The organism is Streptomyces sp. NPDC002838, assembly GCF_040295365.1.
In the GTDB taxonomy this organism is placed as follows: domain Bacteria; phylum Actinomycetota; class Actinomycetes; order Streptomycetales; family Streptomycetaceae; genus Streptomyces.
In genome coordinates this window covers 1-458,196 of sequence record NZ_JBEOVF010000003.1, presented here as the reverse complement: position 1 = coordinate 458,196, position 458,196 = coordinate 1, and the positions used below count along the sequence as shown (strand labels likewise).

The window sequence follows — 458,196 nt, the reverse complement described above, 5'->3', positions numbered from 1 at the left end:
CCACCATCGACGACGAGGTGACGCCATGACGATCGAAGAACCACGTCCCGAGGACTTCGCCCCCGGACGCCCTGTCCTGTTCCGCGACGCGACCGTCCTGTCCATGGACCCCTCCATCGGCCTGCTCGACCGCGGCGACGTACTCGTCCGGGGCGAACGGATCGAGCAGGTGGGGCGGGACCTCCAGGCACCGGACGACGCGGTGGTGGTGGACTGCTCCGGCGGCATCCTCATGCCCGGCATGGTCGACACGCACCGGCACATGTGGCAGACCGCGCTGCGCGGCCTCGGAGCCGACTGGACCCTGTCGCAGTACTTCGTCTTCTACTACCTCACCTGGGGCAAGATCTTCCGCCCCGAGGACATCCACGCCGGCAACCTGCTCTCCGGCATCGAGGCACTCGACGCGGGCGTGACCACCACGGTGGACTGGTCGCACGGCCTGCAGACCCCCGAGCACGGGGACGCGGCCGTCGAAGCCCTGCGCACGGTGCCCGGCCGCTTCGTCCTGGCCTACGGCAACCTGCTCGGCGCCCCCTGGGAGTGGACCCACGCCAAGGAGTTCCGGTCCTTCGTCGACCGCCACTTCGCCTCGCCCGACGACATGCTCGGCCTCCAGCTCGCCTTCGACGTCACCGGTGACGACGCCTTCCCCGAGAAGGCGGCGTTCGAGGCGGCCCGCGAGCTCGGCCTGCCGGTCACCACCCACGCCGGAGTCTGGGGCGCGACCAACGACAACGGCATCCGGCTCATGTGGGACCACGGCTTCATGACGCCCGACGTCACCTACGTACACTCGGCAACGCTCAGCGAGGACTCGTACCACCGGATCGCCGCCTCCGGCGGCACGGTCTCGGTCTCTGCGGAAAGCGAGCACAACGCGGGCCAGGGCTACCCGCCCACCTGGCGGCTCAGGCGCCACGGCATCCCCGTGTCGCTGTCGATGGACACCAGCGTCTGGTTCAGCGCCGACCTGTTCTCCGCGATGCGCGCCACCCTGTCGGCCGACCGCACGCGCGAGCACATGGCGGCCCACGCGGCCGGGGAGACCGTGGCGCACCACCGCCTGCGAGCCCGGGACGTCGTGGAATGGGCCACGATCGGCGGCGCCGGGGTGCTCGGCCTCTCCGACAGCATCGGCTCGCTCACCCCGGGCAAGAAGGCCGACCTCGTCCTGCTCAAGAACGACCGGTCCCCGGCGATGTACCCGGTCCTGCACCCCTACGGCCACGTGGTCTACCAGGCCACCCGTGCCGACGTACACACGGTGCTCGTCAACGGCACCGTCGTGAAGTACGCCCACGAGCTGCTCGGCGTGGACCTGGAGCGGGCACGCACCGCCGTCGCCGCGACCGTCGAGTACGCCCGCACCACCATGGGCGAGGACGCCTGGCGGGAGGCCGTGGAGCCCGAGATCCCGGGGTCCGAGCTGATTCCGAACCCGTACCTGTACAGCCAGTACCGCGGCGAGGGCGTCGCCGTGCGGCAGGAGGAGGCGTAGCCCATGAGTGCTGCTTCCCGCGGACCACTCGACGGACTGCTCGTGGCCGACTTCTCCCGCATCCTGGCGGGTCCCTACGCGACCATGCTGCTGGCCGACCTCGGCGCCGACGTGGTGAAGGTCGAGGGCCCGGGAGGCGACGACACCCGCGGCTGGATGCCGCCGGTGCGCGACGGTGTGTCGACCTACTACCTCGGGATCAACCGCGGGAAGCGGTCGATCGCGCTCGACTTCCGCGACGAGGAGGACGCGCGGCTGGCCAGGGAACTGGCGCGGCGCGCGGACGTGGTGATCGAGAACTTCAAGCCGGGCGGGCTGGCCAAGTACGGCCTGGACCATGCCTCGGTGAGCGCCGGGAACCCGGGCGTGGTCTACGCGTCGATCAGCGGCTTCGGCGCCGGGCCCGGCCGCGACGTGCCCGGCTACGACCTGATGGTGCAGGCGATCTCCGGGCTGATGAGCCTCACCGGTGACCCGGACGGGCCGCCGTACCGGGCGGGCATCTCGGTCTTCGACGTGATGGCGGGCAACCACGCCGCCATCGGCATCCTCGCCGCGCTGCGGCATCGCGACGCCACCGGCCACGGCCAGCTCGTCGAGGTGAACCTGCTGTCCTCGGCGCTGACCGGGCTGGTCAACCACAGTTCCTCATACGTCGCCGGCGGCACCGTCCCCTACCGGATGGGCAACGCGCACCCCAGCGTCTTCCCCTACGAACCGCTCCCGACGGCCGACCAGGACCTGATCGTCACCGCCGCCAACGACGGCCAGTTCCGCAAGCTGTGCGAGGTGCTCGGCATCCCGGAGATCGCCGACGACCCCCGCTTCCGGCACAACGCCGACCGCACCGAGCACCGCGAGGAACTCCGGCCGCTCCTGGTCGAACGACTGCGGACGAAGACGGCCCTGGAGTGGTTCGACCTGCTCGTCGACGCCGGCGTCCCCTGCGGGCCGATCAACACCATCGACGGCGGGTTCGCCATGGCCGAACGCTTCGGACTCGACCCGGTGGTGGAAGTCGGAGAAGGAGACCGGGCCGTGCCCACCCCACGGCACCCGATCCGCTTCTCCGAGACCCCGGCCGCCTACCGGCTGCCCCCGCCCGAGCTGGACGAACACGGGGCCGAACTGCGCAAGTGGCTGCAGGACTGTCTGGAGGACGACGATGCCTGAGTACCCGACCGCGCTCGGTGCGTCCTCCCTGGACAGGATCACCCTGCTCGGCCAGGACCTCGCGGCCGATGTGATGGGCGAGGTGGGCTTCGGCGAGCTGGCGTTCTGGCTCGCCACGCAGCGCCGGCCCACCCCCGGGGAGACCCGGGTGTTCGAGGCCGTGCTCGCCGCCCTCGCCGACCACGGCTTCACCCCGACCGCGATCACGACCCGGCTGACGTACCTGTCGGCGCCCGACTCGATCCAGGGTGCCCTCGCCGCCGGGCTCCTGGGCGGCGGCTCGCGTTTCCTCGGCGTGACCGAGGACTGCGGCCGGTTCCTGCACGACGCCCTGCCGACACGGGAGGCCGACCACCCGGCCGACGAGGCCGGCTGGGACGACCTCGCCCTCGCCACCGTACGATCCGCGCGCGAGGCCCGCAGGATGATCCCCGGCCTCGGACACCACGTCCACAAGCAGGGCGACCCCCGCACCCCACGGCTGTTCCAACTGGCCGCCGAGGAAGGGCAGTTCGGCCCCCATCTGGCGCTGTTCGCGGCCATCGGCCGGGTCCACCCCCAGGTGCTGGGCAGGACACTGCCGCTCAACGGCGCCGGCGTCTGCGGAGCCGCGCTCGCCGACCTCGGCCTCCCGCTGGAACTGCTGCGTGCCTTCGCCCTCCTCGCCCGGACGGCCGGCCTCATCGGCCAGCTCGCCGAGGAGATCCGCACCCCCGTCGCGAACGACATCTTCCTGTCGGTGGACCTCAACAACCGGCCCGTCCCGCCACGGCCCTACGACGATCCCCGCCCCGCGGGACACGGAGAGTGACCTCTCGGAGGTGGTGGCCGGCCGGCGCCTGACCGGCCGTCTGCCCCTTTCGGTCAGGCGGCCTGTCCGCCCTGCGCCCGGACGGCCAGGTCCGACCAGTCGGCCCAGGTCTTGAGCCGGTCGGCGTAGACCTGCGGGAGCATCTGGTTGCCCTGGGTGCCGAAGAACACCCGCAGCGGCGGGTTGTCGGAGTCGACGACTTCCAGCAGTGCCTCGCCGGCGGCGACGGGGTCGCCGAAGTCCAGGCTCTGCACGAACGCGTCGAGCTGTTCACGGGTGGGGTCGTAGACCGGGTTCGGGTCGGCGTTGACGGCGGACGAGCCGCCCCAGTCGGTGGCGTACCCGCCGGGCTCGACCAGCGTCACCTTGACACCCAGACCGGCGACTTCCTGGGCCAGCGACTCGGTCAGTCCTTCCAGGGCCCACTTCGAGGCGTGGTAGCCGCCGAGCAGGGGCCAGGCCGCCACACCACCGGTGGAGGAGATCTGCACGATGTGGCCGGAGCCCTGCTCGCGCAGGCGGGGCAGCGCCGCCTGGGTGACCCACAGGGCACCGAAGAGGTTGGTCTCCAGCTGGTCCCGCAGTTGACGCTCGGTCAGTTCCTCCACGGCACCGAACAAGCCGTAGCCCGCGTTGTTGACGATCACGTCGAGGCGGCCGAAGTGTTCCCCGGCCCGCTCGACGCTCGCGAAGACCGCGGCCTTGTCGGTCACGTCCAGCTCCAGCGGCAGCACCGCGTCGCCGTGGACCGTGACGAGATCGGTCAGCGTGGCGGCGTCGCGCGCCGTGGCGGCGACCCTGTCCCCGCGGGACAGCGCGGCCTCGACGAAACGGCGGCCGAAGCCGCGGGAGGCGCCGGTGACGAACCAGACCTTGCTCATGGTGTTCTCCATTGTCGTGCTCGGTGTCGTGCTCAGGTGTCGTGCTCAGGTGTCGTGCTCAGGTGTCGTGCTCAGGTGTTCGGTCAGTGGTGGAACGCGGTGGCCAGCGGAGCCACCTCGTCCAGGAAGGCGAGCACGGCGTCGGCGTCGGCCGGGGGTGCGTACAGCACCGCGCGGTTCACGCCGATCTCCCGCAGCTCCGTCAGGTGCGCGGCATCGGGTTCGGCGCCGAAGACGGTCACCGGCACGTCGTCGGCGCGTCCGGCCGCACGGCCCGCCGCGCGCAACTTGGCGATGCGCTCAGCCAGTTCGGCAACAGGCATACCGGCGTGCGGCATCCATTCGTCGCCGAAGTCGAGCACCCGGCTCGCCACCAGGGGACCGGAACCGCCCACCAGCACCGGCGGGCCGGACGGCCGGTGGGGCTTGGGCCAGGACCACAGGGGTCCGAACCGCACGTGCTCGCCGTGGAACTCGGCGACGTCCTTCTCCCAGATCTCACGCATCGCCTTCACCCGCTCGGCCATCACGCTCCAGCGGCGCGCGGGGTCGGTGCCGTGGTTGGCGATCTCCTCGCTGATCCACCCGGCGCCCACCCCGAACAGCACGCGTCCGCCCGACAGGGCGTCCAGGGTGGCCACGGCCTTTGCGGTGACGATCGGATCGCGCTGGGGCAGCAGACAGATGCCGGTGCCCACCAGCAGGGACCGCGTGGCGGCCGCGGCGTAGGTGAGCGCGACGAACAGGTCATGGGTGCGGGAGAAGTGCGCGGGCAGCTCCCCCACCTCCGCGCGGCTGCTGTCGGTGGCGGGCATATGGGTGTGTTCGGGAAGGAACAGCGATTCAAAACCGCGCTCCTCGACCGCACGCGCCAGTTCGTCGGGGCGGACGGCGAAATCCGCGGGGAACATGGCGATGCCTAGTTTCATGACTTCCGTCCTACGTGGCGGCCGACGGCGGCGCGCCGTTCCGGGGCTGTCGTTCGTCAGCGACTCTAGGCAAGGAAGTCGAGAGCATCCATGACGGAGAAGCTCAGAATTTTGCCTCAGACTCTCACCCTCTGATCCTCTGCATCATTTCCGGCGCTGGGGTGTCGCTAAGCTGTGAGGCATGGATGTACTCGCCGACGTACTGGCTGCCACGGGCTTCAAGGGCGTACTGCTGGCACAGCTGCGTTCTTCCGGCTCCGGCTGGGGCTGCGCCGTGGACCAGCTCGACACCGCGGGCTTCCACCTGATCGCCGAGGGCGCCTGCTGGTTGCGGACCGCCGAGGCGCCACCGGTGCAGCTGGTGTCCGGGGACGTGGTGCTACTGCCGCGCGGCACACCGCACCAGCTCGTCGGGGCGCCCGACCAGGACACCCTCCCCTACGCGGAGTTGGAGGCCGCCCACCCGCCGGGCCGCGAGGGTGTGGTCGACCTCGGCGGCGACGGGCCCGTCGTGCGGGTGGTGTGCGGCAAGTTCGACTACGCCGGCAGCACGGGCGGACATCCGGTCCTGTCGGCGCTGCCCGAGGTCATCCACGTCCCCGGCATGAGTGCCGACCCGCACCTGCAGGGCATCATCCGGATCCTCGCCGCCGAGTCGGCGAACGGACAGCCCGGATCGCGCGCCGTGGCCACCCGCCTGACCGAGGTGATGTTCGTGCTCGCGGTCCGCGCCTGGATCGAGCGGACCGGCACCACCGACGAGAAGGGTCCGTCGTGGCTGACGGCCCTGCGCGATCCGCGCATCGGAACCGCCCTGTCGCTGATGCACGAAGAGCCGCACCGCGACTGGACGGTGGAAGGGCTGGCCCACACCGTCGCGATGTCCCGCCCGGCGTTCGCCCGCCAGTTCAAGGCCGTGGTCGGCCTCACTCCGCTGGCCTACCTCTCCCGGGTACGGATCGACCTGGCCGCCCGACTGCTGCGCGACACCGACGACCCGGTCGGCGGCATCGCCCAAGCCGTCGGATACAGCTCCGAGTTCGCCTTCTCCCGGGCCTTCTCCCGAGAACACGGCATCGCGCCCGGCCGCTACCGCCGTACGGCCGCGGCCCACTCGTGACGAGGCAAACAAGGGCGTCCACATCGAACCGGACGCCATGCGCGCGGCCTCGCCGCGACAAACGGAGAGGCGGACAGGCGGACAGGCGGCGGTCACGACCCTGCGCGCAGACCTCTGGATCCATGGCTCGAGGGTCTGCCCCGACCTGGATCGGCGTCTTGGCGGGCGTGAGCCGGTGGTGTCCGGTCGGCCGGTCGTGTCCGGTCGGCCGGTCGTGTCAGATCGGCTTGCGCAGCGGGATGGCGCCCACGCCGAAGCCACGGGCGCAGCCCCAGGGAGGAACGGTTCTCATGCGATCACCGTAGGGGAGGCCGCCGTCCGCACCGGGGATCGGCCGAACGACCGAGGGCCCCGGCCCGCGGGGGCGTGGCCGTTGTGGCGAGGGTGGCCATTCGGACGAGGCGTGCGCCCGGCTCATGGGCCAAAGTAGAGCCAGCCTCCCCTCGGACTTCTGGAGTACGTGATGCAGCGCTGGTTCCTCGTCGGCGTCGTCGGCGGTGCCACCGCCGTGGTCGCTGTGGGCGGTCTCGGTACGCATCTGCTCGCCGGGACCGAGTCGAACACCGGCCTGGGCGAGTACAGCACGGTGACGGTGGACGGCCACAAGGCCCTCGCGCCGAGCATCGTCGCGACCCGCACCCAGAACAAGTACCACCCGCTGCCGTGGATCGGGGAGCAGGTCACCGGCGTGACCTGCCCGACCGGTCTGAAGGCGGTGGCCGGGACCACCCTCACCTGCACCGGCAAGGACAGCGACGGCAAGACGGTCTCGATCCCGGTCCGCGTGATCAAGGCCGGCGCGAAGTCCATCACCTGGAAGTTCGAGCGCTGAGAAGGGGCGGGAACACGATCATGCGCACGGTCCTGGCCGGTTTCGGCCTGGCGAAGAACCGGCTCGACGACGGCCGACCGACCCAGATTGCAGACTGACGACCGTCGGGCCGGCCGCATCTCGCGAGGCGATCGACCCGACGCCGCCTTCGGTCTACCCTCGACCGGCAACCACAGTCGCAAGAAAGACCAGGCCAGAGACGCGTCCTGCGTGTCCCACCGCCCTCCCCGCATACAGAGGGCCACTCGCCGACCCACATCCGCTACGCTGTCTCATGGCCAGTCGTTGGTACGTCCCGCTGTCTGCCCAACCGGCAGCGCAGGGATGGCGGACCATGTCTGACCAGCGGGCCTGTCCGCCTTGGCGAAGATCCACGCGTTGGCTTTTCACCGAGGTTGTCCACAGGCCCCCGCCTTCGTAGCTCAGGGGATAGAGCACCGCTCTCCTAAAGCGGGTGTCGCAGGTTCGAATCCTGCCGGGGGCACAGCAAAACACCAGGTCAGGAGCCTTTCCGTCCAGCGGACGGGAGGGCTCCTGTACTTGCAGCACACATATGGCACACATGCCATGCGCGCGATTGGTGGGGAGCTGTGCAGGATGCCCGTCACGAATGAGCTGGCCCGGCGCCGGTACGAGAAGCTGGTCGAGCGCCTTGGGGCGCTGATGCGGGCCGCGCTCAAGCCCGAGTACCAGGGCTATTACGGGCAGCTGATCCTGAGCGGCGACGATCTTGCAGAGATGGGCGAGCTCAAGGACGTCCGGCGTGCCGCTCGGGAGGCGGGGCGACGCCTGGGCTGGAAGACGACCACCCACCTCGTCGACGGCCGGCTCTTCGTGCTCGACGAGCGGGAGGTGCCTGAGGAGATCGAGCGGCTGGCCGGGGATGCGGCCGCTGCTGCAATGGACCGAGCCTGGCAGGAAGGCCGTAGGCCGCGACTGACTTGATCCGAGGGAGACGCGAAGGGTCGCCCCACCGCACTGTCGCGGTGGGGCGACCCCTTTGGTTTACGGCTCCCCCCGCACGGATTAGGCACACATCACGCGGCATCCTCCTCCAGGGCGGCCACCGCCTCGGTGGCCTCGCGGGCCTTCCGCTCAGCCTTCTCCAGCTTGGCCTTCGCCTTGGCCAGCTGCTTGGCCCTGCGCTTGTGCATCTTCTTCGAGACCTCGTCCAGGCGATCCGGGAAGAGGTGCCCGTACGTGTCCAGGGTCAACGTCGCGGACTTGTGGCCCAGCATCGTCTGTACGACGTTGACGTCCGCGCCGCTGGCGATGGCGAGCGAGGCCGCCGTGTGGCGCAGCTTGTGCGGGGTGACCTTGAGATGCCCCAGCCCGGCCTTTACGACCGCCGGCGCGAAGAACCGCTGACGGAAGTTCCGGGCCCGCAGCGGCCCGCCCTGCGGGGCGGTGAAGAGCAAGTCGTCATCTCCTCTCCCCTTGACGTGGGGCTTCAGCTCGTCGGCCAGGAACCGCGGGATCGGTACGGACCGGCGCTCGTGGTTCTTGGGGGTGTCGAGGTAGAGCTTGCCGTTGTCCTCGGCGTACGCCTCCACGATGTGGGCCCGACAGGCGTCCAGGTCGACGCGGCCCACCTTGAGCGCGGATGCCTCGCCCCAGCGCAGTCCGGTGTAGGCCAGCAGCAGGATGAACACCCGGTAGGCGCCTGACGCGTTAGCCAGCGCGTCGACCTGCATGTCGTCGAGGTACACGTGATCAGCGGGCATCGCCTTCGGCAGAGGCACGCCGACAGCCGGGTTGGCCGCCAGACGACGGGCCTTGACCGCGTAGCCGAGAACGCGGCTGAGGACGACGTACGCCTTGCGGACCGACCGGGGGCTGAGCTTCCTGCCGCCGGTCGCCTCGCCGGACAGCAGATCCGCGAGCCACTCGGCGACGTCCTCGAAGTGGATGCGGTCCAGCGGGGTGGTACCCCACTTGGGAATCACGTGGACGTCGAGAACACCGCGGTAGCGAGCCCGGGTTGAGCGCTTGAGGTGGAGCTGCGCCGCCAGCCAGGACTCCGCCACCTCTGCGAACTTCACCCGCGCGGCTGCGGGATCGCGATAGGAGCCGTCGTTGAGACGCGACTCCATCCTTGTCCGCTCCGCCTCGGCGTCGACCTTGCGGGCGAAGGTCCTCATCTTCGGCTTGCCGTCGGGGTCGTACCAGCGCACGCGGTAGCGCCCCGGTGGCGTACGCCCCGCCCGCTTGGCTTCCGCCACGGCCCGTACATACGCCGCGTGCCCTATGCGGTCCTCAATCCAGACCCGCGCCAACTAGCACCCCCTCCAGTCGTTACCGGACACCGACGGGAGCGGCAGGAGCAGGGTCGTGGGAGAAACGCCGAGCGCGGTGGCGAGGGCGACGAGGTCGTCTACGTCGCATCGGCGGCGGGCGCGTTCGGTGCGGCTGAGAGCGGTGTTGGCCATCGGACGGCCCAGCGCGGTGCAGCGGGCGGCGAGCTGGTGTTGGGTCAGGCCGCGCACGAGACGTAGGTACTCGATGGCGCGGGCGGTGTGGCGGCCGGCGGGGCCTATTTCGACAGGTCGGTTGGGCATGACAGATAGCTGTAACTTGCATCCGGGCGCCATGGCAAGAGTTAGCTCTAAAACTCTCCAAAAGTCGTTCGGGGGCGAAGTGGCGTTCGTCTCGTCGAATTCCGGCACATCGCGAGGCGTTTCGACTGAGGTGCCGTGTTACCTTCCCTACCCGCTTTCGAGATGGGTGATTTGAGCATGCATCAGCCGTAATATCCGGTGGGGCAGTCACGTCACCCTGACCGCCACGTTTCACCTCTGAGCTGCTGAGGTACCGGATTCCGGCACCTCGACGGGCTGCTTCGCCGCAAAAAAATTTCGGGCCCGACGGGAGCGATTTCGGCAACCGGGGATCCGCACTTACTGTTTCCCTCTCCCCGGCCACGCCGAAAGAAGTAGTGAGGAGTTTCAGAACCAACTCTGGACTTTTCTCCGAGTGGTGTGGCTGTGTTGTCCAGCCCGTTGTTCAAAACCGAAATGGAGCCCTGTGCCGAAGACCCCTACCCGTAGCACCAACGCCCCTGCCACCGCTTCGGCCGCCCAGCGTGGCCCACTTGCCGCCCCTGCAGAGGTCGCCGCGTATCTCGGGGTACCGGTGAAGACCCTCTACCAGTGGAAGTACCGGGGCATCGGCCCCAGCGTCCACAAGGTCGGCCGTCACCTGCGCTACCGCTGGCGGGAGGTGGACGCGTGGCTGGATGCCCAGACGTCGTACGACCTCACGGCCTGACCCCGCGTCTGGCGCGGACAACGAAGCGGCCCCCGGCGCGCCAACGCCGAGGGCCGAAGACTTCCCAACTGATCGCCCATCCCTGAACGAATGAGCTGGTGAGGGGCGGGACCTTGCCCGTCCTGCCCCTCACCGGAGAGGAACGTCTTGGACGACCCTACGTCCCCCAGCTCCACGAACACCTCCCCGACCGGCTGGCCCGCTCCCGCGGTCCCCGGCGAAGGCATCCCCTGGCGCCGCCAGAATCAGGAGGACACACGGTCCCCCACGTCGGAGACCGTCGAACACCCGGCGGAGGCGGAAACACACGGGGACCGTCCCCGGCCGTCTGTCGATGCGGTTGTTGGGGACCGTCCCCGCGACGTGCTTGGGGACCGTCCCCACGACGTGCCCGGTACTCGGTCCCCGCACGTCCCGGTCCCCGTATCGGCATCCAGTGCAAACTCGCAGGTCAGCGGCGCCAAAGTGGGGACCGGTCCCCAAGGGGCTGCAGTTGCACCAGGGGACCGCAATGGGGACCGTGATCACGGTCTCCGCCAGTCGCCAGGGTCTGACAGCCCCGTGGCAGGAACCGCCCAGCGGGAGGGGACCGGTCCCGTCGACGCACGGGGACCGGATCACGGGACCGGCTCCCGGCCTCCTCGGGGACCGGCAGACCCTGAGGAACGGGGTTCCGGCGAGGGTGCGGAACTGCTGGATGAGTTGCGGGCGGCGATCGGCAAGTACGTCGTGCTACCCAGTGACGACGCGCTGACGGCGGTCACCCTGTGGGTGGCGGCCACGCACATCCAGACCGCGTTGCAGCACGCGCCGCGTCTGGCGGTCGTAGGCCCGACGAAGGGCTGCGGCAAGTCCCGTGTTCTGGACGTGCTCCACGAGACCGTGCACCAGCCGATCATGACGGTGAACATGTCCACGGCGGTACTCTTCCGCGTCATCGGCAAGAACCCGCGCACGATCCTGGTGGACGAGGCCGACACCATCTTCAGCAAGGCCGGCGACAACGAGGAACTGCGCGGCCTGCTGAACGCCGGACACCAGCGCAACCGGCCGGCCTGGCGCATCTCCGGTCCGGAGCACAAGCCGACCCCGTATCCGACCTTCGCCATGGCCGCGCTGGCCTCGATCGGCGACCTGCCCGACACGATCACGGACCGGGCGGTCGTGCTCCGCATGCAAAAGCGCAAGCCGGGCGAGAAGGTGACCCCGTTCCGCTCGCGCTACGCCACACCGGAGCTGAACGCGCTGCGGGACAAGCTGGCCGCCTGGCTGGGACCACTGCGCGGCACGGCCGGCCGCATGGCGCCGACCATGCCGGTGGAGGACCGGGCGGCGGACACCTGGGAACCGCTGGTCATCATCGCCGACCTGGCCGGCGGCCACTGGCCCGCCAGCGCCCGTGCGGCCTGTGTGGCGATGACCCGGTTCGAGGCCGTCCAGGACGAGCAGACCAACCTGAAGACACGGCTGCTGCGCGACATCCACCGCGTCTTCGAGGCACACGGCAACCCCGAAGCCCTGTCCTCCCTGGATCTGGTCACCGCCCTGCTCCAGGACCCCGACGCACCCTGGGCAGAGCACGGCACCAACGGGCTCAACGCCTACCACCTGGGCAGAATGCTCCGGGACTTCGACATCCGCCCGGCCAACTTCCGGTTCGCCAAGGGCAGGCAGGCCAAGGGGTACGCCCGTAACCGGTTCCTCGACAGCTGGGCCCGCCACTGCCCCGACCTCACCGAGACGACGCGCGCGCACGACGCCACACCCGCGCGCCAAGCTCAGGGCAAGCCGCCCGCCGCCCCGGCGGGTCAGCTGCCCATCGGCCCGCCCGGCGGCCCCGCCGGCCCTCAACGCGCCCGCTGACCCATCTCCCCCTGGGTCCGTATCGCTGCGTCGCATCCGTCCCCGCGCAGCTCAGCGCGGGGACGGATGTCCTCACCGGGACGGACATCTCCGTACCTGCCCGAGCGTCCGTACCTGTGCTGACCAGGCTTGGGACGGATGCGACGCACGTGACACGCCTCCCGCCACCTCACCACCGGAGCACCACCATGCACGAACATCACCACGAACTCCCCACAGCTCAGCAGCAGATGCACACCACCTCAGCCCCAGACAGCGCAGCAAGTTGTCGGATAAGGAGTCCTTACCCGGCCCCCGCCCCAGGGGAGGCGGAGGCATCCGGCGCCGAGGCGGCACCGGAGTCGGCCGGCCCGGGGGAGCCGACCGAGGGAAGGGCCGTCGAGCCGTCGTCGAACGCGCCGCAGACTTCCGCGCCGCGTCGTCGTCTGCGTGACAAGCAGCTGCGTGAGCGCCGCGTTCATCCCCGCTACAACGACGACGAGTTCGAGCTCGTCCAGAAGGCTGCTGCCCTGAGCCGCATGAAGCCCGGCGGCTACGTCGCCGAGTGCGCGCTCGCCGCCGCCCGTGCCGACGACCCCACCGCAGCCGTCGCCGACTACCGCGCCATGGTGCAGACGCTGATGGCCGCCAACCGGCAGCTCGGCGGCATAGGCAACAACCTCAACCAGCTCACCTGGCACCTCAACAAGGAGGGCTCCTGGCCCCACCCCGACACCGTCCAACGGCTCCTGGACCGCGTCGAGGCGTCCATCGCCGCGGTGGACACCGCCGTCGCCCAGATCACAGAGGCGCGGTGAACCATTGATCCCGAAGATCATCCTCGGCAAGGGGCCACACGCCACCCGCCGCACGATCGGCTACCTCTTCGGCAAGGGCCGGGCCAACGAGCACATCGACCCACACCTGGTGGCCTCCTGGAACGACTTCGCCCCCGACCCCGGCCGCAGCCCCCACCGCGACCCGAAGGAGGTGGAGGCCCAGCTCGCCGCACAGCTCGACCAGCCCGTGAAGATGCTGGGCGACAAGGCACCCAAGTACACCGTGTGGCACTGCCCCGTCCGCGCCGCACCCGAAGACCCGATCCTCACCGACGCCCAGTGGGCCGACATCGCCCGCCGGATCGTGGCCGCCGCCGGCATCGCCCCCGAAGGCGACGCCGAAGCGTGTCGCTGGGTGGCCGTCCGCCACGCCGACGACCACATCCACATCGCCGCCACCCTCGTCCGCCAGGACGGCCGGCGCCCCCAGCGCGACTACGACCAGCGTGCCGTTCAGCGCGAAGCCCGCCAGATCGAAGTCGACTACCGGCTGAGGCGGTTGAAGCCGGGCGACGGCACCGCCGCCAAGCGCCCCACTAGCAAGGAGCACTTCAAGGCCAAGCGCCTGGGTCAGGAAGCGGCAACCCGCGATGTACTGCGCCTGCGGGTCCGCCGTGCCGTCGCCGCAGCAACGGACGAGGCCGAGTTCTTCGCCCTGCTGGAGGCCACTGGCGTGACCGTGCGCCTCAAGCGCGGCCCCTCCGGCGACGCGCTCGGCTGCAACTTCGCCCTGCCCGGTGACATCAACGACAAGGGCGAGCCCGTGTTCTACGCCGGTTCCACCCTCGCCGGCGACCTCTCCCTGCCCAAGATCCGCCAACGCCTCACCACCACGACCCCCGAACCGAAGGCCGTCCGGCCGGGCAACCCCTGGCACCAGGCCACCGCCGCCACCGAACGCATCCCCCACCACCTAACCCGCAGCAGCGACGAAGTGGCTCAGGGCCAGCTGGCCGCGCTCGGCGCAGCATTCGATCTGCTCCCGCTCACCGCCCCCGCCACGGTGCGGGCCGAACTCGAACGCGCCGCCGTCGCCTTCGAGCGCGCCACCCGCTCCCGCATCGCTGCCGACGACGCCAGTGCCTGCGCCCTGCGCCGCAGTGTCCAGGCGATCTGGAAGGACCCCGCACGAGATGGAGACGGTGCCGGCCTGGCGATGCTGCTGGACGTCGCGCTCACCGCGGTCGCCTACGCGATGCACTGGCACCGCACCCGTCAGCACCCCCAGCAGCAGGCGGCAGCCGAGCAGACCCTCATCCACCTGCAGGCCGCGTACGTGCAGATCGCCGGACCGGTACTGGCTGGCCTCGCCAGCCGGGCACCCAGCCCGCAGACCAAACGCCGCTACGCCCAGCACGTGCAGCAGGCGGTCCCCGAGCACGCCGAAGGCATCCTGACCGACCCCGCCTGGGACGCCCTTGCCACCGTGCTCGCCGAGGCGGAAGCAGCCGGGCACAACGCGGCCACGGTCCTCGACCGCGCGGTCAGCCAGCGCACCCTGGACGACGCCCACAGACTCGCCCGCGCCCTTACTTGGCGCGTCCGCCACCTCGGCGAACGCCACGCGCCGGGACCGAGAGCGCAGGCAGTAAATACCCGTCATGTGCCAGAGCAGCCAGCCGTACCGCCTGCGCAGGAGCATCAAGCTCGGCGGCGTTGATCACGAGGGGGGAAGCAACCATTGAGGACCGTTCGGGTTCCCGAGCCACACCACCTGCGCATCGCGGGATGCCGTCACCCCGAACGCGGCAGTGCTCGGTGAGCCGTACTCCTCCCAGGTGGCCACCGCCGACTCGACCGCGTCCCAGAGGCGGCGCGGGCCGCCCTGGCGGACCTCCCAACCGTTGTCCGTGGGAGCGAGGACGGCGAACGAATCAGTGCCGCTGTCCAGCACGAACGTGCTCACCGGACCGGCGTCGACCGACATGGAGAAGAAGCGGGCATCTGGCGCCGCGAGCTGTGCCATGAAGCCGGGCCCCGAACTGGTGAGGACTTCCGGCCCGTACGTGACCTTCCGCTTCGTGCCATCGTCGGGCCCCGGCACCATGCCGAGGCTCTCCGGCGCATCCTGCTGGCGGGCGATCATGAAGCTCGGGTCGTCCTCGCTGAACCAGCCGCTCGCGCTGTCGCCGGTGACGATGAGCTTGACCAGGCCGAGGGAGCGCATCCAGCCGCGCAGAGTGGTCAGGATGACGCCACCGGGCGGCACTTGCTCCAGCCAGGCAGGGGGGATGTTGCGGAAGCCGCACGTGGCAATCAGCCGGTCGTAGGGGGCTCCGTCGAGGTGGCCGACGCGGCCGTCGCCCACCACCAGGTCAGGGGTATAACCGGACCTCGCGAGAGCCTCGTGGGCTCGCCGTGCCACACCTTCGTCCGTCTCGAGCGAGGTCACGGCCTCACTGCCAAGCCGGTGGCACATCAGTGCAGTCGAGTAGCCGGTGCCTGTCCCGATTTCCAGTACGTTCATGCCTTCGTGTACGTCCAGGTCTTCGAGCATCCGGACCACGAGGCTCGGCAGAGTGGACGACGAGGTCGGGACCGCGTTGGTGATCGGCTTCGGATCGGCCCAGTCGATGTCCCGGCCGTCGAACTGGGTCATCCAGGTCTCGTCGGAGTAGACGAGTCGGAGCCACTCTTCCTGGCCGGCGTTCGCCTCAGTGACCGGCTCCCAAGTGGTGACACCAAGGCCGTCGCTCTCCCGGTAGAAGCGCGGAATGAACACGTGGCGGGGCACTGCCTCAACGGCAGCCCGCCACTGAGGTGACCGCAGCCAGCCGTCCTTCTCCAGTCCGGCGGCCAGCTGCCGTCGGAGGTCGGCTGCCGTTGTCTCGGCATCAGGCTCACCGGCCACGGAGTCCTCCTTCCAGGAGATCGGCGAGTGCCGCGGTCATGGGCAGCCCGGTCGGCGGCTCCATCCATGCCCACTGCCCCGAAGGATTGCACTCGATGAAGACCCACTCGCCGGAGGCGGTCAAGGCGAAGTCGAATGCCCCGAAGACAAGCCCGAAGTGCTTCAGGTAGGCACGCATGGCATGCCCCACCTCGGGCGGCGGGGTGACGGGCGTGTATGTGTGGGTGCCGTAGTCGGTGCGCCAGTCTAGGAGGCCGGAGTCGATTCGCACCGCGAAGACCTGATCGCCGATGACCGTCACCCGGACGTCCGCGACCTTGTCCACGCACTTCTGGAACAGGTGCATGGTGCCGGCCACCGCGTCGTCGATCTCGTCGATGGTCACTTCGGTTACGGGCACAGTCTGGGCCTTGCCGTCGACCAGGTATAGCGGAACCGAGATGGGTTTGAAGATGGTTGGGCCGTGATCCTCGATGAACGCCCGCGCATCGTCAGGCACATTGGTGATCAGTGTGGGCGGCAGGGTGAAGCCAGCCGCCGCCGCGGTCGCGAGCCCGGCCGGTTTGTACTCGGCGTCACCGATGCGGTTGGGGTGATTTACGTACAGGCAGCCGGGCAGCGAGGTGAGGATGCCACCCAGCCCGTAGCGCGCGTGCGCGATGGCGAACCGCTCTTCCTGCCTGTCGAGGTAGGGGAAGGCGAACCCAGAGGGGCGCCGGTAGTACATGGACCTCACGGCGCCCAGGTCGGCTCGCCGACTCGGAGTCTGCACGCTTCCTCGCCACCTGTCGGTGTCGCCGATGGAGGCAGAGCACGACAGGGTGGCCGGGAAGTCACCGGAGTCGAACCGCACGACCGGGACACCCCGGTCGTGCAGCTCGGTGATCACAATGTCCGCGGTCGGGTCGTCGAGGTTCGTGACGACCAGGACCGGACGATCGTCGTTCGTCACTGGAGTCACTGGTCGGTGTCGTTCCCCGTGTCGCTGTCCGGGGAGTCGCTGTTGCGGTCGCCCTGGCCCGTGGTGCCAGTAGACGGATTGGTACCGGACGATGTGCCGTGCCCCGGAGACATGGTGGGCGCTCCGGACGCGTCCAGGTACCGGGCGGTCTGCGTCGCCGGGTCCAGTTCCACCGTCACGTAGTCCGGCGCCGCTACGAGCGGGTATGGGGCGATGCGGCGCAGGCCCCAAGGAGCGGCGGTCAGGTGTCCCTGTGGCAGCGGGCTGCCGGTGGGGAATCGGTCCATGTAGGTGAACACGGTCTTCCTTTCTCCGGGAAGGTTCTGAGCTTTGGCCTGCCTTGTTCGTCCGCCCAGCGCCTCGGACATCGAGTCGCCAAGCGGAAGTCGTGGAGCGCCGGTCGCCCCTTGGAACCGGGTCAGCCCGGCGCGAGAGCTTCCCGGCGCAGTGCCTCAAGCACGCGCGCAAGGAGCACTACCTCCGGTTCCATGGACTCGACCGCGACTCGGCCGTCCTCATGCCACCGGTTGAGACGCCGCTTGTACTCGATCTCCGCCCCCGTGGCTTCGGCTCGGATTTCCCCAAGTGCATGGGCCGACTCCATGTGCAGCCTGAAGAGATCCACTGGGGTGATGCGCAAGGGCTCGGCGAATATCGCGGTGCCGGGGTCACTTGTCGAGCGGAGGGGGCCGAGGATGATGAGCTCCACGCACGCTTCCGCGCTGGGATCGTCCACCAGCTCGTCAGCAGGCATCAGCCGTAACAGCACGCGAGGTCTCAGCACTTGGCCGGCACTTCCAGCTCGGCCCACACGACCTTGCCCCAGCGCTTCCGGTCGTATCCCCATCTCCAGCTAAGGGCCTCGACCAGGAGCAGGCCCCGCCCCTCCTCGGCATCGTCATCGGGGCTGCCCAGCTCGGGGCCTTCCCTGCAGGTATCGGCGACGCCGATGCGCACGACGCCCTGGCTGGGACGCGTGACCAGGACACGGACGTTCCGGCACCGGGTGTGGTCGATTGCGTTGTTGACCAGCTCAGCCACGATCTGCACCCCGGCCTCAGCCAACTCGCCTATGCCCCAAGTGCTCAGTGCGGCGGAGACGAGCATGCGGGCCCGGCGAGCGGATTCCGGCTCGCACGGCATCGTCTCGGTGTAACCGGGGGTGCCGGTCGCAGTAGGTCGGGCTGCGGTCATGGTCACAGGAACATCCCTCCGGGGGTGGACGCCCGCCCCCGCGACGGGGTGGCGCCGGGGCGGGCTCTCCTCCATGCCGTCGAGGAAAGGGGAATCAGGACCTCGACGGGCTGCTACGAGTCAACGGCCTGTGGCCCGTGAGGAACAGGAAAAGTCGTGCCCGCGCTGGCCGCCCCGACCCGGAAGACTTTGCGTTCCCGTGACCCGGGGTCTGGATCGGTCGGTGACCGCCGGTCTACGGTCAGTGGCATGGGAGCGAACGCCATCCTCAAGAGCCGGATGGATGAACTCGGGCTCACCCAGGATGAATTGGCTGGTCGGATGAACACGGCCCTGGCAGAGATCACCGGCAGGCCCGGCGACGTCTCCGCCCGCACCGTCCGCAACCTGCTGAACGGAACGTCCCGCCGCCCCATCGGCCGTACATGCGCGGCGCTGGAGCGGGTGTTCGGCTGCCCCGTCGAGGACTTAGGGTTCAGCGCACCACGCACCATGCACCACCCGCAGGAGGACCCTGTGCGGCGTCGCACCTTCATCGCCTCGGCCACCGGGACGGCAGCCGCCGCGGTTCCACTGGTCGCCCAGCGCCGCACGGTCGGCATGTCAGATGTGGCTCGGGCCGCCGCCGGGATGAACGCGCTCGTAGAGGCCGACGACCGCCAGGGTGGACACGTGGAGTTGGAGAAGGCGGCGACGAAGGGCCGTGACGGCGTACTGGAGTTGCAGCAGCGCAATGCCGGTGAACGCGTCCGCCGAGCCCTGTACGCGCTGGCCGCCGAGTACTCCACCATCGCGGCCTGGTCCTGCATCGACGCCCGCAACCTCGATCAGGCGCAACGGCACCTGAACGAATCCGCGACGTACGCCGGCCTCTCCCAGGACGGCCCCACCGAAATGCGGGTGTGGGTCAACCTGTCCATGCTCGCCTACCAGCGCCAGAACTGGCCGGAAGCGCTCGCGGCAGCGCAGGCCGCACAAGCCTCTCCGGCCGCACGACGTGACCCGTTCTTCGACTCCCTGGGTCGCGTCCGCGCCGCCCTCGCCTACGCGGCACTCGGTGATGGCCGCATCGCCGGGCGATCCCTCGGATCGGCCCAGGACGCCTTCACCAAGACTCCGGAACGCGAGCGCCCACGCTGGACAGCCTTCTACGGCCAGGCCGAACTCGATCACCTCGCCGCCATCGTCCACTACAACAGCGGACACCACACCCACGCCGAAGCCATGGCACACCGGGCCCTGGCCAAGATCCCGGAGCCCTTCCGGCGCAACAGGGCGCTCGCCACGGCCCAACTCGCCCTCGCGCAACTGCACCAGGGCGACGCCGAACAAGCCACAGTGACAGCCGCCGATGTCTTCACGATCATGGACGGAGATCCCATGCCCGGCCGGATGCGCACGCTCATCGGCGACTTCCACCGGGGCCTGTTCGCCCTGTCCCCCTCAGCCTCCTACGCACGAGACTGGGCAGACCGCATGCGCACCGAATGGAGTCGAGCGTGACCGACCTACGTCACTTCCAGCACGGGAACCTCCCCGAGGGCTTCCGGCAGATGCTCATCGACGTACACGCCGACGCCTATGCCGACCAGATGGACGACCCCTTCCACCAACGCTTCGCCTGGTTCGTTGACCACTGGACCGGCATGGAGGGCTTCTCCTGCGTCGTGGCTTACGACGGAGAGGAGCCCGCTGGCTTCGCCTACGGCGCCCCGCTCGCCCCCGGCCGGGAGTGGTGGCGCTCCACGGGCTACTCGCCGAAAACTGGCTACACCTCCACGTATGCCGTGTCCGAGGTGATGGTGCGCCCTGGCTGGCGCAAGCAGGGCATCTCCGAGCGATTGCACGAGGCGCTCCTAAAGGAACGTACGGAAGACCTCGCCGTGCTCCTGGTCGACGTCACCCACCCAAAGGTGCAGGAACTCTACGAATCGTGGGGGTACGCCAAGGCCGGCGAACAACAGCCCTTCGCCGACTCACCCGTGTACGCAGTGATGGTCCAGGACCTTCGGGACTGAACCGCCATCAGAACAGGTTCTTCGGCAGTTGGTCCAGAGACTGCCCGACGCGCCGGAAACTGGTGCTGCTGACCGGCTACCAGCACCCAGCCGCCCTTCGCCGACGCGGCTTGGCCCCCTGACCTCTTGGCCGGTCAATCGAGGTGCCCGCGACGCGGACAGCCCGGCCGCGGCCGGGGAAGCGACCCAGGCGCAGCAGACCGCGCTGCCCGGCGAGGATGTTGCTACACAGATCGTCGCCGCCGACCTGGCCTTTCAGATCGGCCGCCGGACTGGTCCCCGTCCCACGCGATTCCGGCCGCCGCAGAGTCTTCTACCTCTCCGCGCAGACCAGCATCATCCGCGAAGGCGCCAACCGGGAGTACTACCTCAAGAGACGCGGTGAGGGCTGATAACACGTCCAAGCCCAGAACCCGTACGCCGGAGCCGTAGAACCCGGCGCCCGCTCGACGCGACAGCCGGGCCACCAGCCTGCATACCCGCAGAGATCTCCGCCCCAAACGAGCCGAAAGGGTCCGTCAGCGAGCGCAAGCCGACGGACCCTTATGCAAGATCGAGGCCGGCCCGCGTGTGAATATTCGATGCACATGCCTGCCCCCTATGGGACAATAAGCCAGTTTTCACCCCCGCAGAGGACGGTAAGCCGTGTCGTCAAATTCATCATGCCCGATGCCACATGCGCATAAGCGCCTCATGGACTGCCACGCTCAGTGGCACGCAGTGCAAGAATCGTATTTCGACCCAGATGACTTCAGGCTGGCCTTGAATTCTTTTCTCCAAACTCATCGGAGCGTTACAAGTCTCCTGCTCAAGCATAAGGCGAATTTGCCAGGGTTTCAGGAATGGTTCACGACATACAGTGACACCACGGCGAAACTGCAAGTAATGCGGTGGGCTAAGAATTCACGTAATCGCATCGTTCACGAGTCTGACCTGGATCTCCACAGCTCTTGTCATGTGACGTGGATCGGAGACTGGCGCACCCGGTCAGAACTGCAGGGGACATTCCCTCCCCGCATGAGCGTGCAGGAGATCCTTACTGCTATTAAAGCATCACGCGGCATGCCTCCGTTCGGCACGATCACGATCGGAAGGCGCTGGATTGATAAGGAACTGGAATCCTGGGAGATTCTGGATGCAGCCGCCGCCGTCTACATGCATCTGAACGATCTCCTTCGCATCGGACACCAAGCATCTGACGTCGAAACCTGTAATCTGGAAGGGACATACCGTGAGTGTGTGAACGCCGAACTCCCGCGTACCTCAGGGTATCTCCCATGCATGCATATCGCACAATCCGAACTCACTAGCCACTTCTCGGCTCCAGATGGCAGCGCCCTGTCCGATGTCTCGGAGGAGTTCGAAGTCGACGAAGCGAAAGCACAGAAGGCGGCCAAGGGCTACCAGCTGCCGGATTTTCCTGACGGTGACGCTATTGCCCGAGTTCCGGGCATGATGAAGATAGCGCGTCAGGTAATGGAGAAGGACGGCTACCACGGAACGTTTGCTTTTCTGCTCGCTGGAGAATCCGTCCTGCATATTCAGGCGATGGGGTTCGACAGTCAGCGCACCAAGCGGCTATCGTTTGAAAGACTTGCCCGTCTAGCGGAGTCGTCGCGTGCCGATGGTGTCCTTGTTATCGGAGAAATGTGGACAGGGGTGCAGACGGAACTGGAAAAGAAATTGAACACGGTACTGATCCCTGCCCGTGATCGGGTAGACAAGACGGAGGCGCTCGCGGTTTACGCGGTCACCCGTGACGGGCGTCGGTCGGAGCAAGTGTGCACCGTGACGAGAGGGCCGAACGGTGAGACAAATTGCAGCGACCCCGTAGAATCTGATCCCGGCATGATGAACACCATGATTCCAATTTTCAGAACATGGAAAGAAATGGAACTCCGGGGCCTGTGAGTCACTCGTCGAGGATTTCCGTTGGGTAGCTCTGTGAGCCGCACAATCGAGCAGGCGCATCGCTGATCGGGACGTGCATAAGGAGCCGTCGTGCAAGCCAGCGAGTAGCCATCTGCGCGGCTTCCTGGCCATCCAGCGGCCTGAGCAGATGGGCCTCCGTAAGAAGTTATCGCAAGCTCAGGCATCGGACGGCCTGACTCATCGAGGAGAAGCAGTGCCTAAACGACCTCAGCAGCACCAAACTGCAGCAAAGGCAGAGAATGCCGTGCGGTCCCTCTGGGTGAACGGAGGGCATGCAGTCGACACGATCAGAGAGGATTACGGGGAAGATCTCTTAGTACAGACGTGCCTTCGAGAACGTGTTGATGCGTCGAGGATCTGGGTGCAGGTAAAGGGGACGACAAAGGATTGTTCTGATGAAAAGTCCGCCCTTCCTGTCCTGTATATTAATGCCGAACAGGTCTTGCGCTGGTCTCGGAGTAGTGATTTTGTGATCGTTACGCTTTGGGACGTCAATAACAATGTGGGGTGGTATACGATTCCTGACGGGAGTTTCGACCACGTAACCCTCTTAGAGGCGGGAACCAGTACGGTCCCTGTTACGTTCGAAAGATCCCGTCGATTCAACGAATCGGCTGTAGAGTACCTTTCTTGGTTTGCTCGCATCGATCACGCTGATCGCAGTGTTGGCTACTCGCTATCAGTCCTTGCCGAAGCAGCAGAAGAAGCGGACGAAGAAGGATCTGAGCCTACCTATGTGAAGCATCATCGGGCCTCAATCGTGTCAGTCGCCCATCAACTCGCCATTGATATCGGCGTCTTCTCGCGCGATGGCGAGATGACATCGAATTTCAAATCGGCACTATCTGAGGGCGTAAAGCAAATTGAGGGTGAAACTAGTGAGCAAATTTTAAGCCGGTCAATATTGTGGGCTCTTGTGCAAACGGCATACGCTAACTGTGCCAGGAATGGCCTACCCTCAACTCTACTCGTGGAATTGGCGGAAATTATCAAGCATGTCACTTTTGGCGACATCTTCCGTCACGCAGGCGCCACAGAGTGACCTGTACTGGCCCCGCCCTGGGACCTCCGGCTGACGCCCCTCTGGTCGACGCTCGCGGGAAGCAAGCCAGGGGAAGCAGTGGAGTGACCGCAGTTTTTGACGGCAACTCCAGCGCATGTTGCCGTACCGGCAGGACCGACAGCACACCATGCGCAGGAGACAGACAAGCCTCACCGCCGATCAGCGGAACTTTCGGATGATCTCCTAAAGCGGGTGTCGCAGGTTCGAATCCTGCCGGGTGCACCAAGTGTCAGCCCGTCTCCCTGGAGCTTCTTCCCCAGGGAGGCGGGCTGTTCTGCGCGTCAGGTCGGCCTTCGAGCCGACCTCGTACGCTCCCGAGCAGTACCGACATTCGCCATCGCTCACGACGTGGGCACTCCGAGCTTCAGCAATTAAGCCGGACGTCCGGTTTGCACCATAACCGGTCATCGTTCGCTGTCAACTAAACCCTCCGCTCGTGCGCCCTCAGTACCTCGCATGCGAGTGCGTGCCGGTATATCTCCTGTTGGCCGCTGCAGCGCCCCCACCTGCGTAGAGGCACCTGACGGAAGCACTGCCAAGCGCACCCAACCAGCCCCTTCTGCACGTCCGCGAACATCCCATTCAACGACGTGCGCGGCGCCGAATCTGTGAGACAGATCCGGTCATCCTGCCCCGGGCTCATTGTTGTGCTCTCAACCGACCCTCATCCTGAAACGTTCGGCAGCGGCCGAGAGGAGAACGGTGAACAATCCGCGACGCCATGCGAGTGACCCCGATGTCATCGGGCAAACAGCAGGGCTGGTCAACTTCCTACGCGACATGGTCCACAGCAGCCACCAGCGGCAGCGTGACGACCGCAACCGTGAACGTCTGTGGCTGGCCAGACTGCCGGAGCCCGTCCGCAGGCCGGCACCCCGCCCTGACGGCCTGCTCCTGACGCTCGGCCACGTGCCGCAGAGTGCGCCACCCGACCTGCCCGACTCACTCGACGGCTGGGTCGAGCCGACGAGTTGCCTGGACCCCGACGGAGGCGATCCGCCTCTTGCGGAGGAGGGGCCGGGAGGCGAACTGGTGCGCGTTGCGGACGACAAGGAACCGCCAGCAGAGGAAGGCACCCTGCGCCGTGAAGAGGCCGGGGACGTGCTGCGGGCCTATGGAACGTGGCTGGATCGCTGGCGCCGGTGGGCGGCGCGGGAGCGCGCGGAACGACCGCTCCGCGAGCTCTACGACCGGTTGTATGCGTGGCACCAGAAGCTATCCCGGGAGGACGACCAGACGGAACTCGTCCTGGGCATAGGGCTTTTGACCTGGGTCACCCCGGATGGTGACGTAGTGCACCGCCATTTGTTTACCCATCGGGTAGAGACATCGGTGGATCGCCGCACGGCGCGGCTTACGGTGCAACTGTCGCCGGAGAGCGCCCTGCGTCTCGAAGACCAGGATTTCCTGGACAGTGATGATGGTTGGGTACGCGAGCGCGGGGCCGCTCTCTCGGAGGAGATCACGGCTCGCGGGATGGACCCGCTGGGGCCCGAGGCGCTGGAGCAGCTCGCGCAGTGGCAGGAGCGGGCGACCACTCGGCCCATGGGCTTCAGCGCAGCGTGGGAGCCACCCCGCGCACCTGAACTGGGGGCGCGTCTCACCTACGCGCCAGCCCTGGTCATGCGCCCACGCAACCTCAACTCGCTGCTGCGGTTCTACGACCAGATCGCCGAGACGGTGGCCTCGGAGGGCCAGGCACCGCTCGGCCTGGCCCAGATGGCCATGAACATCGAGCCCGCCGATCGTTCCACCTGGGACGGGATCCAGAGGGCGCCGCTCTTCGGTGACGATCCCCTGTTCCCGGGCAAGACGAACGCTCAGCAGCGCAGCGTGCTGGGACGCCTGGAGCACGACACCGGTGTGGTGGTCCAGGGGCCGCCGGGGACGGGCAAGACCCACACCATCGCCAACCTTGTCTCGGCACTGCTCGCACAGGGCCAGCGGGTACTCGTCACCAGCGCTCGCGACCAGCCGCTCACCGTGTTGCGGGACAAGCTTCCGCAACCCGTAAGGGACTTGTGCGTCCTGCTCCTCAGCTCCACTCGCCACAACGGCGAAAGCGAGGGCGAACTGGAGCGCACCATCAACGCGCTCACCGACCAGGTGGCCGCCAGTGACCCCGCCGAACTACGTGCTGAGATCCGCCGCCTCACCGGCGAGCGGAACGAGGCTCGGGGGCGGATCGAGACGCTCACGGAGCAGGTGATCTCGCTCCGTGAGACCGAGTACCGGCATCGGAGCGTGGCACCGGGATACGCAGGAACGCTCGCCGAGATCGTGGAGCAGGTTCAAACGGGTGCCGAAGAGTTCGGATGGATCGGCCGCCTGCCCGACACCGCCGAAGACGTCCCGCCACTGGCCTCCGAGCAGGCCCACGAACTGCTCGTCCTGCTGCGTGACGGCGCGGGTGAACCACGGGCTGGCGGCGTGCTTCCCGTGCCTGACGATCTTCCTTCGCCCCGGCAGGTCGCGGACGTATTCGCGGCCAGCCGCCTCAGCGATGAGGGTCTGTCGGCAGAGGCCGTCGAGATCCGGAACGTAATCGCCCATCTCGACGTGTCCGTGACCTCCGAACTGGCTTCGCTGCTCGATGCCTCCGAGACAGCCCTTCATCACCTCGGAATGCCTGCCGACGCCACACGCTGGGATCCCGGTTCCTGGATCACTCGAGCGCTGACGGACCGGATCTGCCGATCCGACCTCGGACTGTGGCAGCGGGTGGCAGCCGTCACCGACGACATCCGCGAGGTCGCAGGGGACGTGGATGCGCTGGGTCTGCGCCTGGTGACCATGCCCGAGGACTTGACCGCCCAGAAGGCAGGCCAGCTGACAACCACCGGTGTCGCTCTCCGGGATCACCTGGCCACAGGCAAGACCTTGCGGTCCCGGTTCCCGGGCAAAGTGCAGAAGAACGCACAGGAGTTGCTGGACTGCTGCACTGTCGACGGCCGCACACCGCAGACGACTGAGGATCTGGACGCCGTGCTGGCCCACCTCCGGGCGCACTCCGCGCTCGCCGGCGCGGCCACGCGTTGGCAGCAGGTAAACGCCGCTGTCCCGCCGGGGGACGTGGAGGTACGGCTGGCCGAACTGACCGCACGCGCCGATCGCCTTGAGCACATAGAGGCATTCGGTTTGGCCCGGGACCGCGTCGACGCGCTTCTCGTGCGTCACGGGGTGCGGCTGACGATCGCCTCCTGCCAGGCGTGGCAGGACTTCAACGCCGGTGTCGCCGCGCTCCGTGGCCGACGCGCCGCCGACGAGGCCGTTGCGCAGTTGGCCGCGTGGGACGAACTCCTTCGCACCCCCGTGAGCGGCACGCAGCTGTCCACGGAGTCCGTGGCCCTGGTCCAGGCTCTCCGCGACCAGGACGTGGAGGCTTATGCCGAGGCCCTGGAGGCACTGGTGGCCGCACACCGGCGGGAGCACCGTACGCGTCGGTGCGACGAACTGCTGGGCGCCCTGCGCGCCGGCCACTCCCTGCTCGCGGGCCGCCTCCTCGACAACGCCGACGATCCCGACTGGGAGAAACGGCTGGGATCCCTGGAGCGGGCATGGGCGTGGGCGAAGGCTTCACAGTTCCTGGAGAGGCAGCGCACACCGGGTCTGGAGCGCAAGCTTGAAGGCGACCTGAGCGAGCACGAAGACCGGTTGGAGCAGGTGACCGGCGAACTCGCCGCGGCCTGGGGTCGGTTGCACTGCTTGGAGCGGATGACGCAGGAACAGCGCTCGGCGCTCCAGGCGTACCGGACCCACATGGCGTCCCTCGGCAAGGGCAAGGGGAAGAACACCGGCTTCTTCAGAGCCGCGGCACGCGATGCGATGTCCGTGGCACAGGACGCGGTGCCCGCGTGGGTCATGCCCATCCCCCAGGTCGCCGAGATGGTGCAGGCGAGGCGGGATGCCTTCGACGTCGTCATCGTGGACGAGGCCAGTCAGGCGGGCATGGACGCGCTCTTCCTCCTGTGGCTGGCTCCCCGTGTGATCGTCGTCGGTGACGACAAACAGTGTGCGCCCGCCCTCACCCGCAACGGCCGTCACCAAGCTATCCGGGACAAGCTGGCCGCCCATCTGCCGGACATGCCCAGCCGACTGCGCGAGCTCTACACGCCGCACACAAACCTGTACCAGTTGCTGTCCACCTTCTTCCCAAAGGTGATCCGCCTCGAAGAGCACTTCCGCTGTGTGCCGGAGATCATCAACTGGTCCTCCAACACGTTCTACAACAACAAGCTCCTGCCCCTGCGGCAGTACGGCGCCGAACGGCTGGACCCGCTGCGTACCCACTTCGTCGAAGGCGCCGTTGTCGCGGGCCGCGAAAGCCGTGTCCACAACCCCAAGGAGGCCGAGGCGATCGTCGACTGTCTGGCCCGTCTTGCCGAGGACCCGGCCTACCAGGAAAAAACCATGGGCGTGATCGTGCTCCAGGGCTTCGGACAGATCAAGCTCCTGGAGACCCTCATCGAGCAGCGGCTGCCGGCCACCGTGCGCGAGCAGCACCAGATTCGCGTCGGCAACGCGGCCTCGTTCCAGGGCGACGAGCGTCACGTGATCCTGCTGTCCATGGTCGTGACGAACCCGCCGCGCGCAGCGGGCGGGAACAAGAGCGAGCAGCAGGCATACAACGTCGCCGCCAGCAGGGCTCAGGATCAGATGTGGCTGTTCTACTCGGTCCCGCCGGACCGCCTCAAGCCGCACGACCTACGGCTCAACCTCCTGACATACATGGAGAACCCGCCCGCCGCGATGGAAGCCGCCGACGACATCGGACCGGTGCTGCCGGACGTCCGCAGGGCTCCCTTCGACTCGCTCTTCGAACAGCAGGTGTATCTGGAGATCAAGAAGCGGGGCTACCACGTGATCCCGCAGTTCCCGGCCGGTAGCAAGCGCATTGACTTGGTGGTCGTGGGGGCACGCGGCCGTCTCGCCGTGGAGTGCGATGGCGACGCCTTCCACCACGCCACACGGGAGCAGATCGAGAACGACCAGCGGCGGGACCGCGAACTGAAGCGCGTGGGCTGGGAGTTCTGGCGGGTACGGGAGAGCGAATTCCGCTTCGATCCCGAAGCGGCGCTCGACGGTCTGTGGGGGGAACTCGACCGCCAGGAGATCCGCCCCGCCAGCTATGCGCGTTCCACTCCAGCTGCCCAGGTAGCCGGCTCCCAAGCCGAGTGGAAGCCGCTCGACCTCTCCTCGGACGACGGGCTCACCGACGACGAGGACACCGGGGATGAACAGACCGACGACCGAATCGACGACGACACTGCAGAGGACGACGCAGCATGACGCAAGAAGCCGTTCTGGGCCCGCTCGACGGCAACACTTTGAAGGAGGTGGCCCGCGTCATCTGCGGTGACGACCACCTCTATTACCGCAGAGGCTTCGAGATCGCCCAGTTCCTGGAGAATGCCGGGTGGCTCAATGTTCCCGAGTACGACGGCGAGTACCGGGGCGAGTGGACTCTCCAACTCCTCACTGCTCGTCGTGACAACCCCACCGAGCTGGAGAAGGTACTGGTCAGACTCGCGGACGCACGCGAGTACCTCGACGAACCTGGTGTCCTCCCGACCGTCGTCAACGCGGTCAACACCTTCCTCGTCCACGAGGGCTTCCGTCTGGAGAATCCGGGCGGCCGACCCAGGATCGTTGTCTGCGACCCGGCTATGGCGCACCCGGGCCAGCAGGCGCCGGTCGAGCTCAAGGCCACGATGGCCGAGATCATCCGTGAACCAAGGATGGCCGCACTGCTCCAGCGCCGACTTGACGAAGCCCGCACCTGCTTCGCCAACGGCGCTCATGTCGCGGCCATCATCATGCTGGGCAGCCTCCTCGAAGGCGTCCTGCTTACGGTGATCGAGGAGCGCGACGCCTCACTGCTGAGCAACAAGGACCCTAACTTCATCGGTCTCAAAGCCCTCATCGACATCTGCCACCAGGCGGGCTGGATCGACGTCGACATGGAGCGCTTCAGCCAGGCCGTCTGCAAGTACCGCAATTTCGTCCACCCGCGGCGTGAGTTCCGCGAGGCGCACACTCCCGATCGCGACACGCTCACAGTGTCCTGGTACGTCGTGAACGGTGCCCTCAACGACCTCGCGGACAGCCAGCCCCAAGCCGACACATAGGCCGTCACGCAAGAAATCTGCGGCGTGACTGTCGGGCCACAAGTGCTCAATCCAGGCACATCGGATCACGAGGGGGAGCAGATTGAAGATCACGGCAGAAGTTCTGAGGGACCTTGCGGAGCCGTCCAACGTCGCGGTCCACTCGAACACGGAACTGGCCGGGGACGTGAGCATCGCGGCGGCGGACGACGACAAGCAGAGAGAGGAGAAGGAGCTCGACCGGCTTCGCCGGAAGCCTGGGCTGGACCCCATACCCGCAAAGGATCTTGGCCGACTCGCACAACTCACGCCCTGGGATGTGCTGCACTCTTTTGGACGGGCAATCACCTTGGCACGACGCGGAGCGGGACGCGGCCTCGCCGAGCACTGGGGCTGCCTGAAGTACAGCCAAGCTCTGACCGGGAACGCGGACTCCTTCATGGCGCTCTCCGCCGAGGGCAAGGAGACCGCGGAGTACTACAAGGCGCTTCAGTCGGGAGAACTCGGCACCGGCTTCGCGCTGGCTCTCGCTACACGGCTCCTGAGCAGGCGCTATCCGAACCACTTCGTCTCGATCGTGCCGGCTGACACAGCTCTGCGCGCAGGGTGGGCCTTGACCAGCAGGGACTCCGGTCCAAAGTCGGGTTACCGATACCGACCGCAGTTCTTCGCCGAGGTATGGAGGCCCGGCGAGCCCCCTCGCGTCTTCCCGATCGCTTGTAAGGGCAACCACAGCGGGCTCTCCGCCTCTCACACTCAGCTTGCCTCGGCTTCCGCCCACGTGGAGGCAGTGCACATCGGGGCGTGGGACGAGACACCGTGTCTGGTGTTCAGCACAGAGCTCCCACTCGACGGCCCACTGGCGGTTCACACCCTGGAGGCGGGTGGAGAGGGAGGTTGGCTGGACGCTCCGGAGCGCGTTCTTGATCACGCGTTGAAAGACGAGAACGTGTATCCCGGCATCCAGCCACCCTCGCAAAACGACAAGCCCGCAGAGCCCGAACCCGGCTATCACGTGAGTCCCGAACTGTACGGGTGGTTTCAACACGTGCTTGCCCGCACAGCCGCAGCCGGCCTTGCGGCCTTCGCTGGAGACACAAGTGCGACCGTCCCGTACCTGACAAAACGGCAAGGGCAACGACACTTCGCAGGCTTGACCCATGCGGCCACGGACAGCGTCCAGGACGCACGGCATCGGTTCTTCGGCATCGACTTCGTCGGCACCGACCACGTCTTCCGGCTCAACCGGAAGCGAGTCGAGGCGTTCTCCGGAGTCGCGGAAGATCTCTTCCGCCACCTTGAGGAAGGACGGGTGGAACAGTACCGCCGGGAAATCTACGCCCGCCGGTCCACATGGCCACGCGACGTCTGGGCACCACGCTGGAACGGTCCCGTCTCCATACATCCCGACGGTTCCATACTGGCTATGCGCCTGCTGCGCGATTAGTCCACGTTGGACGTAAGCACAGGCGTCACTCTGCCCTTTCACGGGCGCAGCTCGTGGGTCTGATTCGGTCCGCGGAACAGGCTCACGAGCGCCGGCACGGGGCTCACGCCTCGGCACCCCGCAGGGCTACGCATCCAACCGAAGAGCCGTCTCCGCACCCGAACGCTGGTTTGTTGGCCCGACCTAGCCGACAGAGTGGATCCGTAATGCGACCACCGAACCAAGCCTGGACTCCATGCCGTCAAATCGGTGCCCACGCGGAACGGATTCAGCACACATGAGGCCGGGAAACCCCGCGAACACGTGAGAACTACGGAGGGGTGTTTTCCCAGGCCAGGCGCCGCTCAGTCGACGTTTCCGCAGGTCACAGCCCCGCCCAGGGAAAACTCCTAAAGCGGGTGTCGCAGCTTCGAATCCTGCCGGGGGCACCATGCCTGACCAGGCACGGAGCATCAGAAGGGCCCCTCGGAGTTGATCTCCGAGGGGCTTTTTGACCTTGCATGGGAACGAATGGAACGCGCCGTTGAGCAGCGTCCTCCGTGGGAACGTCGTCGCCGTCTTCCGTGGGAACGCTGGGCTCCCCCCGATTTTCGTCCCCCTCCAGCACGGCCACCGCTGCCGCACCCCCGTCCACATCGGCACCCTTCACGTACGCCTTGAAGTCGTCGACGGTGGACTGCTGGGGCGCGGCGGTCTGGAGGAGCCGGTGGCCTTGGAGGAGCCGGCAGACGCGGCGGAGGACGCGGCGCTGGACGAGGAGTCGCCCGAGCCGGCCCCCACCGCGGCCGCGATACCACCGATGACGAGCGCGGCAGCCAGGATGCCACCGCAACCGAGGCAGCCCAGCTTGGCCTTGGACCGCTTCTTCTGCGGCAGGGGAGGCTGCGGATAGCCCGGCCGCTGCGGGAAGCCGGGCTGCTGCGGGGGCTGGGTGGTCATCTGGGTTCCTCCCCTGTCGCGGGTGCGATGTGCGGTGAGTGGCGACAGCGATGCGGAATGGACGCGGGGTCGGGTGCGGCCCTGACCTGGCGTTGCGATGGAAGGGATCGGCAGGGATCTGGAGAGATCGGATGCGCGGCACGGACTCAGCAGAGCGCCCCGGGCCGCCGCTTCCACTCGAAAGCATGACTAGATAAGCGCAATACTGAAAGCGTCGTCAAACAAGTTGACGGACTTGATGACCGCTGTAATGTGTTACTATCCGACTGGCCCGAGAGGTGCGGAACCCCACGCCATGCCCCAGCAGCCACCAGCCCCACTGGCCCCCTCCGCGCACGTGACAGCCGCCGAGATCTCCCGCATCGCAGGGGTCACGCGCGCCACCGTCAGCAACTGGCGCCGCCGCCACGACGACTTCCCGGCCCCCAGCGCAGGCACGGAAACCAGCCCGCTCTACGACCTGCCGGCCGTCCAGGCATGGCTGCGGGGACGCGGGCACACCTCCACCGCCTCGCCGACCGAGGAGCTGCGTACGGCGCTACGGCTGCTGGGACCCGGCTCGGGAGTGGCCGCGCGGCTGTTCCCGCTGGTGGCTGCCGCGTCCCGCCGCACGCCGGAGGAGCTGGCCGAACTCGCCGCCGTGCCCGACGACCAGCTGATCGCCCGAGCGGAGAAGACGGCGGGCGAGCTCCCAGTTGCCGTGCCCGAGGCCGAGCCGGTCCGCTACGGTCCCGACGACGCGGGCGCGGTCCGCGCGCTGCTGGGTTGCGTCCGTGAGGCGGGGGCACAGGCCGCCATCGACGTCCTCGCCGAACGCGAACTGGACGAGGGCGCCGCCAGCGGTGTTTACCAGACCCCGGAGGGCCTGGCCCTGCTCATGGCACGGCTCCTGCCCGTCGGCGCGTCCCGCGTCCTCGACCCTGCCTGCGGCAGTGGCACGCTCCTCGCCGCCGCCGCGCGGCAGGGCGCACGGGAGCTGTTCGGGCAGGACTCGCTCCCCGTCCAGGGCCGGCGCACCGCGGTCCGGCTGCTGCTCGCCGCGCCCGAGGCCGAGGCGGCGATCCGCGTCGGCGACAGCCTGCGCGCCGACGCCTTCCCCGACGTCACCGTGGACGCCGTCCTGTGCAACCCGCCGTTCGCCGACCGCGATTGGGGTCACGAAGAGCTGGCCTACGACCCGCGGTGGGCGTACGGACTCCCACCGCGCTTCGAATCCGAACTGGCCTGGGTGCAACACGCCCTCGCGCACCTGGAGCCCGGCGGCCACGCGGTCATGCTGCTGCCGCCCGCGCTCGCCTTCCGCTCCTCCGGCCGCCGCGTCCGCGCGGAACTCATCCGCAGCGGGGCCCTGCGCGCCGTCGTCTCACTTCCGGCACGTGCCGCGTATCCGCTCCACATCGGCCTGCAGATCTGGGTGTTCCAACGCCCCGAGCCGGGCGGCACGGACCGTACGACGGTGTTGTTCGTCGACGGGGAGGGCGAGCAGCGGGACGGCGCCACGGGCACGCCGTCCGCCACCGACACGGCCACGGCCGGCGTCGGCACCCGCGGCGGCTCACGCCCCCGCCGATCCGGCTCCTCCTCTTCAGCCGCCTCCTCTGCCCCTGCCTCTTCCGCCTCCGCCGCCTCCTTCGACTGGGCGGGGCTGACCGACCGGGTCCTCGGCCAGTGGGCCGCGTTCACCACCGCCCCCGACACCTACGCCGACGAGCCCGGCGTCGCCCGTGCCGTGCCGCTCGTCGACCTCCTCGACGACGTCGTCGATGTCACCCCGGCCCGCCATGTGCGGGCGACCTCGGCCGACATCGACCCGGCCGCCCTGGCCCGCCGCGTCCACGAACTGCACGAGCAACTGGCAGAGCAGGTCGCCGCCTTGGCAGCCGCCTCCGCGTCCGGCGGGTGGCTGCCGTCCGGGGCCTCGGCCCGCGAGTGGCGTACGGCGACCGTCTCCGACCTGGCACGCGGCGGGGCCCTGACCGTGCTGCGGGCGGCGACGCCCGGCACACGAGGCTCCAAGGGCCCCGCCGCCCCCGCCGTGGACCGGCTGGTCCTGACCGCCCAGGACATCTCCGCCGGAAACCCCCCGTCCAGCGGGGCCGTTGACATCCACGCTGACGCCGCGCAGCCCGTCGCCGCCGGGGACGTCCTCGTACGCGCCGTCGCGGGCGGCGGCGACGCGGCCGCGATGACCCGGGTCGCGGACGACCGGGACGCCGGAGCCCTGCTCGGTCCGCACATCCACCTCCTGCGCCCCGACCCGGCCCGCCTCGACCCGTGGTTCCTGGCCGGGTTCCTCGGCGCCGAGGACAACATCGCCTCCGCGTCCACCGGCAGCACCCTCGTGCACGTCACACCGGGCCGCCTGCGCGTACCGCTGCTGCCCCTGGAGGAGCAGAGGCGCTACGGGGAGGCCTTCCGCCGCGTGTACGAACTGCGCGCGGCCGTCCGCCGAACCGCCGACCTCGCCGCCGACACCGCGGCCGCCCTGACCACCGGCCTCACCGCCGGCGTACTCCTGCCACCGGACACCCCGGACAGCCGTTCCGCCTGAAACGCCCCACGCGTCCCACCGCACACGACCACACTGGATCCCTGCCGTCCCATGCCCGGACGGCGCTCTTCGGAAGGAAGCCGGGACCTCTTGAACAGCAGCAAGCACACGGAGCTGGCGAACCACGCCTGGTCCGTCGCCGATCTCCTGCGCGGCGACTACAAGCAGTCCGACTACGGCAAGGTCATCCTGCCGTTCACCGTGCTGCGCCGCCTGGAATGCGTCCTGGAACCGACGCGCGAGAAGGTCGTCGAGACCGTCACCAGGTTCGCGGGCCAGGAGATCGACACCGACCACTTCCTGCGCAAGGCCTCGGGCCACTCCTTCTACAACAAGAGCGACCTCACCCTGCGGAAGATCGCGGCCGACCCGCAGAACGCGGCGAAGAACCTGCAGATCTATGTCGGCGCCTTCTCCGACAACGCCCGCGAGGTCCTCGACAAGTACGAGTTCAACCAGCAGGTCAGGAAGCTCGACAGCGCGAACCTGCTCTACCAGGTCATCGGCAGGTTCACCGACCTCGACCTGCACCCCGACGTCGTGCCCAACCACAACATGGGCTACATCTTCGAGGAGTTGATCCGCCGCTTCGCCGAGCAGTCGAACGAGACCGCGGGTGAGCACTTCACCCCGCGCGAGGTCATCAAGCTGATGGTCAACCTGCTGGTGGCGCCCGACGCGGACGCCCTCAGCCTGCCGGGTGTCGTCCGCACGGTCATGGACCCGGCCTGCGGCACGGGCGGCATGCTCAGCGCCGCCGACGACCGCATCAAGGCCCTCAACCCGGACGCGACGGTCGAGGTGTACGGGCAGGAGCTCAACCCCGAGTCCTGGGCGATCTGCCGCTCCGACCTCATGATCAAGGGCCAGGACCCGGAGAACATCCGCTTCGGCAACTCCTTCTCCGACGACGGCCACGCCCGCCGCACGTTCGACTACATCCTCGCCAACCCGCCGTTCGGCGTGGAGTGGAAGAAGGTCAAGGAGGAGGTCGAGTACGAGCACAAGTCGCTCGGCGACGCCGGCCGCTTCGGCGCGGGCCTGCCGCGCATCAACGACGGCTCGCTGCTCTTCCTCCAGCACATGATCTCGAAGATGAAGCCGGTGGACGTGAACGGCGGGGGCGGCTCCCGCATCGCCATCGTCTTCAACGGCTCCCCGCTGTTCAGCGGCGCGGCGGGGTCTGGTGAGTCGGAGATCCGACGTTGGATCCTGGAGAACGACTGGCTGGAGGCGATCGTCGCCCTCCCCGACCAGCTCTTCTACAACACCGGCATCTCCACGTACTTCTGGATCCTCACCAACCGCAAGGACGCCGACCACAAGGGCAAGGTCGTCCTGCTGGACGCGCGCGACCAGTGGCAGAAGATGCGCAAGTCGCTCGGCGACAAGCGCAAGGAGCTCGGCGACGGAACGAACGGCCGCCCCGACCACATCGCCGACATCACCCGGCTGTACGCGGAGGCCGTCCAGGTCGCCAAGGACCCCGAGCACCCGCTGCACGGCAAGGTCAAGGTCTTCGCCAACGAGGGCTTCGGCTACCAGCGCATCACCGTCGAACGCCCGCTGAAGCTGCGCTTCGAGGTGACGGAGGAGACGTTGGCGGCACTGGCGGAGGCCAAGCCGGTCACGAAGCTGGAGCGGAGTGAGGAGTTCGTCGCGGCGGTGCGTACCTTGCTCGGCTCGTCCTGGACGACGAAGTCCGAGGCGTTCATCGCGCTCAAGGACGCGGTGGTCGCGGCCGGCCTGACCTGGCCGACGGGAGCGCCGTTCGCGAAGGCGGTACGGGAGACGATCGGCGTCCGGGACCCGGAGGGCGAGGTCCAGAAGGTCAAGGGCGCGCCGGAGCCGGACACGGACCTGCGGGACTACGAGAACGTTCCGCTCGGCGAGGACGTCGAGGACTACCTGAAGCGCGAGGTGCTGCCGCACGTCCCGGACGCGTGGATCGACCACACCAAGACGAAGATCGGGTACGAGATCCCGTTCACACGGCACTTCTACGTGTACAAGCCGCCGAGGCCGCTGGCGGAGATCGACGCGGAGTTGAAGTCGCTGGAGGCGGAGATTCAGGCGCTGTTGGGTGAGGTGACGCAGTGAGCCAGGCCTCGATTCCGCTGTGGACCATCCTCCGGAGCCGTGAACAGTATGGCGGCCCAGATCTCCCTCTGCTGACCGTGAAGTCTGAATCAGGTGTGGAAGTTCGAGACCTCTCCCAAGGCCGCCAGCCAAGTGAGGACATGTCCAGCTACCGTGTTGTGCAGCCTGGCGACTTGGTGGTCAATCGGCTCTGGGCGCGCTTCGGAGCCTACGGCACCTCGCAACATGCTGGGGTGATCTCACCTGCATACTGGGTGCTCGACGTCGAAAACTCTAAGGTTGATTCCCGATACCTGCATCACCTCTTGAGGTCCGAGCCCTACCGTCAAGAAATTGGGCGTCGCTCAAAGAATATGCCTCCCAATGGCTTCGATTTGCCGTGGGACCAGTTCAAGAAGATCGAACTACCTCTCCTGCCGCTGGAGGAACAGCGCCGCATCGCCGACTTCCTCGACGCCGAGACCGCCCGCATCGACCTGTTGGCACAGAAGCGTCAAGCACAGCATTCGCTGATTGACGAGCGAGCCTATGCGCATGTCTCCGAGACTCTAATCCCGGGCATCCTGACCCACCCGCTCGGGCGAGGCCCGTGGCCGTGGTTCCCGGCTGTCTCCTCGGTCGACCCCCTAGTGCGGCTCGGCTACATCTGCCGCATTCAGAATGGCCTCACAGTCGACGGTAAGCGCGACGTGACCGGAGACGTGCTGACGCGCCCGTATCTTCGTGTGGCCAACGTCCAAGCCGGATACGTCAATTTCGACTCGGTCGCCGAGATCACTGTCCCCCGAGCAGTCGCCAGTCGCAGTACCCTCCGTCCCGGTGACGTACTCATGACCGAAGGCGGCGACCTGGACAAACTCGGCCGCGGGACGGTGTGGAACGGGGAGCTTCCGAATTGCCTCCACCAGAACCACATCTTCGCGCTCCGCGTCGACGAGTCCCGCCTGGACGGACACTACCTGGCACTGATGACACAGACTGTGCACGGGCGTTGCTACTTCGAGAGCACGGGCAGCCGCACGACAAACTTGGCATCAACCAACAGCAGCAAGATCTTGAGTTTCCCTGTTCCGCTCCCACCTGTCGCCAAGCAACAAGCCCTGGTCCGAGAGGTGAATACGAAGCTGGACTGCGTCCGGCGCGCGAAGGAGAGACTCACGACACAGCTCGACCTTCTTTCTGAACGCCGCCAAGCCCTCATCACCGCCGCCGTAACCGGCCAGTTCGACGTATCCACCGCCAGCGGGCGCAACGTAACGGACGGAGTAAGCGCGTAGCCATGAGCCCCATCCACACTGAGTCCGCCTTCGGTGACGCCATCGTCGCCGCCATGGTCGAGCGGGGCTGGCGCGAAGCTCGTCCGCAGGACTACCAGGCCGATCTCGGCCTGGACACCAACGAGTTGTTCACCTTCATCAGGGCGACCCAGCCCGACGAGTGGAGCGAGTTGCTCACCGTCTACGGCGGCGATCCGAACGAGGCGCAGCGCGGGTTCGCCGGCCGCCTCGACCAGGCCATCGCCGCCAACGGCCTCCTCGACGTGCTCCGCAACGGCGTCAAGGACCGGGGCGTCCTCCTCCGTGTCGCCTACTTCAAGCCGAACCTCGTCGCCCACGACTCTGTGCTCGACGGCTACCGGGCCAACCGCCTCACGGTCGTCCGCGAACTGGAGTACGCGACGAAGCAGGCCGACTGGGGCAACCGGCTCGACCTCGCCCTCTTCCTCAACGGAATTCCCGTCGCCACGGCCGAGTTGAAGAACCCGCTGACCAAGCAAGGGGTGGAGCAGGCCAAGGAGCAGTACCGCACCGACCGGGACCCCACTGAGCTGATCTTCACGCGCCGGGTCGTCGCGAACTTCGCCGTGGATCCGGACCTGGTCTTCGTCGCCACCCAGCTCAAGGGCAAGAACACCCGCTTCCTGCCCTTCAACACCGGCTCCAACGGACCCGGTCAGCCGGGCGGCGCCGGAAACCCGGCCCCCACCGCCTACGGCACGTACGCGACCTCCTACCTCTGGGAGCACGTCTGGCAGCCGGACAACTGGCTGGACCTGCTCCAGCGGTTCGTGCACCTGCACAAGAGCAAGACGCCCGGCGGCGGCAGCACCAAGACGATGGTCTTCCCCCGGTTCCAGCAGTGGGACGCGGTCAAGAAGCTCACCGCGCACGCCGCCACCCACGGCCCGGGACACGACTACCTGGTCATGGCCTCGGCCGGCTCGGGCAAGTCGAACACCATCGGCTGGCTCGCGCACCGCCTCAGCGACCTGCACACCCCCACCGACCCGCGCGAGCTCGATCCCGAGGCCATCGCCAAGGGCCTCAAGCCGGGCGTGCCGGTCTTCGACAAGGTCATCGTCATCACCGACCGCCGCAATCTGGACGCCCAACTCCGGGAAACGGTGGGTAACTTCGAGCAGACCGCGGGCCTCGTCGTGAAGATCGACGAGAAGCACGGGGCGAAGGGCGAGCAGCTCGCCAAGGCCCTCTCCCGTGACACCGGCAAGATCGTCACCGTCACGCTGCACTCCTTCCCGGCGCTGCTGGACTACCTCCAGCGCAACCCCACCGAGATCCAGGGCAGCCGCTTCGCGATCATCGTGGACGAGGCGCACTCCTCGCAGTCCGGCGACGCCGCCACCGCCGTACGATCCGCTTTGCGCGACCTCGGCCTGGACTCCGACTCGGACGACGCGGGCGCGACCACAGTCAAGGCCCCGGCCGCCGCCACCCTCGACGAGCAGCTCAAGAAGCGGGCCGAGCAGCGTTCCCGCGCCGCGAACCTCTCCTACTTCGCGTTCACCGCCACGCCGAAGGCCAAGACTCTCGAACTCTTCGGCACGCTGCAGGACATCGACGGCAAGGCGACGTACCGGCCCTTCCACACGTACTCCATGCGGCAGGCGATCGAGGAGGGCTTCATCCTCGACCCGCTGCGCAACTACGTCACGTACAACACGTACTGGAAGCTGGTGAACCAGAACCCCGACGAGCGGGAAGTCGACCCGTCGAAGGCGAACGGCCTGCTCGCCCGGTACGCGCTGACCCATGACTCGACGGTCGCCCAGCATGCCCAGGTGATCGTGGAGCACTTCGTGGCGCACAGCCGGGGCCGTCTCGGCGGGCGGGCCAAGTCCATGGTGGTGACCGCCTCGCGGCAGTCCGCCGTGCAGATGGCGCGTGCGATCAAGAGCTACATCAAGGACCGGGACTACGACACCAAGTACCCCGACCTGGGTGTCCTCGTCGCCTTCTCCGGCTCGCTCACCATCGACGGCGAGGAGACCACCGAGCCGAAGGAGAACGGCGGGCTGTCGGAGAGCGCGCTGCCGAAGGCGTTCGCGTACACGCGTGCCGACGACAAGGTTGCCCGAGCCGGCGGTGCGGGCCAGTGCGAGTACAGGATCCTGGTCGTGGCAGAGAAGTACCAGACCGGGTTCGACCAGCCGCTGCTGACGACGATGTACGTCAACAAGCCGCTGACCGGCATCTCCGCCGTCCAGACCCTGTCCCGGCTGAACCGGACCGCCGAGCGCAAGACCCAGGCCGACCTGGCGGTTCTGGACTTCGTCAACGACGCCGAGGACATACAGGACTCCTTCCGCCCGTACTTCGAGGAGGCGATGACCCTCCCCTCCGATCCCAACCTGCTCTACACCGCGCAGAGCCGGGTCATGCAGGCGCCGATCCTGTCCGGACAGGAGATGGACGAGTTCGCCGCCGCATACTTCGCCGCCAAGGAAAAGGCCGCAGGTTCGCAGTCCAAGTGGGAGAAGCTGCACGCCGAGCTGTACCGGCTGCTCTCCCCCGCCGTCGCCCGCTTCACCGCTCTGCTCGAAAGCGAGGACGAGGACGACCAGGAGACGGCGGAGGGCTTCCGCGCCGACCTCAACGACTACGTCAGGAAGTACGGCTTCCTCGCGCAGATCGTCCCCTACCGGGACGCCGAACTGGAGCGGCTGCACCTCTACGGCCGCTACCTCCTCAACCGGCTGCCGCGCCGCGCGGACGGCGGCGTGGACATAGGCGAGGTCGACCTGAGCCACATGCGGGTGGAGAAGACCGGCGAGTACGACGTCTCCCTCACCGCCGAGGGGCCGACGACGATGCAGGGCTTCGGCGACGGCTCGGGCGGCGCGAAGGAGGCGGAGAAGTCGCTGCTCTCGCAGTTGATCGAGAAGTTCAACGAACGCTTCGGCACCGAGTTCACCGAGCAGGACGTCATCCGCCCGTTCGAGGAGGCCAAGGCCGACCCGAAGGTGCGGGCGGCGGCCGTCGTCAACGACGAGGACAACTTCGGCCTCGTCTTCGACAACGTCTTCGCGGACAAGATGGCCGACCACATCGACACCATCGCGGGCATGGGCCGCCAGTACTTCGGCCCCGACAAGGGTTTCAAGTCCAGCTTGGACCGCAGCGCCCGCAAGGCCGCGTGGCGGATGATCCGCCGCGAGGAGGGCCTGGACGACGGCGTCTGATCCGTACGCCCCGGCTGGATGTGCCGGCCGGGGCGCCCTTTGGAGCAAGACCCCGGCCCCTGCCCGGCGATCACCGCGCGCACCCCGACGATCCTCAACTACGAGAAGCCACTTCAGGAGCGGGCAATGGACAACGAGATTCAGCTGATCAGTGACGGTGATGGACTGGCGGTCATCGGGAATCCGACGGATGTCGAATGCTTCCTCGTCTCGGAGGGACTGTCGTCGAAGGACCTCGGATTGCAACGACTCAAGTCTGTCTGCGGTACCGGGGCTGCAGTGGCGCAGGCAGGTTCGGAGATTGCCGCCAGCTCCGGTCGCTGGGTGAAGCTGACCACGGAGTCCGCGCAGCGTGTCAAGAAGTTCGGGCTGATGGAAAGCAAGACGCCAGGCGTCAGCCACGCGATGGTGGGGAGACCTGGCTCAATCAAGTCATGGCTCCAGATCGAGAAGGGGGCCGGCTCATTTCTGACCAACCCGGCGCTTCTGGCTGGTGCCGCAGGGATCATGGCACAGCTCGCGATGCAGCAGACCATGGACGAGATCACCGACTACCTCGCCACGATCGACGAGAAGGTCGACGACGTGCTCCGCGCCCAGAAGGACGCTGTGTTGGCCCGCATGATCGGAGTGGACCTCGTGATCGAGGAGACCATGACCATCCGAGAGCAGGTGGGCCGGGTCTCCGAGGTCACGTGGTCGAAGGTGCAGGCCGCGCCGGCGACGATCGCAGATACCCAGGCGTACGCGTTGCGTCAACTCGACGCACTCGCGGAGAAGGTGGAGCGCAAGCGCAAGACCAAGATCGGCGATCTCGCCACGGCGGCCAATGAAGCCGAGTCCAAGGCTCAGGAGTGGCTCGCTGTTCTGGCTCGTTGCTTCCAACTGCAGGACGCGATCGCCGTGCTCGAACTCGACCGAGTGCTGGACACGGCTCCGGAGGAGCTGGACCGGCATCGCATCGGGCTTCGGGCTGCCCGACAGAACCGGCTGGATCTCATCTCGCGGAGCACCGAGCGCCTGGTGGCCCGGATGAATTCGGCTGCTGACACGGCCAACGCGAAGGTGCTGCTGCACCCGACCAAGTCCCCGGCCGTAGTCCAATCGAGCAACCATGTCGCAACCGGCGTCGATGACTTCCACGGGCGGCTCGGGATTGAGTCCGGTCGCCGGTCATCGGATGCGAGACGATGGGTGGACGCGGCCGCGGAGACGAGGGACAAGGCTCTCGAGACCGGAGCAAAAAGCGTCGATGCCGCCAGAAGCCTCGGCAACGAGACCCTCGACCGAGCCAGCTCGGTCAAGGACAAGCTCTCCAGCACGATCGCCGAGCGAGCGCGCCGTCGGCGCGGGAACGAGGAGGTACGCGCCGAGGAAGGCTGAGTCTGATCCGGCGGTCGGCCCCCGGCTCTTCGGAGCGGGGGCGTTCTTTGCCTCGGCCAACCGTGCAAGACGTGGGTGCCCAGCCGCCTGTGCGACTGGGCACCCACGGAGTTTACGAATGTACGGCTCAGATGGTCTGGTCGGCGGCCAGCCGGGCGAGTCCCCGGTCCGGTTCCCCGGCCCAACGCCCCCGCCCCGAGCCGGTCACGCGGCGCGCCTCGTACACCTGCCGCTCCGTCGCGTACAACCGGAACGCGGCGGTGCGTCACCACTGGTCACGCTACGCCACCACCGGGAGCGTTGAGGGCATGACCAGTGAGACCGCTCCCCCCGACCGCGTCCCCCGGCCCAGCAGCCCCACAGGCCACTTCGCGATGCGGTTCAGCTCCACCCCGCGCGGCGCGCGGCTCGCCCGGCGGCTTGCCGGGCAGCGGCTCGACGCGTGGGGGATCCCCTACGACTGCGACACGCACCACACGCTGACGCTGATCGTCACCGAGCTCGCCGCCAACGCCGTCCGGCCCGGCCGGGGCTCCGGCCGGGACTTCCACCTGGCGTTGGCCTGCGACGCCACGACCGTACGGATCGAGGTCACCGACACCCGCACCGAAGGCGTACCGGTGGTAGCGACGCCCACGGACCTCCGCGACAGCGGCCGCGACCTGCTCCTGGTGGAGCACCTCGCCGACCGCTGGGACTGGCACCCGCGCCGGGAGGGCCCCGGCAAGACGGTCTGGGCGGAGTACGTCCGGCCGGCGGGAGGCTGACCGGCCGCCGTACCCTCCTGCCCGTCGTCCACCGCGGCGCCCAAGCCCCTGTCACACCGCGACCGCTGGACGGCGGATCGACGCAGCGGTCACACTCGACCCCTGACCGTGACTGTTCTTCACGCACACCGGGGGCAAGGTGCCGCAGGAGGCGATCTCCGACCGCTACGAACTCCTGGAGGAGCTCAGCCACGGCGGCATGGGCGACGTGTGGCGCGGCTACGACGCCGTGCTCGACCGGCCCGTCGCCGTGAAGCTCATTCGGCAGGCGTCGGTCACCTCCCCGCAGCTGGCCGAGGAGTTCGCCAAGCGCTTCCGTCGCGAGGCCCGCATCACCGCGCGCATCCAGCACCCCGGCGTGCCGCAGGTGTACGACGCGGTGCTCGACACGTCGTACGAGCGGCTGTTCCTGGTGATGGAGCTCGTCGACGGCGTACCGCTGTCCGCCTACCTTGACCCCGGCCGGCCCCTGCCGGTCAGCTGGGCGGCGGCCGTCGCCGCGCAGGTCGCGACCGTGCTGTCGTACGCGCACGATGTGCCGGTGATCCACCGGGACCTCAAGCCGGGCAACATCCTCGTCGCACGCGACGGCACCGTGAAGGTCCTCGACTTCGGCATCGCGGCGATCCTGCGCACCGACGTCACCAAACTGACCGCCACCGGCAGCCCCATCGGCACCCACCAGTACATGTCGCCCGAGCAGGTCCGCGGCGGACGCATCACCCCCCAGACCGATCTGTACGCGCTGGGCTGTGTGCTGCACGAACTCCTCAGCGGGCGCCTCGCGTTCGAGGCGGAGAGCGAGTACCTGCTGATGTACCAGCACGTCAACGCCGCCCCCACCCCCCTGCGACAGCTGCGGCCCGACGTCCCCGAAGCGCTGGAGGAGCTGGTCCTGCACCTGCTGCGCAAGGCGCCCGAGGCGCGGCCCGCCGACACGCAGGAGGTGTACGCGCGGCTGCTGCCGTTCCTCCCGTCGCCAGGCGGAGAACCCGGCACAGCCGATGCCGGGCCGGCCGGCGCACCCGACCCGACGGGCGTGTTCCGTCACCCTTTCGCGCCCCGCGCCCGCGCCCAGGCGCCCGCACCCGGTGGTTCGACGCCGACAGCCGTCCTCCCGGGGGCCCAGCCGGCGCCCGTCCCCGCCCAGCTGCGCGAGGACATCAAGGAGGCGTACGCCCACTCCGACGCCCTGCTGGAGGAGGAGCGGTTCGCGCAGGCCGCCGAGGTGCTCGGCGAGGTCATCGAACCCTCGGCCCTCGCCCTCGGCTGCGAGAGCAAGCCGGTCCTGGGGCTGCGCCGCCAGCGAGCAGCGATCCGCCTCCTCGGCGGCGACTACCGGGCCGCCCTGCCCGAGTTCGACGCCCTCGCCGACGCGTACGCCCGCATCGCGGGCCCCACCGGCGAGCAGGCCCGCGCCTGCCGCGCCCAGGCGGCCCGGTGCCGCGCCGAACTCGGCCAGGTCACCGATGCGCTCGCCGTGCTCCAGGGCGTGCTGAACGTCGTGCGGGCCGTCGACAGCGACGTGAGCGAGGAAGCCGTGGAGCTGCGGCACAACATCGGGATGCTGCTGCTCGCCCAGGGCCGGGCCGTCGAAGCCCGGCAGGTCCTCGAACCGCTCCACCAGGACATGTGCATGGTGTTCGGCCCCGACGACGAGATGACCGTCGAGATCGCCGAAGCACTCGCCGTGATCCGCCTCGGCCTCGACGGTTCGGATTCCTGACCCGGGTCCTCCAGAAGCAGCATCGGCCGAAACCATGCTGCTCGCGACGAGTTCGGGTACCGCGCAGACACGATCGACATCACCCCCACCCGTCCTGAGCACGTGCTGCTGGTCGCGGAGGTGGTGTCGCCGGGCTCGGAGACCACCGACCGGATCGTGAAGGTCGACCAGTACGCCAAGGCAGGCATCGGCTTCTACTGGCGGATCGAGCAAGCCGCGACAGGCGTTCCTCTCGTGTACACCTACGTTCTCGACCCCGCGACGAAGACCTACCGGGACGGAGACGTGTTCACCGGCGTCCTCAAGGTGGTGGCCCCCTTCCCGGTGGAGATCGACCTCGGCCAGGTCTGACCACGCGCTGCTCAGCAGCCGGCGGCGCGTGAGCGATGCCCGGCAAGGATTCGATCCCACTCCTAAAGCGGGTGTCGCAGGTTCGAATCCTGCCGGGGGCACAGGCTGCGTAGCAGGTCAGAGGGTTGAGAAGCCTCCCGGGCAGGGCGGGTACACGCGCCTTGGAGTTCCATGCGGGACGAGGACGGCGCGACTCCCTCTCGGCGCGCCAGACACGGGCTCGTCGTCACCTGCGGTGCCCGGGCGGGGAGGTCCGGCCCGCGGACGGCGGTCCCCGCCGACAGACTCGGCGGGGGTCGTTCGTACAAACGCTGACCGTATCGTGGCGAGCGTCGTGCGGGCGTATCACGCAGAGGCTGTGCTGCTACTTGAGCTCGTCGGCGGTGAAGTAGCCGTCCGAGACCAGAACATCGTAGTTGGTCTTGTCGACGTTCGTTGGCTGCAGCAGGACGGCGGGCACGACCTTGACGCCGTTGTTGTATTCCCCTGTGTTGTCTATCCGCGGCGTCCTGTCGCTGAGTATGTCGTCGGCCATTTCCGCGGCGGCCTTGGCGAGTCGGCGGACGTCCTTGTAGACGGTCTGCGACTGCTGACCCGCGATGATTGACTTCACCGAGGCCAGTTCGGCGTCCTGACCCGTGATGACCGGGAGGGGCTTGCTGTCGGAGCCGTAGCCGTCCGACGTCAGCGCAGACAGGATGCCCCTGGAGATGCCGTCGTACGGCGACAGGACCGCGTCGACCTTCTCGCTGCCGTACCACTCGGCGAGGATGCCGCTCATGCGCTTTTGCGCGGTGGGGCCGTCCCAGCGCAGGGTGGTGATCTGGTTGAGCTCGGTCTGGCCGGACGGGACGACCAACTGCTTGCTGTCCAGGAACGGCTGCAGGAGTGCCATCGAACCTTCGAAGAAGTATTTGGTGTTGTTGTCGTCGGGGGAGCCGGCGAACAGCTCTATGTTGAACGGGCCTTTGCCCTCCTCCAGGCCGAGCTTGTCGATGATGTGGCGGGCTTCGAGCCGGCCGACCATCTCGTTGTCGAAGGAGACGTAGTAGTCGACGTTCTTGGTGCCGAGGATGAGCCGGTCGTAGGAGATCACCGGAATCTCCGCATCAGCGGCCTGTTGCAGCACGCCGTTCAGCGATTTGGCGTCGATGGCCGCGATGATCAGTGCATCGACGCTCTGCTTGATCAGGTTCCCGATCTGTGAGACCTGGGCTTTCGGGTCGTCGTCGCCGTAGACCAGCTTGGTCTTGTACCCCTCGCCCTTCAGGACCTCGACGAGGCTCTTGCCGTCGGTGAGCCAGCGCTCGGAGGCCCGGGTCGGCATGGCGATGCCGACGGTACCGCCCTCGGAGCTGCCCTCGGAGCTGCCCTCGGAGCTGACCTCGCTGTTCTGACCGCAGGCGGACAAGGTGAAGGCGAGGGCGGCGGCTCCGGCGAGGGCGGCTCTTCGGTTGAACATGGTGATCGTTCCTTGTTCTTCTCGTCGTTGAGGGGGAGACGGCGTATCAGATGTCGAGGGGGAAGCGGTGAAGCGGGCCGGGCAGCCGGCAGGCAGGGCGAGAGCGAGTCGGACGCGCCGGACCCGCTCCGGGGCGGTGTCCAGGGTCGGGTCCCGCAGATGGGTGCCGTACGGGTAGATCCCCGGGCGCCCTGGACAGGCCGAACTCCGGACAGAGCTGTGCGCCGGGGCGGATCAGCTCGGCGCCCTCGTGGATCCGCACGCAGCCGCCGAGGTCGTCGGGGCCTTGGTGCACAGGTTTGAAGGCGATTGAACAACCGGCGGACCTCGCTCAGGATGGAGGTCAGGTCTGCCCGGCACGTTGCTTGAGTCGGTGCTCAGGCGCCTCGGTGTCCCGCAGGTCGCCGATCAGTGCGTTGCTGTGGCCCGGCATCCGAGGCTCGCCGACTCTCGTGATCCCCTTGCCGGTGTGCACCTGTAAGTGCGTCAGGCTGCGCCACGGCGTTCCGGCCACGTGCGTGCTGATTCCGGGGAGCACAGGGCACTTGCCTTCCAAAGGTTCGAAATCTCGTCACATGGTCGGAATGATGAGGTGACAGTAAGGGGGCGTGTGCGGAGTGTCAACGGGTCGAACTGGAACGGTTGCAGAAAGGTGTTGGAGATCGTTTTTGGTCTCCAACAGGGCAGCCGTGATGCGCCAGTTCACCGCGTGGTTGCGGCGTGCGGGAGGACAGCGGGTAGTGGATTTCGGACAGTGTGAGGGAGACGGAGGGCCGTGCAGCGGACCCGACCGCGGCGATCGTGGACTCGCAGTCGGTGCGGACAGCGGGGAACATCCCGCGGCCGGCATCCGGTTGGGACAGCGGGAAGAAGGCGGGCCGGCACAAGCGGCACCTGGTGGTGCACTGCCTCGGCCTGGCCCTGGCCGTGCTGGTGACGGCCGCGGACATCCAGGACCGCGACGCCGCAATGCTCATGCTGGAACGGCTGCGACGGGAACGCTGGGCCGTTCGTCGCCGATTGAGGAGACTGCGCCGGCCCGCGACGCCGACACCGCGGCCGAACTGCTGGCCCAGCACCTCCCCCTGACCGTGGCCGGACTGACCGGCAGTCCTCACCACGAACCCGCGAAGGAAGCCTGAGGCGCCTCGCCGGCCCGTCCGGACGACCGCACCCGATCACCGCCACCGGAGCCGCGGACGTCGCCGGTCACGTGGGACCGGCCGGTGACCACGTCCCTCGCGCACCGTGACACCCGCGGACGGCCAGCCATCGGATGCTGAGATCCGCAGGAACGGGCGCAGGTCCACTCAAGCTGCCGGAGACCGGCCAGGTTTTCTGCCCCTGCCGTTCGGTCAAGGCCATCCCGGCTCCGGTGCGGTCCGCCGCCGAATGACGGGACGCCAGAGAGCTTGAGCAGGGCCATTTCGTCCGTGAACGCGAACTTACCCATGGTTGGCCTGAGGCGAGTTCACTGGCCGGACTTCTGGTATTCGCTCGTGGGTTCAATCGTCGCTCGAGAACTCGTGTTCGCTGCCCCACAGGAGTTGCGTTTGGCACGACATGAACGCGCGTCCCGAACACCATGTCATGTGTGCAAGCCATGTGTGCAAGCCATGTGTGCAAGCCGGCTGTGCACGCGATGCTCGTCCGCGACCTAGGAGTGCCTGTGGCCCTCGCACGCCGTCCGTTCCGAGTTTCCGTGAAGGCGTCGGCGGTTGCCGTCGCCGCGGCGGGACTTGTCGCTCCCGGTGTTGTCGTCGACCAGTACGACAACACCGCAGCCACCGCGGCCGCCTCTTCGACGACCGCCGTTCCTCGACCGATCGCCGACTGGCAGCACGATCGCCTCGCCTCCGGAGTCGATCTGTACCAGGGCAGGATCTCGGGCCGTCCCGGTGCGGACCACTGGACGGTCACGGTGCGCGCCAACGGCGCTCACCTCACCACCGAGCAGGGGGCGGAGGCGCTGGCGGAGCGACTGCGTGGCGCCGGGTTCAGCGCTCGTAGTGAGCGGGTCGAATGGCCGCGGGGTTCGGACCGCAGGGGGCTGGTCGGTGTGCGAGTCCGGGTGGGGGAGTACGCCATCCGGACCGAGGCCGACGCGCAGCGTCAGGCCCTCGCGGCCGCGGGGTTCGACGCGGTCAGCGAGTGGACCGGCGCAGACGGTGTACCCGGCACCGGTCTTGCCCAGGTCAAGGTGGCGATCATCGACCCGAAGCGTTATGGCGGTGCGCTGAAGGCCACGTACGGCATGGGGGTCGCCGGCCGGGAGAAGGTGAGCGACATGGCCGTCGGCGACGACGCCCTGCTCGGCGTCAACGCGGGCTTCTTCGTCATGGAGCGCAAGGACGGCGTACCGGGCGCCTCGGCCGGTATTGCCGCGTACGACGGGAAGCTGCAGAGCGCGGCGACCAACGGCCGGATCGCGGCGGTGCTGCGCGGCGATGGTCTGCGCCCGGAGTTCAAGAAGCTCCGCACGGAGCTCAGGGTCCGAGCGGGCGGGGCGTCCGCGATCGTGGATGGCGTCAACCGCGTGCCTGGCCTGGTCCGCAACTGCGGTGGCGTCGGCGGCGACTCCCCGACCGAGCGGCCGCAGCACGATGTGACCTGCACCGATCCCGACGAGATCGTCGAATTCACCGACGAGTTGGACGCGAGCACCCCGGCCGGTGACGGCGTCGAGGCGGTGCTCGACGCGAACGGCCGGGTGCGGGAGGTGCGTCCGCGCGGCGGTGCCGTGCCGGACGGCGGCAGCGTCCTGGCCGGCGTCGGCGAAGGAGCCTCCTGGCTGCGTACGCACGCGAAGCCGGGCAGCGAACTGAAGGTGCGGCAGCGGATCCTGGACGAGCGCGGCCGCGAGCTCGAACTGGGCCCGCAGGACGACATCGTCAACGGCGGCCCCGAGCTGGTGCGCGACGGAAAGGTCGCGGTGAACTACGGAGCCGACGGCATCGAGCGGATCGGCGACCCCTCCTTCGCGTACACCTGGGGCATCAAGCGCAACCCGCGCATGCTCCTGGGCGTCGACCGGCGAGGCCGTGTGCTCCTGGTCGCCGCGGACGGCCGCCAGCCCGGCCACAGCGACGGATTCGGGCTGGGCGAAGGGGCGGAGCTGATGAAGTCGCTGGGTGCGGTGCGCGCCATGGCCCTCGACGGCGGTGGTTCGGTCAGCACGGTGGTGAACGGCAAGGTGATCAACTCGCCGTCGGACGGCACCGAGCGGGCGGTGGGCGACGCGTTGCTGCTCACCCGCTGACGGCCGGCGTCGTCCAGGCTGGCAGGTCTTGTGACAGGCGGTGCAGGCGCAGGGCTGCGTTCGCCGCAACCCTCGTGATAGGCCAGGAGACCGTCGAGGCCTTCGTGTCCCGCATCCTCGCCAACTACCGACATCCGCCCACACAAGGGGGTTGTCCTCGGACGTCGCGTCCAGCCCCGGCGTCTTGCCGGGCTATTACTTCTCGTCGAAGACGAGATCCTCCGGTGCGTGGGTGACCCGTACGGTGTTGCCGTTGGTGACATCGACAACGGTGTCGAACCCTGTCCACTGCCCGGTGGAGAGGATGAACAGCCGGTCCTCCCGCTGCTCCAGGTAGTCAGGGAAGCCATCCAGTGCGGGGTCGCCGTCGTTGAGCTGGAGGTAGTCCGCCAAGCGGCGGAACAGCTTGGGCAGCAGCACCGCGTGGTCGGTCAGGGTGGACATTCCCTGCACCTTCACCCCGCTCTGGGTCTGGTCCTTGGGCCACAGCCCCTTACCAGCCTCCCTTGCCTGCTGCGCCGCCGAGGTCATCTCCTCGCGCAGGTCGACGAAAAGCTTCCGGTAGAAGGTGGGGTAGGCCATGCCCTCGGCGAGCTGGTGATGATTGGCGGTCTCGCGCAGATGGTCGACGGTGACATTGATGAACCTGCCGCTGCTGCCGGGAGCGTCGGTGCCGCGGCCGGCGAGGGCCACGCAGCGGCCGTGGACGTCGGCGCTGCGGGTGAGGATGTAGCCGGGCCGGGACTCGGGCCTGCTGCTGGTGACGATGCCGTGGGAGTTGCGCTGCACATTCTCGAAGCCCAGCCAGGACAGCAGTTCGGCTGCGGCCTTGCCTGCGAACGGGTCCGGCTGGTGGAGCTCGGGGCCGCGGGGCGGGCGGTAGTGGGTCTCCAGGGTGTCGATGCCGTCGAGCCGGAGCTGTGCGCCGCCGCTGCGGTTGCGCCGTACCCGCCGCCCGCGCAGCAGGTCCCACTGGTCCGGGTCATCTGGGTAGAAGCGGACGGAGTCCCCGTCGGGACTGGCCCCGACGATCTTGTACGCGCCTTTGATCAGCAGCATCGGCATGGCGGCTCTCCTTCTGGTCCGTGCTGACTTCACCGTGACCCGATTCGGAGCGGCCCGCACTGCCACGAACCCGGACGAGTATGAAAGTCACACAGCTGGTGGACTCTTTTGGACGAGGGCTCGGCTTGCCAGATCGTCTCCGAGGTACTGGATGCGAAGACCGGCAGGCGGGCCGCACTCGTACCCGGCCAGCAGCTGCTCGCCTGGGCCGACGACAACCACCTCATCGCCTGGCGGTGCGACCCCAAGCATGCGACCCCGGCAAGGGGGAGTTCCGCAACCAGCTACTCCTGGTTGGCCTGGACGGCAAGAAGACAACCCCGCTCTCCGGCTTCCGGAAGGCGCAGCTGCGCTACGACGGCCGCTGGACCCCGATGCTCACTCAGCGCTGACCCTCTCCGCACACTTAATCCCGTTTATCCACTCACCTCGCGACCCGACCGCATGCGCTGCCCGCAACGCAACAGAACGGCCCACTTCCCAATGGCGTTGTCAAACGGCTGCCACCAATGCCGTTCAGAGATCTCGGGTGAGCTCGGGGGCTGGACGGCAGCAGCTTGACGGTCGGTGGGCCGGGTGACGGATACCGCGGTCCGATCGGCGTCGCTCACGATGGGTGCTTGGGTTGGGGGCGCTTGATGGATCGTGGGTAAGTGCGCTGACGGCGGTGGGGGTTGAGGTTGCGGCGAGCGGCGACGCGTTCGAGCGTGTGCTCCAGGAGGGCCTGGTGGTCCTCAAGCGGAAAAGGTCGCTCGGTCGGTGACCGAGCGGCACACGATGCGGACGGTTCCGAGGAACTTGACACGGTCGGGATCGACCCCGGCGTTCGTGGTGGCCCGGCACATGAGCATGCGGACCGCCCACTGGGTGCCATCTGAAGGGCACCGGCATTCACACCGCGATGCTCGGCATCGACCGACTTCACAACCTCGCCCTCACGGGATAACTCCCGCCCCATACGGACCACCTTTGAGAGAGGCCCAAGGGAGGCGGCTCCCCACCTCGCCGTCTCGGAGGATGCTCAGTCGAGACAGAACTCGTTGCCCTCGATGTCCTGCATCACGAGGCACGACTCGTTGTCCTCATCGGCAGGCAGTAGCCGCACGCGTACCGCGCCGAGCGCGACCAGTCGTGCGCATTCGGCCTCAAGCGTGGCCAGGCGCTCTTCACCCACGAGCCCGGTGCCGACCCGCACGCAAAGATGCACCCGATTCTTGACGACCTTGCCTTCGGGAACGCGCTGGAAGAACAGTCGCGGGCCCACACCTGAGGGATCAACGCATGCGAACCATGAACCCTGGTCCTCAGACGGCAGCGAGCGATCGAAATCGTCCCAAGTAGTAAACCCCTCCGGCGGCGGCGGTACGACGTACCCCAACACCTCGCACCAAAAACGAGCGACGCGCTCAGGTTCTGCGCAGTCGAAGGTGACTTGGAACTGTTTGACCGATGACATCGGCGCACCATAGCAGGGGGCTCGGTTGCTCATCTCCCGGTAGTGATCTGCATGTTGACGGGGGGACAGTCCTTGCCAGCCGCTGCTGTGTCGTGCGGTCGCAGGGGGTGATCCGATGTCGATGCCTCCAAGGGGTTGCCCGTCGGACGTCTGCGTGCCGCAGTCGTTGCAGGAAGGACTCGCCGTCGAGGCCATAGACGCCGATTGTCACCATTCTGAGCACAGGTAATCACCCATCTGCCTGCTACTCGTGCCGGTTCAACCGGCGCCGGTAGCAGAGGCGGCGAGGTCGCGTCACGCGACGGCGGTCCCCTCGAGCTCGACCATCTGGCCGGGGATCGCCAGCCGCGTCACCCCGAGCATCGTGGTGGTCGGTGCCACCGCGGCGGCGCCCAACCGCGCCGCCAGCACGCCGTAGTGCTGGAAAAGCAGATCGACGTCGGTCGTGTAGACGTTGAGCCGGACGAGGTTCGCGAGAGACATGCCGGCCTCGCCGAGCACGGCCTCCAGGTTGTCGATGCTCAGCGCCAACTGCGCCGCCATGTCACCGTCATGCTGGGGCTTGCCGTCGCCGCTCATCGCGGTCTGCCCCGAGATGTACAGGGTCCGGGTGTGCCCGGAGACGACCTCACCCTGGTTGAATCCCATCTCCACCGACCACGTCACCGGGTTGACCGCCGTTCGTTCCACTGCCACGTCAGCTCCATTCGATTCATTTCGATTCATTGGAAGTACGTACGGCCATCGGCTCGGTAGCCGCCGGCTTCGACGTCGTGTTGACGAGCCTCGCAACAAATCACGACATCCTTAGTCATGTATTTCGATAGAGTTCTCGTATGCGCGCCGACCGGTTGGTCTCGCTGGTGCTGCTGCTGCGTCAGCGCGGTCGGCTGACTGCGGACACGCTGGCCCGGGAGCTGGAGGTATCCACCCGCACCGTGCTGCGCGACATCGAGGCGCTGTCCGCGGCCGGCGTCCCGGTCTACGCCGAACGCGGCCGGCACGGCGGTTTCGCGCTCTTGCCCGGTTTCCAGACCGAGCTCACCGGACTGAACCACGACGAGGCCCTGGCCTTGCTGACCGCCGGATCGGGGCGCGGCGAGCAGGTATTCGGCCTCGGCTCGGCGCTCGCTTCGGCCATGCGGAAGGTGGTCGACGCGCTGCCCGAAAGCCACCGGGCCTCCGCGAGCGACGCGGCCCAGCGATTTCTCGTCGACCCGGAGACCGACCTGCTCTCACGCCGGCTGGTCATTGAGGAAGTACCCGACACCACAATGATCGAGGTCAGGCGCGCGGTGCTCGCCGGACACAAGCTGCGCATCCACTACGCGGCCACAGGCCAGGCGCCACAGTGGCGCACGGTGGACCCGATCGGCCTGGTCACCGTACGCGACCGGGGCTACTTGCTGGCCACGAGATCTGGCGCGGACCGCACCTACCGGCTGTCGCGGGTGTTGGCCGCCGAGGAACTCCCCGAAACGGCACAGCGACCAAACCGGGTCGATCTGGACCGGATCTGGCGGGAACGCTCCGCGGAGTTCCTCTCCGGCGGCGACCACATCACCGTGCTGGTACGGGTGAACCCGGCGCGGCGGGAGGACCTGCTGGACACCGCGCTGGCCGTCCGCGCGGAAGAACCCGACGCAGACGGCCGGCTGCGGCTGGAGGTGACCTTCCAAGATTCCCGACACGCCGAATGGGCGCTGTGGCAGCTCAGCACGGACGCGGAAGTTCTGGCCCCGCAGTCGTTGCGCACCTCCCTACGCAACCGCGCCGCCGCGATGGCCGCCCGCTACGGAGACTCATCCTGAGCTGCGGGAACGTGCCGCTCCGCTGCTGCCGCCCCGTCTACCGCGACGCCGACGGCCCTGCGGGACTGGACTGAAGCAGGCGTCTGGCCCCGCCTGCACGCGGTTCTTCTGACGGAGCTGCGGCGGGCCGGCCTTGTGGACCTGGACGACGCGGCGGTCGACGGCTCACACGTGAGGGCCTGGTCTTTCCCAGGCCGGAGCCGTGTGCTGTGGCTTTGCGGGCGATCTTCGGTGTGATGCCCCCTGCACGTACAAGCCGGCGGTACTTGTCGTAGTCGTAACCGTGGTCGGCGAACAGCCGCCCGAGCCGGTGGCATGCCCTGCTCCGGCGGCCGCGAATGCGGGATATGGCGTCCAGCAGCGGCATGAGGGGGTGACATCGTGACGGTTGCCGCTGGTCAGCGAGACGGCGAGAGGCGTTCGTGCCGGTCGGTGATCAGGTGGTGCTTGGAGCCGGGCCGGGCGCGGTCAACCGGCGAAGGTCCGGTCGAGCGGACCTTCCGCCTGGTTCCACCGGTTCAAGCGACTTGCGGATCCGCTACGAGATACGAGCCGACCTCCCGGGGCCGTGCTCGCTCCGCATCCTGGGCCGATTCGGCGTCACGCGATCAAACCGGACCAACGCGACTCTCGCCGGGCCTCAGTCGTTTCGAATGTCCGACAGAGCAGGCCGGATCAGGCTTCGTACGGTTTCGTGAACCTGCCTGGGGATGCGGCTTTCGGGAGGGGTCCCGGGGCGGCTCTGTAGCGTGCGTGGGTGAGCTGTCCACCATCCAGTTCTGCCCTTCTTCGGCGCGAAGGGCGGGCCGACGGCCCGGTTCAGCACGGACACTCACCCTGAATTGCCCATCCCCTGGTGGCTGGAGGTGGCGTCGCGCTCTGAGGAATGGCAACGGCTGAGTGACGGACGGGAAAGGAAGAACCATGAGCACGACCCGGGAAGAGGTCAAGACCGGAATCTGGGTCATCGGCGGTATCGCCGCCCTGGTCACGGTCGGCCTGACCATCACTCTCGTATTCGGTGGCGTCAGCTGGCTGACTGCCCCATTCCGCGGCGAAGTCGACAAGCGCAACCGCACCGAAGGTTCAGGTGCGTTCCAGATCGCCACGTACGAGGAGTTCTTCGGACTCTGCTCCACGGTGCAGTCCAAAGAAGGGACCATCAAGACTCTGGAAGAGGAGAACAAGACGGCCTCCGAGTCCAGGCGGGCTCAGATCAGCACCTCCCTCACCGCCCTGAAGTCGTCCCGGATCGAAGCGGTCAACGAATACAACGCCAAAGCCGCACAGGAGCACCGGAGCGCCTTCAAGGACAAGGACCTGCCGCCGCGGTTGGACGTGAACGACATGAACACCACGTGTGCGCCGTGACGAAGAGGAGAAGGGCCATGAAGCGAATCACCCGCACCGCACTGGCCGTCGCCGCCGTTCTGTTGGTCGGCTTCAGCGCCGTCGCCTGCGAAGACGACTCCTCACAGGCGACGGAGACGAAGGCGAAGGAGAAGGGCTACGACAAACTGGTGGCGAACCAGCCGATAGAGGTCCCCGAGTACTCAACGACGCGAGAGACCATCAACAGGTGGATCAAGACCTGGGGGAAGGCCAGCTCGAAGGGCAAACTCAGCTACGTCTACCTTCAGAACGCCAAGGGTGAGTACGGCTACTTCGTTCTGAAGGGCCTCCCCGTCTCGTATTGTGCGCTGGGTACACCACCGTCGAAGACGAAATCGAGCAGCAACGGCATGGTCAACGTCCCGCTCCCGGAAATGGACGGCACCTACAGTGACGGGGCCGGGACCTGCAACACCTACTACGGCTTCGACGCCACCACGGGTGCCTACTTGGAGTTCACCCTCGGCATGAACCAGAGCTTCTTCCTCTTCGACCAGCCGGCAACGCTGCCGGAGTTCAGCTCCGCGTCCCAGATGGGACCCAGCTCGATCGAGGACGTGGATCCCTGAGCCTCGATCCACCGCGTGCATTCTGATCACGACTCTCCCCCGGGGCCCTGCCCACCGAGCAGGCCGCCGCCAAGGAGATCGCCACCTGGGCACGCGGCCCCTGGATCCTCGAGAACACCGTCCACTGGACCAAGGACGTCACGTTCGCCGAGGACGCCAGCCAGGTCCGCCGCCACCACACCCCCACCGTCATGACCGCCCTGCGCGACCTGGCCCGCGCCACCCTCCACCGCGTTGGCCGGACCAGATCAAAACGGACCAACAGGACTTCCCCGGGGCCCTGAGGCCCAGGCCATGCTTGAGTTCACGGTAGTCGTGCCCGATGCGCCGGCGAACCTTGGCCAGACGGACCAAGTCGGCGATCGGAGTAAGTACGACCCGGTCACATGCTCAAGTACGAGTCGTGGGGATACACCCAGGTCGGCGAGCAGCAGCCGTTCGCCGACTCCCCTGTGTACGCGGTCATGGTCAAGGACGAGGTCGCCCCGGCCGTCTCCGCCCGTGGCCAGCGGTCGCCCGGTCGCCCGGCCCGCCGGTTCCGGTTCCGCCCGCACGCGGGCTTCGTCGTCGGCGTGGACGTGCGGTCCCGGTCGGTGAGTGCCTGCCTCGCCGACCTCGACGGCCGGGCGGTGGCCGTCGAGCGCAAGGCGGTGCGCGCCGATCTGGGCGGCCCGGCCCGCGCCCGCGCCGTCACCGCGGTGGTGCGGCGCGCGATCGACCGCTCCGGAGCGGATGCCCGGAGAGTGTGGGCCGCGACGATCGGCACCCCCGGCCTGGTGAACCGGAACAACACCCGTATCCGGCAGGCCGACAACCTCAAGGACTGGGCCGAGGCGGACGTCGTCACCACCCTCGGCGACGCGCTCGGCTGCCCGGTCGCCGTGGAGAACGACGCCAACCTCGCCGCGCTGGGCGAGCAGTGGCGCGGGGTCGGCGGCTCGGCCGACGAGATGGTCTTCGTCCTGCTCGGTGAACGCCTCGGTGCCGGCGTCATCACCGGGGGACGCCTGCTGCGCGGGCACCGCGGCGCGGCCGGTGAGATCGGCTTCATCCGCTTCCCCGGCAGCAGCTCGTCGCAGCCCGGCCTCGAACCGCTGGCCGCGGACGGCGTCGCCCCGGACCGGGGGAACCGGGCGGACCTGGCGGACCTGGCGGACCGGGCACGGGGCGCAGGTGCCGACATCGTCCGTGACGCCGCCTCGGGGGATCCGGAAGCGGTCGCGGCCATCACGTCGTACGGGCGAAGGCTGGCCGCCGGGATCGCCCCCGTGCTGCTCGCGCTCGACCCGGCCCTGGTCGTGCTCGGCACCAGCCTTTTCGCTGCTCCCGGCCTGCTTCCGGCGGGGGAACTCCTCCTGAGCGCCGCCGAGGAGGAAGCCGGCAGCCTCCTCGTCGACCTGCCGCAGTGGCGGCTGTCCTCCCTGGGTGACGAGGCTGTGATCACCGGCGCGGTACGGTTCGCCCTCTCCTCCGTGGAAGAGGTGCTTCGGACGCGGCCTACCCTTCTTCCGGCCCGGGGGCGGTAACGCGTTGGGCTCGCCCCGTGGCCGGCGGTGGCAGCGCACAGCGGCAATCGGAGCGGGTTGCCCGGACCATGGCGAACAGCAGGTGCCCGGGCCCGCCGACCTCGACGGACCCGGGCACCTTCCTACGGCACCGGCGGCGGCCGCCGCCGGTGGTCAACGGCTCATCGCACCTCCCGCGCATACGGCGCCACAGTGATCCGGTCGATCACCGGCGCGTAGCGGGACCGGAGCAGTACTCCCGGGAAGGTCTCCGACGCGTAGGTCTTGCCGTCGAAGTTCGGCAGTTCCTCGGAGCGGAAGGCGATCGTGTTCTGCCCCTTCTTCAGCTGGACGGGGACGGTCAGCTCCCAGAAGTTGTTCTGGTGAAAGCTGTGCGGGAAGCCGACGCGCCGCATCTCGCCGCCGTTGACGCTGATGTCGGCGTGGCGGGCGAGCGGGTCCGGGTTGTAGTGGGTGGCTTCGGACTGCTCGGGGTTGGAGTAGCGGATGCGCAGCGCGTACAGGCCGCTGCGGTCGGCGGTGACGGTGAACGTCGCGGTGTTGCCGTTGCCGGGATCGCCGCCTATGCCGGTGATCGCCGTGCCGCCCGTGGCCAGGGAGAGCGGTGTGAGTGTGGCCGAGCCCGCCAGCTTGGCGGCATCCGCCTCGTACGTACGCGTCGGGAGCGCGCCCTCGGTCGGCGTGACCCTGAGGCGGTCGACGAGGGTGGTGGACGAACCGCCGGTCAGCGTCACCTTGTTGACGCCGCCCGAGAGAGAGACCGCCGCGCTGCTCGTGCCGCTGCCCAGGCGTCGGACGTCATGCCCGTTGACGGAGAGCCGCGCGCCCGAACCGGCGAGGGTGTCGACCTTGAGGGTGGCCTCGCGGTCTGCGGGCGAGTAGACCCAGAACGTGGCGGTCTGGCCCTTGGCGAGCCGGGCCGCCCCCGATCCGGTGGCCGCCCGCTTCGGCAGGTCGTAGACGGGGCGCGCTGTGCCGCCCAGCCAGGCCAGTTCGCCCTCGTAGACCTGGGTGCCGGCCGACGCCTCGGGGAGGGAGAGGGTGAGGCGGTCGACGATGGCGTCGCCCTTGGTGGCGCGCTTGCCGTCGGCGCTCTGCGCGGCGAGCGTCAGGGTGTGCTTGCCCTTGGTGAGGTGGACCTTGGTGTCGGTGTGGTCCCAGACCACCCACTTGTAGCCCAGCGGCAGGTACAGCTCCTGCTCGCTGTCCGCCTTGCCGTCCACGCGCAGGAAGACGTTGGTCGGGCCCTGTTCCTTCACCTTGTCGAAGGTGTTGAGGGAGTTGGCGAAGACGCTCAGGTCGTAGGTGCCGTCCTGCGGTACGTCCACGGTGAAGTCGAGCGTGAGGTCCGAGCCGGTACGCAGGCCGCCCACGTCGTAGCCGCCGGAGGTGTAGAACTTCGACACGTCGCGGGGCGAGCCCTCGGGGCCGTTCCTGGAGTAGCCGGACCCGGTGTGGGCGGCGTCCTCCGCCTCGTACGAACCCTGCCAGCGCACGGGCGGAGACTGCGTGCCCTTCGCCTTCCCGGCCGGGCTGAGGACGATCTCGTACGCCGACGACTCCTTCAGCGTCGGCAGCGCGCCGTCGCCGAAGTCGACGACCACCGTGCCGTCGTCACCGACCTTCAGGTTCTGCTCGGAGAGCAGCTTCGGGCCGGAGTTGTCGCCCAGCTGCCCGCTCCAGTCGATCTCCTTGACCCAGGCGTGCACGCGGTCGCCGAAGAGCTTCTTGGGGACGTTGTCGAAGGTGATGTGGCCCTTGCCCGTGGAGCCGCCGAAGATCAGCCGGGACTGCTTCTTCTTCTCGTCGAGCGTGGCGACGCCCTGCATGGTGTAGTTCTGGCCGGGGAACGGCGGGGTCACCTTCACCGTGTGCCCGCTCATCGAGGCGTACGAGTGCAGCAGCCACCACTGGCCGTTGCCGCGGTTGGACTGCACCGCCGAGTCGGAGAGGTTGCCGTCGATGTTCCAGTACGCGATGTCGGCGTCGACCTTGGACTCCTCGATCGCGGACACCCACTGGATCATCTGGCCGGGCACCGAGGTGTGGTAGTTGAAGGCGTACTCGTTGACGTTGATCGGGAGCTGGGTACCCTCGCGGTCGGTGTCCTTGAACAGGTCCTTCTCCCACGCCCGGTACTTGGCGACGCTGGTGCGCACCGCCTCCGGGTGGCTCAGCTCGTGCCAGGTGATGACGTCCGGGAGGGTGCCGGCGGCCAGGGTGTGCGTGAGGAAGCCCTTCACCTGGTCGTACAGGACACTGGTGTTGGGGCCGGCTATGCGGGCGTCGGGCATCTTGCCCTTGATGAGCTTGTAGAAGTCGTCCCAGGCGGCGAAGTAGTCGTCCGGGTCGTTGAGCCAGCTGACCTTGTTGTAGCTCCACTCGCCGGTGCCGAACATGTTGCCCTCGGGCTCGTTGAACGGCACGAAGACGATGTTGTCCTGATACTCCTTCGGCAGTCGCAGGACCTGGTCGACCTGCCCCGCGATCTTCTCCCGGTAGAGCTTGAGCTTCTCCTCGGGGGTGTCGCCCGGCCACTGGTACGGGAAGCCGCGGTGGATGTCGGTCATGTAGATGTACACGTCACCGTCGGTGGAGTCGGCCAGCGGCTTGACCACCTCCAGCGCGTCGGCACCGGGGTGCTGCGGGCCGTCCTGCGCCTTGGTGGAGACCGTGCGCAGGCCCATGCCCTCCATGAGGTTGTTGGTGGGGACGTCCGGTCCGTACACGCCGTAGAGGGTGCCGGAGGCGCCGCCGTGGAACGCGCCGGTGTCCGAGCCGAGGTCGACGTTGAGCTGCCCTTCGCGGACCACGGTGACGGTCGCCTTCACCGCGCGTCCGGACGCGGTTCCGGCCACCGTGAACGTCCCGGGCCGCTCGTACTTCTCGGGCGGTACGGCGTCCCAGGCGATCGGCGTGTCACGGTCGTAGCCGTCGGAGAAGGAGGAGCGGACGGCGGCGGGGAGGGACGGGGCGGTCCCGGTCGTCGTTCGGACGTCGAAGGAGGTCTTCGAGAGCTCCTGGAGGGTGGGCACGGTCCCGACCGTGCCGGCCACCTGCTCGGAACTGAGCGCCGAGTGCCACACGGTGAAGTCGTCGATCGCGCCCTTGAGCAGCGGATCCGGCCAGAAGGACTTGCCGATGTAACCGGCGGCCGTGGCCGAACTCTCCAGCAGGTCCTTGGCCTTGACGTCGGTCTCGGCGGAGGAGACCGCCACGCCGTCGAGGTAGGTGGTGACCCGGTGGGCGTTGCTGTCGAGGGTGACGGTGACGGTCCGCCACTGGTCCGCGGGAAGCTCCGCGTACCCGCTGACCTGTGCCTCCGCGCCCCCTCCGCCGGTGGTCACGGCCGTGCGCAGCACTCCGCCGTTGTTGGAGGGGGTGGTGAAGAGGTACTTGGTGTTGTTGGTGCCCAGATCGAAGATCCGCTGCCAGGACGACTTGTCGTCGCCCCACTTCACGCGCGCGGAGACCGTCAAGTCGGCCGCGTCGCCGAGGATTTCGCGGGGGAGACGGACGTACGCACCGTTGGAGTCGGGTGCCCCACCGGGTAGCGCGAGGGCCTTGCCTCCGCCCGTGCCCTCGACGGACTGGGCGGTGGAGCCGTTCACCAGGCTCGCCGTCAGGCCGTTGCCGGAGCTGTCGGTGATCTTCCCGGAGGCGAGGTCGTCCTGGTCGAAGGTGTAACGGGCGGTGGGTTGGGGCGTGTCCGCCGCCTGCGCGGGGACGGCCGGCACGGCCAGCAGACCCGCGCCGACGGCCAGCGCCACGGCGGCCGGGGCTCTGCGCCGGGCCGTTGCGTCAGGGAATGGCATGGTGACGTCCTTTCAGGACGCTGTCGAACCGGTTCGACAGCGCCCACAGCGGCTCTTACCGGTCGGCGGGGCCGACCGGGTGGTCAGGTGTCACGGGGCGGTCAGGTGTCGGGGAGCGCGCCGCAGAGCTGCGCCAGTTCTTCGGCGGCGACGAGCGGCACCGCCCTTCGGCGAGACCGCGCGGGCAGACCGGAGTCGGCCGAGATCAACCGATCGGGACTGGAACGGCCGACGAGCGCGGCAAGGGGCATCCGTCGGCCTCTGCGACGCTGTACGTCGCGCGGCGTGGCGTTGTTCGGGCACGGGCGGCTCGCTTCTTCGGCTCCAGGAGGCGAGGCGTACTCCTCTCAACTCGACCCAGCTGTTCGGCTTTTCGAACATGGTTCGCAGTGTCGGCGAGACGGTAGGGGCAGGTGGGGGTGGTGGTCAAGACTTTGCGCACGGCGCCGAGCCGGGGTTCGTAGCCGTCCTCGCACACGCGGACGGGCACGATCAACAGCGGTCAGTCCGAATGCGGCTTCCGCTGCGGAGCGGAAATCAGGTGTCCTGCCCTTGGCGTGCGAAGAGTGGTTCTTGGTGGGTTCCGCTCGGGTGCAGGTTCCACACTTCGGTGGTGAAGTCGGTGTGGCCGGTGCCTGTGGTGCGGGCTTGCAGTCGCCATGGGGCCTCGCCGGTCGGGTAGAACCTGATGGTGAGTACCTGGCCGGAGGCGAGGTGGATCTCCGCGATGGAGCGATCGACGATGACGCGGAGTCCGACGGGTGTGCCGGGGGCCTCGGCGGCTGAGTAAGGCATGGCGTACGTGCCTGAGCGTGCTCGTGGGTCCAGTGAGGCGTGGCCGCGGTCCACGGTGAGCCGGCCGGCGGTGTGGTCGAGGGTGATGTCGAGGTGTTCTGCCCCGTCGGCCGAGGTGATGAGGCGCAGCCCGCTCGTGCCGGAGGGGTCGGGGGTCAGGACCGCGGTGAGGTCGAAGGTGTCGCTGACCGGCCCCAGTTCGACCGGCCGAGACCGGGTGACGTGTCCGGTGCGGTGCAGGACGCGTTCCCCGCGCAGGGCGAGCAGTTCGCGGGCGGGGCGCTGACGGACCGTGCCGTCGTCCGCCAGGGTCAGTTCGCGCGGGAGAGTGAGGACGCCCGCCCAGCCGGCCTCGTTCGACCACTCCGCCTCACGGGCCTCCCACGACCAGCCCCACAGCAGCCACCGGTCCTCCTCAGGGGCCTTGAGCAGGGCGGGGGCGTAGAAGTCCGGGCCGTGGTCCAGCCGTACGGGCGGTGCGGTCGCCGTGAAACGGCCGTGTTCCTCGCGGCCGGTGTGGGCCGTCACGTGGCTCGGGCCGCCCTGCGGGGTCCAGTCGCTGACGATCAGGACGCCGCGGTCGCCGAAGGTCGCGTACTGGGGGCATTCCCAGCCGGCCGGGTCGGCGGTGTCGGCGCGGGCGCTGGTGTGGAAGGGGCCGAGACAGGCCCAGTTCTCCAGGTCGTCGGATTCGTAGAGCAGTGCCGCTCCGCGGCCGTCGGCGAGTGCCGAGCCGACCAGCATGCGCCAGCGGCCGTCCTGCCGCCAGACGTACGGGTCGCGGTACATGGTGGTGCCGGCGGGCGGCTTCGGGATGAGCAGCTCCGGCCGCTTGGTCCAGGTGCAACCGCCGTCGTGGGACTCGGCGGTGGTGACCGGCTGCCACCAGCGGTCGGTGCGGTGGGCGGAGTAGAAGGCCACCAGCCGGCCGTCGACGGAGATGGCGTTGCCGGAGTAGCAGCCGTCGGCGTCGTCACCGCCGGGGGTGGGGGCGAGGGCGACCGGGAGCTGTTCCCAGGTGATCAGATCGGGGCTGCGGAAGTGGCCCCAGTGGACGGTCGCGTGCTGCGCGCCGTACGGGTTGTACTGGAAGAACACGTGGTAGTGACCGTCGTGGAAGACCAGCCCGTTGGGATCGTTGATCCAGTTGCGCGGCGGGCGCAGGTGTACGGCGGGCAGGTGGGGGTCGGCGGGCGGCGTGGACACACGGGGCCTTTCAAAGGGTGCGCGAGGCACGGGGGGTGGCAGAAAAAACAGGGGCGCTGGTCCGGTGGGATCAGCCCTTCACGCCGCTGGAGGCGATGCTGTTGACGAAGGCCCGCTGGAAGGCCACGAACAGCGCGAGCACCGGCACGGTGATCATCGACGAGTAGGCCATGACCTCGCCCCAGGAGGGATTGAGCTGGAAGAAGTAGTCGATGCCGACCATGACCGGCCGCAGCTCCTCGCTCTGGACGACCATCAGCGGCCACAGGTACTGGTTCCACATCGGCAGGAAGGCCAGGATGGCCACCGTGGCGATCGCCGGGCCGGACAACGGCATGACGATGCGCCGGTAGATGCCGAACCAGCTCGCCCCGTCGAGGACCGCCGCCTCGTCGAGTTCCTTGGGGATGCTCTGGAAGTACTGGTGGAACAGGAAGATGAAGAGGGCGTTGCCGACGAACGGCAGGATCTGCACCTGGTAGGTGTCCAGCCAGCCTTCGGTCACGACGAGCCGGCCGCCGTCCAGCTGCAGCCAGGGCAGCTTGTTGACCCACCAGACCATCGGCAGGGCGTAGGTCTCGAACGGGACGACCAGTGTCGCGATCACGGCGGTGAGCACGATCTTCTTGCCGCGCCAGCGCATCCGGGACAGGGCGAACGCCGCGAGACTGTTGATGAAGATGCTCAGCCCCACGGTGATGACGGAGATCCCGATGGAGTTGAGCAGGAACCGGATGGCGGGCACCCGGTCGAAGACCCCGGTGTAGTTGTCCAGGGACAGAGCGCCGACCGGCAGGAACGCCTTGATGCCGTCCAGGTCGCCGAAGATCTGCTCGTCGGGCTTGAACGACGACACCAGCATGAAGACGATCGGGAACGCGAAGAACAGCGCGAGCGCGATGCGCGCCGCGTGCAGGCCGATCCGGCGCAGTGACGGCCTGCGACGGCGGCCCGGGCGGGCGGAAGCCGGGGCGGGAGCAGGGGATACGGAGGTCATGTCAGTCCTTCTCCCGGGTGAGGAAGCGCTGGACGAGGGAGACGGCCAGCACCAGAACGAAGAAGACGAGGGAGATCGCGGACGCGTATCCGGTCTGCTGCTGGCTGTATCCGGTCCGCACGGCCTGGTAGACGACCGTGCTGGTGGCGTCCAGGGGCCCGCCCTGCGTCATCACGCTGACCTGGGTGAACAGGGCGAACGCGTTGATGGTGATGGTGATGAGCACGAAGGTGCGGGTGGCGCTGAGGCCGGGCCAGGTCACGTGCCGGAAGCGCAACCAGCGGGTGGCCCCGTCCATGTCGGCCGCCTCGTACAGGTCCTGCGGGATGGTCTGGAGTCCGGCCAGCCAGATGATCATGTGGAAGCCGACGCCCTGCCAGACGGACATGACGATGATGGCGGGCATGGCCGTGGACGGATCGTTCAGCCAGTCCGGTCCGTGCACGAGGCCGAGGGTGAGGCGGGAGATGATCTCGTTGACCAGCCCGGTCTTCTGGTACAGCAGCGTCCACAGGATGGAGACCACGACCATCGAGGTGACGACCGGGAGGAAGTACACGGTGCGGAAGAAGTTGACGCCTTTGACCTTGGCGTTGACGAGCAGGGCGAGCACCAGTGCCAGGCCGCCCTGCAGCGGGACGACGACGACGGCGAAGTAGAAGGTGTTGCGCAGCGACTTGTAGAACAGCGGGTCGTCCAGCAGGGTGCGGAAGTTCTGCAGTCCCGTGAACTGCGCCGGGGTCGGGGACACCAGGCGGGCGTTGGTGAACGCCAGCGCGAAGGCCAGCACCACGGGGACGACGATGAACATCACCAGGAGGAAGACGGCGGGGCTGACCATGCCGAGTGCGGCGAGGCTCTCTCCGCGCCGTGCGCGCCCCCGCGTCGCACGTCGGGTCGGTGGGGTGCCGGCGGCGGTGCCGGGTCGGGTGGGCGTTGACGACACTGTGGTGGTCATGGGACATCCAGGCAGGTACGTGTCCCGGCGGAGGCGGAGAGAATGAACCGCCGCCGTCCGCCGGGACGGGCGGACGCGGTCAGCTGCCGGTGGAGTAGTTGTTGGTCGACAGGTTGTTGTCGATCTCGCTGACGGCCTGGTCGAGGGCGCCCTTGACGTCGGCGCCGGCCAGGATGTCCCGAGCCGTCTTGGCGAACACCGTGGATATGTAGGGGTAGGCCGGGGTGACGGGCCGGACCACGGCGAACTTCTGCGCCTCTTGCAGGAAGAAGTTGAACTGGCCGCCGGTTTCGTAGCCCTTGACCTGTTCCGCCGCCGCCTCGGTGGCGGGGATGGTGTTGGTGGCCTTGGCGAAGTCCACGTAGTACTTCGTCTGCCGGGAGAAGTTCAGGTAGGCCTGGGCGCCTTCCTTGTTGGAGCAGGTCGAGCTCATGCCCCACTGCCAGGAGGCTCCGCCGATCTTCGGTCCGTCGCCGAAGTCGACCGGCGGGAGGATCGCCAGGTCGCTGCCGAACTTGTCGACGTTGGCCTGGGCGGACCAGCTGCCGTCCCACTGGATGGCGGTCTTGCCGTTGCGGAAGTCGTCGGCGGGGCTCTTGCCGGACTTCTGCGGCGCGTAGCCCTGCGTGACCATCGAGCGGAACCACTTGCCCCACTCGACGGCCTTCTCGACGTTCAGCGCGCCCTTGGCGGTCTTGTAGTCCGAGCGGTCGATCAGGTCGCCGCCGAAGCTCTGCAGTATCGGGGAGTAGGCGTACGGGAACCACTCACCGGTGTCGGCCGTGCCGAGGTCCAGCGTGTTCTTGAACTCGCCGCCCGCCTTGATCTTGGCGAGCGCGTCCGTGAACTCGTCCTTGGTCCAGGGCTTGTCGAGGGTGGGGACGCGGATGTCGTACTTCTTCAGGACCGACTTGCGCGAGTACATGGTCAGCGCCACGTCGTAGAAGCCGAACGCGTAGGTCTTGTCCTGGTAGGTGGCGACCGTACTGGGCAGCTGGTCCTTCACGGCGACCTCGCCCTTGGACAGGTCCAGCGGCGCGAGATACCCGCCCCAGGCCCAGTTCGGGACGTTGGGCCCGTCGACGTCGAGGATGCACGGCAGTTTCTTGGCGGAGGCCGCGGCCACCACCGAGTCGTTGTAGGAACCCTGCGGGAACGCCTGGATCTTGACCTTGTACTTGCTCTGGCCGGCGTTGAAGTCCTTGACGATCTGCTTCACGACGCCGTACTCGGCGGCGTTGCCGGCGTTGTGCGTCCACAGGGTCAGGGTGTCGCCGTCGGCGCCCGACGAGCCGGTGCTCCCGCTGCCGCCGCACCCGGCCACGAGCGCCGCCGCGGCAACGGCGGCTATGCTCGACACCGCGAGGCGCCTGGTTCTCGATTCCACTGGGTTCACTGGGGGTCCTCCATTTTCACTGGGCACGGTCCTGGCAGACCGTGCCGGCGGCCGGTGTCGACGGCCGCCTGTATCGGTGGTGCTTCGCCGTTCCGGGGTCAGAGTCGGGGCGGCGAAGCGACCGATGCCCGTACCACCAGCGGGCAGGGCAGCATTTCCTGAGCAGCCGGACCGGCTTCCTGGTCCTGGGCGCCCGTGAGCGCGAGCAGTTGTGCGACGGCCCGCACCCCCATCTCGTAGTGCGGCAGGGCGACGGTGGTCAGCCCGGGGAACAAGCCGTCACAGATCAGTTCCTGGTTGTCGAACCCGATCACCGACAGGTCGGCGGGAATCGACAGCCCCAGTTCGGCGGCGGCGCGGTAGACGCCCATCGCCATCCGGTCGGCGAAGCAGAACAGCGCGGTGGGCCGTTCCTCCGCCCGCAGCAGTCGGAGCGCCGCCCGGTACCCGCCGACGGCGTCGGTGGTCTCCGCCACCACCAGCCGGAGGTCCTCGGCGATGTCCGCCTCGGCGAGCGCACGCCGGTAGCCCTCGAGGCGTCCGTGGGTGGCGGGGATGTCGTCGACGTTGGTGATGAAGCCGATCCGGCGGTGGCCGTGGCGGACCAGCTCACGCACCGCCGTCTCCCCGCCCAGGACCTCGTCCGGTACGACCGAGGGCACGCCGGGGTCGTCCGAGCGCGCGTCCAGCAGCACCGTGGGGACCGACCGCAGCCGCTCCGGCACCGATACGACCCGGTGGTACATGGACGCGTACAGCACGCCGTCGACCTGGCGCTGCAGCAGCAGATCGATCTCCTTGCGCTCCAGCTCCGGGTCGCCGCCGGTGTTCAGCATGAGCAGCAGCAGGCCGTGCTTGGCCGCCTCCTCCTGCGCTCCCAGGATGATCCGGCCGGCGTGCGGAGTGGTGGCGATCTGGTCGCTGACGAAGCCGATCGTGTTCGACCGCTTCAGCCGCAGCCCCCGCGCCAGGGTGTTGGGCGCGTACCCCAGCTCCCGGGCCGCTTCGAGAACGCGCTGCCGGGTTTCGGCGTTGATGCGCTTGCCCTCGACCTCGTTGAGGATGTGGGAGACGGTCGTGGCCGAGACGCCGGCGGCTGCCGCCACGTCCTTGATCCCGATCCGCCTGCCCATGTCGTGCCCAATCGTTTTGGCAAGTGAGTGCGGGATGAGAGTGCGCCGCGCGAGGCGCCCCTGTCAACGGCTCGTTACGAACTCGTGGCCGAGCGATGGCGACAAAAAAGGGCCGGGCCCGCAGAGCGGGCCCGGCCGACGTCAGGTCACCGGATCAAGGGACCGTCAGGTCACCGGATCGAGGAAGGTCAGCACCGAGGCGTCCTCCTCGATCAGCGGGGCGAGGGCGGCGTTGAACGGGCCGCCGTACGGGGCCTTCAGGTGTGCCTGGAAGGCGTCCTCGTCCCGGTACACCTCGAAGATCCAGTAGGCGCGTGGATGGGACGCCTTGGTGTAGACGTCGAAGGCGAGGTTGCCGTCTTCCTCGCGCACCTTCCGGGCGTAGTCCAGGATCAGGCGGGCGACCTCGGCCTGCGCTCCGTCTCGGGCGGTGAACTCGGCGAGCAGGGTTTTCTTCACGGTCTCGTGTCCTTGTCAGTCGTGGGCGGAGCCGAGGTGCCAGACGCGGGCCTGGTCCAGCTGCACCGAGCCGTTCTCGGCGAAGACCTCGACTCCCTGGCTGGCGGGGTCGGGGAAGATCTGGTCGGTGATCACCGCTTCGCCGCTGCCGCCGAAGACCTCGACGGACGACCAGTCGACGAGGATCCGCAGCTTCACCTTGCCGTTCTTGGCCTGCAGCGGAGCCCGCTGGACGCCGGGGAAGGTGCTGTTGAAGTCCACGGCGCCGGAGCGGGTGCGGTCGACGTACAGCTCCTGTGTCGTGGTGTCGTAGCCGATGACGGTCTCCTCGCCGTCGGCGCCGGTGCGCACCTTGAGGCCGAAGCGTTCGGCGTCCTTGAGGGAGAAGGCGGCCTCGATGTCGAGTGCCTTGCCCCTGGCCGCGGGGCCGATCAGGGGCTTCGAGGTGCTCTTGACGGTGACGCCGGCCGCCGTCGCCGGGCGGTTCTGCCGGAGGGACGTAAGGCTGTCGACGGGCTTGCTGGTCAGCCGGATCTGGCCGTCGATCGTGCGCAGGGCCATCTGCCGGGGGACGCTTTGCGCGCCGCGCCAGGGGGAGGTGGGGATGGCGCCGCTGTAGTCCCAGTTGTTCATCCAGCCGATCATGTACCGCTTGCCGCCAGGCGCGTTCTCCCAGGACACCGCCGCGTAGTAGTCCTTGCCGTAGTCGGCCCAGTCGGCGCGCTGCACGACGGACTTGGCGGCGGTGTCCGCGGCGGTGAACCGGTCGGCCAGGATGTGACCCCAGCCCGCGGTGTTCATGTCGACGACCTGGATACGTGCCTTCTTGCCGGCGTAGGGACGCAGGTCGAAGGAGGCCCAGTCCAGGGTCTCGCTGTTGGCGCCGGTGGCGCTGCGGACGACCTGGCCGTCGACGATCAGGTTGACGGACGTCTCCTGGGAGACGGGCCGGGCCTCGGTGTCGGACAGCATGATGTGGTCGACGTTGAGGTGGCCCCAGCCGCCGGTGTTGTCGTCGACGATCCTGATCCGCGCCTTCTTGCCGGCGAGGTCGCCGACGTCCCAGGAAGCCCAGTTGAGCGCCTCGGCGTCCTTTCCGGTGGCGCTGCGCACCACTTGGCCGTCGACGAGGAGTTCGAGGGCGGTGGGGTCGGCGGAGCCGGCGGGGTGGTTGCCGCCGCCGATGAGGAAGTTGATGTGGTTCTTGTCGATGGTGAATTCGGGCGAGGTGAGGGTGCCGGTGGTGGAGTCGCCGTTCAGGTAGGTGTTGACCAGGCCGTCGCCCAGGAATCCGGAGACTTCTTGCTGGTTGGGGAGGGTGCCGGTGGCCGGTGCCGAGCCGAAGGCGTCTCCGGTCTTCGTCCAGTCGCCGTAGCTGCCGCCTTCGAAGTCGGCGAGGACCGTCCCTGCGGGCGGCGGCCCCTGCTCCATGACGGTGCCGGACTCGTGCGGGTGCCGTCCGCCGCCGACCTTGAAGTTCAAGTAGGGGCTGTCGACGGTGAATTCGGGTGAGGTGAGGGTGCCGGTGCTGCCGTCACCCGCGTGGAAGCTGTTGGCGAGGCCCTTGCCGTCGAAGCCGTCGACGGTCCCCTGCCCGGCCAGCGCCCCGGCCGACGGCCCGTCGCCGAACGCGGTTCCGGTGGTCGTCCACGTACCGAAGTCGGTGCCCTCGAAGTCCTGCATCACCGTGCCGGTGGGCGGGGTGTAGGTGCCCTTGTCCTCGGCGGTGAACTTCTTGCCGTCGAAGTCGCCGACGAAGTACTGGGCGGCCGAACCACCGGCGATACCACCGGGGTTGATGTTGACGACCAGAACCCACTTGATGTTGTTCTCGTCCCCGTCGACCGCGAGGGGGAACAGGTCGGGACACTCCCACACGCCGCCCGTCGCACCCTGCGGCCCGAACTCACTTTGCAGCTCCCAGTCCTTGAGATTCTTCGACGAGTAGAACCTCACCTTGTGCTCGGTGGACATCGACACCGTCATCAGCCAGCTCTTGGTCGGCGCGTACCACTGGACCTTGGGGTCGCGGAACTCCCGGGAGCCGATGTCGATGACGGGATTGCCCTGGTACTTGGTCCAGGTGCGGCCGCGGTCGGTGCTGTACGCGAGCGACTGGGCCTGTATGCCCGTGTCCTTGGCGTAGCTGGTGTAGATCGCCACCATGGGCGGGTTCTTCTCCGTGCCGAAGCCGGTGGTGTTGTCCCAGTCGACGACCGCGCTGCCGGAGAACACCATCTCCTCGTCGTCGTGCGACAGGGCGAGCGGCAGCTCCTTCCAGTGCACGAGGTCCCGGCTCACCGCGTGCCCCCAGGACATGTCGCCCCAGGAGTTGCCATTGGGGTTGTACTGGTAGAAGAGGTGGTATTCGCCCTTGTAGTACACAAGGCCGTTGGGGTCGTTCATCCAGTTCTTCTCCGGGGTGAAGTGGAACTGGGGCCGGTAGGTCTCGCTGTACGGCGGGGTGTCGGCGGCGACGGCCTGTGGGGCGAGCGGGGCTGCGGACAGGGCGCAGACGGTCGCCACCGCCGCGATCATCCGGGTGCGGGCATGCCGGGATACACGTCCAGGGCTCATGGGATCTCCTGTGCTGCGGCCCTCCGCACAGCGGCCTGCTGCCCGGCGCGGACCGGCCTAAATTGACGCCTTGTCGGCGCCGACGTCCACAGTGCCGACAAGAGGTGGGTGTCATCGTTGACTTGTGTCATCGATGACATCGAATGGGCCCGATGATGGGGTCAATCCGACAGACGCGTCAACAGTTCGGGCCTGATGTTTCCTTGGGCGTCTCGACCGCCCGTCATACGCGGTCGGCTGCGGCGAGCTGCTCCAACTGGCTCTGCCACGGCGGATCGGGACCGGCGACCGAGCAGGTCAGAGCCGCGACCCGGACGGCGAACCGGCACGCTTCCGCGACGTCGTCGAGGCGGAGTTCCGTCAGCCGGCCGCCGAGGAGGCCTCGGGCGCCGAGGTGGTGCAGCAGCCCGGCGGTGAAGGAATCCCCCGCCCCGACCGTGTCGACGACCCGCGTCGGCACGGCGGGCACCTGAATCCGTTCGCCGTCGAGCGACGCCAGGACCCCGTCGGCACCGCTCGTGATCACGACGAGCCGCGCCCCGGCCGCGTGCCGGACCACCTGGAGGCGTCCGGGGTGGACCTGTCGAGGCTCATGGGCTGCTCTCTCTGACGAACGTACGGGCGGACCGGACGCGTCGTGGCGCATATGCCGGACGGCTACGAGCGGGCGACGGCCGCGGGGCGTTGCCGATTTGTGACGGGTACGGGGCATTGACGTTTCCGGGAGCCGGAGTCCATCATCCTCGCCATGCAGTGTCAACGATGACATAAGTCAACGATGACACCTCGGGACGGCATGCTCCGATGCCGACCGCGCCGCTCGCAATCCCGCAGGAGTCGTTCATGTCTCGCACCGCTCGTCTGCCCCTCTCCCTCCTCAGAGCCGCTGCGTGCACGGGCATCGCGGCCCTCACCCTGACGGCCTGCGGATCCGGCTCCGGGTCGACTTCCGCCGCCGCCGGTTCGGGCGAGGTCAAGGTCGGTCTGATCACCAAGACCGACACCAATCCGTTCTTCGTGAAGATGAAGGAGGGCGCGGAGAAGTCCGCGAAGGCCGAGGGCGTCAAGCTCATGACCGCGGCCGGCAAGTTCGACGGCGACAACGCCGGTCAGGTCACGGCCATCGAGAACATGGTCGCCGCCGGGGTGAAGGGCATCCTGATCACCCCGAGCGACTCCAAGGCCATCGTGCCCGCGATCGAGAAGGCCAAGGCCAAGGGCGTCCTGGTCATCGCCCTGGACACCCCGACCGAGCCGGAAAGCGCGGTCGACGCCCTCTTCGCCACCGACAACCTCAAGGCCGGCGAGCTGATCGGCGAGTACGCCAAGGCCACCATGAAGGGCAAGACCGCCAAGATAGCCACCCTCGACCTCGCGCCGGGCGTGTCCGTCGGCGTCCAGCGGCACAACGGCTTCCTCAAGGGCTTCGGCATCGAGGAGAAGGACCCGGCGGTCGTCTGCTCCCAGGACACCGGAGGCGACCAGGCCAAGGGCCAGACGGCGATGGAGAACTGCCTCCAGAAGGAGCCCGGCATCAACGTCGTCTACACCATCAACGAACCGGCCGCGCTGGGCGCGTACACCGCGCTCAAGGCCAAGGGCCGGGAGAAGGACGTCCTGATCGTCTCCGTGGACGGCGGCTGCACCGGAACCCAGGCGGTCAAGGACGGCAAGATCGCCGCCACGTCGCAGCAGTACCCGCTGAAGATGGCAGCCGAGGGCGTCAAGGCGGTCGTGACGTACGCCAAGGACGGCAAGAAGGCGTCCGGTTACACCGACACGGGCGTCACCCTGATCTCGGACAAGCCGCAGGACGCGGTCACGTCCAAGGACACCGCCTACGGCCTGGAGAACTGCTGGGGCTAGGGCGTGTGCCGGCAGTCCCATCGTCCGCGCGGGGCAGGCGGGACTTCCGACACACGCCCCAGGGCCTGCCTTTCGGATCAGGCCGCCCCCGAGGACCGTACGACACCGCTCTCCCCCTCAGCGGGGCGGCCGCCCCTCCTCCCCGACCGGGGGACGGCCGCCCCCTCGTTCCCTTGTCCTCCGACGGGGACGGACAAGGACCTCTGTCTTCCGACAAGGACTTCGCATGACAGCCACGACCACGCCGTACGCCGAGCTCAAAGCCCCGACCACGGCCCGCCGACTGCTCACGGCACCGACCACCGGCCCGCTGGTCGCCCTCCTCCTGGCCTGTGCCTTCTTCTCCTTCTCGACCGACCAGTTCCTCACCGGCGGCAACTTCTCGCTGATCGTGCAGCAGGTCATGGTCGTCGGCACCCTCGCCATCGGACAGACCCTGATCATCCTCACCGCGGGCATCGACCTGTCGTGCGGTGCCGTGATGGCGTTCGGCAGCATCGTGATCGCCAGGATGGCCGCCGAGGGATCCGTACCCCCGCTCGTCGCCATCGCTCTGGGCCTGGCCGTCTGCGGCGGCTTCGGGCTGCTCAACGGGCTGTTGGTGCAGAAGATCCCGCTGCCGCCGTTCATCGTCACCCTCGGCATGCTCAACGTGGCGTTCGCGCTGACCCACATCTACTCCGAGGAGCAGACGGTCACCAACCTGCCCGGCCCGCTGACGGCCCTCGGGCAGACCTTCCCCCTCGGCCGCACCGACATCACCTACGGCTCACTGGTCACCATCGCCCTGTTCCTCCTCCTCGCCTACGCGCTGAGCAGCACCGGCTGGGGCCGGCACGTCTACGCGCTGGGCAACAGCCAGGAAGCGGCGCGGCTGAACGGCATCCGCACCTCCCGGCTGACCATCGGCGTCTACACCGTGGCAGGCATCCTGTACGGCATCGCCGCCCTGCTGCTCATCTCCCGCACCGGAGTCGGCGACCCCCAGGCCGGCCAGACCGACAACCTCGACAGCATCACCGCCGTGGTCCTCGGCGGCACCAGCCTCTTCGGCGGGCGCGGTTCGGTGCTGGGCACCTTCATCGGCGTGCTCATCGTCGGTGTCTTCCGCAACGGCCTGCAGCTGATGGGCGTCGCCTCCATCTACCAGACCCTGATCACCGGTGTCCTGGTGATTCTCGCGGTGACCGTCGACCAGATCTCCCGGAAGAAGGCGCGATGACTGCCACCTCCTCCCCCACCCCCGTGCTGCAGGCCCGCGGTCTGGTCAAGCGCTACGGCCACGTCACCGCCATCGACGGCGCCGACTTCGACCTGCTGCCGGGCGAGGTCCTCGCCGTCATCGGCGACAACGGAGCCGGCAAGACCAGCCTCATCAAGGCCCTCACCGGCGCGGTGGTTCCCGATGCGGGCGAGATACGGCTCAACGGCAAACCCATCACCTTCTCCGGTCCGCAAAGTGCGCGCGCCCACGGCATCGAGACGGTCTATCAGGACCTCGCCGTGGCCGCCTCCATGGACATCGCCTCGAACATGTTCCTCGGGCGCGAGCTGCGTCGCCCCGGCGTCCTCGGCAGTGTCTTCCGCATGCTGGACAAGAAGCGGATGCGCGAGGAGGCCGCCGAGCACATGGCCGATCTGAAGATCGGCCTGCGCTCGCTGACGCAGTCGGTCGAGACCCTCTCCGGCGGACAGCGGCAGGCCGTCGCGGTCGCCCGTTCCGTCGCCTGGGCCCGCAGCGTCGTCGTCATGGACGAACCCACCGCCGCCCTCGGTGTCAAGGAGTCCGGTCAGGTCCTGGACCTCATCCGCCGCGTCCGGGACAAGGGCATGCCGGTTGTCCTGATCAGCCACAACATGCCGCACGTCTTCGAGATCGCCGACCGGATCCACGTCCACCGGCTGGGCCGGCGAGCAGCCGTGATCAAGCCGTCCGACTACTCCATGGCGGAGGTCGTCGCCATCATGACCGGCGCACTCACCGTCGATGAGGCCGGAGGTACTGTCGTAGCGGATTCCGAGGCCGCGAAGGCCGCGGGAGTCCAGGCCAACTGAAGCACTCACAGGTTCCGGCCGAGGCCGCGGCCGGAACCGACGAGCACAGGAGACCGTTCCTCCATGGCAGCGAACCGCCGCCCGACCCTGGCAGACGTCGCCCGAGAAGTGGGTGTCAGCGCCAAGACCGTCTCCCGCGTCCTCAACGAGGACGGACCCGCCTCAGCCCGGACCAGGGAACAAGTACTCGCCGCCGTGGCCAAGCTCGGCTTCCAGCCGAACCTCATGGCACGCAACATCCGCGTCGGCGGACCGGACACCACCATCGGACTGGTCATCCCGGACCTCGCGAACCCCTTCTTCGGAGCCGTGGCCAGCAGCATCGAGGACACTGTCCGCGACCGCGGTCTGACCCTGCTCATGGGCTCCTCCGCGGACGACCCCGACCGCGAACGCGCGCTGACGGACAAGTTCCTCGCCCGCCGCGTCAGCATCCTGATGGTCGTGCCGTCCGTCGGCGCCGACCACTCCCACCTCAAGACCCACCGCGCCACGGGCCTGCCCGTCGTCTTCATCGACCGTCCGGGCGTGGGCCTGGCCACGGACAGCGTCGTCAGCTCCAACCGCGCGGGCGCCCACGAGGGCGTCGCCCACCTGATCGCCCACGGACACCGGCGCATCGGCTTCATCGGCGACCTGCCCGTCAAGCTGTACACCCGCCGCGAACGCCTCGTCGGCTACCGCGCGGCCCTGCAGGAAGCCGACATCCCCTACGATCGCTCGCTGGTCGCCAGCGCACACGACCAACAGGGCGCCGAGGCCGCGACGTCGAAGCTTCTCGACCTGGCCGATCCGCCCACGGCCCTCTTCGCCGGCAACAACATCATGGCGCTGGGATCCGTCGCCGAACTCGCCCGCAGCAAGCGCAAGGACGTGGCCGTCGTCGCCTTCGACGACGTGTCGCTCGCCGAGGCACTCGAACCAGCCCTGACCGTCGTCGCCCAGGACCCCGAGGAAATCGGCAGAACCGCAGCGACCACGGCCCTGTCCCGCCTGGACGGCGACCGCACCCGGGCCCGCACCATCACGGTGCCCACCCGTCTGATCGTCCGGGGGTCCGGGGAGCGGTCCGCTCCGGCACTGCAGAGGGCTTGATCCGGGCCAACTCTCGTCGTGGGAAAAGCGATTGACGCTCCACCACCGGTCATGGACGGTCGCAAACCGTGACGACGAGCAGCGATCAAGACCAGTCCCCCCGGCCGCACCCCTCCCGCCGCCCGCCCACTCGCCCTGGTCACCGGCGTGGGCCGCACTGTCGGCATCGGCGCCGGCCTCGCCCAGCGGCTGGCCGCGTCGGGCTGGGACATCGCCTTCACCTACTGGTCCCCCTACGACAAGCGCATGACCTGGGGCAGGGAGCCCGGCGCGACCGAAGCGATCAGCCAAGCCCTGACCGAACACGGTGCGTCCAACACGGCGGTCGAGGCGGACCTCGCCGATGCGGACACCCCGGCACGCGTCTTCGACGAGGTCGGACAACGGCTGGGCAGCGTCACCGCGTTGGTGATGTGCCACTGCGAGTCGGTCGCCTCCGGTCTGCTCGACACCACCGTCGAGAGTTTCGATCGACGGACCCGTCGGCCGCTCACGGATACCGGGCGGCCACCGCCACGGCCTCGTCCAGGCTGTCGCACTCCAGCACGTCGAACCCGCCGACGAACTCCTTCGTCTCCGCGAACGGCCCGTCGGTACGCAGCACTTCACCGTTGCCTCGGCACCTTCCACGACCACTTGAAGGCCGGTCCGATCGGCTTCACCCGGGCCGCGGGCAACTTCGACGGCCGGGACGGCGACGCCGTACTGGCGCAGACGGACGACGGCGCGGCCATGAAGGACGGGCTGCCCGACGACGACCACCTCAACAACGCCAACATGGGCACACCGCCGGACGGGCAGCCGCCCACGATGCAGATGTACCTGACCGGCTCCGGGCCCGGCTACGACGTTCTGCAGGGCAACTGGGGCGATGACGCCGCCACCGTCTACCACGAGTACACCCACGGTCTGTCCAACCGGCTCGTCGTCGACGCCGACGGCGTCTCGACCCTCAACAGCCAGCAGTCAGCGGCCATGGGCGAAGGATGGAGCGACTGGTACGCCCTCGACTTCCTCAACAACCGGGGCGTACTGAAGGACAGCCCGCGCACCGACGGCGAGGTGACGCTCGACCCGCCGGGCTGGAGCGACGAACTGCCGGCGCGTTCCCAGGCGATGGACCGCTCGGTCGGCTCCACGTCGGCCAGGTGCCCCGGAACGAAGGAGGCCGGACCGGGCGGCTACACCTACGGCGACTACGGGAAGATCGCCGACGGCCGCAGGTGCACGCCGACGGCGAGATCTGGGGGGAGACGCTCTGGGACCTGCGCACCGCACTCGGCAGCAGGCTCACCGAGTCGCTGGTGACCCGGGCGATGGAGCTGTCGCCCGCGAACCCGACCTTCCTCGACCAGCGCAACGCCATCCTGCAGGCCGACACCGTGGTCAACGGCGGGCGTGCCCACGATCGCATCTGGAAGGTCTTCGCCCAGCGGGGCATGGGCTGGTTCGCCGCCGCCCTCTCGGGCGACGACACCCGGCCCGACGAGGACTTCTCCCTGCCGCCCGGCCCGGACACCCCGGTGGTCACCCTCACCGGCAAGGTGACCGACGAGGCGTCCGGCACCCCGGTGAGCGGGGCCACGGTCAGCATCAGCGGCCACGCCTCCGGCTTCCCCGGCGCCGACTTCTCCGCCGTGACTGCCCGCCAGGGCTGACGGGCGCGGTACCTGACATCCGAGGGCGGCGTCCGGGCCACGGGACGCCGCCCTCGGTTGTTCCCGGTGTCGCGATGGCCTCCGTAGGGCGTACCAGATGTTGCCGCGGTGATCAGCGGAGGTGACGCTGAGCGCGATGCACCGGATCCCAGCTGGCGCGGGCGGAACCGCGCAGGTCGCGGTGCGTGAGGAGAGCGTGCGATGCGGATGATGATGAAGGCTCGTATGGACACCCAGATGTCGAATCAGGTGACGAAGGGCGGCGCGATGCCCGACTCGGTGAAGTCGGCCATCGAGCGGCTGAAGCCGGAGGCCGCCTACTTCACGCCTGAGGGCGGGCGCTCCATGATCCTCGTGTTCGACATGAAGGACAGCTCCGAGTTGCCCTCCATCGCCGATCCGTTCTTCCAGGAGATGGGTGCCGAGGTCACGTTCGAGCCGGTCATGAACCTCGACGAACTGCAGAGGGGCCTTGCCGCCCTGCGGTAACGGAGCCGACGGCAGCGGGGCCGAGGGTCACCCGGAGGACACGGTCCGCGCCGTCCGGCTGTCCTCCGGGGGCGTCGGCGTTAGTGGTCGTCAGCCACAGCTGGTCGCGGCCGGGCACCTTCACCACCGTACGGAGTCGGCCGTATGTGCCGACGTAGTACGCCGTCGCCGTGCCCACGTTCTCCGTGTCGCCCTCGATGGGGACACGCCACAGGCGCTGGCCGCGCTGTGCGGCCATGTAGACGACGTTGTCGGCGATGGCGATGGCGCTGGGCGAGGCCTCGCCGGTGGTCCAGGTCTTCTTCGGGTTGGTCATCCCGGCGACCGAGCAGGTGCCCTCGCAGGTGGGCCAGCCGTAGTTGGCGCCGGGCTTGATCAGGTTCAGTTCGTCGAACCTGGTGTTGCCGAACTCCGCCTCCCACAGCCGCCCGTTGCGGTCGAAGGCGAGCCCCTGCGGATTGCGGTGGCCGAGGCTGTAGACGTGGTTGCCGAAGGGGTTGCCGGGGGCCGGCTCCCCGGCGGTGGTCAGGCGCAGGATCTTGCCGTTGAGGGAGTTCCGGTCCTGGGCGAGGGCGGTGTTCTGGGCGTCGCCGGTCGTGGCGTACAGATAGCCGTCGGGGCCGAAGGCGAGCCGTCCGCCGTTGTGGTACGTGGCCTTTCTGATGCCCTGGAGGATCACCTTGTAGCCGCCGAGCGAGGTGCCGTCGTACGTCATGCGGGCGATGCGGTTGCCTTCGGCGGCGGTGTGCATGAAGTACACGTAGCGGTTGGTGGCCCAGTCGGGGTCGACGGCGACGCCCATGAGTCCGCCCTCGCCGTTGGTGGTCTGGCTGTTGGGGACGGTCCCGACCTGGGTCTTCGTGCCGTCCTGGGTGACCTTCCAGACCCGGAAGTCGTCGCGCTCGGTGACCAGGGCGTGGGAGCCGTCGGGGAGCCAGTCGACGCCCCAGGGGATGGTCAGGCCGGTGGTGAGGGTGGTGACGGAGGTCGGTACTCCGTCGGCCGCGGTGGGGGTGGCGGTGTCGGCCTGTGCGGAGCCGGCTCCGGTGGCACCGGCCAGTAAGAGCCCTGCCAGGGACAGGGCCGTACCCGCGGTCAGCGTTCTACGGGTCCTGCGCTTGCCGATCTTTCGCATCGGTCCTCCATGTGGGGGGTTGGGGAAGGGAACGGAAGGAACGGAGTGTCGTCGGCAGGCCCGGGTCGGGGCGAGGGCCGTCGACGAGCGCCTGTACCAGACCGTGGTCGGGGGACAGCCGGCACACGGGATCGGTGCGGGAGGCGTCGCCCGTGAGCGCGTACGCCTGGCAGCGGCAGCCGCCGAGATCGGCCTCCCGCTGGGGGCAGGATCGGCAGGGCTCGGCCATCCAGTCGGTGCCCCGGTAGCGGTGGAACGCGGGCGAGTGGTGCCAGGCCCACTCCAGGGAGCGGTCCCTGACGTTCGGGGCGTCGAGCCCCGGCAGGGTGGCGGCGGCCGGGCAGGGCAGCACCGTGCCGTCGGGGGCCACGGTCAGCGAGACGGCGCCCCAGCCGCCCATGCAGGGCTTGGCGACCCCGTCGACGTGGTCGGGCACCACCCACACCACGTCCATGCGCCCGGCCAGCCGCTCCCGCCGGGCCTCGACGACGGCCCGCGCCCGGTCGACCTGCTCCCTGCCGGGCAGCAGCCGGTCCCGGTTGAGCAGGGCCCATCCGTAGAACTGGGTGTTCGCCAGCTCGATCCGCTCGGCTCCCCAGTCCAGCGCCAGATCGAGGAGGGCGTCGAGCGCGTCCAGATTGTCCCGGTGGAGTACGGCGTTCAGGCCCAGCGGCAGTCCCGCCTCCCGGACCAGGGCCGCGGCCTTCCGCTTGGCGGCGAAGGAGCGGTGCCCGGCGATCCGGTCGGAGGCGGCGGGTTCGGCGTGCTGCACGGACAGCTGGACGCTGCGCAGCCCGCGGTCGGTGAGGCCGGTCAGCCGCTCCCGGGTCAGGCCGACGCCGCTGGTGACGAGTTGGGTGTAGACGCCCGCCGCGTCGGCGGCGCCGACGATCTCGGGCAGGTCGCGCCGCAGCAGCGGTTCCCCGCCGGAGAGGTGTGTGTGGACGACGCCCAGCTCACCGGCCTGACGCATGACGTCGGCCCACTCGTCGGTACGGAGTTCGGCGGACCGGCGGATGAGATCCACGGGGTTGGAGCAGTAGGCGCAGTGCAAGGGGCAGCCGTGGGTGAGTTCCGCGAGCAGCGCCCAGGGTGGGGCAACAGGCACGGCGGGGGCCGCGGTCATCGGATCCAGCCCTCCTCCCGCAGCCGTCCCAGGAACCGCGGGACCTCGGTGGCGACGGGCGCGCCGGGAAAGCGCTCGGCCAGCTCAGCGACGATCGCCCCCAGCGCGTGTTCGCCGTCGCAGAGCCTGAGGACTTCCCCCGCGCTGCCGCGCAGCACGACCACGCGTTCCGGCATGACCAGCAGATCGGTGCCGCGCACCCGGTCGTGGCGGAGCAGGACGGACCGGCTCAGCGCCGGGTTCCAGTCGCTGCCGCCCGCGCCGCCGGTCATGGCGTCTCCGCCCCGTCGACGGCGTCGAGCAGCGACCACAGCACCTCGCACTTGAAGGTGAGCGCGGCGACGGCCCGTTCCTGCTCCTCTCGGGTACGGGCCCACCGCTTGACGAGGTCGAGCGCCTCGGCGCTGTCCCGCCCGCCCTGCCCCACGCGGGTACGGAAGTAGGCGAGCCCCTCGGCCTCGATCCACGGGTAGTGGTACTCGAACGCGGCGATGCGGGTGCGCATCAGCCCGGGGGCGGACAGCTCGGTGAGGGAGGCGGCGACGGCCTCCAGCGGGGACCTGAGCCGACAGAAGTTGACGTACCCGTCGACCGCGAGCCGCACCCCGGGCAGCACGTCCTCGGCCGACCACAGCAGCTCCCGGTCGAGTCCGGCGGCCTCGCCGAGCCGCAGCCAGCGCTCGATGCCGCCCTCCCCCTCCCGTACGCCGTCGTGGTCGACGATCCTGCGCAGCCACGTGCGGCGCAGCGCCGGGTCCTCGAACTTGGCCAGGATCAGGGCGTCCTTGACGGGGATGTGCCGCTGGTAGTGGAAGCGGTTGGTGATCCAGCGGCGCAGCTCGGCCGGGGCCAGGGTGCCTTCGTGCATCCGTACGTTGAACGGGTGGCGGTCGTGGTAGCGGGTGGTGGCGACGTCCCGCAACCGCTCCTCGAATGCGGCAGAGCTCCACGGACCGTCAACCAGGTTGCCCGGCACGGGGGTTGTTGTCGTCACAGCTCGATGACCATTCCGTCGGCGGCGACCTCGAGTCCCCGGTCGGCCAGCTGTTTGTGCCGGTCGTCGTCCGGGTCGGTGAGGGGATTGGTGTTGTTGAGATGCGTGTACAGGCAGCGGGCGCGCAGCCCGGCCAGACGGCGCGCGGTGCCGGTGGGCCCGTCGACCGGCAGATGCCCCATCCCGCCGGCCGTCCTGCTGGAGATCCCGGTGCGCACGGGCTCGTCCTCGTCCCAGAAGGTGCCGTCGACGACGACGCAGTCGGCGGCCTCGGCGGCCTCGTGCAGGGCGTCCGGCCAGGCGGCGAGGGCGGGGGCGTAGAGGAGGGACCTTCCCGTGGCCGGTTCGCGGAGCACCAGGGCGATCACCCAGCGCGGGTCGTCGTCGCCCGTCCCCACCGCGTACCGGGGTCGTTTGGCGGCGACGGGCACGGCGGCGGCCTCCAGTTCCGGCCCGAGCGGCAGCGGGGCGGCCGTGCCCAGCTCCCGCCAGCGCAGCTCCGTGTACGGCCCGAGTACGGCTCCGAGGCGCGGGCCGGTGAGCAGCGCCTCGCGCACCGGGGCGGTGGCGACCAGCTCCACGGCGTCCGCCTCGCGCAGCCGGGCCACGCCGAGGGTGTGATCGAGTTCGGCGTCGGTGAGGACGACGCCCGCGACCGGGGTCTGCCGGGCGCCGGGGCCCGGATGCAGCGCGGGAGTGTCTTCGATCTGGTCCCCGAGGTCGGGGGTGGCGTTGACGATGTACCAGCGGCCGGCGTCCGCCCGTACGGCGAGGGACGCGTGGCGGCGGCGCCGCTCCGGATGGACGCGTGCCCCGGCGCAGCCGGGACACGCGCAGTTCCACTGGGGCAGTCCGCCGCCCGCCGCGGTGCCGAGCACCTGCAGCAGCACGGCGGCGGGGTTACCGCGTGGCCAGCGCGTACGCCGTCACTTCGAGCGCGGTCTCGACGACCTCGTACTCGGGTGACTGCCAGGTCGTCTGGTCGGTGGGGGTGGGTGACGGCTGGTCGGGCGTCTCTTTGCTGTTCTGGATCCTGTGGTTCTCCCGGATCTCCTGCATGTCTGTTCCTGCCTTCCTGCGTGGGGGTTCAGGACCGAACAGATCATTACTGGTGTGCCTGCTGTTTCAGCATCGCGACCTGGCGGAACACGGTCAATCACTCCAACGGAATCAAGCCACGGCCGCCTGGGCCCGTCGTGCCGGGCGCACACTGGAAGCAGAAGGCCATGCATGCAGAAGACCATGCTCGTGAGCCGAGCGTGGAGGTGAGCCATGAGCACCCTCGAGAAACACGTCGACGTCGGAGTCCCGATCGCCAAGGCCTGGGACAGCCTTCACCGGATGGAGGACTATCCACGCTTCGTGGAAGGCGTACGCGACGCCCGTACGGAGGCGGGGCGCCGAGCGCACCTGGACGTCGAGGCCGGCGGCCGGGCCCGGGAGATCGAGGCCGAGGTCTCCGACCACGAGGACGAACGCGTGATGGAGTGGCACACCACGGGTGCCCCGGAGCTGACGGGTTCCTTCTCGCTGCAGCCGCTCGACCAGAACCACACCCGGGTCCAGGCACGGCTCGAGTACGACCCCGGCACGATCAGGGAAGCGTTCGGCGGGCCGAAGGGGTTCGCCCAGGCCAACGCGATCGAACGGCTCGTCGGCAGCGATCTGGAGCATTTGAAGGAGTACCTGGAACAAGGGCGGTGAGCGGCGGGCAGCATGCTGGACCCTGCAGTCGCCGTGGGACCGCTCAGCGGCAGGTCTCCTCCCCCAGCCCGGTGCGCGGCACGCGCTCACTTGGGGCCGAGTCTCAGCAGGTCCTGGGCATGCTCGCGCAACCGCGGCTACCGTGTCCGGCGTCCACGGTGCGTATCACCTCATCGATCCCGCAACTGGCAGGGGACTGTCTATCGCCTTCTTTGAGGACGAGGCCGCAGCCCGAGCTGCACGAGAGGCCATCGAGAAACGCGCCGAGGAGATCGGCTGGCACAACACCCCGCACCCGGCACCCACCTCCCAGACGATCTACAACGTCATCCGACACGCGTAGCCCGGCACCAGAGGGTGTGCCAGCGTGGCCGGCGGGCGTTCCTGATCATCGAGACCCTCGGCGAACGCACACTGCGCTTCAGCGAACTGCGGAACGAGATCGAAGGCATCAGCCACAAAATGCTGACCCAGAACAACCGGCTGTGCTCCGCTCTGACCGGAATGTTCCCCGCTCTGGAGATGCCAGCCAAGTGAAGAAACCCAGGACTGCGGCAAGGCCACCGCCCAAGATCAGGAACGGTAAGAACGCATCCATAGACGTGAGCCTACTGGCCGACCGTGATGCTCAGAGTGGCCATCGGCATGCGGCTGGGGCACAGCCCGGCGAGTGTTGCCTTCGCCGCGCTCGCCGAGCCGGCTCGGCGCGGTTACGGTCGGGACGTGGACGAAGAACCTGATTCGGACCCGCGGGCGCCGGGCGAAGAAGCGGCAGACGCTCGATTGATCGGCCTGGCGAAGGACTGGGCTGCTTCGATCGTCGCCAATGACCCCGTGCGTATCGCCGGCTTCATGGCCGACGAGTGGGTGATCGTTTCCGAGTCGGGCGTCGCCACGAAGGAGGAGTTCCTCTCCCTCGTCGAGTCCGGGGAGCTGACCCACTCGGCGATGGACCTCGTGACGCAACCCAGGGTTCGCGTCTACAACGACGCGGCGGTTCTCACCGGGCGCGTGACGAACACGGCCCACTACCAAGGCACGCGTTACGACGCGGACGAGTGGACGACTGACGTGTTCGTGAAACGAGACGGTCGCTGGCTGTGCGTGCTGAGCCACATCACGCCCGTGGCCCCAGGCTGAGCCACGGGCCGAGCGGCATCAGGGCGGCGGTACTCCTGCTCCCGCGGGTAGTCGCCCAGTTCCGGAAAGCAAGCACGCCGCGGCCAAGCTCTCGCACTGCTCCTGAGCGTCAGCGTGGCCCGTTGCCTCAGTGGGCGAAGAGCATCAGTCGAGGATCGCGGTGGCTTCGATCTCGACCAGATGCTCGGGGACGTCCAGTGCCGCAACGCCTATCAGCGTGGCCGGCGGAACCGGGGTGACCCCCAGCTTCGCGGCGGCTCGGGAGATGCCCTCCAGGAGCGGGGGCATCTTGTCGGGGGCCCAGTCGACGACGTAGACGGTCAGTTTCGCCACGTCGTCGAAGGAGCCGCCGACCTCGGCCAGGGCGGTGCCGATGTTGAGGTAGCACTGCTCGACCTGAGCGGCGAGGTCGCCTTCGCCGACCGTGACCCCCTCGGCATCCCAGGCCACCTGCCCCGCGACGAAGACCAGCTTCGACCCGGCAGCGACAGACACCTGCCGGTAGACATCGGTCTCGGGCAATCCGCTCGGGTTCACCAAAGTGAGGGCCATGCTGCCTGCCTCCCTGTCCTGAGCGCCCGTAGGACATGCGACCAAGGCGCTCTCGCTCTCTTGTGGTTACTCGGAAACCGTAGGAGAGTGACCGCTGACGTGGAAGAACGCACTTTTCGGTGACGGGGGAACCTGATGGTGACCAAGCAGTTCAAGGGCTCACCCGAGGCAGCGGACCTGAGGCGCGCGGATTCCCTGGCGCGGGAGATCTTCTCCGACATCGCCAACAAGTGGGCGTTCCTGATCATCGAGACCCTCGGCGCACGCACACTGCGCTTCAGCGAACTGCGGAACGAGATCGAAGGCATCAGCCACAAGATGCTGACCCAGAACCTGCGCATGCTGGAGCGCAACGGCTTGGTCGAACGCACTGTGCACCCCACGGTGCCGCCCCGGGTCGAGTACACCCCTCACCGAGCCGGGCCAGGGCCTGCGCGCAACCGTCGACGGAATGTGCGACTGGACCCACACCTACCTCGGTGACATCGAGGCCGCCCGCCGCCGCTTCGAGGCCTGACGCCCGCAGCGCGCGCCCAAACCGATTCAAGCCCTAACATCGGCCCATGTCGTTGACTGCAGGTCCGCGCGCCCGACTCGACGAACTCGGCCTCCGGCTTCCCGGAGTAAGCCCCCCTAAGGGTGCGTACATCCCGGCACTTCGCAGTGGCAGCCATGTGTATGTCGCGGGCCAGGTGCCCATGGAGGACGGCGAGCTCGTCGCCACGGGCAGGGTGGGGGCCGCTGTCACGCCGGCGGGCGCGAAGGAGTTGAGCAAGCGGTGCGCTCTGGCCGCGCTCGCCGCCGTGGACTCGGTCGTGGGTCTGGACAGCGTCGTACGGGTGGTGAAGGTGACGGGGTACGTCGCCTCCGCACCCGGCTTCACCGGTCAGCCCGGGGTGGTCGACGGAGCGAGCGACCTCTTCGTCTCCGTCTTCGGCGAGGCGGGGCGGCATGCGCGCAGCGTCGTCGGGGTCGCCGACCTGCCGCTCGGCTCGCCTGTCGAGATCGAGATCGTCGTCGAGGTCAGCGGCTGACGGCAGCGGCACCCGGCGAAGGCCTGGGAGGGCCTAGAGCGGCACGGCACTTCCCGAGACCCCGATGCCGCTGCCCGGCTCCGCCGGCACCGACACGGTGATGGTGCTGGGCCGTCCCATGTCGTCCCCCTGATGAACCGTCAGGCTTGTGGGCGGGGTCACCAGTCCCAGTTCCCGCAGATATCCGCCGAACGCGGCGGCCGCCGCGCCCGTAGCGGGATCCTCGACGACTCCGCCCGGCGGGAAGGGGTTTCGCGCGTGGTACACCGTCGGGGACTCCCGCTGGACGAGGTCGACGGTGACCCAGCCCTCCCGGGCCATCAGCTCGGCGAGAGCGTCGAAGTCGTAGTCCAGGTCGGCCAGCCGTTCGCGGCCGGCGGCGGCGATGATCGGGTGCCAGGCGCCGCCGTATGCCGCGCGTGGCGGCAGGACGGGGTCCAGTTCGTCGGCCGACCAGCGCAGAGCGGCGAGCAGTTCGTCCAGTACGGGGCCGGGAATCGGCGCCGTACGCGGGGCGACGCTCACCAGCGTCGCGGCCACCGGACCGTCCTCCATGGTGCGGGTGGTGACGGTGACCGGGCCCGCTTTGGTGCGCAGCCGCAGCGTGCCGACACCATGGCGTTCGGCGTGGGCGACCGCCGTGGCGATGGTGGCGTGTCCGCAGAACGGCACCTCCGCGCGCGGGCTGAAGTACCGGATGCCGAATTCGGCCTTGTCCCTGTCTCCCCCGCCTTCCCCGTCTCCCCCGCCTTCCTCCGGCGGCACCAGGAACGCCGTCTCGGAGTAGCCGATGTCCGCGGCCGTCGCCAGCATCGTCGCCTCGTCGGCTCCGGTGGCGTCGAGGACCACTCCGGCGGGATTGCCGCCGACCGGGTCGGTGGTGAACGCTGTGTATCGGAGAACCTGCATCGGGTGACCGTAACGGGAGCCGAACAGCCCGTCAAAGCTACCGTCGCACATGGGTTCCGCGTCCCTTTGATCCGGTCGCGCCGCGTCCGGCTCACCCCCAGGTGAGCAGCTCCCCGGTCGCGGTGAGCCCCATGGAGAACCCCAGCGCGATACGCCGTGCGCCCCGGCCCGCCCGCACCGCGTGGAAGTTTCGCGGGTCGAGCAGCAGCGCCTCCGCCACCGCGGGTTTGATCTCGACCGATTCGGCGTCGCTCACCACTGCCTCGGCATAGCCGTAGGACCGCGGCAGCCGGAAGGCCTCGTCACGCGGATGCCAGCGGTGTCGCCAGATGACGGTCTCTCCCCCGACCTCCGGCACACTGAGGTACAGGTTGAACGCGAACTGCGCCACCAAGGGGGCGTCGAGCAGGTCGCCCTCGAACTCGCGCAGGGCGTCGTCGAAGTGGACCTGGAAGCCGTCGTTCGGCTCGCGGGCGACTCCGGGTGCCATCTCCCGCCCGCCACGGCGCCCCACCGCCACCGTCCCCGGCCAGTCCACGGCCAGCGCTTCCCGGCATTTCTCGAAGGGGTCGTACGGGAGTCCGAGCCCCTGCCAGGCACGGCGGCCGGCCTCGACGGCGGGCCAGTATTCGTCGGCGACCGCGCCTTTCGCGCGATGGTCGCTGACGCCGACGCCGAACCGCATCACCGGAGGCTGGACGCGTTGCCTGCCGTAGGAATCGAACGGGGCGCTCTCCAGGGCGTGCAGGATCTCCTCGCACACGGCCCTCGGCACGAATTCGGGCACGCGTACGGCCGCACACCGTCCGGCCGCGAGATCGATGATGTCCCCGCGGGTGAAAGTGGACGAGGTGGTGACGTGGAAGAAGCTGTCATGCGGAGCGGTCGGTGAACCAACGGGTAAATCGGCAGTACGCATTCTGAAGCCCCCGAATCTCCTGAGCCTTGGATCGCCGGGCCGGTGCACCACCTGAGCGAGAGAGCCGCCTGACGACTTGGTCCGTCAGACCGGCCGGGCGTGGCTGAAGTCCCGGAACGCCGTCGCCGCGCTGAGCTCCAGCACCTGACGATCGGCGGCCAGGGCCTCCCGCGCGATTCTCCGCGCGATCTCCAGCCGTGATGTTCCGTCGCTCTCCCCCATTTCCGGCTCATCCCCTTGCCGTAACGGCTCGTCCGCGTGTTCGTCCGGGAGTGGCATGGTCTGATCCCCCCAAGGTGCCGGTCCGGATCGGCATCGGTGTCTCTGTGTAATCGCCTCCACTCAGAGAGTGGAGGCTGCAGATGCTACGCGCAAGAGGTCAACGGGCCCTGGTTTTCGACGAATTCGCGCCGGACTTTACAAGTCTTTCAATGTTTTGTTCAGCAGATCGCTGGTCAGTCGCACTTCCGGGTGGTCCTCGCCGAGTACTATGCGTTGATCTCCGAGCAGCGCGGTGAGCAACTCCACTGTCTCCGATACGCGCAGTTGCATCAGCAGTGCGAGGCCGAGTTGATACCGCAGACGTAGGACCGGGTGGGAGTCGACGGACCGCTCGGCGCACTCCAGTGCGCCCCGGATCTCCCGCTCCGCATCCTCGTCCCGTTCCTGCTCCAGCAGACAGCGGGCCAGCGTCTCCCGCACATGCAGGGTCTCCGGCGTGCTGGGCTCTCCCGTGGCCAGCCGGACGCGCAGGATCTCCCGGAGGTCCGTCTCCGCCTCTGTGACGCGCCCCTGCAACATGACCGTCCGCGCCAGGCTGTGCCAGACGACGAGCGTGTCCGAGTGTTCCGGTCCACGCTCGGGGTTCTGCCGCTCGTCCTCCACGACCGCGCGCAGCACCTGCTCCGCCTCGGCCCACCTGTTCTGCTCCAGGATGGCCCGGGCCAGCTTGTGACGGCTGGCGAGCGTGTCGGAGTGCTTCTCGCCCAGGACGACGGCGCGTCCCGCGACGACCCTGCGCAGTTCCTCCTCCGCCTCCTGGTGTTCGCCGTATTCCAGCGAGATACGGCCTTTCTCGTGGCGCAGCGCGAGGATCTCCCGGTCGTCGCAGTGATAGCCCAGCGACTCGCACGCGGCGATGATCGGCAGCAGCAGTTCACGGGCCTCCCTGAGCAGGCTCGCCACCAGGAGATAGCGGGTGGTGAGCCGAGCGAGCTCCAGAGCGCGTGCGATCAGGTCCTGGTCTCCTGTCGGCACGGCCCGCTCGCCGGTGGTACGGCGGTGGAGGAGGGCCCGCGTGACCTCGGTGCAGTGCGGTGCGACGGTGGCCCACGTCTGCCAACTGCGTGGCTGGTCCGGGTCCCGGTCCCGCACCGCGTCGAGCAGCATCCGCACGTTGAGCCCGTAGTACTCGGCGTGCCGGCGCCTGACGTCCTCGTCGTCGCGGAAGATGCCCCGGACCACCGGATGCAGCGACAGCACCTGTGACAGATACGGGTCGCTGGTCTCGTGCACCGGTGCCACCTCGACCAGGCCGAGATTCTCCAGCCCCGAGAGCGCTTTGCGGCGCTGCTCGGACGTCGAGCCCGCGAAGAGCGGGGACCGTTCCAGGGCGTCACCGCGCACCATGAGGCGCAGGGGTATCGGAGTGTTGCTCAGACAGGCGAGCGCTTTCAGCAAGGGCGCCGCCTGGTGAAGCCCGCGCTGTTCCAGAAGCCGCAGGGACATGCGGTAGACGTGCCCGACCTTCTCCAGCCCGAGCAGTTCGCCGGTCTGCTCGCTCCGGGTGCCCGCCGGGGAGTCGAAGAGCCGTCGAAGGGCCTCACCGTAGCTCTCGAAGTCCTTGGCTTCCGTACCGTCGAGCGACACTCCCGACTCGGCGACCTCCCTGATGTAGTCGGCGGCGGCCACCAGGGCGAGGGGGATGCCGCCCAGCTGGCGTGCCAGCAGGCGCGCCTGCTCCATCGTTCCGCACTGCCGCCCGGCACGCTCCATGAGCAGCGACGCGCTGTCCCGTTCATCGAGCAGCGGTACGTCGTGTACGCGGCTCCAGCGGCCCCAGACCTGTCGGCTCCGGTCCCTGCCGGTGACGATCACCAGCCCGTCCGGGGCCGTGGGGGCTCGCAGCCAGCCGGTGCCGTCCGAGACCGCTCCGCCGCCCGGCCCGAGCTGCCGCGGCTCTTCGACGTTGTCGAAGACCAGCAGCCACGGTTCCTCCATCGTGTTGAGGTAGCTCCAGATCAGGTCCGTCTGACTGCCGTTGCCACGCCAGGTGGCATCGGTGATGCTGGCGGGTATGCCGACGAGCCGGGCGACCTCCAGCATGCTCTGACTCAGCCGGTCGGCCCGGACCCACCACACGTGCCGCCCCCGCTCACGCGCGAGATACGCGGCTTCCAGGGCCATCCGGCTCTTTCCGCGGCCCCCGGGTCCCGCCAGGACATGGACACGTTCGTCGTGCCCGGCCGAGAGGATCGCGGAGACGATGCCCCTTCGGTCCTGGCCATGGAGCGTGCCGTCCTTGAACGGCAGGGTGACGGAGTAGGGCCCCTGCTCGTCGTCGGCCGATTCAAGGGATTTCGGGGGCTCCTGAGGTAAGAGAGGCTCCTGGGAAGACTCGGCCGCGCCTTCGATCGCGGCTTTCAGCACATGGTAGGACTGCGCCTTCCTGTTGGCGGGCTCGACGATGGTGAAATGGTCTCCCTCGACGACGCCACCGTCGGTGAAGCCCGTTTTCGCGTCAACAGCGAGTACGACGTTGTCGGTCGCCCCTCCGTACGCATATATAGGAATTGGGCATTCCGTCTCACTGACCGTGCGGGCATGCACCACGGACTTGATGACTCGCGCCCGCGCCTCCTGTACATGCCGATTGCTGATCGGACGCAGTTCCCGCTCCTGGGGATGGTTCCAGAACCAGAGAAACTTCCTGAGAAAGAGAAAGAATCCCGAGCCGCTGTTGGGGCGCCCGTACATCACGATGCGCTTGATCTGCGCGAGCTCACGGCCCAAGGCGTCGGCCAGCTTGCGGGCGAGGAACCGCTGGACGACCAGCCCGCCCTGACTGTGCGTGGCCAGCACGATCGGCGCACCGTCGGCACAGCGCGTTTTCAGCCAGGTCCCCAACTGGTCCGCGATGTCGTTGATTTCGGAGATCCGGCGGTCCGGCCGCAGACGCAACTTGGGCGAGTTGTACTCAAAGCAGTGCACGACGACTCGCCCCTTGAGCGTCCGGTCCGCGGCAATACGCCTCTTGAAGACGCTCCACGTACCGGCATCCCCGAAAAGGCCATGCACAAAGACCAGATGAACGGGTCTGGGTATCCCCATGGGGTACCTCCGCGGCCGTCACGGCCAGTCGTCGCCGAGGAGATGTGCGCCGCACCAATCATGCATGAGAGGCCGCCCAAGGGCCAAGGCTGCGCCGTGCGTCATCAATCCACGAGAGAGTGCGCCCTCTTGCGCCCCCGTACGCGCCCCTGCGCCCCACTTTGCTTTCGGCGACCGGCGGCCCGTTCACCGAAATCGCCGAAAGCCATTCGCGGACTCTTGGAGGTCTTTTTACAGAAGGGCCCTAGCTCTCATGCCCGTCACAGCAACCGTCCCTCCGCATCAGCCGCCCCACCCCGAGCCAGTCCTCCTCGGCCGCCGTCGTACGCCGGGCCGACGGCTCGAAGGCGGCCACCAACTCCTCGGTGGTGTACGGCACTCCGCCCCTGAGGACCGAGACCGTACGGACGAGAGTGCTGAAGTCCGTGAAGGGGTCGCCGTCGACGACCGTCAGGTCGGCGAGCCTGCCCTCCTCCACGGTGCCCAGGTCGCGGTCGACGCCGAAGAGGCGGGCGGGCAGGACGGTCGCGGTGCGCAGGGCCTGCGCCGGGGACAGGCCGCCGCGGTGCAGGGCACGCAGGCCCAGGTGGAGGGCGAGGCCGACGGGGACGAGGGGCTGGTCCGTGCCGAGGGCGACGAGGCCGCCGGCGGCCAGCACGCGCCGGTAGATGTCCGTCTCCGTGCGCAGTGCGGCGAGTTGGGCGGGTGTGGGTGGGGTGCCGGCGGCCTGCTGGACAGCGGCCGCGTCCCAGGGGGGCATCACCACGGTGACGCGGGGGTCCTCGGCGAGGGCCGGGTCCGCGCCGAGGAGAGATGCGGAGGTGAACGGGGTGGCGATCAGGGAGAAGTCCACGCCGCGGGCGGCGTAGATCTCCACCACGTCCTGGTACGCGCGGCCCGTGGCCGTGATGGCGTGGCCGAACTCGGCGCGCTGCGTGGCCTGGAGGTGGGTCGTCACGTCCTGGCCGAGTTGGACTCCGGGTGAGAGCAGGTGGCCTCCGGTCCGGACGCCCAGGCGTTCATGGGCGAAACGGGCGGCCTCCTCCATGACCCAGCCCGGCGCCCGGACGTACGTCTTGACGAAGTCCCAGTCCAGCGCGGCGCCCCGCTCCAGCGAGCGGCGCAGGCCCTGCCGGGTCCCGTGGGCGCGGCCCATGCTGTACGCCACGCGTGCCCCGTCGAGGAGTTCGCCAGTGGTCAGCAGGCGGGGTCCGGCGAGCTGTCCGGTGGCCACCGCCTCACGGATGCGGGCCTGCTCGTACGCGAACCCGCCGAGGGAGACGGCCGTGGTGATGCCGTAGGTGAGCTGGCCGGCGGTCTGGCGGCCGCCGTAGGTGCTCTGCCAGGGGTGGGTGTGGGTGTCCCACAGGCCGGGGAGGACGGTGTGCGCCGAGGCGTCGATGCGGCGGAGGGTGGGCCGTCGGGTCGCGCGGTGGGGTTCCACCGCCGTGACGCGTCCGTGGCGTACGACGATGTCGGCGTCGTCGCGGACCGTCTCGCCCGTGCCGTCCCACAGGCGGCCGGCGTGCACCACCACGTCGGCGGGGGTGGGTCTGGAGGCGTCGAGGGGGACGCGGACGGTACGGGCGGGGCCGCCGTCGATGTCGACGAGGCGCAGGCGGGTGCCGGAGAGATGGAGCAGGGTGCGGGAGTCGCCGGACCACGAGGGGTGGTCGGCCGGTTCGGTGCTGACGAGGGTGCGCAGGTCGCCGCGCGGGGTTCCGTCGGGGGCGACGGGCAGCAGGCACAGCGCCGACTCGACGATCACCGCCATCCAGCGGCCGTCGGGTGACCAGACGGGCCCGGAGTCGTACCGGTCGGCGATCGAGGTATGGGGCGCCACCGTGTGGAGGCGGTCGGTGCCGGTCGTGGTGTCGACGATCCGGATGACGTTGTAGCCCTCCCGGAAGCGGGAGTTGAGGCGGTTGCGGTCGCAGAGGGCGAGGTGGCGGCCGTCGGGCGACCAGCTGGGGCGGCCGGGCAGTCCGCCGGCGCCCAGGGGCGCGGCCGGGACGCGTTCCTCGCCGGACGCCAGGTCGCGGACGAGGAGTTGTCCGGTCAGGTCGAGGCAGGCGAGACGCTGCCCGTCGGGCGACAGCGCCGGGAAGACGCGTCCGCCGGTCGCGAGCGCGGTCTCCTCACCGGTGGCGAGATCGTGCCGGTACACGCCGAGGAGCCCGTCGCGGTCGTCGGCGTAGAGGAGCGAGCGGCCGTCGGGTGCCCAGGCGGGCGCGAGGAGGTACCGGGTGGGCGCCGACCTGCGCAGTCGCGTCGGGCGGCCACCCGAACTGCTCGCCAGCCAGAGCGAGTTGAGCGCCACGAAGGCGATCTGCCGGCCGTCGGGTGAGAGCGCGGGCAGGTGGATGCCGCGCACCGGGCGGGCCCGGGCGTCCGAGAGGTCGTACTCCTTGGTCTCGTACCGCGGCCGACGCACGGGCAGCGCACCCTCGAAGGGGATGGTCTCCGGGTGGTCGTCGGGTCTGTCCGGTCGTACGAGGGTGAAGGCGCCGTCGACCGTCAGGAGCAGCTCGCCCGCCGGGGTCCAGCGCGGGGGCACCGGGGCAATGTCTCCGGTGGCCCCGGTGGCCCCGGTGGCCCCGGTGATCCCGGTGACCGGGACGGGACGGCCGTCCACGACGAGGGTGCAGGAGCCGTTCGGGGAGGCCGTGGTGCGCAGGTACGCCAGGCTGCCGTCGGGGGCGAGGGCGGGGGTCATGACCTGCGCGGCCTCGGTCTCGGTGTGCCGGACGGTGACCGGGCCGGTGCCGTCGGCGGGGACGGCGGCGATCGTGCGGGCTTCCAGGCTCACGCCCTGCGGTGTGGTGACGGTCTTCGCGCGGACGAACAGGACACGGGTGCCGTCCGGTGACCAGGTGGGGTCGTAGTCCTCCCACGGGCCGTCCTGCAAGGGGCCGTCCTGGTCGGGGAGGCCGGTGACGCGGATGATCCGGCCGGTGCGCAGGTCGAGGACGTGGACGCGGTAGGGGCTGCCGTCGACGGGGTCTCCGCCGCGTTCGGAGGCGAAGGCGAGGCGGGTGCCGTCGGGGGACCAGGCCGGGCCGCGGTCGTCCCAGGGGCCGTCGGTGCGCTGCCGCAGGCCGGAGCCGTCGGGGCGCACGGTCCAGAGGTGGAAGCCGCCGCCGCGGTAGGCGCAGAAGGCGATGAGGGCGCCGTCCGGGGCGTGCGTGGGGCGGTTGGGTTCGAGGTCCGCCGGGGTCAGGGGGCGGGCCGTGCCGCCCGTGCGGGGCAGGGACCACAGGACGCTCTGCACCTCGGCGACCAGGTGGTCGCCGGCGGGGGCGAGGGTCGCCGAGCCGTTGGTGGCCCGGGTGAAGGTGAGGGAGAGGGCGCCGGTGCGGGGGCGTGCGGCCGCCGGGGCCGCGGGTGCCGCTGCCGCGCCCACAAGCGGTAAGGCGCCTGCGGTGGCGAGGAGTTGACGACGCGTCGGACGGAAGGAGGTGCTCCAGTCACGGTCCATGGACGTACACACTGGCGCACCGGCCACTTCCGGCTCAACGGTGCCTCAGGCCGCCGTGTATCCGAGTTGACGCCTCATGTACGGGGTCATGAGGGTCTTCGCCTTGACCAGGGTGCTGGTGCGGCCGCCGAGGACCGCTGTCTCCCCGCCCGGCACGGGCACGACGGTCACTCCGTCGGCCGAGCCGAACGGCACGATGATCGGGGTGCGGTGGATCGGCCGGTAGAAACGGGGCTCCTTGCGGTGCCTGCCGGAATTCTGCAGGTAGACGCGGATGTTGTGGGCGGCGAGGTCCGCCTGGGCGAGCGCGGCGGGGGTGATCTTGAGCTCGGTGGCGTCGTTCACGTCGCCGACCGCGAACACGTCCAGTTTCCCCTCGACCCGCAACGTGCGGTCGACCTTGATGTGCCCGGCCGCGTTCAGCCAGTCGCCGTGCCCGGCCAGCCGCAGCCAGAGCGTGTTGGGGGTGGTGCCCGTCGCCCAGAAGGAGAGGTCGGCGTCGATGATGTCGCCGCGGGCGTCGCGATAGGTACCGAAGTCGTTGCCGGGGGACATGAAGGAGTCGAGCCGGACCTCCACGCCGTGGGACTCCAGCCAGGAGCGGGCCTTGGTCCCGGCCCGCCCGCTGCCCGTGGCGTGGAGCAGGGTCGGTCCGTCGTGGGCGAGCGTGACCCGGGCGTCGGGCCGGGCCAGGCGGATCTCGGCGCTGAGCTCGACGCCGGAGGGGCCGCCGCCGACGACGAGGACGTGCTCGGCGGCGGCGATCTTCTGCTGGTGTGCGGCGAACGTCTTGGCCGCTTCCTCGGTGGTGGTGCCGGTGAAACGGGCCGGTTCGGGATAGTCGGCGCCGGTGGCGATCACCACCACGTCATACGGGAGCCGTTCGCCCGTGGCCAGCACCACCTGCCGCTCGGCGGTGTCGATACGGACCGCCTTGCCCACGGCCACACGTCCGTTGCGCAGCAGCCGGTCGTACGGGATGAAGGGGGTCACCGTCCACTCCGGGCGCACGCCGGCGCGCAGGGAGGCGATGCGATGGAAGAAGATTTCCTTTCGGTCCACCAGCGTGACCCGCGCCGTCCCGTCCAGCCGTTTCGCCAGACGAACGCCCGCGTATCCACCACCGATCACCACTACGTCGCCGTCATGCACACCGAGTCTCCTGTGCCTGTGTGGGGGGAGCGAGCGGCCGGGGCGGGGGGCGCCGTCGGCCACTGCGTGCCGGTGAGCGTAGCGCTTGAAATCTAAAGTTTTGGCCATGCTTTGTGTGCGTTCTGTGAAGTCACGGCGGGGGCGGGGCGTACGGGGTGACGAGAAAGGCGGCGACCACACGCCGCCCCGCGTAACGGCAACTCACGGCCGCTCCGTCGACCTGGAGGCTGCCGGGATCTGGGCTGTCGTGAACGTTGGCGGCCTCAGGACTCGGTTGCCCCAAGTGCTCATATGAGACACGGCGGCGCCGGTCAGGGATCGTCGCGTTCCTCGTGGGGCTTGTCGCGACGCTCGCGTTCTTTGCCTTCTTTCCTGGACTGCCGCACGTCATCGACCGGGGAGCCATTCTCGTGTCCCTCGCCCTGGGGGGGACTTGAGGGTTGTCAGGCTGTCGGGCCTGGGTTGTCCGCCCGAGGTGAGGAAAAGTCTCCGGGCCTGCTTCAACGAAACACTTGAAGTCATGAATGCCGGAAATGGAGACATCGAAGCATCCGTGACGGAGCGGCCCGCCCTTGAGGACCGCGGCGCCCCGGCGCGGCGGCGTTGGTGGACGTTGTTGGCGGTGAGTGCGGCCCAGTTGCTCGTGGTGCTGGACGGGACGATCGTGAACATCGCGCTGCCCTCCGCACAGAGCGCGCTCGGTATGTCCGACGCGAATCGGCAGTGGGCGGTCACCGCGTACGCGCTGGCCTTCGGCGGGCTGCTGCTGATCGGGGGGAGGGTGAGCGGTGCGCTGGGGCATCGGCGTACGTTCGTCGTCGGGCTGGTCGGCTTCGCCGTCTCGTCCGCGGTGGGCGGGGCCGCCGTGGGTCCGGAGATGTTCTTCGGGGCTCGGGCCCTGCAGGGGGTCTTCGCCGCCGCGCTCGCGCCCGCGGCGTTGTCGCTGTTGACCACCACGTTCACCGAGCCGCGTGAACGCGGTCGGGCGTTCGGTGTGTTCGCCGCGGTCGGTGCCGCCGGGTCGGCCCTCGGCCTGGTCGCAGGGGGGCTGTTGACCGAGTACGCCGGCTGGCGATGGTGCCTGTTCATCAACGTCCCCGTCGCCGTGTGCGCCGTGCTCGGTGCGGCCCTCGTGCCGGCGGACCGGCCGGTCCGGGGCGAGGGACGGCTCGACGTGGCCGGTGCGCTGCTCAGCACCGCCGGCTTCGCCGCCGTCGTCTACGCCTTCGGTGAGGCCGAGCCGCTCGGCTGGGGCGCGCCGAAGGTGCTCGGACTGCTGGCCGGTGGTGTGCTGTTGCTGGCCGTGTTCGCCGTCGTGGAAGTACGCGCGCCCCGGCCGTTGTTGCCGATGCGTGTGCTTCTGCACCGCGCCCGCGCGGGTGCGCTCGTCTCGATCACCCTGATGTTCGTCGCGATGTTCGGCTTCTACCTGTTCATCAGCTACTACACGCAGACCGTCCTCGGCTACTCACCGGTCCAGGCGGGACTGACGCTGATCATCAACGCCCTGGCCACCCTGGTCGGCTCCACCTTCATCGCCGGCAGACTGCACGGACGCGTCGCGCCCGCGACGCTGATCCTGCCGGGGCTGCTCGCGGCGGCCGCCGGGATGCTCGCCCTGACCCGCCTGACAGCGCAGAGCACGCACGTCCTGCCGCTCTACCTGGCACCCGCCCTGGTCCTCACCGGGCTCGGCCTCGGCTGCGTCATGCCCCCGACCGCCGCTCTGGCCACCGCGGACATGGACCGGCACGACCTCGGGGCCGCGTCGGCCGCCTACAACGCCTCCCAGCAACTGGGAGCCGCACTCGGCACCGCGCTGCTCAACACCGTCGCGGCCAGTGCCACGGCGTCCTACCTGGCCTCAGCACGTGCCGCCTCGCCGACCGCGGCCTCCGTCCACGGCTACACCACCGCCCTGACCGTCGGCTTCGGCATCCTCCTCGCCGCCGCGTGCGTCGCCGCGCCTTTGACCATGACCCGCCGAGGATCCCGTCGGTAGGTCACCTGTCCGGCAGCGGCTCGACACCTCCTCCGAACAGAGATCTCAGTGCGGCCTCCGAGGCGGTGGCATCATGCTGCACCTCCTCCACCACAGCGGTCCGCGGAGCATCGTCGGGCCGGCGGGCCCGGGCGGGCGAGTCTGTGCACGGAGCGAATGATTCCGGCCACCGGCCCGCAGAAAAGAGCCAGGTCAGCAGGCGCTCTCCTCGCATACGCGAGCGCTTCACGGATAAAGCGGTGCACGCAATTCCGCTGTCAGTACCCTGCCAGCGCAACTCCCTGCATTTGTCTTCTATAGCGATCCGTCACGCACCCCGAAAGAATCGAATCACCGAACGGCGAGGGCCGGTCGGAAATTCGAAGAGTCAGTCTTTCAAGGGGGAATTATCTCAATGAGCAAGATCCTGCTGCGCGCCGCTATCGCCACGCTGACCCTCGCCGTCACGATTACCGTGGGCGCCACGAGCGCGCCGGCCGTGGTCCCGTCCGCAGCGAACTCGACCGTGACGGAGACCGAGTCAGCGGACCCGATCTGGGGCGCGGGGATCACGGGCGCCGAGAAGGATCCGATCTGGGGATAATAGATAAGAAATCGCCACAAAAGGTAAAGAGGGCCCGCTCCTCCGGAGCGGGCCCTCACTGTTCCCCCAGGTTCGGTCACAAGTTCGTTGCACAGACTTTTCGTTTCTACACATAATGTGCGACAGGCAGCTTGTGATCGCGAGGGAGGAACACAGATGCTGGATCCGTTGGGCCTGGCCACCCATGTGTCCGAGGTCTACCGATCCACGCTCAAGCGAGCGCACTTCAGCCTGGACGACCTGGCGGCCTCCCTCGGATGGGAGCCCGAACTGGTCCGTTCCGCCCTCGAAGAATGCGTCCGGCTCTCCCTCGTCAAGCCTTCCTGGGACAACCCTGGAAAACTTCGGGCCGTGAATCCGGAGATCGCGCTCCAGTCGATTCTCACACGGCAGGAGAATGACCTTCTGGAGCGGCAGAAGCAGCTGGCCGATGCCCGGTTGGAGGTGACACGGTTCATCGACGACTACACCGCGGCCCAGCATGAAATGCGCAGCACCACCATCGAGCGGCTCACCGGAATCGAGGAAATCCTTTCCCGGATCGAGGAATTGACGCAGGAATGCACGTCGGACCTGCTCACCTTCGCGACGGGCGGGCCGCAGACGGAGGCCAGCCGCCGGGCGAGCCAGCCGCTGACCGAGGACCTGGCGAAGCGCGGCGTGGCGATGCGCACCGTCTACCTGGACAGCGTCCACAACGACCCGGCGACGGTGGAGCATCTGCGCTGGCTGCACTCGCACGGCGACAACGTACGCACCACCGCCTCCCTGCCCACCCGGATGCTGCTGTTCGACCGTGCCCACGCCGTGCTGCCGATCGATCCCGACGAGTCCGCCGCCGGCGCCCTCGTGCTGCACGGCCGGGGCATCATCGCCGCGCTCTGCGAGCTCTTCGAGCACGTGTGGGAGAGCGCCATCCCGTTCACCGGGAGCAGACCCCAGCACGACCGCGAGGGCAACGAACTCACCCCGCAGGAACAGGCCGTGCTGCGGCTGCTCGGCGAGGGCCTCACCGACGAGGTCGTCGCCCGCAAACTCGGCGTGTCCGTGCGCACCGGACGCCGTATCACCGCCGAGCTGATGAGCCGGCTCGGCGCCCGCAGCCGATTCCAGGCGGGACTGCGCGCCGCGCAGCTGGGCTGGCTGGTGGGATCAGAGACCGTATAGGCCGCGTATAGCGGCCGATTCCACTCTCGACTCATCACACGGGCGGAGTCACCGGACTCCGATACCGATCCCGCATTGGAGTCGAGATGACCAACGTGAGCCTGACGAACGGCCTTGACGCTGCCCGCAAGCAGCAGATCAAGGAAATCGTCTGCGACATTCTCGAGATCGACGAGGACGAGGTCACCGAAACCAGCCTCTTCAAGGAGGAGCACGACGCGGACTCGCTGCGTGCGATCGAGATCCTCGCCGCCCTGGAGCGGACCCAGAACGTGACGATCGACCAGACCGAGCTCAACCGCATGGTCAACCTCGAGGGCGTGTACACGGTGGTGGCCGAGGCCGCCCAGAGCTGATCCGTCGTCCCGACCGCCAGATGGGTGAGCTTCGATGAATGCTTCGATCAGCACGGACGAGCGAGGTCACAGCGGGCCCCGGCGCCCGCATCCCGAGGCCGCCGGCCGCCGGGTGGTCATCACCGGGCTCGGTGTGGTCACCAGCATCGGCATCGGTGTCGAGGCGTTCACCGCCGGGCTCCGTGCGGGACGCAGCGGTGTCAAGCCGATCACCGCGTTCGACACGACCGGATTCGCCCACGCCAACGGCTGCGAGGTGACCGACTTCGCGCCCGAACGCTGGATCACACGGCAGGACCCCGAGGAGCTGGGCCGGGCGAGCCAGTTCTCGGTCGCCGCCGCACACATGGCGGTCGAGGACGCCGGCCTGACCGTGGCGGACGTACGGGCCCGCCGCTCCCTGGTGTCGGTGGGCACCACGGACGGTGAGTCCCGCGACCTCGACCAGCTCGTCGCCGCGGGTCTCGACGGCGGCCCCGGGGCGTACGACCCGGCCGTCGCCCGGCGCGTCCCGGCCGGGCGCCTGTCGGCCGGCATCGTGCGCGAGCTGGAGCTGGAGGACGTGGAGGCCGTGACGATCCCGACCGCGTGCGCGGCGGGCAACTACGCGGTCGGCTACGGCTACGACGCCCTGCGCAGCGGCGACGTCGACATCGCCCTGTGCGGTGGCGCCGACGCGGCCTGCCGCAAGACGTTCACCGGCTTCTACCGGCTCGGCACCATCGCCCCGGAGGTGTGCCGGCCCTTCGACAAGGACCGCGAGGGCATCCTCACCGGCGAGGGAGCGGGCATTCTCCTGATGGAGAGCCTCGACTCCGCGCTCGCCCGTGGGGCCCGGATCTACGCCGAGGTGCTCGGGTACGGGCTCGCCTGCGACGCCCTGCACCCGGTCGCCCCGGACCGGGACAGCATCGCGCGGACGATCCGGATCGCCCACCGCAACGCGGGCGTGACCCCGGACGAGATCGACTTCGTCTCCGCGCACGGCACCGGTACCAAGGCCAACGACATCACCGAGGCGGGCGCCATCCGCCAGGTGTTCGGCGACGACGCCATGCCGCGCACGGTCTCCATCAAGTCGATGATCGGTCACAGCATGGGCGCGGCCAGCGCGGTCGCCGCGGCGGCCTGCGCCCTGGCGATCACCGAGGGCTTCATCCCGCCGACCGTCAACCACCGCGAGACCGACCCGGAGTGCGGCGTCGACTGCGTGCCCAACCAGGCCGTCGAGGCGGAGCTGAACGTGGTGCAGAACAACGCACTCGCGTTCGGCGGCAACAACGCGGTCCTGATCCTCGGCGCGTACCGCGGCGCGGAGAGTGGCGGGGAAACGGGCGCGGAGAGTGGCGCGAGGAGTGCCGGGCCCGTGGGGAGCGCGGCATGAGCTGGATCGTGACCGGGATGGGCGCCGTCGCCAGCATCGGCGCCGGTGTCGAGGAGATCTTCGACTCGCTGGCCGCCGGCCGCAGCGGGCTCGGTCCCCTGCGCGGCTACGACCGCGAGAAGTTCCGCGCCCAGGTGGCGTACGAGATCGACGACCGTCCGGCGCCGGGCGTGGACGAGCCGCTGCGGGCCACCCGCTGGCTCGAACGCGCGGTGGCACAGGCCGCGGCGGACGCCGGAATCGGCGATGACCTGTCGCAGGTGCCGGTGCTGGTGGGCACCACTCTGCGCGAACTGCGCTCGGTGGAGCTGTCGTGGCGGGACGGCGTCCCGTTCGACGCGGCCGACCTGCACTTCGGGACCATGCTGCGGCACCGGTTCGGCGCCGTGGACACCCACACCGTGGCCAACGCCTGTTCGGCGTCGCTGTACACGCTGGCGCTCGGTGCCGACCTGCTCGACCTGGGCGCGGCGGACACCGTCGTCGTCGCCGGGGTCGACACCATCACCGAGAGCACCTACGGGCTGCTCGACCGCTGCTATCCCGAAGCCCCCGACCGCGTCCGGCCGTTCGACCGGGAACGGCGCGGGATGCTGCAGGGCGAGGGCGCGGTGGCGGTGGTGCTGCGCCGGGAGGCGGACGGGCCCGGGCCGGGTTCCCGGGTGCACGCCCGGGTCCGGGGGGTCGCGGTCAACTGCGACGCGTACCACCCGTCGGCACCGGACGCGAAGAGCATCGCCGCGGCCGTCCACGAGGCGCACCGCAGGGCCGGGGTCCGGCCCGCGGACATCGACCTGGTCATGCTGCACGGCACGGGCACGCCGCTGAACGACGAGGCCGAGTCGACCGCGCTCGGCACGGTGTTCGCGGGCCTGAACCCGTCCCCGTACATGACGGCGATCAAGTCGATGACCGGGCACACCGCGGGCGCCTCCGGACTGCACAGCCTGGTCGCGGCGGTCGATGTGATGCGCACCGGCACCATCCCGCCGACGGTGTACCTCGACGACCCGGTGGAGGCCGTGGCCGGCTTCCGTCTGGTGCGGGGCACCGCCGAGCGGGCGGAGCAGCCGCTGCGGCTGGCGCAGATCGACTCGTTCGGGTTCGGCGGGCTCAACGCGGTCGCGGTCGTGGAGCGGGTCGGGGACGTCCCCGAGCCCCAGCGCACCGAGGGAGGTGGGCAGTGAGTACGGAACGCACGGTGTACGCCGTGATCACCGGGCTCGGCACCGCCGTACGCGGGCTGACCGGGCCGGAGGGCCTGCTCGGGCCGCTGCCCGCGGGCCACCGGGACGCGGCCGACCCCGTCTCCCGGCTCAAGGGGCGCGGGTTGCGCTACAAGGACCGCGCCACCAAGCTGGGCATGGCCGCGGCGGCCGACGCCCTTCGCGCGGCCGGGCTCACCGACGACAACGGGGACCTCACCGTCCCCGGCGAGACCGTCGGTGTGGTGGCCAGCACCAACTACGGCAACGCCGACACGGTCTGCGAGACCGTGCGGACGATCGCCGAGTCCACCTACCTGGCGACCAGCCCCATGATGCTGCCGGCCACCTCCAGCAACGTCGTGGCCTCCTGGGTGGCCATCACGCATGGACTGCGCGGTGCCAACCTGACGCTGTGCAACGGGCCGACGTCCGGCCTGGACGCCGTCAACTGGGCCCGGCTGCTGATCGCGGCCGGCCGGGTCGAGCGCGTCCTGGTCCTCGGCGCCGAGCCGGACAACCCCGCCGTACGGCACGTCACGGGCACCCCCGAGGAGCCGGCGGCGGGGAGCCCGGACCAGGTCCCCGAGTTGTTCGACGGGGCGGTCGCCCTGGTCGTGGAGTCGGCCGTGTCGGCCCGGGCCAGGGGTGTACGGCAGCTGGCCGCCGTGGGTCCGTACGCCCGCCGGGGCGACCACGCCGAGGCGGTCGCCGCGGTGCGCGGCCGGCACGCCGGGCGGGTCGGGCTGTGGTGCGTGCCGGAACACCCGGACGGCGTGACGGCCCCCGCGGCGGGGCTGGGCGCCGGGGCGGGCAGCGCGCCCGTCCACGACCTGTCCGCCCTGTACGGACCCGCCTCGGGGGCACTGGGTGTGCTGCAGTGCGCGGCGGCGGCCGTCTGGCTGGACGAACGGGCTGATGCCGCTGAGGTGGTGCTCGCCAGTGCGGGCACGGGCAACGCGGGCTGGGACGACGCGAGCGCGGCCCTGCTGCTGAGCGCTCCGGAGGCGGTGCCCGACGCGGTGCTGACGGAGACCGGCACGGCGCCGGCCGAGCCCGTGGGCAGCACACGATGAGCGCATACGACGACCCGCGCCCCTCGGCGGACATGTCCCCTCAGACGACGCCCCGCTCGCCGGGTGAGCCGACGTCCGGCCCGCGCACGGAACGGAACGGACCCCACGGCCCCGACACCCCCGACCGCCGGCCGACCACCGAAGGCACGACGACCGGACCACCGGAACAGCCGAAGGCCGAAGCAGGCACGGGACGGAACGGACGCCGTGGCCCCGGCGAACCCGTCGGGCTGCCGGTCTCCGAAGGCACGACGCCCGGGCTGTCGGGTCGGGCCGCGACACGAACGAGCCGGGAGCTGTGCGACGGCCCTGGCGTGGCGTCCCGTCGGTCGGTCACCGGCGGGATCGGGTCCGGGCTGCTGGGGCCGCGCGGGCAGCGAGCGGGCACGGTCCGGCTGCGGCGCCCGGCCCGGGGCGAGGCCGCCGGTTCGTCGCCGGTGCGGGTGCTCCTGCTGCACGGGCTGGCCGGTTCCACCTCCGTGTGGCGGTCGTACGACGAACTGGCCCTGGACGGCGTCGAGATCTGGGAGGGCGTCCTGCCGTGGGGAGCCGAGGGCGACCCCCGCTGGAGCGTTCACGACGATCCGGCGGACCACGTGGAGCGGGCGCTCGACGCGGTGCCCGGTGGTGTCGACGCGGTCGTCGTGCACTCCTTCACGGCGGGACCGGCCCTGGAGGTGCTGGCCCGGCGGGGAACCGGCCGTGGGCCGCGGGCCGCCGTGGTCGTCGCGCCCTTCCACCGGCGCAGCCCGGGCGATTTCACCTGGGACGACGCCCTGTACTACCTGAACGGCTTCCACCGCATCCTCGAAGAGGGGCTGCGGATCGGCGCGGGCGACCGCGTCCCGCCCGAGCTGCGCGCCGCGATGGCCCTGCGGGTGCGGGACCGGATCGGTCCCTACGGCTGGCAGCAGTTCTTCGGGGCGTACCTGCGCAGCCCCGACCTCGACGTCACCGCGCTGCGCCTGCCGGTGCTCGTGGTGGCCGGCGCGGAGGACTTCGCCGCCCCGCCGGACGACGCCCGCGCACTGGCCGGCGCGCTGCCCGACGGCCGGCTCGAACTCTTCGGCGACTGCGGCCACTTCGCCATGGCCGAGCAGCCGCGGCGGTTCGCGGACGCGGTGCACGCCCTGCTGACCGAGGCCTTCCCCGGCCTCGCGACCGGCTCGGCCGGCACCGCCGCGCACGCCGTGCGCGCCGCTCTCTGACCCACCCCCAGCTCACCCCTTTCCGCAACTCCACCTCTACGCACCGGAGTCGATGTGACCACCCACACCGCTGACATCGAGGCCTCGGTCCTCGCCCTGAAGGAGCCCAGCTCCCTGGAGATCCGCCCCCGCTACGAGGGCTCCAACATCTGCACCTGGATCGGGTTCAAGCATGTCAACTACCTGGTCGAGGAAGCGGTACTGAACCACCTCAGGCAGGCCGGACTCGCCCCCGGCACGATCTACGAGGTGTACGGCCTGTGCACGGACATCGTCGACATCGACACCCGCATCCTGCACGCCTTCCACATCGACGACACGGCCGTCGCCGAGGTCGGGCCGCATCGCAGGGCCAAGGACGACGAGCTGCTGTTCGCCGTCACCCTGCACGTGCGGCGCGAGAGCCTGCTCAAGGCCGTGACCTCCACCGTCCGCGTCCAGCTGCGCCTCGACCCGCGCGGCGGCGGCGAGCAGCCGGTGCCGGCCGCGCTCGCGCCGTTCGCGGTCGACCGGCTCGCCGCGACGCCCGGCTGGACGCCGGAGCCCGTCGAGGCCGACCTGTCCGCCGACGACCTGGTCAAGGAGCTGACGGCCGGGCGCAACGCGTACGCCTGGAAGTTCCGCATCCCGTACTGGTACTGCCACTTCACCGAGCGCCAGCAGATGTCCGGCTATCTGCGTCTGATGGAGGAGGCCAAGGACCGGCTGGTCGCCGACCGCGGCGTGTCCATCAAGACGCTGCTGGACGAGCAGAACTGGATCCCGGTGGTACCGCACTCGCGGATCACGGTCCTCGACGAGGCCCGCATGGAGGAGGACCTGTACGTCGTCCTCACCGTCGAGAGCGTCTTCAAGGGCTTCACCTACGACTCCCGCATGGACACCTACGTGGTGCGCGACGGGAAGCTGGTGCAGACGGCGACCGGCCGGATCACCCACGGCTACGCGGTGATCGAGAACCGCCGCGACTGGTCCCTGGTGGCCTTCGACGACCGCATGAACGCGGCCCTGGAGGGCCGGTCGGCATGAACCGCGAGGCCGAGGTCGTGGTCACCGGGGTCGGCGCCGTCACCTGCCACGGTGCGGGTGCCGACACCCTGTGGCGGGCCATGACGGCGGCCGGCACCCGTCTGCCCGACCGGCCGGCGGACCCGCTCGCGCGCATGGACTTGCCGCTGATCAGCCTGGTGCCCGACCTCGGCCCGGCGGACGACGACCCTACGGCCGACCGGGCGACGCGGTTCGCGTCGCTCGCCGCCGCTGAGGCGCTGGCCGACGCGGGACTCGACGCCGGGGCGCTCGCAGCCGCCCGTACGGCCGTCGTGCTGGGCAGTTGCATGGGCGAGCCCGGCGCCAACGAGCGCGGGCGGGGCGACGACGGCGGCTGGACACCGCCGTTCCGCCTGGCCACCGCGCTCGCCGCCGAGCTCGGCCTGTTCGGCACGGTCCACGACGTCGGCAACGCCTGCGCGGCCGGGGCGTACGCCCTCGGCATCGCGGCGGACCTGGTGCGCGCGGGCGCGGCGGACGTGGTGATCGCGGGTGGCTCCGACGCGTACTCGCGGGTGGCGCTCGGCTGCTTCAACCGGCTCGGCGCGGTGGACCCGGAGCGCTGCCGGCCCTTCGAGAGCGACCGGAGCGGGACGGTGTTCGCCGAGGGTGCGGGGATCCTCGTCGTGGAGTCGGCGGCGCATGCCCGGGCACGGGGTGCCCTGTCCGGTGACGGAAACGGCAGGGACGACGACAGCGGCGTGCTGTGGCTGTCCGGAGTCGCGTGGAGTTGCGACGCGGATCATCCGACGGCGCCGCGGGCCGACGGCGAGCAGATCGTGCGGGCGATGCGCGAGGCTGTGGGCGGCGCGCCCGACGACATCGGCTGCGTGGTACCGCACGGCACCGGCACCCGGCTCAACGACGTTCTGGAGAGCCGGCTTTTGCACCGTGTCCTCGGGGAGCGCGCCCCGCAGGTGCCGCTGTACAGCCTCAAGGCGCTCGTCGGCCACGCGGGCGGGGCGTCCGCCGCGCTGGCGGCGGTGGCCGCCGCACTCATCCTGCGCCACGGCACCGTCCCGCCGAACGTCCCGCTCAAGGAGCAGGACCCCGAGTGCGCGGTCCTGCTGCCGCAGGACGAGCCGACGCCGTTGCCCCCGCAGGCGCGGCGCGTGCTGGTCAACGCCTACGGGTTCGGCGGGAACAACGCGTCGGTGGTGCTGGCCGGCGGCCCGGACGCGGTAGGGCTCGGATCGGGGAAGGGAGGTGCGCCGTCATGAGGGATGCCACGACAGATGCCCCGAGGGATGTCCTGACGGATGTGTCCGCCGACGAACTCGTCGTCACCGGCGTGGGTGTGGTCACCCCCTGGGGCGACTCGCCGGAGGTGGCTGCGGCTGCGGGCGGGGTGCCGATGACGGATGCCGGCAACTGGTTCGACCACCGGGAGCGGCTCGGCCCGCGCGGCTACAAGTACCTTCCGGCGGCGGCCCAGTACGCCCTCGCCGCGGCCCGGGGCGCGCTCGCCGACGGGGGCCGGCCCGACGCGGTCCCGGCCGACCGGCGCGGGCTGCTGCTCGCCACCAACGCCGGGCTCGCCGGCCTCTTCGACGTCATGGACGCCACCGTCGCCGAGTCGGGTGCGGGGGGCATCTCTCCCGCCTCGGCCCCGTACTTCGCGGTCAACGTCCTCGGCAACCGGCTGGCCGTCGAACTCGCCCTCAACGGCTTCGCACTGACCGTCGCCACGGCCCGTACGGCCGCGCTGGACGCGCTGTCCACCGGGACGCTGGTGCTGGCGTCCGGCCGCGCCGACTCGCTGGTCCTGGCGGTGGCCGAGGAAGTCGTCCCGGGCGACCGGGGCGGTGGGGGCGAGCAAGGTGCCGCGGTGCTCACGCTGGAGTCCCCCGCCATGGCCCGGGCACACGGCTCGCCGGTACGGGCGACGCTGCGGGCCCGCTCCCTGTTCGTACCGCCCGCGGCCCTGGCCGACCCGGCGGGGCGGGCCCGTGCCGACCGCGCCCTCGCCGCAGCGCTGGCGGGGCCGGCCGCCCCGGGGGGCCGGCCCGTCACGGTCCACCTGGACCTGGACGACTCCCCGGTCGCCGAGGCGGTCGCGGCCGCGGTCACCGCCGTACCCGGTCGGCGCCCGGCCCCGCCCACCGTCGGCCCGCAGCAGGCCGACCCGTCGCCGGCCCCTGCCACCCCCCGCGTCGGCTGCCTCGGACCCGCCCTTGCCGTGGCGCATGCCGTCACCGCACGGGACCAGGGCGAGCGGCTGGTCGTCTGTGCGACCGGTGCCGGGCACGTCGCGCTCGTGCGGGTCTCCCCCGCAGCCGTACCGCCGGCACCTCCCGCGTCTGCCGAACCGTCCCACCACACACAGGAGTCAGAGCATGCTGAAGTCGCTTGAGGGGAGCTGGTGCCTGGTTCTCGGGGCCTCCAGTGGGATCGGGCGGGCCATCGCCCTGGGGCTCGCCGAGGAAGGCGTGCACGTCGCCGGGGTGCACTTCGACACGGCGGCACGGGCCGAGGAGGTCGAGGAACTCGTCGGCGACATCCGCGCCAAGGGCGTCGAGGCGCACTTCACCAACGCCAACGCCGCCTCCCGGGGCACCCGTGAGGAGCTCGTCCCCCGCCTCGCCGAACTGACCGGCGCCACCGGCGGCGTCCGCATCCTGGTCCACTCACTCGCCTTCGGCACCCTCGTGCCGTTCCTGCCGCGCGCGGGCTGGGACAAGCGGATCACCTCGCGCCAGCTGGAGATGACCCTCGACGTCATGGCGCACAGCCTCGTGTACTGGACGCAGGACCTGCTCGCGGCGGGCCTGCTGCGCGACGGCTCGAAGGTGTACGCGATGACGAGCGCCGGCACCTCCCAGGCGCTGCCCAGCTACGGCGCGGTCTCGGCGGCCAAGTCCGCCCTGGAGTCCCACGTCCGCCAACTGGCCTGCGAACTGGCCCCCAAGGGCGTCGCGGTGAACGCGCTGCGCGCCGGCACCACCGTCACGCCCGCCCTGCAGCGCATCCCGGAGCACGCCGGCTACATCGAGCGCGCCGCCGAGAACAACCCACACGGCCGGCTGACCCGCCCCGAGGACGTCGCGGACGCCGTCGCGCTGCTCTCGCGCACCGAGTCCTCCTGGCTGACCGGCAACACCATCGGCATCGACGGCGCGGAACTGCACGCCGCTGCCGGGGCCTGGGGCTGACCACACCCCACGGCCCTCACGACCTTCTCGACCTCCACGCCCCCACCTCCACGACCTCCAACCTCCACGACCTTCACCGACAGGAGCAGACAGCGATGAGTGTCAGTCTTGCCACCGGGGCGGACCCGGACACCCTGGTCGTATCCGGCTGGTCGGCCGCCTCGCCGTACGGGCTCGGTGCCGAGGCCTTCGCCGAAGGGGTGCGGGGAGGCCGGGACGGCGTACGTGCCGCGGACGACGACCTGGACCTCGGGCCCTACGAACGAGCCGGGCGCGTACCGGACTTCGACATCAGGGCGGTGCTCGGCCGCAAGGGCACCCGGGCGATGGACCGGGCCACCGCGCTCGCCGTCGCCACCGCCGGAATGCTCCTGGAGCAGGCCGGCGGCGGGCTCGCCCAGGACGACCCGGAGGCCGTGGGCATGGTGCTCGGCACCGGGCACGGCAGCGTGCAGAGCATCATGGACTTCACCCGGGACTCCCTCACCGGCGAGAAGCCCTTCCACGTCGACCCGGCCCTGTTCCCGAACACCGTGATGAACCGGGCCGCCGGCCAGAGCGCGATCTGGCACACCCTGCGCGGCCCCAACACCACGGTCGCGGGCGGCGCCCTGACCGGCCTGCTCGCCCTCAACTACGCGGCCCGGCTGCTGCGCCGGGGCCACTGCGAGGCCGTCCTGTGCGGCGCCGTCGAGGAGTTCTCCACGGAGCGTTCCTGGCTGGAGTACCGGGCCCGCACCGGGGGCCCCCACCAGCAGCCCACCGGTCCGCTCGGCGAGGGCTGCGCGCTGTTCCTGCTGGAACCGCTCGGCCGGGCCCGCGCCCACGGCCGCACCCCGCTCGCCTCGCTGCTCGGCAGCCGCTTCCTCGCCTTCCACACCCCGGAGCGCGCCCACGACGCGGTCGTACGGGCGGTCACAGAGGCCCTCAAGGAGGCCGACGTACGGCCCGACGAGGTCGCTCTGCTGGTGCCGTCCGACAGCGGCGGTCCGCTCGGCGGCCGCGAGGACGCGGCGCTCGCCTCGGTCTTCGGCGAGCACCGGCCGCCCCGGCTGCGGCTGCGCCGGCTGATCGGCGACCTGGGCGCCGCCTCCGCCTCGCTCCAGCTGGCCGCCGCCGTCACCGCGACGGAGGCGGACCGGCCCGTGCTCGTCACCTCGATCGACCCCGACGGCCAGACCGGGGCGGTCGTCCTGCGCCCCGGTGCGCGGTGACGCGGTGAGCGCCCTCGACGCGGGGCCCGAAGAGCGCCGTACGAATCTCGCCGCGGCCGCGTGTCACGCGGCGGCCTCGACGGAAGCCGGCCCGATCCGCGCGGCACCGCCGGGCCCCGGCGCGCTCCCCCGCCGGCCGGCGCTCTGCGGTCCTACCGCCCTCCCGCACCCGAGAGCCCTCCCGCACGGGTGGGTGTGCTCCGGGCCGCCGCCGCGCCGGGCCACGGCCGCCGTCCGGCGCGGCGCGTACCGGCTGCGCCGCATGCTCGTCCACCTCTCGCACTTCTCGTACGCCAACCACCATCCGGAAGGACGCGTATACCCCATGACCGACACCACCACCGCACCCGTACTCGACAAGGAGCAGCTGCGTGACCTGGTCGCCGACGTCCTCGACCTGGACGTCGCCGAGGTCACCGACGACGCCCACTTCACCGAGGACCTGGACGTCGACTCGCTGATGGCGCTGGAGATCACTGTGCGCCTGGAGAAGGAGTACGGCGTCAAGCTCGCCGAGGCCGAACTGGCCTCGATCACCTCCCTGCGGGGCACCTACGAGCTGCTCGACCGCAAGCTGCGGGAGAACCGGTGAGCGCCGCCACGCCGCTGGGCGACCTGGAGCTGATCCGCACCGGCCCGACGGGCGCGGTCACCGCCTTCGACGCGCCGGAGGACGACCCGGTCATGGCCGGACACTACCCCGGATTCCCCGTGCTGCCCGGTGTGTTCCTCATCGAGGCCGCCGACCGCACGGTCCGCCAGTGGGCCAAGGACAACCCCGTCGCCGAGCCGTCCGGCGAGGCCACCGGCACCGGGGAGGTGGAGCTGGTCGCCATGGACCGCTGCCGCTTCCACCGGCCCGTCTTCCCGGGCGACCGGGTACTGGCCGACGTCGAGGTCACCGACAACGCGGCCGGGTTGCTGTTCAAGGCGGCCATCGCCACCAACCGCGGCAAGGTCGCCGACATCCGGCTGCGCTACCGCGTCCGGGACGGCCGGGCCGCCGAGGCCGCCGACCAGGAGCAGGAAGAGGGCACCTCGTGACGGCGTACGGCATCGACCGGATCAAGAACACGATTCCGCACCGGGGCCAGATCCTCCTCGTGGACCGGGTGTCCGACGTGGTGCCCGGCGAGAGCCTGACCGCGTACAAGGCGGTCTCCGGCAACGAGCCCTGCTACGCCCGGCTCGGCCAGGACGCGGCCGCCGCCGACTACGCCTACCCCACCTCGCTGGTCATCGAGTCGTGGGCGCAGTCCGCCGTGGTGCTGTCGGTGTGGGAGAACCCCAACCCGGACGTGCTCGCCGGGAAGGTCGAACTGGCCGGTTCCATCAACGAGGTCACGATCGGCGCCCGCGCCCACCCCGGTGACGTGCTGGAGCACCGGGTGCGCCTGGTGAAGTCCGTGGACGAGACGGCGATCCTCGCGGGCGAGACGTACGTCGGCGATCGCCAGGTGCTCGGGATCGGGGCGTTCGTGGTGGCGCTGCGCCATGTCGACGAGCTGCGTCCGGCGCCGGAACGCGCCCTGCTGAACGCCTGAGGACCCTGAGGAGAGAACGTCATGTCTGTACAGAACGACAAGGTCGCGCTGGTCACCGGGGGTTCGCGGGGCATCGGCCGCGCGGTCGTCGAACGGCTGGCCCGCGACGGCTACGACATCGGCTTCTGCTACCGCTCCGACGAGCAGGCCGCGGCCCTGGTGGCGAAGGAGGTACGCGAGCTGGGCCGCCGGGTGCTCTCCCGGCGGGTGGACGTGACGGACCGCGCCGAGGTGCGGGACTTCGTCACCGCGGCCGAGGAGGAGCTCGGCCCGGCGTCGGCCGCGGTCACCTCGGCCGGCATCACCCGCGACCACCCGCTGGTGCTGATGCCGGACGAGGACTGGGACGCGGTGCTGCGCACCAACCTGGACGGCACGTACAACCTGTGCCGGGCGGTGGCCTTCCCGATGATCAAGCGGGGCGGCGGGGCCGTCGTCACGCTCTCCTCGGTGGCCGGGGTCGCGGGCAACGCGGGCCAGACCAACTACTCGGCGTCGAAGGCGGGGATCATCGGCTTCACCCGGTCCCTGGCGAAGGAGGGCGGCCGGCACGGCATACGGGCCAACACGGTGGCGCCCGGCTTCATCGACACCGACATGACCTCGTCGCTGTCGCCGAAGGTGGCCAAGGAGAAGCTGGGCCGCATTCCGCTCAAGCGGTTCGGCAACCCGGACGACGTCGCCTCGCTCGTCTCCTTCCTGGTCTCCTCCGAGGCCTCGTACATCACCGGCCAGGTCTTCCAGGTCGACGGCGGCATCGCGCTGTGAGCGGCACGGCGGGCGGGCGCCGCCGCACCCGGCGGCCCCCGCGCTTCTACTTCTCGCTGCGCAGCCCCTACTCCTGGCTCGCCTACCGGGACCTGCTCGACGGGCATCCGCGGGTGGCCGCCGCCCTGGAGTGGGTGCCGTTCTTCGAGCCGGACGAGCTGAGCCGCAAACTGCTCGACGAGGCCGGCGGGTCCTTCCCGTACACCCCCATGAGCCCGGAGAAGCACCGCTACATCCTCCAGGACGTGCGGCGCCTGGCCGCCGAGCGGGGGCTGTCGCTCAGCTGGCCCGTGGACCGGGAGCCGGTGTGGGAGGTACCGCACCTCGGCTATCTGGCCGCGGCCCGGCACGGCAGGGGCTCCGAGTACATCGCGCTCGCCGCCCGGGCCCGCTGGGAGCTCGGGCAGGACATCTGCGACCGGTCGGTGATCGCGGGCTTCGGCGCCGAACTCGGTTTGGACGAAGAGGCGTTGGCCGGCGCTTCAGACGATCCCGGACTGCGTGCCGAGGGCGTGCGGGTGCTGCTGGAGATCCAGCGCGACGGCGTCTTCGGAGTGCCCTTCTTCGTCGACCACTACGACAAGTACTGGGGCGTCGACCGGCTGCCCGCCTTCGTGGCGGCGCTCACCGGCCGCTCCCCCGAGCTCGCGGAACCCCCGGAACCCCCGGGCGACCCGGAGGTTCCGCTCACCGAGCCCGAGCGGTCCGTCGACGACGGCCACGCGGGCGGCTGCGGCTGAGCCGCCCCCTCCGGCCGACCGCATCCGGGCTCGCCGTACGCCACCGCTTCCCCCCTTGGTGGCGTACGGCCTCCACGGCCGCCGTACGCCACCGCCCCCCGGTGCCGTACGGCGGTCGTCGCCTTGCCGGCGCCCAGGACGAGGTGGCGGCCGCCCGTTTCGATCCGATCCGCCGATCCGATCCACCGATCCGCCGATCCGCCCTCCCTCGCGATGCCCGAAAGGCCGCATATAGGTGCCGCATAGCGGGCGTCGGTTGGGTGGACCACATACCGCTGCTGTGCGACCGCGGCTCAACCAGCCGCAGAGGGTGAGTAGTTGGGGTGACCGACTTCGAGAGCTTCGTCAGCGCGCTGCGCCGTAGGGCCGCGCGGATGCCCGCGCACAGCGCTGTCCGTTTCAGCACCGGGACGGCCGAGGAGAGCCTGACCTACGCGGAACTTCACCGGGGCGCACGGGCCGCGGCCCAGTGGCTGCGCGGACGGGTGGCGCCCGGCGACCGGGTACTGGTGTCCTGCGGACCCGGCACCGGGTTCGTCCGCGCCTTCCTCGGTTGCCTCTACTCGGGCGCCGTGCCCGTCCCGGTGCCGCTGCCCGGCGGGTTCGGGCGCCAGGAGGCCCGTACGACGGCGATCGCCGCGGACACCGGGGCGCGGCTGGTGCTCACCGACGAGGCGAGCCTGCCCGCGGTGGAGCGCTGGCTGGATGGCGAGCGGGCCGCGCTCGCCGGGACGGCCGCCGCCGCGGTGGAGTCCGCCGAGCGCGCGGGGGATGCGGCGGCCTGGGCCGAACACGCCGTGGACGCCGGTGCGTTGTGCTTTCTGCAGTACACCTCAGGGTCGACCAGCGACCCGAAGGGCGTGATGGTCCCGCACGGGGCGCTGGTGCACAACCTGCGGCTGATGCGCGACAGCCACGGCTGGCACGGCGGCATGACGTGGTGCAGCTGGCTGCCCGCCCACCACGACATGGGCCTGATCGCGATGATGCTCGCCCCGTTGTACCTGGGCGGAACCGCGGTGCTGATGTCGTCGACCGAGTTCCTCAAACGGCCGGTCTCCTGGCTTCGGCTCATCGACCGGCACAAGGCCGACATCAGCTGCGCGCCGAACTTCGCGTACGACCTGTGTGCGCGCCGCCTGACCGAGGAGCAGACCGCCGGGCTCGACCTGTCCCACTGGCGCTACGCGTGCAACGGCGCCGAACCCGTCGACGCCGCGACCCTCGCCCGCTTCGCGGAGCGGTTCGCGGGCGCGGGCTTCTCGGCACGCGCCCTGCTGCCCGGCTACGGACTCGCCGAGTCCACGCTCTACGTCTCCGGCACGCCCGTCGACGAACCGCCGACGGTACTGCGCGCGGACGCGCGGGCGCTGGCCGGCGACCTGGTGACGGAGACGGCGGAGACGGCGGTCGGGTCCAGTGGCGCGGTGCAGACGTTGGTGAGCAGCGGGGTGGTGCGCGGGCTGGACGTGCGGGTCGTGGATGCCTCCACGGGCGTGGTGCTGCCGGACGGACGGGTCGGGGAGATCTGGATCCGCGGCGACAGCGTGGCACTCGGGTACTGGAGCCGGCCCGAGGAGACCGAGCGGACCTTCCACGCGGTGACCGCCGACGGCGAGGGACCGTTCCTGCGCACCGGCGATCTGGGGGCGCTGCGCGACGGCCACCTGTATGTGACCGGCCGCCTGAAGGAAATGATCATCGTGCACGGCCGCAACCTGTACCCGCACGACATCGAACGCGAACTGCGCGACGTCGACCCGGCCTTCGGCGACCTGCCCGCCGCGGTCTTCGCCTCCCGGCCCGGCGGCTCCGCCACGGAGGAGATCGTCGCCGTCCAGGAGATCCGCAGTCGCGGGGTCGCCGCCACCGCCCTGGCAGCCCTCGCCCGCACCGCCCGGGCCCGCCTGGCCCAGCGCCTCGGCGTCCGCGTCGGGGGCGTGGTCCTCGTCAAGCCCGGCCGCGTCCAGCGCACGACGAGCGGCAAGATCCAGCGAACCCTGATGCGCACGCTGTTCGAGCGAGGCGAACTCGCCGTACTGCACGAGGAGCTGTCACCGCAACTGCGCACGGCGTTCCGCGCGGACGGGCCGCCGACAGGCGAGCACCCCGGCGAGCGGCCCGCCGCGGCCTCGCGCGAGTTGAGGGTGCCCGAGGCGGACGGGGGCGGCCCGTGGGAGCCGTACGCCTTCAGCCGGGAGTTGGAGCGGCGGCTCGGGGATCCTCGGGGCGAGGGGCGGGTCTTCTCCTACCGGGGCAGTGGCGAGGCGGACCGGGCGGAGGAGTTTCCGGTGGCGGTCTGGCGGGAGCTGGACGCGCTGGGGGTGGCCCGGTGGTTCGTGCCGGCGCGGTACGACGGCGGGGAGTTGCGCAGTGCGGAGGAGCTGTCGCAGCTGATCCGGGTCCTGGCCCGGCGTGACTTCACCGCCGCACTCGGGCACGCCAAGACCTATCTGGGCGCCGTCTCCGTCTGGGTCGCCGGCCGGCCCGAACAGGCCGAGGCGCTCGCGCGACGTGTGTGCGAGGGCGCCGTCGTCTCCCTGGCGCTCACCGAGCGGTCCCACGGCAGCGACCTGCTCGCCGGAGAGCTGCGCGCCGAGCGCACCGCGCGCGGGTGGCGGCTCGACGGTGAGAAGTGGCTGATCAACAACGCCACCCGGGCCGACCTCGTGTGCGTCCTGGCCCGTACCAGGCCCGACGGTGGCAGCCGCGGTTTCAGTCTGTTCCTCGTCGACAAGGCGCGGCTGGCGCCCGGCGCCTGGCGCCCCCTGCCCCGCGTCCCCACGCACGGCGTGCGCGGCGCGGACATCAGCGGCATGGCCTTCGACGGCGCCGAACTCCCCGCCGACGCGCTCGTCGGCAAAGAGGGCGAGGGCCTGGAGATCGTCCTCAAGGGCTTCCAGATCACCCGTACGCTGTGCTCCGCGATGTCGCTCGGCATGACCGACCACGCACTGCGCATCGCCACCGGCTTCGCCCGGGCCCACCGCCTCTACGGCCGCCCTCTGGCCGAACTGCCGCACGCCGCCCGGACCCTCGCCGAGGCCTACGCCGACCTGCTGGCCATGGAGGCCGCGAGCCTCGTCGCGACCCGCTCCGCGCACACCCTGACCGAGGAGCAGAGCGCGGTCTCGGCGGTGGTGAAGTATCTCGTGCCCACCCTCGGCGACGAGGCCATCGGTGCGCTGCGCGGACTGCTCGGCGCCCGCGCCATGCTGGTGGAGGACTTCGGCGACGGCGCCTTCCAGAAGCTGGAGCGCGACCACCGGATCGTGGGCATCTTCGACGGCAGTACGGCCGTCAACCTCAACTCCCTGATCAACCAGTTCCCGGTGCTCGCCCGCGGCTACCGCAAGGGCCTCACCGACCGGGCCGGGGTCGCGGCCGCCGCCCGGCTCGACGGTCCGCCGCCGGAGCTGGACCACGGCCGGCTCACGCTGTACGCCCGCTCGGGTTCCAGCGTGGTGCAGTCGCTGCCGGAGGTTGTGCGCCGCGCCGAGGAGCTGGCCCCACCGTCCGTCGCCGAACGCGCCGTACGACTGCTCGCTCTGGCGGACGAGGTGCACGAGGAACTCACCGCCCACCGGCACAGCGCCCGCGCGGTCCCGGAGACCGCGTTCGCCTCCGCCGGCCGGTACGCCCTGGTGTACGCCGGCGCCGCGAGCCTCCATCTCTGGCTGGAGAACCGGGACGGTGCCGTGGCCGACGGCCCGCTGTGGCAGGACGCGGCCTGGCTCGACGCCGTCCTCGCCCGGCTGCTGTGCCGCCTGACCGGCATGCCCGACCTGGACGACGTCGACGGACCGGCCCTGGACGCCCTGCTGCCCGCCCTGCACGCCCAGCACGAGCGGGGGGATCTCTTCTCGCTGCTGCACTGTCCGCTGGGCGAGGCCGCCACCGGCACATCCACCGACCACCCGACCCCCACCGCCTCAACCAAGGACGCGGCATGACCGACCTGTTGACCACGGATGCCACGAGTGCCACGGGCGCCATGGAGGTCCCCGCGGACGGCACCCGGCGCGAGTCCGCCCTGGAGCGCCTCGACCGCCTGGAGGCTCTGCTCGGCGACCCGTACGGGCCCGCCAACCCGCTCGGCCTGACGGCCGTCCTCGCCGCCGACGAGCGCGGCGAGCTGCTGCCGGAAGGGGAACGCGCGCTGGCCGCGTACGGGCTCGGGGCCGAGTTCGTGCCGGCCGCGCTCGGCGGCCGCTTCGAGCGCGCCGACCGGTTCGCGCTGCTGATGCGCGCGATCTTCCGCCGGGACTGCGCCCTGGGCATCGGCCACGGCGTCACCAGCTTCATCGCGGGTCTGCCCATCTGGGCGGACGGGAGCGCCGAGCAGCAGCGCCGGGCGGCCGAACTGCTCCGCGGCGGCGGCCGGATCGTCGCCGCCTACACCGAGCTCGACCACGGCGGCGACTTCACCCGGATCTCGCTCGCCGCGCGCCCCGCGGCCGGCGGCGGCTATCTGCTGGACGGCGGCAAGCAGCTGGTCAACAACATCGGCCGGGCCGAGGCCGCCGTGGTCTTCGCCCGCACCGCCGAGCGCCCCGGCAGCCGCGGCCACTCCCATCTGCTGGTCGACCTCGACGCCCTTCCGGCGGGGCACGTCGACCGCTCCGCCCGTTACCCGACCTCGGGCGTCCGCGGCTGTCTGCTGGGCGGTGCCCGCTTCGACTCCTGCCCCGTCCCGGCCGACGCGCTGCTCGGCGAGGAGGGCGGCGCCATGGAGACGGTCCTCAAGGTCTTCCAGGTGACCCGCTGCGTGCTGCCCGGCATGGTCGTCGGCGTCGGCGACAGCCAGCTGCGCACGGTCCTCGCCTTCGCCGGGGAGCGCCGGCTGTACGGGGCGCCGGTGAGCGCGCTGCCGCTGCCCCGCTCCGTCCTCACCGACGCCTTCGTGGACCTGCTGATCTGCGACGCGCTGTCCGTGGTCGCCGCCCGCACCCTGCATCTGCGGCCCGCTGAGGCGAGCGTGCGCTCGGCGGCGGTGAAGTACCTCGTGCCCAAGCTGCTCCAGGAGAACTCCTACCGGCTCGGCGTGGTGCTGGGCGCCCGCAGCTATGTACGCGAAGGACCGTACGCGGCCTTCCAGAAGGCGGCGCGCGACCTGCCCGTGGTGGCGCTGGCGCACGCGAGTGGCGCGGTGTGCCTGGCGAACATCGTCCCGCAGCTGCCGCGGCTCGCCGAGCGCGCCTGGCTGCCCGCGCTGGACGGCACCGCCGCCCCCGTCCCCGACGACGAGGCGCTGTTCCGCCTCCACGACCCGCTCCCCCCGCTGGACTTCGGCCGGCTGGAGCTGACCACGCGCGGGACCGACGGCCTGGCCGCCCGGCTCCCGGCGTTCGCCCGGGATCTGGCCCGAGAGGCCGCCGACCGCCCCGGCCTCGCCGAACTCGCCGGCCTGGCCGCCGAGTTCAGTGACGCACTGGCCGACCTGGCGCGCCGCAGCGCCGCCCTGCCGCCGCTGGAGCGGACCCCGGTCGCCGGGCGCCGTTCCTTCCTGCTGGCCGAGCGGTACGTACTGCTGCTCGCGGCCGCCGCCTGCCTGGGCGTCTGGCGGGCGGCCGAACCCTGCGACGGTTTCCTCGCCGACCCGCTGTGGGTCACGGCGGCGCTGCGCCGGCTCGCCGCGCGGCTGGGCCCGCGCCGCGGGCCGCAGTCCCAGGAGGCCGTCGAGGCGCTCTTCGGCGAGCTGTCCGCACGCCACGACGCCGCCCGCACCTTCGACCTGTTCCGCACCCGGCTCGCCCCGCGGGCCGTACCCGCCAAGGGAGTTACCCCATGACCGAAGCCACCGTCACCGCCTCCGCCGCCAACGGGGCCGCCGCCCCGGACGACGTCACCTCGCCGCAGGCGATCCGCCGCTGGCTCGTCGACCGGGTCGCCTACTACCTCGAGCGCACCACGGCCGAGATCGACGAGGGCACCGAACTCGCCGAGATGGGCCTGGACTCCGTGTACGCGCTGACACTGTGCGGCGACGTCGAGGACCGCTTCGGCCTGGTCGTGGAACCCACCATGGCGTGGGACCACCCGACCATCGACGCGATCACCGCTCATCTCGCCGCCGAGCTGGCCCGGTAGGGGGCGGCCGGCCATGCCCGAGAAAACGTTCCCCGGCATTCTGTCGACCGTGGGAAACACCCCGCTCGTCGCCTTCGAAAGACTGCTGCCGGACTTCGACTCCCGGGTCTTCGGGAAGATCGAGAGGTTCAATCCGGGCGGCAGCATCAAGGACCGTTCCGCGCTCGGCATGCTGCTGGGGGCGATCCGCGGCGGCCAGGTGGAGCCCGGCCGTTCGGTGATCGTCGAGTCCAGCTCCGGCAACCTCGCCGTCGGACTCGCCCAGATCTGCAGGTACTTCGGACTGCGCTTCATCTGCGTGGTGGACGGCAAGACCACCGAGCAGAACCTCGCCATCCTCAAGGCCTTCGGCGCCGAGGTGGAGGTGGTGACCGAACGCGACGAGCTGACCGGCGAGTTCCTGCCGGTCCGGCTGCGCAGGGTGCGCGAGCTGGTGGACCGGCTGCCGGACGCGTACTGGCCCAACCAGTACGCCAGCAGGCTCAACCCCAAAGCCCACGAGACGACCATGCGGGAGATCGAGGAGGCCCTGGACGGCAAGGTGGACTACCTCTTCTGCTCGGTCAGCACCTTCGGCACCCTGCGCGGCTGCCGCGACCACATCCGGGCGCGCGGCCTGGACACCACGATCGTCGCCGTCGACGCGCTGGGCAGCGCCATCTTCGGCCTGGAGTCCACCCAGCGGCTGATCCCCGGGCACGGCGCGTCCGTGGTGCCGCCGCTGATGGATCCCTCGGCCGCCGACGAGGTGGTGCACATCTCCGACCTGGAGTGCGTCGCCGCCTGCCGCCGGCTCATCGACCGGGAGGCGGTGCTCGCGGGCGGCTCGTCCGGGGCCACCGTGGCCGCGCTGTGGAAGATCAGGCACCGCATTCCCGAGGGCTCGAACTGCGTCCTCGTCTTCCCCGACGGCGGTGACCGCTATCTCGACACCATCTACTCGGACTCCTGGGTTCACGAGAACTTCGGCGACGTCTCACACCTGTGGAAGGACTGATCGTCGATGCTCATGTCCACCGGCCAGGAGGCACTCTGGCTCGCCCACCGGATCGACCCGGACAGTTCCGCGTACAACGTCGTCCTCGCGGTACGGCTGCGCGACCGCGTCGACACCGGCGTCCTGCGGCGGGCGCTGACCGCGCTCGCCGCCCGGCACGAACTGCTGCGCTCCCGCTTCCCCGCCACCGACGACGGGCCCGTACGGCTGCTCGCGGCACCCGAGACGGTGCGGCTGGACGTGCGGGAGGTACCGGACGCCGACGAGGAGACGCTGTTCCGGCTCGCGCAGCGGGCCGGCGAGGAGCCGTTCCGGATCGCGGAGTCGGGGGCGTTCCGCGCGGTGCTGCTGCGCCGGTCGCCCGCCGACGCGGTGCTGGTCACCGCCACCCACCACCTGGTCAGCGACGCCACCTCGCAGTGGCTGCTGGTGCGGGACCTGTTCGCCGAGTACGGCGCCCGCACCGGGCGGGACGCGCCCGTCGCCGGCGCGGTCACGCCCTGGGACGAACAGGTGCGGGCCGAGCGGGACTTCGTCGCCTCGCCGCGTGGGGAACGGGCCGCCGCGTACTGGCAGGGCATCTGCGCCGGCCTCCGGGCGGCGGAGCTGCCCACCGACCGGACGCGGCCGGCGCAGCGCACCCTCAACGGCGCCACCCACGAGCTGGAGCTCGACCCGGCGGCGGCACGACGGCTGCGGGAGAGCGCCGCCGAGCGGGGCCTGACGCCGTTCGCGTGGCTGCTCGGCACCTTCCAGTCCGCCCTGCACCGCTCCGGCGCCGGGGACGGCTTCCTCATCGGCTGTCCGGCCACCACACGGTTCACTCCCGGCACCCGGGAGGCGGTCGGCTACTACGTCAACGCACTGCCGGTCGCCGGACGGTTCACGCCCGCGACGACGCTGCTGGAGGTCGTCGAGTCCGCGCAGCGGCAACTGCGCACCGGGATGGCGCACGCCCGCTACCCCGTCGAGCTGCTGGACGGAGGGCCGTCGCGCGGGCCGCTGTTCCGGATCTCCTGCACGCTGGTGGCCGCGGACCGGCTGCCGGTGCCCGGACTGTACGAGGGGCCGGTGCGGCTCGGCGGACTGCGGGCCGAACTGTGCGACGTGCCGCAGCAGGAGGGACAGCTCGACCTGACCGTCGAGGTGCTCCAGGGCGCCGACGGCTTCCGGGCGGTGCTCCGCTACAACACCGACCTGTTCGAGGCGGCCACCGTCGAGCGGTTCGGGGACATCTGGCGACGCCTGCTCGACGTGTCCCTCGACGCGCCCGGCACCCGGGTGACCGACGTCGCCCTCGTCGCCCACGACGACCTGGCCTTCCTGCTCGCGCTTGGATCGGGTGCGGCATGAACGCCCCGGGGGGCGCCGGCCCCGACCTCGGCGAACCCCTCCGCCAGCAGCTGCCCGACGGACCCGCCGTATGGTGCTCCAACGGCCCCGCGGCGGTGGCCATGTGGCGGGAGATGCTGCCGCCGGGGGCGTACGACCGTGCGGCGCGGGGGCTGCGGGACGGGGACACGGTCGTCGACATCGGCGCCAACATCGGGCTGCTGTCGGTGCTCTGCGCCCGTACCCGGCCCCGGATCCGGGTCGTCGCGGCCGAGCCGGCGCCCGCGCTGCACGCCTGCCTGGTCCGCAACCTCGCCGAGCACGCGGCGCCGGGCTGGGCGGCGGAGTGCGCGGCCGTCGCGGACCGCCCCGGCCGGCTGCGTTTCACGTACTACCCCGAGGCCCCCGGCAACTCCGGCCTGCACGCCGACCGGGCGGCCGACGACGAGATCACCCTGACTTTCCTGCGCAACAGCGGCGTTGACCCCGACGACGCCGTCGAACTCGTCGAAGGCCTGCACGAGGGCGTCGAGTTCACCGTCCCCGCCGTCACCGTCTCCGACCTGTTGCGCCGCCACGCCGTCCCGCGCGTCGACCTCCTCAAGGTCGACGTCGAACGCGCCGAACTGGACGTCCTGCGCGGCATCGAGGACGAGCACTGGCCGCTGGTCCACGCGGTGGTCGCCGAGGTCCACGACGAGTCCGGCCGGCTCGCCGCCGTCCAGGATCTGCTGCGTCGCCACGGCTTCACGACCGAGGTCCACCAGGATCCCCTCCTGGCGGGCACGGACCTGTACGAGCTGGAGGCCGTACGGCAGCGCTGACCCCGTCGGCACCGGGCCCCGCCACGCCACCGACGGCGCGGCGGGGCCCCTTGCGTCTCGCCCCTCCTCCTCCCAAGGGACGTATAGGGCGCATATAGCGCCCGAGCCCACCATCACTGCATCACCTCAGGCTCTGTCCTCCCCTTCCCGCACCTCCCCGTCCCGCACCTCCCCGTCCCGCAGAGAGGGAACCCCATGCTGATCCTCCGGCGCACCGATGTGACGGACGTACTGTCCGGCCGGGAGACGGAGATCATCGACCTCGTCGCCGACACCTACCGGCTGCACGACGCCGGGCAGACGTCCCTGCCGCACTCGACGTTCCTGCGCTTCCCCGAGGAGCACCACGGCCGCGACCGGATCATCGGCCTGCCCGCCTACCGCGGCGGGGAGCGTCCGGCGGCCGGGATGAAGTGGATCGCCTCCTTCCCGGGCAACGTCGCCGCCGGCACCGAGCGCGCCGGCGCCGCCATCGTGCTCAACTCCCTCGACCACGGCCGCCCGGTCGCGTTCGTCGAGGGCGCCGTGATCTCCGCCCGGCGCACCGCGGCGAGCGCCGCGCTCGCCGCCGTGGAGCTCACCGCCGAACGGCCCCCGGCCTCCGTGCTGCTCATCGGCTGCGGCGTGATCAACCTGGAGATCCTGCGCTTCCTGTCCGCCGCCCTCCCCGGGCTGCGCGAGGCCGCCCTGTACGACACCGACCCGGCCCGCGCCGAGGCGTTCACCGCCCGCTGCGCCGAGGCCGCCCCCGACGTGAAGGCGCACCCGGTCACCGACCTGGCCGCCGCCCTCGGCGAGCACCGGCTGGTCTCCCTGGCCACCACCGCCGCCGCCCCGCACATGGACCTGGCCGCCTGCGGCCCGGACACCACCGTGCTGCACGTCTCGCTGCGCGACCTGACGGCCGAGGCGATCCTCGGCGCGGTCAACGTGGTCGACGACACCGACCACGTCTGCCGCGAGCGCACCTCCCTCGACCTGGCCCAGCAGGCCGCCGGGAACCGGGACTTCGTCACCGCCGAGATCGGCGCGCTGCTGCGCGGCACCGCGACGCTGCGCCGCGTTCCGCATCGGCCCGTCGTCTACTCCCCGTTCGGCCTCGGCGTGCTGGACATCGCGCTGGCCGAGTTCGTGCGCGAGGAGGCCGAACGGCGTGGTCTTGGCGTCCGCGTCGAGGGCTTCCTGCCGGCCTGAGCGCGGCGCCCGTACATCCCGCCCGCCCACTTCTGTCCCACACCACCCATCCACTCGTATGTCTCAAGGAGTTCCCATGACCGCCGAGACCGCCGCGACCGCCGAGCAGACCGAAGGCCCCCGCCAGCGCGTGGTGTTCAACGACGAGGAGCAGTACTCGCTGTGGCCCGCCGGGCGGGAGCTGCCCGCCGGCTGGCACGCCGAGGGCACCGAGGGCACCCGCGAGGAGTGCCTCGCCCGGATCGCCGAGGTGTGGACCGACATGCGCCCGCTGAGCCTGCGCCGCCGTATGCACGAGAGCTCCGCGGCCTGAGTCCGCCGCCGCCCCGACACCCAGGTCTGTGACAGGAGTTGCCGTGAACGCCGAACTGCTTCCGGAACGCTTCGCCGAGCAGGCGTTCCGTACGCCCCACGCCGTCGCCGTCGTCGACGGCGACCGGGCGGTGACGTACGAGGAGCTGGACCGTGCGTCCGCACGTATGGCCCGCTGCCTTCGGGACCTGGGCGCGGGGCCCGAGACGCTCGTCGGGGTGAGCCTGCCCCGCGGACTCGACCTGGTGGTCGCGCTGCTGGGCGTGTGGCGGGCCGGGGCCGGTTACGTCCCGCTCGACCCCGCCCAGCCCCCGGCGCGCCTGTCGGGTCTGATCCGCGACTCCGGGGCCGGCCTGGTGCTGGCCGCCCCGGAGCTGGACGCCGCGGTGCGCGAGGCCGGCGCCCGCCGTGTCGACCCCGACGAGATGCCCGAAACCACCGACACCAGCGGGGACAGCACCGGGGACGGCGTCGCCGCGGGTCCCGACAACGTCGCGTACGCCCTCTTCACCTCCGGCTCCACGGGCCGCCCCAAGGCCGTGGTCATCACCCACGCGGGTATCGCCCGGCGGGTCGGCTGGACCGTGGAGCGGCACGGGATCGGCCCCGGCGACCGGGTGCTGCAGAAGACGACCGTCGCCTTCGACGCGGCCGGCTGGGAGATCTTCGCCCCGCTGGTCGGCGGTGGCACCGTGGTGCTCGCCCCGGCGGGTGCCGAGCGCGACCCGGCTGCGCTGCTGCGCGCGGTCGGCGACCTCGGCGTGACCGTGCTGCAGGTGGTGCCGTCCGTGCTGCGCCTGCTGGTGGCGGAGGAGGGCTGGGCGCGCTGCGGCGCGCTGCGGCTGCTGTTCTCGGCCGGTGAGCCCCTGCACGCCGAACTGGCCGCCCGGCTGCGGGAGAAGGCCGGCGACGGCGTCCAGGTGTGGAACACCTACGGCCCGACCGAGTGCTCCATCGACGTCACCGCTCAGCAGGTCGACCCGTCCGTCACCACCGGCGCGGTGCCCATCGGCCGCCCGCTGCCCGGCACGAAGGTGCTCGTCCTCGACGCGAACGGCGCCCCGGTCCCGGTCGGCGTCCCCGGCGAGCTGTACGTCGGCGGCCCGCAGGTCGCCCGCGGCTACGCCGGCCGCCCCGACCTGACCGCCGAGCGGTTCGTGCCCGACCCGTACGCCACCGAGCCCGGCGCCCGCCTCTACCGCACCGGCGACCAGGTGCGCTGGCGTGCCGACCACACCCTGGAGTACCTGGGCCGTCTCGACCACCAGGTGAAGGTCAACGGCGTCCGCATCGAGCCGGGCGAGATCGAGGCCGTCCTCGTGGCCCACCCGTCCGTCACCGGCGCGGTCGTCACCGCGTATCCGGCCGAGGACGGCGGCAGGCGGCTGGCCGCGCACCTGACGGCGAGCGCCGCCGTGGACACCGCCGCGCTGCGCGTGTTCCTGGCCGAGCGGCTGCCCGACAGCCACGTGCCGTCCTTCTTCCACACCCTCGACGCCTTCCCGCAGCTGCCCAACGGCAAGCTGGACCGCGCGGCACTGCCCTCCCCTGAGGAGATCGCCGCCGCCCGCCAGCCGGAGTACACCGCCCCGCGCGACGCCGCGGAGGAGCTGGTGGCCGGCGTCTGGACCGACCTGCTCGGCAAGGAGCGCGTCGGCGCGTTCGACGACTTCTTCGCCCTGGGCGGCACCTCGCTGCAGCTGACCCGGCTGGCCGCGCGGCTGCGCGCCGCGTCCGGCGAGAAGGTCTCGCTGCGCGGCCTGTTCGCGGCGACGACGGTCGAGGCCCAGGCCAAGCTGATCGCCACGCCCCCGGCCGGAACGCGGGCCGGCACCACCGCCGCCGGCGCGCAGACCGGCCCGGTGGGCACCACCACGACTGCGGCACACCCCGGCCTGACCGCCGACCCGACCGACGACGAGCCCGACATCGTCCCCGTCCCCCGCACCGGTGACCTCCCCCTCTCCTCCGGCCAGCGCCGCCTGTGGTTCCTGGACCGGATGCACCCCGGCAGCCCCGAGTGGGTCGCCCCGCTGTTCCTGCGGCTGCCCGCCGAGCTGGGGCCGGAGAGCGTGGGCCGCGCCCTGGACGCGCTGGCGGCCCGGCACGAGCCGCTGCGCACCCGGTACGTCGCCGAAGGCGGTGAGCCCCGCCAGGTGATCGACGCGCCGGGCGCCGCCCGGATCGAGCTGCGCGTCGAGGAGGCCGGGCGCGCGGAGGTGCCCGGACTGTTCGGTGAGCAGTTCGCGCGCGGCTTCGACCTGGCCGAGGGGCCGTTGTGGCGGGCGCTGCTGGTGCGGCTGCCCGGCGAGGACCACCTGCTGCTGCTGACGCTGCACCACATCACCTGCGACGGCTGGTCGACGGTGGTCCTGGAGCGCGAGCTGCGCGAGCTGTGCGCCGCGTACCGGGGCGGCCGCGACCTCGAACTGCCCGCCCAGGCCGTGCAGTACGCGGACTACGGCGCCTGGCAGCACGCCCGGCTCACCGAGGAGGTCGTCGAGCGCGAGCTGGCCCACTGGCGCACCGCCCTCGACGGCATCGCCCCGCTGGAGCTGCCGGCCGACCGGCCCCGGCCCGCCGTCCGCGACCCGCGCGGCGCGGTGGTCCCCTTCCGGGTCCCCGCCGAAACAGCCGCGGGTCTGGCCGAGTTGGGCCGCACCCACGGCGCGACCCCGTTCATGACGCTGCTGACGGCGTACGCCACGCTCCTGGCCCGCTACAGCGGCCAGTGGGACGTGCCCGTCGGCACCCCGGTGGCGGGCCGCACCCGGCCCGAGACCGAGAACATGGTCGGCTTCTTCCTCAACTCCCTGGTGGTGCGCTGCGGGCTGTCCGCCGGGCTGAGCTTCACCGAGGCCCTGCGACGGGTCAGGGACACCGCCCGCACCGCCTTCGTCCACCAGGAGCTGCCCTTCGAGCGGCTCGTCGACGAGCTCCAGCCCGAGCGCGACCTGTCCCGCACACCGCTCTACCAGGCGGCCTTCGACCTGCACAGCGAGGGCGTGACGTCCGTCGTCACGCAGGACGCGGACCTGGCGGCGTTCACCGAGGCATGGCGGGTGGCCAAGACCGATCTGTCGCTGTTCATGCGGCAGACCCCCGAGGGCGCCCTGGACGGCGTGCTGGAGTACGCGACCTCCCTGTTCGAGCAGGCCACCGCCGAGCGGATGGCCGGCCACTTCCTCACTCTGCTGGACCAGGTCGCGCGGCACCCCGGGACGCCGCTCGGCGAGCTGGAGCTGCTCGGCGACGAGGAGCGCCGCCTGCTGGTCGCCGAGTGGAACGACACGGCGTACGAGCACGACGAGCGCACCGTCGTCGAGCGCTTCGAGGAGCAGGCCCGTACCGCCCCCGAGCGCACCGCCCTGGCCTTCGGCGGCCGGACCGTCTCGTACGGGGACCTGGACACCGCCGCCAACCGGCTCGCCCACCACCTGCGCACCCTGTGCGTGGGCGGGGAGAGGCGGGTCGCGGTGCTGCTCGACCGGAGCCCGGAGCTGGTGACCGCGCTGCTCGCGGTGTGGAAGGCGGGTGGCGCCTATGTGCCGGTGGACCCGTCGTACCCGGCGGAGCGTATCGCCGCGATGTGCGAGGCGGCCGGTGTGCGGGTCGCGGTGACCTCCTCGGCGTACGAGCAGCGGTTCACCGTGCCCGGAGTGCGGGTGCTGCGCGTGGACGCGGACGCGGCCGAGATCGCCGTACGCCCCGCCATCGCGCCCGCCCGCACCAGGGATCCGGACCGGCTGGCGTACACCGTCTTCACCTCGGGATCGACCGGCACGCCCAAGGGCGTCGAGGTCACCCACCGGGGCCTGACCAACCACGTGGCGTGGGCCGCGCGCGAGCTGGCCGGGCGGGACCACGGCGGCGCGGCGCTGTTCTCCTCGGTCGCCTTCGACCTGGTGGTGCCGAACCTGTGGGCGCCTCTCGTCACCGGCCAGCGGCTGTTCCTGCTGCCGCAGGACACGGACATGTCCGAGCTGGGCAAGCGTCTGGCGGAGGCCGCCCCGTTCAGCTTCCTGAAGCTGACACCGGGTCATCTGGACATCCTGGCCCACCAGCTCTCCCCCGCCCAGGCGGGCGCGCTCACCCCGGTGATGGTGGTGGCGGGCGAGCCGTTCACCCGTGACACGCTCGCGCGCTGGCGGGAGCTGGCCCCGGACATGGCGCTGATCAACGAGTACGGGCCGACCGAGGCGTCCGTCGGGACCTCCGTGCACCCGGTGCCGCACGACGGGTCCGGGCCGGTCCCCGACGTGCTGCCGATCGGGCGGCCGCTGCCCAACATGACGATGTACGTACTGGACGCGGCGATGCGGCCGGTCCCGGTCGGCGTGGCCGGGGAGCTGTACGTCGGCGGCACGGGCGTCGCCCGCGGCTACGCGGGCCGGCCCGAGCTGACCGCCGAGCGGTTCGTGCCCGACCCGTTCTCGGCCGTGCCGGGCGCCCGCCTGTACCGCACCGGGGACCTGGTCCGCCGGCTGCCCGACGGTGCCGTGTCCTTCCTGGGCCGCCTCGACGACCAGGTCAAGATCCGCGGCTACCGCGTCGAACTCGACGAGATCCGGGCCGTGGTGGCGGCTCACCCCGCGGTGCGCGAGGCCGTGGTCGTCGTCCACCGGCCGGAGGGCGGCGAGCCCCTGCTGGCCTGCTACGCGGTGCCCGCCGAGCCCGGCGCCGAGCTGCCCGACCTCGCCGCGCACTGCGCGCCGCGGCTGCCGGAGTACATGATCCCGGCGACCTTCACCCCGCTGGAGGCCGTCCCGGTCAACGCCAACGGCAAGGTCGACCGCAGAGCGCTGCCCGCGCCGGGGCCGGCCGACGACGACGCGCACGTCCCGCCGAGCGGCCCCGTGGAGGAGGCGATCGCGGAGATCTGGGCCGAACTGCTCGGCGTCCAGGCCGGGGCGCACGACAACTTCTTCCACATCGGCGGCAATTCGATCCTCGCGATCCGGCTGATCTCCCGGATCCAGCAGGAGTACGGGATCGACTTCGCCGTCCGCACGGTCTTCGAGAGCCCGACGGTCGCCCAGCTCGCGGCCGCCGTCGAGGAGCGCGTGGCCGCCGAGGTGGCCGCGCTGTCCGACGCCGAACTGCTGAACACCGTCGGTTCCCTTCCCGCCGCCGACACCACCTCGCCGACCAAGGAGCACCAGGCATGAGCACCGGAAACCTCGGGAATACCGACACGCCCGTCGTCTCGGGCACCGATGCCGACGCGCTCCGCGCCGAGTTGCTGCGCCGCCGCCTCGCCGGCGGCCGGGGCGCCGCCCCGCGCCGTACGGGTATCCCGCGCGCCGACCGGAGCGGCCCGCTGCCGCTGTCGTACGGGCAGCAGCAGATGTGGTTCCTCAGCCGGCTGGAGCCCGACAGCCCCGAGTACCTGGTGCCGCTGGTGCTGCGGTTGCGCGGACCGCTGGACGCCGACGCGCTGGAGCGGGCCTGGCAGGGCGTGCTGGACCGGCACGAGATCCTGCGCACCCGCTACGTCCTCCGGGGCGACGAGCCGGTCCAGGTCGTCGACGCCCCGCGCCCGCTGCCGCTGGTGCGCTCCACGGCCGCCGACGACGACGCGGCGCGCGCCCTGATCGAGACGGACCTGTCCCGCGCCTTCGACCTGGGCCGGGACTGGCCGGTGCGCGGCCGGTTGATCTCGCTCTCCGCCGAGGAGCACGTGCTCGCGGTGGTCTTCCACCACATCGCCTGCGACGCCTGGTCCACCCAGGTCTTCGGACAGGAGATCGGCGAGCTGTACGCGGGCGCGGTGCCGGCCGCGCTCGCCGTGCAGTACGCCGACTACGCGGTCTGGCAGCGCGAGCAGCTGACCGGCGGGGTGCGGGAGCGTCACCTCACCTACTGGACCGGCCGGTTGGCGGATCTGGCCCCGCTCGACGTGCCCGCCGACCGGCCGCGTCCGGCGGTGCGGGACGGCGCGGGCGACGCGGTGCCGTTCGAGGTGCCCGAGCCGCTCGCGGCCCGGCTGCGCGAGCTGGCCGCCGCCCACGACAGCACGCTGTTCATGCTGTTCCTCGCCGCCTACCAGACGCTGCTGGCCCGCTACACGGGCCGTACCGACATCGCGGTCGGCACCGTGGTCTCCGGCCGCGGCCGCCCCGAGCTGCAACAGCTGATCGGCTACGGCATCAACAGCCTGGTGATGCGCGGCGATCTGTCCGGCGACCCCGCCTTCGCCGAGCTGCTGTCCCGCACCCGCGCCACGGTGCTGGACGCCTACGACCACCAGGACGTGGCCTTCGCCCAGGTCGTCGAGGCGATCGGCCCGGAGCGCGATCTCTCGCGCACCCCGCTCTTCCAGGTCGCGTTCACCATGCACGGCGACCGGGGCGCCGCTTTCGACCTGTCCGGCGTCGAGGTGTCGCCGTTCGAGGGATCGGGCCGGGTCGCCAGGTTCGACCTGGACCTGCAGGTCCGCGAGGGCGCGAACGGATCGCTCGGCGGGCACCTGGAGTACGCGACGGCACTGTTCGACCGGGCGACGGCCGAGCGGTTCGGCGGCCATCTGCTGCGGCTGCTCGCGGAGATCGCCGCCGACCCCACCGCGCCGCTGTCCGCGCTGGAGATCCTCGGCGACGAGGAGCGGGCCGTGCTGCTCGGCCCGCCGGAGGAACCGCGCCCGGTGACCCGCCGGGTGCACGAGCTGTTCGAGGAGCAGGCCCGGCGCACCCCCGACCGCGTCGCCGTCTCCTTCGAGGGCACCGACCTGACGTACGCCGAGCTCAACGCGCGCGCCAACCGCGTCGCGCACGCGCTGATCGCCAAGGGCATCGGCCCCGAGACGCTGGTCGGCCTCAGCCTGGAGCGCGGCTTCGAGCTGATCCCGGCGCTGCTCGGCATCCTCAAGTCCGGTGCCGCGTATCTGCCGTTGGACCCGGCCAATCCGGCCGACCGCATCGCGTACATCGTGCGCGACGCGCAGGCCCCGGTGGTCGTCACCGTCGCGGCGCACGCCCACCTGTTCGACGTGGAGCTGCTGCGGCTCGACGCGGACGCGGAGCTGCTCGCCGCGCAGCCCGACACGGACCCGGGTGTCGACGGCAGCCCGGACAACCTGATCTACACCATCTACACCTCGGGTTCGACCGGCCGACCCAAGGGCGTCGCCCTGACCCACACCAACGTGGTCCGCCTCCTGGAGCGCGGCCACGAGCACTACGCGTTCGCCGAGACGGACGTGTGGCCGCTGTTCCACTCCTACGCCTTCGACGTGTCCGTGTGGGAGATGTGGGGCGCCCTGCTGTTCGGCGGCCGCCTCGTCGTCGTACCGCACTCCGTCACCCGCTCCCCCGAGGAGTTCCTCGACCTGCTGGTGCGCGAGCGGGTCACGGTTCTCAACCAGACGCCGACCGCGTTCCGTTCGCTGGTGGACACCGACGCGGACCTGGCGCTGCGCGCGGTCGTCTTCGCGGGCGAGAAGCTGGAGGTCTGCGAACTGCGGCCGTTCGCCGAGCGGTTCGGCCTGGACCGGGTGGCCCTGGTCAACATGTACGGGATCACCGAGACCACCGTCCACACCACCTACCACCGCATCACCGAGCGGGATCTGGACCCGCAGGCCGGCAACCCGGTCGGCCACCCGCTGGCGGACCTCAGGGTCTATCTGCTGGACGCCCACGCCCGCCCGGTCCCGGTCGGCGTGCCCGGTGAGATGTACGTCGCCGGTCCGGGTGTCGCCCGCGGCTACCTCAACCGGCCGCAACTGACCGCCGAGCGGTTCGTGCCGAACCCGTACGGGCCGCCCGGCTCCCGGCTGTACAAGAGTGGCGACCTGGCGCGCCGGTCGGCCGACGGCAGCCTGGAGTTCCTGGGCCGCATCGACGACCAGGTCAAGATCCGTGGCTTCCGCATCGAGCTGGGCGAGATCGAGACCGCGCTGGCCGCCCATCCGCTGGTGCGGGACGCGGTGGTACTGGTCCGCGAGGACACCCCGGGCGACAAGCGGCTGGTGGCGTACGTGACGCCGGCCGGCCAGGCCGCCCCGGAGCCGGGCGCGCTGCGTCCCCACCTGACGGGCCGGCTGCCCGAGTACATGGTCCCGGCGGCCTTCGTCACCCTGGACGCGCTGCCGCTGACCACCAACGGCAAGCTCGACAAGCGGGCCCTGCCCGCGCCCGGCCAGGACGCCCTGGGCGCAGCCGGGTACGTCGCCCCGCGCACGGTCGCCGAGGAGCGCATCGCCGAGGTGTGGGCGGACGTCCTGGGTCTGGAGCGGGTCGGCGTCGAGGACGGCTTCTTCGAGCTGGGCGGACACTCCATCCGCGCCGTCACCCTGGTGGGACGGCTGCGGGCCATCGGCTACGACCTCGCCGTACGGGACGTCTTCGAGCACCGTACGGTCGCCCGCGTCGCCGAGCTGGTCACCGGCCGCCCGGCGCCGGCCGACGCGGACCGCGCCGTGGAGCCGTTCGCGCTGATCCCGGCCGAGGACGCGGCGCGGCTGCCCGACGGCCTGGTCGACGCCTACCCGCTGTCGCAGGTGCAGCTCGGCATGGTCGTCGAGATGCTGACCGACGACGGCAGGCATCCCTACCACAACGTCACCTCGTTCCGGATCCGCGACGAACGCCCCTTCTCGCTGGAGGCGTTGCGCGCCGCGGCCACCGCGGTCGTCGACCGGCACGAGGCGCTGCGCACCTCCTTCGACCTGACCGGCTACTCGGTGCCGACGCAGCTGGTGCACGCCGAGGCCGAGATGCCGGTGGGCGCGCGCGACCTGTCGCACCTGTCGGAGGACGAACTGCTCGCGTCCTTGCGGGAGTTCACCGAACTGGAGCGCTCACGGCTGTTCGACCTGGCGGCCCCGCCGCTGCTGCGCCTGTACGCGCACACGGCCGGCGACGGCAGCTGGTGGATCACCAACACCGAGTGCCACGCCATCCTGGACGGCTGGAGCCACCACACCCTGCTCATGGAGGTGCTGCGGGAGTACGGTCGCCTCCGCGACGGCGAGGAGCCGGCCGAGGCGGCGCGCCCCGCGGTCCGGTTCGCCGACTTCGTCGCCGCCGAGCTGGACACCCTCGCCTCCGAGGAGTCCCGTACCTACTGGCAGTCGGTCGTCGACGGCTACGCGCGCCTGACGGTGCCCGCGCCCTGGCGCGGCGACCCGGACGACCCCGGCGCCCCCTACCGGGTGCCCGTGCCCTTCCACGACCTGGAGGACCGGCTGCGGGCGCTGGCGTCGAAGGCCGGTGCCTCGCTGAAGAGCGTGCTGCACGCGGCCCACCTCAAGACGCTGAGCATGCTCACCGAGGAGGAGCGCTTCTTCGCCGGCCTGGTGTGCAACGCGCGGCCCGAGGTGCTCGGCGCCGACCGTGTCTACGGCATGCACCTGAACACGCTGCCGTTCGCCTACGACCGCCCGTCGGGCACCTGGCGGGAGCTGGTGGCGTCGGTGTTCGCCCGCGAGGTCGAGCTGTGGCCGCACCGCACCTATCCGATGCCCGTCATCCAGCGCGAACTCGCCGACGGCGAGCGGCTGATCGACATGCGGTTCAGTTACCACGACTTCGACCAGGTGGACCGCGAGCAGGTCGACTACCTGGCGAGCATCGACGACAGCCCCACCGAGTTCCCGCTCGGCGTCTCCGCCCGCGTCGGCCACCTGGTCCTCACCGCCTCCCCGCGCGCCCTGAGCCGTACCGGCACCGACCGGCTCGCCGGGATGCTGCGCCAGGTCCTGGAGGCGATGGCCGCGGACCCCGAGGGCGACGCACGCGCCACCTTCCTGCCCGAGGGCGAGCGCGAGCGGCAGCTGGCGGAGTGGAACGACACCGCGTACGAGGCCGAGACAGCCTCCGTGCTCCAGCTCTTCGAGGCGCAGGCCGCCCGCACCCCGGACGCGGTCGCCGTCGAGCACGCGGGCACCACCGTCTCCTACGCCGACCTGGACGCCCGCGCCAACCGGCTCGCCCACCACCTGCGCGGCCTCGGGGTCACCGCCGAGTCCCGGGTGCTGGTCCAGCTGGACCGCGGCCCCGACCTGCTGACCGCGCTGCTCGCGGTGTGGAAGGCGGGCGGCGCCTATGTGCCGGCCGACCCCTCCTACCCGGCGGCCCGGGTCGCCGCCATGCGCGGGGCCTGCGCGGCCGTGGTGACGCTGACCGAGCTGCCGGACCTCGCCGGGCTGCCGGCCTCCGCACCGGTGCGCGTGGACGAGCTCGACCGGCTGGCGTACGTCATCTTCACCTCCGGCTCCACCGGCGTCCCCAAGGGCGTCGAGGTCACCCACCGGGGCCTGGTCAACCACGTGGCCTGGGCGGCCCGCGAGCTCGCGTCCCGCGGCACCGGAGGCGCCCCACTGTTCTCCTCGGTCGCCTTCGACCTGGTCGTCCCCAACCTGTGGGCGCCGCTGGTCACCGGGCAGGCCGTGCACACGGTCGGCCAGGACGTCGACATGGCCGACCTGGGCGAGCGGCTGGTCGCCTCGGGGCCGTACAGCTTCATCAAGCTCACCCCCGGCCACCTGGACGTCCTGGCCCGGCAGCTCACCGCCGAGCAGGCGGCCGCGCTGGCGCCGGTGCTGGTGGTGGCCGGCGAGGCCTTCACCCGGGCCACGCTGGAGCGCTGGCGCGCGCTCGCCCCCGACGCGGAGCTGATCAACGAGTACGGCCCCACCGAGGCGTCCGTCGGCTCCACGGTCTTCCCGGTCCCGGGCGCCCCCGAGGCGGACGTCCTTCCGATCGGCCGCCCGCTGCCGAACATGCGGACCTACGTGCTGGATTCGGCGCTGCACCCGGTCCCGGTGGGCGTCGTCGGCGAGCTGTACGTCGGCGGCACGGGCGTGGCGCGAGGCTACACGGGACGCCCCGACCTGACGGCGGAACGCTTCCTGCCGGACCCGTACGCCGGTGTCCCCGGCGCCCGCCTGTACCGCACCGGCGACCTCGTCCGCCAACTCCCCGACGGCACCATCGAGTTCCTCGGCCGCATCGACGACCAGGTCAAGATCCGCGGCTACCGCGTCGAACTCGGTGAGATCCAGACCGTCCTCACCGAACACCCCGCGATCCGCGAGGCGTTCGTCACCGTCCACGAGGGTGAGCTCGCCGCGTACTACGCGCCGGCCGGCGCCGACTGCGACTTCGTCCGCGCCCACCTCGCCGAGCGGCTGCCCGAGTACATGCTGCCCGCGGCCCTGATCGCGCTCGACGAGCTGCCGCTGAACGCCAACGGCAAGGTGGACCGGCGTGCCCTGCCCGTCCCGGACGCCGCCCAGGAGGTGGCCGACGGCTACGTCGCGCCGCGCACTCCGACCGAGGAGCGGATCGCCGAGGTGTGGGCGGACGTGCTGGGCCTGGAGCGGGTCGGTGTCGAGGACGGGTTCTTCGAGATCGGCGGCCACTCCATCCGTGCCGTCGCCCTCGTCGGCGCACTGCGCTCAGCCGGATTCGACATCGGGGTGCGGGACGTCTTCGAGCACCGTACGGTCGCCGAGCTGAGCGAGTTCCTCACCGGCCGCCCCGCGCGCACCGAGGTCGACATGCCCGTCGAGCGGTTCGCGCTGATCGCGGCCGAGGACCGGACGAGGCTCCCCGGTGACGCCGTGGACGCCTATCCGCTGACGCAGGTGCAGCTCGGCATGGTCCTGGAGATGCTGGCGGACGACGCCCACCACGCCTACCACAACGTCTCCTCGTTCCGGATCAGCGAGCCGGAGCCGTTCTCGGAGCGGGCGCTGCGCGCCGCCGCCGACGTGGTCGCGGCCCGTCACGAGATGCTGCGCACCTCCTTCCGCCTCGACGGCTACAGCCGGCCGCTCCAGGTGGTGCACGCCGAGGCCGCGATCCCGGTGGCCGTGCACGACCTCAGGGGGCTGGACGAGGCCGAACGCCGCGGTGTCGTCGGCCGGTTCGTCGCCCGTGAGCGCGCCGACCTGTTCGACCTGGAGCGGGCACCGCTGCTGCGGATGACCGCGCATGTCGAGGACGACGGCTGGCGGCTCGGTCTGACGGTCTGCCACGCCATCACCGAGGGCTGGAGCCACCGGGCGCTGCTGATGGAGCTGCTCGACGAATACCGCCGGGTCCGCGATGGCGAGGAGTCGTTGGAGGTGCCCGCGCCGCCGGTGCGGTACGCGGACTTCGTCGCCGCCGAGCTGCGCTCCCTGGAGTCGGAGCCGGACCAGGCGTACTGGCGGCAGGTCACCGACGGATACGCCCGCTTCGGTCTCCCGGCCGCCTGGGCGGACGACCGCGCCGCCGAGCGGGAGCGCTACCGGGTCGCGGTGGAGCTCAGGCCGTACGAGGCGGGGCTTCGCGCGCTGGCTCAGCGGGCCCGCGTCTCGGTCAAGAGCGTGCTGCTGGCCGCGCACGTGAAGGTGCTCAGCCTGCTCACCGAGGAGAGCCGGTTCCACTCGGGCCTGGTGTTCAGCGCCCGCCCCGAGGCGCCGGGCGCCGACCGGGTCTACGGCATGTACCTCAACACCCTGCCGTTCGCCTTCGACGCCGACCGCGACCGCACCTGGGAGGAGCTGGTCCGCGCGGTCTTCGCGCACGAGGCGGGCATGTGGGAGTACCGGCGCCACCCGATGCCGGCGATCCAGCACGCCGCCGGCCTGGAGCGCCTCCTCAACGTCCGCTTCAGCTACCAGGACTTCGACCACGTCGACACCGAGCGTGTCGACCTGGCCGACAGCTCCGGCGAGGGCGCGACCGAGTTCGACCTGGCGGTGTCGGCTGTCTCCGGCTACCTGCTGATGACCACGCACACCCACGCGCTGTCCCGTGAGAACGCCGACCGGCTCACCTCGCTGTACGCGGCGGTCCTCACCGCGATGACCACCGACCCGGCCGGCGACGCCCGCGTGGTGCCGCTGCCGGCCGAGGAGCTGCGGCGGCAGCTGGTGACCTGGAACGACACGGCGTACGAGGCCGAGACGTCCTCCGTGCTCCAGCTCTTCGAGGCGCAGGCCGCCCGCGTCCCGGACGCGCCGGCGGTGACGCTCGGGGCGCGGACGGTGACGTACGCCGAACTGGACGCGCACGCCAACCGGCTGGCACACGCGCTGCGGGCGCGCGGCGTCGACGCCGAGGCGCGCGTCGCGGTCCAGCTGGACCGGGGCCCCGACCTGATCGCGGCGCTGCTCGCGGTGTGGAAGGCGGGCGGAGCGTACGTGCCGGTCGACCCGTCCTACCCGGCGGAGCGCGTCGCCTCCATCGTGGCGACCTCGGGCGCACAGGTGGCGATCACCTCCGAGGCGTACGCGGACCGGTTCGGCTCCGCCGCGGTGCTGATCGCCGACGAGGACGTCAGCGCGTGGCCCGCGACGACGCCCGTGCGCGTGGACGACCTGGACCGGCTGGCGTACGTGATCTTCACGTCCGGCTCGACCGGCGTCCCCAAGGGCGTCGAGGTGCCGCAGCGCGGTCTGGTCAACCACGTGGCCTGGGCGGCACGTGAGCTCGCCGCGCGCGGCACCGGAGGCGCCCCGATCTTCTCCTCGGTCGCCTTCGACCTGATCGTTCCCAACCTGTGGGCGCCACTGGTCACCGGGCAACGGGTGTGCGCGGTACCGCAGGACACCGAACCCGGGCAGCTCGGCCGGGCTCTGCTGGCCGAGGCGCCGTACAGCTTCGTCAAGCTGACGCCGGGCCACCTGGACCTGCTGGCCGAGCAGCTCACCACCGAGCAGGCGGAGGAACTGGCGGCGGTCATGGTGGTGGCGGGCGAGGCGCTGCCCGGCAGTACGGCGGACCGGTCGCTGGACATCCTCGGCCCCGGGCGGCTGATCAACGAGTACGGCCCGACCGAGGCGTCCGTCGGCTCCACGATCCACCCGGTCACGGAGCCCGTCGGCCGCGATGTGGTCCCGATCGGCCGCCCGCTGCCGAACATGCGGACGTACGTACTGGACGCGGCGCTGCACCCGGTCCCGGTGGGTGTGCCGGGCGAGCTGTACGTCGGCGGCACGGGCGTCGCACGCGGCTACGCCGGCCGCCCCGACCTGACGGCGGAACGCTTCCTGCCCGATCCGTACGGTGCTGAGCCGGGCGCCCGCCTGTACCGCACCGGGGACCTGGTCCGCCAACTCCCCGACGGCACCATCGAGTTCCTCGGCCGCATCGACGACCAGGTCAAGATCCGCGGCTACCGCGTCGAACTCGGCGAGATCCAGGCCGTGGTGGCGGCACACCCCGCGGTGCGCGAGGCATTCGTCACCGTCCACGAGCCGGTGCCGGCTGACCGCCGACTGGTGGCGTACTGGACGGCGACGGCGGGCGAGGCTGCCCCGGCGCCCGAGGCCCTGGCCGAGCACTGCGCGGTGCGCCTGCCCGACTACATGGTGCCCGCCGCCTTCGTGGCCCTTGACACCATGCCGCTGAACGCCAACGGCAAGGTCGACCGGCGCGCCCTGCCGGTCCCCGACCGGGGTGCGCTGCGCACCGGCACGGACCACGTGCCGCCGCGCACGCCGACGGAGAAGGCGCTGGCCGCCATCTGGTCCGAGGTCCTCGGGGTGGAGGACCTCGGCATCCACGACCGTTTCTTCGACCTCGGCGGCCACTCCCTGCTCATGATCAAGGTCCTGGCCGCGGCCCGCGCCGCCGGCCTGGCCGTCTCGATCTACCGCATGTACCAGCACGACACCCTGATCGATCTGGCGGCAGCGGTGGACGAGGACGCGGGAGCCTCCGGCGGGGGGAGCGGCACGAGTGCCTCCGGCGGAGGGAGCGGCACGGGCGCGGGCGTCTCCGGGCAGCCGACGGACACAGCCGCAGACGCCTCCGGCGGGGCGGGCGACAAAGCGGCGGTCGCCGCCGGTGGGGTGAGCGGCACGGACGCGAACGCCTCCGGCGGGGCTTGCGGCACGGGCGCCTCCAGCAGGGAGGGCGACACGACCGCGGACGCCTCCAGCAGAGAGGGCGACACGACCGCGGACGCCTCCGGCAGGGCGAGCGGCACGACCGCGGACGCCTCCGGCAGGGCGAGCGGCACGACCGCGGACGCCTCCGGCAGGGCGAGCGACACGGTCGGCGGTGGCGGCACCGTCGCCGTGCCCGCCGAGCTGCTGGCGCAGCTCGTGGCGCAGGCCGCTGGGGGCGAGCCGGAGAGTGCGGGCGGGGCGGCGGCCCGCGCTGCCGCGCTGCTCGGCGCGGCACCGCATACCCCGGCAGCGCAGGCCCCCGCGTCCGGTTCCTCCGGCGGGCTCGTCGACGGCGTCGACGGTGTCATGGCCGACCACCACGTGCCCGGTGTCGCGCTCGCCGTCATCCGGGACGGCGAGGTCGCGGCCGTCGAGGGGCACGGGGTGCTGGCCGCCGGCGAGGGCGCGCCGGTGACGGGGCGGACGCTGTTCCAGGTCGGCTCCATCAGCAAGCACGTCACCGCGCTGGGTGTGCTGCGCCTGGTGGACGAGGGCGTCGTGGACCTGGACGCGGACATCGAGACATATCTGACGTCCTGGCACCTCGACGAGGCGGCGGAGGCACCGGGGCCCGTCACCCCGCGGATGCTGCTCGGCCACCGCGCCGGGCTCGCCCGGCACCGCAGCGTCGGGTTCCGCCCCGGCGAGCCGCTGCCGACCCTGCTCGACCTGCTGGAGGGCAGGCCGCCGGTGACCACCCCACGCGTGCGCCGCGAACTGCCGCCGGGTGCCGTCTTCCGTAAGAGCAGCACGCACTACTGGGTGCTCCAGCAGGTGCTGGAGGACGTCACGGGCGAGCCGTTCGAGCCGCTGATGCGGCGCCTGGTGCTGGAACCGCTCGGCCTCGCCGACACCAGCTTCGACCAGGCCTTCCCGCACACCGCCGGGCTGCCCGTGGCCCTCGGCCACGACGCCCACGGCACACCGCTCAAGGGCGGTTGGCGCACCCGCGCCCACCTCGCCGCCGCGGGACTGTGGACGACGGCGGCGGACGCGGCCCGGTTCACGGTCGCCGTACGGGACGCTCTGGTCGGCGCCCCGGGCGCGCTGGTCCCGCAGGCCCTGGCCCGGGAGCTGCTGGCAGGCGAGACCGGCACGTTCTACGGGCTCGGCACGATCGTCGACGACAGCGGCGACGACCTGGAGTTCGGCCACGGAGGCGAGCCCTCGGGCTACTGGAACATGGCGATCAGCCGACTGCACGGCGGTACCGGCTTCGTCGCCCTGACCAACGCCGACTCCGGCAAGGCCGTCGTCAAGCACCTGACCGCCGAGCTGGGCCGCGACGACGCCGCGTTCGGCAGCGGCCGGCTGGCCGCCGACTGGCGCACCGGCGACGCCGGCACCGCACTCCCCGCGGTCCTCGCCCCCGTCGTCACCGACGAGGAGCGGCCATGACCCCCACCGCTCCGCCGGCCCGCGCCGCCCATCCGGCCCGAGCCCGTCCGATCCCTGCGGCCCGGACGACCCATCCGGCCCGAGCGCCCCGCGCCCCCGAGGAGGAATCCGTGGCTTCCGTACGGCATCTGATCTCCATCGACGACCTCGACGACACCGACCTGCACGCCCTGGTCGCCCGCGGCGCGGACTTCTCGGCCGGCACCGCGGGCCGCCCGGCCCCGCTCGCCGGGGACGTCGTCGGCGTCTACTTCAGCAAGACCTCGACCCGCACCCGTACCGCCTTCTCCAGCGGCGCCCTGCGGCTGGGCGCCCAGCTCGTCTCGTACGGCCCGGACGACCTCCAGCTCAACACCGGTGAGACCAGCGAGGACACCGGCCGGGTGATGTCCGGCATGCTCGACGTCCTGGTCGCGCGCACGGCGGGCGACCCCGCGGAGATGCGCGCCTGGGCCGCCCAGGACCGGATGGCCGTGATCAACGCGATGAGCGCGGACGAACACCCCACCCAGGCGCTCACCGATCTGACCACGATGCGGCGGCAGTTCGGCCGCGTCGAGGGCCTGCGCGTGCTCTACGTCGGCGAGGGCAACAACACCGCTTCCGCGCTGGCGCTCGCCCTGACCCGTTTCCCCGGCGTCGAGTTCGAGCTGCGCACCCCGCCGGGTTACGGCCTCGCCCCGTACTACCGCGAGCGCGCCGCCGAACAGGCCGCGCGCTGTGGGTCGGTGTTCCGCGAGCGCCACGACATGGACGAGCTGCCCGCCGACCTGGACGCCGTCTACACCACGCGCTGGCAGACCACCGGCACCAGCAAGCCCGACCCGGACTGGCGCACGATGTTCGCGCCGTTCCAGGTGACCGCGGCGCTGTGGGAGACCAGCCCGAAGGCGGTCTTCATGCACGACCTGCCCGCGCACCGCGGCGACGAGGTCACCGCCGAGGTGCTCGACGGTCCCGCGAGCATCGCCTTCGCGCAGGCCGAGAACAAGATGCACAGCGCGATGGCCGTCCTGGAGTGGTGCCGGGCATGACACTCGTCGAGGGCGCCGAGGCCGCCACGGCAGCGGTCCCGGACCGTCCGCTGCGCCGCAACCGGGACTTCCTGCTGCTGTGGTCCGGGGCGAGCCTGTCCTTCCTCGCCGCCCGGGTCACGGCGGTCGCCTATCCGCTGATCGTGCTGTGGCACACGGGCTCCCCCCTGGCGATGTCCGTGGTGTCGACGGCGGCCCTGCTGCCGCTGCTGCTGGTGCAGTTGCCGGCCGGCGCGCTGGTGGACCGCTGGGACCGGCGGCGGCTGATGCTGGTGTGCGAGGCGGGCCGGCTCACCGCGGTGGGCAGCGTCGCGCTCGCCCTCGCCGCGGGCCGTATGACGGTGGCGCACCTGGCGGCCGCGGCGTTCGTCGAGGCGTCCCTCGCGGTGTTCTACCGGCTCGCCGAGCGGGGTGCCGTACGCAACCTCGTGCATCCGGCGCATCTGTCGGCCGCCCTCGCGCAGAACGAGGCGCGGGGACGGGCGGCCGGGCTGCTCGGCCAGCCCGGCGGGGTGCTGCTGCAGTCGGCGGCGCGCTGGCTGCCGTTCGGCTTCGGCGTGCTCGGCTATCTGGTCTCGGCCCTCTCCCTGCTGCTGATCCGCAAGGACTTCCAGCAGGAGCGACCCGACCGCACCGCCGGCAACCGGATGGCGGACGAGGTCTCCGAGGGGATGCGCTGGCTGTGGCGGCAGCGGTTCCTGCGCGCGGCGCTCGGCTATGTCGCCGGCACCAACGTGCTGTTCCAGATGCTGGCGCTCGCCCTGATCCTGCGGATCAAGGAGGCGGGGCTGCCGTCGGCGACGCTCGCGGTCGTCGTGGGCATCGGCGGGGTCGGCGGCCTGTGCGGTGCGCTCGCGGGCGGCCGGATCCAGCGCCGGACGCGCCAGCGCACGCTGCTCGTAGGCGGGGCCGTTGCCTGGACGGTGCTGATCGGCGCCATGGGGTTCACCAGCGAGCCCGTGCTGCTCGGTGCGCTGTACGCGGGCACCGGGTTCGTCGGCGCGGTGTTCAACGTCGCCGCGGCCGTCTACCAGGTCCGCACCACGCCCGACGCGCTCCAGGGCCGGGTCGCCGCCACGGCGGGGCTCATCGGCTCCGGGACCAACGCGCTCGGCTCGTTCGCGGGGGGTGTGCTCCTCGCGGTCTGGGGCGCCGAGACCACCGTCCGCGCGATCGCCGCCGCCATGGCCGTTCTGGCCCTGTTCGCCGTAGTGGCACCGGACTTGAAGGGAGAGATCACGGATGACCCGACCGACACGGACACCGGCACCGGCACCGGCACCGGCACGGGCGGCTGACCGTTCCGGGTGGGACGACCCATGGTTCAGGACGTACCCGGCCGCGTCCGGCCGCCCGCCCCGGATCCGCCTGGTGTGCTTCCCGCACGCGGGCGGCACCGCCCAGCTCTTCCACGGCTGGGCGGCGCGCCTGCCCGAGGACGTGGAGCTGCTCGCGGTCCGCTACCCGGGCCGCCAGGAGCGGCTGTCCGAGCCGTTCGCCGAGGACATGGCCGCGCTCGCCGACGCGATCACGGCCGCGCTGCTGCCCCGCCTGGACCGTCCGCTGGCCCTGTTCGGGCACAGCATGGGGTCGTCCGTCGCCTACGAGACGGCGCTGCGGCTGGAGTCCCGGCACGGGGTCGTCCCGCGCCGGCTGATCGTCTCGGCCCGCTCGGCGCCGCACCGGGTCCGCCGCACCGGCCTGCACCTGCGCGGCGACGACGAACTGGTCGCCGGAGTACGCCGGCTGGGCTCGATGGGGTCGCAGGCGTACGACATCCCGGAGCTGCGCGAGCTGCTGCTGCCGGCACTGCGCGCCGACTACCGGCTCGTCGAGAACTACCGCCCCGCGTCGCCGCCCGTCCGGACGCGGGCCCCGATCACCGCGTGTCTCGGGCTGCGGGACCCGGGATGCGACCCCGACTCCCTACTGGCCTGGTCCGAGCTGACCCGGGCCGGTGACTTCACCCTGCGCGCCTACCCGGGCGACCACTTCTACCTCGCCCCACGGGAGAGGGAGCTGGTCGCCGACATCACCAAGGATCTGGAGGCATGAACCGATGACACAGACCGACATCTGGACCCCGCTGGACATCGAGGCCGAGGCCGTCGGCGGCGCCGACGAACTCCTCTCCCGCCTCAAGGACATGGGGGCCGAGGAGCTCGCCCGGCTGCTGACGGAGGAGAAGGGCCTGGTGTTCCGCGGCTTCGGGGTCACCCCCGACCGCCTGGACGAGGTGCTGGACCTGCTGCTGCCGAACCGGCTGGCCTACGTGCACGGCAACTCGCCGCGCACCAAGGTCGGCAGCAACGTCTACACCTCCACGGAGTACCCGCAGGAGTTCACCATCTCGATGCACAACGAGATGAGCTACGCCCACGCCTGGCCGGCCCGCCTCGCCTTCTACTGCCAGATCCAGCCGGGCAGCGGCGGCGCCACCCCGGTGGTGGACGCGGCACTGTGGCTGGACTCCCTGGACGCCGAGGTGCGCGAGGCCTTCGCGGGCGGAGTGCGCTACGTGCAGAACCTGCACGACGGCTACGGCCTGGGCAAGAGCTGGCAGGACACCTTCGAGACGACCAGCCGCGAGGACGTGGAGGCGTTCCTCGACCCGACCGGCGCCGCCTGGGAGTGGCGGGCCGACGGCGGACTGCGCGTCTCCTCGGTGCGCCCGGCCACCACCCGCCACCCGGTCACCGGCACCGAAGTGTGGTTCAACCAGTCCGACCAGTGGCACCCGGCCGGGCTCGGCGACGACACCGCGGCCGCCCTCGCGCAGATCCTGCCCGAGGACGACCTGCCGCAGAACGTCACCTTCGCCGACGGCAGCCCGATCCCGGCCGCGTACGTCGAGCAGATCCGCGACCGCGGCCTGGAGCACGCCGTCGACGTCGACTGGCGCACCGGAGACCTGCTGGTGATCGACAACGTCCTGCTGGCCCACGGCCGTCGCCCCTTCACCGGCGACCGCCGGGTCCTGGTCGCGATGTCGGACTGACCGGCCCGCGCCCCCCCCGCACCACCTACCGACGAACGGATTGAGGCGATGACCGCCGCATACGAACGGCTCAGGGACCGCGACGCGGTCCACATCTGGCGGGGCCGGGCCCCCGACGCGCTCGCGCCGGACGACACCGACCTGCTGTCGGAGGAAGAACTGCGGATGGTCCGCCGTCTGCCGGACGCGGCCGCGGTGCGTTACGCGGCCGCGCACGTCGCGGTGCGCCGGGTGCTCGGCGAGTACCTCGGCGTGCCGCCGCGCGAGGTGGTCCTCGGCCGGCGCCCGTGCCCGCGCTGCGCCCACCCGCGGCACGGTCGGCCCAGGATCGACTGGCCGCCCACCGACCTCGACTTCAACCTCTCGCGGTCCGGGCCGCACTGGCTGCTCGCCGTGGTCGTGGGCCATCAGGTCGGCGTCGACCTGGAGGACGACCGCAGCCTGGACGTCGACGGCGCGTCCAAGCTGGTCATGAGTGCCCTGGAACTGGCCCACGTCCGCGCCCGGCCCGACGCGACCGCGCGGACACACGCCTTCTTCCGCTGCTGGACGCGGAAGGAGGCGGTGGTCAAGGCGATCGGCGTCGGCATCATCACGGACCTGAGCGAGGTCGACGTACGGCCCGCCGAGGACGGCCCGGTGCTGGTCACCCATGCCGAGCCGAACAGTCCCGCCACCTGGCTGGTGCAGGACCTGCCGAGGGTCGACGGGGTGTTCGCGGCGCTGGCCCGGGAGGCGGCCGCCGCCGGCCCCGTCGAGTTCCACCGGTACGAGGAGCTGACGCGGCCCACCACGGAGGAGGAGCCGAAGAGAGGAGTACTGGTCCCATGACCGCGATCGAGTACACCGCGGAGCCGGGCACCCCGGTGCACGAGTACATCGCCGCCCACCGCGACAAGCTGCGCACGGTCCTCGGCGAGCGCGGGGCGATCCTGCTGCGCGGCTTCGAGGTCGGCGGCGTCGACGGGTTCGACGGCGTGGTGCACGCCTTCTCCTCAAGCGCCCCGCTGCGCTACGCCGAGCGTTCCTCGCCGCGCTCCACCATCAAGGGGCAGGTCTACACGTCGACGGACTACCCGGCCGACGAGGAGATCTTCCTGCACAACGAGAACTCGTACCAGGCCGCCTGGCCCCGCACGCTGTACTTCTACTGCATCGAGCCCGCGCACACCCGGGGCGCGACCCCGCTCGCGGACATCCGCGAGGTGCACCGGGCGATCGACCCCGCGGTACGGGAGGAGTTCGTACGGCGCGGCGGCTGGAGCGTGGTGCGCAACTTCCACGCGGACTTCGGCGTGCCGTGGCAGGAGGCGTTCAACACCACCGACCGGGACGCGGTCGTCGCGTACTGCCGGGGCAAGGGCATCACCGCCGAGTGGCGCCCGGACGGCGGGCTGCGCACCACGGCGACCCGGGCGGCGGCGCACACCCACCCGGCCTCCGGCGAGGAGGTGTGGTTCAACCACGCCACGTTCTGGCACATCACCTCGCTGGCCCCGGAGGTCCAGGAGGGGCTGCGGGAGATCTTCCCCGACGAGGACCTGCCCACCAACACCTACTTCGGCGACGGCGAACCCATCCCGGACGAGACGGTGGCGCACCTGCGGGCCGCCTACCGCTCGGCGTCGACCCGCTTCGACTGGCAGCGCGACGACGTACTGATCGTCGACAACATGCTCGCCGCGCACGGCCGGGAGCCGTTCACCGGTCCCCGGAAAATCGCAGTGGCGATGGCCGAGCTGTCCGACCCGACGGCGGCCTGACGAAGGAGCTGACCCATGGACACCGGTTCGCCCGGGGAGAGCACGATCGAGGAGCTGCGCGCCGAACTTCTGCGGCGCAGGCTCACGGGCGGGCGGCGGCACACCGCGCCCGCCCCGACCTCCCCGGGCGGCCGCCCGGGGACGCTGCCGCTGTCCGCCGGACAGCGGCAGATGTGGTTCCACAACCGGCTGCACCCCGACAGCGACGAGTACCTCGTCACGCTGGCGCTGCGGCTGAGCGGGCCGCTCGACGTGCCGGCCCTCCGGCGTGCCTGGGACGGCATGCTGGAGCGGCACGAGATCCTGCGCACCCGCTACCGGCTGCCGGACGGTACGCCCGTGCAGGTCATCGACCCGCCCGCGGCGGGCTCCCTCGTCGTGGACGACCTCACCGGGCTCCCGGCCGCCGGCCGGGAGCCCGCCGTCGTGGAGCGCGTCGAGCACGAGGGCTCCCGTCCCATGGACCTGGAGCGGGAGTGGCCGGTGCGCGGCACGCTCCTGCGGTGCGCCGAGGACGAGCACGTACTGATCCTGATCGTGCACCACATCGCGTGCGACGCCTGGTCCACCGGCCTGTTCGCGCGGGAACTGGGCGAGCTGTACCGGCACTTCTCCTCGGGTGGCGCGGGCGATCCGCTGCCTTCCGCGACCCAGTACGCCGACTACGCGGTGTGGGAGGACGAGCGGGCCGCCCGGGGTGCGCTGGAGCCTCATCTCGCCTACTGGCGAGGTCAGTTGGCGGGGCTCGTGCCGCTCGATCTGCCGGCCGACCGCAGGCGCCCGGCCGTGCGCGGCGACGACGCGGGCACCGTCAACCGCCGTCTGCCCGACGCCCTGGCCTCCGGCGTGCGCAAGGCCGCCGAGGCGGCCGGGACCACACCGTTCTGCGTCCTGCTCACCGCCTTCCAGGTGCTGCTCTCCCGGTACACCGGCCGCGAGGACATCGCCGTGGGCACCGTCTCCTCGCTGCGGACGCGGCCCGAGTGGCAGCGGATGATGGGGTTCGGCGCCAACAGCCTCGTGATCAGATCGCGTTGGGACGCGGATCCGTCGTTCAGCCGGCTCCTGGGAAGCGTCCGGCGGACCGTGCTGGACGCCTTCGACCACCAGGACGTGCCCTTCCCCCTGCTGGCCGCGGAGCTGGAACCGGACCGCGACCTCTCCCGCACCCCGCTGTTCCAGACCCTGTTCACGCTGCGCCCGGAGACCGTCACCGACTACGGCCTGCCCGGTGTGGCGTCGGCCCCCGTCCTGCCGCCCCGGGCCCGCGCCCGCTGCGATGTGTCGCTGGTCGTCGACGAGGCCCCGGACGGCGCGCTGACCGCCCGTCTGGAGTACGCCACCGAGCTGTTCGACCAGGACACCGCCGCCCGCATGCTCGCCCAGTACCTCCGCCTGCTGGGCCAGGCCGTGGACCGCCCGGACGCCCCGCTCTCCACCCTCGACCTGCTCGACGGGACGGACCGGGCTCGGCTCACCGCACCGGCCGTCCCCCGCGAGCCGGATCCGCGTACGCTCCCCCAGGCCTTCGAGGAGCAGGTGGCCCGCACCCCGGACGCGGTCGCCGTGTCGTACGCCGGCGAGCGGCTGACCTACGCCGAACTCGACGCCCGTGCCGACCGGATCGCGCACCGGCTGCGCACGCGGGGCGCCGGTCCCGGGACCCTGGTGGGCGTCCTCCTGGACCGGGGCGTCACCCTGCTGCCCGCGCTGCTGGGCGTCCTCAAGTCCGGCGCGGCCTACGTCCCGCTCGACCCCGCCGCGCCCGGCGCCCGGCTGGAGCTGGTCCTTGAGGACACCGGCGCGCCCCTGGTGGTGACGGACTCGGCGCACAAGGGCCGGCTCCGGGGCCGGTACGCCGGCACGGCCGTCGTGCTGGATGGGGAGGAGCCCGACGCGGCGGCGCGGCCCGCGTGGGACTCCGCACCGGCCGGCCACGCCGACGGCCTCGCCTACGTCATCTACACCTCCGGCTCGACCGGCCGCCCCAAGGGCGTCGAGGTCACCCACCGCAGTGTGCTGCGGCTCATGGACACGGTCGGCGAGCACCTCCCGTACGACGCGTCCGACGTGTGGACGCTGTTCCACAGCCACGCCTTCGACGTCTCGGTGTTCGAGATGTGGGGCCCGCTGCTGCACGGCGGCCGGCTGGTCGTCGTCCCGCTCGACACCGCCCGCTCCCCCGAGGACCTGCTGGATCTGCTGGCCGAGGAGCGGGTCACGGTGCTCTGCCAGACTCCCTCCGCCTTCCGCGGGCTGGTGACGCGGGCCGCCGAGGGCGATCCGCGGATCGACCGGCTCGGCCTGCGTGCGGTCGTGTGCGGCGGCGAGCAGCTGCGGATCCACGACCTGGGCCCCTGGTGCGACCGGGTCGGCCTCGACCGCACTGCCGTCCTCAACCTGTACGGGATCACAGAGATCACCGTGCACGCCACCTGCCACCGGGTCACCCGCGCCGACGTCGACACCGGTGCCGGGAACCCCGTCGGCCACCCGCTCGCCGACCTGCGGGTCCATCTGCTCGACCCGCGCGGCAACCCCGTGCCGGCGGGCGTCCCCGGGGAGATGTACGTGAGCGGTCCGGGCGTCGCCCGCGGCTATCTGCGCCGCCCCGAGCTGACGGCCGAACGGTTCGTGCCCGACCCCTACGGCCCGCCCGGTTCGCGGATGTACCGCAGCGGCGATCTGGCCCGCCGGCGGACCGACGGCGTGCTGGAGTACCTGGGCCGGATCGACGACCAGGTGAAGATCCGCGGCTTCCGCATCGAGCCCGGCGAGATCGAGACCGTGCTCGCCGCCCACCCCGCCGTACGGCAGGCCGCCGTCGTCGCGCGCGAGGACGAGCGGGGCGACCGGCGGCTCGTGGGCTATGTCGTGCCCGTCGGGGAAGCCCCGGACACGGTGGAGCTGCGCCGTCATCTGCGCGCCGCGCTCCCCGAGTACATGGTGCCCGCGGCCCTGGTCCCGGTGGACCGGCTGCCGCTCACCCCCAACGGCAAGCTCGACCAGCGTGCCCTGCCCGCGCCCGGCGCCGAGGACGCGCGGCCGGGACGGCCCCGGACCGCGCCGCGTACCGCCGCCGAGCGGGAGTTCGGCCGGGTGTGGTGCGAGGTGCTGGGCCTGGAGCGGCTCGGTGTCGAGGAGAGCTTCTTCGACCTGGGCGGCGACTCGATCCGCGCGGTGTCCCTGGTGGGTGCGCTGCGCGAGTGCGGGTACGACGTGACGATCCGGGATGTGTTCGACCACCGTACGATCGCCGGGATGTGCGCGGCTGCCGAACTGCGGGCCCCCGCGCGCACCACGGCGGCGGTCCGGCCGTTCGAGCTGCTCGGCGCGGCGGACCGGGAGCGGCTCCCGGGCGGGCTGGCGGACGCGTACCCGATGACGCGGGCTCAGGTCGGCATGGTCATCGACATGCTCGGCCACGACCGGCACAACACCTACCAGAACGTCGCCACCACCCGGATCCGTGACACCGTGCCCTTCGCGCTGCCCGCTCTGCGGGAGGCGGCCCGCACCGTGGCGGCACGGCACGACGTGCTGCGCACCTCCTTCGACCTGCACTCCTGCTCCGTCCCCGTCCAGCTGGTGCGGCGCCCGGAGGACGCGGCCGAGGTGCCGGTCGAGGTACGGGACCTGCGCGGACTCGACGCGGACGCGGTACGGCAGGACCTGCACCGGTTCCACGACGCGGACCGGGCCCGGGTCTTCGACCTCACGAAGCCGCCGATGCTGAGGCTCACCGTCCACCTCACGGACGACGGCTGGTGGCTGTCGGCCTCGGAGTTCCACGGGATCGTGGAGGGCTGGAGCTACCACTCGCTGCTGCGGGAACTGCTGGAGTGCTACCGGAGCCTGCGCGAGTCCGGCGCCCCCGGCCCGTACCGCGATCCGGGGGTGCGCTTCGCCGACTCCGTCGCCGGCGAACTGCGCGCCCTCGCCTCGGCCGAGGCCCGCGCCTACTGGGCGGGGACGGTCGCGGAGCAGCCCGCCTTCACACTCCCGGCGGGCTGGGGCGACGCGGACCGGCCCCGTGAGGACTACTGGGAGTGGCTGCCCTTCGACGACCTCGAGGAGAAGCTGCGCGCGCTGGCCGCCGAGGCCGGTGCCTCGCTCAAGAGCGTCCTGGTGGCCGCGTACGGGACGGTGCTCGGCATGCTCGGCGGCGGGGCGCGGTTCACCGGCGGGGTCGTGGTGCACACCCGGCCGGAGACGGCGGGCGCCGACCGGATCCACGGGGTGCACCTCAACACGGTCCCCTTCGTGTTCCGCCGCCGGGAGGGCACCTGGCGCGAGCTGGTCCGGGCCGCCTTCGACCAGGAGGCACAGCTGTGGCCGCACCGCCAGTTCCCGATGCCTGAGATGCAGCAGGATGCCGGGGGCGGCCGGCTGGTGCACGTCGCGCTCAACCACGTCGACTTCGCGCGGCTGGAGAGCGACGCGGTGGACATGGACTCCGTCATGGCGCCGGGCAAGACCGAGTTCGATCTCGCGGTGACCACGGTGTCCCGGCGGATCAGCCTGAAGTCGAACACGACCGTGCTGACCCGCGACCGTGCCCGGCGGATCGCGCGGCTGTTCCGGCGAGTGCTGGAGGTGATGGCCGCCGATCCGTGCGGCAGCACGGCCGAGACGTTCCTCGAACCGGCGGAGACCGAGCTGCTGACCCGCGTCAACGACACGGTGCGCCCGGCGCCGGCGGTCTCGGTGCCGCGGTCGTTCGAGGCGACGGCCGCGCGCTGTCCGGATGCGGTCGCGGTGGTACGGGGCCGGGAGCGGGTGTCGTATGCGGAGCTGGAGGCCCGGGCCGACGGGCTGGCGCGGGTGCTGCGGCGGCGTGGCGTTGCGGCCGAGACCCGGGTGGCGGTGCTGCTGGACCGGGGGCCGGATCTGATCACGGCGCTGCTGGCCGTGTGGAAGGCGGGCGGCGCCTATGTGCCGCTCGACCCGTCGTGGCCCGCGGCCCGGGTGGCGTCGATCGTGGAGACGGCCGGTGCGGCGGTGGCGGTGACGTCGTCGGCGTATGCGGACCGGTTCGGGCCTACGGAGACGGTACTGGCCGACGGCCCCTTGGAGGCCGGCGGGGAACCGGCTCCGGCTCCGGACCGGGCGGACGGTGTCGACGACCTCGACACCCTGGCGTACGTGATCTTCACGTCCGGGTCGACGGGCCGCCCGAAGGGCGTGGAGGTGACGCACCGGAGCCTGGCCGGCCACGTGGCCTGGGCGGCGGCCGAACTTGCCTCGTGCGGCACCGGAGGCGCCCCGCTGTTCTCGTCCGTCGCCTTCGACCTGGTCGTCCCCAATCTGTGGGCGCCGCTGGTCACCGGCCAGGCGGTGCACACGGTCGCGCAGGACACCGGCCCCGCCGGCCTGGCGGAGGCATTGGCCGCCGGTGCGCCCTACAGCTTCGTCAAGCTCACCCCGGGTCATCTGGACCTGCTCGCGGAGCAGTTCACGCCCGAGCAGGCGGAGCGCCTCGCCGGGGTGCTGGTCGTCGCGGGCGAGCCGCTGCACTGGGCGACGGTCCGCCGCTGGCGCGCGCTGGCCCCGGGCATGCGCCTCGTCAACGAGTACGGGCCGACGGAGACCTGTGTGGGCGCGACGGTCCACGAGCTGCCGCAGACCCTCCCGGACGACGGGGTCGCTCCGATCGGCAGGCCCCTGCCCAACACGTCCGTGTACGTCCTCGACGCGGCCCTGCGGCGGACCCTGCCCGGTGTCCCCGGCGAGTTGTACGTCGGCGGCGCCGGCGTGGCCCGCGGATACGCCGGGCGCCCCGAGCAGACCGCCGAGCGCTTCGTCCCGGACCCCTTCGGCCCGCCGGGCTCGCGCCTGTACCGCACGGGCGACCTCGTACGGCACCTTCCCGACGGCGGCCTGGAGTTCCTCGGGCGCACCGACGACCAGGTCAAGATCCGCGGACACCGGGTCGAGCCGGGCGAGGTGCGTGCGGTGCTGGCCGGGCATCCGCTGGTGCGGGAGGCGTACGTCGCCGTACGCGAGGGGGAGATGACCGCCTATGTCGCTCCCTCGGTCCCCGGCGACATGGCCGCGTACGCGGCGCAGCGGCTGCCGGAGTACATGATCCCGGCGACGTTCACCGCGCTGCCGGCGCTGCCCCTCACGGCCAACGGCAAGGTCGACCGCACGGCCCTGCCCGCCCCTCGCCGTCGTGCGCGGACGGACGACGGCTTCGTCGCGCCGCGCACGGCGACCGAGCAGTGCGTCGCCCGCATCTGGGCCGAGGCGCTCGGCGTCGAACGCGTCGGCGTCCGGGACGGCTTCGCCGACCTCGGCGGTCATTCACTGAAGCTGATCGGGGTGATCGCCGAGGCCCGGCGCACGGGACTGCCGCTGACCCTGCGCATGCTCTACGAGTACGCCACGCTGGAGGAACTCGCGGCGGCGCTGGACGCCCTGCCGCCGAGCCCGGCCACCGAGGCCACGCCACCCGGTCCCGAGCCGGTCCGGCGATCACGTCGCCCGCTCGCCCTCGACGAGGACGGGCTGCTCACGGCCATGGAGCAGCACCATGTGCCGGGCGCGGCCGTGGCGCTCCTGCGGGACGGCGAGGTGGTCTCGGCGCGGGGCTACGGCGTCACGGCGGCCGACGGCAACGAACCGGTCACGCCCCGGACGCCGTTCCGGGTGGGCTCCCTCAGCAAGCACGTGACGACGCTGGCCGTCCTGAGCCTCGTCGGCCAAGGGGACCTCAACCTGGACGCGGACGCGGGCCGCTACCTCACGTCGTGGCGGATCCCGTCCGACTCACCTGTCACGCTACGGGACTTGATGAGCCATCAGTCAGGACTCGGCAAAGTTCCGGTCGTGCACTACCGCCCCACGGACGCGATGCCCACGGTGCCCCAGATCCTGCGCGGTCTTTCGCCCGCCGACCATCCGCCGGTCCGTGCGGAGCGCCCCGCGGGGGAGGAGTTCCGCAAGAACAGCGTCAACTTCTCGGTCCTGGAACTCCTGCTCCAGGACGTGACCGGGGAGCCCTTCCCCGACCTCGTGCGGCGCCTGGTCTTCGGCCCCCTGGGCATGACGGACAGCAGCTTCGACCAGTGGTATCCGCGGTGGGCCCCTCAACCGACGGCAGTGGGCCACCACGCGAACGGCGCCCCGATCGAGGGCGGTTGGCGCGTCCGGGCCGAGGCCGCGGCGGGTGGCCTGTGGTCCAGCGCCGCGGACCTGGCCCGGATCGCGGTGGAGATCCGCCGGGCGCGGCGGGGCGAGCCCGGCGCGCTGCTGCTGACAAGGCCGCTGGCCCAGCAGATGCTGACCGTCTGGCATCCGGGCAGCTTCTACGGCCTGGGCACGGTGGTGGACGAGACGGGCGGGGGCACGGAGTACGGGCACGGCGGACGCACGGTCGGCTTCCGGGCCGGTTCGTTCACCCGGCTCGACACCGGCGAGGGCTTCGTCGTCCTCACCAACGCCGAATCCGGCCAGGCCCTCGGCTCGTTCGTGGCGGACGCCCTGCGGCGCCGGGGCGAGGGCGCGGCGACGGCCGAGCGCTGGACGGGCCCGGACCCGGACACACCCCTGGACGACGACGCCTGACCCGCGACCACCGCCGGGTCCGGCCCGCGCGCGACGGCCGGGTGCCCCCTGTTGGGGGTGCCCGGCCGTCACGGCGTAGGCAAGACACACGGCCTCGTGCGACTACTGCCTTGCGGGGGGGGGCGGCCCCCGCCCCGGGGGTACGCCCCCGGGCCCCTGCGGGCACTGCCCGGCCCAGCCCCACTCGGACAGCGCCGACCCCGACAGGCGAGCCCGGCTCGCACGACCACCGCGCGGACGGCGGACCAATCGCGTCGTCTCCCCCCGCCCGCGTCAACGGCGGGGACGCCTGTCCAAGGCGTCCCCGCCGTCGTGTCTCCGCGCCGCGGGCCACGGGGTTGCCGCGCGACGCGGAGGGGGCGGCACCGAACGGGACGGGGGAACGGACCGCCCGGCGCCGGTCAGTGGGTCACTCCCGTACGCCTGCCAGTTCCACCGCCCTGCGGCGCAGGGAGAGGCCGGCCGGGGCGACGGCCGAGATGACGGCGAGCACCGCGCAGGCGCCCACGGCCGCGCCGAGCGTCGCCCACGGGATCTCGATCGACGTCCACACCGAGAGCAGGCCCAGCGCGCTCCACATGCCCATCAGGTTGAGCGCGGCGACCAGCGCTCCCAGCACTCCGCCGACCGTGACCACCATCAGCGCCTCGGCGCCCACCAGCCGCAGCACCTGCCACTTGGTGGCCCCGGCCAGCCGCAGCACGGCCAGGTCACGGACCCGGTCGGAGGTCGCCATGACCATGGTGTTGGCCAGGGAGATACCGGTGTAGAGGAGGGCGATGCCGAGGACCAGGAAGAAGCCCATCCGGGTCGTCCGGTTGGTCTCGGGATACGTCGCCCGCACCCACGCGTCCCGGGCGAGGACCTGCCCGCCCGGCGCCCGCACCGCGTCCCGCAGCCCGGCGGCCACGGCGGCCGTGTCGGCGCCGTCCGCGAGCCGGACGTCGACCCGGTCGACAGGGGCCGCCGGGGCGTTGCGCGGGGTGACGTAGACGCCGTTGTTGCCGGTGCCGATGGTCATGACCGCGGCGATCTTCAGGGTTTTCTTCGTGCCGTCGCCGAGCCACACGTCCACGCGCTCGCCCACGGCGTGCTTCTCCCACTCCTCGTTGACGATGATCGAGTCGTCGTCGAGGTCGCTCACCTTCCCGGCGGCGAGCGGCAGCCGGACGGTGTCCGCGAGCAGCTCCGGATCGGCGGCGCGGGCGTCGGACCTGATGAGCGCCACGCCTTCCTCCAATACGTACACGGCGCTCGACGCGGTCGCGGAGACCTCGGCGCCGGGCACGGCGCGCAGCTTCCGCAGTGTCGCCTCGTCGAAGCCGGCGTCGCCCGCCGGGGCGACCACGAAGTCGGCGGCCGTCTGCTCGCGGACCTCGGTGGCCTTCGCCTCGTTGAGGGTGGCGGTGGCGCCCAGCAGCGAGCCCGCCAGCGCGACCGTGACCAGGACGGGCGCCGCGACGGCGGCGGTGCGCCGGACGCCGGCGGCGGCGTTCTCCCGTACCAGCATCCCGGCGGCGCCCGGCAGTTGGGCGGGCAGCCAGGCGATGAGCCGGGCCAGCGGGCGCACGAGCACCGGCGCGAGCAGCGCGACCCCGGTGATCAGCAGCATCGGCCGGCTCACATAGGTCTTGCGGTGCAGCAGGTCGCTCGGGTTGCTCACCAGGGCCAGGGCCAGCGTCACGGCGGCGGTGATCAGCAGGCCGGCGCCGAACAGCCAGCGGCCCCACGTCATCGCCCGGGTGTCCACGGAGGCCTCGCGCAGCGCCTCGGTGGGGCCGGTCCGCCCGGCCCGCCAGGACGCGGCCACGACCCCGCACAACGCCACGAACAGGCCCGTCCAGAAGGCCATGTGGTACGGCCAGGTGTAGTCGCCGATGCTGAACCAGCGGGGCGCGAGGCTCTCGTCGACCGCCCACTCGGCGAGTTTCGGTGCCCCGTAGGAGCCGAGCACGCACCCGGCGGCCGAGGCGAGCACACCGACCACGAGGGCCTCCGAGAGGACCATGCGGCGGATCTGCCCCGGAGTCGCCCCGGCCGTGCGCAGCAGCCCGAACTCCCGGCGCCGCTGGGCCACAGCGAACGCGAAGGTCGACGCCACCACGAACACCGACACGAACCCGGTGACCCCGCCGGCCGTTCCGAACATGGCGTTCATCGCGGTGAGGGCCTCGCTGTCCCGGTCGGGATCGGCGTCGGCGTAGCGGCGCGCGTTCCCGGTGAGGACCTCGACACCGCCGCTGCCGCGCACCGCCTCGCGCACGGCCGCCGCGTCCGCGTCGACCACGAGCTGGACGCTGCGCGGCGACAGTTCGGCGGCCCGGGTGTCGGTGTAGAAGACGGCGTCCTCGAAGCCGAGCCCGGCGACGGTGCCGACGACCCGCACGGTGCCGGCGTCGGTCCGCACCCGGCTGCCCGGGCGGGCCCAGTCACCGCTGACGACGACCTCGTCGGCGGCCTTGGGCGCGCGTCCCGCGTCCAGCTCGTACGGCGCGAAGGCGGCGGTGGACCAGGGGTGGCCCACCAGATCGCCGGGCCCGCCCTCGGCCCGTACCTCGAACGACCGGTCCTCGACGACGGTCCCGAGGTCCCGCAGCTTCGCGACCGCGTCGTCGGGCACGGGGCGCGGCTGCGCGAGTTTCTGGGTGCGGTCGCCGATCGAGGTGGGCACCTCGAGGGTGTCCTGGCCCTTGACGACGACGGGCGCCGCCGCGAACCGCTCGGGGGCCCGGTCGGGTGCGTCCAGCGAGGACGCCAGGGCCAGCCCCATGACGGCGATCAGCGCCACGCCCAGCGAGAGGGCGACGAAGCTGCCGACGAAGGTGACCCAGCGGGTGCGCAGGGTGCGCAGGGCGGTGCTCAGCACGGCACGGCCTCCAGCTTGGTCATACGTGACGCGATGTCCTCGGCGGAGGCGCCGATGAGCTCGCCGTTGACGCGGCCGTCGACGAGGAAGACGACGCGGTCGGCGTAGGAGGCGGCGACGGGATCGTGGGTGACCATGATGATCGTCTGCCCCTCCCGGTCGACCATGCCGCGCAGCAGCGTCAGCACCTCGCGGCTGGTCTGCGAGTCGAGCGCGCCGGTCGGCTCGTCGCCGAACAGCACTTCGGGACGGGTGATCAGGGCGCGGGCCAGGGCGACCCGCTGCTGCTGGCCGCCGGACATCTCCGTCGGCCGGTGCCGCGCGCGGTCGCCGAGTCCGACCTGCTGGAGCACCTCGCGGACTGCGGCGCTCTTCGGGCGGCGGCCGGCCAGCCGCAGCGGGAGGGCGACGTTCTGCTCCGCGGTCAGCGAGGGCAGCAGGTTGAACGCCTGGAACACGAAGCCGATGCGTTCGCGGCGCAGCAGGGTCAGCTTGGTCTCGCTCAGCTTGGTCAGCTCGGTCCCGCCCACGGAGACCGAGCCCGACGTGGGCCGGTCCAGGCCCGCGGCGCACTGCAGCAGGGTCGACTTGCCGGAGCCGGACGGGCCCATCACGGCGGTGAACGTCGCCTTGGGAAAGGCGAGCGATACCTGGTCGAGGGCGGTGACGGACGTGCCGCCCGATCCGTACCGCCGGCTTACGGAGCGCAGTTGGATCGCGTCGTTGCTCATGTGTCCCAACTCGTGTCGGTGTCGGTCCTCCCGCGCACCTGGGCGGGACGGAAAACTTCGGGAAACGGCGCCTATCAGCCATTCTCGGGTCGGCCGGGGCGCCCGGGACGCCGTACCGGGTGGCAGGTGCCTGCCGTCGCATGACCCTGCCGCCGCCCGGTCTCACCCGGGCCCGGCCGGGCCCATGACGTAGCCGATCAGGACGAAGGCCGGTGCCCAGACCGCGCTGCTGAGCACGGACCAGAGCAGGTAGCGGCGCAGCGGCATCCCGGTCGCCCCGCACAGGGTCGGTACGAGGGTGCGCAGGACGGCGGTGAAGCGGCCCACGAACACCGCGCCGCCGCCCCGGCGTTCGATCAGCCCCAACGCCCGCTCGGACCACCGGTGGTGGCGCGAATTCTTCGCCATCCGGGCCATCAGCCGCCCCTGCCAGCGGCGCCCGACGGCGTACCCGGCCAGGTTGCCGAGCACGGCTCCGGCGAGCGCCGTCAGCAGGGCCGCCTCGACCGTGACGTGGCCGTGCCAGGCGAACATCCCACCCAGTACCACTGCGGTCTGACCCGGCATCAGCACGCCGACGACCGGGAGCGCCGCCTCCAGGGCGGGCAGCAGCAGCACCGCGGCGAGGATGCCGAAGCCCCCGTACACCAGCACCTGCTCAGCCAGCCATGCCGTCATCGGGCGCCGCCCCCCTCGTTTCCGTGATGACTCCACGAAACCGCGAGAGCCCCTCACGACGCAGTGCGGCAGAGACGAGACTTGGGGTAGGGCCAGACCTACCTCGCGGCGTCGGGCCGCCTCACCCGGGGGTGTGCCGTCGCTCAGCCGGCCCGCAGCAGTTCCCCCTCCGCCGGGAACTCCTCCAGGCTCGTCGCGGTGAGACGGAGCAAGGGGTGGAAGCGGTAGCAGAGCGCGCCCGTGGCGTCGATGCCGCGCGCCTCCAGCAGCGACACCTCCACCAGCCGTTCCAGGAACTCCTCGGCCGTGTCCTCGGGGACCCGGAGCAGCAGCGCGGCTCCCGCCGCGGTGAACTCCCGTCCCGCGCGTACGGCGATCCGGTGGATCAACTCCCGGTCCTGCGCCGGTCGTTGCCGGAGGGCCGCGGACAGCGTCCGCCGTACGTCGAGTGTGCCCGCCCGCAGCTCCTCGACGCGGGAGGCCGGATCGGCCAGCCGGCGGGCGACGCGCGACATCGGCCAGTGCGGGCGGGTGGCGAGCCGGGCGGCGGCGGCCCGCAGCGCGAGCGGCAGCCGCCCGCAGGCCTCGACGACCGCGTGGGCCGCCTGGGGCTCCGCGGCGATCCTCGCGCCCCCGGCGATGGTGGCGAGCAGGGCCAGCGACTCACCGGTCTCCATGGGGTCCAGTGCCACGGTCCACGAACCGGGCACCGCCGAGAGCCGGCTGCGGCTCGTCACCAGGACGGCGGCGTCGGCCGTGGCCGGCAGCAGCGGGTCCAGTTGCAGTTCGTTCGCCGCGTCGTCGAACAGGATCAGCAGCTTCCGACCCGCCGTCCGGGTCCGGTACCTGCGGACCAGGTCGTCCATCCGGGCGGGTTCGCCGTACGGCGTCAGCATGTCCTCGGCGGTGTCGCCGAGCGCCCGCAGCAGGGTGATCAGCACCTCGGCGCAGTCCGCGGCGACACCGTCGTCGTCGCACAGCCGGGCGTACAGCAGACCGTCCGGAAACTCCGCGGCCATGGCGTGCGCCACCTGGACGGCGAGCGCGGTCTTGCCGACCCCCGGCATCCCGGTGATCAGCAGCCGGCGCGGCCGGAACGCGGATCGCCGGTGCGCCGGAACGGGCGTCAACCGCCCGCACAGTTCGTCGAACTCGCGCTCCCGCCCCGAGAAGTCGGCGAGCGGAGGCGGCATCATGACGACCGGCTCGGCCGGTACCGGCCTGTCCGGCAGCGACATCGGCGCCGGCTGCGGCTGCGGCAGGGTGCCCAACTCGCCGCTCAGCACGGCCTGATAGGTGGCCGTGAGATCGGGGCCGGGGTCCACCCCGAGCTCCTCGGCGAGCACCTCGCGCCCCTCGTGGTAGGCGTGCAGCGCCTCGGCCTGCCGCGCGCACCGGTACAGCGCGGTCATCAGCTGGGCGCGCAGCCGCTCCCGTACCGGGAACTCGGCCACGAGTCCGGTGAGTTCGGAGATCAGCAGCCCATGCCGGCCGAGCGCGAGGTCCGCCTCGATCCGGTGCTCCAGGGCGCTCATCCGGACCTCCTCCAGCTGCGGCAGCTCCGCCTCCGCGAGGTAAGGCGTCACATTGGCCAGCGCCGGCCCCTGCCACAGGTCCAAGGCCCGCCGCAGGGTTTCGGCGGCCTCGCCGAACCGCCGCTCCTCCAGCGCCCGCCGCCCCACCCGCTGCAGCCGCTCGAACTCGACGACGTCGACGTGCGCCCCGTCGGCGACCAGCTGGTAGCCGGGCTGGCGGCGGACCAGGTCGACCCCGGGGCCGAGGAGCTTCCGCAGCCTCGATATGTAGGTGTAGATCTGAGCGTTCCGCGTGGCCGGCGGATCCCAGCCCCACAGCAGCTCGCTCAGTCTGTCGTCACTGACCACTCGGCCACGGGCGAGCAGCAGCACGGCGAGCACCGTGTGCACCTTGGAGCCGGACAGCGCGATGTGCCGCGCTCCGTCTCTCGCCTCGACCGGACCGAGAAGCTGGAACTCCACGTGAACTCCCCCACCTTGTTCGGCCCGGCCGCCCAGAGGCGGAGCCGCGGCCGGATCGGAACGCCGGAGCGTCGGTCTCACGCCATTGTTTGCGCCACAAGTTGGCGGAATTGCGCCTTCCTGCTGGCAGCAGTCTGCGGTGGCAAGACCTTGCAGTCTCGGCCCCGTGACCTCCGTGGGCCCGCCGCCGGGCCCGTGACCTCCGGTTCGGGTACGGGGGTGGGGCTGGCCCTACCCCCGATCCGCGCCCTGGACCGATGGCCCGCACGGCTGCGCCCTCCTACGGTGATCCCCATGCACCCTCGGAATGTGTGGCAGGCCATGTCCCGGCCGGGCTTCCTGTTGTCGGCCTGGCCCTGGCGCTCCGTCGCGTACCTGGTCACCGGCGCGGTGACCGGCGTCGCCGCCCTGGTGGCGATCGTGACGGTGGCGGCGGTCAGCGGAGCTCTCGCCATCGTCGTGGTGGGGATCCCGCTGCTCGTCGTGGTCGCCCTCAGCGGGATCCCGGTGGCCGGGGTGGAACGGCGCAGGCTGCGCCTGATCGACCACGATCCGGCGTCCGGCCAGCACCAGGAGCCGGCCGCGCCCGGGCTGTGGACCTGGGTGACCACCCGGCTGCGCGAGCAGGCGACCTGGCGGGAGCTCGGGTACGCGCTGCTGTTCGCCGGGCTGCTGTGGCCGGTCGACGCGCTGGTCATCACGGTCGCCCTGCTCTTCCCGCTGTCCATGGTCGCCACCCCGCTGCTGATGGCCACGGTCGGCGACGGCAACGAGGCGAAGGTGCTCAAGCAGTGGACGGTCACCACCTGGCCGACCGCGTTCGGCGTCGCCGTACTGGGCCTGCTCCTGCTGGTCCTGTGCGCCTACCTGCTCGGCGTCGCGGCAGGCGCCCGAGCCGAGCTGACCCGGCTGCTGATCGCCTCCCGCGAGGGCGAGCTCGGCGCCAAGGTCGTCGAACTGGCCCGCTCCCGCGTGCGGTTGGTGGACGCCTTCGAGGCGGAGCGGCGCCGCATCGAGCGCGATCTGCACGACGGCGCCCAGCAGCGGCTGGTGGCCCTGACGATGAGCCTCGGCCTGGCCCGGCTGGACGCCCCGCCGGGCCCGCTCGCCGACCAGCTCACCAAGGCCCACGAGGAGGCGGGCAAAGCGCTCGCGGAGCTGCGCGAGCTCATCCACGGCATCCACCCCAAGGTCCTCGCCGACTACGGTCTCGAGGCCGCGGTCGCCGACGCGGCGGACCGTTCCGTGGTCCCCGTGGACGTGGACCTCGAACTGCCGGGCCGGCTGCCCCAGGCGGTGGAGTCCGCGGCGTACTTCGTGGTCTGCGAGGCGCTCGCCAACGTCGCCAAGCACAGCGGTGCCGACCGTGCGCGGGTCAGCGGCGGTCACCGCGACGGCCGGCTGTCCCTCGAGGTGCGCGACGACGGCCGGGGCGGCGCGGACGCCTCGGCGGGCAGCGGGCTCACCGGTCTCGCGGACCGGGTGTCCGTTCTGGATGGCAGACTTGCCCTGTCCAGTCCGCCGGGTGGACCGACCCTGTTGCGTGTGGAGTTTCCTTGCGAGTTGACCAAGGCGGCCGATCGCTCCGTGTAGTGCTGGCCGAGGACAGCGTGCTGCTGCGCGAAGGCCTCATCGGCCTGCTCGGCCGCTGCGGCCACGAGGTGGTGGCGGCCGTCGGGGACGCGGAGGCGCTGGTCGCCGCGGTCGAGGAGCACACCCCCGACATCGTGGTGACGGACGTGCGCATGCCGCCCGGTTTCCAGGACGAGGGCCTGCACGCGGCGGTGCGGCTGCGCGAGAAGCGCCCCACGCTGCCGGTCCTGGTCCTCAGTCAGTACGTGCAACGGACGTACGCCTCCGACCTGTTGGACTCCGGCGACGGAACGGGCGTCGGCTATCTGCTCAAGGACCGGGTCGGCCAGGTCGAGGAGTTCGTGAACGCCCTGCACGAGGTCGCGGACGGCGGCACGGTCGTCGACCCCGAAGTCGTACGTCAACTGCTGCGCCGTCGGCGGGATCCGCTGGAGCGGCTCACCCCGCGCGAGCGTGAGGTGCTGGCGCTGATCGCGGAGGGCAAGTCCAACGGCGCGATCGCGAAGGAGCTGGTGGTCTCCGAGGCCGCCATCGGCAAGCACATCAGCGGCATCCTCACCAAGCTGGACCTGCCTCCGGCCGACGAGACCCACCGCAGGGTCCTGGCGGTCCTCGCCTACCTGCGGTCCTGACCCGGGCCGGGATCCCACGACCTCCTCCCACGACCTCCTCCCACGTCCGTATAGACGCGGCATGCAGGCGCGATAGCTCCGTGGCGAACGCTGCGGACTGCCCCGGCGAATCCCCGCGGGGGCAGTCCACGCCCCCACGGAGGAAGAGCCCATGCTCCGTCGCCTCGCCGCTCCGCTGGCCACCGCCGCCCTCGCCGTCACCACCGCCCTGCTGCCCGCCGCCACGGCCCAGGCCGCTCCCGCCGACAAGGCCGCGGTCCTGTCGAGCTGGACCCAGACCAGCGCCACCAGCTACAGCGCCTTCTTCGCCGCCCGCGCCAACCAGGGCACCTGGAGCGCCTACTCCTTCGACTGGTCCACCGACTCCTGCACGACCTCCCCGGACAACCCCTTCGGCTTCCCCTTCCAGAACGCCTGCGTCCGCCACGACTTCGGCTACCGCAACTACACGGCGGCCGGCGCCTTCGACGCCAACAAGTCCCGCCTGGACGACGCGTTCTACGCGGATCTGAAGCGGGTGTGCGCGGCCTACACCGGCCTCAAGAAGTCGTCGTGCGACGGCACGGCCTGGACCTACTACCAGGCGGTCGACAAGCTCGGCTGACCCAGGTGACGGCCGACGTCGATCGCCGCTCACCGCCGCAGCCCCCGCGCCAGCCACAGCGTCACCGCTACCGACGCCACCGCCATCACCGCCATCCCCGTGCCCGGCGAGGTGAGTTGGGCCACCGTACCCGCCAGGGCCGCGCTCACGCCCTGCATGGTGAGCATCCCGGCGGAGTGCAACCCGAGGGCGTGGCCTGCCAGTTCATCGGGCGTGAGGGCCATCAGCCGCTCCTGCTGGACCAGGCTCGCGCCGAACCCGACGGAGGCCACGGCGGCGGCGACGGCCGCCCAGGGCAGCGCGGGGCGCAGCGCGAAGAGCAGGTGCGGCCCGGCCAGAAGCAGGAGCAGCGGGGTGGCCAGCCGGGGGCGCAGCGCGGGCGGTACGAGGCGGCCGACGGTCACGTCGCCCACGAACATGCCCAGCGCCCCGCAGGCGAACAGCGCGCCGGCGCCGCGGGGATCGTAGGAGACGTAGAGGGACTCGCAGCCGACGACGAGCCCATTGGGGATCCACAGGCCCAGGTAGGTGAGGCGGCGGGGGCGCGAGGACCACAGGAGGGCGTTCGTGCGCCAGGTCGCCGTGACGGACGGGCGGCCCGAGGAGCGCGGCGGGCGGGCGGTCAGGCCCAGGCGGACGCCGAGGGCCGACGTGGCGTAGAGCGCCGCCGCCAGGAGCAGACAGGTACGCGGGGACAGGACCGTCAGCAGGGCGCCGCCGGTCGCGAATCCGGCGACCTGCATGAGCCCGGAAAGCATGTTGAACACCGAACGCCCCAGCAGGTAGCCGTCCTTGGAGAGGATCTCGTTCAGCAGCCCCCAGCGCACTCCCCCGCCCAGCGACGCGATCAGGCCCTGCAGGAGTACGACGCCGAAGACCGCCCCGATCGGCAGTCCGGGCAGCGCCAGCACCGCCGTACCGGCCGCGAAGGCGAGTCCGATGCCGGCCAGCGTCGCCCTCGGGGGCAGCCGGTCGGCGCCCGAGAGCAGGATGGTCGCGCCCAGCACCTGTGCCAACTGCGCCCCGAACATGCTCACCGCCGCCAGCAGCGGCGAGTCCGTCGCCCGGAACACCAGGGTGCCGAGTGCCAGACCGCCGATCGTCTGGGCCGCGGTGTGGGCGGCGGAGGAGAGGAAGAACGGGGTGAACTCCGGGGTGCGGAAGAGGTCTCGGTAGCTGCGCATGCACCGGAGTCTCCGAGCGGCCGAGGAGCGGTGGTTATTGTTTCGCGCACGCACGAAACGTCCGAAGGCGGTGCTCATGGGCTGGTGGCAGGTCAACGCCGACACCCTCGCCCACAGCCGGTTCATGCTCTCCCCGTTCGCCGAGACCTTCGCGAGCCTGAAGCTGCTGCACGCGGGAACCGGCGCCCATCCGGGCGAGGAGGCCTGGCTGCGCGCTCACCTGCCCGGCTACCGCGCGCTCCTCACGGCCGACCCGGTGACCGCGCTGCTCGTCCGCACCGGGCTCGGCAAGGCCTGGATCGCCGACTTCCTCACGCCCACTCCGCGCGACGGGGAGACCTTCGAGGAGACGGTGGCCCAGGTGCGCGCGACCGGCCCCGAAGAGGCCCGGGCCAACCTCCGCGTCTCCCTCGCCGGACCGCTCCCCGCCGCCCTGGACCGGGACGACCTGCCCGAACGGGCGGCCGCGCTCCTGGCATACGTCTGGACCGAGGCCGTACGGCCGTACTGGGACCGGCGTCGGCGCGTCCTGGAGGCGGACGTGGTCGCCCGGACCGCGCAGGTGAGCCGGGGCGGCTGGGCGGCGGTGCTGGACTCCCTGCGGCCGGGACGGACCCGCTGGCTCGGCGACAACCGGCTCCAGATCAACCTCCACGAGTACCCGCCCCGCGAGATCTCCGGCGCCGAACTCGTCTTCGTGCCGGTCACGCCGAAGGGCGGGTGGGTGTCCTGGGAGGAGCCCGAGCGGTACGCGGTCGTCTACCCGTGCGCGGGCACGCTCGCCGACCCCGGCGGCCGGACCGTCCCGGCGAGCCTCGGCACGCTGCTCGGCACCGCACGCGCCGGAGTGCTCCTCCTCCTCGAAACGCCCATGAGCACGACGCAGCTCGTCGCCGTGACCGGGCAGGCGCTCGGCTCGGTCGGACGGCATCTGAAGGTGCTGCTGGACGCGGGGCTGGTGGAGCGGCGGCGGGCGGGGCGGGCGGTGCTGTACTCGCGGACGGCGGCGGGCGAGGTCCTCGTGGCAGCGTCACACCCCGGTCAGGGAGATGTCGGTCCCCGGAACTAGCATCCGAACATGACGACTACAGACAACAACGGTGTTTCCCCCCTCGACGTCGAGATCAACACCCTCCAGGGCGGCCCCGCGGACCTCGCGCAGTACGCCGGCCAGGCCGTGCTCGTCGTGAACGTGGCCTCCAAGTGCGGCCTGACCCCGCAGTACACGGGGCTCGAGCGGCTGCACGAGCAGTACGCCGGGCGCGGGTTCACCGTGCTCGGGGTGCCCTGCAACCAGTTCCTCGGGCAGGAGCCCGGCAGCGCCGAGGAGATCGCCGAGTTCTGCTCGGCGACGTACGGCGTGACCTTCCCGATGACCGAGAAGGTCGAGGTGAACGGGGAGGGCCGGCACGCGCTGTACGAGCGCCTGGTCGGCTTCGCCGACGCCGAGGGGCACAGCGGCGACATCCGCTGGAACTTCGAGAAGTTCCTGATCGGCCGGGACGGCGAGGTCGTCGCCCGCTTCTCGCCGCAGACCGAGCCGGAGGCGGCGGAGGTCGTGGCGGCCGTCGAGGGTCAGCTGGCGGGTTGACCTTGCCCCTGGGGCAGGGCTGAACGTCCTTCGCACCGGGCGGAAGAGCCGCCCGGTGACGGAGGATGACATGGTGGAAGTTCCGGACGAAGAGCTGCTCACCATCGGCGCGTTCGCCGCGCGGGCCAGGCTGTCGGCCAAGGCGCTGCGGCTGTACGACCGCCTCGGACTGCTGGCCCCGGCGCATGTCGACGAGGTCAGCGGCTACCGCCACTACCGCGTCGGCCAGATCGAACGCGCCCGTCTGGTGGCGCTCCTGCGCCAACTGGACATGCCGCTCGCGCGGATCGCCGAGGTCGTCGAGGCGCCGGACGGGGCCGCGGCAGCCGACCGGCTCGACGCGTACTGGGCGGACGTGGAGGCGCGGTTCGCGGGGCAGCGGACGCTCGCCGAGTACCTCCGTGGACGACTGTCGGGGAGGAGCTCCGAGATGTACGGGAAGTTCGTGGTCGAGACGGTGGACGTGCCCGAGCAGGTGTTGATCACCGAGACGCGGCATGTGCTGGCGGGCGAGCTGCCGGCGTGGATCGGCGCGTCGCTGGGGCGTCTGGAGGAGGGGGCGCGGGAATGCGGCGGCATCACAGCGGCGCCGTTCGTCGTGTACCACTCCGATGTGTCGATGGAGAGCGACGGACCGGCCGAGTCGTGCATGCCGGTGGCCGACGAGGCCGCGGCACGGGCGTGGGCGGAGAAGCGGGGCCGGGCCCGGGGCACGGCCGTACGGGTGGAGTCGGCCGGGCGGCTGGCGTACACCCGGGTCACCAAGGCGCAGGTGGCGCATCCCCAGATCCTGGCCGCGTTCGAGGCGGTGGAGGAGTGGATGGCGGCCCAGGGGCTGAAGCCGACGGGCCCGTGCCGCGAGGTGTACTTCGCGGACTGGGACGCGGCGGGGGCGGAGGATCCGGTGTGTGACGTGGCGTTTCCGGTGAGCTGATGGGTCTCTAGGGACGGTCCGGGCACAAGCCGAGCCCTCTCGGCAAGGACGGCGGCTGGTCGAGAGGGCTCTTCCCGTGGTGCTTGTGCAGTTGTCGGTTGTGGACTGGGGCGAGGATCAGGAAGACCTTCCCCTCACTCCTTGACCGATGCCACGAAGGCGTTCCACGCGTCGGTGGGGAACGCAATGAAAGGCCCCTCGGGGACCTTGGAGTCACGCACGGCCAGCTGTGAGTGCGTAGGAGACTTGACCTCCACGCACGCACCACCTCCGTTGGTGTACGAGGAACTCGTCCACGTTTCCGTGGCACCCTGCAGAATTGCCATGTTTGCTCCGGTAGCCAGTTGCACGGTTTCCGCCAACACCGTTGATCGGTTGGCGTGATCGACGCTACTCGCCGACTTCCTCATTCGGAGCAGTCATTCACTCGACTGGATGGCATATTCCAGGCAGGTCTTCCAGTCGGGCATATAAGGGGTGTAGCATCCGGCGCTTCTCCGGAACACGGCTCAGCGCGCGTACTCCTTCGCGACGTCTTCGATGAGCTGGCGCGACTGTTCCACGTTCAGTGCCTGGGCCCGCAGGTGCTCGTACATCACCGTGTACTTCTGCACGTCGTGCGGCTTCTCCAGATACAGGTCGCTGGTCACGCCCTCGATGTACACGACGCTGGAGTCGGCCGCGTCGGAGAACTCCAAAATCGAGTACTGGCCGTTGAGACCGGGATGCGCACCGACGTCGAACGGCAGCACCTGCACGGTGATGTGCGGCGCCTGGGACATCTCGGCGACGTGCTCCAACTGCTCCCGCATCACCTGCCGGCTCCCGACGAGCCGACGCAGCGAGGCCTCGTCCAGCACGACCCACAGGCGCAGCGGGTTCTTCTCGGCGGTGATGCGGTCCTGCCGCCGCAGCCGTACCTGGACGCGCTTGTCGATCTCCGGCTCCGACGTCTCCGGCGATCCGCCCCGGATGATGGCCTCGGCATAGGCGCGGGTCTGCAACAGCCCGGTGATGATCTGGGGTTCGTACACCCGCAGCGACTCGGCGTCCGTCTCCAGCCCGATGTAGACGCTGTACGGGATGTCCCCGAAGGCGTGCCACCAGCCCTGCTGGCGCGAGTCCTTGGCCATCTGCATCAGCGACTCGACGATGCGCTGGTCCTCGACCTCGTAGACCCCGCACAGGTCGCGGACGTCACGCTGGCTGATGCTGCGCCGGCCGTTCTCCAGCCGGCTGATCTTCGACTGCGACACCAGCAGTCTCTCCGCCACTTCCTCGGCCGTCATGCCCTTGACCTCGCGGAGCCGGCGCAACTCCTGGCCCAGCCGGCGTCGCCTGACGGTGGGATTGACATTGGACGCCACGGGACGTGCACCTCCGGCTGCGTGCCTCGTACTTACCACTTTGTGTATCTGCTGTTGAGCAGACTGCCACCAAGGTGCTTACTACCGCTGGGAAACAGTGGATATGCGCTGTGTTCATGCCGCATAAAGGCGCGACACAAGGGCGCGCGGGGCGACGGGACCGCGTCGTCGTCCGGACGTACGGTCCTGTCGCCCCGCGCGGACCAGCGGCTCCCGTACCGGGTCTCTGGGGACTGCGGCGCGGCGCTCGGTGGAGCGTGGTGCGTGGTGGTGCGTGTGCGTGGTGCGGTCGTGCTGCTTTTTGGCCCTGCTTCGGTGCTGTGTGCCGTGGGACCGCGGCTCAGTGGGCCACGGCGCGCGCCATGGATCCGCGGCGCGGTTGCATCGGAACGCCGCGTGCGGGTTCCGGTGCGGGCCTGGCTCCGGGGGCGGCCTGACGGCCGGCCGGTGCCGGGCTGCGGCGCGGCTGGGCCGCCACGCCGTTCTGAACGTCCATCACGGCGTGCGCCACGAGGCCGCCCATGGGGTCGTGCCGGATCAGATCCCTGAGCCGGGAGCGGGAGGACCGCCCCTCGTTCCCGGGATACAGATGCTTGCCGAGGCCGACCGCGTGCGCCAGTGCGGCGAGTGCGGCCGTCCGCGGGTCCGGCGGCACGCCGGTGCGGATCGCGGAGTCCAGCCGGGCCCTGATCTCCCGGCTGATTTCCGTGTCCGTCGCCTGGTAGCGCGTCGTCGGCAGCACTCCGCACATCTGGCCCGCCACGGCATGCACCATGCCGCACCGCTCCAGATGCGAGAGGTAGGTCTGGCGCAGCCCCAGCCGGGGTCCGCCAATCCAGTTCACCGCGCGTACGGGAGCGCCACGCCTTCGCAGCAACTCCAACGCGCAGTCCAAAGTTGGATCTCCTGTCGGCCGTGGCACCACCACGGCGATACGATCCCCGTCTGGGGCTATCCGTCCGGCCAACGCCAGCTCCACTAGCTGTGCTCCGGCCAGACCGAGGTCGAGCGACTGCGGCTGTGCAGTGGTACCCGTGGCCGGGTCCAGTGCCAGCAGCAGAAGCTCCTCCGGAATTGTTCTGCGGCTCCTGCCCATCCATGCCTCCCCGCGTGGATGAATGACAGGGTGACCCCTCTCACATTGGTCTGTCGAGGGTGCGTGACCTGTTTGTAAGGGAACCGGCAGGTATGTCGTTCTCGTCTACCGCTTGAGTTCGGTCCGCACACAGGACACTGGTACATGGTTCGGACACTGCGGGGGAGCGGTGTTCCGAGCGTCGGTTCACGGTTCGATAGGCCACACGGACACGGATGGCGTGTGGCACATGGAGGAGGCATCGGTGGCGGGCGAGTCCCCCGACAGGTCGAAGCAGCGCGAGTCGTCGGCAGAACCGACGTCGGGGAGCGCGGGTCCGGTTCCCGAAGCCAGGAGCGAGTCCCCCGACCACCGCGACCCCCGGCTCGCGGTGGCCCGCGAATCCGACCCCTCCACGACGCGCGGCGGCGTCGACACGGCGACGAGGGTCTTCTCGGTACGAGACCTCGCCACGGATCGGGAGACGACACCGCAGGACGCCACGGGGGCGCAGAGGGGCCCGCAGGAGGCCACGGGGTCGGAGACGGCACAGGACGCCACCCAGGACGCCACAGGGGCGGAGACGGGCGCACAGGGCACCGCCGGGGCGCCGTCGAAGAGCGCTGCGGGGCCGGACGCCGGTGCGGCCGGCGCGCGGGATGCGGCGGAGACCGCGAAGGACGCCGCCGAGCCGGAGGACGGCAAGGCGACTGGCCAGGACACGGCGGAGCCGCAGGCCGACGAGACCGCCGGTCGGGATGCGGCGGAGCCCACTGCCGAAGACGCACCCAAGGACGCCGCCGAACAGGACACCGTAGAACCGCAGACCGACGAGACCGCCGGTCGGGATGGAGCAGAGCCCACTGCCGACGCTGCGACCGAAGCCGCCGCCCGGCCCGAGGCCGACGAGACCGCCGGTCGGGATGCGGCGGAGCCCACCGCCGAAGACGCACCCAAGGACGCCGCCGAACAGGACACCGTAGAACCGCAGACCGACGAGACCGCCGGTCGGGACGGAGCAGAGCCCGCAGCCGACGCTGCGGCCGAAGCCGCCGCCGGGCCGGAGGCCGACGAGATCACCGGGCAGGATGCTGGGACAGACGCCGGGCAGGACACGGCAGACTCCCCCGCCGTGACGGCCGCACAGGCCGACACAGAGACGCGGGGCGAAGAGGCAGCCCAGGACGCCGTAGACCCGCAGGCAGACGAGACCGCCGGACAAGACACGGCGAAGACCACTGCCGAAGACGCACCCAAGGACACCGCCCAGGCGGAAGCCGACGAGACCACCGAGCAGGACACCGCCGACTCCCCCGCCAGGACCACCGCACAGACCGACACAGAGACGCGGGGCGAAGAGGCAACCCAGGACGCCGAAGACCCGCAGGACGAGGGCGCCGACGCGAAGGGGGCCGTCGGGGAGGACGCCTCCGGTGCGGATGGCGACGTTCGGCTTCGGGACGCCGTGGCCGCGTGGGTGGCATCGGCGGACGACGAGCCCGATGCGGATACCGGTGACGCCGGTGAGGGGAAGGCCACGGGGGGCGAGGAGCCCGCGCGAGCCGACGCCGAGGCCGAGTCGGACGCCGAGTCCCAGTCTGACGCTGAGACAGAGACCGGCACCGACACCGACGCCCCCAAGACGCCCGCCTCTGCAGACGCAAAGGCCTCCGACGCCGAGCCCGACGACAAGCCCTCCACCCCCGACAAGCCCTCCGTAGACCAGCCCACCACCACCTTCAAAGCCGTACGGCCCCCCGCGCCCGCCGTGGACCAGCCGACGACCATGCTGAAGCTGGGCGATGCCGCCAAGGGCGCCAAGGACGGCGAAGACGGCGGCAAGTCCGAGGGCGACGTCGAGCGCACCAGCAAGTTCGTCGCGCTCAAGCCCCTCGACGACCCGTCGACGCGGAAACCCGCCGATGCCACGACCGCGTTGCCGCAGGTGTCGCAGGCGTCGCAGACCAAGGCCCCCGCCGACGCCACCGCCCCCTTCCCGCAGGTCGGGCCGGAGCGGACCACTCAGCAGCCGTTGCCGCCGAAGCCGCCGCTGGATCTGCTGGCGGAGCTGACGAACACGCCGCCGCCCCCGGAGACCCCGGTCCGCACGCTCGTCCGCCGGGTCAAGATCTGGACCCCGCTGGTACTGCTGCTCGCGGTCGCCTTTGCGATCGTGCAGGCCGTACGCCCCCTGCCGACCCCCTCGCTCGAGCTCACCGCCGAGGACAGCTACACCTTCGAGGGCAACAAGGTCGACATCCCGTGGCCGTCCGACGGACAGGCCGCGCTCGACGTGCAGGGCATCGGCACGTTCGGCTCGTCCGGCGAGCAGAAGGCCGTGCCGATCGCCAGTGTCGCCAAGGTCATGACGGCGTACCTCATCCTGCGCGACCATCCGCTGAAGAGCGGCGCCGCCGGTCCGAAGATCCAGATCGACCAGGCGGCCGAGGACCAGTCGGACGCCGGCCAGGAGTCGACCGTCGACGTGACCAAGGGCGACACCATCTCCCAGCGCGAGGCCCTGGAAAGCATCCTGATCGCGTCCGCGAACAACGTGGCGCGACTGCTCGCCCGTTGGGACGCAGGGTCCGAGAAGTCGTTCGTCGAGAAGATGAACGCCGCGGCCGACGACCTCGGCATGACCAACACCACCTACACCGACCCCTCGGGCCTCAACAACACGACCGTCAGCACGGCCGTGGACCAGGTGAAGCTGGCCAAGGCGGCGATGAAGCAGCCCGCCTTCCGCGAGGTCGCCACGATGATGTCGTACGTCGACTACAAGGACGTCAAGCACAACAACTGGAACCAGCTGGTCGGCTACAACGACGTCGTCGGCATCAAGACCGGCACCACCACCTCCGCCCTCGGCAACCTCGTCTTCGCGGCGAAGAAGGAGGTCGGCGGCGAGACGCGCACCATCGTCGGCGCCGTGGTGCGCCAGCCCGCGGGCGGCTCGGACAACACCATCCTCCAGGGCGCCCTATCCGCGGGCGACAGGCTGATCCGGGCCGCGCAGGACGCGCTGGGCTCCGCGACCATCCTGAAGAAGGGCGACGTCGTCGGGTACGCCGACGACGGCCTCGGCGGCCGTACCCCGGTCGTCGTCACGAAGGACGTCTCCGCCGTCGGCTGGTCGGGCCTGACCGTCAAGCTGACGTTCGCGGCCGACGACCTGCCGCACACGGCGAAGGCCGGCACCCCGGTGGGCTCGCTCACCGTCGGCGACGGCTCCGGCAGCGCGGTCAAGGTCCCGGTCGCCCTGCAGAAGGACCTCGTGGAGCCGGGCTTCACGGACAAGTTGACGCGCCTCGGCTGATACGGGCCGCGAAGTGACCGCCACGCCCCGCCGACCGGAACCCGCCCGGGTTCCGGTCGGCGGGGTGCGTGCTAGCGTCACGAAACAGGGCAGAAACGGGGCGGGTCGCTCACGGGACGCGACCGGGAACAGTACGAGAACAGAAGACGGGACACCACGGGGAGTGCCTTCAGGTGGCCACTGCGGAGCCGACACGCGCCGACGACACCGATCCGGGCCCGGGAACCGGCCCGCGAATACACGTGTCCGCACGTGACACCGAGGACCGCGAGAGACCCTCCGCGGCCAACACCGCAGAGGCCTCCGAGTCCGCCAGGCCCTCCGAGTCCGCCAGGCCCTCGGAATCCGCCACGGCACCGCAGTCCGCCGAGGCACCGAAGCCCGCTCCGTCACGGGAATCCGTCAAGCCCTCGCTCAGGACCGCCGTCCTGGCCCTGCGCGAGCGCCTGCTGCGGCACCCCGTCCTGTCCGTCACCGTCCTCTCGGGCGTGCTCCACGTCGTCTGGTTCTTCACGTTCGCCAACAGCGGCGGCGACCTCGCGGCGCAGGACGCGTGGGCCGAGTTCGTCGGCCGGCACCCGGACTCGGCGTACAACCTCGCCTGGTACGGCGGCATGCACCCGGTGTCGTACAGCGTGGTGTCGCCGTATCTGATGTCGGTCCTCGGCGTCCGTACGACGATGATGATCGCGGGGACGCTCTCCGCCGGGCTGCTGACGATGCTCCTCATCCGCAGCCGATCGGTGCAGAACCCGCTGTGGGCGTCGCTGGCGGGCGTGTTCGCGTTCCTGTGCAACGCGGCGTCCGGACGGGTGACGTTCGGCCTCGGCACGATGTTCGCGCTGGGCGCGGTCGCCGTCGTCTTCTGCTGGCCGTACCGCTGGCGCTACAAACGCTGGGCCAAAGCCCTGTGCGCGGCCCCGCTCGCCGCGCTCGCCACCATGGCGTCCCCCGTCGCGGGCCTGTTCGTGGGCCTGGTGGCGGTGGCGCTGTTCCTGCAGAAACGGCGGCCGGGCGCCTGGGCACTGGGCATCGCACCCTCGGCCGTCGTCGCCGTGTCCGCCTGGCTGTTCCCGTTCTCCGGCACCCAGCCGATGAAGATCGGCTCGGTGATCCTCCCGCTGGCGTACGCGCTCCTGGTCCTCTTCCTCGTCCCGAAGGAGTGGAAGACGGTCCGGATCACGTCCGGGGTGTACGCCGTCGGAATCGTCCTGGTCTGGCTGGTCAGCTCCCAGATCGGGTCCAACATCTCGCGCCTGGCGATGCTGTTCGCGGGGGTGGCCCTGGCGGCCGCGCTGCCGTTCGCGGTGCCGCGCACCCGCAAGTGGTACGCGATCGTGCTGGCCTTCGCCGGCTTCACCGCCTGGATCGGCTTCAAGTCGGTCGACGACATCGTCCACACCACCCCGGCCGCCTCCTGGGCGCGCGAGCTGGCACCGCTCGTCAACGAACTCCAGGAGGTCGGCGCCGAGAAGGGCCGCGTGGAGGTCGTACCGGCCCGCTCCCACCGCGAGGCCTCCGCCCTCGCCCCGTACGTCAACCTGGCCCGCGGCTGGAACCGCCAGGCCGACATGGAGCGCAACCCCCTCTTCTACGACGACACGCTCAACTCGGCGAACTACCACGAATGGCTCAAGCGCTGGGCCGTGCACTACGTGGTCCTGCCGAAGGACGAGCCGGACGGCGACGGGGGCGAGCGCGAGCGGGAGCTGGTGCAGCGGGGCATGCCGTATCTGAAGCAGATCTGGGGCGACGCCAACTGGCAGCTGTTCCGGGTGATCGACCCGACGCCGCTCGCCGAGCCGAACACCGTCGTCGACCGTGCGGAACAGGGCGAGATGACGATGCGGGTGAAGCGGGCGGGCCGGATCCTCATCCGGATCCCGTACTCGCCGTGGCTGAGCATCGTCGACGCCGAGGGCAACAAGCTGAAGCCGCCCCAGGAGACGGCGGCGTCCAAGGACCGTTCCGACGACACGCCGAAGTCGTACGACAACCTCAACGGCTGCCTGATGGAGACGGAGGAGGACGCCGACGGCGACCGCTGGACCATGCTGCTCGCGCCGAAGGCGGGGACGTACCGGCTGGCGGCGCCGTACACGGTCCCGCGCGGTACGCCCTGCCCGGACGAGCTGAAGTAGCCGGTCAGCGCAGCTGGTCGACGTACTTGTCGGTGCCCGGGACGGTGGGGACGAAGGGGGCCAGCAGCTCCACCCTCCCCAGCCCGGCCTCGGTGACCGCCGTGTCCAGGCCGGTGAAGTACGGCTCCCAGCACTCCCGCGGGTCCGCCTCCAGGAACCACAGCAGGGTCAGCCGGGTGTCGACGCCCTCCACCTGCTGGACGTACGACATGCGGTCGCCGGGCAGCGGGGTGGGCCGGAAGACGGTCACCATCGCGGACGGGGAGCCGGTCACACGCTTCGGGAGGTGGCGGGAGACGAGCCACTCCAGCAGCTCGGCGCGCTGTCCGGGCGAGTCGGTGTCGACGACCTGGAGGACCAGGCCCGCGTAGGGGTGGTCGAGGGCGTGGAAGTCGCGGGGCCCGGCCGCGCCGTCCCGGTACACGGTCGCCTCGTGGTCCTGGAACGCGGTGAAGACGTGCGTACGGTCCCGGTAGACGCGGCCGTCGCGGTTGAGGCGCTTGTTGATGCCGACGGTCCAGCGCATGTGGTCGTCGTAGCGGCCGTCGGTGATCCAGTACGTCGAGAGGTAGCACCCGGCGGTGACCGGCTCGGCGATCGCCGACTTCTCGGGCCGGCGCAGGAGTTGCAGGTCCCGGGTGGCCACCCAGCGGCGGCCGGCGTACATCCAGGGCATGGCCATCGCGCCGGCGTAGTAGTGGTCGTCCTCGTACCAGCGGTTGTAGGCGTACTCGTGGCCCGGGTGCGGCTCGACCATGGTGATGAGCGCGTGGCCGGGGCGGACGCCGTACGGGCCTACGGCGGCCAGTTCGGCGTAGGTCTCGCTGCGGGTGTCTTCGGACATGGGAGCTTCCCTCCTCCTGCGGTCGCCCCTACTCTGACGCTCCGTCAGATAAAGCGCCAGAGCCGGGGAGGTCACCGATGTCACTGCTCACGGGCAAGACCGTCGTTGTGTCGGGAGTCGGCGCCGGCCTCGGTCACCAGGTCGCGGCGGCCGTCGTACGGGACGGCGGGAACGCGGTGCTCGGGGCGCGGACGGAGGCGAACCTCGCCAAGAGCGTGGCCGAGATCGATCCGGACGGGGCGCACACGGCGTACCGGGCGACCGACGTCACGGACGAGGGGCAGTGCGAGGCGCTGGCGGCGCTGGCGCGGGAGCGGTTCGGGCGGATCGACGCGGTCGTCCATGTGGCCGCCCGGGACAGCTACTTCGGCGGCCTGGAGGACGCCGACTTCGCGACCTGGCAGTCGGTGATCGACGTGAACCTGCTGGGGACGCTGCGGATGACCCGGGCCTGCCTGCCGGGGCTGAGGGAACGCGGCGGCTCGGTGGTCTTCATCGGGACGCAGTCGGCGGTGGCGGCCCCCTCGCAGGTACGGCAGGCGGCGTACGCGGCCTCGAAGGGGGCCCTGACCAGCGCGATGTACTCCCTGGCGCGGGAGCTCGGGCCGGACCGCATCCGCGTCAACACGGTGCTGCCGGGCTGGATGTGGGGTCCGCCGGTGCGGGCGTACGTCCAGTTCACGGCGCAGACGGAAGGGGTAGGGGAGGACGAGGTGCTGCGGCGGCTGACCGACCGGGTGGCCCTGCCGGAGCTGGCCTCGGACGCGGATGTGGCGGACACGGCGGTGTTCCTGGCCTCGGACCGGGCGCGGGCGATCACGGGGCAGTCGTTGCTGGTGAACGCCGGGGAGCTGATGCGCTGACCTGATCGTTTTCAGCCAACTCTTGGTTCACGTACATAAACTCAGACCATAGAGTCGAACATTTTTACGCGCTCTTGACCTTCCCCTTGCTTGCCGTGGGCATGCCGTCCCACTCAGAGTTCACATGCCTGACCCTGGCGGCGGACCCTGGAAGGGGGCCCATGAACAGTCTCGACTGGGCCGTGCTCATCGGCTACTTCGGCGTGATGGTCGCAATCGGCGTGTGGTCGCACAAGCGTGTGGACAACGTCAGCGACTTCTTCACCGCCGGAGGCAAGATGCCCTGGTGGCTCTCCGGCATCTCGCACCACATGTCGGGCTACAGCGCGGTGATGTTCACCGGCTACGCGGGCATCGCCTACACCTACGGCGTCACCTCCTTCGTCACCTGGTCGTTCCCGATCGCGCTCGGCATCGCGATCGGCTCGAAGCTGTTCGCCCCGCGCATCAACCGGCTGCGGTCCCGACTCCACGTGGCCTCCCCGCTGGAGTATCTGAAGAGCCGTTACGACCTGAAGACCCAGCAGGCGCTGGCCTGGTCCGGCATGCTGCTGAAGATCGTGGACGTGGGTGCGAAGTGGGCCGCGATCGCGACCCTGCTGTCCGTCTTCACCGGTATCTCCCTGAACCAGGGCATCCTCATCACCGGCACCATCACGGCGATCTACTGCACGATCGGCGGCCTGTGGGCGGACGCGCTGACGGAGCTGGGCCAGTTCGTCATCCAACTCCTCGCCGGCGTCGCGATGTTCGTCGCCGTGGTGCTGGAACTCGGCGACAGGGGCATCGGATTCATCGACGCGTGGGACCAGCCGGCGCTGCAGGGCCACGAGAAACCGCTGGTCGCCGACTACGGTGCGGTGTTCCTGCTGGCCTTCCTCTTCATCAAGCTCTTCGAGTACAACGGCGGCATGCTCAACCAGGCCCAGCGCTACATGGCGACGTCCAGCCCCCGTGAGGCGGCGCGTTCGGCCCGGCTGTCGGCGGTGCTGTGGCTCGTCTGGCCCCTGGTCCTGTTCTACCCCATGTGGATGTCGCCGCTGCTGGTGGAGGCGCAGAAGCCGGACGGCTCGGACTCCTACGGCCTGATGACCGAACAGCTCCTCCCGCACGGCCTGTTGGGCCTGGTCATCGTCGGCTTCTTCTCCCACACCATGGCCATGTGCTCCTCCGACGCCAACGCCATCGCGGCCGTCTTCACCCGGGACGTCGCCCCGGTGATGTCGGCGAGGGCACGGGCGTGGAGCCAGCGGACGGGACTGGTCGCGGCCCGGATCGCGACGGTCGTCTTCCTCGGCCTGTCCATGGCGGCGGCCACGCAGGTCAACTCGCCCACCTTCAAGGACATCATCACGGTCGTCATCAAGTGGGTGGCCGGCCTCATGGGCCCGATGGCCATCCCGATGATGCTGGGCCTGCTGCGCCCGTTCCGCCGCTCCGGCCCGACCGCGGCGCTCGTCAGCTGGTCCATGGGCCTGTTCGCCTTCTGGCTGGTCAACTACCCCATCGACTGGAACGTCGAGGGCGGCGTCCCGCTCCAGTACCAGGTGTCGATCCCGCTGGCCGTCTCGCTGATCCTCTACGTCCTCGTCGGCTACCTGAGGCCGGAGGACACCCCGGAACGCCTCGCGATCATCGAGAAGATCAACACGGACGACGACGGAACGGCCGCGGCGGCGATCCCGAGGCCGGCGGATCCGATGGACGACGTGATGCGGGCGCCGGTGAAGGACTGACGCGGCGCGCGCTGCTCGGCGCGGCCGTCGGCAAACCTGAGGTTTCCTCAACTCCCTTGGACCGGCTCCCATCCCCCCACGGAGCGTGCGGGCGGCGGTAGTCGCCGCCTGCGCCCTGATCCTGGTGGCGGGCCGCGCCGACGCGGCGTCGCCCGCCACCCCTCACGACCACCCCAGACCCGGTCCGGTCAGCCCCACGGCGGACACCGTGGCCGGCGCCCTGGTCGCGAACGACGCCGGGGGCGACCCCGGCGGTGACGACGACGGCGGCACCGACCGGGACGATCCGACCGCCGCCTTCGCCCAGCAGGCCCGCATGAAGACGGCCCCCGGCGCCGCGGTCGCGCCCGGCGCGCTGGTCGACGCCCGTACCCACGCCGGTCGGCTGCCGACCGTACCGACCTCGTGGTCCGAGGTCACGAACGTCCCGCTCCGGCCGGAGGACAAGCAGTACGCCGACCCCGTCGCGTCGAACTTCGGCGCCGGATTCGGCCTGAACGGCGGCCGCGTCTCCTCGCTCACCGTCGACGGGCACACGGTGCACCAGGGCGCGGCGGGCGGCGGCCTGTGGCGCTCGGACGACGACGGACGGCACTGGCGGCCCCTGTCGGACCACCAGCAGACCCTCGCCATGGGCGCCCTCGCCGTGAACCCCGCCGACCACTCCCTGTGGATCGGCACCGGCGAGCCCAGCAACTCCGGCGACTCCTACACCGGCCTCGGCATTCCGGCGCGGGCGAGGGCCACGTCTTCGAGAGCACCGACGGCGGCACCACCTGGACCGACCGCACGGGCGACCTGCCCGACGCGCCGGTCGGGGCGCTCACCCTCTGGCACGGCCACGTGGTCGTCGGCACGGACGTCGGCGTCTTCGCCGCGGCGCCCACCACCAACGGCGGCTACACCTGGTACCGGCTCGGCGGGGCCCTGCCCAACGCCGGGATCGTGTCCCTGGACGTCTCGCCGGACGGGGGGCGGCTGTTGGTGGCGACGCACGGGCGGGGGCTGTGGTCGGCGGTGGCGCCGCTGTGATCGGCGGAGCGCTGAGCCGGGGCCTCAGGGCCGCCTAGGCACCCCTCGGATATCTGGCCAGCCAAGCAGGGGACGATCCCGCCGGGCCGTGCAGCGCGGGCCCCTGGGTCATCTCCATCGCGAAGTCGTCGGCCAGTTCCAGCAGCGTGGGGCGTCCCTCCAGCTCGGCCAGCCAGGCCGGGGGGAGGGCCGTTTCGCCGTGCAGGGCGCCCAGGAGCCCACCGGTCAGGGCGCCGGCAGTCGCCGAAGGCCCGTCGTGATTCACGGCGAGACACAGCCCATGCCGTACGTCCTCCCCCACCAGCGCGCAGTACACGGCGGCCGCCAGCAGCCCGTCCGCCGACCCGTCCGCCGCCAGCTCCTCCACCCGCGCCGGGGTGGGCATCCCCTGCCGTACGGCACCCAGCGCGTGCTGCAACGCGTCGGACACGGGCTCGTGCCCGGGCCTGGCGGCGAGCAGCGCGAGCGCCCGCTGCACGGCCGTGTCGAGGCTCTCGCCACAGGCCAGACCGTGCACGATCACGGCGTACGCGCCCGCCGACAGGTAGGCGATGGGGTGGCCGTGGGTCTGCGCCGCGCACTCCACGGCGAGCTGGACGACCAGCTGCGGCTCCCACCCCACGAGCAGCCCGAAGGGCGCGGAACGGGCGGTGGCCTCGGGCCCGAGCTCGGTGGGGTTCTTGGGCGACTCCAGCGTGCCCATGTTCTCGTCCCCGAACCCGATGAGCAGCGACCGGGCCGGATCCCGCCGGGCATACAGCCACTCCTCCCGAGCGAGCCACCCGTCGTCCTTCCGCCGCTCATCGGGCCCCCAGTCGCGCTGGGTGGCCGCCCACCGCAGATACGCCCGGTGCAGATCGGTCGGCGGATGCCAGGCGCCGGTGTCCCGTCGCACCTGGGCGCGTATCAGCCCGTCCACGGTGAACAGGGTGAGCTGCGTAAGGTGGGTGATCGCGCCGCGCCTGCCGTACCCGAAGGCCGGGTCGACGAGGCCTTCGGGACCGTACTCCTGCCGGATCTCCTCCAGCCCGAGCTCGTCGACAGGCGCCCCCAGGGCATCCCCGACGGCCACCCCGAGCAACGTCCCCCGCACCCTGCTCCGAAAGTCCTGCTGCTCGGCACGCCCCCAGACGGCCCCGGCTGTCGCACCCACCAAGACCTCCCACGGCGACCGTCCGTACGTACGACAGCTCAGCACTGTAATCGAACGGGGACGGGGCGTTCAGGGGGTGCATCGATATGCCGGGTGTGAGGGGAGTGGCTCGGATTGGTCAGAGGTGATCCCGGATGGTTCCGGTCCGTCACAGCCCTGTCTTCACCTCAACGGGCTCCGCGTCGGTGGTGACCACGGCTCCATCGACCGCGTCCTCGGTGTTTCCCTTGTCGCCCTCTTCACGCTGCTTCGCCAGAGCGAGTTCTCTGGCCAGCTTTTCCGAGTGCAGCCTCATTTCTGCCTCTTTCCGGAAATCGAACACCGTTGCCTCCTTTAGCTTTGACCTGCAGGGATCGAGATCTCTTTACCTGGAGATTACCCGAGGGCCGGCAGTCAGGTCACGATCGAATTACGAACGCACACAGGTCATTCGCCTATTGTTTACCGTCAGTTGCGTACGAGCGGCGGCGGCAGAGAAACGCGCCATGCGTCGGTGTCCCGTCGCACCTGGGCGCGGTGTACGCGTCCACTCACCACCCCAAAGACACCGAGTAGCTCCTCAAGTTCGCCCGGACCCCGGCCCGTTCGCCCCCCGGCCCACGAATCCCGGCCGCCCGTCATTCTGGCTCAATGCGTACGAGGCGTACCGAGACACCGCCTCGTGCAGGGAAAATGGCCGCCATGGCCACAACAACCTCACGCAGCGCCTTCCACCTCACCGCCACCCTCCTCACCGCCACCGTCGCCCTCTACATGACCCTCGTCGCCTTCGGAAACATCACGGACTTCGGCACCAACCAGCAGTTCGTCAGACACGTTCTCGCCATGGATACGACGTTCAAGGACGACGACCTGATGTGGCGGGCCATCACCAGCAAGGGGGTGCAGGACGCGGCGTACGTCGCCATCATCGTGTGGGAGACCGTCGCCGCGCTCGTGCTCCTCTACGGGACCTGGCTGTGGGCCCGGCGCGACCACGACGGGGCCCGCCGTATCTCCACTTACGGCCTGCTCATGGTCATGCTGCTGTTCGGCGCCGGGTTCATCGCCATCGGTGGTGAGTGGTTCGCGATGTGGCAGTCCGGGGACTGGAACGGGCTGGACGCGGCGACGCGGGCGTTCCTGTTCAGTGGCGTCGTCCTGGTCGCCGTACACCTGCCCATGAAGCGGACCGACTCGACTACTTGACCACCACGACCGTCGTCCCCGTCTCGCCGAAGGTCCACAGCGCCGAACCGTCCGCCTTGCCCATGCGGATGCCGCTGGTCCGGATCCCCTGGGCGGGCGGGGGCGACGAGCCGTCCACCGCGTTCGAGAAGGCGATCGACAGGCCGGACTTGGCGGCGAAGTACAGGATGTGCTCGATCTCCACGCCGTCGGAGCCCGTGGTGGCCTCCGTGCGCTGGGAGATCGTGTAGGTGCCGGGGTCGGGGCTCACCGTCCCCGGCCACACCGTGAACGTACGGCGGGAGGCGTCGCTGGCGTCGACCAGCCACACCCGCTTCTGCCCGAGGGAGTACACGACGCGCCGCCCGGTGCCGGAGCCGTCCGGCACCACGGCGGGGGCCTCGGACTTCGTGGGTGTGGGCTGCGCGCCCGCCGACGCCGACGCGCTCGGCCGGGGCGGCGTGGCGGTCGGGTGCGCGCCCTTGTCGGCCTGTACGGCCAGGGCGGCGACCGCCACGACCGCGCCCGCCGTCAGGCCGGTCACCCAGACCCACGAGGGAAGCCGTCGGGCAGGCACGGGTACGCATCTCCTCAGCTACGGGACCCCTCCATCAGGGGTCCGATCATCGTACTGTGAACGTGCGTGTGGCCTTGCGCCAACCGGCCCCCGCCCCGGCTCGCCCTCAGTCCAACACCGGCAACAGCTCCGGCAGATGCCCGTCCGACACGGCCGCCGCCCGCTGCCGTTCCTCAGGCACTTCGCCGTACAGCGTCGTACGCGGACGTGCGGGGCGGCCCGCCGCCTCCGCCACCGCGATCAGGTCCTTGACCGACTTGTACGAGCCGTACGACGAGCCCGCCATCCGGGAGATCGTCTCCTCCATCAGCGTGCCGCCGAGGTCGTTGGCCCCGGAGCGCAGCATCTCCGCCGCGCCCTCCGTGCCCAGCTTCACCCAGCTGGTCTGAATGTTGGGGATGTGCGGGTGGAGGAGGAGCCGCGCCATCGCCGTGACCGCCCGGTTGTCCCGCGTCGTCGGGCCGGGGCGCGCGATTCCCGCCAGGTACACGGGCGCGTTCGTGTGGATGAACGGCAGTGTCACGAACTCCGTGAAGCCGCCGGTCCGTTGCTGGATCCCGGCGAGGGTCCGCAGGTGCCCGAGCCAGTGCCTCGGCTGGTCCACATGCCCGTACATCATCGTCGACGACGAGCGGATGCCCAGCTCGTGCGCCGTCGTGATCACCTCGATCCAGGTCGCCGTGGGCAGCTTGCCCTTGGTCAGGATCCAGCGGACCTCGTCGTCGAGGATCTCGGCCGCCGTCCCCGGGATCGAGTCCAGCCCCGCCTCCTTCGCCGCCGTCAGCCACTCGCGGATGGACATCCCGGTGCGCGTCGCGCCGTTGACGACCTCCATCGGCGAGAACGCGTGCACATGCATCCCCGGCACACGCTCCTTCACCGCGCGCGCGATGTCGAAGTACGCCGTCCCCGGCAGGTCCGGATGGATGCCGCCCTGCATGCACACCTCGACCGCGCCCACCTCCCACGCCTGCTGCGCCCGGTCGGCCACCTGGTCCAGCGACAGCGTGTACGCGTCCGCGTCGGTCCGGCGCTGCGCGAACGCGCAGAAGCGGCAGCCGGTGTAGCAGACGTTGGTGAAGTTGATGTTCCGCGTGACGATGTACGTGACGTCGTCGCCGACCATCGACCTGCGTACGTCGTCCGCGATGCGCGTGAGTGCGTCCAGGGCGGGGCCGTCGGCGTGCAGGAGCGCCAGCGCCTCGTCGTCGGTGAGGCGCGTCGGGTCGTCGGCCGCCGTCGCCAGCGCCTGCCGTACGTCCGTGTCGATGCGCTCCGGCGCCATGCCGGGGGCTGCCGCCTCGCGCAGGGCGCCCCAGTCGCCGTACACCTCGTCGAAGTCGTCGCGGCGGTCGGAGGTACGGCCGTCGGTGTCGATGGTGCGGTGCAGGTCCGTACGGCCGGAGGGCTGGAAGGCCTCGTCCGGTTCCTGCCACGGGTGGCCCTCGACGGTCGCGTCCGGGCGGGCCAGGCCCGTCTCCGGGTCCGCCAGCGCCCGTACGTGCGGACGCAGCCGCGGGTCGAGCCACGGCTCGCCGCGCTGGACGAACTCGGGGTACACGCACAGACGTTCCCGCAGCTCGAAACCGGCCGCGCGGGACTTCTCCGCCAGCTCCTCGATCTGCGGCCAGGGCCGCTCCGGATTGACGTGGTCGATGGTGAGCGGCGACACCCCGCCCCAGTCGTCGATACCGGCGCGGATGAGGCGCTCGTACTCGGAGTCGACGAGGTTGGGCGGCGCCTGGAGACAGGCGGCAGGCCCCATGATGTGCCGGGCGACGGCCACCGTGGCGACCAGCTCGTCGAGTTCCGCGTCCGGCATGCCGCGCATCGCGGTGTCCGGCTTGGCGCGGAAGTTCTGGATGATCAGTTCCTGGATGCCGTGGTACGACCGTGACACGCGCCGGAGTGCGAAGAGGGACTCGGCCCGCTCCTCGTACGTCTCGCCGATCCCGATGAGCAGGCCGGAGGTGAAGGGGACGGAGGAACGGCCGGCGTCCTCCAGGACGCGCAGACGTACGGCCGGCTCCTTGTCCGGGGAGCCGTGGTGCGGGCCGCCGGGCTCGGACCACAGGCGGGTCGCCGTCGTCTCCAGCATCATGCCCATGCTCGGCGCGACGGGCTTGAGCCGCTGGAAGTCGGTCCAGGTCATCACCCCGGGGTTGAGGTGCGGCAGCAGGCCCGTCTCCTCCAGGATCCGGATGGAGATGGCACGGACGTACGCGATGGTGTCGTCGTAACCGTGCGCGTCGAGCCATTCCCGGGCCTCGGGCCAGCGCTCCTCCGGCTTGTCGCCGAGGGTGATCAGGGCTTCCTTGCAGCCGAGGGCGGCGCCGCGGCGGGCGATGTCCAGGACCTCGTCGGGGGACATGAACATCCCGTGCCCTGCGCGGCGCAGCTTGCCGGGGACGGTGACGAAAGTGCAGTAGTGGCATTTGTCCCGGCACAGCCGGGTGAGGGGAATGAAGACGCTCTTCGAGTACGTGATGACGCCGGGGCGGCCCGCCGCGTCGAGGCCCGCGTCCCGCACCCGGGCGGCGGAGGCGGTGAGGTCGTCGAGGTGCTCGCCGCGGGCTTGTAGCAGAACCGCCGTTTCTGTCACATCCAGGGCGACGCCGTCCCGGGCGCGTTTGAGGGCGCGACGCATGGAGTTCTCGGTGGGGCCGGTTCCGGAGGTCGCGGAAGTCGTCATCCTTCGAGCATACGAGCGAGGTGATCAGCCCCGGCAGGCGCCGCCCGATTCGTCCCCCGGGGCCGGTCGTTACACGGTGCCACGAGCATCGGCGACATAGGGGGCATAACCGTCAAGCGCCTTCAGCACCTCCGCCTCCCCCGCCGGCGGCAACTGCACCACGACCTCCTCGATGCCGAGTTCGGCGTAGTGCGCGAGCTTGCCGGGGCTGGGGTGGACGGCGTACGGGACGACCCGCAACGCCTCGGGGTCGCGACCGGCGTCCGTCCACGCGGCGCGCAGGGCAGGCAGCGACTCCGACAACCCACGCCCGCCGATGGGCAGCCACCCGTCGGCGTACTCGCAGATGTGCGCGAACAGCTTCGGCCCGGCCGCCCCGCCGACGAGCGTGCGCGGGCCGGCGACCGGCCCGCGCGGCTTCTGTACGGGTTTGGGGTGGGCGAAGCTGGCCCGGACGCCCCCGAACTCGCCTTCGTAGGAGGTCGGTTCCTCGCTCCACAGGGCGCGCATCAGCGCCATCCGGTCCCGGACGAGCTCGCGCCGCGTACGCCACTCGACGCCGTGGTCGGCGGCCTCCTCCACGTTCCAGCCGAAGCCGACGCCGAGCGTGACGCGCCCGCCGGAGAGGTGGTCCAGGGTCGCGGCCTGCTTGGCGAGGTCGATCGGGTCGTGCTGGGCGACCAGCGTGATGCCGGTACCGAGGCCGAGCCGCTCGGTGACGGCGGCCGCCTGGCCGAGCGCGACGAACGGGTCGAGGGTACGGCCGTATTCGCGGGGCAGTTCGCCGCCCGCCGGGTAGGGGCTGGTCCGCTCGACGGGGATGTGCGTGTGCTCGGGCAGATACAGCCCGGCGAATCCACGCTGCTCCAGCTCACGGGCGAGCCGGGTCGGGGTGATCGTCTCGTCGGTGAGGAAGACCGTCACGGAGATACGCATGGCTCATCTGTACCCGGCCGCGCCCGATCTGTCCATACCGACTGGTCGGCATCTTATCGAGCATGTGTGACGACAACGAGGTCCACCACGGCATCGGAAGACGCGCGCTGTTCGTGACGGGAGCCGCCGCCGCGCTTACGTTGGGAAGCGTGAGCTTCGCTTCAGCGGCCGGGGCGGCCGACGGGGACCAGGAGACGCGGACGCTCCGCGGCACCCTGCCCACCGGCTCCCCCGACTTCGTGTACGTACCCGTCGAGGTCCCCTCCGGCGTACGGGAGATCAAGGTCGCGTACACCTACGACCGCCCGTCCGTCCCGACCGGCACGCCCGGCAACGCCCTCGACATCGGCATCTTCGACGAACGCGGCACCGAGCTGGGCGGGAAGGGCTTTCGTGGCTGGTCGGGAGGCGCCCGGACCGAATTCTTCCTCCGCGCGGACGACGCGACGCCGGGCTACATCCCGGGCCCGGTGCGCGAAGGCACCTGGCACATCGCGCTCGGCCCGTACACGGTCTCCCCGCAGGGCCTGTCGTACGAGATCACCATCACACTCACCTACGGCGAGCAGGGCGAGGCCGTACGGCCGACCTACCCACCCTCGCGTGCGAAGGGCAGGGGCCGCGCCTGGTACCGAGGGGACTGCCATCTGCACTCCTGGTACTCCGACGGCCGCCGCACCCCGGCGGAGATCGGGGCGCTGGCCCGAGCCGCCGGGCTGGACTTCATCAACACCTCGGAGCACAACACGCACGCGGCGCACGCCCACTGGGCGGACGTGGCGGGCGACGACCTGCTGGTCATGCTGGGCGAGGAGGTCACGACGCGCAACGGCCATGTGGTGGCGCTGGGCACGGACCCGGGCACCTTCGTCGACTGGCGCTACCGGGCCCGCGACAACCGCTTCGGCCGCTTCGCCCGCCAGATCCGCCGTGCCGGGGGTCTCGTCGTCCCCGCCCACCCGCACGCCACCTGCATCGGCTGCAACTGGAAGTTCGGCTTCGGGGAGGCGGACGCGGTCGAGGTGTGGAACGGGCCCTACACGCCGGACGACGAGGTGGCGCTGGCGGACTGGGACGGCATGCTGGTGGCGTCGGTGCGGGACGGCGGCCGCGACTGGATCCCGGCGATGGGCAACAGTGACGCACACCGGGCTCCGGACCGGGTCGGCTCCCCGCAGACGGTCGTCCTGGCCGACGACCTGACGCGGGAGGCGATCCAGGAGGGCATCCGCGCCGGACGGTCGTACGTCGCCGAGTCGAAGAACGTGTCCCTGTCCTTCACCGCATCCGGCGGGCGGGGCGAACAGGCGGGCATCGGGGGGCGATTGGACGTCGCCCGCGACACCCCGGTCACCGTCCGCCTCGAGGTCACCGGCGCCCCGCGCTGCACGGTCCGCTTCGTCACCGACCAGGGCGTGCTGTTCACCAGCGCGCCGCTGCCGGTGGCGGGGTCGGGGGTGGTCGAGTGGCGTACGACGCCCTCCTACGCGGCGTACGTCCGTGCGGAGTTGCGGCACGAGACGGCGGTGGGCCCGCTGCCGGGGGCGTTGGCGGCCTTCACCAACCCCATCTTCCTGGGGCGCTCGTAGGCCACCGGGCGCGCCTCATCGGTCAGCGACGCGCGGCGCGCGCCCTCGTCAGGTGCTTCACCTCGATGATCGTCGCGACGGCTCCCAGCCAGCGGGCCGCCGCCTCGTCGGCGGGGGCGCCGCCCGCTAGTGCCCCGCCAGGCAGCGTTTGCCCCTCAAGGAGCGGCGTCCGGTGTGTGCTCTCGGCGTGCCGGCCGGAAGACGTCGTCCGCCCGAAGGGCCTGGACGTACTTGGGCTTTCGGCCGGTGCGGCGAGAGGGCGTGCCGGGCGTCGCGACGGGGCGAACGTTGCCTGTTGGGGCACTAGCTGCGTGGCGGCCTCCAGCCAGTCGCGTACGACCGCTGCCGCCTCGGGGCGCGGCAACGGCTCGGGCAGCTCGACGGCGTACGCCACGCCCCCGGCCCGGACCACCTCGGCGAGGAAGGCCACCGAGCGCGGCTGGGTGCCGAGGCGGTCGAGGATCACGGCGGCGGCCGCGGCGCCGTCGCCGAAGAGGGCGGTGCGGCGGGGGCCGGGGGCGGCGGTGAGGCCGTAGCGCAGGAGCACGGTGACGTCGAACTCGGCCAGTTCGTCGTCGGTGTGGGACGGATGGTCGGAGGTCGTGTTCATCGCGGGCCTCGGCTCAGCTGACGGTGACGGTGTAGGTGACCCGCTCGGGGTCGGACGGGGTGGCGGACACGCTCGGCGACGGCGTCCCCGTCCCCGTGTCCGTCTCCGGTGAGGCCGTGCCGCCGCCGTCGCCCTCGCAGGTGGTGGCGAACGTGCAGTGCATCAGCACGATCTCGGTGCTGCCCTTGCCGGTGGCCTCGAAGGTGAAGGTGAGTCTGCTGCCGGCGCCGGGCACCGGCTCGTCGCCGGAGTCCGACTCGCTCTTCTGGCCTCGGCTGCGGACCACCGAGGTGTCGGGCTCGGGGTCGCCCAGGTACCAGTGCTCGCGGGTGGAGGCGTTCTCCTCGACGGTGAGTGTGAAGCGCTCGCCGACCTCGGCGGAGATGCTGCTGTCCTGGGTGGGGTGGCTGGTGGGCGTGCCGGGCTTTTCGGGCTCGCCGGTGCCCGATCCGCACCCCGTGGCGAGGGCGAGGAGCGCGACCGCGGTGACCACCGCCCTACTCCGGGAGATGAACGCCGTACGCATCGTTGAGTTCACTGTTCGCTCTTCGCTCTTCGCTTCCTTGTCCCTCAGTACTGGGACAGCACCGAGGGCCGCTCGGCGAAGGTCGGCATCGTGGTCATCTCGCTGTCGGCCACGCTCACGCCGCTGACCCGGGTCTCGACGAGGCTGTCGCTGCCGGAGTACGCCCCCTTGGCGAGGTGCACCTTGTCGGCGAGCTCGTGCAGCGCGTCCTCGATCGTGCGGGCCTCCGCCGCCCAGGCCGCGGCGTAGGAGTTGAACGCCTCCGCGGAGTCGGCGCCGCCCAGCGTGTCCGTCGCGTAGCAGGCCCTGGAGTCGATCGCGGCGCGGATCTTCCCCGCGTCGTCGCCCGCGCCGTTCAGCTCTTTCGCCTGGCCGGTGAGCCCGCTCTTCCGTACCGAGAAGTCCCGCGCGGACGTGGAGTCCTGTGCGGAAGCCATCGTCATCCCCCCGTATCCCCGTATCCCCGTTGATCACGTCGGCGGGAGGCTAACACGCGGCGGTGGCGCGGATATCCGCCGCTCACACGCCCCGCACGCGGCTCCCACACCATCCCCGCGCATGCCCCTACGCCCTACTGCGGGACGTAGACGCTGTACGCGTCGTCGAGTTCACCGTTCGAGGCCTTGCCCATGTCGCCGTTGATGAAGTCGTCCTCGCTGACCCAGGTGGTGGTGCCCCAGGGGTTGTAGATCTGGAGCATGTCGCCCTCCTGGCCGATGATGGTCATCGCGTGGGCGCCGGTGTCGCTCTTGACGTCGACCGGGACCGGCTTCCCTTCCGCGACCGCCTTCTCCACCTCGGTCAGAACCTGCCTGCGCTCGTCGGCGCTGTTCATGTCGTGGCGCTGGTAGTCGTCGCCGGTGGCGCCGCCGATGGCGTCGTCGGCGATACGTTCCTGCCCCTCGGGGCCCATGCCGGTCCAGTTCTCGCCGCCGTCGCCCTCCGTGTGCAGCCGGTGCTGTTCCTCCACCAGGCGCTGCCGGAAGGCGTCGGGGTCGTCCTCCTGCCCGCTGGGTCCGCCGGTGAGTTCGAGGGCGTAGAGGGGGTCGACCATGGCACGCGCGGTGACGGTGGACGAGGCCACGCAGGTGCCCTCCGAACCGTCGCCCCCCTGGACCCATTTCTGGCCGTTGAACACCTGGTCGTCGGTGTTGACGCTGGACCCGTTGGGGTTCGTCCCCTCGTCGTTCAGGCTGTCGCCCTCGGTGGTGATCGGCGACAGGTGCCGCTGCAGCCACGCCGGGTCCTTGCCCTGGATCTTGAAGGCGAACTCGTCGATCTCGTCGACGCTGCGGCCCGCGGCGAGGGCCTTCATGAGATACGCCTTTTCCTGTGGGGAGGACGCGTTCGCCATGAGCAGTTCCATCCGGGCCCGGTCGGCCGACGGGAGGTTCTCCATGGCCCGGCCCGAGCGCTCCAGCTCATTGGCACTGAGGATCTCGTTGTACTCGGCCTCGCCCTTCACACCGCCGGCGTCGGCGAGCATGAGACGGTCGACCGGGGACAGCTCGTCGGTGTCCATCTTCCCGGCACGTGCCTCGGCCGCCCACTTGTTCAGGTCCCGGGCCGCGACGCGGCGGGCCTCGCCGGCGGCGAGGACGGCCTTGCGCATCAGACCGACTCCGTAGGAGGCGTCGTGGGCGGCGTTCTTCCGGTCCCACTCCTCCTCGTCGTTCTCGCGCAGTTCGTCGAAGAAGCCCTCGCGGTCGCTGCCCATCGCCTCCAGCGCCTGCTTCAGCTTCCCCCGGCCTTCGCTGTCCTGGCTCTGGGCCTCCGTGATCGCGTCGGCCAGGACGATCAGCGCTCTGAAACCGCCCTCGAACGCCTCCGCCATGTCCGACACGGCCCGCGCCGCGGCACCCACCGCGTCCGAGGCGAGGACACTCGTGTCGCCGACCCACACCTCCGGCAGCCCCTTGCGGGCCACCCTCTCCACCCGGTCGTGCAAGCTCATGGCGTCGTCGAGCTGGTCGCGGTACCGCCTGCCCAGCGATTCCAGCGTCCCCGGATCACCCTCCGGCCGGGGCTCCGCGGACGCCTGCCCGATCAGATCCAGCAGCTCGTTCTTGCTCCCGGCCGCCAGCATCCGCTCGCTGAGCCCCGCCAGCCGCTCGGCACGCTCGGTCGCGGACTCGTTGACCCGCCGCAAGACTCCTGACATCGCCGGCCCCGTTCCCCCGTCATGATCATGCCCGCGGGACGCTAACACGGCGCCGAGCGCACACGTCTGAAGATCACACTCCGCCCACACGGCTCCCACAGCATCCCCGTGAGGGCGCCGTCAGGCCGGCATGTCGGGCTGTAGAAAGCGCTGAAGGATCAGGCGCAGGGTAGGGAGCTGAGCGGCAGGACTGAAGGATGGATCGGTGGCGGCACTGGTGTAGAGCGCGGCGATGAGAGCCATGACCCACGCCGCGGTGTCGTCCACGTCCAGTCCAGGATCGATCTGCCCTGCCGCGGCCGCGTTCCGCAGCAGGGTGGTGACGGTGGCCCGCTCCTCGTCCTGCTCACGGCTCAGCAGTGCTTCGAGTTCGGGGTCGCGGTAGGCCTGGATCATCGCCTCCATGACGAGGGCGGGGACCAGCGGCTCCGTGGCCGGTGCGGCGAGAAGGTCCACGGTGTCGAGGAGGGCGGCCCACGGATCGTCGGCGAAATGTTCCAAGCGGGTGAGACAAAATCGCAGGTGAGGACGGAGTGGTCTGGAACAAATCCTCCAATTACCGCCTCGCCACCCACCACCAGCCGCAAGCCGCCAAACCGACCCGGCGTGCAGGCGAGACGCGACCGCGCCCGCCAACCCCGGCCAGGGGCCTCGCGTGTACACGACGGTGATCGCCTCGGCCGAGAAACGGGCGAGGGGTGTCGTGTACGTGTATTCCACGGACGGAAGCCGCAAACCGGGGATCTCGCGACCCACCGCCGGGTCGTGGCCGATGGCCGCGAGTGCCTCCCGGACGACTTCCCGCTCCCCCGTCAGGTCGCCGAACGCCTTCCTGGCGGGCTCAGCCGCCTCCAACGGGACTTCGTTCACGTGCCGCCGCCTCCGACGCGCGCTTCTTCCAGGGCCGCCATGATCTCGGGTGAGTTCCTGATCAGGATCCGGTGCCGGTAGGCCCGGACGACAGCGGCGGCGCCCGCGAAGTCGTTGGTGGGGGGAGGCTCCTATGGCGGCCACCAGCTCCTCCTCGAACCGTTCCCGGTCGCCCGGGAAGCCGTAGCGGCTGAGCGCGCTGCGCAGGTCTTCCACGGTCCGGATTTCCGGGAGGGGCCGCGTCCAGTGAGGGTGCGGGGGCATCCCGATCCGAGAAACCGGGTGGGACCTGCGGGTCCGTGTCCCATACGGCCACGCGGAGCCGGCCGGGCTCGGCCGAGCGGAGGCGGAGGGCGTACGGGCCCTTGGTGTGGCGGTGCGAGTGGGTCAGCAGCTCGGCCGCCGGCAGTTCCGCGGTGGGGGTGAGCTCGGGCATCTCGTGTGCGGCCAGAATCAGTCTGAGGGCGCCCCGCGCGATGCCCGGTGCGCGTGGATCGTGCGGGAGGTGCAGGGTGTAGTTCCAGGACGGGGATACGGTGGCCATGGAACACGCGTCCAGGAGGAGTTCGCACATGCCCGCCAGACCCCCTCTGACGGCCCGCCGCCTCCGGCTCGCCGTGGAGCTGCGCAAGTTGCGCGAGCGCGCGGGCATGACGGCGACCGAGGCCGCGCGCACGCTCGGCACGAGCCAGGGACAGCTCAGCAACGTGGAGTCGGGCCGCTTCGGGGTGAGCCCGGAGCGAGTCAGAGCGCTGGCCCGCATCTACTCCTGCCCGGACCAGGGATTCGTCGAGGCCCTGGTCGGCATGGCGACCGACAAGACGTTCGGCTGGTGGGAGTCGTACCGCGAGGTGCTGCCGTCCGGGCTCCTCGACCTCGCCGAACTGGAACACCACGCCACCGCCGTGCGCACCGCGTACACGTCTCACATGCCGGGCCTGCTCCAGACCGCCGATCACGCGCGTGAGATCTTCCGGCACGTCATCCCCGCGCCCACACCGCCCGAGGTCGAGCACCGCGCTTCGCACCGGATCAAGCGGCAGGGGGTGCTGTACGGGTCCCACCCGACTCCGTACAGCACCGTCGTACACGAGGCGGCCCTGCACATGGGCGTCGGCGGCCGGAGCGTGACTCGCGCCCAGTTGCAGCATCCAGTCCATCAACTACCTGTACGGTCCCGTTCCGCAGCTCGACACCGCGCAACTCGACCAGTTCCACGGTCCGGTCCTGCTTGATGCCGAGGCCCTCCTGCAGAAGTACCGGAACCTCCTCGACATCGTGGAAGCCACCGCCCTCAGCCCCGAGAAATCCCGGGATCTGATCCACACCATCGCCCAGAACCTGTAAGGGAGCCGACATGTCCTGGCACCACTGGCAGAAGTCGTCCTATTGCCAGGAAGGCGACGCCTGCGTCCACATATCCGCCGCCCACGAATCCGTCCACGTCACCGAAAGCGCCGACGCCACCCAAACCGTCCTCACCACCACCCCCGTCGCCTTCGGCGCCCTGCTCGACACGCTCAAAGCGTCGAAATGATGTCCCGCCAATCCGAGACGAAGTACCGGGCGGTCGCGGCCTTCCAGCGCCGAATCGGCAACCCGGTCCTGCGCCGCCTCCCGACCCAGACCCTCCTGGAGACCACCGGCCGCACCTCCGGCCTGCCGCGCCGCACGCCGGTGGGTGGACGCCGGGTCGGGAAATCCTTCTGGCTGGTCTCCGAGTTCGGCGAACGGTCCCAGTACGTCCGCAACATCAAGGCCGACGCGAGAGTCCGGGTCCGCATCCGGGGCCGCTGGCACACCGGAACGGCCCGCCTCCTCCCCGACGACGACCCCGTCGCCCGCCTGCGCAGCCTGCCCCGGCTCAACAGCGCGGCGGTGCGGGTGCTGGGGGCGGGGCTGCTGACGGTGCGAGTGGATCTGGAGGAGTAACGGAGGGCAGGCCCTGTCAGATCGCCCGCGCACACACCTCCAGCACCAGCTCCCGTACGGCCTCCGGCGCCCGCAGCGTCGGCAGGTGGTCGCAGTCCGGCAGGCGTACGAGGCTGCAGCCGGGGATCGCTTCGGCCATGGCCTCGTTGCAGCGGACCGTGCGGGGCAGGCAGGTCCATGTCCCCAGCCGTGGCCAACTCACCGACCTTCGCGGTCAGTCCAGACCCCCGGATGTACTGGCCGACGGCTTCACGACCGCCATCGCTGAGGGCGGGTCACGTCGTATGCCCTTGAGCGGAGTGAGGACTCACTCATTGACGGAGTGAGTCCTCACTCCGTACTCTCGTGGTCATGACAGCACCTAAGGAGAACCAGACCACCCGCCGCCGCGCCCCCGGCATGTCGCCGGAGCAGCGCCGCAAAATGATCATCCAGACCGCGATCCCGCTGATCGCCGAGTACGGTGCCGCGGTGACGACCGCGAAGATCGCCCGCGCCGCGGGCATCGGCGAGGGAACGATCTTCCGGGTCTTCGCCGACAAGGACGAGCTGCTGCAGGCCTGCATGGCCGAGGCGCTCTCCCCCGAGCAGGCGGTCCGCGAGCTCGACGCGATCGACGTATCCCAGCCGCTGCCCGACCGGCTCGCGGAGGCGGCCGAGGCGCTGCAGGCGCACATGTCCAGGATGGGCGCGATCGCCGGCTCGCTGGGGCATCGCGGCGGCAAGCACCCCGGCACGGTGCGCGGCGCGGGCCGCGACGAGTCGACGACCCGTATCCACGCGGCCCTCGCGGAGCTGCTGGAGCCCGACAAGGCCGCGCTGCGCCGGCCGCCGGAGCAGATCGCGGCCCTCTTCTTCGGGCTGCTCTTCACCCAGCCGCGTACGGAGGACGAGCCCGACCTGACCCCGCAGGAGCTGGTGGAGGTCTTCCTGCACGGGGCGCTCTCGGGGGGCGCCAAGTGAGCGCGCGGAGAAGGCGCCTGGGGGTTACGGCCCTGGCCGTCCTGGCCCCCGTCCTGGTGTGGCTGGTCGCGGACCCACTGCTGGGGCACCGGCTGCGGATCGCCGACGGCGAGCAGACGCTCGACATCGGCGCCGTGCCCGTGGCGGTCGTCGCACTGCTCGCGTCGCTCTCCGGCTGGGGACTGCTGGCCGCCCTGGAGCGGTTCGGGGCGCGGCGCGCCCGCGCCATCTGGACCGGGGTGGCCGGCGCCGCACTGGCCGTGTCCTTCCTGCCGCTCATCGGCGACGGCATGGACGGCGGCACCCGGGTCTCCCTCGTTCTGATGCACCTGGCGGTGGCGGCGGTACTGATCCCGGGGCTGGGCGGCAGGTCCCCCGGGGCGGGAGCCGGTGCCGCTAGAGCGTAATCGCCAGCACCAAGTGCGCCGCGAACAGCACCAGGTGGAGGCAGCTCCGCCAGAGCGTCGCGCGGCCGGGGATGACCGTCAGAGTGCCCACCACGATCGAGATGAAGAGCGGTGCCTGGTGGGTCGGGCCGCCGAGCTGGCTCGCGTCTGCGGCTGGGAGTTCGCAGTCGTGGGTGGGTGGCTGCCCAACACGATGATCACCCTGGACTGGCTGTCGTCGCGCCGGCGGTCGATGACGGATCCGCTGCGGCTGGAACCGACTCTCCTGGCTGAAGCGGCAGCCGGCGGGCGGACCTTCGGCGAGCTGGCGGTCTGCACCCCCTTCCCGCCGGTGGCACGGGCCCACCTGCTGCATCTGCTCTGGCACCGACGCTCGGGCTGGACCTGCGGGTCCCTCTCGGTGACGGTTCGGTGATTGCCGCGGCAAAGGTGTCGCCATGACTGCGGCCGCGGTGGATGTGTCGGTTGGCAGCGCTCTGGTGCTCGACGGGGATGAGTGGCGCGTCGAGCGAGGAGAACCGCACACCGGCCGTGTCCAGTTGGTGGCCCTGGACGGAACTCGGCAGGCGGAGGGAGCCAGCCGCGGTCGTCAGCCCAAGAGCCTGGGCGATCTGACGCCGCACCGGCTGGAGTTGGTCAGGGTCCGGCTGGAACACCTGGCGGAGGTCAGGACCGGCTTCCGCAGCGGGGATCGGCTGCGGCCGGGGCCGGGCGAGCCGCTCGTGATCGACCGGACAGTCCTTGGATCGGGCTTGCGAGGGGCATGCCGACTCGTTCGATGCGAGCTTGTGGCGGGACGGCCGCTGAGGTGACTTTGGTTGGTCAGCCTGCTGTCGGGCTCTGCTGGACATCTGCGCGCACGAATCCGTGGCTTCGTTCCACTTTCGCCACATGCAGCGTATAGGTCTGGTACCACTGGACTCGCCCGCGATTTTGCGCCGCGCGGTGCTCGGCGTTGGTCCGCCACTGGGTGAGGGCGTCGGCGTCGCGGAAGTAGCTGACGGTGATGCCCAGCCCGCCAGGAGTCTGCGCGTGGTCCATCCCCAGATACCCGGGGACGTCCTTCACCAGGTCTTCCAAGTGTGCGTTGGTCTCGCTGTAGTCGCTCTGGTCCTGGGTTCGCACCGTAGTGAAGACGGCCGCGAAGTAGGGGGGTTCATAGGCCTCGACGGGCACGACAGGCGCTTCCGACTGATTGCTCATGGCGCCACCGCGAGGCGGGATGCGCCGCCGCGCGTACACCTCTATTTCGATCTTCATCCGCGGGTCGGCGAGACCGCACATGAGCATCGTGGCGGCGGGCTGAACGTCGCCGAAGCAGCGGCGCAGGACCGGCCAGCAGGGTTCGAAGTCTTCGCGGTCGGGCAGTAGGTAGCGCACGCGCACCACGTCGGCGAAGGTGCAGTTCGCCTCGGCCAGTGCGGCCTCGATGTTGCGGAGGCACTTTTCGCTTGGGCCGCGCAGTTGTCCCTCACACGAGCCAGTGCATCGAACGCCTCACGCGAGGCCGAAGCCGCGTAGCGGAGACAAGTCGCAGGAAGCGTCTCTTCGTGCCGTGTCCGACCTGTACCCGGAAGCGAGCAGGCCTGCCTCACCCCGGCCAGACAATCGCCTGCACCTCGCTGTACGCATGCAGTGCATACGACCCCACATCCCGCCCGACCCCGCTCTTCTTGAACCCCCCGAACGGCGCCTCCATGTTGCGGCCGACCGTGTTCACGCCCACCCCGCCGGCCCGCAGCCGCCTCGCCACCCGGAAGGCGCGGGAGACGTCCGCCGACCAGACGTAGTCGATCAGGCCGTAGTCGGTGTCGTTCGCCAGGGCCACCCCCTCGTCCTCCTCGTCGAAGGGGATCACCGTCACCACCGGCCCGAAGATCTCCTCCCGGGCCACCCGCATGCCGTTCGTGCAGTCCGCGAGGAGGGTGGGGGCCACATAGAAGCCCCGGTCGGACACAGACGGACGTTCACCACCCGCGGCCACCACCGCGCCCTCCTTCCGGCCGAGCTCCACGTACGACTCCACCCGGTCCCGGTGCGCCGCCGAGATCACCGGCCCGACCACCGTGTCCGGCTCCCCCGGATCGCCCACCTTCAACCGGCCCGCGTACGCCGCCAATTGCTCGACCAGCCGGTCGTACACCCCGCGCTGGGCCAGCACCCGCGTCGGCGCCGTACAGATCTGGCCGGAATAGAACGAGAACGTCGTACCGATCCCGGCCACCGCCGAGCCGACGTCCGCGTCGTCGAGGACGACCGCCGCGCCCTTCCCGCCCAGCTCCATCAACTGCCGCTTCATGTCCCTGCCGCAGACGGAGGCGATGCGCCGGCCGACCGCCGTCGAGCCGGTGAAGCTCACCATGTCCACGTCCGGCGACTCCACGGCCGCCTCGCCGACCTCCACCGAGCGCCCGGACACCACGTTCACGACCCCGCGCGGCACCCCCGCCGCCTCCAGCGCCTCCGCCATCCGGTAGACCGACAGCGGATCCTGCGGGGCCGGCTTCACCACCACCGTGTTGCCCATCGCCAGCGCCGGGGCGACCTTTCCGGCCGGGTTCGCCCACGGGTTGTTGTACGACGTGATGCAGGTGACGACCCCGACCGGCTGGCGTACGGCCAGCGCGCCCATCACCGCCGCCCTTCCCATCGGCCCGGCCTCGTTGATCTGCGGCGGGATCGCCCACTCGGCGGGCTCCACGCGCGCGTACCGCCGGAAGCGGGCGGCGGCCACGCCCACCTGCATACGCCGCGCCGTCGCCGTGGTCGCCCCGGTCTCCGCCCGGGCCAGCTCCGCGTACGGCTCCAGCCGGCCGCCGATGATCTCCGCGGCCCGCGCCAGTACGGCCGCCCGCTCCTCCGGCGTCGTACGCGACCACGGCCCGAAGGCCTCGCGGGCCGCGGCACAAGCCGCGTGCACCTGATCCCGCGAGGCCTCCGGCGCCCGGCCGACGGTCTCCTCGGTCGCCGGGTCGACGACCTCGTAGTGACCGCCGTCCGGCTCGACCCAGGCACCACCGACGAACAGCCGCTGCCCCTCAGCAGCCACCTGAGCAGTCACCTGGTCGCCACCGTCCGCGTGTCCCGCCCGGAACGCAGCACCTTCCCCGGCACCGCCCCGCTCACCTCGTCGTCCCGGATCGCCTCGACCCCGTTGACCCACACGGCCCGGATACCGATCGCCCTGGAGTCCAGCCGGGGGCTGTCACCCGGCAGGTCGTGCACCAGGGTGGCCGTGCCGGCGTCGATCCGTTCCGGGTCGAAGAGGACCAGGTCCGCATGCCAGCCCTCCCGCACCCGCCCCCGCTCGCGCAGACCGAACAGCCGCGCCGGGTCGTCCGTCAGCATCTTCACGGCCTGCTCCAGGCTCGCCAGCTTCCGCCCGCGCAGGCAGTCCCCGATGAACCGGGTGGTGTACGGCGCCCCGCACATGCGGTCCAGATGCGCGCCCGCGTCCGAGCCGCCGAGCATGACGTCCTCGTGCTGCCAGGTCTCGGCGCGCAGGGACCAGGACGCCGGGTCGTTGTCGGTGGGCATGGGCCACAGGAGCGTACGCAGCTCGTCGGCCGCGCAGATCTCCACCAGGCACTCGAAGGGTTCCTGGCCGCGTTCCGCCGCGATGTCCTCCACGACCCGGCCGGTCAGCCCGGCGTTCGCCTCGCTGTAGGTGTCCCCGATGACGTACCGCCCGAAGTTCGTCAGCCGCCGGAAGACGCCCGCCTCCTTGGAGTGGGCGCGATCCAGCATCTCGGCCCGTACGTCCGGGTCGCGCAACCGCGCGATCCGCTCCGGGACCGGCAGCCCGAGGATCGGACCCCACCCGGGGATCAGGTTCAGCGCGCAGAAGGTGCCCAGGGACATGTTCATCGGCGTGAGGATCGGCATGGTCAGGGCAATGACCCTGCCGCCCGCCTTACGGGCCCGTTCGCTCGCCAGCAGTTGCCTGGGCACCCGCTCGGGGACGGAGGCGTCGATCGTCAGGACGTTCCAGTTCAGGGGGCGGCCCGCCACCGCGCTCATCTCCACGAACAGGTCGATCTCCGCGTCGCTGAACTGGTCGAGACAGCCCGCGACGATCGCCTCGATCTGCGTGCCTTCGTGTTCCCCGACGGCCCGCGACAGGGCCAGCAGCTCGTCCGGCCGCGCGTGCCGGGAGGCGACGGGCTTGCCGTCCCCGTCGGAGTGGCTGGACGACTGGGTGGTGGACAGCCCCCAGGCACCGGCCTGCATGGCCTCGTGGAGCAGCCGGACCATGCCCGCGAGCTGCTCCTCACTCGGCTGCCCGCCGACCGCCTCCGGCCCCATCACATACCGCCGCAGCGCACAATGCCCCACCATGAAACCGGCGTTGACGGCGATCCGCCCCTCCAGGGCGTCCAGATACTCACCGAACGAGTTCCAGCTCCAGGGCGCCCCCTCCTCCAGCGCGACCAGGGACATGCCCTCGACCTTGGACATCATGCGGCGGGTGTAGTCGGCGTCCTCGGGCCGGTCGGGATTCAACGGTGCCAGCGTGAAACCACAGTTGCCGGCCGCGACCGTGGTCACCCCGTGGTTGAGGGACGGGGTGGCGTACGGGTCCCAGAAGAGCTGGGCGTCGTAGTGGGTGTGCGGATCGACGAAGCCGGGGGCGAGGACGAGGCCGGTGGCGTCCTCGACGGTCCGGGCCTCCTCGGCGACCTCGCGACCGATCACGGCGATACGACCGTCGCGTATCCCCACGTCGGCGGTGTACGCGGACGCGCCCGTCCCGTCCACGACGGTCGCGCCTTTGATCAGGTGGTCGAGCATGACGTCGCTTGCCTCCTCAACTCCGGTGCGGTTGACGCGCCCCAAAGGGGCGCGGGGAACTGCGCGACCAGCCACAGACGACCTGCAGCCACGAACGGCCCGCAGTCCCACGGCGATCACACGGCACCCCCAGCGGAGCGCTCACGCGGATTGCCGGAACCGGGTCGTCCGATGCACCGGATCCGTATCGATCTTCGGAATCACGTGCTCGCCGATCAGCCGGATCGTCTGCAGCGTCTCCTCCTTCGGCACCCCCACCGGCAGCCCGAAGCTCAACTGATCGGCCCCGGCCTGCTCCCACCGCTTGCACTGCTGGAACACCTCGTCCGGATCCCCGCAGATCAACAGCTCCTCCTCGATGAGGACCTCGACGAAGTCCGCGGTGTACTCCGGCAACGTCTCCGGCCACACCGGGAACCCCTCGGGACGAGGGAAGGTGTCGTGGTAGCGGAAGACGAGGGAGGGCAGGTAGTGCAGCCCGCCGTTCACCGCGATCCGTACGGCCTCCTCGTGCGTGGGCGCGCAGATCGCGGTGGTCGTGACCATCACGTTGTCGTTGACGAAGTCCCCGATCGGCTCGGCGTCCACGACCGCCGTCTTGTACTGCTCGAGGACCCACTCCATGTCGGAGACCTTCTGCACGCTGAAGCCGAGCACCCCGAGGCCCTTGCGGGCGGCCATGGCGTACGAGGGCGGCGACCCGGCGGCGTACCACATCGCGGGGTGGGACTTCCCGTACGGCTTCGGCAGCACCTTCCTCGGCGGGAGCTGCCAGTGCTTGCCCTGGAAGCCCTCGTACTCCTCCTGGAGCCACATCTTGGGGAACTCGGCGATGGTCTCTTCCCAGATCTCCTTGGTGTGGTTCATGTCGGTGATGCCCGGGAGGAAGCCGAGGATCTCGTGCGACCCCGCTCCTCGCCCGCTGCCGAACTCGAAGCGGTTGCCGCTGAGATGGTCGAGCATGGCGACCTTCTCGGCGACCTTGACCGGGTGGTTGACCTGCGCGAGGGGGTTGAAGATGCCGGACCCGAGGTGGATCCGCTCGGTGGCGTGCGCCAGATAGCCGAGGAAGACGTCGTTGGCGGAGAGATGCGAGTACTCCTCCAGGAAGTGGTGCTCCGACGCCCAGGCGTACTTGAAGCCGGACCGGTCCGCCTGGATGACGTACTCGGTCTCCTCCATCAGCGCCTTGTGCTCGGCCAGCGGGTCGGTCTCGGCGCGTTTGCCCACGTATCCCTGTACAAAGAGCCCGAATTCCAAGGAGGTTCACCGTCCCCAGTCTGTTTCTGACGCTCCGTCAGATTCACGATCTGCCGCCGACTGTGGCACCGGGCGCGTGGACCGTCAATAGCTGACGGCCAGTCAGACGTCGCTCCGGCGACATCAGACGATGGACACCCCGGCCAGCCACCCTCCGTCGATCACGAACGGCTGCCCGGTGATGTAGGAGGAGTCGTCGCACGACAGGAACAGCGCGAGCCGCGCCACCTCCTCCGGCTTCCCGATCCGCCCGAGCGGCACGAGCTTGCGGTAGAACCGGTCGAGGCCCCGGGAGGCCTCCTCGGCGTCCGCCGCCGGATCCAGCTGGGCCGGGTTGGACATCGCGGTGTCGATGGCGCCCGGGCACATGGCGTTGACCCGGATCTTCCGGGCGGCCAGCTCCAGGGCGGCGACCCGGGTGAGCCCGAGGATCGCGTGCTTGGTCGCCGCGTAGGCGCCCACGGCCGCCATCCCGGTCACGCCGGTGTACGAGGCGGTGTTGACGATCGTGCCTCCGTCGGACATCCGGGGTGCCACGGTCTTGATACCGAGGAAGCAGCCGACCTGGTTGACCTCGACGATCTGCATGAACTCGTCGAGGGGCGTGTCGAGCAGAGTGTTGAAGCGCAGGATGCCGGCGTTGTTGACGAGCCCGTCGATACGGCCGTAGGCGTCGGTGGCGGAGGCCACGGCCTGCTGCCAGTCGTCCTCCCGGCGTACGTCGAGACGGACGTACAGCGCACCGATCTCCTTGGCGAGGTCCTGCCCCTGGTCGTCGAGCACATCCGCCACGACGACCTCGGCGCCCTCCGCCCGGAACAGGCGGGCCTCCTGCTCCCCCTGCCCGCGCGCCGCGCCGGTGACGATCACGACGCGTCCGTCCAGCTTGCCCATGCGGTCTCCTTAGAGGTGGGGAGCCACTTCGGCCCCGAACGCGGCCATCTGGTCGGTGAGTTCAGCGCGGCTCCGGCTGCGGAACCGCACCTGGATCTGGTGCACGCCCATCGCCCGGTAGGCACGCAGCGACTCGGCGAGTTCCTGCGGCCCCCCGGTGAGGGTGCGGGGCCTCACGTCCCAGGTGGGGGTGCCGACGTACAGGGGCTCGGCGATGGCGCCGATGGCGAAGGGCCCGTGGATGGCGTGCTGTGCGCGGATGTCCCGGATCCGTTGGATCTGCTCCGGCAGCCGGTCACGCGGATCCCCCTGCGGCAGCCAGCCGTCACCCTTGAGCGCGGCCCGGCGTACGGCGGCGGGGGACGATCCGCCGACCCAGAGCGGCACGCGCTCCTGGGCCGGCCGGGGCCGCTGCCCGAGCCCGTCGAAGTCGTAGAGCTTGCCGTGGTGCTCGGGGAACTCGTCGGGCCCGAGGGCGGCGCGCAGCGCGTCGAGGGACTCGTCGAGTACGGCGCCGCGCTGCCGGAAGTCGGCCCCGAGCGCCTCGAACTCCTCCTGCACGTGCCCGGCGCCGACCCCGAGGATCAGCCGCCCGCCGCTCAGATGGTCGAGGGTGGCGTACTGCTTGGCGGTGAGCAGCGGGTGCCGTAGACCGACGACGGCGACATGGCTGAGCAGCCGTACCCGCTCGGTCGCGGCGGCGAGGAAGGCGAGGGTGGCGACGGGGTCGTACCAGACCGTGCTCATCGCGGGCGCGAGGCGGCGCGGGATGGCGACGTGGTCGCAGCAGGCTACGTAGGCGAAGCCGGCGCGGTCGGCGGTACGGGCGATGGCCAGCAGGTCCTCCGGGCCGGCGGCGGCCTCCCACGGCTCGGCGTAGATCGTGCTCTGGGACTGGACGGGGAGCTGGACGCCGTACTGGATCACCGTGGGCCGTCCCAGAGTCCGTCGGGTGTGAGCCCGAGCAGCTCGATCGCGTTCCGCCGTACGATCCGCTCCACCACGTCGGCGTCCAGGTGCCCCATCTGGGCCTCGCCGACCTCCCGGGACTTCGGCCAGGTGGAGTCGGAGTGGGGATAGTCGGTCTCGTACAGGACATTCCCGACCCCGATGGAGTCCAGATTCCGCAGCCCGAAGGCGTCGTCGAAGAAGCAGCCGTAGACGTGCTCGGCGAACAGCTCGGACGGCGGCCGGTGGACCTTGTCGGCGACGCCGCCCCAGCCGCGGTTCTCCTCCCACACCACGTCGGCGCGCTCGAGGATGTAGGGAATCCAGCCGATCTGCCCCTCCGCGTACATCACCTTCAGGTTCGGGAAACGCTCGAACTTGCCGCTCATCAGCCAGTCCACCATCGAGAAACAGCAGTTGGCGAAGGTGATGGTGGAGCCGACGGCGGGCGGGGCGTCGGCGGAGGTGGAGGGCATACGGCTGCTGGAGCCGATGTGCATGGCGACGACGGTGCCGGTCTCGTCGCAGGCGGCGAGGAAGGGGTCCCAGTCGTCGGTGTGGACGGAGGGCAGTCCGAGGTGCGGGGGTATCTCGGAGAAGGCGACGGCACGGACGCCGCGGGCCGCGTTCCGCCGGACCTCCCGGGCCGCCAGCTCGGCGTCCCAGAGGGGGATGAGGGTGAGGGGGATGAGCCGCCCGTGCGCCTGGGGCCCGCACCACTCCTCCACCATCCAGTCGTTGTACGCCTGAACGCACAGCAGCCCCAGCTCGTGGTCCTCGGCCTCGGTGAAGGTCTGGCCGCAGAAGCGGGGGAAGGTGGGGAAGCAGAGGGCGGACTGGACGTGGTTGACGTCCATGTCGGCGAGGCGGGCGGGGACGTCGTACGAACCTGGTCGCATCTGCTCGTACGTGATGACTTCGAGCTTGATCTCGTCCCTGCTGTAGCCGACGGCGGTGTCGAGGCGGGTGAGGGGGCGGTGGAGGTCCTCGTAGACCCACCAGTCGCCGATGGGCCCGTCGTCCGTGCCCGGCGTGCCCATGACGGGCTTGAACCGGCCGCCGAGGAAGGTCATTTCCTTCAGGGGCGCACGGACTGTGCGGGGCCCGATGTCGAGGTACTTCTTCGGGAGCCGGTCCTGCCAGACGGTGCTCGGCTCCACGGTGTGGTCGTCGACGGAGATGATCAGTGGGAGCGGGGTCCGCGTGGTGCTGGTCTGAGTGGTCGTCTGGGTGCTGGTCCGGGTGCTGGTCTGGGTGTCCATGGCGCTCACGGTAGCGCTGATCTGACGACCCGTCAGCTGTCCGTACCCCGCCCGGTTGCGATCGTTCCTGTGCGGATCTGCGCGAAGACCGTGTGAGGGCCTTGTGATAGCCCGCGCGCCTCTCTGTGATCACGCTCTCCACAGCTGACGCATCTGCCATGAACAAGGCAAACTGGCTGGGTTGCTCAGGATCTCTAGGGGGACGACGGGATGGACGGTGTGCCGCGAGTGCCCGAGGTACCGCGAGTGCCGGAGCAGAGACATCCCGGCTCCGAGGAGGAGCCAGGGACGACGGTGACGCTGCGCTTCAGCGTGCTCGGTCCGGTACGCGCCTGGCGCGGCGAGGAGTCGCTGAACACCGGTTCACCCCAGCAACGCGCCCTGCTGGCCGCCCTGCTGCTGCGCGAGGGCCGTACGGCGACCGCGGCCGAGCTGATCGACGCCCTGTGGGGCGAGGAACCCCCCTCGCAGGCGCTGGCGGCACTACGGACGTACGCCTCCCGCCTGCGCAAGGTGCTGGACCCCGGCGTCCTGGTGAGCGAGTCGGGCGGGTACGCGGTGCGTTCGGTGGGGGAAGGCGCCCTCGATCTCGCGGTGGCCCAGGAGCTGGGGGCGGAGGCGGAGAAGGCGCGGAACGCCGGGGACCTGTGCCACGCGCGTGACGTACTGAACCGGGCGCTGGCCCTGTGGGACGGCGAGGTACTGGCCGGGGTGCCGGGGCCGTACGCGGAGGCGCAGCGGGTCCGCCTGGAGGAGTGGCGGCTCCAGTTGCTGGAGTCCCGCCTGGACATGGACCTGGAGCAGGGCTGCCACGCGGAGGCGGTCTCGGAGCTGACGGCCCTGACGGCGGCGCACCCGTTGCGCGAGCGACTGCGCGAACTGCTGATGCTGGCGTTGTACCGCAGTGGCCGCCAGGCGGAGGCCCTGGCGGTGTACGCGGACACGCGCCGGCTGCTGGCCGACGAACTGGGCGTGGATCCCGGCCCGGGCCTCCGCGAGCTCCAGCAGCGCATCCTGCGGGCGGACCCGGGCCTGGCCGAGCCGTCGGCACCGGTGGCTGAACCTGCCGCCGTACCGGTCCGCCCGGCGCAACTCCCCGCGACGGTATCCGACTTCACGGGCCGTAAGTCCTTCGTCTCCGAGCTGAGCGACGTGTTGGCGTCGGCGGAGGGCCGGGTGATGGCGGTGTCCGCGCTGGCGGGCATCGGCGGCGTCGGCAAGACGACGCTGGCGGTGCACGTGGCGCACCAGGCACGGGGCGCGTTCCCCGACGGCCAGCTCTACGTCGACCTCCAGGGCGCCGGCGCGAGGGCGGCGGAACCGGAGACGGTGCTCGGCTCCTTCCTGCGGGCCTTGGGCACCGCCGACTCCGCCATCCCGGACTCGCTGGAGGAGCGCTCGGCCCTGTACCGGTCGGTTCTGGACGGACGGCGGGTGCTGGTGCTGCTGGACAACGCGAGGGACGCCGCCCAGGTGAGGCCCTTGCTGCCCGGCACGGAGGGCTGCGCGGCCCTGATCACGTCCCGCGTCCGCATGGTGGACCTGGCCGGTGCCCACCTGGTGGACCTGGACGTGATGTCCCCCGACGAGGCGCTGCAATTGTTCACGAAGATAGTGGGCGGGGAACGGGTCGGCTCGGAGCGCGAGGCGGCTCTCGACGTGGTGGCGGCGTGCGGCTTCCTACCCCTGGCGATCCGCATCGCGGCATCCCGTCTGGCGGCCCGCCGCACCTGGACGGTCTCGGTCCTGGCGGCGAAGCTCGCGGACGAACGCCGCCGCCTGGACGAGCTCCAGGCCGGCGACCTGGCGGTGAAGGCGACCTTCGAGCTCGGCTACGGGGCACTGGAGCCGGCCCAGGCACGGGCATTCCGCCTGCTGGGCCTGGCGGACGGCCCGGACATCTCACTGGCGGCAGCCGCGGCGGTCCTGGACCTCCCGCTGGAGGAGACGGAGGACTTGCTGGAGTCCCTCGTCGATACGTCGTTGCTGGAGTCAGCGGCTCCTGGTCGGTATCGCTTCCATGATCTGGTGCGGCTCTACGCGCGTGCTTGTGCGGAGAGGGACGAGGAGCCGGCGAGCGCGCGGGATGCGGCGATGTCGCGGTTGCTGGACTTTTATCTGGCTACTGCGGCGGGGGTTTATGCGATTGAGCGGCCGGGGGATCGGCTGGTGGATCACTTGCAGGCGACCGCTTACCCGGGCCTCGTATTCGAGTCCCCGCGCGCTGCGCAGGATTGGCTCTACTCCGAAGCGAACTGCCTCATAGCGTGCGTACGCCAGTCCATACACGCCCAGACTCTGAGAAGGGGCGTTGATCTGCTGTGGGCGACCAAGGACTTGGCGGAGTCAGGCGCCAACGCACGCGAGTATGAAGTAGCGGCCCGTACGGTGCGGGATGCCGCGCACGCGGCCGGAGACACCCGCACCGAGGGCCGTGCCCGCACTGTGCTGACGAACGTCCATCTTGTAGCGGGTCGCTTCAGCGAAGCAGATGAAGAAGCACGGCTCGCCTTGGAACTCGCCGGGGATGCCCATGACCCGCTCCCCAGCTGCTGGGCTCCCAACGACCGAGGCATCATCGCCATTTACCAGAATCGGCATGCCGACGGTGAACGCTACCTGCAGCAGGCGATCGACAACTTCCGGGACGACGGCAACGACGTCGGCGAAGCAAGTGCACTGTGCAATCTCTCTCGAATCCACCTCGCCATGGGTCGGACGGGCAGTGCGATCGACCTCGCTCAGCGGGGCATCGACATTTACGACCGTATGGGCCTCACGCTGAGGCTCGCCAACGGCCGATACGCCCTGGGCATCGCTCTGACTCAGGCCGGAGAATTGGCGGAGGCCCTCGAACAGCTCACCGATGCGCTGGCATTGTTCCACGACAATCGTCAGCCTCTCTGGGAAGGCGTCACGCACTTCCGGATTGCGGAAGTGCACCTTGCGGCCCGTCGCCCCGCACTCGCCGCGAGCCACGCCGAACAGGCGATTGCGCTGCGCGGCATCGGCGGGGAGTGGCGACGCGGAACCGTGCTGACCGTCCTGGGTAAGGCCCTCGCCGGGCTCGGCCAGTCCGACCGCGCGACCGCCTGCTGGCGAGAGGCCCTTTCCATTTACGAGCAGTTGGGTTCCCCCGAAGCCGACGAGCTACGTGAGCTTCTGGCCCCGGTGGCTGCCGCATAGCAGGTATCGCGGCACCGTTCATCGTTCGTTTATCGCCGCTCGGCACTCTTACGTACGTCGATCCGTCGCGTCGGGGGGCAGACGGATCACGGAGAGGCCACACCGTTAGGGTGAGCGGCCCATATGCACCCGTCCGACGGTCCTCGGGGGAGTCGTCGGACGGGTCGCTCCGACTGTCTGCAGTACGACTTGCTGGAGTTGATGACCATGAGTAAGGCCAAGAAGGACGACGATGTCGTCAAGCCGCTCGACAACCACGCCTCCGCTGTTGAGGAGAACGTCACCGACGCCACGAAGGATCAGGCGTCGGAGGGCAAGATAACCACCCTGGACAACCATGCGTCGGGGGGAGAGACCACTCCCCAGGACAATCACGCCTCCGACGAGACCGCGTGAAGTTGTTCTGACGGGGGAGTCGGCCGCGGCGGCGCGGAGGGGGAGCCGCCGCGGCCGATGCATGACTGATGAAACGTAGGGCTTCAGCGGGGTCGAGCATTGTTCGGCCCCGCGTTGCCGTTCAGGGGGATAGTCGCGCTACGCCTCCTGCACCTCGCACCACACCGTCTTGCCTCGCATCCCGGGCTCCACGCCCCACCGCAGGGCCACAGCGTCGAGCAGGGCAAGTCCACGCCCGGCCTCGTCGTCGCCCGTGGTGTGCACGAGCACTGGGAGGGCGCGCGTGTCGGGATCAGTAACCTCGATCCGGATCCGGCCACCGTCCACACGGGCCACCCTCACCCGGACCAGCGCCCCCTCTCCCACATGCCGGATCACGTTGGCGACGAGCTCGGTGACGCACAGCTGGACATCGGCGCAGGGTCCACCCAGATGCAGGCGTACGGCGCGGCGGAGGTCCGGGACCGCCTTGGGGGTGGCCGGAAGGTCGAGGTCGAGGCCTCCCCTCAGCACCGCCGCGAGCTTGCGCGCCGTCACGGTGTTGCAGTTGCCGAGCGCGACCAGGCCGACCGGGGGCGCGTAGGTGCCCGCGAAGGTCAGCAGGTCGGCGCGGAGGGAGGGGAGCGTGATGCCGTGGGCGGCGAGGGCGGTGCGGAGGTCGGTCACGCAGTTGTCCACGTCGTCGGCGGCGGGGGACTGAGGGTCTTGCATAAGGCGGCGCCTTCCTGTGCGCTCTGTGACGAATCAGTCACACAGTGGCGTGACATTGCGTACCGTAAAAGAGGTTCCCGTTGCGCAACGCAACTGGAAAGAGACGGTGGTGAGTTGTGCCCCCACGCAAGGACCCCGATGCGTCGGCGAACGTTCCGTCCTTCTACGGCGCCGAGTTGCGCTACAAGAGGGAGCTGGCGGGTCTGACCCTCGAACAGTTGGCGGAAGGGAGCTTCCACGGCATCCCCTTTCTGAGCCAGATCGAGCGCGGTGAGCGGCGGATGCCCCTGGATCTCGCCCAGCACGTCGACAAGGTGCTGAAGACGGACGGGTTTTTCGAGCGGCGTTGTGAAGACGCCCGCAGGGCCCGGCAGTCGGGGCATGCGGAGTACTTCGCGGACGTGGCGGAGATGGAGCGTCATGCGGAGACGATCGAGGAGTGGGCGCCGATGCTCGTCCCCGGTCTGTTGCAGACGGCGCCCTACACGCGGGCGATCGTACGAGCGGCCATGCCCCGAGCCTCGGATGGGGAAGTCGAAGAGAAGGTGGGCGCCCGAATGGGGCGGGTCAAGCTCTTCACCTCGGAGAACCCGCCCAAGTTCTGGGCCATCCTCGACGAGTCCCTGATCCGCCGAGCCGCTCTTCCCCCTGCGGAGATGGCGGAGCTGCTGGAGCACATCGCGGGGATGATCAGGAGCACGCACTCGATTCTGCAGATCGTCCCGGAAACCTCCGCCGCTCACCCCTTCATGATGGGCATGACCAAGTTCATGACCTTCGCGGACGCCCCTCCTGTCGTGTACACCGAGAGCCTGCACAGCGGCCAACTCATCGACTATCCGGCGCTCGTGAAGCAGTACCGGGAGTCGTACGATCTGCTCAGGGCCGTCGCAATGCCGCCTGAGGCGTCCCTGGCGATGATCGAGGCTGCGGCAGAGGACTATCGACATGGCAAGTCACGAGATTGATCTGAGCGCCGCCCGCTGGCGCAAGAGCAGCTACAGCAATGGGACTGGCGGTGATTGCGTCGAGGTCGCCCCCAACCTCCCCACCACCGTCCCGGTCCGCGACTCAAAGCAGGCCGGCGAAGGCCCCGTACTTCTCTTTGGGGCCTCGACCTGGACCACCTTCCTCGCGTCCGTGAGGCGCTGACCCGTACTCGCCCTCCACCGAGTTATCCACAGGGACGAGCGGACGGTCGGCTCCTCCGGGACAGTGGACACGTGGAGCAGGTGGAGCGAGCGGAGTTGGGGGCGCTGGTCGAGGGAGGCGTGTTGCTCACCTCGCGGGCGCTGGGGGCCGGGTGGTCTCGGGTTCCCCTCTTTCGGAGGCTGGACTCGGAGGGGTGGGCCCGGGTCCGGAGCGGCGCCTGGGTCGAGCCGGGGCGACGCGTCGATCTGGCCGTACGGCTGAAGGCCGCCCAACTCCTCAGGCCGAGGCTGGTCGTGAGCCATCACTCGGCGGCCGGGCTGTTGCAGATCGAGACTCTGGACGTGCGTAGGGAGGGCCGAGAACCCCCGGCCCTGGAGTTCACTGACCCAGGACTCCGCACGCGGCAGAGCGTCACGGACGTACGTGTCCACCGGATCCCCCTCGCCGAAGTCGACGTCGTGCAGTGCCGGGGACTGCGCATCACGGACGTCCCCCGCACCGTCGCCGACCTCCTGCGCGCCGGGCCGCGGGACGACGCCCTGGTAGCCGTCGAGTCCGCGCTCGGCTACCGCACCGTCGCGGGCGTACGCCGCCCACCGCTCACCACCCCGGCCGCGCTGGCCATCGCCCTCGAACCCCCTCTGCAGGGAGCCGCCCGCGCTCGGCGCTGGCTCCACCTCGGCGACCACCGCTCCGGCTCACCGGCGGAAACGGTCGCCCGCCTGCGCATGCTCGACGCCGGCCTGCGCCCCGAGGCCCAGGTCGAGCTCCGCGTCCCCGGCGGCGGCCGCCGGTTCCTCGACTTCCTCTTCCGGCGGGAGGGAGTGGCGGTCGAGATCGAGGGCTACGCCTTTCACGGCACCCGTGAGGCCCACCGCCGGGACGTCTCCCGCTTCAACCAAGTCCTCCGCTGCCCCGAGGTACGCACCCTGCTCCGCTACACCGCCGAGGTCGTCTTCCACCACCCTGCGCATATGATCCGGGAGATCCGCTCCGCCCTGGGCGCGGGCGCAGCTGGCCGCTCCGTGGAGGGGGTTGGGCACCCCGGCGCCTTCAAGTGACCGTTGGGCCACTCGCTTCTTTGCCAGTGTCGTGCTTCCGCGACCCGAGTAAAGGGCGCTCCGCTATCGCTCCGCGTCGCCTTCGGCGATGGCCCTTCGGGCCACCCTTGACTCGGCTCGCTCCAGCACGGGTGAGAAGCGAGCGAGCGGCCCGCAGGAGAGCGGGGGGCCAGGTGGGCAGTGCCTTGGGTTGGTTGAGCGGTGGGCCGGGGTCCGGGGGCGCGATGGCACCTCGCCAGCACGCCGGGTCGGCCAAGCGGCGATCGGTGAGCGGGTGAGTGGTGGGGGCGCAGCGGCCGCGTGGCGGCACGCCGGGCGGCTAAGCGGCGATCGGCCGGTGGGTGGGTAGCCGGGGACGCACCGGCCACGTGGCGGCACGCCGGGTGGGCTTAGCGGCTATCAGCGAGTGGGGGGCGGCGCGTGGTGGCTGGGGTGGGCGCTCACGTCGGCTCAGCGGCGATCGGCCCGTCTGTGGCTGGGGGCGCCGCGGCTGAGTGACGGCCCGCCTTGCGCGTCGGAGCCCGGGGAGCCGAAAGGGTGGATCGAGCGGTGATTGGCAGATCTGTTCCACCCCTGCGAGGGAAAGCCCCAGGTCACGCGATGGTGGGGGTGGAACAGATCTGCCAAACACTGGATGAGCGTCCGATTTGTCCGGTGCCACCATCTGCCGTCAGCCGCAGACGGGTCGGTCGCCGCTGAGCCGGGTCGAAGGGGCCGGGCCTGTGCCGCTGGCGCGCATCCGCCCACCGGCCCGCCATCCGCTGAGCCGACCGGGCGTGCCGTCACTCGCTGGCGCACCCCCTCACCCACCGGCCGCCGGCCACCAAGCTGCCCCGGCGTACCGCCACCCAGCCGCTGCGTCCCCAGCCACCCACCGGCCGATCGCCGCTAAGCCGCCCCGGCGTACCGCCACCCAGCCGCTGCGCCCCGGCCACCCACCGATCGCCGCTAAGCCCACCCGGCGTGCTGGCGAGGCACGAGCGCGCACCCTGACGCCGGTCCAGCCCTCGGCCGATGTAAGGGCCCCACCCACCTGGGCCACCCGCTCTTTCCGGGCCGCTCGCTCGCTTCTCACCCGTGCTGGAGCGAGCCGAGTCAAGGGTGGCCCGAAGGGCCATCGCCGAAGGCGACGCGGAGCGATAGCGGAGCGCCCTTTACTCGGGTCGCGGAAGCACGACACTGGCAAAGAAGCGAGTGGCCCAACGGTCACTTGAAAGCGCCGGGGTGCCCAACCCACCCCCGCAACTCCCCCTTCACCACCTTCCCACTCGCATTCCGAGGCAGCTCCCCCACGAACTCCACCGCCCTCGGCACCTTGTAGTTCGCCATCTCCCGTCGGGCCCAGGCGATCAGGTCGTCCCCCGTCAGCACCGACCCCGCCCGTCGGACGACGTACGCCTTGCCGACCTCTCCCAGTCGCGGATCCGGTACGCCGATCACCGCCACGTCCGCGACATCCGGATGCAGGCCCAGTGCCTGCTCGATTTCCGCCGGGTACGCGTTGAAGCCGCCGACGATGAACATGTCCTTGAGGCGGTCCGTTATGCGCAGATGACCCGCCTCGTCCAGGACGCCCACATCCCCCGTCCGCAGCCAGCCGCCGTCCTTCAGCACCTCCGCCGTGGCCGCCTCGTCCTCGTAGTACCCCCGCATGACATTGAAGCCGCGGACCAGGACCTCGCCGGGGACGCCGTCCGCGACCGGCTTGCCCCCCGCGTCCACCACCCGCACCTCCGTCCCGGGTATCGCCCGGCCCGACGTCGACGCGATCACCGACGGGTCGTCGCCGCGGCGGCACATCGTGACGATGCCGCTCGCCTCGGAGAGGCCGTAGGCCGTCAGGACCGTGTCCACGCCCAGTTCGCCTCGCAAGCGCTCGACCAGCCTCAGCGGCACCACCGCCGCCCCCGTCACCACCAGCCTCAACGCCGAGAGGTCGTGTGCGTCGCGAGCCGGGTGGTCCAGGAGCGACTGGTGGAGCGTCGGTGGGCCCGGGAGCACCGAGACCCGCTCCGCCGCTATGTTCGCCAGCACCGTGTCCACGTTGAACACCGGCTGCGGGATCATCGTCGCGCCCCGCATCAGGCACGCCACGACCCCCGCCTTGTAGCCGAACGTGTGGAAGAAGGGGTTCACGATCAGGTAGCGGTCACCGCGGCGCAGCCCCGCCAGGTCGGTCCAGATCTCGTACGCCCGTAGCGTCTGTGCGTGGGTGATCACCGCGCCCTTGGGGCGGCCTGTCGTACCCGATGTGTAGATGATGTCCGAGGGCAGGGACGGGGCCAGCGCCGACGCCCTCGCCCGAACCTCCGCCTCCCCCACGCCCTCCCCGCTCGCCAGGAAGTCCTTCCAGGTGCGGAAGTCCGCCGGGGCGTCGTCCGAGAGGACCACCACCTGCTCCAGTGACGGCAGCCCCGGCAGCGGCCCCGGACCGCCGACCCCCTCCCCGGCCCCCGCCGCCCTCCGCAGCGACGCCACGTACGACGTCCCCAGGAACGTCCCCGTCACGAAGAGCAGACGGGCACCGCTCCGGTGCAGCACATCCGCCGCCTCCGCCCCCTTGAAGCGCGTGTTCAGCGGGACCAGTACCGCGCCCGCCGAGACCGCGCCCAGCGCCGAGACGATCCAGTCGAGGGAGTTCGGGGCCCAGATCGCGACCCGGTCGCCCACCGCCACGCCGTTCGCGACGCACGCCGCCGCCGCGCGGTCCACGCGGGCGCCCAGTTCGCCGTACGAGATCCGGGTACGGCCCTCCACCACCGCCTCGACGTCCGCGTACCGTTCGGCCGCCGACCGGACCAGCCCTGGGATGGTTCCCCACTCCAAGTCACCGCGCACAGCAGGCCTCCAGTCCAGTCCTCACTCCACTAGCTGACTACCCGTCAGATTAGCTGTAACCTGACGGCCTGTCAGCCGCCCAGCGAGCGTGCGGAGGTAACGCCCAGCATGGCCGGAGCAGCAGGAATCAAAGACGCCACCGCCATCGTCGGCATCGGTCAGACCCCCTTCGCCAAGCGCCTTCCCGAGGACGAGAAGACCCTCGCCTGCCGTGCCGTCCTCGCCGCCCTCGACGACGCCGGGATCGCGCCCGGCGAGGTCGACGCCCTCGCCTCGTACACGATGGAGGAGACCGACGAGGTCGAGCTCGCGAAGGCCGTCGGCTTCGGTGACCTCACCTTCTTCAGCAAGATCGGGTACGGAGGGGGTGGTTCCTGTGCCACCGTCGCCCATCTCGCCGCCGCCATCGCCGCCGGACAGGCGACTGTCGGCGTCGCCTGGCGGTCGCGGAAGCGGGGGTCCGGGCCCCGGCCATGGCGCAACACCACCGTCCAACTGCCCACCCCCGCCCAGTGGACCCGGCCCTTCGGTCTCCTCCGGCCCGTGGACGAGATAGCCATGCTCGCCCGCCGTTACATGCACGAATACGGCGCCACCCGCGACCACCTCTTCAACGTCGCCCTCGCCTGCCGTAACCGGGCGAACCAGAACCCGGCCGCGATCATGTACGAACGGCCCCTGACCCGCGAGATGTACATGACCTCCCGCTGGATCAGCGAGCCTCTCTGCCTCTTCGACAACTGCCTGGAGACGGACGGGGCATTGGCCTGCGTCATCGTCAGCAGGGAGCGTGCGCGGGACTGCCGGCACCGACCCGTCCACGTCCATTCCGTCGCCCAAGGGCTGCCCGCCCAGCACCACGGCATGGTCAACTACTGGAACGACGACCCCCTCACCGGCCCCGCCTGGACCGCCGCCCGACACCTCTGGAAACACGCCGACTTCACGCCCCAGGACGTCGATGTCGCCCAGATCTACGACGCGTTCAGCGCCCTCATACCGCTCTCCCTGGAGGGTTATGGCTTCTGCGCCCGCGGGGAAGGCGGAGCGTTCACCGAGGGAGGCGCCCTCGAGATCGGCGGGCGGCTGCCCATCAACACCGGGGGCGGCGGGCTCAGCGAGGCATACGTGCACGGCTTCAACCTCATCAACGAAGGCGTCAAGCAGCTCCGCGGCACCAGCACCGCCCAGGTCCCGGACGCCGCCACCTGTCTCGTCACCGCCGGTGAGGGCGTCCCCACCTCCGCCCTGCTCCTCAGGAATTGAAGGGATTGAAGGAGTTGAAGGAGTTGAAGGAGTTGAAGGAGTTTGCCCCATGCTGAACCCCGTCACCGACCCCGACGGCGCCCCCTTCTGGCAGTACGCCGCCCAGGGCGAGCTGCGCGTCCAGGCGTGCGCCGACTGCGGTGAGCTCCGCTTCCCGCCCCGGCCCTGCTGCCCGCACTGCCAGTCCTTCGCGAGCGAGTGGCGGCCGGTGTCCGGGCAGGGGCGGATCTGGTCGTACGTCGTCCCCCATCCGCCCCTGCTGCCCGAGTACGCGGAGCAGGCGCCGTACAACGTCATCGTCGTCGAGCTCGCCGAGGCCCCGCGCATACGGATGGTCGGCAACCTGGTCAGCGAGGCCGGCGCGGCGCTCAACTCCCGTGATCCGCGGAGCATTCGCATCGGCGCCAAAGTGCACGTGGTGTTCGAGCCGACGACCGGGCTTCCCCAGTGGGTCCTGGAGCGGCCATGAACGCGGCCATGAACGCGCCCATGAACAACGTAGGCGTCACCGCCGACAAGGACACCGGCGTCGCCGTCGTCACCCTCGACCGGCCGGGCAAGCTCAATGCCATCGACCTCGCCATGGCCGGGGAACTCCAGGAGGTGTGGCGGGGGTTGCGGTTCGACGACTCCGTGCGGGCCGTCGTGCTCACCGGGGCCGGGGAGAGGGCCTTCTGTACCGGGCTCGACCGGGACGCCGCCGTGCCGCAGCCGAACTCGCCGTACATGCAGGACGATCCCCTGCTGCGGATCGGACCGAAGGCGAACGACCTGTGGAAGCCGGTCGTCGCCGCCGTGGAGGGCATGGCCTGTGGCGGCGCCTTCTATCTGCTCGGGGAATGCGAGTTCGTCGTCGCCGGTGCCGACGCCGCCTTCTTCGACCCGCACACCACCTACGGCATGGTCAGCGCGTACGAGTCGATGCTCATGGCGCAGCGGATGCCGTACGGGGAGGTCGCGCGGATGATGTTGATGGGGACGGCGGAGCGGATCGGAGCGCGGCGGGCGTACGAGGTCGGGCTGGTGTCCGAACTCACCGAGGCAGGTGGGGCGTTGGCCGCCGCGGTCGCCTGTGCCGGCGTCATCGCCGGTTGTCCGGCCGAGGGAGTGCAGGGGACCGTCCGTGCGCTGTGGGCGGCGAAGGAGGCGGCACTGGCGCAGGGGTTCGCGCAGGCGCCGCACCTCATCTCGCTGGGCAACCTGCCGGCGGACCGCCAGGCGGAGCTGTTCGCCGGACGGCGGGCCGGTGGGTACCGCGTCCGATGAGAGGGTGCGTGCCCGTCAGTACTGCCTCGCCGTCGCGTCCCGGTCGGCCACGCAGTGGTCGGAAATCGACCGTGATGGAGAAGCAGGCGTCCTCGGCGTTCGGGTTGGTGACCTCGACCGTCGCGTACGCATGGGTCGGCGTCGCGCAGTCGATCAGCTTCACCGTGGCGTCCCGAAGCGGGCATGTCACCGCATGGCGGTGGGCGCGTACCGCGCGTAGCGTCTGGGGTGAGAGCGGCGAGCGGGCCGTTCCCCGCAGCGGCGGCCGCCGTCTGGAACCCCTTCCGTGCGCCGGTACGACGGCCGTCTCCGGACCGACCCATGGACAGCCCACCTGCGGGCTATGCCGTGCGTGCCGTCCCCGTCCCCTTCTCCGCGTCCAGCGCGTACACGCACCGGTCCTTGCTGCACGCGTACACCACCCCGTCCTTCACCACCGGGGAGCCGGTGATCTCGCCGCCCGTCGCGAGCTTCCAGCGAAGGCGGCCGTCATCGGACTTGAGCGTGTACAGCAGGTGGTCGGTCGAGCCGAAGTGGATACGGCCCTCCGCCACCGCGGGCGAGCCCACGATGTCGCCACCCGACTGGAAGCGCCACTTCGGGGTGCCGGTGACGGCGTCCAGGGTGTACAGCCCCTTGCCGCTGCCCACGTGCACATGCCCCGCGGCCACCAGCACCGGTTCGATGGACGCGCGGGCCTCGGTCGCGATGCGCCAGCGGTCGCGGCCGTCGGTGGCGTCGAGGGCGTAGACCGTGCCGAGGTAGTCGGCCAGGTAGATGCCGCCGCCGGCGACCGCCGGGCCCGGCACGAAGGTCGGCGGGCAGAGGAAGACCGCCGGCGCCTCGAAGTGCCAGCGCACCCGTCCGCCGGCCACGTCCAGGGCGAGGACACGGGTGCCGGCGGACACGTACACGTATCCGTCGTGAGCCGGCGCCACCCGCACCGGCACCCCGCCGCAGGAGGCGGCGTCGCCGATCGGGTACGACCAGCGCTCGTCGCCCGTGCGGGCGTCCAGGGCACGCAGCCGGGCGTCCTGCCAGAGGTAGAGCGTGCCCTCGTGCAGCGTCGGTCCGGCTTCCGGGGACTCGAAGTCGGTCTGGCAGCCGGTGATCTCCCACAGCTTGTGACCGCTGGAGGCCTCCCAGGCCTGGATGCCGCCACCGCGCGTGCCGGTGATCACGGTGCCGCGGTCGGCTTTCAGGGAGTACACCCAGGCGTCCGTCGACAGCCGCCACAGGTCGGCGCCCTCACGGGCGTCGAGGGCGAACAGGGTGGGTCCGTCGGAGGCGTGGATACGGCCGTCCGCGACCGCCATCGACCAGGCCACGTCCCGCGTCTTGAAGCGGCGCCGGCCGGTGGCCACGTCGAGCGCGTGGACCTCGAAGGAGGTGACGTAGACGAGGTCGTCGGCGACCGAGGGGGTGCCCCAGACGTCGTTCGACATGCGGAAACGCCACGGGCGCCAGCCGGACGCGGCTTCCGGGGGCGGGGGAGGCGCCGCGGGTACGGCGGGGTCGGCGCCGTTGACGCCGGGGCGGGGTTTGGACCAGGAGGCGACCAGGCCGGCCTCGGGAGGGGGCGCCTTGACGGCGGCGGCGCGGGCGTCGGCGACGCGCGGGCCGGGCCCGATCGGCACCGCCGCGCCGGCCAGGCGCACGGGGCCGGTGTCGGGGGCGCCGACGGGCACGGGTGCGGCGGCGGACGGCACCGGACCCGGGCCGGGCGCCGGGACGACGGGGTCGCGGGACGGCGGGGGCGGGATGGGGGCCGGGGCGGGGCGTCCGCCGCCGCTGCGGCCACCGCCCTGCGTCGGTTTCGCGGCGGGGCGCCCGCCGCGCCGCGACTCGATCAGGCCGACCGCGCGCTCGGGCAGCCACGCCGACGCCGTACCGCTGTCGTCGGAGCCGGAGCCGAAGAGGTGGGGGGCAAGCTGGGCCTGGAGGTCGGCCGGGTTGGGGCGGGCCGTGGCCTCCATCTGCATACAGGACTCGATCAGGGGGCGCAGCTCGTCCGGGAGGCCTTCGAGGTCCGGGCCCTCCCGCAGCAGCATGAAGACCGTCTCGACCGGGTTGGCGCCGTGGAAGGGCGGGTGGCCCGTGGCGGCGAAGACCAGCATGGAGCCGAGCGAGAACACATCGCTGGCGCCCGTGACGCTGCGCGAGTCCTTCGCCTGTTCCGGGGACATGTAGGCGGGCGTGCCGACGGCGACGTTGGTCATCGTCAGACGTGTGTTCGACACGCCGGACGCGATACCGAAGTCGATCACCCGCGGTCCGTCCTCGACCACGAGGACGTTGGACGGCTTGAGGTCGCGGTGCACCAGACCGGCACCGTGAATGGACTGCAGGGCTTCCGCCACGCCCGCCGCCAGCCAGCGCACCGCCTGGGCCGGGAGCGGCCCGCACTCGTTCACTATTTCCTCGAGCGAGGGCGCGGGGACGTACGCGGTGGCCAGCCACGGCACGGCGGCGCGAGGATCGGCGTCGACCACGGCCGCCGTATAGAAGCCGGAGACCGCTCGGGCCGCCTCCACCTCACGGGTGAAGCGGACGCGGAAGAGCTGGTCCTCGGCGAGCTCCGTGCGGACCGTCTTGATCGCCACGCGCCGGCCGGACGCCGAGCGCGCGAGATAGACCAGCCCCATGCCGCCGGCACCCAGCCGTCCCAGCACCTCGAACGGCCCGATCCGCCGCGGATCGTGCTGCGTCAGCTGATCCACCACTTGCCTGCCACCTCCCCGTACGGGCCACGTCATTCCACATATGTACGCGACCCCGTGCAGCGTCTCACCACCGCACCGCCATGGCGGCACGCACCCCGATTCTTCCTGGCCGGGGCCCTGGTTGCGAACCCGGTGACAAATGGGGTGTCTCACATCAAAGCAGAATGATCTACGTCTCCGGCACCGCGATCTCCCGCTCCGGCACCGCGAACGATCGCTCCAGCACCGCGAACGACGCCCCCTGATTGTCGGTGACCACCGCCACTCTGCCGTACGACGTCTCGAAGGGTGGCGCCTGGACACGTCCGCCGAGCCGGTTCACCGTCTCGAGGACGGCCTCGCAGTCCTCGACGCCGAAATGGACCAGGAAGTGGGGCGGCATCTCGGCCGGGAAGACGTCGGAGACGAGCGCGCGGCCGAAGTCGGGGTGGGCCTCCGGTCCGAAGAGGGCGTCGTGGAAGAGTCCGCCGTAGAAGGTGTTGGCGGTCTCGATGTCCCGGGTGTACAGCTCGGCCCAGACGAAGGTGCCCGGCTCGTGCCGGCTGCCGAAGCCGGCGTGGCCGTCCGGCTGCCACAGGCCGAAGACGGCGTCCTCGGGATCGGCCACGAGGGCGGCCGTGCCCAGGTCGCCGACCGGCACCGGCGCGGTGACGACCTGCCCGCCGGCCGCCCAGACGCGGTCGGCCAGCCCTTCGATGTCCGGGGTGGCGAAGTACACCGTCCAGACGGTCGGCATACGTCCGTCCGCCTTCCGGTCGAGCGCGGCGACGGGCTCCCCCTCGCGACGGGCCCATACGGAACCGCCGTACGCCTCCTCGAAGGTCCACCCGAAGAGCTCGCCGTAGAACCGCTTGCCCGCCTCGACGTCGGGAAGCTGCGCGTCGACCCAGCAGGGGACGCCCTCTCCGTAGACGTCCTCTCCGTACCCCGATGCCCTGTTTTCGGCCATGTCGCCAAAGTAGCGGCGTCTCTCGCACCTCGCAGACCAGGCACACCAGCCCCCGCACCTCCGCACACCCCATTTGCAGTCGGCCGAATCGCGCTCCCATCACCCCTCGGTAAGCTGACGACATGACAGGACAAGTGCGTACCGTCGACGGCCGCGTGGCCGGTCGGCGTGGGCAGGCGACCCGGCAGAAGCTGCTCGACTGCCTCAGCGAGATGCTCAGCTCCTCCCCCTACCGGGACGTCAAAGTCATCGATGTCGCCCGGAAAGCGGGCACTTCGCCCGCGACCTTCTACCAGTACTTCCCGGACGTCGAGGGCGCCGTCCTGGAGATCGCCGAACAAATGGCCACCGAGGGCGCCGGGTTGACCGAGTTGCTCGAAGGGCGGTCCTGGGTCGGCAAGGCCGGCTGGCAGACCGCGCAGGAACTCGTCGACGGGTTCCTGGAGTTCTGGCGCAAGAACGAGGCGATCCTCAGAGTCGTCGACCTGGGCGCCGCCGAAGGGGACAAACGCTTCTACAAGATTCGCATGAAGATCCTGAACTCGGTGAACAACTCCCTCGCGGACGCCGTCGCCGAGTTGCAGGCCAAGGGCCGGGTCGACAAGGACGTCAACCCGGCGGCCGTCGCCGGCTCGATCGTCGCGATGCTCGCGGCCGTCGCCTCCCACCAGAAGGGCTTCCAGACGTGGGGCGTGAAACAGGCCGAACTCAAGCCGAATCTCGCCCTGTTGGTGCATCTGGGCGTGACCGGCAAGAAGCCGACCAGGTAGTACACCTCTCTTTTTCAGGTCCCAAGTCCTGTCACGCAGGCGGCAGTCCACCCCGGTGGGCTGCCGCCTGCGGCGCTGTGTGCGCTCACTTTCGTACCACCCTGAAGAGCCGTATCTCCCGCTCCACCCGTGCCTGGTACGTGGCGTACGGCGGCCAGAAGGCCAGCACCGCCTTCCAGGCGGCCGCCCGTTCCTCGCCCTCCAGCAGCCGGGCCGTGACGGGGATGTCCCGTCCCTTCCAGCTGATGGAGGCGTCCGGATGGGCGAGCAGGTTGCCGGTCCAGGCGGGATGACCGGGCCGTCCGAAGTTGGAGCCGATGAGGATCCAGCTCGCGCCGCCCTCCTCCGGCATGCAGGCCAGCGGTGTACGCCGGGGCAGACCGCTCCTCGCCCCCGTCGAGGTCAGGATCACCCCCGGCAGCAGCTGCGCGCTGAGCAGCACCCGGCCGCGCGTGAGCCGGTGGACGGCACGGTCCAGGGCGGGGAGGACATAGGGGGCGACCTTGGCGAAGCCACGGGTCGACGACACCTTCTGGACCGCCTTCTGGACCACCGGGATGTCGATCACACCGTCACTTCCTTCGCCTCGAAAAGTTGGGCCGCGTGGGCGGCGTGCGCCCGCAGTCGATGCACCGGCCCGAACAACAGTTCGTCACCCGAAGCGCGCTTGAAGTATAAGTGGGCCTCGTGCTCCCAGGTGAAACCGATGCCGCCGTGCAGCTGGATCGCCTCGGCGGCGGCGTACCGCAGCGCGTCCAGCGCCTGCGCGAGGGCGAGCCCTCCGGCGCGCTCTCCGTTCGCGGTGGCCCAGGCCGCGTAGTAGGCCGCCGAGCGCGCCGCCCGCACCTGCACGTACACGTCGGCGAGCCGGTGCTGCACGGCCTGGAAGGACCCGATCGCCCGCCCGAACTGCTCCCGCTGCCGGACGTACTCGACGGTCCGGGCCAGCGCCTGATCGGCGGCGCCCACGGCCTCGCCCGCGAGGACGGCGGCGGCGGTGTCGCCGACGGTGGCGAGGGCGGCGAGCACGTCTGCCTCCTCGTCGCCCAGCAATTCCGCTTCCGTGTCGCGCAGTTGAATCCGCGCTTGCGGCCGGGTCGCGTCCAGGGCGGTCTGCCGTACGCGCACGAGCCCGCCCGCGTCCCCGGGCACGAGGAAGAGCAGCGTCCGGGAGCGGGCGAAGCCGCCGGCGTGTGCGGCGATCAAGAGGAGACCCGCGCTGTGTCCGTCGAGCACCTGGTCGGCCTGCCCGTACAGCCGCCAGCCGCCCCCCGCCCGCCTGGCCTGCACACCCCCGGCGCGCCCGCCGCCCGCCCAGTCGCCGCCGTTTTCGCCGGTGAGCGCGAGGGCCGCGGCGAGGGAAGTGCCGGGTACGGCGAGGGCGGCGGTGAGGGAGCCGGAGGCGATCCGCGGGAGCAGGTCGGCCCGCTGGGCGTCGGCCCCCAGGGCGAGGATCAGTGGCGCGGCGAGCACGGCGGTGGCGAGCAGCGGCGAGGGGGCCAGCACGCGCCCCGTCTCCTCGCAGGCGAGGGCGAGCTCGGTCGCCGAGCAGCCGACACCGCCGTAGGCCTCGGGAAGGGCGAGTCCGGGCAGGCCGAGGCGTTCGGCGAGGGCGGTCCACAGGGCGGGGTCGTGTCCGGCGGGCGTCTCGACGGCGGCCCGCAGGTCGTGCGGTCCGCATCGCTTGCGCAGCAGCTCGCGGAGGGTACGGCGGATCTCGTCCTGCTCAGCGGTGAAGCCGGCGTCCATGAGGGTCCCCTTCTCCGGATCTGACGGCGCGTCATATTAGGGCGAGAGGGTCGGGATGCCCAGAGGCACGACACCTGCCACGACGCATGGAATCTGATGTACCGTCAGTTTTATGACGACGGCATCCCGGAAAGTCGCGATCGTCGGTGTCTCCCTCTCCGACTGCGGCCGCGTGGACAACGCCACCCCGTACGCCCTGCACGCCCAGGCGGCCCGCCGGGCCCTCGCCGACGCGGGCCTGGACCGCGCGCTGGTCGACGGCTTCGCCTCGGCCGGCACGGGCGCCCTCGCGCCGGTGGAGGTCGCCGAGTACCTGGGCCTGCGCCCCACCTGGGTCGACTCGACCTCGGTCGGCGGCTCGACCTGGGAGGTCATGGCGGCCCACGCGGCGGACGCGATCGCGGCCGGCCATGCGAACGCGGTACTGCTGGCCTACGGCTCCACCGCCCGCGCGGACATCAAGGCGGGACGCAGGACCGGGAACCTCTCCTTCGGGTCCCGGGGACCACTCCAGTTCGAGGTCCCCTACGGCCACACCCTCATCGCCAAGTACGCCATGGCCGCCCGCCGCCACATGCTCGAACACGGCACGACGGACGAGCAGCTGGCCTCCGTCGCCGTCCAGGCGCGGGCCAACGCGGCGCTGAACCCGGAGGCCATGTTCCGCGATCCGATCACCGTCGACGACGTGCTCTCCGGCCCGGTGATCGCCGACCCCTTCACCAAGCTGCACTGCTGCATCCGCTCCGACGGCGGGGCGGCGGTGCTGCTGGCGGCCGAGGAGTACGTACGGGACTGCCGTACGACACCGGTGTGGATCCTCGGCACCGGCGAGCACATCTCGCATGCGGCCATGTCGGAGTGGCCCGACTTCACGGTGTCCCCGGCGGCGGTGAGCGGGCGGCTGGCGTTCGAACGGGCGGGAGTACGGCCCGAGGAGATCGACTTCGCCGAGATCTACGACGCCTTCACCTACATGACCCTGGTGACCCTGGAGGACCTCGGCTTCTGCGCGAAGGGCGAGGGCGGGGCCTTCGTGGAGAAGGGGCGACTGTTGGTCGAGGGCGGAGAGCTGCCGGTGAACACGGACGGGGGCGGGCTGTCGGCTCAACACCCCGGGATGCGGGGGCTGTTCCTGCTGGTGGAGGCGGTACGGCAGCTGCGCGGGGAGTCCGGGGGACGGCAAGTGCACGCGCGTGATGGGGAGTTGCCTCGGTTGGCGGTGGCTTCCGGCACCGGGGGGTGGTTCTGCTCGTCGGGGACGGTGGTGCTGGGGCGGGGGTGAGCCGCCGGGCGTGCGGCGCCCGGGGCGTTCGAAGTGGAGTTCCGACGGGTTCCCTGAGCGGCCCTTGGCTGATGTTGTCGCATCTCAGCAGGTAGATGGCATGTTCTGGCCCCTCACTCATTCGTGTGGGATTTCCGCGATAACTGGCAGAATCTGCGAGCGATCCGCGTAATTTGCCGGTCCATGGCGGATTCAGGAAGTCGTCGGCTGTCGCTGGTACCACCACCTGCGGCCCCGGCGCCGCAACAGCCCCGGGCAGAAGAGGGCCTGGCGGATGTGCTGACGCTGCAGGAGCGAGCCGCAGCGATCTCCAGCGAGGCGGACGAGGTGGCGTTCTTCCACGACACCGTGGCCGAGTACACATGGGCGCGGGACGTCGCTGGGCTCGCGGCGACCACGTTGCGGCAGGTGGTGCAGCCGATCATCGAGGTGTGCGATTTCTACGACACCGTGCCGTGGCATCTCACCTCACGGCAGGTCGACTGCTATTTCGCCGGCCCCGGCAAGCGGGCGCACAGGACCATCCGGCAGAAGATGGTCCGGATCGACGGCTTCTTCGCCTTCCTGGAGCAGCGGTACGCGGGCGAGATCCTGCGGCGTTTCGGAGCGGCTGTCGAGTCGCCCATCGACCCGTTCAACCAGCCACGGCACCGTGGGGAGTTCGGCCTGCGGATCCCGCCGTCGAAGCGGGCGACGACGGAGTTCTTCGCCTCCTGGCGCAAGGATCTGCCGCACGCCCGCAAGTACCCGGTGGCCGCACGCGACTACGTCATGGCGAAGATCGCGTACATCTCGGGCGTCCGGGCGTCCGAGCTGTGCTCGGTGCGTATCGGTGACGTCCATTGGGAACTCGGCCAGTGGGGTCGCTTCGTCGTTCAGGGCAAGGGCGCCCGGGGCTCCGGCCCGCGCGAGCGGGAGGCGTATCTGTTCGCCGAGGGCCGCGAACTGCTGTGGTGGTACATCGAGGAGATCCGCGGAGAGTTCGCCGACGATCCCTGCGACCCGTGTGCGCCGCTGTGGCCCTCGGAACGGCTGCCGACGGCGGTCGCCTCACTGAACGTCCCCATCGCCCCGCCGGTCGGCTCGGATGCGTTCCGGCGGACGCTGAAGGCCGCCTCGAAGCTGCATCTGACCGGGCCGGTCACCACGCTTCACCCGCATCTTCTACGGCACGCGTGCGCAACCCACAACTACGAGTCGGGCATGCCGTTGTGGGACGTGCAGAAGATCCTCGGCCACGAGTGGCCGACCACCACGGTCGGCTACCTGGGATCGGTCAAGGCCGACCCGGAGAAGGCGAGCCTGGCAGCGTCGCACCGAGCGGTGCGACGCCTGAGTGGAGAGGCGTGAGACGGTGAAGTGGAACTTGCGCATGGTAGCGGCCCAACGGGACATCTGGCGGCCGACGCAACTGCTGGTGGCGTTTCGGGAGGTCGGGTTCACCCCCTCCCTGAGCAAGGTCGCGGCCCTGTGGTCGGGCAAGCCGGTCACGGTCCGGCTGGAGGACCTGGACAAGATCTGCGCGGCCCTGGACTGCACGGTCGCCGACTTGATGGTGGCCGAGCCCCAGCAGCACCTGGCCCAGCGCGAGCAGCCGCAGCAGCGGGCCGTCGGCGAACAGCGGGAGGGCGGACCGGTCCGGCCGGTTCCGCGTCGCGGCGGCGGGCCCCGCCGCGGCCTGCCGCCCAACTGAGGCGGCGAGACCATGGTGATCAGCGAATGCGTCCGCTGCCACGGCTGGGGACCGGTCCGTCCGCTAGGCAGCTGCCAGACCTGCCTCAACTGGACGCCCCGCGGCGGCTACAAGGGCCTATGCCACCGGTGCCGGCACGAGGGCAAGGTCAACCGTGACGGGCTGTGCCGGCTCTGCATGCTGGAGATCCGCATGGTCCCCGATCATGAGTGGGCCGAGGCGGCGGCCAGGCGGACGCTGGGCCCCGTCCGGGATCTGCAGCTGCCGCTGCTGCTGGAGGGTGTCCGGCTGCCCGTGGTCCTTGCGCGCCACCATGACCGGCCGCTGGTGCGCGAGCGGCTGCGGACCGAGCGCTCGGCAGGCCCCTGGACCTGGGCCAAGAAGGGCGATGACCTGCAGGTCTGCCCTCCGCAAGTCACCGGCCAGCTTCCACTGCTGCCCCGCCTGCCCAGGACGTTCACCCGCCAGCACGGATACCGGATCGCCGCCCGCGACTTCCCCGAGTGGGCGGACGTCCTCCATGCCGTCGAACGGGTCCGCGTCCGGCGCGATCTGTCCGCGGGGTGGAGCGAGAGCGTGGTGCAGATGATGCGCCTGGCGCTGGCCTCCCGGGAGGCCAGCGAGCAGCTGGTCGACGAGTACGTCGTCGCCGAACTTCCCCGGATGAGGCCTGCCGTCGCCGAGGTCCTGCGGGAGGCCGGGCTGCTGCGGCGTCGACTCGGCTCCGGACTCGCCCAAAACGGCTACCGGCGTGAGCGCCGACGCATGGTCTCCTGCGAGCACTGCCTGGCCTGGAGCGGCGATGCCAGGCCGCTGTGTGACTCGTGCCGGGAGTGGGCTCGTCAACCGGGCCGGGTGATTGGCCCCTGCCTGCGGTGCGGCCGCACCTGGCCCCTGAAGGACGGACAGTGCCGGTTCTGCCACCTGGTGCTGAACGAACACGTCGGAGACGGCCCGGCGGTCGAGCAACTCTGGTTCGGAGCCGGCCTGGGCCACGGCCTCTACACGAAGCAGCCCGGCGACTACAGCCAGGGCAGCCGCAAGAGCCGCCGGCGGGAACTGGAGCGTCGGGAAAAGCAGACCCGGCAGGCCGATCGCCGGCTGTCCCCGCACTTGATCAACCCACACCAGCTTGAGCTGTTCCCGCCCCCGGCGCGTGTCTGGAAGCGGGCCCAGCACACCCAGCTGCCCACGATGACACCAGAGGCCGAGCAACTCGTCGCAGAGTTCTGGCAGTTCACGTCCGACCAGCACTGGACCACCCCCTCCCGGGACGTCAATGCCAAAGTCCTGCGGCTTCTCGTCGCCTGGCTCGGCATTGACGCACCTCTCCTCGAAACCGACGTCCGCGCCATCACCAGACTCGGCCCGAACTGGTCAGGACGTCGCGTCGCCGCATTCCTCGATCAGCGCGGCCTGCTCGTTCCCCTGGAGCGGACCGACCCGGAGGAGGCCGCGCTCGAACGGCTCCTGCAAGGCGTCCCCGATCACCTGCGGGACGAGGCGGACGCCTGGGTCCGCGTGCTCCGCGGGGAAGGCCGCAAGCCCTCCCTCACCATGAACTGGTCCACCATCCGACGCTATGCGCACTTCAACGTCCCGGCCCTGCAGCAGTGGGGCCAGCGGGTCAGCAGTCTTCGTGAGATCACCCAGAAGGACATCGAGGACATACTCAGCAGCCGCACGGGAGAACCAGCCCATTCGCTCCATACCAGCCTGCGATCGCTTTTCCGCGCGTTGAAGCGCGAGCGCGTGATCTTCCACGATCCAGCCCGCCGTGTCTCCGTGGCCGCCAAGGTCAACGCACCACGGCGCATCCCGTCCGACCGGCTCGTCGGTCTGCTGGACAAGGCCCCGACCGCGATGGCCAAGGTCGTCGTTGCCCTGGTGGCCATCCACGCCCTGGGGCCACAGGAGGTCCGCCACCAGCTCCTGGCCGGCCTCGACCGTCCGGCAGGGCACCTGGTCGTCCCCCGCCGCTTCGGCGATCACGTCGTCTACCTCGACGAACTGACCATGAGGCTCCTGAGCACCTGGCTCCGCGAACGGGCGGAGCGCTGGCCCCGCAGCTCCAATCCGCACCTGATCGTCACCCAGGTCACCGCCGTCGACCCCACAGGCCCCCCGGTATCCAAGGACGGGCTACGGTTGATCTTCACCAAGCTCGGTATCCAGCCTCGGACACTCCGCATCGACCGGCTGCTCGACGAGGCCCACGAAACTGCCGACCCCGTCCACCTGATGCGCGTTTTCGGCCTCTCCGACACAACGGCATTGAAGTACGTCAGAGCAGCCCACCCCCACCGCTTCATCAAAGACCCAACGCGGGCCTAATTTAAGCGTCCGCCTATCTGTAGGCGTCGCTGGGCCACAGGACACGCAATGCCAGCGGCTCGTAGGGCGGCACAGCTCGCTAAGATCGACCCAGGCTGGAACCCGGCCCCGCCGTGCTGGGAGGCCTACAATTCCTGCTGCTGAGCACGGCAGCGCGCGACCCATGACAGCATTCCGGCCTCGTTGAAGAGTGCGGCTGCCTGACCGAACAGGCTGCGCGCCCTGTGTGTATCGTCCCGCAGCCGGGCGTTTTTGGCGAGGCTGTACACGGCGTTGGCCTGGCCCCCTGGATCACCGGCGGCGTGGAAGAGGCTGAAGGCTTCGGCGGCGTAGCGGTCGGATGTGAGCAGGTCCCCCTTCCGTCGGGCGGTTGCCGACAAAAGTTCCAACGCGCTGGCCTGACCGAGCCGGTCACCCATCGAGCGGGAAAGTGCGAGTGCTTCGACAGCGCGCCGCTCAGCAGTGTGCAGGTCACCTCGGAGGCGTGCGGTTGCGGCCAAGCTGGCCAGTGCACTGGCCTCACCTGCCGCCCTGCCTATGGCTCGGCAGAGGACGAGCGATTGAGTGGCATACAGTTCGGCCGCCTGCAGGTCGTCTCGCAAGCCGGCATTCTCCGCAAGCAGATACATGACGTTCGCCTGGCCCTGCTGATCCCCGATGGTGCGGTAGACAGCGAGAGCTTCGTGGGCCAGCTGGTCGGACTTCAGCCGGTCCCCGCGGCGCCTGGCGGTATCGGCGAGGTTGATCACGCAATCGGCCTCGCAGCCGAAGAAGTCGATTTCGCGCGAGAGGTCGATGGCTTCCGTGGCATACCGCTCGGCCGTTTGCACGTCGCCCTGCAGTCGGGCGGGCTGGATCATAAGCTGCAGAGTGTAGGCCTGACCTCGTTGATTCCCGGTCGCTCGGTAAAGACTGAGCGCTGCAGCAGCGTGTCGATCGGCCGACTCAAGGTCGCCACGCCCGATCGCCAGTTCGGTCAGGCGCAGCCATGCGTTGGCTTGGCCGTGCCGGTCCCCGGTGATGCGGTAGATCTCGAGAGCCTTGGCGGGCTCGTCATGTACCAAGGTGTGGGCGTGTGTTGCATCGTCGTCGATCTCCGAGGCGAGGAGAGCCGCCGTGGCACGGGCATTCTGGGCCAGGGTGCGCTGATGTGCTGATTCGGCACGTGCGGTCAGCGACAGGCTTGTTGCGCCGGAAGAAGAGCCCTCGGATCCGGGGGTGACTGCTGTAGGCGGTGCCCACACGGCTTTGAGGAATGCCGTATCGGCGTAGGTGAGCTGGAGAAGGACCATGCAGCGCTGGTCAGGGCAGTGGCGCGCTGCGGTGAAGCCGGCTCTTACATGACCCTCGGCCGCGTTGAGGTCATAACGGTAATAAGCGAGCTGGGCGTGGAGACGGTGGGCCTGGGCGGTGATGTGAGGGTCACCGTCGGCATGTTCAAGGGCGAGGTCGGCGTGATGGGCGGATCGGGACCATTCACAAAGGCGTGCCGTGACCTCGGAGATGAGAACGTGCACATGGGCCCGGCCGAGACGTGCGGGAACAGCGTCGGCCAATGGCAGAGGAGGCAGCGCCTCCGATAGTGCAACCGGCTGGGTGGATTCTCTTGGTTCAGTGGGAGGCGGGTTTCCCCCCTCAGCAGCCTCCGAGAGGCTGAGGGCTTCTGCGAGCAGGTGAATCGCCTGGGGGAAGTTCCCCGTCGCGACAGTGGCTTCCGCCAGCGCGCAGACCAGATCGAGGCTGCGAGGGTCGTCATCCCTGACGATATTCAGGGCTGTGGTCCAGTGGGTGACGGCGTCGGCGTAGCGGCTGCGGCTCCATGCGACCTGCCCGGCCAGCGTCGCAGCCACGCGAACGCTGGCATGGTCGACTTCCCGGTACGTGGTGAGGGCCTGTTCTGCATGTTCGTAGGCCGCCGCGTGGTCACCGTGGAAGTGAGCGAGGTAGGCACGGACGAGCTGTGCGTCCGCATAAACGACGGGGAGGGTGTCACGGATGGCGAGTGCCGACAGCGCGGAGTCGGTGAGTAGCTGAAGGTACGGGCCGTCTACCGGGTCGGCGGTCAGGCCGTGGGTCATCTGCTTGTTCCAGCTGGCGACGTGGCGGGCATCGCCGAGTGCGAAGCGGTGGTGTGCAGCCTCGACGCTGAATTCACCGCGGGCGAGAGCCTCGTGGTAGACGGCAGCCTTCTCGTGCAGACGGGGCAGTGTCCGTTCCCCTGGGATGCGGTGAGTGTCGTCCTCGGTGAGAGCGGCCAGCAACCAGTCCCGGATCGAGCGGTGCAGCTGCCACTGGCCTCGAGTGTGGGGGAGCTCCCGCAGACAGGACATGCGGCTGAGCGGTTCGAACCACTCGCCCGTGGTCGGCGGGGGTGTGCCGGGGCCGTTCGCCACGGCGTACAGAGCGTGCGGCGTGAAGGTGCCCAACACCGCTGCCGCGTGCAGGAAAAGCTGGTTGCGGTCGCTGACACGGGCCAGCACATGGGTGCGCAGCCACTGTCGGCGGTCGTTCTCGGTGCAGTCTCCCAGGTCCACGATCACGGGCGTCGGTGTGGCACTGGCCGCGGAATGGAGCAGCGCGCCGGTGAGCGCGTCAGCGATCCAGGAAATTTCTGCCGGCAGTCCCTGGCTGCGGTCGGCCAGCTCTGCCGCGAGGCCGTCCGGCCCTTCAATGCCGCGCCGGGACAGATAGGCGCGCGTGTCGGCCGTCTTCCACGGCATCAACTCGTGCACCTTGTACCGGCGGCTTCCGGTGTCCTCGCGCCAGGCTTCCGGAACGGCGGTGCCCGCCAGCACGACTCGCAGCCCGGGCGCCTGGTCGAGCAGCTGCTCAAGCACGTTGGCGAACCAGCTGCCGACCCCCAGCGCCTCGCCCGGCCGGGGCCGCTCGGTTTGCACGTCGTCGAAGTACATCAGCCATTCACACGTGTCGATCATCAGCACGCATGACCGTCGGCGCACGGCACGGGTCACGGTCAGCAGGTCCCGTACCCAGCCGGCACGCCGCTCGCCTTGCGTCACGGTGCCCGCGGTGACGGTCACGGGGGAGTTGGTGATGGCGGCGCCCCTGCCGGCCCACTGCCTTACGCGGACCGACAACGGCCTGGGAACGCCGATCGCCTCGGCCTGCTGGCGTACCCAGCGTCGCCTCCACCGCGGTGCACAGGCGGCGAGTGCTGCGCCGACCTGCCGCAACAGTTCCAGGGCCGCCTGTTCGCCACCTTCACTGTGGACTGTCATGCCAACTCTGAGGCTCGCCGCGTCAAGGAGCCCGACATGCGAGCCCGGCAGCGGCTGGGCAGCGATCCGCTCCAGCAGCGTGGATTTACCCATGCCGCTCACCCCCGTGAACACCAGCGCCCGCAGCCCGTCATCGCCCCCCAGGAACCGCTGTGCTGCCTGCAACGCCGCCCGGCGGTCGGTGAACAGTCCCCCGACATCCCCCACGACCACACTCCACCGCCGACACCCGCACTGGCCTTTTTTATGACGATTGCCTGACATGGTGACAGATGCCCGAGGGACAATGGGAGTGAAACCGTGATGACCGGATGGGGCAGGGCTGGACCATCCCACTGGATGCAAGGAGTCGCCGATGGGCCCCAAAGCCGTCGCAGCCGCCGGGGTGGTTGTAGGAGTCGCCACCGGCATCGTCACCAACCTGATCACAAGCAGGTGGAGCTGGTCCCTGGCCGCATCCCTGGCCGTCCTGGTCGTCGCCGCTGTCGTCATCGCTGTCCAAGGCAGCACCATGGGTACGGGCAACCGCACCCGCGTGCGCCAGCGGGCCGACCGCGGCGGACGCATCGACCGATCCGGCATCACTGCTCGTGACGGCGCCTCCACCGATCAGACGGCCACCCGGGACGGGCGCATCATCGAGTCGCCCCTCACGAGCCGGGGAGCCGAGGCGCGGCAGCGAGCGGATCGCGGCGGTGAAATGACCCACTCGCCACTGGATGCCGGGCAGTAGGGGTCTTGCTGGGCTCGCGACGCCCCTGCGACTCCGTCTCCTGCGTTGTCGTCGGTCGCCGACTCTCCCGTAGCCCTGCGGATCTCCGCCGGAGCCGGCCCACGGCCAACGGATCTACCACTGGGCCCGCGTCGCCATTCGGCCGGTCTGGGAAGGCGGGTACGGACACTGGGTACTCGCCCGCCGCAGCCTCTCGGACCCGACCGAGATCGCCTACTACATCTGCTACGGACCTGCGGCTTCCCGACTCAAAGACCTGGTCAAGACGGCCGGCGCCCGCTGGCAGGTGGAGGAATGCTTCCAGACCGCGAAAGGCGAGTGCGGGCTCGACCACTACCAGGTACGGCTCTACCGGGCCTGGTACCGGCACATCACCCCGGCCATGGCAGTCCTCGCCTACCTGACCGCTGTTCGCGCCACAGAAGCCGCAAAAGGGGCACCGGAGACGACGAGCGAGACCTCATACCCCTCACCGTCCCGGAGATCCGCCGGATGATCGGGCACCTCGTCCTCACACCCCGCTGCCACTGCAACGAGCACCGTCTGCACTGGTCACACTTCCGACGCCGCAGCCAAGCCCGAGCCCGCCGCTGCCACTACCAACGCCAAGGCCACAACCCCCACATGCGGTTGCAGTGCAAAGCGCCCGAGCGTGCGTCAAGCATGTTGAAGCCAGCTGAGCGGAGCCCTCGGCTGGGGCACTGCCCAACGCTCAGCGGCCCGGCCCGGCCCGCTTGGGCTGGCTTCCTCCTCCGAGCGCGAACGACGCCCGTTCCTGCCACTTCGTACCGTCGTGAACCATGAGTTCAACCGATGAGACGTGGGAGTTGAACGGTGGCCTGCCAGTTAGGTCGGTCTCGATCTCCTCCAGGACGGCGTCTTCCTGGCCTTGCGCGATGGTCAGGTGCGGCACGATCTCGGCGAATCGGCCGCCATACGGCGGAGCCTCAGGCCAACAATCAGCGATCGCCTCCGTGAGCTGTCGCAACTGCGTGTCAGGCTCGGGGACGAGATAGAGAACTTCCGGGAGTCGTCCGCATGTCTCGAATCGCAGGTCAAAGGCCGGGTGACTGCCCAGCACGTCCGTGAGTGCGGAGTGGACGGACGCATCTATTCGGCTCTCGTCGAGGTACGGGAAGAGCACGGTGATGTGCGCCGGAACCCCGGCCGGGGCTGAAGGGTCGAACCGTTCACGCCATCTTCGGACGGATGGTTCCGCCTCCGGAATCCGGACGATGAGTGCGGTCTGGCCCGTCTGAAACTCATTAGTGCTGTCATCTGCCATGACACCGGATGGTGTCGGCTCTGCGGCAGACAGCGCGGCTACTTTTCCGCGGAACGATCGCGCCGATCTGCGAAGCAGGCCGACGAGTGGGATGGGCAGCGCAGAACTGCTGCCGCACTTTCGGTTGAAGTGAACGAAGCCAAACCCACGGGCTACTCTGCCTCAAGAGGAGGAACCTCCCTCCGGTTCCCTGGATTTCTCCTCCAGGAATCCGCGAACCCGTCGGCTTGGTCGTGGGACGAGTGCTTCGGCGTACCGGCGCCGGAGTGGAACACGTACCCGCTCAGCCGGCGTTGTGGTTACCAGAGGTCGGCGAGTTCCCCTCGCCGTATACGCCCCATGCCGCTGAAGGAGACCGGAATGGCCCTGACCCGCGAACAGCGTGAACAGTTCCTGGCCGAGCCCCACGTCGCCGCGCTGGCGGTCGACGCGGGAGCGGGACGCGCCCCGCTCGCCGTGCCGATCTGGTACCAGTACGAGCCCGGCGGCGACATCTGGATCATCACCGAGCTCGACTCTCGCAAGAACCAACTGATCAGCGCGGCGGGCCGGTTCTCGCTCATGGTCGACCGGCTCGAACCCACCATCCGGTACGTGTCGGTCGAGGGGCCGGTCGTCGACACGAGGCCCGCCACCCTCGAACAGCTCCGGGAGATCTCGGCCCGCTACCTCCCGGCCGAGCAGGTCGACGCCTATGTCGACTTCTCCTGGAAGAACCACGGCGAGCAGGTCGTCATCCACATGCGGCCCGAACGCTGGGTGTCGTCCGACCTCGGTAACGCGGACGACTACGCGCCGAAGGACGCCGGGCCCGCGTGACAATCGTGGGATGACAACGGATCTTGACGAGCTGCTGAGGTCACTACGGGTGTGGGCCCCGGACGTCACCGAGCTCCCACCCTTCGACCCGGCCACCGCCCCCGCCGCCCCACTGCCCCTCTTCGCCACGTGGTTCGCGGAGGCCGTGGCGGCCGGACAGACCGAGCCGCACACCATGTCCCTCGCCACGGCGGACGAGGAGGGCCTGCCGGACGTACGGACCGTGATGCTGCACGGCGCCGACACGGACGGCTGGTCCTTCGCGACCCATGCGACCAGCCGCAAGGGCCGCCACCTCGCCGCCCGCCCGTACGCCGCCCTCGGCTTCTACTGGCCGGTCCTGGGCCGCCAGGTGCGGGTCCGGGGCCCGGTCACCGCCGCTCCGGTGGAGGCGGGCCAGGCGGATCTGCACGCCCGGTCGACGGGTGCGCTGGCGGCCGCGCTGACCGGCCGCCAGAGCGAAGTCCTCGACTCCCTCGACGAGTTGGCCCGAGCCTCGGAGGCGGCCTGGGAGCACGCACAGCGGGAACCGGACGCCCCGGTGCCGTCCTGGACGCTCTACCTCCTTAGGCCGGAGGAGGTGGAGTTCTTCCAGGGTGATGAGCGGCGGCGGCATGTGCGGCTCAACTACCGCCGGGAGGAGGGAGGTTGGGCCAAGGAGTTGCTGTGGCCGTGACTCTTTGTCCCACCGTCGGCTCCGGATCCGTCGCCAGCCGCGCGTGCAGGTGCATGTCCCGGAAGGCGTCGTGCCGGCCCGCCTCGAACATCGCGCCCCGCAGCGTCCCCTCGTACCGGAGCCCACACCGCTCGGCGATACGGCAGGAGGCCTCGTGGCCGACGGCGTGGTCCAGTTCGAGGCGGTGAAGGCCGAGGTCGGTGAGGGCCCAGTGGGCGGTGAGGGCCAGGGCGCGGGTGGCGACGCGGCGGCCTCGGGCCTCGGGGAGGACCCAGTAGCCGACGCGGGCGCAGCGCATGTCGGGGCTGATCCCGTTGACGCCGATGTGACCGAGGGGCGTACCGGTGTCGGTGTCCGTCACGCAGTACGACGCCGTCCCCCCTTCCGCCGCCTGCATCGCCCTGAAGCGCAGCGACTCACGTGCACCGTCGGCGTCGGTGACCGGCTTGAGCGGCGTGTTCCAGCGCCGGAACTCCGGGTCCGTCGTTCCGCGCAGCCAGGTCGCGACGTCGGCGTCGGATTCGGGGTCCCAGGGGCGCAGGCGTATGCCGGGCCCGTGCAGGTCGGGGAAGGGCTGGGCGGCGTACTGCTCGTCGACGTGGGCCATCAGGCCATTGAAGCCGCTCGGCCTCCGCCACCGCCGCCCACCCTCAGCTGCCGCCCGCCCTCAACCGCCGCCCGTCCGCCTCACCGGCACGGCCGGAACACCGGCATCCCGTCCCGGAAGGCGACCTCCAGTTCCATCCCCGCCCGCAGCTCGTCGTGGGCGCACTCCACGATCTCCGTCATCATCCGCGGGCCCTCGGCGAGATCGACGACCGCGGCGACGTACGGTGTGCGCCCGGTGAAGGGCGGCAGGTCGTTTCGGTGGACGACCGACCAGGTGTAGAGCGTGGCCCGGCCGCTCGCCGGCTCCCAGGCCACGTCCTCGCTCCAGCAGTGCGGGCAGAACTCGCGTGGGTAGTGATGGGCCCGCCCGCACGCCCCGCAGCGGCGCAGCAGCAGCCGCCCCCGCTCCGCCTCGTCCCAGTAGGTCCGGGTGAAGGCGTCCGCCTCGGGGAGGTCGTAACGCGCGCTCCGCGGGCTGCGCGCGCTCACTGGAAGAGCCCCAGCGCGTTGTCGATCGACCAGGACTGCCACGACATCCCGAACAGGGCCACCAGGGAGATGAGGGCCATCATCGAGTTCTGCCCCTGCTCGGCCCAGTCGTGGATCATGAGGGTGAAGTAGAGGACGTTGAGCAGCAGGCCGCCGACGAGCGCGAGCGGGGTCAGGAAGCCGAGGATCAGCCCGAGTCCCAGGGCCAGTTCGGCGTAGGCGACGACGTACGCCATGGTCCTCGGGCGCGGCGCGACGACCACCTCGAAGCCGCTGCGCACCGCGTTCCAGCGGTGTTTGGCCGCCACGTCCGCCGCCCAGGTGATCCCGCCGCCCTCGAACCAGCTCTTCTTGTCCTTGTGCCGCCAGCTCTCCAGCCACCACAGCCCGAGTCCTATGCGCAGGACCGCCAGCCACTGCGCACCGGTGAGCCAGATCGTGTCCATGGATCTGACGGTACGTCAGATCTCGGGCTTCGGGAAGCCCGCGTCACTCATGGCGCCGCTCATGAGATGGGTCGCCAAGGTGTCGGGCCACAAGGAGAAGCAGCCCCCGCAGCCCCCAGTAGTGCTCATAGGCCACTTCCCCCCAGAACGCGGTGCCGGTTTCCCGTCATATCCCGGTCACCGCCCCAATATCCCGGTCACCGCCCCACGGCGCGGGCCCCTCCGCACGAGTCGGTCCCGGCGCCGCGGCCTGCCCCCGTACCCACGCCGCCACCACAACCAGGCTCCCTACGCCACGAGCCCCACCCACTCCTCCTACAGCCGTGATCAATCCGCAATCAATTCCGGTCTTGACCGAGACCCATCAAACCCGGTCGTCACTACGCTCGCGCACATGGCCGACTCCACAGCGTCCGCGAGCCCCGCGGAGCCGACGCATCACACAGACCTTCCCGTGTACGTCATCGGCGGCGGACCGGGCGGTCTCGCCGCCGCGTACGCGCTGCGCGCCCGGGGCCTCCGCGCCGTCGTCCTGGAGAAGTCCGACCGCGTCGGTGCGTCCTGGCGGCGCCACTACGACCGGCTCCACCTGCACACCACCCGCCGCCTGTCGGGCCTGCCCGGGCTGCCGATGCCCCGCCGGTTCGGGCGCTGGGTCTCCCGCGACAACGTGGTGCGCTACCTGGAGAAGTACGCCGAGCACCACGAGCTGGAGATCGTCACCGGCGTCGAGGTCTCCCGCGTCGACCGCTCCCCCGACGGCACCGGCTGGCTGCTGCACGCCACCGGCGGCCGCGAGCTGACCGGCGCCGCGGTGGTCGTCGCCACCGGCTACAACCACACCCCGCGCATCCCGGACTGGCCCGGCCGCGACACCTACACCGGCGAGCTCCTGCACGCCGCCGACTACCGCAACGCGAAGCCCTTCGCCGACCGTGACGTCCTCGTCGTCGGCATCGGCAACACCGGCGCCGAGATCGCCGTCGACCTGGCGGAGGGCGGCGCCTCGCGGGTACGGCTGTCCGTCCGCACCGCCCCGCACATCGTGCGCCGCACGACGGCGGGCTGGGCCGCCCAGTACACGGCCGTGCTCGTACGACGGCTGCCGGTCGGCCTCGTCGACCGGCTCGCCAGACCCGTGGCCAAGCTGAGCGTGCCCGACCTGTCGGCCCACGGCCTGCCCCGCCCCGACACCGGCCTCTACAGCCGGGTGACCGAGGGCTCCATCCCGGTGCAGGACGTCGGTCTGATCGACGCCGTCCGCAAGGGCAGCGTGGAGGTCGTCGCCGCCGTCGAGGGCTTCGAGGACGGCAAGGTCGTCCTCACCGACGGCACCCGCGTCGAGCCGGACGCCGTGATCGCGGCCACCGGCTACCAGCGCGCCCTGGAGGACCTCGTCGGCCACCTCGACGTGCTCGACCCCCGCGGGAAGCCGGTCGTGCACGGCGCCCGGACCCCGGGCAACGCCCCCGGCCTGTACTTCACCGGCTTCACCAACCCCATCAGCGGCATGTTCCGCGAGCTGGCGATCGACGCGATGAAGATCGCGAAGGTGATCGCCGGGGACGGGGCGCGGAAGGTGTCACGCCTCCCGAGCTGATCGCACCGCCGCGCACTGGCCGGACCCGCCACCGCACCGCCCAACTTTGACTTGCGCACAGCCATTCCTGACGATGCGTCAATTCCAGTAATCTGACAGTGCGTCAGTTAATCGCTGTCACACAGGAGCGGGCGGACCGATGCTTGGATCAACCCACGGCACCCTCACCACCGACTCCCGCCGGGCCCGGGTCATCGCCTGCGGCGAGCAGCCCGGGCCCGCCGTCCACGGCCGCCCGGCCGAGGTCGACGATCTCGATGTCAGCGGCCGACCGTTGTATACGGACGTCCCCGATCTGGACCGCCTCTTCCGGCCCGAGTCCGTCGCCGTCATCGGCGCCTCGGACGCCGAGGGGCGGCCGAACACCGGTGTCACCCGGCAGCTGATCACCTGGGCCGAGCGCGTCGGGGCGCGGCTGCACCCGGTGCACCCGAGCCGCCCGTCCGTCTTCGGCATCCCCTGCTCCCCTTCCGTCGCCCACCTGCCCGAGCAGGTCGATCTCGCCGTACTGCTGGTCGCCGACCCCCTTCCCGTGATCGAGGAACTGGCCGAGGCCAAGGTGAAGTTCGCGGTCGTCTTCGCCTCCGGGTTCGCCGAGACCGGCGAGGAGGGCGCGGCCGCCCAGGACCGGCTCGCCGCCGCCGTCGCGCGGTCCGGGATGCGGATGCTGGGCCCGAACACCAACCTCAACGCCTTCGAACGGTTCCGGGAGGACCTGGACGGGCCGGCGATCGCCCTCATCACCCAGTCCGGCCACCAGGGTCGTCCCGTCTTCGCCCTCCAGGAACTCGGCATCCGTCTCTCCCACTGGGCGCCCACGGGCAACGAGGCCGACCTGGAGACCGCCGACTTCCTCTCCTACTTCGCCGAGCAGCCCGAGGTCGGCGTCATCGCCTGCTACGTCGAGGGGTTGAAGGACGGCCGCTCCTTTCTGCTCGCCGCAGACCGGGCCGCCCGGCGCGGGGTGCCGGTCGTCGCGGTCAAGGTGGGCCGCACCGAGACCGGCGCTCGCACGGCCGCCTCACACACCGGCAAGCTGACCGGCGCGGACACGGTGGCGGACGCGGCGATGCGGCAGTACGGGGTGATCCGCGTCGACGGTCTCGACGAACTCCAGGACACCGCCGCCCTGCTGGCCCGAGCCCGGCCGCCCCGCGCCGACGGGGTCGTCGTCTATTCGATCTCGGGCGGCACGGGCGCGCACGTCGCCGACCTGGCCACCGAGGCGGGGCTGCGGCTGCCCGTCCTGTCGGACGCCAAGCAGGCCGAACTGCACCAGTGGATACCCGAGTACCTCGGCGTGGCCAACCCGGTCGACAACGGTGGGCACCCGGTCGGCGACTGGCGCGGGCGGAAGATCATCGACGCGATCCTCGACGACCCTGAGGTCGGGGTGCTGGTCTGTCCCGTCACCGGTCCCTTCCCGCCGCTCAGTGACCGGCTCGTCCAGGACCTGGTGGACGCGGCCGAGCGGACGGACAAGCTGGTGTGCGTGGTGTGGGGGTCGCCGGTCGGCACCGAGCCGGCGTACCGCGAGGTGCTGCTGGGCTCCTCGCGGGTGGCCACCTTCCGCACGGTCACGAACTGCCTCACCGCCGTCCGCGCCCACCTCGACCACCACCGGTTCGTGACCGGCTACCGCTCCCCCTTCGACTCGGCACCCCGCACTCCCTCGCCGTCCTTCCGCAAGGCGCAGGAGCTGATGCGGCCAGGACAACAGCTGAGCGAGCACGCGGCGAAGCAGCTGCTGCGGGCGTACGGCATTCGCGTACCGCGCGAGCAGTTGGTGACCAGTGCGGCGGCGGCCGTGCGGGCGGCGGGGCTGGTGGGCTACCCGGTGGTGATGAAGGCGTCCGGCGCGCAGATCGCCCACAAGACCGAGCTCGGCCTGGTGAAGATCGGACTGACCTCGGCCAGCCAGGTCCGGGACGCCTACCGGGAGTTGACCGACATCGCCCGCTACGAGGGCGTCTCGCTGGACGGCGTACTGGTGTGCCAGATGGTCGAGCGGGGCGTGGAGATGGTCGTCGGCATCGCCCACGACGAGTTGTTCGGGCCGACGGTGACGGTCGGGCTCGGCGGTGTCCTCGTCGAGGTGCTGCGGGACGTGGCCGTACGCGTGCCGCCCTTCGGTGAGGAGCAGGCGCGGGGCATGTGCGCCGAACTGCGTGGGCGGGCCCTGCTGGAGGGGGTCAGAGGGCGCCCCCCGGCGGATGTGGACGCGCTCGTCGAGGTCGTGCTGCGGGTGCAGCGCATGGCGCTGGAGCTCGGGGACGACCTCGCGGAGCTCGACATCAATCCGCTGATGGTGCTGCCCAGGGGGCAGGGAGCGGTGGCGCTGGACGCGCTGGCGGTGTGCCGCTGAGATGAACATGCCTGATTCCCCCCGTACTCACGCAAACCAAACAGAGACGGAAAGTCCCGGCACAGCGGAAAATTCCGTTGATTCATTGGTACAGCACGCCACTGACAATCACGTCTCGCACATCACTCTCAACCGGCCCGAGACCCTCAACGCCATCACCCCTGACCAGCGGGAACGCATCATCCGGCTGTTGTCGGAGGCCTCCGCCGACCCGGACGTACGGGCGGTCGTGATCACCGGCACGGGCCGTGGGTTCTGCGCCGGCGCGGACCTCCGCGGCGCGACCACGGCCGGGGAGCGGATCGCCGGCGACGTCGCCCGTACGATCCGCTCCGGCGCCCAGCGGCTGATCGCCGCCGTCCTCGACTGCGAGAAGCCGGTGCTCGCCGCCGTGAACGGGACGGCGGCGGGCATCGGCGCCCATCTCGCGTTCGCCTGCGACCTCGTCCTCGCCGCGCAATCCGCCCGGTTCATCGAAGTGTTCGTACGACGCGGTCTCGTCCCGGACGGCGGCGGCGCGTACCTGCTGCCCCGTCTGATCGGCCCGCAGCGGGCGAAGGAGCTGATGTTCTTCGGCGAGGCGCTCGGCGCGACGGATGCCGAGCGCTTGGGCCTGGTCAACCGTGTCGTCCCGGACGAGGAGCTGGACAAGACGGCGCGCGCGTGGGCGGAACGCCTCGCCGCCGGCCCCACCCGCACCCTCGCCCTCACCAAGCAGCTGGTCAACGCCTCTCTCGACACCGACCGCGCCGCCGCCTTCGCCGCCGAGGCCGCCGCGCAGGAGATCAACATGACGACGGCCGACGCGCGGGAGGGGGTGGCGAGTTTCGTGGAGCGGAGGGGGGCCGAGTTCAGGGGACGGTGACCTGCCGATGACTGGTCCCGCACCCCTTCCAATCTGACAGTTCGTCAGATTCAATGGTGGACGTGATGGGACAAGCAGGGATGGCGGCAGCCGCCGTCCGTTACCTCCAGGCACGACCTGTCGAGGCGTTGCCGCGCCCGGAGCTGCGATGCGTCCGCGAGGACGAGCGAGCGCCGGTGGACCCGGGCGACTTCCGGCGTGTACTGGGGAACTTCGCGACCGGCGTCACCGTTGTCACGGCACCGCCCGCCGAGGGCGAGACCTCACCCGCCGGCTTCGCCTGCCAGTCCTTCACCTCCCTCTCCCTCGACCCACCCCTGGTCGCCTTCATGGTGGGCCGTACGTCAGCGACGTGGCCGCACATCGCCCGCGCCGGCGTCTTCTGCGTCAACGTCCTCAGCGCGAGCCAGGGGGCACTGTGCCGCGCCTTCGCGGTAAGCGGCGCTGACAAGTTCGCAGGCGTGCACTACGACCCCGCCCCCGCGTCCGGCGCCCCGCGCCTGACGGGCACGCTCGCATGGATCGACTGCACCATCCACGCGGTGCACACGGGCGGCGACCACCTCATCGTCGTAGGCCGGGTGAACACGCTGGGAGCGTCCGACACGGACGAGCCGCCACTGCTGTTCCACAAGGGGCGGTTTCTTTGACAGCCAGGGCGGCATCGGGCACCTGCTGAGCGCCTACGACCAGCCACCGGAACAGGGCCGTAGCTCAGTGGCCGACGTCGTGGTCGCCCGCTTCGACAAGGCCGCTTTCGTATGCGCAGATCACGATCTGGATGCGGTCGCGCAACCCGAGTTTGGTGAGGATGCTCGACACATGCGATTTGACGGTGGCGGCACCGATGACGAGTTGCTCGGCGATTTCCGCGTTGCTCGCGCCGCGGGCGACGGCGGTCATGATCTCGCGTTCGCGGCCGGTGAGCCGTTCCAGGCGGGCCGCGGCGGCGGTGTTGACGACGCGGCGCTGCGTGAACCGGTCGATGAAGCGCCGGGTGATCGAGGGGGCCAGCAGCGTCCCGCCTTCGGCCACGGTGCGTACGGCGGTGGCCAGTTGTTCGGGGGGAATGTCCTTCAGCACGAAGGCACTGGCGCCGGAGCGCAGCGCCTTGTAGACGTACTCGTCCGGGTCGAACGTGGTCAGGATCAGTACCCGGGGCCCCCAGTCGGCCTCCTCCAGTATCCGGGAGGTCGCTTCGAGGCCGTCCATCTCGGGCATGCGGATGTCCATGAGGATCACGTCCGGGCGGTGGCGGCGTGCCGCCTCGATCGCCTGCAGGCCGGTGCCCGCCTCGGCCACGACCTCGATGTCGTGGTGGACCCGGAGAATCATGGTGAAGCCTCGCCGTACCAGTGCCTGGTCGTCGGCCACGACGACGCGGATGCTCACGTGGGCTCCCCCTTGACGGGCAGACGGGCGGTGAGGCGGAATCCGCCGCCGGGACGCGGCTGGGCGTCGAGGCTTCCGCCGAGCAGGTGGGCTCTTTCCCGCATGCCGACGATGCCGTGGCCGGGCGGGCCCTTGTGTGCGGCCGGCACTCCCTGGACGGTGGCGCCGTGGCCGTCATCGAGCACCTCGATGGTGAGGCCGTCGCTTTCGTCGCGAAGCTGCACGTGGGTGTGCGTACGCGGCCCGCTGTGTTTGAGCACGTTGGTCAAGGCCTCCTGGACGATGCGGTACGCCGAGAGATCGACGCGGGCCGGGAGGGGATCCCGGATGCCGTTGGTGACCGAGACGTCAAGGCCCGCCTCTCGGACCTCGGCCACGAGCCGGGGCAGATCGGCCAGACCCGGCTGGGGCCCCAGACCGTCGCGCTCGGAGTCCGGCCGCAACACTCCCAGCAGGTGCCGTAGTTCGTCCAGTGCCTGGCGTCCCGCCTCCTCCACCGCCGCCATCGCCTCCAGGGCGCCGTGCGGGTCCTCGGCGGCCACCATCCGAGCCGCGCCGGCCTGCACCGTCATCATGCTCACCCGGTGGGCGACCACGTCGTGCAGTTCACGGGCGATGTGGGTGCGCTCCTCGGTCACGATCCGCCGTGCCTCGGCGGCCTGCTCCTTCAGGAACCGGGCGGCACGCTCAGCCCGAAGCCGTAGACGCCGGCCGAGGTACCAGGCCCCGGACATGACGAGGGCACCGAAGCCGATGTCGCCCCAGGGGAAGGAGTGGAGGAGGCCGTCGATCGTGACCGCGGCGATGGCGGCGCCGACGCCGAGAGGGCCCCAACGGTTGCCGTCGGCGTGCCGCCCGACGCTGTACAGCGCGACGATCACGATCCCACCCATCGTGGAGTAGCTGCTTCCCAGCGTCGGGGCCCACGCGACGAGCGCCACGCACAGGACCGCAACCGGCCTGCGCCGACGCCGGTAGAGCGCCACGCCGGCCACCGCGAAGAGCAGGAGGACGGGCTGGAAGATGCCAGTGACCGGGCGGACGGCCATCGCGTCTCCCGGAGCGTCTTCCAGGAGCACCGCCAACAGGAACATCGCCGTCGCCAGGACGGCGTCCGCGCCCCGTGGCCAGCGCGTGAACGGGCCGCGGAACCTGCCTGGCACGCTGCGGCCCGGCGTCTTGGCATGCGGCGCCCTGCGGTCCATCGTCGCTCCATCAAGAGGCGTCCGGTGCCCTGGTGCAGGTCTCGGGACGCACCGGGCACGTCATCGTAATTCCGGCTCGGAGGCACCGTCACCCGCCTGTGGACGGATCCGGTCCTCCGCCGCCGGCAGGAGGCGCCGCCCTGTTCTCCCCGTCGCGCGCGGGAGAGCCGAACCCGCCGCGCGGCGGGAGACGGCACCGGTGCCGTCTCCCACGATGGGACTGCTCACTCCAACTGCCGCCGGACGTCGATCAGGTGTGGCCGGTCGGCAGCCGACCACAGGAGCCCAGCCGACACGTGCCGTCAGGCGGCACCCGTCCACAGGAGCCCACCACCATGAAACGAGTCACGCGTCGTATCGGCGACGCGAGCGCCCGCCGACCGTGGGTGACCATCGCCTCCTGGCTGGCCGCCCTGGCCCTCGTGCTGCCTCTGGCCGGCCTGGCCGGCGGCTCGTTCGTCGACGACCTCGTCGCTCCCGGCAGCCAGAGCGAGGCGGCGATGGAACTGCTCGAGGAGCGCTTCCCCGAAGCATCCGGCGGCAACGCCATGGCGGTGTTCGCCGCGCCGGAAGGGGACCGTATCGATCGCCACCGGCCTGCCATCGAGGCGGCTGTCGCCCGGATCGCCGAGGTGGAGCACGTCGCCACGGTCACCGATCCCTTCACCGCCGGCACGGTCTCGCCCGACGGACGGATCGGCTTCGCCCAAGTCGCCTTCGACGTACCGACGATGGACGTGAAGCCTGAGCAGATCGATGCCCTGAGCGGCGCGATCGAACCCGTACGCGGCGACGGTGTTGTCGCCGAACTCGGCGGCGACACCGTCTTCATCAATGCCGAGACGCCGACATCGGGCGCGGAGGCGGCGGGCCTGCTGGCCGCCCTGGTCATCCTGGTGGTCGCATTCGGCACGATCGTGGCCGCGCTGGTCCCGATCGCGCTCGCTCTCGTCGCCGTCACCGCCGGACTGGGAGGCATCACGCTGCTGGCCCATGCGATGGACGTCTCCACCGCCGCTCCCACGATCGGCGCGATGATCGGCCTGGGCGTCGGCATCGACTACGCCCTGTTCATCGTGGCCCGCTACCGCGAGAACCGCGCCGCCGGCCAGGACAACTCCACCGCGCTGTCGAACGCCATGGGATCGTCGGGCGCGGCCGTCCTGTTCGCCGGGGGCACTGTCGTGGTGGCGATGACCGCGCTCGCACTGACCGGCCTGGGCTTTCTGACCTCGATCGGTCTGAGCACCTCGCTGGTCGTGCTGCTCGCCGTGGCGACCGCCCTGACGCTGCTGCCCGCACTGCTGTCCCTGCTGGGCGACCGCATCCACAAGGGTCGGCGCCGGGGCTCCCGTACGCGCCGGGTGAAGAAGCCCGAGAGCCCCGAGAACCCCGAGGACCCCGAGAACACGGCATGGTGGCGGTTCGCCCACCGCGTCTCCGGCCGGCCGTGGCCGTACCTGCTCGCCGCGTCCGCGGCGCTGCTGGTGCTGGCGCTCCCGGCGCTGCGCATGGAGACAGGCTTTCCCGACGCGGGCAACGACGCGACCAGCACCACACACCGCCGTGCCTACGACCTGCTGGCAGAGGGCTTCGGCCCCGGCTTCAACGCCCCGTTGCTGATCGTCGCCGACCTGCGCAGCCCCGGCGTGGACGCTGAGGGCATCCCCGAACTGTCCCGCCGCCTCGCCGACGACCCCGGCATCGCGTCGGTCGGCGAGGCCCGGATCTCCGCGGCGGGGGACACCGTCGTACTGCCCACGCTCCCCACCACCGCCCCCGCGGACGCCGCGACCTCCCACACCCTCGAACGCATCCGCGACGTCGTCCCCGACAACGTCGCCGTGTCGGGACTGACCGCGATGACCGACGACCTCACCCGGCAACTCGCCGACACACTCCCGGTCTTCATCGCCGCGATCATCGTGGTGTCGTTCCTGCTGCTGATGCTGGTGTTCCGTTCCATCGCGGTACCGCTGAAGGCCGCCGTGGTGAACCTGCTGTCCATCGGCGGCGCGTACGGCGTCGTGGTGGCCGTCTTCCAATGGGGCTGGCTGGGGCGGCTGTTCAACCTCGACGAGACCCTGCCGATCGCCTCGCCCCTGCCGACGATCTTCTTCGCGGTTCTCTTCGGCCTGTCCATGGACTACGAGGTGTTCCTGCTCTCGCGCGTCCGCGAGGAGTACGACGCCACGGGCGACACCACCGAGTCCGTGGCTCGCGGCATGGCGGCCACGGGCCGCGTCATCACCTCCGCCGCACTGATCATGACAGTGGTCTTCCTCAGCTTTGTCGTCAACCCCTCACCACTCGTCAAGATGATGGGCCTGGGCCTGGCGACCGCGATCGTGCTCGACGCGACGATCGTCCGCATGGTGCTCGTGCCGGCGGCCATGGCGCTGATGGGCCGCGCGACCTGGTGGCTGCCCCGTCCCCTCGACCGGCGACTGCCCCGTATCGGCACGGAGGGCGCCGACGTCCCACCCCCGCCCGAACCCGCGCTCGCCGCCGACCGCCAGTGACAGGGAAGTCCCCCGTGAAAGCCGTCATCCAGGACCGGTACGGCTTCCGGCGCGCGGTCGGAGAGGAGGTGGACTGTCCATGGTGTGCGTGATCCCCGGTTTCGCCAACCGGGGATCGTCGGCCAGTACGCCCGGCGTTCGGCCATGACCTGTACGTACCGCCGATGAGGCCGTGCGCCCAGGAGTGCACCGCGAGCGGCGGGAGCACGCACCACACCCCCCGGTCGCGCCGACGTGGTCCGCGTTGGTGGTGAAGCCGCACGTCGTGCACTGGAACTTCGCTTGGCTGACGCGGTTCTCCCTCGCGACGTGCCCGCAGGACGGGCAGGTCAGGGAGGTGTTGCGGGGGTTCACCGCGACGACGGTCCGACCGGCGCTTTCAGCCTTGTTGGCGAGGATCGCGAGGAACACCCCCCAACCCGCGTCGAGGATCGACCGGTTCAGTCCGGCCTTTGCCGCCCGCTGGTTCGCAAGGAACACGCCGGGCTGTTCGGGGTCGGGTTTGGGTGCGGGCGCTCTGGTCATGCCCGCGGTGTTCAACCGCTCGTGCGCGATCGCGTCGTGGTCGCGCACGAGGGTGAGGGCGGTCTTGTGCGCGTGGTCCAGGCGCTGGCGCCGGATCTTCGCGACGCCGGTATCGCGGCGGGCGCCGCGCTCGGGGGACTGGTCCTACCGCTCGCCGGCGTGCGGGGCACCTTCCTCATGGGCGGGCTGCTGACGGTCGGTGCCTGCGCGGTACTGCTCGGAGAGCGGCTGCTGTCTGACCGCCCGGCACGGCAGCGGCACTGACCGAAGTGCACTCGCCGTCGCCCCGGGCATGCGGCTGCCGTCGCCTTCACCCCTCGACCGCGCCGGCTGGGGCAGGGCTCTCAGGCCGCCACCACCACGGAACCCGCAGGCCGCCGCCGGATCACCAACGCCATCAGCGCCGCCACCGCGCACAGCGCGCCGGACGTGTACCAGACCATGTCGTACGAGCCGAAGACGTCCCGGGCGACGCCCCCGAGGAAAGCCACGAGCGCGGCGCCGACCTGGTGGGAGGCGAGCACCCAGCCGAAGACGATCGCGCTGTCCTCGCCGTACTGCTCCCGGCACAGCGCCACGGTGGGCGGGACGGTGGCGACCCAGTCGAGGCCGTAGAAGACGATGAAGAACAGCATCGGCGGGTGGACGCTGGGCGCCAGCAGGATCGGCAGGAACAGCAGGGAGATCCCACGGAGCGCGTAGTACACCGCCAGCAGCCGGCGCGGTTCGTAGCGGTCGGTGAACCAGCCGGAGGCGATCGTGCCGACCACGTCGAACACGCCGATGACCGCGAGCAGCGAGGCCGCCGTCGTGACGGGCATGTGGTCGTCGTGGGCGGCGGGCACGAAGTGGGTCTGGATCAGGCCGTTGGTGGAGGCGCCGCAGATCGCGAAGGTGCCGGCGAGCAGCCAGAAGGGGCCGGTGCGGGCCGCCGAGAACAGGACCGTGATCGCCCGGCGGGCGGCCCCGCGCGCGGGCGGCGGCTTCGGTACGAACTCCTTCGCGCCGTACGGCTTCAGGCCCACGTCGGCCGGGTGGTCGCGCAGCAGCAGCCAGACGAAGGGGACGACCGCGAGGGCGGCGAGGGCCACCGTGACGGCGGCCGGGCGCCAGCTGTGGTTCTCGACGATCCAGGCCAGCATGGGCAGGAAGATCAGCTGGCCGGAGGCCGAGGCGGCGGTGAGGATGCCGGTGACCAGGCCGCGCCGCTCGGTGAACCAGCGGTTGGTGACCGTCGCGGCGAAGGCCAGCGCCATCGAACCGCTGCCCAGGCCGACCAACAGCCCCCAGCCCAGCAGCAGTTGCCACGCGGCCGTCATCCACACCGTCAGGCCGGAGCCGATCGCGATCACGGTCAGCGCGACCGCGACCACCCGCCGGATGCCGAACCGGTCCATCAGGGCCGCCGCGAAGGGCGCGGTCAGCCCGTAGAGCGCGAGGTTGATGGAGACCGCGGCGCCGATCGTGCCGCGCGACCAGCCGAAGTCCTCGTTCAGCGGGTCGATGAGCAGCCCCGGCAGGGAACGGAAGGCGGCGGCGCCGATGATCGTCACGAAAGTGACGGCAGCGACGAACCAGGCACGGTGGATGCGCCGCTTCGTTGGGGACTTGGTTTCCTCTACGGCAGTGGCGGCTTCGGTCGTCTGAGTCACGACATAGAGCTTCCGTTCCGGCCGGCGCTCCGATCCACTGGCCCGAAGGACAGCATTCGCTAGGATCGGGCCATGGATACGGCCAAGGGCCCCGCAGGCTCCACCACCTCCTCCTCCATCACCTCCTCCACCGGCTTCCGTCCCCACCGCGTCGTCGTCCTCGCCCTCGACGGTCTGCTCCCCTTCGAACTGGGCATCCCGCACCGGATCTTCGGGCGCCCCAGGGACGCCGAGAGACGGCATCTGTACGAGGTCGTCACCTGCTCCATCCGGCCGCCGGGCCCGGTCGAGACCGACGCCGACTTCGCCATCCACGTCGGCAACGGCCCCGAGGCCCTGGCCACCGCCGACACGGTCATCGTCCCGGCGTCGTACGAGCTCGGCCCGGTCTACGAGCAGGGCGTGCTGACCGACGAGCTGGCCGCCGCCCTCGCCCGCATCCGGCCCGGCACCCGCCTCGCCTCCATCTGCACCGGCGTCTACGTCCTCGCCGCCGCCGGCCACCTCGACGGCCGCCCGGCCACCACGCACTGGTCGGACGCCGACCGCCTCCAGCGGCTCTTCCCGCGGATCGCGGTCGACGCGGACGTCCTGTTCATCGACGACGGCGACGTGCTCACCTCCGCCGGCGTCGCGGCCGGGATCGACCTGTGCCTGCACATGGTGCGACGCGACCACGGCACGGCGGTCGCCAACGAGGTGGCCCGCCGCACGGTCGTACCGCCGCACCGCGACGGCGGGCAGGCGCAGTACATCCACCGTCCCGTGCCCGACCCGCAGCTGGCGTCCACGACCACCGCCCGCGCCTGGGCGCTGGGCCGTCTGCACGAGCCGATCCAGCTGCGCGACATGGCCGAGCAGGAAGCCATGTCCGTACGGACCTTCACGCGCCGCTTCCGCGAGGAGGTCGGCGTCAGCCCGGGGCAGTGGCTCACCCAGCAGCGGGTGGAACGCGCCCGGCACCTGCTGGAGTCCACCGACCTGTCCGTCGACCAGGTGGCCCGGGAGGCGGGCTTCGGCACGGCCCAGTCGATGCGGCAGCACCTACAGCAGGCGCTCGGCGTCACTCCGACCGCCTATCGCCGGACCTTCCGGGCCGGGGGCGACGGGATCGGAAGCGGCGGGACGGGCAGCGACGGAGCCGAGAGTTACGGCGGTGTCGGCACACGGCGCTGAACGGCCGGCCCGGCGCACCTCGCCCCACCAGCCGACCCCCGTCAGCACCAGGGTCAGGCCCACCCCCGCCAGGATGGCCGTGGACGGTGCCACCACCTTGAGGAGGACACCGGCGAGCGACCCCGTCGCCGCGTAACCCGCACCCGCCGCCGCGTACATCACCGAGTAGCCCGCGGCCAGAGCGCCCGGCGGAAGTGCCTCGCGCAGGGACAGATTGCGGGTGAGCATCGCACACGACTGGAGCGTGCCCCCCAAGACCAGCGCGACGGCGATCCCGGCCGTGTCCGGTATCAGCGCGGCGAGGGTCACGCAGACCGACGTCCCGCACATCAGCACCACGCTGCGGGTGCGCAGCCGCCCCGGCCAGGAGCGAAGGCCATGGACGAAGGCACCGAGCCCCCCGCCCACCGCCATCCCGGTCAGCAGCGGACCGGACCAGCCGACGCCGACACCGCGCTGTTCGAGCAGGGCCGGCAGAACGAGTTCGGCCAGACCGAGCAGGGCCAGACTCGCCGCACCCATGACGTACACCGGCCAGGCACCGGTCAGCAGTCGGAGCAGCGACCCGCCCGTCCGGTCCTTCCCGCCCGTGTCGTCCGCGCCCCAGCCGGCCGGAAGAAGCCACAGGCCCGCGACCGACGACGCCATCAGGGCGGCGGCGAGGAGCAGCGGGACGGGCGGTGCGACGCCGAGGGCCAGTCCGGCGACCGCTGCCGGGGAAGCGGCCCATACGCCGGCCGTCAGTATCGACTCGACGGACAGCGCCTGCGCCGCCGCACGCTCCGGGACGAGCACGGTGAGCAGCGTGCGCAGGCCACCGGTGGCGGCGGCCGGGGCGGCACCGGAGACGAACGCGAGTCCGGCGAGAACCGTCGGGTGCGCGTCGGGGAACACCCCAAGGCCCGCGAAGGCGGCGGCTCCGGCGGCGAGGCCGACGGCCAGGTGAACGCGGGCGCGGTCGGGGCGCAGGCGCATCCCGAGGAAGGGGGCGCCGACGATCTCGCCGATGACGTAGGCCGCCGCGAGGATCGCGCCCAGGGAGTAGCCGCCCGGCCGCTCGCGCACCAGGAAGACCAGGGCCAGCGGGGCCATGGCCACGGGCATGCGGGCGCCGATGGTGGTGCAGGCCCAGATCAGGACCTGTTTGGAGGCGACGTCGCGGTAACTCATGGGACGACGCTAAAGGCCGGCACTGACAACACCCCAGGGGATTTCCAGCGCCTGTGGAAAAGCCGTGAGCACCCGATCAGAACGTCAGCACCCCGCGCGCCACCCGCCCCGCCTCCGCGTCCGCCGCCGCCTTCTCGAAGTCCTCGACGGGGTAGGTCTCGGTCACCAGCTCGTCGAGCAGCAGCCGCCCTTCCCGGTACAGCTCGGCGTACAGCGGGATGTCCCGCTGCGGGCGGGAGGAGCCGTAGCGGCAGCCGAGGATCGCCTTGTCCAGGTACATCGACGACACGAGGAAGGACGCCTCGGCGCCGGCCGACGGGACGCCGAGGAGGACCGCCTGGCCGTGCCGGTCCAGCAGGTCGATGGCCTGCCGGACGAGTTCGACGCGCCCGACGCATTCGAAGACGTGATCCGCGCCCGTCGGCAGGATGTCCCGCACCCCCTCCGTCGAGGTCAGGAAGTCGGTCGCGCCGAACCGCCGGGCCATCGCCTCCTTTGCCGGATTGGAGTCCACCGCCACGATCCGCAGCGCGCCCGCGATCCGCGCCCCCTGTATGACGTTCAGCCCGATCCCGCCCGTGCCGATCACCACCACGGTGTCCCCGCGGTCCACCTTCGCCCGGTTGAGCACGGCGCCCGCCCCGGTCAGCACCCCGCACCCGATGAGCGCCGCCGACGGCATCGGAATGTCCTGCGGGATACGGACCGCCTGCACCGCCTTCACCACGGTCCGTTCCGCGAAGGCCGAGTTGGACGCGAACTGGTAGACCGGCCGCCCGTCCCTCGTGAACGGCTGCCCCGGCCGCCCGATCGCCTGCCGGCACATCGTCGGCCGCCCCCGGTCGCACTCCGCGCACGCACCGCAGTTGGCGAGCGTGGACAGGGCCACATGGTCGCCGGGACTCACATGGGTGACGCCGTCCCCCACCGCCGCCACGACCCCCGCCCCCTCGTGGCCCAGCACCACAGGAACGGGGAAAGGTATGGTCCCGTCCACCACGGACAGGTCGCTGTGACACAGCCCCGCCGCCGAGACGGCCACTTGCACCTCACCCGGCCCCGGATCCCGTACGGCCAGATCGTCCACGACCTCGATCCGCTTCCCGTCGAACACGACGCCTCGCATCACGCAGCTCCCTGTCAGCCCTTGTCGGCCTTGTCGGCCTTGTCGGCCTTCGGCTCTCTCGGCAGGCCGAGCACGCGCTCGGCGATGATCGTGCGCTGGATCTGGTCGGAGCCGCCGTAGATCGTGTCGGCCCGGGAGAAGAGAAACAGGTGCTGGAGCGCGTCGAGTTCGTACGGCGTCGAAGGCGACCAGTCCGACGGCCCTACGGCCGCCTGGGCGCCCCGCACCTGCATCGCCAGCTCCCCGAGCCGCTGATGCCAGCCGCTCCACAGCAGCTTGGCCACGCTCGGCGCGCCCGGCTCACCCGAACTCCCCAGCGTGCGCAGGGCGTTCCAGCGCATCGTCCGCAGCTCGGCCCACTGACGGACGAGCCGGTCCCGTACGACGGGATCGCGCACCGCACCCGTCTCGACGGCCGTCCGCACGACCCGCCCCAATTCCTGTGCGAACCCGACCTGCTGGGCGAGCGTCGAGACCCCGCGTTCGAAGCCGAGGAGGCTCATCGCGACGCGCCAGCCGTTTCCCTCGCCTCCGACGACGTCTTCCACGCGCGCGCGTGCCCCGTCGAAGAAGACCTCGTTGAAGTCGCTCGTGCCGGTCATCTGGCGGATGGGGCGGACCTCGATACGCCCCGGCTGGTCCATGGGGACGAGGAGGAAGCTCAGACCGTGATGACGCCGTGAGCCGGGTTCCGTACGGGCGAGGACGAAGCACCAGTCGGCCTCGTGGGCGAGCGAGGTCCAGATCTTCTGGCCCGTGACGCGGTAGTACGCCCCCTGCGGCTCGCGCACCGCCGTGGTGCGCACGCCGGCCAGGTCCGAGCCGGCGCCCGGTTCGCTGTAGCCCTGGCACCAGAGTTCCTCGCCGGCGGCGATCGGGGGGAGGAAGCGGGACTTCTGGTCGTCGGTGCCGTGGGCGAGGAGGGTGGGGGCGAGGAGGTTCTCGCCGATGTGGCCGGAGCGAGGAGGTGCGGGCGAGCGGGCGTACTCCTCGGCCCAGGCGACCTGTTGGGTGAGGGTGGCGGTGCGGTTGCCGTAGCCGGACTCGGGCCAGCCGAGGCCTATCCAGCCGGCTTTGCCGAGGGTGCGTTCCCAGGTACGGCGGTCCGGGGCGCCGTCGGCATGGACGGCGAGCCATTCCCGTGCCTCGACGCGGAACGCCTCGTCCTCGGCCGTGAATCCGAAGTCCACGGGTTCTCCTCTCAGCACCGGTCGCGTTCAGAGACCTCAGGGGCGCGGGGAACTGCGCGAGCAACCACAACGAACCCGCAGCCGCCCTACAGCGCGTCCCCCGAGCTATTGGGCGTTCGGCCGATCCCCCCGCGCCGCAGCCCTCTCCATCCCCGCCAACCGCGACAGCATCGGCATCGGATCCACCCCCACCGTCCCCGGCAGAAAATCCGCGATGCGTTCCGGCGTCCAAGAGCCCTCGGTGTACGCGGCACGCAGTTCTCTCGGCTGGGCCCACACCGCGATCTTCGGACCGGCGATCGTGTACACCTGCCCCGTGATCCCCTGCTCTTTCGCCCCGTCCGACAGCAGGTACACCACCAGCGCCGCCACATCCTCCGGCTCGCCGATCTCCGCCAGCTCCATCGGCACGTTCGCCGACATACGCGTACGGGCGACCGGCGCGACGGCATTCGCGGTCACCCCATACTTGTGCAGGCCCAGCGCAGCGCTCCGCACCAGCGAGATGATCCCGCCCTTCGCCGCGCTGTAGTTGGCCTGCGACACAGACCCCTGATGGTTGCCGCTGGTGAACCCGATCAAGGTCCCCGCCCGCTGCTTCCGCATCACCGCCGACGCGGCCCGGAACACCGTGAACGTCCCCTTGAGGTGAGTGGCGACGACGGGGTCCCACTCCTCCTCGGCCATGTTGAACAGCATCCGCTCCCGCAGGATCCCGGCGACGCACACGACCCCGTCAATACGGCCGTACGACGTCACCGCCGCGTCCACGACCCGCTGTCCGCCCGCCATGGTCGAGATGTCGTCGGCCACGGCGACCGCCTCGCCCCCCGCCGCCTCGATCTCCTTGACCACGGACTCGGCGACCTCGCTCGTCGGCGAGGCGCCGTCCACCGCCACGCCGTAGTCGTTGACGACGACCCGCGCCCCGTCGGCCGCCGCGGCCAGCGCCACCGCCCGCCCGACCCCCCGCCCGGCGCCCGTCACGGCGACGACCTTGCCTGCCAAGAAGTTCCCCACGCCCGGCCCCTTCCCGCGGTTTCTGACGGACCGTTAGATTTTATGACCGGTCAGACGGACGGACACAAGCCCCGGGGAGGACAGATGTCAGCACCCGCGCTCCATCCCGAGTTCCACGACATCGCCAAGCGCGTGAACAACTGGGGCCGTTGGGGCGCCGACGACGAGATCGGCACGCTGAACCTGATCACCGACGAGGTGGTGCGCGAGGCCGCCGCGTGCGTGCGGAGCGGGCGGCGCGTCCCCCTCGCGCTTCCGCTCCGGCAGGACGGCGTGCAGACCGGGATGATGCCGGGGCGGGTGAACCCCCTGCACGCCATGGTGCAGATCAACCAGGAGATCTTCGGGCCGGGGACGGTGGCGTGCAGCGACGACGCCGTGACCATGGGCCTTCAGGCGGCCACGCACTGGGACGCGCTGACCCACGTCTCCCACTCGGGCAGGCTCTACAACGGCCGCCCGGCCGACTCCATCACCCCGCACGGCGGCGCCGAGTTCAGCGGCATCGACAAGGCGCGGCACGTCGTCTCACGCGGGGTGCTGCTCGACGTGGCCCGGGCGCACGGCAAGGACCGGCTCGACGGCTCGCACGCCGTCACCCCGGAGGACCTGGAGGCCGCCGAGGAACTCGCCGGCACGCGCGTGCGCGCCGGTGACATCGTGCTCGTACGGACCGGGCAGATCCAGGTGTACCTCGCCGGCGACAAGCACGCGTACGGCTATCCGTCGCCGGGGCTGTCGATCCGTACCCCGGAGTGGTTCCACGCGCGCGATGTCGCCGCGGTCGCGAACGACACGCTCACTTTTGAGATATTTCCGCCCGAAATAGAGGATCTGTGGCTGCCTGTGCACGCGCTCGATCTCGTGGAGATGGGGATGCTGCAGGGCCAGAACTGGAATCTCGAAGAGTTGTCCACAGCCTGTGGACAAGAGGGCCGCTACACGTTCCTGCTGTCGGCGATGCCCGAGCCGTTCGTCGGCGCGACGGGGACCCCGGTGGCGCCGGTCGCGCTGCTGTGAGGAAGGTCGACTGGCGGCGCGCCCCTGCCCGCCCCGAGCACGGCATCGCGCGCCGCCATCCGACTCCGGCGTACCCGCCCCGGCTCCCCTTGGCCCTGAAAGGGAGCCGACGCCGAATCGCGACCCGCACTCGTCGAGGGCTTCCGTCACCGAAACCCTCGTCGTCCCCTCGCGGCGAATCGCTGACCATAAGCGTGATCAAACGGACACGCGGCGTCAACACCCGTACGGGGATTTATTACTTACGCCCTCTATGTCGTGGGCGCGCACGGAAGCACGTCCCGGCGCACGGATTTACCGATGATCACGGGGGACAGCGCCTTCTGCGACCCTGCGCCGAACCGCCGGGACTTACCGGGACGCCACGAGACCGCCGCACCCGTGCGCCGGTCACACCGCCTCGAAGGCCAGCCCCTCGTACGCCGAAACGCCGCCCCCGCAGGCCTCAGCGGCCTCCCGGGACTGGGCGCACCGGTCCAGTTCGCACCAGATGCGCTTGCCCGCGCCCTCGGGGCTCCACCCCCACCGGTCGGCGAGGCCGTCGACGAGGGCGAGGCCCCGGCCGCCGGTCTGCTCGCCGTCCACGCACCGGGGCACCGGGGCACGGTCGCTGCGGTCGGCCACCTCGAGGCGGACGGTGGCCGACTCCGCCGCTCCGGACGGCAGGGACAGCCGCAGTACGGCCGGACAGCCGGTGTGCACCACGGCGTTGGTGACGAGTTCGGAGACGAGCAGGATCAGCGTCTCGGCGAGTGACTCGTCGTCCTCTATGCCGGACCCGGCGAGGCGCGAGCGGGCCCACTTCCGGGCTCGCCCCACCTCCGCGGGGTCGGGCCGGATCTCCAGCTGCACTTGAAGCACCTGCACCGCTCACACCATCCGAACCGGCGGACACATAGCCTCGCGCCTCACGGGGGCCACGAGGGCCACGATCGTAGCCATTTTTTGCATGGCCAGAACAATGGCCAAAGTCGGGGTCACGGAACGTGAATCCCTTGTGGGACAGCATGGTTGACGTACAGTCACGCCAACAAGCGCTTCGGGCATATTCCAGCGCGAAGGAGTACCCGTGCGGCATACTGTGCGACGCTCGTCGCAAGGAGTCGAACAGGCGGGGTCAACAGGCCTTCCCGCCCTGCGAACAGCGGCGCGCACCGCCGGATCCGGAGCCGCCCCACGGGCAACACCGGCCTGGCTCACGCTCGGAACCACTCGCATCCCACACAAGGTACCGGAGCGGGCGGCCGACTCCGGGACGTGACGAGTCACACATAGGACACAAGCCGATATCAACGCTCCGTAATTCCGGTATGCCACGATCCGCGACACTCACCCCGGGAGGTCGCGCGATTTCGCAGCCCAGCGCCCTCGACGACACCTCAGGCCGACAGGTCGACCGCGAGCAGTTCCTCACTCTCCGTGACTCCGCCGCCACGACGTGTTCGCACCCATGTCCGTTTCAGATGCAGGTGCACCTCGCTCTCCCAGGTGAAGCCCATGCCGCCGTGCACCTGGAGGCAGTCCCGCGCGCCGCGCACGGCGGCCTCCTCGGCGAGCAGCCGGGCCGCCGCGATGTCGGCCGGGTCGGCGGTGACGGCAGCCGCGTACACCGCCGCGCGGGCCACCTCCGCCCGCACCAGCATCTCGGCGCACAGGTGTTTCACCGCCTGGAAGGCCCCGATCGGCTGCCCGAACTGCTCACGCGTCCGGGCGTGTTGCACCGCCAGCTCGCACGCGCGCGTGGCGGTGCCCAGCTGCTCGGCGGCGGTGAGGAGCACGGCGACCGGATCCGGCGGGCTCTCGGCGGCCACCCGGTGCAGCGGCGTCAGCGGGTCCACCGACCGCAGTGGTACGGCCCCCGCCGCATCCCCGCGTACGACGTCCGCCTCCGCCAGCCACTCCACCAGCCCGCCGTCCACGGCGGTCACGACCGCCTCCCCGGTGGCCGCGCCCGGCACGGTCCCGGCGGCGAGGTGGGTCGCCACCAGCGGCCCCGGCAGCAGGGCCCGCCCGGCCTCCTCGAAGGCCAACACCGCCTCGGGCAGACCGAGTCCGACCCCGCCGTCCGCCTCCGGCAGCCGTAGCGCGAAGAACCCGGCCTCGCCCAGCTCCCGCCACAGCGCGCGATCCAGCCCCGGCGCCCGAACGGCCGCCCACAGCGCCTCGCTGTCGAACCGCCGCGCCAGCAGCTGCCGTACGCCGTCCCGCAACGCTCGCTGATCCTCGGTGAGTTGGAATCTCATGCGCGCTCTCACCGCCCCTTCGGCAGTCCGAGGATCCGCTCGGCCACGATGTCGCGCTGGATCTGTGAGGTGCCGGCGGCGATGGTGTACGACAGCGAGGACAGCCGGTCGAGCACCCACGGCCGGTCGAGATCGAGGGCCTGGGGGCCGAGGACGTCGGCCGCGGTGTCGTACAGCTCCTGCCGTGCGTGCGAGTACCTCAGTTTGAAAACCGAACCGCCTACGCCCGGTACGCCACCGGTGCGTTCCGCCTCGCTGACGTTCCACTGCGTCAGCCGCCACAGGGCGCGGAGCTCGGCGTTCAGCCGGCCCAGCCGCCGCCGCAGCACCGGATCGTCCCAACGACCGTTCTCCCGTGCCGTACGGGCGAGTTCGCCCAGCACGCGCCTGCACGCCACGACCTCGCCGACGAACGCCGTGCCGCGTTCGAAGGACAGCGTCACCATGGTCACGCGCCAGCCGTCGTTCTCGTCCCCGACCCGGCCCGAGACCGGCACCCGCACCTCGTCGAGGAACACCTCGGCGAACTCGGCCGAGCCGGCAAGGGTCTTCAAAGGCCGCACGGTGATGCCCGGCGTATCCATGGACAGGGCGAGCCAGGTGATGCCCCGGTGCTTCGGCGCCTCGGGGTCGGTCCGCACCAACAGCTCGCACCAGTCGGCGACTTCGGCATGTGAGGTCCAGATCTTGGACCCGCTCACCACATAGTCGTCGCCGTCCCTGCGCGCGCGCGTGCGCAGCGCCGCGAGGTCGCTCCCGGCGTCCGGTTCGCTGAATCCCTGGCACCACACCTCCTCGCCCCGCAGGATCGGCGGCAGCCAGCGCGCCCGCTGCTCGGCCGTCCCCTCGGCGGCGATGGTCGGCCCGGCGTGCAGCAGTCCGACGAAATTGGCCCCCACATAGGGGGCGCCCGCCTTCTCCGCCTCCTCCAGGAAGATCAGGTGCTGGGTGGGGGTCGCGCCCTGGCCGCCGGCGTCGACGGGCCAGTGCAGGCCCGCGTATCCGGCGTCGTAGAGCATCCGCTGCCAGCCGAGGTCGTAGGCGCGACGGCCCGGCCAGTCGTCGGGGGACGGCTTCCGGGGCAGCGTGGGCAGCACCTTCGCCAGCCACTCCCTCAACCGTGCCCGGAACTCCCGCTCTTCCGGCGTGTCCGCGAGGTCCATGCGCGCTCCTGATCTGATGGTTCGTCAGATCTTCGATTCTCCGGGAAGGCTAACCCCGCACCCCTGGACCGACAAGGCGTCGAGTCTTACGCTCTGCCCACGCCGATCTGACTAACCGTCAGCTAACACAGGGGGCCGCTGTGAACGACACCGCCCACGAGCTCAGCACATCCCGCACCCTCTGGGACCTGGCCGCCCGCCGCGCCGACCTCACCCCCGACCGACCGGTCCTCCTCCAGGACGACCGCAGGCTGACCTTCGGGGAACTGCGCGACCGGGCCGAGCGGGTGGCGGCCGGGCTGTACGGCATGGGCGTGCGCCCCGGCACGGTCGTCGCCTGGCAGCTGCCCACCCGCATCGAGACGGCGGTGCTGTCCTTCGCGCTGGCCCGCCTGGGCGCCGTACAGACGCCGGTCATCCCCTTCTACCGGGACCGCGAGGTGGGGTTCGCGCTGCGGGAGTCCAAGGCGGAGTACTTCGCCGTGCCGGGCGAGTGGCGCGGCTTCGACCACGCGGAGATGGCGCGGCGGCTGGGCGCGAAGGGCGTCTTCGAGGCGTACGACCGCCTGCCGGACGGCGATCCCTCCGTGCTGCCCCCGCCGCCCGCCGAGGGCACCTCGGTCCGCTGGATCTACTGGACCTCGGGGACGACCTCCGACCCCAAGGGCGTGCTGCACACGGACCGTTCGCTGATCGCCGGCGGCTCCTGCCTCGCCCACGCGCTACGGCCCTCCGCGTCCGACGTAGGCTCGATCGCCTTTCCGTACGCCCACATAGGCGGCCCGGACTACATGGTGATGCTGCTGCTGTACGGCTTCCCGGCGGTGATGTTCGAGCAGTTCGCGCTGCCGGACGCGCTGGAGGGGTACCGCGCGCACGGGGTGACGATGGCGGGCGGGTCGACGGCGTTCTACTCGATGTTCCTTACCGAGCAGCGCAAGCAGCCGGGGGTCCCGGTCGTCCCGACCCTGCGGTTGCTCGCGGGCGGCGGGGCGCCCAAACCGCCGGAGCTGTACCACGCCGTCGTACGGGAGATGGGCGTGCGGCTCACCCACGGCTACGGCATGACCGAGGTGCCGATGATCACGATGGGGGCGGCGGACGACACGGCGGAGAACCTGGCCACGACTGAGGGGCGGCCGCCGGAGGGGATGGAGATCCGGATCGTGGACGGGGAGGTACGGCTGCGCGGGGAGGCCGTGTGCCAGGGGTATCTGGATCCGGCCCAGACGACGGAGGCCTTCGACGAGGAGGGGTTTCTGCGCACCGGTGACCTCGGGCGGCTGACGGACAGCGGGCATCTGGTGCTCACCGGGCGGCTCAAGGACGTCATCATCCGCAAGGGCGAGAACATCTCGGCCCAGGAGATCGAGGACCTGCTGCACCGGCATCCGGCCGTCGGGGACGTGGCCGTCATCGGGTTGCCGGACGCGGCACGCGGGGAGCTGGTCTGCGCGGTCGTCGAACAGCCGCCGGGAGCCGAGGCGCTGACCCTGGAGGCGGTGACGTCGTATCTGCGCGCGGAAGGGCTGTCGGTGCACAAGCTGCCGGAGCGGCTGGAGGTGGTCGACGCCCTTCCGCGGGGCGAGACGCTGCGGAAGGTGCTCAAGTACAAGCTGCGGGAGCGGTTTTCCGGGACTGCGGGGATGGTGACGTAACGGTCGTCCGGGGACGCGTGGACGGGAGCGTCACTCCTGGACAGCGAACGGACGCGTCACTCGGCAACGGGGGACGGACGCGTCACTCGGGGACGGTGAAGTAGCGGGCGAAGGCGGACACGATCTCGGTCTCCGCCACCCTGCCGTCGCCGTCCTGGTCGAGCGTGGCGGCCGCCGTGCGGGCGACGTCCTCGGCCGCGCCGAGGGACTTCAGCGCCCGTACGGTGTCCTCGACGGTGGCCTTTCCGTCGCCGTCCGGGTCGGCCAGGTCGAGGGCCGCGTGCAGGAAGGGGCGGGCGATCTCGGCGAACCGCTCCGGGTTGTCGCGCAGGCGCTTGACCGCGCCGCCGACGAACTCGTCCCGGGTGATGCGCTGGTCGCCGTCCCGGTCCGCGATGCCGGCCATGCCCTGCCAGAACGCCTCGGCGCCGAGGTAGAGGGCCTGTCCCTTGTCGGACCGGGCCGCCGTACCGAACTCCGCGAGCAGCGCCTTGGCCGCCCCGCTGAAGTCCTCCCGGTCGATGTAACCGTTGCCGTCCTGGTCGAAGGTGGCGAACCGGGCGGCGATCCTGCGCTCGTACTCGCTGCTGACCATGTCTCTTCGGGCCGCCTTTACGTCACGTCGGGTGCATGCTGGCACGGAGCGTACGACGCCGAGGGGCCTCCGGGCGCGCGAAAACGACGGTTGCGCCAAGACCGGAGGAATTTCGGGACAACGGCGTGGCAGAGCCGTGACCCTGGTCGGTCGGTTCCGTCGGTCGGTCGGTGCGCCGGCTTCGGTCACGCCGACAGCGGGTCGACGTCCTCCTCGTCCTCCTCGACCGCCGACGCCAGGTCCGGGTGGACGTCGAACAGGCGGCGGACGCCCAGCGCGGCCAGGACCCGGTTGACGTGGGAGCCGTCCACCGCTCCGTTGGCCGGCAGTATCAGGCGCAGGCGGCCCTGGCAGGAGCGGATGAGGCGGCGGGAGGCGATGAGGACGCCGACGCCGCTGGAGTCGCAGAAGAAGACCTCGGAGAGGTCGAGGACGAGGCTGTGACGGCCCTCGGCCACCGCGTCGTGCACCCGCTGACGCAGCGCCGGCGACGTCACCAGGTCCAGCTCGCCCGACACCCTGAGCACGGCCCACTCGCCCTGCCCACTGTCGGTCACATTGAACGCCACCACCATGCCCTTCATCCGCCGGAACGCAAACGGAAGCCATCCTTACGCTTCCTTGCAGCGCGGCTGCCCAGCGGCCGTTCCCTGAAACACGGCCCGAGAAACGGAAGCAAATCGAAAGAGGCTTGTTTCCGACGCAATCGATCCTGTTCGATCAGGTCTGATCGCACGCTGCGTGGGTAGACGCCGCGTGCGAGGGGCCGTGCGTCAAGGTCCACTACCACCTGCGGACCGTCAGGGGGCGCGCATTGGCACAAAGGAGCGTGCGTTGTCGGAGGTGCCGACTACATTCGAGGAGACGGTGGGCACAGGCTTGACCGGGGACGGGCAACCGGGGACGGGCAAGGTGAGGGGGCCGCATGGCGAAGAAGGACGCACCGCCCCGCTGGGACCGCAAGATGCAGCAGCGGCTCGCACGCGGTGAGGCGGCCGCCCTCGGCGAGCTCTACGACCGCTTCGCTTCCCTCGTGTACAGCCTCGCCCACCGCGTACTCGGAGACGAACGCGCCGCCGACGGCATCACCCGTGACGTCTTCGCCCACGTCTGGGAGCACCCCGACGCCTACGACCCCAAACAGGGCCCCCTGCGCTCCTGGGTGGCCACGCTGACCCACCGCCTCGCCGTTCAGCGGCTGCGCGCCACCGAGACGGCCGCCCTCGCCCAGGACGGCCACGGCTCCACCGAGGAACTGGAGCGCAAGGTCCGCCACGCCTCGGTCGCCGCCCGCGCCGACTACATCGTCCAGTCCATGCCCGTCCCGCTGCGCACCGCCCTGGAGATGGCCTACTTCCACCGCCGCGACTACCGCCAGACCGCCGCCGACCTGGACCTCACCGAGGACGAGGCCCGGCGCCGCCTCCGCCTGGGCCTGCAACTGCTGTCCACCGCCCACAACGCCGCGGCGCCGGGGGCTCCGCCCGGATACGGGGGTGCGGTGTGAGCGGAGCGGGGCACTTCGAGGCATACGACGAGCACGGCGACGAGCACGACGGGGACGAGGGAGAGTACAGCGCCGCCATCGAGGGCGGCGAGGACGGCAAGGGCGGCGCGGACGAGCAGCAGGTCCGTTACGGCCGCCCAGGCCGCCCAGAAGGCCCGAGCGACCCCGACGACCCTGACGGCCCGGGAGGCGGCAACAGCCCCGACCCCGACCGGCACCCCCGTATACCCATGCCCCGCGCCCCCGTCGAGGACGGCGACCGGCCGCTGCCCACGCTGGAGGAGCTGGGAGACCTGGCACCCCGGCCCACCCCCGCCCCGCTCGCCCTGGAGCATCACGTCCTGAAGTCGCTCCTCGGGGCGTGGGCGCTGGCCGCCTGCTCGGTGGAGGAGACGCTGGCCGTGGAGGAACACCTCGGCGACTGCGGCTCCTGCGCGGACGAGGCGCTGCGGCTGCGCGAGGCGGTCGGCCTGTTGCAGCGCCCGGAGAGCCTCGACCTGGACCCCGGCCTGCGCACCCGCGTTCTGGAGGGCTGCCTGGACCGGCGCCCGCCGCGCATCCCGGTGCCCCAGTGGGCGGCTCCGTACGACGCCGAGACCGCCCGCCTTGATGCCCTGTTGCAGGACTTCGGCGACGCCGAGTGGCACGCGCCCGTGCGGCTGCGCTGGTTCGAGGGCGAGGAGGAGACGAACCGTCGTACGACGGTCGCCGGGGTCATCGCGCATCTGCTGACCGTGGACGGCCTGGTCGCGGTCGCCCTCGGACTCGACGACCCGCTGGGCGACGTCGTCGCGCGGGCCCCCACGCCGTCCGCCCGCACCGAGGCGTACTGGCGGGCCTCGCACTTCCCGCCCACCCGCTCCGTGCGGGCGCCCTGGCGGGAGCAGAGCCACGACCTGGTGCGCACGGTGTCGTTCACCGGCGGCGGCGCCGGGAAGCTGGCGGTGCCGTACGGCGGCTGCGAACTGCCGTTGCACGACGCCATGCTGGACCGCGCCTTCGAGTGCTGGGTGCACGCGGAGGACATCGCCGAGGCGGTCGACTATCCGTACAAGCCGCCCTCCCCGCGCCATGTCAACAGCATGATCGACCTCGCGGCCCGGATGCTGCCCGGCGCGCTGGCCGTACGGCGGCAGAACGGGCTGGCCTCACCGGCACTCGGACGACACCTCGTCCCGGCGGGCGCGCCCGGCCGCAGCCTGCGGCTGGAGATCGAGGGGCATGGGGGCGGCGAGTGGCTGATCCCGCTGGACTCGCCCGGCGCGGTGGGCTCCGCCGAGCACGAGGTGGCGCATGTGGCGCTGGACGGCGTGGAGTTCTGCCGGCTGGCAGCGGGACATGTGTCTCCGACGGAGGCGGCGGCTGGGCAACTCGGTGACCGGGAGGCGATCAGGGATGTGCTGTTCGCTGCGGCGTCGTTGAGCCGGATGTAGGTTGCCGGCGGTCGCTTCGGGGCCGGGTGATGTTCACGGTCGGCTCCGGGGGATGCGCTCGCCGCGGCTGAGCGCGATGCGAAGGGTTGGGGTCGTGTTGTCCGAACCCCAGACAACGGACCAGGACCCCGAGGCGGTTGAAGAGCAGGTTGCCGCCCGCTTGGGGCGCCAGCTCCTGCTGCGCAGGAACCCGGCCCCCAGCGTCCGCTTCGTCATCGACGAACTCGCGTTCCGTCGTCCCTCATCAGGGGCGTACTGGAGGAGCTCAGATCATGAAGCACACCCACGACCTCGTCCCCGTACGCGACAGCAAGGTCCCGGACGGCGGGGTGCTCGTGTTCGGGGCGGCCTCCTGGGCGTCGTTCCTGACGAAGGTCAAGAGCGAAGAGCGGTGATCCAGGGGGCAGGCCCGCTCCGCAGTTGACCTACGCGAACACCACCGTCCGTCGCCCGTTCAGCAGAATCCGGCGCTCCGCATGCCACTTCACCGCCCGCGCCAGCGCCTGGCACTCCACATCGCGCCCGATCGCGACCAGCTGGTCCGGGGTCACGTCGTGGCCGACCCGCTCGACCTCCTGCTCGATGATCGGCCCCTCGTCGAGGTCGGCGGTCACGTAGTGGGCGGTGGCGCCGATCAGCTTCACTCCGCGCGCATGTGCCTGGTGGTACGGCTTCGCGCCCTTGAAGCTCGGCAGGAAGGAGTGGTGGATGTTGATGATCCGGCCGCTGAGCTGCTTGCACAGGTCGTCGGAGAGCACCTGCATGTAGCGGGCGAGCACGACCAGCTCGACGTTCTCGTCGCGCACGATCTCCAGCAGCCGCGCCTCGGCTTCCGGCTTGGTGTCCTTCGTCACCGGAATGTGGTGGAAGGGGATGTTGTACGACCCCACGAGCTCGGCGAAGTCGGTGTGGTTGGACACCACGGCGGCGATCTCCACCGGCAGCGCGCCGATGCGGGCGCGGAACAGCAGGTCGTTCAGGCAGTGGCCGAACTTGCTGACCATCAGGACGATCCGCATCTTCTCCTCGGCCCGGTGGATCTGCCAGTCCATCTGGAAGGAGTCACCGATCGCCGCGAAGCTGGCCCGCAGCTTGTCCACGGTCACCGGCGCCTCCGCCGAGAAGTGGACGCGCATGAAGAACAGTCCCGTGTCGTGGTCGCCGAACTGCTGGCTGTCCTCGATGTTGCAGCCGGTCATGAAGAGGTAGCTCGACACGGCGTGCACGATGCCCTGCTTGTCGGGGCAGGACAGGATCAGGACGTACTGGTCGGCGGGAGCGGCGGCTCGGGTGGACTGCTCGTTCATGCAGGACAGGGTCCCATATCCGGCGCCCGGGCCCGATCGCCGTCTCGTCAGGCAGACCGCATCGGGGCCGGCCGCCTCAGGCCGACCGCGTGAGTATCCGCAGTACCTCCAGCGTGCGCGGTGGCGCGTCCGGGTCCTCGCCGTCGGCCATCGCCATCCGGACGTGCGCGTCCCGCGCCGCCCTGACCGCTTCGGGCCACGCCTGGTGGTCGACGTAGGCGGAGACGGGCGCGTCCGGGCCGACCTGGTGCATGATCCGCAGCACCCGGAGTACGGCGGTGTCGACCAGCGCGGCCTCCTGGGAGTCCCGGAAGATCGTGCCGACGTACTTCTCGGCGGACCAGTTGTCCAGCCAGGTGTCCTCGACCAGGCGGTACACGGCGTCGGTGACGTCCCCGTATCCCTCGACGCCGGCCAGCCAGACGTCCCGCTGGAACACCGGATCGGAGAGCATGTGCAGCGCGGAGCGCACATTGCTGCGCCAGCGCCACCACGGCATATCGTTCTGTGGCATGCCGCCCATGGTGGAGGAGCGACGGCCGCGACGGGAAGAGTTCTCCGAATCCTGCACGGTCATCGATCGTACGTTCTCCTCCCCAGGAGCCTCACCGGCCCCCCTCTGTTCACCTTCACGCCACCAACAGATAACCAAAGGGCACACTCGGGTTAGCGATGTGGCGGAAGCGTGTCTGTCCATGGCCAGCAGGCGACGCAATCGACGCATCATCCACCCCGCGTTCACCCGACCCGTCCGGGCCACCGCCCTCGCCACGGGGGCGCTGGTGGCGTGTGCGTCGCTCGCCGCCGGATGCGGGGTCGTCCCCGGTACCACGGGGGGTTCCGGGGACGGTCCGATCAAGGTCATGACCTGGGCACCGGAGGCCACCAACGCGACCAACAAGCCCGGCATGCCCGCCTTCGCCCAGGCCTACGCCCGCTGGGTCAACTCGCGGGGCGGCATCAACGGCCGCGAACTCACCGTACTGACCTGCAACGACCGCAACGACAGCGTGGCCGCCGCCAGGTGCGCCCGGCGCGCGGTCAAGGAGAACGTCGTCGCGGTCGTCGGCTCCTACAGCCAGCACGCCGACTCCTTCTTCCCGCCCCTGGAGGGCGCCGGCATCCCGTACATAGGCGGCTACGGCCTCACCACCGCCGAGTTCACCAGCCCGCTCTCCTACCCCGTCAACGGCGGCCAGCCCGCGCTCCTGGCCGGTCTCGGCAAGTCGCTGGCCGGCTGCGGACCCGTGGCGCTGATACGGCCCGACACCATCGCGGGCGACGAGCTGCCGAACCTGCTCGACTCCGGTCTGACGGCGGGCGGGCACGAGGTCGCGGAGGACCTGCGGGCGGCGGACGACGCCACCGAGTACTCCGAGCAGTCGGAACAGGCGCTCGAGGAGACCACCACCAGCCTGGAGAAGCAGGGGTGCGTGGTGCCCGCGCTCGGCGACCGCACCGGCACCTTCATGGACTCCTTCCGCCGCGCCCGCGTGGACTACCCCGCCGTGCGGACCGGCATGGTGCTCGGCGACGTCGACCAGACGGGGATCGACGCCTCCGGCGGGCGGTCCGGTCCGTACGAGGGGTCGTACATCACCGGCTGGTACCCGGTGGAGACGGACGCGCGCTGGGACACGATGAAGAAGGTGATCAGCGGGGAGGCCTTCGGCGACAACCGCATCGACGCGGCGGACGCCGGTGTGCAGACCACCTGGATCGCGTACAGCGTGTTCCAGAAGGTCGTCGAATCGCTGGGCGACGGTGAGGTGTCCGCCAACTCCGTGCGCAAGACCCTGGACGACGGAATCAAGGTCGACACGGGCGGACTGACGCCGCCGCTCCAGTGGCGGTTCCAGGGTCCGCTCGCCGCCGTCGGTTTCCCGCGTCTGGTCAACACCGACGTGACCCTGCAGGTGGTACGGCAGGGCCGGCTGGTGTCGGCCAAGAAGGGCTTCACCGACGTGACGGCCACGCTGCGGAACGCCGAGCTGAACTGAGGGGCCGGGCGGCTCCGGCCCCCTCCGGTCAGAGCTGGGTCGGCTGGCGCTGGGTCAGGCCGTACGTCTTCGCGATCGTGTTCCACAGCTGGGCCGCCTTGACCTTCTCGGTGCTGGCGGTGCCGCTCGCCCGGTTGCCCGCCTGGGTCTGCCCGGTGACGCGGGCCTGACCCTTCTTGCAGCCCTTCTTGCCGGCCGCCTGGTCGGCCCAGGCCGCGTAGTGGTTGTCGGCCGACGCGGACGCCTTCCACGCCTTGGTGAGGGCGTCGGTCAGCGCGGCGTGGTTCGGCAGCTTGTCGACCGAGAGGGCGGACAGGCGCGTCACCAGGCCGTTGCGCTGCCCGGCCGCCTCGCGCAGGTCCTTGGCCGCCTGGCCGAGGCTCTTGCAGGCCTTCACGTTGGCCACCGCGTTGATCACCGAGGCGCGGCTGTCGCCGCTGTCCGCGAGCAGCCTGTCCAGGGCGACGGCCTGCTGCTTCGCCGGGTCGGCGGACGGCGAGGCCGAGCCGTCGGTCGCCGGGGCGGTGGCGGAGACGGTCTGGTTCTTGTCGTCGCCCTTGTCGTCGCCGCCGCCGGCGAGCAGCGCGCCCGCGCCGATACCGAGGACGGCGATGCCGACGCCGACGGCGGCGATGAGGGGCACGCGCGATCCGGCTCGGCGGCCTCGACCGCCGCCGTCGTCGTACGCGGAGGGCGGGCCGGCGTACGACGGCTGGGGGGACTGCGTGTACGGCGCCTGGGCGCCGGGCATGGCCTCGGGCTGCTGGAGGAGCGGCAGCTGCTGGGTGGCGGCCGGGCCGCCCGGCTCGCTGCGGAAGAGGTTGTCGAACTCGGCGGGCGTCTGCCGGTCCCCGCCGTACGCCACCCCGGCGGGCTGCTGCCCGGGCACGGGCGGTATGTACTGCGTGGCCTCGGCGTCGGGGCCGGCGGCGGGCGGCAGTGGGCCGGGGGACGGCATGGGGCCGGGGCCGGAGGAGGGCTGAGGTGCCGCTCCGGGCCTGGGGCCGCCTCGGCGCACACGGCCGAGGATCTGAGTCGACTCGGAGGGCGATTCCGCGGGCGATTCGGCGTTCACCTCGGGCGGCAGCGCCCCGGGGCCCACCGGCGGTATGTACTGCGTCGCTCCCTCGTCGGCCGGCGAGGGGGCGGTCCGCGGGTACTGGGTGGCTCCGTCCTTTGAGGCCGCGACCGGCGGTATGTACTGGGTGGCGCCCTCGTCGGCGGCCGGCAGCGGGGCGGAGCCGGGCGCGCTGTGTCTGGGCGCCGGGAGGAAGCCGCTCGAGTCACCGGGTCCCGCGGGGGCGCCGTAGCCCCCGGCGGACGGCAACGGCCCGCCGTCCTGCGCTGCGGGGGGCAAAGGCGCCCCACCGTCGGAAGCGCCCCCGTACGCACCGGCACCACCGTGCCCTGCGGGCGGCAGGGAGCCGTAACCGCCGTCACCCTGGCCACCGTGTCCCGCCGACGGCATGGAGCCGTAACCCCCGCCGCCCGAGCCGTCATGTCCCGCAGCCGGCAGCGAGCCGTCGCCGCCGGCCGAGCCATAGCCACCGGCACCCGAGCCGCCGTGCCCGGCACCCGGCAGAGAACCGTCCCCGCCGGCCGAGCCGTAAGCCCCGCCGCCCTGCGCCGCGGAGCCGTACCCCTCGGTGCCGTACGTCGATCCCTGTGGCCCCTGCTGGGGTATGCCACCCTGCGCTTCCGGGGTGCCCCAGGCGGGAGGGGGTGTCGGTTCGGCGGAGTTCCAGGGCTGGGCGGGCTGCGTCGACCAGCCCTGGCCCGGGGGTGGGGCCGGGGCCTGGTGCTGGTCGGGGCCCCACGGGGTGCCCCAGGACTGGCCGCCGGGCGGTGCCGAGGCCGGGCCGGACGCGGGCCCGGACGGGGCGCCGGGCGCCGGAACGTTGTGACCGTCGGCCGGTCGGCCGCCGTATCCGCCCGTCATACCCGGCAGCAGGGGTTCCCCGCCGTCGGAGGGCAGCACGATGCCTTCGCGCGCTTCGCGCGCTGAGGGCTCCTCGCCCTGTCCACTCTGCGTCACCGGGACTCCTACTAATGGGGGACCTTCGGAATCGTCGGCTCACGCTACCGGGTCCCCAGAGCCCGGTGCCACGCAGCCAAGGACCTGACCTGCGTCCCTGTGACCGCCGTAACAGATCACCGCGACCACGGTGACAGAGCGGTGACAGAACCGGGCCCCCATCCGCTGTATATGGCCCCCTTCCTCACCCCCAGCTTCGTTTCCGGGCCGTTCACGTCCCCGTCCCTTCCGCGTTCACGCCGCCGCCTGCAGCTCCATCCGCGCGCCGAACTCCCGTACCACCGGCTCGTCCCGGAAGGGATCCAGCCGCTGCTGGAAGTCCTCCAGATACTCGGCGCCCCGGTTGGACCGCACGGTCTCCAGCAACTCCACGGCCTTCAGACCGGTGTTGCAGGCCTGTTCCACCTCCCGCTGCTGCACCTGCGCGGTGGCCAGCAGCACATAGCCGATGGCCCTACGGCGCGCCCGCGACGCGGGGTGCCCGGCCAGGGACTCCCGCGCGCACCGCGCCGCCGCCTCGGCCTGTCCCAGGTCCCGGTGGCAGTGCGCCAACTCGTCGGCCAGATAGGCCTCGTCGAAGTGCGCGATCCACGCCGGGTCGTCCCCGGAGTCCGGGTCCGCCTGCTCCAGGGCGTTCACCGCCCGCCCGGACGCCACCTGGGCCGCCCGCGCGTCGCCCATCAGCGCGTGCCCGCGCGCCTCCGCCGCGTGGAACATGGACTCCGCGCGCGGTGTCACGCGCCCACGCGCCCCTTCCTGCGCCGCCCTCGCCAACTGCGCGATCTCACGCGGGTTTCCGAGCTGCGCGGCGAGGTGGCTCATGGAGGCGGCGAGGACGTACCCGCCGTAGCCGCGGTCGCCCGCCGCCTGGGCGAGCCGCAGCGCCTGGATGTAGTAGCGCTGGGCGAGGCCGGGCTGGCCGGTGTCGATGGCCATGTAGCCCGCGAGTTCGGTCAGCCGGGCCACCGCGGCGAAGAGATCGCGGCCGACCGCCTCGCGGTAGGAGCCCGCCAGCAGCCCGGAGACGACGCTGTTGAGGTAGTGCACGACGACGGGGCGTACGTGCCCGCTGCCGTACTGGTGGTCCAGGTCGACCAGCGCCTGGGTCATCGCGCGTACGGCCGCCACGTCGGACTGGCCCACGCGTGGTCCCGCCGAGCGGGCCACCTGGGAGTCGGGCGAGGAGATCAGCCAGTCGCGGCTGGGCTCGACGAGCGCCGAGGCGGCGACGGAGGAGCCGGACAGGAAGTCCCGGCGGCCCACGTCACTGCGCCACAGCTCGCACACCTGCTCGATGGCGCCCAGGACCGTCGGCGAGAACTGGAGGCCGACGCCCGAGGCGAGGTTCTTGCCGTTGGCCATGCCGATCTCGTCGATCGTGACCGTACGGCCGAGTTTGCGGCCGAGCGCCTCGGCGATGATCGCCGGGGCACGTCCGCGTGGCTGTTGTCCGCGCAACCAGCGCGCCACGGACGTCTTGTCGTACCGCAGATCGAGACCGTGCTCGGCGCCGCACATGTTGACCCGGCGGGCCAGCCCTGCGTTCGAGCAGCCCGCTTCCTGGATGAGCGCCTGCAGCCGTTCGTTCGGCTGCCGCGCGACGAGAGGCCTTGCGGCCATGGCATAACCCCCTGTGGCTGCGGTGCCTGCCCACGCACCGAGTTGATGTGTCTTCCACGGCCCCGCCCCTCGCCTGCCGAGCGAAAGGATCCGGCCGTGAAGATCAATGCCCCGTCCAGACAGCGAAAATGCGAGGCTTGCGAGGATTGCCGGGGTAAAGGCTGATGCCGTCCCCACTCCTGGCTACCCAGCTCAGGTCGCGGTTCCTCCTGCGCGCCCCCACACATGCACCCATGCGCCCCAAATGGGGAATCAGTGCTCCTCCCCCGCGCGCGCAGGTCCTGTCGCCGGACTGGCTTCGTCCGCCCGGAGGGCGGGCCTCGCGGCGGCGATGGGGTGCCCCCGCGCGAGCTCGGTTCGAGCGTGCGATCGCAAGGCGCCGAAAGTTCCTAGTAGCGGAACTACTCGGGCCTTTCGGCAACGCGGCTGGGGTCCCCCCACGCTTTAGGCAGTGGGGGAGTGCGTGCCAGACGCCGCGAGGCAGAAGTCAGTCCGGCGACAGGGCCTGGCCGTAACCCGAGGTGGGGACGGGAGTTGTGTTCAGCGTGGAAGAGACGATCGCGGGCACCGAAGCCGCTCAGATTCCGAAGCAGCGCGGGGAATCGCTGCTGGACGCAGCCGTACGCTACGCCGAGGAGCGCCACTGGGACGTCGTCCCCGGCACCTGGCTGGAAGCCGTCGACGGGGTGCAGCGCTGCTCGTGCGGCGATGCCGCGTGCGCCGCACCCGGCGCGCATCCGGCGCACGGCGACTGGGCGACGCAGGCCACAGGCAGTGCGACCGTCGCGCGCCGGATGTGGCAGAGGCAGCCGACGGCGTCGATCCTGCTGCCCACCGGGCATACGTTCGACGCGATTTCCGTCGCGGAGACGGCCGGGTTCCTGGCACTGGCGCGGATGGAGCGGATGGAGTTGACGCTGGGGCCGGTGACGCTGACGCCGGACCGCCGGATGCACTTCTTCGTGCTGCCGGGTGCGTCGGTGAAGGTGCCGGATCTGGTGCGCAAGCTGGGCTGGTCGCCGTCGTCTCTTGATCTGGTCGCGCTCGGGGAGGGCGAGTACGTCGCGGCGCCTCCCACGCGGTACGGATCGTCGGGGGCGGTGCAGTGGGCCTGCCGTCCCACGCCGGCGAACCGGTGGCTGCCGGACGCGGAGGAGTTGATCTCGCCGCTCGCCTACGCGTGCGGGCGGGATCGGTAACCCGAGGCAAGCTCCCGGACCGTAGGGTTCACCCATGACGTCGGGAGCAGTGGTGGGCGCAGCCGCCGTACGTGTGCGAGGGCTGTGGAAGCGGTTCGGGCAGCAGGTCGCCGTCGCCGGGGTCGATCTGGAGTTGCCCGCGGGGAAGTTCATCGGGCTCGTCGGGCCGAACGGGGCCGGGAAGACCACCACGCTGTCGATGGTGACCGGGCTGCTCAGGCCCGATCAGGGGAGCGTCGAGGTCGTCGGGCACGACGTGTGGCGGGATCCGGTGGAGGTGAAGGCGCGGATCGGGGTGCTGCCGGAGGGGCTCAGGCTGTTCGAGCGGCTGTCCGGCCGCGAACTCCTCGCCTACTCGGGCCGGTTGCGCGGACTGCCCGGCGCCGAGGTCGACAAACGGGCCACGCAGTTGCTGGACGTCCTCGACCTGTCCGGCGCCCAGCACAAGCTTGTCGTCGACTACTCGACCGGCATGCGCAAGAAGATCGGACTCGCCACCGCCCTCCTCCACAACCCCGAAGTGCTCTTCCTGGACGAGCCGTTCGAGGGCGTCGACCCGGTGTCCGCGCAGATCATCCGCGGCGTGCTCGAGCGGTACACGGCGTCCGGCGCCACCGTCGTCTTCTCCTCCCATGTGATGGAGCTCGTCGAGTCCCTGTGCGACTGGGTGGCCGTCATGGCCGCCGGCCGCATTCGCGCCCACGGGCCGCTCGCGGACGTGCGCGGCGAGGCGCCCTCGTTGCAGCGGGCCTTCCTCGAACTCGTCGGCGCGGACGGCCGCGACACCGGCTCCCACCTCGACTGGCTGGGCGGCGGGGCGGCCCGATGAGCACCACGACGGCCTCCATCACCCCTGTCGTCGTACGGCTGAAGCTGTCGCTGTTGCGCAATGGCCTACGGCAGTCCAGCGGGCGACGGGCCGCCTACATCGGGTCTGCCGTCGCCGTGCTGCTCTTCTCCGCCCTGCAGCTGATCGGGCTGATCGCGCTGCGCGGCCACGAGCACGCCGCGTCCGTGGTCGTGCCGCTGGTGGCGGTGCTGGCGGTGGGCTGGGCGGTGATGCCGCTGTTCTTCCCCGGCGGCGACGAGACCCTCGACCCCACCCGCCTGGTGATGCTGCCCCTGCGGCCCCGCCCGCTGGTGCGGGCGCTGCTCGCGGCCTCGCTGGTCGGTATCGGGCCGCTGTTCACGCTGTGCATGCTGGCCGGATCGGTGATCTCCGTCGCGCACGGGGGTGTGGCCTACGTCGTCGGCGTCGTCGGTGGCGTCCTCGCGCTGCTGGTCTGCGTGGCCCTCGCGCGGGCCGTCGCCGCGGCCAACATCCGGCTGCTGACCAGCCGCAAGGGCCGTGATCTGGCGGTGCTGAGCGGACTGGTCGTCGCGATCGGGGCACAGGTGGTGAACTTCGGTGCGCAGCGGCTGAGTTCGGGCGGGCTGGACCAACTCGACGCACCGGCCGAGGTGCTGAAGTGGGTGCCGCCCGCGTCGGCGATCGGGGCGGCGGATTCCGCGAGCGAGGGGTCGTACGGCGTCGCCGTCCTCCAACTCGCCCTGTCCGTCCTCGCGTTGGCTGGGCTGCTGGCCGTGTGGTCGCGGCATCTGACCCGGCTGATGACCGCGCCGGACGGATCGACCCTGCAGGCCATCGACGCCAAGGCCGCCCGGGAGCGGACCTCGACGGGCCTGTCCCGGCTGCTGCCCGGCGGCCGTACCGGCACGGTCATGGAGCGCAGCCTGCGCTATGTGTGGCGCGACCCCAAGACCAAGGCGGCCTGGGTGACGTCCCTCGCGATCGGTCTGATCGTGCCGGTGTTCAACGCCCTGCAGGGCAGCGGCTCGATCTACTTCGCCTGCTTCGCCGCCGGGATGCTCGGCGTGCAGATGTACAACCAGTTCGGGCAGGACTCGTCCGCGTTCTGGATGGTCGCGATGACGATCTCCTCGACCCGGGACGCGTACGTCGAGCTGCGGGCGCGTGCGCTGGCACTGCTGGTGATCACGCTGCCGTACGCCACGCTCGTGACCGTCCTGACGACGGCGCTGCTCGGCGACTGGCCGAAGCTGCCCGAGGTGCTCGGGCTGTCCTTCGCGCTGCTCGGCGCGATGCTGGCGACCGGCGCGTGGACGTCCGCCCGCTTCCCGTACTCCATCCCGCAGGAGGGCTACAAGAACGTCGCTCCCGGGCAGTCCGGGCTCGCCTTCATGGCGATCCTCGGCGGGATGGTCGCGGGTTCCCTGCTGTGCGCCCCCGTCATCGCGGGGACGATCTGGCTGAACGTGAGCGAGGGCGGCGACGAGTGGAGCTGGCTGCTGCTGCCGGTGGGGGCGGTCTACGGGACGGCGATCACGGTGGCGGGGCTGCGGATGGCGGCGCCGCGGACGGCACGGCGGTTGCCGGAGATTCTGATGGCGGTCAGCAAGGGGTGAGGGCGCGCGCCGCATCCAAGGCGCGGAGCGTCAGCCCTTGAGGTCCGTGAGGAGGCCGTCGAGGAAGGGCTCGATCGCGCCCCGCCAGGCCTCCGGCTGGTCGTAGTGCACGAGGTGGCCGGCGTCGGCGACCTCCGCGTACTGGCCGCGGGGCAGTACGCGGACCATCTCCTGGGCCTCGGCGCGGCCCAGCTCGCCGTCGAGGCCGCGGACGACCAGGGCGGGGCACTGGACCTGGGTGAGCTCCTCCCAGTGCGCGTCGTACACCCAGGTCTCGCGGGACTCCAGCATCTGCTCCGGCTCGAAGACCGGGCGCCAGCCGTCGGGGGACTCGTGCATGACCTCGGCGTAGAACTCGCCGCGGGCCGCGTTCGGGCGTTCCACCCAGGGGTCGTCCTCGCCGAACCACTTGCGGACGTCGGCGAGGGTGGCGAAGGGGACGGGCCAGGCCTTGAACCAGTCCTCCCACTCGCGTTGGGAGGCCGCGCCGAGCGCGGAGGCCCGCATGTCGCAGATGATCAGGCCGCGGACCAGGTCGGGGCGCTTGGCGGCGAGCTGCCAGGCGGTCAGGGCGCCCATGGCGTGGCCGATGAGGACGGCCGGGGTGAGGCCGAGCTGTTCGAGGACGGCTTCGGCGTCCTCGACGTACGCCTCGCGGGTGTAGGCGGCCCGTGGGGGCTTCTCGCTCTGGCCGTGGCCGCGCTGATCGAGTGCGACGGCGCGGTGCCGTCCGGAGAGCCAGCGGGCGGTGGAGGCCCAGTGCGAGGCGCGGCCCATCAGGCCGTGCAGTAAGAGCACGCCGGGCGTCGGCTCGGTTTCGGCGGGACCCTGGTCCGGTGCCGGGTCGGTCTTGGGAGGGTCGCCGAACTCCCAGGCCGCGAGGCGTACGCCGCCCGCCCCGGTCACGTCGATGCGTCGCGCCATTGGTCTGGCACCCCCCTAGCTCCGCTCGGACCGCTCGCCCCCGCTCGGCCGGTCCTGTGAATCACGTCCTGTGAACCGCGTCGTGCCTGCCGTGTCTTCCGAACCCGCTGTATGTGCCAGCGGATGTCACCCGCGACTCGTCACTCGCAGAGTATCGAATACGTATTCGAAGATGACGTATCTGCGAGCAACACCCCTCGTTCGAGTGACCGCACTCAAGGAATGATCGCCGCCATCGAGGGGAGATCTTCAGCGGGGGGCGGACCGGTCGGGGAAGCCGGTCCGAGGGGAATGACCCTGAGAGCTCGGGGCTCCGGGTCAGCACAGGGGAGGACAGGCCCCGGCGCCGCAAGGCGCCGGGGCCCTCTCCATGTCCACGGCACATCTTCCCGTCCCCTCCCCGGCCGGACGGCATCGCTGCCGCGTCCCGACCCAGAGCCCCTCAGGTCATATGCCTCACGCGACAGCGTCGCACGGGAAACGCCCCGGCGCTGCGATTCGGCACGGTGAATCTTGGATTCGACGAGACCGACAGGGGCTCCAACTGCCCCACACACCCCGGGAGTTGACGACCTCGGCGTCACTCAGCGCTTGGCCACGAACACGTGCGAGGCGATGTCCGCCTCCAGCTCGGCCGCCTCACCGCCGCTGCCCACCAGCACCCCGCCCGCCGACTCCGTCACGCTCACCACCGAACCGGGCTGCACGCCCGCGCGACGCAGCGTGTACATCAGCTGCGCGTCCGTCTGGATCGGCTCGCCGATCCGGCGCACGACGACCGTCTTGCCCTCCAGCCCCGGGTCGAGATCGGCGAGCGACACCATGCCCTCGTCCAGGAACGGGTCCGCGCCGTCCTTCTCGCCCAGCTCCTCCAGGCCCGGGATCGGATTGCCGTACGGCGACTCGGTCGGGTGGCGCAGCAGCTCCAGCACGCGGCGCTCGACGGCCTCGCTCATCACGTGCTCCCAGCGACACGCCTCCGCGTGCACCTGCTCCCACTCCAGACCGATCACATCGACGAGCAGGCACTCCGCGAGCCGGTGCTTGCGCATCACGCGCGTGGCCAGCCGACGGCCCTCGTCCGTCAGCTCCAGGTGGCGGTCGCTGGCGACGGACACCAGGCCGTCACGCTCCATCCGCGCCACCGTCTGGCTGACGGTCGGCCCGCTCTGGTCGAGCCGCTCGGCGATCCGGGCGCGCATGGGGACCACACCTTCCTCCTCCAGCTCCAGAATGGTGCGGAGGTACATCTCCGTGGTGTCGATCAGTCCGGACATACGTGCCCCTTGATGAGATCTGCCGGAAGCACGACAGCTTCGCGGCGCGTGCGCTGGCCCTGGCATCAATTCTGCCGGATACCACTGACAACCGTGCCGCGCCGTGGCAACCAAGACGTTACGGCGAGACTCTCACGGCCGTGTCGACGTCCCGATTGACATCCCCCCGGCCTCCCGATTGACTCCCACTGGTCCAGACCGCACGGTGATCCACGACACAGGCGCCGCCTGGCAGACGCTCCGAAGGGACCCCGCATGAGCGACGGCAAGCTGTCCGGCCAGTTCTTCGACGCCGCGATCGGCCTGCTGCGACGGGTCCGGGACGAGGAGGCCGAGGCCATCGAGTCGGCCGGCACCCTCCTCGCCGACACCCTCGCCTCCGGCGGCCGCCTCTTCGCCTTCGGAGCCGGGCACTCCTCGCTCGCCGCGCAGGACGTCGTCTACCGCGCGGGCGGCCTCGCCCTGATGAACCTCCTCGCCGTCCCGGGTGTCGTCGGCGTCGACGTCATGCCGGCCACGCTCGGCTCCGCCCTCGAGCGCGTCGACGGTCTCGCGAGCGCCGTCCTGGACTCCTCGCCCCTCCGCGCCGGCGACGCCCTCGTGATCATCTCCCTCTCCGGACGCAACGCGCTGCCCGTGGAGATGGCCATGAAGGCCCGCGCCCTGGGCGTGAAGGTGATCGGCGTGACATCCGTGGCGTACGCCACGGAGACGACGTCACGGCACGTCTCCGGCACGTACCTCAAGGACCACTGCGACCTCGTCCTCGACTCGAAGATCGCGGTCGGCGACGCGGAACTCACCCTCGACACCATCCCGGCGCCCTTCGCTCCCGCCTCGACGGTCGTCACCTCGGCGATCCTCCAGGCGGTCATGGCCACGGCGGCGGGCAACCTGGCCGACCGGGGCATCGAACCACCACTGCTGCGGTCCGGGAACGTGGACGGGGGCCACGAGTGGAACGGCCGGGTGATGGAGAAGTACGGGGACCGGATCTTCTACCTGCGCTGAGCCGCAAGGCCCCTACTCCCGCCCCGCTTCCCGCCCCATCACCTCGGCCAGATCCAGCGCGGACGCGATCCGCACCGCCACATCCTCCGCGTACACCGCGTCCCCACGCTCGAACTGACTCCGCCCGGCCCCCCGCAGAAACGTCACGACACCCAACGTCCGCCCCCGACTCCGCAACACCGCACACAGCGCGTGCACCGCGTCCGCCGGCCACTGCCGAGCCAGCGCCCACTCCCGCGCCTCCGCCGCCGGCACCGACCCCACGCTCGCCCGCACCGCCCCGGCCCGGTCCACACACTGCAACGCCGGATGCCCCTCCGCATACCGCACGGGCAGCCCCGCCTGCCCCGTGATCAGACTCGGCCCCGGCGCCCCGGAGGGCGTCGCCGCGACCCGCACCAGCCGCACCGAACCCGCCTCCGCCCCGTCCGCCACCGAACCACCCGCCACCCGGTCGATCAGCGCATGGTCGGCGAACCCGGCCAGCGCGAAGTCCAGATGAACGGTGGCCGCCTCCCCCGGGTCCTCGCACTCCGCGGCCGCCCGCGCCGCCCGGTGCAGCTGATTCGTACGGAACCGCAGCAGCGACCCCTCCTGCTCGCCCTGCTTGGCATCCGTCACGTCCTGGAACAGCCAGCCGACACCCAGCGGCACCGGCTCCTCCGCGAGCGGCGACGCCAGCCGCACGAACCCGCAGCGCCAGCAACGCCGCTTCTCACCCTCCGGCGTCCGCACACTCACCCAGATCTCCGCCGGCGCCGGCGGCGCGCCCTCCGCCAGCACATGCGTGAGCGCGCTCTCCAACTCCTCCACACCCTGCGCGAGCAGCTCCCCCAGAGGCCGCCCAAGCACAGACGTACGCCCGATCCCCAAAGCCCGCGCCGCGTGCGCGTTCACCACGGCGGGCCGCAGATCGGCGTCGACAAGCACCACGCCCCAGCTCGCGTCCTCGAACAGCGCCTCACTCAACGCGATGGACCGCTCCAGGTCGATCTGCGTGTGCACCTCGCTGAACGCGCAGTACACCCCCGCCGGCTTCCCGTCGGGCCCACGCACGGCCGCCGACTGCGTCCGTACGAGCACCCGCCCGCCGTCCTTGGTCAGCAGCGCGAACTCGTGCACCTGCCGCCCCGGGGCATGCATGGCGGACATCAGCCGCCCCTCGACCTCCGCGGCATCCGCACTGCGCACCGCCCACCCCGCGAACCCCTGCCGTCCCACGGCCTCGGCCGCGGTCCACCCCAGAATCCGCTCGGCCTCACGGTTCCAGTGCGTCACGACCCCGTCCGCGTCGAACGCGCACAGGGCGGCGTCCATCCCGTCCAGGAGCGCGGCGAGCAGATCGGAACCACCCGAACCCTCCGAACCACCCGAGCCCTCCGGACCGTCCCGCCCGGGCTCCGGCCCGAGCTCGTCCGTGGTCCCACTACGCCGGGAAGCACTCACCTGGACCCCCTGCCAAGCTGCGTCCGCACGTACGGCGCGTCGGTTCGCTCACTTGCAATCATCTAACTGGAACGTGACGCAGCACACACCGAGTTCCCACAAGATTGAAGCAATCGTTGTCCGGCGGAAACGCGACGCCACCACCACCCTAGGCTGCGGACGACTCCAGCCGCAGGTCAAGCCACAGATCGTTGTCGCCGTCCAACACATACCGGTCGATCTCGACAAAGCCACGCGCCTCGGCGAACCGGACGCCCTCCACGTTGGCGGCCAGCACACAGGTCTCGATCACCCGGGCGCCGAGCACGCGCGCGTGCGCGAGCCCCTTCTCGTACAGCGCCGTCCCGAACCCACGCCGCCGGTACTCGGACAGCACACGAGCGATCACCGTCGCCGCCGCCGCGCCCTCCGCCTCGGCATCCGTCTCCGGCGGCCGGACGGTCGAGCAGCCGACGAGGACGTCACCGAGATAGCGTTCTCCAGCCGGTAGCGCGTACTGCGCCGCCGTACCTCTTCCAGATCCATCGCGGCGGGCGGAACGATCACGTTGTGCACGTGCCGCCACTGCTCGAGCATGACGTCACCGTCGACCGGCTCGATCCGAAGATCCCGAGAATCCGGATGATCAGACACGATCGCCGCTCCCCCTCCGCGCATACACCTCGATCTCGAACCGCATACGAGGATCAGCGAGCCCGCACACCATCATCGTCGCCGCCGGCCGCACCTCCCCGAACACCCGCCGCAACACCGGCCAGCACGGCTCGAAGTCCTCCCGCTCGGGCAGCAGGTACCGCACCCGTGCGACATCGGCGAACGAACGAATCTACGGCTCCTGCAACGAGGCGACGGAACGGGCACGGGTACGGGTTCAGCAGTCGACCAGAACCCGCACAGTCAACATCCCGGAAAATCGGTTGATCGGTGCCGGATGGCTTCCTAGGGTGTGGCCTACGCATGAGAGGAGGTGATCGGGTAAATGAGTGAAACCCGGACTCGCGAGGTGGCTGCGGGCTAGCGGCCCAGCACCCCACCCAGTGCGGTGCCGGACCAGCGTGTGCGCGATAACACGCAGCCGGCCCAAACCAACGCAGTCACCCGACCCGCGAGCTCGCCGGTACGTCCGGCCGGCTCCCCCGCCGTCAGGCGGAGGGACCCGAGCTCGCGGGTCGTCTGCGTTTGCGAGAGGTCAGCTGGATACGGCCGTGATCTCTTCGTAGCCCTCGATCTCCCGGGGATCCCGCGTGCCCGGACCGACATAGCGGGCGGACGGGCGAACGAGACGGCCCGTGCGCTTCTGCTCCAGGATGTGCGCCGACCAGCCCGCCGTACGGGCGCAGGTGAACATCGACGTGAACATGTGGGCCGGGACCTCGGCGAAGTCCAGCATGATGGCCGCCCAGAACTCGACGTTCGTCGCCAGGACACGGTCCGGGCGGCGGTTGTGGAGTTCCTCCAGGGCCGCCTTCTCCAGGGCCTCGGCGATCTCGAAGCGGGGCGCGCCGAGTTCGCGGGCCGTGCGGCGCAGCACGCGCGCGCGTGGGTCCTCGGCGCGGTAGACGCGGTGGCCGAAGCCCATGAGGCGCTCGCCCTTGTCCAGGGCCTGCTTGACGTAGGCCTCCGCGTCGCCCGTCCGCTCGATCTCCTCGATCATGCCGAGGACGCGGGAGGGCGCACCGCCGTGCAGGGGGCCGGACATGGCGCCCACGGCGCCCGAGAGCGCGGCCGCGACGTCCGCACCCGTCGACGCGATGACGCGGGCCGTGAAGGTGGAGGCGTTCATGCCGTGCTCGGCGGCCGACGTCCAGTAGGCGTCGACGGCCGCCACATGCTTGGGGTCGGGTTCGCCGCGCCAGCGGATCATGAAACGCTCGACGACGGACTGCGCTTTGTCGATCTCCCGCTGCGGAACCATGGGCAGTCCCTGCCCGCGCGCGGACTGGGCGACGTACGACAGGGCCATGACGGCGGCCCGGGCCAGGTCCGCACGGGCCTGCTCGGCGTCGATGTCGAGGAGGGGTTTCAGGCCCCACACCGGTGCCAGCATGGCGAGCGCGGACTGTACGTCGACGCGGATGTCGCCGGAGTGTACGGGGATCGGGAACGGCTCGGCGGGCGGCAGGCCGGGATTGAAGGCGCCGTCGACGAGCAGGCCCCAGACGTTGCCGAACGAGACGTGACCGACCAGGTCCTCGATGTCGACGCCCCGGTACCTGAGTGCGCCGCCCTCCTTGTCGGGTTCGGCGATCTCCGTCTCGAACGCGACGACTCCTTCGAGTCCGGGTACGAAGTCGGACATCAGGCGGCTCCTCGTGATGTGTGCGACAGATGGCACCCAGTCGGATCCACGGTCGCGTCCGAAGCCTCATGTTCGAAGCCCCACGAGGACTCGCGGTCCTGGGCGGTCACCCCAGTGATGCCCCCTGCGGCAGGCGGTCACCCAACCGGAATGGCACCAGCACCATATCCCCGAGTGCCACCTTTGGGGAGAGCTCGCGGCACTCAGTGCCACCACCGTGATGCGCGACACCCCGCCATCCGGCGCCCGGTATACGGCAAGATGACGACGTGACCGACCGAGACGCCGCCCTCGATCCCTCTCTCGATCCCTCTCTGGACCCCACCGCCCCCGATCCCGCGTCGATGCGCAAGCAGTACCGGGCCGAGGGCTTCGCCGAGACCGACCTGGCCGCGACCCCCGTCCAGCAGTTCGCGCGCTGGTTCAAGCAGGCGGCGACGGAGGGCCACCTCTTCGAGCCGAACGCCATGATCGTCTCCACGGCGGACGCCGAGGGCCGCCCCAGCTCCCGTACGGTGCTGCTGAAGCACTTCGACGAGCAGGGCTTCGTCTTCTACACCAACTACGACTCCCGCAAGGCCCGCGACCTCGCCGAGAACCCGTACGCCTCCCTGCTCTTCCCCTGGCACCCGATGGCCCGCCAGGTCATCGTCACGGGCGTCGCCCGCCGCACCGGCCGCGACGAGACCGCCGCCTACTTCCGCACCCGCCCGCACGGCTCCCAGCTCGGCGCATGGGCCAGCGCCCAGTCCTCGGTGATCGCCTCGCGCGCGGACCTGGACACCTCGTACGCCGAGCTGACCGCCCGCTACCCGGAGGGCGAGCAGGTCCCGGTCCCTCCGCACTGGGGCGGCTTCCGGGTGGCCCCGCAGGCGGTGGAGTTCTGGCAGGGCCGCGAGAACCGGCTGCACGACCGGTTGCGGTACGTGGCGGAGGCGGACGGGAGCTGGCGGGTGGAGCGGCTCAGTCCGTGAGAACGCCGGTCGGCCAGAAGGAGAGCCGCGCGACCACCCGTTCGGCGAGGCGCGGCGCCCATCAGTCCAGCGCCTCGTCCAGCAGTGCCGCCCACTGGGCGATGACCCGTTCTCGGCGGCCCCGGTCGTCGGTGAGGAGGTTTGCCAGGCCCAGGCCGCGGGCCATGTCCAGCAGGCCCTGGACCGTTTCGCGGACGCCGGGGCGGGACTCGTCCGCGCCCAGGAGGTCGACGGCGATGTGGTGGGTCTCGCGGCCTACGCGGGCCTCCAGCTCTGTGACCTGTGGGCGTAGTTGGTCCTCGTTGGAGGCGGCGACCCAGAGGTGGAGGGCGGCGCGGAAGAGGGGGCCGGTGTAGAGGTCGACGAGGGCTGAGACGACTGCTCGGCGGTCGCCCGTCGCGCCCTGCGGGAAGAGTGCGCGCAGGGCTGTGGAGCGTTCTTCCGCGACGTACTCGACGGCTGCCGTGAAGAGGTCCTCGCGGGTGGGGAAGTGGTGTTGGGCGGCGCCTCGGGAGACGCCGGCGCGTTCGGCTACGACGGCGACCGTGGAGCCTGCCCAGCCGTGTTCGGCGAGGCAGGCCACGGCGGCTTCCAGGAGGCGCTGTCGGGTGGCTCGGCTGCGGTCCTGTTTGGGGGCACGGGTGTTGGGGGCGCGGGTGTTGGGGGCGCGGGTGTTGGGGGCGCGGTCGACCGTGTTCAGAGCACCCATGGCGGATCCCGTCGTTCGAGGAAGGCGGTCATGCCCTCGCGGGCTTCGGCGGAGGCGAAGAGGCGGGACGAGACCGAGGTCAGGTACCCCGCGTCTTCGTCGAAGGCCTCCAGCACCTTAGTCGTGAGCAGCTGTTTCGTCTCGGCCAGGGCCCAGGGGGCGGCCCGGCGCAGGCCGTCCAGGACGGGGGCGAGGACTTCGTCGACGTCCGCTTGGTCGCCGGCCGTGGTGAGGAGGCCGATGCGGGCGGCCTCGGCGGCGCCGAAGGTCTCGCCGGTGAGGTAGTAGCGGGCGAGGGCGCGGGGGTCGACGCGGTGCAGGAGGGGGAGTGAGATCAGTGCCGGGGCGACTCCGATGCGTACTTCGGTGAAGGCGAAGGTGGCGGTGTGGGAGGCGGCGGCGATGTCGCAGGCGCCGAGCAGGCCCAGGCCGCCCGCCCGTACGTGGCCGGTGACGCGGGCCACGACGGGCTTGCGCAGCTTGATGATCTGCCGTAGCAGGGCGACGAGGGCCTTGGGCTTGGGTGGGTCGCGCAGGTCGGCGCCCGCGCTGAAGGTGTTGCCGGTGTGGGTGAGGACGACGGCGCGTACGTCGCCGTCCTTGCCGCACCGCTTCAGCGCGTCCGCCAGCTCGTGCACGAGCGCGGCCGACAGGGCGTTGCGGTTGTGCGGCGCGTCCAGGGTGAGGGTGGTGATGCCGCGTTCGTGCGTGGCGTGGACCAGGGCCGCCGTCACGTGCGCTCCCTCAGCTGGCGGCGCAGGATCTTGCCGGAGGCGGCCCGGGGTACTCCGTCGATGAAGGTGACCTGGCGGACTCGCTTGTAGGGGGCGACGCGTTCGGCGACGTACATCATGACCTCTCCTTCGGAGAGGTGGGTGGCGGTGGGCTGGCGGACGACGTAGGCGTGCGGGACTTCGTTGCCGTCGTCGTTGTAGACGCCGATGACGGCGGCGTCGGCGATGCCGGGGTGGGTGAGGAGCAGGGCCTCGAGTTCGGCGGGGGCGACCTGGAAGCCCTTGTACTTGATGAGTTCCTTGACGCGGTCGACGATGAACAGCCAGCCGCCCTGGTCCACATGGCCGACGTCTCCGGTGTGCAGCCAGCCGTCCGCGTCGATCATCGCGGCGGTGGCGTCGGGGCGGCCGAGGTAGCCCTTCATGACCTGGGGGCCGCGGATGAGGATCTCGCCGGATTCGCCGACGCCGAGGTCCTTGTCGGGGTCGTCGAGGGAGACGATGCGCATCTCGGTGCCGGCGATGAGCTTGCCGACGGTTCCGGGGGGTGCGTCGCGCATGGCGTCGACGGGGACGACGTGGGTGCCGGGGGACAGTTCCGTCATGCCGTAGGCCTGGCCGACCGGGGGCAGGCCGAGCCGCTGGGAGCAGGCGGCGGCGAGCCTCGCGTCCAGGGGTGCGGCGGCGCTGATGATGTACTTCAGGGACGACAGGTCGTACTGCGCGACCAGGGGGTGCTTGGCGAGGGCCAGGACGATCGGCGGGGCCACGTACAGGCCGGTGATGCGGTGGTTCTGGATGGCCGCGAGGAACGTCTCCAGGTCGAAGCGGGGCAGGACGACGACGGTGGCGCCCAGCCTGAGGGGCGCGTTCATCAGGGCCGTAAGCCCGTAAATGTGGAAGAACGGCAAAACGGCGAGGATGCGGTCGCCGGGGCCGGCCGTCATGACGGGTTCGAGCTGCGCGAGGTTGGTGGCGATCTGCCGGTGGGTGAGCATCACGCCCTTGGGGATGCCGGTGGTGCCGGAGGAGTACGGCAGGGCGGCCACGTCTTCCACGGGGTCGATGGGGACGTGCGGTTCGGGCGCGGCGGAGGCCAGCATGTCGATGAGGGAACGGTGTCCGGGTGCGCTGTCGCAGACGAAGATCTCCTCCACCCCGCCGGCGAGTTCGGCGGCCCTGCGCGCCGCCTCCAGCAACGGCGAGACGGTGACGATCCAGCGGGCGGCGGAGTCGGTGAGCTGCTTGGCGAACTCCTCCGGGGTGGCCAGCGGGTGCACGGTCGTGACGGAGGCGCCCGCGCGGGTGGCGGCGTAGAACGCGGTCGGGAAGGCGATGGTGTTGGGGCTGTGCAGGGCGAGGACGTCGCCCTTGCGGACGCCCGCCTCGGCGAGGGCGGCGGCGACCCGCCGGTGGAAGCGGTCGAGTTGGTCGTACGTGAGGGTGGTGCCGTCGGTGCCGTCGATCAGGGCGGGCGCGTCACCGAACTCCGCCGCCCGGCCGAGCACCGCTTCGTGGATGGGGAGTTCGACGGTCCGGACGTCTGAGTACTCGCTGCGGAACATGGTTCCTCCTCGCGCGACGCGATGCCGACCGGTAGCCGGGTCAGTACGACTTCGGCAGGCCGAGGGTCTGGTGGGAGACGTAGTTGAGAATCATCTCCCGGCTCACTGGAGCAATACGAGCCACGCGTGCGGCCGTTATCAACGAACCGAGCCCGAACTCGCGCGTGAGGCCGTTTCCGCCGAGGGTGTGCACGGCCTGGTCGACGGCCTTCACGCAGGCCTCGCCGGCGGCGTACTTGGCCATGTTGGCGGCCTCCCCGGCGCCTGCGTCGTCGCCGGAGTCGTACAGGTGGGCCGCCTTCTGCATCATCAGGCGGGCGAGTTCGAGGTCGATGTGCGCCTGGGCCAGGGGGTGGGCGATGGCCTGGTGGGCGCCGATGGGGGTGTTCCAGACGGTGCGGTCGCGGGCGTATTCGACGGCTCGGGAGAGCGCGTAGCGGCCCATGCCGATCGCGAAGGCGGCCGTCATGATGCGTTCGGGGTTGAGGCCGGCGAAGAGTTGCAGGAGGCCTGCGTCCTCGTCGCCGACGAGGGCGTCGGCCGGGAGTCGTACGTCGTCGAGGGTCAGTTCGAACTGCTTCTCCGCGGCGTGGAGTTCCATGTCGATCCGGTGCCGGGTGAACCCTTCGGCGTCGCGCGGGACGATGAACAGGCATGGCTTCAGGCGGCCGGTGCGAGCGTCTTCGGTGCGGCCGACTATGAGGGTGGCGTCGGCGATGTCCACGCCGGAGATGAAGACCTTGCGGCCGGTCAGGAGCCAGTCGGTGCCGTCCTTGCGGGCCGTTGTCGTGATGCGGTGGCTGTTGGAGCCGGCGTCGGGTTCGGTGATGCCGAAGGCCATGGTGGCGGTGCCGTCCGCCAGCGCGGGCAGCCAATGGTGCTTCTGGGCGTCGGTACCGAAGCGGGCGATCACTGTGCCGCAGATGGCGGGGGACACGACCATCATCAGTAGGGGGCAGCCTGCGGCGCCGAGTTCTTCGAGGACTATGGAGAGTTCGGCTATTCCTCCGTCTCCGCCGCCGTATTCCTCCGGGAGGTTGACGCCGAGGTAGCCGAGTTTGGCTGCTTCGGACCAGAGTGCTTCTCGGTCGAAGTTGCGGCCGTGACGCTTTCCGAGGGCGGCTACGGCTTCTCGTAGGGCCTTGTGTTCTTCGGGTTCGGTGGTGGGGGGCATGGGGTTCCTTCCCGGGTTCGGGTTGTGTGGGGCTGGTCGCGCGGTTCCCCGCGCCCCTAGGTTGCTTGGACCACCGCCAGCAATGAGCCGACCGCTACTTGTTGGCCAGGTACGGCGTGGAGGGCGCTCAGCGTTCCTGTGAGGGGCGCTGTGATCTTGTGTTCCATCTTCATCGCCTCCAGCCAGAGAAGGGGCTCTCCGGCCTGTACGGCGGCTCCTGCGGCCAAGCCCTCGGCGACCCGCACCACCGTTCCCGGCATGGGAGCCAGGAGGGAGCCCGGGGCGTGCTGAAGCGTCGGGTCGGGGAAACGGGGCAGGGCCTCCAGGGCGGTGTTGTTGACGTACGCGAGGTCGCCGTACCGCGCCACCTCGAACTTCCTTCGTACGCCGTCCACTTCCAGTACGACGACACGCGCGTCGGCGTGCACGACCCGCACCCCGTCCGCATCCAGGCCCGCCCGCGTGTGCCGGTAGCGGACCTCGCGTTCCTTGCCGGCCATCGCGTAGCGCTTGACCTGCGGCTGGGACGGGACGTTGCGCCAGCCTCCGAAGCGGGAGCGGCCATGGGCGTCGGCGAGGGCGGCGGCCAGGGGGGCGTGGGGGTCGCCCGTCCCACAGATGGTGAGTTCGGTCAGGTGGCGGTCGTAGAAGCCGGTGTCCATGCGGATGGTGGTGAACTCTTTGTGCCGCAGGGAGCGGATGAGCAGGTCGCGGTTGGTGGTGGGGCCGTGGATCGTGGCTCGTTCCAGGGCGCCGGCGAGTTTGCGTATGGCCTCCGCGCGCGTGGGGCCGTGGGCGACGACCTTGGCGAGCATGGGGTCGTAGTGGATGCCGATGGGGTCGCCGTCGTCGTAGCCGGTGTCCAGGCGGACGTCTTCCGGGACGGCCAGGCGGTGCACGGTTCCGGTCTGCGGGGACCAGTCGCTCGCCGGGTCCTCGGCGTAGAGGCGGGCCTCGACGGCGTGGCCACGCGCGCGTGGGGGGTCGTTTTCCAGGGCGTGGCCTTCGGCGACGCGGATCTGGAGGGCCACCAGGTCGAGGTCGAAGACGGCTTCCGTGACGGGGTGCTCGACCTGGAGGCGGGTGTTCATCTCCAGGAAGTGGGCCTTGCCGTCGGCGACGAGGAACTCGACGGTGCCGGCGCCGACGTAGTCGACGGCGCGGGCGGCGCGTACGGCCAGCTCGTCCAGCTGCCGCGTGAGTCCTTCGGACAGGCCCGGTGCCGGGGCCTCCTCGATGACCTTCTGGTGGCGTCGCTGGAGGGAGCAGTCGCGGGTGCCGAGGGCCCAGACCGTGCCGTGTGTGTCGGCGAGGATCTGTACCTCGACGTGGCGGCCGTCCTCGATGTAGGGCTCGACGAAGACCTCACCGTTCCCGAAGGCGCTCGCCGCCTCGGCGCGTGCTCCTTCCAGGGCGCTGTCCAGCTCGTCGAGCCGGCGTACGATCCGCATTCCGCGCCCGCCACCGCCCGCCGCCGCCTTCACCAGTACCGGCAGGTCGGCCTCGGTGACCTGGCCCAGGGGTTCCAGGCCCATCAGCTGCTTGGCGCGTGTCTTGGAGGCCATCGCCTCGATCGCCTCGGGGGGCGGGCCGATCCACACCAGGCCGGCGTCGAGGACGGCGCGGGCGAAGTCGGCGTTCTCGGAGAGGAAGCCGTAGCCGGGGTGCACGGCGTCGGCTCCGGCGGCGACGGCCGCCTTCACGATCAGGTCGCCGCGCAGATACGTCTCGGCGGGCGCCGAGCCCGGCAGCCGTACCGTCGCGTCGGCCACGCGCGCGTGGAGGGCGTTTTCGTCGGCGTCCGAGTGCACGGCGACCGTCCGGATTCCCAGCTCACGGCAGGTGCGGAAGACACGGCAGGCGATCTCGCCACGGTTGGCCATCAGGAGGGTTCTGACCATGAGGAGTGATTCCTTCCACTAGATCACCGCAACCATCAATTGAGGAACCACCACGGCGAGCAACCAGGTCCGCGAGAGCGGCGGCGGTTTAGCCGCAAAGGACAGCCAGCGCCTCACATCCGGAAGACGCCGAAGCCGCCGCGCGCGCCCTCATAGGGCGCGGTATGGATCGCGGACAGGCACAGGCCGAGGACGGTGCGGGTGTCGCGCGGGTCGATGACGCCGTCGTCGTACAGCCGACCGGACAGGAACATCGGCAGCGACTCGGACTCGATCTGCTGCTCCACCATGGCGCGCAGGGCGGCGTCCGCCTCTTCGTCGTAGGGCTGCCCCTTCGCCGCCGCCGACTGCCGGGCCACGATGGAGAGGACGCCCGCGAGCTGCTGGGGGCCCATGACGGCCGACTTGGCGCTGGGCCAGGCGAAGAGGAAGCGGGGGTCGTAGGCGCGCCCGCACATGCCGTAGTGGCCGGCGCCGTAGGACGCGCCCATGAGGACGGACAGATGCGGGACCTTGGAGTTGCTCACCGCGTTGATCATCATCGCGCCGTGCTTGATGATGCCGCCCTGTTCGTACTCCTTGCCGACCATGTAGCCGGTGGTGTTGTGCAGGAAGAGCAGCGGGATGTCGCGTTGGTTGGCGAGCTGGATGAACTGGGCGGCCTTCTGGGACTCCTCGCTGAACAGGACCCCTTGGGCGTTGGCCAGCACACCGACCGGGTAGCCGTGCAGGGTCGCCCAGCCCGTCGTCAGGCTCGTCCCGTACAGCGGCTTGAACTCGTCGAAGTCGGAGGCGTCGACGATGCGGGCGATGACCTCGCGCGGGTCGAAGGGGGTGCGCAGATCTCCGGGGGCGATGCCGAGCAGCTCTTCCTCGTCGTACTTGGGCGGGGCGGCCGGGCCCGGATCGTCGTACGCCTTGCGGTGGTTGAGGCGGGCCACCACGCGCCGCGCCTGCCGCAGCGCGTCCTGCTCGTCCACGGCGAAGTAGTCGGCGAGGCCCGACACGCGCGCGTGCATCTCGGCGCCGCCCAGGGACTCGTCGTCGCTCTCCTCGCCGGTGGCCATCTTCACGAGCGGGGGTCCGCCGAGGAACACCTTCGCGCGCTCCTTGACCATGATCACGTGGTCGGACATGCCCGGGATGTAGGCGCCTCCGGCCGTGGAGTTCCCGAAGACGACCGCGACCGTGGGGATGCCCGCCGCCGACAGTCTGGTCAGGTCGCGGAAGATGGCGCCCCCGGGGATGAAGATCTCCTTCTGGGACGGCAGGTCCGCGCCGCCGGACTCGACGAGGCTGATGCAGGGGAGGCGGTTGGCGAGCGCGATGTCGTTCGCGCGCAGAGCCTTCTTCAGGCTCCACGGGTTGCTGGCGCCGCCGCGCACGGTCGGGTCGTTGGCGGTGATCAGGCACTCGACGCCCTCGACGACTCCGATGCCGGTGACGAGGGAGGCGCCGACGGTGTAGTCGCTGCCCCAGGCGGCGAGCGGTGACAGTTCCAGGAAGGGCGTGTCGGGGTCGAGGAGCAGCTCGATGCGTTCGCGGGCGAGGAGTTTGCCGCGCTTGCGGTGTCGTTCCACGTACTTGTCGCCGCCGCCCGCGAGGGCCTTGGCGTGCTCGGCCGACAACTGGTCCAGCTTGGCGAGCATGGCCTCACGGTTGGCCCGGTGGTCGGGGCCGCCGGTGTCCAGGGTGGAGGTGATGACCGTCAAAGGAGGGCCTCCGGGATGTCCAGGTGGCGGGAGCGCAGCCATTCGCCCAGCGCCTTGGCCTGCGGGTCGAAGCGGTGCTGGGCGGCGACGCCTTCGCCGAGGATTCCCTCGACGACGAAGTTGAGGGCGCGGAGGTTGGGCAGAGCGTGTCGGGTGACCTTCAACTGGCCGCTCTCGGGGATCAGTTGCCGGAACCGGTCGACGGTCATCTCGTGAGCGAGCCACCGCCAGGCCTCGTCCGTGCGGGCCCAGACCCCCACGTTGGCGTTCCCGCCCTTGTCACCGCTGCGGGCGCCGGCGACGAGGCCGAGGGGGGCGCGTTTCCGGGGCCCGTCCGGCAGCGGCTCCGGCAAGGGCGGTTCCCGAACGGCGTCGAGTACGAGGGTCTCGTGGGCCGGCGTCACAGGGACCCTGCGCCCGTCGTGGAGAACCGCTACATGGTCGACGGCGCCATGGGGGACGTACACATCCTCGAAGACCCCATAGGGCGCGCCCTTTCCAGGTGGCGCCAGCACATGGAAGCCGGGGTAGCTGGCCAGCGCCAGTTCGACGGCGGCCCCGCTGAGCGCCCGCCCGACGACCTGCTGGTCCGGGTCCCGGACGACGAGCCGGAGCAGGGCGCTCGCGGTCTCCTCGGTCGGGGCGTCGGGCCGGTCGGTGCGGACGAGATCCCAACGGACCTCCTTGGGAGGGGACTTGGCCATCGCGTCTGCCATCTGCTGTCGCACCAGCCCGGCCTTGGCCTCGATGTCGAGGCCGGTGAGGACGAAGGTGACCTCGTTGCGGAAGCCGCCGAGCCGGTTGAGGCCGACCTTGAGGGTGGGGGGTGGGGCCTCGCCCCGTACGCCCTCGATGCGGACGCGATCGGGCCCTTCCTGGCTGAGCCGTACGGTGTCGAGGCGGGCGGTGACGTCAGGTCCCGCGTACCGGGCGCCGCCCGTCTCGTAGAGCAGCTGGGCGGTGACCGTGCCGACGTCGACGAGGCCGCCGGTGCCGGGGTGCTTGGTGATGACGGCGGTGCCGTCCTCGTCGATCTCGGCGAGCGGGAAGCCGGGGTGGTGCAGCCGTCGTACGTCATGGTCGGTGAAGAACGCGTAGTTGCCGCCGGTGGCCTGAGTCCCGCACTCCAGGACGTGCCCGGCGACGACCGCGCCCGCGAGCCGGTCGTACTCCCCCGGCCCCCAGCCGAAGTGGGCGGCGGCGGGCCCGGTGACGAGCGCCGCGTCCGTCACCCTTCCCGTGACCACGACGTCCGCGCCCTCCCGCAGACAGGCCGCGATGCCGAAGCCGCCGAGGTAGGCGTGGGCGGCGAGGCTGCCGGGGTGGGCGGCGGTGAGGTCGTCGCCCTCGACGTGGGCGACGCGTACGGGGAGGCCGAGGCGTGCGGCCAACTCCCGTACGGCGGCGGCGAGTCCGGCGGGGTCCAGTCCGCCGGCGTTGGCCACGATCCTGACCCCGCGCTCGTGGGCCAGCCCCAGGCACTCCGCCAACTGCCGCAGGAAGGTACGGGCGTATCCGGCGCCGGGGTTCTTCAGCCGCTCCCGGCCCAGGATGAGCATGGTCAGCTCGGCGAGGTAGTCGCCGGTGAGGACGTCGAGTTCGCCACCGGTGAGCATCTCGCGCATGGCGTCGAAGCGGTCGCCGTAGAAGCCGGAGGCGTTGCCGACGCGGAGAGCCCTCACCCGGCGTCCCCTTTCGCTGGACGCCCGGCACCCGGCGGTCCCGCGAAGGCCTGTGCGATGTCCAGCCAGCGGTCGGCGTCGGGGCCGTCGGCGCGTACGGCGAGGTCGGCGCGGTGGGCGCGTCGGGTGACCAGGAGGCAGAAGTCGAGGGCGGGGCCGGTGACGCGTTGGGGGGCGGCTTCGGGGCCGTATGTCCACAAGTCGCCGATCGGGCCGAGGAGTTCGACGCGGAACTCGTCGGTGGGTGGGGTCAGTCCCCGTACCCCGAAGGCGTAGTCCCGTGCCCGCACACCGATGCGCGCCACATGGCGGAGCCGGTCCGTGGGTGGGCGCACCACACCCAGCGTGTCCGCCACGTCCTGGCCGTGGGCCCAGGTCTCCATGAGACGGGCGGTGGCCATGGAGGCGGCCGACATGGGTGAGCCGTACCAGGGGAAGCGGGCGCCGGGTGGGGCCGAGCGCAGTGCAGCGTCGAGTGCGGTGCGTCCCTCGCGCCACCGGGGCAGCAGTTCGGCGGGCGGGATCCGGGCGCCCTCCTCGGCGCCCTCGTCGACGAAGGAGTCGGGGGCGGCGAGGGCCTTCTCGGCCAGGGCGCGGAATCCGTCCTCGTCGGTGACCGCGAGCAGGGACGCTCGGTCGGTCCAGGAGAGGTGGGCGATCTGGTGGGCGATGGTCCAGCCGGGGGCGGGAGTGGGGAGCATCCAGTGCTCCGGCCCCAACTCGGCGACGAGCCGGTCGAGTTCGTCGCTTTCGGCACGCAGGTCGTCGAACACGGGCGTCGGGTCGGCCATGGGGAGGAGCATGGCAGCGGGGCCAGAAACAAGCAAGCGTGCTTGCATTGATTTGTAGCCGCAGGGGGTGCGAGGCCGCGGTCCGCCGCGCACGGGCAACCCACACGGGCAATACACACGGACACCCCGCGCGGAAAATTGGCGCGGAAAATTGGCGCGCACCGCGACCGGCGCCCGCGGTACGGTCGCCCGGTGGACGACACTGACGGCTACTTCGGAGAGACCGTCGCCGCCCGATACGACGAGTCGTCGGCGGAGATGTTCGCGTCCGACGTCGTGGAACCCGCGGTCGACGTCCTGGCCGAGCTGGCCGGAGACGGGCGGGCCCTGGAACTCGCCATCGGGACCGGACGTATCGCGTTGCCGCTGGCGCGGCGCGGTGTCGCCGTGCACGGCATCGACATGTCGCGGGCGATGGTGGCGCGGCTGCGGGTGAAGCCGGGCGGCGACGGGATCGGCGTGACGATCGGGGACTTCGCGACGACGAAGATGGAGGGCACGTTCTCCGTCGCGTATCTGGTCTTCAACACGATCATGAATCTGACGACGCAGGCGGAACAGGTCGCCTGTTTCCGTAACGTCGCCGATCATCTGGAGCCCGGCGGGGCCTTCGTCATCGAGGTCATGGTCCCCGACCTGCGCCGGCTGCCGCCCGGGCAGAACGCCGTACCGTTCCACGTGGACGGCAGGCGGCTGGGTTTCGACCTGTACGACGTGGCGACCCAGGCGATGAGCTCGCACCACGTCGAGGTCGAGGACGGCCGCGGCTCCTACTGGTCCGTGCCGTTCCGGTACGTATGGCCCGCGGAACTCGACCTGATGGCCCAGTTGGCCGGGCTACGGCTGCGCGAGCGGTGGGACGGCTGGAACCGGGAGCCCTTCACCAGCGAGAGCCGGCAGCACGTGTCGGTGTGGGAGAAGCCCGCCGACTGACCTGCGTCAGGCCTCTCTCAGGCCTCTCTCAGGCCTCTCTCAGGCCTCTCTCAGGCCTCTCTCAGGCCTCCGGCAGCGTCGCCTTCCCTCGCCCCATCTGTGTTCGTACGGCGCCCATGCTCGCCACGATGACCAGGGCGATGGCCGCGGACTCGGTGGCGGTCAGGGACTGGCTGAGGATGAGGAAGCCGGCGGTGGCGGCGATGGCCGGTTCCAGGCTCATCAGGATTGCGAAGGTGGAGGCGGGCAGGCGGCGCAGGGCGAGGAGTTCGAGGGTGTAGGGCAGGACGGAGGAGAGGAGGGCGACGGCCGAGCCCAGGGCGATCGTCGTCGGGTCGAGGAGCTTCGTGCCCGCTTCGGCGATGCCGAGCGGCAGGAACAGCAGCGCCGCGACCGCCATGGCGAGCGCGAGCCCGTCGGCCTGCGGGAAGCGGCGGCCCGTACGCGCGCTGAAGACGATGTATGCCGCCCACATGGCGCCGGCGCCCAGGGCGAAGGAGACACCTATGGTGTCGAGACTGCCGAAGCCTCCGCCGCCGAGGAGGAAGACGCCGGTGAGGGCGAGCGCGGCCCAGACGACGTTGATCGCGCGGCGGGACGCCAGGACCGACAGCGCGAGCGGGCCGAGGACCTCGAGGGTGACGGCGGGGCCGAGGGGGATGCGGTCGACGGCCTGGTAGAAGAGGCCGTTCATCGCGGCCATGGTGAGGCCGAAGACGACGACCGTGCCCCAGTCCGCGCGCGAGTGGCCGCGCAGCCGGGGGCGGCAGATCAGCAGCAGCACGAGCGCGGCCGCCAGCAGGCGCAGGGTCACCACACCGAGCGCGCCGGCCCTCGGCATCAGGGTCACCGCGAGAGCGCCGCCGAACTGCACCGAGACGCCTCCGGCGAGGACCAGGCCCACCGGGCCGAGGGAGCCCCGGCGGCGTGAGGTGCCGTTCGGTGCGGAGGCCGGGGCTGGGGCGGCCGAGGTCGACGTGGAGGGGACGGCGCTGGGGGTGCTCACGGGGCCTTCCGGGCGGCTCGGGTTCGTTTCGTTCAGCTCACTGTACGGCGCGGTCCAGAGTAGTGGACTGCGTCAGGTGTGTGAACCCTTTATGGGACTGTCCCGCGTACAGGGCTAGCGCCGCGCCATGTACATCTCCAGCGCCTTGTGCAACAGCCGGTTGAGCGGGAAGTCCCACTCCCCCAGGTACTCGACGGCCTCTCCGCCCGCGCCCACCTTGAAGCGGAGCAGACCGAGCAGGTGGTTGGACTCGTCCAGCGTGTCGGTGATGCCCCGGAAGTCGTAGACGGCGGCGCCGAGTTCGTGGGCGTCGGTCATCATGCGCCACTGCATGGCGTTGTTGGGCTGGACCTCGCGTTTGCGGCTGGTGGAGGCGCCGTAGGAGTACCAGACGTGGTCGCCGACGGTGAGCATGGTGGCCGCCGCGAGGACGTCGCCCTCGTGGTGGGCGAGGTAGAGCCGCATGCGGTCGGGGTGTTCGGCGGTCAGCGCGGTCCACATGCGCTGGAAGTAGGCCAGGGGGCGCGGGAGGAAGCGGTCGCGCTCGGCGGTCTCGGCGTACAGCTCGTAGAAGGCGGGCAGGTCGTCGTGGCCGCCGCGGACGATCTTCACGCCGGCCTTCTCCGCCTTCTTGATGTTGCGCCGCCACTGCTGGTTGAGCCCGTTGTGGATGTCCTCCAACGACCGCCCGGCGAACGGCACTTGGCAGACGTACCGGGGCTGTCCGGCGGCGAAGCCGTCCTCGCCGCCGGGTTCGGTCCGCCGCCAGCCGGCGCGGCGCAGGCGCTCGGCGATGTCGAGGGCGCGGGGGTCGTGCGAGGTCGGCTCCGCGTCGCGCAGTCGCCGGGCCGCCGGGTCGGCGATCGCCTCCTTCACGGCTTCGGCACTCCAGCGGCGTACGACGACGGGCGGGCCCATCTTGACCGAGAACGCGCCCTGGCTCTTCAAATACGCGAGCATCGGTTCGAGCCATCGCTCGCGGAGATCGGACGCGTACCAGTCGATCAACGGCCCCTCGGGCAGATACGCGAGGTACTTCTTCAGCTTGGGCAACGGCCGGTACAACACGAGCCCCGCCCCGACCAGCCGCCCCTCCTCGTCGAACCAGCCCAGGCTCTCCGCCCGCCAGTCGGGCTTGACCTCGCCCCAGGAGGGCACCTGCGTGTGGCTGGCGGAGGGGCGGGCGGCGACGAACGCCAGGTGCTCGTCGCGGGTGAGGGGCTGGAGGCGGAGGGACATGTGCGGGGCTCCTTCGTAGGTTCGTACCGGTGAGACCGCAAACGTACGAGTCGGCCCCCGACCCTGCCGTGATCCGAAGACCGTCAGCGCGTCGGCGTGCGTCACGTGTCTCGGCCAGGCGCGACCTCCAACGCCTCCGCCAACACCTCCGCCAGATGCCGCCCCCGCACCCCCGCCAGTTGCTCCATCTGCGTACGGCAGGAGAACCCGTCGGCCAGGATCACCGTCCCGTCCGCGGCCTCCCTGACCTCCGGCAGCAGCCGCTCCTCCGCGCACGCCGTCGAGACCTCGAAGTGGCCCTTCTCGAAGCCGAAGTTGCCGGCGAGGCCGCAGCAGCCGCCCGCCAGATCCCCGGTCAGGCCCGCCGCCGCGCGCAGGCGGCGGTCGGCCGCGTCGCCCAGGACCGCGTGCTGGTGGCAGTGGGTCTGGCCGGCCGTCGGGCGGTCGACGCGGGGCGGGATCCAGTCGGGGGCCAGGCGTTCCAGGGCCTCCGCGAAGGTGAGGACCTTGGCGGCGAGGCGGGCGGCGCGCGGGTCGTCGTGCAGCAGTTCCGGCAGGTCCGTGCGCAGGGCCGCCGCGCAGCTGGGTTCCAGGACGACGACCGGGGCGTCCGTCTCCAGCACCGGCGCCATGAGGTCGAGCGTGCGGCGCAGCACCGTACGGGCGCGGTCCAGCTGGCCCGTGGAGACGTAGGTCAGGCCGCAGCAGACGCGGCTGCGCCGCACGCTCAGCAGGGAGATCGCCGCCCTGGACGTACCGTCCCCCACCGGGCGCACACGCATCCGCAACGTCGGCGGCAGCGCCACCCGCAGACCCGCCGCCTCCAGCACGCGTACGGCCGCCCGGCCCACGGACGGTGACAGGTGCTCGGTGAAGGTGTCCGGCCAGAGGATCACCAGATCACCGGAGCCGCCGCCCCTGGGCTCCCGCCTCCCCCACCACCGGCTGAACGTCTCCGCCGCCACCTGCGGAATCTCCCGCTCCGGTGCGATCCCGCCCAGCCGTTTAGCCGCCCACGCGAACGGCCGTACGGCGGCGAGCGCGTTCACCACGGCCGCCGTACGCGTACGGGCCACCGCCCGCAGCCACACCGGCAGCCACCCCATGCTGTAGTGGGCGGCCGGGCGGCGCCGCCCCGCGTAGTGGTGGTGCAGGAACTCCGCCTTGTACGTGGCCATGTCCACCTCGACCGGGCAGTCGGAGCGGCAGCCCTTGCAGGACAGGCACAGGTCGAGCGCGCCCCGCACCTCCTCCGACCGCCATCCGTCGGTCACCAGCTCGCCCGCCAGCATCTCGTGCAGCAGCCGGGCCCGCCCGCGCGTGGAGTGCTCCTCCTCGCCGGTCGCCCGGAAGGACGGGCACATGACGGACGACCCGGTCGCCGCCGTCGTACGGCATTTCGCGACCCCGACGCAGCGCCGCACCGCCGCCGAGAAGTCGCCGCCGTCGGACGGGTAGCCGAAGGCCACGTCGACGGGTTCGCGGGGGAGGACGGAGAACCGGAGGTTCGCGTCGAGGGCGGCCGGCCGGACCAGCATGCCGGGGTTGAGCAGGTCGTCCGGGTCCCACACGCCCTTCGCCCGCTCGAAGAGGGCGACCATCTCCTCGCCGTACATCCTCGGCAGCAGTTCCGCCCGCGCCTGCCCGTCCCCGTGCTCGCCGGACAGCGAACCGCCGTGCGTCACGACCACCTCGGCCAGCTCCTCCGAGAAGCGCCGGAAGCGGGCGATCCCTGCCTCCGTGAGGAGGTCGAAGTCGATACGGACGTGGATGCAGCCGTCCCCGAAGTGACCGTACGGCGTCCCGCGCAGCCCGTGGGAGGCCAGCAGGGCACGGAAGTCCCGCAGGTAAGCGCCGAGCCGGGCGGGCGGCACAGCGCAGTCCTCCCACCCCGGCCACGCCTCGCTCCCGTCCGGCATCCGGGTCGCCGTACCGCTCGCGTCCTCGCGGATGCGCCACAGCGCGCGCTGCCCGGCCGGGTCCGTCACCACCAGGGAATCCACAACATCCGCCGCCCGCACGACCGCGTCCGCACGCGCGCGTGCCTCCGCCTCCGTCTCCCCGCCCGTCTCCACGAACAGCCAGGCCCCGCCCCTGGGCAGCACGGCCGCGGACGGCACGAGGTCCGCCGCCATGCCCTCCACGGTGAGGGGCCCTCCCCCACTCTCAGCTTCGCTCGAGCGGGGGGACCCCCATGGCAGCAGGCCCGCCGCGGCCTCGGCGGCCGCGCTCTCGTCGCCGTACGCCAGCACGGCGAGCGCACGCGCGCGTGGCGCCTCGACGAGCCGTACGACCGCTTCCGTGAGGACCCCGAGGGTGCCCTCGCTGCCGCAGAAGGAACGGGCGACGTCCGCGCCCTTCTCGGGCAGCAGCGCGTCCAGGGCGTATCCGGAGATACGGCGGGGCAGCTCCGGGAAGCCGGTACGGAGACGGGCCAGCTCCCCCTCGACCAGGGCCCGCAGCCCATCGGGAGCCCCCGCCCACTCCTGCCCGAGCCGCAGCCGCTCCCCGCGCGCGGTGACCACGTCCAGCTCGCGCACGCTGTCCGCGGTGGTCCCCCACGCCACCGAGTGCGAGCCGCACGAGTTGTTGCCGATCATTCCGCCGAGGGTGCAGCGGCTGTGGGTGGAGGGGTCGGGGCCGAAGCGGAGCCCGTGCGGGGCGGCGGCGTCTTGGAGGCGGTCGAGGACGAGGCCCGGCTGCACGATCGCCGTACGCTCCCCGGGGTCGATCGACACGAGCCGGTTCATGTGGCGGGTGAAGTCCAGCACGACGCCCGTGCCGGTCGCTTGCCCGGCGATCGAGGTGCCGCCCCCGCGTGGCACGACCGGCACACCGCTCGCCCGGCACACCTCCAGTACGGCCGCCACGTCGTCGGCGTCGCGCGGGGCGACGACGGCCAGCGGGACACGCCGGTAGTTGGACGCGTCCATGGTGACCAGCGCCCTGGAGGTGACGTCGAACCCGACGTCACCCCGGACGACCTTGCGCAGTGCGGCCTCAAGATCCGTCATACGTCCAGCCAATCACCATGAGTCCCACCCGATGAGGCGTCTCACCCGACGGACTACGTTTCGACCAGGTTTCCCCCACCGGCTACCCTCCCTTCGTGGCTGAGATCCAGATTCCCGCTGACATCAAGCCCGCCGACGGACGCTTCGGCGCGGGCCCCTCCAAGGTGCGGACGGAAGCGCTGGACGCGCTGGCCGCGACCGGTACCTCCCTCATGGGCACCTCCCATCGCCAGGCCCCGGTGAAGAACCTGGTCGGCAAGGTCCGCGAGGGCATCACCGAGCTGTTCCGGCTCCCCGAGGGCTACGAGGTCGTCCTCGGCAACGGCGGCTCCACCGCCTTCTGGGACGTGGCGACCCACGGCCTGATCGAGAACAAGTCGCAGCACCTCAGCTTCGGCGAGTTCTCCTCCAAGTTCGCCAAGGCCGCCAAGCTGGCCCCCTGGCTCGCCGAGCCCACCGTCATCTCCAGCGACCCCGGCACGCACCCGGAGCCGCAGGCCGAGGCGGGCGTCGACGTGTACGCCTTCACCCACAACGAGACGTCCACCGGTGTCGCGGCGCCCGTGAAGCGGGTCGAGGGCGCGGACGCCGGGTCCCTCGTTCTGGTGGACGCCACCTCCGGCGCGGGCGGCCTCCCGGTCGACATCGCCGAGACCGACGTCTACTACTTCGCCCCGCAGAAGTCCTTCGCCTCCGACGGCGGCCTGTGGGTCGGCGTGTTCTCCCCGGCCGCGCTGGAGCGCGCGGAGCGCATCCACGCATCGGGCCGCCACGTCCCGGAGTTCTTCTCCCTTCCCACGGCGATCGACAACTCCCGCAAGAACCAGACGTACAACACCCCGGCGCTGGCCACCCTCTTCCTCCTCAACGACCAGCTGGAGTGGATCAACGGCCAGGGCGGCCTCGCCTGGTCCACGGCCCGCACGAAGGACTCCTCGACCCGCCTCTACAGCTGGGCGGAAGAGTCCAAGTACGCCACCCCGTTCGTCTCCGACCCGGCCAAGCGCTCCCAGGTCATCGGCACGATCGACTTCGCCGACGAGATCGACGCGGCGGCCGTCGCCAAGGTCCTGCGCGCCAACGGCATCGTCGACACCGAGCCCTACCGCAAGCTCGGCCGCAACCAGCTCCGCGTCGCGATGTTCCCGGCGATCGCCCCGGCGGACGTCGAGGCGCTGACGAAGTGCGTCGACTACGTCATCGAGAAGCTGTAGCCGCTTCGAGCGGTACAACGCTGAGGGCGCCCGTCGAGAACCGGGCGCCCATTGCTTATGCGGTCACACCGGGTAGGGAGCGGCGTCGCGCGCCGACCGGAGCGCGCCCGCCCACCAGGCCAACTGGTCGAGCACCGTCTTGGCGTACCCAGGGGCCTCAGAGTCGAGGGGACGGCCGTCCTGCCACGCCGTGAAGTAGTTCGGGAAGGCGAGACCATCGCGAATCGTCACCGCGTGCAGCTCGGTCAGCACGTTCTCCAGGTGCAGCACCGCGTGCCGGCCACCTGCCGCACCGCCGTAGCTGACAAAGGCGACCGGCTTGGCCGTCCACTGGGTGAAGTGCCAGTCGATGGCCGCCTTCAGCGACGCGGGATAGCTGTGGTTGTACTCCGGCGTGACCACGATGAACGCGTCGGCGTCCTCCAGAGCCGACGTCAGGGCCGCCATCCCGGCCGGGCGGGGGTAATCGTCGCCGGCGAACTTCGGCGATGTCGCAGGTAGCTCCAACGGGATGTCGATCTCGGCCAGATCGACGACGTCCACCTCGTAACCACCGTGCGTGCCTGCCTGTTCGGCGACCCACGAGGCCACGACCGGGCCGAACCGTCCTTCCCGGACGCTTCCGACGATGATCACCAGCTTGTGCTTGTTCTTCTCCATGACCACCACGATCGGGCCGCGCCGTGGCTCCAACCAGACCGTGCTCAGGCTGGCCCCCGCGGGGCCAGTCTGAGCAGTCCCGCGGTCACCGGGCGGCGCCGTATGCTCACGGCATGGGAACGCCGTTAGGGGATTTCGTCCGGGCCAAGCGCGACAGCATCCAGCCGGAATCGCTGGGACTGCCCGTTCAGGGCCGCCGCCGGTCACCGGGTCTACGACGCTCGGATCTCGCCGCGCGGGCCGGCATCAGCGTCGAATACCTGACCCGTATCGAACAGGGCCGTGACCGCAATCCCTCGGTAGCGGTGGTGAACGCGCTTGCCGATGCGCTCAGCCTCGACCCCGCGGAACGCAACCACCTGCGCTACCTCGCGAAGATCACTGGCGGCGAATGTTCCGCTCACACCCGGCCCGCACCACCGCGCCGCGACGTCCGTCCGTCGGTTCTGGAGACACTCCGCCTCCTTGAACCGGGGATCGCCATGGTGACCAACCGGCTGGGCGACGTCCTCGCCCACACCAGCGGCTATGAGTCGGTGACGAGCGGAACGGGACTGCTCGACTCCGACGCCCCCAACCTCACCCGCTACGTCTTCACAGATCCCCGCGCTCGGACGTTCTTCGCCGACTGGGACGACGTCGCGGACGAGCAGGCCTTCGACCTGTGGCTCGGACCCACCGCCGGGAACTACGAGTGGTTCACCGCAGAACTCTCCCCCGTCGCCGGCCCCGACTTCACGCGCCGCATGAACCGTCACGTGGTTCCGCGACGTGGAACTCTCCGCCTCAGCCACCCCTCCGGCTGCGAACTCCAGCTGCTCCGCGAGACGCTCGAACTCTCCTCGGACGCCCAACAACTGGTCGTCTTCCTCCCTGTGGACGAGAAGACGGCCCACGCCGTCGACGAACTCCGCCGCCGGCCCCACGGCCGGCTCCGGGCCATCTCGTAACCCAGCCTGACCTGCTCGGTGGTGCAGTGGGCTACACCCTCACTCCGGGAGGGCACTGCCTCGCAACGCCCGTCAGCCGACGGAATCGTGGACGTCACGGGAGAATGAGCGGCATGGCCATGGTGAAAGGCATCGATGTCCGCGGTATGCAGCACTGTGAGACGACGGCGCTGGGCGTGCTGCTGCGTCATGAGGGACTCGACTTCTCCGAGCCCATGCTGTTCGGGCTTGGCTCCGGGCTGTCCTTCATCTACTGGGACAGCAAAGGCATGGGCTTTCCCTTCCTGGGAGGCCGGGTCAAGCCGTTCGAGCTCACCAGGAGCCTGGCCGCCGTACTCGGGCTTCAGCTGCTGGTCAGGGAGACCACCTCTCCGCGCAAGGCATGGCAGAACGTGGCGGCACCCATCGACGCCGGTCGGCCGGTCGGCCTTCAGCTCGACAGCTACCACCTGGACTACTTCAGCACCAAGGTGCACTTCGGCGGGCACGTCGTGGCCATGTACGGCTACGACGAACAAAACGCCTACCTGGTGGACACCGACCCGCAGGGCGGAGCCGTCTCGACCAGCCTCGCCGGCCTGGCCAGGGCCAGAGCCGAGCGCGGCCCCATGACCGCCAAGCACCGCTCCTTCACCATCACAGCGCCCAGCAGCCTGATGGCACCGCAGGACCGGATAATCCCCGCGATCAAGACCTGCGCCGACGCCTTCCTGAACCCGCCCATCGCGAACCTGGGCCACCGGGGCATCGAGAAGACCGCCAAGCAAGTGCCGAAGTGGCTGCAGCGCAGCGACAATCCGCGGGAGGACCTGCCACGGGCCGCCGTCCTCATGGAGAGGGCCGGCACCGGCGGCGCCCTGTTCCGCAATCTTTACCGGGACTTCCTCGCCGAGTGTGCCCAGCTGATCGACAGCAGCCACCTGCGCACTGGCCACAGCCTGTATACCGAGGCCGCCACCCTCTGGACACAGGTGGCCACACTCGTCGCCACAGCAGGCGAATCCGGCGACGCGGAGAACCTCATGCAGGCCGGCTCCATCCTCCACGAGCTCTCGCGCATCGAACGCGATGCGATGCAGGCACTCAGCATGCTCTAGGGGGCCTGTCCGGCGGGTCATGTGCGGAGCCAGAGTCGGATCGAGGCAACGGTGACGGTGCCATGGAAGACGTAGGCGCGCTTGTCGAACCTCGTGGCGACGGCCCGGAAGTTCTTGAGGGCGTTGATCGTCCGCTCAACTTCGTTCCTGCGCTTGTAGATCGTGGCGTCGAAGCCTGTGGGCCTGCCGCCCTTGCTCCCACGGCGCTGACGGTTGGCATGCGGGTTCCCCGGTTCCGGGATGGTGTAGCCGGCTCCCCCGAACAGGGCGACACCCCACACAGGCGGCTCACCCTGTGCTTGCACCTTGCCACATCTATCGAAACTCGATAGATTTCCATCGCGACTCGATCGAAGAAGAGGTGAGGGAGAGGCGATGGGAAAGCTGACAGTGCTCGCGCTGCGCGCCGTGCTCGTGGCGTTGCTCGCCGGCTCGGTGTTCGTCCAGGCGGTGATGGTGCCGTTGCTGGCCAGTGACCTGGACGGGATCGACACGGACCTCGCGTACCCGCCCGCCGCGTTCCTCGTGACCATCGTCCTGGGCATCGTGACCGCCCAGGTCGTCCTGGTCTGCGTGTGGCGGCTGGTGACGATGGTGCGCCGCGGAACCGTGTTCTCCCACGCCGCCTTCCGTTACGTGCACATCGTGATCGGCGCGTTCGTGGCGGCCGCCCTCCTGATGTTCACGCTCGGGGTGCTCCTGGCGCCGGGCGAGGCTGTCGCGCCGGGCATCGTCCTCCTGGTGGGCGGGGCTGTCGTGGCCATCCTGGGGGTCGCGCTCGTCGTGCTCGTGCTGCGGATGCTGCTCGCCCAAGCCGTCGCCCGCGACGTCGAGGCGGCGCAGATGCAGGCCGAGCTGGCAGAGGTGATCTGATGCCGATCGCCGTCGACATCGACGTGATGCTGGCCAAGCGGAAGATGTCCGTGGGCGAGCTCGCGGAGCGCGTCGGAATCACGCCCGCCAATCTGGCCGTGCTCAAGAACGGCCGCGCCAAGGCGGTGCGGTTCACCACGCTCGCCGCGCTCTGCGAGGTGCTCGAGTGCCAACCGGGAGACCTGCTGCGCTGGGAGGCCGAGGAGGTCGGATCCGGCCAGAAGTCGGTGGCACAGCGGTGAGTTCCGGGGGCTTGCCGGGTCTGTGCGCACAAGAGACGTACCGATGGCGGTGACCACGGGGGCGCCCGGCGAACACCGGGCGCCCCCGTCTCGTCCCGCCGTCACGGCATCACGCGGCATCACGCCGCCACGCCGTCACGTAGCCGTACAGCTCACACTCGGCACTCCCCCGCCCCCGGGCGCACCCCCGAAGCCCAAGCTCGCCGAACCACCCGCCGCGATCGCCCCGTTGTGGTCGGCGTTCGACGCGGTGACGGTGCCGCCCGTCTGCGTGTACGACGCGTTCCACATGCTGGTGACCTTCTGCGCGCCCGGCCAGGTCCACGTCACCTTCCAGGACTTGAGCGGTGTCGTGCCCGAGTTGGTCACCTTCACCTCGGCGTTGAAGCCGCCGCCCCAGTCGCTGCTGACGGTGTACGCGGCGGTGCAGGCGGCCGTACCGCCGGGGTCGCCAGGACCGCCGGGGTCGCCCGGACCTCCGGGCCCGCCTCCGCCGGCCGGAAAGCCCGGTGCCTTGATGCTCGCCAGGTAGCCGTCCTTCACCGTGTCCACCGTCTGCCAGTCGTCCTTGAGGATCCCGCCGGTGTCACCGGAGTTGGGGTTCCAGGACCAGAAGGTCCAGTGGAAGGAGTCGGCGCCGTACGTCGATGTGGAGCGCAGGTACGTCACCAGCGCGGACAGCCACCTCTGGTCCACCGTCGACTGGAGCGTCGTACCGAACTCGCCCACCCACACCGGAGCGATGTTCTGCTTGAAGATGTAGCCCCAGTACTTGTCCCAGATCCCCGGCATGTTCGCGGGGAACGACGGGTCGTCGAACCAGCTCTGCTGGGCCACGCTGGTGGCGTAGTCGTGGGCGGAGTACACCAGCCGGTTCGGCACGTCGAGCCGGACCGGGTGCTGGGCGACGCCCATCAGGTTGCCGCCCCACCAGCCGGAGACGCCGTTGAAGGTCTGCACGCCCTCCACGAAGATCAGCAGCTCGGGGTTGACGGCCAGCACCGCGTTGCCCGCCCGTTCGGCAGCCAGACGCCAGTCCCTGGCCGTGTCGCCGCAGCCCCAGCAGGCGGGGTCGTGCGGCTCGTTGTGCAGATCGATGCCGATGACGGTGGAGTTGCCCTTGTAGCGGGTGGCAAGGGCCTTGAGGTTGTTGATCCACGTCGACTCGGGGACCGCCGAGGTGTACCAGAGCGCCGACTGGCCGGCCGCGTCCGGGCGGTGGCGGTCCAGGACGACCTTCAGGCCGCCCTGACCGGCGTACGTCACGATCTTGTCGAGGACCTGCAAGGACGTCAGCCCTCGCAGATCGGTGTTCTTGCGGTCGAAGTTGATGCTGTCCGGCATGGTGCCGGGCTTGAGGATGTCGTCGCTGAAGGGCACGCGGAGGGTGTTGTAGCCCAGCGACTTCATCTGGTCGATCATGCTCTTGTAGTCGCGGGCCCACAGGCCGTGGGTGACGTGGTTGGCGGTCTCGAAGCCGAACCAGTTGATCCCGGCGATACGGACCGGCTGCCCGGCCGCGTCCAGGATCTGACGGCCGCTGGTGTGCCAGTAGCCGGCGCCGGGCTCCGCCGCGTGGGCCGTCTGCGCGCCGGCCCCCAGCGGTAACAGGAGCGCGGCGGCCACCGCGCACAGCGCTCTTCGCAAGCTGCGGAACATGTCGCTGCTTCCTCTCGGGAGGCGCGGGCCCGGAACGAGTGGGAGCGCTCCCACTTCCCGCTCTCCCATGGACGTCAGATCACATGAACACGTCAAGAGAACTGACGTCGCCCGGTGCGCGGGATGTCACTCCCGCGCACCGGGCGTCACCGGCTCGGCCTCCGGAACCGCCGGACATCACCGGCTCAGCTTCTGGAACCTCCGCACCGCGAGCGGCAGAAAGATCACCGTCAGCACGACCGGCCACACCCCCGCCATCAGCAGCGCGTGCTCCTCGACCCACGAGTCACCGCCCCCGCCCGGCGTCCCGAACAGCTCGCGGGCGGCCGCCGCCGTGGAGGAGATCGGGTTCCAGGCGGCCACCCAGCCCAGCCAGTCGGGCATGAGCTGGGGCGCGACGAAGATGCTGGAGATCATCGTGAGCGGGAAGGCGACCGCGAAGAGACCGCCCGCCGCCTCCGGGTTGGGCACGAGCAGCCCGAGCCACACCCCGATCCAGATCAGCGCGAACCGCAGCCACAGCAGCAGCCCGAACGCGGCCAGGAAGCCCCAGCCCCCGTCCGGCCGCCAGCCCATGGCCAGCGCCGTGAGCATCATGATCCCCAACTCCGCGCAGGCGACGATCAGATCGGTCACCCCGCGCCCGGCGACCACGGCGGACGACGCCATCGGCATGGAGCGGAAGCGGTCGATGACGCCCTTGGTGGAGTCGTAGACGACGACGGTGGCGGTGTTGATGAAGCCGAACGCCATCGTCATCACGAACATCCCGGGCATCAGGAAGTCCTTGTAGTTCCCGCCGCCGGGCACCTGCATGGCGCTGCCGAAGACATAGCCGTAGAGGAGGACGGACAGGATCGGGAAGCCCAACTGCCAGGCGATGTTGATGGGTTGGCGCTGGTAGTGGGTCAGTCCGCGGCGGACGATGTTCCAGCAGTCGGCGAGCAGCCAGTACGTACGACCACGCGTGCCCGGCGCGCTCAAGTCGACGGCGCTCATGCGGCGGCCTCCTTCGCTTCCGACGATTCGGTCCGGTGTCCGGTCAGGCGCAGGAACACGTCGTCCAGGCTCGGCCTGCGCAGCCCGATGTCCTCGACCCGGACGCCCTCGTCCTGGAGGGTCCGCGCCACCTCCGTCAGCGCGGAGACCCGGTCGGTCACCGGGGCGTGCACCCGCAACTCGCTCTCGTCCGCCTCGGGTTCGCCGTCCGAAACCCGGGCGACCACCTTCACCACGCGCGGTATCTCGGACCGCTCGGCGACCACGACCTCGATACGGTCGCCGCCGATCCGGTTCTTCAGCCCGTCCGGGGTGTCGTCGGCGATGGATCGCCCCTGGTCGATGACGGTGATGTGCGAGGCGAGCTTGTCGGCCTCCTCCAGGTACTGCGTGGTCAGCAGCACGGTCGTGCCGCTCGCCACCAACGCCCGTACGGACTCCCAGACCTCACCCCGGCTACGGGGGTCGAGGCCCGTCGTCGGCTCGTCGAGGAACAGGACGGCCGGCGCGAGGATCATCGAGGCGGCGAGGTCGAGACGCCGCCGCATGCCGCCGCTGTATCCACCGACGCCCTTGTCACCGGCGTCGGTCAGGTCGAACTGCTCGAGCAGTTCGGTGGCCCGCAGCTTGGCCCGCTTGCCGCCGAGGTGGAACAGGCGGCCGAACATCTCCAGGTTCTGCCGCCCGGTGAGCACCTCGTCCACGGCCGCGTACTGCCCGGTGAGCCCGATCCGGGCGCGCACCTCGCGCGGCTGCCGGGCCACGTCCAGTCCGGCCACGGTCGCGCTGCCGCCGTCCAGCCGGACGAGCGTGGACAGGATGCGGACGGCGGTGGTCTTCCCGGCGCCGTTCGGCCCGAGCAGGCCGTGCACGGTGCCCTCGCGGACGGCCAGGTCGAAGCCGTCGAGAGCGCGTTTCTCGCCGTAGCGCTTCTCCAGGGACTGTGCCTGTACGGCGTACCCCTCCATGGATCCCTCCCTAGGTAACTGAGTACACCGTACCCGATTGCGCGTACGCCGTACCCAATTTTTTTCCGAGGACCTAAGCTGAATCGCATGACGAGCGGCAAGGGCGGCGGCAGCGGTGCCGGCGGCGGTACGGAAACCAGTGGCAGCGGCGACATCGAGCGCACCCTCCAGCTGCTGTGGGACACCGGCCGGCGCCCCAGTCGCGGTCCCAAGCCGACCCTGACGCTGGACCAGATCGTGGAAGCGGCCGTCCGGGTCGCGGACACCGAGGGCCTTCAGGCGGTGTCGATGCGCCGCGTCGCCGCCGAGCTCGGCACCGGCACGATGTCGCTGTACCGCTACGTCCCCGGCAAGGGCGAGCTGCTCGACCTGATGCTGGACCGCGTCCAGAAGCCGTCCGAGAACCCGGCGGACCTCGGCGACGGAGGCTGGCGCTCGGCCCTGGAGGCCCTGGGCCGCGCGACCCTCGCCCTGTATCGCCGCCACCCCTGGCTGCTCCAGGTCAACCAGTCCCGCCCGATCCTCGGCCCGAGCGCGCTCGACGGCATGGAAAAGGTGCTCTCACGCATCAGGCCGATGGGGCTGACCGACCCCGAGCTGGTCTCGGCGATCATCGCGATCGACGGGTACGTCGTCGGCGCCGCGCGCACGCAGGTGTACCAGGAGGAGGCGGAGCGCCGGACCGGCCTCACGGACGCGGAGTTCTGGCAGGCGCAGGTGCCGACGCTGGAGAAGGTCCTGGCGTCGGGCCGCTACCCGGTCATGGCCTCCCTCTCCGAGGACACCTTCGGGCCCGGCTTCGACCACTTCGAATTCGGGTTGCAGCGGATCCTGGACGGGCTGGAGGTGTTCGTGGCACGGCGGCGGGAAGCGGAGTGACCTGCGAGTGGCCTACCCGCGACGCCGCAGCCGCCGGAAACCCAGCAGCGCCACGAAAGCGATGCCCAGGGCGAGCGCACCCACCTTGACGTTGCCGTCGCCGCCCTCGCCGTCCGAGGTGTCCGACGCGCCCGAACCCCCGCTGCCGGACGGCGACTTCGAGCCACTGTCGCCGGGCGCGTCCTCCGCCGCCACCGGGCTGTCCGTCCCCTCGCTGCCGTACATGACCTTCGTGCCGTCGGCCGAGTAGCTGACGGACTCCCCCTGCCCCTGAAGGGGCACGCTGAGCCGCCCCTCCCGCTTGATCTTCCCGGCGTTCCAGTCGTACCAGATGCCGCCGAGGTAGCCGCGTACGGCGAGCTGCTTGCCGTCGGGGGAGAGCGCGGCGTCGGTGGCCCAGAGGTCGACGGCGGCGACGGGCTTGAAGACGTTGGATCCGGAGGCGGAGAGCTTCGCCGGGCCCTCGTACAGGTGCCCGCCGTCCTCCTTCTTGTCGATGATGTACGTCCGCCCGGTCTTGGGGTCGACGACGAGGGACTCGGCGTCCCGGGGGCCGTCGGAGTACTTCACGACGTACTGCGTGGCGCGGATGGTCTGGTCCTTGAGCGCCTTGGGCTCGGTCAGCTGGTAGATCCACACGTACGGCCATCTGCCGCCGAAGTTGTCGCCGATGTCGCCGACGTAGATCTGGTTGTCCGGGCCTATGGAGACGGCCTCGACGTCCCGGGGCGTCCCGACACCGGTGAGGGTGATCGTGGCGACGGTCCTGCCGGTGGAGCTGTCGACGGCGTAGAGGTACGGGCCGTCGTCGCTGTCGTTGTGCGTCCAGTAGATGCCGGGGTGCTGACGTGAGGCGGCGAGGCCGCTGGACTCGGTGATGCGCGTGTCCCTGATGGTGAAGCTCTTGTCGCCGTCGGCGGCGGAGGCGGGCACGGCGAACGCACCCACGAGCAGGATTCCGGCGAGGAGAGCGAAGGGTCGGCGCATGCCGTCAAGCCTGCCATCCCGGTCGGCGTTTCATGGCGCGTGGCCGGTCTCACACCACGCCCGCCGCCGTGATCCCCCATGATGAGCGGATGCTCAGGATCATGCCGGTCGGCGACTCCATGACGATCGGAAGCACGGGGGACCACACGTGGCGGTACCGGATGTGGCGGCACCTGTGCACGACGTACGGCGGCCCGTTCGCCCTGGTCGGCCCACGCGAGACGCTGTACGACAAGGCCGCGGACGCGCCGACGTCGTACGCCTACGCCGAACCGGACTTCCCCCGCGCCCACCTGGCCGGTTGGGGCGAGGGCTGGCTGCACATGGCTCCGCTGATCGGGGAGGCGGTGCGTGCCTGTCGGGCGGATGTCCTGCTGGTCTCCTTGGGCCTGATCGACCTCGGCTTCTACACGAACGCGGAGCAGACGGCGGAGAACGTACGGGAGTTTGTGGCCGAGGCGCGGGCGGCCAGGCCGCGCGTGCGGATGGTGCTGCTGCCGGTGATCCCGAACACCCGGGCCGCGTCGGACGCGTCCTTCGCCGCGCAGGTCGACCGTTTCAACGAGCTGCTGGCGAAGGCCGTGGCGGACCTGGACGAACCCCGCTCACCGCTGCTGCTGGCCTCGATTCCGCCGTCGTACGACATCCACGCCGATACGTACGACGGCACGCATCCCAACGCGAGCGGTGAGCACAAGATCGCGGGGGCGTTCGCGGACGCCCTGTATCAGGGGTGGGCGATGGGGGAGCCCTACGCGGCCGACTGACCTCCGATGGCCCGGAGGAGGAAGTCGGCGCAGGGGCGGACGGCGGTGCGCAGCTCGTCCCAGTCCCAGTCCCAGTCCCAGTGCTCCTGCTCGTCGCCGAGGTAGACGGCGCGGGCGTGTGCCAGCACGGGCCGGTGCTCGTCCGGCATCCGGGGGAGCACCCAGTCGGCGGCCGCGTCCTTGGAACGGATCGTGCCCGTGGCGAGGGTCGTCCAGATCCGGGCGAGGGTGAGGAGCACGTTGCGGGTGTCGGAGTGCAGCTCGTCCATGAGCTGCGGCACACCGGCGACGATGGCGCGCCTGAGGTCGTCGTGCGGGACGGGGTCGAGGACGTCGGCGGGCGGGGGGCCGTAGAGGGGTGCGTCGCCGTTCAGGACCATGGTGAGGAGCGGGGCGAGGTCGGGGCTGGGCTCGGGGGCGGGGACGAGGCCGCGCTCGAAGTCGGCGCGCAGCCATTCGCCGTAGAGGAACTCGCAGCGTCCCCCCGCCGGGCAGGGGGTCAGCCGGATGTCACCCCCACGTGGGGTTTGCCGGAGACCCGCCCCCGCGCCTCCCCTCCCCCGCCCTACCGTCCCCCCATGGCGACACAACCAACGGTCGAGGACCTGGCCCGACGAGTGGCCGACGACCTGCGCGGTGAGTTCCGGAACCGGCTGCGGGCGGAGCTGCTCCAGCAGCCCATGGAGTGGCTGGCGGACGAGCTCCTCGCGCGCGTACCCGACCCGTACGTACCGCACCCCCGTACACCCCGGGAGAACCCGTCGGCCGAATCCGACGAGGACCGCTCCCGTCGTCTGGAACGGATCCGTGCCTGGCGGCTGGACCACGGCACTCTGGAGGAACGGGTCGATCGCTTGCAGTCCTGGTCCCGGGAACGGCTGGAGGCCGAGGGCCTGCTGCTCGGTCCGCCGGCCAAGGGCGGGCCCCTCATCGCCCCTGCCCATCGCTCCCCCGTCGGCGAGGAGTTGCTGTGCGAGGCGAAGGACGTGCTGTACGCGCTGCTGTTCGGCGGACCGGAGGAGTGCGTCGAACTGAACCGTGTCGAGCGGGAGTTGCTCACCCTCACCCTGCCCCGCGCCAAGGCACACGCGGTGTCGTTCATGCTGCGGGCCGCGACCGAGATCGGAGCCGTGGGCACCTGGCAGGACCCGGCCGGGCGGGCCAATGACGAACGCGCCCCGAACATGCTGGTTCAGGTCGAGTACGGAGAGGTCGCGGACGAACTCGTGGGGCACGGAATCGCCGCATCTCTCCGCCTCATCAACGACCTGGAGGTCAACGAGCAAGTGCTGTATGGCCGTATGGAGAACGTCGAGGAAAGCACGCTTGCGTAGAGCGCACTCCAAGCCGTTGGCTAGGCAGACATGAAGTACACGCAGCTCGGACGCACGGGCCTCAAGGTCAGCCGACTCGTCCTCGGGACGATGAACTTCGGTCCGCAGACAGACGAATCCGACAGCCACACCATCATGGACGCCGCGCTCGACGCGGGGATCAACTTCTTCGACACCGCCAACATCTATGGCTGGGGCGAGAACAAGGGCCGCACCGAGTCGATCATCGGGACCTGGTTCGCCAAGGGCGAGCGGCGCGACAAGGTCGTCCTCGCCACCAAGGTGTACGGCAACATGGCCGGGGACGGCGAGGCCTGGCCCAACCACGACAAGCTGTCCGCCGCCAACATCCGACGGGCCGTCGACGCCTCGCTGAAGCGGCTGCAGACCGACTACATCGACGTCTACCAGTTCCACCACATCGACCGGAACACGCCCTTCGAGGAGATCTGGCAGGCCATCGACGTCCTCGTCCAGCAGGGCAAGATCCTGTACGTCGGCTCCAGCAACTTCCCCGGCTACAAGATCGCCCAGGCCAACGAGGTCGCCACGCGGCGCGGGGGCACCATCGGTCTCGTCAGCGAGCAGTGCCTGTACAACCTCGCCGAGCGGCGCGCCGAGATGGAGGTCATCCCGGCCGCGCAGGACTATGGCCTGGGCGTCATCCCCTGGTCGCCGCTGCACGGCGGTCTGCTCGGCGGTGTGATCAAGAAGGAGGTCCAGGGCGGACGCCGTGCCTCCGGACGGGCGGCCGACGCGCTCGCCGACCCCGCCACACGTGCGCAGATCCAGTCGTACGAGGACCTGCTGGAGAAGCACGGATTGGAGCCCGGCGAGGCCGCGCTGGCCTGGCTGCTGACCCGGCCCGGCGTGACCGGGCCCATCGTCGGGCCGCGTACCGCCGAGCAGCTCGAGTCCGCGCTGCGCGCGGTCGAGCTGGAACTGAGCGCGGAGCTGCTGGCCGGCCTGGACGAGATCTTCCCGGGCCCGGGGCCCTCCCCGGAGGCCTTCGCCTGGTAGCGCCCGGCCAGGGCCCAGCAGGGGGCGGGGGCGGTCGGTTACCTGCCGACCGCCGCCGCCACCGCCACCACCACGAGCATCAGCACGAGCACACCGGCCATGATCCGGTTCCGGGTTTTCGGGTCCACGCCTTCGAGCCTAACCGGCCGCCCCGAGTGACCAGCGGTCGACCGCCTCGTAGCGGGGCTGCTCCCCCGGTACCCCCGACTTCGGCAGGTTGCTGCGGACCAGGACCAGCTCCTCCACCGTCCACGTACGGCTCGTGAAGGTCTTCAGGGCCGCCAGATACGGCCGTACGTCGATGTCCTCCCGGCTGCGGGCCACCGTCAGGTGGGCCTTGTAACGGCGGTGCTCCCCCATCGGTACGCCCGCCTTCCGCGCCGCCGACTCCGCCCGGTCCGCCAGCAGACCGAGGGTCGGCAGGTCGCCCTCCGCGCCCGCCCACAGCGCGCGGCCGTGGCCGAACTGGCCGCCTCCGCGCAACGCCAGCGGGAACGGGGCCGTGCGGTGGGCGGCCCGCTCCAGCCGGGCCGACAGTTCCGGTACGAGATCGTCGTCGACCTCGCCGTAGAACGCGAGCGTGAAGTGCCAGCCGGGTCGGCCGGTCCAGCGCAGGTCGTCCGCGCCGGGCAGTTTCCTCAACTGGGCTACCTCGGCGGCGAGTTCGCGGGTCACTTCCTCGGGGGGCAGCACGGCGGCGAAGAGTCTCATGGACGTCACCCTTCCAGGGAACGGTCACCTAGTCTGCCTCCATGGAGATCACCATCAGAGAAGGCGGCCCGGACGACATCCCCGTGATACTCAGCATGCTCGACAGCTGCGTGGAGTGGCTCGTCGAGCAGGGGCGCCCCGGCCAGTGGGGGACGAAGCCCCTGTCGGAGAGCCCGAAGACAGTGGAGTCGGTCGCCCGGTACATGGACGAGGGCGATGTGTACATCGCCGAGGTCGACGGCGTACCGGCCGCCACCCTCACCCTCACCGACTCGGCCGGCGCCTACCTGTCCCACCTCGCACCGCCCGGCGAACCCGAGCGCTACATCCACTGGCTCGCCTCCGACCGCCGCTTCAAGGGCCACGGCGTGGGCAGCGCCCTGCTCGCGCACGCGGCCGAGGAGACGAAGCGCGCGGGGGTCTCCCTGCTGCGGGTCGACTGCTACGCCGGAGACGACGGCAAGCTGGTGCGCTACTACGAGAGCAACGGCTTCACCCGCACCGAGGCCTACACCACCGGCGAGAACGACTGGCCGGGACAGGTGCTGGCCCGGAGGGTGTGATCACCCTCCGGGACTCCGGGACTCCGGGACTCCGGGACTCCGGGACTCCGGGACTCCGGGACTCCGGGTGACTCACGCCACCGTCGCCAGCTGATCCTCCCGCTCCTCCCGCTGATCACGCGGGACGAAGCGGACGTGCGGGTGGCCGCCGTTCCAGCCGACCGACAGCCGCAGGTTGCCGACGCGGGCCAGAATCAGGCCGATCACCGCGGCGGCGGTGGCCGCCACGGCGCCGCCGGCGGCGAGGCCGACCCGGGCGCCGTAGGTGTCGGTGACCCAGCCGACGATCGGGGCGCCGACCGGCGAGCCGCCCAGGAACACCATCATGTACAGGGCCATGACGCGGCCGCGCATGGCCGGCTCGGTGGTCATCTGGATGCTGGTGTTCGTGGTGACGTTGACCGTCATGCCGAAGAGGCCGAGCGGGATCATGAGCAGGGCGAACAGAAACAGCGTCGGCGTCATGGCCGCGACGATCTCCAGCGCGCCGAAGGCGATCGCGGCCGCGATCAGCAGCCGCAGCCGGGCGGTGCCGCGGCGGGCGGCGAGCAGGGCGCCGGCCAGGGAACCGACCGCCATCAGCGTGTTGAACATGCTGTAGGCGCCCGCGCCCGCGTGGAACACGTCGTCGGCGAAGGCCGAGAGGTAGACGGGGAAGTTGAAGGCGAAGGTGCCGACGAAGCCGACGAGGACGATCGGCCAGATCAGCTCGGGCCGGCCGGTGACGTAGCGGACGCCTTCCCGCAACTGCCCCTTCCCGCGCGGTGCCCGCTCGACGGCGCGCAGGTCACGCGTGCGCATCAGCAGCAGGCCGGTGAGCGGCGCGACGAAGGACAGGCCGTTGAAGAGGAACGCCCAGCCCGTGCCCACGCCGGTGATCATCAGGCCGGCGACGGCGGGGCCGACCAGGCGGGCGGACTGGAAGTTGGCCGAGTTCAGGCTGACCGCGTTCTGCAGCTGGCGGGGGCCGACCAGTTCGGAGACGAAGGACTGGCGGGCCGGGTTGTCGACGACGGTCGCGAGGCCCACGGCGAAGGCGGCGACGTAGACGTGCCAGACCTGGACGTGGCCGGAGATCGTGAGGACGGCGAGGGCGATCGCCGTGAGGGCCATCGCGGACTGCGTGACGAGCAGAGTGGGGCGCTTGCGCAGGCGGTCGACCAGGACACCGCCGTAGAGGCCGAAGAGGAGCATCGGCAGGAACTGCAGGGCCGTCGTTATGCCGACGGCGGCCGAGGAGCCGGTGAGGCTGAGGACGAGCCAGTCCTGGGCGATGCGCTGCATCCAGGTGCCGATGTTGGAGACGACCTGGCCCACGAAGAACAGGCGGTAGTTCCTGACCTTCAGGGAGCTGAACATCGACGACTTGCGGGGGGTGTCGGGAGCGGTCTGGGAGTCGTGGTGGGTAGGTGCGGGGGCGGAGTCTGCTCCGGATCCCGTACTCAAAAGGGTTCGCCTCCTCGTGAACGCTGCTTACAGGTGTGCGAGCTTCTCCAGCACGGGGGCGGCGGCGCGCAGCTTCGCCCACTCGTCCTCGTCGAGGCCGTCGACCAGGGTGGCCAGGAAGGCGTTGCGCTTACGGCGGCTCTCTTCGAGCATCGCCTCGGCCTGCTCGGTCTTCGTGACGACCTTCTGGCGCCGGTCCTCGGGGTGCGGCTCCAGACGGACCAGCCCCTTGGCTTCGAGCAGCGCCACGATGCGGGTCATCGAGGGCGGCTGGACGTGCTCCTTGCGGGCGAGCTCGCCCGGGGTGGCCCTGCCGTAGGTGGACAGGGTGCCGAGCACCGACATCTCGGTGGGGCTCAGCGACTCGTCGACCCGCTGGTGCTTGAGCCGACGGGACAACCGCATCACGGCGGAGCGAAGGGAGTTCACGGCGGCAGCGTCGTCGCCATGTGTAAGGTCCGGCATCTCTTTAGCGTAACTCATTACCCTAGCTAAACAAGCTGGCGCGCACAGGGATTCCCGTGAAACTGACCACGAAAACCTGATCATCACCCATACGAGTGAGACGGTGGCGGAAAGTGAACGCCAGCCGGCACACGACCGCGACCCTCGTGCCCATGGGGACCAGCGTGCTCAGCCTGCGGATAGACGGGGAGCTGCTCGAGCGGCTCCGGCACCATGCGGCGAAACGGGGAATGAGCGTCCAGGACTATGTGGTCCGGACGCTCATCCGCGACGACTTCGACGAGCGGTTCCAGGCCGCCGTCGAGGAGACGGAGAAGTTCTACGGGGTCACGTGACCCTCGGGATCACGTGAGACCGAGCGCCGGCATCAGGTAGTAGAAGGCGAACACGGCGGACACGACGTACATCGCGGCGGGAATCTCCTTGCCGCGCCCGGCCGCCAGGCGCAGCACCACGAAGGTGATGAAGCCCATGCCGATGCCGTTGGTGATCGAGTAGGTGAACGGCATCATCACCATCGTCACGAAGGCCGGGACGGCGATCGTGTGGTCGGCCCAGTCGATCTCCTTGACCGAGCCGGCCAGGATCAGGAAGCCGACGGCGAGCAGGGCCGGGGTGGCCGCCTGGGACGGGACCATCGTGGCGACGGGCGTCAGGAACAGCGCTACGGCGAACAGCCCACCGGTGACGACGTTCGCGAAGCCGGTACGCGCGCCCTCGCCGACGCCGGCCGTGGACTCCACGAAGGCGGTGGTGGCCGAGGACGAGCCGGCGCCACCGGCGGCGACGGCGAGACCGTCGACGAAGAGGACCTTGTTGATGCCGGGCATCTGACCCTGCGCGTCGGTCAGCTTGGCCTCGTCGCTGACGCCCATGATCGTGCCCATCGCGTCGAAGAAGCACGACAGCAGCACGGTGAAGACGAAGAGGACGCCGGTCAGGAGGCCGACCTTGTGGAAGCCGCCGAAGAGGCTGACGTCGCCGATCAGCCCGAAGTCGGGAGTGGCGACGGGGTTGCCGGGCCATTTGGGGGTGGTGAGCCCCCAGGAGGGGACGTCCGCGACCGCGTTGATCACGACTGCCAGGACGGTCATCGTGACGATCGAGATGAGGATCGCGCCGGAGACCTTGCGGACGATGAGCGCGAGGGTGAGCAGGGCGCCCAGGACGAAGACGAGGACCGGCCAGCCGTCCAGGTGACCGTCGCCGCCGAGTTGGAGCGGGACGGTGGTCCGGGCGACGTCAGGGATGCGGGAGACGAAGCCGGAGTCGACGAGGCCGATCAGCATGATGAACAGGCCGATGCCGATGGAGATGGCCTTGCGAAGGCCGTAGGGGACGGCGTTCATCACGCGCTCGCGCAGGCCCGTGGCGACGAGCAGCATGACAACGAAGCCGGCGAGGACGACCATGCCCATCGCGTCGGGCCAGGACATCCGGGGCGCGAGCTGGAGGGCGACCACCGAGTTCACACCGAGCCCGGCGGCGAGCGCGATGGGCACGTTGCCGACGACGCCCATGAGCAGCGTGGTGAACGCCGCCGTCACGGCCGTCGCCGTCACCAGCTGTCCGTTGTCGAGCTGGTGCCCGTACACGTCCTTCGCGCTGCCCAGGATGATCGGGTTCAGCACGATGATGTAGGCCATCGCGAAGAAGGTGGCGAAACCGCCGCGGATCTCCCGGGGCAGGCTGCTGCCGCGCTCGGAGATCTTGAAGTAGCGGTCGAGAGCGCCGTACGCGGGGGCGCCGCCCGGCTGCTCGGGCGCGGCCTTGGCGGGGGCCGAGGTGGACATGCGGGACCTCATCACCGGCGGACTTCCCCCAGGCCGCATGGGTGTTTCCTACGAACAGAAGTGGTCAGAGACAAAACCGTTTCAGTATGAACATATGAGGTCCCGAACGCTATCTCCGCGCGTAGACCTGATCGCCTCGTAAGCTGTGACCATGGCCAAATGGACCCCGAAGCACGAGGCGCCCGAGCCCCTGGAGGGCCCGGTCGTCGCCACCGTCACCGGCGGCACGATCATCTGGCTCGTCCTCTTCCTGGTCCAGCTCCCCTTCTACGGCTGGTTCGACGACCACGGCCACACCTGGTGGCTGTGGACCTGCCTGGCCGGGGGCGGCCTGGGATTCATCGGCATCTGGTACGTCCGCAAGCGCGATGCGGCGATCAAGAGGTCGGCGGCCACGGAGGACGCGCCGGCTGCCGCTGCCGAGTGACCGGCGGGCCGCAACCGCCGTGATGGCCCGCAACGGCCCATAACCCGCCCCGAGTAGTACCACGGCATCAATTGCCGTCATGTGCCTCATTCCCAAGTCGGATCTTCCGCCCACTCGGCGGGTGAACCCCCAAATCCGCACGTACCGTCGAATGCATGACGCACACCGACGCGGGCACCGAACTCGGCCCTGTGCACCCCACCGCGATCCCGACCCCGGTGACCGGCCTCACTGCCGCAGAGGTCGCGGAGCGCGTCGCACGCGGCCAGGTCAACGACGTGCCGGTGCGCAGCAGCCGGTCCACCGTCGACATCATCCGGGCGAACGTCTTCACCCGGTTCAACGCGATCATCGGTGTGCTCTGGGTGATCATGCTGTCCGTCGCGCCGATCCAGGACAGCCTGTTCGGCTTCGTGATCCTCGCCAACACCGGCATCGGCATCGTCCAGGAGTGGCGGGCGAAGAAGACCCTGGACTCGCTCGCGGTGATCGGCGAGGCCCGCCCCACCGTGAGACGGGACGGCGTAGCCGCCGAGGTCAGTACCTCGCAGATCGTGCTGGACGACCTCATAGAGATCGGTCCCGGCGACAAGGCGGTCGTCGACGGCGTGTGCGTCGAGGTCGACAACCTGGAGATCGACGAGTCGCTGCTCACCGGCGAGGCGGATCCGGTGGTCAAGCGGCCGGGGGATCAGATCATGTCCGGGAGCTTCGTGGTCGCGGGCGGCGGCGCCTTCCAGGCGACCAAGGTCGGCCGCGAGGCCTACGCCGCCCAGCTCGCCGAGGAGGCCTCCCGCTTCACGCTCGTCCACTCCGAGCTGCGCTCCGGCATCTCCACGATCCTCAAGTACGTCACCTGGATGATGGTCCCGACCGCGATCGGCCTGATCATCAGCCAGCTGTTCGTCAAGGACAACGCCCTCAAGGACTCCATCGCCCGCACGGCCGGCGGCATCGTGCCCATGGTCCCCGAGGGCCTGGTCCTCCTCACCTCCGTCGCCTTCGCGATCGGCGTGATCCGCCTCGGCCGGAAACAGTGCCTGGTCCAGGAGCTCCCCGCCATCGAGGGCCTGGCCCGCGTCGACACCGTCTGCCTCGACAAGACCGGCACCCTCACCGAGGGCGGCATGGACGTCACCGAGCTGCGCCCGCTGGGCGGCAGTGACGAGACGTACGTACGCACTGTGCTGGGCGCCCTCGGCGAATCGGCCCCCCGCCCGAACGCCTCACTCCAGGCGATCATCGCCGCCTACCCGGACGGGGAGGACTGGCGCTGCACGGAGTCCCTCCCCTTCTCCTCCGCCCGCAAGTACAGCGGCGCCTCCTTCAGCGAGGGCAACGGGGAGGCCAGTACGTGGCTCCTCGGCGCCCCCGACGTCCTCCTGTCCGACGACGACCCCGCCCTCGCCGAGACCGAACGGCTCAACGAACAGGGGCTGCGGGTGCTGCTGCTGGCCCGCGCCGCCCGCGACCTGGATGATCCCGAGGTCGCGAAGGGCGCCCGGCCCACCGCCCTGGTCGTACTGGAGCAGCGGCTGCGGCCGGACGCCGCCGACACCCTGCGCTACTTCGCCGAGCAGAACGTCGACGCCAAGGTCATCTCCGGCGACAACGCGGTGTCGGTGGGCGCGGTGGCATCGAAGCTGGGGCTGACCGGAACCACCATCGACGCGCGCCGGCTCCCCGCCGACAAGGACGAGATGGCCACGGCCCTCGACGAGGGCACGGTCTTCGGACGGGTCACCCCGCAGCAGAAGCGGAACATGGTGGGGGCGCTTCAGTCCCGCGGCCACACGGTCGCGATGACCGGCGACGGCGTGAACGACGTACTCGCCCTCAAGGACGCCGACATCGGCGTGTCGATGGGCTCGGGGTCCGAAGCCACCCGGGCGGTCGCGCAGATCGTGCTGCTCAACAACAGCTTCGCGACGCTCCCCTCCGTGGTGGCGGAGGGCCGCCGGGTCATCGGCAACATCACCCGGGTCGCCACCCTCTTCCTCGTCAAGACCGTCTACTCGGTGCTGCTGGCCATCCTGGTGGTGTGCTGGCAGGTGGAATACCCCTTTCTCCCCCGCCACCTGACCCTGCTCTCCACCCTGACCATCGGCGTCCCGGCCTTCTTCCTCGCCCTCGCGCCCAACAAGGAACGCGCGAAGCCGAACTTCGTACGGCGGGTCATGCGGTACTCGATCCCCGGCGGGATCGTGGCGGCGACGGCGACCTTCGCGACGTATCTGATCGCCCGGAACCACTACGCCGGCAGCGGCGCGCTGGACGCCGAGACCAGCGCCGCGACGCTGACGCTCTTCCTGATCTCGATGTGGGTACTGGCGATCATCGCCCGCCCCTACACCTGGTGGCGGATCGCACTGGTGGCGGCGATGGGCGCCGGGTTCCTGCTGGTGCTGGTGGTGCCGTGGTTGCAGGAGTTCTTCGCGCTGAAGCTGGTCGGGATGACGATGCCGTGGATCGCGGTGGGCATCGCGGTGGTGGCGGCGGTCGCCCTGGAGATGCTGTGGAGGTGGGTCGACCGCCGGTTCCCGGCCTGAGGCGGCCGGCGGTTACCTCACGTCGACGTAGTCACCGGTGGCACTCACCGCCGGCGTCGTGGTGGTGCCCGCGAAACTGAACCGCCAGTAGCCGTCGTACTGCGCGGTGGCGGTGGCCTTGAGATTGCCGTACGAGTCGGAGTACACCGTCTTGACCGTGGTGTACGTGCTGGTGCCCGCCTTGCGGAACTGGAGCTTGACCGGCTGACCGGTGTAGCCGTGGTACTGGTGGTCCTCCCAGTTGGCCCGGGACAGCTTGCCCGTGGTCGTGATGGTCCTGCCCTTGTAGACCGGCTCGGGGCCGGCGTTGGCGGTCAGCTTGGAGTAGCGCTGGACGAGCGTGCTGCCGAGGTCGCCCTGGTCCTTGTAGCCGACCTTGCTCAGGTCGAGGCTGCTGCTCGAGGGGTCCTGGCCGTTGAAGTCGGTGGCCTCGGCGGCGGCCTTCCAGGTACCCGCCTGCGAGTTCAACAGGTCGCCGTCGGCCGGGTGGATGTCGATCGTGCCGGTGCAGGTGGCGGTGGTCGACGAGGTGGCGGTGCAGGTGGCGAAGTCGTCGCCGTAGAGCTCCGGGGTGCTGTCGCCGCCGAAGGTGCCGCGGTAGAGGAACGGGTCGGTGTAGAAGTCGTCCGAGGTGATGTCGACGTCGGCGCCGTGGGTGAGCGTGTAGGTGACCTTCGTGGAAACCACGTTGGTGGTACCGACCTTGATCGCCGTGGCGATCTTGAAGTTCGAGAAGCTGACGTCCAGCGTGTACGGGGTGCCGGAGTCGGCGGCCTGAGCGGCCGGGGCGGCGAGGGTGGAGAGGGCCAGGGCGCCGGTCAAGGCGGAGACGGCGGCCAGGGTGGCTCTTGTGCGCATTGCGTTTCCCCAGGGGGAGAAGTGATCGAGGAGTCTGTTGACTCAGGTGATCAGATCCGCGAGGGGTGGGGTGGGTTGTGGCCAGGAGGCCGGATTTGGCCTGTGCGTAGGCAATGTTTGGCATGCGTATGACGCAAGCAGAACGCCGGCCTCGGGGGATCCCGGGGCCGGCGCCAAGTACCGCTGTTTACCTCACGTGATTACCGCACGCGATTACTTCACGTCGACGTAGTCACCCGCGGCGTTGACCGGAGCGGTGCTCGTGATGCCCGCGTAGCTGAAGCGGTGGTAACCGTCGGCGGACGCCTTGACGGTGGTCTTCAGGGCGCCGCCCGTGGTGGACTTGATGCCCTTCACGCTCGTGTAGGTGCTGGTGCCCGCCTTGCGGAACTGCAGCCCGACCGACTGGCCGCTGAGGCCGACGTACGTACCGGTCTCCCAGTTGGCGCGCGTCAGCTTGCCGGTGACGGTGATGGTGGCGCCCTTCTTCACGGGCTCCGGGGCGGCGTTGACGGTCAGCTTCGACAGCCGCTGGACCTTGTGGGTCCGGTAGTAGTCGTTCCAGTAGATCTCGCCGTCCGTGGACAGGGCTCCCACGGTGACGTGCCAGGTGCCGGCCAGCGCGTTGGCGTACAGGTCGCCGACTCCGCCGCCGGTCGTACCGGGGGTGGCCGTGATGGTGAGCTTGCAGTTCGACGTCGTGGCGCTGGTGGCCGTGCAGTTGGCCGCCTCCTCGTTGGGCGGGAGGAAGCCGTCGACGTCCTCATCGACGTCCGTTCCGTGCCACAGGTCGATGTAGGCGTCCTCGATGCCGCTCGGGTGGCTGGCGGTCAGGGACACCGTGACGGTCTTGGCGGCGGTGGCACCGACGACGACGTTCTTGCCGGCGTTCACCTTGACGTTGGAGACGGTGGGCGCGGCAGCGGCCGTGCTGAACGCCGACCTGGCGGACGAGGCGCCGAAACGCTCCGCGGCGCTCGGCCGGTCCAGGCTCACGGCACCCTGCGAGTCGGCCTGCGCGGCCGGGGCGACGAAGGCGGAGAGGGCCAGGGCGCCGGAGACGGCGGCCACGGTGGCACGTATGCGCATGTGTTCCCCACGTGGAAAGGGGCCCCCGCCGCCCGTCGTCGCACACGGCTCGTGGTCACGGCGGGGCCCAAATGATCATGGAGCCTGTTGGCTCGCATGATCAGACCCGTGACGGATGTGGATGGTTGTACTGGCGAGCAGATTATGCGTATGGAATGCCAGGACCTTGCGAAGCAAGTGTGACGCCGGGCAACGGCACCGGGCTCAGTCGAACCAGCGATCCCGCGCCAACTCCTCCGTCCGCGAAGGATCCTCCAGCAACGCCGCCACCTCGAACCGCCGCGGCCACTGCTCCGCCGCCCAGGCGAGCCCGGCGGCGACACCCTCCAGAGTCGCGGCGTGCAGCACCCCGTCCGTCGTAAGGCGCCAGTCCAACGCGACCCCGTCGACGACGAGTTCCTCATGCTCGACGTACGACGACGGCGTCCGCGCCCCGAGCAGCACCCGTACCGATTCCGGTACGTCGTGCTCGGTGCCCTCGGAGGACACCTCGCCCGTGACGGACTCGCTCAGGCGCCGCACCTGGAACAGTTCGGCGAGATCGGCCGCCCGCGTCGGTCGTACCGGCAGCAGCGGCACACCCTCGGTGAACGGCAGCAGATCCGGCGAGTCGACGACCACGGCGTCGGCCGCGTCCACGACCACCACCCGCCCGTCGACCACGGCCCGCAGCTCGTCCGGCAGGGTCACCTGCTCGGGGTCCAGGTCGGCCAGCGCACTGTAGAGGGCGTGCAGTTGGGTGGAACTGACCCGGCGGTCCGGGTCGGCGAGGCGGTCAAGGAGCTCCGCGGCGCCGCCCGGCTCGTCCAGCAGCGCGGCCACCGACGTCCGTACGCCCAGCGCCCGCAGCACCTGCTCGTCGTCGAAGCCGGTCGCGTCGGCCTCGTCGTAGAGGCCGCGGAGGAGCGGGTCGCCGCCGGCGGCGAGCAGGCCCGCCGGGCGGCGGCCGTCGAGTACCGGGTGGCCGCGCAGCCACCAGGCCGTGTACGGCCGTACGACCTCGTGCGTGCCGTCGGGGAGGAGGATCCGTACCGGTTGGACGATCGCGTCACGCAAGGGCGGCTGCGACAGCAGAGCCAGCGCCTGGGGCCACTTGTCGTCGTCGACCAGGTCCAGGTCCCGTACGGCGACGAGCTCCGTGGCGACCGGCGGTACGGGTGTGTCCGGGAAGCGGTCGAGGATGTCCTCGCACCACACGTCCACCGCGTCGAGCAGGCCCGCGTCGTCGGGCTCGGCGAAGTCGCCCTCGCGGGGCTCCAGTTCGTCCGGGTCGAGGACGACGTCGGTGGCGCGGACGAGGGCGAAGTTGGCGAGGACGCCGCAGGCGGCCAGCGGTTGTTCGCCCCACTTGTCGGCCAATTCGGCGTCCACCGCGGCGAGTTCGCCCTCGCGCATGACCTGGTGGAACGGGCTGCCGGGGAGGACGAGTTCGCCCGCGGGTGCCGGTTCGCCTTCCTCGTCGGGGAGGGCGAGGGCGCCGAGCCAGGGCTCGTCGCCGGGTTCCAGGCCCGCGTCCCGGACCAGGGCGAGGACCGTGTCGGCCAGTTCCTCGGCGTCGGGAGCGTCCTGCTCCCAGTCCAGGCCGCCCTCGTCGTCGAGGGACGTGGCTACGGCGGCTCGGACCTGGGGCGTCGTGAGGACGGCTCGCGGCGTCGCCGGGAGGGCGCCGAGCTTCTCCAGGAGCGGGTGGGCGGCGTCCGGGTGGGCGACCTTGAGGCCGAGCCGGGCGAGGATCTCCGGGTCGATACGGGCCGCGTCCGGGGTGGGGAGGAGCACCTGGCGCGGGCCGATGGTGGTCCGGCCGTCGGCGAGCGGCACGGGCAGCCCGGAGAGCCGGTCCGGGTCGACGCCCGCGAGGCTGTCGTAGAGCCGTCGCCACCAGTCCGGCGCCTTCTCCAGCCCCGCCAGCCGGTCCACGGCGTCGGTCAGAGGGACGCGGACGACGCCCAATGTCCGCAGCTCCACACGCCGTTCGAGCCCGGCGGGGAGGAGGGTGGGGAGCACCTCGGCGAGGACGCGCACGGTGTCCGTGCCCGCGCCCTCCACTACCTCGGCGTCGCGGGGGCGGAGGGATTCGGGCAGCTCGGTGTCGTGACGGGCGGGTTCGAGGGCCGGGGGCAGGAAGGAGGTCCGGGGCAGCCGTTCGAGGATCGCCCGCCGCAGCGCACCGTCCAATTCACCCTTGCCCAGCGGGCCGGGCACGAGGTCGATGATGCCGGCGGTCACCGGCCGCCAGTCGGCGAGGAGTTCGGCGTACGCGTCCGCCGCGCGCTGGACCAGGAAGTCGGTCAGCGGGCCGGGCGCGGCGTGCCGGCGGGTGGAGTCCAGCGGGAGGGACGCGATGAGCAGGGCGGGCACGCCGAGGGGCTCGTCGCTGGGGGTGGGGGCGTGGACGAACGGGCTGGTGCGGGGGCGGACCGGGGTGCCGTCGGTGGCGTCGACGGGCACGGCCCAGGTGACCGACCAGTGGGGGCGCAGGCGCTCCTCGACGGGGCGGTCGGCGAGCAGGTCCGGGGTGAGCGGTCCGTACGCGGCGGCCGTACGCCAGTAGGTCGTACCGTCCCGCGAATCATCTACGACGGTGAAGGCGCCGTCGGTGCGGCGGCGCAGGGTCCGGGTCTCCTCGGTCTCGATCACGACCTCTTCGAGGCCGGGGAGGGCGAGGAGCAAGGCGTCGTCGACGGCGGCGAGGAGGCGTTCGGCGAGGTCGGTGGCGGCCGCGTCGCGCAGGGGCAGGATGACGGCCGTGTCGTACGGGTCGGGGGCGGTGCCCTCGGCGGCGAAGGGGAGCCGGAGGAGCGGCACGTGCCCGTCACGGCGGCGGATCTCGTCCCCCAGCCCAGGGCTGTGCCGGGCGGTGTCGGCGGCCAGGACGCGGGCCTCGCCGAGGGACCAGCGGACGCCGCCGTGCCGGCCGACGACGGCGGGCTCGTCGGTGACGGCGAGAACGGCGGCGAACCCGACGCCGAAGCGGCCGACGGAGGGGGTGTCGCGTTTGGCGGAGGCGCGGAGGGTCGACAGGGACTCCACTCCCGCCGCGTCGAGAGGGGCGCCGGTGTTGGCGGCGACGAGGACGCCGTCGCGGAGGGTGAGGCGGAGGCGGCCGGGTACGCCTGCCCTGGCGGCGGCATCGGCGGCGTTCTGGGCGAGCTCGACGACGAGCCGGTCCCGATACCCCCCGAGGACGAGATCCTCCTCGGCGTTGGCGTCCTCGCGGAAGCGGGCGGGGCTGGTGGCCCAGGCGTCGAGCACGCCTCGCCTGAGACGGGCGGTCCCGAAGGGGTCCGCGCCCTCGGCCGCGGGCCGCACGAACTTGCTCACGTTTCCTTCTCCTCATCGACGTGAGGACGAAGGTACCGCCTGGGGAGCGCGGGTGCGCCGCCGCCCGCCCCGGGGTCGGCTGGGGGGCTCCGGGCGTGGTCAGGCGCGGGGTCAGGGGCGAGGTCACGGAAGCCGGTGGGATGTGGAAGATCCCTCGGCCGAGCGCACCGCAGACCGGGTCGGCCGCCTGGACGGAGTCCATCGGCACCGTGGGGGCCGCCCGCTAAGAGCGGGTGGCCAGGTCGGCGGACCTTCGGGTCGGTCGAGGGGTGGACCGGCGTCCGGGGGCGCGCTCGCGCCTCGCCAGCACGCCGGGTCGGCTCAGCGGCTATCGGTGAGTGGGGGGCGCGGCAGCTGCACTGGCGGATGTGACGGATTTGGCGAATCTGTTCGCGGGGAGCCACACGCTCACACCCCCGCGCCAGCCGTCACCCATCCGCCGAGGGGCCGGCTCAAGCAGTGATTGGCAGATCTGTTCCACCCCCGCTAGAGAAAACCGCAGGTCAGGTGCTCGTGCCGATGGAACAGATCTACCAATTACCGGGCGAGCGCCCGAGTTGTCCGGTGTCCCGGTCTGTCGTCGGGCGCTCAGCCGACTCGAAGGGCCCGGACCCCGCACCGCACCTTCACCGAGCCGATCCAGGACCACGCGGCGCAACTCCAGGTGCCGGCCGCCTCTTCCTACGGCAGGTCGAGGTCTTCGAGGCGGAGCTCAAGCTGTCATCGGGAATCGGTCAGGGCAGGTATTGGGGCGACCCCGACACACTCGCGGTCGATCCGGCCGTGTACGCGGAGTTCGTACGCGGCCTGGTCGCTTGGCACTGCCGGACGGGGCACTCCGTGATCCTCGCGCTCTCCGAGGGATTCGTGGCGACGGCGGTCGCGCTCGCGCGGCGCGCGGGAAGCGAGGTGGAGATGCCCGAACCGGGGTCCGGCCATGTGTGTGGTGGCGTCCAGCGCGACGTGCAGATTCCCGGCAATCCCCTGACCGCGTCAGCCACCTTCGTCACCGCGCTGGATACGCGGGCGCGGGAGATGGACCGCTGGATGGCCCGCTGAGCCGGTGCGCCCAAGACCGCCCCTTGCCCGACCCAACGCCCTGGACCAGCCAGCTTGCCGTTTCTGCCTCTCACCCGCCCCAACTGAGACGTCCCTTTGGCCGGCCCCTCGGCGGATGGGTGACGGCTGGCGCGGGGGTGTGAGCGTGTGGCTCCCCGTGAACAGATTCGCCAAATCCGTCACATCCGCCAGTTGCAGCTGCCGCGCCCCCCCACTCACCGATAGCCGCTGAGCCGACCCGGCGTGCTGGCGAGGCGCGAGCGCGCTCCCGGACGCCGGTCCACCCCTCGACCGACCCGAAGGTCCGCCGACCTGGCCACCCGCTCTTTCCGGGCCGCTCGCTCGCTTCTCACCCGTGCTGGAGCGAGCCGAGTCAAGGGTGGCCCGAAGGGCCATCGCCGAAGGCGACGCGGAGCGTCAGCGGAGCGCCCTTTACTCGGGTCGCGGAAGCACGACACTGGCAAAGAAGCGGGCGGCTCCCACGGTCACTTGCAAACGCCGGACACGAAGGAGGCCCAGGCCTCCGGCGCCAGGGCGAGGCGGGGGCCGTCGAGGTTCTTGGAGTCGCGGACGTGGACGGTGCCGGGGGTGGTGGCGAGTTCGACGCAGGAGTCGCCCTCGCTGCTGCTGCTGTAGCTGCTCTTGAACCACGCCAGATCGGAGGCGTCCCCGGCCGAGGTCTTGCGGATCATGTTTCCCCCAGCAGTTGCTCGATGAAGGCGGTCGACTCACGAGGCGTGAGAGCCTGCGCGCGGATGATGCCATACCGCAGTTCAAGGATACGGAGCTGCCTGGGTTCGGAGACCGGCCGGCCGTTGGCCACCACCGGTGAACGTCCCACCGCTGATCCGTCCTGGAACTTCAGCACCTCGATGCCACCGGCCAGTCCAGCGTGCTCCTCGCGATCCATCGGCATCACCTGAAGCTCGACGTTCCGCAGCTGCCCCGTCTCCAGCAGATGTTGCAGCTGGCGCCGCAGCGCCGCCTTCCCTCCGAGCGGACGTCGCAGCGTCCATTCCTCCAGCACGAAGCTGATTTCAGGCGCCGGGTCCCGTTCGAAGAGGGCCTTGCGGGCCACGCGGGCGGCGATGAACCGCTCCACCTCGTCCTCGGTGTACGCGGGGCGCCGCATCAGCAGGAGCCCGCGTGCGTACTCCGGCGTCTGCAACAGCCCGTGGATGTTCAGAGGGTCGTAGAGCTGGAGCTCGACCGCCTTCGCCTCCATCTGCGCCAGGTCCCGCACCTTCTTCGGGTACCGGACCTTCTTCACGTCCTCCTTCATCGCGGAGATGAGCCCACCGGCGCCCAGCACCTCGTCCGCCTTGTCCAGATACTCAAGCCGGGGAATCCGTTTTCCGGCCTCGATCTTGTAGATCATGTCCTCGCCGTACCCGACGGCGGTCCCGAAGTCGGCGGCCCGCATCCCCACGGCCTCCCGCCGCAACTTCAGCTGCCTCCCCACGGTCGCGATCACCGCAACACCCCACTCGTCATCCGGATCCACCTCCCAACCCGGCTCGTCCGCCTCCGTCTTGAGCCGCCCCGCCACCCCGTCCACCTGCTGCATCCCGCACCCCTCCGTCGTACGACCGTGCCGCGACGCCCCCCACCCGCACGGCCGGTCTCGACAGCCCGGACACGACCGGACAACGCCCGGACAGTCACCGTACGCAACGGAGTCGTCACTGTTCACGGCAAGCGCGGACCGCCACTCTGAGTCACGTGATCCACGAAACAGCCGCCCCCGAGGCCCGACTCGCCCACCCCATCCGCAACTTCAGCGTGCAACTGTCCCCCACACCACGCGGAGCCCGCCTCGCCCGCCTCCTCGCGACCGAACAACTCCGCTCCTGGGAGCTGCCGTTGGACCCGGCACGCCAAGTCGTCGCCGAACTCGCCGCCAACGCGGCCACGCACAGTCGCGTCCCCGTCAGGGACTTCCGGCTCACCCTCTACGTCGTCGGCGGCACCCTGCGCATCGAGGTGACCGACACCTGCGGCGACCGCCTTCCCTGCCGCCAAGCCCCCGCCCCGGACGCGGAGTCCGGCCGGGGGCTCCTCCACCATCGCCCCGGACAACGCGCGGCAGGGTGCTTCCCGCCTGTACCGAGCCATGCGCGACTTCGTGGAGTCGACGGACGGCGCCCTCCCCGGCAAGTTCGAGATCACCAAGGAAGGGATCGTCCTCGACATGAGGTCGCCCGTCCGGGCCACCCTCGACGGCCCCCGCTACGCGACCCGCAAGGACTTCGTGTACGGAGAAGATGTCACGATCGCGCAGTGGACGATCTCGACCGAGGACCTGCCGCGCTACAAGGGCGAGGACGAAGCCGACGGGCAAGGACTCACCACAGGTGAGTAGCGAGTCCGATCACGGCCGCGAGTGGGCGCCCCGTCCCGAGCAGACCCCGGACGCCCTGCGCGCAGCCTTCGCCGTCGTCGCCCCCGGGCGTCTGGAGGAGTTGCAGACCGCCAAGGACGAAGCCTTCGCCAAGGCTGTCGAGTGGCAGTCGCTGAGTCCTGTGCAGAGCTGGGTCCTGATGTGGGCCCGGGAGATCGAAATCGCTCGCCGCCCCGATCTGTCCGCCCGCCACACCCGCGCGAGGAGCGGCATGGAGCACGAGGACCCAGTCACCGCGCAGGAAGCACTGCGGAGTTGAGCGCAGTGCTGGACGAAGCGATGAGAGCGGTCCGCGAGGGAAGACCGGACCGAGCACCCGACTCGGTCGCCTGAAAGGTCGGCCCCCACCCGAGCGGCGCACCTCTCGAGAGACCGAGACAGACGGGCGGGCAAAACCTACGAGTGCCCCAACTCCACATCCTCGTCGGACACCTCCGGCACCGACCCCGAATCCCGAGCCGGCCGCAGCGGGAACGGATCCACCCGCGTCTCGTCGATCACCGGCGGAGCCGGCCGCGGTGGCTTCGGCATGACCGCTGCCTCGGAGTGCCCGCCGCAGCCGTACGACAGGGACACCATCCGCCCGTCGGCCGGTGAGAACTCGTTCGCGCAGACGCCGAAGGCCTGGCCCAGCGATCCGCCGATCGGTACGAGGAAGCCGCAGCTCACGCAGGACGCGGGTGCCGCCTGGGCCATGGGGGTCTTGGCGCCGTAGGACTCCTCCCAGCGGTCGGCGGCGACGTGCAGGCCGTAGCGGGAGAGCACCCGGGCCCGGCGCATGCCGAGTTCCTCGGCGATCGCGGCGATCGAACCGCGTACGGGGGCGACGGGGAGGTTCGCCGGGGCGGCCTGCGTGACCTCCGCGTCCTCCGCCTCGACCAGCTCGGCCATCTCCTCCGAGACGGGCGAGCTCGGCAGCGGCTCGTCCTCGCCGGTGTAACCGGGCTCCAGGCGGAGGTCCTCGGCGTCGGTGGGGAGCAGGTCGCCCGGGCCCATGTCGCCCGGCCGCAGCCGCTCGCTCCACGGCACCCACTCGGGGGCGAGGAGCGCGTCCGGGCCCGGCAGCAGGACCACCTCGTCCAGCGTGACGACCTTCGCGCGGGAGGCACGGGCGACCGTCACGGCCCAGCGCCAGCCCCGGTACCCGAGTTCTTTGCACTCGAAGAAGTGCGTGACGACGCGGTCACCCTCTGACACCAGACCGGAGTGCTCGCCCACGACACCTGGTGCGGCTGCCTCCTCCGCGGCGGAGCGGGCGAGGTCGACGGCCTCGGCGCACAGGCGGTCGGGGGTGCGGCTTCGCGTGGTCGCTGCGCTCACAGGTATCGCTTCTCTCCTACGCCGTCTCTAGGGTGCCGCTGCCTGTCGGCGACGGGGCGGACGGAGCGGACCGGGGGACCGCGTCAACGTCCACGCCCGCTCACGCTCGGGCGCACCTCTACCACCCATTCTGCGGGATGGCTGAGATATGCACGCTACCTGTTCGCGTGGCCCTGGCCTACACCGACGCCTACACCCGCTGGACTGTCACCGGACTGTTCCCCGTCGGAAGTGCGCGGTCATGCGCGCGTAACCGCACTACACACGGCTTTCTCGGGGCACTATGACGGGGTGGCAGCCGCGAAGTCGCCCCAAGATGCCACCGGGATCGGTGGGCCCAAAGGGATGCCCAAGGGGATCAGGAGCCTCAAGGGAAGCAAGGACATCAAGGGGAGCAAGGGGAGCAGTCGAGACAGTGGATCGGGCCGGGTCGGCGGCTCTCTCCGCTCGGTCGGTCGTGCCCTGCACCTTCCCGTCACCGGCCCCGCCCGCGGCATCCGCAAGGCGACCCACGCGCACGGCGCCGGCGAGTCCGGCCTGGGCAAGCTGATCGAGCTGCACGGTGTGAACGGCGCCGGGGATGTGATGATCACCGTCGCCCTCGCCTCCACCGTGTTCTTCTCCGTCCCGACCGACGAGGCCCGCGGCCGCGTCGCCCTCTACCTCGCGATCACCATGGCGCCCTTCACGGTCCTCGCCCCGGTGATCGGCCCGCTCCTCGACCGACTCCCGCACGGCCGCCGCGCCGCCATGGCGGGCGCGATGCTCGCCCGTGCCCTGCTCGCGCTCGTCCTGTCCGGAGCGGTCATCTCCGGCAGCATCGAGTTGTATCCGGCCGCGCTCGGCGTGCTGGTCGCGTCGAAGGCGTACGGCGTGGTCAGAAGTGCCGTCGTCCCCCGGCTCCTGCCACCCCGCTTCTCCCTGGTGAAGGCGAACTCGCGCGTCACACTCGGCGGACTCCTCGCGACCGGCATCGCCGCGCCGATCGCGGCGGGGTTGCAGGCGATCGGGCCGCGCTGGCCGCTCTACGGCGCCTTCGTGATCTTCATCGCCGGTATGTTCCTGTCCTTCTCGCTGCCCCCGAAGGTCGACTCGGCCAAGGGCGAGGACACCGCGCTGCTGGCGGCGGACGAGGAGCATCTGCACGGGCCGCACCTGAAGCCGGTCAAGCGTCCCGGGCTGCGGACGGTCGGTATCGCCGTCACCCACGCCCTCGGCGCGAACGCCTCCCTGCGCTGGCTCTCCGGCTTCCTGACCTTCTTCCTCGCCTTCCTGCTGCGGGAGCACCCGCTGACGGGCGAGAGCGCGGCGGTGTCGCTGGGCCTGGTGGTCGTCTCGGCAGGCGTGGGCAACGCGCTCGGTACGGCGGTCGGGGCGTGGCTGCGCTCGAAGGCGCCGGAGATCATCATCGTGACAGTCGTCGCGTTCGTGCTGGGCACCGCGATCACGGCCGCGACCTTCTTCGGCGCCACCCTGGTGGCGTGTCTGGCGGCGGTGGCCGGGTTCGCGCAGGCCCTCGCCAAGCTGTCGCTGGACGCGCTGATCCAGCGGGACGTACCGGAGCAGGTGCGTACGTCGGCGTTCGCGCGCTCCGAGACGCTGCTCCAGATGTCCTGGGTGTTCGGCGGGGCGGTCGGCATCGTGCTGCCCCTCAACGGCACGCTGGGCCTCTTCGTGGGCGCCGCGATCGTCGCCACCGGCTGGCTGACCACCGTCAAGGGCCTGCTGAGCTCGGCCCGGCAGGGCGGCCCCGCGCGGTCGAGGGTGGCCTGAGGATCTTCTCGGGTACGGCACGCCGCACCCCGCGTGGGAGGACCACTCACGGCGCCAGATAGCCTTCGGCCATGACCACGCTGCAATCCGCTGTGCGACGCCGCCGCGCCGTCGCCGCCGCCGGCGCCGTTACCGCCGGGCTGCTCGTCCTGTCGGCCTGTGACAAGCCGACGCCGCGCGCCACCGTGACGGTCGGCGGCGACTCGGTGAGCGCCGAGGCCACGTGCTACGAGGGCGGCAAGAACCTCGGCCGCGAGGAAGCCACCAAGTGCGCGCTGAAGAAGGCGTCGGACACGATCAAGGTGCCGCAGAGCGAGACGCTGCGCATCGGTGTCGACCCGGAGGTCGCGGACACGGGCTGGGCCCTGTGGATCAACGGTCAGCAGGTCACGAGCGTGTACAAGAAGACGTACTACTCCTTCCAGGGCGTCGACCTCTTCGCCGACCAGCAGGGCCAGGCCGCGCCGAAGACGCTGAACATCAGCATCGTCGAGCAGAACAAGGCCGCCGAGAGCGACGAGTTCAAGGGCGTGTGGAACTTCAAGCTGGAGAACGCGGACGCGTGAGCTGCCGCCGGCCATGCGCGTCCTGGTAGCCACCGCGGTTCCTGTTGAAGGGGACGCGGTGGCACGGGCGTTTGACGGGGTGCCGATGGGCCGGCTGTCCCTGAGGTCTGTCGAGGCCGTACCCGGCGTTGCAGGCAGCGACAGCGGTCGACCGCCTGTGGCGGCGGGCACGACCATCGACGTCCTCGCCGTCGGTGTAGGCCCCGCCCTGGCCGCCGCCTCCACCGCCTCCGCCCTCACCGCCGCCGCCCTCGAAGGCGCCCCTTACGATCTCGTCGTCTCCGCCGGGATCGCCGGTGGTTTTCAGCCCGGGGCGCCCCTTGGTTCCCTCGTCGTCGCCGATGAGATCACCGTCGCCGATCTGGGCGCCGAGACCGCCGACGGGTTTCTGCCGGTGACCGAGCTGGGCTTCGGGGGTGTCAGCCACCGTCCGCCGGAAACACTCGTACGAGATGTCGTGGCCGCGACCGGCGCGCGCCCCGGCGCCGTACTCACCGTCTCCACCGTGACCGGCACCGCCGAGCGCGCCGCAGAACTCCGCGCCCGTCACCCCCGTGCCCTCGCCGAGGCCATGGAGGGCTTCGGTGTCGCCGAGGCGGCGGCGCTCCACCGCACGCCCGTGCTGGAGCTGCGCGCGGTCTCCAACCCGGTCGGCCCGCGCGACCGCGCCGCCTGGCGCATCGGCGAGGCCCTCACGGCCCTGACGGCGGGCTTCGGGAAGCTCGCGCCCGCACTGGAGAGTTGGAACCCACATGACCCCACCGAGTGAGCCCGTGCGGCCTCTGCAGATCGCCTACTCCCCCTGCCCCAACGACACCTTCGTCTTCGACGCCCTCGCCCACGGCCGCGTCCCCGGCGCCCCCGCCCTCGACGTGACCTTCGCGGACATCGACATCACCAACGGCTTGGCCGAGCGCGGCGAGTTCGACGTGCTGAAGGTGTCGTACGCCGTGCTGCCGTACGTCCTCGACGAGTACGCGCTGCTGCCGTGCGGGGGCGCGCTGGGCCGGGGATGCGGGCCGCTGGTGCTGACGCGGGAGGCCGGGGTCGACCTGACGGGCCGTACGGTCGCCGTGCCGAGCGAGAGGTCGACGGCGTATCTGCTGTTCCGGCTGTGGGCGGCGGACACGCTCCCGGGCGGGGTCGGCGAGATCGTGGTCATGCCGTTCCACGAGATCATGCCCGCCGTACGGGACGGCAAGGTGGACGCGGGGCTCGTCATCCACGAGGCGCGTTTCACGTACGGGAACTACGGGCTGCACAAGCTCGCGGACATGGGCGAGCACTGGGAGAACACGACCGGGCTGCCGATCCCGTTGGGCGCGATCATCGCCAAGCGTTCGCTGGGGGCCGAAACTCTGACGTTGTTGGCCGATTCCATTCGTACGTCCGTACGCGCGGCCTGGGACGACCCGGAGGTTTCCCGTCCGTATGTGATGGCACACGCCCAGGAAATGGACCCGGCCGTGGCCGACCAGCACATCGGCCTGTACGTCAACGAATTCACCGCCGACCTCGGAGAGGACGGCTACGCGGCCGTGCGGGGTCTCCTCACACGCGCGGCGGCCGAGGGGCTGGTGCCGCCCCTCGGCCCGAACGCGCTCGATTTTCCCTGACCGGGTGACCGGGTGACCGGGTGACGGGGACCCGGGTCAGACGTCCAGCTGGTCGGCGACCGCGCGCAGCAGGCCCGCGATCTTCTTGCCGGCGGTCTTGTCGGGGTAGCGGCCCCTCTCGAGCATCGGGGTGATGTTCTCGAGGAGGGTCGTCAGATCCTGGACGATGGAGGCGAGTTCGTCCGGCTTCTTACGGGTGGCGGCCGCGACAGAGGGGGTCGGGTCGAGCAGGGTGACGGAAAGTGCCTGGTCACCGCGCTGCCCGGCGACGACTCCGAACTCGACTCGCTGTCCGGGCTTGAGCGCCTCGACTCCGGCGGGGAGGACCGAGGAATGGACGAAGACGTCACCGCCGTCGTCGCGGGAGAGAAAGCCGAAGCCCTTCTCGCTGTTGAACCACTTGACCTTGCCGGTAGGCACGTCTGTCCTCGTCCTCGTACTCGTCGGAAAACTGCTTCTGAAACGGCTCTTGATAGCACTCGGGCGGGTCGTCGGGACCCGCCGGTACCAAGGCTAATGCTCTTCAGGCCGGTGACAAGACGTCACCCGGTTGTTCCTTCGCGCAGGGAACTACCCTGGTCCGGTGCGTGACAAAACCCAAACGAATTCCGCCGCTCCTGGTGACCGACTGATCCGTACCGGTGCGATCGTGTTCTTCATCGGTGCCTTGGCCACTCTCGTCACCGTGGCACCGTTCCTTCTCGGTACGACGCCTTTTCCGACGTACATGTTCGGTTTGAGCATGCTCATGGGCGTCGGGTTCCTGCTGTCCGGCGCAGGCGTACTGCAGTCGATCGCGGCGGGGCGCCGTCAGGCGCGGGCCGGGAGGTAGGGCCTGTCCGGCGGAGCAGCCCGCGTCTGCGGCATGATCCGCCGGGCAGGCCCTACGCCGAAAGCCAACCGGGAAACTCGGTGAGGTCCGCGAGGACCACGTCCGCCCCGGCGGCGCTCAGCTCCTCCCTGCCGCACGGGCCCGTCGCCACCGCCACCGACAGCGCGCCGGCGGTCCGGGCGCCCCGGACGTCCCCGACGTGGTCGCCGACGTAGACGGTTGCCCCGTGCTCGCGCAGCGCCTCCGCCTTCTGCTCCGCCCACAGGTCGCCGACGACCGCGTCGGGCTCGATGCCCAGGTGCTCCAGATGCAGCTTGGCGTTGGGCTCGTGCTTGGCGGTGACGACGACGGCCCGGCCGCCGGCCGCCCGCACGGCCGCTATCGCCTCGCGGGCACCGGGCAGCGCGGGCGTCGGCACGATGGCGATCGCCGGGTACATCGACCGGTAGAGGTCGCCCATCGCCTCCACCTCCTCCGCCGGGAACCAGTTGATCAGTTCCTCGGCCAGCGGCGGCCCGAGCCGGGTGACGGCCAGGTCGGCGTCGATGTACGTCCCCGTCCGCTCCGACAGCGCCAGGTAGCAGGCGCGGATGCCGGGCCGGGAGTCGATGAGGGTCATGTCGAGGTCGAAGCCGACGGTCGGGGCGGAGAAGGTCGTGGAGGCCATATCGGCCATTGTGCCCAGCGGGTACGCGGGTCAGGCGCCGAGCGGGTGTGACCTACCTCCGCTTCTGCGACCGCCACACCAGGTACAGCGCCGACGCCACGGCGGCGCCCCGCACGACCCACGGCCAGGTCTGGGCGACCGCGTCGTTCATCTGTCCCTCGGCGATGGGGGTGCCCCAGCGGCCCTCGGTACGGCCCCACAGCCAGACGATCCCGGCCGTGAGCGACAGGCCGGGCAGGATCATGACCGCCCACTTCGTCTCGGCGTCGGACAGCCGCCGCGAGGCGTAGGCGATGACCCAGCCCAGCAGCAGGGCGAAGAGGTTGCCGAGGATCGCACCCGCGACGAGGAGTCCGGCGGCGAGGAGCAGGAGGGGGTTGGTCCAGCGACTGCCCGTGCCGGTGCCCGTGGCCACGCCCTTGCCCTTGCCACGCAGCGGGGGCAGGAAGCGCCGCCGCCGACGGGCCGGGGCCTCCACGACGGCTTCGGCCTCCTCGGCCGTCTCCGCCTTCCCGAGGGCCGGGGCGGGCTTCTCGACCGCCGTCTCCTTCGGTGGCGGTGGCTTGAGCAGCTCCGGGATCTCCACACCACCGACGAACCCCGGCACGCTGTCCCCGACCCCGAAGGGGCTGCTGTCCACCCGCCACCAGTCGGGCTGCGTCGCGCTGTCCCCGAGCTCGTCCACGCCCGCGAGGTGCGGTGGGGAGGGCCCGTCGGAGGGCTCGGGGCTCGGCGCCCGGGCCGGGCGTGGCCGTGGCACGACGCGCCGCAGCCCCTTCGGCCGGCCGCCGTCGTCGGACTCCTTGTCCATGGCGACGGCCCGCTGTACGGGAACGGAGGTGGCCGGCGTCTGCGGGGCGCTGCCGCCGGTGCCGCCCGCGGCGTCGACGATCTCGTCCGGGCTGCCGAGCCGGGCGATGATGCGGCGGACGGCGGCGGGGCTGTCGACGGGGGCCTTGGCCCGGCGCCGGTCGATCTCGTTGCGCAGCTCGGAGACCAGGCGCATGCGGGTGGCCGACGGCAGCTGCCGCTGCTGAGCCACGTCACCGACGCGGCTCAGATACTCGTAGACGACCTGGTCACTTTCGATACCCACGAAGTCCCCTCCGGGGTCGGTGCGTTGGATACCCGTTGGATGACGGTATCGCGTATTTCCGGCGGCTCGGAGCTGCGACTTGGGGCGGCCGGGAACGCCGGTCCGCACCGACGCGCACCCCCACTCACCCGCGCCTGCTCGGCTCAGCCGCCGGAGGCAACCCGGTACCGTAAGTCGGATGAGCAACCCGGCCACCCCGCCGCGTTCCCTCGCGGAGGCGCTCCGTGCCAGGGACGACACCTCCCTGGCCGCACTCCTGCGCGCCCGCCCCGACCTCATCACCCCCGTCCCCACCGACCTCACCCAGCTCGCCACCCGCGCCGGCACCCGCGCCTCGGTCGTGCGGGCCCTGGAGCGGCTTGACCGTTTCGCGCTGCAGACGGCGGAGGCGCTGGCGGTGGCGGCGGACCCGGCGCCGTACGAGGAGCTGCTCGGTCTGCTGGCCGGCGACGAGGGCGACCCGGAGGTGGCCGCGGCGCTGCCGCGGGCTGTCGCGACCCTGCGCGAACAGGCCCTGGTGTGGGGCGACGACGACCGGCTGCGCCTGGTCCGCACGGCCCGTGAGCTGCTCGCGCCCTCGCCGCAGCATCCGTCGCCGACCGGCCTCGGTCCGACGGTGCAGGAGGCGACGGCGGGCATGTCGCCGGGCCGGATCCAGGAGATCGTCACGGCCGCCGGGCTGTCCTCGACCCACGACTCGGTGTCGGCGGTGACCGCGCTCACCGCCCTGTTCACCGACCGCAAGCGGATGGCGAGGCTGCTCGCCGGCGCCCCCGAGGAATCGATGGAGGTGCTGTCCCGCCTGGTCTGGGGGCCGCCGTACGGTCAGGTCACCGCCGACCCGGCGGCTCACCTGCGCTGGCTGCTGGACCGGGGGCTGCTGCTGCCGACGGCGCCCGGGACGGTCGTACTCCCCCGGGCGGTGGCCCTGCACCTGCGCGAGGGCCGGGCCCACCGCACCGTCGAGCCGCTGCCGCCCGCCGTCGAGGCGGCGGCCACGCACCGTCCACAGGTTGTGGACGCAACGGCGGCCGGACAGGCGTACACCGCGCTGGCCACCGTCGAGGAGCTGCTGAAGGACTGGGACGAGGGCGGGCCGACCGTGCTGCGGGCGGGCGGCCTCAGCGTCCGGGACCTGAAGCGGACGGCCGTCGCCCTGGACGCCTCCGAGCCGGTCGCCGCCTTCTGGGTCGAACTCGCCTACGCGGCGGGCCTGATCGCCTCCGACGGCGAGGCCGACGAGCGGTACGCGGCGACCCCGGCCTACGACGAGTGGCTGGAGCAGCCCGCGGCACAGCGCTGGGCGCGGCTGGCCGAGGCGTGGCTGGTGGCGACGCGGACGTCCGGGCTGGTCGGCGGGCGGGACGCGAAGGACCGTACGTTGTCGGCGCTGGGGCCGGGTCTGGACCGGTCCGCGGCGCCCGAGGTACGGCACCGGGTGCTGGCCCTGCTGGCCTGGCTGCCGGAGGGTGCCGCGCCGTCCGCCGAGTCCGTGCTGGCCCGCCTGCGCTGGGAGCGCCCCCTGCGCGGGCCGGTGGGGGTCCCCGCGCTCGAGCAGAGCCAAAAGTGGGGGAGGGACGACGACCTGCGCGCCCGGCTGGCCCGGTGGACGCTGTCGGAGGCGGAGATGCTCGGCGTCACGGGCCGGGGCGCGCTGTCGGGGCACGGCAGGGCGCTGCTCGGGGCGGGGTCGGCGAAGGGCGGCGTCTCGGCGGGGACCGCGCGGGACGACCGCGACGGCGGTCCCTCGGCCGAGGGTCCGTCGGGATCGGGCCGGGCAGCCGGACACACCGCGACCGCGGACGGTCCGTCCGGTGCCTCCTCCGGCCCCGGCGACAAGCTCCCTGTCCACCACCGCCCCGCGCCGGACCACGCGCCGCTCTCCCCCGCCGAACAGGCCACCGCCTCCGCCGCGGCCGCCCGTCTCCTCGCGCCCCTGCTGCCCGAGCCGCTGGACCACGTCCTGCTCCAGGCCGACCTGACGGCGGTGGCGCCCGGCCCGCTCCAGCGCCCGCTGGCGGACATGCTGGGCGTGCTCGCGGAGGTGGAGTCGAAGGGCGGGGCCACCGTCTACCGCTTCACGCCCGGTTCGGTCCGCCGCGCCCTGGACTCCGGCCAGGCGGCCTCCGACCTGCACGCCTTCCTCGCCGCGCACTCCCGTACGCCGGTCCCGCAGCCGCTCGCCTACCTGATCGACGACGTGGCCCGCAGGCACGGCCATCTGCGCGTGGGCGCCGCCTCCGCCTACATCCGCTGCGACGACGACGCGCTGCTCAGCGAGATCCTCGCCGACAAGCGCGCGGCGGGCCTGCGGCTGCGCCGCCTGGCGCCGACCGTGCTGGCCGCCCAGACCGACCCGGCCGCGCTCCTGGACGGCCTGCGCGCGATGGGCTTCGCGCCGGCCGCCGAGTCCGCGGAGGGCGACGTACTGATCACCCGTGCCCACGCCCACCGCACCCCGCCGCGCACGGCCCCGGAGCCGGTCCCGGACGGCCCGCCGGTCCCCGACGCGACCCTCCTGACGGCCGCGATCCGCGCGATCCGGGCCGGCGATCTCGCCTCCACCACTCCCCGCAAGCCCACCGCGGCCCCGGGCGCGGGCGGCGAGCTCCCCCGCACCAGCTCCGCCGAGACCCTCGCCACCATGCAGGCCGCCGTCCTCACCGGCGAGGCCCTTTGGATCGGATACGTCAACGCCGAGGGCGCCGCCAGCCAGCGCGTCATCGCCCCGATCCGCGTCGAGGGCGGCTTCGTGACGGCGTACGACCACACGGCGGACGAGGTACGGACGTATCCGCTGCACCGCGTGACGGGGGTCGCGGAGCTCGCCGACGAACAGCTCTGAGGGCGGCTCACTCCTGTCTCGCCCCTGGCTCAGCCCGGTCTCACTCCTGTCTCACTCCTGTCTCACTCCTGCGGGTGTACGTCCGTGTTCATGCCCGCCACGCCGGAGACTTCCCACCCATGAGGGAGCTTGCGCGGCCTCCCGCATTCCGGTGCGGGCCGCCGGGCAGCCACCGGGTGTCCTGATCAGGCCCGAGCAGCCCGGCCGGGAGCTCGGGCGAGTGCCCGGAAAGGAAATCCCCACATGCGTGCTGTCCGTCGTTTCGCCACCGTTCTGACCGCCACCGCCGTGATGATCGGTGCCTTCGCCACCCAGGCTGCCGCCGTCGCCATCGATGTCGCCGGGTTGGTCATCGAAACGCCGCCGGTCTGACGTGCCTCAGCTCATCCACCGGGCCGGTCCGGAGTTCCCGGGCCGGCCCGCCCCCACCGTCCGTACGTGAAAGGCCTGCGAGTCCCCATGCGTACCAACCGCCCCGCCGCCACCACCCGTTCCGCGGCCGTCGCCATTTCCGTCGCCGCCCTGGTCTCCGCCGCCGCTCTCCTCCTCGGCGGGCTCGCCCCCGAAGCGGCGGCCGCCCCATCCGCGCCGCTGCCGCTCCCGGTGGCCGGGGCCGGAGGCGAGCCCCTCGTCAATCTCGACGGGCACGTGTTCGCCCAACCGCTGGTCAACAACCTCACTCTGCCCACGCCGAAGTAGCCCGCCGCATCCGGTAGCTGTCCCCGTCGATCCGCACGGTCTCGGCGTGGTGGGCCAGGCGGTCCACCATCGCCGGCGCGGACGGGCCGCCGAAGACCTCGTCCCAGCGGCCGAGCGGCCGGTCGCCGGTCACGATCAGCGAGGCCCGCTCGTAGCGGTGCGCGACCAGCTGGAAGAAGAGGGCGGAGGTCTCCGCGTCGAAGGGCGTGTAGCCGACCTCGTCGACGACCAGCACCGGGTAGGCGTCGAGCGCGGCCAGTTCCTCGGCGAGCCGGCCTTCCGCCCGTGCGCCGGCCAGCCGGGCGGCCCACTCGGCCGCGGTCGCGAACAGCACCTGGTGACCGGCCTGACAGGCGCGCACGCCGAGCCCGATGGCCAGATGCGTCTTGCCGGTTCCGGGAGGGCCGACGAAAACCACGTTCCGCCGGGCGGCGACGAAGTCCAGCTTGCCGAGCCGGGCCACGGTCTCCCGGTCGAAGGCCCGGGGATGTTCCTCGTCGTAGGTCTCCAGCAGCTTCCGGGCCGGGAACCCGGCGGCGCGGATGCGCTCCTCGGCACCGGCGTCGGCCTCGCGCGGGGTCGCCTGCGCGGGAATGGGTGCGGGGGTCCGGACGGAATGCGGCACGGTCGCCGTCGGGGGTTCGGCCGCCGTTACGTCGCTCTCCCTGTGCGCGTGGGCGGGCTCGGTCCGGGCCAGCATCGGCCCCGACATGTACGCCAGGATCGCCGCCGACAGGATGAAGGCCATGTGGATCGTCGTGCCCCACAGCAGGGAGTGCTGCGCGGTGTGCTGGACGTCCACGAACATCTGGAGCAGGTGGACGGAACTGATGCCCACGATGGCGGTGGCCAGCTTCACCTTCAGCACGTTGGGGTTGACGTGCGAGAACCACTCCGGCTGATCGCGGTGGCCGGTGAGGTCGATGCGAGAGACGAAGGTCTCGTAACCGCCGACGATCACCATGATCAGCAGGTTGGCGATCATGACGACGTCGACCAGCTTGAGCACCGAGAGCATGACGTAGGTCTCGGTGGCCCGCCCGGACATGCACCGGAGGATTAACGTCCACAGTTCGTTGAAGAACTTGTAGACGTACACCCCCTGGACGATGACCAGGCCGAAGTAGAGCGGAGCCTGCAGCCAGCGGGTCGCGAACAGGGCGTACCCGAGCATGGCGGTCGGCGGGGACGGGGGGCGAGGAGACTGGGAACCAGTGGAGAGCTGCACGACCAGCCATTGTTCAAAAGCCGCGGCCGTACGGCTGTATCCGTGCACTCGCAGGGCTGAATAGACATCCTGTAAGACAGGACGTGGCCGGGCAGGAACAATCAGGCACACTGGACGTTTGGTCGTGCAGAGCCCTGTGGAAAGGCAGCCGCGCGTGAATGGTCCCCTCATCGTCCAGTCCGACAAGACCCTGCTCCTGGAAGTCGACCACGAGCAGGCCGACGACTGCCGTCGGGCCATCGCGCCGTTCGCGGAGCTGGAGCGGGCGCCGGAGCACATCCACACCTACCGGGTGACGCCGCTCGGCCTGTGGAACGCGCGGGCGGCCGGGCACGACGCCGAGCAGGTCGTGGACGCGCTGGTGCAGTACAGCCGCTACCCCGTGCCGCACGCGCTGCTCGTCGACATCGCCGAGACGATGGACCGGTACGGGCGGCTGACCCTGTCCAAGGACCCGGCGCACGGCCTCGTCCTCACCACCACCGACCGGCCGGTCCTGGAGGAGATCCTGCGCTCGAAGCGGGTCGCCCCGCTGGTCGGCGCCCGCATCGACCCCGACACGGTCGCCGTCCACCCCTCCGAGCGCGGGCAGATCAAGCAGGTGCTGCTGAAGCTGGGCTGGCCCGCCGAGGACCTCGCCGGGTACGTCGACGGCGAGGCGCACCCGATCGAGCTGGCCGAGGACGGGTGGGCGCTCAGGCCGTACCAGAAGCAGGCGGTGGAGAACTTCTGGCACGGCGGCTCGGGCGTGGTCGTCCTGCCGTGTGGCGCCGGAAAGACGCTGGTCGGCGCGGGTTCCATGGCCCAGGCGAAGTCGACCACGCTCATCCTCGTCACGAACACCGTCTCCGCCCGGCAGTGGAAGCACGAGCTGGTGAAGCGGACCTCGCTGACCGAGGAGGAGATCGGCGAGTACAGCGGGACGAGGAAGGAGATCCGGCCGGTCACCATCGCCACGTACCAGGTGCTGACGACCAAGCGGAAGGGCGTCTACCCGCACCTGGAGCTGTTCGACTCCCGGGACTGGGGTCTGATCGTCTACGACGAGGTGCACCTGTTGCCGGCGCCGGTCTTCAAGTTCACGGCGGACCTGCAGGCGCGGCGGCGGCTGGGGCTTACGGCCACCCTGGTGCGGGAGGACGGGCGCGAGTCCGACGTGTTCTCGCTGATCGGCCCGAAGCGGTTCGACGCGCCGTGGAAGGAGATCGAGGCGCAGGGCTACATCGCGCCCGCGGACTGTGTCGAGGTCCGGGTCAACCTGACGGACTCCGAGCGGCTGGCGTACGCCACGGCCGAGACCGAGGAGAAGTACCGCTACTGCGCGACGACGGAGACCAAGCGGAAGGTCACGGAGGCGATCGTCCGGCGCTTCGCGGGCCAGCAGATTCTGGTCATCGGCCAGTACATCGACCAGCTCGACGAACTGGGCGAGCACTTGAACGCCCCCGTCATCAAGGGCGAGACCCCCAACACCCAGCGCGAGAAGCTCTTCGACGCCTTCCGGCAGGGCGAGATCAGTGTGCTGGTGGTGTCGAAGGTGGCGAACTTCTCCATCGACCTGCCGGAGGCGACGGTCGCCGTCCAGGTGTCGGGCACGTTCGGGTCGCGGCAGGAGGAGGCGCAGCGGCTGGGACGGGTGCTGCGGCCGAAGGCGGACGGCCACCAGGCCCACTTCTACTCGGTGGTGGCCCGGGACACCCTCGACCAGGACTTCGCGGCGCATCGGCAGCGGTTCCTGGCGGAGCAGGGGTACGCGTACCGGATCATGGACGCGGACGAGTTGCTGGCGGAGAGCTGAGGGGCGGTCACCTGCGGCGGACGCCCGCCTCCTCGGCGTACTCACCGAGGATCACCACGTCGAAGGCGGCGCCCGCGAACACCTTGACGGCACGCAGGGCCTCGCCGAAGACATGACGGTGGCCATCCAGGAGCGGTGTGGCGCCGGCCGGGCGGGGCGGGCGCGGGGCGTGGGTGATGGTTGCTGCGCTCATGTGTCCATGGTGGCGTTCCGGACATAAGGAGGGCATCGGTCTGCGGGCCGAACCGGAAGGGTCGCCGGGTAGTACTTCCGGCCGAGATCCCTGCCCCCAGGGTGGAGGGGCCGTCCCCTAGGGGACAGGTGGGCGGACGGACCTGCGGCGTCGGGGGCACAAGAACCTGGGCACAAAAACCATTCGCTCTCGACTTCCCCGCTCACCTACAATCTCCGCTCTTGCCCGCCTCCCTCCCGGAGTGCCGCCGACCGGACGGAAACCGGTCGGCATCACGCAACCCGCGTCACCTCAGCGCGCCGCCGTCGCGCGCCCCACCCGCAGGTCCCCCGGAGGCACCCCCTTGTCCACGCCGTCCACGCCCGTCGACGCCGACCCGCTCGCCCGTGAGCGCTCCCACCTCGCCCGCTCCCGCGCCGCCCTGCGCGCGATGCGCGAGGACGTCGAGTCCCTCGACATCACCGACGTCACCGCGAACTGGGTCAACGCCGAGGCCCTCTCCCACCAGATCGACGAGCGCATCAAGGCCCTGGCCGACCTCAGCGACACCCCGCTGTTCTTCGGCCGGCTCGACTACCTGCACACACCCGGCGCCGAGCAGGCCGAGGGGGCGGAAGGCGAGCGGTTCTACATCGGGCGCCGGCACGTGCACGACCACGACGGCGACCCGATGGTCATCGACTGGCGTGCGCCGGTCTCGCAGCCGTTCTACCGGGCGTCCAAGAAGGACCCTATGGACATCGCGCTGCGCCGCCGCTTCGGCTACACGGGCGGTGACCTCACGGCCTACGAGGACGAGCACCTCTCCGACCCGGCCGAGGCTGCCACCACCAGCAAACTCCTCCAGCGGGAGATCGAGCGCCCGCGCGTCGGCCCGATGCGGGACATCGTGGCGACGATCCAGCCGGAGCAGGACGAGATCGTCCGCAGCGGGCTGGGCGGCACCGTCTGCGTGCAGGGAGGGCCCGGGACCGGGAAGACGGCCGTCGGCCTGCACCGAGTCGCGTACCTCCTCTACGCCCACCGCGACCGGCTGGCCCGCACCGGCACCCTGGTCATCGGACCGAACAGATCCTTCCTGCACTACATCGAGCAAGTACTCCCCGCCCTTGGTGAGTTGACCGTCCGCCAGGCCACCGTCGACGACCTGGTGGCGCACGTCGAGGTGCGCGGCACGGACGACGCGGCGGCGGCGATCGTCAAGGGCGACGCGAGGATGGCGGAGGTACTGAGGCGGGCCGTCTACTCACACGTGTCCATGCCGACCGAGCCGGTCGTCGTCGTGCGCGGCTCACGCCGCTGGCGGGTCCCGGCGTACGAACTAGAGGACATCGTCCGCGAGTTGCTCGACCGCGGCATCCGCTACGGCGCCGCCCGCGAGGCCCTGCCGCAGCGCATCGCGCACGCCGTGCTGGTGCAGATGGAGCGCTCGGGCGAGGCCCCCGACGACCGCGTGCAGGACGCCGTCGCCCGCAACGCCGCGGTGAAGGCGGCGGTCAAGGCGATCTGGCCGCCGGTGGACCCGGCCAAGCTCGTGCTGCGGCTGCTGACGGACGCGAACTTCCTCGCCGTACACGCGGAGGGCGTGCTGAGCGCGGACGAGCAGAAGACGATCCTGTGGGCGAAGCCCGTCCGCAGCGTGAAGTCCGCCAAGTGGTCGTCGGCGGACGCGGTGCTGATCGACGAGGCGAACGACATCGTGCAGCGCACGCACTCGCTCGGCCATGTGGTGCTGGACGAGGCGCAGGACCTCTCCCCGATGCAGTACCGGGCCGTCGGCCGCCGCTGCACCACCGGCTCGGCGACCGTCCTCGGCGACCTGGCCCAGGGCACCACCCCCTGGGCGACCCGGAGTTGGGACGAGGCGCTCGCCCACCTCGGCAAGTCGGACGGCGTCGTCGAGGAGCTGACGGCCGGTTTCCGCGTCCCGACGGACGTCATCACCTACGCCTCCCGGCTCCTCCCGCACATCGCCCCGGGCCTGGCCCCGGTCGCGTCGGTCCGTGAGAGCCCCGGCTTCTTCGCCGTCCGCGAGATCACCGACACCGGGCAAGTGATCGCCGCCTGCGAGGAGTCGCTGCGCAACGAGGGCTCGACCGGCCTGATCGCCGCCGACGCCCGCGTACCGGCGCTGGCAAAGGCGCTCACGGCGGCGGGCATCGGCTACTTGTCCCCGGGTGAGGAGACGACGTCCGAGACCAGGCTGACGCTCGTCCCGGCCTCGCTCGCCAAGGGCCTCGAGTACGACTACGTCGTCCTGGACGAGCCGCAGGCCGTGGTCGACGGCGAACCGGACGAACGGACAGGCCTGCGCCGCCTGTACGTGGCCCTCACCCGAGCGGTGTCGGGCCTGATCGTGACGCACGCGGCCGCGCTGCCGCCGCAGCTGACCTAGGCCCTGTCGTCAAATTCCCGTCGTCCGCCCGAAGGGCGGGCCCCGCGGCGGGCGAACGCTGCCTGCCCGGGCACTGGCTGCGGGCAGTCGTGCCGCTGGGGCGGCTCCCGACCCACAGCAAGAGCGGCACCCCGCAAGCGCCGGGCCGCGCGGCCCACCCCCGCCCAGCCCCCACGCAGGGCACCTACGAACCCCCGTCCAGCACCGCCCGCCACTCGGCCACGGCCCGCTCCGAAACCGGCCCGTCCCAGCCACCGGGCCGCGCCGCCCCGCCGATATGGAACGCGTCGATCCCGGCAGCCACCAGCAACGGCACATGCTCAAGCCGCAACCCACCCCCGACCAGAATCCGCTGCTCATAACCGGGCTCCCCCCTCCTCGCCGCCTCGGCGAGCAACGTGGGGAGCCCGTCGTCCACACCGGCCACCGAGCCGGCCGTGAGGTACGTGTCGAGCCCACGCAGCCCGTCCAACTGCTTGCGCAGGGCGTCCCGGTCGGCGGCCCGGTCGATCGCGCGGTGGAAGGTCCACCGGCAGCCGTCCAGCCCCTCCACAATCCGCTCCACGGCCGCCAGGTCCACGCTGCCGTCCGCGTCGAGGAACCCGAGCACGAACTCCTCGGCCCCCGCCTCCCGCATCTCGCGCGCGATCCCCACCAGCCGTTCGAGGTCCCCCACCGCGAACCCGTCCGCGAGCCGCAGCATCACGCGCAGCGGGATGTCCACGGCGGCGCGGATCCCGGCGACGGTCGCGGCCGACGGGGTCAGCCCGTCGGCCGCCATGTCGGTGACCAGTTCGAGGCGGTCCGCGCCTCCGGCCCGGGCGGCGAGCGCGTCCTCGGCGTCGAGGGCGATCACCTCCAGGACTGCACGCTTGCTCATGGGACCCCATTCGTCTTCGGCGGGCTTCATCGGGCGAGTACAGGTCTAGTCCAATTCTCAAGACTACGCCTGTACGGGACCGCTCACCCGAAGACGTCTCAGCCGAAGACGTTCAGCTCCTCCTCCTTCGCCCCCGCCAGCTCGTACGACGCCCCCGCCGCCGAACGCCCCGTGTACAGCCGTACGAGCGTGACGGCGTCCCCGATGTACCGCGCCGGCGTCCGCTCCCCCGGAACCCCGCCCAGCCGCAGCGGCTCGTCGACGTCGTCGAGGTCGGCCTGGAGCGGCACGTGGTCCCGCTCCCGGGTGAGCCGGGCCAGCAGCGCCAGCGCGTCCGGCAGCCCGGCGCCCCCGTACGCCCCGGGCTCCCCGAAGGTCTCCCGCACGTCCCCGGCGTGCACCCACTCCCCCAGCGCGATCACGTCCAGCACCCCGCCCGCCTCGGCGATCACCGGCCCGGCCTCGGTCATCCCGCGCTCCAGCTCGTCCACGACCTGGGCGTTCGTCCAGCCGCCCCGCTGGGCGATGTCCCGGTCGTTCGACTCGGGCGTGAACACCCCCTCCTCGAAGCGCTGCTCCACCACCCGTATCAACGCGGCCGAGCAGTGCGCGAGCACACCCCGCACGGTCCAGCCCGGACACGCGGCGGTCGGCAATGCGAAATCCGCGTCCGGCCTGGCCCGCAGCAGCGGTATCAGCGCGTTCCGCTCGACGATGAGGAGGCGCCCGGGCAGCTCTGGATCACGTATGTCAGCAGAAGTCATGGCCACCAAGCCAGGGGCGCTGCGGAGATCACGGGAGAATGACCGCATGGCCGATCCCGACGCTCTGCGCTCCCGCTTCACCCGAGCCCTGGAAGGAGCCCGGGGCCCCGAGGCCACCGGCCCCGACCCGGCCCCGTACGCCGACAGCCTGCTCGCCCGCTGGCAGGAACCGCAGCGCCGCTACCACACGCTCACGCACCTCACCGCGGTCCTCGACCACATCGACGTACTCGAACAGCACGCCACCGACCCGGACGTCGTCCGCCTCGCCGCCTGGTTCCACGACGCCGTCTACCTCCCCGACCGCTCCGAGAACGAGGACCGCTCGGCCCGCCTCGCCGAACGCGCCCTCCCCGAGGCCGGGGTCTCCGCCGAGAAGACGGCCGAGGTGGCCCGCCTGGTCCGCCTCACGGAGACCCACGCCCCGTCCCCCGACGACCGCAACGGCCAGGTCCTCTGCGACGCCGACCTCGCGATCCTCGCCGTGCCGCCGTCCGCGTACGCCGCGTACACGGCCGCCGTACGCGAGGAGTACCACTTCATCCCGAACGACGCCTTCCGCGAGGGCCGTTCCGCGATCCTGCGCCGGCTCCTGGCCCTGCCCAGGCTGTTCAGGACGCCGTACGGGGAGTCGGAGTGGGAGGCGACGGCCCGCTACAACCTCCGGTCGGAACTGGAATTGCTGACGTCATGACGTCGGCCGGAGTAGCGTGGGACCTGCCCTCCGCAGGAAGGATCACGCTCCGTGAGCGAACAGCCCGCCCAACCGGAAGTACCTGTCGAGCCACCGCCCATGCGGACCCTCGGCGAGGTTCGGGCCGCCCTCGCCGCAGGACTGGGCTTCCCGGGCGATCCGGCCCGCCTCGAAGCCGAACTGGCGGCCACCTTGAACCGCGTCGACTTCACGGACCTGCACGAGGTGTCGGAGCTGATCGCGACATACCGCGGGCATGTCCTGACCCGTTGCGACCCCGACTTCGAGGCGTCCCTCGCCGAGGGCGTCGAACTGGCCATGTCCCTCAAGCGGGACGGCGCCCGTTGAGCGAACTCGGGGCCCTCGTGGAGATCACACACACGGCCCGCAAACGGCTGGATCCACTCGGCCCAGATGCAGCATCGGCTGTCGAGCGCCTGCGCGAGGAACTGGAGCGAACACCACATCTGGGGCGACGCGTCCGCGTCCTCGACCACGGCGCGGAAGTCTGGGTGACGCGCGTCGAGGCCCGGGCCGACTGCCCCGCCCTGTCCGTGACGTACGTCTATGCACCCCACCCCGCACCGCCGACCGGCGCCATCGTGACCGTCGTACCGGACGACACCCGGAGTGAGGATGTCTGAGCTGTCCGGTCACGACGCCCCGATCCATATCCCCGCCGACCGCCTCACCCTCCAGGGCGTCACCCCCGCGGCCGCCGCCGACCTGAGCGCGGGCGGTGGCGGAGGCTTCGAGTGGCTGGAGGGCGGGCCCTTCGAGGGCACGCTGGAGGCCGCCGGGCTGATGCTGAAGGCCTGCGAGGCCGGGGTGCATCGTCCGGAGTTCGGCCTGTTCGTCCTCGTGCGGAAGGAAGACGGCCGCGCGATCGGCGGCATGGGCTTCCACGGGGCGCCGGACGAGGAGGGCAAGGCAGAGATCGGCTACGACCTGGTGGAGAGCGCCCGCGCCAACGGCTACGCGACCGAGGCGCTGCGCGCCCTGTCGGAGTGGGCGCTGGCCCGGGACGACGTACAGATGCTGTTCGCGGTCATCGAGCGGCACAACTTCCCGTCCCAGCGGGTGATCGCCCGCGCCGGGTTCAAGCAGGTCAGCGACGAGGGAGAACACCTCGCCTATGAACTGCGCGGCCAGGGCCCGTCCTGTCGGCCCTAGACCGACCGTCCCTTCGGCCTGCGCAGCCCCGCCCCGTGCAACAACCGCACCACCTCACGACTGCTGACCTCCACCGCCCCGGCCGCGACCACGTCCGCGTACCGGTGCGAGGGAATGTCGTAGTGGTCCCGCTCGAAGGCCCGGCGCGGGACCCCCAACTCCTCAGCGAACGTGTGCAGTTCGTCGTACGAGACATCGCTGACCAGATGGGACCACATCCGGCCGTGCCCCGGCCAGGTCGGCGGGTCGATGTACACCGTCACGAGGACGACGTCCCGTCGGCCGCCGACCCCAGCGCCCCCACCGCCGCGACCTTCACGCCCGCCTTGTGGCACACCCAGTGCGGGTCGGGGCCGAGCTCCGGCTCGACGTCCAGCGCGTGCGGGTCGCCGGAGCCGCACACCGGGCACAGCGGCCAGCGGCCGTACCGCTCGAGGAGCGCGTCCTGCACGTCCTGCGCGACCAGCCCGGCCACGTACTCCACGCCGTCCGGCCACTGCTCGACCCACCAGCGCCGCTGGACGACGGCCTCCTCGACCATCGACACCACCTCCGCCTCGGCGACCTCGCCCGCGACGAGATCGGCCAGTACGAGGGCGCGTGCCGCGTGCAACGCCTGCTCCAGGGGGCTGATGGGGTCCATGCACCCATTGTGCGCACTCTTGACCACATGACCGAGCCGAAAATATCTTTCACCTGTGACCCGCGAAGTGAAGGAAATTTTCGGCTCCGGCGCACCGCCCGCCCCGGCCGCCCTGGCCGCCAAGGTGCGCACGCTCGCCCCTTCCATGACCCGTTCCATGCAGCGGGTCGCCGAGGCCGTCGCGAAGGACCCCGCCGGCTGCGCCGCCCTCACGGTCACCGGCCTCGCCGAACTCACCGGCACCAGCGAGGCCACGGTCGTCCGCACCGCGCGTCTGCTCGGCTACCCCGGCTACCGCGACCTGCGCCTCGCGCTCGCCGGCCTCGCCGCCCAGCAGCAGTCCGGGCGCGCCCCCGCCATCACCACCGACATCGCGGTCGACGACCCGATCGCCGACGTCGTCACGAAACTGGCCTACGACGAGCAGCAGACCCTCGCGGACACGGCGGCCGGCCTGGACACCGTGCAGCTGGGGGCGGCCGTGACCGCGCTGGCCGCCGCCCGCCGCACCGATGTGTACGGCGTCGGGGCGAGCGGCCTGGTCGCCCAGGACCTCACCCAGAAGCTGCTACGGATAGGGCTGATAGCCCACGCGCACAGCGATCCGCACCTCGCCGTCACCAACGCCGTGCAGCTGCGGGCGGGCGACGTGGCCGTCGCGATCACCCACTCCGGGTCCACGGGGGACGTCATCGAGCCGCTCCGGGTCGCGTTCGAACACGGGGCTACGACGGTGGCGATCACCGGTCGGCCCGACGGTCCCGTCACCCAGTACGCCGACCACGTCCTGACGACCTCCACGGCCCGCGAGAGCGAACTCCGCCCGGCGGCGATGTCGTCCCGGACCAGTCAGCTGCTGGTCGTGGACTGCCTGTTCGTCGGGGTGGCACAACGGACGTACGACACGGCGGCGCCGGCCCTGTCGGCGTCGTACGAGGCGCTCGCGCACCGGCACCGGCGGTAGACACCGCACCGCGACCTTGAACGACCTTGAATGTGAAAGAGCCGTTCCTCTATGACCTCCACCTCCGACCCCCGTGACCTCCAAGCCCAGCTGGAGACCCTGACCACCGAAGCCTTCCGGCCCGAACTCGCCGACATCGACCGCCTGCCCACCCTCGACATCGCCCGCCTCATGAACGCCGAGGACACCTCCGTGCCGGCCGCCGTCGCCCAGCGGCTGCCCGAGATCGCCGCCGCGATCGACGCCGTCGCCGAACGGATGGGCCGGGGCGGCCGGTTGGTCTACGCGGGCGCCGGTACCGCCGGACGGCTCGGCGTGCTGGACGCCTCCGAGTGTCCGCCGACCTTCAACACCGCCCCGGAGCAGGTCGTGGGCCTGATCGCGGGCGGCCGGGAGGCCATGGTCACCTCGGTCGAGGGCGCCGAGGACTCCGAGGAGCTGGCCCGCACCGACCTCGACGCCCTCTCCCTCACCGCCGACGACACCGTGGTCGGCATCTCCGCCTCCGGCCGCACCCCGTACGCCATCGGCGCGGTGGAGCACGCCCGCGAGCACGGGGCGCTGACCATCGGCCTGGCCTGCAACGCGGACAGCGCCCTCGCGGCGGCCGCCGAGCACGGCATCGAGATCGTCGTCGGCCCCGAACTGCTCACCGGCTCCACCCGCCTCAAGGCAGGCACGGCCCAGAAGCTGGTGCTCAACATGCTGTCGACGATCACGATGATCCGCCTCGGCAAGACCTACGGGAACCTGATGGTCGACGTCCGCGCCTCGAACGACAAACTGCGCGCCCGTTCCCGCCGCATCGTCGCCCTCGCCACCGGCGCGGCGGAGGAGGAGGTCGAGCGAGCCCTGGCGGCCACCGACGGCGAGGTGAAGCACGCCATCCTGACGATCCTGGCTGATGTCGACGGTCCGACGGCGGCCCGTCTTCTGGCCGATTCCGGCGGTCATTTGCGGGCGGCGCTGGGGGCGGCGACCTAGCATGGGCGTTCGATCAGCGGATCGAGGGGGATACACCTATGCCAGTGACAACCACATTCCGTATCGGCGGAGACCTGGAGGTACGACGGCTCGGCTTCGGCGCCATGCGGCTGCCGACCGAGCCCGGGGAGGCTCGCGCCGCCTCCCTCGCGGTCGCCCGCCGAGCCGTGGAGCTGGGCATCACACTGATCGACACGGCCCACCTCTACGGCTGGGGCGCCAACGAGGAACTCCTCGCCGAGGCCCTCCACCCGTACCCCGAGGATCTCCTGATCACCACCAAGATCGGCTTCGCGCAGACGACCGAGGGTGAGGGATGGCGGCACGCGGGCCGCCCCGACGACATACGCCACGGGGTCGACCAGGCCCTCCGCCGCCTCCGCCTCGACCGCATCGAGCTGCTCCAACTCCACCGCATCGACCCGGAGACCCCGCTCGCCGAGCAGCTCGGCACGCTGAGCGAGTTGCGCTCGGAAGGCAAGGTCGGCCGGATCGGCCTGTCCGAGGTGACGGTCGCCGAACTGGACGAGGCCCGGTCGATCGTGGACATCGTGAGCGTCCAGAACCGCTACAACCTGCTCGACCGCGAACACGAACCCGTCCTCAAGGCCTGCGAGGCGGCGGACATCGCGTTCCTGCCCTGGCGGCCGGTTGCGCCGGGTGCGGCGGACGCCAACGCCGAGATGAACGCGGTGGCTTCGGAGCTCGACGCCACCCCGACCCAGGTCGCCCTGGCCTGGCTCCTGGCCCACTCCCCCGTGATCCTCCCGATCCCGGGCACGGCGAGCCCCGCCCACCTTGAGGAGAACGTGGCGGCGGCCGACCTCCGCCTCACACCGGACCAGCTGTTCCGCCTGGACGGACTGTTCAGCAGCGAAGCCGCCGCTCCCCGTTGACCTTCCGCACCCGCTCCCGCAGGACGTCCCCCTGCGGAGCGGGCCCGGTCGACTCCGGCGGACAGTCCCACTCACGCCCCCCGCTCACCGGCCGAAGCTGCACCCTTCCGCCCACGTGCCCCATCACCTCCCCGAGACGTCCGTCCCGTACGTCGATGACATGGCTCCCGACAGCCGGCCGCTCCCCCCGCAGCACGGACGCCAGCCGCTCGGCCGTGCGTACGTTGCAACGCCCCAGCTCGACCAGCGCGAACGGCTCGTCACTCGCGCCGGTCACGGGATCGACGCGGAGGGACGGCAGGACGACGCCTACGCCCACGAGCGCCTCCTTCAAGGACGCCACCACTTCTTCTGTCGATCGCACGCTCACTTCTACCTCCACGCAGAGTTGGTGATTCGCAACACAGCGTGTCGGCAGCGCACCTAACCTGGCCATACAGGGCGTCCCAACAACCTCTGCTGTTCGACCGGGAGTTGCCATGCCAGGATCGAGGGACCTAGACCCGTCGTCGTCACCGCGCGCCCTGCTGGGCGCGGAGCTGCGCCACGCCAGAGAGAAGGCAGGGCTCAGCCAGGAGTACGTGGGTCAGCGGCTGTTCGTGAGTGGGTCGTTCGTCGGTCAGTTGGAGGCGGGGACACGGCGGATGCAGCCGCAGTACGCGCGGGTACTGGACGAAGTGCTGGGGACGGACGACTTCTTCCAACGGAACTGCGGGGCGGCCGCCAAGTCGAAGCATCCGGAGCATTTTGCTGAGGCGGCGGAGGCGGAGGCGACAGCCACGGAGATCCGGCAGTACACACCGCTGCTGATTCCGGGCCTTCTCCAGACGCCGAGGTATACACGGGCCGTATGCCGCGCATACCAGCCCACCGCGCCGAACGAGGCGATCGAAGAACTGGTGACGGCCCGGATGGAGCGGACTCGTATCCTCGACGATCCAACAAAGCCCTTGTTGTGGGCGGTGATTGACGAGGCCGCCCTGCGCAGGGTGACCGGTGGGCGCGAGGTGATGGCGGAGGCCTTGCATCACGTCACCGATTTGGCCCGCCGAAGTCGGGTCGTCGTACAGGTGTTGCCATTCGACGCGGGGGCGCACGCGGCGATGGAGGGCGCCATCAAGCTGATGGACTTCGAAGAGGCCCCTCCGCTGGTCTACTTCGAAGGTGTCGGCACCGGACGACTCGAGGACGACCCAGCCACCGTCAAACATCAGAAGCTCACCTACGAGCTACTCACGGCCTGCGCACTCTCGCCGCAGAAGTCCCTGGCTCTCATCGAGGCGATGGCGCAGGATTACGCCCATGAGGAACATCCCTGAGCACGACCGGGACGGCGTCACCTGGCACAAGTCCAGCTACAGCGGCGGCAGCGGCGGCGACTGCCTCGAAGTAGCCGCCAGCCACCCCACCGTCATACCGGTCCGCGACTCCAAAAACCCCCTCGGCCCGAAGCTCGTGTTCCGGTCTGAGACATGGTCCGCGTTCATCGAAAACCTCAAGCACGACTGACGCACGAGCGCCCCGAGGCTCAAGCCCCGCGCCCCGAGCCCTCTTTTCAAGGAATGGGTAGAGGGCCTCAACCCACCCTCCCACCCGGCGAGTTGACGTGACGCATTCGGCTTGCCACGCACGGTGACGATCGTCTAGCGTGCCCGCATAACGAACAGCCCCCGCCAGGTGCGGCAAACACCTGCGGGGGCTTGACCTACGAGATCGAAGGACAAGTTCGATCCCATGGCTGTTGCCCAGCTTAGTGCTGCCTTCCTGCCCGCGCACGCGTCCCCGCCCCCAATGGCGAAGCCCGGTTACGGCAAACGCTCCGCCCCCGGCCAAGCCCCCCGCACCGCCCACGACTTCGCCCACCTCCCACCCCGCGAAGCCGCCATCGCCGCCTACATCGACCGTCTCCCCGACGGTGCCGACATCTCCGTAAAGACGCTGGCCAAGACGCTGCCGTACGGGCAGTGCGCCCTGCGGACCGCGCTCAACCGCCTCCAACAGGCAGGCCACTTGCGACGCGGACGAGAGCGGCTGGCCGACACCGAGAGCGTCCGCTGGATCACCCGAACGTGGTTCACCCGTACCGCACGGGACGATGACTGGTGGGCGGCCTTCACCCGGGGCGACGTCCCGGACGAACCGCCGGACCGGCCTCGCCCCACCCGTTCCCGCGGCCACATCCTCCTCGCCGCCCTCGGCCGCGAGACCCCCGCGCTGTCGCTGTCGGAGGCCGAATGCGCCCGCCTCGCGCCACTCGTCACCGACTGGTACGCCCGGGGCGCCACCGACGAGGACGTAACCCGGGCCCTGACCAGCGGCCTGCCCACCCCGGTCCATCATCCGGCGGGCCTGATCCACAACCGCCTCACCACCAAGCTCCCGCCGGAGAAGCCCGCCCCACGCCCACCCCTCCGCATCCTGGAGTGCGCCGAGTGCGGAGTGCCCGGCCGCCCGGAGGCCCTGCCCGGCGGCATCTGCGGCGCGTGCCGGGGCGAACGCGCCCCTGACCGCCTCAGCGCGCCTCTCCCCGCCCCCGCCATCCACACTCACGCGGCGGCCATCCGTGCCGCAATGGCCCAACGACGACAAGAAAGGACACCCGCATGACGGCTCCTACGGTCCGCCGACACCACGCCCGGGCAGGATGGAGGGGAGGAGGCAACACCATGACCCCTGGTACCGCTGAACGCCCGCAGATGCCCATCGAGGACTTCGAGGAACTGGCCAGTGTGGCCCCGGAGCACGTGCGGCTGGAGTTCGTCGACGGGCGCGTCCGCACGAAGGACGCCCTCAGTGTCGAGGACTTCGAGGAGCTGGAGCGCCGGGCGCCGGAGACCGTCCGGCTTGAGTACATCAACGGAAAACTAGAGGTCAAGGCAATGCCGGACGGCAACCACCGCGAGATCTTCATGTGGCTGCTGCGCCAGTGCATGCTGCAGCGTCCTGACCTGAATCTCGTACCCGAGTCAGGTGTCAAGGCGGAGGCTTATCGCAAGGGCCGCGCGCGCACGGACGGAACCCTTGCCCAAGTAGGCCGTTTCAAGGGGGACGGTGAATGGTCCGATCCCGACGGCTCTCTCATGGCCCTGGAAATCACCTCCCACGACCGCGACACCAACAAGCGCGACCGCATCGACAAGCCCACCGGCTACGCGGAAGCCGACATCCCCGTCTACCTCCTCGTCGACCGCGACAACAACACGATCACCGTCTACAGCGAGCCGAAGGACGGCCGCTACCACAGCTCCCCGTCCTACCCGTGGGGAGCGACCGTCGAGATCCCCGCCCCGGTGAACATCACCCTGGATACCGAAAAGCTCAAGGACTACGCAGACTGACACCATGAACCACGCCCAGCGAACCGCCCTGGGCCGCGCCCTCCGCCTCCTCGGCGAACACGGCGAGGCCCTGACCGGTGACACCCCGGACGCCAAGCTGCACGAGGTCAAGGCCGATCTCAAGCGTGCCCTGGATCTGCTGGAGGACAGCGTGACCACGGCCGCGCCCTCCACCCGTTGCCCCGAGCACCCCAACGGGCCCGTCGACGAGAACGCCCACGACCTGTGCCTGCTGTGCGAGACCCGGCGGCGGGCCGCCCGGCGTGCCGAGTACAACGGGGCCGCCCCGCTCCCCCGGTCCGCCGACCACCCCGTCGCGTCCCGCTACGGCGTCCGAGAGGACCGCCCCCAGCCCCAGCAGCGCTGGCTGCCGGAGCTGTGGAACGGACAGGCGTGGCAGCTCTGCGGTACGCCGAGGCGGGATCGGAGGGAGGCCGAGCTGTATCTGGCCGCCCAGCGACGCGGGCCCCGCCCCGCCATGGCCTACCGCCTCGTGCACGAGTTCACCGACTACGAGGTGCTCCGGGTCTGGGGGACGCCGGTGCGCGTCGACATCGAGCCGATGGGCAACCTCTGAGGGCCCCTCAGCTGAGGGACCTCAGCGCCGCCGCGTCGTACGGCTGCAGCTCGTCGACGCGGCCCGCCAGCACCTTCGCCGCCCACTCCGGGTCCTGGAGCAGCGCGCGGCCCACGGCCACCAGGTCGACCTCTTCCGTCTCCAGGCGGTCGAGGAGGTCGTCGATGCCCCTGACCGGGGCGCCCTCGCCCTGGAAGCCCCTGAGGAAGTCGCCGTCGAGGCCGACCGAGCCGACGGTGACGACCGGCTTGCCGGTGAGCTTCTTCGTCCAGCCGGCCAGGTTGAGGTCGGAGCCGTCGAACTCCGGGACCCAGTGCCGGCGGGTGGAGGCGTGGAAGGCGTCCACGCCGGCCGCGGCGAGCGGGGCGAGGATGGCTTCCAGTTCCTCGGGGGTCTCGGCCAGCTTCGCGCCGTACGCGTCCTGCTTCCACTGCGAGTAGCGGAAGATGACGGGGAAGGAGGGGGAGACGGTCTCGCGGACCGCCGCCACGATCTCCTGCGCGAACCTCGCACGGGCCACGGGGTCACCGCCGTAGACGTCCGTACGGCGGTTCGTGCCCGCCCACAGGAACTGGTCGATGAGGTAGCCGTGGGCGCCGTGCAGTTCCACGCCGTCGAAGCCGATCCGCTCCGCCGCCGCGGCGGCCTCGGCGAACGCGCCGATGACGTCGTCCACGTCCCGCTGCGTCATGGCCTTGCCGGTGCCCTCGGTGCCGTCGAGGCGCAGACCGGAGGGGCCGACGGCGGGGGCGTCCGCGTACGGCGGCTGGCCCTGCTCCCGGACCATGCCGATGTGCCACAGCTGCGGCACGATCGTGCCGCCCGCCGCGTGCACGTCCGCGGCGACCTTCGCCCAGCCCGCGAGCTGCTCCTCGCCGTGGAAGCGCGGGATGCTGTCGCTCTGTCCGGCGGACGCGTGGCCGACGTAGGTGCCTTCGGTGACGATCAGGCCGACGCCCGCGGCTGCCCGCCGGGAGTAGTACGACGCCACGTCCGCGCCCGGGATGCCGCCCGGGGAGAACTGGCGGGTCATGGGCGCCATCACGATGCGGTTCGGGACGGTCAGGCCGTTGATCGTGGCCGGTCGGGAGAGGAGGCGGGCCGCGCGGGAGGTGGACTCGGCGGTGGTGACGGTCACTTAAGGGCTCCTCGGAGAGGTCGGTCGGACGTCGAGCAGTCGGGCGGACACCGGCACATTCCGTACGGTATGTGCATACGCATCGACAGCCCGCACGGCACAACCGCCGTCACCCACCCGGGCATTCCGCCACCCCGCCCGCTGTGATCCACAACACGCCCGAGGGCGGCACCCCCTGCTTCCAGGGAGTGCCGCCCTCGGTCCGAAGGACGGTCGATCAACCAGAGGTTGATCAGAAGTCCATGTCACCGCCCGGCATGCCGCCGCCGGCCGGGGCAGCGCCCGCCTTCTCCGGCTTGTCGGCGATGACGGCCTCGGTGGTGAGGAACAGCGCGGCGATGGAGGCGGCGTTCTGCAGGGCAGAGCGGGTCACCTTCGCCGGGTCGATGATGCCTTCCTTGATCAGGTCGACGTACTCGCCGGTCGCGGCGTTCAGGCCGTGGCCCGGGGTCAGGTTGCGCACCTTCTCCACCACGACACCGCCCTCGAGGCCGGCGTTGACGGCGATCTGCTTCAGCGGGGCCTCGAGCGCGAGCTTCACGGCCTGGGCACCGGTCGCCTCGTCACCCTCGAGCTCCAGCTTCTCGAACACCTGGGAGGCCTGCAGCAGGGCCACGCCACCACCGGCGACGATGCCCTCCTCGACGGCCGCCTTGGCGTTGCGCACGGCGTCCTCGATGCGGTGCTTGCGCTCCTTGAGCTCCACCTCGGTGGCGGCACCGGCCTTGATGACCGCGACACCGCCGGCGAGCTTCGCCAGGCGCTCCTGCAGCTTCTCGCGGTCGTAGTCGGAGTCGCTGTTCTCGATCTCGGCGCGGATCTGGTTGACCCGGCCGTTGACCTGGTCGGAGGAACCGGCACCGTCGACGATGGTGGTCTCGTCCTTGGTGATGACGACCTTGCGGGCGCGACCCAGGAGGTCCAGGGACGCGTTCTCCAGCTTGAGGCCGACCTCCTCGGAGATGACCTCGCCGCCCGTGAGGATGGCGATGTCGCCGAGCATGGCCTTGCGGCGGTCACCGAAGCCCGGAGCCTTGACGGCGACGGACTTGAAGGTGCCGCGGATCTTGTTGACGACCAGGGTCGACAGGGCCTCGCCCTCGACGTCCTCGGCGATGATCAGCAGCGGCTTGCCCGACTGCATGACCTTCTCCAGGAGCGGGAGCAGGTCCTTGACCGAGGAGATCTTGGAGTTGGCGATGAGGATGTAGGGATCGTCGAGCGACGCCTCCATACGCTCCATGTCGGTGGCGAAGTACGCCGAGATGTAGCCCTTGTCGAAGCGCATACCCTCGGTGAGCTCCAGCTCCAGACCGAAGGTCTGGGACTCCTCGACGGTGATGACGCCTTCCTTGCCGACCTTGTCCATCGCCTCGGCGATGAGCTCGCCGATCTGGGTGTCGGCGGCGGAGATGGAGGCCGTGGAGGCGATCTGCTCCTTGGTCTCGACATCCTTGGCCTGCTCCAGCAGGGCACCGGAGACGGCCTCGACGGCCTTCTCGATACCGCGCTTGAGGGCCATCGGGTTGGCGCCGGCGGCTACGTTGCGCAGGCCTTCCTTGACCAGGGCCTGGGCGAGAACGGTCGCCGTGGTCGTACCGTCACCGGCGACGTCGTCCGTCTTCTTGGCGACTTCCTTGACCAGCTCGGCGCCGATCTTCTCGTACGGGTCCTCGAGCTCGATCTCCTTGGCGATGGAGACACCGTCGTTGGTGATCGTGGGGGCGCCCCACTTCTTCTCGAGGACGACGTTGCGGCCCTTGGGGCCGAGGGTCACCTTGACGGCGTCCGCGAGCTGGTTCATGCCGCGCTCGAGGCCGCGCCGCGCCTCCTCGTCGAACGCGATGATCTTGGCCATGTGAAGTGGTCCCTCCAGGACTGGGGGTGATTCCTTCGGACCGCGCCCGCGCCCGCGACGGACGGCTCGCCTGCCTCGTGGTTCCTTGCCCCACCCGGCCTGCGGGCCTCACCGACCCGGTCCACACTGTCACTCTCACCTTCAGAGTGCTAACGCCAATGATTAGCACTCGGCCCTGTCGAGTGCAAGCGCCTCTCGGGGATCGGGCACCCGCCCGAGCCGGACGCGGACCACCCCCGCATCGACCCCCGGACATGCCGGAGGGCCCGCACCCTGCCGGATGCGGGCCCTCCGGAGAAGACCGTTCTATTGCGGTTGGTCGCGCGTTCAGGCAGAGACGCGAACCATGTCGGCCTGCGGGCCCTTCTGGCCCTGCGAGATCTCGAACTCGACCCGCTGGCCCTCTTCAAGGGTGCGGTACCCGTCCATCTGGATGGCGCTGTAGTGGACGAAAACATCCGCACCACCGTCGACCGCGATGAAGCCGTACCCCTTCTCCGCGTTGAACCACTTGACGGTGCCCTGAGCCATGCCTAACTCCCCTATTACTGGCCCTTGCACAGACCCACACTTCGTGGATCCGGGTCAGACCTCACCCCCCACATGATTGGGGGCGTGCGCCGGAACGCGTCGACCGCGGCCGAATGTATCTGTCCAACTGCCCTCTGCAACAGGTCAATCGGACGAGAATTCAGGACGCGCGGGGTCGGGAATCTGCCGAGAATTCGCCCGAATTCAGGGCAAGTCGGGCCCCACAAAGTACACAAAAGGCATGAAAGACGCGCACACTTTGGCTACTTCTTATCGGGCGCAAGGCAGAAACCAGGGGCCTCGGACTGGAACGTCGGCAGCGCGTTCCCCAACTGTACCGCGCTCAACCACACTGAATTGCCCCCTCCGCTTCTCTTACGGAGGGGGCAATTCGATGAACTCTCGGTAACCGGCGTTACCGTGGGTAATGATCAGCCTCCGGCGACGGCCGGAATGATGGAAACGCCGGCACCGTCCGGGGTGGCGGTCTCCAGGCCCTGCTCGAAGCGAACGTCGTCGTCGTTCACGTACACGTTGACGAACCGGCGCAGCTTGCCCTGGTCGTCCAGGACGCGGGCGGCGATGCCGGTGTGGTTCTTCTCCAGATCGGCGATGACCTCGCCGAGGGTCGCACCCTCGGCCGTGACCTCGGCCTGGCCACCGGTGTAGGTGCGCAGGATGGTGGGGATACGGACGTTGACGCTCATGCGGTGTGACCTCCGGTCGGATGCACAGGTACGGCGGGGCAGCGCCCCAGGGGCGCGGGGAACTGCGCGACCAGCCCCCACCGGCCCGCAGTCGGAAACAGCTATGCCAGGCCAGCTTCTCGGAACGACTCCAGGTTGGGACGAATGGTCGCAGTAAGCCCAGTCCCGGCCACAGCGTCCAACGTCTTGAGACCATCCCCGGTGTTGAGCACGACAGTCGTCAACGTCGGATCCAGCACACCGTCCTCGATCAGCTTCCGCGCAACCCCCACGGTCACGCCACCCGCCGTCTCGGCAAAGATGCCCTCGGTCCGCGCAAGCAGCTTGATCGCGTCGACGACCTGCTCGTCGGTGACATCCTCCACCGCCCCGCCCGTACGGCGAGCGATGTCGAGGACGTAGGGACCATCCGCCGGGTTGCCGATCGCCAGCGACTTGGCGATGGTGTTCGGCTTCTGCGGCCGTACGACGTCGTGCCCGCCCTTGAAGGCGACGGACACCGGCGAGCAGCCCTCGGCCTGCGCGCCGAAGATCTTGTACGGCTTGTCCTCCACCAGCCCGAGCTTGATCAGCTCCTGCAGACCCTTGTCGATCTTCGTGAGCTGGGAGCCGGAGGCGATCGGCACGACCAGCTGGTCGGGCAGCTGCCAGCCCAGCTGCTCGCAGATCTCGTACGCCAGGGTCTTGGACCCTTCCGCGTAGTACGGCCGCAGGTTGACGTTGACGAAGCCCCAGCCCTCGCCGGCCGGGTCGCCGATCAGCTCGGAGCAGAAGCGGTTCACGTCGTCGTAGTTGCCCTCGATGCCGACGAGCTCGCCGCCGTAGACCGCGGCCATGACGACCTTGCCCTGCTCCAGGTCGTGCGGGATGAACACGCAGGAGCGGAAGCCGGCCCGGGCGGCGGCGGCGCCGACGGCGCCGGCCAGGTTGCCCGTCGAGGAGCACGAGAGGGTGGTGAAGCCGAAGGCGCGCGCGGCCTCCAGGGCCTGGGCGACGACCCGGTCCTTGAAGGAGTGCGTCGGGTTGCCGGAGTCGTCCTTCACATACAGCCCGCCGGTCACGCCGAGCTCGCGCGCGAGGTTGTCGGCCTTGACGAGCTGGGTCCAGCCGGGGTTGATGTTCGGCTTGGTGGCCACGTCCGCGGGGACGGGCAGCAGGGGCGCGTAACGCCAGATGTTCGCGGGTCCCGCCTCGATCTGCCGACGGAGTTCCTCGGTGTCGTAGGCCGAGAAGTCGTAGGCGATCTCGAGCGGGCCGAAACACTCCTCGCACGCGAAGACCGGGCCGAGGGGTACGCGGTGACCGCACTCGCGGCAGGAGAGCGCCGCGGCGGGACCCAGGTCTACGGTGACGGTGTCGGTGGTGCTTGCAACAGTCTGCACAGCCATGTGAGGCGAGGCCCTTTCTCCTCATCTTCCTCACGACGCATCTCGCCGTGAGACGGATTTGGCACCTTCCCTAGCCGGTGGAGCCTCGCGGAGACGATCATCAGTGATCGTTTACGAGACCGGCTGGAGGGTTGCCGGGGCTTCATCGGGCCGTATCCCTCTGCCCCTCTGGATGAGCGGTATGTGGTTGTTGATCGTTGAAACGCAACGCCGACCCCGACATGCGATGGTCATCCGCGTTGTTCAAGACTGTAACCGAAGGCCAGGACAGTTGAGATAGCCGTCCGAACCGCGAGATGGATCACATGTTCCGCCAGAGACCATGGATCACTTACTCGCCGAGAGAACGCAGAGGAGCCGCGCACTGTGCTGAATGAAGTCGAGCGCTGGCTGAGCACTCGCTCCTGGTCCAAGACCGATCGCCCGCTCCACAAGATCCTGGCCGCGAAACGCGCCACGGGCCAGTCGGTCAGTGTCGTGCTGCCCGCGCTCAACGAGGAGGAGACGGTCGGTGACATCGTCGCGGTGATCCGTCACGACCTCATGCGCCAGGTCCCGCTCGTCGACGAGATCGTCGTCGTGGACTCCGGGTCGACCGACCGCACGTCTCAGGTCGCCACGGCGGCCGGGGCGAGGGTCGTCCACCGCGACGACATCCTCCCCCGCATCCCGACCGTTCCCGGCAAGGGCGAGGTGCTGTGGCGCTCGCTCCTGGTCACCGGCGGCGACATCGTCTGCTTCATCGACGCGGACCTGAAGGAGTTCTCGTCGGACTTCGTCTCCGGGATCGTGGGCCCGCTGCTCACGGACCCCGGGGTCGACCTGGTCAAGGGGATGTACGACCGTCCGCTCCGCGGCGCGGCCGGCCAGGGCGGCCGGGTCACCGAGCTCATGGCGCGCCCGCTGCTGAACATGCACTGGCCGCAGCTGGCCGGCTTCGTCCAGCCGCTCGGCGGCGAGTACGCGGCCCGCCGCTCACTGCTGGAGCAGCTGCCGTTCCCGGTCGGATACGGGGTGGAGCTGGGCATGCTGGTGGACGCCCTGCACCTGGTGGGCCTCGACGCGCTCGCCCAGGTCGATGTCGGCGTCCGCAAGCACCGCCACCAGGACGGGCAGTCCCTGGGCCGTATGTCGGCCGCGATCTACCGCACGGCCCAGCTGCGGCTGGCCCGCGGGCATCTGATCCGGCCCTCCCTCACCCAGTTCGAGCGGGGTGAGGACGGGTTCGAGCCGCGCACGTACTCCGTGGACACGGAGGAACGGCCGCCGATGGTGGAGATCGCGGAGTACGCGGCGCGGAAGGTCGCTTGAAGCGGCCGTGTCCGGGCCGTACGCGAGCTGACCGCGGGCCGTATGCGGGCCGAATTGCCTGCTCTTACGGGCCGTATACGACTGATCGCGTAGGGGATCCGCACGTTTGAGCGGTTACGGGCTGGGCTAAGTTGAGGCGTATGGCTTCCACGCAGGCTGCTCAGGGTGCTCGAGGTGCTCAAGTGCTGGTCGCGTCCAACCGCGGCCCGGTCTCCTACGCGGTGCGCGAGGACGGCTCGCTGCACGCCAAACGGGGTGGCGGCGGGCTGGTCTCGGGCCTGTCGGCGATCGGGCCGGACGCGGGTGCCCTGTGGGTGTGCTCGGCGCTGGGCGACGGCGACCGGGAGGCGGTACGGCGCGGGGTCGGTGAGGCTGGTGTGCGCATGCTCGCCATCCCGGCCGACGTGCACTCCGACGCGTACAACGGCATCGCCAACTCCGTGCTGTGGTTCGTCCACCACATGCTGTACCAGACCCCGCTGGAGCCGGTCTTCGACGCGGAATTCCGGCGGCAGTGGGTGTCGTACGAGACCTACAACCGGGCCTTCGCCGAGGCGTTGGCTCAGGAGGCCGCGCCGGGGGCGGCGGTGCTGGTGCAGGACTACCACCTGTGTCTGGTGCCGGGGATGCTGCGTGAACTGCGGCCGGACCTGCGGATCGGGCACTTCTCGCACACGCCGTGGGCGCCGGTGGAGTACTTCGGGTTGCTGCCGGACGATGTCGCCGCAGAGGTCCTGCGCGGCATGCTGGGTGCCGATCGGCTGGGCTTCCTGACCCAGCGCTGGGCGGACGCGTTCACCACGTGCGCGGCGGAGTTCGCCGGAGGGCTCGGGGACACACGGATCGGCGTGCACGGGCTCGGTGCGGACGCGGACTTCCTGCGCAGGCGGGCGCACGAGGCCGATGTGGACGAGCGGGTGGCGGCGCTGCGGGAGGAGATCGGCGCGGCTCCCGACGGCAGTGCGCGCAAGGCGATCGTCCGGGTCGACCGGACCGAGCTGTCGAAGAACATCGTGCGTGGACTGCTCGCGTACCGGCAGCTGCTCGACGATCACCCCGAGTGGCGGGAGCGGGTGGCGCACGTGGCGTTCGCGTACCCGTCGCGGCAGGACCTCGCGGTGTACCGGGAGTACATGGCGGAGGTGCGGCGGCTGTCGGAGGAGATCAACTCCGAGTACGGGACGCCGGGCTGGACACCGGTCGTGCTGAACCTCAAGGACGACTTCGCACGCTCGCTGGCCGCGTACCGGTTGGCGGACGTGGCCCTGGTCAATCCCATCCGGGACGGCATGAACCTCGTGGCGAAGGAGGTGCCGGTCGTCTCCGACGAGGGGTGTGCGCTGGTGCTGTCCCGGGAGGCGGGGGCGTACTGGGAGCTGCGCGAGGATGCGATCACCGTCAATCCGTACGACGTGATGGAGACGGCTCGGGCGTTGCACGAGGCGTTGTCGATGGCGCCGGAGGAGCGGGCGGAACGGACGAAGCGGTTGGCTGCGGCGGCTACGGCGTTGCCGCCGGCGCAGTGGTTTCTGGAGCAGCTGAGTGCGCTGAGGGCGTGATTCGAACCCCGCCAGGGGGCTCCGCCCCCTGGAACTACGGGCCTGTGCCCACCCACCACCCGACTCGGTACCTCGAGAGGTCACCCTCCTGGGGCTCCGCCCCAGACCCCGGCGGGGACTCCGTCCCCTGCACCCCTCACAGACTCGCCCCACCGCCCACCCGCACCCGCACCCGCCGACGGCGCTCACCCCCCACAGGGGCCACCCGCACCCAACCACCAAAGCCGCACAGGTGGTGCGGGCGGAAACAGAAACCCCGCCGAAGGCCGGGTGCCCGGGTCTTCAGCCGAGCCGCGTCGCCAGCCCCCGCAGCAGCCCCACGACCCCCTCGGGGCCATCCACCACCAGATCCGCCCGATCCCGCAGCTCCGTGACCTCGTCGCTGCCGCTGCACACCAGCAGTCCCGGCGTGCCGTCGGAGCGGAGTTTGTCGACGGCGGCGTAGGCGGGCAGGTCACCGAGGTCGTCGCCGGCGTAGAGGACGGACTCCGCGGAGATCTCGCGGGCGTATTCGAGCAGGGCGACGCCCTTGTCCATGCCGGGCGGGCGGAGTTCGAGGACCAGGCGGCCGGGCTCGACGATCAGGCCGTGGCGGGCGGCCAGATCGGTGAGGGGGCCACGCAGGGCCTCGAAGGCGGCCTGGGGATCGGCGGCGCGGCGGGTGTGGACGGCGACCGCACGCCCCTTCTCCTCGATCCAGGTGCCCTGCCACGCACCGACCCCGTCGAGAACCCCCGGCAGGTCGGCGCGGACGGCGGCGACGCCGGGGTGGGGAGCGGGGGCGTTGACGGTGCCGGTGACGGCGTCCCAGCGTTCGGCGCCGTAGTGACCGAGGACGACGAGGTGCTCCAGGCCGGGGACGCCGGCGAACCCGCCGTGCCGCACCGCCACGCCGGCCGGCCGACCGGTGATCACGGCCACGGCGGCGACCTTCGGGGCGAGGGCGGCGAGCGCGGGCACGGCGTCCGGGTGAGCCCGGGCCTGCTCGGGATCCGCCACGATCGGCGCGAGGGTCCCGTCGAAGTCGAGCGCGATCACCGCGTTGGCGGGCCGCGCGAGGATGGCGTCGAGCCCGTCCCGTCCGGCGGGGGTCGCGGGTGTCGGCAGGGGGTCCGTGACGTTCGGGTGGCTGCCCATAGAGCGACCTTATCCATGGAAGGGCCGAGCATTCTCGGCACCGGCCGCGAATTCCAGCCCGTCCGGTCAGCCCTCGACCAACCGAGACGGGCGGCAGGGCGGGCATAGGCCCGGCGGTGCCCGAGTGCCGGGCGACCCGCCTGGTGACGGACGTGGTCGTGTGCACCGACGACCAGACCATCGCGGCGGCGGCCCGCGAGGCCGGCGCGGAGGTCGTGCTGCGGCCGGCCGCCATCGCCGGCGACATGGCGACCTCGGAGGCCGCGGTCCTGTCTGGGGGCGGAGCCCCCAGCAACGGTCACCCCCGGCGCCGGGCGCCGACCATCACCGCTCGCCGCGCCGCGCCTCCCGCACCCGCCGCAACCGATTCACCGTCACCGGATCGAACGCCAACGCCCGCTCATCGTCCAGCAGAGCATTCAGCAACTGGTAGTACCGCACCGGCGCCAACCCCAGCTCCTCCCGTATCGCCCGTTCCTTCGTCCCGGGCCCACCGAAGCCACGCCGTTCCAGCGCAAGGATGTCCCGCTCCCTGCGCCCGAGCCCCTCTTGCTCCTGCTCCTCCTCCATACCCGGCAAGGTAACCGCCCCCACTGACAGCCGGCCCGCGCCTACCCCGCCGACTGCGCCGAGAACGCCGCCGACTGGATCCGGCTCAACACGTCCGCCGGGCTGCCGTTCGGCGCGACGGCCTGGCCTATCCGCTTCTTGATGTCCGCGCTGACCTGCGCCCAGGAGGTCTCCCCGACGGGATACAGCTGGGAGAGCGGCAGCTCTTCCAGGAACGGCTTCAGGTCGGCGTCCTCCTTCGCCGCGCTCATGGCTTCGGACGCGGAGTTGGTCACCGGCAGCAGGTCGTACTCGCGCGAGAAGTCGAGCACGTTCTTCTCGTTGTACACGAAGTCGAGGAACTCCCCGATCTGCTCGGCATGACCGTTCCTCTTGAACGCGGTCATCCAGTCGGCGACCCCCATGGAGACCTTGCTCGGCCCGTCCGCACCCGGCATCGGCACCATCCCGAACTTGACCCCCTTCTTCGCGGCCATGTTCATCAGCGAGGGATGCCCGTTCAGCATGCCGACGTCCCCGGCCGCGAACGCGGCGAACGCGTCGGCACGGTTCAGCTCGCCCGGCGCGACGGGTCCGGTCAGTTCCTTGCCGACCAGGTCGTTCTTGAGCCAGGTGAAGGTGTCGACGTTGTCCGAGGAGTCGATGCCGTACGTCCCGAGCGTGTCGGTGTAACCGCCCCCGCCGCTGAGCAGCCACTGCATGGTCTCGGCCTGTGCCTCCTCCGGCCCGAGGGGCAGCGCGTACGGGTACTTCACGCCCTCCGCCTTCAGCGCCTCGGCGGCGGACTCCAGCTCGGCCCAGGTCTTCGGCGGGGTGAGGCCGGCCTCGTCGAAGAGCGTCTTGTTGTAGAAGAGCAGCCGGGTGGAGGCGGCGAACGGCATGCCGTACTGGACCCCGTCGACCTCCCCCGCGTCGGCGAGCTGGGAGACCCAGTCGGCCTGGACGGAGATGGAGACCAGATCGTCGACCTTGTAGAGCAGATCCTTGTCCGCGTAGTCGGCGTACGCGCCGGTCTGCGCCAGGTCGGGCGCGTTGCCGGCGTCGACCATCTCCTTGACCTTGCGGTCGATGTCGTTCCAGGAGTAGACGGAGACGTCGATCTTCACGTCGGGGTGCTCCGACTCGTAGTCCTTGACCAGGGCGTCCCAGTACTTCTTCGAGCTGTTGGCCGCGCTGTCGCCGTAGTCGGCGGCGACCAGCTTCAGCGTCACCTTGCCGGCGTCGCCGCTGAGGCCGCCACCGCCGCAGCCGCCGAGGACCGCCGTCAGGCCCAGTGCGGACATCGCCGCGATCGTCCCTGTCGTACGCCGACGCTGCACTGCCATCGCCCCAAAATCAGTGATCGACATCATCAAAACTTTCGAAACGTCATACATATAACGCCGAATAAGGTCTACACCACGCGAGTGGACTAGACCTCTTGCGGGTCCCCGGGCCACACTGTTCCCGTGAGACATGTCATCGCCCTCGATGTGGGCGGCACCGGGATGAAGGCCGCCCTGATCGGGGCGGGAGGCGAGCTGCTGCACCAGGCCCGCCTGGCCACGGGCCGCGAACGCGGACCGGACGCCGTCGTCGGGGGCATCCTCGACTTCGCCGCCGAGCTGCGCGCCTACGGCGACCGGCGCTTCGGCGAGCCCGCGGCCGCTGCCGGCGTCGCCGTCCCCGGCATCCTCGACGAGGAACACGGCATCGCCGCCTACTCGGCCAACCTCGGCTGGCGTGACGTACCCCTGCGCGACCTGCTCGCCGACCGGCTCGGCGGCATCCCCGTCGCCCTCGGCCACGACGTGCGCACCGGCGGCCTCGCGGAGGGCCGGATCGGCGCGGGCCGGGGCGCAGACCGCTTCCTGTTCGTACCGCTGGGCACCGGCATCGCGGGCGCGATCGGCATCGGCGGCCGGGTGGAAGCGGGCGCGCACGGCTTCGCGGGCGAGATCGGCCACATCGTCGTACGGCCCGGGGGAACCCCTTGTCCCTGCGGACAGCGCGGCTGCCTGGAGCGGTACGCGTCGGCGGCGGCCGTCAGCGCGGCGTGGGTGGAGGCCGGCGAGGACCCCGAGGCGGACGCGGCCGACTGCGCGAAGGCCGTCGTGTCCGGCGACCCGAACGCCGTACGAGTCTGGCAGGACGCCGTCGACGCCCTCGCCGACGGGCTGGTCACCGCGCTCACCCTGCTGGACCCGCGCACCCTGATCATCGGTGGCGGGCTGGCCGAGGCGGGGGAAACCTTGTTCACACCGCTACGGGAGGCGGTCCGGCGGCGCGTCACCTTCCAGAAGCTGCCCACCCTCGTCCCCGCGGCCCTGGGGGACACCGCCGGATGCCTCGGTGCGGGCCTCCTGGCCTGGGATCTGCTCGACACCACACCTACGACGCCGGAGGAACCCACGTGACGGCAACCCCCCTAGGGGCGCGGGGAACTGCGCGACAAGCCACAACGGACCCGCAGCCCGCAACCGGCAAGGCGCCCCTCGTCCTCTCCGGCGCCGACGTGGTTCTGCCCACCGGAACCGTCTCCGACGGCCAGGTGATCGTCGACGGCACCCGTATCGCCCGTACAGCCCCAGAGAACGCCAAGGTCATCGACGTAACAGGCCACCGGCTGGTGCCCGGCTTCGTAGACATCCACAACCACGGCGGCGGCGGCGCCTCCTTCACCTCCGGCACGGTCGACGAGATCCTCAAGGGCATCCACACCCACCGCCTGCACGGCACCACCACGCTCGTCGCCTCGACGGTCACCGGCGACATGGACTTCCTCGCCCACCGGGCCGGGCTGCTCTCCGAGCTGGCCGAGCAGGGCGACATCGCGGGGATCCACTTCGAGGGGCCGTTCATCTCCCCGTGCCGCAAGGGCGCGCACTCCGAGGAACTGCTGCGCGACCCGGACCCGGCCGAGGTCCGCAAGCTGATCGACGCGGCACGCGGGAAGGCCAAGATGGTCACCCTCGCCACCGAACTCCCCGGCGGCATCGACTCCGTACGGCTGCTCGCCGAGCACGGCGTCATCGCGGCGGTCGGGCACACGGACGCGACGTACGAGCAGACGGTGGAAGCCATCGAGGCGGGCGCCACGGTCGCCACGCACCTGTTCAACGCCATGCCGCAGCTCGGCCACCGCGCCCCCGGCCCCATCGCGGCCCTGCTGGAGGACGAGCGCGTCACCGTCGAGCTGATCAACGACGGCACGCACCTGCACCCGGCAGCGCTGGAACTGGCGTTCCACCGGGCGGGCGCGGACCGGGTGGCGTTCATCACGGACGCGATGGACGCGGCAGGCTTCGGCGACGGGCGGTACTGGCTCGGCCCGCTGGAGGTGGAGGTCGCGGACGGCGTGGCACGCCTGGTGGCGGACGGCACGATCGCAGGCTCGACCCTCACCCTCGACCGCGCCTTCCAGCGGGCGGTGACGATCGACCGGCTGCCGGTGGAGGACGTGGTGGCCGCCCTGTCCGCCAACCCGGCCCGCCTGCTCGGCATGTACGACACCATCGGCTCCCTGGAACCCGGCAAGGACGCCGACCTGGTCGTCCTTGACGCCGATTTCGGCCTCAAGGGCGTGATGCGCCGGGGTGAATGGGTGGTCGATCCCCAACTGGGGTGATCTGTCCAGCTGTTGAGAGCGGCGGTTGTCCTGGGAGACTGGGACGACCGCCGTCCGTTTGGCATGATCAGCGCTCCGGACAGCCAGCTCCGGACGGACAGACGGCAAGCGCATTCTGAGTTCTTCGGGGGAGGTCGGCCCAGGTGATCCTCACGGTCACGCTGAACACCGCTCTCGACATCACCTATCGCGTACGGTCCCTGCGCCCGCACGCCTCCCACCGGGTGACGGAGGTCACCGAACGGCCGGGCGGCAAGGGCGTGAACGTGGCCCGTGTGCTCGCGGCCCTCGGGCACGGGGTGACGGTCACCGGTTTGGTGGGCGGCGCCACCGGACGCGCCGTACAGGAACAGCTCACCGCCACGCCGAGCGTGGTGGACGCCCTCGTCCCGGTCGGCGGTGCCACCCGGCGCACGATCGCCGTCGTGGACGAGCAGACCGGCGACACCACCCAGCTCAACGAGCCCGGGCCGACGGTCACGCCCCCCGAGTGGTCCGCCTTCCAGGAGGCGTACGAGGACCTGCTCGCATCGGCGTCCGTGGTGGCGCTGTGCGGGAGCCTGCCGCCGGGGGTACCGGTGGGGGCGTATGCGGGGCTGGTACGGACGGCCAAGGCGGCCGGCGTCCCCGTCCTCCTGGACGCCAGCGGGGAGCCGCTACGGCGCGGGGTCGCCGCCCGGCCGGACATCGTGAAACCGAACGCCGACGAACTGGCAGAGCTGACCGGCTCCCACGAGCCGGTGCGGGCCACCCAGGACGCCCGCCGACGCGGCGCCCGGGCCGTCGTCGCCTCCCTGGGCGCCGAGGGCCTCCTCGCGGCCACCCCGGAGGGCCGCTGGCGCGCCACCCCGCCCGCCCGCGTCCACGGCAACCCCACGGGCGCCGGCGACTCGGCGGTCGCGGGCCTGCTGTCGGGCCTGGTGGACCACCTGCCCTGGCCGGACCGCCTGACCCGCGCGGCCGCCCTGTCCGCGGCGACGGTCCTCGCCCCGGTGGCGGGCGAGTTCGACCGGGCGGCGTACGAGGAGTTGCTGGGGCGGGTGGCGGTGTCGGGGGAGGTCAGCGCGGCGTGAGCGCGCCACGGGTACCCCTCACTGGAGCTGGCCAGGAAATGACCTTTCCGAACTTCAGACAGATGATCTAATGATCACTCATTCGTTGCGTTGACCGGCAACGAAACAACCAGATTCGGGGATTTTGCGATAAAGACAATCATGCGTGCAGGGGCCATACCCAGCACGCTGGCAGCTGCGCTCCTCCTTTCCGCAGCCCCTGCACACGCTGCGGTATCAGGTGCGTCTGCCAACACCGCCTGGACCCTCCGTGCGGGCACGTCAACAACTTCGGCTGCGGTGCTCAGGGTTAAGGCATTCGGTACCGGCACGCCTGACCGAATCCCCTGCTGGGACGATGCTTCTTGTTCAGGTCAGGTCAGGGGTGGGTCGTATCGATGCACCAGCGGGGGCTCGACGCACAATACGTGGACTCCCCTCAAATGGGAGGGCAGGAAGCGGTGGGTCGCAGATAAGTGCGTAGCGTTCGGCCGCGTCGGCTGATCTGAGGCCATGATGAGGGCCCGCCGGTCTCTCCGGCGGGCCCTTTGGTTGTCAGCGACTTACTGCAGCCACAACTGATCGAGATTGGCATTGCACTGGTTGCCCTGGTTGCAGGCGAGCTCAATAGTGTTGGTGCCCTTTGTCAGGTTCACGTTGGCCCATGTGGTCTGCCAGCCCTTCTCCCAGTCGCCTTGGGGGAGCCCGCCGAAGTTCTTCATGTTCAGCGGCTGGCTGTTGGCCTTGCCGTTCACCACAAGCGTCGCGTTGGCGTCCACGCCCGGGATTCCAAAGCGCACGTACAGCCGGTAGGCGCCAGCCTTCTCTATGCCGTTGAGCGTCCAGGTGACCTTCGCACCGACCTGGTTGAAGCCCGTGACGTAGACCCCGCCTCCCGCCTTTGCCCCCTTGACGTCAGAGGACGTCACAGCGCCGCCTACCAAGCGCAGCGCCTTCGCGTCGATCTTCGGTAGATCCACCTCGCTCGCCGCCCCGCTCTTGCTGCCCGACGGGCTCGGCTCGGCGCTCTGCGAGGCGGCGGGCGGGGCGGAGGCCTCGTTGTCGCCCGCGCTGTCGTCGCCGTTGCCGTTCATCATCGCCACGCCGATGCCGATGACGACCGCGGCGACCACCGCGATCGCGCCGATCAGCAGCCCCTTGGTGTTGGGGCCCCGTCGGCCGCCACCGCCGCCCGGCATCGGCTGCTGGGTGGAGGGGGCGCCGCCCGGGAAGGTCTCGGGCGCCGCGTAGTGCGCGTTCGGCTGGGCGTGGGCGCCCTGCTGCTGCGGCGGGACCTGGCCGTACGGGGCGGTCGCGGCGGCCGGCGCCTGCTGCTGCCCGTACTGACGCTGGCCGACCGCCCGCACCCGGTTGACGGAGTTCGGGTAGCCGTAGCCACCGGACGGTGGCTGGGCCCCGTTGGCCTGCCCGTCCGCGTAGAGATAGCCGAACGGGTCGTCGTCCTCGGGCGTGCTCGCGCCGTTGTTGCCGGACGTCATCCCTTGATCTCCTAGGAGGTGCGGTGCGGATGCGAAATGTGCGGTGAGAAGGGCGAGCCTACCCGCTCCTGATGGCCCAAACGGGTGACTCGGATCGCATCAGCTCGCTGACCTGGGGGTCATCCCGCGCGTCTGTGCTGTTTGGGACGGGATCGTTTCTCGACGTACATCCGCTCGTCGGCGGATTTCAACACCTCGTCCGCCGTCATCCCGCAGTGCGCCCAGCCGATGCCGAAGCTGGCACCGACCCGCATGGCCCGTCCGTCGACCCGGATGGGCTGGATGATCTCGTTGCGCAGACGTACGGCGAGGTCCTGGGCGTCGGCCCGGCCGAGCCCGTCGGCCAGGACGACGAACTCGTCGCCGCCGAGCCGGGCCACCGTGTCGCCGTCGCGGACGCCCCCGGACAGTCGCCGGGCGACCTCGATGAGGACCGCGTCTCCGGCGTTGTGCCCGAACCGGTCGTTGATCGACTTGAAGCCGTCGAGGTCGCAGAAGAGGACCGCGAGCCCCTTGGCGCCGTCGTCACGGTCACCCTCGGGGGCGACGGTGTGCACATGGTGGTCGTAGGCGTCGTACGTCTCGGTGCCCGGCCGGAAGTCGAAGCCGTGGCCGCCCGTGTCGTGGAGGGGATGGCCGTAGGCCGCGTCCACGGACTCCAGGGCGCCCGCCTGGGTGGGGCGCTGGCACAGGCGCGAGGAGAGGCGGGCGCGCAGCTCGGCGGAGTTGGGCAGGCCGGTGAGCGAGTCGTGGGAGGCGCGGTGGGCGAGCTGGAGCTCGCGGCGCTTGCGCTCCTCGATGTCCTCGACGTGGGTGAGCAGGAAGCGGGGTCCGTCGGCGGCGTCGGCGACGACGGAGTTGCGGAGCGAGACCCAGACGTAGGTGCCGTCGCGGCGACCGAGGCGCAGCTCGGCCCGTCCGCCCTCGGCGGAGGTCCGCAGGAGCGTGCCTATGTCCTCGGGGTGGACGAGGTCGGAGAAGGCGTAGCGACGCATCGCGGAGGCGGGGCGGCCCAGGAGGCGGCACAGCGCGTCGTTGGTCCTGAGGATCCGGCCGTGCTGGTCGCCGCCCATCTCGGCGATGGCCATGCCGGAGGGGGCGTACTCGAAGGCCTGCCTGAAGCTTTCCTCACTGGCGCGCAGGGCCTGCTGCTCCCTTTCGAGCCTGACCAGTGCGCGCTGCATGTTGGCTCGCAGACGCGCGTTGCTGATCGCGATGGCGGCCTGGAACGCGTACATCTGGAGCGCCTCGCGTCCCCATGCGCCCGGTCGGCGGCCGTTGCGCGGACGGTCCACGGACAGCACGCCGATCAGCTCGCCGCAGGAGCCGCCGCCCGGCGCGGCGGGCGTGTACATCGGCGCGAAGAGCCGGTCCGAGGGGTGCCATTCGTCCTCGAAGCGGGGTGCGGGGCCGTCGGTGTACCACTGCGGTACGTCGTCGTCGTCGAGGACCCAGCCCTCGGTGTGCGGGATGAAGACCAGGTCGCCCCAGTGCTCGCCCATGCCCAGGCGGCGCTCCCAGGACTCGCGCGAGCCGACGCGGCCGGTGATGAGCGCCTCGGCGGCGGGGTTGCCGGAGAAGGCGGCGACGACGAGATCGCCGTCGGGGCGTACGAGGTTCACGCACGCCAGCTCGTACCCCAGCGCCTGGACCACGCCGTCGGCGACCGTCTGCAGTGTGTCCGCCAGGCTGCGGGCCGTGTTCATGTCGGCCATGACCTGGTGCAGTTGTCGCAGGGACGCAAGGCGGACGTAGGGCTCCGACTCGGCCTCCATGCTCGCCCTCCCCCCGAGACCTCGCAGCGAATCAAGGGTTCTCATCGGCGTATCGTCCTAGCAGCTTCCCCGCCACTGAATCACAGCGCGCTGCCCACTCGGTACACAGGGTCAACAATTAATGCCCCTTGTGACTCAAGTCACAGCGAAAGATGAACAATTGAGTGGGGTTTCTGCGGTTTCCCTGTGCGTTTACTGAACGTAATTTTTGCGCGTTTGAGGTGCCTCCGTCGCGGGTCCTAGGCGGGTCCTAGGTCCGGGCTCCGCCCCGGGGCCGATGCGGTGCCCGCGGACCGGAGATTAGCGTTCCCGGCGTGCCGAACACTCCCCTTGCCACATCCCCCACCCTCTCCCCGCCCGCCTCCGGGCATGCTGAGGGGGTGACCAACGACGAGTTCCGCGCCGCCATGTCCCGGCTGGCCGCGGGTGTGGTCCTGGTGACCGCTCAGGAGCCCTCGCTCGACCCGGACGACCCCCAGGCGCCGGTCGGCGAGGACGTCGGCATGACGGCGACGGCGTTCATGTCGGTCTCCCTGGACCCGCCCCTGGTGCTGGTCAGCCTGCGCGAGGGCTCCCGCATGGACGACGTGCTCGCCGAGCAGCCCCTGTGGGCCGTCTCCGTCCTCGCCGAGAGCCAGCGGCACATCGCCGGCCGCTTCGCCATGAAGGGCCGCCTCAGCGACCGCCTGCTCTTCCAGGACATCCCGTACGTCCGCGGCGAGACGACCGGCGCTCCCCTGGTGGGCGGCGCCCTGGCGACCCTGGAGTGCCGTACGGAGCAGCGGGTGCAGGCCGGCGACCACGTGCTGGTGATCGGCCGGGTCCTGACGGCGTCGCTGCCGAGCGCGGACGGGGGGCCGCTGACGTATTTCCGGGGGCGGTACCGGCATTTGGGGTGACATGCCGCTGGTGCCGGTGGTGGGTTGCCGAGGGATACGACCGACGAGGGCGGTGACCGCCGGGGCTACCCCCAGTCCCGTCCGGACCGCCCCCGCTTGGTCTGCGAGCGCTGCTTCTTCTCCCGCAGCCGGCGCTCGTTGATGCCGCGCGGGATCCGGGTGGGCCTGCGCGGCTTGGGCGGCGGGGCCGTCGCCTCGGCGAGGAGGGAGGCCAGGCGCACGGCGGCGGTCTCGCGGTTGCGCCACTGGGAGCGGTGCTCGGAGGCGCGGACGGTGACGACGCCGTCGACGAGCCGCCCGGCCAGCCTGTCCAGAGCCCGCTGCTTCCAGACTTCGGGCAGCGCCTCGGTCCGCGCGAGGTCGAAGCGCAGCTCCACCTGCGAGTCGCTGGTGTTGACGTGCTGACCGCCGGGTCCGGACGACCGCGAGAAACGCCACATGAGCTCGGCCTCCGGCAGGGAGACAGAGCCGCGAATCACGTACGGACCAGACATGACGTCCATGTTCCCGGCTCTGTCCGGTCCACGTCACCCGAATATCGCTCACGTCTCGCTTACGTCGGCTACTTGGTAAAGAAAGTAAAGACGCGCGGAACCTTCGGTACCCCCCGCGGCGTTCCTAGGGGTAGCTGTAGCTTCTTGCCGTACGTATACGAGGGAAGGGACTCCCAACAATGGCTGTAAGCCTGTCCAAGGGTGGCAACGTCTCGCTCACCAAGGAGGCTCCGGGCCTGACCGCCGTCACCGTGGGCCTCGGCTGGGACGTCCGCACCACCACCGGCACGGACTTCGACCTCGACGCGTCCGCGATCGCGGTCAACCCGCAGGGCAAGGTCTACTCGGACGCCCACTTCGTGTTCTTCAACAACAAGCAGACCCCGGACCAGACCATCGTCCACACCGGCGACAACCGCACGGGCGAGGGCGCGGGCGACGACGAGGCGATCAACGTCAACCTGGCGGGTCTCCCGGCCGACGTGGACAAGATCGTCTTCCCGGTCTCCATCTACGACGCGGAGAACCGCTCGCAGAACTTCGGCCAGGTCCGCAACGCGTACATCCGCATCGTGAACCAGGCCGGCGGCACCGAGATCGCCCGCTACGACCTGTCGGAGGACGCGGCGACGGAGACGGCGATGGTCTTCGGCGAGCTGTACCGCAACGGCGCGGAGTGGAAGTTCCGCGCGGTCGGCCAGGGCTATGCCTCGGGCCTGGTGGGCATCGCGCAGGACTTCGGTGTGAACGTCTGACGGACGTCCGTTTCACCGACGGAGCCCCTGGCCTTCTCTGGTCGGGGGCTCCGCTGCGTGCGCGTCGGGCCGATGGATTCGGCTAGTCCCGGAACGGGCAGCAGCGGGGCATCCCAGAACGGGGCGTGGCAGTCCTGCGAGGTCACACCGATCGCGGTGCGCGGCGGCGGCCACGTCTCCGGCACGTGCTGCGCGTCGCACCGCTGTCCCCCGCGCGTGAGGGAACGAATCACGGGGGACGGCCCGTTCGATGGCTCCGGCCGGACGGTGCGTCCGCTCAGTCGGCGGACGCGGTGCGGCGGTTCCCGCCCACCACGAGCAGCGTGAGGGCGGCGAGAACGGCGCCGATCCACAGCTCGCTCCTGGTGGAGATGCCGTCGACGGCGAGGCCGCCGAAGAGCGCGCCGAGCGCGATGGACAGGTTGAACGTGGAGACGTACAGCGAGCAGGCGGCCTCGCTGGTGTCCGGCGCGGCGTCGAGGATCCAGGTCTGGAAGGTGACCGGCACCGCGCCGTAGCCCAGGCCCCACAGGATCAGGATGGCGCCCGCGGTGACGGCGGTGTTGTCGACGAGTGCGAGGAACACCATGGCCACGGTCAGGACCGCGGAGATGACCAGGACGGTCTGTCGCAGCCGCTTGGCGATGAGGGCGAGCAGCGCACTGATCATGCGGTGACGGCGGTGGCCCGGGGGACGTGCTTTTCCGTGGCCGAGGGGTGAGCCACCGCCCATGAGTCGAGCTGTCCGTCACACCGTGCCGGGAGTCTTGCGCGTGGTGACGTTCATGCGGTTCCACGCGTTGACGGTGAAGATCAGAGCGATGAGCTGGGCGAGTTCCTTCTCGCCGAAGTGCTGGGCGGCCTCGTCGTAGACCTCGTCCGGCACGCCCTCGGGCAGCCGGGTGACGGCCTCGGTGAGCGCCAGGGCGGCCCGCTCCTGCTCGGTGTACAGGCTCGACTCCTCCCAGGCGGAGAGCTGGTAGATGCGCTCTTCCGCCTCCCCGGCCCTGCGGGCGTCGGAGGTGTGGTAGTCGATGCAGTACGCGCACCGGTTGATCTGGGAGGCGCGGATCTGCACCAGCTCCAGCAGAACGGGGTCGATGCCGTCACGGGCGGCGGCGTCGAGGGCCAGGACGGCCTTGAAGACCTTGGGGGCGACGGTCGAGAAGTTCATGCGCTGAGGCACCTGAAACGTTGTCATGCCATGACCCTAAGAGCGGAGACGACCCAAGCTATGGTGCATTTCCATGGCGGAAACATGGGTCAATCAGCAGTCCCAGGACACCGGAACCCTGCCGGATCAGGCCGCGGGAACCGACCTCCACCTGGAGCTTTCCGGGAAGGGAAGCCTGCGGGGCCGGCTCATGCACGCCCTGCGGGAGGCCATCCGGTCCGGCCGGCTGGCCCCCGGCACCCGGCTGCCGCCGTACCGGAGCCTCGCGGTCGACCTGGGCATCGCCCGCAACACCGTCGCCGACGCGTACGCCGAGCTCGTCGAGGAAGGCTGGCTCACCGCCCGACAGGGGTCCGGCACCCGGGTCGCCCGGCGTACCGCGCCGCTCCAGCCGGATCATGCGCGCCGTCCTCAGCGGCAGACCCGGCGCCGCGTCCTGCACGATCTGATGCCCAGTTCGCCCGACGCGTCGGCCTTCCCGCGCGCGGCCTGGCTCAGCTCCGCCCGCCGGGCCCTGGCCGCGGCCCCCAACGACGCCTTCGGCGTGGGCGATCCACGTGGCAGGCCCGAACTGCGCGAGGCCCTGGCCGAGTACGTGGCACGCGCCAGGGGCGTGCGCACCGAGCCCGACCGGATCGTGATCTGCTCCGGATTCGCCCACGGACTGCGGCTGCTGGGCAGCGTGTTGCGGGGGCCGGTCGCGGTGGAGTCGTACGGGCTGCACTTCCACCGGGGCATCCTCGGCGAAATGGGCCTGCCGACCGCCCCGTTGACGGTCGACTCCCACGGGGCGCGGATCGACGAGGTGCCGGACACCGGTGCGAAGGCCGTTCTGCTCACCCCCGCGCACCAGTTCCCCACCGGCGGACCGCTGCACCCGGAACGCCGGGCGGCCGTCATCGACTGGGCCCGTTCCCAGGGCGGGCTGCTCGTGGAGGACGACTACGACGGCGAGTTCCGCTACGACCGGCAGCCGGTCGGCGCGGTGCAGGGCCTCGATCCCGACCGGGTCGTCTATATCGGCTCGACCAGCAAGAGTCTGTCACCGGCGCTGCGGCTGGGGTGGATGGTGCTGCCGGGATGGCTCGTCGACGACGTGCTCGCCGCCAAGGGGGCCCGGGAGATGTGGTCGGGCGTCAGCGACCAGCTCACCCTCGCCGACTTCATCGCCGGCGGCTCCTACGACCAGCATCTGCGCCGGATGCGGCAGCGCTACCGGCGCCGCCGCGACCTGCTGGTGAGCACGCTCGCCGAGCGCGCCCCGCACATCAGCGTCAGGGGCATCGCGGCAGGCCTGCACGCCGTCCTCGAACTGCCGGAGAACACCGAGGACGCGGCCCTGCGCGCGGCCCGGCGGCAGGGGCTGGCCCTCGACGGCCTGCGCCCCTACCGCCATCCGGACAGCACGATGCCCCCGCGCGACGGCCTGGTCATCGGCTACGGCACCCCACCGGAACACGCCTTCGCGGCGGCCCTGGACGCGCTGTGCCTGGCCCTGCCCGATCCACCCCAGGACCCCCGATGACGAGCATGACCACTGCCTGCGGTGGCCGGCAGCGTCAACTGACGTCCTACGGCGGTGAAGGCCGGGCCGATCGTCACGGCCGCCCCGGCTTCCCCTCCCCGTACAACCACTCCTCCCAGACCCCGCTGAAGTCCTCACCCGGCGCCCTCTCCTCCACGTATGCCGTGAAGTCGGCGGTGTCCGCGTTGCCGTGGCGGTGGGCGGCTGCCCAGCCCCGGAGGATGTCGTAGAAGGTGGCGTCGCCGACGGTCCGGCGGATCTTGTGCAGGACCATCGCGCCGCGCTGATAGACCGGGCTGTCGGAGATGTGGTCGGCGCCGGGCGGCTCGGCGGGTGGGAAGGTCCACAGATCCTCGTAGGTGTCCTCGCCGTGGCCGTAGAGCGCGTCGAAGGTCTCCTGGGCGCTGTCGCCGCCGTGGTCCTCCGCCCACAGCCACTCCGCGTACGTCGCGAAGCCCTCGTTGAGCCACATGTCCTGCCAGGTCTTCGGCGTGACGGAGTTGCCGTACCACTGGTGGGCGAGTTCATGGACGAGGAGCGCGGTGTCGGGCACGCCGGGGAAGAAGGGGCGGTTCTGGGTCTCCAGGGCGTAACCGGTGTCGCCGTCGCGATCGACGATCGCTCCGGTGGAGGAGAAGGGGTACGGGCCGAAGGCGTCCTCGGCCCACGCCAGGATCTCCGGGATCCGCGCCAGCACCTTGCGGCTCGCCTCGGCGCGGGTGGGGTCGACGGCGACGTACACGGGCAGGCCGTCCGGGGTGGTGGAGCGGCGGATGTCGTAGTCGCCGATGGCGAGCGTGGCGACGTAGCTCGCCATGGGCTCGCCGGTGTGCCAGGTGAAGGTCGTACGGCCTCCCTGGCTCCGCTCGTCCGTCAACTCCCCGTTGGAGACGGCCTCCAGGCCCTCCGGCACAGTCACCGCGATGTCGTACGACGCCTTGTCGGACGGATGGTGATTGCCGGGGAACCAGGCCATGGACCCCGTCGGCTCACCGAGCGCGAGCACGCCGTCGTCCTCCGTCGGCAGCCAGCCCTCCTCCGAGCCGTCCGGGTCGGTGATCGTCTCGGGGACACCGGAGTAGCGGACGGCCACGCGGAACGTCTCGCCCTCGCCGAGGTCCTCGGCCGGGCGGACCGTCAGCTCCTGCCCGGCTCGGTTCCAGCGGGCGGCCTCACCGTCCACGGTGACCTTGCCGACGTCCATGCCCTGGAGGTCGAGGTCGAAGGCGGAGAGGTCCTGGGTGGCGCGGACGGTGAGTGTGGTGGTGCCGGTGAGGCGGTGGGTGTCGGGGGCGTAGGCGAGGTCCAGGTCGTAGTGCGTGACGTCGTAGCCGCCGTTGCCCGCCTTGGGGAAGTACGGGTCGCCCACGCCGGAGCCGCCCGGGGTGCCCTGGACGCCGCCGGTGCACGCCGTCAGGGCGAGGGCGAGCAGGACGGAAGCGCAGGTCGGGGCAACGGGGGCGGATCGGGACACGTCAGTGATCCTATGAGGACGCCCGTGACACCATCACCTACGTGCTCGACATCGGCTACGCCCTCTCCAACCGCTTCCCGGACCCCCCGCAGACGGACTACCGCCAGGCGGACGTCCACACCCTCCGCCACGACCTGTTCTGCGGGGACGTCTACCTCGCCGACACGGCGGCGGACCGGGAGTTGTCCACAGCCTGGGGATGGGTGCCGGTGCTCGACTTCGCGTGGGCGCTGTGCGACATCGTGGAGCGTCTCGACCAGGATCCGGCCGGCTCCCGGGCGTCCCGCCCGCAACGCGCGGAACTGGACTTCACCGAGTCCACCGACCGCCTCCTCTTCGAACGCCGCTTCGGCTGGGTGGACATCGAGTCCGACTGGATGCCGGCCGAGGAACCTCCGCTCACCTTCTCCCACGCGGAACTGCGCAGAGAGGCCCGGGACTTCCTGCACGACCTGATCGCCGACCTGGTCGACCTGCACGACGACCTGGGCGAGAACCCGGCGATCTGGACCTTGCAGGCGCGGTATCCGCGGGTGCGGTGAGTGCGCGGGGCGTGAGGCGCCCCCACCATGCCCTCCCTCAGCCCTCCACCCGGATCCCCATCTCCGCCGCCAACACCGGTGCCAGGTCCAGCAGTTGGGACGAGCTGATCACCGCGCCCCTCAGCCGGTCCACTCCCCGGGCGATCTCCAGCGAAGCGGCCCCGCGCAGGTCCACATCCACGAGCGTCACGCCGCTCAGGTCCGCCCCCTTCAGGTCGCAGTCCACGAACTCCACCCGCTCCAGCCGGCCACCCCCGAAGTCCGGCTCCACCAGGACGCAGCCCTCGAAGACGACGTCCTTGAGGCGGGCCGATCGCAGGTTCAGATAGTCGATCTTGCCGCCGCGGATCACGACCCGTTCCAGTACGGCTCCGTGCAGCTGCACCCCGCCCAGGCGGGCGTCGACCAGCTCGACGTCGCGCAGGGTCGCCTCGGCGAGGTCGGTGCCCACACCCCGTATGCCGGTGAGGACCGAGTCCAGGAAGCGGGCGTGGGACAGCCGCGTCTCGTCCAGCGCGCACCCCGTCAACGCGCAGTCCATGAAACGGGCACCCTTCCCGTCCTGCCCGGCGAAGTCCGCCTCCCGGAACTCCAGCCCGTCATAGTCCCCGTCCGGCGCCAACTCCCCGCCGCCGTACGGCTCCAGCGCCGGCAGCCGCACCTCCGGCCGCCGCGCTCCCCGCACCGCTCCCCGTCGCCCGCCGCTCGCACCCGTCCCTCGCCTCACCATGCCCCCATGCTGCACCCCACCACTGACAACACCCCCGACCTGCGAAAACAGTCCCCATGTCACATTCCGGCCCCCTCAATCAGTCGTATTCACCGAAAGGCGACCCCAACCCGAGGGAGACCCCCAGCCATGCACCGCATCACCGTCATCGGCGGCGGCTTCGCCGGCCTGACCGCGGCCATCACCGCCGCCGAGGCGGGCGCCAAGGTCACCGTGTACGAAGCCCACCACACCCTCGGCGGACGCGCCCGGACCGCCGAGGGGCCGTACAAGACGAACGAGGGACCGCACGCCCTCTACAACGGCGGCCCGCACTGGTCCTGGCTCAAGCAGCGTGATCTGATCGGGCCGCTCGCACCCATCCCGCCCCTGGAAGCCGCCCGACTGCGGCTGCGCCACAACGGCGTGCTGCGCCGCACCCCGCCCTTCGCCATGCTGAAGCTGCTGCGCCCCGGCGCCCGCCAGGCACCCGTCGACGTCGACTTCCTGACCTGGGCGACCGAGCAGGCCGGCGAGGAGGGCGCCCGCGCCGCCGCCCACTACTCCGCCGTCGCCCTGTTCCACCACGACCCCGGCGCCCTGTCCGCCGCCTTCGTGCAGGAGCGCCTGCGCCGCGCCACCAAGCTCCCGCCCGAGGCCCACTACCCGCGCGGCGGCTGGGGCAGCGTCATCGACCGGATGGCCGCACGAGCGTGGAATCTCGGCGTCCGTATGGAGACGCTGTCCCGCGTCGACACCGTGCCGACGGACACGCCCGCCGTCGTCGCCACCTCCCTCGAAGCCGCCCGCCGCCTCCTCGGCGACGACTCGCTGACCTGGACGAGCGGTCGTACGGCACTCATCGATCTCGCCGTGCGGACCCGGCGCGGGGACGCCTTCGCCGTCTCCGACCTCGACTCCCCCGGATGGATCGAGCGCTTCACGGCCCAGGACCGGTCCCTCGCCCCCACGGGCGAGCAGCTCATCCAGGGACAGATCCCCATCGCCCCGCACGAGACGAAGGCCGACGGCATCGCCCGCGCCGAGCAGCTCCTCGACCTCGCCTTCGACGGCTGGCGCGCACGCGTCACCTGGCGGCGCGAGGCCGTCGCGAGCGGCCGTACGGGCGCCGTCGACCCGCCCGGCACCAGCTGGCGCGACCGGCCCGCCATCGACCGCGGCGACGGCGTCTACCTCGCGGGCGACCAGGTCGCCGCCCCCGGCGTCCTGTCCGAGGTCTCCTTCAACAGCGCCCTCACCGCGGTGTCGCTGGCACTGGGCCGGAACACCCTTGACCTCAAGCATGCTTGAGGTTGAAGAGTGGGTTCCCAGCACAGGCCTCACATGGGGGAGCCCATATGCACGCCATCCGCCTGCACGCCTTCGGCCCGGCCGAGAACCTCACCTACGAGCAGGTCGAGGACCCGGTGCCGGGCGCCGGCCAGATCCGTATCGCCGTGGCAGCCGCCGGCGTCCACCTCCTGGACACCGCCCTGCGCGAGGGCATGCAGGGCCCCCTGCCCGAGCCGCCGACCCTGCCCACCATCCCCGGACGCGAGGTCGCGGGCACCGTCGAGTCCCTCGGCGAGGGCGTCGCAGACCTGTGGCTCGGCAAGCGTGTGGTCGCCCACCTCGGGTTCGCCCCCGGAGGCTACGCCGAACTCGCCGTCACCGACGTCGAACGCGTCCACGAGATCCCGGCGAACCTGGACGCCGCCCAGGCCGTCGCCATGATCGGCACGGGCCGTACGACGATGGGGATCCTGCAGTTCGCCGAGCTCGGCCCCGACTCCGTGGCCGTGATCCCGGCCGCCGCCGGCGGCATCGGCACCCTCCTGGTGCAGTACGCCAAGAACGCCGGCGCCACCGTCATCGGCCTCGCCGGCGGCCCGGACAAGGTCGCCCAGGTGCAGGCCAACGGCGCCGACCTCGCCGTCGACTACAAGGACCCGGCCTGGCCGGACAAAAGCCGCGCCTACCTGGGCGGACGCACCGCCACCGTCGTCTTCGACGGCGTCGGCGGCGAGGTCGCCCGCGAGACCACCGCCCTGCTCGGCCCCGGCGGCAAGCACATCGTCTTCGGCTGGTCCGGCGAGGGCCTGCACGACGGCAAGCCCTACCTCGTAGACGGCGTCTCGGAGCAGGTCCTCGGCCCCGTGATGACGCAGAAGGCGGGAGGCCCCAACCCCGTACGCACCCTGGAACTCCGCGCCCTCACCGAAGCCGCCGCGGGCCGCCTCACCCCCGCCGTACAACGCTTCCCGCTCGCCGAGACAGCCACCGCCCACCGGGCGCTGGAGACGCGCGGGACGACGGGGAAGGTGGTCCTGGAGCCCTGAACCGGTCACACACCGGACCCGGGCCTCCACCACCCGCCCAGGCAGGCCACCGGAGTCGAGAACCCATTGCGACTGTCCGGTGTCACGAGCGGGGTCCGTGAATCCTTGGAAACAGTTGTCGCACATCGGCTTCGTCACTACGACCGGGCTCCCTCGGCGCAGCGTGACGCCTGCTTCTCCGCGTGATGTGCCAGGTCGTGTCTCAAGGTCGGCTTCCCTACTGCATGGCCAACGGCCATTGCCCGGCTGCCCGGACAGGGTCGGCCCTGAAATCATCTCGCCCGTGCTCGCCTCGTCCGCTACGGTCGCGGGGTTGTTTTTCACTGCTGGGAGCCCATGAGGTTCGCGTGTGGCCTCCCCGGCAGTTCCCAGGCTGAGAGCAGGTTTCGTTATGGCATGTCGTATCAGTGAGCTCGTGCTCGGTTGCCGCGACCCTGAGTTGCTGGCGCGGTTCTGGTGCGAGGTCCTGGACTTCGTCGTGCTCGATCGCGAGGACGACGGCACGCTGGAGATCGGGCCGCGCGAAGGGTTCGGCGGCCCGCAGCCGACGATCATCCTCAGTTACAGGGATGAGCCGGAGAAGGGGAAATCCCGGCTGCACATCGACGTCAACGCCACCGACCGCGATCAGGACGCCGAGCTCGAACGCCTTCTGAAGCTCGGTGCGCGCCCGGCCAACATCGGCCAGACAGGGGAGGAGCAGTGGCATGTCCTGACCGACCCCGAAGGCAATGAGTTCTGCCTGCTCAAGGCCCGCCTCAACCCACTCTGATGCTCATCGGTCCCGCCTCGGCACCAGGTACCCAGGGTCTGCCTCGAAGTCCGGTGTGACGGGCGTGTCCTGATCGTGAAGCAAGTGAGGTCTCCGGTAGCGGGTTCATCGACCAAGAAGAACCTGAACACCAGAGACCTCGTGGCCACCCCGGCGGTGGCGAGGCGGCTGGACCTGCCCGATGAGCAGTGGGCGCGGCTGGAGCCGCTGTTGCCGGTGCCCACGCGGTCGGGTCGGCCGTCGGCGTGGACGAAACGGCAGCTCATCGACGGGATCAGGTGGCGGGTGCGGGTCGGTGCGCCCTGACTCTCGGCAGAACCGGACGACCACGCGCTGGAACGCTCCCGCGGCGGGCTGACCACCAAGACTCACCTGGCTTGTGAACAGAGCCAGAACGTCCTGGACGGCATCAACGTCCCGCGCATCGGCGCAGGCCGGGCCCCGCACACGGCCCGACAAGGTCCGGGCCGACAAGGCCTGCAGCTCCCGCGCCAACCGCGCCCACCTGCGCCGACGCGGCATCGCCTGCACATTCCGAACAGCACACCTAGGCCCTTCAGCAGGACCTTGCCGCCCTTGAACCCCTTGCCGAAGATCGGCACACCCGCCGAGGATCCCGGCCGGTTCCACTGGTGCCTCAAGACAGCCCGATTAATCACATGAGGCGATGCCCACACGCCGGTAAGGTCCGCCACGTGATCGACATTCCGGAGGAACTGGCGGCCGCACAGGCGAAGTACAACGGCGAGGCAGGCCGGGCCTTCATCGCCGGACTGCCGGAGCTGGCGGCGGAGTTCCTGGACCGCTGGGAACTGACCGTCGACGGGGGCTCCATGCACGGAGTCACCGCCCTGGTCCTGCCCGTCGTCCGCGCGGACGGCACCCCCGCCGTCCTCAAGCTGCAACTCCTGGACGAGGAGAGCGTCGGCGAACCCGTCGCCCTGCGCGTCTGGAACGGCGACGGGTCGGTCCGCCTCCTCGACCGCGACGAGGCCACCGGCACCATGCTCCTGGAACGCCTCGACCCGGCCCGCATGCTGTCCCACGTGCCCGACACCCGCGAGGCCGTCCTGGTCATCGCCCGCCTGCTGACCCACCTCACCGCGGCCCCGGCCCCGCCCGGCATGCGCCGCCTCGGCGACATCGCGCAGGCCATGCTCGACCGGACCCCGTGGGCGCTGGAGCACATCGCGGACCCGGAAGCCCGCCGCCTCGTCGCCGACTGCGCGGCCGCCGTACGCGAGGTCGTCGCCGAACCCGGCGACCGCCTGCTGCACTGGGACCTCCACTACGAGAACGTCCTCGCCTCCGACCGCGCCCCCTGGCTCGCCATCGACCCCAAACCCCTCGCCGGCGACCCGGGTTTCGACCTGCTCCCCGCCCTCGACAACCGCTACGACCCCGACGAGGCCCTCTGGCGTTTCGACGCCATGACCGACGTCCTCGCGCTGGACCGGGCACGCGCCCGCGCCTGGACCCTCGGACGCGTCCTGCAGAACTGCCTGTGGGAGATCGAGGACGGCCGCCCCCTGGAGGCGGAACAACTGGACATCGCCCGCCGCCTGCGCACCCACCGGAGCTAGCCACCATGATCCGTCCCGCGACCCCCGCCGACATCCCCGCCCTCCACACCCTCATCCGCGAACTCGCCGAGTACGAGAAGGCGTTGGAGGCGGCGAAGGCCACCGAGGACCAGCTCCATGAGGCCCTCTTCGGCGAACGCCCGGCCGCCTACGCCCACCTCGCCGCCGACGACACGACCGGCGAGGTGGTCGGCTACGCGATCTGGTTCCTCAACTTCTCCACCTGGCGCGGAGTCCACGGCATCTACCTGGAGGACCTCTACGTCCGCCCCACCGCCCGGGGCAGCGGCCACGGCAAGGCCCTCCTGTCCGAACTGGCCCGCATCTGCGTCGACCGCGGCTACGCCCGCCTGGAGTGGTCCGTCCTGAACTGGAACGCCCCGACGATCGCCTTCTACGAGTCCATCGGCGCCCGTCCCCAGGAAGAGTGGACGGTGTACCGGCTCACCGACGAAGCGCTCGTGAAGGCATCGCACATGATCAATCACTGAACAACGGACACGACTGCAGGCAGGAGCGTCACTTACATGCCGACCTTCGTCCCCGGCCTGGAACTCTCCCGTCGCTTCTACTCCGAAGCCGTGCGCCCCTTACTGGAGGAGGCCGCCCCCGGCATCCCCCACTCCGCCGCACGCATCGGCAGCGGCTCCGAGGTCCTCGGCTTCGACACCGCCCGCTCCGCGGACCACGAATGGGGCCCCCGCCTCCAGCTCTTCCTCCGCTCCAGTGACCGCTCCCGGCACGCGGACCGCATCACACACCTGCTCGCCGAGCGCCTGCCGAAGACCTTCCACGGCTACCCCACCCACTTCACGTCCACCGGCGAGGCGAACGACATCCGCGTCATGAGCCCCACCGACGGCCCCGTCCACCACCGCGTCGAGGTCACCCACGTCTCCTCCTGGTTCACCGCCACCCTCGGCTTCGACCCGACCGGCCCCCTCACCCCGGCCGACTGGCTCGCCACCCCCACCCAGCTCCTCGCCGAGGCCACCGCCGGCGCCGTCTTCCACGACGGCCTCCACGTCCTCACCCCCGCACGCACCGCCCTGCGCTGGTACCCCCGCGAGATCTGGCTGCACGTCCTCGCCTGCCAGTGGCAGCGCCTCTCCCAGGAGGAGGCCTTCGTCGGCCGCTGCGGCGAGGTCGGCGACGAACTCGGCTCCGCGGTCGTCACCGCCCGCCTCGTCCGCGACCTGATGCGCCTGTGCCTCCTGATGGACCGCCGCTACCCGCCGTACGGCAAATGGCTCGGCAGCGCCTTCGCCCGTACGCCGGCAGGGGCCCGCCTCACCCCGACCCTCACCGCGGCCCTCGCTGCAACGGACTGGCGCACCCGCGAGCAGCACCTTGCGACGGCGTACGAGACGGTCGCCGGCCTGCACAACGAGCTCGGCCTGACGGACCCGGTCGACCCGGCCACCCGTGCGTACCACAGCAGACCCTTCCGGGTGCTGCGGGCGGAACGGTTCGCCGAGGCGCTGCTCGCCCGGATCTCCGATCCGGCGATCCGCGCGCTGCCGAGGGTCGGCGCGGTGGACCAGTTCGTCGACAGCACGGAGGTGCTGGGGCGGGCGGAGGTGGCGCGGGTTGTGGGTCAGAGCCTGAAGGACTACCGGTGAGTGGATCCGCCTGACCACGCCCAACACCGGGGCCCCGACCCGTGCAGCCGATGGGCCATGCGCACAGAGAGACAGCCCGGCCTGGTCGCTGCACTTACACTGAGCAGCACGGGATGTCCGAGACATCCGGGCATACCGGAAACATCATGCGCTGTCCGCGGGTTCTTCTCACAGCACTCGCCCTGGCACTGGTGATGGTGTCCGCATCCCCCGCCCGGGGACAGGGTGAGGAAGTCCCGCACGGCCGGGGATTCGCCGCGCGGCTGCTGCAGGCGCTGATCGACGGTGTTCAGTTCGGTGTGATCATCGCCATCACGGCGGTCGGGCTCTCGCTGGTCTTCGGCACCATCCACCTGATCAACTTCGCGCACGGCGAGTTCGTGACGATGGGCGCCACCTTCGCGCTCTTCCTCAACGCGTCCGCAGCTGGTCCGGGGTGGCATCTGGTCCCGGCCGCCGCCGTCGCGGTCGGCGCCGGGGCACTGCTGGGCGGAGCCGTGGATCGCGGCCTGTGGCGCCCGCTACGGGCACGCGGCACCGGGATGATCAATCTGTTCATCGTCACCATCGGCCTGTCGCTGCTGCTGCGCCACATCATTCTCGTGCTTTACGGGACACGTCCCGCTTCGTTCGCCCAGTACGACATCCAGAACCCGGTCGAGTTCGGCCCGGTGGGCATCACCCCGAGGGACCTCACCGTCACCCTGCTCGCGGTGCTGGTGCTGCTCGGCCTCGCCCTGCTGCTGCGGAGGACCCGGATCGGCACGGCCGTCCGCGCCGTCTCCGTCAACCGCGACCTCGCCGAGGCCTCGGGCATCGACGTACAGCGGGTGGTGCTGGTCGTGTGGATGCTGGCCGGTGCCCTGGCCGCCCTCGGCGGCGTCTTCTTCGGCCTGGTGGAGATCATCACCTGGGACATGGGATTCAAGCTGCTGCTGCTCATGTTCGCCGGGATCATCCTGGGCGGCCTTGGCTCCGCCTACGGCGCGATGGTGGGCAGCCTGGTGATCGGGATCGTCGCCCAGGTATCCACCCTGTGGTTCCCCGTCGACCTGCAGTACGCCTGGGCACTGCTGGTCCTCATCGTGGTCCTGCTCGTCCGGCCGCAGGGCATCCTCGGCCGCCGGGAACGCATGGGGTGAGGGGGCGGGCCATGGACTTCTCGGTCATCGTCTCCGACGCCCTGCGTTCCGGCCTCGGCCCCCTCGCCGCCATCTACGCGCTCGCCGCCATGGGACTGAACCTGCACTTCGGCTACACCGGGCTGCTCAACTTCGGCCAGGTCGGCTTCATGCTGGTCGGCGGGTACGGGCTCGCGGTCACGGTGGCGACGTACGACGGGAACATGTGGCTCGGCCTGCTGGCGGGGATCGGCTGCGCGATCGCACTCGCCCTTCTGCTCGGCCTCCCCACCCTGCGGCTGCGCGCCGACTACCTCGCGATCACCACCATCGCCGCCGGAGAGACACTCCGGCTGTTCTACCGCTCCAGCTGGGCCGAACCGGTCACCGGGGGCGTGTTCGGCCTGCAGCGGTTCGCGGGCGACTTCTACGACCTCAGCCCGATACCGCCCGGCACCTACGGCGTATGGCTGGTGGAGTTCAACTCCCGGGACCTGTGGGTGCTGATCGTCGGATGGGGACTGGTAGCTGTGGTCGGGACACTGCTCGCCCTGCTGGTCCACAGCCCGTGGGGCCGTGTCCTCCGCTCCATCCGTGAGGACGAGACCGCCGCCCGCAGCCTGGGCAAGAACGTCTACGCGTACAAGATGCAGAGCCTGGTGCTGGGGGGCGTGATCGGAGCCCTCGCGGGCATGGTGCAGGCGATCCAGGTGCAGTCGGTGAACCCCGACAGCTTCGACCCGGCCGTCACCTTCTTCCTGTACACCCTGCTCGTGCTGGGAGGCGCCGGGCGGATCCTGGGGCCGGTCGTCGGCTCGGTCCTGTTCTGGTTCGTACTCACCTTCCTCGACAGCGCGTTGCGGCAGGCCATCGACGCCGGCTACATATCGCCGGAGCTGATCAGCACGTCGGAGGTCGGCGCGGTGCGCTTCGCGCTGGTCGGCCTCGCGCTGATCCTGCTGATCGTGTTCCGGCCGCAGGGCATCCTCGGCAGCCGGAAGGAGATGCTGCTCAGTGAGCGCTGATCATTCCCCCGCCTCTCCGGCGTCAGCCCCTCCGGCCCTCACCGGCCGGCTTGCCGGGACCGCAGCCGAGCCGGGGGTACGCAAGCCCGACCCGCTGCTCGTCATGGACCGGGTGACCCGCAGCTTCGGCGGACTCGCCGCCGTGCGCGTCGACCACCTGGAACTGCAGCGCGGAGCCATCACCGCGCTGATCGGGCCCAACGGCGCCGGCAAGACGACCCTGTTCAACATCGTGAGCGGCTTCGACAGGGCCGACGGCGGCCGGTGGTCGTTCGACGGACACCCGCTGACCGGCCGCCCCGCCTACCGGGTGGCGCGCCACGGCCTGGTCCGTACGTTCCAACTCACCAGGACGCTCGCCCGGCTGACCGTACGGGAGAACATGATGCTCGCGGCCACAGACCAGCGCGGCGAGCGCCTCCTGCCCGCACTGCTGCGTCCCCTGTGGCACGGGCAGGAACAGGAGGTCGGGCACAGGGCAGACGAGCTGCTGGAACGGTTCGGACTCGGAGGCGTGCGCGACGACTACGCCGGCACGCTCTCCGGAGGACAGCGAAAACTCCTTGAACTGGCCCGCGCGCTGATGGCCGGGCCCGTCATGGTCCTGCTCGACGAACCGACGGCCGGCGTCAACCCCGCGCTGACCCAGTCCCTGCTGCGACACATCACCGAGTTGCGGGACGAGGGACTGACCGTGTGTTTCGTCGAGCACAACATGGACGTGGTGATGGGCATCAGCGACTGGGTGGCCGTCATGGCCGACGGCCGCCTGGTGGCGGAGGGACCCGCGCACTCGATCGGCGAGAACCCCGCCGTGGTGGACGCCTATCTGGGCAAACGGCACACCGAACCCGAGACGACCGCCGACCGGGCCCAGGACACCAAAGACGCCGGAGACGGGGAGTGACTCATGTCCGCCGACGGACACGCAGCAGCCGACGAACGAGCCCGCCACGTACCGGTGCTGGCGGCCGACGACATCGTCGCCGGATACCTGCCAGGTGTCGATGTGCTGCGCGGGTGCAGCATCGAGGTGGGGGACGGTGAGCTGGTCGGTGTGATCGGCCCCAACGGAGCCGGCAAGTCGACCCTGATCAAGGCGATCTTCGGCCTGTTGCGCATCCGCGCCGGGACGGTACGGCTCCTCGGCGAGGACGTCACGAATCTGCCGGCGCACGAACAGGTGCTCCGCAGCGTGGGCTACGTACCGCAGCTGCAGAACGTCTTCCCGGCGCTGACCGTCGAGGAGAACCTGCGGATGGGGATCTACCTGCGGCCCGGCGACTACGCACGGCGAGCCACGGCGATGGAGGAGCTCTTCCCTGTGCTGGCCAGCCGCCGTAAGCAGAAGGCCGGTTCGATGTCCGGCGGCGAGCGGCAGATGCTCGCGATGGCCCGCGCGCTGATGATGGAGCCGCGGCTGCTGCTGCTCGACGAGCCGTCCGCGGGGCTCTCCCCGGTCCATCAGGACCTTGTGTTCGACCGGGTGAAGGAGATCAACGGCGCGGGGGTCGCCGTGCTCATGGTCGAGCAGAACGCCCGCAGATGCCTGCAGATCTGCGACCGGGGTTACGTCCTGGACCAGGGCCGCAACGCATACACCGGGACGGGTGCGCGACTGCTGCACGACGAGAAGGTGATCGAGCTCTACCTCGGCACCCTGGCCCGCGTCCGCTGAGTCTCCTCCGCCGAATCTCCCGTCGGTGCTCCGCCCTCACTCCTGGCCGGTGCTCACCTCGGTACGCACGGGGGTGCGCAGCACGCCCTTGTCGTCGTAGGCGTACACCTCGATCGTGGCCCGGTTCGGTTCGCCGGCATCACTGAATTCCAGCGGACCACTCACGCCGTCGTAGTCGATGTCCCTGCCGGCTGCGATCAGCTTCTTGCACGCGTCGAACGTGTTGCACTTCTCCCCGTCCTTGGTGATCCCGACCATTTCATCGGCGATCTTCTCCGGATCGTCCGTCCCCGCCTTCTCCGCGGCGAGCCCGATGGTCGTCACACAGTCGAACACCTGCGGTGCGAACTGCAGCTCCTTCAGATTGGGTGCGAACTCCTTGAGGTCCTTCACATACTGCTCATTGGCCGCCGCAGACGGAGCCGTCCCCTTCATACCGGCCAACCGTTCCGGGTTGCCCGGGGCGACGAGGGAAGGCAGTTCCTCGCTGCGAAGGCCGTCGGCGCCGTACACGCCGATCTGGTCGGGCCCGAGGCCGGCCTCGATCAGGGCCTGCAGTATCTGTACGCCCTCTTCGAACGCGATCACCACGACCGCGTCCGGCCGGGCATCCTTCACCTTCTGCACGACCTGGTCGAAGTTCGTGGCCTTCGGGTCGTAGGTGTCCGCGACCGGTACTGTCGCGCCGTCGTCCTCCAGCCCCTTCTTGGTGGCCTCCAGCAGGCCGCGACCGTAGTCATCGGCCCGTCCGATCACGGCCACCCGGTCATGGCCGTCCCCGGTTACGACGCCCGCCAGGACCGGCCCCTGCAGCACGTCGCTCGGCGCGGTGCGGAAGTAGAATCCGTCGTCGTCGTAATCGGTGAAGGTGGGTGCGGTGTTCGACCCAGAGCACTGGACCACGCCGGCTCCGGTCACCCGGTCGATGAACGCCAGGGACATACCGGAGGCCGCCGCGCCGATGATCGCATCCACGTCGGCGGCGAGGACCCGCTCGGCAGACTGGGCCGCGACAGCTTCCTGACCCGCCTCATCGCTGGAAACCACCGTCGGCACCGGCCGACCCAGCACACCGCCCGCGTCGTTCATGGTCTTGATCGCGAACCTCACGGACTCGATCTGCGGTGGGCCGAGGAAGGCGAGCTGCCCTGTCTCAGGCAGTACATAGCCCAACTTCAGCTCACCGTCCTCATCACGGGCGGGAACCACGGACCCGGCACCCGCCTGGGTGCTGCCGGTCGTGCCGCAGAGTGTCACCACCAACGTCGCCACGCCGGCGAAGATCGCGGACCGCCGTATTGGCGCCTTCATGTCCGCCTCCTCTCCATGAGGCGGGCAGCGGTCGACAGGCCGGCCTCCGCCCGCCCTCATTACTGAGGGTAGGTCCATAGGGCGTCAGCCGGAGCCCCTCGAGCAATCCGGGCATATCCACACAGGGTCCTGCGGCGGGGCGGCGGAAAGCTCGCCCCGGAACGGACCGCGCGAGACTCGTCCCTGCGAGGCGCCTCGACGGTCCTCGTCGAGGCTCACCGCCCTTGCGGCGCCGCCGCGGGACCTCGACCGTAGCCGAAACACGAGCTCACGGGCCCCACGGCGGGTTGTCCATGCTGTTGGAGCCCCCTGTCGGATTCGAACCGACGACCTTCGCTTTACAAGAGCGGCGCTCTGACCAGCTGAGCTAAGGAGGCCTGCACGCGCGCGAAGCACACGTGCCCGTGCAGTGTACCCACCCCGCGGACCGCCCCTGTCGAAAATTTCCGTGAAGTTCACATGCCCCGGACTACTGACAGCCAGGCAAACGCCAGGTACCGTCCTGACCCAGTTCGCACGTGTGGACTACACCAACCTTCCCGGACCTTGTCCGGGACGGCTCACCACCTTCCTACAACGGATCGTCCGGCACGTTCCTGCCGGTAGAAGGGGGCCCATTCACCATGGCCACTGTCTCGTTCGACAAGGCGACCCGGATCTACCCGGGTTCCACCAAGCCCGCCGTCGACGCTCTCGAGATCGACATCGAGGACGGGGAGTTCCTCGTTCTGGTCGGTCCGTCCGGTTGCGGCAAGTCCACCTCGCTCCGCATGCTCGCGGGGCTCGAGGACGTGAACGCCGGCGCCATCCGCATCGGTGACCGCGACGTCACGCACCTGCCGCCCAAGGACCGGGACATCGCCATGGTGTTCCAGAACTACGCGCTGTACCCGCACATGTCGGTCGCCGACAACATGGGCTTCGCGCTCAAGATCGCCGGCGTCAACAAGGCGGAGATCCGGCAGAAGGTCGAGGAGGCCGCGAAGATCCTCGACCTGACCGACTACCTGGACCGCAAGCCGAAGGCCCTCTCCGGTGGTCAGCGTCAGCGTGTCGCCATGGGTCGCGCCATCGTGCGTGAGCCGCAGGTGTTCCTCATGGACGAGCCGCTGTCCAACCTGGACGCCAAGCTCCGTGTGTCCACGCGTACGCAGATCGCGTCGCTGCAGCGCCGCCTGGGCATCACCACCGTCTACGTCACCCACGACCAGGTCGAGGCCATGACGATGGGCGACCGGGTCGCCGTCCTCAAGGACGGTCTGCTCCAGCAGGTCGACTCGCCGCGCAACATGTACGACCGCCCGGCCAACCTCTTCGTCGCCGGCTTCATCGGCTCCCCGGCCATGAACCTGGTCGAGGTCCCGATCACCGACGGCGGTGTGAAGTTCGGCAACAGCGTGGTGCCCGTCAACCGCGAGGCCCTCAAGACCGCCTCCGACAAGGGTGACCGTACGGTCACGGTCGGCGTCCGTCCCGAGCACTTCGACATCGTCGAGCAGAACGGCGGCGCCGCGTCGGCCCTGTCGAAGGAGACCGAGGACGCCCCGGCCGGTCTCGCCGTCTCGGTCAACGTCGTCGAGGAGCTCGGCGCCGACGGCTACGTCTACGGCAGCGCGAAGGTCGGCGACGAGCTCAAGGACCTGGTCGTCCGCGTCAGCGGCCGCGCGGTCCCGGAGAAGGGCGCCACGCTGCACGTCGTGCCGCGTCCGGGCGAGACCCACGTGTTCTCGACGTCCACGGGCGAGCGCCTCTCCGACTGACAGGACAACACCACAACCGGGTGATTTCGCCCAGGTTGACGAGAAAGGCCCCGCAGCCTGCTGCGGGGCCTTTCTCGTTGTCGACAAATACCCCGGCAGACCCGTCATTTCGAGCAGTGTGCGTCAACCCTCTACCCAAAAAAGAGCACTTCTTCATCCCCCGAACCGGTGACTAAATGTCGCCAAATCATTACCCCACGCTACCCTCACACGCGTGAAGCACTCCACTAACCAACAGACGCGACGCGGCCGGGGCCCCGCCCGCCGGATCGGCCGCTCCCTCGCCCTCGTCCTGCCCGTCGTCCTGGTGCTCTCCGGGACCCTCGCGGTCACCCGGGTCAACTGGTCGGGGAACCCCTCCAGCCCGGTGCTCACCGCCGCGGACGCCTCGTCGTCGGACGCCTCCTCGCGGGCCGCCGCCCGCGCCCCGCAGGACGTGCTGCGCGACCAACTCCTGGCGGAACTGCAGGAGGAGAACCCGGGCGTCGCGCTCACGCACCTCCAGGAAGCCGTGAACGGCCGTCCGTCGCTGGCGAAGCACTGCGCCTCCATCGCCAGGGCCCTGGGCCGCGCCGCGGTCCGTGTGTACGGCCCGACGCGCGCGCAGTCGTACGCCCGCCCGGTCTGCGACACGGCCTTCGCGTCGGGCGTCGCGGCGGCGCACGGCTGAGCGGGCACTACTGCGGAGGGGAGGACGGAAACGGCAGGACGGAAACGACTGATTAAGGAACGGTTGCCGGCCCCGGCCGCAGGCGGGACGCGACGTACAGTTCGGTCATGACCGATCCGAACGCCGCGTCCCGCCCCGTTCAAGCCGTGGTTCTGGCCGGTGGCCAGGGCTCCCGGTTGCGCCCTTACACCGACGACCGGCCCAAGCCGATGGTCGAGATCCCCGGGACAGGGACTCCGATCATCGGCCATCAGCTTGTCTGGCTCGCGGAGGAGGGCGTGACGGATGTGGTGGTCAGCTGTGGCCACCTCGCCGAGGTCCTGCAGAAGTGGCTGGAGACCGCCGATCTGCCGGTGAACGTCACGACCGTCGTCGAGACGGAGCCGCTGGGCCGCGGCGGCGGCCTCAAGTACGCCGCCGCCCGTCTCCCCCACCCGGACCGCGCCTGGTACGCCACCAACGGCGACATCTGGACCCGGTTCTCGCTCCGCGACATGGCGGACTTCCACACCGAGCGCGACGCGGTCGCGACCCTCGCGCTTGCGCGTCCGCGCATCCCGTGGGGGGCGGTGCGGACGGACGGGTTCGGGCGGATCACCGACTTCATCGAGTCGCCGCCGTCGACGTTCGAGATCAACGCGGGGGTGTACGTGTTCTCGCCGGAGTTCGCGGGGCTGCTGCCGGAGCGGGGAGACCATGAGCGCACCACGTTTCCGGGGCTTGCCCGGGAGCGGCGGCTGGCCGGGTTTCCGATTCCGCAGGGGGCGTATTGGCGTGCCATCGATACGGCGAAGGATCTGACGGAGGCTGCGAAGGAGCTGGCGGCGCTGGGGCGTTGAGGCTCCACGGGGAGGTGCTCAAGGCCGTCACGAGGCTGCGGCCGTCCGGGGCTGGTCGCGCCCACGCGGCGGAGCCGCATATCGATACAGCCCCGCGCCCCTCAAGGGCGAAGGGGTCCCGCACCTCATCGGTGCGGGACCCCTTCGTCGTATGGGCCAAGTGATTCAGCCGGCAGGCGTGCCCAGTACCCCGCCCACCGGCTCGGTTACCCCAACAGGCCGCCCACCAGGCCCGGCTGGCCGGAGGACGAGCCGCCCCCGGAGCCGCCGGAGCCGCCGGTCGAGGTGCCGCCGGTGGCGTTGCCGCCGGAGGTCGGGCCGGAGCTGGTGCTGGGGGCCTGCTGGGCCGGGGAGGACTGCTGGGGCGGGGCCTGGCCCGTGGTGCCCTGGGTCTGGCTGGGCGAGCCGCCGGTCGCGGTGCCGGTCTCGCGGCCGGCGCCCGGGGTGGTGGCGGCGCCGGCGGTCGGGCCGGCCGTGGTGCCCTGGGTGGGGGAGGTGGAGGCCGACGGGGTCTGCTGCTGCTTGGTGGGGTCCTGCGGGAGCGGGGAGCCGGGCTGTTCGTTGCGCGGGGCCTCGCCGGGGCCGGGGACGACCACACGGTCGGCGTCGCGGACGGCGCCGCCGAGCAGCGAGCCGATGAGCAGCGTGAGCCCGGTGACGACGGCGGTGATGAGGGCGCCGCGGCGCAGGACGTAGCTGCGCAGTTCCCAGATGTCGGCGCGGGGTCCGAGGCGCCGCCAGGCGCCGCCGGCGAGGCGGCCGTCGATGGAGTAGACGGGGGCGCCCGCGATGATCAGCGGGGACCAGGCGGCGAGGTAGATGATGTCGGGGGTGTCGTAGGCGGGGACGCTCTTCCAGCTGACGGTGACGAGGAGGGCGGCGGAGAGGCCGGCGCCGACGACGGCGGCGACGCGCTGCCAGCAGCCAAGGACGGTGAGGACGCCCACGATGACCTGGAAGAAGGCGATGACGAGCCCGGCGCCGACGGGGTGTTCGAGGGCGAACTGCCGCAGTGGCTCGGCGACTTCCCAGGGGTGCAGGGTGTTGAGCCACTTGACCATGGAGCCGCGTTTGCCGCCGTCGAAGTAGACGGGGTCGCAGAGCTTGCCCATACCGGCGTAGATGGAGATGGCGCCGAGGAAGACACGCAGGGGCAGGAGGACGACGCCGAGGTTCATGCGGCGGCCCGGGTAATAGGCGTGCCGTGCGGGGTCGTCGCCGCGGCGCTCGGCGGACCGGGTCCCGCTCTCCGCCTCGCCGGGCTCCTGGTGGTCGTCGAACTGCTCGGTGCCGTAGGCGGGTTCGTCGTAGGCGCTGCCCACGGTCCGCATGTTCGGCAGGAGCCGGGTGCCTTGAGGATCGTGGGTGCGCTGGGCGCCGATGACGGGGGTTTCCATGGTCTGGGCGAGGTCGCCGTAACCGTCGTCGTAACCGCTGTCCTCGTAACCGCCGTCGCCATAGCCGCTGTTGACGTCGACGCGCGGGATGACCTGGGTGGCTCCGGCGTCGGCGGACACGGACGGGGACTGTTCGTCGCGGTGGCCGACGCTGCCGCCCCGCACGGCCTGGAGCAGGCGGTGGGCGCCGGTGTCGTCGGGGGCGGACTTGCCGCTCCAGACGACGGGGCGGCGACGGGCGCCCGCGGCCGCGGCCGGTCTGCCGGCCGCGCCGACGGCGGGGATACGGGCGGTGTCCTCGGTGGCGCTCAAGTGCCCTGCGATCCGCGGGAATTGGCTGCTCCGCGTCGACGCGCCGAACTGCACGCGGAAGCTCGCATGATTGACGATGATCTGCGCCGGATCGCTCGGCACCTTCACCATGCTCAGCGCGGGAGCGTCGTCGAACCCCGACGAGCGGTCCCCCGTGGGTGTGCGGGGTGTTCTGGTGTCCACACTCATCTAACCGAGTGACGTGTGCTTAGGACACTGCTTTGACTTGGCGGATCTGTCCGGACCCCGTCAAGGTTGCCCCTGGACGCCAGAAATACCCCGTGTGAGTGACGTGGTCGAAGAGTCGTTCAGGCGCGTCGCCGAGCCGCCTCGTACAGGACGATCCCCGCCGCCACGCCCGCGTTGAGCGACTCCGCACCACCCGGCATCGGAATCCGCACCCGGAAGTCACAGGTCTCGCCGACGAGTCGCGACAGCCCCTTGCCCTCGCTGCCGATGACGATGACGACCGGCCCCTGCAGGGCTTCCAGCTCGCCGAGTTCGGCTTCGCCGTCGGCGGCGAGGCCGACGACCACGATGCCCGCCTTCTTGTACGACTCCAGGGTCCGCGTCAGATTGGTGGCGCGGGCGACGGGGGTACGGGCCGCGGTGCCGGCGGACGTCTTCCAGGCGCCGGCGGTCATGCCGGCCGCGCGCCGCTCGGGGACGACGACGCCGTGACCGCCGAAGGCGGAGACGGACCGCACGATGGCACCGAGGTTGCGCGGGTCGGTCACGCCGTCGAGGGCGACGATGAGCGGGGCGGCGCCCTCGTCGTGGGCGGCGTCGGCAAGGTCCTCGGGGTGGGCGTACTCGTAGGGCGGGACCTGGAGGACCAGGCCCTGGTGGTTGAGCCCGTTGGTCATGCGGTCGAGCTCGGGGCGCGGGGCCTCCATGAGGTTGATGCCGCCGCGGTCGGCCGCGAGCTGGAGCGCCTCGCGCACCCGCTCGTCGTTGTCGATGAACTGCTGGACGTACAGCGTGGAGGCGGGCACGCCCTCGCGCAGCGCCTCGACGACGGGGTTGCGTCCGACGACGAACTCGGACGCGGTCCTTCCTCCGCGCCCGCGCGGCGCCTGGCGCGCGGTCGCGCGCTTGACCTTCGCCTGTGCGGCGCGCTGCTTGGCGTGCCCCTTGCGCATCTCGGCGGGCGGCGTCGGCCCCTTGCCTTCCAGGCCTCGGCGCCGCTGGCCGCCACTGCCGACCTGCGCGCCCTTCTTGCCGGACATGCGGCGGTTGTTAGCGGCCATGACCTACCTGTCTGTCGTGAGTTTTCGTACGTACGTCTATGCAGTGTGCCGCCCGGATGGCCGGGCGGCACAATCGATCACTTTCGATCAAGAACGGGAGCTACCGCGGACCGAGGCTCCAGCGCGGTCCCTGCGGGCTGTCCTCGATGACGAGGCCGGACTGGTTGAGCTGGTCGCGGATGGCGTCCGCGGTCGCCCAGTCCTTGCGGGAGCGGGCCGCCTCGCGCTGGTCGAGGACCAGGCGGACGAGACTGTCGACCACCCCATGGAGGTCGTCGCCGCGGTCGGCCTCGCCGGCCCAGTGCGCCTCCAGCGGGTCCAGGCCGAGGACGCCGAGCATGGCCCGTACCTCCGCCAGCCGGGCCACGGCGGCTTCCTTGTCGTCGGCGGCCAGCGCGGAGTTGCCCTGCCGGACCGTGGTGTGCACGACGGCGAGGGCCTGGGGCACGCCCAGGTCGTCGTCCATCGCCTCGGCGAAGGCGGGCGGTACGTCGGCGGCCGGTTCGACGGCTCCGGCCTTCTCCATCACCCGCTGCACGAAGCCTTCGATGCGTGCGAACGCGGACTCGGCCTCGCGCAGGGCGTCCTCGCTGTACTCGATCATCGAGCGGTAGTGCGGGGTGCCGAGGTAGTAGCGCAGCACGATCGGCCGCCACTGCTTGACCATCTCGGACACGAGGACGGAGTTGCCCAGCGACTTGGACATCTTCTCGCCGCTCATGGTGACCCAGGCGTTGTGCACCCAGTACCCGGCGAAGTCGTCGCCGTAGGCCTTGGCCTGGGCGATCTCGTTCTCGTGGTGCGGGAAGATCAGGTCCAGTCCGCCGCCGTGGATGTCGAAGGCCGAGCCCAGGTACTTGTGGGCCATCGCCGAGCACTCCAGGTGCCAGCCGGGGCGGCCGCGGCCCCACGGCGTCTCCCAGCTCGGCTCGCCCGGCTTGGCCGCCTTCCACATCGCGAAGTCACGCGGGTCGCGCTTGCCCGTCTCGCCCTCGCCGGACGGCTGGAGCAGGTTGTCCAGCTCCTGGTTGGACAGCCGCAGGTACTCCGGGAAGGACTTCACGTCGAAATAGACGTTGCCGTCCGCCTCGTAGGCGTGTCCGCGCTCGATGAGGCCGCGCATCATCTCGACCATCTCGGTCACATGACCGGTGGCACGCGGCTCGTAGGTCGGTGGCAGGCAACCGAGCACCGTGTAGCCGTCGTTGAAGGCGCGCTCGTTCTCGTAGCCGATCGACCACCACGGGCGGCCCTGGTCGGCCGCCTTTGCGATGATCTTGTCGTCGATGTCGGTGACGTTCCGGATGAACGTGACGTCGTAACCGCGGAATTCGAACCAGCGGCGCATGATGTCGAAGTTCAGCCCCGAGCGGATGTGCCCGATGTGCGGGGCCGCCTGCACGGTGGCGCCACACAGGTAGATCGAGACACAGCCCGGCGTGAGCGGGTTGAAGTCACGAATCTGCCGGGCGCTGGTGTCGTACAGGCGAATAGTCACCACTCCAGGGTAGTGGGCCGGTGGGAGTGCCTTGCGACCTTCGGTTGAAGGCAGATGTATTCGTGTCGTTCGCCCCCCGGCCGGGGTCAGGCCCCGGTCCGCACCACCAGCGCCGTGGCCACCGCCATCAGGCCTTCGCCGCGCCCGGGGAAGCCGAGCCCGTCCGTCGTCGCCCCCGATACCGATACCGGCGCTCCGGCCGCCTCCGACAGGATCTTCTGGGCCTCGTCGCGGCGCTTGCCGATCTTCGGGCGGGGCCCGACGACCTGTACGGCGATGTTGCCGATGGCGAAGCCCGCCTCGCGGACGATCCGGGCGGCCTCCGTCAGCAGCGTCACGCCCGAGGCACCCGACCACTCCGGTCGGCCCGTGCCGAAGTGCTGCCCCAGGTCGCCGAGTCCGGCGGCCGAGAACAGCGCGTTGCAGGCGGCGTGCGCGACGACGTCCGCGTCGGAGTGCCCGGCGAGGCCCGCGCCCTCGCCCTCCCACTTCAGCCCGGCGCACCACAGGTCGCGGCCCTCTTCGAAGGCGTGGATGTCGGTGCCGATGCCGACCTGAGGGAGCGGGTAGGGCATCTCAGAAGCCATCGTTCGCCCTCCTGCGGGCCAGGACCGCCTCCGCGAGGACGAGGTCCAGAGGGCGCGTGACCTTGAAGGCCTCCTCGTGGCCGGGGACGACCACGACCGTCAGGCCGAGCTGCTCGACCATGCCGGCGTCGTCGGTGACCTGGTCGGTCACCGTCGCGTGGGCTCGGATCAGGGTCGCGCGGTCGAAGCCCTGAGGGGTCTGGACCGCACGCAGGCGCGCACGCCGAGGGGTGGCCACCACCGGTTCCGGGTCCCCCGGTGTCGCGGCCGGCTCGACCTCCTTCACGGTGTCCGTGAGAGGCAGCGCCGGGACGACGGCGGGGGCGCCGTCGCGTACGGCTTCGATGACGGCGTCGACCGTGTCGACCGGGACCAGGGGCCGGGCGGCGTCGTGCACCAGCACGATGTCGTAGTCGGGCGGCAGCGCGTCCAGGCCGGCCTTCACGGACTCCTGGCGGGTTTCGCCGCCCGGGACGACCAGGAAGTCCGTCCGCTCGGGCAGCGCGTGCGCGTCGAGCAGGGACTTGACCTCGCCGGCGCCGTCGGGCGGGGCCACGACGACGACCAGGGAGACGGCACGGGATGCGGCCAGCGCGCGGACCGCGTGGATCAGCATGGGTGTGCCGTTCAGCGCGCGGAGCGCCTTGGGGGCGCCCGGACCGAGGCGTACGCCGCGGCCGGCGGCCGGAATCACCGCGGCCGTGCGCGCGGGCGCGGGCGAAGGGCGCGAAACGTCAGACATCGGTTCCTGTCAGGTTTGTGTGCTCGGCCTAGGTGGGTATGGCCTCAGCGTGCCGGGTACGACAGCTTGACCAGAACCCTTCCGTGACCCTGGTTGAGCCGGTTGCCCGGGCCCGGCACGAAAAGTATCGGGGGGCTTCCCCTGAATGGGGAGACTTCCCCCCGAGCGAACACGCGTACGGCGTCTGAGTGCGAGCATGCCGCAGCGCCCGGCGACAGTTGAGACGTCATCGGGCACCGCGGCATTTCAATGTGCTGAGTGAGTGAGCTGAGGCCGGCTGGTGTCGGCGTCAGGACGCGAGGACCTCGTCGAGCAGGGCCTCGGCCTTGTCCTCGTTCGTGTTCTCCGCGAGAGCGAGTTCGCTCACCAGGATCTGGCGGGCCTTGGCGAGCATGCGCTTCTCACCGGCGGACAGTCCGCGCTCGCGCTCACGACGCCACAGGTCACGTACGACTTCCGCGACCTTGATGACATCGCCGGAGGCGAGCTTCTCCAGATTTGCCTTGTAACGACGCGACCAGTTCGTGGGCTCCTCGGCGTACGGCGCGCGCAGCACCTCGAAGACCCGGTCCAGTCCGTCCTGACCGACCACATCACGCACGCCGACGAACTCCGCATTGTCCGCTGGCACACGCACCGTCAGGTCACCCTGGGCGACCTTCAGCACCAAGTAGGTCTTGTCCACGCCTTTGATCTGGCGAGTTTCGATGGCCTCGATCAGCGCGGCCCCGTGATGGGGATAGACCACGGTGTCGCCAACCTTGAACGTCATGTGACAGGTACCCCTTCCGTGGCTATCCAGAGTAACACGGAAACCGCGTGTTCTGAATGGCGTTTTCGCAGGTCAGGGCATATCTCGGGGCTTGACAACAGCAACAGGAACGTGCTTCGAGGGCCGAGTGGAAGAAAGTATTCGCAGGTGAGAGCGGCTCTCCGGGCGAGGTGAAACGCGCACGTCACACACATCCGGAGGCTCCTCCAGACGGCCGAACGTCCCCATATGTCCGGTTCCAAGCGTGCGACTTCCGCTACTCCGTTCGGTGTGCGGAGTCATCTCCACGCCGAATCCTGAATTGATCACTAGGCGGCCGTCCGAGCGACCGGTGATCAATTCCGGGGCCCGTGCATTCCTTCACGGAAAATCCGCGCCGCGGCTCCGGAGACGCTTATGTGAATGGCGGACGAGCACAGGGTCAATGTGACTGAAGGGTCACTTGTGAGCAGAGTGACTGGCCTCCTTGGCCGCCCCTCGCGTGCCCGTTGGAGGGGCGGAGGGAGGGTTGGAGGGAGGGTCGGGTGCGGTCGCGTGGGAACGGCTCGGTAACCTGAGGCCGCTGACAGTCACTTAGCGCGGCTTTACGGGCCGCCTCGCTCGAGTCAAGGAGTTGCCGCCGCCGTGAGCAGCAGCCTTCGACGCGGCGCCCTCGCCGCCGCCGCCATCGCGTTCTCGATCGCCTCGCTCGCCGCGTGCGGCGCCGGCAACAACGCCCAGACCCTGGAGATCAGGCCGGACAACGCGGCCACCTCCGTGGGCGACATCAAGATCCAGAACGCCGTCGTCATCACCCAGCCCGACCCCGAGGCCAAGGGCCCGGCCGTGGTCTCCGCCACCCTGTTCAACACCGGCGGCACCGACCAGACCCTGGAGTCCATCAGCGTCGCCGGCGCCGGCACCGCGGAGCTCAAGCCCGCCACGGGCAACGGCGAGGTGACCGTCCCGGCGGGCGGCTCCGTCATCCTCGGCGGCGAGGGCAACGCCTCCGCCTCGCTGAAGCAGGTCGGCGAGAGCGTCAAGGACGGCAACGCGCAGAAGGTCACCTTCACCTTCAGCAAGACCGGTGAGGTGAGCCTGCGCGCCTTCGTCGTCCCGGCCGACGGCTACTTCTCCAAGTGGGGCCCGACCGAGGTCCCGGCGGCGCCGGGTGCCGGCGCGTCGGCGACTCCGAGCGGGGAGCCGGGCGCGGGCGAGGAGCCGGGCGAGGGCGCCTCGGGCACGCCGACCGGCACCGCGTCGCCGGGCACCCCGGACGACGCGACCACCCCGACGGACGCGGCCTCCGCGAGCACGACCGAGTCGCCGGCCGCCGATCACTGAGCCGCGGCAGGAGACCGCCGTACGAGACAGCCGTACGTGACCAGCCGTACGTGACCAGTCGTACGACGAAGGGCGGGACCTCTCCGAGAGGTCCCGCCCTTCCTGCGTCAGCAGGCGGCTACGGCTTACGGCTCGAACTTGTAGCCCAGCCCCCGCACCGTGACCAGATACCGCGGCGCACCCGGGTCCGGCTCGATCTTGGCGCGCAGGCGCTTGACGTGGACGTCGAGGGTCTTGGTGTCGCCGACGTAGTCGGCGCCCCAGACGCGGTCGATGAGCTGCATGCGGGTCAGGACGCGGCCCGCGTTGCGCAGCAGCATCTCCAGCAGGTCGAACTCCTTGAGAGGAAGGTCGACCTTGGAGCCCGAGACCGTGACCACGTGGCGGTCGACGTCCATGCGGACCGGTCCGGCCTCCAGCGCCGCCGGGGTGACCTCCTCGGGCTCGCCGCGGCGGCGCAGTACGGCCCGGATGCGGGCCACCAGCTCGCGGGAGGAGAAAGGCTTGGTGACATAGTCATCGGCTCCTATTTCCAGGCCCACGACCTTGTCGATCTCGCTGTCCTTGGCGGTCACCATGATGACGGGGACGTTGGAGCGGCCGCGCAGCTGGCGGCAGACCTCCGTGCCCGGCAGGCCGGGCAGCATCAGGTCGAGGAGGACGAGGTCGGCGCCGTTGCGCTCGAACTCGTCGAGTCCGTCGGGCCCGGTGGTCGCGACGGCGACCTCGAAGCCCTCCTTGCGGAGCATGTACGACAGGGCGTCGGAGAAGGACTCCTCGTCCTCGACGACGAGCACTCGGGTCACGGAAGGACCTCCGGGGCGGGAAGCGGTTCGTACGGGGATGACTCGGTGGGGGACTGCCCGGCCTCGTCATCGAGTCCGGGGTGCTGGTGCGCGCGGTCGCGGGCCGCACCCGCCTCCGGCAGCCTGAGGGTGAAGGTGGAGCCCTGTCCCTCGGAGCTCCACACCGTGACCTCCCCGCCGTGCGAGGCGGCCACGTGCTTGACGATCGCCAGTCCCAGGCCCGTGCCGCCGGTGGCACGGGAGCGGGCCGGGTCGACGCGGTAGAAGCGCTCGAAGATGCGCTCCTTGTCCTTGTCGGATATCCCGATGCCCTGGTCGGTGACGGCGACCTCGATCATGTCCCCGCCGGACGCGGTCACGCGGCGGGCGGCGATGCCGACGCGGGTGCGGGCGGGCGAGTAGTTGACGGCGTTCTCGACGAGGTTGCCGAGGGCGGCGGCGAGCTGGCCGCGGTGGCCCCAGACGTGCAGGTCGGCGGTACCGCCGGCGGCCATGGTGATCTGCTTGGTGCCGGCCGCGTGCCGGCAGCGGTCGATGGCCTCGGCGACGAGTTCGTCGACGCGGACCGGTTCGGCGTCCTCCAGCGGGTCGTCGTTCTGCACCCGGGAGAGGTCGATGAGCTCCTGCACCAGACTGGTCAGCCGCGTGGCCTCGATCTGCATGCGGCCGGCGAAGCGCTCCACCGCCTCCGGGTCGTCGGAGGCGTCCATGACGGCCTCCGACAGGAGGGAGAGCGCGCCGACGGGGGTCTTGAGCTCGTGGCTGACGTTCGCGACGAAGTCGCGCCGGACCGCCTCGATGCGCCGGGCTTCGGTGAGGTCCTCGACGAGGAGCAGCACCAGCCGGGAGCCGAGGGGCGCGACGCGCGCGGAAACGGCGAGGGCCTCTCCGCGTCCGCTCCCTCGCCTGGGCAGGTCCAGTTCGACCTGCCGTATCTCTCCGTCCCGTCTGGTGTCCCGGGCCATCCGGAGCATGGGCTCGATGGAGAGCTTGCCGCCGCGGACCAGTCCGAGGGCGTACGCGGCGGAGCTGGCCTTGACGACGGCGTCCGCCTCGTCGAGTACGACGGCCGACGACCGGAGCACGGACAGGACGGTGTCCACGCCCGGTGGAAGCACCGGGTCCGTGTGGAGGGAGGTGCGAGTGGGGCGCTTCTGCTCCCGCTCGCTCCAACGGAACGCCAGCATGGCGATCACGCCGGTGAGTACACCGGCGATCGCTGCCGCTGCGGCGACCGCCGCGTTCACGTCCATGCACCCAGGTTAGGCACGAGACAGCCGCCGGCCACAGCCATCCGAGTGCGAGCTCGAACACTCGTCGCCCAGAGTTCACCTTGGAGCCAGTGATGGTTCATTTGAGGTGACGGAAACCGACGCGTAGCGGGCGGAACGTGGGAGCGTGGGGTGCGAGGGACCGGTTTGCACGGCCGGTATCGGTCGGCTTCGCACAGCCGGTGTTGCACAGCGTAGGCACACGTACGAGAGGGAACCTGATGCGGGACGCGTACCACGAGGAACTTGATTCGATCGGCGACGGTCTGGTGGAGATGGCCCGGCTGGTCGGGTCGGCGATCGGGCGCGCCACGACGGCGATCCTCGACTCCGACCTGAAGCTGGCCGAGAGCGTGATCGAGGCCGACCAGAAGGTCGACGATCTCCAGCACGAACTGGAGGCCCGGGCGATAGCCCTGCTGGCCCGCCAGCAGCCGGTGGCGACGGATCTGCGGATCGTCGTCACCTCACTGCGGATGTCGGCCGACCTGGAGCGCTCCGGCGACCTGGCCCAGCACGTGGCGAAGCTCGCGCGCCTGCGCTTCCCCGAGCGCGCGATCCCGCACGACCTGCACGCGACGATCCTGGAGATGGGCCAGCTCGCGCAGCGCCTGATGGCGAAGGCGGCCGAAGTGATCGTCACGAAGGACGTCGACCTGGCGCTCCAGCTGGAGCAGGACGACGACGATATGGACCTGCTGCACCGCACCCTCTTCCAGCACCTGATGGACGACCGCTGGAAGCACGGCATCGAGACGGCCGTCGACGTCACGCTGCTCGGCCGCTACTACGAGCGGTACGCCGACCACGCCGTGTCGGTCGCCAAGCGGGTGGTGTACCTGGTGACGGGCGAGCACGCGGACGAGCTCCAGGCGGACGCCCAGCAGGAGATCCAGCCGGTGGCGGGGGCGGACGGGGCCTGATTCCTTACTGGGGAGTGCGGGGGCCTGTTGGGTCCTGTTCGGGGCGCGTGCGAGCCACAGTGCGCCGTTGATGCGCCCAGCCGGGCGGGCATCCAATGGGCACAGGTACCTGGGCACAGGCACCAGCCTTGAGGAGGGACCATGGCCGAATCCCCCAGCATCCCCAGCACCACGCCCGACCCCACGCAGGAACGCCCGACCGAGCAGCCCGCCGAGATCAGGAGCCTCCCGCTCTTCGGCGCGTGCGGCTGCGGCTCGGGGTGCGGCTGCGGGTGCCAGTCGGGCAATCCGTGCCAGTGCGGCTGACGACGCGGAGAATCCCGTACGACGGTGAAGGGCCCCGGTGTGGATACCGGGGCCCTTCGTCGGTGCGGGTGGCCCTGGGTAGCCCCGGCTGCCGTACCGGCGCACCCTGAAAGGAGAACCGGCGACCGGCGAGCACGCTCGCGCACTCGGGACAACAAGTTCGGAAGAACAAGGAGGTGCGAGGCATGGCTCAGTTCATGGACGTCCACCACGGGTTCGAGGGCATCACGCCCGAGCAGCTGAGGGCGGCGCACGACGCCGACCTCGCCATAGAGAAGGAAGAGGGCGTGCACTTCGAGCGCGCCTGGGCGGACCCCGAGTCCGGAATCGTCTACTGCCTCTCCGAGGCCCCCTCGGCCGACGCGGTCCAGCGCGTCCACGAACGTGCGGGGCACAAGGCGGACGAGGTCCACAAGGTGCCGCTGTCGATCTGACGGCCAGTCATCGCACCAGACCCGGCCCGCGGCGCTCCGCGGGCCGAACCGACCGGACTCGACTCCCGACCGGACGGTTCGCTCAGGCCTTCGGCTGGGTGAAGCGGATGCTGTTGCCGAAGGAGTCGCGCAGACCGCAGTCGATTCCGTACGGCCGCTCGGTGGGCTCCTCGGTGAACTTGCCGCCCTGCCCCGCAGCGCCATGAAGCCCAGGTCGACGTCGGCGTTGCCCTCCAGGTCCGGTCCAAGGGGTCCAGGGTCCAGGAGGAGCTGCGGCGGAGCCCCACTGACCGACGTGCGGCGGGCCAGGGCCGGGATGTCCAACGGCCGCGCGTAGGGGCGGTCCAGGGCATCCCGGGCCCGGAGCATGCGGCGGTTGGTCTCTTCTGCGGCGTGGCGCGGCGTGGCCCACGGGGGTCATCACACCATGTGGGCCGGGGCGGGGACCCCGTTCTCTACTGGCTCGTCAGGCGCCGGGTGCCCGGTACTCCACCCTCTGACGGACCGCCTCGTCGATCTCCTCGGGTGTCAGCAGCACGACCGTACTCGTGCGAACGCCGCCGGCCGCCGACGTGACCAGACCCATGGCCGCGGCGGAGGTGTTGCCCGGGAACTCCACGGTGACGTAGACGTCGTCCTCGCCGAAGGCCCAGTACATCGACTCGAGCCGACCGTCCAGGCTCTGGACCATGCGCTCGACGACCTCGCGGCGCGCGGCGGCACCCTCTTTGAGCAGGCCTTGCAGTCCATCCACGGTCAACTTGACCTTGAAGAGGTACTTCGGCATGGGTTTCACCTTTCGCCAACTTGCCTGTATTCGCCCTTGAGTCGCTCTTATCCGAATCCTCCTTCTGCTCCGCGTCCACTGCCGCGAGGACCGCCGCCATACGGCTGACGGAGAGGGGGAGGGCAGCCCTTTCGGGGTGCAGCCACCTGCACCCTCGACCCGGTAGGGCACTGCGCCACCTGCTGGACGAGCTGGCCCACCCCACCACCATCCAGGCGTTCCATCGCCTGGCCGGGGTTGCGGCTTGAGCCTCTATCTCGTCAATCTGACGCGAAATCCACCGAGCCTGCGTCCACCCCTCAACCGGTCTGAGATCCTGGGGACCGATCGAGAGGGGCCGCAGGTATGGAGTGGAAGACCCACGGTGAGCGACAGATCTATACCAACAAGTGGGTAAACCTGTGCCTGGTCGATGTCCAGCAGCCTGACGGGCGCAGGTGGGAGTACCACGTTGTTCGCCTCCGGCACCTGGCCGTGGCTGCGGTGGTCAATGATCGCCGCGAGGTCTTGATGATGTGGCGGCACCGCTTCATCACGGACTCGTGGGCCTGGGAGTTGCCCATGGGCCTGGTCGAGGAGGGTGAGTCCCCGGAGGAGGCGGCGGCCCGCGAAGTGCTGGAGGAGACGGGCTGGCGCCCCGGCCCCGTCAAGCCCCTGATCTACGCCGAGCCGGCCAACGGCATCACCGACTCGCAGCACCATGTCTTCCGCGTGGACGGCGCGACCTACGCCGGGCCGCCCACGGAGAAGAACGAGTCCGACCGTATCGAGTGGATCCCGCTCTCGGAGGTGCGGGGGATGATCGACCGCCGCGAGATCGTCAGCAGTGGATCGCTGGTCGGTCTGCTGTACCTGCTCATGGACGAAGCGATCCGCTGACCGGTGGGAGGAGTTCCCGTAGCCGTGCCTCGAATGCCAGGGCCGCGGGCTCTCGCCTGTGCGGGGCCAGCTGGTCGTAGAACTCCCTGAGATGACCTGACACGCGCTCGGAGGCAACCGCCGACGCGGGTTTCAGAGCTTGCGTGGCGGTGTTGCACGCGTGATCAAGCTTGCCCTGGTCCAGCCGCGTGCGAGCCAGCCAGAACGCGTGAAACGCGCGGCCTCGCTGGTTGGTGTGGTCCTCCCGCCGCAAGGCATCCGCGATCAAGGGTTCGGCGGTCGCTGCTTCGCCCAGTCGGCCGTGGGCAATGCCCGTGTCCACGATGAGCTTCGGCTCGTCGAAGTAGGTCACCCATGACGGGTCCGGGTCGCCCGCTTGAATCTGCTCGAAATGGCGGTGCGCTTCCCCGATCGCCCGGTGAGTGGCCGTCTGGTTGCCGAGGGTGGCGTGGGCGAAGGCTTCACGCATGGACAGCATCGACAGGACGCGTGGCGTGGTGCCGAGGGCTGAGCGGGCCTGGTCCTGGGCGGCGGTCACGAGTGCCAGAGAGTCTGCGGGCTTGTCCTGGTAGGTGGCCTGCAAGCTCATGCACGCGAGGACGTTGGCCATGAACTGCCGGTCGTCGATTTCCTTGGCCAGTCGCAGAGCCTCGGTGAAGTACGCGCGGGCCTGGTTGTACTGGCGGGCGTCGAAGTAGGTCCAGCCGGTGAGCCGTGCCAACTCTGCCGCGATTCCGAACAGTCCGTTCTGGATGGCCGGTGGTCGGCTTTCCTTCAGGAGTCCGACGACGTACCGGAGCTGTCCGACGATGGCCGGCCGTAGAGCCTCGCCGCCGTGCTGGTCGTCTCGTCGCCAGTAGTCCTCAATGGACGACCGGAACGCTTCAAGTGTCGCTGTGCTGAGGCTTGCTTGTGTGGCCAACGCCAGGATGCTGTCCACACCCGGCCCCGGCAGAGACGCGGGTGTCTGCTTCTCCGGCTCCGGCTCTTGAGGTACCTCCTGCTCGGCGACGACGAGAGCCTGGGGCGTCTCCCAAGACCGCCGGGCAAGCCCGAGCATGTTCCCTGGAATGCGCAAGCCGACCCGTCCACCGAACCGCACACCAGCGTGGCCCTGGCATGCGTCGAAGCGCTGGCCGAACTCCACGCCAAAGGCTGGGCACACGGTGACGTGCAGCCCGCCCACTTCATCATCGGACCCGAACGGACACACCTCATCGACCTCGCCCTTACCCGAAGGCGGACACGTCCCCGAGGGCTACGACTTCCCGTTCCGCAGCTGCCTCGTCCACTACGAAGCACCAGAGATCGCACGCAGCGTCCTCGCCACCGGGGAAGCCGAGCCGACGCAGGAAGCCGACATCTACGCACTCGGCGCCTCCCTGCTCATCTCCGCCACCGGCTGGCGGGCGGTCGAGTACCCCGACGACGCTCCACGCCCCGTGCAGCGAGAGGCCGTGGCGGACGGTCGGCGTCGACCTGTGAAGGCGCCTGGTGAGCTGGGTGAGCTGATCGACTCGATGCTCAGCCACGCTCCCGAAGATCGCCCCACTATCTACGAGGTGGGCAAGGCCCTGAGCTGACCCCGAGCCCCGACTCATCGGGCGCCGCTCCAGAACCGCAACGTACGCCCCTGTTCAAGCGCCTCCCAGCGCCCGACCGCTCTGACGCGAACACTTCATTGGAAGGCGGTAACGACAGTGTCGATGATGGCCCGGATCCCACTCCAGTCCTCATTCCACCTCGGCTACCTGTCGGCCGCCGATCTCCAGGTACGAGTCCCCTTCAAGGCCGGTCAAGAGCATGCGAGCCAGCCTTTCAGCACCCGGCTCGGTCCGCCGCCGATTTTGTGAGCAGCAGGTCTCGCAGCCCGACCGTGGGCGTAATGCGGTGGCGGGTAGACCATACGATGCCCTGATTCAGGATGTGCTCACGGTGCGCGGATCCGGGCCGGACACCCCGCTGGTTGCGGTGTGCCGGCTCGGTCGAGGATGCCGATCGCCTGAACGGTGCCGGGCGGAGCGAACGCGGGCATGGGAACACCTGGTCGACTCTCGTCGTTTCCCCCTCGAAGCGCCCAGCCTCGCGCATGGTGCCGCGACGCGACCCAGCTACCGAATCCGAGTGCCATGCACCGTTCCCGAGCCCTCCCCGCCATACTTGCCAGCGCCGCCATAGCCGCGCTCTTCGGCTGCTCCACCGGCGGCAGGGCAGCCGGCGAGTCCGCGACGGCTCCGGGCGCGGCGGCCCCGGCGACCGGCCGCGCCGGACCCGTACGGGAAACCCCCTCGGACACGACGGCCCCGACGCCGGCACAGCCGACCCCTCGCAGAACCAGCGCCCAGGGCCAGATCGCCTGGATCACCATCCCGGCGATCGGTCTCAAGAACCTGCGTGTGGTCCCGTACGAGGGAACGACGGACGACTGGCCGGGCACACGAATACAGAACCGCGGTGTCGGCGCCAGCCCGTACGGCAGCCGTGGCGGTGTCGGCCCCGGCGAGGTCGGCAACTACCTCGTCACGGCCCACCGCCTCTCCGCCGGAGGCCCTCTGCGCGACCTCCCGACCCTCGACGAGGGCGACCGGGTTCTCGTCACGTCGGGCGGCACGGTGTATGAGTACGAGATAACCGACACCCGGGAGACCTCCTTCCGCTCCGCGAGCTCACTCGCCGAACAGCGGGCGGCGGTGCCGGGCTTCCCGGGCAAGCGCCCCACCCAGGCCATGATCACCATCTCCACCTGCGCCACACCCGAGGACAACGCGGCCGGAAACTACTGGCGCGACGACAGAGGGAACCCCGAACACCGCATCGACAAGATCGGGGTATTGGCTTCCGCACGGACCGCACCGAGCACGGCCTGACGGCACGGCTCACGTCTAGTGCTGTGACCGCATAGGTTCGCCGGTTTGGTGGTCGTGGCGGTTGGATGTGCGGTGACGTCCGATCCGACCGTTGGAGGCGCGGTGGCTGAGCCCGTCCGTGTACGCAGACTGACCGACCAGGAGGGGCAGAAGCTGCAGCAGATCGTGCGCCGGGGCAGCACGAGCACGGTGCGCTACCGGCGGGCGATGATGCTGCTGGCCTCGGCCGGCGGGAACCGGGTACCGGTGATCGCCCAGCTGGTGCAGGCCGATGAAGACACCGTCCGGGATGTGATCCACCGGTTCAACGAGATCGGCCTGGCCTGCCTGGACCCTCAGTGGGCGGGAGGCCGTCCCCGCCTGCTCAACCGTGACGACGAGGACTTCGTCGTCCAGACGGCCACGGCCCCCCACCAAACTCGGCCAGCCGTTCACCCGCTGGTCACTGCGCAAACTCGTCGCCTACCTGCGCAAAGTCCACGGCCGTGTGATCCGCATTGGCCGCGAGGCGTTACGCGGCCTGCTCGCCCGCCGCGGCGTCACCTTCCAGCGCACCAAGACATGGAAGGAGTCCCCGGACCCCGAGCGGGAGGCGAAGCAGGACCGGCTCGAAGAGGTCCTGGACCGCTTCCCGGACCGGGTCTTCGCGTTTGACGAGTTCGGTCCGCTCGGGATCCGGCCCACTGCGGGCTCGGGCTGGGCCGGGCAGGGCCACCCCGACCGGGTGCCGCCACCTATCACCGCACCCACGGGGTGCGCTACTTTCACGGCTGCTACTCGGTCGGTGACGACACCCTATGGGGCGTCAACCGCGGCAAGAAGGGCGCCGCCAGCACGCTCGCCGCGCTGAAGTCGATCCGCGCCGTCCGACCTGACGGCGCCCCGATCTACGTAATCCTGGACAACCTGTCCGCCCACAAGGGCACCGACATCCGCCGCTGGGCGAAGAAGAACAAGGTCGAGTTGTGCTTCACCCCGACCTACGCCTCCTGGGCCAACCCGATCGAGGCCCACTTCGGACCACTGAGACAGTTCACCATCGCCAACTCCGACCACCCCAACCACACCGTCCAGACCCGGGCCCTGCACGCCTACCTGCGGTGGCGTAATGCCAACGTCCGCCACCGCGATGTCCTGGCCGCCGAACGCCGAGAACGCGCCCGCATCCGCAGTGAGAAACGCATCCGCTGGGGCGGACGTCCTCTCAAGACCGCAGCCTGAGCTTGACGTTTAACCTCGCCGGTCACCCGACCTGCTGATCTGCGGTTCTTCCCGGGACAGCGAAGGCGGCCGTTCTCCACGCTTCGAGATTCCCGCGTAGGGCCCTTGCCGGGTGATGGCAGCAGCACCCAGTAGGCACCGCCTGCCTCTCAAAGCCGCGCGCTAGTCGCCGACTCGCCTCATCCAGTACGGATAACCACCTGAATGCCGGTGCTATCAGGCCCCCCGGAACCCCGTCGGAGCGACGGCCCGCGAAGGAGCTCTCACTAGAGTGCGATCCATGGAACCCCGTTGGCTCTCCCCCGAGGAGCAGCGCGCCTGGCGCGCCTACCGCGACCTCAGCCTGGTACTGGAGGACGTCCTCGACCAGCAACTGCGACACAAGGCCGACCTCAGCCACCTGTACTACTCGGTGATGGTGTTCCTCTCGGAGGCCCCCGAGCGACGGCTGCGCATGACAGACCTCGCCGAACAGCTGAAGATCGCCCGGACACGGCTCTCCTACACCGTCAGCCGCATGGAGGAGCGCGGCTGGGTGCGCCGCGAGGACGCGCCGGGGGACGGGCGGGCCCAGCTCGCTGTGCTGACGGAGGAGGGGCTGACCGCCCTTGAGCAGGCCGCCCCCAGTCACGTCGCCACCGTTCGGGCTGCCGTCTTCGACCGGCTGACGCCTGAGCAGGCGCGCGCCTTCGGTGAAGCGTGCGAGATCATCCTCAACGGCCTCACGGGCCCGGACCGCCCGGCCTTCCCCGCCGACCTCCCCTGGCGCCGCTGACCTCCCTCCAGAGGCAGAGGCAGAGGCGAGCCCGCCGGACTCCCAGCCTCCCTGGCTACCCTGCATGACCATTCAGGCGCTCACCGCAATTTCTTGCAGATTTGCAATACCTGTCCTAGGGTGAAATCAGGTGCTTGAAGTATCAAGCTTCCCCTTCTTGCCCCACCACGAAGGAGTCGAGTGTGAAGTCCCCCCACAAGGCATGGGCCGTCGCCGTCGCCCTGGGCGTCCTGGCCGCAAGCGGTGCCACCATCGCCGCCGCCACCCCTTCCCCGAAACCCGCCCCCAAGCACACGAGCGAAGAAGACCAGCTGCAGAAGCTGTACAAGGAAGCCGTGGCCGAGGGCGGCCGCCTGGTCGTCTACGCCGGCGGTGACAAGCCGGGCCAGGCGGACTACCTCAAGGACGCGTTCGTCAAGAAGTTCCCCAAGATGAAGGTCGACATCGTCGTCGACTTCAGCAAGAACCACGACGCCCGCGTCGACAACCAGATCGCCGAGCACCACGTGGTTGCCGACGTCGTCCACCTCCAGACCGTCGACGACTTCCCGCGCTGGAAGAAGGAAGGAGTGCTGCAGAAGTACAAGCCGGTCGGCTGGGACAAGGTCTTCGACCAGATCAAGGACAAGGACGGCTACTACACCGGCCTGTTCTTCTTCGCCTTCTCCAACGTCACGGCCACCAAGCTCGGCGACGACGCGCCCGTCGAGGCCAAGGACTTCCTCAAGCCCGAGTTCAAGAACAAGCTCGTCTTCACCTACCCGAACGACGACGACGCCGTCCTCTACTACTTCAAACAGCTCACCGACAAGTACGGCTTCGACTACCTGAAGAAGCTGCTCGCCCAGAACCCGAAGTTCGTCCGCGGCACCCAGGACTCCGCCGACCTGGTCGGCTCCGATAACTACGTGGCGAGCTTCGGCACAACCGGAGGCGCCCCGGGCGTCGCTGAGACCACCCTGCCGAAGAAGTCGCCGTGGGTCGCCTGGCCGCAGACCGGCGCCATCCTCAAGAACGCCCCGCACAAGGCCGCCGCCAAGTTCTACATGAGCTGGCTGCTGTCCAAGGAAGCCCAACAGAACTCCATCGACACCTGGAGCGCCCGCACCGACGTCGCCGCGCCGGCGGGCCGCAAGGGCATCTTCGACTACGAGAACATGAACCCGCTCGGTCTCGGCGAGTTCATGAGCAACCGCACCGCCCTCGACCGCTACAAGGCCCGCATCAACCTCTATGTCGGCGACGTCAAGGGCGTGAACCCCTCCGACCCGCAGGGCGTGCTCGGCCTGTACCCCGTCAACCAGGACGGCACCCAGGGCTGACGGCCCTTTTCCGCCCCCCTCTGCTCCCCACCAGAGGGGGGAAGCCATGACCACCCACCCGGCCGCCTGACACTGAGCCAACCTGGCGACCCAATGAGGTCACAGCATCAGCAGTCGAGCGGGGACGAAGAAGTGACGGACAGGTGGTGCCGGCGCCGGATGGGGCCTCAACGCCGCGCGTGGCGGATCTTCAACCGTCCGAACCCCATGGTCCCGGAAATCCGGATCGTCGGCCCGCCGGACGAGGAGCGGCGTGGGGGCTTGTAGAGCGTGTCCTTCCACCCGGTGCGCAGCTCCTCGAAGTCGACGACCGCGTCGCGAGGCACCGTGATCTTTGCCCTGCCGGTGCCGAGTTGCAGCTCGATGTCGACTGCCGGATGCTCGATGACCGCGCGGGACAGGTCGAGGTGCACCCTTCCGTATGCGGACTCGACCTTGAGGATGCGAGGTACCCGCCATGCGCCTCGCCGCTTGATCCGTCCGCCGGCGGCGGCAATCGTGGACGTGGTACCCGCATTCTTCTCCGGGAGCGAGGCCAGAGCCGGCACGAGCTCGCTGTGCGTCTTGGCGGTGAGGACCTGGTGGAGGCGTTCGTCCATCTCCTCGTGTGAGATGTGCCCTTCGGCGTACGCCTCCTGCAGGCGCTGCACGGCCGTGTCGCGGCCGTCTTCGCTGATCAGCGAAGACGGGTCTTCCGGCAGAGAGGTCACCGTCTCACTCTAGTGCCGTGCCGACAATGCGAACACGCCAAGGTCCGTAGCAGGCAAGGCAATTGATGGGGAGGCCGATCGCTCGTCTTCATGGCCTTGATCGCCCAACCCGGCGAACCTATGCGGTCGAAGCACTAGAGACGGCCCGCGCCCACCAAAAGGCCCCCTACCAGCGGAAAGCCGCAGGTAGGGGGCTGATCGGGCCAGGTTACTTCTTCTTGCCCTGAGTCTTGTCGGGGATCTCGGGGACCTGCGTTTTCCCTGATCAGGGGTGGTGCAGGTGCACCTGTGCGCCTGGTGGTCGTCGTTGGTCGTCCTCGGCCACTGTTGAGCGGCCTCGGACGGTCCAGAGACGGCCCAGACAACGGGCCATCGGTCCATCCGACGCCTACGCGCTGATGGGCAACTCCCGGGCTCGCTGGCGTGCTTGGGCCCGCAGTTCCTTCAACCGGCTGTGGAACGCGTTGTGGCGGTTCTGGTCGAGGTTCAGCGGGAGGTCGAGTTGGGAGATGAGCTGTGACTCCAGGGCCCACGGTTCGTCATGCTCGATCCAGCACACCCTCGCGCTGTCCGCCATCCACTGACTCAGGGTGGCTTCACCGGCCTTGCCGAAAGTCATCCGCTTGCCGCTGCCCACGCGGCGCAAGTCAAGTCCGAGGAGACAACCGAGGGTGAGTCTCAGCGTCGAGCCGGCCGCGTTGCCCCGGCAGTGGTAGCGCACCCGCTTGCGCAGGTTCTGGGTGCTGGTCCGGTTCGCCATGTACCGCGGGGCTATGCCGGCATAGAGCAGACGCCCGGCATCCAAGTCCGGGTAGGGCGGCTGCTCGAAGTACCACCCGTAGACCCCTGCTCCCGCTGGGACAGGGCTCGGACGCACCAAGACCTCCTGCGCCGACCACAACCGGTCAGGACTGACGAGGGCAGTACGTTCCACGAAGCCTCCAGGCGTGCCACGGCTGATCGTCGCAGGCTACTGGTCGACGCCGACGGAGCATGCCTGGCCTGGGCAACTGCGTGACATCAGCTTGGGAAGCTGCGGTCATTTGTGGCGGTTCGGGCGCTGGCCAGGGCGAACGGTCGGGTCGTGGCGTCGTTAGACAGGACCGCTCTCCCCGTGATTCCCCGCTGTTCCTCGCTTCTTCTGGTGCGCTTGTGGTGCGGCTCGCATCATCGGCCTGATTTAGCGGGCCCCTCGTCTATGCCCTGGTGTGCATGGGGCCTTATTCACCCTCACTGCGCTCGTCGGGGTTCGATACAGTCGCACCTTTCCCGCTGGGTGTAGTTGCCCGAAACGTCAACGCTGACAGAGTCCCAGAGGGGCTCGGACTCGGGAGAGTGTCCGCCTGCCGTGTGCCACTGAACTTTGAGGTAGGCGCGGCGCAGGGACCGGAGAGCGGCTTGTGCTTCTGGTTGAGCGAATCAGGCATTACCCCTCCCAGCTTGGCCGGACACCCTTCAGACAGCGGGCTGATGCCAGCGCTCAGGCAGCAGCAGGCTCGACGGAAGTGGTCTTACGTCTGTTGGTGGCAAACCCTCAGGCGCGTTCCCCACCGCCTGTCGAAGGTCAATCGTGCCACCAGAGAACGCCGTGCCGTCGAAGGAAACCTCGCATCCGGTGAACTCCGAGCGGTCGAAGGAGACCTCGCAGCCCGAGAACTGGGCGTGGTTGAAAGACACCTTTCCGCCGGAAAAATCAGAGACGAAGGTGATCTTTCCGTTGGCGAACGCCGCGGCGTTGAAGGAGACATCGCAACCTGAGAACTCTGCGGTGTCGAAGAAGATTTGGCCGCCCGAGAATTGTGCTCCTGTGAAGGACACCTGGCCGCCGGAGAATTGCGCCTCCTCGAAGATGACCTCACCGCCGGAAAACTCCGCGAACATGAAGTGGACGTGGCCGTCTACGAACTCGGCAGCGCCGAAGGAGACCTGCCCACCTGAGAACTCCGCACCTCCGAAGGAGACGTCGCCCCCGCAGAACCGTGCGCCATCGAAGGCGACGTGGCCGCCAGAGAACCGCGCTCGGGTCCAGTCGCCGCCGTCGAAGACAACGTTGCTGAAGTCGAAATCATGCCCTTGCCAGGAGCGCGGATGGTCGGGTGTCAGGCGCAGGTGATCTCGGATGAGTCGGATGATGGTATGTCGTACTTCACGCAGAGCCAGATAGGCGTGCCGGGCTTCGGCGTCGTCGGCAGGGATGCTGGCCTCGGCCGTATAAGGAAGTCGGAGGTAGGCGCACAAGACATCGATACAGGTCTGGCGCAGATCGCGGGTCGGCGCGTCGTCAGCAAGACCAGCCAGAGCGTGCACCCCGCCCAGGCGCACCGCAGCGGACTCCTCACCTAGCTGGGATACCGCGGTGGTGAAACGCTCGGTGTGCAGGCGGGTGGCTTCCCGCAGCGCAGCATCCTCGTCGACACGCTGACGCCGATAGGCCACGATCAGAGCGACCAGAGCACCGGCCCCAGCGACGACGCCGAAGGAGAGCTTGACCAGGTCGAAAAGAGTCTTGGAATCGACCCGACGTTCGGGCTTGAGGCCTTGGACGCCGAGCAGGTCCCATGCTGTGAAGAACACTGCGCCGGCAACAGCGATGGCGGTGATGAAGGCCAGGATGAGGACTGGGCCGACGGGCCAAAGACGCAGGCCCCGGCGCGGAGACAGGTTAGGTTTCACACGGCACAGGACCGTCCAAGCGCCCAGTCGGTTGCATGGCTTCTATTCGCGAACCCAACCGGATGGAACGATCGCCAGTTGGCCAACCGTAGCTGCGCATGGCCAGCTATTGCGTACTCGCAAGACTCTCAGCTCGCGGAGCCTGGGTCTTCGAGGGGCGACTACGACACCGACCTGCGGCGGAGCGGTGTACCAGCCCTGGTGATCGGTGGCTGAGTCTTCTCTGCCCCTCGGCGAGTCCCCGCAGGATCTGGCACGCAACTGGCAAGCCCCCGACGCACCTTGAGCGGACGCCAGCCTTGGGGTCGTCTGAGCCTCAGCCGACGACAGTCAGCCACGATGGCGGGTGCGCCGACCGATCAGGCGCGCGTGTGCCACGGTACCCACCAACCGGCCCTAGCCACGCTCCTCGAAGGCGTCTGTGGAGTAAGTTGCGATGGCGGCAGCGTGCAGTGGCTCTTTCGACAATGAGCCCTTTCAGCGTTGCCGCTCCAGGGTGAGGAGGGCGGCGGAGATTGACGACATTCGATTCGGGCTGCATCGGGCTTTGCGCAAGATCCGCCATGACTTCAGTCGTGCGACGCCGCGTTCGACCGGTGCCCGGGCGGCGGACAGCGCACGGTTGACGGTCTTCTGGGTGGGTGTGAGGCCACGGCCCGGTGGCCGCCGGTGAGGTGTCGTCACCCACGGGCCGGCTCCCATGTAGGCCCGGTTGGCGAGGATCGGGATGCCTTGGCGTTCGCAGATCCGGATGATCCGGTGGGTGCGGGCCGCCGTCAGGTCGTGTGGCCGCCGCGATCTGCGCGAGGGTATCGTGCCTGCGCAGGTACACCAGGGCGACCAGCGCACGCTGGTGCGGCGGTAGCTTGCAGCGGCGGTCACCCTCGCGGGTGACGATGAGCATGGTGGCCCACTCGACCAGCGCATGCGGGAGGTCGAGTGCGGCAGGATGGGGAACCAACAGGGCTCCTGTGCCGGTGGGTTGAGACTTCGAACACCTCACTCAACGGCACGGGAGCCTTGTGCGTTGCGCCCTGCGACCTCGTCACCCGATCAGTGCCTGCGCTGAAAAGGCTCAATGACTTCTTCGTCCCGAAGCAACTTGGGTGGGCGGTCGACCTTGGGCTGGTGTGCCTCTCACCTGCTGTGATTGGTGCGCAGGTGTGCGCGGTTGTCCGCCGCTGTACGTCGGCGTTGTCACGCAGTTAGACACTCATCGCTGCTCTCCCGGTGGAAGGCCCTCAACGCCTGATCACACTAGGCACCCGTCGCCATGGATCAGCTGACGAGCTTGCGGAACCGCTCGAACAGGAGCCGGAACTCACCTGGGTAGGGCCTTTCCTGCTCGTCTTCGTCGTTCTCGGTCGGGTCGAACGGAGTGTGCGCTAACACGACCTCATCAACGAGGGCTGAAAGGTCGCCGTCGTCTAGGAGGAGAACGAATTCGTGTCGACTGAGCGCTGCGTCTCGGCAGCGCTGCAGGAAGTTTTCCTTATCAGAGAGAGACCTGCACAGTAACAGCCCGACCTTTCCGCGTAGGGGCGAGAATCTTCCGCATAGCTGATCCAACTCTGGATTTCCGAGTTCAGAATTGTAATTCTTGCACTCGACGAATATATGTGAACTCGGATGGCCCTGTCGCGTCACCCAACCGAAGAACCCATCGGTCGCGCTGTTCGTGTACGTGATGTCGACTCTTTTTCTGGACTGGTCCAAGGGGTGCTCAACAACAGGGTATGTCAGCCACGGATAGAAGATCGCACTTAGGAGTGCGTGAACACCGTGGTGATATGCGGTGGCATGCTCGGAGCCTGGCGGTGTGTCTAGGACCGCTTTAAGAAGACTCCGGTAACTAACAGGCTTAGTCCCGGTCGCCTGGCTTAGCTCGTCATGATCCAGGGGGTTCGATGGCTTCTTGCGCTTCTCTTCCTTGTAGGCGCGGAATACTTCAGGCCGGGTCACGCTCAGGTCGACCATCTTGTCTTTGTCGCCGCCGTACTCTTTCTCAATGTCTATCTTGGTTACAAATTTTCGCCCACTCTTGGCCGTTTGGACGAGCTTGCCGCCTGGCTTGTCGAGCTCCTCATCTTGAAGCGTAGGAGCGAGATGGTTTCGGAAGTAATCCTCTTTAGTCAAATGAAGATCATGACGGACGACCACCTTCGGCACCAGCAGGAGTGGATTTCCTAGCGGCACCAACATCCTCGTATTACCCTCCTCCCATTCGCAGGTCGAAGGGTTCCAGACGAGCCCGCTGTAGATTCCCTCCTGAAGTTCCATTCCGTACATGGATGCCATTGACTGCGCATAGGAGATAAGCATCCCGCGAATGATATTCGTGGTCACGTCCGAAATGATGTCTTTGCCAATACCTTCTATAAAAAGTGCTGTGTCTTCCAGGTCCTCAAGCAGACCGGTTTGTGCTGCTGCACTAACTACGAGGTTCTTGGAAATGCGTTGCACAAGGTAGGGGCCCAGGCCTCGACCGCGCGACTTTCCCTTAGATAATCCGAAGTGAGTTTCATTAGGCTCTTGCAGGCGAACTAGGAGTTCACGCAGTCGCCCTGGGTCGCCGTGGTTGATTGCATCGACAACACTATGAAAGAACGTCGAAAGCATCGTGTGACACTGGCTTGACCACTCGTCCGGAAGATTTTTTAGTGTGCTCGGATCAATGTAGACGGGGGTGTCTTTTTCTACGTCAACATCGACAAAGTCGAGAGTTGGCTGCGTTCGACCCAGCTTGTAGTACTCGGAAACACGCATTGAAGCCCCCCAGGCTGCAGATCGCCTTCCGTGCGACGACATGAATACCCAGGCTTGGATTTCTGTACGCTCCGCAGCGTCGAGTTGGCCGAAAGAGGGTTGCTGGACGTGCGTTGGGCGCCCTCCACCTGCGAGCCGAGCCGTAGGTGATCTTAGAAAACCGTCGTGGCGCGAGTCACCGTGGGTTCAAATCCCACACCCACCGCAGTACGCAACGGCCCTGACCAGGTCACATGGTCGGGGGCCGTTACGCTGAGCGGTGCACGCTCGGCGCCGTGTGTCCCCGTGGTTTCCCGCTCGATCGGGCACGGATTGAGCACGGGCGACCCACCGCATTCGGAGATCCATCGGGCGGCGGGTTCGCCGACGACTAACGGTTGATCGGGATCTCGTAGACGATCTCGCAGTGAGCGGCGGGCACCACGATGTCCGCCGTCTCCACGGGCCGTCCCTGGTCGCTGTAGTACGTCCGGCGGATGTGCGTGACCAGGGCGGCCTTCTGGATGCCGAGAAGTGACGCCTCCTCGGCGGTCGCTTGCCGTGGCTCGGGCTGCTCCACGGCGTGGCTGACGGTGATGCCGATCTCGGCCATCCGATTCACGACGCCCGCTCCGGCGTGCGGCCCTCCCTCGGGCAGGACGACGAGGGTGCCGGCGGTGAGGTCGTACGGCTCCCAACTCGTCGACAACTGCACCGGCCTGCTGTCGGCGAGGAACTCGTACGCGGTACGAACGCATAGGTCACCCTCGGCGATACCGAGACGCGCCGCGATCTCCGTCGGCGCCGGGACCTTGGCGTCGGTCCGGCTCTCCCAGTCCCCCTGCCTGCCCACAGCCTTCATGTCCGCGCGGAACGGGGACCCGTCGGGCTGCTCGCGCGCCGCTGAACGGACAACTCGCACCCGCTGTCGGGGCTCGGCGACATACGTACCGGAACCGGCGCGGCCCTCCAGCACGCCCTGGGAGATCAGCAGTTCCTGTGCCCGGCGCACCACGTTCTCGCCCACGCCGCACTCCTGGCCGATCTGGGCACGGGAGGGAAGACGGTCCCCCGGCTCCCACACGTGCTCCGCGATTCGCCGCCGGAGTTCGTCGGCGATGCGGAGATAGGGCGGCTGCTCAGGCATATGGAAAATCTAGTCCACTAGCTCTAATCTAGTTAATTAGCTTCACTCAAAGTGATCGCCGGTGACGGAGGCTGCTCTGTGCCCGCTTCGGGAGTTAGCGCGGCGGCCATCGCCGCCCGGTTATCGGCCGTCGGGCTCCCCACGCGCGTGGAGGAGCACGCCCGACACACGACGGTCGAAGCGGAGGTGCCGGAATCGCTCTCCGCCGAGTCATGGCGGGAGGCCCTGGAAGCGGTGGCCGAGGCCGATCAATTCGGGCTTCTCGCCACCAGCTTGAGCGGCCGCACCCTCTGGGCGGTCGTACGCAAAGCGGTCCCCACGACGGGCGATGTCGGGGGACCGAGCCATCAGCGATAAGGAGCTGAGCAGCGTTGCTCAACCGTATCCGTCGTGCCGTCTCGCTCACCAGGGAGCGGCACCGCCCCAAGGGCAGGCACCGCCGCCCCTTAACATCCTCCCGGCCGACAGCCGCCTTGGCACACCCTGCGCTCACCGACAGGTCGACGACCGCCCAGGGACGGCACCCGGACGGCGCGGACTCGCTCGCGGGTGAGGACATCGCGCTCGTCCGTCCGTACATGCTGGCCTGGGAGAAGCGCGTACGGCAGCGCTCGATTGTGGTAGCTCGCCATCTGCCGGCTGAAGCCTGGTCCGCCCTCGCGGGGGTCCGCTGATGCCTCCTCGCCAACGGCTTCGCATCACGCACGCTGAGACTGCCTCCTACCGATCGACCTCATGCCGGATCGGCACGCACCATGCCTGTGCGGAGTCCTCCCCGGCCGCGGCGCCGATCGACATTCCGGTGATCTACGAGGCATGCGACTGCCCCTGCCACTCGGCATTCGACCAGTCCACGCTTGCGGAGGTGAAGCGGTGAGGGAACGGGCACCCAGCGGCGCGCTGGTATCCACCGTTGAGATCACCTCGACCACCGTGCAGCGCGGCGACGTCATACAGGTCGGCGGCCGGGCGTGCCGAGTGAGCAACCTCTTCCAATTGCCCCATGGGGCCAAGCAACTTCTGTTCGAGTCGGGCGAGTTGCTGACCATGCACACTCGGACCCGGCTCGTCGCCGTGCGGATGCTGAGAAGGCGGTGATGGAGTCCATGCCTTCTCGCCATCACAGCATTGCCGATGACCTCCGGCACCAGATCACGACCGGCCGCATCAAGCCCGGCGAACGCCTTCCCTCTGAGACTCAGCTAGCAGGTCAATACAGGGTCAGCACGCCGACGCTGCGGAATGCTCTCGCAGTGCTTCAGGGGGAAGGCCTCGTCGAGAAGATCCACGGTAAGGGGAACTTCGTTCGTCGTCCCCTCCGCAAGATCACATACGTCGGCGGATGGGGCACGTTGGACCCGTGGACCGCTGCTGACGCGGCTCTGCGCGTCACTGTCCGCACCACCGCGATTCGGGCGCGCGGGCATCTGACAGCCCTGTTGAGGGTGCCGAACGGTACCCCACTGACCGAGTTCGTCTGCATCAGCCACGAGGGAGAGTCGCCGCACAGCTTGGCCCGCCTCTACGTCCCGCGTGACCTGACGCCGAACTCAGTGCTCGGCGACGGCACCTCAAGCGAGGGGATAGTCACGAGGTTCGCCATGCTGAGCCCCCCGCCGGCCGAGTTCCGGGAGACGGTATCTGCCCGCCTCCCGACGCCGGACGAAGTCTCGACCCTCCGGATCAGCTCCGCCGTGGCAGTTCTCGCGATCACACGCGTCGCCGCCGACAGCGCTGGGCGGGTCGTTGAGGCCGCGCTTCTGGTGTTCCCGGGGGACCGCGTCGACGCGGTCTTCACCACCCACCACGTGATCGAGGAGAGGCAGACACAAGGATGACAGCCCGAAACGAGCTAAGGCTCCTCCCGTGGTCGGGGCCGGAGGGCCAGCCCTGCTATCTCAGCACCGACGACCGCGATGGCTACATGTCCCGCCTGGCGGACAACCTTGAAGCGGTCCAACTCGGGATGGCGGCCGAACTGCTGGAGCAAGCACTAGAAGTACTCGGCGACGAGGATGCGGAGCTGGGGGAACTGCGCCCTCTGACGACGAAGCTGACCGAAGCCTTGCGGGACGTGCTCCGTGTCGCGACCAGCCGCGGGCACCTCTTGGCGGTGAGCGAACCTGACCTCTCCTGAAGGGCAATCAGAAGCCGCGACTGGCAGCGCCGACCTTCGCTTCGCGGTAGCGCACACATGGGGAGAGAAGCCCCGGTCCCTGACCGGGGCTTCTCTCCCCATTCCGCTTTCCAACTGTGCTGATGGGGTGGCGGGCGTCGTTCGGGGGCGTTCACCTGGGTTCATGGGCGGCTGGCCGTCGGCACTGGGACGGCTTCGGGTCTCGTCTGAACGGCCGTGAACGCAGGTGGATGAGACGGAAAGTGAGGCGGCGGGGCTGCGTCGGCAGGTTCCTGAGCGATGCTCCTTGATCCACGTCCGCGGTGTGTTCCCTCGATCGGGGCTAACGGGACTTGTGGAGCTGCTCTGTTGGCCCTTGGTTCTCACTGCTTGATGTTTCCGGACACCCCCACGGTCTCGTTATCGGGCACTACAGTCCTTTGTTGTGCCATACGTCACATGACGGCGGCGCGGAGTGGGTGGCTTGGGTGGGGGCAGCCAAGTGCCCGAGTTGCGAGATCTGGGGGGCTTCATGCATGAGATGATCAAGGGCTCGAACGTGGCGCTGGCGGCGCTGAGCGAGAACGTCGGTTCGGTGATTGTGAGTTTGCGTTGGGTCAGCCCGACCGGTGAAGGCGATGCGGACGTGTCCGTCCTGCTGCTGGATGCCAACGGCAAAGTGCGCAGTGACAGCGACTTCTACTTCTACAACAACCCGGTTGCCGCTGACGGGAGTGTGCAACTGCTGGGGAAGACGCCGACGGAGAGCGGCGACGAGGACCGGATCAGCTTCGACCTGACCGCGGTCCCGTCCGGCATCGACCGGATCGTCGTGGCGGCGAGCCGCTACGAGGGCGCTGGCTTCGGGGAGCTGGAAGACCTGAAGATGACACTGGCCGATGGGGGCGGGGAGAGCCTTCTCAGATTCGCCATCGATGACGCTGGCGCAGTGAGCGCGATCATCTTCGGCGAGTTGTACCGGCGTGGGGAAGAGTGGAAGTTCCGTGCTGTCGGACAGGGCTACGACACCGGCCTGGCCGGTCTGGCGGCGGACTTCGGTGTCGACATCGATGACGACGCGGGCACAGAGGAAGCGCTGAGCAGTACAGAGAGCAGCGAGCAGGCTGATACGGCTGTTCCGGCTCCGGCCGTTGAGCAGGAACAGCAGGTGACGCCAGGCTTGGTTCCGGCTCCCCGCTCGCCTGGCGACGAGGTGGGGCCAAAGAAGGCGGCACGGCCTCGCACTGCGAAGAAGAAGGTCACTGTGCCCAGGGCGGCCAGGAAGTCTCTGGCGGACAATGAGTCCTGGAAGCAGGCCAGACTCTTTCCGGTGTCGGTACTCAAGAGCGACCGGGACCGGGAAATGCGCGCTACGTCGGTACTGCTGTCGGTGATGGCGCAGGTGCCCGAGTTCGGCCGGAGACTCACGGCGGCGTTCGGAGCACCGTCGGGCCGTATGGAGACGTTCACCGAGGTCTCCCTGCCGCATGGCGATACACCGCGACGCCCCGACGGGGTGGTCCGTGTCGAGCGGGCCGGCAAACTGTGGACCGCGCTGGTGGAGACCAAGACCAACGGCAACGCCCTTAAGCCTGAGCAGGTGCAGGCATACGCGGACATCGCCGCACGCCGTGGCTACGAGGCCGTGATCACATTGTCGAACGACGTCGCGCTGGAAGGCAGCCCGCTCGTCGACGTCAAGATCGACGGACGGCGCAAGCACAAGGTGGCTCTCTGGCACCTGTCCTGGGCCGAAGTCACCCACCAGGCACAGATGCTGATCCGGCACGAGGGCGTTGGAGACAAGGCACATGCCTGGCTGCTCCAGGAACTGCTGTACTACCTGAGGCATGAGAACTCCGGCTGCCACGGTTTTCAGAATATGGGGGCGGCCTGGGTCCCCGTACGCAACGGAATCGATGACGAGACTCTGTGTCAGGGCGATCTGCGTGCCTTGGACGTGGTCGAGAGCTGGGAACGGCTCATCCGTCAGATGTGCCTCAGCCTCGGTGGCGAACTCGGACAGAAGGTACTGCCTGTTCAGCGCGCCAAGCGTGGAGCTGATCCGAGAACCCGCCGCAGCCTCCTGGCCGATCAGCTTTGCGTCGACGGCAGGCTTCAGGCAGAGCTCCGGATCGAGGGCGCACCCGGAATTCTGGCGATCAGCGCCGACCTGCGCACCGGCAAGCTCCGCAACTCCATCGAGATCCCCGCACCCGAGCAGGGTTACCCGTTGACCTGGGCCAAACGCCTCATCCGCCGCCTGGCCGAGGCCCCGGCAGACCTCCACATCGAAACTCTGATCGAAGGAGAGACCGGTGGGCCGCGGGGCACGCTGGAACGGCTCCGCCCGGAGCCAGCGGACATGCTCCCGAAGAGCAACGACACCCACATCACCGGCTTCCGCCTGTCCCTGTTCAAAAGCATGGGAAGCAGTCGCGGGAACGCCGAATCCGGCTTCATCCGCAGCGTCGACGACGCCGTGCACCGCTTCTACACCACCGTGGTAGTCCACCTGGACCGCCCGATGCCCCGGCAAGCATCAGCGAAGGAACGTGCCGGAACGGGGTGACGCCCGACCGTGGACGAGGCCACGTGCTTGCAAACGGGATGAGCGCCCTGAGCTTGGGAAGCTTGGGTTCTCTCCGGGTGGTTGCCGGGCTGACCTGTGAAGAAGCAGCTGCGGGGTCTGACCGGCTGACGTCCTGTTCCCCGCTATTCCCCGTGGTTCCCCACACGACCTGGCACGGTTCTGGCATGACCTCTTCGTCCTGAACTCTCTGCTGGGCGCGCTCGATCACGGTGCCGGCCCAGCCACTGGCTGACGAACGACAGAGAGACAAAACCTGCGCGGCTGATTCGAACGTTTTCGCGGAACGTTTTCTGATCAATGATTCGGGAATTGTTCGTGAATCATCGAGGTGAGGGGGATGCGTGTCGGTCGGTGATTACGTTGCCAGTGGGACTGCGTCGTTGAGTTTGCTCGCTTCAGGACTCGCTTGCTGGCTAGCACTACGCAGCACGCGGGCGGCCGAGTACTCTGCCCGAGCGGGCGAACGTAGCGCACTGGCTGCCGAAGAAGCGGCTCAGGCCGGCGAGCGAAGTGCCGCCGCTGCCGAAAGTGCACTTGGAATTGAGCGAGAGCGCGACGAGATCGAACGTTTGCGCCACTTGGCCAACCAGAAGGCACAACTTCGCGTGGCAACACGGCTGGTTGGCATAACCATGAGCGTCACAATTCGGAACGATGGGCCATCCCCAGTAAGAAATATGAGCTTCACTCTGGCTACGCCTGATCACGGTAAGATGGTCCCAACGGTGTCGCCGAAGAGTCTTGAAAAACTATCGCACGTAACCTTAGATGCAGGAGAGTATGTCGACGTTCCACTCAAAGAACCGAAATGGCGCCACCGCGCGCGGCGTATTGACGTGGAACTTTCCTGGTGTGACGACGAAGGGGATAAGCGTGAAACCTTTCGCTGCTTCTTCGGTTACTAGCATGGCGCAAAACCCCATACTGTTTAGCAGAGTTCCTGTTCATAATTTCAGGTGCGTTTGACCGAGTGGGGTCTATTCACAGACAGTCCACGGCGGACTGACCACCGCTTTAGGAGTTCGATCACCCTGTGGAGCGGCCTGCCCAGACGGGCCTCGGTGGTCGGGCGACGATCCAGATGCGACTGCATCGGTGCACCATCGTTCGCCACCGTTGATGTCAGATGGTGATGTCAGAATTGCCCGATCACTCCTTGGATCAGCCTACGCGAGGAGGCACCCGAAGAGGCACCGGCTCGTCCTGCCCATCCCACTTCACCCGCAGTACGGACGGGATCGACGCCTGCATTGATCCCGCCATCATGAAGTCGTGAATCTCCCCTGGAGGCAGGGACAAGCCGGTAGGCCAGTCCCCGATCATGGCCTCGACTTCATCGACGCAGACGATATTCTCCGCTGCGGCCGTACCGTAGTTCACTAGGTGCCACTTCGCCTTGTTCGCATGCTCGATCTTCAGCGCCGCACGAGGGCGATTCGCTTCCGCTTCAGCAGCTCGGCGCTCCGCTGCTTCGCGGCGCTGGTCCGCTAGCGTCTCCTCCGCGACGGCTGCTGACCGTTCGGCGGCGTCACTGGAACGGCGTGCCTCCGCTACCGCTTGTTCCGAGGCCTCGGCTGAACGCTGCGCTTCCGTTACCGACTTCTCTGCCGCGTCAGCAGCACGACTTCCGTCGCCGCGTGCTTTCAGGCTGACGGCAACAGCTCCGACTGATACGACCAGTGCGGCCCATGCCGGCACGTCTCCCATATCCATGGGATGGAAGCTACGGCACGACACTGACACTGCCCGCTCCCCGCCGTCCAGGGACCAGCGTTGCGACCTGCGGCTTGACCTAGGCTCCGGAGCCTGCCTATGTGTCGAGGAAGTCCCATTCACTTCCTAGGACCCACCGCAGGGCTGCAAGCTTGCCGTTCCAGTAGCCGAACTCCCAGTCACTTTCAGGCAGCAGATTTTCTGCGCCGTACTTCTTTTCTAGTCGTTCGCGTGCCTTTTCCCAATGTCCGCCGCATCCGGATTCTTGGTCAGGTGAGACATGCTCCGGGTATACCAGATGCGGTCGAAGTACTCTTCCTCGGCCTCCAGGATTTCGAGCAGAGACCTGGTGTCTTCCTGGACGACGTCGACTTCCTCGGCGAGTTCCGTGTACTCATCGCCCAGTAGTTCCGTGAGGATTGCTACAAGGCCGTTCACTTCGTAAGCGTAGTGTGAGTTCTCATGGAAAAAGGTGGCTAGGTCCGGGTGGGGCTTACGGCGGTCGCCGTTCGGTGCGGAAAAATCTTGGTAGTTAGAAGTCGCGAATACGCATCGCTCGTCGCCGTCGTCGGCTGCGCGAACGGTGGTCGCGTACAGCTCGATTAGTAGTGCATCAGCCACACTGTTCTTGTTCAGGTGTAGCGGTGCGGACTTGTCGAGACCTCGCCGTACAACAGCCTCGTAGTGACTTTGATCAGGCTCGACTCGTGTTGCATCTTGGAGCAGTGCGGATATCTCCGAGAAGTTCTGAAGCGAACGCGCACTGACGTGTGGGATCAGATGGGCCATTTCTTCGATCCACTCGCCAGCTTGCGTGTCTCCGTACTCCTGAAGGTCTTGGCGGATAGCTTTGAAGCGGTCACGAATGCTAACGCTGACCGACTCTTCTGCGCGAGGACGATTCCTCTCGAACTCGTCCAGGACAAGTGGAGGGGCAAAAATCTCCAGCTTCTTCTGGAACATGAGAACGCGCAGAGGCACGATGACTCGCTGGCCGTCTCGCCGTTTGGCAATGTCCAACCAGACGCTTGTGTCAATTAGAAGTTTGAGCACGTCCTGATGGTAGTCAGCGAGTATCGCAGTGCGTACCCGTTTAGGTCGGTGGAACGGCTTTGGGCTGGAGCTGCTTTGGGGCGAGTGATCATGGCCCCGTAAGCTTCCGGCGCGTCGGGCAGTCTGTGGACCTGCCCGTTAAAGCACGACGTTGGGGCCATGATCTTCGAGGCTCGCCCCAAAGTGGCTGCCTAAAGCCGTGGAGCCGACCGCCCCAGCCACAGAGGGTCTCTCCCACTCCATGCCCGCAGCCGCCGAGCGCGCCGCCGGGCGCGGCCAGCCGGGGCGAAGACAGGAGGCAGGCCGCGCCGCAGAGGCGGCGCGCGCCCGCGCCGTGCGCGGGCCTTGATGAAGTAGGGAAAGTTCTACCGCGCTGAGATCAGGTGCTTGTGTCTGGTCCCCGGAGATGCTTGACACTTTGGTCCCAGCTGATGGTTGACAGTGGCCGTGTTCGGCTTTTCTGTGCGCGTCGTTGCGGTGCGTGTGGGGAGGCCGGGATTGGCGCTGGTGGAGTTGAGCGTGGTCGAGCAGCTGTATCACGCGGTCATGGAGGTCGCATCGGGGGTTCCGGTCACTCAAGTTGGGGGGCAGGTTGGGTCTCGCGGCAGCCGGCGCATGGGTTGTGGCACGAGCTGGTGTCGGCGGAGTGGTGTGCGTTAGCGGCGTTGTGCGGCGACGGCGGCGGTGTACGTCTCGCGTGTCAGGTGCTTCGGGCCGATGCCGAGGTCGGTGAGGACGGCGCGGATGTCGTCCAGGGCGGCGGTCACGTCATCCTCGTTGACGAGTGTTTCCACCTCGAGGAAGGTGCCGTCGATCTCGGGGACGCGGACGAGGGTGGCCAGCATCTTGCGGCCGTGTGCCTCGAAGTCGTAGTTCCGGCATCGCTTTTCGAAGGCGATGAATGGCACGTGCCCGAGGCTGCGCAGGATGGCGTGTGTCGCGTCCGCGTCCTCGACGTGGGTCTCGTGCTCGGGTTTGGATCCGGAGTCCTGGTCGACCGCGGCGCCTTTGTATGTGAGGACTGTGCGGGTTCCGTTCGCGCCGTGCACTGTGCGGACCCGGAGTTCTTCGCCGGCCTTGTCCAGGGACCTGTCGGGGCGGTCGTAGTAGGTGTCCTGGTATACCTCGATGCGGGCCGTCGCCAGCTCGTCGAGTTGCCGCATGACCGCCTCGGGTGAGTGGAGGCGGGCTTTCAACTCCGCTTCGATCACGAGCGGTTCCCTTTCCTTCAGACCGTGCGCTGCGCGCCGTCGATGACGGCCTCGAACATCCTGGAAAAGCCCCGGAAGAGCGGGCCGTGCGGGGTTTGCATCACCTTGTACGTGGCCGACTCGTGGCCTTCCCAGCCTGCGTCGAAGGCGCCGACGAACAGGGTGGAGTCGGTGCGGATGAGTCGCCAAGTGGGCAGCATGCGGTACCGCCATACGCCCAGGTCGCACGTATCTGCCAGCTCCCGCAGCCGCGCCTCCGCGAGTCGCACGCCGCCGGCGAGAGCCTCGGCGGACTCGCCGATCTCTGCGGCGCGCTGATCCAGGGCATTGCTGTCGGGGTCGAGCAGAGCCACCCGCACGCGAAGCCCCTTGCCACCCTGCTCGCGTGGCAGGCAGGCACGCAGAAGGCTGTCGTTCAGTCCGATCAGACCGAGTCCGCGCACTGCGAGTACGTCCAACTCCTGTGCTTCCCGTGCCTGCTGCTGGATTTCGTGCGCTGCGGAGTTCTGCTTTGCGTAGACGCGGACGACTTCAGGGAATGCCGCGAGGTCGAAGGCCGCACCGCCTGAGCGTTTCTCGCGACCGGCGGCCAGCCCGAGCAGGTGCCGGGCGTCGTCTGGCATGTGAAGGCCGTCGGCGATCCGTTCGTACACGTCGAGCCTTGAGACTTCGCGGCGCCGATTGATGATTTCGTTGACGCGAGCCTGTGTCATCCCTGCCGCTGTGGCAATGCGGGCCTGGCTCGCTCCGGCGTACTGCTGCACGCACCGGAACACGGCCCCCATGTCCCGTGTGCGCAGGGCCTGACGCACCTCGGCGCGCTCCCATGCCCAGTCAGGTAGTTCGATCGGCTCCAGCGCGGTCCCCATGCACGGCCCCCGGTATCCACGAATGGATGGAAAGTCATCCCACCGTGAGATTACCGGTGCGGGATCGAATCGACACGAAGAGTCACAGGATCCTGGCCAGACCCCATAGTCCCCGGCGGCCGCGCGAACGGCCCCGGGGTATGGCCAACCTGAGAGAGCAGGTCGACATGGCAGAGACTACGGTCCGAGCAACGGGCCGCACATCCCTGAGCAGCCCGCCCCCTTGCGGGACGGTGGAGAGGTGGCTGGCCTCCGCTCATCCGTCACCAGGCGCGGTGTGCCGCGAGTGGAGCAGTGCCGCGAAGCTCGCGCTGATCCCGCTGGGGAAGATCTTCGATGCGGTCCGTCTTCCGGATCGAATCGTGCACCGAGCTGTCGGAAGCGACGATCCGTCCACAGTGTGCGATCGGCTCGCGCAGTACCTCGGCGGCGGTCCAGTCATCCACGATCCCGGCTTCTGCCGCTACTACGCCCTCGTACCGCCGGGCAGCGCCGAGAGGTGGCTCGTGCCGGTCGCCGAGTGCCTGGGTGAGGGCACCTACCTCGGTGTGCCGCGGGCCGACCGCACCGCGCTGGACGAGCACACGCGGGCTTCGTACTGGGCCGTGCCCATGGCCCCACCGGGCCGCCTGTGCAAGGCAGCCGACCTACTGGCGCTCATCGCGGCGGGCGGCTGCCCGGCCGACGAGAACGAGTATGAGGACGAGGCATGACCGAGCCCGCAACCAGACTTCTGCCGCTCGACCTCGAGACCATGCGTGCCTGTGCGTACCGTCTGCTGGCGGAGGGCGCCAAGGAGCCCTCTCCTGAGGAGTTGGAGATGCTCACGCTCCAACTGCGCGGGCACATCATGGTGGCCATTCCTGAGGTCGAGGCGGCAGTGCTTGCTCGGCCGCAGGACGATGTGCTGCGGGCTTGTGCGCTCTTCTGCCTCGCGGAGGCCCGGCTGCGGCTGAGCGCGGAGCCCGGACGCAACCTGTCCGCCCGGATCGCCCACGCCCAACACCTCGCCCGCTCCGTCCAGGCCCTGTGCGACCACTACGAGAACAGGGAGCATCAGTGCCCGAACGCGCCCGAGCGAGCCGCGTACCTGCGCATGCTCCTGCACTGCCCTGGCTGCCCGCACTGCCGGACTATGGATGACAACGGCAAGGCCACTGGCACCTGCGAGACCGCCGACCGGCTGTTCGAGCAGTACCGGCAGGCACGGCGCAGCGCCGCCGCCGCGCCCCGACCCTAGTGGGAAACGGTCGGACAACCTGCTCAGAGGGCGCGCCCCGGTCGTCAGTGACCGCCCTCGTTGATGTCAGACCTTGACGTCGAAGGCCACCTCCCAAAAATGGGAGGTGGCCTTTTGGCTGGTGCCCCCGGCAGGATTCGAACCTGCGACACCCACAGCCGGCGGCGCGCTCGCCCTCTGGGCGGATGCCCCGGTCGAGATCGCCATCCCCGTGGCGCTGCTGATCGTCCTCGACATCCGCATTTGCCGCTCGCGCCGCCGCACCTGACGGCCCAGAGACGGCCCCAGCACAGCATCAAGCTCCCTGCCTACGGGAAACCCGCAGGCAGGGAGCTTGATCAATACGGCTTACTTCTTCTTCCCCTGATTCTTGACCGCCTCAATAGCCGCCGCAGCCGCCTCGGGGTCGAGGTACGTACCGCCGGGGTTGACCGGCTTGAAGTCGGCGTCCAGTTCGTACGACAGCGGGATGCCCGTCGGGATGTTCAGGCCCGCGATGTCGGCGTCGGAGATGCCGTCGAGGTGCTTGACCAGGGCGCGGAGGCTGTTTCCGTGGGCCGCCACCAGGACCGTGCGGCCCGCGAGCAGGTCCGGGACGATGCCGTCGTACCAGTACGGGAGCATGCGGATGACGACGTCCTTCAGGCACTCCGTGCGGGGGCGGAGCTCCGGGGGGATCGTCGCGTAGCGCGCGTCGTCCGACTGGGAGAACTCCGTGCCGTCCTCCAGCGGGGGCGGCGGGGTGTCGTAGGAGCGGCGCCAGAGCATGAACTGCTCCTCGCCGAACTCCGCGAGGGTCTGCGCCTTGTCCTTGCCCTGGAGGGCGCCGTAGTGGCGCTCGTTCAGGCGCCAGCTGCGGTGGACCGGGATCCAGAGGCGGTCGGCCGCTTCGAGGGCGAGCTGCGCGGTGCGGATCGCTCGCTTCTGGAGCGAGGTGTGCACCACGTCGGGGAGCAGGCCGGCGTCCTTGAGCAGCTCACCGCCGCGGACTGCCTCCTTCTCGCCCTTGTCGTTGAGGTTGACGTCCACCCAGCCGGTGAACAGGTTCTTCGCGTTCCACTCGCTCTCGCCGTGGCGGAGGAGGATCAGTTTGTACGGTGCGTCGGCCATGCGCACGAGCGTAATCCAAGCCTTTCGGCGGGTGCGGGCCGCGCCCGAGGAGCGGACGCAGGGCGGGCTGATGGGCGGGCTGATCGGTGGACCGTTGACGGGATTTGTTAATTGAATGGCCTCCCCTCCGCGTCACTCGTAATGTGTGCTCACCGCTTGAGCCGCTTACATTCGCTTGCATTCGCTTACATCCGTGGGGGATCCGCATGTCAGTCACCGCCCTGAGACGCGCCGTCCGCGAAACCGTCTCCGGGCTCCCCCGGGATTTCTGGTGGCTGTGGACCAGCACGCTGGTCAACCGGCTCGGCGCGTTCGTCGCCACCTTCATGGCGCTGTACCTGACCCTGGACCGCGGCTACTCCGCCTCGTACGCCGGACTCGTCGCCTCCCTGTACGGCCTGGGCGGTGTCATCTCCTCGTTGGGGGGCGGTGTGATGGCCGATCGGCTGGGGCGGCGACCCACCTTGCTCGTCGCCCAGAGCGCGACCGCCCTCTCCGTCGCACTCCTCGGGTTCGTGCACCACCCCGTCGCCATCGCCGCCGTCGCGTTCCTCGTCGGCATGGCCTCCAACGCCTCCCGACCGGCCGTCCAGGCGATGATGGCGGACATCGTGCGGCCCGAGGACCGTGTACGGGCCTTCTCGCTCAACTACTGGGCCATCAACCTCGGCTTCGCCGTCTCCTCCATGGCCGCCGGGTTCATCGCCGAGTTCAGCTATCTCGCCGGGTTCCTGATCGAGGCCGGGATGACGGCGGTCTGCGCGGTCGTCGTCTTCGTCAAGCTGCCCGAGTCCCGGCCCACTGCGCAGGCCGGCGCCAAGGAAGCACAGGACGACGTCCGGCTGGGTACCGTCCTGCGCGACGGGCGGTTCATGGGTGTTGTCGGGCTGTCCTTCCTCGTCGCGCTGATCTTCCAGCAGGGGTCGGTCGGGCTGCCCGTGGCCATGGGCGAGGCCGGGTTCACGCCCGCCGAATACGGCATGACCATCGCCGTCAACGGTGCGCTGATCGTGGCACTGCAGATCCCGGTGACCCGTTTCATCGCGGACCGGGATCCCAGGCGGCTGCTCGTCGTCTCGTCCCTGCTCGCCGGATACGGCTTCGGACTCACCGCCTTCGCCGGCTCCGTGGGCCTGTTCGCCCTCACGGTGTGCGTGTGGACGCTGGGCGAGATGGTCAACGCGCCCACCCAGACCGGCCTCGTCGTCCGCCTCTCCCCCGCCCAGGGCCGTGGCCGCTACCAGGGCATGTACACCATGTCCTGGTCCCTCGCCGCCCTGATCGCGCCGCTGATGTCCGGCGCGGTCATCGACCACTTCGGTGCCCGGTGGCTGTGGGGGATGTGCGCGGTCGTCGGCACGGGAGCGGCGCTCGGCTACGGCGTCCTCATGCGCCGCCTCCCGGCGGAGTCCCCGGCGGCTGCCGACGTCACCCTCGCCGGTACGGAACCGGAAGTCCGTACGGCCTGACGCCGACTCCCTGCTGAGCCCGATGAAGCGCACCCGCTGACCTCACGGATGCATCCGAGCCCCCTTCATCACCTTGTCCACCGCGTTCCGCGGCCCGTACACCGCGATCCCCACCAGGTCCAGCTCCCCCGTCCCCACAGCCCGCACCGCCGCCCGGTTGTCCCGGTCGTTGCCCGTCGAGAACAGGTCGCTCGTGAAGACCGCGCGTGGCAGGGAGCGGGAGAGCACGCGCGCGTGGGCCGCCGTCAGCGTCTCCTTCGTGCCCTCGAAGACCAGCACCGGCTGCCGGAACATCGGCATATAGGCCACCCCGTCGGCGTCCTCGTACGGCTGCCCGATCACCTCGGGGGCCGTGGAACCCAGGCCACTGACGAGGAACGCGGTGACGTTCAGGCGCTGCCACGGCTCCAGGTCCTCGCGCAGCAGGACGGCGATCTTGGTGTCGAAGCGGATCGGTTCGGTGTTGTCGGCGTTGTCGGCGGTTTCGGCGGTTTCGGCGGTTTCGGCGGTTTCGGCGGTTTCGGCGTTCATGCCTCGAGACTGCCGGTCGCCCTACGACACCGTCTTGTACGTTCTTTGCATGGCCGCCCTGCAGGAAGTCACCGCGTGGCGCCCCCGGGTCCCGGGCGTCACCGAGGTCTTCCACGCCCACTTCACCGAGTACGCGTACCCGATGCACGTCCACGAGGCCTGGACGCTGCTCATCGTCGACGACGGCGCCGTACGGTACGACCTCGACCGGCACGAGCACGGCACCCCGCACGACTCGGTCTCCCTCCTCCCGCCGCACGTCCCGCACAACGGCTCCCCCGCCACCCCGCACGGCTTCCGCAAGCGTGTCCTGTACCTGGACGGCTCCCGGCTGGGCGAGGACCTGATCGGCCCGGCGGTGGACTCCCCCGATCTCCGCGACCCCGCACTGCGCCTGCGCGTCGGCCAGTTGCACGCCGCCCTCGCGCGGCCCGGCGACGAGCTGGAGGCGGACAGCCGGCTGACCCTCATCGGTGAGCGGCTGCGCGCGCGGCTGCGGCCCAAGGACAAGGACGTGGCGGGCACCCGCCGCCCCGACCCCGCCCTCGCCGGCCGGCTGCGCGAACTCCTCGACGAGCGCGTGGTGCAGGGCCTCACCCTCGATGAGGCGACCGGGCTGCTCCACGCCCATCGCACCCATCTCGTACGGGCGTTCAGCACCGCGTACGGCATCGCCCCGCACCAGTACCTGATGTCCCGCCGCGTCGACCGCGCCCGCCGGCTGCTGCTCGACGGGCGGCCGCCGGGGGAGGTCGCGGCGGTGACCGGCTTCTACGACCAGTCCCATCTCACCCGTCAATTCCGGAAGTTGGTGGGGGTGACGCCGGGGCGATATGCCCGGACGGGTGCGGGAGATCACCGTAGGCTCCGGGCATGGACTGGCACGAGTGGCACGACGCGTACGAAACTCCCGACTCCTGGCTCAGCCGACGCCTGGCCCTCGTCCAGGAGCGCATCCGGCTCGCCCTCGACGACGCCCCGCCGGGACCGCTGAGAGCCGTCAGCCTCTGCGCCGGGCAGGGCCGGGACCTGATCGGCGTGCTCGCGGAGCACGCGCGGGGCGGCGACGTCCGTGCCCGGCTGGTCGAGTTGGACGAGCGCAACGTGGCAGTCGCCCGGCGTGCGGCCGAGGCAGCCGGGCTGTCGGGCGTCGAAGTCGTCGCCGGAGATGCCTCGTTGACCGACCACTACGCCGATCTGGTGCCCGCCGACCTGGTCCTGGTGTGCGGCACGCTCGGCAACATCGCCGACGCCGACGTCGAACGCACCCTCGACCACTGCACCCAGCTGTGCCGTGCGGGCGGCACGGTCGTGTGGACGCGCAACCGCAAGGCTCCGGACCTCGTCCCGCAGGTGTGCGCCTGGCTGGAGGAACGCGGATTCGAGCGCCTGTGGGTGTCCGATCCCACGCTCACGCAGGCCGTCGGGGCCCACCGGTTCACCGGCGAACCCCGGCCGCTCGCGCGCGGAGAGCGCATGTTCACCTTCGTCGGCTACGACGCCCTGCGCCGAGGCCCGGCAGGCGAGTCTCGTCAGGTGACGTCGACGTAGTCGCCCTTAGCCGTCGCGCCGCCCGTCGTCGAGGTCGCGCCGAAGGTCCAGCGCCAGTAGCCGTCGGCGGAGGCGGTGACCGTGGTCTTCAGGTAACCGGTGGAGCTCGCCCGCACGTACTTGACCGTCGTGTAGGTGCTCGTGCCCGCCTTGCGGAACTGGAGCTTGGCCAGCTTGTTGCCGTAACCGACGTACGCGTGCTTCACCCAGTCCGCGCGCGTGGCCTTGCCCGTCACGGTGATCGTCCTGCCCTTGGCGACCGGCTCGGGGGAGGCGTTCACGGTGGCCCGCGCCGCGCGCTTGACCTGCACGCTGCCGAAGCCGGTCAGGTACTCCTCGGCCTTGATCCTGGTGTCCGACTCGTCCCACAGCCGCGCGGCGACGGCGATCTTCCAGGTCGTGGCGTCGTTGTTGGAGTCCAGGGTGTAGCGCGGGTCGATGTACAGCTCGCCGTCGGCGTCCGCCGAGGTCGGGCTGTCGTCGTACAACGTGACGCTGCCCATGTAGATGCCGCCGTGGTCCGCGCCGGCCGCGGCCGTGGTGCCGTGGTACAGGTACGGGAACGCGTCGATGGTGGTGGGCGTGTAGCCCGAGGGCCAGGTCACGCGGAAGCTGACGCTGGGGAACTTCTCCTCGCTGATGCCCACGACGACGGGCTTGCCGTTGTTCACGACCATCTTGGTCACCGTGATGCCGGTGTCCGCCGCCTCCGCGGCCGGCGCGGTGAACGCCACGAAGGCGAGCGCTCCCGCGAGCGCGGCCGCGGTGCCGGTTCTGCCTGTGCGCATTGCACAACCTCTTTGCTGGTAGGGCTTGACGGCGATTGAGACCGCGGTGAGCCCACAGAGGTTGTACGGAGGCGCTACTCCTGGGAGCGCCGGGTGAGATGTGCGAAGGCGTCCAGGTTGCGCGTCGACTCCCCGCGCGACGTCCGCCACTCGTACTCCCTGCGGATCGCCGACGCGAACCCCAGCTCCAGAAGCGTGTTGAAGCTGCCGTCCGCCGCCTCCAGGACCTGGCCGAGGAGGCGGTCGATCTCGTCGGCGGTGACCGTGGACAGCGGCAGCTTGCCGGTGAGGTAGACGTCGCCGAGGGAGTCTACGGCGTAACTCACGCCGTACAGCTTGAGGTTGCGCTCCAGGAGCCAGCGGTGGACGCCGGACTCGTTCTCGTCGGGGTGGCGGATGACGAAGGCGTTGAGAGACAGGGAGTGACGGCCCACCAGCAAGGACACCGTCGTCGACAGCTTGCGGGTGCCGGGGAGCTTGACGACGTAGTTGCCCGGTGCGGGGCTCTCCCATTCGAGTTCGGCGTCCTTCAGCACGCCTTCGACGACCTGTGCTGCCTTCCGTGCGTCAGCCATGGTGGGAGCGTACGTGACGCCGGTGCCACTGGGCCGCCGCCGCGTAGACGTCCGCCGTGGCGGCGGCCGCGGTGTCCCAGCCGAAGGACTGTGCGTGCCGGGCGGCGGCCGCGCCCATCCGCGCCGAGAGCGCGGGGGCGTCGGCGAAATCGCGCAGCACGCTCGCGTAGTCGGCGGGATCGTGTCCGCGTACGAGGAACCCGGTCTGTCCGTCGCGCACGGCCACCGGCAGCCCGCCCACCGCGGCCGCGAGCACCGGCGTGCCGGCCGCCTGCGCCTCGATGGCGACCAGGCCGAAGGACTCGCTGTAGGAGGGCACGACCAGCACGGACGCGGCCCGGAACCAATCGGCGAGCTGCTCCTGGCCGACGGGCGGCTGGAACCGTACGACATCGGCGATGCCCAGGCGCGCGGCCAGCTTCTGCAGACCCTCCGGCTTGGCGAGGCCGCTGCCGGAGGGGCCGCCGACGACGGGGACGAGAATGCGGGAGCGCAGGTCGGGGCGCTGGTCGAGGAGGAGGGCGACCGCGCGCAGCAGCACGTCCGGGGCCTTCAGGGGCTGGATGCGGCCGGCGAAGAGCGGGATCAGGGCGTCCTGCGGGAGGCCGAGGCGGGCGCGGGCGGCGGCGCGGGCGGCGGGCACGTCATCGGCCCGAAGCCGGTCGGAGGCCTGGGGGAAGGGGCGGAAGCGGTCGAGGTTCACGCCGGGGTGCACTACGGCGACCTTGGCGGGGTCGGCGGCGTAGTGCCGGACGAGTTCGCCGGCCTCCTCGGCCGTGTTGGCGATCAGCCGGTCGGCGGCGGCGACGATCTGGGTCTCGCCGATGACGCGGGCGGCCGGCTCGGGCGTGTCGCCGTCCGCGAGGTTGGCGTTCTTGACCTTGGCCATGGTGTGCATGGCGTGCACCAGGGGGGCGCCCCAGCGCTGGGCGGCGAGCCAGCCGACGTGGCCGGAGAGCCAGTAGTGCGAGTGGACCAGGTCGTAGTAGCCGGGGCGGTGGCCGGCCCAGGCCTGCATCACGCCGTGTGTGAAGGCGCACAGCTGGGCGGGGAGCTCCTCCTTGGCGAGGCCCTCGTAGGGGCCGGCGTCGACGTGCCGGACGAGGACGCCCGGGGCGAGCTCCACGGTCGGCGGGAGGGCGGCGGTCGTGGACCGGGTGAAGATCTCCACCTCGATGTTGATCGCGGCGAGGCGCTGCGCGAGCTCCACGATGTAGACGTTCATGCCTCCGGCGTCGCCGGTGCCGGGCTGGTGGAGCGGTGAGGTGTGCACGGACAGCATGGCGACGCGGCGGGGGCGACGGTGCAGCCGCAGTCGTGAGGGGGCCGCCGGAGAGCGACGCCCGAGCCTGCTGACGTAGTGGCTCACGTGGCGTTCCTCCTTGCTGCGGGCATGCCGTACAGAGGGTGCGGGGCCCTCCGAGGGAGGCAACGCCGGAAGGATGCATTCCCATTCCGGGCGTGGCGGTTTTTGCCGAGGCATTACCCCGGGTCGCTCAACCGTTCGAGGGCGGGGTGCGTCAGGAATGCGGCGGGAGCCATGACACAGAGGCCGCCCAGGGACCGCCCAGGAGCCGCTTACCCTCGTACGCATGACATCCCGCGCAGCCACCCGCCCCGTGGGAACGGTGACGCGCGGGACGACCAACCCCAACCGCCTGCGCCGCATGGACCGCTGGATCGCGGCCGCGCGCGGCGCCGAACTGCGCCGCGCCGCCGATCCCGTCGCCGTCGACCTCGGCTACGGCGCCGCCCCCTGGACGGCCGTCGAACTGCTCGCCCGCCTCCGTACCGTCGCCCCACGCGCGCGCGTGGTCGGCGTCGAGATCGAACCGGCCCGGGTCGCGGCGGCGCGGCCGTACGAGCGCGACGGGCTCCTCTTCCGGCACGGCGGCTTCGAGATCCCGCTCCCCCAGCGACCCCACCTCATCCGTGCCGCCAATGTGCTGCGCCAGTACGACGAGGACGAGGTCGCCGCCGTATGGGAGCGGCTGTGTGCCCGCCTGGCCCCGGCCACCCGGGACTCACCCGGCGGACTGCTCGTCGAGGGGACCTGCGACGAGATCGGACGCCGGCACGTGTGGGTCGCGCTCGGGCCGGAGGGACCGCGCACGGTCACCTTCGCGGCCCGGCTGGGGTCCCTGGAGCGACCCTCGGACCTCGCCGAGCGCCTGCCGAAGGCGCTCATCCACCGCAACATCCCCGGCGAGCCGGTACACGCCTTCCTCCGCGACTTCGACCGCGCCTGGGCGGCCGCCGCGCCCTACGCCTCGTACGGCGCCCGCCAGCGCTGGATCCGGGCGGTGCGGGACCTGGCGGCCGACTGGCCGGTGACGGACGGGCCGGCGCGGTGGCGCCAGGGCGAAGTGACGGTGGCGTGGGAGGCGTTGGCGCCGCTCCGCTGAACCCGATCCCGCGGATACCTCCTGAGCTGCGGGGAACGATCTCCCTGAGTCGTTCGTCACAAAGGCGGGGAGATCGTCTTGCCGGGGGTGGAAAGGGGGGAAGCACCGACTCCGTCGTCGTGCGCGTGGACCTCTGTCGTTTTGCGCGTATTCATGGCACGATCCCCCAGGCGCCGTAAGTTACTGACGGTTAATCAGGTTGGGGGCACAGGTATGGGTACGGGCAAGCGTGGCCTGATCGCGGCGGCCGTGACCGTGGTCTGCGCGGTCACCGTGCTGGCGGCTCCGGGCACGGCGTTCGCGAGTCCCAGCCCGGCACCGACACCGAGCGCCTCCCCGACCCCCTTGCCCAACAAGGACCTTGAGGCCGTACGCCTGAAGCTCGACAAGCTCTACCGCGAGGCCGCCGCCGCCACGGACGCGTACAACGCCGCCGAGGAGAAGGCCGAGAAGCAGTCGGCCGAGATCGTGCAGCTGGCGAAGAAGATCGTCAAGGGCCAGGAGAAGCTGGACGAGTTGAAGGAACGCGCGGGAGCCGCCGCCCGCGCCCAGTACCGCAGCGGCGGGCTGCCGGACGAGGCGCAGCTGATGCTCAGCGACAACCCGCGGCAGTTCCTCGACGGCGCCGGCCGGGTACTCCAGGGCGAGCGCGCCACCAAGGCCCTGATCGGCCAGATGACCCGAACCCAGCAGGACTTGGAGCTGTACGCCAAGGACGCCTCCGCCCAGTGGAAAGAGCTGGAGGCGGGCCGCAAGGCCAAGGCGGCGGCCCAGAAGCAGATCGAGAAGCAGATCGCGGCGGCCGAGAAGCTCGAGTCCCAGCTGGAGAAGGAGGACAAGGAGCGCCTCGCCCGGCTGGAGGAGGAGGCCGCCCTCAAGGCCCAGACCGCCTGGCTCGACTCCGGCGTCATCGACGACATCGGCGGTGAGGCGACGGCGGCGGGCAAGAAGGCGGTGGAGTACGCCACGGCCCAGATCGGCAAGCCGTACGGATGGGGCGAGGAGGGACCGAAGGCGTACGACTGCTCCGGACTGACCTCGCAGGCCTGGGCGAGCGCCGGGACGGCCATCCCGCGTACGTCGCAGGAGCAGTGGAAGCAGTTGAAGCGGATCGATGTCCAGGACATGCGCCCCGGAGACCTGATCATCTACTTCGAGGACGCCAGTCACGTCGCGATGTACATCGGCGACGGGGCGATGGTGCACGCCCCACGGCCGAAGCGGACGGTGACGATCGCCGGGGCGGGGTCCATGCCGATCCTCGCGGTGGTACGGCCGGAGGTGTGAGCCCGGCGACCGCGTAAGCGGGTAAGCCCGGCAAGCAGGGCGGCAAGAGGGGTAAGCCGGGCAATCCGGACGGCTCCCGTGACCGCCGCCACGTGACCTGGCCCACGCCCAAACCCCTGCCAAACCCCCGGCGGACGTGAGCTTCGTCATCCCCCGCCCGCTACCGTCCTGTCCAACTGCGGTACGGATCGCGGCATATGACAGCGGCCTGCGTCCAGGCGACGTGCCTCACACCATTCCGTTGCGGCGCCGACAACCGCTATGGTCCCCGTCGGTAGGTCGAGGTCCCTCGCCCTGCCGTGCCCTCGGGGGGAGGGAAGGAACCCAAGACGATGCCCGTACCCATACCGCGGCAGAGAGGGATCCCGGCCGTGGAGAGTGGTCAGGCGCAGCCCGCGTCCTCAGGCACCGGCTCCTCCAGGGAAGAGTCCCCGCGCACGGAGGGCCCGGCCGGAAGCACCACGGCCGGGAACACCGGCAACACACCCAAGAGCGCCACCGCGACCGCCACCACGAACCTGACGCTGCTGGTGATCGAGGACGACCCGGGCGGCTCCACGGTCGTGCCCGAGCTGCTGGACTCGGCCGGCAAGCCGATCCGCGTCCGCACCGCCCGCAACCTCACCGAGGCCGAGCGGCTGCTCACCGACGACGTCCACTGCATCCTGCTGGACCTCGCGCTGCCCGCCCCGGGCCGGGCCGATGACGACGACGAGCTGGCCGTACTGAAGCACGTACTTCAGCTCGCGCCCCGGCACGCCGTCCTCGCCCTCACCGCCTCCGGCGACGCCGAGCGCGGCGCCGACGCGGTGCGGGTGGGTGCCCAGGACTACCTGTTCCGGGACGAGCTGGACGGACGGCTGCTGAGCCGGGCGATCCGGTACGCGGTCGAGCGGAAACGCTCCGACACGGCCGAGCGGCGGCTCGCCGAAGGCCGGATGCGCGCCCAGGAGAACCGCCGCCTGGAACGCGGCCTGCTGCCCACACCGCTGCTCGATGGCTCCCCGCTCCGCTTCGCCGCCCGCTACCGTCCCGGCCGCTCGCGCGCCCTGCTCGGCGGCGACTTCTACGACACCGTCCGCACCCCGGACGGCACGGTCCACGCCATGATCGGCGACGTCTGCGGCCACGGCCCGGACGAGGCGGCGCTCGGCGTGGAGCTGCGCATCGCCTGGCGCGCGCTGACCCTGGCGGGGCTGTGCGGCGACGAACTCCTCGGCACGCTCCAGCAGGTCCTCGAGCACGAGCGCTCCGACGACGAGATCTTCGCGACCCTGTGCACGGTGGACATCTCCCCCGACGGCCGCCGCGCGGGCCTGTGCCTGGCCGGGCACCCGTCCCCGCTGCTCGCCCGCCCGGGCCTGCCGGTCCAGCTGCTGCCGTACGACAACAACGGCCCCGCCCTCGGCCTGCTGCCGGGCGCCCGCTGGCCGCGGATGCAGGTGGAGCTGGGCGCCGAGTGGAGCCTGATGCTGTACACCGACGGCCTGATCGAGGGCCGCGTCGGCAAGGGCGGCGAGCGGCTGGGTCAGGACGGCATGATGGCCATGGTCAGCCGCCAGCTCTCCGAGGGTCTGCGCGGCGAGGAGTTGCTGCGGGCCGCGGTGAACGAGGTCCGCGAACTCAACGGCGGCGAGCTGACGGACGACGTGGCGGTCGTGCTGCTGGACCGCGAGGGTTAGCTGTCAGAACGCAGCGACAGCGGCCGTAGGCTGCACCGCTGTGTGTCGCGCGTCCAGGGGGTCACCGACCGCCGTTGTACGGCCCGTACGGACCGTCGCTGCTCGAACCGCCGCGTCGGCCGCCACCGCCCCCGCCGGACACCTGCCGGATGGCGGGCCGGACATCGACGAAGAAGACGATCGTGGCGATGAGCCCGGCGATCTGCAGGAAGAGGAAGGGAACCACGAGGTTCACCACGACCGTGATGCCCAGGATGATCAGCCAGAACATCTTGTTCTGCTTGTCAGCGGCGCGATACGCGTCCTCGCGCGCCATAGCGGCCATGACCAGCGCCACCACCGCGAGCACCAGCATGGCCAGGTAGAGCAGCGACATGAAGCCGCCGAATGCCGTCATCAGCACTATTGCCCACCGCCCGGGTCGAGTCGTCTTACGGCCACCGTACCCGTAGAACGGGCCGGGCACCCCAAAGGTGCCCGGCCCGTTGCGTACTACGGTGTACTGCTCGCCGTCCGGGACCTACTTCGCCGGAGGCGTCGTCTTCTTGGCGGTGGTCTTCTTGGCCGGGGCCTTCTTCGCCGCGGTCTTCTTGGCGGGCTCGGCCTTGGCCTCGGCGGGCTTCGGCTCCTCCTTGACCTGGACCGGCTGCGGCTTCGGCTCGGTCTTCGGCTCGACGGCGACGGCCAGTTCCTCGATCTCCTCGGCGGCCTCGCCACGCCAGGTCTTCACGGTCTGCTCGCCGTGCTCGGCGACCTTCTCGTAGGTCTCGCGGGCCTTGACCGCGTACTCGGCGGCGACGCCGACACCGCGCAGGGCGAAGTCCTGGGCGCTCTCGCCGAACTTCTTCAGGTCCGCGTCGATCGTGCTGCCGAGCTTCTTGAAGTCACCGTCGAGGGTGGTGATGAACTCGCCGACCTTGGCCTGGATGGTCTCCTGCGCCTCCTTGGCCTTGGCGCCGGCCTCCTTGGCGCGCGCCTGGGCCTTCTCCTGGACGGCCTTGGGGTCGGTGTTGCGGACGGCGTCGATACGGGCCGGGGCCTCGGCGCGCAGCTGTTCCACCAGACTGGGCACCTTCTTGGCCTGCTGCAGGGCCAGGTCGGCGGTGCCGGCGGCGAAGTAGAGCGGGGTCGGGTCGCTGAAGGTCTTGCGCAGGTCGTCGGTGATGGCCATGGTGAGGGTCCTCCCGGATTCACGTTCGGCTGAGGGTTTTGTGGTCCGCAGTCGGGCGGTCGGCGCCCTGGTCCGGTCTAACCGGCCGCCTGCTGCGGGTCGGCGTCGCTGTCGCCGGTCGTGCGGGTGCCGTCCACGGCGTTGGCTCTGTCCTGAGCGTCCTGGGCGTCCTTGGCATCCTGCGCACCGTCGCTCTTCGCGGCCTGCGCGACCTGCCCGTCCGCACCGGACGTCTCGTCGCCGTCGATCCCGAATCCGTTCTCCTTGCGGAAGGACTCGTAGATCTGGAGCAGCACCTGCTTCTGCCGCTCGTTCAGCGTGGGATCGGCGAGTATGACGGCACGCGTCTCCACCTCGTCCAGGTCCCGCTCGGCGTCGAGGATTCCGGCGCGCACGTACAAGGTCTCGGCGGAGATCCGCAGCGCCTTGGCGACCTGCTGCAACACCTCCGCGCTCGGCTTGCGCAGCCCGCGCTCGATCTGGCTCAGATACGGATTGGACACCCCGGCGGCATCGGCGAGCTGCCTGAGCGACAGCTGCGCGTTGCGCCGCTGCTCGCGCAGGTACTCACCGAGATTGCCGACGTTGAGCGTTGCCATGCCTCCACCTTGCACCACCGCTGCTAACTATTGCAAGCACCCGCTTGCAAAAGTGCGCCACGCCACGCGCGGGACCACCTGTGACTTCACGCGATAGGTGTCACTTTCCAGCGATTCTTGTCACCAGTGGTCCCGCACATGTCAGGCGGGCAACCGGAATCAGGAGTCGCCGTGCTCGGGCGCCGCGCTCAGGGTCAGGATCTCGCCGAGGGCGATGTAGGTCTGCAGGAAGATGAAGCGGGCCTCGTCGATGGTGACCTCAGCGTGAGTGCCTGCGGAGCACCGGGCGTAGAGATCGGACAAGGTCCGACGTAGCCGGTCCCTGCGACTCTTGGACGCCCCACATGCGTGGGTGTGGGCCTGGAGCCGATTCAGCACCTGCTGCGGCCCGACCTTCAGGTCGACCTCGTCCCCGATCTTGTACAACTCGTCCCGGGCCGGGAACAGGTAATCCGCGGAGGAATCGATCAGCCGACGGCAGGTGGTGAGGGCCTGGCTGACAGACTCGCGGTCCCCGTCCCGGAGGCGGTCAGAGATGCGCTCGATCTTTTCGAGCGCAGTCCCGCTCGCCGCCGCCAACGCCCCGTCGACCCTCTCCTGGGTGTTTGCGAACAGACTCGCCTGGAGCTCGCTGAACAGGAGCTCGTGGTAGATCTCGGTGATCATGTCGTAGACGGTCGCGACAACTTGCCCGCAGATCCCGGCCCACGTGCCGAAAACGGCCGAGGACTGGAGGATCCGTTCGTCGTGGCGGCGCGAGGCAAGTAGGGCATTGTCGCCCGAATAGTTGCCCCCGCCGCGCATGGCGTCGATGGCCTGCTGGGCAGACTCGACCTGCGCCTCCACTTTCGCGATCGAGCCGGTGTGGAAGGTCTTCTTCTCCTTGTCGGCCCACCGGCCCGCTCGTCCGATCCAAGGCCTGACGGAACCGTCGATCGGGTATCCGTTGCGCTCGAATCCGAGGAACTCCGTCAACTCGGTGTGGCCGACCAGCCGGGCGAGCCGGCTGGCCTTCAGGACGACCTCGGACGCCTTCAACCGCTTGAGCTCGATGTCGGCCAAGAGCTCATCCGCAACGCGGATCGCTTCTTCCTGTCGCCCCACTACTGACCGCCCGTCTGCTCGAACTCTGCTGCGCTGCAGTCGTACCACGCGGGTCGGACATGTCTGTGCCGATTATTTCGGCGACCACGACAGCCTTCGCATCGTGGCCACCCACCACCAGGTTCACGGGCTGTCGTTAACGAACGGGTCACGAGCCGCAGATGCCGTTGATCATTTGTTGCTTTCGGCGGCGTTGACCTGGGTTGTCCGGCAGTATGCGTGTTCGTGGGCGACTGCCGGTGGGGATGGATGAGCTGGTTGAGCACTGGACGGTACTCGACGAGTTGGAGCTCGTGGCGGGCAAGCGGAGTGCGACGATGCTCGCCACCGGCGCCCCACCTGGAGGGGCGCCCGGTGACGAGGCTGATGGGCCGTCATCTACGGCTGCCGCGTACGGCACGGATCACCTCGGCGACAGCCTTCAGCACCGTGGCGCGGTCACGCGAGGCTGTGCCCTTCACCACGACGATGACGATCAGCACAGCCGCGGCAGCGGCGACGAGCGCGATGGCTACGGGCACCAGGGTGGCCCAGGCGGTGATGTTCATGGCATTCCCTCCCTTCGTGCAGCCATCGGATGGGCCGCACGAGGAACATCACAGCCGACCGCCCCGCAGGGCTGAAGCTTTACCGGACCGGACAGATACCAGCATCAAAAGCCCAGTTCACAGGAGTGCTGAGCTGGCCGTCGGACGGATCCGACGGATCCGCAGGACCGGGGAGGGTGTGCGGTGAGCAAGAGGACGGACCTGAGTACCGGACGAGAGATCTTGCGTTCGGAACTGCGCAAGCTGGAGGCCAACGCGCTTCAGGGCCGGGACCGCACGGACGCCATCGCCGAGGCTGGCCGTCGGCTCCAGCAGTCCCTCTCGCCAACCACCGTCGGCGGCTGGTTCGAAAGGGGCGCCCCGGCCAAGGACTTCAAGACCCTGTGGACCCTGGTCGAGGTCCTGCTGGAATGGTCCGGGCAACCTCGACCCGACACACTCACCGGACCGGACCGCGCCAAAGCGACAGGGCAGTGGGTGAGCACGAAGGAACTGTGGAAGAAGCGGTGGGAACAGGCCAGAACACCTCAGCCCGTCACCGCCGTACCACCTGGTACCCGGGCGGTAAGCCGCTACGTCGGCCGACCCATTGCCGAGTTCGACGATCGGCTCGTTCTGAACGACCTGGAGGTACACCCGGCCCTCGACGGCGGCGCCGCAGTCGGCAGGATCAGCGCACTACCCGCCTACGTCAGACGTGAGTTCGACACTCGGCTGGGCTCGCTGGTGGCCGCCGCCGCGAACGGGCAGAGCGGCATCGCGGTACTGGTCGGCGGGTCTTCCACGGGCAAGACCCGGGCCTGCTGGGAAGCGGTCAAGAACCTGCCGGACGGATGGCGGTTGTGGCATCCGATCGAGCCCGATCAGCCGACAGCCGTGATCAGGAACCTGGAACTGGTGGCGCCGCAGACCGTGGTGTGGCTCAACGATGCCCAGCACTACCTCCTTGACCGTGACCACAGCGCGCAGGTCGCCTCCGGCCTCCGTGAGCTGCTGAACGACCCCGAACGCGGCCCGGTGCTGATCCTGGGCACCACTTGGCCCGAGCACTGGGACACGCTCACCGATGTCCCCAGGACTAGGCCCGTACCACCAGACCCGTACGTGCAGGCCCGCCAACTGGTCTCGAACAAGAGCATCACCGTCCCCGAGGCCTTCACTGTTGAGGAACTCACGACTGCACAGTCCACCACCTGCGACCCCCGTCTGGCCGAAGCTCTTCAGCACGCGGAGCAAGGGCAGGTCACCCAGTACCTGGCAGGCGTCCCCGCCCTGATCGAGCGCTACAACAACGCATCCCCAGGTGCAAAGGCGCTGATCGAGGCCGCGATGGACGTGCGCAGCCTTGGTCACGGCCTCGCCCTGCCCCTGGCTCTGCTGGAGGCCGCCGCCGAGGGCTATCTCACCGAGACGCAGTGGGACCTGCTGGAGGACGACTGGCTCGAACGGTCCCTCGCCTATGTCGCCTGCCCGGTGCGCGGCACTCGCGGCCCGCTGACCCGTATCCGGCCGCGACGCGGCCACCCCGCCTTCGCGCAACCCCACTACCGTCTCGCCGACTACCTCGAACAACACGGCCGGCACAGCAGCACCGTTCCCCCGGTTCCCGGAGCCCGTGACGCTCTCGTCGTTCCGGTTCCGGCTCATACATGGGACGTTCTGATTGACCACGGCACTCCGTCGGGCCGTGCATCACTCGCCCGCGCAGCCCACGCCCGTGGTCTCTTCCGCATCGCCATGCGCCTGTACCAGGGCGCCGTCGAGGCTGGTGCCACCCGTGCTCTGAGACCGGCGGCCGACATCCTGCGCATGGCCGACCGGGAGGAAGAAGCGATCGCTTGGTATCAGCGCGGCGCCGAAACTGGTGACCTTCTCGCTCTGGGATGGGCAGTCCTGTTGCTGACCAGACGCGGTATGACAGACGAGGCCTTGACATGCCATCGGCTTGCTTCCGAGGCGAGCGATTCCGCCCCCTTGGGGATGAACGCTCTGCTGGAGAAGATGCAGCAGATTGAGGACGCCGATGCCTGGGTCCAACGCAACGTCGTCGACGGCGCGAGGGTCACCACGCAGTGGGCTCCCCTGATGCTGCGGGACGACTACGCCTGGCTGCTGCAGAGGCCCACACGGATTGCCGAGGCCCTGGAGCGGCTGAGAGCCCATGCTGAAGCTGGTAACACTGGCTCCCTGACCTTGGCCACCGATCTGCTGCACGCGGCCGGGCGTGTGGACGAGGCGAGAAGACTGAGACGGTACGGGTGGGAGCCGAAAGGATGGATCGCTTCGCCGTGGGAGGCTCCGCCGCCAGGTGATTAAACGGTCGTCACCGTAACGCGTCAGCTATGCACGTCGCTGGACGGTCGGGCCCACTCCAGAACGCGGTACACCGTCGCTCTCGACACAGAGAACAACTCGGCGAGGTCGGCGATGGGAGTGCTCGCCGGTGGAGTGCTGCGCGACCCTGTGGACCTGCTGCCGAGCCGTCAGCTTGGGCGGTCTGCCCTTGAGCTAGCCACAATGATCAACCGCGGTTGCGGCTGGTGACACGTTCGTCGGCACCCGTTCAGGCTGAGAGTCTTCAGTTTCCGCAATTATCTAGGGTGCTGAGGAGCTGTAAGGCATGTTGACCGAACTAACTCAAGAGTTTTCGCAGGTCAGCTACGGGCGGCGGGCCAGGAAGTGTGTGTCGAGGAAGCCGCGCTCGGACGCTGGGTCGTGGAGCAACCGAGCCACCGCGACGAGCCCGGCCTCGGCCAGCAATTTGGCAAACTGCTCCGCCGGCCAGCTATAGGCGGGCGCCACCTTGTGATCGAAGCGGACCGGTTCCGGCCCCTCGGTCCCGAAGAAGGACACCAGGAGCAGACCCCCTGGTGCCAGAACACGCGCCTGCTCAGCGAGTAGCGCGGGCAGTTCTTCAGGTGGGGTATGGATCATCGAGTAGTGGGCCAGCATTCCACCGAGCGTGCCGTCCTCGACCGGCAGGGCCTCCATTCGCGCTTCGTCGAACCGCAACGCCGGCTGGGCCCGCCGCGCGTGGTCGACCATGGCCGGGGAGAAGTCGATCCCGAAGGCGTCCAGCCCCAAGTCGTGCAGCATGGCCGTCAGATGACCGGGTCCGCACCCGATGTCGGCTACCCGCAAGTTCCCCGTATCACGCACGAGCTCGGCGAAGGTGCCGATCATGTTCCGCGCGAACGGCCGCGTCTCCAACCGGCTAGTGAACATCGACGCATAGATCTCGACGACCCCGTCGTAGGCCGCCCTGGTCTCATCCTGGTGGTCTAACACAGGCAGGAAGCTAACACCCCGCCGACCTCCGGCCCATACCGGCCTTTCCCCTCGGGACTGATCGTCGCGTCACCTGATCACGGGACGCCCCCGGTAGTTCGGAGAAGGAACGTAAGGCAAGTGGACCCTGTGCAGGGCCTCGGACACGGTGACCTCCAGGAGCCTGTCTGAACGAACCGCATACTCCCAAGATCCAGCGGTTCGTTCAGAACACCCGACGGTGCCACCGATCAGCTGACGGCCCGGCGAGTCGCTGGCACCTTGGGGCTCAGGCAGCCTCAGCTCTGGGGATGGCCTCGTCGCGCATCCAATCGAGGAACCGGCGCAGCGCGGGGATCAGTTCTTCGCCAGCGCATTCCCCGCTCGCGAAGACCCATGTTCGGCGGTAGGTCAGATCCGCCGCACCGCTGTCCGTGGGGGACGCCGAGGGCACGCTGAAGGTGTACCGCGCTGGCGCGGTACCGTCTCTGACTACGTCGATGTGGGACTCGGTGATCACCGAAGGGTTGTAGGCGGTCGCGCGGTGGCCGCGTGGGGCCGGGCTTCGGGCCAGGTCATGAAAATCAGGGCGACGACGCCGCGGAGGTCTTGAAAGTATTGTGCCGTGGGGGTCAGCCAGCCGATGCTGCTGACCTGCTCGGGACCCTCCGGGGACAGGAACGACAGGTACTTCTTCTGCAGTGTGAAGAGGACGTCGCGTGATTGATGGTCTCGGGGCATCGGCTCCTCACTCCTGGGAGCTTGGGTGAGGTCGGCTCCGCAGGCTGGGCTCACCGCCCGGGGATTCCCCGGCTTCGGGGTCGCTCGGCATCGGACAGGATGCAGGTCGCTGTCTCGCGGCCGGGCAATCAGGTCGTTGCTGTGGCGATTCTGGGCCAGTTCGCCGCAGAGGTGGCAGTAGCGGCGGAGAAATCGTTCGTGGTGCGGGCAGGAGAAGACCGGCGGAAGCCTCCAGAGCCTGCGCCAGGCGCCGCCGTGACGCTGCTGGATCTCCGAACCGTCTCCGCCGAGACAGTCGGGGCAATACTGGGTCCGCGTGGTCAGGAGCCAGGGGTTGTTGTATTGCAGGCGACTGGTGCCGGAACTGCTCCGGCCGCGAAATTCGGAGCTCAAGGGGCCGTAGCGGGTTCCGAGCGAGGCCAGCAGCAGGCCAACTGTCTCCTGGCGGGAGAGACGGGTGGCGTGGCAGAAAGCGTCAAGGTCGGCTTCGCCGAGATTGATCGCGCAGGAGATCGGGATGCGGATGAGGGTCGTCCTGTCCTTCCGGCTGCTGGGGATCCCCATGCGGAGGATCAGCGGTCCCGGTCCGACGCCCAGCCGGTGCGAAAGCCGCAGCACATAGCCGGGCAGTGACTCATCCTCCAGCGGGTCCAGGCTCCTGGGCAGCGACCGCAAGGAGGACAGGCTGGGCGGCTCAGCCACCGGCCGCGCTTCCACCGCGGTCGTCGTAAACGGTGTTACGTCCCTTCCTGCGGGGCTTCCGGGCAGGGACGGGAACATCCATGGGAACTTCGGGAATCTCCCCGGCTGTTGGGTCACGGTCGGTGAGATTGCCCAGGTTGATCGGGATCGCTGACAGCAGTTCCGGGGTCAGCTCCTCGGCCCCCGACTCGATCGCCTCGGTGCATCCGTCCTCGATCAGCCGTTTGAGGAGCCCGACGATGCCGCGGGTGCGGCGGAACAGGTACTCCGGCATCCCGCCTTCGGTGAGCATCCCTGGCCGGGCCCGGAACAGCCTCAGCCTGTCTTCGATGCCAGCCAGGTGCTGGATGAACGCGGTCATGCCCTCAGCGGTGTCGTAGTCGAACGGATCAAGATCGATCAGGTCGAAACGCCGCTCAGTCTGCGTGGCAGCCGACGGGTTGTAACTCTTCCCCGGCTTAGCCGGCGGGAAGACCCACTGCCCCGTGCGAGGATCGGGGTAGCCGCTCCTCAGCAGCCCCGAACGGGGGATGTCGACACCGATCAACACCAGGGTGACGTTGAGGTCCATCAGCTCCCGGACGAGATCGAGAGTGTCCTGGTCGTCCTCACGGTGGAGCCTGAGTCTGGTGATGTCATCCAGCAGCAAGGCCGTTGTGCGATGGTCCCGCAACGAGTCTCGCACTGCCCGGATCATGCCGTTCAGCGTCTTCGGCAGCGGCGCCCCGTAGAAGTCCAGAACGGCCGCGCACAACCCCTTCGGTGTCGCCCGCACCGGAGTGCGGCAGTAGGCGACGGGGACGAACAGGTCCCGGGTGCCCGGGACCGGACCGGGCAGCAGCTGCCGGTGAAGATCCCGCCACAGCATCTCGAACGTGGCCGCGGCATCGCAGGCCGTTTCCGTCTTGCCCAGGTAACCGCCGCCGCTGACCATCAGCCCGTCGCGAGTGCCCGGCTCGAAGTTCAGCGCGTTGTTCCGCATCCGCCCCCGCATCAGCTTGGTGACCTTCGCGCTCATCGGGGTCTCCAGCAGCCCCATGTTCACGTGCGTCGCGGTCCGGTGCAGGTCATGCAGAGCACGGCGTCTCGGGCTCATCGCCGCGAACTCCTCCGCGGTGAGCCGCGGCGCCGGAATGAAAGTGCTCCGACGTTCCTGCCACTGCCGCCAGCCCTCGACCCTGGTGCGGTCAGGCGGCGGGCCAGCCCGCAGAAAGGGGACAATGCCATTTTCACCCCACGCCTGGTCCGCCATGCCCATCCTCTTCCTCATCATCCTCGGGCAGGAGGAAAAGATCACGCTGCCGGTAGGCCTCACCCAGCGGAGGCGGCGGCGTCGGCCTTTCCTGGACTGCCTGCTCACGGCGGTGCCGCCGGTGGCTATCAATGCTGTCCGCGGCCTGACGCGTCCTGTCCTGCCAGCGCAAGGGAGTGACCACCCCATCCCCGACGGCAACCTTGGCGGGTTCACTCTGCGGCCGGTCAGCTCGCGAAGCGGCGGCCTGGACGACCTCACGGGAGTGCTCAGTCCGCGCCGATTTCGGGAGCCGGGTCGGCCACTGACTCACCGGGACGCGAGAGCCGAGCAACTCCAGAAGGACCGGCAGGAGTTCATCGTCTGTGCGGGGCCTGAGCCCGCAAGCTTGGGCCTTCTTGAGAAGTTCGCGTACGCGTGCGTCACCGAAGGCGGGGGCCTGCCCATCAGGCGGCAGCCCGGTCCAGGCAAGGGGGTGCCAGTCGTGGGTGAGCGGGTCCTGGAAGAACACGCTGCGGCGGTCTCGGGGATCCCTGCGGATGACCCACTGGCCCTTGTGCTGTCCGCCGCGGGTCGAGTGCTGGCCCCGGTAAGGGTCCAGGGCCGGAGCGTCATACCAAAGTCCGCGGATCTTCACTCCGCGCCGAGCATCGATCTTGCGAACGTGGTGGACGGGCAGCAGTTCGTAAAACAGTTCCGCCGAGGGGATCTCCATGGCGAATCCAGCCTGGGCGAACGAGGCAGCGAACAGTGAGTTGGGGCTGTGGTCGCCGCCAGGGTCCCAGCTGGGCGCGTACTGGCCCAGCCGGCGCCGTTGCCAGACTGCAACGATCCAGGTGGCGATCACGTGCTCCATCTCGTCGATTGTCAGCACCGCGTCACCTTCCGGGTCGGCGCCGCGGTCGCCGGGGTCGATGCCGGTGTAGCCGGGCAGCTGCTCGAACAGCAGCGACCTGATCGCGCCGAAGGCCCGCTCGCAGGCGGACTTGTCCGTGGGCCGCAGAACGCGGCTGGGAAGGATGTTGCAGCCGAGCACCCGCTGGGCGTCGACCAGGTGGTGGTTGCGATAGACAGACCCGTGGTCGGTGGTCACGGTCTCCGGCGCGAAGAACGGCAGGCCGGCGACCCTATGCCCGGCGAACTCGGCAACCACCGTGGCGGGCAGGCCCGGATAGGGCCACTCCAGTTCCTCGCCCCAGTCTGCCCGCATCGGCAGGGGCAGCATCACGTCCCGCAGCAGCATCGCGACGTCCACTGACTGGTCGGAGACCAGGGTGAGACGGAAGGCGCAAAGGGAGTGCGTGTGCACGTCCATCGCGAGCGTGAGGTGGCATTTCACCGGATCGCCGAACACGCTCTCGCGGACCATCACGGGCAGCACCGTGGTGTCCAGCGCCACCACCTGGCCGGGCCGATGAACGAGCACGTGCCCGTTCTTCGACGGCAGTTCGGCTGAGCGCGCGTAGCGCTGGCGGGACCGACCCGGCCCGAACCACTCGCGCCAGACCACCCAGAGAGTCTGGTAGCTGGGGACGACGACGTCCCTGTCGGGGAAGGTCTCGCGTACATACTGGTGGATCATGCGCGCCCGGGTCCGCATGGTCACCTTCGACCGGTGCAGGGTCTCCGCGCGGACCGCGAAGATTGCCTCTCGGACCTCCTCGGTAATGCTCGGATGGCCGCCGCTCTCACGCAGCCACCGCTCGTCCGCGCAGCCAATCAGGCCCGCTTCCCGGCGTCGGCGGTCCCAGCGGATCAGGGTCCGGTAGCCGACCCGGTCCAGGCCCAGCAGTTTCGCCTGCTGGCGGTCCATGCCTCCCAGTTCGGCGACCTTCGCCAGGCGGCGGGCGGTCAGCGTCGTGGTGGCCGGGTCGTACTCCGGCTTCGGCTCACCCGGCCCCGGACGCAGCGGGTCGCCGCTGCGGAAGCCGGTCTCCACCTCCAGGAGGTGAGCCAGGCGGAAAGCAGCGAGTTCCCGCCTTCCCGGCTCCAGGTCCTGCACGGTCTTCGGTTGACGGCCCCGGCTGGAGCCCTGAGCCGCAGTCCTGGATGAGGGGCGGCAGTTGGGGTGATTGGCCAGGAACCGGAAGCTCACCGGCTGCCGGGCGCCATCGCCGCGGACCAGGTGGACCCGACCGAGTTCGGGCTCCCGGCGCTCGACCGTCCATTCCCCGCCGTCCAGCACCAGAGCCGCCCCCGGCGAGAGGTCCAGGACTGCCGCCGGCCTCATCACGCCTCCCCAGCGGGGTTAATCACCAAGGACCGGTCACCGAACGGTCGGCTCAGATCGGCTCCCAGGCACCGGTGCCAGAGCAGGTGCAGAAGCTGCGCACGGGCCAGCGGCGGAAACGGGGTGGCGTCCACAAGCTCCCCGAACGTGCCACCCTCGCAGGCCGCGTCCCTGAGCGCCAGCCGCAGCCCGAGCGGGTCGGACAAGGACCGACGCTGAGAGGAGAAGGCATCGACCGCTGCGGCGACATGGTCCCTCCAGCCCGCAGCGACGGTGTAATGCCAGCCGCAGGCCAGCGCGGCCTCGGCAGTCGCGGCGAACGCCTCCAGGTCCTCCGGCGCGATCAGCGCCCGTGGCCGTACGTCGATCAGCCAGACGCCGGTCCGGGTCACCACCAGGAAGTCCGGGATGTGTCCCCTGCGGCCGGTCGCGGTGTCGAACCGCAGCCGCAGGGGCTGCGACAGCACGTCGACGAGGCCAGCCGCGAAGTCGAGGACCAGGAGCAGCCGGGCCTCCTCCAAGCTCTCGGCCCCGTGATGACGGCCGGTGCTGACGAGGAACTGAAGGCTGGGGCGGTGGCGTTGGGCCCGACGCCAGGAGAACCAGCGCATCGGAGTTCCCTCCGCGAGAGGTGTGTGGGCCAAGTCCCGCACAGTGCACGACACCTCGTCGCTCGCTGTCCGCCAGGTCACCGTCCAACGGCGCGTCCACCCCGGCCCGAGGCCGAGGCCGTCACTGCCCGGCGCTACGGACACCGGGACAAGCAAGTCTTCCCACCAGCAGATGTGCGACCACAGACCACCGACCCGAGCCTCAGCCGGGGACGTTGGCTGTACAAGGGAACGCACTCCGTCCACAGCACCACACGACCACCGTCGAGAGCGGCAAGCAGGGCGATCTCCGGATCTGGTGACAACTCGGCCGAGAAACAGCCGGAAGTGACAACTGCCGCATGAATCTGGTGACAGGAGGCGCTGGAAGCGCGAGAGAACACGTCAGGTCAAACGCCATCACCGGTGACACCTAGCGCTGGAAGTCACAACCACCTGAGCCTGAGCACGATAGGTGTCGCATTTGCACGACAACTGCCGTAGGGAGCACGGAACTACGCCAGATCGATCAGGCCGCGAGCACGGAAGTGGGACCTTGGCGGGGCCTGCATAGCGTGCTGCTCAGGTTGAGTGAGCTGCGGAGTCAACTACTGATTTCGGGCTGCCCGACGACGCCCCGCCGTCATGCTCTTCATGCTGGCCATGGGCGGCCTGAAAGGTGCGCCGGAATCCTCGGCCAGGAGCCGGTCGATGTACTGGGCCTGGCCGCCCTCGCGGAAGGGCGGGACGACGCAGCGGCGAGCCTGCTGTTCCCGGTGCCCGCGTAACACCGCGGGCGTTTGACATGAGACGGCCGTGACGCCGGCGACCTGCGAACGGGTCATCGGCGGCCACGCCGGCGCGGGGGGGGGGGGGCGCCCCCCCGGGGGCGCCGAACCCCGCCCCCGTGTGGAAGGGGCCGCGGG

Annotated in this window: 396 protein-coding genes, 2 tRNA genes, 29 pseudogenes and 1 riboswitch (1 of these 428 only partly in view); of the genes and pseudogenes, 232 read left to right on the top strand and 195 right to left on the bottom strand. The window is 70.3% G+C overall.

Features of this window, described 5'->3' with window-relative positions:
* The 4 genes in view from ABT063_RS06980 to ABT063_RS06965 are tightly spaced (at most 3 nt apart) and all read left to right on the top strand, a layout consistent with a single transcriptional unit that may run on beyond the window.
* A protein-coding gene (locus tag ABT063_RS06980; RefSeq protein ID WP_351056132.1) for a DoxX family protein crosses the window boundary here: on the top strand, positions 1-29 show its 3' portion. The gene continues 508 nt to the left of window position 1, outside the view; 29 of the gene's 537 nt are visible here — the last part of the coding sequence; the start codon falls outside the window, past its left edge; it ends in the stop codon at positions 27-29.
* Positions 26-1,501 carry an amidohydrolase family protein gene (locus ABT063_RS06975; RefSeq protein WP_351056131.1) on the top strand — a complete coding sequence of 492 codons (1,476 nt, stop codon included), beginning with the start codon at positions 26-28 and terminating at the stop codon, positions 1,499-1,501. The genes ABT063_RS06980 and ABT063_RS06975 overlap by 4 nt, the downstream gene beginning before the upstream one ends.
* A gap of 3 nt (positions 1,502-1,504) precedes the next feature.
* Positions 1,505-2,674: a CaiB/BaiF CoA transferase family protein gene (locus ABT063_RS06970; RefSeq protein ID WP_351056130.1), complete on the top strand. Its 1,170-nt coding sequence runs from the start codon at positions 1,505-1,507 to the stop codon at positions 2,672-2,674.
* Positions 2,667-3,485 carry a citryl-CoA lyase gene (locus tag ABT063_RS06965; protein ID WP_351056129.1) on the top strand — a complete coding sequence of 273 codons (819 nt, stop codon included), beginning with the start codon at positions 2,667-2,669 and terminating at the stop codon, positions 3,483-3,485. The genes ABT063_RS06970 and ABT063_RS06965 overlap by 8 nt, the downstream gene beginning before the upstream one ends.
* Positions 3,486-3,538: 53 nt before the next feature.
* Here the strand turns inward: ABT063_RS06965 and ABT063_RS06960 are convergent, their stop codons facing one another.
* Both ABT063_RS06960 and ABT063_RS06955 read right to left on the bottom strand, forming a co-directional pair.
* Entirely contained in the window at positions 3,539-4,366 is an 828-nt protein-coding gene (locus ABT063_RS06960; protein ID WP_351056128.1) for an SDR family oxidoreductase, read from the bottom strand.
* 83 nt (positions 4,367-4,449) lie between these two features.
* Positions 4,450-5,295, bottom strand: coding sequence for an LLM class F420-dependent oxidoreductase (locus tag ABT063_RS06955; protein ID WP_351056127.1), 846 nt, complete (start codon positions 5,293-5,295; stop codon positions 4,450-4,452).
* Positions 5,296-5,476: 181 nt separating this feature from the next.
* Between ABT063_RS06955 and ABT063_RS06950 the strand changes: the two genes are divergently transcribed.
* The 4 genes from ABT063_RS06950 to ABT063_RS06935 all read left to right on the top strand — a co-directional run bounded on the left by ABT063_RS06950 (position 5,477) and on the right by ABT063_RS06935 (position 8,192).
* Complete coding sequence (locus tag ABT063_RS06950; RefSeq protein ID WP_351056126.1) at positions 5,477-6,415, top strand: AraC family transcriptional regulator; 939 nt, start codon at positions 5,477-5,479, stop codon at positions 6,413-6,415.
* A gap of 463 nt (positions 6,416-6,878) precedes the next feature.
* Complete coding sequence (locus tag ABT063_RS06945; RefSeq protein ID WP_351056125.1) at positions 6,879-7,247, top strand: DUF4333 domain-containing protein; 369 nt, start codon at positions 6,879-6,881, stop codon at positions 7,245-7,247.
* A gap of 411 nt (positions 7,248-7,658) precedes the next feature.
* Positions 7,659-7,731: transfer RNA gene (locus ABT063_RS06940), tRNA-Arg, on the top strand.
* A 113-nt stretch (positions 7,732-7,844) separates the two neighbouring features.
* Complete coding sequence (locus ABT063_RS06935; protein WP_351056124.1) at positions 7,845-8,192, top strand: hypothetical protein; 348 nt, start codon at positions 7,845-7,847, stop codon at positions 8,190-8,192.
* A 92-nt stretch (positions 8,193-8,284) separates the two neighbouring features.
* Here ABT063_RS06935 and ABT063_RS06930 read toward each other — a convergent pair whose 3' ends face one another.
* Positions 8,285-9,469 (bottom strand): tyrosine-type recombinase/integrase, encoded by a 1,185-nt coding sequence (locus tag ABT063_RS06930; RefSeq protein ID WP_351056122.1) that lies wholly within the window; start codon positions 9,467-9,469, stop codon positions 8,285-8,287.
* 54 nt (positions 9,470-9,523) lie between these two features.
* A complete protein-coding gene (locus ABT063_RS06925; protein ID WP_351056121.1) occupies positions 9,524-9,805 on the bottom strand; it encodes a helix-turn-helix domain-containing protein in 282 nt (93 codons plus the stop codon).
* 466 nt (positions 9,806-10,271) lie between these two features.
* On the opposite strand from ABT063_RS06925, the gene ABT063_RS06920 reads away from it, so the two are divergent.
* From ABT063_RS06920 to ABT063_RS06905, 4 genes are all read left to right on the top strand, one after another.
* Positions 10,272-10,514, top strand: a complete 243-nt coding sequence (locus ABT063_RS06920) for a helix-turn-helix transcriptional regulator (protein WP_351056120.1) — start codon at positions 10,272-10,274, stop codon at positions 10,512-10,514.
* A 561-nt stretch (positions 10,515-11,075) separates the two neighbouring features.
* Entirely contained in the window at positions 11,076-12,377 is a 1,302-nt protein-coding gene (locus ABT063_RS06915) for a DUF3631 domain-containing protein (RefSeq protein ID WP_351056119.1), read from the top strand.
* Positions 12,378-12,649: 272 nt separating this feature from the next.
* Complete coding sequence (locus ABT063_RS06910) at positions 12,650-13,174, top strand: MobC family plasmid mobilization relaxosome protein (RefSeq protein WP_502990765.1); 525 nt, start codon at positions 12,650-12,652, stop codon at positions 13,172-13,174.
* 4 nt (positions 13,175-13,178) lie between these two features.
* Positions 13,179-14,855, top strand: a complete 1,677-nt coding sequence (locus ABT063_RS06905; protein WP_351056118.1) for a relaxase/mobilization nuclease domain-containing protein — start codon at positions 13,179-13,181, stop codon at positions 14,853-14,855.
* On the opposite strand, the gene tgmC is transcribed toward ABT063_RS06905, so the two are convergent.
* The 5 genes from tgmC to ABT063_RS06880 form a co-directional block, all read right to left on the bottom strand.
* The gene (gene tgmC / locus ABT063_RS06900; protein WP_351056117.1) at positions 14,856-16,046 is read right to left on the bottom strand and encodes an ATP-grasp peptide maturase system methyltransferase; all 1,191 of its coding nucleotides are present in this window, start codon (positions 16,044-16,046) and stop codon (positions 14,856-14,858) included. It lies immediately after the preceding gene.
* The gene (gene tgmB / locus ABT063_RS06895) at positions 16,036-16,998 is read right to left on the bottom strand and encodes an ATP-grasp ribosomal peptide maturase (protein ID WP_351056116.1); all 963 of its coding nucleotides are present in this window, start codon (positions 16,996-16,998) and stop codon (positions 16,036-16,038) included. The genes tgmC and tgmB overlap by 11 nt, the downstream gene beginning before the upstream one ends.
* Positions 16,999-17,003: 5 nt before the next feature.
* Positions 17,004-17,306, bottom strand: a complete 303-nt coding sequence (gene tgmA / locus ABT063_RS06890) for a putative ATP-grasp-modified RiPP (RefSeq protein ID WP_351056115.1) — start codon at positions 17,304-17,306, stop codon at positions 17,004-17,006.
* A gap of 119 nt (positions 17,307-17,425) precedes the next feature.
* Positions 17,426-17,716, bottom strand: a complete 291-nt coding sequence (locus ABT063_RS06885; protein WP_351056114.1) for a hypothetical protein — start codon at positions 17,714-17,716, stop codon at positions 17,426-17,428.
* A gap of 68 nt (positions 17,717-17,784) precedes the next feature.
* Positions 17,785-18,201, bottom strand: coding sequence for an ATP-binding protein (locus ABT063_RS06880; RefSeq protein WP_176181113.1), 417 nt, complete (start codon positions 18,199-18,201; stop codon positions 17,785-17,787).
* Positions 18,202-18,450: 249 nt separating this feature from the next.
* Between ABT063_RS06880 and ABT063_RS06875 the strand changes: the two genes are divergently transcribed.
* From ABT063_RS06875 to ABT063_RS06840, 8 genes and pseudogenes are all read left to right on the top strand, one after another.
* Entirely contained in the window at positions 18,451-19,704 is a 1,254-nt protein-coding gene (locus tag ABT063_RS06875; protein ID WP_351056113.1) for a helix-turn-helix domain-containing protein, read from the top strand.
* The gene (locus ABT063_RS06870) at positions 19,689-20,219 is read left to right on the top strand and encodes a GNAT family N-acetyltransferase (RefSeq protein ID WP_351056112.1); all 531 of its coding nucleotides are present in this window, start codon (positions 19,689-19,691) and stop codon (positions 20,217-20,219) included. The genes ABT063_RS06875 and ABT063_RS06870 overlap by 16 nt, the downstream gene beginning before the upstream one ends.
* A gap of 260 nt (positions 20,220-20,479) precedes the next feature.
* Positions 20,480-20,605: pseudogene (locus tag ABT063_RS06865) on the top strand (IS110 family transposase); the annotation flags it as partial.
* Between the two features lie 259 nt (positions 20,606-20,864).
* Positions 20,865-22,130 carry an Ea47 family protein gene (locus ABT063_RS06860; RefSeq protein WP_502990761.1) on the top strand — a complete coding sequence of 422 codons (1,266 nt, stop codon included), beginning with the start codon at positions 20,865-20,867 and terminating at the stop codon, positions 22,128-22,130.
* Between the two features lie 73 nt (positions 22,131-22,203).
* Positions 22,204-23,193 carry a DUF4365 domain-containing protein gene (locus tag ABT063_RS06855; protein WP_351056110.1) on the top strand — a complete coding sequence of 330 codons (990 nt, stop codon included), beginning with the start codon at positions 22,204-22,206 and terminating at the stop codon, positions 23,191-23,193.
* A 723-nt stretch (positions 23,194-23,916) separates the two neighbouring features.
* Positions 23,917-28,503 carry a PDDEXK-like endonuclease domain-containing protein gene (locus ABT063_RS06850; protein ID WP_351056109.1) on the top strand — a complete coding sequence of 1,529 codons (4,587 nt, stop codon included), beginning with the start codon at positions 23,917-23,919 and terminating at the stop codon, positions 28,501-28,503.
* A complete protein-coding gene (locus ABT063_RS06845; RefSeq protein WP_351056108.1) occupies positions 28,500-29,342 on the top strand; it encodes a hypothetical protein in 843 nt (280 codons plus the stop codon). Before ABT063_RS06850 ends, ABT063_RS06845 begins: the two co-directional genes overlap by 4 nt.
* 82 nt (positions 29,343-29,424) lie before the next feature.
* Entirely contained in the window at positions 29,425-30,768 is a 1,344-nt protein-coding gene (locus ABT063_RS06840; RefSeq protein ID WP_351056107.1) for a hypothetical protein, read from the top strand.
* 645 nt (positions 30,769-31,413) lie between these two features.
* On the opposite strand, the gene ABT063_RS06835 is transcribed toward ABT063_RS06840, so the two are convergent.
* Positions 31,414-31,707, bottom strand: coding sequence for a hypothetical protein (locus tag ABT063_RS06835; RefSeq protein WP_351056105.1), 294 nt, complete (start codon positions 31,705-31,707; stop codon positions 31,414-31,416).
* A 337-nt stretch (positions 31,708-32,044) separates the two neighbouring features.
* On the opposite strand from ABT063_RS06835, the gene ABT063_RS06830 reads away from it, so the two are divergent.
* The 8 genes and pseudogenes from ABT063_RS06830 to ABT063_RS06795 form a co-directional block, all read left to right on the top strand.
* Positions 32,045-34,258: an N-6 DNA methylase gene (locus tag ABT063_RS06830; protein WP_351056154.1), complete on the top strand. Its 2,214-nt coding sequence runs from the start codon at positions 32,045-32,047 to the stop codon at positions 34,256-34,258.
* A 90-nt stretch (positions 34,259-34,348) separates the two neighbouring features.
* Positions 34,349-36,358 (top strand): type I restriction-modification system subunit M, encoded by a 2,010-nt coding sequence (locus tag ABT063_RS06825; RefSeq protein WP_351056104.1) that lies wholly within the window; start codon positions 34,349-34,351, stop codon positions 36,356-36,358.
* Complete coding sequence (locus ABT063_RS06820; protein WP_351056103.1) at positions 36,355-37,635, top strand: restriction endonuclease subunit S; 1,281 nt, start codon at positions 36,355-36,357, stop codon at positions 37,633-37,635. The genes ABT063_RS06825 and ABT063_RS06820 overlap by 4 nt, the downstream gene beginning before the upstream one ends.
* A 2-nt stretch (positions 37,636-37,637) precedes the next feature.
* Positions 37,638-40,838 carry a type I restriction endonuclease subunit R gene (locus ABT063_RS06815; RefSeq protein WP_351056102.1) on the top strand — a complete coding sequence of 1,067 codons (3,201 nt, stop codon included), beginning with the start codon at positions 37,638-37,640 and terminating at the stop codon, positions 40,836-40,838.
* A gap of 126 nt (positions 40,839-40,964) precedes the next feature.
* Positions 40,965-42,221 (top strand): hypothetical protein, encoded by a 1,257-nt coding sequence (locus ABT063_RS06810; RefSeq protein WP_351056101.1) that lies wholly within the window; start codon positions 40,965-40,967, stop codon positions 42,219-42,221.
* Positions 42,222-42,529: 308 nt separating this feature from the next.
* Complete coding sequence (locus tag ABT063_RS06805) at positions 42,530-42,988, top strand: ATP-binding protein (protein ID WP_351056100.1); 459 nt, start codon at positions 42,530-42,532, stop codon at positions 42,986-42,988.
* Positions 42,989-43,127: 139 nt separating this feature from the next.
* A complete protein-coding gene (locus ABT063_RS06800; RefSeq protein ID WP_351056099.1) occupies positions 43,128-44,714 on the top strand; it encodes a serine/threonine-protein kinase in 1,587 nt (528 codons plus the stop codon).
* A gap of 57 nt (positions 44,715-44,771) precedes the next feature.
* Positions 44,772-45,065 (top strand): annotated as a pseudogene (locus ABT063_RS06795) (Uma2 family endonuclease); the annotation flags it as partial.
* A gap of 364 nt (positions 45,066-45,429) precedes the next feature.
* Here ABT063_RS06795 and chvE read toward each other — a convergent pair.
* Together chvE and ABT063_RS06785 are read right to left on the bottom strand one after the other, a co-directional pair.
* Positions 45,430-46,527: a multiple monosaccharide ABC transporter substrate-binding protein gene (gene chvE, locus ABT063_RS06790; RefSeq protein ID WP_351056098.1), complete on the bottom strand. Its 1,098-nt coding sequence runs from the start codon at positions 46,525-46,527 to the stop codon at positions 45,430-45,432.
* 382 nt (positions 46,528-46,909) lie between these two features.
* Positions 46,910-47,065: pseudogene (locus ABT063_RS06785) on the bottom strand (mandelate racemase/muconate lactonizing enzyme family protein); the annotation flags it as partial.
* A 218-nt stretch (positions 47,066-47,283) separates the two neighbouring features.
* Here ABT063_RS06785 and ABT063_RS06780 point away from each other — a divergent pair.
* Together ABT063_RS06780 and ABT063_RS06775 are read left to right on the top strand one after the other, a co-directional pair.
* The gene (locus ABT063_RS06780) at positions 47,284-47,616 is read left to right on the top strand and encodes a transposase (RefSeq protein WP_502990760.1); all 333 of its coding nucleotides are present in this window, start codon (positions 47,284-47,286) and stop codon (positions 47,614-47,616) included.
* Between the two features lie 580 nt (positions 47,617-48,196).
* The gene (locus ABT063_RS06775) at positions 48,197-49,786 is read left to right on the top strand and encodes a phosphodiester glycosidase family protein (RefSeq protein ID WP_351056097.1); all 1,590 of its coding nucleotides are present in this window, start codon (positions 48,197-48,199) and stop codon (positions 49,784-49,786) included.
* A 195-nt stretch (positions 49,787-49,981) separates the two neighbouring features.
* On the opposite strand, the gene ABT063_RS06770 is transcribed toward ABT063_RS06775, so the two are convergent.
* Positions 49,982-50,851: a nuclease gene (locus ABT063_RS06770; RefSeq protein ID WP_351056096.1), complete on the bottom strand. Its 870-nt coding sequence runs from the start codon at positions 50,849-50,851 to the stop codon at positions 49,982-49,984.
* Positions 50,852-51,087: 236 nt separating this feature from the next.
* Between ABT063_RS06770 and ABT063_RS06765 the strand changes: the two genes are divergently transcribed.
* Positions 51,088-51,243 (top strand): hypothetical protein, encoded by a 156-nt coding sequence (locus tag ABT063_RS06765; RefSeq protein ID WP_351056095.1) that lies wholly within the window; start codon positions 51,088-51,090, stop codon positions 51,241-51,243.
* Positions 51,244-51,872: 629 nt separating this feature from the next.
* Here ABT063_RS06765 and ABT063_RS06760 read toward each other — a convergent pair.
* Entirely contained in the window at positions 51,873-52,307 is a 435-nt protein-coding gene (locus ABT063_RS06760; RefSeq protein WP_351056094.1) for a VOC family protein, read from the bottom strand.
* A gap of 294 nt (positions 52,308-52,601) precedes the next feature.
* Positions 52,602-52,997 carry a RidA family protein gene (locus ABT063_RS06755; protein WP_351056153.1) on the bottom strand — a complete coding sequence of 132 codons (396 nt, stop codon included), beginning with the start codon at positions 52,995-52,997 and terminating at the stop codon, positions 52,602-52,604.
* 146 nt (positions 52,998-53,143) lie between these two features.
* Between ABT063_RS06755 and ABT063_RS06750 the strand changes: the two genes are divergently transcribed.
* Both ABT063_RS06750 and ABT063_RS06745 read left to right on the top strand, forming a co-directional pair.
* Positions 53,144-54,118, top strand: coding sequence for a helix-turn-helix transcriptional regulator (locus ABT063_RS06750; protein ID WP_351056093.1), 975 nt, complete (start codon positions 53,144-53,146; stop codon positions 54,116-54,118).
* A 57-nt stretch (positions 54,119-54,175) separates the two neighbouring features.
* A pseudogene (locus ABT063_RS06745) lies at positions 54,176-54,298 on the top strand (IS5/IS1182 family transposase); the annotation flags it as partial.
* Here ABT063_RS06745 and ABT063_RS06740 read toward each other — a convergent pair.
* Positions 54,297-54,603, bottom strand: a pseudogene (locus ABT063_RS06740) (transposase); the annotation flags it as partial. The pseudogenes ABT063_RS06745 and ABT063_RS06740 overlap by 2 nt on opposite strands.
* 439 nt (positions 54,604-55,042) lie before the next feature.
* On the opposite strand from ABT063_RS06740, the gene ABT063_RS06735 reads away from it, so the two are divergent.
* From ABT063_RS06735 to ABT063_RS06720, 4 genes and pseudogenes are all read left to right on the top strand, one after another.
* Positions 55,043-55,489 carry a hypothetical protein gene (locus ABT063_RS06735; RefSeq protein WP_351056092.1) on the top strand — a complete coding sequence of 149 codons (447 nt, stop codon included), beginning with the start codon at positions 55,043-55,045 and terminating at the stop codon, positions 55,487-55,489.
* Positions 55,490-55,506: 17 nt separating this feature from the next.
* Positions 55,507-56,079 carry a hypothetical protein gene (locus tag ABT063_RS06730; protein WP_351056091.1) on the top strand — a complete coding sequence of 191 codons (573 nt, stop codon included), beginning with the start codon at positions 55,507-55,509 and terminating at the stop codon, positions 56,077-56,079.
* A gap of 47 nt (positions 56,080-56,126) precedes the next feature.
* A pseudogene (locus tag ABT063_RS06725) lies at positions 56,127-56,318 on the top strand (ISAs1 family transposase); the annotation flags it as partial.
* Between the two features lie 147 nt (positions 56,319-56,465).
* Entirely contained in the window at positions 56,466-57,605 is a 1,140-nt protein-coding gene (locus ABT063_RS06720; protein ID WP_351056090.1) for an ROK family protein, read from the top strand.
* A gap of 161 nt (positions 57,606-57,766) precedes the next feature.
* Here the strand turns inward: ABT063_RS06720 and ABT063_RS06715 are convergent, their stop codons facing one another.
* The 9 genes and pseudogenes from ABT063_RS06715 to ABT063_RS06675 form a co-directional block, all read right to left on the bottom strand.
* Positions 57,767-61,420 carry a LamG-like jellyroll fold domain-containing protein gene (locus tag ABT063_RS06715; protein WP_351056089.1) on the bottom strand — a complete coding sequence of 1,218 codons (3,654 nt, stop codon included), beginning with the start codon at positions 61,418-61,420 and terminating at the stop codon, positions 57,767-57,769.
* 537 nt (positions 61,421-61,957) lie between these two features.
* Entirely contained in the window at positions 61,958-63,421 is a 1,464-nt protein-coding gene (locus ABT063_RS06710) for a glycoside hydrolase family 32 protein (protein ID WP_351056088.1), read from the bottom strand.
* A 70-nt stretch (positions 63,422-63,491) separates the two neighbouring features.
* The gene (locus ABT063_RS06705) at positions 63,492-64,418 is read right to left on the bottom strand and encodes a carbohydrate ABC transporter permease (RefSeq protein ID WP_351056087.1); all 927 of its coding nucleotides are present in this window, start codon (positions 64,416-64,418) and stop codon (positions 63,492-63,494) included.
* A 1-nt stretch (position 64,419) separates the two neighbouring features.
* Positions 64,420-65,376, bottom strand: a complete 957-nt coding sequence (locus tag ABT063_RS06700) for a carbohydrate ABC transporter permease (RefSeq protein ID WP_351056086.1) — start codon at positions 65,374-65,376, stop codon at positions 64,420-64,422.
* A gap of 79 nt (positions 65,377-65,455) precedes the next feature.
* Positions 65,456-66,736: an extracellular solute-binding protein gene (locus ABT063_RS06695; protein WP_351056085.1), complete on the bottom strand. Its 1,281-nt coding sequence runs from the start codon at positions 66,734-66,736 to the stop codon at positions 65,456-65,458.
* Positions 66,737-66,870: 134 nt separating this feature from the next.
* Positions 66,871-67,905: a LacI family DNA-binding transcriptional regulator gene (locus ABT063_RS06690; protein WP_351056084.1), complete on the bottom strand. Its 1,035-nt coding sequence runs from the start codon at positions 67,903-67,905 to the stop codon at positions 66,871-66,873.
* Between the two features lie 165 nt (positions 67,906-68,070).
* The gene (locus ABT063_RS06685; protein WP_351056083.1) at positions 68,071-68,364 is read right to left on the bottom strand and encodes a putative quinol monooxygenase; all 294 of its coding nucleotides are present in this window, start codon (positions 68,362-68,364) and stop codon (positions 68,071-68,073) included.
* A 15-nt stretch (positions 68,365-68,379) separates the two neighbouring features.
* Entirely contained in the window at positions 68,380-70,941 is a 2,562-nt protein-coding gene (locus tag ABT063_RS06680) for a GH32 C-terminal domain-containing protein (RefSeq protein WP_351056082.1), read from the bottom strand.
* A 223-nt stretch (positions 70,942-71,164) separates the two neighbouring features.
* Positions 71,165-71,491 (bottom strand): annotated as a pseudogene (locus tag ABT063_RS06675) (PfkB family carbohydrate kinase); the annotation flags it as partial.
* A 293-nt stretch (positions 71,492-71,784) separates the two neighbouring features.
* On the opposite strand from ABT063_RS06675, the gene ABT063_RS06670 reads away from it, so the two are divergent.
* The 8 genes and pseudogenes from ABT063_RS06670 to ABT063_RS06630 all read left to right on the top strand — a co-directional run bounded on the left by ABT063_RS06670 (position 71,785) and on the right by ABT063_RS06630 (position 78,104).
* Positions 71,785-72,807 (top strand): sugar ABC transporter substrate-binding protein, encoded by a 1,023-nt coding sequence (locus ABT063_RS06670; protein WP_351056081.1) that lies wholly within the window; start codon positions 71,785-71,787, stop codon positions 72,805-72,807.
* A gap of 226 nt (positions 72,808-73,033) precedes the next feature.
* Positions 73,034-74,029, top strand: coding sequence for an ABC transporter permease (locus ABT063_RS06665; protein ID WP_351056080.1), 996 nt, complete (start codon positions 73,034-73,036; stop codon positions 74,027-74,029).
* Positions 74,026-74,862, top strand: a complete 837-nt coding sequence (locus tag ABT063_RS06660) for an ATP-binding cassette domain-containing protein (RefSeq protein ID WP_351056079.1) — start codon at positions 74,026-74,028, stop codon at positions 74,860-74,862. Before ABT063_RS06665 ends, ABT063_RS06660 begins: the two co-directional genes overlap by 4 nt.
* 63 nt (positions 74,863-74,925) lie before the next feature.
* A complete protein-coding gene (locus tag ABT063_RS06655; RefSeq protein WP_351056077.1) occupies positions 74,926-75,957 on the top strand; it encodes a LacI family DNA-binding transcriptional regulator in 1,032 nt (343 codons plus the stop codon).
* A gap of 68 nt (positions 75,958-76,025) precedes the next feature.
* Positions 76,026-76,431 (top strand): annotated as a pseudogene (locus ABT063_RS06650) (SDR family oxidoreductase); the annotation flags it as partial.
* A 162-nt stretch (positions 76,432-76,593) separates the two neighbouring features.
* Positions 76,594-77,265: a M36 family metallopeptidase gene (locus tag ABT063_RS06640; protein WP_351056151.1), complete on the top strand. Its 672-nt coding sequence runs from the start codon at positions 76,594-76,596 to the stop codon at positions 77,263-77,265.
* Positions 77,262-77,615 (top strand): M36 family metallopeptidase, encoded by a 354-nt coding sequence (locus ABT063_RS06635; RefSeq protein WP_502990759.1) that lies wholly within the window; start codon positions 77,262-77,264, stop codon positions 77,613-77,615. Before ABT063_RS06640 ends, ABT063_RS06635 begins: the two co-directional genes overlap by 4 nt.
* Before the next feature lie 201 nt (positions 77,616-77,816).
* Positions 77,817-78,104: a DUF3303 family protein gene (locus tag ABT063_RS06630; protein WP_351056075.1), complete on the top strand. Its 288-nt coding sequence runs from the start codon at positions 77,817-77,819 to the stop codon at positions 78,102-78,104.
* On the opposite strand, the gene ABT063_RS06625 is transcribed toward ABT063_RS06630, so the two are convergent.
* From ABT063_RS06625 to pqqA, 6 genes are read right to left on the bottom strand one after another with little or no spacing between them, the layout of a single operon-like run.
* A complete protein-coding gene (locus tag ABT063_RS06625) occupies positions 78,058-79,239 on the bottom strand; it encodes a PQQ-dependent sugar dehydrogenase (RefSeq protein ID WP_351056074.1) in 1,182 nt (393 codons plus the stop codon). The two genes, ABT063_RS06630 and ABT063_RS06625, sit on opposite strands and share 47 nt — an antisense overlap.
* Positions 79,208-80,365 (bottom strand): pyrroloquinoline quinone biosynthesis protein PqqE, encoded by a 1,158-nt coding sequence (pqqE, locus tag ABT063_RS06620; protein ID WP_351056073.1) that lies wholly within the window; start codon positions 80,363-80,365, stop codon positions 79,208-79,210. Before pqqE ends, ABT063_RS06625 begins: the two co-directional genes overlap by 32 nt.
* Entirely contained in the window at positions 80,362-80,637 is a 276-nt protein-coding gene (gene pqqD, locus ABT063_RS06615) for a pyrroloquinoline quinone biosynthesis peptide chaperone PqqD (protein WP_351056072.1), read from the bottom strand. The genes pqqE and pqqD overlap by 4 nt, the downstream gene beginning before the upstream one ends.
* Positions 80,634-81,359: a pyrroloquinoline-quinone synthase PqqC gene (gene pqqC / locus ABT063_RS06610; protein ID WP_502990758.1), complete on the bottom strand. Its 726-nt coding sequence runs from the start codon at positions 81,357-81,359 to the stop codon at positions 80,634-80,636. The genes pqqD and pqqC overlap by 4 nt, the downstream gene beginning before the upstream one ends.
* Complete coding sequence (pqqB, locus tag ABT063_RS06605; protein ID WP_351056071.1) at positions 81,356-82,249, bottom strand: pyrroloquinoline quinone biosynthesis protein PqqB; 894 nt, start codon at positions 82,247-82,249, stop codon at positions 81,356-81,358. The genes pqqC and pqqB overlap by 4 nt, the downstream gene beginning before the upstream one ends.
* Positions 82,250-82,259: 10 nt before the next feature.
* Entirely contained in the window at positions 82,260-82,418 is a 159-nt protein-coding gene (gene pqqA, locus ABT063_RS06600; protein ID WP_502990757.1) for a pyrroloquinoline quinone precursor peptide PqqA, read from the bottom strand.
* Positions 82,419-82,631: 213 nt separating this feature from the next.
* Between pqqA and ABT063_RS06595 the strand changes: the two genes are divergently transcribed.
* The 3 genes and pseudogenes from ABT063_RS06595 to ABT063_RS06585 all read left to right on the top strand — a co-directional run bounded on the left by ABT063_RS06595 (position 82,632) and on the right by ABT063_RS06585 (position 84,203).
* A complete protein-coding gene (locus ABT063_RS06595; RefSeq protein WP_351056070.1) occupies positions 82,632-83,063 on the top strand; it encodes an SRPBCC family protein in 432 nt (143 codons plus the stop codon).
* A gap of 378 nt (positions 83,064-83,441) precedes the next feature.
* A pseudogene (locus tag ABT063_RS06590) lies at positions 83,442-83,549 on the top strand (winged helix-turn-helix transcriptional regulator); the annotation flags it as partial.
* 147 nt (positions 83,550-83,696) lie between these two features.
* Positions 83,697-84,203: a nuclear transport factor 2 family protein gene (locus ABT063_RS06585; RefSeq protein ID WP_351056069.1), complete on the top strand. Its 507-nt coding sequence runs from the start codon at positions 83,697-83,699 to the stop codon at positions 84,201-84,203.
* A 144-nt stretch (positions 84,204-84,347) separates the two neighbouring features.
* Here ABT063_RS06585 and ABT063_RS06580 read toward each other — a convergent pair whose 3' ends face one another.
* Positions 84,348-84,755, bottom strand: coding sequence for a RidA family protein (locus tag ABT063_RS06580; RefSeq protein WP_351056068.1), 408 nt, complete (start codon positions 84,753-84,755; stop codon positions 84,348-84,350).
* Between the two features lie 135 nt (positions 84,756-84,890).
* Between ABT063_RS06580 and ABT063_RS06575 the strand changes: the two are divergent.
* Both ABT063_RS06575 and ABT063_RS06570 read left to right on the top strand, forming a co-directional pair.
* Positions 84,891-85,272: pseudogene (locus ABT063_RS06575) on the top strand (winged helix-turn-helix transcriptional regulator).
* Between the two features lie 46 nt (positions 85,273-85,318).
* Positions 85,319-85,789 (top strand): RidA family protein, encoded by a 471-nt coding sequence (locus tag ABT063_RS06570; RefSeq protein WP_351056067.1) that lies wholly within the window; start codon positions 85,319-85,321, stop codon positions 85,787-85,789.
* A gap of 33 nt (positions 85,790-85,822) precedes the next feature.
* On the opposite strand, the gene ABT063_RS06565 is transcribed toward ABT063_RS06570, so the two are convergent.
* The 6 genes from ABT063_RS06565 to ABT063_RS06540 all read right to left on the bottom strand — a co-directional run bounded on the left by ABT063_RS06565 (position 85,823) and on the right by ABT063_RS06540 (position 95,577).
* Complete coding sequence (locus ABT063_RS06565) at positions 85,823-86,698, bottom strand: PhzF family phenazine biosynthesis protein (protein ID WP_351056066.1); 876 nt, start codon at positions 86,696-86,698, stop codon at positions 85,823-85,825.
* Positions 86,699-86,789: 91 nt separating this feature from the next.
* On the bottom strand, positions 86,790-87,617 hold the full coding sequence (locus ABT063_RS06560; RefSeq protein ID WP_351056065.1) for a 2OG-Fe(II) oxygenase family protein: 828 nt from the start codon (positions 87,615-87,617) through the stop codon (positions 86,790-86,792).
* Between the two features lie 84 nt (positions 87,618-87,701).
* Positions 87,702-87,839 carry a hypothetical protein gene (locus ABT063_RS06555; RefSeq protein ID WP_351056064.1) on the bottom strand — a complete coding sequence of 46 codons (138 nt, stop codon included), beginning with the start codon at positions 87,837-87,839 and terminating at the stop codon, positions 87,702-87,704.
* Positions 87,840-88,034: 195 nt separating this feature from the next.
* A complete protein-coding gene (locus ABT063_RS06550; RefSeq protein WP_351056063.1) occupies positions 88,035-90,947 on the bottom strand; it encodes an alpha/beta hydrolase in 2,913 nt (970 codons plus the stop codon).
* A 244-nt stretch (positions 90,948-91,191) separates the two neighbouring features.
* Entirely contained in the window at positions 91,192-94,425 is a 3,234-nt protein-coding gene (locus ABT063_RS06545; RefSeq protein ID WP_351056062.1) for an amidohydrolase family protein, read from the bottom strand.
* A gap of 45 nt (positions 94,426-94,470) precedes the next feature.
* The gene (locus ABT063_RS06540; RefSeq protein ID WP_351056061.1) at positions 94,471-95,577 is read right to left on the bottom strand and encodes an NAD(P)/FAD-dependent oxidoreductase; all 1,107 of its coding nucleotides are present in this window, start codon (positions 95,575-95,577) and stop codon (positions 94,471-94,473) included.
* Positions 95,578-96,097: 520 nt separating this feature from the next.
* On the opposite strand from ABT063_RS06540, the gene ABT063_RS06535 reads away from it, so the two are divergent.
* The 35 genes from ABT063_RS06535 (at position 96,098) to ABT063_RS06365 (ending at position 153,424) form a co-directional block, all read left to right on the top strand.
* A complete protein-coding gene (locus ABT063_RS06535) occupies positions 96,098-97,579 on the top strand; it encodes an MFS transporter (protein ID WP_351056060.1) in 1,482 nt (493 codons plus the stop codon).
* Between the two features lie 394 nt (positions 97,580-97,973).
* Complete coding sequence (locus tag ABT063_RS06530; protein ID WP_351056059.1) at positions 97,974-98,162, top strand: hypothetical protein; 189 nt, start codon at positions 97,974-97,976, stop codon at positions 98,160-98,162.
* A 156-nt stretch (positions 98,163-98,318) separates the two neighbouring features.
* Positions 98,319-99,329 carry a helix-turn-helix transcriptional regulator gene (locus tag ABT063_RS06525; RefSeq protein WP_351056058.1) on the top strand — a complete coding sequence of 337 codons (1,011 nt, stop codon included), beginning with the start codon at positions 98,319-98,321 and terminating at the stop codon, positions 99,327-99,329.
* Positions 99,330-99,415: 86 nt separating this feature from the next.
* Positions 99,416-99,685 (top strand): acyl carrier protein, encoded by a 270-nt coding sequence (locus tag ABT063_RS06520; RefSeq protein ID WP_351056057.1) that lies wholly within the window; start codon positions 99,416-99,418, stop codon positions 99,683-99,685.
* A 34-nt stretch (positions 99,686-99,719) separates the two neighbouring features.
* On the top strand, positions 99,720-101,069 hold the full coding sequence (locus ABT063_RS06515; protein ID WP_351056056.1) for a beta-ketoacyl-[acyl-carrier-protein] synthase family protein: 1,350 nt from the start codon (positions 99,720-99,722) through the stop codon (positions 101,067-101,069).
* Entirely contained in the window at positions 101,066-102,256 is a 1,191-nt protein-coding gene (locus ABT063_RS06510; RefSeq protein WP_351056055.1) for a beta-ketoacyl synthase N-terminal-like domain-containing protein, read from the top strand. Before ABT063_RS06515 ends, ABT063_RS06510 begins: the two co-directional genes overlap by 4 nt.
* A complete protein-coding gene (locus ABT063_RS06505; RefSeq protein WP_351056054.1) occupies positions 102,253-103,350 on the top strand; it encodes a beta-ketoacyl synthase N-terminal-like domain-containing protein in 1,098 nt (365 codons plus the stop codon). Before ABT063_RS06510 ends, ABT063_RS06505 begins: the two co-directional genes overlap by 4 nt.
* A gap of 314 nt (positions 103,351-103,664) precedes the next feature.
* Positions 103,665-104,558, top strand: a complete 894-nt coding sequence (locus tag ABT063_RS06500; RefSeq protein WP_351056053.1) for an alpha/beta fold hydrolase — start codon at positions 103,665-103,667, stop codon at positions 104,556-104,558.
* Positions 104,559-104,612: 54 nt separating this feature from the next.
* The gene (locus ABT063_RS06495) at positions 104,613-105,587 is read left to right on the top strand and encodes an acyl-CoA thioesterase (protein WP_351056052.1); all 975 of its coding nucleotides are present in this window, start codon (positions 104,613-104,615) and stop codon (positions 105,585-105,587) included.
* Positions 105,584-106,828 (top strand): beta-ketoacyl synthase N-terminal-like domain-containing protein, encoded by a 1,245-nt coding sequence (locus ABT063_RS06490; RefSeq protein ID WP_351056051.1) that lies wholly within the window; start codon positions 105,584-105,586, stop codon positions 106,826-106,828. The genes ABT063_RS06495 and ABT063_RS06490 overlap by 4 nt, the downstream gene beginning before the upstream one ends.
* Entirely contained in the window at positions 106,825-107,961 is a 1,137-nt protein-coding gene (locus tag ABT063_RS06485; RefSeq protein ID WP_351056050.1) for a beta-ketoacyl synthase N-terminal-like domain-containing protein, read from the top strand. The genes ABT063_RS06490 and ABT063_RS06485 overlap by 4 nt, the downstream gene beginning before the upstream one ends.
* Positions 107,945-108,760, top strand: coding sequence for an SDR family oxidoreductase (locus ABT063_RS06480; protein ID WP_351056049.1), 816 nt, complete (start codon positions 107,945-107,947; stop codon positions 108,758-108,760). The genes ABT063_RS06485 and ABT063_RS06480 overlap by 17 nt, the downstream gene beginning before the upstream one ends.
* 95 nt (positions 108,761-108,855) lie before the next feature.
* Positions 108,856-109,974 (top strand): beta-ketoacyl synthase N-terminal-like domain-containing protein, encoded by a 1,119-nt coding sequence (locus tag ABT063_RS06475; RefSeq protein WP_351056048.1) that lies wholly within the window; start codon positions 108,856-108,858, stop codon positions 109,972-109,974.
* Positions 109,975-109,978: 4 nt separating this feature from the next.
* Positions 109,979-110,566 (top strand): acyl carrier protein, encoded by a 588-nt coding sequence (locus ABT063_RS06470; RefSeq protein ID WP_351056047.1) that lies wholly within the window; start codon positions 109,979-109,981, stop codon positions 110,564-110,566.
* Entirely contained in the window at positions 110,563-111,018 is a 456-nt protein-coding gene (locus tag ABT063_RS06465) for a 3-hydroxyacyl-ACP dehydratase FabZ family protein (protein WP_351056046.1), read from the top strand. The genes ABT063_RS06470 and ABT063_RS06465 overlap by 4 nt, the downstream gene beginning before the upstream one ends.
* Entirely contained in the window at positions 111,015-111,518 is a 504-nt protein-coding gene (locus tag ABT063_RS06460) for a 3-hydroxyacyl-ACP dehydratase FabZ family protein (RefSeq protein WP_351056045.1), read from the top strand. The genes ABT063_RS06465 and ABT063_RS06460 overlap by 4 nt, the downstream gene beginning before the upstream one ends.
* Positions 111,519-111,539: 21 nt before the next feature.
* Complete coding sequence (fabG, locus tag ABT063_RS06455) at positions 111,540-112,286, top strand: 3-oxoacyl-[acyl-carrier-protein] reductase (RefSeq protein WP_351056044.1); 747 nt, start codon at positions 111,540-111,542, stop codon at positions 112,284-112,286.
* Positions 112,283-113,026, top strand: a complete 744-nt coding sequence (locus ABT063_RS06450) for a 2-hydroxychromene-2-carboxylate isomerase (RefSeq protein WP_351056043.1) — start codon at positions 112,283-112,285, stop codon at positions 113,024-113,026. Before fabG ends, ABT063_RS06450 begins: the two co-directional genes overlap by 4 nt.
* Positions 113,027-113,349: 323 nt before the next feature.
* A complete protein-coding gene (locus ABT063_RS06445; RefSeq protein ID WP_351056042.1) occupies positions 113,350-116,979 on the top strand; it encodes an AMP-binding protein in 3,630 nt (1,209 codons plus the stop codon).
* The gene (locus ABT063_RS06440) at positions 116,976-118,817 is read left to right on the top strand and encodes an acyl-CoA dehydrogenase family protein (protein ID WP_351056041.1); all 1,842 of its coding nucleotides are present in this window, start codon (positions 116,976-116,978) and stop codon (positions 118,815-118,817) included. The genes ABT063_RS06445 and ABT063_RS06440 overlap by 4 nt, the downstream gene beginning before the upstream one ends.
* Complete coding sequence (locus ABT063_RS06435; protein ID WP_351056040.1) at positions 118,814-119,116, top strand: acyl carrier protein; 303 nt, start codon at positions 118,814-118,816, stop codon at positions 119,114-119,116. The genes ABT063_RS06440 and ABT063_RS06435 overlap by 4 nt, the downstream gene beginning before the upstream one ends.
* A 13-nt stretch (positions 119,117-119,129) precedes the next feature.
* Entirely contained in the window at positions 119,130-120,113 is a 984-nt protein-coding gene (gene sbnA / locus ABT063_RS06430; protein WP_351056039.1) for a 2,3-diaminopropionate biosynthesis protein SbnA, read from the top strand.
* Positions 120,114-120,119: 6 nt separating this feature from the next.
* On the top strand, positions 120,120-121,466 hold the full coding sequence (locus tag ABT063_RS06425; protein ID WP_351056038.1) for a condensation domain-containing protein: 1,347 nt from the start codon (positions 120,120-120,122) through the stop codon (positions 121,464-121,466).
* Positions 121,463-122,269: an FkbM family methyltransferase gene (locus ABT063_RS06420; RefSeq protein ID WP_351056037.1), complete on the top strand. Its 807-nt coding sequence runs from the start codon at positions 121,463-121,465 to the stop codon at positions 122,267-122,269. Before ABT063_RS06425 ends, ABT063_RS06420 begins: the two co-directional genes overlap by 4 nt.
* A 195-nt stretch (positions 122,270-122,464) precedes the next feature.
* On the top strand, positions 122,465-123,463 hold the full coding sequence (gene sbnB, locus ABT063_RS06415; protein WP_351056036.1) for a 2,3-diaminopropionate biosynthesis protein SbnB: 999 nt from the start codon (positions 122,465-122,467) through the stop codon (positions 123,461-123,463).
* Positions 123,464-123,539: 76 nt separating this feature from the next.
* Positions 123,540-123,776 carry an MbtH family protein gene (locus ABT063_RS06410; protein ID WP_351056035.1) on the top strand — a complete coding sequence of 79 codons (237 nt, stop codon included), beginning with the start codon at positions 123,540-123,542 and terminating at the stop codon, positions 123,774-123,776.
* Positions 123,777-123,819: 43 nt separating this feature from the next.
* Positions 123,820-128,943: a non-ribosomal peptide synthetase gene (locus ABT063_RS06405; RefSeq protein WP_351056034.1), complete on the top strand. Its 5,124-nt coding sequence runs from the start codon at positions 123,820-123,822 to the stop codon at positions 128,941-128,943.
* Positions 128,940-140,060, top strand: coding sequence for a non-ribosomal peptide synthetase (locus ABT063_RS06400; protein ID WP_351056033.1), 11,121 nt, complete (start codon positions 128,940-128,942; stop codon positions 140,058-140,060). Before ABT063_RS06405 ends, ABT063_RS06400 begins: the two co-directional genes overlap by 4 nt.
* 110 nt (positions 140,061-140,170) lie before the next feature.
* Positions 140,171-141,094: an ornithine carbamoyltransferase gene (locus tag ABT063_RS06395; RefSeq protein WP_351056148.1), complete on the top strand. Its 924-nt coding sequence runs from the start codon at positions 140,171-140,173 to the stop codon at positions 141,092-141,094.
* Positions 141,091-142,392: an MFS transporter gene (locus ABT063_RS06390; RefSeq protein ID WP_351056032.1), complete on the top strand. Its 1,302-nt coding sequence runs from the start codon at positions 141,091-141,093 to the stop codon at positions 142,390-142,392. Before ABT063_RS06395 ends, ABT063_RS06390 begins: the two co-directional genes overlap by 4 nt.
* A complete protein-coding gene (locus ABT063_RS06385; RefSeq protein ID WP_351056031.1) occupies positions 142,337-143,149 on the top strand; it encodes a thioesterase II family protein in 813 nt (270 codons plus the stop codon). Before ABT063_RS06390 ends, ABT063_RS06385 begins: the two co-directional genes overlap by 56 nt.
* Positions 143,150-143,153: 4 nt before the next feature.
* Positions 143,154-144,092: a TauD/TfdA family dioxygenase gene (locus ABT063_RS06380; RefSeq protein ID WP_351056030.1), complete on the top strand. Its 939-nt coding sequence runs from the start codon at positions 143,154-143,156 to the stop codon at positions 144,090-144,092.
* Positions 144,093-144,140: 48 nt separating this feature from the next.
* Positions 144,141-144,923, top strand: coding sequence for a 4'-phosphopantetheinyl transferase family protein (locus ABT063_RS06375; protein WP_351056029.1), 783 nt, complete (start codon positions 144,141-144,143; stop codon positions 144,921-144,923).
* Entirely contained in the window at positions 144,920-145,855 is a 936-nt protein-coding gene (locus tag ABT063_RS06370) for a TauD/TfdA family dioxygenase (protein WP_351056028.1), read from the top strand. Before ABT063_RS06375 ends, ABT063_RS06370 begins: the two co-directional genes overlap by 4 nt.
* Before the next feature lie 15 nt (positions 145,856-145,870).
* Positions 145,871-153,424, top strand: a complete 7,554-nt coding sequence (locus ABT063_RS06365) for a non-ribosomal peptide synthetase (protein WP_351056027.1) — start codon at positions 145,871-145,873, stop codon at positions 153,422-153,424.
* A 409-nt stretch (positions 153,425-153,833) separates the two neighbouring features.
* Here ABT063_RS06365 and ABT063_RS06360 read toward each other — a convergent pair whose 3' ends face one another.
* The 4 genes from ABT063_RS06360 to ABT063_RS06345 form a co-directional block, all read right to left on the bottom strand.
* Positions 153,834-156,290, bottom strand: a complete 2,457-nt coding sequence (locus tag ABT063_RS06360) for an FtsX-like permease family protein (RefSeq protein WP_351056026.1) — start codon at positions 156,288-156,290, stop codon at positions 153,834-153,836.
* The gene (locus ABT063_RS06355; RefSeq protein ID WP_351056025.1) at positions 156,284-157,021 is read right to left on the bottom strand and encodes an ABC transporter ATP-binding protein; all 738 of its coding nucleotides are present in this window, start codon (positions 157,019-157,021) and stop codon (positions 156,284-156,286) included. The genes ABT063_RS06360 and ABT063_RS06355 overlap by 7 nt, the downstream gene beginning before the upstream one ends.
* 162 nt (positions 157,022-157,183) lie before the next feature.
* On the bottom strand, positions 157,184-157,699 hold the full coding sequence (locus ABT063_RS06350) for a DedA family protein (RefSeq protein WP_351056024.1): 516 nt from the start codon (positions 157,697-157,699) through the stop codon (positions 157,184-157,186).
* A gap of 143 nt (positions 157,700-157,842) precedes the next feature.
* Positions 157,843-159,696 (bottom strand): AfsR/SARP family transcriptional regulator, encoded by a 1,854-nt coding sequence (locus tag ABT063_RS06345; protein ID WP_351056022.1) that lies wholly within the window; start codon positions 159,694-159,696, stop codon positions 157,843-157,845.
* A gap of 321 nt (positions 159,697-160,017) precedes the next feature.
* Here ABT063_RS06345 and ABT063_RS06340 point away from each other — a divergent pair, with 321 nt between their 5' ends.
* The 3 genes from ABT063_RS06340 (at position 160,018) to ABT063_RS06330 (ending at position 162,525) form a co-directional block, all read left to right on the top strand.
* On the top strand, positions 160,018-161,289 hold the full coding sequence (locus ABT063_RS06340) for a sensor histidine kinase (RefSeq protein WP_351056147.1): 1,272 nt from the start codon (positions 160,018-160,020) through the stop codon (positions 161,287-161,289).
* A complete protein-coding gene (locus ABT063_RS06335) occupies positions 161,253-161,921 on the top strand; it encodes a response regulator transcription factor (protein WP_351056021.1) in 669 nt (222 codons plus the stop codon). The genes ABT063_RS06340 and ABT063_RS06335 overlap by 37 nt, the downstream gene beginning before the upstream one ends.
* Before the next feature lie 151 nt (positions 161,922-162,072).
* Positions 162,073-162,525, top strand: a complete 453-nt coding sequence (locus tag ABT063_RS06330) for a phospholipase (RefSeq protein ID WP_351056020.1) — start codon at positions 162,073-162,075, stop codon at positions 162,523-162,525.
* Between the two features lie 29 nt (positions 162,526-162,554).
* Here ABT063_RS06330 and ABT063_RS06325 read toward each other — a convergent pair whose 3' ends face one another.
* Positions 162,555-163,709 (bottom strand): MFS transporter, encoded by a 1,155-nt coding sequence (locus ABT063_RS06325; protein ID WP_351056019.1) that lies wholly within the window; start codon positions 163,707-163,709, stop codon positions 162,555-162,557.
* Positions 163,710-163,785: 76 nt separating this feature from the next.
* Here ABT063_RS06325 and ABT063_RS06320 point away from each other — a divergent pair, with 76 nt between their 5' ends.
* The 3 genes from ABT063_RS06320 to ABT063_RS06310 all read left to right on the top strand — a co-directional run bounded on the left by ABT063_RS06320 (position 163,786) and on the right by ABT063_RS06310 (position 166,234).
* Positions 163,786-164,778 (top strand): winged helix-turn-helix domain-containing protein, encoded by a 993-nt coding sequence (locus tag ABT063_RS06320; RefSeq protein ID WP_351056018.1) that lies wholly within the window; start codon positions 163,786-163,788, stop codon positions 164,776-164,778.
* 9 nt (positions 164,779-164,787) lie between these two features.
* The gene (locus tag ABT063_RS06315) at positions 164,788-165,300 is read left to right on the top strand and encodes a glutathione peroxidase (RefSeq protein ID WP_351056017.1); all 513 of its coding nucleotides are present in this window, start codon (positions 164,788-164,790) and stop codon (positions 165,298-165,300) included.
* 70 nt (positions 165,301-165,370) lie between these two features.
* Entirely contained in the window at positions 165,371-166,234 is an 864-nt protein-coding gene (locus tag ABT063_RS06310) for a MerR family transcriptional regulator (RefSeq protein WP_351056016.1), read from the top strand.
* A gap of 134 nt (positions 166,235-166,368) precedes the next feature.
* Here the strand turns inward: ABT063_RS06310 and ABT063_RS06305 are convergent, their stop codons facing one another.
* The 3 genes from ABT063_RS06305 to ABT063_RS06295 all read right to left on the bottom strand — a co-directional run bounded on the left by ABT063_RS06305 (position 166,369) and on the right by ABT063_RS06295 (position 168,697).
* A complete protein-coding gene (locus tag ABT063_RS06305; RefSeq protein WP_351056015.1) occupies positions 166,369-166,560 on the bottom strand; it encodes a DUF397 domain-containing protein in 192 nt (63 codons plus the stop codon).
* Between the two features lie 183 nt (positions 166,561-166,743).
* Entirely contained in the window at positions 166,744-167,601 is an 858-nt protein-coding gene (locus ABT063_RS06300) for a helix-turn-helix domain-containing protein (protein WP_351056014.1), read from the bottom strand.
* A 340-nt stretch (positions 167,602-167,941) separates the two neighbouring features.
* Entirely contained in the window at positions 167,942-168,697 is a 756-nt protein-coding gene (locus ABT063_RS06295) for a GOLPH3/VPS74 family protein (protein WP_351056013.1), read from the bottom strand.
* 1,111 nt (positions 168,698-169,808) lie between these two features.
* Between ABT063_RS06295 and ABT063_RS06290 the strand changes: the two genes are divergently transcribed.
* Positions 169,809-171,995: a D-alanyl-D-alanine carboxypeptidase gene (locus ABT063_RS06290; RefSeq protein ID WP_502990764.1), complete on the top strand. Its 2,187-nt coding sequence runs from the start codon at positions 169,809-169,811 to the stop codon at positions 171,993-171,995.
* A 173-nt stretch (positions 171,996-172,168) separates the two neighbouring features.
* A complete protein-coding gene (locus ABT063_RS06285; RefSeq protein ID WP_351056011.1) occupies positions 172,169-174,136 on the top strand; it encodes a DUF8823 domain-containing protein in 1,968 nt (655 codons plus the stop codon).
* 4 nt (positions 174,137-174,140) lie between these two features.
* On the opposite strand, the gene ABT063_RS06280 is transcribed toward ABT063_RS06285, so the two are convergent.
* A complete protein-coding gene (locus ABT063_RS06280; protein ID WP_351056010.1) occupies positions 174,141-174,980 on the bottom strand; it encodes a hypothetical protein in 840 nt (279 codons plus the stop codon).
* A 77-nt stretch (positions 174,981-175,057) separates the two neighbouring features.
* Between ABT063_RS06280 and ABT063_RS06275 the strand changes: the two genes are divergently transcribed.
* Positions 175,058-175,843 (top strand): SDR family oxidoreductase, encoded by a 786-nt coding sequence (locus tag ABT063_RS06275; protein ID WP_351056009.1) that lies wholly within the window; start codon positions 175,058-175,060, stop codon positions 175,841-175,843.
* A 161-nt stretch (positions 175,844-176,004) separates the two neighbouring features.
* Positions 176,005-177,579, top strand: coding sequence for a sodium:solute symporter family protein (locus ABT063_RS06270; protein ID WP_351056008.1), 1,575 nt, complete (start codon positions 176,005-176,007; stop codon positions 177,577-177,579).
* Between the two features lie 162 nt (positions 177,580-177,741).
* Here the strand turns inward: ABT063_RS06270 and ABT063_RS06265 are convergent, their stop codons facing one another.
* Positions 177,742-178,101, bottom strand: coding sequence for a hypothetical protein (locus tag ABT063_RS06265; protein ID WP_351056007.1), 360 nt, complete (start codon positions 178,099-178,101; stop codon positions 177,742-177,744).
* Positions 178,102-178,248: 147 nt separating this feature from the next.
* Between ABT063_RS06265 and ABT063_RS06260 the strand changes: the two genes are divergently transcribed.
* Positions 178,249-178,611: a WD40/YVTN/BNR-like repeat-containing protein gene (locus ABT063_RS06260; protein ID WP_351056006.1), complete on the top strand. Its 363-nt coding sequence runs from the start codon at positions 178,249-178,251 to the stop codon at positions 178,609-178,611.
* Positions 178,612-178,645: 34 nt separating this feature from the next.
* Here ABT063_RS06260 and ABT063_RS06255 read toward each other — a convergent pair whose 3' ends face one another.
* Both ABT063_RS06255 and ABT063_RS06250 read right to left on the bottom strand, forming a co-directional pair.
* The gene (locus ABT063_RS06255) at positions 178,646-179,764 is read right to left on the bottom strand and encodes an ADP-ribosylglycohydrolase family protein (RefSeq protein ID WP_351056005.1); all 1,119 of its coding nucleotides are present in this window, start codon (positions 179,762-179,764) and stop codon (positions 178,646-178,648) included.
* A 148-nt stretch (positions 179,765-179,912) separates the two neighbouring features.
* Positions 179,913-180,086 (bottom strand): hypothetical protein, encoded by a 174-nt coding sequence (locus ABT063_RS06250; RefSeq protein ID WP_351056004.1) that lies wholly within the window; start codon positions 180,084-180,086, stop codon positions 179,913-179,915.
* A 359-nt stretch (positions 180,087-180,445) separates the two neighbouring features.
* On the opposite strand from ABT063_RS06250, the gene ABT063_RS06245 reads away from it, so the two are divergent.
* Positions 180,446-180,952: a DUF2165 domain-containing protein gene (locus ABT063_RS06245; RefSeq protein WP_351056003.1), complete on the top strand. Its 507-nt coding sequence runs from the start codon at positions 180,446-180,448 to the stop codon at positions 180,950-180,952.
* Here the strand turns inward: ABT063_RS06245 and ABT063_RS06240 are convergent.
* The 3 genes from ABT063_RS06240 to ABT063_RS06230 form a co-directional block, all read right to left on the bottom strand.
* Entirely contained in the window at positions 180,945-181,508 is a 564-nt protein-coding gene (locus ABT063_RS06240; protein ID WP_351056002.1) for a hypothetical protein, read from the bottom strand. The two genes, ABT063_RS06245 and ABT063_RS06240, sit on opposite strands and share 8 nt — an antisense overlap.
* Before the next feature lie 106 nt (positions 181,509-181,614).
* Entirely contained in the window at positions 181,615-184,200 is a 2,586-nt protein-coding gene (locus ABT063_RS06235) for a bifunctional FO biosynthesis protein CofGH (RefSeq protein WP_351056001.1), read from the bottom strand.
* A gap of 69 nt (positions 184,201-184,269) precedes the next feature.
* Positions 184,270-185,136, bottom strand: coding sequence for an LLM class F420-dependent oxidoreductase (locus tag ABT063_RS06230; RefSeq protein ID WP_351056000.1), 867 nt, complete (start codon positions 185,134-185,136; stop codon positions 184,270-184,272).
* A 62-nt stretch (positions 185,137-185,198) separates the two neighbouring features.
* On the opposite strand from ABT063_RS06230, the gene ABT063_RS06225 reads away from it, so the two are divergent.
* Positions 185,199-186,725 (top strand): CehA/McbA family metallohydrolase, encoded by a 1,527-nt coding sequence (locus ABT063_RS06225; RefSeq protein ID WP_351055999.1) that lies wholly within the window; start codon positions 185,199-185,201, stop codon positions 186,723-186,725.
* A gap of 22 nt (positions 186,726-186,747) precedes the next feature.
* Here the strand turns inward: ABT063_RS06225 and ABT063_RS06220 are convergent, their stop codons facing one another.
* The 5 genes from ABT063_RS06220 to ABT063_RS06200 form a co-directional block, all read right to left on the bottom strand.
* Positions 186,748-187,335 carry a hypothetical protein gene (locus tag ABT063_RS06220; RefSeq protein ID WP_351055998.1) on the bottom strand — a complete coding sequence of 196 codons (588 nt, stop codon included), beginning with the start codon at positions 187,333-187,335 and terminating at the stop codon, positions 186,748-186,750.
* A 13-nt stretch (positions 187,336-187,348) separates the two neighbouring features.
* Positions 187,349-187,873 carry a protease inhibitor I42 family protein gene (locus ABT063_RS06215; RefSeq protein WP_351055997.1) on the bottom strand — a complete coding sequence of 175 codons (525 nt, stop codon included), beginning with the start codon at positions 187,871-187,873 and terminating at the stop codon, positions 187,349-187,351.
* 32 nt (positions 187,874-187,905) lie between these two features.
* Positions 187,906-188,298: a type VII secretion target gene (locus ABT063_RS06210; protein WP_351055996.1), complete on the bottom strand. Its 393-nt coding sequence runs from the start codon at positions 188,296-188,298 to the stop codon at positions 187,906-187,908.
* Between the two features lie 134 nt (positions 188,299-188,432).
* Positions 188,433-190,022: a cysteine peptidase family C39 domain-containing protein gene (locus ABT063_RS06205; RefSeq protein WP_351055995.1), complete on the bottom strand. Its 1,590-nt coding sequence runs from the start codon at positions 190,020-190,022 to the stop codon at positions 188,433-188,435.
* A gap of 120 nt (positions 190,023-190,142) precedes the next feature.
* Positions 190,143-190,523, bottom strand: coding sequence for a TetR family transcriptional regulator C-terminal domain-containing protein (locus ABT063_RS06200; protein ID WP_351055994.1), 381 nt, complete (start codon positions 190,521-190,523; stop codon positions 190,143-190,145).
* A gap of 941 nt (positions 190,524-191,464) precedes the next feature.
* On the opposite strand from ABT063_RS06200, the pseudogene ABT063_RS06195 reads away from it, so the two are divergent.
* From ABT063_RS06195 to ABT063_RS06185, 3 genes and pseudogenes are all read left to right on the top strand, one after another.
* A pseudogene (locus tag ABT063_RS06195) lies at positions 191,465-192,239 on the top strand (helix-turn-helix domain-containing protein).
* Positions 192,240-192,249: 10 nt separating this feature from the next.
* Entirely contained in the window at positions 192,250-192,429 is a 180-nt protein-coding gene (locus ABT063_RS06190; RefSeq protein ID WP_351055993.1) for a DUF397 domain-containing protein, read from the top strand.
* Positions 192,429-192,824, top strand: a complete 396-nt coding sequence (locus tag ABT063_RS06185; protein ID WP_351055992.1) for a nitroreductase/quinone reductase family protein — start codon at positions 192,429-192,431, stop codon at positions 192,822-192,824. Before ABT063_RS06190 ends, ABT063_RS06185 begins: the two co-directional genes overlap by 1 nt.
* A 16-nt stretch (positions 192,825-192,840) precedes the next feature.
* Here the strand turns inward: ABT063_RS06185 and ABT063_RS06180 are convergent, their stop codons facing one another.
* Positions 192,841-192,963, bottom strand: coding sequence for an alpha/beta fold hydrolase (locus tag ABT063_RS06180; protein ID WP_351055991.1), 123 nt, complete (start codon positions 192,961-192,963; stop codon positions 192,841-192,843).
* Positions 192,964-193,175: 212 nt separating this feature from the next.
* Between ABT063_RS06180 and ABT063_RS06175 the strand changes: the two genes are divergently transcribed.
* The 4 genes from ABT063_RS06175 to ABT063_RS06160 all read left to right on the top strand — a co-directional run bounded on the left by ABT063_RS06175 (position 193,176) and on the right by ABT063_RS06160 (position 195,006).
* On the top strand, positions 193,176-193,787 hold the full coding sequence (locus ABT063_RS06175) for a TetR/AcrR family transcriptional regulator (RefSeq protein ID WP_351055990.1): 612 nt from the start codon (positions 193,176-193,178) through the stop codon (positions 193,785-193,787).
* A complete protein-coding gene (locus tag ABT063_RS06170) occupies positions 193,784-194,194 on the top strand; it encodes a DUF6069 family protein (protein WP_351055989.1) in 411 nt (136 codons plus the stop codon). The genes ABT063_RS06175 and ABT063_RS06170 overlap by 4 nt, the downstream gene beginning before the upstream one ends.
* A gap of 118 nt (positions 194,195-194,312) precedes the next feature.
* Complete coding sequence (locus tag ABT063_RS06165) at positions 194,313-194,609, top strand: hypothetical protein (RefSeq protein WP_351055988.1); 297 nt, start codon at positions 194,313-194,315, stop codon at positions 194,607-194,609.
* A 22-nt stretch (positions 194,610-194,631) separates the two neighbouring features.
* On the top strand, positions 194,632-195,006 hold the full coding sequence (locus tag ABT063_RS06160) for a hypothetical protein (RefSeq protein WP_351055987.1): 375 nt from the start codon (positions 194,632-194,634) through the stop codon (positions 195,004-195,006).
* Positions 195,007-195,016: 10 nt separating this feature from the next.
* Here ABT063_RS06160 and ABT063_RS06155 read toward each other — a convergent pair whose 3' ends face one another.
* The 8 genes and pseudogenes from ABT063_RS06155 to ABT063_RS06120 all read right to left on the bottom strand — a co-directional run bounded on the left by ABT063_RS06155 (position 195,017) and on the right by ABT063_RS06120 (position 203,349).
* Positions 195,017-195,397, bottom strand: coding sequence for an antibiotic biosynthesis monooxygenase family protein (locus ABT063_RS06155; protein WP_351056146.1), 381 nt, complete (start codon positions 195,395-195,397; stop codon positions 195,017-195,019).
* A 24-nt stretch (positions 195,398-195,421) separates the two neighbouring features.
* Positions 195,422-195,646 (bottom strand): annotated as a pseudogene (locus ABT063_RS06150) (Rid family hydrolase); the annotation flags it as partial.
* Positions 195,647-195,785: 139 nt separating this feature from the next.
* On the bottom strand, positions 195,786-197,255 hold the full coding sequence (locus tag ABT063_RS06145; protein WP_351055986.1) for an aldehyde dehydrogenase family protein: 1,470 nt from the start codon (positions 197,253-197,255) through the stop codon (positions 195,786-195,788).
* Entirely contained in the window at positions 197,252-199,030 is a 1,779-nt protein-coding gene (locus tag ABT063_RS06140) for an N-acyl-D-amino-acid deacylase family protein (protein WP_351055985.1), read from the bottom strand. The genes ABT063_RS06145 and ABT063_RS06140 overlap by 4 nt, the downstream gene beginning before the upstream one ends.
* A 96-nt stretch (positions 199,031-199,126) precedes the next feature.
* Complete coding sequence (locus ABT063_RS06135) at positions 199,127-200,245, bottom strand: LLM class flavin-dependent oxidoreductase (protein ID WP_351055984.1); 1,119 nt, start codon at positions 200,243-200,245, stop codon at positions 199,127-199,129.
* Between the two features lie 123 nt (positions 200,246-200,368).
* Positions 200,369-201,139 carry an SDR family NAD(P)-dependent oxidoreductase gene (locus tag ABT063_RS06130; protein WP_351055983.1) on the bottom strand — a complete coding sequence of 257 codons (771 nt, stop codon included), beginning with the start codon at positions 201,137-201,139 and terminating at the stop codon, positions 200,369-200,371.
* A gap of 9 nt (positions 201,140-201,148) precedes the next feature.
* Positions 201,149-202,063 carry a TIGR03619 family F420-dependent LLM class oxidoreductase gene (locus ABT063_RS06125; protein ID WP_351056145.1) on the bottom strand — a complete coding sequence of 305 codons (915 nt, stop codon included), beginning with the start codon at positions 202,061-202,063 and terminating at the stop codon, positions 201,149-201,151.
* A complete protein-coding gene (locus ABT063_RS06120; RefSeq protein ID WP_351055982.1) occupies positions 202,063-203,349 on the bottom strand; it encodes an amidohydrolase family protein in 1,287 nt (428 codons plus the stop codon). Before ABT063_RS06120 ends, ABT063_RS06125 begins: the two co-directional genes overlap by 1 nt.
* A 210-nt stretch (positions 203,350-203,559) precedes the next feature.
* Here ABT063_RS06120 and afsR point away from each other — a divergent pair, with 210 nt between their 5' ends.
* Together afsR and ABT063_RS06110 are read left to right on the top strand one after the other, a co-directional pair.
* Positions 203,560-206,535: an SARP-family global regulator AfsR gene (gene afsR / locus ABT063_RS06115; RefSeq protein WP_351055981.1), complete on the top strand. Its 2,976-nt coding sequence runs from the start codon at positions 203,560-203,562 to the stop codon at positions 206,533-206,535.
* Positions 206,536-206,742: 207 nt separating this feature from the next.
* Positions 206,743-206,931 (top strand): hypothetical protein, encoded by a 189-nt coding sequence (locus ABT063_RS06110; RefSeq protein WP_351055980.1) that lies wholly within the window; start codon positions 206,743-206,745, stop codon positions 206,929-206,931.
* A 138-nt stretch (positions 206,932-207,069) separates the two neighbouring features.
* On the opposite strand, the gene ABT063_RS06105 is transcribed toward ABT063_RS06110, so the two are convergent.
* Positions 207,070-207,642, bottom strand: a complete 573-nt coding sequence (locus ABT063_RS06105; protein ID WP_351055979.1) for an ATP-binding protein — start codon at positions 207,640-207,642, stop codon at positions 207,070-207,072.
* 116 nt (positions 207,643-207,758) lie between these two features.
* Between ABT063_RS06105 and ABT063_RS06100 the strand changes: the two genes are divergently transcribed.
* From ABT063_RS06100 to ABT063_RS06090, 3 genes are all read left to right on the top strand, one after another.
* A complete protein-coding gene (locus ABT063_RS06100; protein WP_351055978.1) occupies positions 207,759-208,610 on the top strand; it encodes a helix-turn-helix domain-containing protein in 852 nt (283 codons plus the stop codon).
* A complete protein-coding gene (locus ABT063_RS06095) occupies positions 208,591-208,794 on the top strand; it encodes a DUF397 domain-containing protein (RefSeq protein ID WP_351055977.1) in 204 nt (67 codons plus the stop codon). Before ABT063_RS06100 ends, ABT063_RS06095 begins: the two co-directional genes overlap by 20 nt.
* A 71-nt stretch (positions 208,795-208,865) precedes the next feature.
* On the top strand, positions 208,866-209,855 hold the full coding sequence (locus tag ABT063_RS06090) for a hypothetical protein (RefSeq protein ID WP_351055976.1): 990 nt from the start codon (positions 208,866-208,868) through the stop codon (positions 209,853-209,855).
* Positions 209,856-211,061: 1,206 nt separating this feature from the next.
* On the opposite strand, the gene ABT063_RS06085 is transcribed toward ABT063_RS06090, so the two are convergent.
* Entirely contained in the window at positions 211,062-212,693 is a 1,632-nt protein-coding gene (locus ABT063_RS06085; protein ID WP_351055975.1) for a FadD3 family acyl-CoA ligase, read from the bottom strand.
* Between the two features lie 108 nt (positions 212,694-212,801).
* Here ABT063_RS06085 and ABT063_RS06080 point away from each other — a divergent pair, with 108 nt between their 5' ends.
* From ABT063_RS06080 to ABT063_RS06070, 3 genes are read left to right on the top strand one after another with little or no spacing between them, the layout of a single operon-like run.
* Complete coding sequence (locus tag ABT063_RS06080) at positions 212,802-213,959, top strand: lipid-transfer protein (RefSeq protein ID WP_351055974.1); 1,158 nt, start codon at positions 212,802-212,804, stop codon at positions 213,957-213,959.
* A 49-nt stretch (positions 213,960-214,008) separates the two neighbouring features.
* Entirely contained in the window at positions 214,009-214,428 is a 420-nt protein-coding gene (locus ABT063_RS06075) for a Zn-ribbon domain-containing OB-fold protein (protein WP_351055972.1), read from the top strand.
* Positions 214,425-215,225, top strand: a complete 801-nt coding sequence (locus ABT063_RS06070; RefSeq protein ID WP_351055971.1) for an enoyl-CoA hydratase/isomerase family protein — start codon at positions 214,425-214,427, stop codon at positions 215,223-215,225. The genes ABT063_RS06075 and ABT063_RS06070 overlap by 4 nt, the downstream gene beginning before the upstream one ends.
* A gap of 341 nt (positions 215,226-215,566) precedes the next feature.
* Here the strand turns inward: ABT063_RS06070 and afsK are convergent, their stop codons facing one another.
* Positions 215,567-217,948: a protein serine/threonine kinase AfsK gene (afsK, locus tag ABT063_RS06065; protein WP_351055970.1), complete on the bottom strand. Its 2,382-nt coding sequence runs from the start codon at positions 217,946-217,948 to the stop codon at positions 215,567-215,569.
* 169 nt (positions 217,949-218,117) lie between these two features.
* Complete coding sequence (gene kbpA, locus ABT063_RS06060) at positions 218,118-218,897, bottom strand: AfsK-binding protein KbpA (RefSeq protein ID WP_351055969.1); 780 nt, start codon at positions 218,895-218,897, stop codon at positions 218,118-218,120.
* Between the two features lie 134 nt (positions 218,898-219,031).
* On the opposite strand from kbpA, the gene ABT063_RS06055 reads away from it, so the two are divergent.
* Positions 219,032-219,667: a TetR family transcriptional regulator gene (locus ABT063_RS06055; RefSeq protein WP_351056144.1), complete on the top strand. Its 636-nt coding sequence runs from the start codon at positions 219,032-219,034 to the stop codon at positions 219,665-219,667.
* 85 nt (positions 219,668-219,752) lie between these two features.
* On the opposite strand, the gene ABT063_RS06050 is transcribed toward ABT063_RS06055, so the two are convergent.
* Together ABT063_RS06050 and ABT063_RS06045 are read right to left on the bottom strand one after the other, a co-directional pair.
* Complete coding sequence (locus ABT063_RS06050; protein WP_351055968.1) at positions 219,753-220,235, bottom strand: nitroreductase family deazaflavin-dependent oxidoreductase; 483 nt, start codon at positions 220,233-220,235, stop codon at positions 219,753-219,755.
* On the bottom strand, positions 220,232-221,416 hold the full coding sequence (locus ABT063_RS06045) for an acyl-CoA dehydrogenase family protein (protein WP_351055967.1): 1,185 nt from the start codon (positions 221,414-221,416) through the stop codon (positions 220,232-220,234). Before ABT063_RS06045 ends, ABT063_RS06050 begins: the two co-directional genes overlap by 4 nt.
* A 112-nt stretch (positions 221,417-221,528) precedes the next feature.
* Between ABT063_RS06045 and ABT063_RS06040 the strand changes: the two genes are divergently transcribed.
* From ABT063_RS06040 to ABT063_RS06025, 4 genes are all read left to right on the top strand, one after another.
* Positions 221,529-222,701: a thiolase C-terminal domain-containing protein gene (locus ABT063_RS06040; RefSeq protein ID WP_351055966.1), complete on the top strand. Its 1,173-nt coding sequence runs from the start codon at positions 221,529-221,531 to the stop codon at positions 222,699-222,701.
* A 183-nt stretch (positions 222,702-222,884) separates the two neighbouring features.
* On the top strand, positions 222,885-224,051 hold the full coding sequence (locus tag ABT063_RS06035; protein ID WP_351055965.1) for a tyrosine-type recombinase/integrase: 1,167 nt from the start codon (positions 222,885-222,887) through the stop codon (positions 224,049-224,051).
* Between the two features lie 22 nt (positions 224,052-224,073).
* A complete protein-coding gene (locus ABT063_RS06030) occupies positions 224,074-224,394 on the top strand; it encodes a helix-turn-helix domain-containing protein (protein ID WP_189594303.1) in 321 nt (106 codons plus the stop codon).
* 12 nt (positions 224,395-224,406) lie between these two features.
* The gene (locus ABT063_RS06025; protein ID WP_351055964.1) at positions 224,407-226,728 is read left to right on the top strand and encodes a site-specific integrase; all 2,322 of its coding nucleotides are present in this window, start codon (positions 224,407-224,409) and stop codon (positions 226,726-226,728) included.
* Between the two features lie 125 nt (positions 226,729-226,853).
* Here the strand turns inward: ABT063_RS06025 and ABT063_RS06020 are convergent, their stop codons facing one another.
* On the bottom strand, positions 226,854-230,174 hold the full coding sequence (locus ABT063_RS06020; RefSeq protein WP_351055963.1) for a hypothetical protein: 3,321 nt from the start codon (positions 230,172-230,174) through the stop codon (positions 226,854-226,856).
* A 148-nt stretch (positions 230,175-230,322) separates the two neighbouring features.
* Between ABT063_RS06020 and ABT063_RS06015 the strand changes: the two genes are divergently transcribed.
* Together ABT063_RS06015 and ABT063_RS06010 are read left to right on the top strand one after the other, a co-directional pair.
* Positions 230,323-230,700, top strand: a complete 378-nt coding sequence (locus tag ABT063_RS06015) for a hypothetical protein (RefSeq protein ID WP_351055961.1) — start codon at positions 230,323-230,325, stop codon at positions 230,698-230,700.
* A 94-nt stretch (positions 230,701-230,794) separates the two neighbouring features.
* A pseudogene (locus ABT063_RS06010) lies at positions 230,795-231,196 on the top strand (IS701 family transposase); the annotation flags it as partial.
* Positions 231,197-231,412: 216 nt separating this feature from the next.
* On the opposite strand, the gene ABT063_RS06005 reads toward ABT063_RS06010, so the two are convergent.
* On the bottom strand, positions 231,413-231,985 hold the full coding sequence (locus ABT063_RS06005; protein WP_351055960.1) for a 2'-5' RNA ligase family protein: 573 nt from the start codon (positions 231,983-231,985) through the stop codon (positions 231,413-231,415).
* Positions 231,986-232,345: 360 nt separating this feature from the next.
* Here ABT063_RS06005 and ABT063_RS06000 point away from each other — a divergent pair, with 360 nt between their 5' ends.
* The gene (locus ABT063_RS06000) at positions 232,346-232,804 is read left to right on the top strand and encodes a pyridoxamine 5'-phosphate oxidase family protein (protein ID WP_351055959.1); all 459 of its coding nucleotides are present in this window, start codon (positions 232,346-232,348) and stop codon (positions 232,802-232,804) included.
* Between the two features lie 10 nt (positions 232,805-232,814).
* Positions 232,815-233,480: a pyridoxine/pyridoxamine 5'-phosphate oxidase gene (locus ABT063_RS05995; protein WP_351055958.1), complete on the top strand. Its 666-nt coding sequence runs from the start codon at positions 232,815-232,817 to the stop codon at positions 233,478-233,480.
* On the opposite strand, the gene ABT063_RS05990 is transcribed toward ABT063_RS05995, so the two are convergent.
* The 3 genes from ABT063_RS05990 to ABT063_RS05980 all read right to left on the bottom strand — a co-directional run bounded on the left by ABT063_RS05990 (position 233,428) and on the right by ABT063_RS05980 (position 235,024).
* Complete coding sequence (locus ABT063_RS05990; RefSeq protein WP_351055957.1) at positions 233,428-234,087, bottom strand: GNAT family N-acetyltransferase; 660 nt, start codon at positions 234,085-234,087, stop codon at positions 233,428-233,430. The genes ABT063_RS05995 and ABT063_RS05990 overlap by 53 nt on opposite strands.
* Before the next feature lie 80 nt (positions 234,088-234,167).
* Positions 234,168-234,578, bottom strand: coding sequence for a Zn-ribbon domain-containing OB-fold protein (locus tag ABT063_RS05985; protein ID WP_351055956.1), 411 nt, complete (start codon positions 234,576-234,578; stop codon positions 234,168-234,170).
* Positions 234,575-235,024, bottom strand: coding sequence for a DoxX family membrane protein (locus ABT063_RS05980; protein ID WP_351055954.1), 450 nt, complete (start codon positions 235,022-235,024; stop codon positions 234,575-234,577). Before ABT063_RS05980 ends, ABT063_RS05985 begins: the two co-directional genes overlap by 4 nt.
* Before the next feature lie 394 nt (positions 235,025-235,418).
* Here ABT063_RS05980 and ABT063_RS05975 point away from each other — a divergent pair, with 394 nt between their 5' ends.
* From ABT063_RS05975 to ABT063_RS05960, 4 genes are all read left to right on the top strand, one after another.
* The gene (locus ABT063_RS05975) at positions 235,419-236,624 is read left to right on the top strand and encodes a flavin-containing monooxygenase (protein ID WP_351055952.1); all 1,206 of its coding nucleotides are present in this window, start codon (positions 235,419-235,421) and stop codon (positions 236,622-236,624) included.
* Between the two features lie 139 nt (positions 236,625-236,763).
* Positions 236,764-238,989, top strand: a complete 2,226-nt coding sequence (locus ABT063_RS05970; protein WP_351055950.1) for an acetate--CoA ligase family protein — start codon at positions 236,764-236,766, stop codon at positions 238,987-238,989.
* A 7-nt stretch (positions 238,990-238,996) separates the two neighbouring features.
* Entirely contained in the window at positions 238,997-239,854 is an 858-nt protein-coding gene (locus ABT063_RS05965; RefSeq protein ID WP_351055948.1) for an enoyl-CoA hydratase/isomerase family protein, read from the top strand.
* 65 nt (positions 239,855-239,919) lie between these two features.
* Complete coding sequence (locus tag ABT063_RS05960; protein WP_351055946.1) at positions 239,920-240,504, top strand: flavin reductase family protein; 585 nt, start codon at positions 239,920-239,922, stop codon at positions 240,502-240,504.
* 64 nt (positions 240,505-240,568) lie between these two features.
* Here ABT063_RS05960 and ABT063_RS05955 read toward each other — a convergent pair whose 3' ends face one another.
* The gene (locus ABT063_RS05955) at positions 240,569-241,246 is read right to left on the bottom strand and encodes a response regulator transcription factor (RefSeq protein WP_351055945.1); all 678 of its coding nucleotides are present in this window, start codon (positions 241,244-241,246) and stop codon (positions 240,569-240,571) included.
* Entirely contained in the window at positions 241,243-242,451 is a 1,209-nt protein-coding gene (locus ABT063_RS05950) for a sensor histidine kinase (RefSeq protein ID WP_351055943.1), read from the bottom strand. Before ABT063_RS05950 ends, ABT063_RS05955 begins: the two co-directional genes overlap by 4 nt.
* A 335-nt stretch (positions 242,452-242,786) precedes the next feature.
* Here ABT063_RS05950 and ABT063_RS05945 point away from each other — a divergent pair, with 335 nt between their 5' ends.
* Entirely contained in the window at positions 242,787-244,973 is a 2,187-nt protein-coding gene (locus ABT063_RS05945) for an MMPL family transporter (protein ID WP_351055942.1), read from the top strand.
* A gap of 222 nt (positions 244,974-245,195) precedes the next feature.
* Here ABT063_RS05945 and ABT063_RS05940 read toward each other — a convergent pair.
* Positions 245,196-245,600, bottom strand: a pseudogene (locus ABT063_RS05940) (RNA-guided endonuclease InsQ/TnpB family protein); the annotation flags it as partial.
* On the opposite strand from ABT063_RS05940, the gene ABT063_RS05935 reads away from it, so the two are divergent.
* A complete protein-coding gene (locus ABT063_RS05935) occupies positions 245,520-245,762 on the top strand; it encodes a hypothetical protein (protein WP_351055941.1) in 243 nt (80 codons plus the stop codon). The pseudogene ABT063_RS05940 and the gene ABT063_RS05935 sit on opposite strands and share 81 nt — an antisense overlap.
* Positions 245,763-245,842: 80 nt before the next feature.
* On the opposite strand, the gene ABT063_RS05930 is transcribed toward ABT063_RS05935, so the two are convergent.
* Positions 245,843-247,150, bottom strand: coding sequence for an MFS transporter (locus tag ABT063_RS05930; RefSeq protein ID WP_351055940.1), 1,308 nt, complete (start codon positions 247,148-247,150; stop codon positions 245,843-245,845).
* Positions 247,151-247,222: 72 nt separating this feature from the next.
* On the opposite strand from ABT063_RS05930, the gene ABT063_RS05925 reads away from it, so the two are divergent.
* On the top strand, positions 247,223-248,326 hold the full coding sequence (locus tag ABT063_RS05925) for a GlxA family transcriptional regulator (protein WP_351055938.1): 1,104 nt from the start codon (positions 247,223-247,225) through the stop codon (positions 248,324-248,326).
* On the opposite strand, the pseudogene ABT063_RS05920 reads toward ABT063_RS05925, so the two are convergent.
* The 4 genes and pseudogenes from ABT063_RS05920 to ABT063_RS05905 all read right to left on the bottom strand — a co-directional run.
* A pseudogene (locus ABT063_RS05920) lies at positions 248,207-249,496 on the bottom strand (MFS transporter); the annotation flags it as partial. The gene ABT063_RS05925 and the pseudogene ABT063_RS05920 overlap by 120 nt on opposite strands.
* 76 nt (positions 249,497-249,572) lie before the next feature.
* The gene (locus ABT063_RS05915) at positions 249,573-250,622 is read right to left on the bottom strand and encodes a Zn-dependent alcohol dehydrogenase (RefSeq protein ID WP_351055937.1); all 1,050 of its coding nucleotides are present in this window, start codon (positions 250,620-250,622) and stop codon (positions 249,573-249,575) included.
* 14 nt (positions 250,623-250,636) lie between these two features.
* Positions 250,637-251,812: an acyl-CoA dehydrogenase family protein gene (locus ABT063_RS05910; protein ID WP_351055936.1), complete on the bottom strand. Its 1,176-nt coding sequence runs from the start codon at positions 251,810-251,812 to the stop codon at positions 250,637-250,639.
* A 105-nt stretch (positions 251,813-251,917) separates the two neighbouring features.
* Positions 251,918-252,832, bottom strand: a complete 915-nt coding sequence (locus ABT063_RS05905; protein ID WP_351055935.1) for an SDR family NAD(P)-dependent oxidoreductase — start codon at positions 252,830-252,832, stop codon at positions 251,918-251,920.
* An 84-nt stretch (positions 252,833-252,916) separates the two neighbouring features.
* On the opposite strand from ABT063_RS05905, the gene ABT063_RS05900 reads away from it, so the two are divergent.
* Positions 252,917-253,852: a cyclase family protein gene (locus ABT063_RS05900; protein WP_351055934.1), complete on the top strand. Its 936-nt coding sequence runs from the start codon at positions 252,917-252,919 to the stop codon at positions 253,850-253,852.
* Between the two features lie 390 nt (positions 253,853-254,242).
* Here the strand turns inward: ABT063_RS05900 and ABT063_RS05895 are convergent, their stop codons facing one another.
* From ABT063_RS05895 to ABT063_RS05885, 3 genes are all read right to left on the bottom strand, one after another.
* Complete coding sequence (locus ABT063_RS05895) at positions 254,243-254,704, bottom strand: ATP-binding protein (RefSeq protein ID WP_351056143.1); 462 nt, start codon at positions 254,702-254,704, stop codon at positions 254,243-254,245.
* 527 nt (positions 254,705-255,231) lie between these two features.
* Positions 255,232-256,095, bottom strand: coding sequence for an acyl-CoA dehydrogenase family protein (locus ABT063_RS05890; protein ID WP_351055933.1), 864 nt, complete (start codon positions 256,093-256,095; stop codon positions 255,232-255,234).
* Between the two features lie 8 nt (positions 256,096-256,103).
* Positions 256,104-257,258 carry an acyl-CoA dehydrogenase gene (locus tag ABT063_RS05885; RefSeq protein ID WP_351055931.1) on the bottom strand — a complete coding sequence of 385 codons (1,155 nt, stop codon included), beginning with the start codon at positions 257,256-257,258 and terminating at the stop codon, positions 256,104-256,106.
* Between the two features lie 140 nt (positions 257,259-257,398).
* Here ABT063_RS05885 and ABT063_RS05880 point away from each other — a divergent pair, with 140 nt between their 5' ends.
* Positions 257,399-258,916, top strand: coding sequence for a class I adenylate-forming enzyme family protein (locus ABT063_RS05880; RefSeq protein ID WP_351055930.1), 1,518 nt, complete (start codon positions 257,399-257,401; stop codon positions 258,914-258,916).
* A gap of 82 nt (positions 258,917-258,998) precedes the next feature.
* On the opposite strand, the gene ABT063_RS05875 is transcribed toward ABT063_RS05880, so the two are convergent.
* Both ABT063_RS05875 and ABT063_RS05870 read right to left on the bottom strand, forming a co-directional pair.
* Positions 258,999-259,511 (bottom strand): EF-hand domain-containing protein, encoded by a 513-nt coding sequence (locus ABT063_RS05875; RefSeq protein ID WP_351055929.1) that lies wholly within the window; start codon positions 259,509-259,511, stop codon positions 258,999-259,001.
* Between the two features lie 185 nt (positions 259,512-259,696).
* On the bottom strand, positions 259,697-260,086 hold the full coding sequence (locus tag ABT063_RS05870; RefSeq protein ID WP_351056142.1) for an STAS domain-containing protein: 390 nt from the start codon (positions 260,084-260,086) through the stop codon (positions 259,697-259,699).
* A gap of 350 nt (positions 260,087-260,436) precedes the next feature.
* Here ABT063_RS05870 and ABT063_RS05865 point away from each other — a divergent pair, with 350 nt between their 5' ends.
* The 4 genes and pseudogenes from ABT063_RS05865 (at position 260,437) to ABT063_RS05850 (ending at position 262,846) form a co-directional block, all read left to right on the top strand.
* Positions 260,437-261,018 carry a sigma-70 family RNA polymerase sigma factor gene (locus ABT063_RS05865; protein ID WP_351055928.1) on the top strand — a complete coding sequence of 194 codons (582 nt, stop codon included), beginning with the start codon at positions 260,437-260,439 and terminating at the stop codon, positions 261,016-261,018.
* Positions 261,015-262,451 carry a maleylpyruvate isomerase N-terminal domain-containing protein gene (locus ABT063_RS05860; protein WP_351055926.1) on the top strand — a complete coding sequence of 479 codons (1,437 nt, stop codon included), beginning with the start codon at positions 261,015-261,017 and terminating at the stop codon, positions 262,449-262,451. Before ABT063_RS05865 ends, ABT063_RS05860 begins: the two co-directional genes overlap by 4 nt.
* Positions 262,452-262,503: 52 nt before the next feature.
* Positions 262,504-262,689, top strand: a pseudogene (locus tag ABT063_RS05855) (Scr1 family TA system antitoxin-like transcriptional regulator); the annotation flags it as partial.
* Positions 262,690-262,723: 34 nt separating this feature from the next.
* Positions 262,724-262,846 (top strand): DUF397 domain-containing protein, encoded by a 123-nt coding sequence (locus ABT063_RS05850; RefSeq protein ID WP_351055924.1) that lies wholly within the window; start codon positions 262,724-262,726, stop codon positions 262,844-262,846.
* Between the two features lie 30 nt (positions 262,847-262,876).
* On the opposite strand, the gene purU is transcribed toward ABT063_RS05850, so the two are convergent.
* Both purU and ABT063_RS05840 read right to left on the bottom strand, forming a co-directional pair.
* On the bottom strand, positions 262,877-263,758 hold the full coding sequence (gene purU, locus ABT063_RS05845) for a formyltetrahydrofolate deformylase (RefSeq protein ID WP_351055923.1): 882 nt from the start codon (positions 263,756-263,758) through the stop codon (positions 262,877-262,879).
* 76 nt (positions 263,759-263,834) lie between these two features.
* Positions 263,835-264,335: an SCO4402 family protein gene (locus ABT063_RS05840; protein WP_351055921.1), complete on the bottom strand. Its 501-nt coding sequence runs from the start codon at positions 264,333-264,335 to the stop codon at positions 263,835-263,837.
* A gap of 118 nt (positions 264,336-264,453) precedes the next feature.
* Between ABT063_RS05840 and ABT063_RS05835 the strand changes: the two genes are divergently transcribed.
* Complete coding sequence (locus ABT063_RS05835; protein ID WP_351055919.1) at positions 264,454-265,758, top strand: ABC transporter substrate-binding protein; 1,305 nt, start codon at positions 264,454-264,456, stop codon at positions 265,756-265,758.
* Positions 265,759-265,786: 28 nt separating this feature from the next.
* On the opposite strand, the gene ABT063_RS05830 is transcribed toward ABT063_RS05835, so the two are convergent.
* Both ABT063_RS05830 and ABT063_RS05825 read right to left on the bottom strand, forming a co-directional pair.
* Positions 265,787-267,793, bottom strand: a complete 2,007-nt coding sequence (locus tag ABT063_RS05830) for a hypothetical protein (RefSeq protein WP_351055918.1) — start codon at positions 267,791-267,793, stop codon at positions 265,787-265,789.
* Positions 267,794-268,027: 234 nt separating this feature from the next.
* Entirely contained in the window at positions 268,028-269,413 is a 1,386-nt protein-coding gene (locus tag ABT063_RS05825) for an NsdA family TPR-like regulatory protein (protein WP_351055916.1), read from the bottom strand.
* A 536-nt stretch (positions 269,414-269,949) separates the two neighbouring features.
* Between ABT063_RS05825 and ABT063_RS05820 the strand changes: the two genes are divergently transcribed.
* Genes ABT063_RS05820 through ABT063_RS05810 form a run of 3 tightly spaced genes read left to right on the top strand, consistent with a single transcriptional unit; the run spans position 269,950 to position 273,039 of the window.
* Positions 269,950-270,612, top strand: a complete 663-nt coding sequence (locus ABT063_RS05820) for a bifunctional DNA primase/polymerase (protein WP_351055915.1) — start codon at positions 269,950-269,952, stop codon at positions 270,610-270,612.
* 34 nt (positions 270,613-270,646) lie between these two features.
* Positions 270,647-271,441: an ABC transporter ATP-binding protein gene (locus ABT063_RS05815; protein ID WP_351055914.1), complete on the top strand. Its 795-nt coding sequence runs from the start codon at positions 270,647-270,649 to the stop codon at positions 271,439-271,441.
* A complete protein-coding gene (locus ABT063_RS05810; RefSeq protein WP_351055913.1) occupies positions 271,438-273,039 on the top strand; it encodes a transporter in 1,602 nt (533 codons plus the stop codon). Before ABT063_RS05815 ends, ABT063_RS05810 begins: the two co-directional genes overlap by 4 nt.
* A gap of 30 nt (positions 273,040-273,069) precedes the next feature.
* On the opposite strand, the gene ABT063_RS05805 is transcribed toward ABT063_RS05810, so the two are convergent.
* Both ABT063_RS05805 and ABT063_RS05800 read right to left on the bottom strand, forming a co-directional pair.
* Entirely contained in the window at positions 273,070-273,963 is an 894-nt protein-coding gene (locus ABT063_RS05805) for an alpha/beta fold hydrolase (protein ID WP_351055911.1), read from the bottom strand.
* Positions 273,964-274,547: 584 nt separating this feature from the next.
* Positions 274,548-275,240, bottom strand: a complete 693-nt coding sequence (locus ABT063_RS05800; RefSeq protein ID WP_095752020.1) for an iron-dependent transcriptional repressor DtxR — start codon at positions 275,238-275,240, stop codon at positions 274,548-274,550.
* A 255-nt stretch (positions 275,241-275,495) separates the two neighbouring features.
* Here ABT063_RS05800 and ABT063_RS05795 point away from each other — a divergent pair, with 255 nt between their 5' ends.
* Positions 275,496-276,251: an SIS domain-containing protein gene (locus tag ABT063_RS05795; protein ID WP_351055909.1), complete on the top strand. Its 756-nt coding sequence runs from the start codon at positions 275,496-275,498 to the stop codon at positions 276,249-276,251.
* 12 nt (positions 276,252-276,263) lie between these two features.
* Here the strand turns inward: ABT063_RS05795 and ABT063_RS05790 are convergent, their stop codons facing one another.
* From ABT063_RS05790 to ABT063_RS05780, 4 genes and pseudogenes are all read right to left on the bottom strand, one after another.
* On the bottom strand, positions 276,264-277,697 hold the full coding sequence (locus tag ABT063_RS05790) for a PAS domain-containing protein (protein WP_351055907.1): 1,434 nt from the start codon (positions 277,695-277,697) through the stop codon (positions 276,264-276,266).
* A gap of 148 nt (positions 277,698-277,845) precedes the next feature.
* Positions 277,846-278,273: pseudogene (locus tag ABT063_RS05785) on the bottom strand (GNAT family N-acetyltransferase).
* Positions 278,274-278,322: 49 nt separating this feature from the next.
* Positions 278,323-278,517, bottom strand: a pseudogene (locus ABT063_RS52160) (RidA family protein); the annotation flags it as partial.
* A 369-nt stretch (positions 278,518-278,886) separates the two neighbouring features.
* Positions 278,887-279,996, bottom strand: coding sequence for a citrate synthase 2 (locus tag ABT063_RS05780; protein ID WP_351055905.1), 1,110 nt, complete (start codon positions 279,994-279,996; stop codon positions 278,887-278,889).
* Between the two features lie 269 nt (positions 279,997-280,265).
* On the opposite strand from ABT063_RS05780, the gene pdxH reads away from it, so the two are divergent.
* Positions 280,266-280,970, top strand: a complete 705-nt coding sequence (gene pdxH / locus ABT063_RS05775; RefSeq protein WP_502990756.1) for a pyridoxamine 5'-phosphate oxidase — start codon at positions 280,266-280,268, stop codon at positions 280,968-280,970.
* A 61-nt stretch (positions 280,971-281,031) separates the two neighbouring features.
* On the opposite strand, the gene ABT063_RS05770 is transcribed toward pdxH, so the two are convergent.
* The 8 genes from ABT063_RS05770 to ABT063_RS05735 all read right to left on the bottom strand — a co-directional run bounded on the left by ABT063_RS05770 (position 281,032) and on the right by ABT063_RS05735 (position 291,238).
* The gene (locus ABT063_RS05770; protein ID WP_351055904.1) at positions 281,032-281,679 is read right to left on the bottom strand and encodes a TetR/AcrR family transcriptional regulator; all 648 of its coding nucleotides are present in this window, start codon (positions 281,677-281,679) and stop codon (positions 281,032-281,034) included.
* Positions 281,667-282,413: an enoyl-CoA hydratase family protein gene (locus tag ABT063_RS05765; RefSeq protein WP_351055902.1), complete on the bottom strand. Its 747-nt coding sequence runs from the start codon at positions 282,411-282,413 to the stop codon at positions 281,667-281,669. Before ABT063_RS05765 ends, ABT063_RS05770 begins: the two co-directional genes overlap by 13 nt.
* Positions 282,410-283,978 carry a 4-coumarate--CoA ligase family protein gene (locus tag ABT063_RS05760; RefSeq protein WP_351055901.1) on the bottom strand — a complete coding sequence of 523 codons (1,569 nt, stop codon included), beginning with the start codon at positions 283,976-283,978 and terminating at the stop codon, positions 282,410-282,412. The genes ABT063_RS05765 and ABT063_RS05760 overlap by 4 nt, the downstream gene beginning before the upstream one ends.
* A 40-nt stretch (positions 283,979-284,018) precedes the next feature.
* Complete coding sequence (locus ABT063_RS05755; protein WP_351055899.1) at positions 284,019-285,152, bottom strand: acyl-CoA dehydrogenase family protein; 1,134 nt, start codon at positions 285,150-285,152, stop codon at positions 284,019-284,021.
* 56 nt (positions 285,153-285,208) lie between these two features.
* Entirely contained in the window at positions 285,209-287,053 is a 1,845-nt protein-coding gene (locus tag ABT063_RS05750; RefSeq protein WP_351055897.1) for an acetyl/propionyl/methylcrotonyl-CoA carboxylase subunit alpha, read from the bottom strand.
* A 113-nt stretch (positions 287,054-287,166) separates the two neighbouring features.
* Positions 287,167-288,807, bottom strand: coding sequence for an acyl-CoA carboxylase subunit beta (locus ABT063_RS05745; RefSeq protein ID WP_502990754.1), 1,641 nt, complete (start codon positions 288,805-288,807; stop codon positions 287,167-287,169).
* A complete protein-coding gene (locus ABT063_RS05740) occupies positions 288,762-290,390 on the bottom strand; it encodes an acyclic terpene utilization AtuA family protein (protein ID WP_502990763.1) in 1,629 nt (542 codons plus the stop codon). Before ABT063_RS05740 ends, ABT063_RS05745 begins: the two co-directional genes overlap by 46 nt.
* Positions 290,391-290,443: 53 nt before the next feature.
* Complete coding sequence (locus tag ABT063_RS05735; RefSeq protein ID WP_351055893.1) at positions 290,444-291,238, bottom strand: TIGR03084 family metal-binding protein; 795 nt, start codon at positions 291,236-291,238, stop codon at positions 290,444-290,446.
* Positions 291,239-291,430: 192 nt separating this feature from the next.
* Here ABT063_RS05735 and ABT063_RS05730 point away from each other — a divergent pair, with 192 nt between their 5' ends.
* Positions 291,431-292,171, top strand: coding sequence for a class I SAM-dependent DNA methyltransferase (locus ABT063_RS05730; RefSeq protein WP_351055892.1), 741 nt, complete (start codon positions 291,431-291,433; stop codon positions 292,169-292,171).
* 61 nt (positions 292,172-292,232) lie between these two features.
* On the opposite strand, the gene ABT063_RS05725 is transcribed toward ABT063_RS05730, so the two are convergent.
* From ABT063_RS05725 to ABT063_RS05715, 3 genes are all read right to left on the bottom strand, one after another.
* On the bottom strand, positions 292,233-293,177 hold the full coding sequence (locus tag ABT063_RS05725; protein ID WP_351055890.1) for an EamA family transporter: 945 nt from the start codon (positions 293,175-293,177) through the stop codon (positions 292,233-292,235).
* 114 nt (positions 293,178-293,291) lie between these two features.
* Positions 293,292-294,416 (bottom strand): lipid II:glycine glycyltransferase FemX, encoded by a 1,125-nt coding sequence (locus ABT063_RS05720; RefSeq protein ID WP_351055888.1) that lies wholly within the window; start codon positions 294,414-294,416, stop codon positions 293,292-293,294.
* A gap of 101 nt (positions 294,417-294,517) precedes the next feature.
* Positions 294,518-297,430, bottom strand: coding sequence for an FAD-binding and (Fe-S)-binding domain-containing protein (locus ABT063_RS05715; RefSeq protein WP_351055887.1), 2,913 nt, complete (start codon positions 297,428-297,430; stop codon positions 294,518-294,520).
* 95 nt (positions 297,431-297,525) lie between these two features.
* Between ABT063_RS05715 and serC the strand changes: the two genes are divergently transcribed.
* On the top strand, positions 297,526-298,644 hold the full coding sequence (serC, locus tag ABT063_RS05710) for a phosphoserine transaminase (RefSeq protein WP_351055886.1): 1,119 nt from the start codon (positions 297,526-297,528) through the stop codon (positions 298,642-298,644).
* Positions 298,645-298,707: 63 nt separating this feature from the next.
* Here serC and ABT063_RS05705 read toward each other — a convergent pair whose 3' ends face one another.
* Positions 298,708-299,304 carry an NADPH-dependent FMN reductase gene (locus ABT063_RS05705; RefSeq protein WP_351055883.1) on the bottom strand — a complete coding sequence of 199 codons (597 nt, stop codon included), beginning with the start codon at positions 299,302-299,304 and terminating at the stop codon, positions 298,708-298,710.
* 113 nt (positions 299,305-299,417) lie between these two features.
* Between ABT063_RS05705 and ABT063_RS05700 the strand changes: the two genes are divergently transcribed.
* Both ABT063_RS05700 and ABT063_RS05695 read left to right on the top strand, forming a co-directional pair.
* Entirely contained in the window at positions 299,418-300,254 is an 837-nt protein-coding gene (locus ABT063_RS05700; RefSeq protein WP_351055882.1) for a helix-turn-helix domain-containing protein, read from the top strand.
* A 113-nt stretch (positions 300,255-300,367) separates the two neighbouring features.
* The gene (locus ABT063_RS05695) at positions 300,368-301,351 is read left to right on the top strand and encodes a BtrH N-terminal domain-containing protein (protein ID WP_351055881.1); all 984 of its coding nucleotides are present in this window, start codon (positions 300,368-300,370) and stop codon (positions 301,349-301,351) included.
* A gap of 17 nt (positions 301,352-301,368) precedes the next feature.
* Here ABT063_RS05695 and ABT063_RS05690 read toward each other — a convergent pair.
* Positions 301,369-301,599 (bottom strand): annotated as a pseudogene (locus ABT063_RS05690) (IS5/IS1182 family transposase); the annotation flags it as partial.
* A gap of 127 nt (positions 301,600-301,726) precedes the next feature.
* Between ABT063_RS05690 and ABT063_RS05685 the strand changes: the two are divergent.
* Together ABT063_RS05685 and ABT063_RS05680 are read left to right on the top strand one after the other, a co-directional pair.
* Positions 301,727-302,224: a DUF2975 domain-containing protein gene (locus ABT063_RS05685; protein WP_351055880.1), complete on the top strand. Its 498-nt coding sequence runs from the start codon at positions 301,727-301,729 to the stop codon at positions 302,222-302,224.
* On the top strand, positions 302,224-302,466 hold the full coding sequence (locus tag ABT063_RS05680) for a helix-turn-helix domain-containing protein (RefSeq protein ID WP_351055879.1): 243 nt from the start codon (positions 302,224-302,226) through the stop codon (positions 302,464-302,466). Before ABT063_RS05685 ends, ABT063_RS05680 begins: the two co-directional genes overlap by 1 nt.
* 135 nt (positions 302,467-302,601) lie before the next feature.
* Here ABT063_RS05680 and ABT063_RS05675 read toward each other — a convergent pair whose 3' ends face one another.
* From ABT063_RS05675 to ABT063_RS05665, 3 genes are all read right to left on the bottom strand, one after another.
* Positions 302,602-304,125 carry a cellulase family glycosylhydrolase gene (locus ABT063_RS05675; RefSeq protein WP_351055878.1) on the bottom strand — a complete coding sequence of 508 codons (1,524 nt, stop codon included), beginning with the start codon at positions 304,123-304,125 and terminating at the stop codon, positions 302,602-302,604.
* 177 nt (positions 304,126-304,302) lie between these two features.
* Positions 304,303-305,124: an ABC transporter permease gene (locus tag ABT063_RS05670; protein ID WP_351055877.1), complete on the bottom strand. Its 822-nt coding sequence runs from the start codon at positions 305,122-305,124 to the stop codon at positions 304,303-304,305.
* On the bottom strand, positions 305,121-306,092 hold the full coding sequence (locus ABT063_RS05665) for an ATP-binding cassette domain-containing protein (protein WP_351055876.1): 972 nt from the start codon (positions 306,090-306,092) through the stop codon (positions 305,121-305,123). The genes ABT063_RS05670 and ABT063_RS05665 overlap by 4 nt, the downstream gene beginning before the upstream one ends.
* 87 nt (positions 306,093-306,179) lie before the next feature.
* On the opposite strand from ABT063_RS05665, the gene ABT063_RS05660 reads away from it, so the two are divergent.
* The gene (locus ABT063_RS05660) at positions 306,180-306,971 is read left to right on the top strand and encodes a TetR/AcrR family transcriptional regulator (protein ID WP_351055875.1); all 792 of its coding nucleotides are present in this window, start codon (positions 306,180-306,182) and stop codon (positions 306,969-306,971) included.
* A 12-nt stretch (positions 306,972-306,983) separates the two neighbouring features.
* Here the strand turns inward: ABT063_RS05660 and ABT063_RS05655 are convergent, their stop codons facing one another.
* On the bottom strand, positions 306,984-307,958 hold the full coding sequence (locus ABT063_RS05655) for a WD40 repeat domain-containing protein (RefSeq protein ID WP_351055873.1): 975 nt from the start codon (positions 307,956-307,958) through the stop codon (positions 306,984-306,986).
* A gap of 89 nt (positions 307,959-308,047) precedes the next feature.
* Here ABT063_RS05655 and ABT063_RS05650 point away from each other — a divergent pair, with 89 nt between their 5' ends.
* Positions 308,048-308,725, top strand: coding sequence for an SGNH/GDSL hydrolase family protein (locus ABT063_RS05650; protein WP_351056140.1), 678 nt, complete (start codon positions 308,048-308,050; stop codon positions 308,723-308,725).
* On the opposite strand, the pseudogene ABT063_RS05645 reads toward ABT063_RS05650, so the two are convergent.
* Positions 308,710-309,201: pseudogene (locus ABT063_RS05645) on the bottom strand (aminoglycoside adenylyltransferase domain-containing protein); the annotation flags it as partial. The gene ABT063_RS05650 and the pseudogene ABT063_RS05645 overlap by 16 nt on opposite strands.
* A 102-nt stretch (positions 309,202-309,303) precedes the next feature.
* On the opposite strand from ABT063_RS05645, the gene ABT063_RS05640 reads away from it, so the two are divergent.
* Both ABT063_RS05640 and ABT063_RS05635 read left to right on the top strand, forming a co-directional pair.
* Positions 309,304-310,059 carry a hypothetical protein gene (locus ABT063_RS05640; protein ID WP_502990753.1) on the top strand — a complete coding sequence of 252 codons (756 nt, stop codon included), beginning with the start codon at positions 309,304-309,306 and terminating at the stop codon, positions 310,057-310,059.
* A 30-nt stretch (positions 310,060-310,089) separates the two neighbouring features.
* Complete coding sequence (locus tag ABT063_RS05635) at positions 310,090-311,079, top strand: aldo/keto reductase (RefSeq protein WP_351055870.1); 990 nt, start codon at positions 310,090-310,092, stop codon at positions 311,077-311,079.
* A 138-nt stretch (positions 311,080-311,217) separates the two neighbouring features.
* Here ABT063_RS05635 and thpR read toward each other — a convergent pair whose 3' ends face one another.
* Entirely contained in the window at positions 311,218-311,790 is a 573-nt protein-coding gene (gene thpR / locus ABT063_RS05630) for an RNA 2',3'-cyclic phosphodiesterase (protein WP_351055868.1), read from the bottom strand.
* Between the two features lie 41 nt (positions 311,791-311,831).
* Here thpR and ABT063_RS05625 point away from each other — a divergent pair, with 41 nt between their 5' ends.
* Positions 311,832-312,353, top strand: a complete 522-nt coding sequence (locus ABT063_RS05625; RefSeq protein WP_351055867.1) for a GNAT family N-acetyltransferase — start codon at positions 311,832-311,834, stop codon at positions 312,351-312,353.
* A 72-nt stretch (positions 312,354-312,425) separates the two neighbouring features.
* On the opposite strand, the gene ABT063_RS05620 is transcribed toward ABT063_RS05625, so the two are convergent.
* Together ABT063_RS05620 and ABT063_RS05615 are read right to left on the bottom strand one after the other, a co-directional pair.
* Positions 312,426-313,799: an MFS transporter gene (locus ABT063_RS05620; protein ID WP_351055865.1), complete on the bottom strand. Its 1,374-nt coding sequence runs from the start codon at positions 313,797-313,799 to the stop codon at positions 312,426-312,428.
* 27 nt (positions 313,800-313,826) lie between these two features.
* Positions 313,827-314,264, bottom strand: coding sequence for a MarR family winged helix-turn-helix transcriptional regulator (locus ABT063_RS05615; protein WP_095752060.1), 438 nt, complete (start codon positions 314,262-314,264; stop codon positions 313,827-313,829).
* 152 nt (positions 314,265-314,416) lie between these two features.
* Here ABT063_RS05615 and ABT063_RS05610 point away from each other — a divergent pair, with 152 nt between their 5' ends.
* Positions 314,417-314,599 carry a ribbon-helix-helix protein, CopG family gene (locus ABT063_RS05610; RefSeq protein ID WP_073941803.1) on the top strand — a complete coding sequence of 61 codons (183 nt, stop codon included), beginning with the start codon at positions 314,417-314,419 and terminating at the stop codon, positions 314,597-314,599.
* 9 nt (positions 314,600-314,608) lie between these two features.
* Here ABT063_RS05610 and ABT063_RS05605 read toward each other — a convergent pair whose 3' ends face one another.
* A complete protein-coding gene (locus ABT063_RS05605) occupies positions 314,609-316,057 on the bottom strand; it encodes an NCS2 family permease (protein ID WP_351055863.1) in 1,449 nt (482 codons plus the stop codon).
* A gap of 151 nt (positions 316,058-316,208) precedes the next feature.
* Here ABT063_RS05605 and ABT063_RS05600 point away from each other — a divergent pair, with 151 nt between their 5' ends.
* Positions 316,209-316,484: a DUF2530 domain-containing protein gene (locus ABT063_RS05600; protein WP_351055862.1), complete on the top strand. Its 276-nt coding sequence runs from the start codon at positions 316,209-316,211 to the stop codon at positions 316,482-316,484.
* Between the two features lie 155 nt (positions 316,485-316,639).
* Positions 316,640-319,033 carry an HAD-IC family P-type ATPase gene (locus ABT063_RS05595; RefSeq protein WP_351055860.1) on the top strand — a complete coding sequence of 798 codons (2,394 nt, stop codon included), beginning with the start codon at positions 316,640-316,642 and terminating at the stop codon, positions 319,031-319,033.
* 12 nt (positions 319,034-319,045) lie between these two features.
* Here the strand turns inward: ABT063_RS05595 and ABT063_RS05590 are convergent, their stop codons facing one another.
* The 3 genes from ABT063_RS05590 to ABT063_RS05580 form a co-directional block, all read right to left on the bottom strand.
* Positions 319,046-319,891, bottom strand: coding sequence for a hypothetical protein (locus tag ABT063_RS05590; protein WP_351055859.1), 846 nt, complete (start codon positions 319,889-319,891; stop codon positions 319,046-319,048).
* Positions 319,892-320,104: 213 nt separating this feature from the next.
* Positions 320,105-320,980: a calcium-binding protein gene (locus ABT063_RS05585; RefSeq protein ID WP_351055857.1), complete on the bottom strand. Its 876-nt coding sequence runs from the start codon at positions 320,978-320,980 to the stop codon at positions 320,105-320,107.
* 204 nt (positions 320,981-321,184) lie between these two features.
* Entirely contained in the window at positions 321,185-324,301 is a 3,117-nt protein-coding gene (locus tag ABT063_RS05580; RefSeq protein WP_351055856.1) for a sacsin N-terminal ATP-binding-like domain-containing protein, read from the bottom strand.
* A 519-nt stretch (positions 324,302-324,820) separates the two neighbouring features.
* Between ABT063_RS05580 and ABT063_RS05575 the strand changes: the two genes are divergently transcribed.
* Complete coding sequence (locus tag ABT063_RS05575; protein ID WP_351055855.1) at positions 324,821-325,360, top strand: DUF6086 family protein; 540 nt, start codon at positions 324,821-324,823, stop codon at positions 325,358-325,360.
* Positions 325,361-325,845: 485 nt separating this feature from the next.
* Here ABT063_RS05575 and ABT063_RS05570 read toward each other — a convergent pair whose 3' ends face one another.
* Together ABT063_RS05570 and ABT063_RS05565 are read right to left on the bottom strand one after the other, a co-directional pair.
* Complete coding sequence (locus ABT063_RS05570; protein ID WP_351055854.1) at positions 325,846-326,052, bottom strand: DUF397 domain-containing protein; 207 nt, start codon at positions 326,050-326,052, stop codon at positions 325,846-325,848.
* Positions 326,049-326,927, bottom strand: coding sequence for a helix-turn-helix domain-containing protein (locus ABT063_RS05565; RefSeq protein WP_351055853.1), 879 nt, complete (start codon positions 326,925-326,927; stop codon positions 326,049-326,051). The genes ABT063_RS05570 and ABT063_RS05565 overlap by 4 nt, the downstream gene beginning before the upstream one ends.
* A gap of 155 nt (positions 326,928-327,082) precedes the next feature.
* On the opposite strand from ABT063_RS05565, the pseudogene ABT063_RS05560 reads away from it, so the two are divergent.
* The 3 genes and pseudogenes from ABT063_RS05560 to ABT063_RS05550 form a co-directional block, all read left to right on the top strand.
* Positions 327,083-327,421 (top strand): annotated as a pseudogene (locus tag ABT063_RS05560) (ATP-binding protein); the annotation flags it as partial.
* A 52-nt stretch (positions 327,422-327,473) separates the two neighbouring features.
* Positions 327,474-327,722 (top strand): hypothetical protein, encoded by a 249-nt coding sequence (locus tag ABT063_RS05555; protein ID WP_351055852.1) that lies wholly within the window; start codon positions 327,474-327,476, stop codon positions 327,720-327,722.
* Positions 327,715-328,094, top strand: a pseudogene (locus ABT063_RS05550) (hypothetical protein). The gene ABT063_RS05555 and the pseudogene ABT063_RS05550 overlap by 8 nt, the downstream one beginning before the upstream one ends.
* A 63-nt stretch (positions 328,095-328,157) precedes the next feature.
* On the opposite strand, the gene ABT063_RS05545 reads toward ABT063_RS05550, so the two are convergent.
* Positions 328,158-329,081 (bottom strand): DUF3027 domain-containing protein, encoded by a 924-nt coding sequence (locus tag ABT063_RS05545; RefSeq protein ID WP_351055851.1) that lies wholly within the window; start codon positions 329,079-329,081, stop codon positions 328,158-328,160.
* A 291-nt stretch (positions 329,082-329,372) separates the two neighbouring features.
* On the opposite strand from ABT063_RS05545, the gene ABT063_RS05540 reads away from it, so the two are divergent.
* The 4 genes from ABT063_RS05540 (at position 329,373) to ABT063_RS05525 (ending at position 333,036) form a co-directional block, all read left to right on the top strand.
* Complete coding sequence (locus ABT063_RS05540; RefSeq protein ID WP_351055850.1) at positions 329,373-330,854, top strand: MFS transporter; 1,482 nt, start codon at positions 329,373-329,375, stop codon at positions 330,852-330,854.
* 71 nt (positions 330,855-330,925) lie between these two features.
* The gene (locus ABT063_RS05535; RefSeq protein ID WP_351055849.1) at positions 330,926-331,420 is read left to right on the top strand and encodes a hypothetical protein; all 495 of its coding nucleotides are present in this window, start codon (positions 330,926-330,928) and stop codon (positions 331,418-331,420) included.
* Between the two features lie 13 nt (positions 331,421-331,433).
* Positions 331,434-332,189 (top strand): futalosine hydrolase, encoded by a 756-nt coding sequence (locus ABT063_RS05530; RefSeq protein WP_351055848.1) that lies wholly within the window; start codon positions 331,434-331,436, stop codon positions 332,187-332,189.
* The gene (locus ABT063_RS05525) at positions 332,173-333,036 is read left to right on the top strand and encodes a 1,4-dihydroxy-6-naphtoate synthase (protein WP_351055847.1); all 864 of its coding nucleotides are present in this window, start codon (positions 332,173-332,175) and stop codon (positions 333,034-333,036) included. The genes ABT063_RS05530 and ABT063_RS05525 overlap by 17 nt, the downstream gene beginning before the upstream one ends.
* 36 nt (positions 333,037-333,072) lie before the next feature.
* Here the strand turns inward: ABT063_RS05525 and ABT063_RS05520 are convergent, their stop codons facing one another.
* On the bottom strand, positions 333,073-333,456 hold the full coding sequence (locus ABT063_RS05520) for a cold-shock protein (RefSeq protein WP_351055846.1): 384 nt from the start codon (positions 333,454-333,456) through the stop codon (positions 333,073-333,075).
* 163 nt (positions 333,457-333,619) lie between these two features.
* Between ABT063_RS05520 and ABT063_RS05515 the strand changes: the two genes are divergently transcribed.
* Positions 333,620-333,868, top strand: coding sequence for a hypothetical protein (locus ABT063_RS05515; RefSeq protein ID WP_351055845.1), 249 nt, complete (start codon positions 333,620-333,622; stop codon positions 333,866-333,868).
* 52 nt (positions 333,869-333,920) lie between these two features.
* Here the strand turns inward: ABT063_RS05515 and ABT063_RS05510 are convergent, their stop codons facing one another.
* Together ABT063_RS05510 and ABT063_RS05505 are read right to left on the bottom strand one after the other, a co-directional pair.
* The gene (locus tag ABT063_RS05510; protein WP_351055844.1) at positions 333,921-334,535 is read right to left on the bottom strand and encodes an HAD family hydrolase; all 615 of its coding nucleotides are present in this window, start codon (positions 334,533-334,535) and stop codon (positions 333,921-333,923) included.
* A gap of 52 nt (positions 334,536-334,587) precedes the next feature.
* Positions 334,588-335,631 carry a hypothetical protein gene (locus ABT063_RS05505; protein ID WP_351055842.1) on the bottom strand — a complete coding sequence of 348 codons (1,044 nt, stop codon included), beginning with the start codon at positions 335,629-335,631 and terminating at the stop codon, positions 334,588-334,590.
* Between the two features lie 178 nt (positions 335,632-335,809).
* Between ABT063_RS05505 and ABT063_RS05500 the strand changes: the two genes are divergently transcribed.
* From ABT063_RS05500 to ABT063_RS05490, 3 genes are all read left to right on the top strand, one after another.
* A complete protein-coding gene (locus tag ABT063_RS05500; RefSeq protein WP_351055840.1) occupies positions 335,810-338,476 on the top strand; it encodes a helicase-associated domain-containing protein in 2,667 nt (888 codons plus the stop codon).
* Between the two features lie 243 nt (positions 338,477-338,719).
* On the top strand, positions 338,720-338,848 hold the full coding sequence (locus ABT063_RS05495) for a hypothetical protein (protein WP_351055839.1): 129 nt from the start codon (positions 338,720-338,722) through the stop codon (positions 338,846-338,848).
* A 66-nt stretch (positions 338,849-338,914) separates the two neighbouring features.
* Positions 338,915-339,175 (top strand): hypothetical protein, encoded by a 261-nt coding sequence (locus tag ABT063_RS05490; RefSeq protein WP_351055838.1) that lies wholly within the window; start codon positions 338,915-338,917, stop codon positions 339,173-339,175.
* On the opposite strand, the gene istB is transcribed toward ABT063_RS05490, so the two are convergent.
* Positions 339,153-340,349, bottom strand: a complete 1,197-nt coding sequence (gene istB, locus ABT063_RS05485) for an IS21-like element helper ATPase IstB (RefSeq protein WP_351055837.1) — start codon at positions 340,347-340,349, stop codon at positions 339,153-339,155. The two genes, ABT063_RS05490 and istB, sit on opposite strands and share 23 nt — an antisense overlap.
* Positions 340,350-340,557: 208 nt before the next feature.
* On the opposite strand from istB, the gene ABT063_RS05480 reads away from it, so the two are divergent.
* Positions 340,558-342,201, top strand: a complete 1,644-nt coding sequence (locus ABT063_RS05480) for a DNA repair helicase XPB (protein ID WP_351055836.1) — start codon at positions 340,558-340,560, stop codon at positions 342,199-342,201.
* 7 nt (positions 342,202-342,208) lie between these two features.
* Here ABT063_RS05480 and ABT063_RS05475 read toward each other — a convergent pair whose 3' ends face one another.
* Positions 342,209-342,394: a hypothetical protein gene (locus ABT063_RS05475; RefSeq protein WP_351055835.1), complete on the bottom strand. Its 186-nt coding sequence runs from the start codon at positions 342,392-342,394 to the stop codon at positions 342,209-342,211.
* A 343-nt stretch (positions 342,395-342,737) separates the two neighbouring features.
* On the opposite strand from ABT063_RS05475, the gene ABT063_RS05470 reads away from it, so the two are divergent.
* Positions 342,738-344,789 (top strand): HelD family protein, encoded by a 2,052-nt coding sequence (locus tag ABT063_RS05470; RefSeq protein WP_351055834.1) that lies wholly within the window; start codon positions 342,738-342,740, stop codon positions 344,787-344,789.
* Positions 344,790-344,973: 184 nt separating this feature from the next.
* Here the strand turns inward: ABT063_RS05470 and ABT063_RS05465 are convergent, their stop codons facing one another.
* Positions 344,974-345,669, bottom strand: a complete 696-nt coding sequence (locus ABT063_RS05465) for a copper homeostasis protein CutC (protein ID WP_351055832.1) — start codon at positions 345,667-345,669, stop codon at positions 344,974-344,976.
* Between the two features lie 98 nt (positions 345,670-345,767).
* A complete protein-coding gene (locus ABT063_RS05460) occupies positions 345,768-346,433 on the bottom strand; it encodes a maleylpyruvate isomerase family mycothiol-dependent enzyme (RefSeq protein ID WP_351055831.1) in 666 nt (221 codons plus the stop codon).
* Positions 346,434-346,479: 46 nt separating this feature from the next.
* Between ABT063_RS05460 and ABT063_RS05455 the strand changes: the two genes are divergently transcribed.
* From ABT063_RS05455 to ABT063_RS05440, 4 genes and pseudogenes are all read left to right on the top strand, one after another.
* Positions 346,480-347,127 (top strand): HD domain-containing protein, encoded by a 648-nt coding sequence (locus tag ABT063_RS05455; protein WP_351055830.1) that lies wholly within the window; start codon positions 346,480-346,482, stop codon positions 347,125-347,127.
* 51 nt (positions 347,128-347,178) lie between these two features.
* Positions 347,179-347,475 (top strand): hypothetical protein, encoded by a 297-nt coding sequence (locus ABT063_RS05450; protein ID WP_351055829.1) that lies wholly within the window; start codon positions 347,179-347,181, stop codon positions 347,473-347,475.
* A complete protein-coding gene (locus ABT063_RS05445; RefSeq protein WP_351055828.1) occupies positions 347,472-347,771 on the top strand; it encodes a hypothetical protein in 300 nt (99 codons plus the stop codon). The genes ABT063_RS05450 and ABT063_RS05445 overlap by 4 nt, the downstream gene beginning before the upstream one ends.
* Positions 347,772-347,799: 28 nt before the next feature.
* A pseudogene (locus ABT063_RS05440) lies at positions 347,800-348,300 on the top strand (GNAT family N-acetyltransferase); the annotation flags it as partial.
* On the opposite strand, the gene ABT063_RS05435 reads toward ABT063_RS05440, so the two are convergent.
* The gene (locus tag ABT063_RS05435) at positions 348,297-348,563 is read right to left on the bottom strand and encodes a DUF4031 domain-containing protein (RefSeq protein WP_351055827.1); all 267 of its coding nucleotides are present in this window, start codon (positions 348,561-348,563) and stop codon (positions 348,297-348,299) included. The pseudogene ABT063_RS05440 and the gene ABT063_RS05435 sit on opposite strands and share 4 nt — an antisense overlap.
* Positions 348,560-348,943 carry a DUF8819 family protein gene (locus ABT063_RS05430; RefSeq protein ID WP_351055826.1) on the bottom strand — a complete coding sequence of 128 codons (384 nt, stop codon included), beginning with the start codon at positions 348,941-348,943 and terminating at the stop codon, positions 348,560-348,562. Before ABT063_RS05430 ends, ABT063_RS05435 begins: the two co-directional genes overlap by 4 nt.
* 55 nt (positions 348,944-348,998) lie before the next feature.
* Here ABT063_RS05430 and ABT063_RS05425 point away from each other — a divergent pair, with 55 nt between their 5' ends.
* The 3 genes from ABT063_RS05425 to ABT063_RS05415 are packed head-to-tail and all read left to right on the top strand — an operon-like array spanning position 348,999 to position 351,787.
* Positions 348,999-349,907: a MurR/RpiR family transcriptional regulator gene (locus ABT063_RS05425; RefSeq protein WP_351055825.1), complete on the top strand. Its 909-nt coding sequence runs from the start codon at positions 348,999-349,001 to the stop codon at positions 349,905-349,907.
* A 51-nt stretch (positions 349,908-349,958) separates the two neighbouring features.
* A complete protein-coding gene (murQ, locus tag ABT063_RS05420) occupies positions 349,959-350,891 on the top strand; it encodes an N-acetylmuramic acid 6-phosphate etherase (protein ID WP_351055824.1) in 933 nt (310 codons plus the stop codon).
* A 38-nt stretch (positions 350,892-350,929) separates the two neighbouring features.
* Positions 350,930-351,787, top strand: a complete 858-nt coding sequence (locus ABT063_RS05415; protein ID WP_351055823.1) for an aldo/keto reductase — start codon at positions 350,930-350,932, stop codon at positions 351,785-351,787.
* On the opposite strand, the gene ABT063_RS05410 is transcribed toward ABT063_RS05415, so the two are convergent.
* Positions 351,759-352,151 carry a hypothetical protein gene (locus tag ABT063_RS05410; protein WP_351055822.1) on the bottom strand — a complete coding sequence of 131 codons (393 nt, stop codon included), beginning with the start codon at positions 352,149-352,151 and terminating at the stop codon, positions 351,759-351,761. The genes ABT063_RS05415 and ABT063_RS05410 overlap by 29 nt on opposite strands.
* A gap of 115 nt (positions 352,152-352,266) precedes the next feature.
* Here ABT063_RS05410 and ABT063_RS05405 point away from each other — a divergent pair, with 115 nt between their 5' ends.
* From ABT063_RS05405 to ABT063_RS05385, 5 genes are all read left to right on the top strand, one after another.
* Positions 352,267-353,106 (top strand): helix-turn-helix domain-containing protein, encoded by an 840-nt coding sequence (locus ABT063_RS05405; protein WP_351055821.1) that lies wholly within the window; start codon positions 352,267-352,269, stop codon positions 353,104-353,106.
* Positions 353,090-353,296, top strand: a complete 207-nt coding sequence (locus tag ABT063_RS05400; RefSeq protein WP_351055820.1) for a DUF397 domain-containing protein — start codon at positions 353,090-353,092, stop codon at positions 353,294-353,296. The genes ABT063_RS05405 and ABT063_RS05400 overlap by 17 nt, the downstream gene beginning before the upstream one ends.
* 225 nt (positions 353,297-353,521) lie before the next feature.
* On the top strand, positions 353,522-354,394 hold the full coding sequence (locus ABT063_RS05395; protein ID WP_351055819.1) for a hypothetical protein: 873 nt from the start codon (positions 353,522-353,524) through the stop codon (positions 354,392-354,394).
* 59 nt (positions 354,395-354,453) lie between these two features.
* Complete coding sequence (locus ABT063_RS05390) at positions 354,454-355,125, top strand: Uma2 family endonuclease (RefSeq protein WP_351055818.1); 672 nt, start codon at positions 354,454-354,456, stop codon at positions 355,123-355,125.
* Positions 355,126-355,129: 4 nt separating this feature from the next.
* Positions 355,130-355,702: a hypothetical protein gene (locus tag ABT063_RS05385; protein WP_351055817.1), complete on the top strand. Its 573-nt coding sequence runs from the start codon at positions 355,130-355,132 to the stop codon at positions 355,700-355,702.
* A 7-nt stretch (positions 355,703-355,709) separates the two neighbouring features.
* On the opposite strand, the gene ABT063_RS05380 is transcribed toward ABT063_RS05385, so the two are convergent.
* The 5 genes from ABT063_RS05380 to thrC all read right to left on the bottom strand — a co-directional run bounded on the left by ABT063_RS05380 (position 355,710) and on the right by thrC (position 361,324).
* A complete protein-coding gene (locus tag ABT063_RS05380) occupies positions 355,710-356,840 on the bottom strand; it encodes an NADH:flavin oxidoreductase (RefSeq protein ID WP_351055816.1) in 1,131 nt (376 codons plus the stop codon).
* Between the two features lie 232 nt (positions 356,841-357,072).
* On the bottom strand, positions 357,073-358,698 hold the full coding sequence (gene groL, locus ABT063_RS05375) for a chaperonin GroEL (protein ID WP_095752310.1): 1,626 nt from the start codon (positions 358,696-358,698) through the stop codon (positions 357,073-357,075).
* Positions 358,699-359,025: 327 nt separating this feature from the next.
* Positions 359,026-359,229, bottom strand: a complete 204-nt coding sequence (locus ABT063_RS05370) for a cold-shock protein (RefSeq protein ID WP_010035953.1) — start codon at positions 359,227-359,229, stop codon at positions 359,026-359,028.
* A gap of 431 nt (positions 359,230-359,660) precedes the next feature.
* Positions 359,661-359,936 (bottom strand): ubiquitin-like small modifier protein 1, encoded by a 276-nt coding sequence (locus ABT063_RS05365; protein WP_351055814.1) that lies wholly within the window; start codon positions 359,934-359,936, stop codon positions 359,661-359,663.
* A gap of 101 nt (positions 359,937-360,037) precedes the next feature.
* On the bottom strand, positions 360,038-361,324 hold the full coding sequence (gene thrC, locus ABT063_RS05360) for a threonine synthase (protein ID WP_351055813.1): 1,287 nt from the start codon (positions 361,322-361,324) through the stop codon (positions 360,038-360,040).
* Positions 361,325-361,342: 18 nt separating this feature from the next.
* Positions 361,343-361,503: riboswitch (SAM riboswitch) on the bottom strand.
* 187 nt (positions 361,504-361,690) lie between these two features.
* On the opposite strand from thrC, the gene ABT063_RS05355 reads away from it, so the two are divergent.
* A complete protein-coding gene (locus tag ABT063_RS05355) occupies positions 361,691-362,635 on the top strand; it encodes a glucosyl-3-phosphoglycerate synthase (protein ID WP_351055812.1) in 945 nt (314 codons plus the stop codon).
* 140 nt (positions 362,636-362,775) lie between these two features.
* Positions 362,776-364,194 (top strand): alpha,alpha-trehalose-phosphate synthase (UDP-forming), encoded by a 1,419-nt coding sequence (locus tag ABT063_RS05350; RefSeq protein ID WP_351055811.1) that lies wholly within the window; start codon positions 362,776-362,778, stop codon positions 364,192-364,194.
* A gap of 282 nt (positions 364,195-364,476) precedes the next feature.
* Here the strand turns inward: ABT063_RS05350 and otsB are convergent, their stop codons facing one another.
* Positions 364,477-365,331, bottom strand: a complete 855-nt coding sequence (gene otsB, locus ABT063_RS05345) for a trehalose-phosphatase (RefSeq protein WP_351055810.1) — start codon at positions 365,329-365,331, stop codon at positions 364,477-364,479.
* A gap of 11 nt (positions 365,332-365,342) precedes the next feature.
* Between otsB and ABT063_RS52155 the strand changes: the two are divergent.
* A pseudogene (locus tag ABT063_RS52155) lies at positions 365,343-365,603 on the top strand (hypothetical protein); the annotation flags it as partial.
* A 52-nt stretch (positions 365,604-365,655) separates the two neighbouring features.
* Here the strand turns inward: ABT063_RS52155 and ABT063_RS05335 are convergent.
* Together ABT063_RS05335 and ABT063_RS05330 are read right to left on the bottom strand one after the other, a co-directional pair.
* Positions 365,656-365,901, bottom strand: a complete 246-nt coding sequence (locus tag ABT063_RS05335) for a DUF3263 domain-containing protein (protein ID WP_351055809.1) — start codon at positions 365,899-365,901, stop codon at positions 365,656-365,658.
* A 41-nt stretch (positions 365,902-365,942) separates the two neighbouring features.
* Entirely contained in the window at positions 365,943-367,226 is a 1,284-nt protein-coding gene (locus tag ABT063_RS05330; RefSeq protein ID WP_351055808.1) for an ABC transporter substrate-binding protein, read from the bottom strand.
* A 123-nt stretch (positions 367,227-367,349) separates the two neighbouring features.
* On the opposite strand from ABT063_RS05330, the gene ABT063_RS05325 reads away from it, so the two are divergent.
* The 3 genes from ABT063_RS05325 to ABT063_RS05315 all read left to right on the top strand — a co-directional run bounded on the left by ABT063_RS05325 (position 367,350) and on the right by ABT063_RS05315 (position 370,581).
* Positions 367,350-368,297, top strand: coding sequence for an ROK family protein (locus ABT063_RS05325; RefSeq protein WP_351055807.1), 948 nt, complete (start codon positions 367,350-367,352; stop codon positions 368,295-368,297).
* A gap of 98 nt (positions 368,298-368,395) precedes the next feature.
* On the top strand, positions 368,396-369,508 hold the full coding sequence (gene nagA / locus ABT063_RS05320; RefSeq protein ID WP_351056139.1) for an N-acetylglucosamine-6-phosphate deacetylase: 1,113 nt from the start codon (positions 368,396-368,398) through the stop codon (positions 369,506-369,508).
* 143 nt (positions 369,509-369,651) lie between these two features.
* The gene (locus ABT063_RS05315) at positions 369,652-370,581 is read left to right on the top strand and encodes a 1-phosphofructokinase family hexose kinase (RefSeq protein WP_351055806.1); all 930 of its coding nucleotides are present in this window, start codon (positions 369,652-369,654) and stop codon (positions 370,579-370,581) included.
* A gap of 542 nt (positions 370,582-371,123) precedes the next feature.
* Here ABT063_RS05315 and ABT063_RS05310 read toward each other — a convergent pair.
* Positions 371,124-372,059: a carbohydrate-binding protein gene (locus tag ABT063_RS05310; RefSeq protein WP_351055805.1), complete on the bottom strand. Its 936-nt coding sequence runs from the start codon at positions 372,057-372,059 to the stop codon at positions 371,124-371,126.
* Between the two features lie 119 nt (positions 372,060-372,178).
* Positions 372,179-373,834 (bottom strand): diguanylate cyclase CdgB, encoded by a 1,656-nt coding sequence (cdgB, locus tag ABT063_RS05305; protein ID WP_351055804.1) that lies wholly within the window; start codon positions 373,832-373,834, stop codon positions 372,179-372,181.
* Between the two features lie 314 nt (positions 373,835-374,148).
* On the opposite strand from cdgB, the gene ABT063_RS05300 reads away from it, so the two are divergent.
* Positions 374,149-374,733, top strand: coding sequence for a flavin reductase family protein (locus ABT063_RS05300; protein ID WP_351055803.1), 585 nt, complete (start codon positions 374,149-374,151; stop codon positions 374,731-374,733).
* A 65-nt stretch (positions 374,734-374,798) separates the two neighbouring features.
* Here the strand turns inward: ABT063_RS05300 and arfB are convergent, their stop codons facing one another.
* Complete coding sequence (gene arfB / locus ABT063_RS05295; RefSeq protein WP_095752297.1) at positions 374,799-375,236, bottom strand: alternative ribosome rescue aminoacyl-tRNA hydrolase ArfB; 438 nt, start codon at positions 375,234-375,236, stop codon at positions 374,799-374,801.
* Positions 375,237-375,406: 170 nt separating this feature from the next.
* On the opposite strand from arfB, the gene ABT063_RS05290 reads away from it, so the two are divergent.
* Complete coding sequence (locus ABT063_RS05290; protein ID WP_095752296.1) at positions 375,407-375,982, top strand: TerD family protein; 576 nt, start codon at positions 375,407-375,409, stop codon at positions 375,980-375,982.
* Positions 375,983-376,259: 277 nt separating this feature from the next.
* Here ABT063_RS05290 and ABT063_RS05285 read toward each other — a convergent pair whose 3' ends face one another.
* On the bottom strand, positions 376,260-376,652 hold the full coding sequence (locus ABT063_RS05285; protein WP_351055802.1) for an MFS transporter: 393 nt from the start codon (positions 376,650-376,652) through the stop codon (positions 376,260-376,262).
* Positions 376,653-376,730: 78 nt separating this feature from the next.
* Positions 376,731-377,183 carry a carboxymuconolactone decarboxylase family protein gene (locus ABT063_RS05280; protein ID WP_351055801.1) on the bottom strand — a complete coding sequence of 151 codons (453 nt, stop codon included), beginning with the start codon at positions 377,181-377,183 and terminating at the stop codon, positions 376,731-376,733.
* A 46-nt stretch (positions 377,184-377,229) separates the two neighbouring features.
* On the opposite strand from ABT063_RS05280, the gene pdxR reads away from it, so the two are divergent.
* Complete coding sequence (pdxR, locus tag ABT063_RS05275) at positions 377,230-378,681, top strand: MocR-like pyridoxine biosynthesis transcription factor PdxR (protein WP_351055800.1); 1,452 nt, start codon at positions 377,230-377,232, stop codon at positions 378,679-378,681.
* A gap of 73 nt (positions 378,682-378,754) precedes the next feature.
* Here the strand turns inward: pdxR and ABT063_RS05270 are convergent, their stop codons facing one another.
* Complete coding sequence (locus ABT063_RS05270) at positions 378,755-380,155, bottom strand: M1 family metallopeptidase (protein WP_351055799.1); 1,401 nt, start codon at positions 380,153-380,155, stop codon at positions 378,755-378,757.
* Positions 380,156-380,196: 41 nt separating this feature from the next.
* Between ABT063_RS05270 and ABT063_RS05265 the strand changes: the two genes are divergently transcribed.
* On the top strand, positions 380,197-380,697 hold the full coding sequence (locus ABT063_RS05265; protein WP_351055798.1) for a hypothetical protein: 501 nt from the start codon (positions 380,197-380,199) through the stop codon (positions 380,695-380,697).
* A gap of 37 nt (positions 380,698-380,734) precedes the next feature.
* Here ABT063_RS05265 and ABT063_RS05260 read toward each other — a convergent pair whose 3' ends face one another.
* Positions 380,735-381,427 (bottom strand): pentapeptide repeat-containing protein, encoded by a 693-nt coding sequence (locus tag ABT063_RS05260; RefSeq protein WP_351055797.1) that lies wholly within the window; start codon positions 381,425-381,427, stop codon positions 380,735-380,737.
* A gap of 129 nt (positions 381,428-381,556) precedes the next feature.
* Between ABT063_RS05260 and ABT063_RS05255 the strand changes: the two genes are divergently transcribed.
* The 11 genes from ABT063_RS05255 (at position 381,557) to ABT063_RS05200 (ending at position 391,546) form a co-directional block, all read left to right on the top strand.
* Positions 381,557-382,717, top strand: coding sequence for an NAD(P)-binding protein (locus ABT063_RS05255; protein ID WP_351055795.1), 1,161 nt, complete (start codon positions 381,557-381,559; stop codon positions 382,715-382,717).
* Positions 382,718-382,764: 47 nt separating this feature from the next.
* Positions 382,765-383,745 (top strand): zinc-binding dehydrogenase, encoded by a 981-nt coding sequence (locus ABT063_RS05250; protein ID WP_351055794.1) that lies wholly within the window; start codon positions 382,765-382,767, stop codon positions 383,743-383,745.
* A 391-nt stretch (positions 383,746-384,136) separates the two neighbouring features.
* Positions 384,137-384,517, top strand: a complete 381-nt coding sequence (locus ABT063_RS05245; RefSeq protein ID WP_351056138.1) for a VOC family protein — start codon at positions 384,137-384,139, stop codon at positions 384,515-384,517.
* 84 nt (positions 384,518-384,601) lie between these two features.
* Positions 384,602-384,823 (top strand): transposase, encoded by a 222-nt coding sequence (locus ABT063_RS05240; protein WP_351055793.1) that lies wholly within the window; start codon positions 384,602-384,604, stop codon positions 384,821-384,823.
* A 353-nt stretch (positions 384,824-385,176) separates the two neighbouring features.
* Entirely contained in the window at positions 385,177-386,100 is a 924-nt protein-coding gene (locus ABT063_RS05230; RefSeq protein ID WP_502990752.1) for an aminoglycoside phosphotransferase family protein, read from the top strand.
* 5 nt (positions 386,101-386,105) lie between these two features.
* Positions 386,106-386,591 (top strand): GNAT family N-acetyltransferase, encoded by a 486-nt coding sequence (locus ABT063_RS05225; RefSeq protein WP_351055791.1) that lies wholly within the window; start codon positions 386,106-386,108, stop codon positions 386,589-386,591.
* Positions 386,592-386,627: 36 nt separating this feature from the next.
* Positions 386,628-387,722, top strand: coding sequence for a DUF4037 domain-containing protein (locus ABT063_RS05220; RefSeq protein ID WP_351055790.1), 1,095 nt, complete (start codon positions 386,628-386,630; stop codon positions 387,720-387,722).
* Between the two features lie 113 nt (positions 387,723-387,835).
* Positions 387,836-388,864: a branched-chain amino acid ABC transporter permease gene (locus ABT063_RS05215; protein ID WP_351055789.1), complete on the top strand. Its 1,029-nt coding sequence runs from the start codon at positions 387,836-387,838 to the stop codon at positions 388,862-388,864.
* Between the two features lie 11 nt (positions 388,865-388,875).
* The gene (locus ABT063_RS05210) at positions 388,876-389,868 is read left to right on the top strand and encodes a branched-chain amino acid ABC transporter permease (protein ID WP_351055788.1); all 993 of its coding nucleotides are present in this window, start codon (positions 388,876-388,878) and stop codon (positions 389,866-389,868) included.
* Positions 389,858-390,775 carry an ABC transporter ATP-binding protein gene (locus tag ABT063_RS05205; RefSeq protein WP_351055787.1) on the top strand — a complete coding sequence of 306 codons (918 nt, stop codon included), beginning with the start codon at positions 389,858-389,860 and terminating at the stop codon, positions 390,773-390,775. The genes ABT063_RS05210 and ABT063_RS05205 overlap by 11 nt, the downstream gene beginning before the upstream one ends.
* A gap of 3 nt (positions 390,776-390,778) precedes the next feature.
* Positions 390,779-391,546 (top strand): ABC transporter ATP-binding protein, encoded by a 768-nt coding sequence (locus tag ABT063_RS05200; RefSeq protein WP_351055786.1) that lies wholly within the window; start codon positions 390,779-390,781, stop codon positions 391,544-391,546.
* Between the two features lie 36 nt (positions 391,547-391,582).
* On the opposite strand, the gene ABT063_RS05195 is transcribed toward ABT063_RS05200, so the two are convergent.
* Both ABT063_RS05195 and ABT063_RS05190 read right to left on the bottom strand, forming a co-directional pair.
* Positions 391,583-392,857, bottom strand: a complete 1,275-nt coding sequence (locus ABT063_RS05195) for an ABC transporter substrate-binding protein (RefSeq protein ID WP_351055785.1) — start codon at positions 392,855-392,857, stop codon at positions 391,583-391,585.
* 300 nt (positions 392,858-393,157) lie between these two features.
* Positions 393,158-393,234 (bottom strand) — tRNA-Thr (locus ABT063_RS05190).
* 246 nt (positions 393,235-393,480) lie between these two features.
* Here ABT063_RS05190 and ABT063_RS05185 point away from each other — a divergent pair.
* The 3 genes from ABT063_RS05185 (at position 393,481) to ABT063_RS05175 (ending at position 396,126) form a co-directional block, all read left to right on the top strand.
* Entirely contained in the window at positions 393,481-394,617 is a 1,137-nt protein-coding gene (locus ABT063_RS05185; protein ID WP_351055784.1) for an ABC transporter ATP-binding protein, read from the top strand.
* A 214-nt stretch (positions 394,618-394,831) separates the two neighbouring features.
* Positions 394,832-395,287, top strand: coding sequence for a hypothetical protein (locus ABT063_RS05180; protein WP_351055783.1), 456 nt, complete (start codon positions 394,832-394,834; stop codon positions 395,285-395,287).
* A gap of 107 nt (positions 395,288-395,394) precedes the next feature.
* The gene (locus ABT063_RS05175; protein ID WP_351055782.1) at positions 395,395-396,126 is read left to right on the top strand and encodes a nucleotidyltransferase family protein; all 732 of its coding nucleotides are present in this window, start codon (positions 395,395-395,397) and stop codon (positions 396,124-396,126) included.
* 206 nt (positions 396,127-396,332) lie between these two features.
* On the opposite strand, the gene ABT063_RS05170 is transcribed toward ABT063_RS05175, so the two are convergent.
* The 6 genes from ABT063_RS05170 to ABT063_RS05145 form a co-directional block, all read right to left on the bottom strand.
* Complete coding sequence (locus tag ABT063_RS05170) at positions 396,333-398,024, bottom strand: DoxX family protein (protein WP_351055781.1); 1,692 nt, start codon at positions 398,022-398,024, stop codon at positions 396,333-396,335.
* 119 nt (positions 398,025-398,143) lie between these two features.
* On the bottom strand, positions 398,144-399,085 hold the full coding sequence (gene rlmB / locus ABT063_RS05165; RefSeq protein WP_351055780.1) for a 23S rRNA (guanosine(2251)-2'-O)-methyltransferase RlmB: 942 nt from the start codon (positions 399,083-399,085) through the stop codon (positions 398,144-398,146).
* Positions 399,086-399,185: 100 nt separating this feature from the next.
* Positions 399,186-400,583, bottom strand: a complete 1,398-nt coding sequence (cysS, locus tag ABT063_RS05160; protein ID WP_351055779.1) for a cysteine--tRNA ligase — start codon at positions 400,581-400,583, stop codon at positions 399,186-399,188.
* Positions 400,584-400,669: 86 nt separating this feature from the next.
* The gene (gene ispF / locus ABT063_RS05155; RefSeq protein WP_351055778.1) at positions 400,670-401,170 is read right to left on the bottom strand and encodes a 2-C-methyl-D-erythritol 2,4-cyclodiphosphate synthase; all 501 of its coding nucleotides are present in this window, start codon (positions 401,168-401,170) and stop codon (positions 400,670-400,672) included.
* Positions 401,160-401,912, bottom strand: a complete 753-nt coding sequence (gene ispD, locus ABT063_RS05150) for a 2-C-methyl-D-erythritol 4-phosphate cytidylyltransferase (protein ID WP_351055777.1) — start codon at positions 401,910-401,912, stop codon at positions 401,160-401,162. The genes ispF and ispD overlap by 11 nt, the downstream gene beginning before the upstream one ends.
* A 289-nt stretch (positions 401,913-402,201) precedes the next feature.
* Positions 402,202-402,684: a CarD family transcriptional regulator gene (locus ABT063_RS05145; protein ID WP_003953493.1), complete on the bottom strand. Its 483-nt coding sequence runs from the start codon at positions 402,682-402,684 to the stop codon at positions 402,202-402,204.
* A gap of 624 nt (positions 402,685-403,308) precedes the next feature.
* Between ABT063_RS05145 and ABT063_RS05140 the strand changes: the two genes are divergently transcribed.
* Entirely contained in the window at positions 403,309-404,007 is a 699-nt protein-coding gene (locus ABT063_RS05140; RefSeq protein WP_351055776.1) for a copper chaperone PCu(A)C, read from the top strand.
* Between the two features lie 125 nt (positions 404,008-404,132).
* On the opposite strand, the gene phoP is transcribed toward ABT063_RS05140, so the two are convergent.
* Together phoP and phoR are read right to left on the bottom strand one after the other, a co-directional pair.
* Positions 404,133-404,804, bottom strand: coding sequence for a two-component system response regulator PhoP (gene phoP, locus ABT063_RS05135; RefSeq protein WP_004000192.1), 672 nt, complete (start codon positions 404,802-404,804; stop codon positions 404,133-404,135).
* A gap of 5 nt (positions 404,805-404,809) precedes the next feature.
* The gene (gene phoR, locus ABT063_RS05130; RefSeq protein ID WP_351055775.1) at positions 404,810-406,066 is read right to left on the bottom strand and encodes a two-component system sensor histidine kinase PhoR; all 1,257 of its coding nucleotides are present in this window, start codon (positions 406,064-406,066) and stop codon (positions 404,810-404,812) included.
* A 239-nt stretch (positions 406,067-406,305) separates the two neighbouring features.
* Here phoR and phoU point away from each other — a divergent pair, with 239 nt between their 5' ends.
* The 3 genes from phoU to ABT063_RS05115 all read left to right on the top strand — a co-directional run bounded on the left by phoU (position 406,306) and on the right by ABT063_RS05115 (position 407,747).
* On the top strand, positions 406,306-407,007 hold the full coding sequence (gene phoU / locus ABT063_RS05125; protein ID WP_351055774.1) for a phosphate signaling complex protein PhoU: 702 nt from the start codon (positions 406,306-406,308) through the stop codon (positions 407,005-407,007).
* 141 nt (positions 407,008-407,148) lie between these two features.
* Positions 407,149-407,313, top strand: coding sequence for a hypothetical protein (locus tag ABT063_RS05120; RefSeq protein ID WP_351055773.1), 165 nt, complete (start codon positions 407,149-407,151; stop codon positions 407,311-407,313).
* Positions 407,314-407,498: 185 nt separating this feature from the next.
* Entirely contained in the window at positions 407,499-407,747 is a 249-nt protein-coding gene (locus tag ABT063_RS05115; RefSeq protein ID WP_351055772.1) for an SCO4226 family nickel-binding protein, read from the top strand.
* A gap of 82 nt (positions 407,748-407,829) precedes the next feature.
* Here ABT063_RS05115 and ABT063_RS05110 read toward each other — a convergent pair.
* The 3 genes and pseudogenes from ABT063_RS05110 to ABT063_RS05100 form a co-directional block, all read right to left on the bottom strand.
* Positions 407,830-407,937: pseudogene (locus tag ABT063_RS05110) on the bottom strand (VOC family protein); the annotation flags it as partial.
* A gap of 89 nt (positions 407,938-408,026) precedes the next feature.
* A pseudogene (locus ABT063_RS05105) lies at positions 408,027-408,116 on the bottom strand (helix-turn-helix domain-containing protein); the annotation flags it as partial.
* 97 nt (positions 408,117-408,213) lie between these two features.
* Positions 408,214-408,534, bottom strand: coding sequence for a GYD domain-containing protein (locus tag ABT063_RS05100; protein WP_351055771.1), 321 nt, complete (start codon positions 408,532-408,534; stop codon positions 408,214-408,216).
* Positions 408,535-408,879: 345 nt separating this feature from the next.
* On the opposite strand from ABT063_RS05100, the gene ABT063_RS05095 reads away from it, so the two are divergent.
* Positions 408,880-409,413 carry an NUDIX hydrolase gene (locus ABT063_RS05095; RefSeq protein ID WP_351055770.1) on the top strand — a complete coding sequence of 178 codons (534 nt, stop codon included), beginning with the start codon at positions 408,880-408,882 and terminating at the stop codon, positions 409,411-409,413.
* Here the strand turns inward: ABT063_RS05095 and ABT063_RS05090 are convergent.
* Complete coding sequence (locus ABT063_RS05090) at positions 409,391-410,599, bottom strand: NsdA family TPR-like regulatory protein (RefSeq protein WP_351055769.1); 1,209 nt, start codon at positions 410,597-410,599, stop codon at positions 409,391-409,393. The genes ABT063_RS05095 and ABT063_RS05090 overlap by 23 nt on opposite strands.
* On the opposite strand from ABT063_RS05090, the pseudogene ABT063_RS05085 reads away from it, so the two are divergent.
* The 5 genes and pseudogenes from ABT063_RS05085 to ABT063_RS05065 form a co-directional block, all read left to right on the top strand.
* Positions 410,501-410,996: pseudogene (locus ABT063_RS05085) on the top strand (protein kinase domain-containing protein); the annotation flags it as partial. The gene ABT063_RS05090 and the pseudogene ABT063_RS05085 sit on opposite strands and share 99 nt — an antisense overlap.
* 546 nt (positions 410,997-411,542) lie before the next feature.
* Positions 411,543-412,280, top strand: coding sequence for a class E sortase (locus ABT063_RS05080; RefSeq protein WP_351055768.1), 738 nt, complete (start codon positions 411,543-411,545; stop codon positions 412,278-412,280).
* A 102-nt stretch (positions 412,281-412,382) separates the two neighbouring features.
* A pseudogene (locus tag ABT063_RS05075) lies at positions 412,383-413,501 on the top strand (IS630 family transposase).
* 280 nt (positions 413,502-413,781) lie between these two features.
* The gene (locus tag ABT063_RS05070) at positions 413,782-414,276 is read left to right on the top strand and encodes a MarR family winged helix-turn-helix transcriptional regulator (RefSeq protein WP_351055767.1); all 495 of its coding nucleotides are present in this window, start codon (positions 413,782-413,784) and stop codon (positions 414,274-414,276) included.
* A gap of 182 nt (positions 414,277-414,458) precedes the next feature.
* Positions 414,459-415,598, top strand: coding sequence for an ABC transporter substrate-binding protein (locus ABT063_RS05065; protein WP_351055765.1), 1,140 nt, complete (start codon positions 414,459-414,461; stop codon positions 415,596-415,598).
* A 167-nt stretch (positions 415,599-415,765) separates the two neighbouring features.
* On the opposite strand, the gene ABT063_RS05060 is transcribed toward ABT063_RS05065, so the two are convergent.
* The 6 genes and pseudogenes from ABT063_RS05060 to ABT063_RS05035 all read right to left on the bottom strand — a co-directional run bounded on the left by ABT063_RS05060 (position 415,766) and on the right by ABT063_RS05035 (position 422,873).
* On the bottom strand, positions 415,766-416,308 hold the full coding sequence (locus ABT063_RS05060) for a DUF1707 SHOCT-like domain-containing protein (RefSeq protein ID WP_351055763.1): 543 nt from the start codon (positions 416,306-416,308) through the stop codon (positions 415,766-415,768).
* Between the two features lie 388 nt (positions 416,309-416,696).
* On the bottom strand, positions 416,697-417,185 hold the full coding sequence (locus tag ABT063_RS05055) for a GIY-YIG nuclease family protein (protein WP_351055762.1): 489 nt from the start codon (positions 417,183-417,185) through the stop codon (positions 416,697-416,699).
* Positions 417,186-417,763: 578 nt separating this feature from the next.
* Entirely contained in the window at positions 417,764-418,981 is a 1,218-nt protein-coding gene (locus ABT063_RS05050; protein WP_351055760.1) for a pentapeptide repeat-containing protein, read from the bottom strand.
* Between the two features lie 477 nt (positions 418,982-419,458).
* Positions 419,459-419,942, bottom strand: a pseudogene (locus ABT063_RS05045) (transposase family protein).
* 317 nt (positions 419,943-420,259) lie between these two features.
* On the bottom strand, positions 420,260-421,747 hold the full coding sequence (locus ABT063_RS05040) for a DUF8370 family protein (protein WP_351055759.1): 1,488 nt from the start codon (positions 421,745-421,747) through the stop codon (positions 420,260-420,262).
* Between the two features lie 370 nt (positions 421,748-422,117).
* Positions 422,118-422,873: a GntR family transcriptional regulator gene (locus ABT063_RS05035; protein WP_351055758.1), complete on the bottom strand. Its 756-nt coding sequence runs from the start codon at positions 422,871-422,873 to the stop codon at positions 422,118-422,120.
* A 78-nt stretch (positions 422,874-422,951) separates the two neighbouring features.
* Between ABT063_RS05035 and ABT063_RS05030 the strand changes: the two genes are divergently transcribed.
* The 7 genes from ABT063_RS05030 (at position 422,952) to ABT063_RS05000 (ending at position 428,487) form a co-directional block, all read left to right on the top strand.
* On the top strand, positions 422,952-423,230 hold the full coding sequence (locus tag ABT063_RS05030) for a hypothetical protein (protein ID WP_351056137.1): 279 nt from the start codon (positions 422,952-422,954) through the stop codon (positions 423,228-423,230).
* Between the two features lie 14 nt (positions 423,231-423,244).
* Complete coding sequence (locus tag ABT063_RS05025) at positions 423,245-423,547, top strand: hypothetical protein (RefSeq protein WP_351055757.1); 303 nt, start codon at positions 423,245-423,247, stop codon at positions 423,545-423,547.
* Positions 423,548-423,746: 199 nt separating this feature from the next.
* Positions 423,747-423,971, top strand: coding sequence for a hypothetical protein (locus tag ABT063_RS05020; RefSeq protein WP_351055756.1), 225 nt, complete (start codon positions 423,747-423,749; stop codon positions 423,969-423,971).
* Between the two features lie 8 nt (positions 423,972-423,979).
* Positions 423,980-424,711 (top strand): GntR family transcriptional regulator, encoded by a 732-nt coding sequence (locus ABT063_RS05015; RefSeq protein ID WP_502990762.1) that lies wholly within the window; start codon positions 423,980-423,982, stop codon positions 424,709-424,711.
* Positions 424,708-425,010, top strand: a complete 303-nt coding sequence (locus ABT063_RS05010) for a hypothetical protein (protein WP_351055754.1) — start codon at positions 424,708-424,710, stop codon at positions 425,008-425,010. The genes ABT063_RS05015 and ABT063_RS05010 overlap by 4 nt, the downstream gene beginning before the upstream one ends.
* A 511-nt stretch (positions 425,011-425,521) precedes the next feature.
* The gene (locus ABT063_RS05005) at positions 425,522-427,561 is read left to right on the top strand and encodes a TerD family protein (protein WP_351055753.1); all 2,040 of its coding nucleotides are present in this window, start codon (positions 425,522-425,524) and stop codon (positions 427,559-427,561) included.
* Between the two features lie 362 nt (positions 427,562-427,923).
* Entirely contained in the window at positions 427,924-428,487 is a 564-nt protein-coding gene (locus ABT063_RS05000) for a hypothetical protein (protein ID WP_351055752.1), read from the top strand.
* A 256-nt stretch (positions 428,488-428,743) separates the two neighbouring features.
* Here the strand turns inward: ABT063_RS05000 and ABT063_RS04995 are convergent, their stop codons facing one another.
* The 4 genes from ABT063_RS04995 to ABT063_RS04980 form a co-directional block, all read right to left on the bottom strand.
* Positions 428,744-429,295, bottom strand: coding sequence for a hypothetical protein (locus tag ABT063_RS04995; RefSeq protein WP_351055751.1), 552 nt, complete (start codon positions 429,293-429,295; stop codon positions 428,744-428,746).
* 219 nt (positions 429,296-429,514) lie between these two features.
* A complete protein-coding gene (locus ABT063_RS04990) occupies positions 429,515-430,348 on the bottom strand; it encodes a PIN domain-containing protein (RefSeq protein ID WP_351055750.1) in 834 nt (277 codons plus the stop codon).
* Positions 430,349-431,004: 656 nt separating this feature from the next.
* Positions 431,005-431,559 carry a class IV adenylate cyclase gene (gene cyaB / locus ABT063_RS04985; protein WP_351055748.1) on the bottom strand — a complete coding sequence of 185 codons (555 nt, stop codon included), beginning with the start codon at positions 431,557-431,559 and terminating at the stop codon, positions 431,005-431,007.
* Between the two features lie 17 nt (positions 431,560-431,576).
* Complete coding sequence (locus ABT063_RS04980; RefSeq protein WP_351055747.1) at positions 431,577-432,428, bottom strand: helix-turn-helix domain-containing protein; 852 nt, start codon at positions 432,426-432,428, stop codon at positions 431,577-431,579.
* A gap of 398 nt (positions 432,429-432,826) precedes the next feature.
* On the opposite strand from ABT063_RS04980, the gene ABT063_RS04975 reads away from it, so the two are divergent.
* From ABT063_RS04975 to ABT063_RS04965, 3 genes are all read left to right on the top strand, one after another.
* Positions 432,827-433,141, top strand: a complete 315-nt coding sequence (locus ABT063_RS04975; RefSeq protein WP_351055746.1) for a hypothetical protein — start codon at positions 432,827-432,829, stop codon at positions 433,139-433,141.
* The gene (locus tag ABT063_RS04970; RefSeq protein WP_351055745.1) at positions 433,138-433,668 is read left to right on the top strand and encodes a DUF6415 family natural product biosynthesis protein; all 531 of its coding nucleotides are present in this window, start codon (positions 433,138-433,140) and stop codon (positions 433,666-433,668) included. Before ABT063_RS04975 ends, ABT063_RS04970 begins: the two co-directional genes overlap by 4 nt.
* 73 nt (positions 433,669-433,741) lie before the next feature.
* A complete protein-coding gene (locus ABT063_RS04965; RefSeq protein ID WP_351055743.1) occupies positions 433,742-433,936 on the top strand; it encodes a hypothetical protein in 195 nt (64 codons plus the stop codon).
* Positions 433,937-434,016: 80 nt separating this feature from the next.
* Here ABT063_RS04965 and ABT063_RS04960 read toward each other — a convergent pair whose 3' ends face one another.
* On the bottom strand, positions 434,017-434,778 hold the full coding sequence (locus tag ABT063_RS04960) for a phosphoglyceromutase (protein WP_351055742.1): 762 nt from the start codon (positions 434,776-434,778) through the stop codon (positions 434,017-434,019).
* A 206-nt stretch (positions 434,779-434,984) separates the two neighbouring features.
* On the opposite strand from ABT063_RS04960, the gene ABT063_RS04955 reads away from it, so the two are divergent.
* The gene (locus ABT063_RS04955) at positions 434,985-436,247 is read left to right on the top strand and encodes an MDR family MFS transporter (RefSeq protein ID WP_351055741.1); all 1,263 of its coding nucleotides are present in this window, start codon (positions 434,985-434,987) and stop codon (positions 436,245-436,247) included.
* Positions 436,248-436,289: 42 nt separating this feature from the next.
* On the opposite strand, the gene ABT063_RS04950 is transcribed toward ABT063_RS04955, so the two are convergent.
* The gene (locus ABT063_RS04950) at positions 436,290-436,778 is read right to left on the bottom strand and encodes a DUF2000 family protein (RefSeq protein WP_351055739.1); all 489 of its coding nucleotides are present in this window, start codon (positions 436,776-436,778) and stop codon (positions 436,290-436,292) included.
* A gap of 49 nt (positions 436,779-436,827) precedes the next feature.
* On the opposite strand from ABT063_RS04950, the gene ABT063_RS04945 reads away from it, so the two are divergent.
* The gene (locus ABT063_RS04945; protein ID WP_351055738.1) at positions 436,828-437,772 is read left to right on the top strand and encodes a helix-turn-helix domain-containing protein; all 945 of its coding nucleotides are present in this window, start codon (positions 436,828-436,830) and stop codon (positions 437,770-437,772) included.
* A complete protein-coding gene (locus ABT063_RS04940) occupies positions 437,712-438,329 on the top strand; it encodes a class I SAM-dependent methyltransferase (protein WP_351056136.1) in 618 nt (205 codons plus the stop codon). The genes ABT063_RS04945 and ABT063_RS04940 overlap by 61 nt, the downstream gene beginning before the upstream one ends.
* Here ABT063_RS04940 and ABT063_RS04935 read toward each other — a convergent pair.
* From ABT063_RS04935 to mshA, 3 genes are all read right to left on the bottom strand, one after another.
* Positions 438,311-439,117, bottom strand: a complete 807-nt coding sequence (locus ABT063_RS04935; RefSeq protein ID WP_351055737.1) for a hypothetical protein — start codon at positions 439,115-439,117, stop codon at positions 438,311-438,313. The two genes, ABT063_RS04940 and ABT063_RS04935, sit on opposite strands and share 19 nt — an antisense overlap.
* Positions 439,118-439,191: 74 nt before the next feature.
* Positions 439,192-439,692 (bottom strand): type III secretion system chaperone family protein, encoded by a 501-nt coding sequence (locus ABT063_RS04930; RefSeq protein WP_351055736.1) that lies wholly within the window; start codon positions 439,690-439,692, stop codon positions 439,192-439,194.
* Positions 439,685-441,061: a D-inositol-3-phosphate glycosyltransferase gene (mshA, locus tag ABT063_RS04925; RefSeq protein WP_351055735.1), complete on the bottom strand. Its 1,377-nt coding sequence runs from the start codon at positions 441,059-441,061 to the stop codon at positions 439,685-439,687. Before mshA ends, ABT063_RS04930 begins: the two co-directional genes overlap by 8 nt.
* A 223-nt stretch (positions 441,062-441,284) precedes the next feature.
* On the opposite strand from mshA, the gene ABT063_RS04920 reads away from it, so the two are divergent.
* From ABT063_RS04920 to ABT063_RS04910, 3 genes are all read left to right on the top strand, one after another.
* Positions 441,285-442,097 carry a class I SAM-dependent methyltransferase gene (locus tag ABT063_RS04920; RefSeq protein ID WP_351055734.1) on the top strand — a complete coding sequence of 271 codons (813 nt, stop codon included), beginning with the start codon at positions 441,285-441,287 and terminating at the stop codon, positions 442,095-442,097.
* A gap of 213 nt (positions 442,098-442,310) precedes the next feature.
* Positions 442,311-443,384 carry a C40 family peptidase gene (locus ABT063_RS04915; RefSeq protein ID WP_351055733.1) on the top strand — a complete coding sequence of 358 codons (1,074 nt, stop codon included), beginning with the start codon at positions 442,311-442,313 and terminating at the stop codon, positions 443,382-443,384.
* Positions 443,385-443,716: 332 nt separating this feature from the next.
* Positions 443,717-445,066 carry a PP2C family protein-serine/threonine phosphatase gene (locus ABT063_RS04910; protein ID WP_351055732.1) on the top strand — a complete coding sequence of 450 codons (1,350 nt, stop codon included), beginning with the start codon at positions 443,717-443,719 and terminating at the stop codon, positions 445,064-445,066.
* A gap of 61 nt (positions 445,067-445,127) precedes the next feature.
* Here the strand turns inward: ABT063_RS04910 and ABT063_RS04905 are convergent, their stop codons facing one another.
* The 5 genes from ABT063_RS04905 to ABT063_RS04885 all read right to left on the bottom strand — a co-directional run bounded on the left by ABT063_RS04905 (position 445,128) and on the right by ABT063_RS04885 (position 448,488).
* The gene (locus tag ABT063_RS04905; protein WP_373559184.1) at positions 445,128-445,463 is read right to left on the bottom strand and encodes a DUF2516 family protein; all 336 of its coding nucleotides are present in this window, start codon (positions 445,461-445,463) and stop codon (positions 445,128-445,130) included.
* Positions 445,464-445,586: 123 nt separating this feature from the next.
* Positions 445,587-446,237 (bottom strand): hypothetical protein, encoded by a 651-nt coding sequence (locus ABT063_RS04900; RefSeq protein ID WP_351055731.1) that lies wholly within the window; start codon positions 446,235-446,237, stop codon positions 445,587-445,589.
* Positions 446,238-446,314: 77 nt separating this feature from the next.
* A complete protein-coding gene (locus ABT063_RS04895) occupies positions 446,315-446,836 on the bottom strand; it encodes a helix-turn-helix domain-containing protein (RefSeq protein ID WP_351055730.1) in 522 nt (173 codons plus the stop codon).
* 159 nt (positions 446,837-446,995) lie between these two features.
* Entirely contained in the window at positions 446,996-447,898 is a 903-nt protein-coding gene (locus ABT063_RS04890; protein ID WP_351055729.1) for an AbiTii domain-containing protein, read from the bottom strand.
* Between the two features lie 416 nt (positions 447,899-448,314).
* A complete protein-coding gene (locus ABT063_RS04885) occupies positions 448,315-448,488 on the bottom strand; it encodes a hypothetical protein (protein ID WP_351055728.1) in 174 nt (57 codons plus the stop codon).
* Between the two features lie 183 nt (positions 448,489-448,671).
* On the opposite strand from ABT063_RS04885, the gene ABT063_RS04880 reads away from it, so the two are divergent.
* A complete protein-coding gene (locus ABT063_RS04880) occupies positions 448,672-450,804 on the top strand; it encodes a tetratricopeptide repeat protein (RefSeq protein WP_351055727.1) in 2,133 nt (710 codons plus the stop codon).
* Positions 450,805-450,824: 20 nt separating this feature from the next.
* On the opposite strand, the gene ABT063_RS04875 is transcribed toward ABT063_RS04880, so the two are convergent.
* From ABT063_RS04875 to ABT063_RS04845, 7 genes are all read right to left on the bottom strand, one after another.
* Positions 450,825-450,917: a helix-turn-helix domain-containing protein gene (locus ABT063_RS04875; protein ID WP_351056135.1), complete on the bottom strand. Its 93-nt coding sequence runs from the start codon at positions 450,915-450,917 to the stop codon at positions 450,825-450,827.
* A gap of 229 nt (positions 450,918-451,146) precedes the next feature.
* A complete protein-coding gene (locus ABT063_RS04870; protein WP_351055726.1) occupies positions 451,147-451,776 on the bottom strand; it encodes a class I SAM-dependent methyltransferase in 630 nt (209 codons plus the stop codon).
* A 268-nt stretch (positions 451,777-452,044) separates the two neighbouring features.
* Positions 452,045-452,275 carry a hypothetical protein gene (locus ABT063_RS04865; RefSeq protein WP_351055725.1) on the bottom strand — a complete coding sequence of 77 codons (231 nt, stop codon included), beginning with the start codon at positions 452,273-452,275 and terminating at the stop codon, positions 452,045-452,047.
* Complete coding sequence (locus tag ABT063_RS04860; protein WP_351055724.1) at positions 452,272-453,213, bottom strand: TniQ family protein; 942 nt, start codon at positions 453,211-453,213, stop codon at positions 452,272-452,274. Before ABT063_RS04860 ends, ABT063_RS04865 begins: the two co-directional genes overlap by 4 nt.
* A complete protein-coding gene (locus tag ABT063_RS04855; RefSeq protein ID WP_351055723.1) occupies positions 453,191-454,450 on the bottom strand; it encodes an AAA family ATPase in 1,260 nt (419 codons plus the stop codon). Before ABT063_RS04855 ends, ABT063_RS04860 begins: the two co-directional genes overlap by 23 nt.
* Positions 454,428-456,680 carry a transposase gene (locus ABT063_RS04850; RefSeq protein ID WP_351055722.1) on the bottom strand — a complete coding sequence of 751 codons (2,253 nt, stop codon included), beginning with the start codon at positions 456,678-456,680 and terminating at the stop codon, positions 454,428-454,430. The genes ABT063_RS04855 and ABT063_RS04850 overlap by 23 nt, the downstream gene beginning before the upstream one ends.
* A complete protein-coding gene (locus ABT063_RS04845) occupies positions 456,680-457,333 on the bottom strand; it encodes a TnsA-like heteromeric transposase endonuclease subunit (RefSeq protein WP_351055721.1) in 654 nt (217 codons plus the stop codon). Before ABT063_RS04845 ends, ABT063_RS04850 begins: the two co-directional genes overlap by 1 nt.
* Between the last annotated feature and the right edge of the window lie 863 nt (positions 457,334-458,196).

Bases quoted from the DNA above. Each gene is read 5' to 3' on its own strand.
- ABT063_RS06835 (WP_351056105.1), bottom strand. From the start codon at position 31,707: ATGACCACCCAGCCCCCGCAGCAGCCCGGCTTCCCGCAGCGGCCGGGC.
- ABT063_RS05495 (WP_351055839.1), top strand. From the start codon at position 338,720: ATGCGTGCTGTCCGTCGTTTCGCCACCGTTCTGACCGCCACCGCCGTG.
- ABT063_RS06950 (WP_351056126.1), top strand. From the start codon at position 5,477: ATGGATGTACTCGCCGACGTACTGGCTGCCACGGGCTTCAAGGGCGTA.
- ABT063_RS06845 (WP_351056108.1), top strand. From the start codon at position 28,500: ATGACGCAAGAAGCCGTTCTGGGCCCGCTCGACGGCAACACTTTGAAG.
- ABT063_RS06670 (WP_351056081.1), top strand. From the start codon at position 71,785: ATGTCTCGCACCGCTCGTCTGCCCCTCTCCCTCCTCAGAGCCGCTGCG.
- ABT063_RS06655 (WP_351056077.1), top strand. From the start codon at position 74,926: ATGGCAGCGAACCGCCGCCCGACCCTGGCAGACGTCGCCCGAGAAGTG.
- ABT063_RS04955 (WP_351055741.1), top strand. From the start codon at position 434,985: ATGTCAGTCACCGCCCTGAGACGCGCCGTCCGCGAAACCGTCTCCGGG.
- ABT063_RS05525 (WP_351055847.1), top strand. From the start codon at position 332,173: ATGACCCCACCGAGTGAGCCCGTGCGGCCTCTGCAGATCGCCTACTCC.
- ABT063_RS06325 (WP_351056019.1), bottom strand. From the start codon at position 163,709: ATGCGCAGCTACCGAGACCTCTTCCGCACCCCGGAGTTCACCCCGTTC.
- ABT063_RS05835 (WP_351055919.1), top strand. From the start codon at position 264,454: ATGGCCAGCAGGCGACGCAATCGACGCATCATCCACCCCGCGTTCACC.
- ABT063_RS05500 (WP_351055840.1), top strand. From the start codon at position 335,810: ATGAGCAACCCGGCCACCCCGCCGCGTTCCCTCGCGGAGGCGCTCCGT.
- afsR (WP_351055981.1), top strand. From the start codon at position 203,560: ATGGACGGTGTGCCGCGAGTGCCCGAGGTACCGCGAGTGCCGGAGCAG.
- ABT063_RS06005 (WP_351055960.1), bottom strand. From the start codon at position 231,985: ATGGCAGATGACAGCACTAATGAGTTTCAGACGGGCCAGACCGCACTC.
- phoU (WP_351055774.1), top strand. From the start codon at position 406,306: ATGCGGGACGCGTACCACGAGGAACTTGATTCGATCGGCGACGGTCTG.
- ABT063_RS06205 (WP_351055995.1), bottom strand. From the start codon at position 190,022: ATGTCAGGAGTCTTGCGGCGGGTCAACGAGTCCGCGACCGAGCGTGCC.
- ABT063_RS05175 (WP_351055782.1), top strand. From the start codon at position 395,395: ATGACCGATCCGAACGCCGCGTCCCGCCCCGTTCAAGCCGTGGTTCTG.
- ABT063_RS05430 (WP_351055826.1), bottom strand. From the start codon at position 348,943: ATGGACCCCATCAGCCCCCTGGAGCAGGCGTTGCACGCGGCACGCGCC.
- ABT063_RS06490 (WP_351056051.1), top strand. From the start codon at position 105,584: ATGAACCGCGAGGCCGAGGTCGTGGTCACCGGGGTCGGCGCCGTCACC.
- ABT063_RS06960 (WP_351056128.1), bottom strand. From the start codon at position 4,366: ATGAGCAAGGTCTGGTTCGTCACCGGCGCCTCCCGCGGCTTCGGCCGC.
- ABT063_RS05115 (WP_351055772.1), top strand. From the start codon at position 407,499: ATGGCTCAGTTCATGGACGTCCACCACGGGTTCGAGGGCATCACGCCC.
- ABT063_RS06475 (WP_351056048.1), top strand. From the start codon at position 108,856: ATGAGTGTCAGTCTTGCCACCGGGGCGGACCCGGACACCCTGGTCGTA.
- ABT063_RS04910 (WP_351055732.1), top strand. From the start codon at position 443,717: ATGCCCGTACCCATACCGCGGCAGAGAGGGATCCCGGCCGTGGAGAGT.
- ABT063_RS05170 (WP_351055781.1), bottom strand. From the start codon at position 398,024: ATGAGTGTGGACACCAGAACACCCCGCACACCCACGGGGGACCGCTCG.
- ABT063_RS05810 (WP_351055913.1), top strand. From the start codon at position 271,438: ATGAGCACCACGACGGCCTCCATCACCCCTGTCGTCGTACGGCTGAAG.
- ABT063_RS06080 (WP_351055974.1), top strand. From the start codon at position 212,802: ATGGCCGGAGCAGCAGGAATCAAAGACGCCACCGCCATCGTCGGCATC.
- ABT063_RS06410 (WP_351056035.1), top strand. From the start codon at position 123,540: ATGACCGCCGAGACCGCCGCGACCGCCGAGCAGACCGAAGGCCCCCGC.
- ABT063_RS06245 (WP_351056003.1), top strand. From the start codon at position 180,446: ATGGCCACAACAACCTCACGCAGCGCCTTCCACCTCACCGCCACCCTC.
- ABT063_RS05260 (WP_351055797.1), bottom strand. From the start codon at position 381,427: ATGGTGAGGCGAGGGACGGGTGCGAGCGGCGGGCGACGGGGAGCGGTG.
- ABT063_RS05595 (WP_351055860.1), top strand. From the start codon at position 316,640: ATGACGCACACCGACGCGGGCACCGAACTCGGCCCTGTGCACCCCACC.
- ABT063_RS06595 (WP_351056070.1), top strand. From the start codon at position 82,632: ATGAGCACCCTCGAGAAACACGTCGACGTCGGAGTCCCGATCGCCAAG.
- ABT063_RS05285 (WP_351055802.1), bottom strand. From the start codon at position 376,652: ATGATCAGTGCGCTGCTCGCCCTCATCGCCAAGCGGCTGCGACAGACC.
- ABT063_RS04885 (WP_351055728.1), bottom strand. From the start codon at position 448,488: ATGAACATCACCGCCTGGGCCACCCTGGTGCCCGTAGCCATCGCGCTC.
- arfB (WP_095752297.1), bottom strand. From the start codon at position 375,236: ATGGACGTCATGTCTGGTCCGTACGTGATTCGCGGCTCTGTCTCCCTG.
- cdgB (WP_351055804.1), bottom strand. From the start codon at position 373,834: ATGGAGGCCGAGTCGGAGCCCTACGTCCGCCTTGCGTCCCTGCGACAA.
- ABT063_RS05225 (WP_351055791.1), top strand. From the start codon at position 386,106: ATGATCCGTCCCGCGACCCCCGCCGACATCCCCGCCCTCCACACCCTC.
- ABT063_RS05890 (WP_351055933.1), bottom strand. From the start codon at position 256,095: ATGAGATTCCAACTCACCGAGGATCAGCGAGCGTTGCGGGACGGCGTA.
- ABT063_RS05570 (WP_351055854.1), bottom strand. From the start codon at position 326,052: ATGATCCGCAAGACCTCGGCCGGGGACGCCTCCGATCTGGCGTGGTTC.
- ABT063_RS05475 (WP_351055835.1), bottom strand. From the start codon at position 342,394: ATGAGCGCAGCAACCATCACCCACGCCCCGCGCCCGCCCCGCCCGGCC.
- ABT063_RS06420 (WP_351056037.1), top strand. From the start codon at position 121,463: ATGAACGCCCCGGGGGGCGCCGGCCCCGACCTCGGCGAACCCCTCCGC.
- ABT063_RS05350 (WP_351055811.1), top strand. From the start codon at position 362,776: ATGGCTTCCACGCAGGCTGCTCAGGGTGCTCGAGGTGCTCAAGTGCTG.
- ABT063_RS06435 (WP_351056040.1), top strand. From the start codon at position 118,814: ATGACCGAAGCCACCGTCACCGCCTCCGCCGCCAACGGGGCCGCCGCC.
- ABT063_RS06975 (WP_351056131.1), top strand. From the start codon at position 26: ATGACGATCGAAGAACCACGTCCCGAGGACTTCGCCCCCGGACGCCCT.
- ABT063_RS06955 (WP_351056127.1), bottom strand. From the start codon at position 5,295: ATGAAACTAGGCATCGCCATGTTCCCCGCGGATTTCGCCGTCCGCCCC.
- ABT063_RS05370 (WP_010035953.1), bottom strand. From the start codon at position 359,229: ATGGCTCAGGGCACCGTCAAGTGGTTCAACGCGGAGAAGGGGTACGGC.
- ABT063_RS04945 (WP_351055738.1), top strand. From the start codon at position 436,828: ATGGCCGCCCTGCAGGAAGTCACCGCGTGGCGCCCCCGGGTCCCGGGC.
- ABT063_RS05250 (WP_351055794.1), top strand. From the start codon at position 382,765: ATGCACGCCATCCGCCTGCACGCCTTCGGCCCGGCCGAGAACCTCACC.
- ABT063_RS06180 (WP_351055991.1), bottom strand. From the start codon at position 192,963: ATGGCCGAAGCGATCCCCGGCTGCAGCCTCGTACGCCTGCCGGACTGC.
- ABT063_RS05780 (WP_351055905.1), bottom strand. From the start codon at position 279,996: ATGTCCGACTTCGTACCCGGACTCGAAGGAGTCGTCGCGTTCGAGACG.
- ABT063_RS06400 (WP_351056033.1), top strand. From the start codon at position 128,940: ATGAGCACCGGAAACCTCGGGAATACCGACACGCCCGTCGTCTCGGGC.
- ABT063_RS06530 (WP_351056059.1), top strand. From the start codon at position 97,974: ATGAGCAAGATCCTGCTGCGCGCCGCTATCGCCACGCTGACCCTCGCC.
- ABT063_RS05870 (WP_351056142.1), bottom strand. From the start codon at position 260,086: ATGGTGGTGGCGTTCAATGTGACCGACAGTGGGCAGGGCGAGTGGGCC.
- ABT063_RS05590 (WP_351055859.1), bottom strand. From the start codon at position 319,891: ATGCGCACAAGAGCCACCCTGGCCGCCGTCTCCGCCTTGACCGGCGCC.
- ABT063_RS06770 (WP_351056096.1), bottom strand. From the start codon at position 50,851: ATGCCGATGCTGCTGATCAAAGGCGCGTACAAGATCGTCGGGGCCAGT.
- ABT063_RS06375 (WP_351056029.1), top strand. From the start codon at position 144,141: ATGACCGCCGCATACGAACGGCTCAGGGACCGCGACGCGGTCCACATC.
- ABT063_RS06350 (WP_351056024.1), bottom strand. From the start codon at position 157,699: ATGACGGCATGGCTGGCTGAGCAGGTGCTGGTGTACGGGGGCTTCGGC.
- ABT063_RS05815 (WP_351055914.1), top strand. From the start codon at position 270,647: ATGACGTCGGGAGCAGTGGTGGGCGCAGCCGCCGTACGTGTGCGAGGG.
- ABT063_RS05875 (WP_351055929.1), bottom strand. From the start codon at position 259,511: ATGGTCAGCAGCGAGTACGAGCGCAGGATCGCCGCCCGGTTCGCCACC.
- ABT063_RS06340 (WP_351056147.1), top strand. From the start codon at position 160,018: ATGTCCCGGCCGGGCTTCCTGTTGTCGGCCTGGCCCTGGCGCTCCGTC.
- ABT063_RS05705 (WP_351055883.1), bottom strand. From the start codon at position 299,304: ATGGAGAAGAACAAGCACAAGCTGGTGATCATCGTCGGAAGCGTCCGG.
- ABT063_RS05290 (WP_095752296.1), top strand. From the start codon at position 375,407: ATGGCTGTAAGCCTGTCCAAGGGTGGCAACGTCTCGCTCACCAAGGAG.
- ABT063_RS06665 (WP_351056080.1), top strand. From the start codon at position 73,034: ATGACAGCCACGACCACGCCGTACGCCGAGCTCAAAGCCCCGACCACG.
- ABT063_RS06185 (WP_351055992.1), top strand. From the start codon at position 192,429: ATGTCCCGCCAATCCGAGACGAAGTACCGGGCGGTCGCGGCCTTCCAG.
- ABT063_RS05390 (WP_351055818.1), top strand. From the start codon at position 354,454: ATGACCCCTGGTACCGCTGAACGCCCGCAGATGCCCATCGAGGACTTC.
- ABT063_RS04960 (WP_351055742.1), bottom strand. From the start codon at position 434,778: ATGGCCGACGCACCGTACAAACTGATCCTCCTCCGCCACGGCGAGAGC.
- ABT063_RS05865 (WP_351055928.1), top strand. From the start codon at position 260,437: ATGGCGAAGAAGGACGCACCGCCCCGCTGGGACCGCAAGATGCAGCAG.
- ABT063_RS05605 (WP_351055863.1), bottom strand. From the start codon at position 316,057: ATGTCCACCTCGGCCCCCGCCAAGGCCGCGCCCGAGCAGCCGGGCGGC.
- ABT063_RS05015 (WP_502990762.1), top strand. From the start codon at position 423,980: ATGCCTTCTCGCCATCACAGCATTGCCGATGACCTCCGGCACCAGATC.
- ABT063_RS05970 (WP_351055950.1), top strand. From the start codon at position 236,764: ATGCTTGGATCAACCCACGGCACCCTCACCACCGACTCCCGCCGGGCC.
- ABT063_RS05755 (WP_351055899.1), bottom strand. From the start codon at position 285,152: ATGCCCCCCACCACCGAACCCGAAGAACACAAGGCCCTACGAGAAGCC.
- ABT063_RS05770 (WP_351055904.1), bottom strand. From the start codon at position 281,679: ATGGGTGCTCTGAACACGGTCGACCGCGCCCCCAACACCCGCGCCCCC.
- pqqD (WP_351056072.1), bottom strand. From the start codon at position 80,637: ATGACCGGCGGCGCGGGCGGCAGCGACTGGAACCCGGCGCTGAGCCGG.
- ABT063_RS06355 (WP_351056025.1), bottom strand. From the start codon at position 157,021: ATGAGCAACGACGCGATCCAACTGCGCTCCGTAAGCCGGCGGTACGGA.
- ABT063_RS05405 (WP_351055821.1), top strand. From the start codon at position 352,267: ATGCCAGGATCGAGGGACCTAGACCCGTCGTCGTCACCGCGCGCCCTG.
- ABT063_RS06565 (WP_351056066.1), bottom strand. From the start codon at position 86,698: ATGCAGGTTCTCCGATACACAGCGTTCACCACCGACCCGGTCGGCGGC.
- pqqA (WP_502990757.1), bottom strand. From the start codon at position 82,418: ATGCAGGAGATCCGGGAGAACCACAGGATCCAGAACAGCAAAGAGACG.
- ABT063_RS05455 (WP_351055830.1), top strand. From the start codon at position 346,480: ATGGCCGATCCCGACGCTCTGCGCTCCCGCTTCACCCGAGCCCTGGAA.
- ABT063_RS06390 (WP_351056032.1), top strand. From the start codon at position 141,091: ATGACACTCGTCGAGGGCGCCGAGGCCGCCACGGCAGCGGTCCCGGAC.
- pdxR (WP_351055800.1), top strand. From the start codon at position 377,230: ATGGCGGAAACATGGGTCAATCAGCAGTCCCAGGACACCGGAACCCTG.
- ABT063_RS06945 (WP_351056125.1), top strand. From the start codon at position 6,879: ATGCAGCGCTGGTTCCTCGTCGGCGTCGTCGGCGGTGCCACCGCCGTG.
- istB (WP_351055837.1), bottom strand. From the start codon at position 340,349: ATGCTCGGGTACGCCCTGTTCGCGACCCGCTGGCTGCAGGCTCCGCTC.
- ABT063_RS04905 (WP_373559184.1), bottom strand. From the start codon at position 445,463: ATGACGGCATTCGGCGGCTTCATGTCGCTGCTCTACCTGGCCATGCTG.
- ABT063_RS05200 (WP_351055786.1), top strand. From the start codon at position 390,779: ATGTCCGCCGACGGACACGCAGCAGCCGACGAACGAGCCCGCCACGTA.
- ABT063_RS05695 (WP_351055881.1), top strand. From the start codon at position 300,368: ATGGCCATGGTGAAAGGCATCGATGTCCGCGGTATGCAGCACTGTGAG.
- ABT063_RS06690 (WP_351056084.1), bottom strand. From the start codon at position 67,905: ATGGGCAGGCGGATCGGGATCAAGGACGTGGCGGCAGCCGCCGGCGTC.
- ABT063_RS04900 (WP_351055731.1), bottom strand. From the start codon at position 446,237: ATGGCCATCACCGACGACCTGCGCAAGACCTTCAGCGACCCGACCCCG.
- ABT063_RS05670 (WP_351055877.1), bottom strand. From the start codon at position 305,124: ATGAGCGCCGTCGACTTGAGCGCGCCGGGCACGCGTGGTCGTACGTAC.
- ABT063_RS06560 (WP_351056065.1), bottom strand. From the start codon at position 87,617: ATGCGTACTGCCGATTTACCCGTTGGTTCACCGACCGCTCCGCATGAC.
- ABT063_RS05215 (WP_351055789.1), top strand. From the start codon at position 387,836: ATGTCCGAGACATCCGGGCATACCGGAAACATCATGCGCTGTCCGCGG.
- ABT063_RS05460 (WP_351055831.1), bottom strand. From the start codon at position 346,433: ATGACTTCTGCTGACATACGTGATCCAGAGCTGCCCGGGCGCCTCCTC.
- murQ (WP_351055824.1), top strand. From the start codon at position 349,959: ATGACCTCCACCTCCGACCCCCGTGACCTCCAAGCCCAGCTGGAGACC.
- ABT063_RS05965 (WP_351055948.1), top strand. From the start codon at position 238,997: ATGCCTGATTCCCCCCGTACTCACGCAAACCAAACAGAGACGGAAAGT.
- ABT063_RS04950 (WP_351055739.1), bottom strand. From the start codon at position 436,778: ATGAACGCCGAAACCGCCGAAACCGCCGAAACCGCCGAAACCGCCGAA.
- ABT063_RS06175 (WP_351055990.1), top strand. From the start codon at position 193,176: ATGACAGCACCTAAGGAGAACCAGACCACCCGCCGCCGCGCCCCCGGC.
- ABT063_RS06295 (WP_351056013.1), bottom strand. From the start codon at position 168,697: ATGGGCAGGAGCCGCAGAACAATTCCGGAGGAGCTTCTGCTGCTGGCA.
- ABT063_RS06970 (WP_351056130.1), top strand. From the start codon at position 1,505: ATGAGTGCTGCTTCCCGCGGACCACTCGACGGACTGCTCGTGGCCGAC.
- ABT063_RS06120 (WP_351055982.1), bottom strand. From the start codon at position 203,349: ATGGACACCCAGACCAGCACCCGGACCAGCACCCAGACGACCACTCAG.
- ABT063_RS05720 (WP_351055888.1), bottom strand. From the start codon at position 294,416: ATGTCCCTCCGCCTCCAGCCCCTCACCCGCGACGAGCACCTGGCGTTC.
- fabG (WP_351056044.1), top strand. From the start codon at position 111,540: ATGTCTGTACAGAACGACAAGGTCGCGCTGGTCACCGGGGGTTCGCGG.
- ABT063_RS06545 (WP_351056062.1), bottom strand. From the start codon at position 94,425: ATGGACCGTGACTGGAGCACCTCCTTCCGTCCGACGCGTCGTCAACTC.
- ABT063_RS05625 (WP_351055867.1), top strand. From the start codon at position 311,832: ATGGAGATCACCATCAGAGAAGGCGGCCCGGACGACATCCCCGTGATA.
- ABT063_RS06875 (WP_351056113.1), top strand. From the start codon at position 18,451: ATGGGAGCGAACGCCATCCTCAAGAGCCGGATGGATGAACTCGGGCTC.
- ABT063_RS04935 (WP_351055737.1), bottom strand. From the start codon at position 439,117: ATGCGCACAGGCAGAACCGGCACCGCGGCCGCGCTCGCGGGAGCGCTC.
- ABT063_RS06025 (WP_351055964.1), top strand. From the start codon at position 224,407: ATGGTGATCAGCGAATGCGTCCGCTGCCACGGCTGGGGACCGGTCCGT.
- ispF (WP_351055778.1), bottom strand. From the start codon at position 401,170: ATGGCTTCTGAGATGCCCTACCCGCTCCCTCAGGTCGGCATCGGCACC.
- ABT063_RS05310 (WP_351055805.1), bottom strand. From the start codon at position 372,059: ATGACGTCCGGCAACAACGGCGCGAGCACGCCCGAGGACGACGACCCG.
- ABT063_RS05715 (WP_351055887.1), bottom strand. From the start codon at position 297,430: ATGACGGATCTTGAGGCCGCACTGCGCAAGGTCGTCCGGGGTGACGTC.
- ABT063_RS06110 (WP_351055980.1), top strand. From the start codon at position 206,743: ATGAGTAAGGCCAAGAAGGACGACGATGTCGTCAAGCCGCTCGACAAC.
- ABT063_RS05825 (WP_351055916.1), bottom strand. From the start codon at position 269,413: ATGGCCGCAAGGCCTCTCGTCGCGCGGCAGCCGAACGAACGGCTGCAG.
- ABT063_RS05100 (WP_351055771.1), bottom strand. From the start codon at position 408,534: ATGCCGAAGTACCTCTTCAAGGTCAAGTTGACCGTGGATGGACTGCAA.
- ABT063_RS06270 (WP_351056008.1), top strand. From the start codon at position 176,005: ATGAACAGTCTCGACTGGGCCGTGCTCATCGGCTACTTCGGCGTGATG.
- ABT063_RS05925 (WP_351055938.1), top strand. From the start codon at position 247,223: ATGGATACGGCCAAGGGCCCCGCAGGCTCCACCACCTCCTCCTCCATC.
- ABT063_RS06810 (WP_351056101.1), top strand. From the start codon at position 40,965: ATGGACAACGAGATTCAGCTGATCAGTGACGGTGATGGACTGGCGGTC.
- ABT063_RS06480 (WP_351056049.1), top strand. From the start codon at position 107,945: ATGCTGAAGTCGCTTGAGGGGAGCTGGTGCCTGGTTCTCGGGGCCTCC.
- ABT063_RS06160 (WP_351055987.1), top strand. From the start codon at position 194,632: ATGACTGCGGCCGCGGTGGATGTGTCGGTTGGCAGCGCTCTGGTGCTC.
- otsB (WP_351055810.1), bottom strand. From the start codon at position 365,331: ATGGGCAGCCACCCGAACGTCACGGACCCCCTGCCGACACCCGCGACC.
- ABT063_RS04895 (WP_351055730.1), bottom strand. From the start codon at position 446,836: ATGGCAACGCTCAACGTCGGCAATCTCGGTGAGTACCTGCGCGAGCAG.
- ABT063_RS05280 (WP_351055801.1), bottom strand. From the start codon at position 377,183: ATGACAACGTTTCAGGTGCCTCAGCGCATGAACTTCTCGACCGTCGCC.
- ABT063_RS06190 (WP_351055993.1), top strand. From the start codon at position 192,250: ATGTCCTGGCACCACTGGCAGAAGTCGTCCTATTGCCAGGAAGGCGAC.
- ABT063_RS06965 (WP_351056129.1), top strand. From the start codon at position 2,667: ATGCCTGAGTACCCGACCGCGCTCGGTGCGTCCTCCCTGGACAGGATC.
- ABT063_RS05885 (WP_351055931.1), bottom strand. From the start codon at position 257,258: ATGGACCTCGCGGACACGCCGGAAGAGCGGGAGTTCCGGGCACGGTTG.
- ABT063_RS06095 (WP_351055977.1), top strand. From the start codon at position 208,591: ATGGCAAGTCACGAGATTGATCTGAGCGCCGCCCGCTGGCGCAAGAGC.
- ABT063_RS06705 (WP_351056087.1), bottom strand. From the start codon at position 64,418: ATGACCTCCGTATCCCCTGCTCCCGCCCCGGCTTCCGCCCGCCCGGGC.
- ABT063_RS05675 (WP_351055878.1), bottom strand. From the start codon at position 304,125: ATGTTCCGCAGCTTGCGAAGAGCGCTGTGCGCGGTGGCCGCCGCGCTC.
- ABT063_RS06805 (WP_351056100.1), top strand. From the start codon at position 42,530: ATGACCAGTGAGACCGCTCCCCCCGACCGCGTCCCCCGGCCCAGCAGC.
- ABT063_RS05945 (WP_351055942.1), top strand. From the start codon at position 242,787: ATGAAACGAGTCACGCGTCGTATCGGCGACGCGAGCGCCCGCCGACCG.
- pqqE (WP_351056073.1), bottom strand. From the start codon at position 80,365: ATGACCGCGGCCCCCGCCGTGCCTGTTGCCCCACCCTGGGCGCTGCTC.
- ABT063_RS06000 (WP_351055959.1), top strand. From the start codon at position 232,346: ATGGCCCTGACCCGCGAACAGCGTGAACAGTTCCTGGCCGAGCCCCAC.
- ABT063_RS06070 (WP_351055971.1), top strand. From the start codon at position 214,425: ATGAACGCGGCCATGAACGCGCCCATGAACAACGTAGGCGTCACCGCC.
- ABT063_RS06280 (WP_351056010.1), bottom strand. From the start codon at position 174,980: ATGTCCGAAGACACCCGCAGCGAGACCTACGCCGAACTGGCCGCCGTA.
- ABT063_RS05915 (WP_351055937.1), bottom strand. From the start codon at position 250,622: ATGCGAGGCGTCGTGTTCGACGGGAAGCGGATCGAGGTCGTGGACGAT.
- ABT063_RS06515 (WP_351056056.1), top strand. From the start codon at position 99,720: ATGAATGCTTCGATCAGCACGGACGAGCGAGGTCACAGCGGGCCCCGG.
- ABT063_RS06680 (WP_351056082.1), bottom strand. From the start codon at position 70,941: ATGAGCCCTGGACGTGTATCCCGGCATGCCCGCACCCGGATGATCGCG.
- ABT063_RS05735 (WP_351055893.1), bottom strand. From the start codon at position 291,238: ATGGCCGACCCGACGCCCGTGTTCGACGACCTGCGTGCCGAAAGCGAC.
- ABT063_RS06715 (WP_351056089.1), bottom strand. From the start codon at position 61,420: ATGCCATTCCCTGACGCAACGGCCCGGCGCAGAGCCCCGGCCGCCGTG.
- ABT063_RS05575 (WP_351055855.1), top strand. From the start codon at position 324,821: ATGGAACAGATCTACCAATTACCGGGCGAGCGCCCGAGTTGTCCGGTG.
- ABT063_RS05145 (WP_003953493.1), bottom strand. From the start codon at position 402,684: ATGACGTTCAAGGTTGGCGACACCGTGGTCTATCCCCATCACGGGGCC.
- ABT063_RS06720 (WP_351056090.1), top strand. From the start codon at position 56,466: ATGCTCAAGTACGAGTCGTGGGGATACACCCAGGTCGGCGAGCAGCAG.
- ABT063_RS06380 (WP_351056030.1), top strand. From the start codon at position 143,154: ATGACACAGACCGACATCTGGACCCCGCTGGACATCGAGGCCGAGGCC.
- groL (WP_095752310.1), bottom strand. From the start codon at position 358,698: ATGGCCAAGATCATCGCGTTCGACGAGGAGGCGCGGCGCGGCCTCGAG.
- ABT063_RS06760 (WP_351056094.1), bottom strand. From the start codon at position 52,307: ATGTCATCGGTCAAACAGTTCCAAGTCACCTTCGACTGCGCAGAACCT.
- ABT063_RS06030 (WP_189594303.1), top strand. From the start codon at position 224,074: ATGGTAGCGGCCCAACGGGACATCTGGCGGCCGACGCAACTGCTGGTG.
- ABT063_RS05635 (WP_351055870.1), top strand. From the start codon at position 310,090: ATGAAGTACACGCAGCTCGGACGCACGGGCCTCAAGGTCAGCCGACTC.
- chvE (WP_351056098.1), bottom strand. From the start codon at position 46,527: ATGTTCAACCGAAGAGCCGCCCTCGCCGGAGCCGCCGCCCTCGCCTTC.
- ABT063_RS05750 (WP_351055897.1), bottom strand. From the start codon at position 287,053: ATGGTCAGAACCCTCCTGATGGCCAACCGTGGCGAGATCGCCTGCCGT.
- purU (WP_351055923.1), bottom strand. From the start codon at position 263,758: ATGAACGAGCAGTCCACCCGAGCCGCCGCTCCCGCCGACCAGTACGTC.
- ABT063_RS05610 (WP_073941803.1), top strand. From the start codon at position 314,417: ATGGGGACCAGCGTGCTCAGCCTGCGGATAGACGGGGAGCTGCTCGAG.
- ABT063_RS06040 (WP_351055966.1), top strand. From the start codon at position 221,529: ATGACGACGGCATCCCGGAAAGTCGCGATCGTCGGTGTCTCCCTCTCC.
- ABT063_RS05615 (WP_095752060.1), bottom strand. From the start codon at position 314,264: ATGCCGGACCTTACACATGGCGACGACGCTGCCGCCGTGAACTCCCTT.
- ABT063_RS06320 (WP_351056018.1), top strand. From the start codon at position 163,786: ATGGGCTGGTGGCAGGTCAACGCCGACACCCTCGCCCACAGCCGGTTC.
- ABT063_RS06555 (WP_351056064.1), bottom strand. From the start codon at position 87,839: ATGGGGGAGAGCGACGGAACATCACGGCTGGAGATCGCGCGGAGAATC.
- ABT063_RS05330 (WP_351055808.1), bottom strand. From the start codon at position 367,226: ATGGCAGTGCAGCGTCGGCGTACGACAGGGACGATCGCGGCGATGTCC.
- ABT063_RS06535 (WP_351056060.1), top strand. From the start codon at position 96,098: ATGAATGCCGGAAATGGAGACATCGAAGCATCCGTGACGGAGCGGCCC.
- ABT063_RS06815 (WP_351056102.1), top strand. From the start codon at position 37,638: ATGAGCCCCATCCACACTGAGTCCGCCTTCGGTGACGCCATCGTCGCC.
- ABT063_RS05585 (WP_351055857.1), bottom strand. From the start codon at position 320,980: ATGCGCATACGTGCCACCGTGGCCGCCGTCTCCGGCGCCCTGGCCCTC.
- ABT063_RS05415 (WP_351055823.1), top strand. From the start codon at position 350,930: ATGCCAGTGACAACCACATTCCGTATCGGCGGAGACCTGGAGGTACGA.
- ABT063_RS06315 (WP_351056017.1), top strand. From the start codon at position 164,788: ATGACGACTACAGACAACAACGGTGTTTCCCCCCTCGACGTCGAGATC.
- ABT063_RS05365 (WP_351055814.1), bottom strand. From the start codon at position 359,936: ATGAGCGTCAACGTCCGTATCCCCACCATCCTGCGCACCTACACCGGT.
- ABT063_RS06275 (WP_351056009.1), top strand. From the start codon at position 175,058: ATGTCACTGCTCACGGGCAAGACCGTCGTTGTGTCGGGAGTCGGCGCC.
- ABT063_RS06225 (WP_351055999.1), top strand. From the start codon at position 185,199: ATGTGTGACGACAACGAGGTCCACCACGGCATCGGAAGACGCGCGCTG.
- ABT063_RS04980 (WP_351055747.1), bottom strand. From the start codon at position 432,428: ATGGGGACCGCGCTGGAGCCGATCGAACTACCTGACTGGGCATGGGAG.
- ABT063_RS06730 (WP_351056091.1), top strand. From the start codon at position 55,507: ATGAAGCGAATCACCCGCACCGCACTGGCCGTCGCCGCCGTTCTGTTG.
- sbnA (WP_351056039.1), top strand. From the start codon at position 119,130: ATGCCCGAGAAAACGTTCCCCGGCATTCTGTCGACCGTGGGAAACACC.
- ABT063_RS06525 (WP_351056058.1), top strand. From the start codon at position 98,319: ATGCTGGATCCGTTGGGCCTGGCCACCCATGTGTCCGAGGTCTACCGA.
- ABT063_RS05805 (WP_351055911.1), bottom strand. From the start codon at position 273,963: ATGGCGCGACGCATCGACGTGACCGGGGCGGGCGGCGTACGCCTCGCG.
- ABT063_RS05395 (WP_351055819.1), top strand. From the start codon at position 353,522: ATGGCTGTTGCCCAGCTTAGTGCTGCCTTCCTGCCCGCGCACGCGTCC.
- ABT063_RS05655 (WP_351055873.1), bottom strand. From the start codon at position 307,958: ATGCGCCGACCCTTCGCTCTCCTCGCCGGAATCCTGCTCGTGGGTGCG.
- ABT063_RS05795 (WP_351055909.1), top strand. From the start codon at position 275,496: ATGAGCGACGGCAAGCTGTCCGGCCAGTTCTTCGACGCCGCGATCGGC.
- ABT063_RS05005 (WP_351055753.1), top strand. From the start codon at position 425,522: ATGCATGAGATGATCAAGGGCTCGAACGTGGCGCTGGCGGCGCTGAGC.
- ABT063_RS06630 (WP_351056075.1), top strand. From the start codon at position 77,817: ATGCGGATGATGATGAAGGCTCGTATGGACACCCAGATGTCGAATCAG.
- ABT063_RS05600 (WP_351055862.1), top strand. From the start codon at position 316,209: ATGGCCAAATGGACCCCGAAGCACGAGGCGCCCGAGCCCCTGGAGGGC.
- ABT063_RS06015 (WP_351055961.1), top strand. From the start codon at position 230,323: ATGGGCCCCAAAGCCGTCGCAGCCGCCGGGGTGGTTGTAGGAGTCGCC.
- ABT063_RS06660 (WP_351056079.1), top strand. From the start codon at position 74,026: ATGACTGCCACCTCCTCCCCCACCCCCGTGCTGCAGGCCCGCGGTCTG.
- ABT063_RS05650 (WP_351056140.1), top strand. From the start codon at position 308,048: ATGCTCAGGATCATGCCGGTCGGCGACTCCATGACGATCGGAAGCACG.
- ABT063_RS05850 (WP_351055924.1), top strand. From the start codon at position 262,724: ATGAAGCACACCCACGACCTCGTCCCCGTACGCGACAGCAAGGTCCCG.
- ABT063_RS05095 (WP_351055770.1), top strand. From the start codon at position 408,880: ATGGAGTGGAAGACCCACGGTGAGCGACAGATCTATACCAACAAGTGG.
- ABT063_RS05960 (WP_351055946.1), top strand. From the start codon at position 239,920: ATGGGACAAGCAGGGATGGCGGCAGCCGCCGTCCGTTACCTCCAGGCA.
- ABT063_RS05255 (WP_351055795.1), top strand. From the start codon at position 381,557: ATGCACCGCATCACCGTCATCGGCGGCGGCTTCGCCGGCCTGACCGCG.
- ABT063_RS06440 (WP_351056041.1), top strand. From the start codon at position 116,976: ATGACCGACCTGTTGACCACGGATGCCACGAGTGCCACGGGCGCCATG.
- ABT063_RS06330 (WP_351056020.1), top strand. From the start codon at position 162,073: ATGCTCCGTCGCCTCGCCGCTCCGCTGGCCACCGCCGCCCTCGCCGTC.
- ABT063_RS05950 (WP_351055943.1), bottom strand. From the start codon at position 242,451: ATGGACCGCAGGGCGCCGCATGCCAAGACGCCGGGCCGCAGCGTGCCA.
- ABT063_RS05080 (WP_351055768.1), top strand. From the start codon at position 411,543: ATGCACCGTTCCCGAGCCCTCCCCGCCATACTTGCCAGCGCCGCCATA.
- ABT063_RS05245 (WP_351056138.1), top strand. From the start codon at position 384,137: ATGGCATGTCGTATCAGTGAGCTCGTGCTCGGTTGCCGCGACCCTGAG.
- ABT063_RS06385 (WP_351056031.1), top strand. From the start codon at position 142,337: ATGACCCGACCGACACGGACACCGGCACCGGCACCGGCACCGGCACGG.
- ABT063_RS06210 (WP_351055996.1), bottom strand. From the start codon at position 188,298: ATGGCTTCCGCACAGGACTCCACGTCCGCGCGGGACTTCTCGGTACGG.
- thpR (WP_351055868.1), bottom strand. From the start codon at position 311,790: ATGAGACTCTTCGCCGCCGTGCTGCCCCCCGAGGAAGTGACCCGCGAA.
- ABT063_RS06130 (WP_351055983.1), bottom strand. From the start codon at position 201,139: ATGGGCAAGCTGGACGGACGCGTCGTGATCGTCACCGGCGCGGCGCGC.
- ABT063_RS05195 (WP_351055785.1), bottom strand. From the start codon at position 392,857: ATGAAGGCGCCAATACGGCGGTCCGCGATCTTCGCCGGCGTGGCGACG.
- ABT063_RS06045 (WP_351055967.1), bottom strand. From the start codon at position 221,416: ATGGACGCCGGCTTCACCGCTGAGCAGGACGAGATCCGCCGTACCCTC.
- ABT063_RS05745 (WP_502990754.1), bottom strand. From the start codon at position 288,807: ATGGCTGCGCTCCCGCCACCTGGACATCCCGGAGGCCCTCCTTTGACG.
- kbpA (WP_351055969.1), bottom strand. From the start codon at position 218,897: ATGGCCGAAAACAGGGCATCGGGGTACGGAGAGGACGTCTACGGAGAG.
- ABT063_RS06220 (WP_351055998.1), bottom strand. From the start codon at position 187,335: ATGAACACGACCTCCGACCATCCGTCCCACACCGACGACGAACTGGCC.
- ABT063_RS05975 (WP_351055952.1), top strand. From the start codon at position 235,419: ATGGCCGACTCCACAGCGTCCGCGAGCCCCGCGGAGCCGACGCATCAC.
- ABT063_RS05565 (WP_351055853.1), bottom strand. From the start codon at position 326,927: ATGCAGCAGGTGGACGGGGTGGCGGGGCGGCTCAAGACGGAGGCGGAC.
- ABT063_RS05685 (WP_351055880.1), top strand. From the start codon at position 301,727: ATGGGAAAGCTGACAGTGCTCGCGCTGCGCGCCGTGCTCGTGGCGTTG.
- ABT063_RS05120 (WP_351055773.1), top strand. From the start codon at position 407,149: ATGGCCGAATCCCCCAGCATCCCCAGCACCACGCCCGACCCCACGCAG.
- ABT063_RS05800 (WP_095752020.1), bottom strand. From the start codon at position 275,240: ATGTCCGGACTGATCGACACCACGGAGATGTACCTCCGCACCATTCTG.
- ABT063_RS05665 (WP_351055876.1), bottom strand. From the start codon at position 306,092: ATGGAGGGGTACGCCGTACAGGCACAGTCCCTGGAGAAGCGCTACGGC.
- ABT063_RS06105 (WP_351055979.1), bottom strand. From the start codon at position 207,642: ATGCAAGACCCTCAGTCCCCCGCCGCCGACGACGTGGACAACTGCGTG.
- ispD (WP_351055777.1), bottom strand. From the start codon at position 401,912: ATGTCTGACGTTTCGCGCCCTTCGCCCGCGCCCGCGCGCACGGCCGCG.
- ABT063_RS05400 (WP_351055820.1), top strand. From the start codon at position 353,090: ATGAGGAACATCCCTGAGCACGACCGGGACGGCGTCACCTGGCACAAG.
- ABT063_RS05335 (WP_351055809.1), bottom strand. From the start codon at position 365,901: ATGGAGGAGGAGCAGGAGCAAGAGGGGCTCGGGCGCAGGGAGCGGGAC.
- ABT063_RS05700 (WP_351055882.1), top strand. From the start codon at position 299,418: ATGGGAACGCCGTTAGGGGATTTCGTCCGGGCCAAGCGCGACAGCATC.
- ABT063_RS06075 (WP_351055972.1), top strand. From the start codon at position 214,009: ATGCTGAACCCCGTCACCGACCCCGACGGCGCCCCCTTCTGGCAGTAC.
- ABT063_RS06550 (WP_351056063.1), bottom strand. From the start codon at position 90,947: ATGGGGATACCCAGACCCGTTCATCTGGTCTTTGTGCATGGCCTTTTC.
- ABT063_RS05035 (WP_351055758.1), bottom strand. From the start codon at position 422,873: ATGCCTGAGCAGCCGCCCTATCTCCGCATCGCCGACGAACTCCGGCGG.
- ABT063_RS06230 (WP_351056000.1), bottom strand. From the start codon at position 185,136: ATGCGTATCTCCGTGACGGTCTTCCTCACCGACGAGACGATCACCCCG.
- ABT063_RS04920 (WP_351055734.1), top strand. From the start codon at position 441,285: ATGACATCCCGCGCAGCCACCCGCCCCGTGGGAACGGTGACGCGCGGG.
- ABT063_RS06935 (WP_351056124.1), top strand. From the start codon at position 7,845: ATGCCCGTCACGAATGAGCTGGCCCGGCGCCGGTACGAGAAGCTGGTC.
- ABT063_RS05010 (WP_351055754.1), top strand. From the start codon at position 424,708: ATGACAGCCCGAAACGAGCTAAGGCTCCTCCCGTGGTCGGGGCCGGAG.
- ABT063_RS06520 (WP_351056057.1), top strand. From the start codon at position 99,416: ATGACCAACGTGAGCCTGACGAACGGCCTTGACGCTGCCCGCAAGCAG.
- ABT063_RS04915 (WP_351055733.1), top strand. From the start codon at position 442,311: ATGGGTACGGGCAAGCGTGGCCTGATCGCGGCGGCCGTGACCGTGGTC.
- ABT063_RS06425 (WP_351056038.1), top strand. From the start codon at position 120,120: ATGCTCATGTCCACCGGCCAGGAGGCACTCTGGCTCGCCCACCGGATC.
- ABT063_RS05980 (WP_351055954.1), bottom strand. From the start codon at position 235,024: ATGGACACGATCTGGCTCACCGGTGCGCAGTGGCTGGCGGTCCTGCGC.
- ABT063_RS06310 (WP_351056016.1), top strand. From the start codon at position 165,371: ATGGTGGAAGTTCCGGACGAAGAGCTGCTCACCATCGGCGCGTTCGCC.
- ABT063_RS05680 (WP_351055879.1), top strand. From the start codon at position 302,224: ATGCCGATCGCCGTCGACATCGACGTGATGCTGGCCAAGCGGAAGATG.
- ABT063_RS06750 (WP_351056093.1), top strand. From the start codon at position 53,144: ATGCGCGCCGACCGGTTGGTCTCGCTGGTGCTGCTGCTGCGTCAGCGC.
- ABT063_RS06870 (WP_351056112.1), top strand. From the start codon at position 19,689: ATGGAGTCGAGCGTGACCGACCTACGTCACTTCCAGCACGGGAACCTC.
- ABT063_RS05465 (WP_351055832.1), bottom strand. From the start codon at position 345,669: ATGAGCAAGCGTGCAGTCCTGGAGGTGATCGCCCTCGACGCCGAGGAC.
- thrC (WP_351055813.1), bottom strand. From the start codon at position 361,324: ATGGCTGTGCAGACTGTTGCAAGCACCACCGACACCGTCACCGTAGAC.
- ABT063_RS06035 (WP_351055965.1), top strand. From the start codon at position 222,885: ATGGCGGATTCAGGAAGTCGTCGGCTGTCGCTGGTACCACCACCTGCG.
- ABT063_RS06735 (WP_351056092.1), top strand. From the start codon at position 55,043: ATGAGCACGACCCGGGAAGAGGTCAAGACCGGAATCTGGGTCATCGGC.
- ABT063_RS05530 (WP_351055848.1), top strand. From the start codon at position 331,434: ATGCGCGTCCTGGTAGCCACCGCGGTTCCTGTTGAAGGGGACGCGGTG.
- ABT063_RS06155 (WP_351056146.1), bottom strand. From the start codon at position 195,397: ATGAGCAATCAGTCGGAAGCGCCTGTCGTGCCCGTCGAGGCCTATGAA.
- ABT063_RS05510 (WP_351055844.1), bottom strand. From the start codon at position 334,535: ATGGCCTCCACGACCTTCTCCGCCCCGACCGTCGGCTTCGACCTCGAC.
- ABT063_RS04855 (WP_351055723.1), bottom strand. From the start codon at position 454,450: ATGGCGGACCAGGCGTGGGGTGAAAATGGCATTGTCCCCTTTCTGCGG.
- ABT063_RS05760 (WP_351055901.1), bottom strand. From the start codon at position 283,978: ATGTTCCGCAGCGAGTACTCAGACGTCCGGACCGTCGAACTCCCCATC.
- ABT063_RS04995 (WP_351055751.1), bottom strand. From the start codon at position 429,295: ATGGATATGGGAGACGTGCCGGCATGGGCCGCACTGGTCGTATCAGTC.
- ABT063_RS06880 (WP_176181113.1), bottom strand. From the start codon at position 18,201: ATGACCGCAGCCCGACCTACTGCGACCGGCACCCCCGGTTACACCGAG.
- ABT063_RS05660 (WP_351055875.1), top strand. From the start codon at position 306,180: ATGACGAGCGGCAAGGGCGGCGGCAGCGGTGCCGGCGGCGGTACGGAA.
- rlmB (WP_351055780.1), bottom strand. From the start codon at position 399,085: ATGGCCGCTAACAACCGCCGCATGTCCGGCAAGAAGGGCGCGCAGGTC.
- ABT063_RS06365 (WP_351056027.1), top strand. From the start codon at position 145,871: ATGGACACCGGTTCGCCCGGGGAGAGCACGATCGAGGAGCTGCGCGCC.
- ABT063_RS06570 (WP_351056067.1), top strand. From the start codon at position 85,319: ATGTCGTTGACTGCAGGTCCGCGCGCCCGACTCGACGAACTCGGCCTC.
- ABT063_RS05840 (WP_351055921.1), bottom strand. From the start codon at position 264,335: ATGACCGTGCAGGATTCGGAGAACTCTTCCCGTCGCGGCCGTCGCTCC.
- ABT063_RS05070 (WP_351055767.1), top strand. From the start codon at position 413,782: ATGGAACCCCGTTGGCTCTCCCCCGAGGAGCAGCGCGCCTGGCGCGCC.
- ABT063_RS06485 (WP_351056050.1), top strand. From the start codon at position 106,825: ATGAGGGATGCCACGACAGATGCCCCGAGGGATGTCCTGACGGATGTG.
- ABT063_RS05230 (WP_502990752.1), top strand. From the start codon at position 385,177: ATGAGGCGATGCCCACACGCCGGTAAGGTCCGCCACGTGATCGACATT.
- ABT063_RS04970 (WP_351055745.1), top strand. From the start codon at position 433,138: ATGACCGAGCCCGCAACCAGACTTCTGCCGCTCGACCTCGAGACCATG.
- ABT063_RS06510 (WP_351056055.1), top strand. From the start codon at position 101,066: ATGAGCTGGATCGTGACCGGGATGGGCGCCGTCGCCAGCATCGGCGCC.
- phoR (WP_351055775.1), bottom strand. From the start codon at position 406,066: ATGGACGTGAACGCGGCGGTCGCCGCAGCGGCAGCGATCGCCGGTGTA.
- ABT063_RS05995 (WP_351055958.1), top strand. From the start codon at position 232,815: ATGACAACGGATCTTGACGAGCTGCTGAGGTCACTACGGGTGTGGGCC.
- ABT063_RS05385 (WP_351055817.1), top strand. From the start codon at position 355,130: ATGAACCACGCCCAGCGAACCGCCCTGGGCCGCGCCCTCCGCCTCCTC.
- ABT063_RS05900 (WP_351055934.1), top strand. From the start codon at position 252,917: ATGTCAGCACCCGCGCTCCATCCCGAGTTCCACGACATCGCCAAGCGC.
- ABT063_RS06235 (WP_351056001.1), bottom strand. From the start codon at position 184,200: ATGACGACTTCCGCGACCTCCGGAACCGGCCCCACCGAGAACTCCATG.
- ABT063_RS06305 (WP_351056015.1), bottom strand. From the start codon at position 166,560: ATGGCAATTCTGCAGGGTGCCACGGAAACGTGGACGAGTTCCTCGTAC.
- ABT063_RS06625 (WP_351056074.1), bottom strand. From the start codon at position 79,239: ATGCGAAAGATCGGCAAGCGCAGGACCCGTAGAACGCTGACCGCGGGT.
- ABT063_RS05535 (WP_351055849.1), top strand. From the start codon at position 330,926: ATGACCACGCTGCAATCCGCTGTGCGACGCCGCCGCGCCGTCGCCGCC.
- ABT063_RS06925 (WP_351056121.1), bottom strand. From the start codon at position 9,805: ATGCCCAACCGACCTGTCGAAATAGGCCCCGCCGGCCGCCACACCGCC.
- ABT063_RS05990 (WP_351055957.1), bottom strand. From the start codon at position 234,087: ATGGCCCACGTCGACGAGCAGTACGCCGCCCAGCCCTTCCCCGACCTG.
- ABT063_RS05220 (WP_351055790.1), top strand. From the start codon at position 386,628: ATGCCGACCTTCGTCCCCGGCCTGGAACTCTCCCGTCGCTTCTACTCC.
- ABT063_RS04930 (WP_351055736.1), bottom strand. From the start codon at position 439,692: ATGGCTGACGCACGGAAGGCAGCACAGGTCGTCGAAGGCGTGCTGAAG.
- ABT063_RS06370 (WP_351056028.1), top strand. From the start codon at position 144,920: ATGACCGCGATCGAGTACACCGCGGAGCCGGGCACCCCGGTGCACGAG.
- ABT063_RS06700 (WP_351056086.1), bottom strand. From the start codon at position 65,376: ATGACCACCACAGTGTCGTCAACGCCCACCCGACCCGGCACCGCCGCC.
- ABT063_RS05185 (WP_351055784.1), top strand. From the start codon at position 393,481: ATGGCCACTGTCTCGTTCGACAAGGCGACCCGGATCTACCCGGGTTCC.
- sbnB (WP_351056036.1), top strand. From the start codon at position 122,465: ATGCTGATCCTCCGGCGCACCGATGTGACGGACGTACTGTCCGGCCGG.
- ABT063_RS05640 (WP_502990753.1), top strand. From the start codon at position 309,304: ATGGCGACACAACCAACGGTCGAGGACCTGGCCCGACGAGTGGCCGAC.
- ABT063_RS05040 (WP_351055759.1), bottom strand. From the start codon at position 421,747: ATGCGTGTTTCCGAGTACTACAAGCTGGGTCGAACGCAGCCAACTCTC.
- ABT063_RS06580 (WP_351056068.1), bottom strand. From the start codon at position 84,755: ATGGCCCTCACTTTGGTGAACCCGAGCGGATTGCCCGAGACCGATGTC.
- ABT063_RS04850 (WP_351055722.1), bottom strand. From the start codon at position 456,680: ATGAGGCCGGCGGCAGTCCTGGACCTCTCGCCGGGGGCGGCTCTGGTG.
- ABT063_RS05555 (WP_351055852.1), top strand. From the start codon at position 327,474: ATGCGCGACTTCGTGGAGTCGACGGACGGCGCCCTCCCCGGCAAGTTC.
- ABT063_RS05740 (WP_502990763.1), bottom strand. From the start codon at position 290,390: ATGCGCGAGATGCTCACCGGTGGCGAACTCGACGTCCTCACCGGCGAC.
- ABT063_RS05210 (WP_351055788.1), top strand. From the start codon at position 388,876: ATGGACTTCTCGGTCATCGTCTCCGACGCCCTGCGTTCCGGCCTCGGC.